Genomic DNA, 457,510 nt, shown 5'->3' with positions numbered 1-457,510 from the left:
AAGGTCGTGCAGAACGCCACCGGCGCCAACTCCGAGAACCTGGACTGGGCCACCTTCAACACCACCGCCTACAAGGGCAAGCAGGTCCGGCTCCAGATCGTCGATGCCAACACCAGCGGCTGGGGACACATCCTCGCCGACCAGTTCACCGCCGCCGACAAGCCCGCCCTGTCCGCCACCCAGCGCGCCCACTGGCTCGACTACGGCCAGGACTTCTACGCCGCCAACACCTTCACCGACGCCCCCGGCGGCCGACGCGTCATGATCGCCTGGATGAACAGCTGGAACTACGGCGGGAGCATCCCCACCAGTCCCTGGCGCAGCGCCGACACCTTCCCCCGCCAGCTCTCCCTGACAACCGCGAACGGCAAGACCCAGCTGGTCCAGAATCCGGTCAGCGAACTGAGATCCCTCCGCCGCGCCGGCACCACCGTCCCGGCCAGGACCGTCACCAACGGCATCACCCCGCTCGGCGTTCACGGCAGCACCCTGGAGCTCAAGGCCGACCTCACCCCGGGCACCGCCACCCGCTTCGGCCTCGACGTCCGCACCGGCACTGCCGGACAGCGCACCCGAATCGGCTACGACACCAGCACCGGCGAGGTCTACCTCGACCGCACCGGCTCAGGCGCGACCGACTTCGACCCCACCTTCTCCAGCACCGACCGCGCCCCGCTCGCTCTCCACGGCAAGCACCTGCACCTGCACGTCCTCGTCGACACCTCGTCCGTCGAGGTCTACGCCGAGAACGCGCGAGGCGAACAAGTCGTCCTCACCGACCAGATCTTCCCCGACCCCTCCAGCACCGGCGTCGACGCCTTCGCCGACAACGGAACCGCCGAACTCACCCGCCTGCAGGCATGGCGACTGGCATCCATCTGGAAGTGACCCATCCCGGGTGTGTTGTCAGAGCACGCCAGTGCCGGGCAACACACCCGGCGCTCCACTGCTGGATCGAGCGGGCGAGTGATCAGGATCGCGGGGCAGACCACGGGCCTTCCTCACCCGGCTCGGCACCTCACGTCCTGGTTCAGAGAAGTGACCAGGCCAAACGAGACAGCACCGCTCTGGGCCGGACCTACTCAGCGACGGAGAGGCCGCTCGCGTCTCATCCCATCGGCCAGCTGCTGGCGGGCCACATACAGCGCCGTGTCCAACTGACGGGTGCCTGTGATCACACACAGCGTGTACGTCACATCCTCGAGCTGGCGCCTGACCTCCGCGCCGCCACCGGACGCCAAACGCCGCCTGAGCCTCTCGCTGCGCTCGACGAGCTCCCGCAGGAGCGAAGGATGCGCCCTCAGCATGACCGCCACCTCCGGCCTCGCCCGTTCGGACCTACACCTCACTCATACGGTCGCAGTCGTCGGCGCCGACCGCACCCGGAAGGCGTGCGGCCCCGCCTGGTCATGCCTCCAGGACGCGTCCGGAAGCCGGACAGCGCCTTTGCGAAATATCGTTGGGCCGGGCGCACTCGGCGCACGGGCACTGTGTGGCTGCACCGCTGGGAGAACGGTCCAGCCGGGCGGGCAGTCCCGCAGGCACCGTCGCGGATTCGGGCCGGGCCCGCCCGTCCGCGGGATCATCCTGCGGCCCCTCCTGTTGCCGGCTGGCCGCGACGCGCCAGCACCGGACCACCGGTTCGCCGAACAGCGCATAGACGCTCACCTGGGGAGACCCGGCACCACCACGGACACCGCCGCGAGGATCACAGTAGTCACCGCGATGCCGACAATCACGGCCCGTCCGTTCCACGACGCCAGCCGCTTCGTCCTGTGTTCGCAAACAGCGGCCCCGTTGTGATCGTCGGCCTCGGACCGGAGCCGGTAAGCCTTCAGGGAGGCTGCACAGGGCTCATCCTCGTAAGCATCCATGAACTACCCAACGAACGACCAAAGGATCCGAAACAGCACCAAAGCCGGCGGACCGGCCCCGGACGTCGGGCGACACCGGCGAGCGCGCCACGCTCCCCCGCGCCGGCCCTCACACTGATGGGGGCTTTTGAATGTGGCTCTGGCCGCAGTTCGTCATGGATATCGTCGCCTGTCGCCCGACGCGACGCTGCGCCGTCGCCGAGCGCCTCGACGTCGCATGCAAAGCCGAAGCTGTCGTTGGTGCGTTGGGAGGGAGACGAATGAGCCCGGTGGGTGACGATCAATCCACGATTGTGGTGGCTCGACGGTCGTAGTGCTGAGGGTCACCCTGGGCGAGACGGAGTCGCCCATGTCCGCGTGTGGATCTCCGGTGCTTCCCACGGGACCGGAACCACCGGCAGGACGATGCGGGAGGGCCGGGCGGGGTCGTGGAAGACGCGCTGGCGGGCCACTCGGGCCGTCATCGGCCTGGCTTTCGAGCGGGCGACCGAGGGGATGGAGGGCAGCGATCAGGCCCTGGGCGCCATGACGGGCGCGTACGCGCGGCTGATATCGGCGCGCCCCGAAACGCTTTTTGTTTCGCTCTGCGGTTCGAGGCGGGGTTGGCCTGAAGAATTTCGGCTGCGCCGCTGACCGGTCGGGCGCGGTCATTTGGAAAGCAGGGCGGAGGATCCACGTCACCGGACCGGCCCTCCGAAAGGCAGGATGGGGGCCTCAAGGGCTTCGTCGCGGTCGCACACGAGGGTGTCTCCGTGCACCCGCAGGCGGGCGACCTGGATCGAGCTTCTGCGGTCGTTGTGGGTGCTGTGGTGCACAGCACCTTCGTCGAAGCGCCCGGGATGCGTGAAGTAGAAGACGAAGGCACCGAGTTCACTGGTGACGACATCGGCGTGGAATCCGTATGACGCGTCGTCCGTTCCCTGCCCCGGCCGATCGAGAACGAGCCCTCGCGGTTCCCAGGTCTCCAGATCCAGCGAGTGAAGCACCCGCAGGCCGTGCCATTCGTCGACGAGCATCCAGTAGCTGCCGCCGAACTCGAAGACGTTCGGGCCTTCGTGCTCCGAGCACTCGACGGCAGGTCCTCGGACGGTCCACCGCATCAGGTCGTCGCTGTCCGCCGCGTGGGTGTGCGCGTGATCGGCCTCGTCCTTATACCACATGCGGTAGCCGCCCGCGGGGAGCCGCAGGACGCAGGCATCGATCACTGTCTCGGACGAGAGCGACAGGGTGGCACGGTAGGTCCACGAGAAGAGGTCGTGGCTCGTGTAGTGACGGATCACGCGTCCATGGCCAGCCCACTGGGTCGGAACACCGCGGATCACACTGACGAACATGTGGTATTCGGTTCCGTCGTCGACGATCTCGGGGGCCCAGTAGGTGTGCCGCCCGGGCTCGATGTCCAGTCCTTGGGCAGTTCCCCGGTACAGCCAGGTGGCTCCGCCGTCCGAGGAGGACGCGATCCCGATGTCGGTCCCGTGCACCCAGCTCACGTCGTTCATCGGTGGGGCGTCGGCGCGGCGGCTCGTGTAGAACATCCACCACTCGCCGGCGTGCCGGTTCCAGATGACGGTGGGGTCGGCCGCGCCGTCGTGCATGGGGTCTCGGAACAGAGGTCGGGCAACGGTTGTCATCGGTTCTTCCCAGGCGTGAGTGCGGTGGTGTCCCGTTTCACCGGCCGGGGCGCGGGTGATCCTGATGGCCCGGTCCGCGGCCGGCAGGTCATGCGCCGGTGTCGGCGGCGGTGGCATGGACCGGCGGGCGGTCGGTACGTCGACGTCGTCAGTTCTGCCGGCGTGTCAGGCGGATCATGTTCCAGGAGAGCGGTTCGAGTTCGGCGTGCAGGACGCCGTCCGTGAGGGTCGTGCCGGTGGCGGCGTGCGGGGTGACACGGTCGGGCCGGTCCGCGGTGTTGGTGGCCTCCGGGTCGCTGTCGGCCAGGACCAGGTGCTCGGCCACGGTGCGGGCGTCGACCCCGCGCAGGTCGATCTCCAGCGGCAGCGTGTCCGTCTGGCTGCGGTTGACCGCGAAGACGGTGATGTCGCCGGTCTCGTCGTCGGTCACCGCGGTGGCGTGCAGCAGCGGCACGTCACCGAAGCGGGCGGTGGGGTACGTCGGGCTGTCCACCTCGACGCGCAGCACCCTGCCGCGTCCGTACGCCGACGCCTGGGCGAAGGGGAAGAACGTGGTCTGCCGCCAGGCCGGGCCGCCCGGCTCGGTCATGACCGGCGCGATGACGTTGACGAGTTGGGCGAGCGAGGCGGAGGTGACCCGGTCGGCGTGCCGCAGCAGGGCGATGAGCATCGAGCCGAGGACCACGGCGTCGGTGACCGAGTAGTTGTCCTCCAGCAGGCGGGGAGCCTTGTCCCAGTCCGGCGGGGTGGCGGCCTCACTACGGCTCATGTACCAGACGTTCCACTCGTCGAAGGAGAGGTTGATCCGCTTCGTCGCCTTCAGTCGTGCGCGGACGTGGTCGCAGGTGGCGACGACCGACTCGATGAAGTGCTCCATGTCGACGGCCGAGGCCAGGAAGGAGTCGCGGTCGCCGTCGGTCTCCTCGTAGTAGGCGTGCAGCGAGACGTAGTCGACCTCGTCGTACGCGGCTTCCAGAACGGTCGCCTCCCAGGAGGCGAAGGTGGCTATGCCCGAGCCCGAACTGCCGCAGGCGACCAGCTCCAGGCCGGGATCGATCATCCTCATGGCACGGGCGGTCTCGACGGCGAGCCGCCCGTACTCCTCCGCCGTCTTGTGCCCGATCTGCCAGGGACCGTCCATCTCGTTGCCCAGGCACCACATCTTGATGCCGTACGGCTCCTTGGCCCCGTGGGCGATACGGCGGTCGGACAGCTCGGTGCCGCCGGGGTGGTTGCAGTACTCCAGCAGCTGCGCGGCCTCCGCCACGCCGCGGGTGCCGAGGTTGACGGCCATCATGGGCTCCATGCCGGTCTTGGCACAGAAGTCCATGAACTCGCCGAGGCCGAACTCGTTGCTCTCGGTGGACCGCCAGGCCAGGTCCAGCCGGGCCGGCCGCTCCTCGCGCGGGCCCACGCTGTCCTCCCAGCGGTAGCCGGAGACGAAGTTGCCGCCGGGGTAACGGACGGTGGTCACACCGAGCTCACGGACCAGCTCCAGGACGTCCTGGCGCAGTCCGTCCGCGTCGGCGGCGGGGTGGCCGGGCTCGTAGATGCCTGTGTAGACGCAGCGCCCCATGTGCTCGACGAACGATCCGTACAGACGCGGGTTGACGCTGCCGACGGCGAAGGCCGAGTCGAGCGTGAAGCGGGCGGCCGGGGTGGTGGTGGGCTCGGACATGACTGCCTTTCGGACGTCACTTCGGACGTCGACGTGGATGGAGAAGGGAGGGAGACGGGAGACGAGGGCGGTCAGAGCGCCAGGGCGCAGACCACCGAAGGAGCGGAGATCGGCGGGTGGGGCTGGGCGAGGGTCCCGTCCTGCTGGACCCGCAGGGCGGCGAGCGTGCCGCTGTGCTGATTGGCGACGAGCAGATGACCGCCCACCAGAGCGAGGCCGCGGGGCCATGTGCCGCCGGCCAGGACCTCGCCGAGAGGTTCCAGGACGGTGCCGGCGAGGCGGAACGCGGCGATGGTGTCCGCGCCGCGGTTGGTCACCCACACGAAGCGCCCGCAGGGCGACGCGACGATTCCGCCGGGCTGGTTCACGACGTCCTTCACTGTCGTGGCGGGAGCGGAGGAGAGAGCCGTCAGGGTGCCGTCGGTGGCGTCGTAGCCGTGGCAGGTGACGGTCGAGGACAGCTCATCGGCGCTGAACACCAGGTCGCCGCCGGGTGCGAAGGCGAGGTGGCGGGGTCCGGATCCCGAGGGCATCGGGTTCACCGCGGCCCGCTCCAGGGTTCCGGTGAGGGTGTCGAGCCGGTAGGTGAGAACGGCGTCCGCCCCCAGGTCGGTGGCCAGCACGAAACGGCCCGCGGGGTCGACGAGGACCTGGTGGGCATGGCTGCCCTCCTGCCGCCCTGTGACCGGGCCCGACCCCTGGTGGACGACGAGGTCGGTCGGCTCCCGAAGGCGGCCGTCCGCGCCGAGCCGGTGCACCGCGACGGTACCGGGCGCGATGTCGCTGCCGTAGTTCGCGGTCAGCAGCCACTCCCCACTCGGGTGGACGGTGAGGTGGCACGGGTTCGCCCCGCCGCTGCTCGCCGGGTCGCCCAGCGGGGACAGGGTGCCGTCGGCGGCGCGGGCGACGGCGCTGACGGTTCCCGTCTCGGTCTCGTTCGTGCTGTAGACGACGTCGAGTGACGGGTGCGCTGCCAGGAAGGAGGCCCCGCTGACGGGCAGCGGCTTCACCTCGTCGTCGTAGGCCATGCGGCCGGTCGCAGGATCGAGCAGGAGAGCGGCGATGCCGGGGCCGTCGCCGCCGGAGTCCGTGGTGTAGGAGCCGGTGAGGACGGGGATCGCGCCGGTGGCTGGGCTTGAGGGCATGGGGGTCCTGGAGTTGGTTGAGCGGGGCGGCAGGAGAAGAGGTTTCAGCGGACCATGTCGTCGTGATGGTCCAGCAGTCCCAGTTCGGAGCGCCGGGGAAGGCCCTCCCAGTCGCCGGCGGTGCTCACCGCGAAGGCGCCGAGCAGGGCGGCGGTCCGCAACCGCCGCTCCGGGGGCTCCCCCGCGAGCAGTTCGGCGAGGTACCCGGCGGCGAACGCGTCTCCCGCACCCACTGAGTCGTGGACGCGGACCGGTACGGCGGGCTGCCGGTGGGGCTGTCCGTCGAGGAGGGCGTACGCGCCTTCCTCGCCCAGCTTGATCACCGCTCCGGCGGGTCCGAGGTCGCAGATCCCCTTGGCGAGTTCCTCCGGTCCGTCGGCGCCGGGCACCACGAGGGCGGCCTCGTGCGGTCCGGCGAAGACCACGTCGCTCCTGCGGAGCAGGGGCCGCAGGATCGAGCGGGCCGCGGCCTCGCTCCACAGCAGTGATCGGAAGTTGACGTCCAGGGAGATGGTGACTCCGGCAGCGACGGCGATGTCCACGGCCCGGGTCACGGCCGCAGCGGGCCCCTCACCGAGTGCCGGGGTGATGCCCGTGATGTGCAGGACCGCGGCTCCCGCGACGAGGTGCTCGGGGATGTCGTCGGCGGTCAGCCGGGCTCCGGCCGTGTGGGTGCGGTAGTAGCGCGTACGGCTGTGCGTGGAAGTGCGGCGTTCCTTCAGCAGCAGGGACGTGGGTGCGGGGTCGCGCGCGGCGACGGTGGTGACCCCTTCGGCCCGTAGTTCCCGCAGGACGAGGTCGCCGAGTTCGTCGTCGCCCACCCGGCCGATCCAGGTGGCGGATCCGCCGAGACGGCTGACGCCGACGGCGACATTGGACTCGGCGCCGGCGACCCCCAGGCGCAGTGTCGTGCCGAGCGCGAACGGGCCGGGGTTCCGGGCAGCCAGGACGGCGAGGACGTCACCCAGGGTGACGAGATAGGGCTCGCGGGGCGGGGGCGAAAGGTTGCTCACGTGCTCGTCTCCCCGGCCCGTACGGTGGCCCCTACCGCGTCCAGCAGGTGGCGCGCCCTCGTGGTGAGGGCGTCCAGTGCCTGCGGAGTCGGGTCCCGGTCCGCCCCGCGCAGCAGCGGGGAGCCGATGCCGACCGCGCAGGCGCCCGCGTCCAGGTAGTCCCGTGCCTCGTCGAGGCCGATACCGCCGACGGCGACGAGCGGGATGTCGGGCAGGGGTGCTCGTAGCCGGCGCAGGTGGGCGGGGCCGCCCGTGCTCGCGGGGAACAGCTTGACGGCGGCGGCGCCCGCCTGCCACGCCTGGCACGCCTCGGTCGGTGTCCAGGCGCCCGGATAGCACGGGATGCCACGGTCCGCCGAGTGCCGGATGACGGCGGTGTCCACTACGGGGGCGACCAGGAACTCCGCTCCCGCCGCCAGGGCGTCCCTGGCCTGGTCACCGGTGATCACGGTGCCGGCGCCGACCGCGACGTCGGGGCCGAGTTCCGCCCGGATGCGGGTCAGCGCGTCGAGCGCTCCGGCGGTGGTGAGGGTGACCTCCAGGCAGGTGACGCCGCCGGCCGTGAGCGCTCGGGCCACCGCGGGCAGCCCTGAGGCGTCGGCCGACCTGAGGATGGCCATGACCCGGGTCCCGGCGAGTTGCGGGGTGAGGGCGGGACGCGTTGTCATGCCCCCACCGCCGCAGGGGACGTGGCGGATGCCTGGGAGTCGGTCATGCGAAGTTCCTTTGCAGCGAGGTGCGTTGGTGAACGTGATTCAGACGTGGGTCACTTGAGGCCGGAGGTGGCGACGCCGGCGACGAAGCCCCGCTGCACGATCAGGAACAGTGCCAGCACCGGGACGACGTACATCACCGCGCCCGCGGCGACCAGGTTCCCCAGCGGCGAGCCGTGCTCGTTGACGTAGCCGTAGGCGAGTTTGACCGCGAGCGTGGTGTGGGCGTCGTCCAGCAGCAGGGCGGGCGCGATGTAGTCGCCCCAGGTCCAGCTGAAGGAAAGGATCAGGCTGGTGGCGATGACAGGCCAGGACTGCGGCAGGAAGATGCGCCAGAAGATACGGAACTGCCCGCAGCCGTCGATGATCGCGGCCTCCTCCAGCTCCTTGGGCATGTTCGAGAAGAACTGCCGGAACAGGAAGATCAGGTACGGGGCGCCGCACAGACCCCACAGCACCCACGGCACGTAGGTGTTGGTGAGGTGCAGCTTGGCGAACAGCAGATAGGTCGGGATGAGGGTGAGGATCTGCGGCAGCATCATCGTCGACAGCAGAACGTTGAAGATGAATCGCTTGCCGGGCGCGTTGAGGCGGGCGAAGCCGTAGCCCGCCCACGCCGAGGCCATGGTGACCAGCACGGCGTACAGGGTGGCGATTGTCAGGGAGTTGCGGGCGTAGCCGAAGTAGTCGATCTGGGTCAGCGCGTCCCGGAAGTTGCTCAGGCTGGGGTGGTGCGGCCACCAGTGGATGGGCAGCGCGCGCAGCTCGCCGGGGGCCTTCAGGGCGGTGTCCAGCAGCCAGGCGAACGGGCCCAGGAACAGGACGAGGGCGCCGACGAGCAGCATGTACACGGCACTTCTGCGGCGGAACACCATCACTTGCCTCCGAGCGTGCGCGGCCGGGACGGCTTGTCCGGCTCCGGGTCGACGGCGTAGAAGACCGCGCCCCTGCTGAGTTTGAAGACCAGGAAGGTGATCAGGACGATGATCAGGAACAGCACCCAGAGCATCGCGGAGGCGTACCCGTAGCGGCCGTTGGCGAAGTACTGGGCGAACACGTGGATCATGAACAGGTAGTTGCCCTCGGGGACGGCCGAGACGCCTCTGGGGGTGGGGTCGAGGGAGATCAGCAGCGGCAGGAAGCTCTGCACCGCGGCGATGATGCCGGTGACGACCTGGAAGAACAGCACCGGGGAGAGCAGCGGCAGGGTGATGCGGGTGAAGGTCTGCCAGGTGTTCGCCCCATCGATGCGCGCGGCCTCGTACAGCTCTTTGGGGACGTCCTGCAACCCCGCCAGCGAGACGATCATGGCGTTGCCGGCGCCCCAGAGGGTCAGGGTGATCAGGACCCAGCGGGCGTAGGGGTCCATCAGCCAGCTCACACCGTCGATGTGCAGGGCGTCCAGGAAACCGTTGGCGGCGCCCGAGTCCCGGTCGAAGATCAGCTTGAAGGTGAGGGCGGCGCCGACCGGCGGGACGACCGCGGGCAGGTACAGCAGGGTGCGGAACAGTCCTCGAGCCCGGATCGGCTGGTTGACCAGCACCGCCAGCAGCAGCCCCGCGGCGAGTGTCAGCGGCACGGAGATCGCGGTGAACACGCCGGTGCGGGCCAGCGAGGACAGCGTCTCCGGATCGGTGAAGACCTCCCGGTAGTTGGCCAGGCCCACGAAGTGGGAGTTGTTCGACAGCCCGTCGGAGTTGGTCAGGCTCAGCCACAGCGCGTAGCCGAGCGGGAAGGCCGTCAGGGCGAGGAAGCCCAGCACCCAGGGTCCGGCGAACGCGTAGAAGGAGAAGGCGCGGCGGGTGGTCAGCGAGCTGCGCCTGCGGTCGGCGCGCACGCCGGTGCCGGGCCCGGGCCGGGCGGCCGTCTCCCCGGAGGGGGACGGCGCGCCCGGCGCGGTGATCTGTTCGGTGCTCACCCCACGAGCTCCTTGCCCTGGGCGAGCTGCTCGTTCATCCGGGAGTTGAGCGTGTCGGCGACCACGCCCGCCGAGGTTCCGGACTTCAGCGCAGCCGGCAGGACCTTGCTCAGCACGCCCTCCAGGGCGGCCTGCTGGGCGTACGGGGTGAAGCTGAGCACCGAGAAGTGCGGCAGCTCCTTCTCCTGTACCTGGAAGGCCTGCTTCTGGAAGGCGCTGGTCTGCGGCATCTTCGAGCGCAGCGAGGTCAGGGAGGGAATGCCCCAGCCACTCGCCGCACGCTCCTGGGCGGGCTTGCCGCCGAAGTACCACTCGAAGAACTTCCAGGACGCTTCCTTGTTCTTGGCGTCCCTCGGGATCCAGAAGCCGGTGGCGCCGAAGCAGGAGCTGACGCGGTGGCTGCCGAGCTGCGGGGCGGGCGCGAAGCGGGAGACTGCCGCGAGCTTGGGGTCACCGCCGATGAGCCCGCCGAACCAGTAGCCGTTGCAGCTCATCGCCATGCGGTTGGCCTGGTAGGTGGGGCCGTCCCAGCCGTCCGGGTTGGGGTTGGAGACGCTCGGGCCGATGTCGGCCTTCGCGTAGTCCAGGTACCACCGCAGCGCCTTGAGCGCCTCGGGGGAAGAGAAGTCCACCGTGGCCAGGTCCTCGGCGAACAGACTGCCGCCGGCCGACGCGGTCATCCCCATGAGCTGCGGGAAGACTCCCATGCCGGTGGCGTTCAGGCCGTACACCTTCACCTTGCCCAGTCGGCGCTTGACCAGCTTCTTGCCCAGATCCAGCCACTCGTCGCAGGAGATCGGCTCGGTCGCGCTCGGCGCGTCGAGCTTGGCGGCCTCGAACAGGTCGGTGCGGTACCAGAACATGGAGTCCTGGGAGTAGTCCTTGGCCATGCCGTAGCGGGGTCCGGCGCCCTGCTTCTTGCCGTCGTAGCGCCACACGTCGTTGACCGGGTCGAGGTCTGAGACCTTCAGCGCCGAGCTCTTGGCGAAGTACGGGTCCAGATCCGTCATCAGGCCACGGGCGGCGAAGTACGGGGTCTCGGTCGCGCCGAAGCCGCGGACCACGTCCGGCGGGTTCTTGGCAGCCAGCATGGCGTTGAGCTTGGTGGGGTCCCAGATGATGACGTTGAGGTTCATCCCCAGCGCGTCTTCGGCGGCCTTGAGGGCCTTTTTGTCCCACTCGTTCTGCACCGTCATCACGGTGAGCGTCGTCCTGCCGCTCCCTGATCCGCCTGTGCTGTTACCGGCGGTGCCGGCGCAGGCAGACAGACCGGTCGCGGCGAGCGCGGTTCCGGTGGAGACGGCGAGGAAGCGTCGCCTGTCAAGGGATGTCGACGTTGACATGAGCATGCCGATGGCCTTTCGTGCGGGACGTACGCGAGTGCGAGGCGTACGGCGGCTGCGGGGACGTGCGACGGGGGGCATGGCGGCAGGAGGGGCTGCCGTGGGGAAGCGAAAGGGAGAGCGCGGCGGCGGTGGAACACCGGCTCGCTCGACGGTGGTGCAAGGCACCCGGGACCAAGCGCATCCGTCTGCGTGGACGGGTACACACACCGGTGGCTGGAGACCGCGGATGCGACGGTGGTCGCGTGTGCGGCGAGCCCGGGGGCGGCTCCCGGCCCAATTGACTTGCGGTCAACTGTGGCCGATATCTTGCTGTTTCGGTATGACCTGTTTCTAGGGCTCTGCTCGGACTTGTCGCTTATTCCCGTCCGAGGAAACCGGTTGACTGAAACTTTCGCGAACGTTAGGTTGCGTCGCCAGAAGGTGTCAAGAGGCAAAAACGCGTCGTCTCTGTCCGCAGCAGCGCGGACCGGGCAACGCCCACTGGAGAGGGGGAGCACGTGCCGGAACAGCCCGTCCGGGCCAGGCTCGTGGATGTGGCCCACGCGGCCGGGGTCTCCAAGGCCACCGTGTCCAAGGTGCTCAACGGCCGACAGGACCTGTCCGTACGGCCGGAGACGCGTCGGCGCGTCCATGAGGCCGCCGAGGCACTCGGCTACCGGCCGCACTCCGGAGCCCGGGCTCTGGCCGGTGCAAGCACCCACGCGCTGGCCCTGCTGATCCCCGCCCTCGCCAACCCCACGTACGTCACCATCGCCCGCGGCGCCTACCAGCGGGCCCGCGAACTGGGCTATCTCTCCCTGCTGGCCGAGGACTTCGACGGGCAGGAAGCAGACGAGTCCTTCCACGACCTGGTACAGGAGGGCAGGGTCGACGGGCTGCTCATCGCCTCGGCCCGCCCAGGCCATCTCCTGCTGGACGCGCTGAGCCGCAGCGCGATCCCGCACGTCTTCCTCAACCGATCGGTCAAGGGCTCCGGCCGCAACATCACCATGGACGTCGCCCGCTCCAGCGTGACCGCGCTCGACCACCTGCACGGCCTCGGCCACCGAGTGGTCGGACACATCGCGGGCCCTTCCGGGATCACGCCCAGCGAGGTCCGCAAGGAGGCGTTCCTGCGGCACGCCGACACGCTGGGGCTGGACGCGGCTCCGGTCGCGTCCGGGGAGTTCACCGAGGACGGCGGCGGGTCCGCGGCGCGGGCACTGCTGTGCCCCGCTGACGGCGACGGGCGGCCACCGGTCACCGCCCTCTACACCAGCTCGCTCGCCCAGGCGATAGGCGCCATGGCGGCGATCAGGGACCTCGGCCTCAGGATCCCGGAGGACGTCTCCGTGGTCGGCAACGACGACCTGCCCGTGGCCGCGCACCTCCATCCCCCGCTGACCACCGTCGCGATGCCCCTGCACGAGCTGGGAACCGCCGCGGTGGACGCACTGGTGGCCACCATCGAGGGCAAGCCGGCGGGAGACGTCGTCGTACCGACCGAGCCGCGGCTGGTGCTGCGCGGCTCCACGGCCAGACCAGCACGACCAGAAGGAACGCCATGACCGTCGCCGCCGCACCGGCACGTTTCACCGGCCGTACGGCCCTGCTCACCGCGGCCGCCTCCGGGATCGGGGCGGCCACCGCCCGCCGACTGGCGGCGGAGGGAGCGTCCGTTCTCGTCACCGACGTGGACGTCAAGGGCGCCCATCGCGTCGCCGAGGAGATCCGCGCCGAGGGCGGCCGGGCACGCGACCTGCCTTTGGACGTCACCTCGCCGACGGAGTGGGCGCAGGCCGTCGCCGAGGCCGAGTCCTGGACCGGACGGCTCGACGTACTCCACCTCAACGCCGGTCGCAACCTGCCGGGAGCGGCACACGAACTCGACGACGCCGCCTGGCACGACCAGCTGCGGCTCTCCCTCGACTCGGTGTTCTACGGCGTCCGGGCCGCGGTGCCACTGCTCAGGACGGCCAGGGGCGCGGTGGTGATCACCTCGTCCGTCCACGCGGCCGTCGGCTTCAAGGGCTTCCCGGCGTACGCGGCGGCCAAGGGCGGAATCGACGCGCTCGTGCGCCAGCTGGCCGTCGAGTACGGCGGACAGATCAGGTTCAACGCCGTCCTGCCCGGAGCCGTGGTCACCGCCCTGTGGGCCCAGGCGCCCCCGGAGTACAAGGTGCAGACCATCGGGCGCACACCTGTCGGCAGGCTGGGCGCCCCCGAGGACATCGCCGCAGCGGTGGCCTTCCTCGCCTCCGAGGACGCCTCCTTCATCACAGGACAAAACCTCCTCGTGGACGGTGGCCGCAGCATCAGCTCCCAGGAGTAGGCCGCCGGGCCTCGCCCATACCGGGCGGCCAACCGCCGTGCCCGTCCGACACCGCCGCACCCCGGCGGACGGCCCCCGCCGCATGGACGCCCGCACCCCTTCCCCGGACCCGCCCCTCCCCCTCCGCGCGGGGAGCCGCCGGCTCTGGGCCGTACACAGCACAGAACACAGAACCCGGAGACGCACCCCATGAAGATCACTGGATACGAGCTCTTCCTCGTCGAACCGCGCTGGCTCTTCCTCCGCATCGACACCGACGAGGGCGTCTCCGGCTGGGGCGAGCCCATAGTCGAGGGCAAGGCCCACACCGTCGCCCGCTGTGTCGAGGAGATGTTCGACTACCTGGTCGGCCAGGACCCGGCCCGGATCGAGGAGCACTGGCAGGTCCTCGCCAAGAGCGGCTTCTATCGCGGCGGCGTCGTCCTGAACAGCGCCCTGGCCGGAATCGACCAGGCCCTGTGGGACATCGCGGGCAAGACCCACGGCGTCCCGGTCCACCAGCTCCTCGGCGGCCACGTACGCGACCGGGTGCGCGTCTACGGCTGGGTCGGTGGCGAAACCCCCGAGGAACTGGCCGAGTCGGCGGCCGAACAGGTCGCCAAGGGCATGACGGCGGTCAAGCTGAACCCCTGCGGCCAGCTGGAACCGCTCGCCACACCTGCCGCCATCAACGCCATCGTCGACGGGGTGGCCGCGGTCCGCGAGGCCATCGGGCCGGAGCGCGACCTGGCCCTGGACTTCCACGGCCGGTTCAGCGGGGCGATGTCCCGCCGCGTACTGCCCCTCCTGGAGCCGCTCCTGCCGCTCTTCGTCGAAGAGCCCGTGCTGCCCGAGTTCTCCCGGGACCTCGGCGCCGTGGTGCGCTCCACCTCCATCCCCATCGCCACCGGCGAACGGCTCTACTCCCGCTGGGACTTCCGCTCCGTGCTCTCCGACGGCATCGCCGTGGCCCAGCCCGATATCAGCCACGCCGGCGGAATCTCCGAGACCCGCCGGATCGCCGCGATGGCCGAGGCGTACGACGTCATGGTGGCCCCGCACTGCCCGCTCGGCCCGATCGCCCTCGCGGCCAGCCTGCAACTCGACTTCGCGATCCCCAACTTCCTCATCCAGGAACAGGCACTGGGCATCGGCTACGGCGACAGCAGCGGGCTGCTGGACTACCTCGCCGACACCACGCCCTTCACGTTCCGCGACGGCTACATCGACCGCCCGACCGCGCCCGGTCTGGGCATCACCATCGACGAGGACGCGGTCCGCGCCGCCGCCGAACGCGGCCACCGCTGGCGCAACCCGGTCTGGCGCAACACAGACGGCTCACTGGCCGCCTGGTAGCCCAGGGGCAGGCCCCGGCCGGACGGCCGCATCACGCGGCCTCCGGCCCCGCGCCACCCACCCGCCAAGCCCCCGGTCCCGGAGTCGTCTTGTGGCCTACACCGAACAGCCACAGGTGCCATGCACATCAACAAGGTGTGCGAACAAGTGAGCCGCGCCTACGAACCCGGGCGCGACCGAGTCCCCGACGGCGGCGGCCCGCGGCGGGGGCCGCAATGTCCGCCGCCACGGGGTCGGCAAGCAGCACCGCGGTGAGGGACTGCGCCAGGTAGCCGTGGGCCACCGTGGTGCCGCAGGGGCCCTTCGCCGCCTTCTCGGGGTCGACGGGGATCCACTGCCGGTCGCCGGTGACGTCGGCGAACCGGTCATGGTCGTCTGAGTGATGGTGTCCCACTGGCTGCGGCCCGGCACGGTGCCGACCGCCCTCCCCAGTCCGTCGCGGCCGTGGCACTTCTTCATGTCGTCGCACGGCGTCGGCGGGAGATGTCCGGCCATCAAGGTGGCGCCGGCCAACACCAGGCTGGAGGATGTCCGCTCGGGCGCCATGACTCGGCGAACACACCTTGCCCTACGCCTGAAGATGCTCCCGGAACCAGCCGAGCGCTCCCGTGCCGGCACGTTCGAACTGGCTACGGTAAGGGTCCCAGTGGCCACCGGGAACAAGGATCAGCTTCTTGGGCTCGAGGGCCTCCTCGTAGGCCTCGAGAGCGACGTCGCATCGCCAGCCGCCGCACGTCCGGTGACGGGGCCGAGCACTCCCTGTCCGGGCATCGTGAAGGTCCAGGTGGTGTCTTCGGTCAGGACCGCTTCCAGCTCGGGCATGTTCAGCTCGTCCAGGGCGTGGGCGTAGTTCGCCACCGCCTGCTGGAGTTCGGCGATCACGAGACCACCGTCAGCACGATCTTGCCTTGGATGTGCCCCTGCGCGGCTCGCGTGTGTGCGCTGCCCGCCTCGGGGAGCGGGTAGGTGCTGTCCACGCCGACCTGGAGCTTGCCCTCGTCGAGCAGGCGCCCGATCTCGGCGAGCTGGGGGCCGTTCGAACGCACCTGAATGTTCGAGACCGTGATGCCCCGACTCGCTGTCTCTTCCGGGTCGTACTGGGCGAAGAACACCGGAAGCATGGTGCCGCCGCGCTTGAGCACGGTCAGGAAGCGTGAGCTGTCCGGGCCACCGACGGTGTCGATCACCAGGTCGACACCGCTGACCACGTCCGCGGCCTGCGTCCTGGTGTAGTCGATGAACTCATCGGCGCCGAGCTTGCGCAGAAACTGCTCGTGCCGGCCCGAGGCCACCGCGATGACGTGTGCCCCCTTCCATTTCGCCAACTGCACCGCGAAGTGGCCCACTCCACCGGCGGCCCCGTTGACCAGCACGGTCATCCCTGGCGTGATCGGCACCGGCTGGTGCACCCGGCCGGTGAAAGGAGACGGCACGTCGTGGCCGAGATCAACCAGGTACTGCCAGGCCGTCAGCACGGCCATCGGTGCCCCGGCCGCCTGCACGTGGTCGATACCGGCAGGCTTGTGAGCCAGGTCCGAAGCCGGCGCGGCCACGTACTCGGCATACGTCCGGCCGTCGAATCCGGGGAACCGCAGCATGCCGAAGACCTCGTCTCCGACGGCGAACCCCAGCACATCCGGAGCGACCGCCTGGACCACGCCCGACATGTCGGTTCCGGGGATCAGGGGGAACTCCAGCGCCGGCCTCATCTCGGCCGGCATGACCTTCATCCCCTCACGCAGGTACCAGTCCGGCGGGTTGATGCCCGCCGCGTGCACGCGGACGAGCACCTCGCCGGGGCCGATCTCGGGAACCGGCACCTCGTCATACTGCAAAACTTCCGGTCCGCCCGCTTCGTGGAACTGGATCGCCTTCATCGCGTCTGTCGCTTTCTTGGGGAAACGTTGCTCCTTCAGTCAAGGCCCAGGACGGCGCGGCCGTCCAAGACCGGTTCGGCAACCTCGTCATTCCGAAACGGCATGACACGTACGCTGGAAGGGTGAACGATCTCGGACAGGACCTGGAACTGCGGCTGGTGCGCTACTTCACCGTGGTGGCGGCGCACCAGCACTTCGGACGGGCCGCTGCCGACCTGCACGTGGCCCAGCCGGCGCTGAGCCGCCAGATCCAACGGCTCGAGAAGTATCTCGGCGCACGACTGCTGGACCGCGTACCTCAGGGCACCCGGCTCACTCCGGCCGGCCAGAGGTTCCTCCCTCAGGCCCAAGCCCTGCTGCAGGCCGCCCGCCAGGCCGAGCTGGTCGTGCGTGAACAAGCCGAGACCGAACGCATCGCCATCGGCTACGTCGAAGACCTGGTGATCACCGCCGCCGTACGGGAACTGCGCCGCCGTCACCCGGACGCCGAGATCGCCACCCGGTACCTGAGCTGCCGCGACGTCGGAGCGCTGTCCGACAAGCGCGTCGACGCCCTGATCGCGCGGGCCCCGCTGCCGCTCGCCGCCGGCGACGTGTTCACCACCCCGCTGTACGAGGAGCCCCGGATGCTCGCGGTCCCGCGCGGCCATCCCTTGGCCGACCGCGCGTCGGTGACCGCGGAAGAACTGGCCGGCGAGGAGGCGGCGCCGTGCGCGTTCGAGACCGCGGACTGGACTTCCTACCGGATCCTCGGGGCCGACGTGCCGCCGATCGAGAGCTACGAGGACAAGCTCGAACTCGTGGCGAGCGGCAGGGCGATCGCCGTGCTACCGGTCGGCGATCGGCGTAGCTCCCTGCGTCCCGACCTCGTCACCGTCCCGATCGAGGGCGCTCCCCCCAGCCAGGTTGTCCTGGTCAGCCGCAAGGGCGACCCGAATCCGATGATCAGGAATCTCCGGCTGGCGGCCAAGGTCGCCCTGACCGCTCCGGCAGCCTGACCGGGACCAGCCAACCCGCTCGGCACTGAACCGCACCAAGCCGTGCTCACGCGCGGGCCGTGTTCGTCGCGCATCTGCCGGTCTCGCTCGGGGTCAGGCGAGACCGCCGGTGACCCGTTCGCCCGGACCCTGAAGCTCGGAGGGTGGTTGCCGAACTCCGGTAGGGGGTGAGGTCCAGCGCGGTGGCGACGGTCGCCGTGCTTAGTCGTCGCCCCCGGCGGAGAACCCGGACAGCCGGTCAGTGAACCGGTGATGGGCGGTCAGGAAGATGACCGGAGAGAGGTATCCGTTGGCCCGCATCGCCTGGCACACGTCCCGGCCGTCCGCGTCGGGCAGCCCGACGTCCAGGACGGCCGCGGCGATGTCACCCGTGGCCAGCCGCAGGGCGGTGGCGCCGTCCGGGGCAGGCACGGGGCGAAGTCCTCGTCGCGCAGGCCGCGCAGCAGACGTCACGCAGGGCGTGATCGTCCTCGACGACCAGGATCTTGTGGCGCATGGTCCTCCGTCGGCACTGGGTCTGTGTCCGTGGTACCTGTGATGAACCCTTCGGGCAGCCACCAGGCAGCGGCGCACAGGCACAGCCCGAGCCAGCCGAGGGCGAACAGCCAGCCGCCGACGACATCGGTGAACCAGTGCACCCCGAGGTAGACGCGGGTCAGTCCGACGAGCGCGCCCCAGCAGCCGACCGCGAGGGCGAGCAGGGTCCTGCCGGGCGGGGAGCGTGTGTACACGGCGATGACGAGCAGTCCGGCGGCGATCGCGGCCGTGGCCGTGTGGCCGGAGGGAAACGCCCACCCCGAGGCGTGTGTGGCCCAGTCCACTCGGGTGGGGCGGGGCCGGGCGACGAGCGCCATCACGCCGTACCGCGCCACCTGCCCCACTCCGAGGCAGGCGAGGCAGAGCGCGGCGGCGACGGCCCGCCGGCGCAGAGTACGTCCGGCGATGGTCGCTGCCAGTACGGCGAGGACGTACGGGATGAAGCCGGTGCCGGTGGCGGTCAGGCCATGGGCCAGCGCCACCGCCACGTCCGGGCGGTGCGCGACGGACCAGGACACCAGGTCCTCGTCGCCGTACAACGGCTGCCCGTCCCCGATCACGGCCATCGTCAGGACACCGAAGGCCGTCCACGCCCCCAGGGCGACACTGCCGGCCAGCTCGCCGAGGTCGCCGCGCTTCATGACGCCAGTACCAGCAGGCGCAGACGCGTGCCGGTGATCCACCGGACCAGCGGATCGGGTCGGCGGCGCAGCATGACCATCGCGAGCGCCGCGACGAGGGCTCCGACGATCATTCCTGCTGCCACGTCGTGCGGATAGTGCGCGCCGACCCAGACCCGGGAAGCCGCCATGGCGCAGGCGGCCACGGCCGTGACGGCGCCGAGCCGACGGGAGACGAAGAGCAGGGCCATGGCGGCCGCGGCGGCGATGGCCGTGTGATTGCTGGGGAAGGACCAGTCACCCGGCGCCGGACACGCCTCCAGCGTGATCACCCGTAGGCTCTGACAGGGCCGGTCCTCGCGTGCCAGCAGCTTCAGCACGTCGTTCACCCCATATGCGGCGACGACGATCACCGGAACGGCCAGCGCGGTCACCGCGGCAGCCGGGCCCACCCGCCGCGCCCGCCACCAGGCCACGGCCATCAGCGCGGCGAACACCGCCAGACCGTACGTCGACCAGGCCGCCACGACGTCGTCCAGCCAGCCGGGCGACCGGTGCGCGAGGTCCACGACGTCGGTGTAGGCGGAGCCGTCGATCGAGGAGCCGTCGAAGGCGAGGATCATCCGCGTGCCTCCTTCGCCTTGGCGGCGCGGTGCGAGCGGTACAGCTCGGCGGCGAGCGGAATCAACGACACGGCCACGACCACGGCGACCATGGGCAGCAGATAGCGGTCCACATCGGGGATGGAGGAGCCCAGCGCGTATCCGCCCAGCGTCAGTCCCAAGCTCCACACGAGCCCGCCGGCCACCTGCCACACGGTGAACGTCCGCACCGGAACACCCAGTGCGCCCGCCATCGGATTGAGCACCGTACGTACCACCGGCACGAACCGCGCCAGCACAATCGCTTTCGCATGCCCGTACCGCTCCAGCAGCTCCTCGGCCCGCTGCGCCCCTTCACGCAGGCGAGCCGAGCGGCTGCGCGCCAGCAGGGCCCCGCCGGCCTTCCCTCCGAGCAGATAGCCGCACTGCGCACCGGCAAGAGCACCCATGGCCGCGGCCACCAGCAAGGGGGCGAGCGACAGCTTCACCCCGTGCTGACCGCTTCCCGTACACAGCAGCCCCGCCGTGAACAGCAGGGAGTCACCGGGCAGGAAGAAGCCGATCAGCAGCCCGGTTTCCGCGAACATCGCCACACCGACCCCCAGCACACCGAAGGCGGCCAGGAGGGACTGCGGACTGAGAACATTCACCGCAAGCTGTGAGGCTGCGAGGAAGGGTGCGATCACGGACGCGGGCCCTCTCATACTGGATGTGCTGGGGCGCGCGAAGGCGCCACCCGAGTGACTACAATTCTGTAGACGGTCTACTGAACTGTAGACGACGATGGGGTGAGGATCGTTCCCATGACCGACGCGAAGGACGAACGCCGACCGGCCGGGGAGCTGGAAGCCGCCGTCATGGCCGCCCTGTGGGCCGCCGAGGCGGCCCTCACTCCAGGTGAGGTACAGGCCGAACTCGCCTCCGATCTGGCCCGCACCACGGTGACGACGATCCTGTCCCGCCTGCACGACAAGGGCGTCGTCGACCGCCGCCCGCAAGGGCGCGGCTACGCCTACTACCCCGTGCAGGACGCCCAGGGCCTCACCGCCCGGCGCATGCATACCGAGCTCGACCGCGACAGTGACCGGGAGACCGTCCTGGCCCGCTTCGTCGCCCAGCTCAATCCGGACGATGAACAGCTTCTGCGCCAGCTGCTGGAGGCCGACGATTGATGACCGCCCTGCTGCTGATTCCGCTCCTGCTGCCCTTCGTGATGCCGCCGCTCGCCCGGCGAACCCTCGACCGGCTGGCTCCCGGCACCGCTCTGTGGGCGCTCACCGCAGCTGCCCTGGTGCTGGCGGGCGCCTGCGTGGCCGTCCTGGGCACCCTCGTCCTGACCGGACTGCTCAAGCTGCCGGCGTTCGCGGAGCTCGGTGAACTCGTCCACCCCCTGCGCACGCCGACGGGCTACCTGGTCCTGCCCGCGGCCGCGATCGCCACCGGCCTGCTCACCATCGGCGCCTGGACCCTCGCACGTTCGGCCCTGCGCCAGACGCGCGCCTTCCGCACCGCCCGCACCGAGGCCGACCGACGGCCCGCCGCGGGCGATCTGTGCGTGGTCGACTCGCCCGAGCCGGACGCGTACGCCCTGCCCGGCCGTCCGCACCGCATCGTCGTCACCACCGCCATGCTGCGCAGCCTCGGCCCGGACGAGCGCGAGGCCCTCTTCGCCCACGAGCGCGCCCACAACCAGGGCGGCCACCATTACTTCCTGGCCGCCGCCGAACTCGCCGCCCACTGCCACCCCGCACTGCGCCCCGCCCGCGCCACCATCCGGCTGGCCGTGGAACGCGCCGCCGACGAAGCAGCGGCCGCCGCCATGGGTGACCGCCGCATCCTGGCCCGCGCCATCGCCCGCGCCGCCCTCGCCGGCCAGGCCGCGCGCTCCACCCGCCCGGACTTCGCTCCCGCAGCGACCGCCGGCCCGGTACCCCAGCGCGTAGCGGCCCTTCTCACCGCTCCAGCGGGCCACTCTCGGCGATCGGTGGGCTGGGTCGCCCTCCTCCTCGCCGCCTGCACCGCCCTGTCCGCGACCGCCGCGACGACCGGCGCCATCGCCTTCCACCACGACGTCGAGGTCGCCCAGGGCGAAGAGCCCCGCTGACCGCTTCCGGCACGCTCAGGCGAGGCGGGACCGGCCCAGGCCTATGCGGGGAAACGATGGCAGCTGTCCGGTACTGCCCTCGAACGGCGCGTCGTGCTCGACGACGAGACTCCGCAGGCGTTCGCGCTGCCCGGCACCCCAGGACGAATCGTGGTCTCCCGCGGAATGCTGCGCTGCCTCGGAGACGGAGAACGCGAGGCCCTCCTGGCGCACGAGCGGGCCCCTCTCCGTTGCCGCCATCACCTCCTGCGGGCTGTCTTGCGACTCACGGCTGCCGTCAATCCGCTGATGCGACCGCCGGCAGAGGCAGGCGGGTTCGTACTGGATCGACGGGCCGACGAGGAGGCCGCGGCCCACGTCGACAGCCGTACGGTCGTCGCCCGCGCCGTCGGGCGGGCGGCTCACCTCCGCCGGCGCATCCCGCCCCGCTGCCCTGGCCGCAACCGGCGGGGCGGTGCCCCAACGGGCACGGGCCCTGCCGGCCCGCCTCCCCGCGCCGCACCCTGTCGTTCGTGGCGGGCACCCTTCTGCTCACCCTGTGCTGCGCCGGCCCGGCCAACGCCGCCTCGGACCGCGAGAGCCTGGTCGAGAGCGCGGAGCGGGCACAGTGCGCCGCCGACGCAGGGCGCAGCGCGGGCGCGTCACTCCCCGCGGCGGCCGGACGCCTGCTGCGACCACCGCGGAGCCGACAACCACAAAAGACACCGCAGGTAGACGTGTAGTACCGCGGTACTACACGCCGCTCGGGTTTCAGCCTCTCGGTACCACCGGATCGGGTGATCCGGCGCTTAGCGTTGCCGGTGAGGCGTCGCAGGCGCGGACGCCACAGGCCGAGAGAAAGAGCGCGAATGATCGACGCACGGCAGCTGACCAAGCGGTACGGCGACAAGACGGCCGTCGACGGGCTGGACTTCGTGGTGAAGCCGGGCACGGTGACCGGTTTCCTGGGGCCCAACGGCGCGGGCAAGTCCACGACCATGCGCATGATCGTCGGCCTCGACGCCCCGACGAGCGGTTCCGTCACCGTGAACGGCAGCCACTACGCCCGCCACCAGGCACCGCTCCAGGAGGTCGGCGCGCTCCTGGAGGCGAAGTCGATCCACCCGGGCCGCTCGGCGTACAACCACCTCAGGGCCCTCGCGCTGACCCACGGAATTCCGGGCCGCCGGGTCGACGAGGTCATCGACCTCGCCGGACTGGGCAGCGTGGCGAAGAAGCGGGCCGGTGCCTTCTCCCTCGGGATGGGCCAGCGGCTGGGCATCGCCGCGGCGCTGCTGGGCGATCCGCAGACGGTGATGCTGGACGAGCCGGTCAACGGGCTGGACCCGGAGGGCGTGCTCTGGATCCGCAACCTGCTCAAGGGACTCGCCGACGAAGGGCGGACGGTGTTCGTGTCCTCCCACCTGATGGGCGAGATGGCCCTGGTGGCGGACCACCTGATCGTCGTGGGGCGCGGCCGGCTGCTGGCCGACACCACCGTCGCGGACCTGATCCGCGAGGCGGGCGGGGACACCGTGAAGGTGGTGACGCAGGACCCGGCGCGGCTGCGGGACGTGCTGGCCGGGCCGGGCGTCGACGTCACCGGCCGGATCGGCTCCGAGGAGCTCCAGGTGACCGGGCTGACCGCCCGCGAGATCGGGTTGAAAGCGGCCGAGCACGGAATCGCCTTGTTCGAGCTGAGCGCGCGGACCGTGTCGCTGGAGGAGGCGTTCATGGATCTGACCAGGGATGCCGTGGAGTACCACGGCTCCACGACCGGCATCGAGACCCTCGAGGCCGCCGGGAGGCCCGCATGAGCACCCCCACCGCAACCGCCGAGGAACCCCGGACCACACCCACCCGCCCCGTCTACCGGGTGACCGGACGACGGGTGCTCTCCTCGGAGTGGGCCAAGCTGTGGTCCCTGCGCTCGACCTGGATCACCCTGGGCCTCGGCCTGCTCTTCCTGGTCGCCTTCGGCCTGATTTCCGCGAGCCACTACAAGTCGGGGATCAACTCCGGCCACACCGACCGGGATTTCGCCGATGCGACGGCCGTCAGCCTGTCCCTCTTCGGTACGAACTTCGCCCAGCTGGCCCTGGGCGTACTCGGCGTGCTGGTCACCGCGGGCGAGTACTCGACGGGCATGATCCGCTCGACGCTCACGGCGGTACCGCGCCGGCTGCCCGTGCTGTGGTCCAAGGCAGCCGTGTTCGGGCTGGTCGCACTGGTGGTCGGCACCCTCGGTGCGTTCGTCGCCTTCGGCTTCGGCAGCGGCATTGTCTCCGGCACGCCCGCCGCGATGGGCCTGACGCACGCCGGAGTCGTACGCAGCCTGCTGGGCGCGGGGCTCTACCTCGGCCTGGTCGGGGTGATCGGTGCCGCCCTGGGCGCGCTGCTGCGGTCAGTGGCCGGCGGGATCTCGGTGCTGGTGGCCGGCCTGATGCTGATCCCGGGACTGATCTCTCTGCTGCCGAGCTCCTGGCAGGACGACATCAGCCCCTACCTGCCGTCCAACGCGGGGCAGGCGATGTTCGCCCTGACCCATGACTCCACGACCCTGTCGCCGGGCGCCGGGCTGCTGGTCTTCCTGTGCTGGACGGCGCTGGCGCTGGGCGGTGCGGCGTACCGGCTCGCGCGCAGCGACGTCTGACGCCCGCACCATGGACAGGTGACGTCCGTGACCACCGATGACCTCAGCGGGATGGCACCGCTGGTCGCCCGACTGTCCCGGGGCGGCCAGCGGCTGCGGCATGCCGACCGGACACATCCCTGGGTGCTGGACACCGCGGTCGTCGTCCTGGTCTTCCTGATGTTCTGCCTGCCCGACCTGCTCCACGACGGCGTCGGTGACGGCGACGGCGACGGTCCGCGCCGGTTCCGGCTCGCCTTCACCCAGTTGCCCGTGGCGGGGACGCTCGCCTTGCAGGCCGGCCTGGTGCTGCCGCTGTTGTGGCGGCGGCGAAAGCCCGTGGTTGCCTTCGGCGCCATAGCCGCGGTGTTCGTCCTCCAGTGGTCCCTCAACACCCCGCTGCGCGCGGACGTCGCCCTCTTCGTCGCCCTCTACAGCCTGGCCCTGCACGGGCGGCTGCGCCAACTGCCCTGGGCCTGTGCGGCCATGGCGGGCGCCATGGCACTGGTCGCCGTCCGCGTGTCGGCAGCGGTGTCCGTCTGGGACGCGCTGTTCTTCCTGCTGAGCACGGCGACCGCGGCCCTGGCGCTCGGCATGATGGTCCGGATCCGCCGGGCCCAGCTCGCCGGACTGCGGGAGCGAGCCGCCCGGCTGGAGATTGAACGCGACCAGCGCAGCAGGCTGGCCACGGCCACCGAACGCACCCGTGTCGCCCGCGAGATGCACGACATCGTCGGCCACAACCTGTCCGTCATCATCACGCTCGCCGACGCCGGCGCCTACGCCACGGACATCGCACCCGAACGCGGCAAGGAGGCCCTGCGTCTCATCGGCGACACCGGCCGTCAGGCCCTCGGCGAGCTGCGACGCGTACTCGGCGTGCTGCGCGAGACCGCGGACGGTCCCCCGGACAGGCCCGAACTCAGCCCGCAGCCCGGCATCGCGGACATCGAAGCGCTGTGCGCCACGGTGCGCGCCGCCGGACTGGAGGTCGTCTACCGGACCTCCGGCGACGTGGACGCCCTGGACGGCGGGGTGCAGCTGACGGTGTACCGCATCGTCCAGGAAGCACTCACCAACACCCTGAAGCACTCCGACACCGGCACCCGCGTGTATCTGGCGATCCTCGTCGAGGACAGTCGGCTGACCATCCGGGTCAAGGACACCGGCCCGGCCACACCCCCCGGACCACCGAACGAGGAAGGACACGGCCTGGTGGGCATGCGGGAACGAGCGGCTCTCTACGACGGCACCGTCAGCGCGGGACCGACGGCCGCCGGAGGATGGAACGTCGAGGCCGTCCTCGACCTCACACCCCAAAGCGGTGCTGACCGATGACCACCGTGCTCATCGTGGACGACCAGCCGCTGCAACGCTACGGCTTCCACCTGCTTCTCGACTCCGTCCCCGAGACCGACGTCGTCGGTGAGGCCGCCCACGGCGCCGAGGCCGTCCGCAAGGCCGCCGAACTGCGCCCCGACGTCATCCTGATGGACGTCCGCATGCCTGGCATGGACGGCATCGAGGCCACCCGCCGCATCGTCGCCGCCGGCGGCCGCTCGCGCGTCCTGGTGCTCACCACCTTCGACCTCGACGAGTACGTCCACGCCGCCATCCGGGCCGGCGCCAGCGGCTTCCTCCTCAAGGACGCACGCCCCGAAGAACTTCTCGCGGGCATCCGCGCGGTCGCCGTCGGCGACGCCGTCATCGCGCCCGCCCTCACCCGCCGCCTCCTGGACGAGTACGCCCGGTACGTCCCCGCCCACCGGGGTGGCTCCGCCGAGGATCCGAGGCTCGGCTCCCTCACCGACCGCGAACGGGAGATCCTCGTCGCCGTCGGCAAGGGCTGGACCAACGGCGAGATCGCCGCCCGGTTCGTGCTGTCCGAGTCCACCGTCAAGACCCACGTCGGCCGCGTTCTGGCCAAGATCGGAGCCCGTGACCGCATCCAGGCCGTGATCTTCGCCTACGACCACGGCCTCGCCCGGCCCACCGCGGACTGAACCGAGGAGCGGACGGCCAGGCAGGCTCGCTTCCCGCCCGTGAGGACTGCCAGAGGATCCCCGTTACCACCGTTCGCACGCCGCTGACCAGTCCGTCGGCCTCGGCGTTCAGGCTGTGTTCAGGTCCGGGCGAATCTTGGCCAACTCGAGTGCCAGAAGCGCCAAAACTCTGGCAAAGGGGGCTGGGGCAACGGCCGGGCGCCATGCCATCGTGCCTGCCATGACGACAGATCACCTCACTCACAACCGGCCCGCGGGCCACATACGTCACGCGGCGAGCAAGGTGCCGGAGGTGACCGTCTACTTCTGGATCATCAAAGTGCTGACCACCGGGATGGGCGAAACGGCATCGGACTGGCTCGCCCACCTCCTCGGCCCGATCCCGGCGGTCGGCCTCGGCGGTGTGGCCCTGGCGGCCGCACTGGCGGTGCAGTTCACGGTCCGCCGATACGTGGCCTGGATCTACTGGACGGCGATCGTCATGGTCAGCGTGTTCGGCACCATGGCCGCCGACGTCCTGCACGTCGGCCTCGGCGTGCCGTACATCCTCTCGACCCCGCTCTTCCTGGCCGCGCTGGCCGCCGTCTTCGCCCTCTGGTACCGCGGCGAACGCACCTTGTCCATCCACAGCATCCACACCCGCCGCCGCGAGACCTTCTACTGGGCCGCCGTGCTGGCCACGTTCGCGCTGGGCACCGCCGCGGGCGACCTCACCGCCTCGGTCGGACTCGGCTACCTGGGCTCCGCCGTCCTGTACGCCGCCGCGATCGCTGTCCCGGCCCTCGCCCACCACCGGGGCAGCCTGAACGCGGTGACGGCCTTCTGGTCCGCCTACGTCATCACCCGCCCCCTCGGCGCCTCGATCGCCGACTGGATGGCCGTCAGCCACAGCCGGGGCGGACTCAACCTGGGCCTCGGACCCGTCACCCTGTCCTGGACCGTCGCCATCCTCGGCTTCGTCGCCTACCTCGCCGCCTCCCGGAAGGACGTCCAGAGGACTCCCCTGCCCTGATGCCGCAGTGATGCCGAGTCGCCGCCTCGGTCAGGCGGCGACTCAGTCCGGGCATGGTGGCGTCGAGGGACGTGGTGTCTGTTCGTGCCGGTGGGTCAGGAAAAGACCGCGCGCCGAGCCAACGACTGAACGGCCGTCAGCCCGGGCGGGCGGCATTGCCCGGGGAAGCCGCACTGATCGTCATGGACTGCCGGTGACGGCGGTGAGGTACAAAGGCCGGCCAGACCCACCCACTTCTTTATGCGGTGTCCGTCCGGCGACCAGCCCGGTCCCGGCTGGAAGGTGCGCGGGATCACCGGGCCGAGCTCGTCGGCGCAGACCACCGTCGCGCCGCAGGGCGGGCTGGTGCAGAGCTCGATGATCCGCGTCCCTTTCCGTCGAAACCGGGGTCCTCGACCGGGTCCAGGCGCGGGTGCGGCGCCAGCGGACCCCTGTGCCAGAAAGATCCTGCGCACTTGGGAACGGCCCACCTCGATGCCCAGTTTCTGAGCGTCGGCGGCCAGTGCGTCCAGGGTCCACTCCGCCGGTCCGGCCTCGTCGGGCGCCCACATGTCATTCGACGGCTGGATCGAGCCGGCCGGGCTGGTCCTGCCTGACCGGTCCGATGATCCGGGAGAGTTCGGCCTCGGCGATCCTTCGTTTGCGGCCTGCCCGCCCAGATCCCACCTCAGCTCGTCGGCGATCTGCGGGACCAGCCATCCGTCCCAGCCCAGTTCCACCATCGGCAACGCTCCACCAGCACCTTCGGCGCTTTTCTCGCCGACGCCAGACGGCGGACCACCGCTTGCTCGCCCTCGTCACAGCCCGGCCGTCCCCGCAGCACCATGCCCCAGCACTTGACCCCGAGTACCCGCACCTGCCCCGCCAACTGCAGCTATACCCACCGAAAGCGGAATTCGGCACGAGTGCCTGTCGCGGTAATAGGGCCTGCTGCGGCATCAGGGCTGTTGCGGCCCTACACCCAGCCGCGTTGGGAAGCCCGCATTCCCAGCTGGAACCTGCTCGCCGCACCCAGCCGCTCCTGCAGCTCACTCACTCGCCGCCGCAGGGTCCGCAGACTCACCCCCAGATGGCGAGCCACCGCCTCGTCCTTCATTCCGGCCGCCAGCAGCCGGGTCAACGTCCTCTCGCTCTCGGAGAGGTCACCCTCTTCGGCCGCCTGCCCCAGAGGCGTCGCCTGCTGCCAGGCCAGCTCAAAGAGCTTCTGCAGGGCCTCGGTCACCGCCGAGTGCCACACCACGACGGCACAGTAGCCGCCGGCCGCGGAGGCGGTCAGCGGCAACAGTGCCCGGCATCCGTCGACCACCAGCAGCTTAAGCGGCACGGACGGCAACACCCGGGCCTGTTCGCCCAGTTCCACCATCCTGAAGGCGCGGGACAGCACCTTCGGATCCTCCAAGCCGGTCGCCGCGTAGATCCCGCGTGAGACGATCCCGCGGCTGAGCAGATCGGCTTGGAGATTCACCTGCGGAGCGGCTGGGGCAAGATACGGCGGTGTGTCGAAGAGGCACACCTCGTGTTCTGCGCGCGCGTACATCTCCTCCAGGCGCGCCGCGATGGCGCCCTCACCGGAGGCCACCTCGACCAGCCGGGACGGCTCCTCGCGCAGCAGTCCCGCCTCGTACGCGGTCGCCAACTCCTCGGCGGTGGCGGCCAGCAGCTCGGACTCCGTCTCGCGCCGCCGTATCAGCCCGCGGATCGCCACCCGGGGGTCGACCGCCCGCAACCCGCCCATGGAGTCCGGTGGTTGCAGCAACCCCAGCGTGAGCAGCCGGTCGCAGGCCTCGCGGACCCGGGCCGGGGAGGCACCGGTCAGCAACGCCCAGCCGACCGTGCCGGCGTCGGGTTGGTTGAGCACCGCCTGGTACAGCAGCTCGTCGAACGCGGAGACCCCCACCGCGGCCCAGGGGCTCGCGGCGGGGGTCTGGTCTGCCGTGTCGTATCCCCTGTCCACCATGGCTCGACACGGTAGGCGATCTTTGTTAATGCCGTTGACAGGCCTGGGACACCGTTGGCTTCAGGCCGATCACTTCAGGTCACCTGTTTCGAGCCGCCTATTTCAGCCCGAACGCCCGCAGTACGGTCTGGTCGACCGCGTTGCCGTTCCGGTCAGCGGCCCGGACGCGCAGCGACACGAACGTGGCGCTCTTCGGGTGTGTGAGTTCCAGCTCGCCGCGTTTCACCTTCACCTCCTTCCAGGACGTACCGTCGTCGTAGGAGACCCAAGCCTTCAGTTCGGCGGCCGTGGCGTTGCCGGACTGAGTGCGCACGGCGAGTCCAAGTTCCGCCTTGTGCTTGCGGTCGACGCGGTTGAGGAGGTCGAGCCCGTCCACGCCGTAGTCGACCGAGAGCAGTGGCAGCGCCGTCCGCTGGTCCGTGTGCGCCGAGGCGAAGGACCATTCGGTGTGGGTGGCGGTGGAGTACGCCGCCCAGCCGGCCGTGCGCCGGGCGTCGAGCACGAGACGGTAGGAGGCCTGCGCCACGGGGACATCGAAGGTACCGAGTCCGCCGAGTGCGGTGTCGCCGACCAGCTGTCCGTCCTTGTACAACGTGCCCTTCGCGAGGTCCTGGACGTTGTCCACCGACCCGTAGTGCTCCAGCGCCGAGTCGCTCGTCTCCGGGATCGCGAAGGTGAGTTTGTCACCGGTGCGCTGGGAGAGGCCGTACTGCTGACTGGTCGCGGGGCGCACGACCTGACGCAGCCAGTCCTCGGCGGGCAGCTTGCCCGCCTTGTCGAAGGTCCGCAGGGCGTTCCACTGAGCCTTGATGGCGTTCGTGTCCGGATAGACGGCGTGCCAGATCCGGCTGTCGGAGACGTTGTAGTACTCGGTGCGCTCCGTGCCGAGTTGCACGTTGTTGGTGGTCGCGATGTCGGCGGCCTGCCAGGGACGGAACCGGTACACGGCGTCCTTACCTACCTGGCCGGCCCGGCCCGCGTGGTAGCGAACCGTCTGCTTCACGGTGTTGGAGCTGTTCAGGTGGTACGTCTGGTTGGCCGACACGGCGTCCGTCTGCGGGAACATCACGCTGTACACGTACGGGCTGACCGCGGTGCCCTTCAGCTTCAGGTTGACCTTCTTCCCGCTCTTGAGCAGGGCCCCGAGCTTCGCACCGTCCTCGCCGGTGGCGGTCATCAGCGGGATGGTCGCGCTCTTCACCCAGGAGATCCAGTACCCGGGCGTCTCGTGGTAGGCGAGGACGTAACCGGCCCCGGCCGTGGTCGCGTTGGCCAGTGCCTCGTCCGCCGTCGCCCCGGCGCCCACCCGGACGACAGCCACCTTGCCCTTGACGTCGAGGCCCGCGAAGTCGGCCGCCGTGCCGCTGCCCGCGTCCACCGCCCGGACCGAGCGGTCACCGTTGATCTTCACCGGGAAGCCGCTGGACGTCTGTGCGTAGTCGAGGGGCAGCGCGTACTTCTCGGGGCTGGTGACGCTCGCCGTCAGCTCCTTGGCGTACAGACGGAACTTCGAGGAGAACTCGAACATGCCTTCGGTGACCTTCTCGGTGGGCGCCACGTAGACGTGGTCGGTCCACCAGCCCTGGGTGTAGGTCATGCCCCAGGTGCTGCCCGGGCCCTCCCGGTGCCAGTTGGTGCTGAAGCCCTGGAACTCGGAGTCCTCCTTGGTCTTCGGCTTGATCTCGACGGCCGTGCGGGCGTCGAGGACGACCTCTGTGTTCTTGTCGACCTTGACCTCCGGGTCGCCGACGACCGAGGTGGTGACCTCCAGTCCGGCGGCGTCCCGCTTCGAAATCCAGGACGCCACGTTGTACGTACCGGCGGGCACCTTGAAGGTGTAGCCGCTGCCGAGGAACCCGTACGTGTCCGGGTACGCGCCGTTGAGTTCCTGCAGCATGAAGATCGACGCCCCGGTGGACGGCTTGCCGTCCCGGCCCACCAGCGACAGCTTCAGGTCGTAGGTCTTCGCCAGCTTCTCGAAGCCGACGGCGGTGGTGACCTGGACGCCGTCGGCGCTCGCGGTGATGTGGCCCGTGTACCGGCCCGTCGCCTCTTCGGCGGGGTCGACGGTGACCGAGACGGTGGCGGTGCCCTTCGCCGGGACGGTCACGGTGTCCGCGTTCGGGGCGGCGTCGGGGAGCGACGAAGAGACCTTCAACTCCACCGCCTTGTCGGTGGTGTTGGTGTAGGTGATGTCCTTGCTGTCGGCCTCGGTGTCGTCCTGCTCGTACGTGCCGAAGCTCAGGGTCGGCGTCGCGAAGACGCCCTGGTGGACAGCCCCCACGGCGTCGACCCGGCCGTCGCCCTGCTCGAACACGGAGTTGACGGTGTTCGTCTTCGCGGTGGTCGCCAGCGCCTGCTTGATCTGCTGGCCCGTCCAGTCCGGATGGGCCTGCGCGACCAGCGCCGCGGCGCCCGCGACATGCGGGGTGGCCATCGACGTACCGCTCGACGTCGTGTAGTAGTCGTCGACCGGCGTGCCCATGGTGGTACCGGCCGCGCGGGCCGCGGTGATGGCCGCGCCCGGTGCGGTGATCTCGGGCTTGACCGCGAAGTCGCCGATGCGTGGCCCCCGGCTCGAGAACGACGCCAGCTTGTCGGACTTGTCCACCGCACCCACCGTCAGCGCCGAGTCGGCGATGCCCGGGGTGCCGACGGTCTGCTCGGACGGGCCGGAGTTGCCCGCGGCGATCACGAAGAGGGTGCCGGTGGACGCGGACAACTCATCGACCGTCTCACTCAGCACGTCCGAGGGACCCGAAGCTGTGCCGCCCAGCGACATCGACACGATCTTCGCGCCGGAACGCGCCGCCCACTCCATGCCCGCGATGATCCAGGAGTCCTGGCCCTGGCCCGCGTTGTTCAGCACCTTGCCGATCAGCAGGTCCGCGCCCGGCGCCACACCCTTGCGCCTGCCTTCCGACGCAGCACCCGAGCCGACGATCGTGGACGCCACATGGGTGCCGTGGCCGTGGCCGTCCTGCACCGCCTGGTCCGGCACGAAGCTCTTCGTCTCACCGATCTTCCCGGCGAGATCCGGGTGACCGGCGTCCACGCCCGTGTCCAGGACGGCGACCTTGACGCCCTTGCCGTCGTAGCCCGACTTCCACACCTGGGGCGCGCCGATCTGCGGCACGCTCACATCGAGCGATGCCTCCACCTTGCCGTCGAGCCAGATCTTGTCGATGCCCTCGCCGAGCCGCTTCGCGGCCTTCGCCGTGGGGTCGGTGCCCAGTGCGGGGGCGATGTCGGCCCAGAAGGCGGGCGACTTCTTCGCGCTCAGCGCGGCACCGTCGATCGTGGGCAGCGCGAGCGTCCGGCGCGCGCCGTCCGGGGTCTCGCTGCCCTTCGTGTACGTCGCGATCACCGGGGTGGTGCCGGTCCTCGCGTCCGCGTATCCCTGCTTCACCAGCTGGGTGACGTTGAACAGGGCCGGGTCGAGGCGGCCCGCCTTCAGCAGCGGGATCGCGTCCGCCGGCAGCACACTGACCTCGCCGTCCTTCTCGCTCGACACGAAGGTGGCAGCCTCCCGGCCCTTGCCGCGCTGGACGTCGACGGCGTACTTGCCGCCCGGGCCGACGCTGAGCGACACGGTGTCGCCGGTGATGAGGGTGACGGTCTGCGTCTTCGCGGCTGCGGTCTCGGCGCTGCTCCGCACGGGCGGGGCGTCCGGTGCGGTGACCCGCGGTCCGGAACCGGCCGCTGCGGGCGTGATCGCGCCCGTGAGTAGTCCTGCCGCTCCTGCCACTACCCCGAGGGCGTGGAGTCTTCGCATGGGTGGCGTCCTCCCCTGAACGCTGACAACGCTTCCGGCCTGGTGGGCGGAAGCCAGTGATCAGAGTGAGCGCTGAGCGGAAATCGGCTCAAGGAAATCCTGTGGCCGAGGAGTGCCAATGCCCCCTTCGGCCACGGGAATTGGCGGCTTCCGTAGGTCCTGTCGTCGAACCTCCGTGTTCGCCCGGAGGGCGGGCCGGGCCGTTCCCCGCACGGTCGGCCGCGATGCTTCGGATCTACGGCAGGACCTCCCCCAAGCCTGCCTGTCCGCCGGAGCGGGCGCCGGACACCGCAACAGAACGAGGCCGGGGCGGCGCTGCGCGCACGCCGACGCCGTCTCCGCCGCTTCCGGCGGGGTCGAGCCCCGGTTGGCGGCCATCGACGCCGAGATCGACCGCCTGAGCCGGCTGCGCGTCCAGCCGGCGCAGCGGACGGGACGGGCGTAGGCCCTTCCCATGCAAGACCGGCCTCGACAGCCACGTCTCCGACCGGGCATCGGTTCGACCGGTCTCCTTGCACCCGTCGGGAATGAGGCGCGCCGGCCCTGTCCCCCGGCCGCTGCCCGGCAGCCTGCATCCGGCGGTACGCGGCGATACGTCGGGGCGCAACACTTCAGGCGGGTGGACCGCCCTCCTGGCGTTGCTCGCGATCCTGCTCGTCGGCATCTCGGGCCCCTGGCCGCAGTTGACATGGCGTCAGCGCCCCGGAACTCCGAGTTGCCTCGCAGCGGCGTCGACCGTCTGTGTCGGCAGGACGACCGTGGTGACCTGAAGGGCATCCAGGCCGCCGGGCCGAGAGACGACGACCGCTCGCATCGTCGCAGAGGCGGCGGCGCCTGCGGACGCTGCACGCCTGTCCATGCCAGTTCCTCGGCGAATCGCTCAGGCAGTTGCGGACATCTGGTTGTCAATGGGGGACACCGGGTGAAGCCCCCGCGATCGCAGGGCTTCGAGCCCCCTCATGCCGGCTGGGGAAGCGCTGAGCGCGCGCCCCGTCACCCGTTCGGTTCGGCCGGAACGGTTGTGGAGTGGTTCGGCCAGGAGGGATCGGCCCGAGGCGTCCTGGTCAGGCCGCCGGGCGGCGGGGGAGGGGACGCGGGCCTGTCACCGGTGCTGTGCGGTGCGCAGCTCGTCGGTGTACCGGGCGAGGGCGTCTTCGGCTTTGGGGACGGGGCCGAACAGCTGCTCCTGGCGGCGGGGGTCGGCGACGTAGCGGCCGGTCTCGAACCAGCGGAACATCGCGGCCAGGTCCTTGATCAGGGGCATGAAGCGGCCGGCGACGGCTCCTGCGGCGCGGGCGACGGCGGACGGGATGGCCACCACCTTGATCTTCTTCCCGGCCCGGCGGCCCATCAGGTCGGCCATCTCGCGCATGCTGACCGGACGGTCCCAGCCGATGTCGATCCGCTCACCGGCCTCGGCGTCGGCGTCGACGGCGGCTGCCAGGTAGGCCGCGAGGTCGGAGGTGTGGACGAAGGTCAGCGGGACGGTGGCCTTGCCGATCCACACCATGCGGCCCTTGTCGACAGGGTCGCCCGCCATGCTCGCGACCTGGTCGAGGAACGCCCCAGGTCGCAGTGCGACGAAGGGGACGCCGAGCTGTTCGAGCTTGTCCTCGGCGAGCTTCTTGTGCCAGAAGTGCGGGACCTGGGGCGTCTGGTCGCTGGTGAGGATGCTGGTCAGGACGAACCGCCGGATGCCGGTGCGGTGGGCGGCCTCGGCGAGGTTGGCGTTGCCGATGGTGTCGATGTCGTGGGCGTTCTTGCCGCCGCGGGTGTAGCCGGCGGCGGTGGTGATGACGGCGTCGGCACCGTTCATCGCGGCGACGAGCGAGTCGAGGTCGAGCATGTCGCCGCGGGCGATCTCGACACCCCGGCTTTCCAGCTTGCTGGCGTCGGTGGTCGGCCGGACCAGGGCGCGGACGTTCTTGCCGCGCCCCAGCAGTTCGTCGACGACCTTGCCGCCGAGGGAGCCGGTCGCACCGACGACGAGGACGGGCAGGGTGGTGGTCATGGGGGTCTCACTTTCCATCAGGTCAGGAGTGGGGAGATCAGGTGGCGCAGACGGGGGCGCCGTCGGCCCGGGTCGCTCAAGGGGCGGGCCTGTGATGGGCGGATCTGCGGCACGGGCCACCGCCGGTCGGCAGGAGCTTGCAGGGGGCGACGGTGAACAGGACGCGGGTGATGCGGCCGGCCTCAGCCTGGCCGGCGAAGGGGAGGGGCTCGACATCCCCTTGGGAGGAGTGTTGCCCTTTCCCTGCCCCTTCCCCCGGACGAGTTCCGCCTGCCCGCACCGGGACAGCTCGCACTTGCCCCTGACGCCGAGGACCCGCCCAGCCCGTTCTCCCTGACGTACCGGGGTGAGCGGGGCACCGCGCCCCATCCGCCGGCTCGGCTCACCGGACTTGTTCCGACAATCGCGAAGCCAGGCTCCGTTCAGCACGGGCCTTCGTGCAGCTGAGTGCGCTACAGGACTGTCCACTTCGCGAGAACGCCGGTACCGATTGGCACTTCAGGCCGGAACCGGGGTGCAATCCGAGGGGAGTTACTCAGATTCTTCCCGTGGCAGCGCGCGGCTGTTGATCGCGTCGGCGATGGCGTAGGCCGTGCGGACGAAGGACTCCGCCTGCTGCGCCGAGAGGTCTCGTGCGGAGGTCTCCTCCAGGGCCCGCCACATGGCTGCCAGGGGCTCGCGCATCGCACGGCCCTTGTCGGTGAGGTGGACGACCATGACGCGCCGGTCATGTGCGGCCGGCTCACGGAGGAGCAGGCCGGCGTCCTGCATGCGGCGAAGGGACTTGGAGACGGTGGAGTGGTCCAGGCCGACGCTGTCGAGCAGCTCGGACTGGGTCTGGCCGTCCCGGTCCAGGAGTTGCATCAGCAGCAGTTCCTGTCCGAGATGCAGGTCCATCTCGCGGAGCATGGCGGCGGCGTAGGCGCGGTGGGCGCGGGCGAGTTGGAAGATCGCGTAGCTCATCGGTCCTGCGCCGGCCGTCGTGGGCATGCGGGGTTCGGGGATGGGCATGGTTCGGTTCCTCAGACGGTGTGGGTGGGGTAGTCGGTGTAGCCGGCCACTCCGCCGCCGTAGAAGGTCGCCGGGTCGGGGGTGTTCAGCGGCGCCTCAGAGCGTAGCCGCTCGACCAGGTCCGGGTTGGCGAGCGCGAGGGTGCCGACGGAGACGAGGTCGGCCGTGCCGTGGTCGACGTCCTTGGCGCGGGTGGGCAGGTCGGTGCCGGCCCGGTTGAGGATCAGGGTGGTCGGCCACAGTGCGCGCAGGGTGCCCAGCAGCTCCTCGTCGCCCGCGTGCATCACGTGGAGGTAGGCCAGGCCGAGGGGGCGCAGGGCGTCCAGGAGCGCCGGATACAGCTCGGCGGTGTCGGACTCGGCGATGTCGTTGTAGGGGTTGCCGGGGGAGATACGGATACCGGTGCGCTCGGCGCCGATCTCGTCGGCCACGGCTGCGGCGACCTCGACGGCGAAGCGGATGCGGCCCTCGATCGAGCCGCCGTAGCCATCGGTGCGCTGATTGGTGTTGTCGGACAGGAACTGGTGCACCAGGTAGCCGTTGGCGCCGTGGATCTCCACGCCGTCGGCGCCGGCCGCGACAGCGGCCGCTGCGGCGCGGCGGAAGTCGTCGACGGTCGCCGCGACCTCCTGTGTCGACAGAGCACGGGGGGTCGGCATCTCCTGGGGCCCGGACGCGGTGAACATCGCGCCCTGTGGGCGGACCGCCGAAGGGGCGACCGGCCGGCGGCCGTGGGGGGTGTTGTCGGGGTGGGCGATGCGTCCGGTGTGCATCAGCTGGATGACGATCCGGCCGTCGGCCGCGTGCACGGCATCGGTGACCTTGCGCCACCCGGCGATCTGCTCGTCATTGTGGATGCCTGGGGTCAGGAGGTAGCCCTGCCCATCGGCGGAGGGCTGGGTTCCCTCGGTGATGACGAGCGCGTGCGAGGCCCGCTGGGCGTAGTACTCGGCGTTCAGCTCGGTCGGTACGCCTTCTGGCGTGGAGCGGTCACGGGTCATGGGGGCCATGACCAGGCGGTGCGGGAGGGAGATGTCGCCGACGGTGGTCGGTGTCCACAGGGAGTGCAGCATGAGGGGATCCTTCGATAGGGCGGTGACCGGCCGGTCACCGAAGAGGCAGCGGGTGGTCGTGGGGAGGCGGTGGGCGGGCGTGCTCAGCCGACGGTCAGGACGAGCTTGCCCCGCACGTGCCCGGCGTCGCTGACCTGCTGGGCCGTGGCCGCCTGGTCGAGCGGGTAGGCGGTGACGGTGGTGACGAGCTTGCCGGCCGCGGCGTCCTGGGCCAGGGCGGCGAGGCGGGCGGTTGAGCGTTCCGGGGACCCCTGGGAGAAGGTGATGCCCAGCTGCCGTGCGCCGAAGTCGGCGATGGTGACGATGCGGTCGGTGCCGCCCCGCAGCGTGATGGAGTCCTCCAGGGCTCCCTTCCCGGCCAGGTCGAACACCGCGTCCACGCCGTCGGGGGCCAGCGCTCGCACCCGCTCGACCAGGCCCTCGCCGTACACGGTCGCGGTGGCGCCGAGCGAGGCGAGGTACTCCTGGTTGGAGGGGCCCGCGGTGGCGATCACGCGTGCTCCGCGGGCCGTGGCGAGCTGGACAGCCAGGGTTCCCACCGCTCCGGAAGCGCCGTGCATCAGCACGGTCTCCCCGGCGGCGACCTCCAGCAGGTTCAGGACCCGCTCGGCCGTCTCGCTGGCCACCGGCAGCGCGACCGCGTGCTGCCAGTCGAGGCCCGTGGGCTTGGCGGCCACGGTGGTGGCCAGCGCGTACTGGGCGTACGAGCCGGTGTCCGACCAGCCCAGCACCTCATCGCCCACCTGTATGTCCTGCACGCCCTCACCCAGGGCGTCCACCACGCCGGCGAGCTCGCCACCGGGGACGGCGGGGAGGGTCGTCGGGCGGACGGCCTCCATCATCCCGGAGCGGATCTTGCCGTCCAGCGCGTTCAGCCCGGCGGCCTTCACGCGGACCCGGACCTGGCCCGGGCCGGGCTGCGGCACCTCGATGTCCGCCTCGTGCAGCACGTCCGGGCCGCCGAACTGGTCGAAAACGATTGCTTTCATGATGACTCCATTCCCTTCGGCCACCCAAAAGAGTGGCTGGCCACATAATTAAGGTAACAGCAATCATGTGGCTAGCCAAGTATTTGCGAAGGGAGCCACCTCGGCTCGCTTCGGGGTGCGCCTACCACTTGCTTCATGGCTGACCACGTCAACGACCGCGGCGACCGCGAGGGCGCGAGGGCGCGAGCAAAGCTCAGCACCCTCCGGTGCCACCGTCCACCGTGTCCTCACCGAGGTGGAACCGGAGAGCCGAGCAGCCAGAACTCCCGAACGTCAGCTCGACTGGAAGGAGTGGCCCCGTCGGCGCCATTCCTCCGCGAGCAGTTCGTACGAACGGACCCGGTCCGCGTGGTCGTGGGTGATCGTCGTGATGAGCAACTCCTCCGCGCCCGTTGCCTCCTGGAGTTGTTCCAACTGGTCGGCCACCCGGCCCGGTGAGCCGACGAACTGGGTGTCGAGGCGGTCCTGGACGAGGGCCCGGTCCTCGTCGGTCCACGTGTGGGCGCGTGCTTCCTCCGGCGTCGGGAACTCGATGGCACCCTCGGCGGTACGGATGCTGCGGACCCACGGGCCGTAGCCGGTGGCGAGTTCGTGGGCTTTCGTCTCGTCCTCGGCGACGACAACGTCCGCCGAGACGCTGACGTACGGCTTGTCGAGGAACTCGGAAGGCTGGAAGAACGACCGGTAACCCTCCACCGCCTCCAGGACCGTGGCCGGGCTGACGTGGTAGTTCGCCGCGAACCGCAGCCCCCTGGCGCCCGCCGCCTCGGCGCTCGGACCACCGCTGCTGCCCAGGATCCACACCTCCACGTCGGCGCCCTCCCCCGGCACGACGTGCGCCTCGATGCCCTCCGGAGAGCGGTAGGTGCCGTCGAGCAGGGCGAGGGTGTCGTCGATCTGGTCGGCGTAGTCCTGTGACTCCGCGCCCGGCAGTAGAAGCAGCCTCCGCTGCAGCGCGATGCGGGGTGACCCGAGCAGATACTCGAAGGAGAAGCGGGGTGGGATCAGCAGGCCGTTCGGGGTACGGCCGTCGACGACCGGGGTCGCCGTCGGCAACGGTGCGGCCGGCCGGCCCGGCGGGCGGCCGCCCGAGCGGCCCAGGCCCAGATCGAGGCGGCCCGGGTGCAGCGCGTCGATCAGACCGAACTCCTCCACCGTGGACAGCGCCGTGCGGTGCCCGAGCTGCACGGCCCCGGAACCGAGCCGGATGGTGGAGGTGGCGGATGCGGTCAGCGCCAGGACGACTGCGGGTGATGTGCCGGCCACGCCCGGATTGAGGTGGTGCTCGGCGAACCAGTAGCGGGCATATCCGAAACGCTCGGCCTGCCGTGCGAGGTCGATGGAGTTGCGCAGCGCATCGGCTGCCGTCGAGCCGGACGGGATCGGGACCAGATCGAGGACACCGAGGGAGATGTCAGACATGGGCGGACTCCTGGGTGAGCGGCGGCGCCGGAAGCACCGGCCCCCATGCGAACGGCGGGTCCGGGATCTCGCGGCGCAGCACGGGGGCGACCTTGGACTGGAACAGCTCGAGGGAGGCACGGTGCTGGGACTCCGTCAGCCCGCCCGCGTCGGCATGCAGGTGGAGCACGGTGTGCCCGAACTGTTCGTGGTAGCGGTGCACCTTGTCGATGACCTGTTGCGGGCTGCCGATCAGCGCCGAGCTGCGCTCGACGAAGTCCTCCAGGCTCTCGAAGGACGACCGGCAGGCCGGCCTTCTTGAAGAAGGCCAGGTTGGATTCGAAGATCGGGCGGTACGCGGCCAGGGCCTCCTGGGTGGTGGGGGCAACGTAGGTACCCGCAGTGCCGGCCCCGACAGCGATGTCGGCCGGGTCGTGGCCGTGGAACTCCCAGCGTTCGCGGTAGAAGCGGATCAACTCGGCATACGGCTCGATGGGGTTGGTGACGTTCGCCGAGAAGAGCGGGTCGCCGTAGCGCGCGGCCAGGTCGACCGACTCCTTGCTGGTCGCGCTGCCGTGCCAGACCCGCACCGGCCGCTGGTACGGCCGCGGCCACACCTCGGCGTCGGTCAGCGGCGGGCGGAAACGGGTGTCGGCGGTGACCTTGTCCTGGCGCCAGATCTTCCGGAAGAGCTCGTAGCTCTCGGCGTTGCGGTCCCACTGGTCCTCGGGCGTGACGTGGAACAGGTCGCGCTGGGCGGCGCCGTTGCCCTTGCCGATGATCAGGTCGAGACGCCCGCCCGACAGGTGGTCGAGGGTGGCGTAGTCCTCGTATGCCCGGACCGGGTCCAGCAGGCTGAGCGTCGTGACGGCCGTGAACAGGCGGATCCGCTTCGTCAGGGCGGCCACATGGCTGAGTACGACGGTCGGTGAGGAGGAGATGAACGGCCGCTCGTGGCGCTCCCCCACGCCGAAGCCGTCGAAGCCCAACTCCTCGGCGAGCAGCGCGTTGTCGAGGACCTCACGGAAGCGGTCGTGGGTCGGCTTCTGTACCCCGGTGAGGGGATCCGGGCGGTGCACGATGAGTGTGATGGCGAGGAATTTCACGAGGCCTCCTCGATGAGCGGGACGACCTTGTCGGCGAAGGCGTTGACGGTGCGGGCCATCGTCTCCGACGAGCCGATGACGTTCTGCCGGTTGCCCGTGTCGATGACCGGGCCGCGGATGGCGGCCTCGCGCAGCTCGGGGACGTCGTCCACGTACCGGATGCCGGTGCCGACGGATGCAGTCGCTCCGCGCGCGCTCGTGTATCCCTTGTCGGCAAAGGCGACGTCGGCCGCCGCCTGAACGGCCTTGAGCGCGGCCCAGGTGCCCGCAGGGCCGCCGATCACCAACACATCTGTGGGCAGGGCCTGTTCGGATCCGGTGCTCGTCATGGCGTTGTGTTCCTTCCCGTGCGGTTCAGGGCTTGAGGTGGCCGGTGGCGAACATCGCGTCCGACCAGGCCGTCAGCGCCGCCGCCAGAGCCCAGACCACGGCGAGGGCCCAGCCTGCGCTGACGTCGCCCTGGCCGAGGAACCCGATCCGTTCGACCTGGACCAGCCAGAAGACGGGGTCGAGGCGGCTCACGTAGTCCCAGAACGGCGGCAGTTGGTGAACCGAGTAGAAGACACCGCCGAGAAAGCCCAGCGGCATCAGGATGATCGACTCCATGGAGTAGACATGGTCGAGGGACTTGGCGTGACCGCCCGCGATCACGCCGACCTGCGCGGCGACCAGGAGCAGCCCGAGTGTGCCGAACAGCAGGACGAAGGGGCGGGCCGGGGCGCCGCCGTGAGTGAGCGGCAGGGCCACCGCCAGGACGCCCGCGCCCACGACGACGCCTCGGGCGACGCCGCCGCCCACCAGTGCCGCGTTGATCTCCCACCACCTGAGCGGGCTCGCGAACACGTCGTTGATGTACCGGTCCCGGCGGGCCTCGAACAGGCTGGTCGTCCCGTTGAAGAACCCGACGTTGACGATCGCCTGGGCGAAGAGGCCGGGCACGATGAAGCTGCCGTAGCCGACGCCGTCGATCGTGTCGACGTGCGAGCCGAGGGCCGATCCGAAGACCACGACGAACAGCACGGTCGACAGCACCGGTCCGACGACGCTGTAGCGCCAGATCGTGAGGAAGCGCAGGACCTCGCGCTCGAGAAGCCACAGAACCGGTGAGCGCTCCGGCCGGAACGGCTCGTCGTACGCCGGGAGGGCCGGCGTCTCGGTACCGCTCACGGGGTCACCTCCTCCGCCTTGATCACCCGGTCGTAGACCTCCGAGATGTTCCGGGCCGCGTACCGCTCCCGCAGCGAGGCGGCGGACCCGCGGTCGACGATCCGGCCCGCGCGCAGCAGCGCGATCTCGTCGCACAAGGTCTCCGCCTCCTCCAGGTAGTGCGTCGTCAGCAGGACCGTGGTGCCGGCCGCGTTGAGGCCCTTCACGACCCGCCAGATCTCCGAGCGCAGCTCGACGTCGACGCCGGCCGTGGGCTCGTCGAGGCGGAACAGGGCGAGCAGTTCGTCTGCGCGCCGGGTTGCCGCCTTCCGGCCGATGCCGTGATATCCCGCGTGGTAGACGAGGATCTGGCGGATGGACAGGAACCGGTCGACGTTGATGTCCTGTGCGGCCAGACCCAGCAGTCTGCGGGCCTGACGGCTGCGGTGGTCGTGCCCGAAGACGGAGAGGGTACCGGCGCTGGGGCGCACGATGTTGCACACCGAGCCGATCAGTGTGGTCTTCCCGGCGCCGTTCGGGCCGAGCAGCCCGAAGAACGCGCCGTCGGGTATCTCCAGGTCGAGCCCGGCCACCGCGGTGAAGCCGTCCTCGTACCTCTTGCGCAGACCCTCGACCCGCAACGCGGGCGGACTCCCGCCGCTCCGGGAAGGGGAAGCGGCGGGAGTCGCGAGCGGGTCGGCCGTTGGAGGCGGGCCGGCCATGGGAAGCAGGTCGGCCATGGGAAGCGGATCAGGCCCGGAATGCGGGTCAGCCATGGAACTGGTTCGCGGGGACCGGAAGCCCGTAGTGCTCGCGCAGCGTCGTGCCCTCGTACTCCTCGCGGAACAGGCCCTTGCCGCGCAGGATCGGCAGCACGTGCTCGACGAAGGCCGCCAGGCCCGACGGCAGCGCGGGCGCCATGATGTTGAAGCCGTCCGCCGCCCCGCCCTCGAACCAGGCGATGATCGTGTCCGCCACCTGCTCGGGCGTGCCGACGAACTCGAAGTGGCCGCGTCCGCCCCCGAGCCGGGAGATGACCTGCCGGACCGTCAGCTGCTCGCGTACCGCGAGATCGATGATCAGGTCGGAACGGCTCTGCGAACCCTCCAGCTTCGGCCTAGCCAGGATGAACTCGGGCAGCGGGGCGTCGAGTTCGAAGACCGACGGCTCGGTCTCGAACACGGCGGCCAGCTGACGCAGCCCGTACTCCGGGACGCGCAGCTCGTCGAACTGCCGCGCGAGCGCCCGGGCCTCCTCCTCGGTCGAGCCGATGTAGGGGACGATGCCCGGCAGGACGATGACGCCGTCCGGGTCGCGCCCCGCGGCTCTGGTCCGTGCCTTGATGTCGGCGTAGAAGCCCTCCGCACGCTCGTATGTCGTGTGCGCGGTGAAGATCGCCTCGGCGTGGCGGGCCGCGAAGTCCTTGCCGTCCTCCGAGGAACCGGCCTGCACGAGCAGCGGGTAACCCTGCGGCGGACGCTCGACGTTGAGCGAGCCGGCCACCTTGAAGTACCTGCCCTGGTGGCCGAGCCGGTGCAGGCGGGCGGGGTCGGCGTAGCGTCCGGTGTTCTTGTCCGCCACGACGGCCTCGGACTCCCAGCTGTCCCACAGTGCCTTGGCGACCTTCAGGAACTCGTCGGCGCGGGCGTAGCGCTCCGCGTGGCCGGGGCGGGTGTCGAGGCCGAAGTTGGCGGCCTCATCGGCCCCTGCCGAGGTGACGATGTTCCAGCCGGCCCGGCCGCCGCTGACGTGGTCGACCGACGCGAGCCGGCGGGCGAGGTTGTACGGCTCGTTGTACGTCGACGACACGGTCGCGATGAGGCCGATCCTGCTGGTCGCCTGGGACAGGGCGGTCAGCAGTGTCAGCGGCTCGAGCTGGCCCGGGGGCCGGAACTCGCCGGTGCCGATGAGGGCCGGGCCGTCCGCGAGGAACAGCGAGTCGAACTTGGCGCTCTCGGCCAGCTGTGCCAGTTCGATCCAGTGCCGTAGGTCGAAGTCGGCCCGGGGATTGCTGTGCGGGAGCCGCCAGGCCGCCTCGTGGTGGCCCGCCTCCATGAGGAAGGCGTTGAGGTGGAGCCGCCGCCGTCCCGCGCTCATGACGTGACCTTCAGCTTCGAGCTGTCGTAACCGGCCGGGAGGAGGTTGTCCGTGATCGACTTGACGTCGACCGTCTTGGTGATCTGACCTGCCTCCAGAAAGGCGTCGGCGAGCTTCTGCTCCAGTTCGATGTCCGACTGCTCCACCGGAGTCACCCGGTTCGAGTAGGCGGCCAGGGACGCCTTGGCGTCGGCCAGCGGGATGCCCTGTTCCTTCGAGAGCGCCTGCGCGTATTCATCGGGGTTCTTGACGGCCCAGGCGAACTCTCGCGACAGCCTCTTCAGAACGTCCGTGAGAGCCGCGCGCTTGGTCTTGTCCTTCAGTGACGTGTCACTGGCGACGTAGTAGCTGCTCGTCTGGTCGATCGGGGGTAGCCCCTTCACCAGGATCCGCGCGCCGTTCTTGACGGCGATCGCCGACTGCGGGTTCCAGATCGACCAGGCGTCCACCTTCCCGGTGTTGAACGCCGTGGCGCCGGCCGCCGGGTCGAGGAAGACCAGCTTCGCGTCCTTGGGCGTGAGACCGGCGCTTTTCAGCGCGTTCAGGGCCAGACCGTGGGCCGAACTGCCCTGCGGGACAGCGATCCTCTTGCCCTTGAGGTCGGCGGCCGTCTTCAGCTTCGAGCCCTTCGGCACGATGATGTTCTCCACCGCCTGGTCGGGCGTGAGCGAGCGGTTGACGGCGACGACCTTGAAGCCGTACTCCTTCGCTGCGCCGGTGATCGGCGGTACGTCGCCGACGCTGCCGAGGTCGATGTCGCCCGAGGCCGCGGCCTGCACGAGCGGCGGGCCGTAGGTGAACCGGGCGAACTTCACCTTGTAGGGGGCGTTGTCGAACACGCCGGTGATCTTCGCCAGTTCCTGGCTGCCGTCACCGCCGTTGTCGCCGATGGTGAAGGTGTACTTGCTCCACTCGGGGTGCTTGGCGTCGCTTGCGTCGGCGGCGTTGCTCAGCGGCGCGGCGGTGTCCGACGATGATCCGCAGGCTGCGAGGGCGCCTGCCAGGGCGAGCGAGCCGACTGCGCCGATGAGTCTGGTGGTTCTCTTTCGCATGGGTTGTCGTGCTTTCTGTGCTGGGTGAGGGTGTTCGAGCAGGTCAGTGCTGGCCGGCGAGACCGAGGTCCGCCAGGAGCGTGGCGCGGAGTTCCTCGCGTGCGACGCTCGCTTCGCGTTCCGCGGCGGAGAGGTGAACCTCGTGCGAGGTGCCGATGCGGCCGTTGCTCATGACGACAATGCGGTCCGCCAGGGCGATCGCCTCGTCCACGTCATGGGTGACGAGCAGCATGGCGGCGTGGTGCTTGGTCCGCAGCGCGCGTACGAGGTCGTGCATGCGCAGCCGGGTGATGGCGTCGAGGGCCGCGAACGGCTCGTCGAGCAGCACGAGTTCGGGCTCCGAGACCAGGGCCCGCGCGAGCGAGACCCGCTGGAGCTCGCCGCCGGAGAGCTCCTTGGGCCATGCCTTCTCGCGGCCCGCGAGGCCGACCTCGGCGAGCACGTCACGGGCCCGCTGGTCCGCGTCGGGACCGTGCAGGCCGAGCGTGACGTTGCGCAGCACCCGCTGCCACGGCAGCAGCCGGTCGGCCTGGAAGACGATCGCCCGCCGCGCCGGGACCTCCACGCGCCCGCCGTCGGGCCGGTCGAGGCCGGCGAGCAGCCGCAGAAGGGTGCTCTTGCCGCAGCCCGAAGGGCCGAGCAGGATCACCAACTCCTCGTCGGCGATGGTGAGATCGAGGTGGTCGAGCACCACTCGGTCACCGAACCGACGGACCACCTGCTCGACGACGGCCCCGGTCTGTCGGCGGGGCTCCGTCGCCATCGTGCTGCTCATGACGCCTCATAACTGGGTCGCCACCGCAGCAGCACCCGCTCGAGAGCTCGGACGAACTGGTCGGCGAGCAGACCGAGGAGCGAGTAGATCACCAGCCCCACGAAGACCTGGTTGGTCTGGAGATACGTCTGACCCTGAGTGATGAGGAAGCCAAGTCCCTTGTCGGCGTTGACCGTTTCGGCGGCGACCAGGCCCAGGACGCTGTACGCGAGGGAGAACCGCAGGCCGACCAGGAACCCCGGCAGGGCTCCGGGCACCAGCACGCGCGTCACCAGGCGCCAGGTGCCCGCGCCCGTCGTGCGCGCCATCTCGATCAGCCGCTGGTCGACACCCCGGATCACGGCGAACAGGTTGAGATACATCGGGACACCGGCACCGAAGGAGATCAGCAGCACCTTCGTGAGCTCGTCGATGCCGAACCACACGATCATCAGGGGCAGCACCGCAAGAAGGGGGATGGTGTTGAGCACCTGCACGACGCCGTTGAACAGGTACTCGCCGCTGCGCAGCAGCCCACCGAGTACCCCCGTGACGATGCCCACTGTCAGACCGATCGCGAGACCGATACCGGCCCGCTGCAGCGAGATGGCCAAGTCCGGCCCGAGGACCCCCTGTTGCCACAGTTCGACGGCGGACTTCACGATCGACGTCGGCGCGGGGGCGTAGGTCTTCGACACCGCTCCGGCCCGGGCGAGGATCTCCCAGGCGAGGAGGATCGCGACCGGGGTCGTGTAGATGCCCAGCGGCCAGCGCAGGCGCCCGCGGAGTGCGCTGAGTGGCGCCCGGCGGCGGGCGTCGCGCGGCAGGAACACCTCGCGTTCCCGCGCTCCCGTCGTCGCGGCGGCCGGGCCCTCGGTGACGGCAGGCGCCTTCAGACTGAGCTCGGTCATGCCGCCACCGCCAGCACGCTGCTGTAGTGCGAGGCGTCGCCGACCAGTTGCTCGCTGCGGCGGCCGTCGACACCGGTCGGCACTTCTCCCGCGACAGTCACCCGGTTGAGGCGGCGCGGGTGGTCGTCGTAGTTGTCCACCGCGTAGTGCTGGGTGATCCGGTTGTCGAAGATCAGCAGCTGGTTCGGGGACCAGGTCCAGCTCAGGATGTTCTCCGGACGGGTCACGTACGACTGGAGGATGCGCAGCAGATCGGCCGAGTCGCTGCCCGACAAGCCGACGATCCGCTTGGCGAACCCGCCGATGAACAGCCCGCGTTCACCGGTGAGCGGATGGACTCGCACGACCGGGTGCTCGGCCTCGTAGGGCGTGGAGACGAAGACGCGGTCGTACTCCTGCCGTTCGGCGGTGGTGGCCGCGGAGCGGGCGTAGTCGTACTGGTTGGTGTGCACGACGCGCAGCGAGTCGGCGAGGGCGCGCAGCGGTTCGGGCAGGTCGCGGTAGGCAGCGGCGGCGTTGGCGATGAGCGTCTGGCCGCCGTACGGCGTGGTCACGATGGACCGGAGCGTGGTGAGCTGCGGCGGGTTGACCACGAAGGTGACGTCCGTGTGCCATTCGTTGGCCTTGGACGTCTCACTGTCGACGGCGAGGACATTGGTCGTGCCGTCGGCGGCCGGCACGTTGGGGTGGGCGGTGGTGAGTTCACCGAACCACCCGGCCACACGCTCCTGACCGGCGTTGTCGAGGTCGACGTCGGCGAAGACGATCGCCTTGTGCTCGTTGAGGGCGTCACGCAGCACCGTGACCGTCGAGTAATCGGGTGGTGCCGCGAGGTCGACGCCCTCGACGACCGCGCCGATGCGGCCGGTGAGCTTACGGATGGACACGGGCATGAGGGGATCCCTCCCGGACAGACGGGCACACCAAGGGGTGCCGGGGAACGGGCAGTCGAGTGAAGGGGTTGGTACTGCGCAGGGCTGATCGACCACGCGGAACACCGGACTCGGCCGGCCGGCCGGAGAGAAGACGCGTGGGCGCAGGGCCGCTACAGCCGCGTTCTCAGCGACCGCACAGGCATACGCGAACAGGCTCCAGGCTCACACGAGAAGGAGATGTGAGGAGAGGGGAGCGCTCAGGAGGTGGATACGAAGATCCCTTGCCGCGTCAGCGACAACAAAACGCGCTGGAGACGTGCGCCAGATCGATGTGGCGCCGCCGAGTGAGGTCCACGCGCGGGTTCATAGGACGGGAGTTCAGCAGAGGTCCACCACGTCGGTCAATGGCTTTCCGAACAGGTCTCGCATGGCGGACACAAAGAACTTCTCCGCCTGTTCGTGGAGGTCACACAGGCGCCGTGCTTGCCCCTGACGTGCGCGTCAAGGGCTAGCGTCTGCGCCCCGACACCGGCCGGTCGTCCGCGCTCGGCCCGTTTCCCTCGATCAGGAGCCTTCCATGGCCGCTTTCCTGCCCTCCGCCACCCGTGAGGTCCGGCTCGTCACCGTCCCTGAGGGGCTGCCCGGCCCTGAGCATTTCGCCGTCGTCGCACAGCCGCTGCCCGCGCCCGGTCCGGGACAAGTCCTCGTCCGGAACCGGTACTTCCTTGTCTTCCCCGGGTTGCGCACCCTGATCGGCGGGAAGCCCGGTGCGGTACCGCTACCGCCGATCCACGCCGGTGACGTGCTCTTCGGCCCCGCCGTCGGCGAGGTCGTCGCCGCGGGCACGGGCAGCCCACTGCAACCGGGAGATGCCGTCACGCACCTGCTCGGGTGGCGCGAGCACGCGCTGGTGGCCGCAGCCGACTGCACCCCGGTCGGCGATGTCCTGCCGGACCCGGTCGCCCACCTGTCGTCCGGGGTGGCCGCCTACGGTGCGCTCACCCGGCTTGCCGACATCCGTCCCGGCGACACGGTCCTCGTCACCGGGGCGGCCGGCGCTGTGGGGACCCTTGCCGGTCCTGTCGCCCGGCTGCTGGGAGCCGGGAGGGTCATCGGCAGTACCCGTTCCCCGGCCAAGGCCGACCGGCTGCGCACCGAGCTGGGCTATGACGCGGTGGTCGTGCCCGGCGACCGACTCCCCCCGCTCATCCAGCAGTTGGGCGCGGCGGCACCCGATGGCATCGACCTCGTGGTGGACACCGTGGGCGGCGAGCAACTGACCGCTGCGCTCAGGGTGGCTCGCCGCGGGGCCCGCTTCGCTCTCGTCGGCGCACTGGCCGGCCAGTTGTCACCGCACCGGGACGGTGACAGCGCTCCGGTGGAGATCGACACCTACCGCGTCATCACCCAGGGGATCACGCTGCGCGGCTACAGCGGCACGGACCATCCCGGGGTGGCGGAGGAATGGGCCGAACGGTTCGGCGAATGGCTGCGTTCCGGTGCGATCTCCTTTCCGTATGTGCGTATCCCGGGCATCGAACGGGCCCCTCGAGCGTTGCAGGAATTGTTCGAGGGGCGGCACTTCGGCACCGTCGTCGTGGAGCTGCCGCCACACTGAAGCACCGCCGCCGCGCGTCAGGGGCGAGCGTGCGGGCACGGAGCGAGGCGAGGTCGGGATGCGGATCGGAGATGCGGCGGCGGCAGCCGGAACCACCCCGCGGGCCCTGCGGTTCTACGAGGAGCGCGGTCTGCTGACCCCGCCGCCGCGCACGGCCACGGGCCAGCGCCGGTACGGGCCGGACGACGTGGCCCGCGTCCGCGTCATTCGGGAACTGCTCGCCCTCGGTCTGACCGTCGAGGACCTGCGCGGCATTGCCGACCGCATCCAGCTCCTGGTCGAGGATCCGCAACGGCGCTGTGCCGGCAACGACCCCGCCGGCGGCGGCTCCGGCGTGGTCGCACGCCGGTTGGCGGCCATCGACGCCGAGATCGACCGCCTCACCGGCCTGCGCACCCGCCTTGCACGGCAGACGGGACGGGCCTGAGCCTCCGTACGAGGCGTTTTCGCGGCTCGATCCCCTGGGGGCCGGACTGACCAGCAGCCGTGGCCCGGGCCCGGCGCGCGCGGCGGCATTCGAATGGGCCCCGCCCGCCGAGGCCCCGCACGGTGGCGGGGCCTCGGTACGGTTATGGCCTGCGGTGCGTCGGCACTACGGAACGGGCGCCGCGCTGCCGGTGAGCGCTCGCAGGGTCAGCGTGGAGCGAAGAGCCGTCCCGCGTTCTGCAGGACGTATCGGGCCACGTTCGTGCCGAGCGTGATCCCCGACTCGTCGGCCGACCGGGTGTGGATGCCGGAGAAGACCCGGGCGTCCACGTTCTCGTCCGAGAGCTGCTTCCAGGTGGTATAGGTCCGGGTCACCCCGGGCGCGGTGGGGCTGGTCAGGTCGAACGGGGCGGTACGGGGCCCGACCAGCACCGACAGCACGGTCTGTGCGGCGCCCGCGTAGGTGTTGTGGCCGCTCGGGTAGTCCGGATGCGCGGGCGTGGTGTGCAGCGGCGTCCAGTCCGGGTCGGGGTCGATGGTGCCGGTGCGGATCGCGGTGACGGGACGCCAGCGTTCGTAGGCGTATTTGCTGTCGGAGGTGGCGATCTGTGTGTCCACCAGCGCCACGTGGAAGAGCGCGACCAGCCGCGCCTGCCCGGCGATCCCCTGGTCCGTGCGCGAGAGCGCCACCCGCAGCGGCTCGGTGTAGAGGGTGAGGGAGGGGCCCAGCCAGAAGGTGGCCGTCTCGGTCTGGTGGGCGCTGCGCACCGTGCTGTCCGCGGCGCCGTACGCCCGCACCTCCGCGAGGTCAGTGGCGTAGCGCTCGGAGTCCACTGCGGGCGGCGGGCCGAGCCGGAACTGACTCTGAGTTCTGAGCAGGAACGGCTTGGCCAGACGATTGCCGTACTGGGCCGCCGGTGCGTACGCGGGCGGTGTCGGCTGCCAGACACCCGGCGCCGCGGGCTTCACGGGACAGGGCGCGTTGACCGAGGCAGGATCCAGGCCGTCGCCCTCTCTCGATTTCAGGACAAGATCGGCTTGCCGCTCCCCCGCCGCGACGCCCCGCTCCTCAGCCGGGCCGTCGGGGATGGCACCGAGGGTGTCCTTGTACGTCGCGTCGAGTTGCTCCGCACGGCTCGGGACCAGCGTCACCAGCGCACGGTGTACGGCCCCGGCGAGCGCCGCCTCCTGATACGCGCCGCGCTCGACGCCCGTCGGTACGCTCCGGGTGGCCCTGGCGGCCGCGAGCCAACTGATGGCCCACGTACGGCTGTTGGTGATCTGGGTGGTTGCCCCGGCCGTCGCGATGGTCTCGGCGGTGGCGTCGTACCAGGCGAGCGACGTGGACGTACGGCCGGCCGCCGAGGCCTGTGGAACGGCGACGGACGCGGTCAACAGCGCCGACGCACCCAGGGCTACGAGGGCGGGCCGCATTCTGGTCGAACTCACGTGATCTCCTTCGGTTTCGGTAGGGCTGAAAGAGCCGCTGAGGCAGAACAGGGCGAGGTGTGGCACCGGCGCCACGTGGGATCAGGTCGATTCCGTCGATTCCTTGGAGCGGGGAACCGCGCCGGCGCGGTGCGCCGACGGGCGAGACGACGGGGCGGTGCCGCGTCGCAAGGACAGCATCAGGGCCACGGCGAGCAGGCCCGCGCAGACACAGGAGGCCAGCGCGTACCCGGTCCGGGGTTGACCGTCTCCCGGGTGTCCGGAGGCGGCGTGCAGATAGACCGCCGGGACGGCGCTGAGGCAGATGGCCGCGGCGATGCGCTGGGCCATCTGCAGGACGCCGCCGCCCACTCCCGCGGCCTCGGCCGGCGCATGCTGCAGCACCTGGGTCTGGTTGGGCGAGACGGTGAGCCCTCCGGCGGTGCCGGACATCAACTGCGTCCCGGCCAGTGCCATCGGCAGCACCTCCGTCGGCACGCAGAGCGCGACCGCCGCTCCCGTCAGGGCGGCACTGATGCCCAGGAGCAGGCCGACGGTCACCGTACGCGGTCCGATCCGTCGCACGAGCCGCCAGGCGAGGGCCGAGGAGATGCCCATCCCGACCGCCCCGGGGAGGGCGACCGCCGCGGTGAGCAGAGCGGACAGACCGAGGCCGCTCTGCAGGAAGACGGTGAGCACGAGGAACGCTGCCAGTGAGGAGCCGAACTGGGCCATGGCGACGGCTGTGCCCAGCACGTACGGCTTCGAAGAGGTCAGCGCGGGGTGCACCAGCGGCTGACGGCCTCGCCGCATCCGCAGGCGCTGGTGCACAGCGAAGACGGCTGCCAGTGCGCCTGCCGCGGTGCCCCACAAAAGTGCCTCTCCCCCGCCGTCCGGGGTGCGGATGAAGGGCACCATCAGCGTCAGCGTGCAGCCGCAGAGCAGACCGAGGCCGAGGACGTCCAGCCGGGAGTTGAGGGCGGTGCGCCTGGGCGGAGGCAACCGACGGGCCGCGAGCGTCAGGGTGAGTACGGCGCACGGAGTGCTCAGCAACAGGCAGCACCGCCAACCCGCCTCGGGGCCGAGTCCGGCGACGAGCGCACCACCGAGTGGCGGGCCGAGGGCCGTGGCCACGCCGCCGGTGACCGCGTAGAGGCCAAGCGCACGCCCGCGCGCCGGCCCGTGGAAGACATCCTGAATGGTGCCGATCACCTGCGAGTTGACGAGCCCGGCCGCAGCACCCTGGACCAGCCGGGCACCGATCAGGGTCCCCGGCTCACCTCCGGTCGCAGCCGTCACCCCGGCCAGCAGGAAGGCCGCCATCCCGGCCATGAAGAGACGCTTGCGCCCGTGCAGGTCACCGAGGCTGCCACCGGGGACGAGGGCCAGGCCGAAGGCCAGCGAGTACCCGGCCACGATCCACTGGACGTCCGCCCCGCCGGCCCCGAGCGATTGCCGCATGCTCGGGATCGCGATGTTGAGGACAGCCTGGTCCAGCAGGGTCGTCGCGCCCGCCGCCATGCACACCAGCAGCACTCGCCGTGCGGCGCGGTCCTCTCCCGGGAGCACTACGCCCGCCGGGACGGCCGCGGCAGGCCCAGGTGATCGCGCAGTGCGCGGCCCGTGCAGTGGGTGCGGAACAGGCTGCGGCGGCGCACCTCGGCGAAGGCGTCCGGGCTGCCCGGCAGGTACGGAAAGTTGGCGATGAAGCCGCCGGCGGCGCGGCCGTGGAACCACTCCTCGAGGGGGTCGGCGATCTGCCGGGGCGTGCCGGTGACGGTGCGGTCGTCGTTCGCGAAGCGCCGGAACAGGTCGTAGGTGGCGTTCTTCGCGAGGCGGAGGATATCGGGGCTGGTCGGCTCCAGCACGAGACGTACGTCGACAGTGGCGCCGGTGTCGATGGCGGTGAACTCGGCGTTCTGGCCGCTCGGCCCCGCGTTCGCCGGGTCGTCGGTCGCGCCGGTACCGCAGGCATGGAAGAAGTCCACCTCGTGGGCGGTGGAGCGGAGTTCGGCGAGAAAGGCGTCACAGTCCGCGTCCGGGGCACGGGAGCGGGAGATGTCGATGACAGGCAGGGCTGTGGACTGGGCCATGGGAGATTCCTTCACGGCAGGGCGGACTCGGGCCCCACAACTACGCCAGGACGGCGGTTGGTTGACGGCGAGAGAAGGCTGCAGGCAGAAAGAGAAGAGCGAGATCGATCGCGAGCCGTCGAACGGCGATCAGCAACAGACCTGGTCGAACTGGTCGGCGCGGCGGCTCACCCAGAACGGGTCGAGCAGCACCGTGCGTGCCGGGCCAGTGGTCTCCATGGCCGGATCAAAGCACGACCGGTAAGTTGCGTCCACCATGCGTCCCAGCGCGTGAGACGCCCTTCCGCCATGTGCGACCTTGACACTCGCCGGGGCGAACGACGTACGTTGAACGGGAAAGTTCCTGACAGCTGGAGGCTTCGATGCACGTACTGGGCGCGGCACCGCGCGGTGCGTGCACTGGTACGCGGCTCATCACCCGGCGGCACGTCGACTACTGCCGCACCTCCTCCGCCGTCTGTCCTTCCGTGCACGCCTGACCTCTGCCGGCCGTCCCGTCGGCTGTCTCGTCGTGGCCAGTGGCCGCGCGTTCTCGTGCTTTCGTGTTCCCGGAAGGAACCCCATGTCCGGCCCCGCCCTGCACCTCGCCGTCGAGATCGACGGCGACGGCGCCCACCCCGCGGCCTGGCGCCGCGCCGCCCACTCCCCCGATCAGCTGCTCACCCCGCGCCGCGTGGCCCAGGTCGCCGCCATCGCCGAGAACGCCGGGTTCACCCTGATCACCCTGGACGACGGCGTGCTGCCGCCCGGCGCCTCACCGGATCCGGTGGGCCGTATCGGCGCGGTCGAGCGGGCGGCCTTCGTCGCCGCGTCCACGAGCACCATCGGGATCGCCCCCGTCGTCCCGGTGACGTATGCCGAACCCTTCCATGTCTCCAGCCAGTTGGCGTCCCTGGACCACATCTCCGCCGGTCGCGCCGGGTGGGTGGTCGCGGAGGAGGAGCGTCCCGAGGCGGCCCGCGCCTGGGGGCGCCCCCTGGTCGCCGACGCCGACGCGCGGGCCCGGGAGTCCCGGGACGGAGTGGAGGTGGCCCGCGCCCTGTGGGACTCGTGGGAAGACGACGCGGTCATCCGGTCCGTCGCCACCAGCCGCTACCTCGACCGGGAACGGCTCCACTACATCGACTTCACCGGTGACACGTATGCCGTCAAGGGCCCGGCGATCGTGCCGCGTCCGCCGCAGGGGCAGCTCGTCGTCCTGGGCCGGCCCGACCGAGTTCCGGCCGCACAACTCGACGTCGCTCTCGTCGAGGGCCGCGACCTCGCGTCGGTCGCCACAGCCGCCGCCCGCACCGCTGCCCCGCACGTCTTCGCCGAGGTCGAGGTGGCGCTGGACACCCCGGAGGCCACGGCCGCCGAACGCCTCGCCGACCTGGAACAGCACGCGCCGTGGACTGACCGGGGAAGGCTCCGGCACATCGGTTCCGCAGACCAACTGGTCGCCCTCCTGGGCGATTTGCGTCGTCACGTCGACGGAGTGCGGCTGCGTCCGCTGGTGTTGGACGAGGACCTCGCCGTCCTGTCCCGCCTCGTCCTTCCGGCCCTGTCCGAGCGGCGTCTCGTCGCCCGCCCGCTGCCCGGTACGTCCCTGCGCTCGACCCTGGGTCTGGAGCGCCCCGCCAACCGCTTCGCCGCCGCTGCCCTGGCCACCCAGGAGGACGCCCGATGACCCGCACCGATCCCCTCGACGTCCCCCGGCCGCACGCCCGGCTCCACTTCGGAGTGTTCTTCCAGGGCGTCAACCACTGGACCATCTGGTCCGCCCCCGACAGCGGCTCCCAGATCGACCCCGCCTCCTTCCGCCAGGTCGCCCAGACCGCCGAGCGCGGCCTGTTCGACGCGTTCTTCCTCGGCGAGGGACTGCGGCTGCGCGAGGTCGACGGCAGGATCCACGATCTCGACGTGGCCGGACGGCCGGACGCCATCACGCAGCTCGCCGCGCTGGCCGCGGTCACCCGCCGCATCGGCCTGGTCTCCACCTCCAACTCCACCTTCAACGAACCCGCCGATCTGGCCCGCCGCCTGTCCGGACTCGACCTACTGTCCGAGGGCCGTGCCGGCTGGAACGTGGTCACCACGGACAACGCCTGGACCGGCGCGAACTTCCGGCGCGGCGGCTACCTCGACCATGCCGACCGCTACCGGCGTGCCGAGGAGTTCCTCACCGTGGCCCGCGCCCTCTGGGACGGCTGGGAAGACGGAGCCGTCGCGGACTCCGCCGGCGCGCCCGCCTGGTCGGCACCCGGCGCCGTACACCAAGTGCGCCACCAGGGCCCGCAGTTCGACGTCGACCTCGCTCCGACCCTGCCGCGCAGCGCCCAAGGCCACCCCGTGATCTTCCAGGCCGGGGACTCCGGCGAGGGACGCGACTTCGCCGCCCGCAACGCCGACGTCATCTTCTCCGCGCACGGCAACGACTTCGACGACGCGCTGGCCTTCGCCGACGACATCCGGCGCCGACTGCGGGCGGTCGGGCGCCCGGACGACGACCTGCGGATCCTGCCCGGTACCGAGATCATCCTCGGCGCCACCGAGGAGGAGGCCCAGGAGAAGAAGCACTGGATCCGGCTCCAACAGGTCACCCCGGCAACGGCCTTGGGGATCGCCGGACTGCTGTGGGGCATCGACCTGTCCGACCGCGACGCCGACGGGCCCCTGCCCGAGGAGGACCCGGTCGTCACGGAGAACGACGGCTCCTTCGGTGCCCGGCGCATCGCCGACCCACGCGCCGTCGTGGCCGAATGGCGGGCGAAGGCTCAGGCGTACGGCTGGTCGCTGCGCGAGACCGTCATCGCACTCGGCCCGCAGCGCGGGCACGTCGGCACTCCGTCCGGCCTGGCCGACAAGTTCGCCCACTTCGTACGGCACGGCGCGATCGACGGCTTCAACGTCACGCCGTACCTCATCCCCGACGGTCTCGACGACATCGTCGACCTGCTCGTCCCGGAACTGCAGGAGCGCGGCATCTACCGCACCGAGTACACCGGCCCCACCCTGCGCGAGAACCTCGGCCTGCGCGCACCCCTCACCCACCGCTCCGCACCGGACCGACGACAGGCGGGCTGAGCCCCGGGCCGGCTCTTGTACACATGACTGACAAGAAGCTGTCACACACGGACCGGAATGCGGGTTCCACCCAGGCCCGTTCTGACTGACATGACTGTTGGAGTAGCGCTCAACGCGTCCGAGGCACCGAACCAGGTCGACGCGACCGTACAACTGGCCCAGGAAGCCGCGGAGTTCGGTCTCACGTCGGCCTGGTTCGGCCAGACCTTCGGCGCTGACTCGCCCCAGCTCGCGGCCATCGTCGGACGCGAGGTACCCGGACTGCAGGTCGGCACCTCCGCGATCCCCGTCTTCGGCCGCCACCCGCTGTTGGTCTCCAGCCAGGCCCAGACCGCCCAGGCCGCGACTCACGGCCGCTATCACCTCGGTCTGGCTCTGGGCACGAAACTGCTGACGGAGACGGGCTTCGGTCTGCCTTTCGAACGACCCATCGCCCGGCTGCGCGAATTCCTCACCGCGCTGCGGCAGTTGACCGAGACCGGCACGGCCGACTTCCACGGCGAACTGCTCACCGCCACCACTCCGATCCCGGCGCGGGTACGAGGCGCAGAGAACGGTGTCCCCCTCCTCGTCGCCGCGATGGGGCCGCAGGCGCTGCGGGTCAGCGGCGAACTGGCCGACGGGATCCTGCCCTACCTGGCCGGACCGCGCGCTCTGGCGGACCACATCGTGCCCGCCCTGACCACCGCCGCCGAGGCAGCCGGCCGCCCCGCGCCCAGGATCGTGGCCCTGGTGCCCGGCGTGGTCACGGACGACGTCGACGTGGTGCGGGCAAAGGCCACCGAGAACCTCGCGTTCTACGAACAGATCCCGTCCTACGCGCGGGTCATCGAACTCTCCGGCGGCCGGCGGGCCGCCGATCTGGCCGTGATCGGCGACGAGAAGACGGTCGAGGCCGAGGTACGCCGATACCGCGAAGCCGGCGTCACCGAGGTCGTGTTCTCGGGCACCGAGATCGCGGGAGAAGCCGACCGCCGACGCACCTGGCGACTCCTCGGCGAACTGGCCCGCTGAGTACACCATCGGCCCGACAGCCCCTGCCCCTGCCCCTGCCCCTGCCCCGCACGAAGGCCCCACGGTACGAAGGAGATTCCCCATGACCACCGAGGCCACCACAACTGACCTTCACGCCTTCACCGAGACCTGGCTGGAGTGGTACCGCGCCCAGGAGGCCCGGCTCGCCGCCCCGCACGGGTTCCTGGCGATCACCGGCCTGCACTGGCTCGACGACCGGCCGCAGCGCTTTCCGGACGCGCCCGGCGCGTGGCGCACCGGCAGCGAGGGGGTGGTCGTAGACCTCGACGACGGCGAGGAACTGGTCGTCGACGGCAAGCCTGTGCGCGGTGAACACCGCTTCGGAGTGCTTCCCGAGCGCGGCGGCGTCGACGCCGTCTGGGGAGACGCCGTCATCGAGGTCGCCCGGCGCGGTGGCCACGACATCGTGCGTCCCCGGCACCCGGACGCGCCGCTGCGCACGGCCTTCACCGGAACGCCCGCCTACGCCCCCGACCCGCGCTGGGCCGTGACGGGGCGCTACATCCCCTTCGACACGCCACGGCCGACCACCGTGGGCGCCGCGGTCGAGGGCCTTGAGCATGTGTACGACGCTCCGGGCAGGGTCGAGTTCGAGCTGGACGGGCGCCCGCTGTCGCTGACCGCGTTCCCCGGCCATGGTGCGGGCCGGCTGATGGTGCTGTTCACCGACGCGACCTCCGGAGTCACCACCTACGCCGCCAACCGGGCCCTGTCCCTCGAACCGCCCGCCGCCGACGGCACGGTCGTCCTGGACTTCAACCGCGCCGCGAACCTGCCGTGCGCCTACACGGACCTGGCCACCTGCCCGCTGCCCCCGGCCGAGAACCGGCTGCCGGTGGCGATCGAGGCGGGCCAGAAGATCCCCCGCGAGCGCGGCGGGTCCTGAGCCGGACGCGGTCGCGCTACGACTCTCGATCTGGGTGAGTGAAGTCAGTGGGCGGGCTCACGTCGCGGACACGTTTGTCATTGGGCCCCCGGTCCGGCCGGGACGGCCTGGCACTGGCTACGGGCGCCGAGGCGTTCACCCATGTTCAGCTCCAGGTCATAGATGACGTCAGGGCCGGCCATCGTCTCGCGCGAGCAGCACACCGCACCCGGAACTTCTCGCTCATGGCGGCGGCGACGGTGCCCGCCCTGCGCGCCGACCTCGACCAGGGTTGGGGCGGCTCACTCCCACATCGACGGGCTGTCCCTGAGCTTCGAGACGCGCACAGGCCGCCACTGTTGCGCGAGGGGCAAAAACCCACACGGACATGTCACACAGGAAGAAGATGGGCACCAACAGGAAGAAGTGGCTCCGGTGGCCGACACCACCGTTTTTGGGCGTCAAGTACGCCGCGGACCTCGGGCTGGACACCGAACGCTTCGACCAGGACCTCCGGTCGCACCGGGGCTCGGGCCGGATCGCCGAGGACGTGGAGTCGGCGGACCGCAGCGGCGTGGCGGACACGCCCACGTTCTTCGTCAACGGGCGCCTGCACCACGGTGCCTACGACATCACCGGCCTGTCGGCGGCGGTGCGCGCGGCCCGGGAACGGGCTGCGGCCGACGCGCGCCGAGACAGGTGACGAGCGGGAATGCAGCACCGCCCGGTGGCGTTGGAACGATCGTCTGACATGACCGAGTCAATGTATTCGGGTGTCGGCGGAAGGAGCCCCTCATGGCACGCAGCACCACGCGGCCCGTCGTCAAGCTGACGTCGACGGCCGGCACCGGAGTCACCTACGTGACCCGCAAGAACCGTCTGAACGATCCTGACCGGCTGGTCCTGCGCAAGTACGACCCGGCGGTCGGCGGACACGTCCTGTTCCGCGAGGAACGCTGACATCCGCCTTCGTCGCCCGGCGACGAAGGCCCTGCAAGGAGGCACCACCCCGATGAAGGTACGCAAGTCACTGCGCTCGCTCAAGGCCAAGCCCGGCGCCCAGGTGGTACGCCGACGGGGCGTCACCTTCGTGCTCAACAAGAAGGACCCCCGCTTCAAGGCCCGCCAGGGCTGACCCGCCTCACGCCATCCGGCCCGGTACCGCGCACGCGGTGCCGGGCCGTTGCCGTACCGGTCGAAAGGCCGTCAGTCGATTGACCGATGCCTGGAATCGGCCGCCACGGCAGGTTCGCTCTCGAGGAGAACGGTGACCACCGAGTGCGACCTGATCGAGCGGCCCACGCACGATCCCAGCGGGCTGCCGGCGGGACCGGTCGTCCCGTCGGACCCCGAGACGTCCCTCGAGATCCGCAGGTCAGAGTGGTCGCGGTGGCCGAGTGTTCTTCTCACGCCGGCCTGGACGCCGCGATCGGCGGCTTTCAAGGATTCCGAACGCATCGTCTCCGACGCCCTGGGCGCCCATGTCGGGACGGGCACGCTGTTACTGGCTGACCGGGGACTGTGGGTCTGGGCCGCTGGCACCGGCTCCGGGACCAGGACACGCACCTGCTGTGGCGAATCGGGCGACGCAAGGCGCGCCGGGCCCAGGACGTCCTGCCCGACGGCAGCTACCTCGCCCGGATGGAGGCGAACAAACACAGCAAGGCGGCCGGAACCGTCAAGACGCCGTCGGCGCCGGTCCGGGTGATCGAGTACCGCGCCGTCGGGCAGGCCGACATCGTCCGGTTCATTATCAGGCTGACCGGCCACGAGAAATACCCCGCCGAAGAACTCGCCGTCCTCTACGGTGCTCAGCGGGCGATGTCCTACACGGTGCGCCACGGGTCGATGCCGAGAGCCTGCCGCATCAGGGCGCCGATGTGCCCGGCGCCGAGGAATGCTGGTGCTCCGACAGATCGACGGCTATGGGGGCGTAAACGCGCCGACTGCATATCCGGCAGCGGCCCGGCACCGCGAGTGCGGTGCCGGGCCGATGAGGTGCTGCGCAGTGGCGTCAGCCTTGGCGGGCCTTGAAGCGGGCGTCCTTCTTGTTGATCACAAAGGTCACGCCTCGTCTGCGCACCACCTGAGCGCCGGGTTTGGCCTTCAGCAAGCGCAGGGACTTGCGTACCTTCATAGCGGCCTCCCTTTGCAGGGCCTTGCAGGGGTCAGACGGCGCGGGCCGTCAGGGACGGACGGGAGCGCTACGGCCGTAGCGTCGCTCGAAGCGCTCCACCCGGCCCGCGGTGTCCACGACCCGCGAGGTGCCGGTGTAGAACGGGTGACTCGCGGACGAGATGTCCACGTCGACGACCGGGTACGTTGTGCCGTCCTCCCACTCCACCGTGCGCTGTGTGTCGAGGGTGGAGCGGGTGAGCAGTTGGAAGCCTGCCGCGCGGTCCCGGAAGACAACGGGGCGGGAGACGGGGTGAATGCCGGACCTCATGGGTGGTGCCTCCTTGAGAAACCTCGGTCGACGACCGAGGCGGGTGTCATCGCTCTTCGCGGAACAGAACGTGCTTGTCGGCCACCGGGTCGTACTTGCGCACGACCAGCCGGTCAGGATCGTTCAGACGGTTCTTGCGGGTCACGTAGGTGACTCCGGTGCCGGCCGTCGACCTGAGCTTGACGACGGGCCGCGTGGTGCTGCGTGCCATGAGGTACTCCTTCCACCACCACCGAGTGCTTTGACTCGGTCATGTCATGCAGTCGTTGCCACAAAGCCGTCCAGCGCGTCATTCCCGACGGCCGGTTGCCGCAGCGAGCAGCCCAGCGAAGCAGATCCGTCGCACTCACTCATCGCTCCAGGCGATCGACCACCGCCCCATGGTGTCTGTCCCAGCGTGGCCACCAGCCAGCCGAAGCCGCCGCTGCCCGCCGACTCGGGGGCGAGATCGGCATGCAGGGCGTTGCCGGCCAGCAGCAGCCGGTACGCCGCATGGCCGCGGAACTCCTCCTCGCCCATGCGGCGTACCGGCAGGACCAGGGTGCGTGCCAAGCGCAGTCCGCCCGCGGCCCGCAGCCGCCGGGCCAGCCGTGCCGTCGCGCGCACGGGCGGGAAAGGGGTGAACAGGGCGTCCAGGCCCGGTGACCGGGCTTCCGCTGGCGCTCCAGCCCGGTAAAAGCGGGGGGCAGAGACTCCCAGACGTCGTGCAGTCACCGCCAGGCGGCCCCGTCGCCCGGTGCGAAGGCGTCGAGGGACTGGCGGTGGTGTCGATGTCACGGTCGGTCCAGGAGGGCGCAGCTGCCGTCGGTGAGCGGGTGGGCGAGCACGCTGGGCGCGTGGCTCCAGCGCAGCCCGTACCGGTCCAGGCGCAGCGCGGCCAGGACCGGAGAGGCGGCCGCGAGCGGGTGGAAGGCGCTGAAGACGTCGCTGACGTAGGCGGGATCGACGTCGTGGTCGTGGCGGACGGCGCCGCCCGGCTCCGGCTGCTCCTCCAGCACCTCGACGCTCCACCCGGCGTCCGCGAGCAGATTGGCGGCGCCCAGGCCGTAGGGGCCCGCCCCGATCACCACGGCGTGAGGCATGCCCGGCTCCCGCCACACCCTGCACCGACGCCTGTCGCGAAGCCTCGCACGCCTCTCGCACCTCGTTCTCGCACAGCCGGGCGAGGCGGGCCGGCATCGTGCGGTGGCGCATCTGGATCAGCGCTTCGAAGCCGACGTTGTGCAGTCCGCCGCCCGCGCCCTGGAGGGGATGCTCGTCCACGATCACCAGGCAGTGCCCGCCCCACGGCCACAGTTCGATCGCGATGCGTGCGATTCCCAGCGGCCCGGCGTGGGCCTCCGGCTCCAGGCTCACGCCTTCCTCGCAGCGGCGTACGACCGTCTCGTTGACCAGCTTGAGCGGGCCGAGCGGGACCTGGAAGCGGATCGCCGCGTCCTTGTGCGGCCACTGCCCGCGAATCGGCTCGGAATGGGAGGTTCCCACCACCCACTGCGCGTACCGGTGGCCGTCGGCGAGGACGGGCCACACAGCGCTCGGGCTGACTTGATCAGACGATGGCGAACGGCCACGGAGACCTCCGAAGGACTACCTGGACCGGGTTGCCCGTCGGCCGTGCCCCGAGTGCCCGAGCCTGAGGGGCCCGACCGACGCCCCCGGGACCGGGGTCTTGTCCCGCCGGCGGCCAGGATGGGGGCCAACGTGCGGCATCAGCCATTCGGCCGCATCCTGAAGTCCGGTCACTTAAAGCCCAAGGCCCTCAGCCAAGGGAGGTCCTGTGATCGTGCTCGCGCTCGCACTGCCCCTCCTGATGATGGCCGCCCTCCTCGCCCTGGACGCCTTCGAGAACTGGCTCTTTCCCCCCTCCGAGCCTGCCGGGAACGCACCCCCCGCACCCCCTGCGGACGCCACGCAAGACCCCGCACCCTGACGACTGATTCAGGGCAGCACACCAGCCCGTGGCTGTGCCGCATCAGGCGACGCCGTCGCAGACGCCTCAGCGTTCTCTTCGTCCCGCAGCCGGTTCGCAGGACTGTCCTTCGATGGCGCGGCCCCGCGCCACGCGCACCGTCTCCGCGGGGATCCCCCGCGGTCCCTTCGGCTGCATCGACATCCGCACACACCCCACACGACAACGTCGGCCTTCAAGACCACAACCCGTCTCGAAGGCCGACGTCACGTTAGACCCCGGAATCAACCCATCAGCGTCCGGGCGAATCATCCGGGGCCACATCCCGTGCACCTGCGGCATCACCTCGTGCCGCAGGTGCGGGAAGGCGCGTCAGTGGTGGCGGCCACCGCCGTGGTGGCGACCACCGTGGTGGCGTCCCCAGGACTCGTCGTCGATGAAGCGGTCGTGGTCGTTGCGCAGGGTGGCGGTGTCGGAGCAGTCGTCCCACACGTGGTCGTGGCGGTCCATGTAGAGGTCGCTGTCGGTGTCGTGGCCCCTGCCGGTGTGGATGCGGACCGTGGCGCGGCCCTCGAGGCGGTAGTGGTCGAAGGCTCCTACGGGCCTTGGCCGCCCGCCGCGATCACCAAGACGCGCCACCCCAGCAGCTGCCCGACCATCACCCGAAAGTGCGTAACAGCCCTCGGACTCCATGCCGGTGCTTACGAGCCGCCGGTCATGCGCGGCCGGCTTGCCGCTGTGCTGGTCGAAAAAGACGATGAGCCGCCGATGACTCCGTCGGCGTGACATCGCCGGGCAACCGCAACCGCAGACGGCCGTGTACGACTCTCCCCTTGCACATCCACCCACTGCTGAAGGAGACCCACGTGACCATCGCCCTTGACCACCACACGCCGCAGACCTTCGTCGACCCCTACGCCGCCGACCCGGCGGACAGCGCCTGGCCTGCTGCCGCAACCGGACAGGACACGGACCACCCGCTGCCGCCGCCCAACCCCTCCGAGCGCCTCAGCATCCTCATCCACCCCCGCGACCAGCACCGCCTGGCCCTGCACGCCACACTGACCGCCGCCGGCATCCCGCCCCGCCCCGAAGACCGCGACGCCATCGACCAGCTCAGCACCCTGCCCTCCAGCATCAACACCACCCTGCAACGCTGGCTGCACCACACGGCATCACAGTGACCGAACGCACCACCGTGCGTCCTGGCCCCTCCCCCAGGGCTGATCGATGGCCTCCAGGACACGGCTCTCCACATCGGACCATTCAGGATTCGTGTGGGCCGCTGAGGGTCAAAGAGCCGTTGGCATGCTGCATGGCCTCGCGTGGTCACGGCAGTGGCGTCGGGCCCTCACACCTGTGATCCCCGCCTGTACATGCCCGCAGCGCCGCGATCACCTGCTCGTAGGTGTCGGCCCATGTGTCGATCGTCAGCTGCTCACCAGGTCCGGCCTCAGCCGTGGCGTCAGCGCCGCCTTCCCGCTGTCACACGGACGCAAGACCGACACGGCTGCGGCGGAATTCGGCGGCGGCAGCCCGTATCTCCCGGGCGCCTCCCACTCCGTCCAGGACTCCCGCCAGACAGCTGCCGGTGACGCACCAGTTCCTCGACGACGTCGGCCATCGGTGCAGCCCGAGCAGGGCGTAGTACCACCCCTGGCGTTCCTCCCAGAGCAGCCGGATCCCGCCGTGCCCGGCGGTGCGGCTGACGTCCCAGGCGAGGATCATGTAGGTGGTCGGGCCGTGTTCGAGGCTGTGGTGGCTGGCCCGTACGGTGCCCGGCGGGATGCCCCGCGTGGTGAGGGCGCCGTCGACGGCCTTCACGTAAGGCCGATGGGGCAGCCCCTGGGGCGCGCCGCGACCTCCTGGCGGGTCGAGCAGCACGAGCCTTACCCCCGGCGGGTCGGGGACTGGGTCATGAGGCGCGGCGGAAGACCGCGGCCGGGCCGATGACGCCCGGCCCGAACCTGTCGCGCACGCGGTCGACGGCGGTTTCGGCGGCGAGGCGGGCTTCGCGGGCGTCATCGAGGGACAGCTGCCAGGCGACCTGGTCGGCGTCGGTGAGGTCTTCGCCCTTCAGGGCGATTCCGGTCAGGCGGCCGCGCTGCAGGCCGGCGGCATCCATCAGCTGGTAGGCGAGCCGGCGCAGGTCGTCCTCATGAGCCGAGGGCGCCGTCAGGCGGCGGGTCTTCTCCCAGTTGCTGCCGCCGGCGAACTTCAGGGTCAAGGTCAGCGCGCGGGCCACCTGGCCACGACCGCGCAGCCGGGTGCCGAGCCGGACGACCAGGTCGAGCAGGGCGGCGCGGACGACGGCGCCGTCCAGGGCGTGCTCATCGAAGCGGTGGTGCACGCTCGCCGTGGCGGGCAGGGCGCGGGGGACGACGGGGCGGGGGTCGATGCCGCGGGCCCGGTCGGCGGCCAGGCGGCCGGCCTTCCCGCCCAGCAGGCGCTGCACGGTCGCGGGCGGCACCGTGGCGAGCAGGCCCGCGCAGTGGATGCCGTAGTCGCGCAGCACGGCCGCCTGCCGCGGACCGATGCCGTGCAGGGCCTCGACCGACAGCGGTCCCAGCCAGCCGGTCACGTCCTCGGGGGCGATCGCCAGGATCCCGCCCGGCAGGGGGACTTGGCCGGAGGCTGTGGCGGCGATCGTGAAACTGGAGTACCGACGGGTTCGACCGCATCCAGCTACCGGGCGTTCGACCTGTTCATGCTGGCTGGCGAATCGGCAGTGACGTCCACTCGAAAGGGTGAAGTTCTGCCAGTAACTCGCAGATTCCGGGAGTTTCTTGCGTAATTTGCATGTCTGTGGCGGATTCCGAAACTCGCCGCTTCTCGCTGATCAGCGGGCGCGGCTCGCCAGGCCGGCCTCCCGGGCAGGAGGAAGGCCTGGCCGACGTCCTGACCCTCAGCGCCGCGGTGTTCACCCGTCGTCTCGGGAGGCGGAGCAGGCCCTCTATCAGGACACGCTCGCGGAGTACTGCTGGGCGCGGGATGTGGCGGGGCTGGCGCCGACGACGCTGAACCGCCTGGTGCAGCCGATGATCGAGGTGTGCACCTTCTACGACGTCCTGCCCTGGGAGCTGTCGCCGCGGCAGCTGGACCAGTACTTCGCCGGGGCGGGCAAGCGCGGTCACACCACGGTCCGCAAGAAGATCACCGGCATCGACCTGTACTTCGCGTTCCTCGAACAGCGGTACGCCGGGGAGATCCGGCGGCGGTTCGGGGCGGTGGTGGAGTCACCAGTCGACGCCTTCAACCGGCCCCGGCACCGGGGGACTTCGGGCTGCGGATCCCGCCCTCGCGCGCGGAGATGACGGCGTTCTTCGCCGCGTGGCGCCAGGAACTGGGCTCGGCGCGCAAGCATCCGGTCGCGGTCCGTAACTACGTGATGGCCAAGGCCGCCTACATCTCCGGGGTGCGGGCAACCGAGTTGTGCCTGGTGAGGCTGACTGGCCCTTGTTCTTGCCCACGGTGATGACACGATCCTGGGTGATCTGCGGTACCGGCACCCTGGCGGTCACCCCGCACGTTTACGTGGTCGGCCACGCAAATGGTCGGCGCACCTCGAAGCGTCCCGAGGTGGCCACCGCCGTCCTCGCGTCCGCAAATACTTGGCTAGCCACACGATTGCTGCTACGTTATTCATGTGGCCAGCCACACTTTCTCTTGAACTTCCCCCGCAGAACTGTGGAGACCCGCATGGGTGTGCCATCAGAGGGGGCCATATTGCCTTGGAGGAGCGACCCCATGTCCCACAAGAACTCCCAAGTGAAGCCTCCGATCAATCAACGCGTGCTGACCCTCGGCATCACCTCTGATGCGCTTTCGCCGGACGATTTTCCGCCGGGGGTTGCGACGCTCGAGGAGCTGGTGGCGATGAGGGAGCGCAGCTGGGCTGCGCTCCAAGCCACAGGCATCGACGGTGAGGCGGGCTATGTCAGCCTGGACCCCGACGAGGCTGAGGCCGAACTGCGCCGACTGTTCGACGGACACTCGTTCGGGGTGGTGCTCATCGGCGGCGGCATCAAGAATGTCCCGGAGTACACCGTCCTGTTCGAACGGATCGTCAACGTGCTCATCGACCTCCAGCCTGACATCCGCTTGAGCTTCAGCTCGCATCCCACGAACGTGCCCGAGGCGCTGCAACGCTGGCTCAAGAGGTCCTGACAAAGTCAGCTCACCGAACTAGGCGTGGACGTGGCGGTGGGTGATTACGGGGCCGACGGCGCCGGCCACGGCCGGGGCCTTGTCCGGCAGCGGCAGCAACTGCGTGACGTCGCCCGCGGCTTCCGCCGGTCAGCGACACCGCGAGCGGGCGCTCCACCTCTTTCCACTGCCCGTCCAGCAGTAGGCCCCGTAGGTGCACCCCCGCTCCGCCGACGCTGATCCGCCCGTGCGAGCGGCTCGAACACATCGCCGCGATGTCCTCCAGTCGCACCGGACTTCAGGTGTCACACACCGGTCAATGACACAGCCTCTCGACCGGACACGCCACCGACATACGAACCTGACCAAAACCCTGCCTCCAGTGCGCCAAGCCCTGACCAGGCGGGAGGGGTGTTGGCGCATCAACGGTTGGATCTCGGTGGCACCCCTCCCGCATGTGCCGCCCCGCACAGCGGGAGCTCCCACCGCAGAAATGATCAACCCGAGTAGGAGTTACACATGCTTGAAGGATTCGAAGACCGTTATGCCGACGTGAACGGCACCCGGCTCCACTACGTCATCGGCGGCGAAGGCGAGCCGCTGGTTCTCATGGACGGGTTTCCGCGCACCTGGCACGGCCTCCACAAGATCATGACCCCCTTGGCCGAGCATTTCCGCGTCATCGCCGTGGACTACCGCGGTCAGGGAGAGTCGGACAAGCCCGAGGGCGGCTACGACAAGAAGAACATGGCGAAGGACGTCTACGAACTGGTCCGCGGCCTCGGCTACGAGCAGGTGAACATTGCCGGTGGTGACATCGGTGCGATGGTCGCCTACAGCTTCGCCGCCAACTATCCGCAGGCCACCAAGAAGCTCGCCCTGTGGGAAGGCGCACCCTTCTCGCAGGTCTTCCAGGACTTCGCCAAGCCGTTCCCCAGGCCCGGTGATCTGAACCTGTGGATATACCCGTTGAGCCAGGTCGAGGGACTGCCCGCCAAGCTTCTCGCGGGGCGGTTCCGGCACGTGATCGACTGGTCGGCCGAACACCTCGCGCTCCACCCGGAACGGATCAGTGAGGAGAGCCGGGCCATCTACGCCCAGGCCTACGACACACCCGAGGCGCTGACCGCGGGCTTCGGCGTATTCCGTACCTTCCACCAGGATGTCGCCGACAACGACTCGTACGCCTCGCTGGAGATGCCCGTCTTGGCTATCGCCAATCAGGGCGCCGACTTCATGCGGCCAATGATGGAGGGCAAGGCCAAGGACATCAGTTACAGCGGCATCGAGGACAGCGGCCACTTCGTCGCGGAGGAGCAGCCGGAGGCCCTGGTAGCTGAACTGGAAAAGTTCTTCGGCTGACTCCCCACCCAGTGAGCGGCTTGAGTCGCAAGCTCCCAGAGCCGGCAAGCTCGTCACCGGCGTCACTGCCTGTCCGCTCGACCAGGCGGCCACGGTCCAGCAGGTCAGCGACGCTGGGCAGGTGCGGGCAATCCCGTCCTGACCGCCAACCCGGACCTGGTCGAGCGGCTCCGCGCCGGTGCGCCGCTGAACACCCCCGACCCGGCGACCTTCTACGGCGGCGGAGTGGCCGGCTACACCGACTACCCCACCCACACCGTCTGAGGAACCGAACCATGCCCATCCCCGAACCCCGCATGCCCACGACGGCCGGCGCAGGACCGATGAGCTACGCGATCTTCCAACTCGCCCGCGCCCACCGCGCCTACGCCGCCGCCATGCTCCGCGAGATAGACCTGCATCTGGGACAGGAACTGCTGCTGATGCAACTCCTGGACCGGGACGGCCAGACCCAGTCCGAGCTGCTCGACAGCGTCGGCCTGGACCACTCCACCGTCTCCAAGTCCCTTCGCCGCATGCAGGACGCCGGCCTGCTCATCCGTGAGCCGGCCGCACATGACCGGCGCGTCATGGTCGTCCACCTCACCGACAAGGGCCGGGCGATGCGCGAGCCCCTGGCAGCCATGTGGCGGGCCCTGGAGGAGACCTCCGCACGGGACCTCTCGGCGCAGCAGGCGGAGTCCTTCGTCCGCACGGCCTACGCCATCGCCGACGCGATCAACAGCCGCGCGCTGCCACGGGAAGAGTCTGAGTAACTCCCCTCGGATTGCACCCCGGTTTCGGAACAAGTCCGGTGAGCCGAGCCGGCGGATGCGGCGCGGTGCCCCGCTCACCCCGGTACGTCAGGGAGAACGGGCTGAGCGGGTCCTCAGCGTCAGGGGCAAGCGCGAGCTGTCCCGGTGCGGGCAGGCGGAACTCGTCCGGGGGAAGGGGCAGGGAAAGGGCAACACTCCTCCCAAGGGGATGTCGAGCCCCTCCCCTTCGCCAGCCAGGCTGAGGACGGCGGCATCCCCCGCGTCCCGTTCACCGTCAACCCCTGCAAGCTCCTGCCGACCGGCGGTGGCCCCGTGCCGCAGATCCGCCCATCACAGGCCCGCCCCTTGAGCGACCCGGGCCGACGGCGCCCCCGTCTGCGCCACCTGATCCCCCACTCCTGACCTGATGGAAAGTGAGACCCCCATGACCACCACCCTGCCCGTCCTCGTCGTCGGCGCGACCGGCTCCCTCGGCGGCAAGGTCGTCGACGAACTGCTGGGGCGCGGCAAGAACGTCCGCGCCCTGGTCCGGCCGACCACCGACGCCAGCAAGCTGGAAAGCCGGGGTGTCGAGATCGCCCGCGGCGACATGCTCGACCTCGACTCGCTCGTCGCCGCCATGAACGGCGCCGACGCCGTCATCACCACCGCCGCCGGCTACACCCGCGGCGGCAAGAACGCCCACGACATCGACACCATCGGCAACGCCAACCTCGCCGAGGCCGCCCACCGCACCGGCATCCGGCGGTTCGTCCTGACCAGCATCCTCACCAGCGACCAGACGCCCCAGGTCCCGCACTTCTGGCACAAGAAGCTCGCCGAGGACAAGCTCGAACAGCTCGGCGTCCCCTTCGTCGCACTGCGACCTGGGGCGTTCCTCGACCAGGTCGCGAGCATGGCGGGCGACCCTGTCGACAAGGGCCGCATGGTGTGGATCGGCAAGGCCACCGTCCCGCTGACCTTCGTCCACACCTCCGACCTCGCGGCCTACCTGGCAGCCGCCGTCGACGCCGACGCCGAGGCCGGTGAGCGGATCGACATCGGCTGGGACCGTCCGGTCAGCATGCGCGAGATGGCCGACCTGATGGGCCGCCGGGCCGGGAAGAAGATCAAGGTGGTGGCCATCCCGTCCGCCGTCGCCCGCGCCGCAGGAGCCGTCGCCGGCCGCTTCATGCCCCTGATCAAGGACCTGGCCGCGATGTTCCGCTGGTTCGAAACCGGCCGCTACGTCGCCGACCCCCGCCGCCAGGAGCAGCTGTTCGGCCCCGTCCCCCAAGCCGAAGACGCCCTCGCCCGGTACACCGACGAGCTGCGCACCGCACAGCACCGGTGACAGGCCCGCGTCCCCTCCCCCGCCGCCCGGCGGCCTGACCAGGACGCCTCGGGCCGATCCCTCCTGGCCGAACCACTCCACAACCGTTCCGGCCGAACCGAACGGGTGACGGGGCGCGCGCTCAGCGCTTCCCCAGCCGGCATGAGGGGGCTCGAAGCCCTGCGATCGCGGGGGCTTCACCCGGTGTCCCCCATTGACAACCAGATGTCCGCAACTGCCTGAGCGATTCGCCGGATGTCGACAGAGGATCGAGAGGTGCTGCGGCGAACACCTCGCCCCGGGCCGCAGCGGGCGGGGCCACCGACCTGCCCGCGCAGGTGTTCCAGCAGCAACTGCAGGCCATCGCCGCCGGGCGGCTCAAGGCCCCGGTCGCGAAGGTCTACCACGGCCTGGAGCAGGTTCGCGATGCCCAGGCCGACGTCGAGTCCGGCACCACGCCGGCAAGCACGTGGTGCTGCTCGACGACTGAGAAACACACCCATCCGCGCCGACCGGAGCCGGCTGCGGCGGCAAGAACGAAAAGAGACTGTCATGGGCGTCAACAAGGAAGAAATCAGCAAGACCATCCTGGAACTGGAGAAGTCCTTCAACGAGCGGTGGAGCGTCGGCGACAACGGCGGCTACCTCGACGCGTTCGCCGACGAGGTCAGCTATTTCGACCCGATCCTCGAGAACATCGTGGTCGGCCGGGACAAGGTCATCGCATGGATCGACTCCATCTACTCCAACCCGCACATCGTGCGCAGCGAGTACCTCAACCCGCAGGTTCACGTCAGCGACAGCGGTGACTTCGCTGTCCTGGCGTACAACCTGAACACCTACGTTCTCGACGAGAACGGCAAGGACAAGCAGCTGCGCGCCTGGAACGCCACCCACGGTTACCGCCTCATCGACAACCAGTGGCGCATCGCGCACTCCAACTGGGCGTTCTCCCAGACCGTGACGGAAAAGATCGCTTCCTGACCGGGAGAACCCGAAGCAACGCCGCCGGGTACCAGCATGCTCAGCGAAAGGACCGATCAAGGAGCAAGGCCGTCAAGAAGGCGGCCGACCCCGGCCCGGCCCCCGCCCCGGACGCGATCAAGGCCGTGGGGATGCGGGCTTGTGCCGCGCCCACGCGCCCGCCTCACATGCCGGTCCTGGCTTCGCGGGCCGCGAAGGCGGCCGGGGTGAGACCGGTGTGGCCACGGAAGAAGCGGCCGAAGTTCGCGGGATCGGTGAACCCGAGATGGACGGCCACAGCCCGGGCATCCCACCAGGCGCCTCCCAGCAGGCGCCGGGCTTCGAGGAGGCGCCGCTCGTCGATGACCTCACGTACCCCCTTGCCGGTGGCGTCCCGGGCCGCGCGGCTGAGGGTACGAACCGAACAGCCGAGCAGCCCGGCATAGTCCGCAGCCCGGTGCAGTTCCCGGAAGTGCAGCTCCAGGGAGTCCACGAACCGTGCGTACGTGACCCTGCGGCCCTTGCCGCCCGCCAACGCGCCGTTGGAGCGCCGCCTACCTGGGCAACGGCCGCCGACGGTGCCAACGACTGGGCGAGCGGAGTAAACCGCTCGATCACCTCCATGAGCTCCCGAGCCCTTCGCCCTGGCGAAGCCTCACGCGGCCTCCTTCACACCCTCCCGAGCACAGGCCGTACGAGTCCCTGCTGCCTCAACCGGCTGGACGATCGCCGTCTCGAGCTCAAGTGGCCAGCCAGTTCGCTGTCTTGGGCCCTCAGGAATCCGCGAACCTGTCGGCTTCTGGAGGGGCCGATGCCGATGCGGACGTCGACGCAGAGGCGGGAGATCGTCCTGATCCGCAGGACCTCCCCCAGCCTGCGGGCATCGACGCCGTGGTAGCGCAGCGCTCCGCGCAGATCCACCAGCGCCGCGGTCGGGGGCAGCGCCTGCACCACCGGCGACAGCCCGGACAGCTCCCTCCAGCACCTGCCTGTATGTCTCCTCCGGCAGCCGGTCCGCACAGCGCACGTGCATCACCACGCCCTGTCCGTCCGCCGTCGCCCGCGTCCTCATCGTGCTCACCTCCCCCACCACGTTATCGAACGTTAAATCGAACACGCGAGGGCGCAACGTCTCGATCTTGAGTCTAGAATCAAAAATGTGTTCGATGACCTGCCGCCCGACCTGGAGCGACTGCACACCCTGCGGGTGTGGCATGCCCTGTGGCTGAACCGCATCGACCGCAAGATCGCCCTGCTGGAACGCCGCACGGCAGAAGCCGCACACGGCCACAAGAGCCGGCCGCGGCCGCCGGAGTGGGTCGTCGAAGTCGGCATCGGCACCGGCAAGCCGCCCGTCCAGGTCCACGCCGGCACCTGCCACATGATCGGCTCCCGCCGCCGCCCCGTCAGCCGCGACGAAGCCCGCCGCCTCCTGGCCGACGGACTGCGCGCCTGCACCCACTGCCAGCCCGACACCCAGCTCCACATCATCGACTTAGCCGCCTGCTCGCCCACGTGCGCGCCATCGACCACATCGCCGACTCCACCCCCGACGACTCCTGACCCCGGCTACCACACCATCGGAGGCCCGGCGGCCCCGCCCGGCGCGCAACACCGGCGAGCGCACCCCGAGCAGACGCGAACGCTGAGCCGACCTGGAAAACTCCGGGACGCCGGAAGCTTCGCGCAACATTTACCGCAACACTCAGGGCGGCATCCGCCGAAACACGTGGGCGCAACCCCAGGCCACGGTCGCGACCACATCCTCCCGCCCTCGTCCCGCCCCCACGCGACCCTGCCGGCACTGGACGGCCGACCGGGCTCGGCATGTGGCAGCCGGTGTGCCTGGTGGGCCCCAACAGGGACCATCCGGATCGGAAGGTGTGTCCGAGTTTCCTGGGCGAGTGCCGCCCGCCCGCCGCGGTCCGCCGGTCACCGGGCCGTGTGGCACGGGCGCTCCGTGACGCGTGACCGTAATGCCCGTATCCTCATCAATGCCAGACTCTCTTCCGAGCAGCGAATTGTCGCGGGCGCAAGTGAGGCGAAGCGTGGTTCGGTCCGGCGAGGAACGCAAGCCTGCGGGACGTGCGACGGACGGCACGGGGCCCGCCAGTCCGCGTGAGCTGTTCCTGCAGGGCGAGCCGGTCGCGGAGGGCGTACGGACGTCCATCCTGAACTCGTGGCAGCGCTGCCGCTCCCTCGGCCTGTCGCCCGACACGCTCGACCTGCCCTACCGGGGGGATTTCGACCCGGGCGGTCGTATCGTCGCGGCGGCTGTGCCGGTGCTCGACCGACTGCAGGCCACGTTCGCCGGAAGCCAGGTCAACATCTCCGTCGCCGACGCGAACGGGACAGTGCTGCTGCGCCGATTCGGGGACCCGTCAATGGCCAGGAGCCTGCCGGCCATCCAGGTCGAGCCCGGGTTCGTGTTCGCCGAGCAGGTCGCCGGCACCAACGGCATCGGGCTGGCCCTTGCGGAGCGGCGGCTCATCCGCGTCTACGGCGCCGAGCACTTCGCGGAGCGCTCCCAGCAAAGCGCCTGCGTCGCGCTGCCCGTCCGGGACCCGCTCAGCGGACGCATCGAAGGCGTCCTGTGCCTCGGCTATCCGCGCGGTTTCGAGCAGCCCGTCCTGGGCGTCGCCATCCGCAGAGCGGCGGAGGGCATTGAACGGCGGCTGCTGGCGCAGAGTTCCGCGCACGAGGGCGCCCTGTTGCGGACGTACCTGGCCGCCGGGGCCGGAACCGACGGTCCGCATCGCGGCGTGGCGATGGACGCGCTGGCGAACGAGTTCCGTTCCCGTGACGAGGCGATCCTGAGGGAGAAGGCCGCCGAGCTGATCTCCGGAGCGCAGCGGAGTGCCGTGGAGGTGACCCTTCCCGACGGCCGACGGGTCACCCTGATGAGCCGCCCGGTGACGAGCAGCTCCGGGGTGCGGGGCATCGCCGTCGAGGCCGTGCTGCCGGGCGCCCTGGTGGGACAGCGGCTTGCCGTACCCCACCAGACGGACGAGCTGCCCGCCCTCACCGCTCCGCTCTCGGCCGCGCGCCCGTCGATCATCCTGCCGCCCGGCCACCTCGCCGCGGTCCCCGGCCCGGTCATCACCGCCGACGGAGATGCAGGCCCGGCCGGACCGCACGCGCCCGCCGAGCCCGGTGCAACCCCATCGGCGGCAGGCGACGGGCGCGCCGTCGGCCCGGTCGCGGGGGACAGTGGCCGGGGTTCCGCCGAGCCGGACGCGGCCGGTGGTCACCACCGGGCCGCCGGGCCCGGCATGGCCGGCAAAAGTCAGGGCGCCACCGAGCCCAACACGGCCGACAGAAGTCAAGGCGCCACCGAGCCCAACACGACCGACAGAAGTCAAGGCGCCACCGAGCCCCACACGACCGACAGAAGTCAAGGCGCCACCGAGCCCCACACGACCGACAGAAGTCAAGGCGCCACCGAGCCCGCCACGCCCCTCACGGCCCGCGGGGGCCAGAGCGCTTCCGAGCCCGCCACGCCCCTCACGGCCCGCGGAAGCCGCGGCCCGGCGGATGAGCAGTCCGAGGCGGCGTTCCCGGCCCGGGCGCTGGTGATGCTGGGGGAGCCGCACGTCGGGGCCTACGCTCTGGCCGCCCGTCGGCGTCTGGAGCTGCTGTCCGAGGCCAGTAGCCGCATCGGCACCACCCTGGATGTGCGCCGCACCGCCGAGGAACTGGCCGAGACCGCGGTCCCCGGACTGGCCGACTTCGTCACCATCGACCTCCCCGACGCCGTACTGCGCGGCGAGGAGTCCGCCGATCCCCTCGCCGACCTGCGCCGTACGGTCCTCCACGGCATCCGCGAGGGCCTGCCCTTCACCCCGCCCGGCGAGCGCATCGACTTCGGCCCGACCGCGCCCCAGTTGCGCTGTCTCACCAGCGGCGAGGCCGTGCTGGAACCAGACCTCAAGGCCGCCGCCGGCTGGCTCGCCCAGGACCCCGAGCACACCGCGCGCCTGCTGACCCACGTCCACTCCCTCATCGCGGTCCCGCTGCTCGCCCGCGGTGTCGTCCTCGGCATCGCCAGCTTCTACCGATCCGGCGCCTCCTTCGGGGACGACGACCGCTCCCTGGCCCAGGAACTCGCCTCCCGCGCCGCCCTGTCCATCGACAACGCCCGGCGCTACACCCACGAACGCGGCATGGTCCTGGCCCTCCAGCGCCGGCTCCTCCCACACGGCCTGCCCGACCAGGACGCCGTCGAGGTCGCCCATCGCTACCTGCCCGCCGAGTCCGACGTGGGCGGCGACTGGTATGACGTCATCCCCCTGTCCGGCTCCCGCGTCGGGCTCCTCGTCGGCGACGTCGTCGGCCACGGCATGCTCTCCGCCGCCACCATGGGCCGCCTCCGCACCGCCGCCCGCAGCTTCGCCGAGCTCGACTTCCCGCCGGACGAGGTCCTCACCCACCTGGACAACCTCGTGGGCCGCCTGGACCGGGAGGACCCGGACGGCAAGGGCCCCGGCGTCATCGGCGCGACCTGCCTCTACGCCATCTACGACCCGACCTCGCAGCGATGCCTGATGGCCCGCGCCGGGCACCCGCCGCCCGCGCTCGTCCACCCCGACGGCACCGTGACCTACCCCGAGCTCCCCGCCGGGCCTCCGCTCGGCCTCGGAGGCCTGCCCTTCGACGCCGCCGAGGTCGACCTCCCCGCGGGCAGCCAGCTGGTCATGTACACCGACGGGCTCATCGAGGACCGGCACCGTGACGTCGACGTAGTCCTGGAGCAGCTGCGCGAGGCCCTGGCCCGCCCCGAGCGCGCCCCCGAGGAGACCTGCCAGGCGGTCCTGGACACCGTCGCACCCGCACACCCGCACGACGACATCGCCCTGCTCGTCGCCCGTGTCCACGCCCTGGACCCCGAGCGGATCGCCGACTGGGAGATGTCCGCCGACCCGGCCCTCGTCGGCGAGGTCCGGGCGTCCGCCATGCGGTGGCTGTCCGACCGGGGACTCGACGAGGCCGCGTTCGCCGCGGAGCTGATACTCAGCGAGCTGATCACCAACGCCATCCGGCACGGCGCCGAGCCCATCCGGGTACGGCTGCTCTACGGCCGGACCCTGATCTGTGAGGTCTCCGACGCCAGCAACACCGCCCCGCACCTGCGCCGAGCGGCCAGTACCGACGAGGGCGGCCGCGGGCTCTTCCTCGTCGCGCAGCTCTCGCAGAGCTGGGGCACGCGCTACCTGCCGGAGGGCAAGGTCATCTGGGCCGAATGCGGGCTCGACGCCGCGTGACGAGGCGACCGGCCCCATGCCGACCCCTTTCCCGTCCAGAAGGTCGCCCCATCGGCGTCGCGCCGATCCGAAATATGCCTGAAATGCTGTAGTTTGATCAGGTGTGCGACGCTTCCGACATGCCGACGAAGGCGGCTTCGCCCTTCGGGCCCGAACCCCTGGTCCGTATCCGCGGGCTCAGCAAACGGTTCGGCGGCACGGTCGCGCTGGGCGGGGTCGATCTGGACGTCCACCCCGGCAGTGTCCTGGCCCTGCTCGGGCCGAACGGCGCCGGGAAATCAACCCTCATCAAGATCCTCGCCGGAGTCCACGACGCCGACGCGGGACAGATCACCGTCGCCGGAGAGCCGCTCGGCAGCCCGACCGCCACCCGGAGCATGTCCTTCATCCACCAGGACCTCGGGCTCGTGGAGTGGATGACGGTCGCCGAGAACCTCGCCCTGACCGCGGGGTACGCGCGCCGGTCCGGGCTGATCTCCTGGCGGCGCACCCGCGAGCGCTGCGCCGACGCCCTGCAGATTGTCTCCGCCCGCCTCGACCCCGGCGCCCCGGTCTCCGGACTCGCGCCGGCCGACCGCTCGCTGGTCGCCATCGCCCGGGCGCTGGCGGCACGCGCACGTGTCGTCGTCCTCGACGAGCCGACCGCCCGCCTGCCCGCCGCGGACAGCGCCCGGCTCTTCCGTGTCCTGCACGACCTGCGCGATCGAGGGCACGCCATCCTCTACGTCAGCCACCGCCTGGACGAGGTCTACCGGGTCGCCGACGTCTTCGCCGTCCTGCGCGACGGCCGTCTCGTCAGCCACGGCCCGCTGGCCGGCCGCAGCCCGGCCCGGCTGGTCCACGACATCGTCGGCGAGGTGGACGAACCAGCCCCCCACCGCACCGCCAGAACCCCGGCTGACGCGCCACCCGCCCTGACCCTCGACGGCGTGCGCACCGCGAGAACCGGGCCCGTCAGCCTCGAACTGGGGACCGGAGAGGTCCTCGGACTGGTCGGCCTCTCCGGAGCCGGGCACATGGACCTGGGCCGCGCCCTCGCCGGCGCCCGGCCCCTCCTGGACGGGCGGGCCGTGCTGCACGGCCGGCCGTACCGCCCCCGCACCGTCGCGGAGGCCGTCGCCCTCGGGGTCGGCCTCGTACCGAGCGACCGGCTGCGTGAGGGCTGCCTCGCCGAGCTGACCGTACGGGAGAACCTCCTGGCCAATCCCGGCGCCGGAGGCCCGCCCGCACCGCGCTGGATCGGCCCCCGCAGCGAACGGGCCCGGGCCGCGGCCCTGATCGAACGGTTCGCGGTGCGCCCCCAGGACACCGAGACAGCCATCGCCACCCTGTCCGGCGGCAACCAGCAGAAGGTCATGATCGGCCGCTGGCTGCGGTCGGACCTGCGGCTGCTGATCCTGGAGGAGCCGACCGCGAGCGTCGACATCGGCGCCAAGGCCGCGATCCACCGTCTGCTCCAGGAGGCACTGGAAGCGGGCCTCGCGGTCCTGCTGCTGTCCACCGACTTCGAGGAGGTGGCGAGCCTCTGCCGACGCACCCTGGTCTTCGTGCGCGGGGCCGTGACGGCGGAGCTGAGCGGCCCCGCCCTGACCGTCACCGAACTCACCCGGGCGGCCTCGGCCCTGCCCCCGTCCACGGCCCGGCACGCATGACGCCGCCGCCCCGGCCCCGACACCGCCCCGGCGGCCACCTCGTCGGCGCCTACGGCCTGCTCGTCCTCACCGCCCTGCTCTACCTGGTCTTCTCCCTCGCTCTGCCCGACACCTTCCCGACGCTGGACACTGTCGACTCGATCCTGTCCAACCAGTCGATCCCGGCGGTCCTCGCGCTCGCCGCCATGGTGCCCATCGTCACCGGAGCATTCGACCTCTCCATCGGCTACGGCCTCGGCCTGGCCCATGTGATGGTGCTGTGGCTCGTCGTCGAGGAGGGCTGGCCCTGGCCGCTCGCCTGTCTCACCGTACTGGCCGGAGGACTGGCCGTGGGCGTCCTCAACGGCGTCGTTGTCGAGTTCGGCCGGATCGACTCCTTCATCGCCACCCTCGGCACCGGCAGCATGATGTACGCCGTGACCGGCTGGATCACCGACGGCGGCCGGATCGTCCCCGGTCCGCAGGGCCTGCCGCCCGCGTTCACCGACCTCTACGACTCCTCGTTCCTCGGCCTCCCGGTCCCCGCCTTCTACGTGCTCGCCCTCGCGGCCGTCCTCTGGCTGGTGCTGGAGCGGCTGCCCCTCGGCCGGTACCTGTACGTCGTCGGGTCGAACCCGCGCGCGGCCGACCTCGTGGGCATTCCGACCCGCCGGTACACCGTCTACGCATTCGCCGCCTCGGGCCTGATCGTCGGTTTCGCCGGCGTGCTGCTCGCCGCCCAGCAGCAGATCGGCAACCCGAGCGTGGGCCTGGACTACCTGCTGCCCGCCTTCGTCGGCGCCCTCCTCGGCTCCACAGCGATCAAGCCCGGCCGGCCCAACGCCCTCGGCACCGTCGTCGCCGTCGCCGTTCTCGCCGTCGGCCTCACCGGCATGGCCCAGCTGGGCGCCGAGTTCTGGACGGTCCCGCTGTTCAACGGCGGCACCCTGCTCCTCGCCGTGGGCCTGGCCGGCTACGCGGCCCGCCGACGGCTACGCGGCGGCGCGGCCCGCGACACACCCGCCGCGCCGCCCCCGCTCTCCCCGGCGCCGGAGAGCGGGACGTCACCGCCCTGACCCCGCGGCACGCCCGCCGCGTCGATCCCCTCACTGGAGCTCCCGTGCACCGCACCCGCAAGGCCGCCCCCGCAGCCCGCACCGCGCGGCTCGCCTCCTGCGCCCTGCTGGCCACGGCCGCCGCCCTCGTCGGCTGCGAACGCGGCTCCTCCTCCGACAGCGCGGAGGAGAGCGCGACGGGCCCGAACGGCTGCCCCACCGTCCACACCCGGGCCCGGGAAGCCGTCACGCGGGCGCAGCGCAACGACATCCCCTGGGCAGGGCCCACCAGCGGCCCCGAGGCGGTGTCCGGCAGGACGATCGTCTACGTCGCCCAGACCATGACCAACCCCGGCGTCGCGGGCGCCGCCCACGGGGTGCGGGACGCCGCGCGGGTCATCGGCTGGAACGTCCGGGTGATCGACGGCGGCGGCACTCCGGCCGGCATCCAGGCGGCCATGAGCGAAGCCGTGACCCTGCGGCCCTCGGGCATTGTCATCGGCGGGTTCGACCCCGGCTCAACGGCCCAGCAGGCCGCCCGGGCCACCGCACAGGGCATCCCGCTCGTCGGCTGGCACGCGGTCCCCGAGCCCGGCCCCAGCCGGCAGCCCGACCTCTTCACCAACGTGACCACCCGCGTCCAGGACGTGGCCCGGATCAGTGCGCAGTGGATCATCTCCGAATCCGACGGCCGCGCCGGGGTCGTGCTCATCACCGACGCCTCGATCCCCTTCGCGCGGAACAAGTCCGACCTGATCCGCAAGGAGCTGGCGAGCTGTCAGGGGGTGCGGCTGCTCTCGGTGGAGAACATCCCGATCCCCGACGCCAGCAGCCGCACCCCCCAGGAGATCTCCTCCCTGCTGTCCCGCTTCCAGGACCGCTGGACCCACTCCGTGGCCATCAACGACCTGTACTTCGCCGACGCCGCCCCCGCCTTCCGCGCCGCCGGCGAGAAGGGCTCCGGGCCGCCCTTCAACATCGGGGCCGGCGACGGCGACCCGTCCGCCTTCCAGCGCGTGAACAGCAGGCAGTACCAGGCCGCCACCGTGCCCGAGCCGCTGTCCCTCCAGGGCTGGCAGATCGTCGACGAGTTCAACCGCGCCTTCTCCGGCCGTCCCCACAGCGGATACGTGGCGCCGGTGCACATCGCCACGGCCGGCAACAGCGCAGGCGCCACCACCTGGGACCCGTCGGGCTACCGGGAGGCGTACCGGAAGATCTGGGGGAAGTGACTCGTCACGACCCGAACGCGGGGCCGGCGGCGCCACATACCCTTCATCCGGGTCCGGGGACGTTCCCAGCGCCGCTTCTCCATCGCCGCACTTGCCTGGTACCGGTCCAGGCCGCACGTTGATCATCAAAATCGTGCAGATCACGGCTGCCCATGGGCGCGGGGTCAGGCCACGCGGCCGTGCTCTTGTCTGCGGCGTGGGTGTCCTGGGTCGCGAAGACCTCGGCGAGGTGGGGGACGCGGTCACGGGCCGACATGTCCGAAAGACCACGGAAGACTTCGTCCGCGACGCGGCACTCAAGGCTGCCAATGAGGCGACGCCGGCTCGAAGGGCGGCACCGGCGCCTTAACCAGTGGTGTTGTCAGTGGTGGCGTGCAGGATGACGGCATGACCACACCAGTTGCGCAGATCGTGGACGCCGCTGCCTATGCACAGGCCGTCGAGGACGTCGTGGCGGCCGCGGCCGCCTACTACACGGACGGCACCTCTCCACTCGACGACGACGCCTACGACCAGTTGGTGCGCGGCATCGCCGTGTGGGAGGACGCGCACCCCGACCAGGTGTTGCCGCACTCCCCCACGGGCAAGGTCGCCGGTGGCGCGGTTGAGGGCGATGTGCCGCACACGGTGGCGATGCTGAGCCTGGACAACGTGTTCTCGCCCGAGCAGTTCACCGCGTGGACGGCTTCGCTGGCCCGCCGGATCGGGCACGAGGCGGAACGCTTCAGCGTGGAGGCCAAGCTCGACGGTCTCGCCGTCGCGGCCCGCTACACCCAGGGGCGCCTGACCCGGCTGATCACCCGCGGCGACGGGATCGCCGGGGAGGACGTCTCGCACGCGATCGGCACCCTCGAAGGGCTGCCGGAGAAGCTGGACCAGCCGGTCACCGTGGAGGTGCGCGGCGAAGTCCTCATGACGACGGCCCAGTTCGAGCACGCCAACGAGGTGCGCACCGCGCACGGCGGGCAGCCGTTCGCCAACCCGCGCGGCGCGTCCGCGGGCACGCTGCGGGCCAAGGACCGGGCGTACACGGTGCCGATGACGTTCTTCGGCTACGGCCTGCTGCCCCTGCCGGACACCGACGCCGAGCTCGCCGTACGGCTGGACGGGCTCGCCCACAGCGAACTGATGGCCCTGGCCGCCCGGCTGGGAGTGCACACCACCAACGCCACCGCGGTGCCCACCGTCACGGCCACGACCGTGGACGAGGTCCTGGAGCGCGTACGGGAGATCGCCGCGCTCCGCGCCGAGCTTCCCTTCGGGATCGACGGCATCGTCATCAAGGCCGACCTGGCTGCCGATCAGCGAGCCGCCGGTTCCGGGTCGCGCGCGCCCCGCTGGGCGATCGCCTACAAGCTCCCCGCCGTGGAGAAGATCACCCGCCTGGTGGCGGTGGAGTGGAACGTGGGCCGCACCGGGATCATCGCCCCGCGCGGTGTCCTGGAGCCGGTGGAGATCGAGGGCGCCACCATCACCTACGCGACGCTGCACAACCCGGCCGACATCACCCGCCGTGACCTGCGGCTGGGCGACCACGTCATGGTCCACCGCGCCGGCGATGTCATCCCGCGCATCGAGGCGCCGGTCGCCCACCTGCGCACCGGCGACGAGCAACCGATCATGTTCCCCGAGATGTGCCCGCGGTGCGGCTCCGCCATCGACACCAGCCAGGAGCGCTGGCGGTGCGAGCAGGGCCGTAACTGCCATCTGGTGGCCTCCCTCTCCTACGCCGCCGGCCGCGACCAGCTCGACATCGAGGGCCTGGGCGCCACCCGTGTGGTCCAGCTCGTCGAGGCCGGACTGGTCGCGGATCTGGCCGACCTGTTCGCCCTGACCCGTGAGCAGCTTCTGGCGCTGGAGAGGATGGGCGAGACGAGCACCGACAATCTGCTGACCGCCCTCGCCACGGCCCGGACCCGGCCACTGTCACGGGTGTTGTGCGCTCTCGGCGTACGCGGCACAGGCCGCTCCATGTCCCGCCGCATCGCCCGGCACTTCGCCACCATGGACAACATCCGTGCCGCCGACGCCAAGGCCCTGCAGCAGGTCGAGGGCATCGGCCCGGAGAAGGCCCCCTCCATCGTCGCCGAACTCGCCGAACTCACGGAGCTCATCGACAGACTCACCGCGGCCGGAGTGAACATGACCGAACCGGGCGCCACTCCCCCGCTCGCTGCAGACGAGAGTCCCGCAGCACCTGCCGGCACCTCGGACGCAGAGACGGAAGCGGGCCCGCTCGCGGGCATGACGGTCGTCGTCACCGGCGCGATGACCGGGCCCCTGGAAAACCTCAGCCGCAACCAGATGAACGAGCTCATCGAGCGGGCCGGCGGCAAGTCCTCTTCCAGCGTCTCGAAGAAGACCTCCCTCGTGGTCGCCGGCGAAGGCGCCGGCTCCAAGCGGGCCAAGGCGGAAACCCTCGGCATCCGCCTCGCCGCACCCGACGAATTCGCGCTGCTCGTCGCCGACTACGTGCTCTGATACCGGCACCCGACCGCCTGAGGGCCCCGACCATGGCCCGACCACCGCTGGTCAGCGGAACGCGGTCGGGGCCCGCATCGCTACGAGCCGGGCTCCTGGCGTAGATCCCGGCAGCAGCGCAGCCGCACACGGGGCTCGGTGGGCTCCCGGGTGAGGCTGGTGACGCGGCCCGGTGTTCGGCGGGGTGCCCCGTGTGGGTACGGCCTTCAGGCTGGGAGGGCTCAGGTGTACTGCGGAGCTTGTGCCATGCCCCGCACCATCTCGAGCGGCGCCATCTCCTGATCTGCGGCTCTCAGAAGCCGAATTGGTGACGGCGGAGGAATCACAGAGAGTGCTCGGGAGAGCGAGAGCCGCCCCGCCTGCCGACTCAGTACTGTGACTTCGCATGACCGACACCGAGATCGAGATCACCGCAGACCTGGTCCGCGACCTGCTGCAGGAGCAACACCCAGACCTTGCAGGGCTGGCCATCCGCGAGGTGGCGGGCGGTTGGGGCAACCAAATGTGGCGCCTCGGGGACGAGTTGGCCGTGCGTATGCAGCGCATGGACCCCACCGGGGAGCTCCAGCTCAAGGAGCGGCGGTGGCTACCCGTGCTGGCCCCACGCCTGCCGCTCCCGGTACCGACCCCGGTGCGGTTCGGTGAACCGTCCCAGCGCTTCCCCAAGCACTGGACCGTGATGACGTGGGTCGACGGCGAGCCGCTGGACCACGGCTCGATCAGCCGCGGCGCCCACGCGGCCGACACGCTGGCGGGCTTCCTTACGGCGCTCCATGTGGAGGCACCCGCCGAGGCGCCGATGGCTACCGACCGCGGCGCCCATCCCAGGAACTGCACCGACGGCTTCGAGAACTTCCTCCAGGCCGTTGCCCTCGACGACATCGCTGCCGACGTCCGGGCCGTGTGGGACGACGCGGTTGCGGCCCCCGCGTGGGAGGGCCCGCCGGTGTGGGTGCACGGCGACCTCCATCCCGCGAACGTCGTCGTCTCGTGCGGAACGCTCTCCGGCATCGTCGACTTCGGTGACATGTTCGCCGGCGATCCGGCGTGGGACCTCGCCGCCGCATGGGTGCTGCTACCCGCTGGCACCGCCTCACGGTTCTTCGACACGTACGCGCGCGCAGACGAGGCGGCGATCCGGCGCGCCCGCGGGCTGGCCGCCATGAAGAGCCTTTTCCTGATGCTCATGGGACAGAACGGAGACCGGGGCCTTCCCGGCGGCAAGCCGAACTGGGGACCTGTAGGCCGAGCGGCACTTGATCGTGTTCTGAAGGGCGTCTAGCTGGTGCTGTGAAGCATTGGTGCGCCGGGTGGGGTCCGGCAGGATCTCGTGCATGGCCATGCCATTCCCGCCAGGCTTCCGCGGCCTGGACATCGATGACCAGGACATGGTGATGCTTGCTGAGGGGCCTGCTCAAGGTTCTCAGAATGGGGTGGTCATCGATGACCGTGGAGTCGATACCGGTAAAGGCCGCGCCGAAAGCGCTCGCATGGCAAGGCGACGAACTGGTCTCCGGATGCGGTCGGCGCTGGGGCCGCGACGGGGTGGAGCGGAAAGCGGTCTTCACGTGGAGCCTTCCGTTCGACGCCGGGATCACTTCGGCCTCGGGGCGGTACTCCGCGGTGTACCAGGAACGCGGCACCCAGGGGGTGTTGCTCGAAGGAGAACGGGTCGTGCGTGCGCTGAACCGCAGCGACTACCAGGCGCCGAACTACGACTACCCGCTCGCATTGGGCACATTGGGTGACGGGCGCGAGGTCGTCGTGCACTGCCCCGACGAGTACAACGTGCTCCAGGTCGAGGACGTGGCGAGCGGCGAGCGGCTGACCGCCGGCAGGCGTGAACCGCAGGACGTCTTCCACTCCAGGCTCAGCCTGAGCCCGGACGGCCGGTACCTGCTCGCGGTCGGATGGTTCTGGCATCCCTTCGGGATCGCCATGGTCTACGACACGGCGCTCGCGCTCACCGACCCCGCCACTCTGGACGGGGAGGGTCTGCTGCCGGCAGCGGCGGTCTTGACCGGCGAAGTGACAGCGGGCTGCTGGCTCGACGTCGATCGGCTCGTACTGGCGACGGGGACCGAAGGGGGAAGCGGCGGAGAGGAGTCCACGCTTCCGGCTCGCCACCTCGGTGTGTGGTCGGTGTCCGAGGGACGGTGGCTCCACCGCAACCCGATCGCCAACGCCGAGCCGGGTGTCCTGCTCCTGCCCCGTGGCGATCACGTGATCTCTCTCTTCGGCCACCCGCGACTGCTCGACACGGCTACCGGGCGCCTCGTTGCGGAGTGGCCCGAAGTAGACGTACCCATGAAGGCCACATGCTTCGGCGTCAGCCACGTGCCCTCTCCCGTGGCCGCGCTCCATCCCGACGGCACCCAACTGGCCATCGCACAGGCACAAGGCCTCGCCCTCATCACGCTCCCGTGATCCAGCCGGTTGCACCAAGCGTGATTGTGCGCACCGAATCCCGGACACACCTATCCGCTGCGCAAGCTCAGCGGAGCTGCTCTCGCAACCGCCGCGACTGGCGAATGCACAGGTTCGCGAGATCCATTGCGCCCCTTCGGACTCCGCACAACAGTGGTGGGCTCGACCTGCCCAGAGGTCGGTGTCGTGCACGAGGCCCCCGGGCATAAACCCGGTGACGTCGACGATCACCCCCGGGATACTGGCGCCCATGGATGAGGTCGAAGTCGTCGTCGCCCATTCCGAGCGCGCGACGCTGCGCGTCGGCGACGTGTTCTTGAAGGTGGACACCGATCAGACGCGCATCGACGTCGAAGTCGAGGCTATGGCCCTCGCACCGGTACCGACCCCGCGGGTCCTGTGGCGCAAGCCGCCCGTGCTCGCGATCGCCGCGGTCCCGGGGACGGCGCTCGGCCGCCTGGGCGAGCCGTCGACCGCGTCGTCGGCGGCGTGGGCCGCGGCGGGCGCCGCCATCCGAAGGCTGCACGAGGCACCGTTGCCGCCCTGGCGCGGTCGGCGCCGCCGGGATCCCGACGAGTTGGCGGCGGAACTCGACGGCGAGTGCGAGTTACTCGTGAAGAACGGTGTCCTGCCCGCCGACCTGGTCACCCGCAACCGCCAGGTCGCCGAGGCCGCGCTCCGACCGTGGACTCCGGCGTTCACGCACGGCGACCTCCAGATCGATCACGTCTTCGTCGACGGCGGCGAGGTCACCGGCATCATCGACTGGTCCGAGGCGGGCCGCGGTGATGCCCTGTTCGACCTCGCCACCTTCACGCTCGGACACGAGGAACACCTCGACGACGTCCTCACCGGCTACGGCACCGACATCGACCTCGACGAGATCCGCGCGTGGTGGTCCTTGCGAAGCCTGCTGGGGGTTCGCTGGCTGATCGAGCACGGATTCGACCCCTTCGCGCCGGGCTGTGAGGTCGACGTGCTGAGATCTCGGATGTGAGGCTGCGGATCCGACTGCTGCTCATGCGTTCTGACGCATCGAGCAGGCCATCCCCTTGGACGCCGTTATTCTGGTGCGGAGCATCCATGCGGACCCCGGCGAGCGCACCGAGCAGACCGGGGCACTCGACTGCCGGCCGCACGCCTGCATGCACTGCCGACCCGGCACCCGGCTACGCACCACCGACGTACTTGAGATGACTGTGTCGCCCATCGCATTGTTGCTGCCCGGGCCGGCGCCGAAATCGGGTGAGGTCGAACGCCGAGTGGCGGATCGGCAGGCCCCGCACGGTCGGCCGGTGCCGTCACCGGCACGTACGGCCAGGTCATCCGAATCAGCGGCCTGCGAAGTTTCGGGTGAGGCGGGACCGGTTTCGTACCCTGGCAGGCATGCGGACGCGCCCAACACTTCACTGGACCCCTCCCCCGGACCTGCCGCCGGGCACCTCCGACCTCCAGCCGGTGGTCGATGCCCTGAGCGCCGGCAGGGTGCTGGTGCTCAGTGGGGCGGGCATTTCCACGGAGTCGGGCATCCCCGCCTACCGGGGCGAAGGCGGAAGTCTGAGTCGGCACACGCCGATGACGTACCAGGACTTCACCGCCACCGCGCAGGCACGGCGAAGATACTGGGCTCGCAGCCATCTCGGGTGGCGTACCTTCGGCCGCGCCCGTCCCAATGCCGGGCACCAGGCCGTCGCCGCGTTCGCTCAGCACGGTCTGCTCTCGGGAGTGATCACCCAGAACGTCGACGGTCTGCATCAGGCCGCCGGCGCCGAGGGGGTCGTAGAACTGCACGGGAGCCTGGCAAGAGTCCGGTGCCTGGCCTGCGACGCCATCACCTCGCGCCAGGACCTCTCCGTACGGCTGGAAGAGGCCAACGCGGCCTTCGAGCCGGTGGCCGCGGGAATCAATCCCGACGGTGACGCCGACCTGTCCGACGAACAGGTCTCCGGCTTTCGCGTCCTGCCCTGCGCGGACTGTGGCGGCATCCTCAAGCCCGATGTGGTGTTTTTCGGCGAGACCGTGCCCGCGCAACGCATCGAGTACTGCCGCCGGTTGGTCCTTGAGGCGAGCACGCTGCTGGTTCTGGGCTCCTCGCTCACGGTGATGTCCGGACTCAGGTTCGTCCGCCAAGCCGCTCAGGCGGGCAAGCGTGTCCTCATCATCAACCGGGATCCCACCCGCGGTGACCAACTCGCCCATACCCGCGTCAGCCTCCCGCTGGGAACCGCCCTGCACTCTGTCGCAGATGTTCTGAACCTTCCTCTCGACCGGGCATAGCCAGGCCTCGGGGCAGTTTTACCGGTCACCGGGTTCCAGCGGCACCTGCCTGCGGACGGGGCCCGGTGGGCGCACGGCATCACGGACGAGACGGTCTGCGACGTCGCGGGCCGCAGGGTCGCCCGGCGGCTGGCTCGACTGAGCGTCGATGAGACCGTCCACCGGCTCGAGCGCTACCGGAGACGCACCTGCCCCTCCGGGACAGGGCCATCGTGGGCTCCTCCGGTTGAACTGCCCGTTCGCCAGGGAGACTTGCGCGATGGGCTGCCCTGGTTCAGGGAGCAAGCGACGACAGCGGGCGCACGCCCCGGGCAGACACTCGCGGGTTCACGAACCCTGACCGGCTGCACAACTCGGCGGGGCACCATCTAGCGTCCTGGGATGAGCAGCTTCGACACGCACCGGAGACGGGTCTACGACGAGGGCCTGCCAACGCGCGTCCGCCATACGAATTTGCGGTCGTGCCTCGTCCACTTCGCGCCCTACGGCTTCCGGGCCACGTATCACCATCTCTGCCGCAGCGCGGGGATCCCCACGGATCTGGAGAAGGATCCGGGCTCACTCATACGAGCCGTCGAGGAGTTGCGCCAAGCCCGACAGCTCTGGCTCGCTGACGAGCGCGCCTACGCCAACAGTCGCCGGGCGGACAAAGCGCGTGGCTATCGGCAGGTGAAGCGAGACGAGTCCTGGCGAGGCTGGCAGCGTGGGTGGGGGAACATCGCCTACTGTCCCGAGCCGACGCTTCATCCCCACGAGCCGCTGCCGACGGTGGTCGACCGGGTGCTCCGTTCCTCAGTCCCGCCGGATGAAGCTCCTGCGCTGACGTGCCGTGTCTGCGGAAACCGGGACAACACCAGAGCCTGGTACGACGGCGCCCTCCGGATCCATCAGCTGTGCATGGAATGCGGGGTCAGTCTCGCGGTGCAGCGGGCCGACGGGCCCGACCCGCTGTTGGCGGCCGACCATGCCCGGCAGTGGAAGGAGATCTGGAGGCTCCGCAACGAATCTCCTCGCAGCTACCCGAGCTGAGTTTTCGGCCGGGGCAGGCATGCGGACGGGGTGTGAGCCGGCGGTGACGGCGTCGATGTCCTGGCGGAGAACGTCGGCGAAGGAACGGATCGCCCTCAGGTCGCAACGTGCGGCCTGCCGGATACGAGGGCGTCGGTGATGAACCCGTTCCGGAGAACCGGCGGGTGGATGGTGCCAGCCGACGGCAGACCAGCGCGCTTGGCCAGGCGGCGCAGCATCTTCCACACCTCCGGTGCACGCAACCGGGCCCCGTGCGGGTGAGGAACAGCGGCCCCTCCGTCCGCCCCGTCAGACAACTGTCCAGGGCGTCGACCGTGATGGGCGGCAGCGGCGAATTCGCTGCGGCCCCAGCCCTTTTGGGGTAGCGCAGCAGCACCAGGGCGGGTGCGCGCAGCGACAGCTCTCGTGCGGCAGCAATGGGCCCCGCCGCCCGGGTCCCGAGGGGCCCGGGCGGCGGGGTGCCGGTGGCGCCGGGTCAGGGTGTCAGTTGCCAGCGGGCGATGTATCCGACGTCGATGGACGCCCGGTCCTGTACGCGCAGCTTCCATGTGCCGTTGAGCGGTTGCGTGGAGGCGTCGACCGTGAAGGTCTGGTCGACGTTGTCGGCGGAGCCTCCGCTGCGGTTGAGCAGGGAGTAGACGGTGCCGTCGGGGCCGACGAGGTCGACGGTCAGGTCACCGCGGTAGGTGTGGACGATGTTGACGTAGACCTTGGTGGTCGCGGAGGCTTTGCCGTCGCGGCCTGTGATGGTCACAGGGGACTCCACGGCGGCCCCGTTGTCGGGGATGTCCACGCGGGAGCCGTTGGCGTAGACATAGGCGATCTGCCAGCTGAAGGTGACCGAGGCGGTCGCGCCCGTGCTGTCGGTCACCTTGATCGTGACGTCGCCGGTGCCGAGCGTGGTCGGGGTGCCGCTGATCAGACCGCTCGGGCTGATGGTCAGACCGTCCGGCAGGCCGGTGGCCTCGTAGGTCAGCGAGGCTCCGGCGTTGGTGGTGTAGGCGTCCAACCGCAGGCTGACGTCCTGGTTGAGGCCGCTGATCTGGTCTGCCACCGGCGCGACGTTCACGCCGAGGGCGATGCGGTTGCCGACGTTGATCGCGGCCCAGGCGTCGGCGACGGCGAGGTAGGTCGGGCTGTAGGTGCCGAACAGGTCGGCGGCGGCCGCCAGGGTGGCGGTGCGGGCACCCGCGTAGTTCGTTGTCGAGGTCATGTACGTCGTCAGCGCCCGGTACCAGATCGCGGCCGCGTTCTCGATGCCGATGCCGCTGACGGCCTGACCGTCATAGGTCGGGCTGTCGTACGAGACACCGTTGACGGTCTTGGCGCCGCTGCCCTCGGAGAGCAGGTAGAAGAAGTGGTTCGCCGGCCCCGAGGAGTAGTGGACGTCGACACTGCCCAGGCTGGAGCTCCAACTGTCGTGGGAGGAGCCGTCCTTGGAGGGCTTGTCCATGTAACGCAGGGGGGTGCCGTCGCCGTTGATGTCGATCTTCTCGCCGACGAGGTAGTCACCGGGGTCGGCTGCGAGGTTCGAGTGGAACTCGACGGCCGCCGCGAAGATGTCGGAGGTCGCCTCGTTCAGGCCGCCGGACTCGCCCGAGTAGACCAGGCCCGCGGTGGCGGCGGTGACGCCGTGGCTCATCTCGTGGGCGGCAACGTCGAGCGCCGTCAGCGGGTGGGTGTTGCCCGAGCCGTCACCGTACGTCATGCAGAAGCAGGAGTCCTGCCAGAAGGCGTTGACGTAGTTGCTGCCGTAGTGAGCGCGGCTGTAGGCGGCGACCCCGTCGTTGCGGATGCCGTTGCGGCCGTAGGCCTCTTTGTAGAAGTCCCAGGTGGCCGCGGCGCCGAAGGCCACGTCGACCCCTGCGGTCTGGCGGTTGGACGGCAGACCGTCGCCCCAGACATCGTTGTCGTCCGTGAACAGGGTGCCGGTGCCCGAGGTGCCCTGGCCCAGGTCGTACGTGCGGTGCCCGGCGCGGTCGGGGTCTGCGAGCTGGTATGCCGAGCCGGACAGGGTGGTGCCGAGCGGGACCGTGCCCACGTACTGGCCGGTGCCGGAGCCGGTGTGCACCTTCTCGGCAGCCAGGAGTTCCTTGCCGGTGGCGGCGTCGGTGACGACCTGGAGCTCGCTTGGTGTGCCGTCCTTCTGGACACCTTCCACGACGGTTTCCCAGGCCAGCACGGGCTTGCCAGTTCCGGCCCAGACGACCAGACGGGAGGCGTCGGCCACCTTGGCGTCCCTGACCCGATCCTGCTTCGAGGCGGTAAGGGCCTTGGCGGTGGCGCCTGCGGTCGTGACCTTCGGGCTGAGCGAGGGCACCGACAGCTTCGCCGCGTTGGCCTTGGTGACGGTCGTACGGCCGTTGTCGTCGTGCACGACCAAGTCGCCGCCCAGGACGGGCAACCCGGCGTAGGTGCGCTCGTAGCGAGTGTGTGTGGTGCCGTCGGCGTCCCTGATGACGTCCTTGACGACGAGCCTCTCCTTGGCGCCGAGGCCGATGCGCTGTGCGGTACCGGCCGCCTCGGACCGGGCGCTCCTGATCAGGGCGGTGCGGCGGGCGGGAGACAGCGGGGTCTGGGCGGCGCCGGCCCGAGGCGTGGCGGTGATCTTCGCGCGTGCCGGGTGCGCCGGTGCCGCGGTGGCGGAGTCCGGGACGGCCAGGGCGAGAAGGGAACCCACGGCCGCCAGAGCGAGGGCGGTGAGGCGTCTGGGGCGCACGAGGGCGTTCTGTCGCAGGGGCAAGGGGGGTCTCCTTCGGTACGACGGCCGACCCGTGGTGGGGGCCGTGGACGAGACGGATCGGCGGGGTAGGCCGGTCCGGAGCGCTGCACGGCATGCGGGTGGAAGGAGGTGGGGAGTGGAGGAAACGCGGCTGAGCCGCGTGATGAACCTGTAAGGGAGCTGTGAATTCCCGGAGCAGAGTGACACCGCGGACGTGTTCTTGTCATGCAAGCCTCAAGCCAACGGCTTGAATTGATCACGCAGGCCAGGCAAATCGGTACACACGGCGCCGGTTTTCGGCCTTCCGTGATCGCTGTGCTGCCACCCCCGCGCCCTTTACTGACTGATCCACACGGCCACGCATGCCAGGCCGAAGCCGCCCGGTTGACTTTCCTTGATCCTCAGGCGGAGTTCCGGCTCAGCTGGGACCAGACTTCTCGACCGCTCGGTCAACGCTGCCGTTGCAGTCGCCGGTCGGCGTCTCAGATCTTCCAGGAGCGGATCCGCTCGGCGACTTCGGGGACCCGCAGGCGTGTGTCGCGGATCTTCTGTACGAGGTCGGAAAGGGCGCCGTAGGGCGGGTCGATGCCCTCGCCTGACTGATCCATGTACTGGGCCGCGACGAACGCGGCGTAGAGGCTGTTGCGGTGTGGGAGCGGCTCCTGGAGCACGATGGTGTGCATGAGCGCGGCCGCGCGCCAGGCGGCATCCGGGTCGGCTGCCTGAAAGACGGGGGACACGCTTGAGCGGCGCTGGATCATGGCGTGAGAATGGGGAAGATGGCGGATTGGTTTCCGGGACCAGCCGCACCGGTTCCGGCGCCCCTACTCCGCGCCTGGAGCCAGCAGCCGCCGGATGCGCTCGTACTCGGCCGCCATCTCCGGCGTGGCGAGGAAGTCGTCGAGATCCGCGGACACCTCGTGGTCGATGTCCTCGATGGAACGCACGGCGAGTTCGTAGAGCTCGCCGCGCCGGCCCTGCTCCAGGTAGCTCTGCCAGTGCGCCAACGCGCTGATGGCGGTGAGGACTCCGGGGTCCAGATCGTCATCGACCAGGATGCCGTCATAGATCGTCGCAAGCTCGTCGTGCAGCTCGGCGGCGCTGATCGTCAGGACGTTCACGCACGCGGTGGTCAGTGCCGCCCGGGCCTCTTCCGTGAGTTCGTCCTCGGCCGCACCGCGCAGCAGCTCCGGCCGCACCAGACGGGTGACCGTCTCCTCTCCGAAGGCACGAACACTGCCCTCGGTGGCTCCGACGATCAGCTGGAGAATGTCCGCCTCAAGTTCGCTGTACTTCACGCCCGCAGCTTAAGCGGGGGGGACCGAGATCCGCGCCAAGGGAGTAACGGGATGAGCCCGAGGCCCTGATGCGCTCGGATTCACCTGCGCCGCCGACCGGCAGGGTCGCGTTCGGCGACGTGCCGGGCGACAGGGCGACGCCGGGTCGCGCAGACCGTTCCAGAGAGCGGGCAGAGGTGTGGCGGGAGCAGGCCGGCAGTATCGGCGGGGCCGTGCCGTCCTCGGCGTCGTGTGTCAGGGCACTGTGGTGTAGCGGGTGTTCTCCTCGGAGACCGGCTCCACCGTTTCCAGCTGCCACCTCGTTGCGGAGTGCGGGATCGGTTGGCCGTTGGTGGCTACGAGGGGCAGAGGGCGGCGGTCATCAGGGCGAGGGTCGCAGGGCTGGCGTCGGTGCCCCAGTCGGTCCAGTCCACGGTGACTTGGCGGATGCCGTCGAGTGCGTGGAAGGAGATGGTGCGGTAACCGGGAGTGCCGCCGCCGTGGCCCACGATGGTGCCGCAGGGGAGCGTGGCCATCTCCAGGCCGAGGGCCCAGCCGTCGCCGCTGGTGTCGGTGGTCATCTCGCGCAAATCGGCCGGCGCAGGAGGCCGCCGCCGAGCAGGGCGCGGAAGAAATGGTCGAGGTCGGCGGTGGTTGGAGATGATCTCGCCGGCAGCGCCGGCGATGGACATGTTGACGGTGGTGCAGTCGACCGGGACAAGTGTCCCGTCCCCTTTCTCCACCGGTTCGTAGCCATGGGAGTGAGGCCCGGTGATGAAGGGAGAGGAGCCCGGCAGCCGGGTGTCCCGGAGTCCGAGGGGCCGGATGATGCGCCGGTCGATCTCGGTGCGGCAGGAAGGGCCGGCGACCTTTTCGACGATCATGCCGAGCCGATGTAGCCCGTATTGGAGTAGTGGTGATCGGTGCCCGGCGGGAACAGCAGAGGGCGGTCCCGGTCGCCGTCCTTGACGGTCCGTCGGACCAGCTCGGCCGGTGTCCAGGTGCGGAAGCGGTCACGGAGGGCGTCGCCGTCGAGCAGTCCGTCCGTGTACTCGGGCAGGCCGCTGGCGTGCTGGAGCAGGTCCCGGACCGTGATCCGTTCGCCTCCAGGGGAGGGAACGAGGCCGGGGAGCCACCGCTCGGCGGTGTCGGACAGGCGCAGCCACCCCTCACCCACCAGCTGGAGCACCACGGTGGCGGTGAACGTCTCGGTGACGCTTCCGGCGCGGAAGCGGCCGTCGACGGGGGCGGGCTGCCGGCCGTTGAGGCTGGATGTGCCGCTGCTGCCGCGCCATACGGCGTCACCCTGGCGGACCTCGGCGACCACGCCGACCGCTCCGGTTGCCGTCACCCGCTCCAGCGCCGCCTGCAACGCGGTTCCGTCCGGTACCACGGCAGGCGGTGCAGCGACCGCACTGCCCGTCGCGGGAACCAGCGCGCACACCGTCAGAAGTCTGCGCAGGCGGGGCGGCTGGGACTCGAACCCACGGCCGACGGATTATGAGTCCTTTGAGGATCTTGGCGGGCCTTGCCGATCAGCGCCGATCCATGGCGTTTTCGCAGTTCGAAATGGCGAGTCATCTCGGCGTTCCTCAGCCCTTGTCAGTCTGTTCCTATCCTTGCGTCCCCAACGCGTCCCCAACGCGTCCTGGAGGGACTGGCTTCGACAGCGTGACCCAGCCCTGCTTGTCAGCTTGGGTTCCAGACGTGGTCGCAACACCAGCCCCTGAGGGGGTTTGCGCCGGGGAGTTGCCGCTCACGCGTGTATGTGATTCCGGTCATCGGCGGGCCGGGGCCTGCGCGTCCAGCGGCTCGGATGGACGCCGTAGACGCCGCCGGGCCCGGGCCTCCGGATGTGTGGCGTCAGCGGGAATGGCCGAGTTGGGTGAGGGCCAGGTCGAGCATGTCGGCGAAGAAGTCGGCTGCGGTGGTGTCGATGCACAGCGGTGGCTTGATCTTGAGGATGTTGAGGTGGTCCCCGGTGGGCTGGACGATCACACCGAGGTCGAGCATGCGGTCGCAGAGTTCGGCGGTCTCTTCTGTGGCGGGCTCCAGGCCGACGCGGTCCCGGACGAGTTCGAGGCCGAGGTAGAGGCCCGAGCCGTGGACGGCGCCGATGATGCCGTAGCGGTCGGCCAGTGCCTCCAGCCGGCCTTTCAGATGGCCGCCGACGCGCGCCGCGTTGCCCTGGAGGTCTTCGTCGCGCAGGGTGTCCAGGACGGTGAGACCCACGATGCTGGAGACGGGGCTGCCGCCGGTGGAGGAGAAGAAGTAGCCCTGGTCGCGGTACCGGTCCGCGACCGCCTTGGATGTGATGACGGCGCCGAGGGGGTGTCCGTTGCCCATGGCCTTGGCGACACAGACGATGTCGGGGACGACCCGCTGCTGCTCGAAGCCCCAGAACCAGTGTCCCAGGCGGCCGTATCCGACCTGGACCTCGTCGGCGACGGCCAGGCCGCCGTGACGCCGTACCGCCGCGTACACCTGGGCGAGATAGCCGTCGGGGAGGGCGACTCCTCCGGCGTTGCCGTAGAAGGTCTCGCCGATGAATGCTCCCGCCGGGCGGTCGGCAGCGGCCAGTTCGTCGATCACCGCGACGGCCTCGGGTGCGTAGCGCACGGCGTCCGACCCGCGGTGGCGGCCGCGGTAGGAGTTGGGCGAGTCCACGGTGTGCACCCAGCTCGGGCGGGTGGCCAGGGCGTTCGGGTTGTCCTGGAGCGAGGTGGAGACCGCGTCGGAGGCGTACGTCCAGCCGTGGTACGCCTCGCGCAGCGCGACGACGTCGTGCCGGCCGGAGGCCCCGATGGCCAGGCGAAGGCCCAGATCCACCGCTTCCGAACCGGAGTTGGCGAGGAACACCGTGTCCAGAGGGTCGGGCAGGAGGCCGGCGAGGCGCTCGGAGAACTCCACCACGGAGGCGTAGTGGAAGCGCGAGTTGGTGTTGAGCCGCCGCAACTGGCGGGAGACTGCCTGCTCGACGCGGGGGTGGGCGTGGCCCAATGGGGTGACGTTGTTGACGATGTCGAGGTACGACCGGCCGTCGGTGGACAGCAGATGGTGGCGCCAACCACGTTCGACACGCGGAGGGTTGTCGTAGTAGTGCCCCTGCACGGTGGCGAACGCGGCGTCACGCCGGTCGATCAGGTCCCTCTCGCGCGTACGGTCGGAGTCGGCCGGGAGGCCGAGGAGCGGGGCGGGGTCGGCGGTGAGCGCGAGCCAGCCGGCGGCGTACTCGGGACGGACCAGGTGCGGGGCAGCGGGGCCGTCGGCGTCGCGCAGCGCAACGTGGACCGAGGCGCCGGAGCCGAGGTGGGTGATGTCCTCGCCCGCCTGCACCGTCGCACCGGTGGTGACCACGGGCTGGACCGCGTGGGGGAAGGACAGCGACAGCACCTGCGTGCCGTAGGTGAGTTCCACGTGGCCCGGCGCCGCGGCGAGGACCTTCCCCGCGGCGGGCACCTGCACCACGGCATCCCGGCCGAGCCGGAGGTCGATTCCGGTGGGCACCGTGGCGGCGGACAGCGCCGACAGCGCCGGTGTCCGAGTGAGGCGCGCACGGGCGTACCGGGTGGCGACGGCGACCGCTCCGTCCGCGAGGGCGGAGGTCACCAGCCGGGCCTCGGTGCCTTCGTCCATCCAGGCTCCATGGTCCATGGAATCAGCTTCGGTGGACAGGTCGAGGAGGGTGATGTCGTCGGCGGCGAGGTCCCTCAGGAGAGGACGCACCGGTGCGTCGGCGCGCACCGTCCGGGCCGGCATGTCGGCCATGCCGCTCGCGTCCCTGACGAGGCGGATCATCACCGGCAGGGGCAGCCTGGTGGCCTGTTCGAATATCCGCCATTCGTGGTCGAGCGCGGCCTTGGCGTAGACGTTGTCCTCGTCGACGGCGGCCTGGTGCCGCCCGCTGGCCACCAGGACGGCGGCGCGCAGGACCACGAGCGGCCACACCGCCTCGGCTTCCTCGGCGGAGAGCGGCCGAACGGCGTGGAAGGCGCGGACGGCCGGCAGCACGTGGTGAGGCTCGATACCGTCGTGGTGGAGCATCGAGGACAGTGACACGGCGAGTTCGCCGACCGCCCAGCTCGTGGTCACGTCACCGAAGTCGATGACCCCGTCCGGCATGGGCGGACGGCTGTCGGGACAGCGGATCAGATTGTCGTCGGTGAGGTCCAGGTGCACGGCCTGCGACGGCAGCGCGGCGGCGAGCTGCTGGACATGTGCCCAGGCCTCCGCGGTCGCGGTCTGGACGGCGGTGCGCCGGTCGGGTTCGGCGATGTGCCCGGCGAGCTTGGCGACGACGCGATCGGCGTGCTGCGGGTCCCACTGGAGCACGCGGTCGAGGCCCGGGTGCCGGAAGTCGCGCAGGGCGGTGCTGACCTTCGCGACGATCGTGCCCATGCCCGCCACGGTGCCGGGGGACAGGTGCCGTGGTCCCGAGAGCGTGCCGCCGGGCAGGTAGCGCAGCAGGCGCGCGACGGCCGGACCGTTGCCGGTGTCCACCGTCGTGCGCCGCGGGGAGCCGTCAGGGCGGCGCAGGACCGTGGCGATGCGCAGTTCCGGGCGGGCCGAAGCGATCAGGTCGGCTGCCGCGTCCTGGGCTTCGATCTCCACCGTGCCGAAGGCGGGGTTGGCGATCTTCAGAATCGCCGCGGGCGTCCCCTCGTCGTCGTGGAACAGGAAGTTGGCGTCCTGCTGGCTGCCCAGCGCCTGCGCGCGAGCAGTGATGCCGAGGTGTTCGGCAGCGATGAGCTCGGCCTCGGCCGGGGCCATGCGGGGTGCGGGAAGGGCGTCCTCGGTGAAGAAGTCGATCGTGCGGTGCTCGTCGGGCAGCATGCAGGGTTCCTCGGCTGGTGCGGGCAAAGGGGCTCGGACTCTCGGATGCCTCAGTCGACGTGCCACAAGAAGCGGTGAGTGTGAATCGCGAAGTAGGGGAAGTTCTCCACGGATGCGACACCCTCGACGGGCCGCACGACGTCGTTGATGAAGTCCAGAAGATCCCGAGGCTGAGGGCACACCACCTCCGCGAACAGGTCGAAGCCGCCGGCCGTCAGGACCGTGTACACGACTTCGTCGTGCCGGGACAGTTCATCGGCGACCGCCCGGGGATCGCCGTCGATGCGCAAGCCCAGCAGTGCCATCGCCTGCTGGCCCATGGTCATCGGGTCGGTCACTCCGACGACCTGGACCGCCTTGGCGTCGATCAGCCGCTGCAGCCGGAGCCTCGCGGCCGAGGGTGACAAACCCACCTTCGGACCCAGATCGGCGTAAGGGATCCGGCCGTCGACCTGCAGCTCCCGCAGGATGGCCCGGTCGATGTCGTCCATGCAGCACCTCTCTCCTGCGTGAACGGCAGGCATTGCGCTTGTTTCAAGCACCATGCCGGATTCCTGTGCTCGATTCAAGTGCGATGACGATGGAATCGAGCGAGTCGTGTGTGCGGGTTCCCGTGAGCGCTGCAGAGTCCTGACGTTGATGACGATCTCTGAAGATCGGCCGGCGTGGCTGTTTGGCGGACGGCCCGTTGTTCATCGTGTTCCTGATTGCGCTGCCTCTCGGCGTCGCGTCGGCAGTTGGGCGAGCAACAGACCTGCCGCAGGATGGGGTTGGCGGCGAAGACGCGCGGCGGCCGCGCGTTCCGGTGGGCGCGAGCAGCAGCGCCGCCCCTGAGGAGACACTGGACGCTCCTCCCCCGGCTCCGCCGGCTCCCCCAGCGCGGCGCCGAGGGCTCCTACGAGGCAAACGCACGCGCTACAGGGGCAATCCGCAGTATTGCGCACAACCTGGACGTGGACTCAGGAGTTCCGCGAGGAGTTGTCGTCCAGGAACTCCCGTACGTGGCACATGACTTGCGCCCGGTCGTGGGCCTCCAGGACGTTCGGGGCGGGCACCTCGACGACCTCCAGGCGGCGGCCGCTGTTCTGAATCCCTACGCCCGCTGAGACGTTTCCGCAGGTCAGAAGACTGCATGGTGGGGCGGGTGAGAATCGAACCCACGGCCGACGGATTATGAGTCCATTAGGGATTCTTGGCGGCCCTTGCCGATCAGTGCCGATTCACGCCGTTCTTGCAGGTCAGACGTGCTGATCAGGGTCAGCCCTGCGCAGTGCCTGTCGGTCTGTTCCTGTCCTTGCGGCCCCTCAAGCCCCTGGAGGTCGACGAGTCGGACGCTTACCACAGCAGCAGCCGCGTCCGCCCAGTTCAGCCAAGAGGAGAGAACTCTCGCACAGCGGGCCCCCTTACCAACGCGCTGCTGCTCCACCCCTGATCACGCGGTGGAGCATCATCCCTGACGTCACGAGGCGAGCTTGTCCACCGGACTGCGCATGAGCCTGGGCCGCTGTTTGCCGATCTGGTCAGTCGAGGACGTAGGACTCATCACCGAAGTCAGCGACGATCTTCAGCTTGCCGCCGAGCGCCTTGACGTAGGCAGCGAGGGTGTCGACCTCGCTGCGCTCCAGTTGGCCCTTCTCAATGCGCGAGACGCGGGCCTGGGTGACACCCATGGCCTCGGCGACCTGGACCTGTGTGGTGTGCTGCCGCTTCCGCAACCCGGCGAGGCGGGATACACGGGAAGCCAGGACCATCGCCAGCGCCCCCTTCCGGATCTGGTCCTTTTCGGTATCGGTGAAGGCGAAATCCTCGACCAGGTCTCCCAGGAGACCGACTGCGGGTCCTTGAGGTGATCAGTCATCGTGCCCCGTCCTCTCCATCGATTCGCTTCAGATGCTCCGCGTACGCCTGCTCCGCCTGGGACACCGCGACGCGGTACCAGCCGGTTCGACAACGCCGAGCCCTTGATCGTGTCCACCAGAGGCCGGCCCAGCGCGGGACCTTCCTCCTGAAGGGCAGCGACAGCCTGGCGGACCTGAATCAGCGTGTCACGGTCAGTGCGGCGCAGGCCGTGGAGCCACGAAAGAGCCGGCTCGACCACGACGATCTTCCAAGTCACACACGCGTTCCCCCATCTGCCATTTACTTCACTGGCGGCATACACCCATTACGTCATAACGGGAGGGTCGGCGGTTCTCACCGTCCCCTCCATGTTCGACGACCCGCCTTCGGGGAGGACGGCAGCCGGGGCTGCCACGCGGGAGGTGGCAGGGCTGGTGCCGTTCATGAGGGTGTCTCCTGAGTGTGCGGCTTGACCGGCGGTCACAGCTCCTTCGCGTAAGTGTCCTGGTACGCCGCCCTCCCGCCGAACACATTCAGGGCGATGTGGCCATCGGCGTACGTCGTGTCCGTCACGTCGATGATCCGTGTGCCGTTGAGGAACACCTGGATGCGGTGGCCCTCGGTGAGGATGCGGACGGAGTAGGTCGTGCCGCGGCGGACCAGGGCCGGGACGCGGGCGAGGGCGGCGCCGTCGTCGAAGTAGCCGTTGGTTTTGGCGACCAGGCGGATCACGCGCAGGTCGGGGTCGATGTTGAGGCAGTAGGCATCGGTGGCGTCGGAGGAGGCGCGCCAGAGGAGGGAGAGCGCGCCGCCGGTGTCCGGGTCGGGGCCGCCGAGCCGGACCAGGGTGGTGAGGTCCAAGTCCGTCGCCGTGCGGGCCGAGATCGCGTGGGAGTCCTTGTCGAAGCTTGCGGCGCGGCCCGCGCTGTCCGTCGACCAGCGGCCGGCGGGGGTGATCGTCAACTCGCCGAGGTCCGAGCGGAATTCACCGCCGGTCGGGGCGGCCACCAGCGGCTTCACCCGGTCCACCAGGCGGAAGGTGCTGTCCAGCCTGTGTACCTTGAGCGACTCGACGTGTGCGGTGCCGCCCTTGGCGTAGAAGGCCATGCCGTCGGCGTTCGGGCTGGGGAAGATCAGGCTGGTCACGGCGGCCTGTCCGTCCGCGCCGAATGCCTCGACCGATGACGAGTCGACGTACACGCGCAGGGTCACGCGGCCGTCGGTCGTCTTCATCGGCGCGGTGGTGCGGCCCGTGAAGTACTGCGTGAAGTCGCTCAGGCCCGATGCCGAGCGGTCCACGAACAACTCCTGCGCCTCGGCGTCGTATCCGACTGTCGTGTGCTGGTCGTCGTCGGTCCGGAGCCGGAAGCCGATCTCCTTGGCGGTGCCGAGGGTGATCTCGGCCTCGATCTCATAGGCGATGTCCCGGACTCCCGCAAGAGGGTTCGCGGAGTCGGGGCCGACGGCGAGGTCCTTGCGGGTCGTGGTGGACGTGCGCAGTGTGACCAGCTCCGGGACCGGGCGCTGCGTCAGGCGTACGCCGTCGGCGGTGTCCGTGAGGGTCAGTTCTCGGGGAGTGCTCAGCTGTCCGTTCCAGGCGCCGGTCGGGGCGCTGAAGGGGTAGTCCCAGTTGCTCATCCAGCCGAGCCAGACGCGGCGGTCGTCGGGCAGGCCGTAGAAGGACATGGCGGCGTAGTAGTCGCGGCCGGAGTCGGCGCGCAGGACCGTGCCTGCCTTCTGGTCGGGAGTGAAACCGGTGCCGTTCCACTCACCCGTGAAGTACTGGGCGGCCGAGCCGTTGGTGGCGCGTACGGCTCCGGTGCTCAGGGTGAGGACCCACTTCACCTTGTCCTTGTCGCCGTCGACCGGCAGTGGGAAGAAGTCGGGGCACTCCCAGACGCCGGGCGTGGCCCAGTCGCCGTAGCCGAAGGAGCTGACCTGGGTCCAGGTGAGGAGGTCGGTGGAGGTGAAGAAGCGGATGTGGTCGCCGCCGGAGACGACCATCAGCCACTGGTCGTGGGCCTCGTCGCGGATGACCTTGGGGTCGCGGAAGGTCCAGCCGGCGTCGGGGCCTCCCGGGTTCTGCACGGCCGGGGCCGAGCCGCCGTGCAGCTGCCACGAGCGGCCCTTGTCCCTGCTGTAGGCGATGCGCACGCCGGCGTTCCCGCCCGGCTTGTCCGGGTGGTAGCTCGTGTAGTACGCGATCAGACCCGATCCGCCGTCGAAGAGGCCGGAGGTGTCGTCCGCGTCGACAACCGCCGAGCCCGACCAGCAGTTGCCGTAGGCGTTCCAGGGCAGGGCGATCGGCAGGGCCTGCCAGCGGACGAGGTCGGTGCTGACCGCGTGCGCCCAGCGGCCCTCGTCCTGGTGGAAGAGGTGGTATTCGCCGTCGTAGTGGACCAGGCCGTTGGGGTCGCTGGTGGAGCCGGTGAGCTGGGAGTAGTGGTACGTGGGGCGGTACGGCTCGGTGAAGTAGTCGGCGGTACTGCGGACCTCGACGTTCTGGAAATACGACGCCCCGTGCGCGGCCGCGGTGCCGAAGGCGGCTCCCTTGGTGCGGGACACGCGGGTCCTGAGCGCCCGTACGCCGTCCACGTACACCTCGACCGTCCTGCCCGTCGCGCGGGCCTCGACGCGGTAGGTGCCGCCGGACGCGATGCGCCGGACCGGGCCGGCAGCGGAGGCGAGGCGGGCGCCAGAGGAGCGGTCCAGCAGGACGACGGCGTTGCGGCCGGCTTCCAGGCGGGCTTCGTAGCCGCCGGATCCGTCCGCGGACGCGCGCAGGACGAGGCCGGCAGAGGAGGAGGGGCCGCCGGGTGTGATGTCTGCTCTCGCCACCAGGTCGCCGTCGGCGAAGGGGGTCGTGCGCAGGTCGTTCTCGCCGCGGATGCCGCGCAGATCGGGGGTCCAGGTGCCGGAGCGGGCCGTCCAGCCCTGGAGGCCGGTGGCGAGGTCGGCGGCGGCGATGTTCTCGAAGGACACCTCGCCGGCCCATGCCGTGACGGCGAGTCGGCCCTTGGTGTGGGTGGAGTCCTGGGCGGTGATGACGGGGCTGTAGCCGTCGGGTGAGAGGAAGTTGGTCTGCCAGTGCACGCGCAGTTCGTCGTGTTCGGCTTCGACACGCAGGCGGTAGACCGTACCGGCCTTGATGGTGGTCGCGTAGGTGCCGAGGGTGACGTTGCCGTCGATGCGGTAGAGCCTCAGCCTGCCCTGGTCCGCGTCGACTTGGACGCCGTAGCCGTGGGTGGCCGTGGCGTCGGTGCGCACCAGCAGTGAGGCGATGGCGGAAGCGTCATGCAGGAGCAGGTCGGCCTGGAGCGCGGTGTCGTACGCCTTGGTCGTGGTGATGGCGCGGGCGGTGGCTCCCTGGGCCGGGGCCGCGCGCCAGCCCAGCGGACTCGGCGTCCAGGTGCCGCCGCTCGTGGTCCAGCCGGTGAGGTTGGTGGTGACCGAGGAGAGGGAGGGCGGGCCGAAGGTGACCGTGCCGTCCTGGGCGAGCAGGCCCACCGAGCCGGTGTCGTGGCGGTGGTCCTCGGTGTGGAGGAGCCGCTTGCCGTCGACATGCACCGTCAGCTCGGGTCCGTCGACTGCCACTTCGAGGTCATAGGGTCTTGCGGTCCGCGTGCCTGGAAGTGGAGCGGTGGCGAGTGTGTCGCCGCCGGCCAGGTCGTAGAGCCGTATGCGGGCGCGGCCGGGGTCGAGGGCGACCGCGTATCCGGTCGAGCCGTCCAGGGCTGCCCGGAACACCAACGCGCCTATGGAGGAGGCAGATTGGGGCGTGACGCGGGCCGCGTACGTGCCCTTGGCCGCGAGTTGCTGCTCGGACAGGGCGAGCGCGGGCCCGCGACGGCCGGCGGTCGCCTTCTGGCCGCCGTCGGAGGTGCGGGTCCAGGTGCCGGTGACGGGGATGGGGTCGGGAATCGGAGTGGCGGCGGGGGTCGCTCCGGCGGCGCTCGGGGTGGCGGCCTGTGCTGCGGGGAGGATGCCTCCGAGAGGCAGCAGGGTGGCGGCGGCTCCTCCGGCGAACAGGAGGGTACGGCGGGACACGCTCATGGCAGCTCCTGAGGAGAGCAGGGGAGGGTGGGCCACGGCCCGGGGGGACGTCCACCCCGCGGGCCGTGGTCGTGGGTAAGACCGTCACGGCCACAGCGGCCGGGGTACGTCGGTGAAGGCCGACGTCATCTGCCAGGCGTCGAACCGTTCCAGGGCCACGTCGCCGTCGGCACCGATACCGACGCCCACGGCCTCGTCCGGGCGGGTGGGGTAGATGCGGGCGGTCAGGGCACGCCCGTTGGCGAAGATCTCCAGTGCGGAGTGGTCGACGAGGACCCGCAGGTCGACCCGGCCGTCGGGGTCCAACGGCAGTGCGCCGTGCCGGGGTTCGGTGTCGACCGTCGGGTCGAGGCTGCTGGTCTCGCGGCGCAGGCGGAGGGTGCCGCCCGTTCCGTCCTGCGCCCTGCTCACCTCCACGACCGTGCGTTCCGCGCCGTCCGGTGTCTCGCGGACCACGAGCCGGGCGGTCGCTCCGGGAGCGAGACGCAGGGTGGTCTCGATGTCCAGCTGGTCCCCGCGCACGGCGGGCAGCGGGGTGTACGGGTCGGTCAGCCGGCCCGGAGACACCTCTACGCGCTCCCGCCGCAGCTCGGTCAGCTCCGGAGCCGGGGCCTGATGCAGGCCGCCGTCCGTGGCGAGCGTGACGACCCTGGGCAGGGACATCACACCGCACCAGCCGGCCTGCGCGTTCGCCTCGTCCGTCCGGCCCTCCTGGAGCCAGCCGAACATGATGCGGCGGCCGTGCTCGTCGCGGGTGGACTGGGGGGCGTAGAAGTAGCGGCCGCCGTAGTCGAGGCGGTGGAGGGCGGTCGGGGTGAAGGTGTCGCCCTGGTAGCGGCCGGTCCAGTACAGGGGGTGGTGGGTGGTGCCCTCGTCCCAGGCGGAAAAGACCAGCGCGTCGGTGCTGTCGGCCTCCTCGTCCTCGCCGAGCCGGAAGAGGTCGACGCACTCCCACATCGTGCCGGTCCAGTCGAGGTCGCCCTGGTTCTGCGAGGCGTCGCCGGTCAGCAGGGGGCCGACGTAGCGCCAGCTGCGCAGGTCGTCGGATTCGTACAGGAAGGCCGTTCCGCCGACGCCCCGGATTCCGGAGCCCACCAACTGGCGCCACACCTCGCCCTCGCGCCAGACGCAGTGGTCGCGGAAGGCCGTGATGTCGATGCCCTCCGGCGGGGCGGTGATGACCGGGTTGGCCGGGTCCTTCGTCCAGTACCTCAGATCCGCGGATCCCCTGGCCACGCAGGGGAGTTCATGCTCGCCGTGCCTGCCCGAGTAGACGAGCGTGGGCACTCCGCCGTCGTCGACGAGGACGCCGGACCAGCAGCCGTCGCGGTCGGGGCCGGTGGTGCCGGGGACGAGGGCGACCGGTTCGTCGGTCCAGTGGACGAGGTCGGGGCTGGTGGCGTGGCCCCAGTGGATGCGGTGGTGGGCGGCGGCGAGCGGGTTGTACTGGTAGAAGAGGTGGTAGACGCCGTTCCAGTGGCTCAGCCCGTTGGGGTCGTTGAGCCAGCCGCCGGGCGAGGTGAAGTGGAAGCGGGGGCGGTGGGGGTCGCGCAGGGCGCGTTCGGCCAGCCCCTCGGCGATGGGGGTGCCGGAGGGGAGGGTGAGGTCGTGGGTCATGCGGCGGTGGTCTCCGCTTCCTCGGGGTCGTCGGTGGCCTCGCCGTCCGGCCGGTCGGTGGCCTTCAGGACGCGGCGGGCGATGTCGGAGGCGGGTGCGCGCAGGTGGCAGCGCACCCAGTGGGGCTGTCCGTCGTCTTCGCCGACGATGTGGCGGACGGGCTCGGTGCGGCTGCACGTGCCGTCGTCGCCGTAGGGGCAGGACGTGGGGTTGAGGATCGCCTCGCGGAGCCTGGCGCGCTCGACGGGGTCGTAGCTGCCGGCCCGTTCGGGGTCGGGTACGGCGGACAGCAGCAGGCGGGTGTAGGGGTGGGCGGGGGCGTCCATGACGGCCAACGCGTCGCCGCCCTCGACCAGTTCGCCGGCGAACATGACCATCGTGGTGTCCGCGAGGTAGCGGGCGGAGCCCAGGTCGTGCGTGATGTAGAGCATGGCGATGTTCCGCTCGTCGCGCAGGCGCCGCATCAGGTTGAGCACGCCGACGCGCACGGAGACATCCAGCATCGACGTCGGTTCGTCGGCCAGGATGAGGCGCGGCTCCACCGCCAACGCGCGAGCGATGGAGACGCGCTGACGCTGGCCGCCGGAGAGTTCGTGCGGGTAGGACTGGAGCATGTCCTCGGTCAGGCCGACCGTTTCCACCAGCTCGCGCAGCGCCTCCGGTGTGGCGGAGTGGCCGTGCAGGACGAGGGCCCGGGTGAGGAAGTGCTCGATGCGGTGGACGGGGTTGAGTGAGCCGAAGGGATCCTGGAAGACCATCTGGACCTTGCGGCGGTACGCCCGTGACGCCCGGCGCCGTTCGGTGCGCAGGATGTCCTCGCCGTCGAGCAGTACCTGTCCGGCGGAGGGCTGTTCGAGGCGGGCGAGGCAGCGGGCGATGGTGGACTTGCCGCTGCCGGACTCGCCGACCAGGGCGGTGATCCGGCCGGCCGGCAGGTCGAAGGACACGTCGTTGACGGCACGGACGCGGCGCCGGGAGAAGACGGTGCCGACCTGGAAGTCCTTGGTCAGGCCGCGTACGGACAGCAGGGGCTGGGTCATCGCGGGGCTCCCTGGGCACTCTGGGCCACCCACCGGCCGGGGGCGATCTCGCGCAGGTCGGGGATGTTCATGGAGCAGTCCGAGCGGTCCTCGGGACAGCGGACGTGGAAGCCGCAGCTGTCGGCGGTGCGCGGGGCGTCGAAGAGGCCGGTGAGCTCTTGGCGCGGGCCCGTCAGCGGCGGGAAGGCGTTCATCAGCGCCTCGGTGTAGGGGTGGAGCGGTCCCGCGAACAGGTCCTTGGCGTCGGCGAGTTCGACGATCCGTCCGCCGTACATCACGCCCATGCGGTCCGACAGCTCGATCATCAGGGACATGTCGTGGGTGATGAAGAGGATGGAGAAGCCCAGCTCCCGCTGGAGGTCGCGGATCTGCGCCATGATCTCCTGCTGCACGACCACGTCGAGCGCGGTGGTCGGCTCGTCCATGATCAGCAGCCTTGGCTTCAGGGCCACGGCCATGGCGATGACCACGCGCTGGCGCATACCGCCGGAGAGCTGGTGCGGGTACGCCTTCAGCCTTCCGGGGTCGATGCCGACCAGCTCCAGCAGCTCGCCGGCCCGCTCCCGCGCGGCCCGCTTCTTCATCCGCTCGTGGGTGGTGAAGATGTCGACGATCTGCTCGCCGATGGTCAGGACGGGGTTGAGGGAGTTCATCGCCGACTGGAAGACCATGGCGATCTCCCGCCACCGGAAGGCGCGCAGCTCCCGTGCGTCCAGGGCGAGGACGTCGCGGCCCTGGAAGCGGATGCTGCCCGCGGAGATTTCCGCCGGGGGCTTGAGCAGTCGCATCACCGCGTTGGCGATGGTCGATTTGCCGCAGCCGGATTCTCCGGCGAGGCCGAAGATCTCTCCGGCGCCGATGGAGAAGGACACGTCGTCGGCGCCCACGACGGTGCGTCCGTCGCTGCGGTATTCGACGCGCAGGCCGTTCACCTCAAGTACGGGTTCCACGGCTCAGCCCCTCCTCTCACGGCGGGCACGGCGGTTGCGCAGCCTGGGGTTGGTGATCTCGTCGACCGCGTAGTTGACCAGTGCGATGGCGAAGGCGACGAGGGCGATGCACAGTCCGGAGGGGACGAAGGCCCACCACGCTCCGGTCATCAGCGCGCCGTCGTTGCTGGCCCAGTACAGGTTGGTGCCCCAGCTGACGACGCTGCTGTCGCCGAGTCCGAGGAACTCCAGGCCGGCCTGGGCGCCGATGCCGAAGATCACGCAGCCGAGCAGCGTGGTCATCACCACGGACGCCATGTTGGGCAGGATCTCGCGGAACATGATCCGCAGGGGGCGTTCTCCGGTGACGACGGCGGCGGCCACGAAGTCCTTGCCGCGGATCGACTTGGCCTGCGCGCGCAGGACCCGGGCCGAGCCCGCCCAGCCGGTGACGACGAGGACCAGGATCACGGTGGAGGTACCGGGCGGCAGGAACGCGGCCAGGATGATGAGCAGCGGGAGGCCGGGCAGCAGCAGGAAGATGTTGGTGACCAGGGTCAGCGCGTCGTCGACGACGCGGCCGAAGTACGCGGCCGCGAGACCGACGACGATGGCGACCGCGGTCGCCACGAGCCCCACGGTGAACCCGACGAAGAGGGAGCTGCGCGCACCCCAGAGGGTGAGGGCGAGCACGTCCTGTCCTTTGGCGGTCGTACCGAGCCAGTGCGCGGCCGAGGGAGCCTGGCTGCCCGTGGAGTTGATGAGCGACGGGTCGCCCGGTACCAGGAGAGGCGCGAGCAGGGCCAGCAGCGCGAAGAGAGCGAGCAGGATCAGCCCGGCAAGCGCCTTCTTGCTGTCGATGAGCTGGCGCAGCAGTCCGCGCCGGCGGGACGTGGGCGCGGTGGCGGTCGGCGTGGTGGCCGTCGCGATCTCGATGGCGGTCATGTCGGCAACCCCCTCAGCGGACGCGGACGCGCGGGTCGAGACGGACGTAGACGAGGTCGACGAGGAAGTTCGCGAGCAGCACCGCCGCCGTGATCGTCAGGAAGATGCCCTGCATCAGCGGGTAGTCCAGGCCCTGGACGGCCATCAGCAGCTGGTAGCCGATACCGGGGTAGGCGAACACGACCTCGGTGAGCAGGGCACCGCCGACGACGAAGCCGAGTGCCATGCCGAAGTTGGTGACGGAGGGCAGCAGCGCGTTGCGGGCGGCGTAGCGGAACATGATCCGCGAGGGGCTGAGCCCCTTCGCCTCGGCCATCGTGATGTAGTCCTCGGCCGCCGTTGCGATCATGGTGTTGCGCATGCCGAGCATCCAGCCGCCGATGGAGACCAGCACGATGGTCAGCGCGGGCAGCACCAGGTGGGTGGCGACGTTCGAGAGGAACTCGCCGTTGAAGCCGGGGGTCAGTCCGACGTCGTAGGCGTGCCGCATGGGGAACCAGCCGAGGCTCACCCCGAACAGGTACAGCGCGCCCATGGCCAGCCAGAAGTACGGGAACGAGCCGACGAAGATCAGCAGGGGCGGGAAGGCGGAGTCGAGGACGCCGCCGCGCCGCCAGGCGGCGACGATGCCGAGCAGGTTGCCGAGGACGGCGGCGATGACGAGCGCGACGCCACCGAGGAGCAGGGTCCAGCCGATCTGCGAGCTGATCACGTCGGTGACCGGGGTCGGGAAGCGGGTGATGGAGATGCCGAGGTCGCCGGTGAAGACGCTCTTGACGTAGGAGACGTACTGCTCCCAGAGGGGGCGGTTGTCCAGACCGAAGAGTTTTCGCAGCTGGGCTATCTGGTCGGGCTGCATCGTGCCCTGGGTCTGCGCGAACATGCGCGAGACCGGGTCGCCCGGCATGAAGCGCGGGAGCACGAAGTTCAGGGTGAGGGAGGCCCAGAAGGCGAGCAGATAGAACCCCAGGTTGCGCAGGATGAGACGCACGGGTCGTGCTCCTGTCGTAGGGGGTGCGGGGTGCGGGGGGGCGGTGGGGAGCGGCCGTCCGGGGAGGAGGACGGCCGCCGATCCGTGCGTCAGCTCTTGACGGGCTTGAGCGAGGTGAGTATGAGGATCGCGCTGCCGTTGCGGTTGCCGAGGGTGGCGTACGGGTTCTTCTCGGTGGGCCAGCCGGTGAAGCGGGCGTCCGTGTACGCGCCCCACTCGGGGCCGGTGAACAGCGGGACGACGGGCGCGTCCTTGTTGTACAGCTCCTGCAGGCCGTTCATCTGCTCGGCTTGCGTCTTCTCGTCCGTGGCGGCGGCGAAGGCGTCGATGAGCTTGTCGGCCTTCTTGTCTCCGAAGCGGTGGTAGTTCTCCGTGGCCTGCTTGCCGACCGGCTGCAGCATCTTGGTCGACATCACGCCGCGGTAGTACTCGTACGGGGTGGCGCCGTTGTTGCTCCACACGATGCCGGTGTCGAAGGTGCCGGTGTTGTACGACGACTGGACGGCCGACCAGTCGGGCGTCTTCACGGTGGCGGTGATGCCGACCTTCGCCAAGTCCTGCTTGATGATGTTGGCGACCGAGATCCAGTCGGAGGAGGCGGAGCCGACGGAGATGTCGAGGGTGAAGTTCTTGCCGTTCTTCAGCTTCCGCTTGCCGCCGCTCTCCTTGTAGCCGGCCGCGTCGAGGGCCTTGGCCGCCGCGTCGGTGTCGTACTTCGTCCAGGTGCAGGAGGCGGCCAGCGACGTGTCGCGCCACTTTTCGTAGGTGCGGGCCAGGCCCGTGCAGTCGGCGGGTTCGGCGTAGCCGTTCATGGCGACCTTGGTGATCTGGTCGCGGTCTACGGCCATGCTGAGCGCCTTGCGGACGGCCGGGTCGTTGAAGGGGGCCTTGGTGGTGTTCAGCTGCCAGTTGATCATGGCGCCGGTGGCCGGGAACCAGTAGTGGTTGTGCTTCTTGTCCTTGGCGACGAAGGACTTCTCGATGTCCGGGATGAAGGACTGCGTCCAGTCCACCTCGCCGCTGGTGAAGGCGATGTTGGCACTGTCGTTGCCGGAGAAGGCGAGCATCTGGATGCCGGCGATCCGCTGCTTGGCCGGCTGCCAGTAGTCGGCGTTTTTGCCCAGCTGGTACGACTGGCTCTGGAACTTCTCGATCTTGGTGTACGGGCCGGTGCCGACCGGGTTCGGGTTGGTGAACTTCGCCGGGTCCTTCACCTTGGACCAGATGTGCTTCGGCAGGATGTAGTGGGCGCCGATCTCGAAGAAGGCCGGTGAGAAGGGCTTGTTGAAGGTGAACTTCACCGTGTGGGCGTCGACCGCGGTGACCTTGTCGAGGTAGTCGAAGCCGCCGAGCACCTTCTTCTGGAGCTCGAAGGTGTAGACGACGTCGTCGGCGGTGAACGGCTGGCCGTCCGACCACTTGACGCCCTCGCGCAGCGTGAAGGTGAGGGACTTGCCGTCCTTGGCCTGCTCCCACTTGGTGGCCAGCCACGGGGTGTCCTTGGCGTCCGACATGCTGTGGACGACCAGCGGCTCGTAGATCTCCTCCTTGGTCATGGGGGCGGGCTGCGGGGACAGCGGGTTGAAGTTGCGCGTGAACGTCGCCAGATCCTCACGCGGGATGGTGAGCAGCTGGTTGCCGGAGGTGTCACCGGCGCCGGCGGCGCCCGAGCCACCCGTACAGGCAGACAGGACCAGGGCTGCGGCGGCGGTCGCGGTGACTGCTCTCAGGGCGGGCCGAAGCCGCCGTGAAGGTATGCGGGAGGGTGCCATAATGGGGACTCTTTTCCTCTCTTCAACACACAGGACGAAGACGGGATGGGATTACTCGGCGAACTGATTCGCAGTCAGACCGACGAGCGTTCGAGCAGCGGGCAGTCGATCGTCACCTGATGGGTGTCGAGCGGCTGCCCCGCTGCGAGAGCGGCGAGCATGTCGATGCCCTTGGTGCCCATGGCCTCGAAGGGCAGGGCGAGCGTCGTCAGTTTCGGCCGCAGATAGGCGGCGATGAGTTCCTGGTTGTCGAACCCCACCACGGCCACGTCGTGCGGGATGCGCAGCCCACGTTCCTTGATCGCGTCGTACGCGCCCATGGCCATCCGGTCGTTGCCGCAGAACAGCGCGGTCGGCCGGTCGCCGGCCGGGCGGTCCAGCAGTTCGCAGGCGGCGGTGTAGGCGCTGTCGGCGGTCGCCCAGCCGGGGACGACGAGGGAGGGGGCGGGTGTGATCCCGGCCTCGCGCAGGGCACGTTCGTACCCTTCGCGCCTGCCGATGGCGGCCGGGATCGTCGGGTCGAGGTTGATGAGCCCGATGCGGGTGTGACCGGCGTCCAGGAGTCGGCGGGTCGCCTTGTATCCGCCCGACACCTCGTCGGGCAGGATGCACGGCAGCTCCCCTTCCACGTCGTAGCAGTTGACGAGCACCGTCGGCACCTCCCGGGCGGCCTTGGGGAGCGTGACGGCGCGGTGCCAGGTCGTGGCGTACAGCAGCCCTTCCACGCGGTGCTCCAGCATCTGGTCGAGCGCGGCGGCCTCCTGGGCGGGGTCGCCGTCGCTCGCGGCGATCAGCAGGAACCTCCGGTCACCCCAGGCGCGGCTCTGCGCGCCCGTGATCACCTCGCCCGCGAACGGGCCGGTCACGATCTCGGTGATCAGCCCGAACCACCCGCTGCGGTTCGCGGCCAGCGCCCGCGCCCCGGCGTTGGGCCGGTAGCCGAGCTCGTCGATCGCCTCCAGGATCCGCCGACGGGTCTCCTCGGGGATGGCGGCGCCGGGCTTGTCGTTGAGGACGAAGGAGACCGTGGTCCGCGAGACACCCGCATGGCGGGCCACATCGCTCATGGTCACGCGATGCGACTTGTTCGTGGCCACTTCCAGTCCCTTTCGGCCAGCCGAGGGCGAGACAACGCCTCCGGTTTCGCGCTTTAATAACGCGCGTTACTTCCTTGTGGCAGGGAAGTTACGTCCGTCTTGAGCGGCATGTCAATACCTGTGCAAGGACTGCATCAGGCCACCGATCCCGGGACCCTCGCGCCCGCACTCTTCCTGAGAGAGGCAGACAGTCACCATCGCCCGACCCCAGGCCCCCGTCAGTGTCACCGTTCTCGGCGAGTGCGTCGCCAACGCCTTCACCGACGCCGTCCGGTCCGGCTCCGAGGAGCTCGTGCGGCGGGCCCTGCCCGGTGGCGGCCCCGCCAACACCGCCCTCGCTCTCGCCCGGCTCGGCACCCCCACCCGCTTCCTCGGGCGCTTCTCCACGGATGTTTTCGGCATCCTCTTCCGTGCCCGCCTCAGCGCCTCCGGCGTCGACCTGACCGGCAGCGTGACCGCCCCCGAGCCCAGCATCCTCGCCGTCGCCGACCTCGACTGGACCGGCGAGGCCACGTACACCTTCTACGCCGACAGCGCGGCCGACTGGCCGTGGACCGACGAAGAACTCGCCGCCACCGGGTCGGACAGCGCGGCCTGCCTGCACACCGGCTCCCTGGCCCTGATGAGCCAACCCGGCGGCACTCGCATCGAGGACCACCTTGCCGAGGCCCGCGAGCACGTCACCGTGTCCATCGACCCCAACGTCCGCCCCCCTGCTCGTACCGCCCACCGCCTACCGCGAACGGCTCCCCCACTGGTGCGCCCTCGCCGACATCCTTCGCCTCAGCGAGGACGACCTCGCGTTGCTCCTGCCCGGCGTCAGCCCCGAGGAGGCGTGCGACACCTGGCACGCCGCCGGTGCGCGCCTCGTCGTTATCACCTTCGGCGGGCGGGACGCCCTCGCCTCCCTCGACGGCCGCCGCGTCACCGTCCCGACCCCGGCCGTGGACGTAGTGGACATCGTGGGGGCCGGGGACTCCTTCACCGCGGGCCTGCTGCACCGCCTTGCCGCCCTCGGACACCTCGGCGGCAGGCTCGACGCGCTGAGCCCCGAGGACGTCACCGACGCCTGTACCTTCGCTGCCCACGTTGCTGCCCTGACCTGCTCCGTCCCGGGTGCGGACCCGCCCTGGGCAGAAACCTCGCGATCTCCGTTCCCGCGCTATCCGAACGCCTTCCGCTCGGCCGACAGTAGTCCGGTGGTCTCGTAGAAGCGCAGCGTTGCGGCCGGATGCCGGTGGCGCTCGGCCAGCTGCGATATGCGGTAGGTCGTCGCACCACCGACGGTAAAGCCTCGACACAACTCGAAGGTCAAGCCCCCATCGCCAAACCACCCGAACCCGCGCCTGGACGGACAGCCAGGACCCCTCCGTACGCGGGTTCGCCTGCCGGAACCTCCAGGATTGCGGGAACCCGCGCCCTTCCCCCTTGGACGTCCTCGCCGGCCCGTCGATCGTGCCGGCGCGGTCTACCACCCACGCTGAAGGAGGCCATGCTCTGGTCCGAGGCGCTCGAAGGCGCGGGCGCTGCTGCCCAGCCGGCGCGCATCTGTTCGCAACAATCCACAGCTGGACAAGGTCTGCTGGTTTGATCGTCCACCAGTCGAATCACAGGGCTCTGCTCAACAGGGGCGAGTAACCCATCAGAGCGGTTTCCTCTTGGGGCAGTTTTCCCGACCCCTGGAGGTCATCACCGATCCAGCAACGCGAGGGCGACAGTGTCTCCACAGCGCGATGGCAGCCCATGCCGCGCAACCGGCAAATGGGACACCGAACCGCCCCGTAGACACTCGCCTGGACCTGACCGCGCCGTCCCGACCCCTGTACGGCCCTGGGTCTTGGCATCGCCCCTCAAAGCAGTTGCCCGGACCACGAGCGGCAACCGCGAACACCTAGTCCACCGCTGGTCAGAGGGGTTGGAGGCGCCCCGAGTGCCACCGGACTCCACACCCACGAGCAGCGGATTCAGCCCGTTCAGGCAAAGTTGACGCTCCGACACCCCAAAAATGAACGTTTCCGCAGGTCAAAGACCTGCACAGGTGAGGCGGGCAGGACTCGAACCCACGACCGACGGATGATGAGTCCCCTGCCGCCGCATTACGTTCTTTACCGGAGATCGCCGATCTTTGTCGGCCAGTGCCGGACTATGCAGGTCACAGCCCTTCCCGGCAGCCTACTCCCGCTGAACGGTTATCGGATTTTGCCGGGCTCCACCGACGCCTTACAGGACTTCCGGCCGAGCAATGGCCGAGCAGAAAGGCCCCGCCACCTGCGGTGACGCCGCCCCTAGCCTAGCCAGTCGTAGATCGCGACCTGACACGGCGGCATCTACGTTTGATCGGCTGACGAGAATGATGACGGCCGGGTGCATCGGCATGTTCCGGATCTAGTATTTGTTCAGCGGATGCCCCAGTTGGGTCGACTTCACGGCTGGGTGCGTCGCTCGGCGGCATCGAACGCGGGCGCGAGCGGGGCCAGTGCCGCGCGGAGCTGGTCGGGCAGTGAGCCGGAGGGCACGACCAGTCCTCCGGTGCCGAAGCTCCCGGCGGCCTCTGCGTTCCCGGCCGGCCGAAGCCAGCCTTCCAACGCGATGCGAACCGCCGCGGCCACGCTTGCCGCGAGAACGCGGGCTGTGCGTGCTCCGGCGTCACCTAGGCGTTCGGCGATCACTGGCGTGAGAGGGGGCTCGATGTCGGCGGTGGTATCGAGGAACGCGTCGCGCAGCGCGGTCCAGGTGGTGATCAGCAGCAGCGCCTCGCGTTCGCGCTCACCGGTGTTCGTGTACTGCTCGACCACTGCTTCGGTGACGGCGTCAGCCAGGCGCACTCCTGCGGGCCGGGCCGCGACCGCCGCCGCGATCCGCGCCTCCCGGTCCGCGGTAACAGCGGAGACGATCGCCTGCTCGCGACTGGCGAAGTAGTTGTTGTAGGTGCGCGGCGAGACTCCGGCCGCCTCGGCGATGTCCTCGACCCGCACCTGGTCCGGCCCGCGCTCCACGGCCAGGCGCAGGGCCGCCTCGCGTAGCGCCTCGCGCGTGGCCTGCTTCTTCCGCTCCCGCAGCCTTGATGGTGGTGTCGTCACGGGTGTCAGCGTTCCACACAGACTGCGTGCACGCAAACTTGCGTGCACGCACTTTTACTGTCAGCCTCGACCCGACCGGGACCGACAGAGAGGCCGTCACCATGCGAGCAAGAGGAATGACCTACGACACCGGGTTCGTCGTGCACGGCCAGATTTCCCGCGAGCACTTCGACCCCGCGGTGGTTCGGCGCGAGCTCGCCATCATCCGCGACGACCTGCACTGCAACGCGATCCAGATCATCGGCGGCGACCCTGGCCGACTGGAGCTGGCCGCCGGTGCCGCCGCCGAGCTCGGCCTGGAGGTCTGGTTCTCGCCCTATCCGCTGGAGCTGGATCCGGAGCAGATCCTCACGCTCTTCCGCGACTGCGCCGAGCGAGCGGAACGGCTCCGGCAGCAGGGGGCCACAGTCGTGTTCGTCGCAGGGGTCGAGCTGAGCGTGATGAACCGCGGGTTCCTGCCCGGAGAGAGCCCCGAGGAGCGGGTCGAGCAGCTGATGAGCCAACCCGAGCGGAGCGCCGAAGCGATGCGCGAGCTCGGCGTGCGCATCAACGCATTCCTTCGCGACGCCGCGGCCACGGTCCGCGAGCGCTTCCAGGGCAAGCTCACCTATGCATCCATCCAGTTCGAGCAGGTCGACTGGACTCCCTTCGACGTTGCGACGTTCGAGCTGATCCGCTCCGCCGAGGTCGCCGACCGGTTCCGGGATGCGGTGCGCACCCTGGCCCAAGGCCCGAAGCCGCTCGCCATCACCGGGTTCGGCACCGCGGCCTACCGCGGCGCGGGAGACCGCGGTGGGCGGGTGCTGGAAGTGGTCGAGTACGACCCGGAGACCAAGGCCCCTGTACGGCTGAACGGCATGTACGAGCGTGACGAGGCCGGCCAGGCCGCATATCTGAGCGAACTGCTGGAGATCTTCGAGACCCAGGGCGTGGACAGCGCGTTCGTGTTCCTGTTCGCCTTGCCTGGCTACCCGCACCGCCCGGACGGCGACCCCAGGGACGATCTGGACCGGGCCGGGCTGGGCATCGTCAAACTCCTCGAAGGGCGCCGGGGGCAGACCTACCCCGACATGGAGTGGGAACCCAAGGCCGCCTTCGCTGCAGTGGCGCAGCGGTATCGGGGTGATAGGCGCCGTGCGCGGTGACCACGGCGCTGGCCCCGCACTGCGCCGCATTGCAGATCCCGAGCAGATGGAAGCGGTATTCGCCGAGCTCGCCGCAGACCTCGCGCCGGTCTACCGACGCCGCGACCTGCGGGCCAACGGCGTGTTATACCTGCGCGGGTTACTGATGCCGGGCGTTGCGGGCAACTGCTGGTCGATCGCGGAGCAGTCGGCCTGGACCGGCCGTATCGCCCGCACCACTCGCCTCCCATGGGCCTCACTGGCCACCTATGGAGCAGTTGGACAATTCCAACGGGCGCCGTTAAAGAGAACGGCACCCCCGTGGGCGTCGAACAGCGCAGTTTCGATGCCGTTGCATCCTGGGCCTTCCTGGGGCGGTGCAGCGCTGGCCGGTCTCGAACCGACGGCTGCACCGCCGCGCGTGAACAGTGCCGGGCGATGACGGCAATGATCTCCCTCTTCAATGAAGATCCAATCTCCCCCGCACTCCTGCTATCCAACGTCGAGCGAGTTGCCGCCGGTTCGGATCCGGTCTGAAGCGCGCGGACCCTTGCGGGGTCTGGCGTCTAGCCCATCCCCTCCCCGTGGGCGGTGTCTTTGCCTCCGTAGCTCAATTGGCTAGTGCTGTGACCGGATTGGTTCACCGGGTTGGCGGTACTGTCCGCGCATGAATCAGCTCCCCTGCACTTTGGAAGCCCTCGTTGTGCGCACCGACTTCTCGGCAGACGGTGCGTGGGACGCTCTGCGGGCGTCGTTGTTCTTGCCCAGCAAGGACGGTTTCCTGGCCAACGTCGCAGTCGTGGATGACCGGAGGTACGAGGGCTTGACATCCGACCAGGCCCTCGACCTGATCCCCGCGGAGTACCAGCATCCGCTTCTTGTCTTAGCGGACTCTGTAGCCCTCGCCTCGACTGAACGGCCGCTCCTCGTGCTGGACCTGCAGGGTGAGCGTGGGCGTGGTGCCCGCGTTGTGGCAGCCCAGCTGTGGAGCATTGAGAACAACCTCTCGGGTGCGAACATGGATTTCGAGGAGTTCGCCGGCGCCGTCGAGGAGGACGGCGTCTTCCGAGGCCTCTGAGTCACTGGCCTTTGGGCGGTGTCAGGCTGCGGACGCGGGCGCGTTCCTTGCGTTCTGCGGCCAGGACGTCGCGGTGGCGGGCGTTGGCGTTTCGCCACCGCAGGTAGGCGTGCAATGCCCGTGTCTGCACGGTGTGGTTGGGGTGGTGCGAGTTGGCGATGGTGAACTGCCGCAGTGGTCCGAAGTGGGCTTCGATCGGGTTGGCCCAGGAGGCGTAGGTCGGGGTGAAGCACAACTCAACCTTGTTCTTCTTCGCCCAGTGGCGGATGTCGGCGCCCTTGTGGGCGGACAGATTGTCCAGGATCACGTAGATCGGGGCGCCGTCGGGCCGGGCGGCGCGGATCGACTTCAGCGCGGCCAGCGTGTTCACGGCGCCCTTCCTGCGGTGGTTGACGCCCCACAGGGTGTCGTCGCCGACCGAGTAGCAGCCGTGGAAGTACCGCACTCCGTGGGTGCGGTGGTAGGTGGCCGGCACCCGGTCGGGCCTGGTCTACGCGGCCCAGCATCTGCCGCCGGTGGGTCGGATCCCGAGGGGGCCGAACTCGTCGAAGGCGAAGACCCGGTCCGGGAAGCGGTCCAGGACCTCCTCGATCCGGTCCAGTTTCGCCTCGCGCTCGGGGTCCGGGGATTCCTTCCATGTCTTGGTGCGCTGAAAGGTGACACCGCGGCGGGCGAGCAGGCCGCGTAACGCCTCGCGGCCAATGCGGATCGCCCGGCCGTGGATTTTGCGCAGGTAGGCGACGAGTTTGCGCAGTGACCAGCGGGTGAAGGGCTGGCCGAGTTCGGTCGGGCGGGTGGTTGCCGTCTGGATGACGAAGTCCTCGTCGTCAAGGCTGAGTTGGCGGGGACGGCCTCCCGCCCATCGAGGGTCCAGGCAGGCCAGGCCGATCTGGTTGAAGGGGTGGATCACATCGCGGACGGTGTTCTCGTCGGCCTGGACCAGCTGGCCAATCACCGGCACGCGGTTCCCACTGGCCGAGGCCAGCAGCATCATCGCGCGCCGAAAGCGCACCGTACTGGTGCTGCCCCGGCGCACGATCTGCTGCAGCTTCTGCCCCTCCTGGTCGGTCAGTCTGCGCACACGGACAGGCTCGGCCACCGCGCCTCCAGCGGTCGGATCGGACGTCACCTCACATCCAACCGCCACGACCACCGACCCGGGCGATCACGGGTCATCTCCCCGCCGAGTGGCTACACCACTCGGCGGGACGCCATCCGGCGCGTCGGGCAGTCTGTTGACCTACCCGTTAACTAACGACTTGGTCCACGATTGAGGTTTGGGCGTGCTGGCCTGGCGGGTCGGCTGCTGGTTGATCAGTGAGCTGTTTCACAGTGGCCACTGATCGGGTGATGCCGGCGGTGTGCGCAACGTACGAGGCTCCCGTGCCGGAAGCAGGTTGATCGTCACGCAGTCGCGGATCTACCCCTCGACGAAGGCGACCGTCTCGTCAAGCGGCGCACGGCCTGTACGGGCGTCAGCCGCGTTGACGTCCTCGAACCCGATCGACATGCCGCAGAACAGGACGAGCTCGTCCGGGGGTGACAGAACCTTCGCGACGGTCCTGTGAAACTTCGCCCAGGCCATCTGCGGACAACTGTGCAGACCTTCGGCGCGCAGCAGCAGCATGACGGTCTGTAAATACATGCCGACGTCAGCCCACTGGGCTGGGCCCATGTCACGGTCGATGTAGCAGAACAGGGCAGCGGGCGCGCCGAAACAATCCCAATTTGCGGCAGCGGCTCTCTGACGCGCCTCCAGGTCCTCACGCGGTATGCCGAGAGCGCCGTAGCGCTGCTCACCGAAGGCGGATCGCCGCTCGCGGTAGGGCGCCTTCAGCGTGGCCGGGTACATCTCATACTCCGGCTCGTCCCAGGGGTCACCCGAGGCCAGGCGCTCGCCGGCACGCTTCTTGATCTCGGCCAGTGGCGCGCCGGTCACCACAAAGGGACGCCACGGCTGGATGTTCGATCCGGACGGCGCCCAGGCCGCGGTGGACAGAACGCGCTCCAGTGTCTCCCTCGGAACAGGGCGCTCTGTGAATGCGCGCACCGCCCGTCGGCTCGTGACCGCCTCATAGGTGTCCATGCCCGCCCGCTCCATTCCACTCCACAGGGCCTTCGTCACAGCCACGACGGTAGCAGTCGAGATCGTATCGTGTGAAACAATCAAGACGGAATCCACAGCCCCTGGCCCCCGGTCTCGGGCACTGCATCTTGGAGAAAATCCATGGCCACGCTGCTGCACATCGACTCGTCCGTGTTCTCTGGCGAGGCGTCCTCGTCCCGTTCGGTCACGGCCGCCTTCCGCAGGGCATGGGAGGAGCAGCACCCGGAAGGCACGGTGATCTACCGCGACCTCGCTGCCGACCCCGTCCCGCACATCACCGCCGACGCCTGGTCCGCCGGTTACACCTCGCCGTCCGAGCACAATCCGGAGCAGTCCGCCGCGTTCGCCGCACGCGTGAAGCTCATCGAGGAGCTGGAGCAGGCGGACGCCGTCCTGATCGGCGCCCCCATGTACAACTTCTCGATTCCGTCGACCCTCAAGGCGTGGCTGGACAGCGTGCTCCTGCTCGGCCGCACCGCCGGGGAGGCCCCCTCCGCCCAGGGCACCCCGGTCCTCGTCGTCGCCAGCCGCGGCGGCTCCTATGCGCCGGGCACCCCGCGCGAGGGCTACGACTTCGTACAGAACTACCTGGAGGCCGTCCTCAAGGGCACCCTCGGCCTGGACCTCGAGTTCATCGTTCCGGAACTCACCATGGCTCCTCGCAACCCGGCCATGTCCGAGCTGATCCCTCGCTACGAGGCGTCCCGCCGGCACGCCTTCGAAGAGGCGACCTCCAAGGCCAAGGGACTCGCGGAGCGTCTCGCCGCGTAACTGTGCGGGCCGCCGGACGCCGTGCGACGCCTCACCCCAGGACGTCGCACGGCGTACTCGGGGCCCACGCTCGTGCCACTGGCGCCCTGCCCCCCGGGGGGCAGCGCTGCAATGTGGACGGCCGAGTGGTCGGCCGTCCGGTGGCGCTCGCATGGGTGCAGATCATCATCCCGGCCAGGTGCACGGCGCGCGGCATCCGCAGCCCTCAAGGCAGGATTGCGCTACGGAAGCCACATGTGCCCAAGAGGGCCGACGCGGACGCGCCTACGCCTCGTCGTCTGCGGGATGGGCAAGCCGGGTCAGGAGATCCGTCAGCTGCTCGGGCTCGCCGCGCCCCAGTTCGGCAACCAGACGCTCAGCCAGCGGCTCTGCCGCCACGTGCGCGGAATCGAACAGCTCCAGTCCCCCAGGTGTAATCTCCACCGCCCGGACCCGCCGGTCCCCGGGAACCGCCTTGCGTACGGCCAGACCCTTGCGCTCCAGGTCGTCCACGATCCGCATGATCCCGGCTTTGTCCGTGCCTGTCGCCGCCGCCAGATCCCGCTGCACGGTGGGCCCGTGGTTGACCAGCTCGATCAGCACAGCGAAATGCCGCAGCTCGATGCCGAGCGGCCGAAGCGCCTCCCCCATCACCGCGCCTACACGCCAGTGCGCCCGGCGCAGCAGCAGCCCGAGAGCGAAAGGAGAGGGATCCCCGGGACGGTCGGTCGCACGCGCGGCGGTGGAGTGGTGGAGAACGTCGTCGGCCATGACATCAGTCTACTTCACTCGATACGGTCTCATTTGAAACTAAATAATGAGGCGCTTGCTTCCATCAGACTCGGAGACCCAGAACCAGCGAGTCCTTTTGCCAAGGTGGATCACCGCGGTGGTGTAGGCGTGGGCGGTGCCCACCGAGATACCGAAGGCCGCCGCGATCTGCGCGAGGGTGTCGTGCCTTCGCAGGTACACCAGGGCGACCAGCGCACGCCGGTACGGCGGGAGTTTGCACCGGCGGTCACCCTCGCGGGTGACGATGAGCATGGTTACCCCTTGGCCGCGACCGGCGGCGACATGAGCCACTTCGGCACTCCTGACCGCCTCGCCGGCTTCGGCGGCGTTGCTCCCGTTCCCCGCGACTCCGGCAAGACCAGCGGCAACCTCCGCCGCCCACGACGCTACAACCGCCGACTCCAACGAGTCTTCTACATCTCCGCGTTGTTCAGCATCCGTCACTGCGAGGACTCCCGCCGCTTCTACGACCGCAAACGCTCCGAGGGCAAGCGCCACATCCAGGCCGTCCTGGCCTTGGCCCGCCGCCGGGTCAACGTCCTCTGGGCACTCCTACGCGACGGACGGACCTACGAGGCCGTGCCTCCACCACTCACGCGGCTCGACAGACAGCATGAGGAATCAGTAGGCGGCCTGCCGGACGGGCGCGACCCCGGTGCGCGGCTTGCGGCGGGTCGGTCGGCGAGCCGAACGGTCCGAAACCAATGAAGCGATCGCCTGGTGGGTCGCGGCGTAGTCCTCGCGAGAGCCGGTGTAGCGCTGGAGCGGACGCGATCATGCCCAAGACATTGGCCATCGCCGCCGTCGACCGGCTCCTGCACCATGCCCACATCGTCCTAACCGAAGGGTCCTCGCTGCGGCTGACCCAGGTCACCAGCGGTCAGGGCGTCGTCCCCCTCGCCCCGGCCCGGTGACCTCTGTCTCCTCAGACGGGCTCCGGAAGCGGACCCAGGTGCTTGATCACCCGCTCACGCAGCAGGAGGTACTCCTCCCAGCGGCGAGGCAACGGGCCCGGCGGCCGCGCGACGACACGAGCAGCCGTGACCGTCTGCCCACGCTGGAACTGCTCGCGGGTCAGGTCGAGTTCCACACCGCTCGGCAGCCGGTTCCACCAGTGGAAACCGTGCTGGGTCCCGTCAAGATGCACCTCGCCGACCACGAGATCACCGCCGAAGACGTCGTCGCCGATCAAAGCCGTGATGTCGCAGTGCCCCCAGGCCGGGTTGCCCTGCTGCCAGTCGGCCTGGTCGTCGGGCGAGCAGGTGTCGGCAGACCAGCCGGCACGCAAAGCCTTGTCGAGATCAAGCAGGTTCCAAGAGGTCATGCCGCCCAGCATCGCAGCCACCACTGACATCACAGATTGCCCCGGGCGCCAAGGCCCGGCTGTCCCGAATCATGCACGGATACAGCCGAACAGAGGACGAATAGTCATACCGGACAGGGGGATCAACTGTCCGTCAGCAAGGACTTGAAATGTCGGCTCACCCGGATGTCCATTGTCCGTGGACAGTCCGAGCTGGGAACGTCCCCGCAGAAGAGCAAACGCGGCCGGCCAAGCACCGGCCTGAGCATCAGGGCCTCAGCAGTCCGCCCACCCACCAGTCGTGCGGCTTGCCGTCGTTGGCGATGCCGCGATTGCGCAGTGTCCCTTCGACGGTGAAGCCGAGTTTCTCGGCGACGGCACGCGAGCCGGTGTTCCCGGCCATGGCCCACCACTCGATGCGGTGGACGTCGAGGGTGTCCCAGCCCCAGTCACACAGGGCCCGAGCGGCCTCCACCGAGTACCCGCATCCGCGCTGTTCCTTGACCGCCCAGTAACCGAGCTCCCAGACGCCGCGGCTGACGAGAGTCAGGCAGTACGAGCCGACCAGGGCGCCGGTGTCCTTGCGGAACGCGCCGAGGGTGTAGTCCCTGTCCTCGGCCCACTGAGCGGGCAGCTTCTCGCAGACGAGCTTCTCCGCGTCCTCACGCCGGTACGGCACCGGCACCGGGGTGTAGAACTGGATGTCCTCGTCCTGGCAGGCTTCGTACACCGCATCCACCTCGGCAGGTGTGAAGGCCCGCAGCACCAGACGGTCGGTCTCAAGCGTCACTAAATCCATCGCGGCAGTATGACCACCATTAACAAGCGGCGACCATCGAATATCCCGACCGAGCACCGCCCATCACAACACCCCCGGGCTGGTCAACGGTCATCGCACACCCCAAATCAGCTGCCCCCGAGAGGGAGCTCCCCCACCACGGCCCCGTCCGGCCGGTACGGCAGGACGACGGCCGTCGCGAGGGACCGTTGAACGGACCCAGGTCAGCCACATACCACCGCAGCCCGCCGAGCGGACCGCTACCGGCAAGGGCACCAAGGGAGGCTCCGCCGAGCTCGCCTTCCCTCGCGGGACCGTTGGAGGAGGCGACCCGTACGACCCCGGCCAGTACCGACGCGCCCGCGCCGAGTTGGCCGAGCTGTCAGCTCGCTTTGCCAGATCTATTGACTTGCTCTCCCGTCCGTCATTACCGTCTCGCAGAATTTCGAACGACGTTCGACATCTCGAACGGCGAATATCTCGCATGAGTGCCCAATGGAGGACACCTCTATGCGTCATCGACCCAGACCCAGCACCCGCCTGGTGGCCGCCCTGTGCGGCTCGACGCTGTCCATGGCCCTGTTGACCGGGGGACCCGGGGCGACCCCCGCCCAGGCGGCCGACGACCCCAACGCGGTCGCGCTCGACAAGGACGCGATCCTCGCCGCCAACCAGCTCGACGAGCCGCAGTGGTACAAGGACAACATCCCTTTCCTCGACACCCCCGACAACGACATCGACGATGTCTACTACTACCGGTGGAGCACCTACAAGCGTGCGCTCCGCTACACCGTGCCGGGTACGGGTTATGTGTCGACCGAGTACGACGTGCCGATCGGCTACGCCGGGAACCCGTACACCGCGCTCCCGGACGCGGCCGGTTACCACCTGCTGGACGGGCGCTGGTTGCGCAACCGGGACTACGCCGGTGACTACCTGGACTTCTGGCTGCGCGGGGCGGGCAACTCGGGCGCCCGCAACTTCAGTGAATGGATCACGAGCGCCGCGTACCAGCGTTATCTCGTCACCGGTGACGCCGCTCAGATCAAGTCCGCGCTCCCCCACCTCATCGCGCTGTACAAGCGGTGGGACTCGAACCTCACCAGCGACATCACGGTGAACGGCACGCAGTCCACCAGCGACCTGTACCACCAGACCCCGCTGTCCGACGCCACGGAGTACACCGAGACGTCGATGCACAGCAGCGACTGGTTCGGCGGCGGCCGCGGCTACCGGCCCACGATCAACGCGTACATGTTCAGCGCCGCCCAGGCCATCAGCAAGATCGCCACACTGAACGGCGACACGGCGACCGCGAACGATTACGACGCCAAGGCCGCGCAGCTCAAGTCGGCCGTGCAGAACTCGCTGTGGGACCCGCAGCGCAACTTCTTCATGCAGGTCTACAACACGGACACCACCAACGGCGCCCTGAAGCAGACCAGGACGACCTGGCGGGAGCTGATGGGCTACGCCCCGTGGGCGTTCAACCTGCCCGACGCGCAGTACTCGTCGGCGTGGAAGTACGTGACCGACTCCAAGCGGTTCAAGGCGCCGTTCGGACCCACGACGCTGGAGCGGGTGCACGACTTCGAGGCGGAGCAGGCCACCCGCAACCACGCCAACTTGTTCAGCTCGTCGACCGCCTCCAACGGGCAGTACGTCGGGCAGATCGACTTCGACGACAGCTACGTCACCTTCACCGTGGACGCGCCCGGCGCCGGGACGTACCCGGTGACCGTGCACTACGCCAACGGCACCAGCGGCACGTCGACGCACAAGCTCATCGTGAACGACGACACCGCCAACCCGATCACGGTCAGCTACGCGCCCACCGGGGCCTGGCAGAAGTTCTCGGAGTCGCAGGCCGTCACCGTGCAGGTCCCCCTGAAGGCCGGCGCCAACACGCTGAAGTTCGCCAAGGGCACCAGCTTCGCCGAACTCGACCGGATCACGGCGAACCCGTACTTCGACTACCAGGCGATCCCCGCCACGCAGCAGCGTGACGACGCCAACTGCTGCCACTGGAACGGCCCGAGCTGGCCGTACCAGACGAGCCAGGTCCTGACCGGCATGGCGAACCTGCTCCAGGACTACCCGGCGCAGAGCTACGTCACCAAGGCGGACTACCAGACGATGCTGGCGCAGTTCGCCGACCTCCAGCACAAGGACGGCAAGCCCTACATCGCCGAAGCCGCCGACGGCGACACCGGCCAGTGGATCTACGACGGCCTCAACTTCAGCGAGAACTACAACCACTCCAGCTTCAACGACCTGGTGCTCACCGGTCTGCTGGGCATCAAGCCGCAGGCGGACAACACGCTGGTGCTCAAGCCGCTGGTCCCGTCCACCTGGGACTGGTTCGCGGTGGAGTCCCTGCCCTACCACGGGCACACCTACTCAATCCGCTGGGACCGTGACGGCACGCACTACGGCAAGGGCAGCGGCCTGCAGATCTTCCAGGACGGCCAGCGCATACAGCAGTCGTCGACGCTCGCCAACACCACCGTGAACGTGGCCGCCCCCGTCACCCCGGCACCGGCCACCCGGCTGATGAACGTGGCCGCCAACCCGCTGACCGCCGAGCAGGACTGGCTCGGCCGGACCATCACCCAGCCCTACCCGAAGGCCTTCGCCTCCTACACCAACACCGTCTCCAACGGTCCGCACTGCCACAGCGGGCAGACCTGCAAGCCCACCACCTTCGACGCCCCGCTGCGGGCCACCGACGGCTGGATCCGCTACGACAAGATCCCCGACGACCGGTGGACCAACTCCGGCTCGCCGAACGCCACCGACCACCTCGGCGTCGACTTCGGCGCCCCCCGGAAGATCAACGAGGTGAAGTTCTACACCTACGACGACGGCGCGAACATCCGCGTCCCGGCGAGCTACACCGTCCAGTACCTCAGCAACGGCTCGTGGGTGAACGTCCCGAACCAGGCCAAGAGCCCTGCCACCCCGGTCGCCGACAACGCCAACGAGGTGACCTTCCCGACGATCACGACCTCCCAGTTCCGGGTCGTCTTCACCCCCCAGGCCGGCAAGTTCGTCGGCGTCACCGAGCTGGAGTCCTGGTACCCGGAGACACCGGCCGTGAAGATCGTCAACAAGAACAGCAACCTGGAGCTCGGCATCTCCGGCTCCTCGATCGCCGCAGGAGGCGCCGCCCAGCAGCAGACGGCCGACGCCACAGCCAACCACCAGTGGAAGATCGTTCCCGCCGAGAACGGCTACTACAAGATATTCAACGCCAACAGCGGGCAGGTGCTCGGCATCAAGGACGCCTCCAAGACGGCCGGCGCCACCGCACTGCAGTGGGGTGACACGCTCACCGCCGACCACCTCTGGTCCGTGGTGGACGCGGGCGGTGGCTACTGCAAGATCATCAACAAGAACAGCGACATGGCTCTGGGCATTCAGAACATGTCCACCGCAACCGGGGCACAGGCCGTGCAGTGGGACGACAACGGCACCGCCGACCACCTGTGGCGCATCGCCGCAGCCGACGGATCCACACCGTTCAACTCCTGACCGCCCGTCCGCCGCGGCACGGCCGTCGGCCGGGGTCCGGAATTCCGGGTCCCGGCCGGCGCTGTCGCCATGGGGGCACCTCCCGTTACTTCGGGTCGGGTGCCGAGTCGGCTCTCATCCTCGCGTCCCGAGCGCGCAGGCAGCAGACGCCCTCAGGGAGGCACGGAGTCGATCCCGCCGACTCGGGCCACTGGGTGCCGGGACAGAGGCCGAAGCACCTTGATCACCTGCCCCGCCACAGGTCAGAGTCGCCGACATGCCCCCGCACGGCGCGGGACCCACGAGAAACCGAACGCGCGAGCAGCGGAGCCGCAGTAGCCCTCAGGCCTGCGGCCCGCCAACCATCCGGGAACGGCAGCAGATCCCGCACCAAGGCCCACTCCGCATCGCTCATGTCCGAGTCGTATCGAGGCCGGCGCTCCGGCCGGCCGGCCGCGTCCCGAACCGATGGGCGAGACAGTCACAGCCAGGAGTGGACGAACTGGACTCGGCGAGCAGGACCGCGCGACACTTCGACACCAGGGCCTCTTGCTTCTCGCTGGATTCGACAACCGCGAGCTACCAAGAGGCCCTTCTTCCACGCACCCGCACCGGCCGACTCACCCGAACCAGGCCCTTGTTCGAACCGTTCCTGTGGACTGAGCATGAGTGAGTCCGCTCAGCCGCACGCCCCGAACGGTCTTGGGCGCACTGGTCCCCGGCGTACTCAACCCCGAGGCAGCGACACGGATCCTGTCCATGGTCCGATCCCGGGAGGCCGGTTCCCTGCGCGACCCGGCCAGATGGGCACGGCCAGAGGCGACGGGGAGGCCCCGAACCATCACTCCGGTGGAGCGGGGGCCCCGCACGCTGGCGCCGTACCCGGTGTCCCAGGCCGCACGATCACCATAGGCCGAACGGCCCAGGACGCCGCAAGCCAGGAAGCCGACCATCACACGATCGAGTTAAACAGCCCTTGTACACGCTCCCCGTCAAGCAGTTGGCAACCCCTCCGACCACACAGACGGATAGAGAACGGCTAGTCAGGACGGCTCAGATCTCCTGGGGCTTGTAGGAGCTGGGGTCGCGCAGGATGACGCGGCGCAGCAGGTCGACGGTTTTGGTGACGCCCTCGACGGGGGCCACAAGAACGTCCTCGTGCTCGATGCTCAGGACGTCGTCGTAGCCAGCTCGGCGCAGGGCGAGGCAGAAAGCACGCCAGAACGAGTCGTCGTGGCCGTAGCCGAGGGTGACGTAGTTCCAGGAGCGTTCCTTGGCGGCCATGACCGGCAGCGTCTCCAGCCTGCTGGTCAGGGCCTGGCGGGAGGGTTCCAGCCGGGTGTCCTTGGCGTGCACGTGGTAGATCGCCTCGCCCAGGGTCTCGATGGCGGCCAGCGGGTCGGCGCCCATCCACATCAGGTGACTGGGGTCGAAGTTGGCACCGACCACGGGCCCGACCTCCTCGCGCAGGCGCAGGAGGGTGGGGACGTTGTAGACCGCCTGGTGGGCGTGCATCTCCAGAGCGAGTTTGGGTACGCCCCGGTCACGGGAGTGGGCGACGAGGTCTCGCCAGTACGGGAGTACGGCTTCGGACCATTGCCACTCGAGGATCTGTGTGGTCTCCGGCGGCCAGGAGACCGTGATCCAGTTGGGGTTGGCGTCGCCCGGCCCGCCCGGCAGCCCGGACATCATCACCACGCGGTCGACGCCGAGGAGCGGGGCGAGAGCGATCGTCCTGCGCGCGACCTGGTCGTGCTCGCGACCGCTGGGCCCGGGGTGCAGGGGGTTGCCTGAGCAGGTGAGGGCGCTGATCGTGAGCCCTCGGTCGGCGACCTTGGCCAGCAGTTCGCGGCGCGCGCCGTCGCTGTCGAGAAGCCGGTCGACGTCGATGTGCGGGGCGGTGGACCAGGCGCCGGTGGCGAACTCCACGTGGTCCAGACCGAGTTCGGCGGCCAGGTCCAGGGTCTCGTCGAGCGTGAGGTGCCCGACGCTGTCGGTGTTCAGACCGATCTTCATGATGCGTCCCGTCTGCGGTGTGGTCGGGCGGGGAGCGGCCGTTCCCCGCTGGTTCGGTGTGCCGGCGGTGGAGGTCAGATGTAGAGGGCTGGGCGGTCGGCGAGTTCCACCTCGACGCGGCGGCCCTCGGTCTGGGCGCGGATGCCCGCCTCGCAGACCGCGGCCACGGCGTAGCCGTCCCAGGCGCTGGGGCCGGTGACCTCGCCGCGCCGGGTGGCGTCGATCCATGCCTGGACCTCGCGGTCGTACGCTTCCTCGAACCGCTCGACGAAGCCGGGAGTGACCGTGCCGCCCCAGCGTCCGCCGGTGCTGACGAGCATGTCGTGCCGGTCGCCGATGCGGGCGGTGCCGTGCTCGCACACCGCCTCGGCCTGGACCTGGTAGCCGTAGCGGGCGTTGACGTAGATCTCGACGTCGACCAGGGCGCCGCCGTCGGTTTCGAAGACGACGAACTGCGGATCGGCCAGCCCTTCGGGCGCGTTGCCGGAGGGCCGCGGCCGCATGACGGTGACGGACGTGATCTCCTGGCCGAGCAGCCAGCGGGTGATGTCCATCTCGTGGGTCACCGAGTCGTTGATGAGCATGGCGCTGGTGAAGTCCGGCGGGCAGGACGGGTTGCGATGCCGGTTGTGCAGCATCAGCGGCCGGCCCAGTTCCCCGCCGTCCAGCAGCGCTTTGAGCTTGATGTACTCGTGGTCGTAACGGCGCATGAAGCCCACCTGCACCCGGCGGTGCCCGAGGCGTTGCTCGGCCTCCAGCACGCGCAGGGCGGAGGCGGCGTCGGGGGTGAGGGGCTTCTCGCACAGGACGGGCAGGTCGTACTCGAACGCGGTGAGCAGTGCCGCCTCGTGGGCGACGCCCGGGGAGGCGAGCAGCACCGCGTCGACGTCGGGTGAGGCCATCGCTTCGGCGACGTCGCCGTAGGCCGCGCATCCGTCGACGTCGGCGGCGACCGTCTTGGCGCGATCGATGTCGACGTCGACGACGGCGGCCACATGGGCGCCGCTGGTCACCTCGCTGATCCGGCGTACATGGTCGGCGCCCATGCGGCCGGCGCCGATCACGGCGACTCCAAGGGAGGTGTGGTGGGTCATGTGATTCCTTGCCTGGGGGTGGGGGGCGGCGGTGACGGTCAGCAGTGGGCCGGCCGGACCCACACGGGTCCGGCCGTGACCCGGGTCGTAAGCGTCAGCGTGTTCCCTTGGCGGCGAACGCGGCGACGGCGGCGACGTTGGACTTGTCGACGAAGGCCGGGCCGGTCAGCACGGGCGCGACGCCGCCGCCGCTGTAGTTGCCGTTGTTCTTGTAGAGCCAGAGGGAGTCGACCGCCAGGTAGCCCTGCAGGTAGGGCTGCTGGTCGACGGCGAACTGGATGCTGCCGTCCTGGATCGCCTTCACGAGTTGCTTGTTGAGGTCGAAGGTGGCGACCTTGGCCTTGCTGCCGCCGTCGGCCACCGCCTGCGTGGCGGTCAGCGCGACCGGGGCGGCGAGGGTGACGACGTAGTCGATGGAGGGGTCCTGCTTGAGCTTGGCGGTGATGGTCGACTGCACGGACGGCATGTCGGCGCCGTTGACGAACAGGTTTTCCGTCGTGCCCGAGAAGCCCTTCTTGACGCCCGCACAGCGTGCCTCGAGGGCGACCTGGCCCTGTTCCTGAATGACACAGGCGACCTTCTTGGCACCGAGGGAACTCAGCTTCTTGCCGACCGCCTCGCCCGCGACGGTCTCGTCCTGGCCGAAGTACTCGAGCAGTCCCTGCTTGTTCCAGTCGTCCACACCGGAGTTGAAGCCGACCACGGGTATACCGGCCTGCACCGCCTTGGCCACGGTGCCCTTCATGGCATCGGGCTTGGCGAGGGTGACGGCGATGCCGTCGACCTTCTGGTCGATCGCGTTCTGCACCAGGTTGGCCTGGTTGCCCCCGTTCGGGTCGGAGGAGTAGACCAGCTTGACGTTGTCCTTGGCAGCGGCAGCCTGGGCGCCCTTGCGGATGGTGTCCCAGAACGTGTCACCGGGGACGGCGTGCGTGATCATCGCGATGGTCATGCGGGGCGTGGTGGCCTTGCCGGCAGAGACGCCGCCGGCGCTCTCCTCCGACTTCTTGCCTCCCGAGCTGCTGGAGCAGCCGGCGACCGTGAGGACGGTACTGGCGGTCAGGGCCACCAGGACGGTGAATCTGCGGGAGCGGGAGGGAAGCGAGCGGTTCATTTCGGCACCTCACTGTGCTGACTTGCGGGAAGGGGTGATCCACCGGCGGGACGCAACACATCCCGTTGCGGGTCGGGCGGGGAGCTATTGGGTGGCCTGCTGTGCGGCTCGGGGTGGGTTCAGAGGGTGAACGCGGCGCGGAACCGCTCCATGGCGGTGTGACTGTCGCCCGAGGGCCATGCCTCCAGGGCGACCGTGCCGTCGTAGCCGAGGTCGGTCAGGGCGCGGGCGACGGCCGGATAGTTGATCTCTCCGGTGCCGGGTTCGCAGCGGCCGGGCACGTCGGCGACCTGGATCTCTCCGATCAGCCCCGCGCCATGCGCGCGGCGGACAAGCTCGATGAGGTTTCCCTCGCCGATCTGGGCGTGGTACAGGTCCAGATTCATCCGCAGACCGGGCCGATCAACTGCCGCGACCAGCGAGAAGACGTCGGCGGCCGTGGCGAACGGGACACCGGGGTGGTCGACGGCGGTGTTGAGGTTCTCCAAGGTGAAGGTGACGCCCGCGCTTTCGCCCAGTTCGGCCAGGCGGGTGAGCGTGCGGTGAGCGGTGATCCACATCTCGCCGGTGGCCTCGCCGGTCACCGGCACCACGGGCAGGCCCTCGCCGTCCAGGCCGGTGCCGTGCAGGTTGAGCCGGGGGCAGCCGAGATGCTCGGCGGCCTTGATCGACTCCTCGGCTGTGCGCAGGAGTTCGGCTGTGCCGTCCGGGTCGGTCAGGGTGCCGCGGATGTAGCCGGTCATCGAGGAGAACTCGGCGGGGGTCTGGGCCAGTGCGTTCAGGTCGTGCCGGGTCCAGTCCCAGATCTCCACTTGGAAGCCGGCCTCGTGGATGCGCCGGGCCCGCTCCTCGATCGGCAGGTCGCGGTAGACCATCTCGGCACAGACCGCCAACGTGTACATCGCAGCTCCCGACTTATAACGTTCTAAGAGAACAGGAGCAGTACGCCAGGCACCGGGCGGCCTGTCAAGGGTTTGTGCGGACATTTGATTTATAACGTTGTAACAACGTTGACCAGTGCGTGCCCTGCTGGGCTCGGTCTACGATCACCTCGGAGAAGACCCTCGAGCAGGAAGGCCGACGGTGCCATCGCGCTCTGCCGTCCCGGACGGAAAGCGGCCGACGCTCAGCGACCTCGCGGCGCGGGCAGGTGTCTCCGTGCCGCTTGCCTCCATGGTCATGCGCGGTGCCAAGGGGCCCAGCGCGGCAAGTCGCGAGCGGGTGCTGCGGGCCGCGCAGGAGATCGGCTACCGGCCGGACAGCAGGGCCCGCCTCCTGCGCAGCAGCCGCTCGCACCTGGTGGGAGTGCAGTTCGACCTGCGACAGCCCTTCCACGCCGACATGGTTGAGGCGCTCTACGCCGCGGCGGGTGCGGCCGGCTATCAGATCGCGCTCAGCGCCGTCGCCGCGAGCCGCAGCGAACAGGAGGCGGTGGAGACGCTGCTCGCCGACCGCTGCGAGGCACTGATCCTGCTCAGCCCCCATGCCCCGGCGGCCCGGCTGGCAGAATTCGCGGCGCAGCTACCCGTCGTCTCCGTGGCCCGCCGGCTGCGTCCGCTCGCCGAGGGCGTCGACGTCGTCCGCGCGGCCGACGACGAGGGCGCCCGCCAGGCGGTCGACCACCTCGTGGCACTGGGCCACCGCGACATCGTCCACATCGACGGGGGCAGGGCGCCGGGCGCTGCCGACCGGCGCCGCGGCTACAAGTCGGCCATGAAGCACCACGGCCTCACCGACCGCGTCCGCCTCGTGCCGGGAGGGCTGACCGAGGACCACGGCGCGGCAGCCGCACGAACACTCCTCGCCGAGGCTGCCCGCCCCACCGCCGTCCTCGCCTTCAACGACCACTGCGCGATCGGCGTCCTCGACACCTTCCTGCGCGCCCGTATCCCTGTGCCCGACGAGATCTCGGTCGTCGGCTTCGACGACAGCCACCTCGCCCGCCTCGCCCACGTCCAACTCACCACGGTCGGGCAAGAAGCCCGCCAGTTGGCGCGCCGGGCCGTGAGCCGGGCTATCGCCCGGCTGGAGGGTGGGGCGGCGGACGACGAACGAGAAGTCGTCGTCACACCACACCTCGTCATACGCAGCACCACCAGGGCACCTTGCCGCTCCTGACCCGCGCTGCTCCAGTCCCGGCCCGATCTGGTCGAAGTTCCACCGCGGCCCCAAAGGACCACCCGCGGCTGTCCGCCGAGGAACCCGCCTCCATCCAGGCGGACGCGCGAGCTGCACGTCGTCGTACTCGGTGAATGGCTGACGCCCAGCCCCACCCCACCCCGTCCACGGCTCCTGGCCCGCGTCTCTTTGGGGGGCGCGGGCCCGCAGCAACAGTGGTGGCGGGGACTGCGTAGAGATCGCCCCCTGTCCTCACTCCCCCACCACCGCGATACACATCCGCGACTCCAAAAACCCCGGCGGCCCAGGCCTCACCGTCGCCGGTGAGGCCTGGGCCGCGGTCCTCTTCTACAGGTAGTACCAGTCCACGGCCACGTCCTGGCCGCCGTAGCCGGTCGCGATGATGGAGACGTTGATGACGGGGTTGCCCTTGGCCTTGCCGCCCACATACCAGCACTTGATGAACTGGAAACCGCGCGTGGGCGGGCAGCTCTGGTCGGAGCGGTAACCGACCTTACGGCCGTTCATGGTCAGGGTGTCGGCAGCGAGGAGATGCACGCCGTCCCAGTACGAGTCGGATCCCGCCCCGTCGCAGGCGGTGAGCTTGCTGCCGGTCGAGGCGTCGCCCGTCGAGCCCGCGGCCTGCTGAGTGCCGTTGTACCAATGGGTGGAGGCGCAGTTGGCCAGCCGCTTCACCTGCGTCGCGCGCCAGCTGAAGTCGCCGCTGTACGTCAGCGTGTCCGCCAGGGCTGTTCCGGCGGTGATGCCGAGCGCGAGCGCCACGGCGGTCAGCACCATGCCGATGCGGGCCGCGATCCTTGCTCGACGTGAGTGCTTGTGGGGGGTAGGCGTCATTGTCCTGTCTTTCGCTCTGGGGGAAGAACTGGTGACTGGACGTGAGAGTGGCTGGCCCGTAGATCGTCGGCGTGACGTGATCATTCCTCGGCCGTAACGAACGCTCCTTTCTCCCGGCGATCTTGATGTGAGCGTCCTTTGCCCGTGTCTTTACGGACCCGCTGACCGCCGCGGCAACCCCTTTGCCCGCCCCGCTGTCCGGCCACTTAGCGGCGACCCGGACCAGTTCGTCCTTGTCGAACGGGTTGTGCTCTCCGGCGAAGCAGCCGCGCTGAAGCGTCGAGAACAGCGGTGTGGCCACGCCATGAGCGCGGGCGAGATGCAGTACCCGGGGGACGTCGAAGGTGTTCGCGGCAGGGCGGTCCCCGCTGTACGGCAGGCCCTCGGCCCGGGCCGGTTCGGCCATCTGCGCTTCCATCCGGCGGGCTTGCTCGGTCGTACCTCCGTGCTTGGCGACGAACACTTCCGGATCGGCACCGCTGTTGCGGACATGTCAGGATCCAGCTCGAAGGGCCGCGGAGGGTGAGCTACACCTGGCCGGCCGGAGCCGCGGTGGCGATTGCCCGTTCGAGCGGGTGCTTGCCGATACAGCACCAGGGGCAGCCCAGATCGGTCCGCAGCTCGGTGATCAGAGGGTGGTCGGTGTCCGGCATCGATGGCTCGGACGACGTGGAAGGGGACGTAGAGCCTCATTTCTGTGCGGGGGTCTTTCCCGAAAGGTGTGGGCACGGAGCCGAAGGAACACGAGCAGTGGTCCGGCCAGGAAGCCTGGGTCGAATCGGACCGCGTTTTCACGCGGGAGAACGGAGAGCCCTACCACCCCGACTGGATCAGCCGACGCTTCAAACGGCTGGTCGAGTTGTCCGACGCCCGGGTCGCGACGGATCCCGAACATGGCCGAAACCGGGGTCCTGTGCTGGTGTGCTCTCGAGTAACACTGGCCGCAGAGGTTGCTTGAGAGTTTGACGACCCCTCGACGATCGGAAGAGGCATGCTCCTGACGTCCCCCCATGGCCGCACTCGCCGCACGGCCCGTTCCGCTTCCCTGGCCGCCCTGCTCGCCCTCACCGGCGCCAGCGCCGTTGCCGCAGCTCCCACAGCGTCCGCAGCCCCCACGGCCTCACTCACCGCCGACGTTCCGCTGGCCGCCAGAGGGGCCGGCAACTCCGTCGTGTATTTCGGCAGTCTCCGGATCGACGACGGCACCTCCGTCACCTGCCTGAGCGCGTGGGGCGGCGACACCTCCGGCGGCAACGGCCGGATCATATTCGCCACCAACTACAAGATCACCGCAGGCACCACCTACGGCATCTCCGCCTGGGAGACCGGCAACTGCGACTCGCCCGGGTGGACGCAGTCCCTCGGCGGCGTGACCGTCAAGCCCACGGCCGCCGACGTCTCCAGCGGGGTCTACACGGTCAGGATCCCGTAGGGCGCGTGTCCGATACCGGACCGCTGAGCTCCAGCAGAACGCACCCGTCACGATCGCGTCAGCCCTCGTCCTGAGGGGTCTCGGGTTTGAATCCCCGAAGGTGACTCGATGGTCCACCCCAGGTCAGGCCTCTGACCTGGGGTTTTCGCCTTATTTGGCCTTGGGATCGTGCGAATCGGACACCCCAGGCATGGCGCTGGGCCGCCGATACCTGTGCTCCGGCACTGTCCAGCGGCATTGGCCGCGTTTGGTGCCACCCTGACCGTGACCGCGTACGGCAAGTCCCTGCTGCTCGCAGGCAAGGACGCGTTGAGGAGCATGGCGGAAGACGGGCCGTCGTCCGCAGCTCTGGGTAGCTGCCCTCGACAGCGGGCCGGTATCCCTGAAGAGCGGGTCGTTCCCCGATATGTCGGCGTCGTCCCTCCTGACAGCCGGGCCGCACAGCGGCACCACGTTCGACATCATCGCCGTTCAGTACGGGGCGCCAGGCCTCCTGCTGGAACAGCCGGACACCGAGCCGTTGGTTCGACTGGAGGAGAAGGACGCGGAGTTGGAGGGTGTCCGGCGGCCAACCGCGAACCGACCCGGGCCCTGGGCCAGAAAGAAGCGGCGCACCGCCAGCCAGGGCCGGCCCGCCTTCCAGTCGAGGTAGCCCTTGGGCTGTCCCCTCCGTCGTCGCCCGCGCCGCAGGAGCCGTCGCCGCCGATACGTCGCCGAGCCCGCCGCCAGGAGCAGCTGTTCGGCTCCGCCCCCATCGTCGAGGACGTCCTCGGCCGGTACACCGACGAGCTGGGCACCGCGCAGCACCGGTGACCAGCCCGCATGCCGGTCCGGCCGCCCGGGCGGGGCCCATCCGGTGAGTGGGAGGAACCCCTCTGACAGATCGCCGTACATCCCTGCCGCACCCGGAACAGGACCTGCCGGGCCGACTCCAGCCGGGCTTCACCTGAACTGGCAGAACCACGGCACCTGCTGCGATGGCAGCGGTTCCTGACAGCCAGGAGTTCTCCAGGCGAGCGACTGCGGCGCGGGGCCAACCGAGAGGGTCGGGTGACCCATCGGGACCGTTTCCCCTTCGGGCCGTTTCCCTGCCCCTCGGTCATCGCCGGAACACTTCCTCAGCAGCGACAGGTTCTCCACGGCACAGACGGCAGCCGACATCGCCCTACCGCGTCCGCGCACCCGCCGCGCCGCGCCGCGCCGGTATGAGCACTGCCTCCGCCGCCGACCCGGTACTCAACCGCCCGCCCTGTGGATGGCTGCTCCAGCCACGCAACCATCAAATGGGACAACGAATCGACCCCGCCCCGGCCCCTGTACGGCCCCTGGGTCCTGGCATCGACCCTCAAGACAGTCGCCCAGGCCGCGAGCGACACCCTCGATCATCTACTCACCCGCAGGTCAGGGGGTGGAGCTCCCCCCGACCACCATCCGACCCCAAACCCACGAGCAGTGGATCCGGTCCGTTCAGGCGAAGTTGACGCTCCGACACCCAAAAGAGAACGTTTACGCAGGTCAGAGGCCTACAAAAGTGGGGCGGGTGGGACTCGAACCCACGGCCGACGGATGATGAGTCCTTTGAGGATCTTGGCGGCCCTTGCCGATCACTGTTCACCTTGGCCGTTTTCCCAGGTCAGACGAGGTTTGGCACCTCAGTCCTTCTCGGGCCTTGTCAGTCTTTTCCGATCCTTGTGTCCAACCTGCGTCCAGAACGCGTCCCGGATGGGCACGCGCACCCGGTTCACGGATCCTCTCCCCAGCTGAGGAAAGGGTCTCGAAACCATGCGCAGCGGATTCCCTTTCCAACGCGCAGCGACTCAAGGGCGGGTGGATCGCCTCCCAAGTACGCGGGGCCGACATTTCCTCCGTCGCCTCAACGGTGACACCGTACGGACTATCCCCGCGTGGGCAGGGCCGACTTGACCGTCTCGGAGCCCTCGACGCCAGCCGGGGATAGCCCCACCACCACGTCGTCTGCAAGGACGGCCGTGTGGTGGCGGCCCTCCCCGGCGAGCACCTGACGGATGCGGTGGGCAGCATCGAGGAGCTGACCGGGCTACGACCGGACGCCTCGGGGTCGTCGCTGGTCTACGGCTGCGCCCGGTCCGGCACCTGAGCCCTGTCCGTTTCCGTGACCGGCCGGACCGGGTCTCACACGCTGAGTGCGGCCCGTACGGTCTGCTCGGCTCCCGTTCCGCCCTCGCCGGAGGACGTCACGCGGCCCGCCTCGAGCACGTAGTAGTGCTGGGCCGCACGCATGGCGAAGCCGACGTGCTGTTCAACAAGAAGGACGGAGAGGCCGCCGCGTCTGGTCAGGGCGAGGATCGTCTCCTCGATCTCGGCGACGACTGAGGGCTGGATACCCTCCGTGGGCTCGTCGAGGAGGAGGAGCCTCGGGCGGGTGATCAGGGCGCGGGCGATGGCGAGTTGCTGGCGCTGACCGCCGGAGAGCAGTCCGGCGCGGCGGCCGGACAGCTCGCGCAGAACGGGGAAGAGGTCCAGGGCCTCGGCTATCGCGTCCTTGCCGTCCGCACGGCCGTCGGCGACGAGTTGGAGGTTCTCGGTGGTGGTCAGGTGAGGGAAGGACTGCTGACCCTGGGGGACGTAGGCCATGCCACGGGCGACGCGTTGGTGCGGGGCGAGGCGGGTGATGTCCTCCCCGTCGAGCAGGATGCTGCCGCCCTCGGGCTTGATCAGGCCCATGGCGGCGCGCAACAGGGTGCTCTTGCCTGCGCCGTTGTGGCCCAGGACGGTGGCGACGCCGTCCTTCGGGACCGAGACGCTGACGCCGTGCAGCACCGTGGTGCGGTCGTATCCGGCCTGCACGTTGCTGAGTTCCAGCATGGGTCTCACGCCTCCTCGGCGACGGCCACGGGAGTGGCGGGGGCGGATTCGGGCACGGAGGCGCGCCCGAGGTAGACCTCCTGGACGCGAGGGTCGGCCTGGACCTCGGCGACGGTGCCCTCGCTGAGGACCTTGCCGGCGTGCAGGACGCTGACGCTGCGGGCGAAGGAGCGCATGAAGTCCATGTCGTGCTCGATGACGACGACCGTGCGATCCTCACTCACCCGCCGCAACAGGTCACCGGTGGCCTCGCGTTCGTCGTGGCTCATGCCGGCGACGGGCTCGTCGAGCAGCAGCAGCTTCACGTCCTGGACCAGCAGCATGCCGATCTCCAGCCACTGCTTCTGCCCGTGGGCGAGGACGCCTGCCGGACGATCGCGCAGCTCGGCCAGTCCAGTGATCTCGAGAGCCTTCGCGACCTGCTCGGGAATGTGCTTGCGGCGCCGCAGCATCGTCCACACTCCCCGCCCGGCGCCGACGGCGATGTCGAGGTTCTGCAGGACGGTCAGTTCCTCGAAGACGGTAGCCGTCTGGAAGGTCCGGCCGATGCCCATGCGGGCGATCCTCTGCACGGGTTGGCCCAACAGGTCCTCGTCGCCGAAGCGGACCGATCCGGTGGCCTTCACCAGGCCCGTGACCGCGTCGACCAGGGTGGTCTTTCCGGCACCGTTCGGGCCGATGAGGAAGCGCAGGTCGCCGGGGCGGATGTCCAGGTCGACGCCGTCGACGGCGGTGAATCCGTCGAACGTCACCCGCAGGTCGCGGACGGTCAGTCCCTCGCCGCTCATGCTGTCTCTCCAGTCGTACGAGTACCGGTACGGGGACGGCGCCTGCGAAGGACGACGCTCAGGGAGGCGAGGCCGCCGGGCAGGAAGCCGACCGCCACGACGAACAGCAGGCCCTGGAGATAGGTCCACGCGGCGGGGAACTCGTCCGAGAGCGTGCTCTGCGCCCAGGCCACGGCGATCGCTCCGAGCACCGCGCCCACCAGCGAGGCACGACCGCCCACCGCGGCACCGATGACGAACCCGATGGACGGTACGACCCCGATCAGCGCCGGGGAGATGATGCCGACCGCCGGGACGAAGAGGGCACCCGCCAGTCCCGCCATTCCGGCCGCGACGACGTACGCGATGAGCTTGATGTTGGCCGGGTTGTACCCGAGGAAGCGCACCCGCTCCTCCGAGTCCCGAACGGCGACGAGGAGTTCGCCGTAGCGGCTGACGAACAGCTGGCGGGCCAGAGCCATCAGCAGGAGCAGGACGGCCGCGATGACGAAGTACACCATGCGCTGGTTGACGGGGTCGTCCAGCGAGTAGCCGAAAAAGCCCTGTATGCCGGTGAGGCCGTTGGTGCCGCCGGTGGTGGCCTGCTGCCCGATGAGCCAGATGGACAGGGCGGCGGCCAGCGCCTGGCTCAGGATCGCGAAGTACGCGCCCTTCACCCGGCGTTGGAAGACGAAGAAGCCGAGGACGGCGGCGACCGCCATGGGCAGCAGCACGGTCATGGCGAGCGCGAAGGCCGGGTTGGCGAAGGGTTTCCACCACCAGGGCAGAGCGTCGCCGGTGCCGTAGAGCTGCATGAAGTCCGGGAGGGTCTCGCCCGTCGCGGCGGCGTCGGTGAGCTTGAGGTGCATGGCCATGGCGTAGCCGCCCAGGCCGAAGAAGACGCCTTGGCCCAGCACCATGAGCCCGCCCCGCCCCCAGGCCAGGCTGACACCGACGGCCACGATCGCGTAGCACAGGTACTTCGCGAGGAGGGAGAGCCGGAAGTCGGAGAGGACCAGCGGTGCGACACCGAGAAGGAGGACGGCACCCAGAACGAAGCCGCCGGGTACGCGGAGGCGTTCCAGCAGCGGGACGGGGTGCGTCGTGACGGGGGCTGTCGTTGTCGTCGTCATGCCAGGCTCCGGGTGCGCAGTGTGTACAGGCCCTGGGGTCGCCACTGGAGGAAGGCGACGATCGCCACGAGCACGATGACCTTGGCCACGCTGACCGTCGTCGAGTACTCGAGGACCGACTGGAGCACGCCGAGTGCGAAGGCGGTGATCACACTGCCCTTGAGCTGGCCGATGCCGCCCACCACGACGACGAGGAAGGCGTCGACGATGTAGTTGGTGCCCATCGTCGGGCCGATCGGGCCGACCAGGGTGAGCGCGACGCCGGCCACTCCGGCGAGGCCCGAGCCGATGAAGAAGGTCACGCGGTCGACCCGGCCGGTGGCGATACCCGATACCTCGGCGAGGTCGCGGTTCTGGACGACGGCCCGGATACGGCGGCCGAGCGGGGTGAGCTTCAGGATCAGCGTGAGGGCGAGGACGCTCAGCAGGGCGAGGCCGAGGATGAACAACCGGCTGCTGGCGAAGGTGACGCCGCCGCCCAGGGAGATGTTGCCGGTGAGCACGTCGGGGGCCGCGGTCTGCACGTTGGGGGCACCGAAGACGTCACGCGCGAGCTGCTGGAGCATCAGCGAGACGCCCCAGGTGACCAGCAGGGTGTCCAGGGGCCGGGTGTAGAGGCGCCGGATGAGCAGCCACTCCAGAAGCGCGCCCATGGCGCCGGCCACGAGGAAGGCGACGGGCAGGGCGACGAGCAGTGAGACGCCGGCGCTGCTGATGGATTTCTGCAGGACGTACGTCGTGTAGGCGCCGGCCATGATGAACTCGCCGTGCGCCATGTTGATCACGCCCATCTGACCGAAGGTCAGGGTGAGGCCGAGCGCGATGAGCAGGAGGACGGCACCGATGCTGATGCCGGTGAAGGACTGGTTGAGGATGACCGTCATGAGGTCGGCTCCGGGTCGGGGACGGGAGTGCGGGCTTGCCATGGCCGTGACCCGGCCCCGTGAAGGGGCCGGGTTCACCGGTGGGGGTGTGGCTCAGGAGAGGCCGGAGGCCCAGGAGTAGCCCTTGAGGTACGGGTCCGGCTTGATCGGCTTGCCGGAGTTCCACACCTCGGTGATCAGGCCGTCGGAGCCGACCTTGCCGATCCGGGCGGTCTTGTAGACGTGCTGGGTGACACCGTCGACGGTGACCTTGCCCTCGGGGGCGTCGAGTTCGATGCCGTCCGAGGCGGCCTTCACCTTCGCCACGTCGAAGGAGCCGGCCTTCTCGACCATCTCCTTCCACAGGTAGACGGAGATGTAGGCGGCCTCCATCGGGTCGGAGGTCGGCTTGTCCTTGCCGTACGCGGCCTGGTAGGCGGCCACGAACTTGGTGTTGGCCGCGCCCGGGGTGGTCTCGTAGTAGTTCCAGGCGGTCAGCTGGTCTTCCAGGTACTGGGTGCCGATGCTCTTGACCTCCTCCTCGGCGATGGAGACCGAGAGCACCGGCATGCTCTTCGCGGTCAGCCCCGAGGACTTGTACTCCTTGAAGAAGGCCACGTTGCTGTCACCGTTGAGGGTGTTGAAGACGGCGTCCGCGCCGGAGTCCTTGACCTTGTTGACGATGGTGCCGAACTCCGTGGAGCCGAGCGGCGCGTAGTCCTCGCCCACAACCTCCATGCCGTTGGCCTTCGCGTACGCCTTGATGATCTTGTTGGCGGTGCGCGGGAAGACGTAGTCGCTGCCGACCAGGTACAGCTTGGTCAGTCCCTGCTTCTTGAGGTAGTCGAGGGCGGGGACGATCTGCTGGTTGGTGGTCGCGCCGATGTAGAAGATGTACGGCGACTGCTCCAGGCCCTCGTACTGGACGGGGTAGAAGAGCAGCGACTTGTACCGCTCGAAGACCGGCTTGACGGCCTTGCGGCTGGCGGAGGTCCAGCAGCCGAAGGTGGCGACGACCTTGTCGTCGGTGATCAGAGCCTCGGCCTTCTCGGCGAAGGTGGGCCAGTCGGAGGCGCCGTCCTGGCTGATCGGCTTGAGCTTCTTGCCCAGGACACCGCCGGCGGCGTTGATCTCCTTGATCGCGAGCAGCAGGGAGTTGTGGACTGTGACCTCGCTGATGGCCATCGTGCCCGACAGGGAGTTCAGCAGGCCGACCTTGACGGTGTCGCCGGACGTGTCCGCCGTGGCGGCGGAGCCTGACGACGTGTCACTGCCGGTCTTGGCGCCGCAGGCGCTGAGGGTGGCGGACGCGCCGATGGCCGATATGCCGGCCAGAAGACCGCGTCTGCTGATGCTGAGCCCGGACATGCACAACCTCCTTGCCCCGAAGGGCGATGTGAAAGAGAGCGGAATGGCTCGGGAAGAGCCTCGGGAGGGAATGGATGGGACACGCTTCAGAAGCGGCGGCGTTGACGCACGGGTTCCCCAGCCGTTCCGGGGTGGCGTCCGGGCTGGTCGCTGAAGTGCGACCACAGCCTGCGAGGAAACTGTTTCCGGTGCGTTTCCCCGCAATTGAAGAATGGTTTCCAGCGGAAGTGAAATTTCGAGGTAAAACACAGAAGCCGCCACTGGAGATGCCTGCTTGACGGCATCGCGGTGGCGGCAATTAATGCTTCCTGCAGAAAGGATCAGTTTTCCCGGTTCCCCTTGTCAAGGGCTGGGCGATCACAGGTAGGCTCTGGGCACCGGCCGACGGTACGAGCGGAGGAGCACGATGGCGAGGCAGCCCCAGGAACTGCTCTACCTGCTGACACGGGCCGAACGTCTCGCCGTACGCCAAGTGCAGTCCGTATTGGACGAGTTCGACTGCTCCGTGGAGGCGTGGCGAGTGCTCGACCTGCTGTCCGACGGACAGGGCCACAACATGACGGCCCTGGCGGACCGCGCGTTCCTGCCGGCGCCGAGCCTCACCAAGCTGGTGGACCAACTCGTCGACCAGAACCTGGTCTTCCGCCGGGTCGACCCCGCCGACCGGCGCCGCATCCTGGCCCACCTCACCCCGCGGGGCAAGCAACGCTGGCAGCTCCTGGTTCGTGAAGTGCGTTCGGACTGGGGGGACCTGCAGCAACTACTGGCGGACGAAGAGCTGGCCGGCCCGCTCGCACGACTGGCCGAGGCCCTGGAGAGCCGGGACACCGGTCTGACCAGGGTCACAACACATCGTACGGAGAGCGCAGTTGGACGAGGACGTTGAAGTCGAGCCCGTCGGCCTCCGCCAGGTAGATGCGCTGGCGGACATGCCGGTCATGGAGGCGGAGCAGGCCGCGCGGCCCTTCGTAGGAGACGGTCTCGGCGGCGGCCGAAATCGCTGAGACGTCCAGCGTGCGGGCCCGCTCGATGAGCGAGGCAAGCAGCAGCACTCCCTCGTAACAGGACTCGCCGAGGCTGCCGGGAGCGGGGGCCTCGAATCCGAAGCGGCCGGCATACTGGCCGTGGAAGTCCAAGGTGTCCTGGTTGGCCAGCGAGGCGAAGAAGCCCGCCGTGCTGAACAGGTCACCGGTCGCCTCCGGGCCGCTGGCCATCAGCATGTTCTCGTCCATCAGCGTGCTCAGCCTGAGACACCGCTGATCGAGGCCGGAGGCGGCGAAGGCCCGGTTGAAGCGCACCGCGTCACTGCCGACCAGCAGCATCAGCACGCCGTCCGCATCCGTGTGCTCGATGCGCCGCAGCACCTCATGGAAGTCCTCCGCGCCCAGCGGGAGGTACGCCTCGCCACAGACCTGCCCGCCCCCGCAGGCGCGGGCGTAACGGCGGGCGGCCCGGGCGGTGTGCCGGGGCCAGACGTAGTTGTTGCCGACGACGAACCACCGCCGCACCCGCCGCGTCTCGGCCAAGAGGCGCATGGCGGGCAGCAGCTGCCAGTCGGGGGTCTCGCTGGTCATGAAGACGCCGTCGGTGTGCTCCCCGCCTTCGTACAGGGCGGTGTAGACGTACGGCACGCGGTGGGCGATGCGCGGTGCCAGCGCCTGCCGGACCGAGGAGATGTGCCAGCCGGTCACACCGTGCACCACACCCGTCGCCACCAGGGCATCGACCTCATCGGCGACCTTGTGCGGGTCGGCCCCGCCGTCCACCTCCAGCAGCCGCAGTTCCTTGCCCAGCACCCCGCCCGCCTTGTTGACCTCCTCGGCGGCCAGCCGCGCGCATGCCTCGCAGGCCGGGCCGAAGATTCCGGCAGGCCCCTGCATCGGGTAGACGAGCGCAACGTTCAGGGTCGAGTCGTCGGCCGTGAACCACTCGGGGAGGTGGAGGCTGAGCGGCCGGTGCATGGGCACATGATCGCCCCAGCACCATCAGCACCCAAGCACTGACCCGGATTGAGACCGATTCGTAGGGATGCAGGGGAAAGTCCTCTTCCGTAGCGGGGCGCGGAGCAACCTCGACATGGGCCTGGTGTGCCGCTGCTGCCAGCAGGACGTGCGGCGGCAGTGCGAGGCCACCCGCACCCGCTTGATCGACGAACCTCGTCGGCTCTCTCTCCCACAGGCGGCGGCTACTCCTTCGTCCTGGCCGGCGTCCGCGACAGCAAGAACTGGTTCGGCTGCGGACCGCTCGCGACCTGATTACGCGTAGCCGACAGGTCCACGGCCGCCTCGTTACGGGCGGTGCTCCTGAAGTTCCCGGTGATCGTGTTCCCCGAAGCAGAAGTCGGGCCCGTGCCGGTGTTCTCCGGCCGACGGTGTGCTCGCCGTGGCGGCGTACGCCGCGCACTGCGCGCTGTCCACCATCTGATCGCTGTCGGATGCGGCGTTGGCGAGGCTGGCGCAGCACACGGCGAGCAGGAGGCCGCCCGCGACCAGGGGCAGGCTCCGGCGCGGGGGCGGCGGGGCCAGTAGGGCGCGCACCCGCTGCGGCACCGCCCCGCCGGTCGCGGCCAGTGCGGCCGGGAATGAGGCACCGGCGGATGCCAGCGCGGCGCGCCCGACGGCGTGCGCGACGATCTTACGGTCGCCGACGCGCTGCGCGGCCTCCTCGTCGGCCCAGCGTTCCAGGACGAAGCCGCCCGCGACGGCCAGCGGCCGCAGCAGTGGGTTCAAGGCCGCCGTGAGCCGCCACAGAACCTGGAAGAGGTGATGACGGCAGCGCAGATGAGCACGCTCGTGTGCGAGGAGGGCCTCGCGCTCGCGGTCGGTGAGACAGCGCAGCATTCCCCGGGAGACCACGATCCGGCCCGGCGACCCGGGCAACGCGAAGGCCATCGGGACGTCGTCGTCGACCACGACCAGCTCCGTCTCCTCTGGCAGCCGGGCGCGCTCCCGCCGCGCCCGGACGAAGAGGCGGGCCTGCCCCACGGCGGCCACGCCCAGTGAGGCGACGCCCACGGCCAGCATCAGGGCGCTGCCTCCCGCGACGACGAGGTAGACGGGATCCTCGGCTTGCAGGGCGGCCACCGACCAGCGGCCTTTCTCCGCAACTTCCGGAATCTGTGCCACGCCCGTGAAGGCGAGCAAGGCAAGTGCCCCTGCCCAGCCGATCGCCGTCACGAGCGCGGCGCAGGCCAGAGCCCAGGCAGCGCGGCGCGGGGGCAGCACATGGGCCAGTCGGGGCGCGAGCACGGCGAGCACAGCCGTGACTGCGAAGGGGACGTAGACGCTGAACAGCACGGCTTTACGCCCTCTCTGCTGAGCGATCATCTCCGGTACGAGCGTCGTGCCCGGACAGGAGCTGATGCAACACATGCTCGTCCTGCTCGGACAGTTCCGAGACGAAGCGGGCCAGGACCGCCTCGCGGTCGGAACCACCCTCAAGCAGCGACCGCATGCGCTGGGCGGTGTGCGACGCCTCGTCCCGCACCGGCTCGTACGCGTAGCCGCGGCCCTCGCGGTGCCGGACGAGCATCTCCTTGTCGTACAGCCGGGACAGGATGGTCAGGACGGTCGTGTAGGCCAGGTCGCCCGGCAGCGCCTCCCGGACCTGGCCGGCGGTCAGGGGGCCGTCGGCGGCCCAGAGCGCGGCGAGGACATCGCTCTCCAGTTCGCCGCGGCCCCGCCTGCCGGACGCCCCGCGGGCGCCGCCGTCCTCTCGCTCCTCCACCGCATGCCTCCGTTCGCCGACCGTCCGCACAGACCACCCGGCCACCTACTACTAGTTGTAGGAGGTATGCTCCGGGCTTCGAACCGCGAACTACTACAACTCGCGGCTGGGGGCGGTGGCGGCAGTGGCGGCCCTGGCGATGGCAGTCTCACGGGTGTGGGTCGGCGCGGACTATCCGCACGACGTCATGGCCGGCGTGCTGGTCGGTGGCCTCGTCGCACTGATGTCGATGCTCGTGCTGCGACGGTGGTCGCGATCGGTGGACCGGTGGATCGGCTCCAGCCGCCTGCGCCGGCTGCTGAGCGCCTCATGAATCGGCGCGACGCCGCCGACCTGGCTGGGACGGTCGGTCTCGGCGCTTGGGTGGCGTTCGGCGTCCTCACGATGGTGGTGCTCGGCCAGGACGGCGCTCAGCTGTGGTCGGACGACGGTCTCCTGGCCTGGTCGCTCGCCCATCGGCCGGACGTCGCCGGGGCGCTGGCCCGAGGGGTGACCGATGCCGGCAGCGGTGCCGTCCCTTACGTCCTCGCCGCGTTGGCCGGCATGGTCGGGGGACGAACCGTGCGGCGACGGATGGGGGCCGCCGCACTGGCCCTTGGCTGTCTGGAAACCGGTCAGGCGCTGCGCTACGGGGTGATGGAAGTCGTCCAGCGGCCGCGTCCCGCCCGTGCCGGCTGGGCGGCGTCCGCGGGCGGTTGGGCTTTCCCCTCGGGACACACCACCACAGCGGCCCTCACTGCCGGTCTGCTGATCGTCGCGGTCTCACTGCGCGCCCCGCGCGGCGCCACCCCACTCCGGGTCGTCATCGGGTGCTGGGGCGTGCTGGTGGGCCTGTCCCGGGTCTATCTCGGCGTGCACTGGTTCACCGACGTCATCGGCGGCTGGCTGTTTCGCCACCGGATGGCTCGGAGTGTGCCTGTACGCGATGATCCGGTGGCTGCCCGCATCGTTCGTCTCCGGCACGCCCCGTGCGCCGGACCATCCAACGGAGGGCCATGCGCCACAAGATCCTGGTTGTCGAGGACGATCACGCCCTGCGTGACGTGCTGCGTCGCGGCCTGCTCGACGAGGACTTCGACCCCGTGCCCGCCGCCGACGGCGCCACCGCCCTGCGGCTGGCCACCGACGACATCGCGGCCGTCGTCCTGGACGTCGGGCTGCCCGACGCGGACGGCCGGGACGTCTGCCAGGCGCTGCGCGCGGGCGGGTTCGCCGCCCCGATCATCTTCCTGACAGCCCGCCATCACCTCACCGACCGTCTGTCCGGGTTCTCCGCCGGAGCCGACGACTATCTGCCCAAGCCGTTCCATCTCGCCGAACTCGTCGCCCGGCTGAGGGCCGCACTCAAACGGGCCGCACCCGCGGCGGTGGCCACCGCCGGAGACCTGGTCCTGGACGCGACCCGGCACAGCGCGCAGGTCGGCGACGTCCATGTCGACCTGTCTCCCACGGAGTTCCGTCTGCTGGCCACGCTCATGGCCGCGGGCGGGACCCTCGTGTCCCGCCGTGACCTGGTCAGGGCCGCCTGGCCGGACGGCGCCCAGGTCAGCGACAACACCCTCGACCAGTATCTGAGCCGACTGCGCCGAAAGCTGCGCGAAGCGGGCAGCGGCCTCGGCCTTACCACGACCCGCGGGATCGGGCACCGGCTGTCATGAACCGGCTCGCGCGCCGTCTGGCGCCCCGCACGCTGCGCGGTCGGCTCTCGCTCGTGGCGCTGACCACCGCCGCGCTCCTGATGACCGTGCTGACCGTCGTGTTCAACAGCGCGATGGACCGGCACCTGCAGCACCAGGCTGACGACGAACTACGCAACCGCGCCGCCGCCGTCGCCACCACCGTCGACACCAGCGGGCCCCGAGTGCGGGTCCTGGAGACCGTCAACGACAGCCTGCTCGACGCGAACGTGTGGATCTACGCCGGAACACGCCTGCTGGAGAAACCGCCGTCCGCCACGGCCGACAGTGCGCTCACCCAGGCCGCCGACCGGCTCGCCGCGCGGGGCAGCCCGGTCTGCGCGACCCTGCAAACCGACAACCCCCGTTTCGTCCGCCTGTGTTCCCAACCCGTGTCCCGCCTCCGCAGCACCGCCACCGTCATCACGGCCACGGATCTCGCCCCTTACCGCAGCTCCGCCGACACCCTGCTGTCGGGCTCGCTGATCCTGGACGCTGTCATGCTCGCGTGCACCTACGCGCTGACGCGGCTGGCCGTCGGACGGGCGCTGCGCCCCGTGCGCACCATGACCGACCAGGCCACCCAGTGGAGCGCCGTCGGTTCCGATCAGCGTTTCGGCGCGGCAGACCAGCCGGACGAACTGGCCCGCCTGGGCACCTCGTTGGACGCACTGCTGGACCGCATCCGCACCGTGCTGCGCCACGAGCAGCAGCTGACCGGCGAGCTGTCCCACGAACTGCGCACCCCGCTCACCCGAATCGTCGTCGAGCTCGACTGGTGGCGGGCCCGCCCTCGCTCGGCCGTCGAGACCGACGCCACCCACGAGGTGATCGCGGAGGCCGCCCAGTCCATGCGCACCATCTGCGACACGCTGTTGAACGACGCCCGCGAAAGCGCGCAGAACACCGCCACGGCCGTCGGTGCCACCGCTGTCGCTCCCGTGCTGCGTCGGCTGGTCGAGGACCTCGACGCACGGAAGCAGCTGAAGACCGTCGTCGACGTGCCGGACCAGCAGATGGAAGCGGGCGTCGCTTCCGCTCTTCTCGAACGCATCGTCAGCCCGCTGCTGGCCAATGCCGTTCGCTACGCCGGCTCCACGGTGACCGTGTCCGCGAGGCAGTTGCCCGGCGGCGTCCGCATCGACGTCACGGACGACGGTCCTGGCGTACCGGAGGTGTTCCTCGACGATCTCTTCCAGCCCGGCCGGCGTGCGGACTCCGGTGACGGGCACGACGGGGCGGGCCTGGGGCTGCCGCTCGCGCGACGCCTGGCCCGCGCCGTCGGCGGCGAGGTCTCCCACGACCCCGAGCACACACCCGGAGCACGTTTCCTGGTCGACCTGCCCGCCGGATGACGTGACTCAGCCGGCCCGCCGAGCGACCAGCTCCCGCTCCGTCATCTGCGGTGTTCTGCGCTCCTGCACCTGCGCGTACGCCATCAGCCCGACCAGAACGGCCAGCAGCACGGCGGAAGACCCCGCAGTACCGAGGTCCAGGCCGCCCTTGGCGACCGGCTTGGTCAGGAGGTCACCGGCGGTGGCTCCCAGGGGCCTGGTGAGGACGAAGGCGACCCAGAACAGCAGCACGTTCGGCACGACCGGCACCTCCATCAGCAGGACGAGGACGGCCAGTGCGCCCGTCACGAGCAGCGCGCCGCCGGCGTAACCGAGGCCGGAGCTGTCGGAGAGGAAGTCGCCCATGGAGGTGCCGAGGGTGTTGGAGACGAGGATCGCCGACCAGAACAGGGCCTCGCCGCGGAAGGTGACGATGTCGCGGATCTGGAAGGTCATCCCGGTCGCCTTCCAGACGGCGAAGATGACCAGCAGGATCGAGACGAGGATCGCCGCCCCGGTGGGGTGGCCCAGGCCGACCCTGCGGGCCCCAGCCGAGCGAAGTGGCTCCGCCGGAGAGGAACTTGGTGCTGGCGTCGCGGTTCATGAAGTCGGACATCGGTGCCGGCCATGCTGGTCGACAGGATCACGGTCCAGTAGAAGAACGGGTTGTAGTGACTGGCGGCCCTGAGCTGGACGACCAGTGTCACCACGAAAAGCATGGACAGGGCGATCGTGGTGAGGAAGTAGCCGAGTTTCAGGGTCTGTGCGAAGAGGTCGCCGGCCGTCTCGCCGAGGGTGGTCGCGGCGATCTTCATGATCCAGAACGCCAGGGTGACCTCGGGGAGTTTCTTCATGACCGACTTCGTCGTGGTCGCCACGTCGAGGTCGGTGAGCCTTTCCGGTTTCTGCAAGGTGGGGGGCTCCCATGCGGTCGAACAGCAGGGCGCCCGCCCGCGACGCGAACAAGCACCCTGTGCGATCAGGCGACTCCGAAGAGCGATCGCTGGAACCGACCCTGGCAGCGTCACCCTGAACGCATCCTGAACGACTGCCGCGCGCCTGCTCAGGCCGCGTGTCGGGCGGTGTGCTGCGGCTGCGCCACGTCCTTTCGGGTCACCGAGAGGTAGATGACCAGGCCGAGGATGACCGTGAGGAACAGCGCGCTGGTGATGACGGTGCCCAGGCCCAGGCCGCCGTCACCGGTGGGCTGGGAGAGGTAGTCGCCGATGGACGCGCCGAGCGGGCGGGTGAGGATGTAGGCGATCCAGAAGCTCCACACCGCGTCCAGGCCGAGCTTGAAGTGGGCGAGGGCGACCGCGGCGATGGCCAGGCCGAACAGGACCGCGGCCAGCCAGTAGCCCAGGTTCATGCGCTCGGAGACCAGGTCACCGGCCGCGGTGCCGAGGGCGAAGGTGAACAGGACGGCGAGCCAGTAGTAGGCCTCGCGGCTCGCGGTGTCGATGTGGTGGATGGACAGCGTCCGCTCACGCCGGTACCAGACCACGAAGACGATCGCGAGGATGATCGCGAAGACGGTGGTGCTGGTCTCCAGCGGTACACCCATATTGTCGGTGAGATTGTCGCTGATCAGCGTCCCCACGACGCTGATCAGGGCGACGGCCGTCCAGTACACGCCCGCGCGGTAGGCGGTGGTGCGGAACTGCACGACCAGGACGACCGCCAGCAAGGCGCTCATCAGCACCGACACACCGGTCAGGCCGAGACCGGCCTTCTCGTTGAGCAGGTCGGCCGCGGTCTCGCCGACCGTCGTGCACAGCACCTTGATGACCCAGAAGTAGACAGTGACTTCGGGCACCTTGTTCCAGCCCAGTCGGCGACCGGAGGGCGACACCTGGGGGTCGGCCTCCGAGGGCGGGGGCGTCTGTGAGGTCTCGTATGTCATGAGGCCCGACCGTGCCACGGGAAACCTGAACGCATCCTGACTGCCGTGCGTCATCGGATTCGTCGGCTACCTGGCCGTGTCACAACGCGACAAGGGCGCGCACGCCACGGCATGAGGCAAGGGCGCGCTGGGCCGTTTCCTGTACGGGCCGTTATCCCGGTGCTCGCCTCGGCCACAGCCCTCTCGCGCGGCCCGCCGCACCCACACGCCACCCGGGCAGAAGGCCGACTCGAAGATCACCAGACGGCACTTGCGATTCCTCGCGTCCAGCCAGCGTCCAGAATCGCGCGTCCAGGCCCTCGAAAACGTCGGCCACGGAGACGTGCGGCAACGCTCAAGCCATCACGTCAGAGCAGGTCAGAGCGATTCAAACTCACGCCTGCGACCCCAGAGTTGAAGTCACGAGCAGCGGATTTGGTCTCGTTGCACCAAAGTCCTGAATCCGCACCCCTGATGAGACGTTTCCGCAGGTCAGAAGCCTGCGCAGGTGGGGCGGGTGGGACTCGAACCCACGGCCGACGGATTATGAGTCCATTGAGGATCTTGGCGGTCTTTGCCGATCCCTGCCCATTCACGCCGTACTTGCAGGTCAGGCGCGTGCATCTCTGTCGTCCTTGCGCGGTCCTTGTCGGTTGTTTCCGGTCCTTGCGGTCCCTCCGTGGTCCCTGACGCTCCCCGAGAGACCTTGCCCGATACCAACTCGGCCCGCCTTGCGGACCGTCTCCACCAGCAGCACGGCCCCGGCCTGCGAGACCACTCCACGACCGCTGCCCTCAACGCGGACACGCGGGTACGACCCGATACGCTTCTTCACCCGGGGAGTGCTTTCTCTTGTAACGAACAGGACCTTCGATGGCCCTATCATCCCCGGGCACTGGCCAAGTGGGGGTTAGCCCAACCTCGGACATTCCCGAAGAGGGCCCCGCAGGGCTGCCGGGCACCGACCCAGTCTGATCCACCCCTCACACAGGAACCGCGAACCTCAAACATGCTCAGCTACTGGCTCGCGGCCGTGCGGCGCAGCGCCGTGTCCACCGTCCTGGTCGCCGTCGTCGTCAGCGGTGCCATGGCCGGTGTACTCATTTCGGAGGACACGAGCACCTGGGCGGGCTCGCTGCTCCAAGGAACGCTCTTCGGCCTTGCGGCGGGAGCCATCCTCGCCGTCGCAATCGCCACGTCGAACACGTGGAACGCCCGACGCGCGGCCGCGCGGCACGGGCTGCTGCTGATGGCCGAGGCCGCGTCCCTGCCGTGCACCGCCGAGATCCGTGTCCCGGTGCCCGCCGGCACGACTCCCTATCAGCTCACCGACAGCGTGCTGTGCGCCCTCAAGAAGGTTCCGGCTCCCCGGATCGACGAGGTCGAGGAGTTCACGCACGGCAAGCTCACCGTTGTCTGTGGGAGTTCGTCCGCCAACCCGGTGCGGCTACACATCTCAATCGTGACGGACCGGAACATCGCGACGGTGACGATGGACGCCCGCCCCGTGACCACCTGGAAGCGACTGGACGGCGGCGCAAGCTGGAGCGTTCTCACGGCTTTCGAACCGCATGTCAGCAAGGCCGTCCAGTACGACACGGACGGCACGGACATCACCTGAGCGTGCCCCGGAGGACCTGCCTGCGGACCGTCTCCATCAGCCGGACCGCCCAGCATGCGAGACCACCGCACAGCCGGCGCTTTTCTCTTGTGGCAAACATAACCTTCAACAAGCCCTATCGTCCCAGCTCAGAGACGCCCTCGCGTATTTGGTCAGCCCTCTGGCGGCCTTCTTCGTGAAAGCCCGAGGCTAAGGCTGCAAGATCGACAAGTGTGGTGATGTGGTCGGTGCGTGACTGGTAGTGGTCGGTTGCGGCGACGGTGTTCGTCCAGCCGATGGCCTGGACACCCAAGATCGTCCTCGGTAGTCGCGACCACTGACCTCCGTGGACGGAGCACCCAGGGGGCGACTGCGCCTGAGTACGCGTGCTTAGGGGGAGTGGGCCGCTTGGCACTGGCGCGGCCGGTCTGCGTTCCCCACGCTGGGGTCCCACCCTGCGTCGAAAGAGGTACTCATGGGCCGCGACCTGCAGCTGCGCGTTGCCACTCCGGAGGATCTTGCATGGATCCACGAATTACGTCACCGGGTGTACGCGCAGGAGTTGGGCCAGCACGCGCCGGATCCGACCGGGCGGCTTCGCGACGGGCTGGACGGCGACAACGTCTACCTGGTCGCGGCGCGAGGCACGACCCGAATCGGCTTTGTCAGCCTGACTCCGCCCTGGTTGGGGCTGTTCGCACTGGACAAGTACCTGACCCGCGACGAGCTGCCGTTGCTGACCGAGGACGATCTGTTCGAGGTGCGTATCCTCACCGTCGAGCCGCGCTGGCGGGCCTCCGCGGCGGCACCGCTGCTGATGTACGCGGCACTGCGCTGGATCGCCGCCCGGGGCGGTCGCCGGGTGGTGGCGATGGGGCGCACCGAACTGCTCAACATGTACCTGGCCGCCGGCCTGCGCCCGGTCGGCCGTACCGTCCACAGCGGTGCGTTGACGTTCGAGGTGCTGACCGGCAGCGTGACCGAGCTGACGAAGGCCACGATGGACCGTTACGGCACCACGTTGGAGCGTCTGCGGTCCGAGGTGGACTGGCGGCTGGACGTGCCGTTCGCACCCCGGCCGGACGGCTGCGAACACGGCGGCGCCTCGTTCACCGCCATTGGCACGGACTTCCGCAGCCTGCACCGGCGCCATCAGATAGTCGCGGCCGACGTGCTGGACGCCTGGTTCCCACCAGCCCCCGGGGTGCGGGCGGCGCTCGCGGAAGATCCAGCCTGGGCCGCTCGGACCTCGCCGCCGACCAGCGCCGAGGGCCTGCTGGCGGAAATCGCCACGGCCCGGGCGCTGCCGGCAGAGACGCTCGCGGTCGGCGCCGGTTCGTCCGACCTGATCTACAGGGCGTTCGGCCAGTGGCTGACCCCTGAGAGCAGGGTGCTTCTGACAGACCCCGGCTACGGCGAGTACGCCCACGTCACGGAGAGGGTGATCGGGTGCCGGGTGGACCGGTTCCGGTTGCGCCGCGAAGACGGCTGGCGGATCGATCCGGACCGGCTGTCTGCTGTCGTCAGGTCCGGCCGCTACGACCTCGTGGTGGTGATCAACCCGAACAACCCGACCGGACGCCACGCACCGGCGGCGGAGCTGCGCTCGCTGATCGCCGCCGCGCCGGCCCGAACCCGCTGGTGGATCGATGAGGCCTACCTGGGCTACGTCGATCTGGCCGAATCGCTCGCGGGCCTCGCCGCGATGCACCCGCGGGTAGTGGTCTGCACCTCATTGTCGAAGATGTATGCGCTATCCGGTATGCGGGCCGCGTATCTGGTGGCCGAGCCGATCACGGCGGCACAGCTACGCCGATGGACGCCGCCCTGGCCGGTCAGCCTCCCGGCGCAGCTGGCCGCAGTGGCAGCCCTGCGGGACCCGGCGTACTACAGCGACTGCTGGCTTCGCACCCACTCGCTGCGCCGGCAGCTGGCCGCCGACCTGGCCGGGCTGGACGAGGACCTGATGGTCGAAGAGGCCGTGGCCAACTTCCTCACCGTGACCCTGCCGTCCGGCGGGCCGAGTGCCGCACAAGTGGTGAACGAGTGCCGCCGCCACGACGTGTACCTGCGCGACCTGTCGCCGTTGTCGTCGGCGTACCAGGGGCGCACGGTGCGCATCGCGGTCAAGGACACCGCCGAGAACGCGCGCATTGTGGCCGCCTTCCAGGCCGCCCTGGGCGTACTGCGGCCGAGTTCGGCCTCGCTCCTTTCCATGTCTGAGGGCGTTCCCGCCGCCGGATCCGCACGGTGATCACCGTGGCTTCCCTGGCGCCCTACCTCGGTGGGGCGCTGGCACTGGGCGGCATCGCGGTGGCGGCGTCCCGGCGCCGCGAGCTGCTGATCCGGTGGTGCGCCTGGGCGGTCGGAGTGCCAGTGGTCACCGGTGCGTTCTGGTTGGGCCGCCCGGGCGCCGCGGGCATCGCCATCGCGGTCGGGGTGATTGCCGTCATGGAGTTCGGCGGGCTGATGCGGCTGGGCTGGGTGGACCGGATTGTGCTGGCCGCGGCGGTGGCAGGCGTGGTACTGGCCGCCTGGTTGGCCCCCGGACAGGTGCTCCGTGTGGTCGCGATCGGGGCGCTCGCGGTGGCCGCAGTGCCGCTCCTGACCGGCGACGCCGACCAGGGCCTGCACCGGCTCCGCGCCGGCCTGCTCGGGCTGGCCTGGCTGAGTGTGCTGGCCGCGCTGGTGCCGCTCGGGGCGAGCGCGCTTGCGCTGTTCGTGGCGGTCTCGGTCGCCGACATCATCGCGTACTTCGCCGGTAGAGGGCTCGGCGGGCCGCGGCTGTCCCCACTGTCACCGGCCAAGCGGTGGAGCGGCACCCTGGCCGGGGCTGCGGCCGGCCTCGGTGTGCTCGCCGTGCTGTCCGCGCTGAGCTGGCCGATGGCGGTGGCGGTGGCGGTCGGCGGCCCGGCCGGCGACCTTCTCGAATCCATGATCAAAAGAGGTGCACAGACGAAGGACGCCGGCCGCTGGCTACCCGGCTCCGGCGGTTTGCTGGACCGGATCGATTCGCTGCTCATCGCGCTGGCCGTCCTGCTGGTCCTGCGCTGATCCCCGTATGGTCCTGGCCGGGCAGCAGACACGGTGACGACGGACTGCCGCCGATGCGCGAACCCTCACTGAGGAATGCGTTCCCTGGCCGACGCCGAGGATCGAGCGGCGCGTGGGCGGCAGTCCGTCCACAGCTCAGGCAGCAGCCGGCGTCGTCCAATCCACTGCCGACGCGCCAGACGCGCCGGCATCTGCGCCGCCTCCGCTGCCTGCCCGGTACTCGACCGGCCGCGCCACGGACAACAGCCCCATGCCTCCGTAGCAGGCGAACGAAAACGGGGCGGTCAGCTCCCGGGACCCCGTCGGCGCGGGCACGTCAGCGCCGTCCTGGTCCCCGCCTGGTCCCTCAGCCTTCGTTCCGAGCTCGAAGGCAGCACGCCCCGGAAGCCGGTGCCTATCTCGACCGCCCACTCCGCCGCAGGTCAGAAGGGGTTGGGGGCCATCCGAGCGGCGCGGCGTACGCGCGGTTCCAACGACGCGCGCAGCGGATTCAGTCCGTTGAGCCGCAGTTGATGCCCCAACACCTCACGAGGAACGCTTCCGCAGGTCAGGCGACGTTTCAAGTGGGGCGGGTGGGACTCGAACCCACGGCCGGCGGATTATGAGTCCTTTGAGGATCTTGGCGGGCCTTGCGTTTCTTCACCCATTCTTGGCGTTTCTGCAGGTCAGGGCCGCAAACCTCTGCTGATGCCTCGCAACCCTTGTCAGTCTGTTCCTGTCCTTGCGGCCTCAACGCGGCCTCAATGAGGCCCTTGGCGCCCGGAACGAAGGCAAGGGTGGACTGTCGCTCCAGTTCGCGAGCAGGTCTCGAACCTGCCCACAGCGGATCTCCCTTCCAACGCGCAGAGGCTCCGCCCCCCGGTGTCGGGGCGGAGCCCCGGCGAGGACGGCGTCCCAGTCCTGGCGCAGGAATCCGGCGAAGCCCTGGATTGGACCTGATCCGTTGGTCTCGGCCTCCCGGACCCAGGCAGCCAGGAGATGGCCGCGGCGGCACGTCCGGGCCCAGCGCCCAGCGGCCCAAGTCCTCGCCCTGGACCAGGACTTCACCGGATGCCGACGGCACCGCTTCATCGCCTTGGGCATGTGCCTGGGCGAGGCGGAAGCAGTGCTGTCACCCCGCATCCCACACGGGGCGCCGAGGCCGGCGAGCTCGGCCACCAGTCCGGCTTCACCGGCTGACGCACTCCACAGCGGTCCCTCGCCTGTACCCGGGGAGGGACCACCGTCTGCGTCGTACATTCACTTCAGCTCGCGGATGGTCGCCTCGAACGCCCGATCCATGTCCCACAGGGGTTCGAAGGTGACGTGGACGACGTGGCCGTAGGTCTGGTTGTGGAACATCTGGTAGCGCCCGAAGGCCTCGGGGTCCTCCACTTCGATCAGCGCGTACCCGCCCCATCCGGTGCCGTACGTCTGGTGGTGCACGATGCCGCTGTCGACGTCGCCCCAGTTGCCCGACCGGGCGAACGCCTTGAAGGCTTCGCCCCACGCCTCATCGAGTGCAGGCTTGGTGACGCCCTCGGCATAGACGAAACGCTGAAGATACTTTTGCCCCATCGACCCACTCCTTGCTCCCTGCCCGGGGCAGCCCTTACGCTTCGCCCTTGGTGGTTGCAAGATAGCCATCACCCATCCACGTGCCGCCGCATCTCACCCGGTCGATGGCGTGTTTGAAGCCCTTGTCGTACGAGTAGGGCGCCAGCTGATGGCGATCTTTGAAATCGGTTCCGGTCGGATTTTCATGACGGTCACGATCGTCGGCCTGGCGCCTTACGTTTGACGGCGGGAATGCCCTGGTCATGGAGGTTCTGTCTGGGGTGAAGGACGCCTCGCGTCGGGCGCACAGCCGTTACGGGCGGCGGCTCGCCGAGCATCCCGCCGGCGGGCGCCGCCTGGTGGTGAAGCTGGAGGTCCGGCGGTTCTTCTGCGACGCACCCGATTGCAGGCGACGCACCTTCGTCGAGCAGATCGAGGGTCTGACCACGCGTTATTCCCGCGCCGGCCCCGGAGTGAAGGAGTTGTGGCGGTCCGTCGCACTCGTGGCGGGCGGTCGTCCGGGCATGTGGCTGTGCAACTCGCTGGCCGTGCCCACCGGCAAGGCCCGGCTGCTCGGCCAGCTGCACACGCCCGAGGTGCCCGCCCGCAGTCCGCGGGTGCTTGGTGTCGACGACTTCGCCTTCCGCCGCTCGCGCACCTACGGGACCATCCTGGTCGACGTCGAGAAGTCCGCCCCGGTCGACCTGCTGGCCGACCGCACCAGCGAGACTCTCGCCGTCTGGCTCACCGCGCACCCCGGCGTCGAGATCGTCTGCCGGGACCGCGACAGCGGCTACAGTCGCGCGATCAAGGAGGCGGCACGGACGCGACCGAGGTGGCCGATCGCTGGCATTTGCTTCAGAATCTGTCGGCCGCGGTCGAGAAGACCTGCCATCAGCACCGTGCCTGCCTGCACAAATACGCCCTGGACGACGTGGACGGACCCACGTCGGCGACCGCACCACCCATCCGGCCTCAGGATGGCCTCAATGCACGCCCCTGCCGCAGCAGAGCCGAGCAGAACACATCTCACTGGCAACGCGTCCACTCACGTCCATGCAGGTCAGAAGGGCCTCAGCGGACTCAGACGAACCTGGCACCAAAACCCGCGAGCAGCGGGGATTCAGTCCGTTCAGGCAAAGTTGACGCTCCGACACCCGAAAATGAACGTTTCCGCAGGTCAGAAGCCTGCACAGGTGGGGCGGGTGGGACTCGAACCCACGGCCGACGGATTATGAGTCCTTTGAGGATCTTGGCGACCCTTGCCGATCAACGCTCATCTTTGACGTTTTCCCAGGTCAGACGTGTTGATCGCTGTCAGTCCTGTGTGCTGCTTGTCGAGCTGTTCCTGTCCTTGTGGCCCCTCAATGGCCCCTGCCGCTCCTGGAAAGTCTGCCCGATACGGAATCCGGGACGTCGCTCCAGCTCAGCCGACGCGGGCGAACCTCGGCGCAGCGGATACCCATTCCAGCGAACGGGCCCGGTGGCGCGGGGGCCGGCTGAGGTCTTCCAGTTGCACCGGCGTCGAGATGAACGGTCCGGCCAGGCTTCAGTAGCCACGCGGCTCGAGGTCACCCGGGCGAGCGACCGGACCTGGACACTCATCTCGTCACTTTCAGCCGACGACCAAGGTCAGCCCTTGACGGCGGAGCTGGCGACGCCCTGGACGAACCAGCGTTGGAAGAAGGCGAAGACGATCAGTACAGGCAGGACCAGGAGGACACCGAAGGCGAGGATCTGCCCCCAGTCCGGGGGCAGTTGGCCCTGGAAGACACTCATCTCCAGCGGCAGCGGGCGTACCGACGGGTCGGAGACCATCAGGACCGGCCACAGGAAGGAACCCCACTGAGTGAGGAACGTCAGGATCGCGACCGAGGCAAAAGCCGGTTTCGACATCGGCACGATGATCGCGAAGAAGGTGCGCCAGGGGCCCGCGCCGTCGAGGCGGGCAGCTTCCTCGATGCTCGGCGGAATCGAGCGGAAGAACGTGTGGAACTGGTAAATGGAGAAGGCGTTGGCGATGAACGGGATCGCCTGGATGAAGAGCGTGTTGCGCTGGCCGTTGAACATATAGAAGAGCGGCACGGCGACGGACTCGAAGGGGACCAACATCAGGAGTAGTACGAGAGTGAAGACGGCTTCACGGCCGCGCCACTTCAGCCGCGACAGCCCGTACGCCGCCATGGAATTGACGAACAGGCCACCGGTGACGACCACGAACGCCAGCAGCAGCGAGATGCCCATGAAGCGCCAGATGTAGCCCGTGCTGTCGGAGTTGAGGCTGTCAAGGACGGCGGTGTAATTGTCGAAGGACAGGTGGGTGGGGAGGAAACCGGAGAGTCCATTGAGGACCTCGTCGGACGGCTTGAGGCTGCCCATGAACAGGTAGAGGACGGGCAACGCGAAGATGAACGCCAGGACGCTGAGGACGGCGTAGTCGAGGAATCGGCGCAGGGGCCTGCGGATCACGCCCGGGCTCGTGCTCGTATTCATGTCAGTCCTCGTTTCCGGGGCGCACGACGCGGCGCTGGAGGAGGGTCAGGGCGACGACGATCAGGAAGAAGACGACGGTGATCGCGGACGCCTGGCCGATGTTGTTCTGGTCGAAGGCGGTGGTGACGGCCTGGTACATCACGGTGCGGGCAGCGTCCTCGTCGAGACCGCCGCCCTTGACGAGGACGTAGACCTGGTCGAAGACCCGGAAGGACAGCACCGAGGTGAGCATCGCGACGAAGACGAGGGTGCCGCGGATGCCGGGCAGGGTGACGTGGCGGAACTGCTGCCAGCGGCTCGCGCGGTCGAGTTCGGCGGCCTCGTAGAGCTCACCCGGGATCTGCTGGAGACCGGCGAGCAGGATGACCATCTGGAAGCCGACGCCCTGCCAGACGGACAGCACGATGATCGAGGCCATCGCGGTGGCGGAGTCGCCGAGCCAGTCGAAGGCGCCCCAGTTGCCGAAACTCACCGCGTGCAGCGCCGAGTTGAGCATGCCCTGACCGCTGCGGGCGAGGATGAGTCGCCAGATCACGGCGACCAGCGCCATGGGGAAGACGACCGGCATGAAAAACAGGGAGCGGAACAGGCCGATGGCCTTGAGCTTGCGGTTGAGCAGGATCGCCAGTGCGAGCGCGAGGCCGGTCTGCAGCGGTACGACGACCACGGCGAAGGTCAGGTTGTTCAGCAGCGCCCGCAGGAACGGGCCGGACAGGTCGGGGTCGGTGAACAGCCGCCGGTACTGCTCCAGGCCGAAGAAGGACGGTGCCAGCGGGGAGCCGAGGCGCACGTTGTAGAACGAGAGCACCACGGCGTAGCCGAACGGCACGCCGACAAAGGCGATGAGTCCGCTGACGGCCGGGGCGGACATGAGCAGTCCGTGCAGCCAGTCGCGGTTCTTGCGGCCCGGCCGTGCCGATCGCGTCAGCGGCGCGGTTGTCACGGTTGTCGCGGACGGGGCCTGCTCCGGGCCGGGCGGCGCAGCGTGCGCGGGTTCCACGGATGTCACGGGAGGGTCCTGTTCCCGGCGGGGCGGGCGCGGTAGCCGCGCCCGCCCCGGCCGATGGGTCCTACGGGATCTTGTAGCCGGCGTTGTCGGAGAAGTCCTGGTCGATTGCTCGGGCAGCCTTGGCCAGGGCGCTCTTGGGGTCGGCACCGCCGTAGATCGAGTTCAGGGCGTCGCTGAACTTGGCGGTGACGGTGGGATATCCGGCGGTGACCGGGCGGGTGACCGAGACGCAGGACTTGGTGATGTCGCTGTCGCCGCAGGGCTTGGCGAGTTGGTCGGCGAAGAGCTGCAGCGGGCCGCCCTGCTTGTACAGCTCACTCTTGGCGAGCGCGGTCTTGGTGGCGGGCGGGGCGCCGTTGGCCGTCGTCATGGCGGCGATGTTGGTGTCGTTGAGGAGGTAGTCCATGAACGCGCCCGCTGCCTTGGCGTTCTTCGTGTCGGCGCCGATGCCCCAGGCCCAGGAGCCCTGGCCGGTCTTGGGGCCGTTGCCGAAGTCGGGCAGCGGCAGCACGACGAGGTCGCTGCCGAGGGCCTTGCTGTAGGTGGGGTACATCCAGTGGCCGACCCAGCTCAGGGCGACCCGGCCCTTGGCGAACGCGTTGCCGTCGGTGTTGGGGTCGACGTAGGGCTTCCAGGACTGGAACGTCTTCATGGCGGAGACCACGGCCGGGGTGTCGAGGGCCCCTTCCGCCTTACCGTCCTTCAGCAGCGAACCGCCGGCCGACCAGACGATCGGGGCGAAGCCGTAGGTACCCCACTCGTTGGCGTAGCCGCCGGTCTCCTGGAGGTCGAGGGTTTTGCCGTCGGAGTCCTTGACCTTGAGGGCCTTGAGGGCGGCGGTGAACTGGTCCGCCGTCCAGTCGTCGGACAGGTTGGTCGGGTACTTCACCCCTGCCGCGTCCAGGAGCTTCTTGTTGCCGTATATGCCGAGCCCGGAGTCGTACATGCCCAGGCCGTAGTGCTTGCCGTTGATCTCGCCCTGCGCCTTGCTCGCGTCGGTGGCGTTGGCCAGGGTCCTGGCGGAGACGTAGGTGTCGATCGGGGCGAGCTTCTTGTTGTAGACGAAGTTCGCCATGGTCGGGCCGTCGAACTCCATCACGTCCGGCAGCTTGGACGCGTCGGTGGCGGTGATGGTCTTGGTGTAGTCGTTGCCGGGGATCAGCTTCAGGTCGACCTTGATGTTGCTCTGTGAGGAGTTGAAGGACTTCACCGCTTTCTGCAGTGCGGTGTCCTCGCTCTTCTGGCCCTGGTGGGCCCAGACGCTGATGGCGCCCTTGCCGCTGCCCGCCGCGGCGGAGGTGTCACCACCGCTTCCGCCGCCACAGGCGGCCAGGGCGGCGAGGGGAAGGGCGAGGGCCAGGCCCGTACAGGCTGTGCGGCGGTACTTTCTGCTGGTCGAACTCATGGGCTGTGCCTCCGTGCTGTGGCGAGGGTTCGAAGTGCGGGCGTGCTTCGGGGGCGTGGGGGTGTGGGGCTCAAGAGGTGAGGGGTATTACTGCGGTCCGCGTTGGCGGGGCGGAGCGGTGGTCTCCCGCAGGACGAGGCGGATGGGCATCTGCACCTGCTCGGCAGGTGGTTGGGCGTCGGGCTCGTCCAGTTGCCGCAGCAGAAGGCGGGCGGCCTCTGCGCCCTGCTCGGCGACCGGCTGGGCGACGGTGGTCAGGCCGACGACGTCGGCGAGTTCGTGGTCGTCGAAGCCGACGACGGACACGTCCTCCGGAACCTTGAGGCGGTGTCGGCGCAGGGCGCGCAGGGCGCCCATCGCCATCTCGTCGGACTGCGCGAACACCGCCGTCGGCGGCCGGGAGGCGGCCAGCAGCTCGGTCATGGCCCGCTCGCCGCCCTCGACGGTGTAGTCACCGTCCGCCTCCAACGCCGGATCGTGCTCGATCCCCGCGTCGGCCAGGACGTCCAGGTAGGCGTTGCGACGCTCGATAGGGGTGGTCCAGTGCAGCGGCCCGCTGGCCCCGCTGATCATGCCGATGCGGCGGTGGCCGAGGTTGACCAGATGCCGTACGGCGCTCTCCGTGCCGACCCGGTCGTCGATGCCGACGACCGTGAAGCCGGGCCGGGTGCCGCCGACCGTGGTGGCAAGCGGCACCCCGAGTGAGCGCAGTGCGGCCGACTCCTCCTCTTCAGGAATGAGAAGTGACAGCACCGCGTCCACTCGCTTGCGGACCGGCAGTCTGGTGAAGAAACGCTTGCGTGTCTCCGGCGATCCCAGGTTGTACAGCAGCACGTCGTAGCCGGCGGCGCTGAACACCTTCTCGGCAGAGTCCAGCACGGTGCCGAAGAACCAGCGGCCCACATAGGGGACCAGGACGCCGATGGTGTAGGTGCGGCCGCTGGCCAGGCTGGAGGCGGAGCGGGAGGCGGTGTAGCCGAGCCGGTCGGCAACGGCCTTGATCTGGTCCCGTACCTCGTCGGAGACGCCCGGCCGGCCGCGCAGAGCGCGGGACACGGTGGACGCAGAGACGCCGGCGGCGCGGGCGACGTCGTTGATGCTGGCCGTCACGGCGCAGTTCCTCCCGTTGGTTTCACGTCGGTGTGATCTGTGGGTGACGTGACCGTAAACCCACCCACCTTGTTGCGCAAGCGTTTGCGTTCATATCTACTTGGCCTGATTCCAAAGAGAGTTAATTTTTATCGATGGTCAGCGCACGCGTTTGGGCGCTGTGAGCCGACAGGAAGTGCGCATGCGATACGCCCCACCCGGCCTCTGCCTGAACGACTTCGCCCTGCTCCGGGACGAGGACGGCACCTACGCGGTGCTGCACCTGCAGGGGCCCTGGACAGCCGAGTTCGACCACCTGCGGATGGAGACCTCCTACGGCCGGGCCACCTCCACCGACCTGGTCCACTGGCAGCCCCAGGGCGCCGCCTTCGGCAACGGGCTGCCCGGCCGGTTCGACCAGCAGGCCGTGTGGACCATGCACCCCATACGGCACAGCGATGGAATGGCGATGTTCTACACCGGCGTGAGCGGACTGACGCCGGCCGGCTGGCCGCTCCAGACCGTCGGCCTCGCCTACTCCGAGCGCACCGACGGCACCGGCTGGCGCCGCCACGGCACCGCACCGGTCGTCGAAGCCGACCCGCGCTGGTACCGCACCGGCGAACGCATGGGCTGGCGCGACCCCTTCGTCGTACCCGACGACGAGACGGACGGCTGGGTCATGGTCATCTGCGCCAGCGACGCCTCCCTCCCGGTCGAGGTCAGCGGCTGCGTCGCCTGGGCCACCTCAGACGACCTGGAGCACTGGACCGTCCACCCACCGCTCATCTCACCCGGCGACGTCGACGAACTGGAGTGCCCCGTCCTGGAACGCCTCGACGACGGGTCCTGGCTGCTGCTCGGCTCCATCGGCCAGACGCGCGGATTCGAGGCATGGAGCGCCCCGAGCCTGCGGGGCCCCTGGACCCGCCGCGGCCCCCTCGGCCCGACCGGCTCCTACGCCCCCCGCGTCATCCCCGCCCCCGACGGCACCCGCGTCGTCCTGCACACCACGCCCCGCCAGGTCGGCCTCACCGACACCGGCGACCGCTGTCGCGGCATGCTCGCCCAGCCCAAATACCTTGCCGTGCACGGCGATTGCGAGCTCCGCCTGGAATGGTGGCCCGGCCTGGACACCTGGCTCGGCGAAGAGACCGACCGCCCCGCCCTGCACGCAGTCGGCGACATCGGCATATCAGGACCCGTCGAGATCACCCTGCGCACCGACACCCCGGACAGCGCCCGCTCCGCCCTCGCCGTGGGCTGCGACGGCAAGAACCTCTGGGTCACCGGCCCCGACGGGAACCGGCTCGGTGAGACCGTCCTGACGGACCCCGCCGCCACCCTGCGCATCCTCACCATCGGCGAGTACGTCGAGGTCTACGCCGACGGCGTGTTCGCCCTGACCACTTTGTGCTACTCCGGGCACCCCGCACCGTGGACGGCCGTCACCGAAGGACGCGAACGCACCATCCCCGTCCGCCCGATCCGGCTGCCCGACCCCCACCGCGACGACGCCTCGGCCATCTGGCCCGGCCCCTCAACTCCCTGACGGGCGAGAGCCCGCGTCCGCTGACCGACACACCGCACGACCCTGGAAAGGTCCAGCCATGAACGTCACCGCCGACGGTCTCCGCTTCCCCGACGGCTTCCTGTGGGGCGCCTCCACCGCCGCCCACCAGATCGAGGGCAACAACGTCAACAGCGACTGGTGGCAGATGGAACACGGCGGCGGCTCCATCACCGAACCCAGCGGAGACGCCGCCGACAGCTACCACCGGTGGCGCGACGACATGGATCTGCTCGCCCAGCTCGGCTTCACCGACTACGGCTTCAGCATCGAATGGGCCCGGATCGAACCCGCCCCCGGCCACTTCTCCAAGGCCGAGATCGCCCACTACCGGCGCATGGTCGACGGCGCCATCGAACGCGGCCTGCGCCCCATGGTGACCCTGCACCACTTCACCGTCCCGCGCTGGTTCGCCGAACGCGGAGGCTGGACCGCGGAGGGCGCCGCCGAGCTGTTCGAGCGGTACGTGCAGGCCACCGCACCGGTCATCGGCGCCGACGTACGGCACGTGTGCACCATCAACGAGCCCAACATGATCGCGGTCGCCGGCGCCATCCGCGAACTGGGCACCGAAGCACCTCCCACAGCGGGACTCGTGCTGCCCGACAAGGCCACCACCGACGCCCTGGTCCAGACCCACCGCCGCGCCACGGCTGCCGTCAAGGCGATCTCTGCCGACATCCAGGTCGGCTGGTCCATCGCCAACCAGGTCTACCAGGCCCTGCCCGGCGCCGAAGCCGCCGCTGCCGCCTACAGCCACCCCCGCGAAGACGTCTTCATCGAAGCCGCCCGCGATGACGACTGGATCGGCGTCCAGTCCTACACCCGCACCAGGATCACCACCGACGGCCCGATCCCCGCCCCCGCCGACGCCGACCGCACCCTCACCGGCTGGGAGTACTACCCTCAAGCGATCGGGTACGCGCTGCGCCACACCGCCGAGATCGTCGGCGACGTTCCCTTGATCGTCACCGAGAACGGCATCGCCACCGACGACGACACACGTCGCATCGCCTACACCACCGGAGCACTCCAGGAAGTCTCCGCCGCCCTGGAGGACGGCCTCGACGTACGCGGCTACCTCCACTGGAGCGCACTCGACAACTACGAATGGGGCTCCTACAAGCCTACGTTCGGCCTCATCTCCGTTGACCCCGACACCTTCGAACGCACCCCCAAGCCATCCGCCGCCTGGCTCGGCAACCTCGCCCGCACGGGCACACTGCCCCGAGCCACCTACTGAATCCCGCGGCAGAGAACACCTCCGGCTCGACTTGCTTTGCACGCGAGAGCGGACAGCGTTTCGACAGCGGTTCGGGAGGCAAGCAAGGGGCAACGTCGGTGCGAATGTTCACGAATTACGGCAGCACCGGGACTGCCGATCATTTGCAGCAGTCGCACCCGGGACGGCAGCCGCAGGCGTCGGCTCCAGCTGCTGGTATCGGCACAGCTGCGGCCGGTGTCGCGCAACAGCCCTTGCGCTTCCAGGCGTCGCGGCCTCACCTGAGGAGGCCGCGGGCCAGAGACCGGGCTGCCACGTCGTTGAAGGTCATGCTGTCCTGACCTTTGGCGACCGCCCCGTCGGCCTGACCAGCCGCCACCCTGCCGACCGACCAGAGGAGGCCCTGCCTGCCGCAGGGGCGAGGCCAGGGCTATGCCTGCTGCCCAGGAGCCGATGGTGACGCCCACGTTGGACGCTACGACGAATTCGCTCCCCACTTCCCAGCCCCGCCATGGGGGGCTGGTAGCAGCCAGACTCAGCACCTTCCTGGCCACATCGCCCGGAACCCTGAGCTGAGTCGCCATCCGACAACAGCCCTGTTTGCGCTCGCCGGAGCAGGCGTCCATGAGTGTCATCGGGAGACGAACGGCCTGTCGATGACCGTCTCTCTGCGTCCTTCAATCCGCAATCTCCTCGCGATTCCTGCCCCCAATTCCTCGCGCTTACTGTTGCGTGAGGGAGGTTTGCGTAAGGATCACGCCGCTGCGCGGTATCGGAGTCACCTGGCTCCAGTGCCCCGTCTGCCGCCTGAAGTGCCGCCCCGCCGCCGTCGGTCCGGACGGTGCCTGCCCGCGCTGCGGCACTGCTCGCCCGCTGACGTTGTCCCTCGGCGGCCGTCCCGACATGCCCACCCCGGGGACCGACCGCCGCTGACCCACGCACGCCACACCGACCTGAGAGGGGTGCAATGGACGGCTGGGACGTCCAGTCCGGGAGCGGAGTGCGCTTCCATTGGGGACCCACGGGTGCGAGCCGGCTCGCGAACGAGGCGGCCTGTCTTGTCGCCGTCGACGTGCTGTCGTTCACCACAGCGGTGAGCGTCGCCGTCGACAGGGGCATCCGCGTCCTTCCCTTCCCGTGGCCGGGCGGCCCCGCGTCCGAGGCGGAACGGAGCGGCGCCGCGCAGGTCACCGCGGCATACGCGCGTCAGTCGGGTGCCCGGCTGGCCTCCCACCGTCACACCGTCACACCGGAAACGCCCTGGTAGCTGTCGCCCGCCCACCTGCGCGCCGCCCCCTTCGTGGCCCGGCCGGTGCTGCCGTCACCGAACGGCGCCGCGATCGCGGCCGCCGCGCCGCCCGGGGTGCGGGTGGTCGCCGCCTGCCTGCGCAACATCACCGCGGTCGGCACCTGGCTCACCTGTCACGGCTACGGCACCCCCGAACATCCCGTCGTCGTGATCGCCGCCGGCGAGTTGTGGCCGGACGGCAGCCTGCGCCCCGCGCTGGAGGACCTGCTCGGTGCCGGAGCCCACAGCGGAAGCCGGTCGCACTCTGCAGGCGGATACGCACGACCGTGTCGTGCGGACCGTGCTCCCAGCCGGGCAGGGTGCGCTGGTAGTGGACGGCCTCGTCCGGGTCGGTGATCACGTCGGCGGGGCCGGTCGCGGTAACCGTCCAGCCGGTGTCGGTCGCGGCGCCCACGTCGTCCACCGGGTACGCCGCTGACAAGGGCAGCGCCGCAGGCGGGGTCGGGGTGCGGACGATCAGGCGGCCGAACTCCCCCACGTGCCGCGCGGGACGTGCAGCGGCCTGCTCCCGCTGCACGTACACCAGTCGCCCCAGAGGGCTGCCTTCCAGCAGCCACACAGCCTCCGCGCCGGAGTCCTCGGTCATGGGCAGTACGGCGGGACGGGTACTCATCGGGTTGCTTCCTCGCTGGCGGCGGAGGTCGGCTGGGCCGGGACGCCCGACAGGACACCGGACACCTCCAGGTGATCACCCGCATCCCGGATCGCCTCGGGTGTGGAGGCGTACTCCCGCCCCTCGTGCCGCAGCAGATCCAGAGCGCCGACGGAGTCCAGGACCTGAACCTGGCTGGGGCGTATCCCGGAGGCGAGGACGAGGATGCGCGGCGGTTCTGGACGCCTGCGACCACCGGTTCGACACCGGCCCCCGCCCCAACCTTCTGCGGCGTCTGTGCTCAGCCTTCCGCGTGGGCCAGCCACAGGTCGGGGCCGAAGACCTCGTAACGGATGCGGCGGGCGGGGATGCCGGCCTGCAGCAGCTGGGCCCGCACGGTGCGCATGAACGGCAGGGAGCCGCACAGGTAGACGTCGGCGTCGGCGGGCAGGTCCAGTCCGTCGAGGTCCATCAGACCGGTGCGGGCGCCGGGTTCGGCGGCGGCGTCCTGTTCGTACCAGAACTCGGCCCGGGCGCCGGGCAGTCGGCCGACGAGGCGGCGGGTGTCCGCGCGCAGGGCGTGGTCGGCCGGGGAGCGGTCGGCGTGCAGCACCGTGACCGGGCGGGCGGCTCCGGTCGCCGCGAGGTGTTCGAGCATGCCGACCATCGGGGTGCAGCCAATGCCGGCCGAAACCAGCAGCAGCGGGCTGTCTGCGTCGTCGAGGACCACGTCGCCGAACGGGGCGGACAGGGTGAGTTCGTCGCCGGCCCGGACGGTGCGGTGCAGCTGGTTGGACACCTCGCCCTCGGGGGCGTCGGCCACGCTCGCGACCCGTTTGACGGTGATACGGCGCAGCTGGTCGCCGGGGGCGCCGGAGAGGCTGTACTGGCGCAACTGGTGTATGCCGTCAGGCATCTTCACACGGACGCTGACGTACTGGCCGGCCCTGCCGGAGAGGATCGGGCCGTCGTCGGCCGGGCGCAGCAGGAAGGACACCGCGTCAGGGGTCTCCTCCCGCCGCTCGACGACCGTCCACTGCCGCCACGGATTACGGGGATCGACCTGCGCCTCGTGGTACAGGCGGGCTTCCCGGGCGATGAGCGCGCCGGCCATCAGCCAGTACACCTCGTCCCAGGCGGCGGCGACCTCTGGCGTGACCGCCTCGCCGAGCACGTCGGCAATGGCTCCGAACAGGTACTTATGAACGATCGTGTACTGGTTCTCGGTGACACCAAGTGCGGCGTGCTTGTGGGCGATCCGCGACAGCAGCGCGTCCGGGCGGGCGTCGGGGTCGGCGAGCAGTGCCTGCGCGAAGCCTGCGATGGACCCGGCCAGAGCACGGCGCTGTTGTCCGCTGGCCTGGTTGCCGCGGTTGAACAGACCGTCCAGCAACTCGGGTTGCTCGGCGAACATCGTGCCGTAGAACCGCGCCGCGATCTCGTCCAGGGCTCCGCCGACGGCGGGCAGGGTGGCACGGACGACGGCGGCCGACTCGGGCGAAAGCATGGGTCTCCTCAGCAGATGGGGTGGACAAGCGGATTGGCGCTCACCATCGTGGCTTGAACCATGTACGGGGGCCGAGGGCCGAATGGCCTTCTCTTTGAGGCCGATTGGCTCATGTGGACGCGGCCGCCCCCACCAACGGACCGTCGGCGGCAACAGTGCCCCTGGCCACCTCTCGGTCCGAACCGGCCACGGAGTCGCGCCTGGTTTCCGTGCGGGTCGCCAGCGACCGGATGCGCCAAACACCTCAAGGACAACCGACTGCAACGTGGAGCCGATTCGCCCCTCATTTCGTCCTCGCGCCCTGTGCCGGAAGTGCGCGAAAGACCCCTGTCGCAAACGCCATCGTCCACCCGCAAAGATGAAACGGTCCCACGTCTGCACCGTGCCGCTGAGCGAACACTCACGGACGCGAGCGATCGCAGGGCCCAGTCAGACGGAAGCGGTCTTGCGGCTACACGATGTCGAGAACATCAGTGACCGCGCGGCGGCGGGTGGCCGGACCCCGCGGGCCGTAGCCGAGACGCAGCACCATCTGCACCTGCCCCGTGCCCGATCCCGGGTCGCGGACCAGCAGGCGCAGCTCAGGGGTCTCAGCGCGTGGGAGGTCAAGGATGTGGCCAGGTCGGCCAGGGTTGCCTCCAGGAGCACCCGTTCCAAGGCCTGACCGGCGCGCAGCCAGTCGGCGGGTCCGTCGCCGGGAGCGCTCAGCAGGGCCAGGTGCGGGGCGTACTCGAACGTGGTGGTGCCACGGTCGGCCACCGGTCGGCGCCCGGCGAAGTCCCGTACCGGAGCCTTGCCGTCCCGCTTGCGCGGCCCGAAGGCGTACTCGGGGACACTGTCGACGGCTGTGTCCGCCTCCGGGCCGAGCCGGGTCCAGCGGACGAGGTCCTCGCGGGCGCCGGAGTCCATGACATCGCGGCTCTCGGCGTCGCGGACCAGGTCGAGCACCGTCTCGGCATGCAAGGGGCCGGGGAAGAGCAGGGCGGCCGACTCGCGTGCCGCGCATCTTGCAGTGTGGTCCGGATGTCCTCGGGGATGTCCTTCTCCGCGAAGGGGTGGCGGCTGGTGTGTCGCTGCCGGATCACCGCATGCAGCCGGGCCGACTCGTCGTCCGGCGCGCGCCCGGCCTGCCCGGTCAGCTGGACGGCGGCGAGCAGCAGCGGGTCCTGCGGCTCGGGCAGCAGCCGGACATCCGGGGTGAGGTCCGCGTGCGCGGCGGAGACGCGTTTCAGGCTCTGGCCCCGGAACCGACGCCCACGGGCCCCGCGCGAACGCGGCCTCGATCTTGCCGGTGCCCACCACACCGGCCGTCCGGCCGTGCAGGTCACGGCCCATCAGCCCGTCGAGCCGGAAGTCGAACTCCCGGGTGCGGTGCGCGGCACGAACGATCCGCCGGTCGACGGCGAGCGCCAGCGCCCAAGCGAACTCGGCGACCGACGAGGGCGAGTAGGACGACACCCGGGCCACCGTCAGGTCGAGTTCCTCGGCCTCCGTCAGGTCGATGTTGTTGTAGCCGGTGGCGCGTTGGGCGATCATCTTCGTGCCGTCCGTGGCCAGGGCGCGCAGGACCTCGGCGTCGAGGGTGTCGTTGACCCTGTGAGCACGATCTTGTGCCCGGCCGCGGTGGGGGCGGTGTCCCGGTTGGGGAAAAGTCCCAGACAGCGCAGTTCATGCGGCCCGCGAACTCACGTTTGAAATGCGCCGTGCTTCTCTGCACTAAGTCAAATGGGTGTGGCTCCTTTGGAGGGGCGAGCGTACCCAGGTGCGTTCCGCTCTGCCCTGGGCCCGGCGGTCAGCGGTAGTAGGGCTCGACCGCGGCCCGTACCTCGTCGAGCAGCGCGGGGCCGTCCTGCGGCACGGGCGTTCGGCTGCTGCCCGGCCTGATGTCCAGGAGCTGTTCGTTGGACAGGGCGAACACCACTCGTCGCAGTCCTGCCCATTGGATGACGGCATTGCACATCCCGCACGGCTGGCAGCTGGTGTACATGGTGGTGCCTGCCGCCGTCTGCGCGTCGAGTTCTCTTGCGGCCCACCTCGCCAATTTGAGTTCCGGGTGTGCGGTGACGTCGTTGTCGGTGAGGGTGGTGTTGTGCTCCTCGGCCAGGATCGTCCCGTCCGGTCCTGCCAACAGAGATCCAAAGGGCGGGTTGCCGCTCGTGCGTGCCTTGGCCGCGAGAGAGATGGCCTGTCGGAGGAGGGTGTGGTCGTCGGGTGTGGTCATGACTGCTCCCTCGTGGTGCGGGGTGGGGTGTTGGGCTGGAGAAGGTGCGCGGCCACGGTGGCGAGGGCTTGCCAGGCCGCCTGCGGGTGACATGTCGCGTGGGGGTCGCCCTGGTAGGTGTCGAGGACGACGGACTTGGCGCCCAGCAGCCGCAGTTGGTCGAGGTCGTCCATGATCTGGTCGATGGTGCCCTCACCGGCGAGCCGTCCCGCTCCGTCGACCGGTTCCTTGGTGAGTCGCAGGGCGATGCGGGGAGCCAGGGCGGGCACGGGCAAGTGTTGCTCGTCCGCGTACGTCTGCAGCCTGCCTGCGGCTTCGCGCAGCCACGGCATGGTGGGGTGCAGCGGATGCCATGCGTCTCCGAGTCGTACGGCCCGGCGCAGCCCCGCGTCGCTGTTGCCGCCGACCCACACCGGGATCCGGCGGTCTCCGTATGAGGCGGTGTCCTTCCAGGCGGCCCGGATGTCCCGCAGGTGGCTGTCGGTCAGCTGTCCGCGCTGTGAGAACGGGATGTCGAGGGCGGTGAACTCCTGCCGCGCCCAGCCCACTCCCACGCCGAGGATCAGCCGGCCGCCGCTCAGCTCATTCAGATTGGCCGCCATTCGGGCGGTGAGCAGCGGATGCCGGTAGGGAGCGATGAGGACTGTCGTGCCGAGCTGGATACGGGTGGTGAGGCCGGCCAGCCAGGACAAGGTGGTGAAGGGCTCGTAGAAGGGGGCCGGGTAGCGCTCGGCGACATCCGGCGTAATGGCTATGTGGTCCGAGATCATCAGTAGGTCGAAGCCCAGGCCCTCCACGGTCTGGGCCCAGCTTCGCAACACTCCGGGGTCGGTGCCCGGGCCGAAATTGGGGACGTTCACTCCGATCTTCATAGGGCCCAACCCTAGGCAGGGCGTACGGGTCGCCAGAAGGGATTCCCGCCTGTTCAGAGGCGGTTCGGCCGTGGATCCGCCGGTAGAATGGGCGTATGACCGAGAGTCTCGACGTGACGGACTGGGCGATCCTGGCAGAAGTCCAACAGGACGGCCGGATCCCGTTCACCGAGCTGGCGCGGCGGGTGAACCTGAGCGCGTCGGCGACCAAGGAGCGGGTGCGTCGGCTCGAGGAGGCCGGGGTGATCACTGGGTACCGGGCGGAGGTGAACCCGGAGCGGACCGGTTACCCGGTGATGGCGGTGGTCCGGCTCAAGTACCCGGGGCCGGGAACCCGGCACCAGCCGCTGCGCCGGCTGCTGGAGGAGCGCTCGGAGATCCTGGAGTGCCTTCGCACCACCGGAGACGACTGCTACGTCATGAAGGTGGTGGCCCCGTCGATGGCCCACCTGGAGGAGATCGTTGACGAGCTGGCCGAGTTCGGGAGCACCACCACCAACCTCGTCCTCAGCCGGACGCTCCCGTTGCGTGGTCCGGGGGTGCTTCGGGTGAACACCGTCAGGTAGGCGCTGACGTTGCGCGGACGCCACTCCATCGCCGGGGCCCGGCCTGGCGTCCAGCAGCGGCGACCATCAACTGCCCGTCATCCGCTGTCACATGGAGATGGGGCCGAGGTCGGCGGCGGTCTGGGCCAGTGTGTGGAGGGTGGGGCTGTCGTCGGTGGATCGCCACGTGAGGGCGTAGTGGATGGTGGGGGCGTCGTGAACGGGGAGGAAGACGATGCCGGGGGGACTGTTGTAGCGGGCGGCGATCTCGCCCAGCGGGGTGGACGCACTGTCCGGAGGCGACCAGGGAGAGAACCTCGTGGAAAGTACGCGCGGCGGGCCCGCGCGGGATACGGCGGCCGAGCGGCGTACGCGTGGGGACCATGGCCGCGATCCAGTACTCGGGGGCGGCGGGGCCGAAGTCGACGACATGGTTGTCGCCGAGGTCTTCCAGGGACGCGGTGCCGCGCTCGGCCAGCGGATGGTCTGCCGCCACGGCGAGCACGCGGCCTCCGGCCAGCGCGGTCGGGCCGACCGTGAGGTCCGGTTCGGCCACCGGAAGCCAGAGCACGTGCGCGTCGTGCTCTCCGGTGCGCAGCGCGGTGAACGGGTCGCTGCCGTTGATCTCGCCGAACTGGACATCGCTGCCGGGGTGGCGGGAGCGGAAGGCCTCGATGAGGGGCGCAGTTCGTGGCCGGCATGGCCGAACACACCCAGGCGCAGAGTCTGCCTCGTCCCCGAGCCGGCCGCTTCGGCGCGGGCGAGCCCTTCCCGGAGAAGGTCGACGGCTTGCTGGAGGTCCTCGCGCAGACGCCGGCCGACCGGGGTCAGGGCGACGCGCCGGCTGGTGCGGTCGAACAGGACGACGCCGAGGCGCCGTTCCTGCTTGGCGATGCCTGACTGACGCGGGCCTGGGACACATGAAGCCGCTCCGCGGTGCGTCCGAAGTGCAGCTCCTCGGCCAAGGTCAGGAAGATCTCGATGTCACGCAGCTCCATGCATAACCCCCACCCATGCATAACCGCCACATTATGAATAGCCCAAGGAACCTTACATTGTTCCGCTGTTCGCCCGCGCCGATGCTGGATCCATCACCAGCGGACAGGCGGCACCCGCCTGACGCACACATGGATGGGGAGGGAAACCGATGGGCGACATGCGGGCCATCGCCGATCGCGTCGAGATAGAGGCGCTGCGAGCCGAGCTCACGGACGCGGTGATGATGCGTGACTTCGAACGCGCCGTCTCGCTGTTCACGCCCGAGGGCGCCATGCGCTGGCCGCACATCGACAAGGAGTTCGTCGGCCGCGAGGAGATCCGCGCGGGGATCGAGTGGGGCCAGTCGCTCTGGGAGTTCTTCGTGCAGAACGTCCACCCGGGCGTCATCCGGCTGGACGGCGACACTGCGACGCATCTACGAGGTCCGGTACCTGGACTCCACCCCGGTCCGCGGCTCGGCGCCGCAGCGCCTCGGCCTCAGCTGATCCGTCCCGCACGCCGTCACGGTGTGCGAAGTCGGCATCTTGCGCGCCAAGTCGACATCTTGCGTGCGCGGATTCCTGAAACGCGAATTCCTATACAGCGGAGGAAACAAACCATGGCTGAGAACACTGAAGTCGTCGTGATCGGCGGCGGATACGCCGGGGTCATGGCGGCCAACCGGCTGACACAGCGCGACGACGTGACCGTGACGCTGATCAACGCCCGCCCGGACTTCGTCGAGCGGATCCGACTGCACCAGCCGGCGGGCGGAACGCACAAGGCCGTCAACGACTACCGGAAGGTCCTGGGGGAGCGCGTCCGACTGGTGGTCGACACCGTGACCCGGATCGACGCGACGAGGCGCCGGGTGGAGCTGGCGAGCGGCGACACGGCAGCTAACGACTACCTGATCTACGCGGTGGGCAGCGGCAGCGCCGATCCGGGCGTACCCGGAGCCGCCGAGTTCGCCCACCCGATCGCCACGTTCGAGGAGGCGCGGCGCCTGCGGTCGGTCCTCGACGCCGCTCCCGCCACGGCCCCTGTGACGGTGGTCGGAGCCGGTCCGACCGGCATCGAGACCGCCGCCGAACTGGCGGAGGCGGGCCGCACCGTGACCCTGGTCTGCGGCGGGCTGCTCGGCCCCTACCTGCACCCGAACGGCCGCCGCTCGCTCGCCAAGCGGCTGGCCGGCCTCGGGGTGACGGTGTCCTGTCGAGCGAGGTCACCATCCGGACCGCCGGGTTCGGCGTGCCGGACCTGGCCGCCCGCAGTGGGCTCAGCACCGACGCTCTGGGCCGCCTGCTCACCGACGAGACCCTGACGAGCATCGACGACGAGCGGATCGTCGCCGCCGGTGACTCGGCGGCACCGTCGGACATGCCGTTCCGGATGAGCTGCCAGGCCGCCGGCCCGCTGGGCGCACACGCCGCCGACACGGTGCTCAGCCGCATCACGGGCAAGCGGCCCGCACCGATCGACCTGGGGTTCGCCGGCCAGTGCATCAGCCTGGGGCGCCGTGCGGGCATGTTCCAGTTCGCCCACAAGGACGACACCGCCAGGCGGCTCCACCTCGGCGGCCGGACAGGCGCGAAGGTGAAGGAGTTCGTGTGCAAGCACACCATCAAGCAGCTGGTGGACGAGGCACGCAAGCCCGGCTCCCACACCTGGGCCAAGGGCGAACAGGGCCGCCGACTGCTGCGGGCCCAGCGTCGCGAGACGGCGGCCACCGCCGAGCAGTCCGCCTGAACCGCGCACCGGCAGCCGACGTGGGTCCCGGCACTCGACGGTGTTCTTTGTGCGGCGCGACGCAAGTTCAATAGCGACGAAGCTGTTGTAGTAGGCGGGTGTTCCTTGCTGAAGAGAGTGACGTCGTAGCCAACTCCGTTGGCTGGTAGGTGTATCGGCTACGACCTGGAGTGTGCCCGGCACTTCGGCGCTCGACTGATATGCGCCGGTGGTCAGCCGGTGAAGGACTCGGGGCCGAAACGGCCCCATGCGATGAAGGCGGCAAGGGCGAGGTAGATCAGGTCGCGGGCGATCGTGGCCTTCTCGCCACGGCGCAGACGCATGGTGACCGCGCAGGCGAACAGCAGAACGAGTCCGGTGGCGGCCAGCGGCACCAGCACCGGCGCGATGTCGAGCACCGCGGGCAGAATCAGGCCGACCGCAGCCAGCAGCTCGACGGAGCCGATGGCCTTGAGAGTCCCGGGCCTGAACTCCAGGACCCACTGCGCAGAGGAGCCCATCGCGGCCAGCTTCTCCTGCGGCACGAACATCTTGGAGCTGCCCACCAGGCAGACGGCGGCGAGCACCCCAGCGATGATCCACAGCGTGACGTTCATCATCAACTCCCTGATCGAGGACTTCCGTACCCGCGACGAGGCAGCGACTCGGCCTGTCACATCCCGAGTCCGGTCAGCGGAGAGACGTGGGTCACACCGCGTCGTGTCACAGGCGTGAGGGCCCGCCTCGTCTCAGGGGTGAAGGCATCGACGAACGTGGAGGAGCACACGATGGACGCGCGATTGAACTACTTCGCCAGCCCGACCGCCCGCAAGGCGCTCAAGTACTTCATGTCGGTCGGCCGGGAGCTGAAGGAATCGCCGCTGCCGGCTACGACGCAGGAGTTGGTAGCGCTGCGCGTGAGCCAGATCAACGGCTGCGCGGCCTGCATCGACATGCACACCAAGGAAGCCGCCGCGGCCGGCGAGAGCCCGGTGCGGCTGAACTTGATCGCGGCTTGGCGGGAAGCAACGGTCTTCACCGAGGCTGAACGCGCCGCGCTCGCATTGGCGGAGCAGGGGACCCGGGTCGCGGACGCGGCCACCGGGGTCAGCGACGAGGTGTGGGCGCATGCCGCCCAGCACTATGACGAGGAGCAGCTCACGGCCCTCGTGCTGCTGGTCTCGTTCATGAACACGGTGAACCGGCTGAACATCATCACCCAGCAGCCGGCCGGTGATTACCAGGTCGGCCAGTTCCACTGAACCGCCACCGCACCCCTGGCCCGGGTCAGGCCTGCCGGGGCCGGAACGCCATGCTCAAGGCCATCAGGTCGTCCGCGGGCGCGGGCGTTGTCCGCTCCGCTCACACATCGGATGACCTTCGAAAGATGCCTCGCCGGCACGGGTCCGGCCGGGCACACAGACCGCAAAGGGGGGAGTCGGCGTGGGCAAGGTCGAGGAGTTCGAGGAGCTGCGGCCGCTGCTGTTCTCGATCGCGTACCGGATCCTGGGCAGCGTGGGCGAAGCGGAGGACGCGGTGCAGGAGACCTGGCTCCGCTACGACGCCTCGAGAACCCGGCCCGTGTCGGCCAAGGCGTTCTTGTCAGCCACGGTGACCCGGATCGCGATCGACGTGCTGCGCTCCGCCCGGGTGCGGCGGGAGAAGTACGTCGGACCGTGGTTGCCCGAGCCGCTGCTGGATGATCCGTACGAGGACCCGGCCCGCGCGGCGGAGCTGGCCGACTCGGTGTCGATGGCGGCGCTGCTGCTCCTGGAGCGGCTCAGTCCGCTGGAGCGGTCGGTGTTCGTGCTGCGGGAGGTCTTCGCCTTCGGCTTCGCCGAGATCGCCGCCGCGGTGGGGCGCTCGGAGGCCGCGTGCCGACAGCTGCTCGTACGGGCACGCCGCCACATGCACGAGGGACGGCCCCGGTTCGAAGCGGACCGCCAGGAGCGGCAGGAGCTGGCGAGGCGGTTCTTCGAGGCACTGACGCAGGGAGACGTGGACGGACTGCAGAATCTGCTGTCCGCCGACGTCCAGCTCATCGGGGACGGCGGTGGCAAGGCACCGCAGCTGGCCAGGGCCGTCACCGGCGCCGAGAACGTGGCCAGGCTGCTCGCGACCGTCTACCCGCTCATGGCCCGGATCGACATCACGTTCGAACCGCACGAGGTCAACGGCCAGCCTGGCGCGCTCTTCCGCGACCGCGACGGCAAAATCCTCCACATCCTCGCCCTCGACACACTCGACGGGCAGATCCAGACGATCCGCGCGGTCATCAACCCCGACAAGCTCAGCCACCTCGGCCCGGTCGCTGACGCCTGGGCCGTCGACCAGGAAGTGAAGCAGACCCGTAAAACCCAGTGATCTCCCGACCAGCCTGACAGGGCAGGACCGGAGGTTTCAGTGCCGCATGCCGATGATCCTGGCGCACGGCTCGTCCGTGACGTCTTCCCGCGATATGAACCGCGCTCATCCAGCGCGCAAGATCGATTATCGACACACCCATTGGGGGTTCAGTCATGATCCTGATTACCGGGGCCACTGGCGTCGTCGGCCGGGAAACCGTCCGCCTCCTGGTCGAGGGGGGACCGAAAGTCGCCGCTGTCACCCGCGACCCGCACGCCGAATTCCCCGCGGGGACACAGCTCGTCCACCCCGCGAAGGTTCCCACCCTCGACGGCGTGGAGGCCATCCTGCTCAGCCCGCGTGCCGCCGGTCCCACCGCTGTCGACCTGTTGGCCCGCGCCCGCGAGACGGGCGCGGCAAGAGTGGTCGTACTGTCCGCCGTGACCGTGCAGTACCCGGCCGGGCACGCACGCTTCCGGAAGCAGTTCCACGCGGTCGAGGACATCGCCCGGGAGAGCGGCCTGGACTGGACGATCCTGCGCTGCGCCGATTTCGCCGCCAACACGCTGGCCTGGGCCGGGCAGATCCGGGCGACCGGGACCGTGCGGGGGGCATACCCGCACGCGAGGACCTCGACCGTCGACGAGCGTGACATCGCCGCGGTGGCCGCCCTCGCCCTGACCCACCCGCAGCACCGCGGTCAGACGTACCTGCTCACCGGAGAGCAGTCGCTGAGCCAGCCGGAGAAGGTCGCGGCGCTCGGCACGGCGCTCGACCGGACACTGTCGTTCGTCGAGGCCGCACCGGACGAGATCCGCCGCGGCATGCTCGCCGCCGGCCTGCCCGACGAGATACCCGACCGGCTGCTCGGCTCGCTGGCCGACTACGCCCGCGAAGCCGGGCCCACCACCGACACCGTGCGGCGGCTGCTGGGCCGCCCGGCACGTACGTACGCCACCTGGGCGCAAGACCACCGTGCCGCCTTCACCGCAGGAGGACCCCGATGAAACTCACAATCGTGGCCGCCACCGGCGGTATCGGACGGCACCTGGTCGAGCAGGCGGTGGCCGGCGGGCATGACGTCACCGCCGTGGCCCGCCGCCCACGTGAGCTGCCGAGCGTTGTCCGGACGGTCGCCGTCGACCTCACCCGACCCGACATGCGGACGCTCGCCGCGGCGGTACGCGACGCCGACGCCGTGCTGTCCGCGCTCGGCCCGCGAAACCCGCGGGCGGACGCGGGCATCACCTCCCGTGGTTCCCGCGCGATCGTCGCGGCGATGCAGGCCGAGCACGTCCGGCGGATCATCATCGTCAGCGCTGCACCCGTCGGACCGGTGCCGCTGCCGGGTCGGCCGACGCCACCCAGGCACGATCCCGGCGACGGCTTCTTCATGCGCCACCTGGGAGTCCCGTTGACCCGGGCCATGTTCGGCCGGCACTACGCCGACCTCGCCGTCACCGAGCAGATCCTGCGCGACAGCGGACTGCAATGGACGGTGTCGCGCCCGCCCAAACTCACCGACAAGCCCCTGACCGGCATGTACCGGACCGCGTGGAACCGCAACATCCGGGGCGGGTTCTCCGTGCCACGCGCCGACGTCGCCCACCACATGCTCGCCATGGTGAACCAGCCGGACACCATCGAGCAGGTCGTAGGAATCGCGAACTGACCCATAACCAGCCACGCACACGACCCGGGCTGCGACAGAGGAAACAAGCGACGACCCGCGACGGCCACCAACAAAGTCAAGAAGACGCCTCGGCCGTCCCGCCCGCCCCTTCGCCGCCCGGGTCACCCATCACGAAAGAGCGTGATCATGACGAAGTGCGCCCGTTTCGTCAGCCTCGTATGCGCGGGACTGTTCGCCGGATTCCTCACGTCAGTCCTCGTCCTGGAACTCTCGCTGCGCGGCTTCGACAGCACCGTCTACACCCAGGTCCGGCTGGTCGAACTCGACTCCCTCGACAAACTCGCCGTCGCCACACTCCTGCCGGCGCTGATCACCACAGCGGTACTGGCTTACCAGACCTACCGAACAGACACCCGATGGCCGACCGTGGCCGCACTCGCCCTCCTGGTCCTCGTTCTCGGCCTCACGCTCACCGTCAACCTGCCCATCAACTCCGATCAACTCCACTGGAACGCCCAGTCCCCGCCCTCCGACTGGACCAACGTACGGGACCGCTGGCAGATCGCCCACGCCGTCCGGACGGTAGCCGCGGTCCTCGCCTTCGCGGCCCTCGCCCTTGCAACGTCGCTGCCTCGTACACGTCGTTCAAGCCCGCCGAACACCTCGGCGCGGACAATCCGCCGAGCACCGCGCCGGTGACGGAGCCTGCGGCCATGATCGTGGTGAAGCGGATGTTGGCGCCGAGGACGGAGAAGCTGCCGTCGCGGCTGTAGCGGGCGAGTGCGACCAGCATGGTCGGCAGGGAGACCAGCAGGGAGAGGCTTCCGGCGGTCTTGATGTCTTCTCCGAACAGCAGCACGATCGTCGGGATCAGCAGCTCGCCTCCGACGACGCCCATGATCGCGGCGACCACCCCGATGCCGAATACGGCCGCGACGCCGCATGGGACCTGGGCCCATCGCGGGAGCGCGAGCGTGTCCAGGGTAGTGGTGTGGGTGACGACCAGGGCGGCGGCCATGAGCACCATCAGAGCGGCCAGGACCTTGTATGAGGGTGGAGGACCGCATGCGGACCGCCCAGCTTGCTCCGGCCCAGGCTCCGAGCAGGCTGCCGGCCAGCAGGTTGACCGCGACTGGCCAGCGTGCGGCGACCTCGGCGGCCGGGACCGCCGCGAGTCGGGCGGGCAGGGCGACCAGGACCACGACCAGGCTCATCGCTTTGATCAGGATGACGGCCGAGAGTGCCGGGGAAGAACTGCTCCGGCCCCATCCCTTCGCGCCAGACCCCAGGGCCGTCGGTGCCCGAAGCGTCCGGCGGCTCTCAGCCGACGGTCAGGTCAGAGCGCACGAGGGTCCCCGACCACCCGTGGACGATCTCGTACGCGGCGTCGAGGGCGCCGATGGCAGCCAGACCGCCTGTGCGTTCGACGAACCGGGCGGCGGCCTCCGTCTTGGGGCCCATCGAGTCCTCGGGGAAGCCGCCCCGCCGCAGATCGTCGGGGGTGACGTCGAGGACGGACTGCTGGTGCTGGGTGCCGTAGTCGGCGTAGACGTTCGGCACGTCGGTGAGGATGAGCAGGAAGTCGGCCTTGAGTTCCTCGGCGAGCAGGGCGGCCGTGAGGTCCTTGTCGACGACCGCCTCGGCGCCGGTCAGTGCGCCGGTGTCGTGGTCGGCGGTGACGGGTACTCCCCCGCCGCCGGCACAGATGACCAGCACGCCGCAGGTGAGCAGGTCATGGATGGTCTCGGTCTCCACGATCCCCTCCGGCGCAGGTGAGGCGACGACCTGGCGCCACCCGGTGGCGTCCTTGGCGATGTGCCAGCCGCGCCTTCGCGCGAGGGAGCGGGCGACGTCCCCGGGATACACGGGGCCGACGCGCTTGGTGGGCCGCGCGAACGCCGGATCGTCGCCCCGTACCAGGGTGTGGGTGACGAGTGCGGCGATCTTGCGGCCGGGAAGCGTGTCGTGCAGGGCACGGACCAGCAGCGAGCCGATCAGACCCTCGGTCTGGGCGCCGAGCAGGTCGAGCGGGAAGGAGGCGGTCAGGACCGGGTCGGCCGCGCTCTCCATGGCGAGCAGGCCGATCTGCGGCTCGTTGCCATGCGTGATGACGATCTCGTGTTCCAGGGCGAGGGCGGCGACGGCGGTGGCCACCCGGTCGACGTTCGTCTGCTGCACGGCTGCGTCGGGGCGATCACCCCGGCGCAGCAGGGCATTGCCGCCGAGGGCGATGACGATGCGCACGGTTCAGTCCTCCAGTGTGACGACCAGCACGGTCTTCATGGTGTGCAACCCGTTCTCCGCATGATCGGAGAGCCGTTCCCGGTCCGGGCGGGTGCGGTGGTCGGGCGGCGCCGATCGGAGCACCGTGGGAACCGGTTCAGGCGTGCGGTACGACGGCGACGGGGCAGCCGACATGGTGCAGCGCCGCGTGCGTCACGGGCCCGATGTGTGTGCCGAGGTGACCGTCCCGGATGCGGCGCCCCACCACGACGAGGGAAGCACCGGACGACGCGCGCACCAGTGCGGTGGCCGCCCTGCCTTCGGAGACGGTCTCGGTCACGGAGATCTCGGGGAACTTCTCGCACCACGGACGCAGCGTCGCGACGACGGCGCGTTCCTGTGCCGCCAGCAGCGCCGGCCCGGCCCCCGTGACCGCGTGCAGGTCGGCGCCGTCGGCCGACGGAACGCTGAAGGCGTGGATCACGTGCAGTGCGGCGCCGTAGCGCCCGGCGACCTCGAAGGCGAACTCGATCAGCTCGTCGCAGGGGCGCCGGGTGTCCAGCCCCAGGACGACATCGCGGTAGGGGGTCCCGGGAATCTCGTCCGGCGAGACACCGTCGCACACCGGAAGGTGTTCGTCGGCGGCGGCCTCGCCCGCCCGGACGAGCACCACGGGGCGCACCGACCTGGCCACGACCCGCTGGGACACGGATCCGACCAGGAACCCCGCGACACCGTCGAGTCCGCGGGAGCCCAGCACCAGCAATTCCACCTCCTCGGGCGCAGTGAGCAGGGCGTCGACCGCGGAGCCGGACACCAACTGCTCGACGATCCGCAGTCCTGGGTGTGCGGCCCGGACGCTGCCGGCCGCTCCGTCCAGGGTCTGCTGGGCCCACTCGCGCTCGCTCGTGCCCATGGGTACGGAGGCGGCCGGGCGGGGATGCCAGGCCCATGCGTGCACCAGCCTCAACGCGGCTCCGCGACGCAGGGCTTCCCGGGCCGCCCAGTGTGCGGCCGCGAGACTCTCGGTGGAACCGTCGACTCCTGCGGTGACGTGCTGAAGCATGCTGCCTGCCTCCTCCGTTTGAGCCTGTGTGCTCCTCTGGATCGAGCGTTGTCCAGGAACGGCCTTGTGCGCAGGGGCCGTACAGGCCCTTCACGGACCCTTTCGGCCCCACTCCGGCCCGGCAAAGGACTCGCCCCCGGGCCGGCATCCACTTTCCCGAGGGGGCCCGGACGTCCAGCACTGCGCCCCCACGGTTTCCGGCGCGAGAGCTGCGCTCCGCACCTCTGCGACTCAGTGCCGAACCAGGCTCCGGACGGGTCGGCGGGACGCCTCGGTCATCCGTGTGGCCGTCCGCCGGCGCCGGATGTGGCACCGCTGTGCCCTGAGCGCCAGCGCGTCGAGCGCGGCGCTGAGCACGAAGGTGACCGCCATGGAGATCACCAGGAGGACGGCGAACAGCCTCCAGAACTCCGGGGTCAGTGACGTACCCACAATGAGCACCCCCTTCCAACAGCTTGTCTCTCGTCTTCATCGAACCACCCGGCCCGTTCCCCCGCCCAGAGGCCCAAGGACTCTCAACGGGGTACCGGACGGCGCGGCGATGGGGCCGGGCGGCCCATGGCCCAGGAGCAGGCACAGGCACACGCTGGACATGGCAGGTTCGTACGCCCTGACTGGAGGCACGTCATGAACGCTCCCGCCATGGCCGGCATGTTGCAGGCACTGCCGGCCGAGCACCGTCATCGGTTGATGCGCTTCGCCCGGGAGGTGTCGTTCCCGCAGGGCACCCGCCTGTTCGAGGAAGGCGGCACGGCGGATCGGTTCTGGATCATCCGTACCGGCACCGTCGCCCTGGACATGCACGTCCCCGGCCGCCGCGCGGCCGTCATCGAGACCCTCGACCACAACCAACTCCTCGGCTGGTCCTGGCTGTTCGCCCCGCACAGCTGGCATCTGGGCGCCGAGGCGACCAGCCCGGTGCGCGCCTACGAGTTCGACGCCACCGCAGTCCGCTCGATGTGCCGGGACGACCCCGCGCTCGGCGCGAGCGTCGCCCAGTGGGTGGGGGACGTCCTCGCCCACCGCCTGCGCTCGTCCCGCACCCGGCTGCTGGATCTGTACGCCCCCTACGGCAGCGGCAGCCTCCTGTGACCTCACCGAGTCGAAGTGACAGCGCCGAGGGAGGCGTCATGCACGGCACCCCGCACATCGTCAGCGACGTGATGACCCAGACCGTCGCCGCCATCGGCCGGGGCGCCTCCTTCAAGGAGATCGTGCGAATGATGCACGACTGGAAGGTCAGCGCCCTGCCCGTCCTGGAGGGCGAGGGCCGCGTCGTCGGGGTGGTGTCCGAGGCCGACCTGCTGCCCAAGGAGGAGTTCCGCGACAGCGACCCCGACCGGTACACCCAGCTGCGCCGCCTGTCCGACCTCGCGAAGGCCGGCGCGGTGACCGCAGGAGAGCTGATGACCTCGCCGGCCCTCACTGTCCACGCGAACGCGACGCTCGCCCAGGCCGCACGGACCATGGCGCACGCGAAGGTCAAGAGGCTGCCCGTCGTCGACGACCTGGGCATGCTGCAGGGCATCGTCAGCCGCGCCGACCTGCTGAAGGTCTTCCTCCGCGAGGACGAGGACATCGCGGAGGAGGTCCGTCGCGAGGTGGTGTCCTACCTCTTCCCCACTCCGGCGTCAGCCGCACGCGTCTCGGTACGGGACGGTGTCGTGACGCTCAGCGGTATCCGGGACGCGTCCCTGGTGCCCGTGGCAGCACGGTTGATCCGGGCGGTCGAGGGGGTCGTGGACGTGGAGTTCGACGTCTCCGCGCACGGCCGCTCCTAACGTTCCCTCGCGGGGCGGTTCACGACGGTGAGGCGTCCTCGCTGTGACTCGACGGGACAGGGGCCGACTCAGACTGTGTGCCACCGGGCTGTCCTGGCGGCGCGCGGGGTCGACCACGGCTCGGTGCACAACGCCCTGCGGCAACCGCCGGAGCTCCCCTTCGAGTTCAGCTGACTCTCCTACGCCGGAGTTAGGGCTCCAGGCCGTTCCGCCCGTACGCGCCCGCAGGCATGCGCGTTCCCCAGCCTTCAGAGGGTGCGTTCAGTCGTGCGCGACGACAGCGACGGGAGCGGTGGCCCGGTGCGGTACCGCGTGCGTGACGGATCCGATGTGGACGCCGATCGGGCCGCGGCGGATCCCGTGCGCTTGCGTCTCGGCCCGCAGGAGCGGGGCCTGCGCCACGGGCTAGGGACGGGTTCCCAGACATGCGCCAGCCGCAGTGGCAGTCCGCGCAGTTCCGCCTCGCGGGCCGCCCGCTCGGCGTCACCGTGGCCCTCGGGCGAGCCGTCGAGGCCCACGGTGACGCTGGCGGACATGTTGTGCACCTCCAGGTCGGGGTTGTGACTCCAGGGTGGCGACGAGGAGAGACCGGGTGCAGAGACCGCAGGTCCCCGGTCGGAGGCCGACAGGCCCCGTCGGGCGATGGTGTCCGCGCCATCGCAGGGCCCGGAGAACACCTACGGGAGCAGGAATCCGGTCTGCAGAAGCAGCGGCACCCGCGGACCGTGCGGCATCTCGCGGCCACCCCGGGTCCCGGAGGATCATGAGATCCTTCTGCCCGAGGAGGATCATGTTCCAGAGCTCGGTCGGCAGTGCTCGCATGTGGCGCCGTCTCACGCCCGGGCTCGGTGCGTTGCTCGGCTATCGGCGCTCGTGGCTGAAGGGCGACGTCCTGGCCGGAGTGACGGTGGCCGCGTATCTCGTGCCCCAGGTGATGGCATACGCGGGCGTAGCCGGCCTGCCGCCGGTCGCGGGACTGTGGGCGATCCTCCCCGCGCTCGCCCTGTACGCCCTGCTGGGCTCCTCCCGCCTTCTGTCAGTCGGCCCCGAGTCGACGACCGCGCTGATGACGGCGACAGTGGTGGGTCCGTTCGCCGCAGGAGATCCGGCGCGCTACGCGACGCTGGCGGCCACGCTCGCGATCGCGGTCGGCCTGCTGTGCGTGGTGGCATGGGCGGCGCGGCTCGGCTTCGTCGCTGATCTGCTGTCCCGACCGGTGCTGATCGGCTATCTGGCCGGCGTCGCGCTGATCATGATCGTGGACCAGCTCCCCAAACTCACCGGTGTCCGGACGACAGGCTCAGCCTTCTTCCCTCAACTGTGGTCCTTTGCAGGGAACTTGCCGCGGCTCCACCTGGCCACTGCCTTGTTCGCCGTCGCGGCACTCGGGGTCCTCTTCACGGTGGCCCACTTCTTCCGCGCCTTCCCCGGTCCCCTGCTCGCCGTGGTGTTCGGCACCGCGGCCGTGTCCGCGTTCGACCTCGACGGCCAATACGGCATCAAGGTGATCGGCGACGTCCCCTCGGGGCTGCCCACCGTGGCGGTGCCGGACATGACCGAGTTGCCGCACCTGGTGCTCCCCGCCTTGGGCGTCCTCTTGGTCGGCTACACGGATTTCATCCTCACCGCCCGGGCCTTCACCCAGCGCGACGACGGGGGCTCCGGGCTTGACCCCAACCAGGAGTTCCTCGCACTGGGCGCCGCCAACCTCGGCGCGGGCACGCTGCACGGCTTCCCGGTCAGCGGCAGCGCCAGCCGTACCGCGCTGGCCTTCTCAGCCGGCGGTCGCAGCCAGGCGTACTCGCTGGTGGCCGGCGCGGCCGTCCTGTCGGTCCTGCTCTTCCTGAGCCCCTTGCTCTCCCGCACACCAACGGCAGTCCTCGGCGCGCTCGTCGTCTACGCGGCGGTCCGCATGATCGACCTGGCGGGCTTCCGACGGCTGGCGTCCTTCCGCCGCCGGGAACTCCTCCTGGCGCTCGGCTGCCTGGCAGGGGTTCTCGCCCTCGACATCCTGTACGGCGTGCTGGTCGCCGTCGGTCTGTCCGTGGCCGAACTGCTCACCCGGGTGGCCCGCCCGCACGACGCCGTCGAGGGCCTGGTGCCCGGCGTGGCCGGCATGCACGACATCGACGACTACCCGCAGGCCCGCACCATCCCCGGCCTGCTCGTCTACCGCTACGACTCCCCTCTCTTCTTCGCCAACGCCGAGAACTTCCGCCACCGGGCCCTGGCCGCCGTCGACGAACAGAAGGAACCGGTCCGCTGGTTCGTCCTCAACACCGAGGCCAATGTGGAGGTCGACATCACCGCCCTGGACGCCGTCGACGAACTCCGCCGCGAGCTCGCGCACCGCGGCATCGTCTTCGCCCTCGCCCGCGTCAAGCAGGACCTGCTGGACGACCTGACGGCGTACGGCCTGACAGACAGCGTCGGCAGCGAGCGGATCTTCCCCACGCTGCCGACGGCCGTGACCGCATACAGGACGTGGAGCGGCGGAGCTCCTCCAGTTGCGCGGAAGCCGCCTCCGCCCGCGCAGTAATGTCGGTCCAGGTGAGCCCGTGATTCTGCCTGGCAATGGTCACCGGGGCATCATCGCTGGCGGCACTGACGTTGATGCTGATACGCAGGTTCACCCCGGTCAGTGTTCCCAGACGTCGGGTCCGCCGCCGCGCCATTCGATGAGCCCAGATCGGGCGACGTCCATCTCGTCCCAGTCCTGCAAGCCGGCCTCTTGGAGGAAGGCGGCGATGTCGAGGAGCCCGTAGGCGATGCCGACGAAGTGGTCGCCTACGCGGACACGCCGACCTCCGTCTTCGGTGGGCGGGTAAACGACGACGGGCTGATCAGACGCCATAGGGCCAGCGTGCCGTCGGCGCGGGTGGGGTGCGCTGTATGGCGGGCCAGTCGGGTGACGCTCCCGGGGGGGGGGAAGGTTCGGCTGTGCAGGCGGTTGTCGACAGAGCACCCTGTCAGGACCCGTACCCGATCCCCCTCAGGCGGCCGCCGCACTGCGAGTCATCCTGCGCCCGGCGGTCACGGCCGCTCCGGCCAGCGCGGCGGCTACAGCGGTCCTGCGCATCGCTGTGCGCCGCCGCCCGTGCCAGCCGCCGTGAACCGCGCCTTCTCCGGAAGCCGGTACGTGCAGCGCTCCGTGAGTGGCCGGGGCCGCTTCGTCGTGATCGAGATGACTCTTGTCCGTCTGGCGTGCCATCGTGCGCTCCGCGAGGCCGGGCATGATCCGGGACTGACGTACCAGGGCGCGGCCCGCCGGACCGACCACGACCTCGCGGCGAGGACGGTGAACGAGGTCGACGACCGCGTCGGCGACACGTTCCGGGGTGTAGACCGGCGGCATGGCGACAACCTTGCGCCCGGTGTAGTTCGCCGCCTGCTGGAAGTGTGGGGTGTCGATGGTCGCGGGCATCACCGTACACACGTGCACGCCCTTCATCCCCTCGACCCGCAACTGCTGCCGCAGGCTCGAACCGAGCCCCTGGACGGCGTGCTTGGACATGCTGTAGGGGTGGCTGTACGGCTGGGACACGGCACCCGCGATGGACGAGATGTTGATCAGCGTGCCCGTTCCTTGTTCCCGCATCACCCGCAACGCGGCGCGGGCTCCGTGCACGTAGCCCATCACGTTGACGTCCAGGACCTTGCGGAAGTCCTCCAGTGGCACGTCCTCGAAGCGGCCGAAGGCGTTGACTGCCGCGTTGTTCACCCAGACGTCGATCCGGCCGAACTCCGCCACCGCCCTCCGGGCGAGGTTCTCGACCGCTGCGGCGTCCGTCGTGTCCGTCGGAACGACCAGCGTCCGTGCCCCGCGATGCTTCTCGCACTCCTTGGCCGCCGCTTCCAGTGCCTCCTCGCGGCGCGCGGCCAGCACCACGGCGCAGCCCTTGCGGGCGAAGGCCTCGGCCGTGGCCCGTCCGATGCCGCTGGATGCTCCGGTCACCACCACGACGTGATCGCGCAGTCCCATGGGTACCTCCTCAGGTCTGCCGAGCCGGGCGCCCTGTAGCCCGCCTCCGTGGCACAACGGGTACCCGGCTGGCACCGAACCGACCTACGAGGCGGATGACACGCAAGCGCTTCAGCACGTGACCACCTGCCCGAGTGGACGGGAGCAGGCCGTGCGCGGTGGCGGCTGAAACCGACGGATCGGCCGCCGGCAGCACCTCGTCGCGGCCGTAGAACGCCCGAAGCGACGTTGACCATCTGGCCGTCGGCGTGCCTCGGACAGACCGGCGACGGCACGGCCGACTCGCCACAGTGGGCCTGGTCGATCCGTCCGTTCCGCATCCGCTGCTTGATCAGATGGTGTTCGGCCTCGCTGATCGTGCCCTTGCGACCGAACAGCATGCGGTCGTGGTGCTCGGCCGGGTCGTAGACGCCGTCCGGGTCGGCGAGCAGGGCTCCGGCCGGCGCACACAGTGCCGGCAACTGGTGCCGTTCCCGCCCGCTTCGGACCAGCCGGGATGTCGTGGATACCGGCTACACCACCGCCGTCCTGTTCCTGGCCGCGACCGAGCAGGGTATGGAACTGCTCGGTCCGCCCCCGCACGACAGCAGCCCGCGGTCCCGGCAGAATCAGGGCTGCCCGCGCCGACTTCACCCTCGACCGGGACACCGAGAGCGCCGTCTGCCCCGCGGGAACCGCAGTTTCGAGTGGTGGGAGCAGAAACACCACCGCAACGGCACTCCAGTGCTCGAGGTGTTCCTCTCCGCCGGGCATTGCCGCCCCTGCCCGAAACAGACACAGTGCACCAAGCCTCCGGCCGGCCGGCGGGGCAGAGGCATCACCTTCCTCCCACGCGAGCGCCACGACGCCCTCGAAGCCGCCCGCCAGGCCCAGTGGAGGGTCCGCTGCGCAATCCGGGCCGGCGTCGAAGGCAGCGTCTCCCGCGCCGTACGCGTGACAGGTATGCGCCGCACCCGCTACCGCAACGTGCCCACAACCCGCTTGGGCCACGTGTTCGCCGCCGCCGCGCTCAACACCATCCGCATCGACCGATGGCTCACCGGCACTCCGCTCGGCGCCAGCCGAACTCCCACTTCGAAGCCCTCATGCTCGCGGCCCGACAGCCGGATTCGCGGAATCCTCAGCAGAGTCCTGAAGGGCGGAGTACTGGACAAGTCAGAGGTAGACCGTTCGCGCGCCGTCCTCGTATGACCGTCAACGCGAGAAAAAAAGCCGCGGTCCGAGGGTCATACGCACGTGCCTCCCGCAGCGTCAACGACACGTAAGAACACGCCAGTTCGACCTCGCCCCGGGAGCATGCCGATGAAGCGCACCGACGCCCCACGCCGGACGGTGGTACCGCGTGGACGCACCACGCGACGCGCGATCACCACGGTGGGCGCGATCGCCGCGCTGGTTTCGCTCGCCCTGACCGGTTGCACGGCGGACACCGACGCGGCCCACCACACCTCGCCGGCCGCGAGGGCCGCCGCCACCGCGGCCGGCGAGAAGCTCACCTACGCCCAGGACCTGCGGATCGCCGACGCAGAGCAGCACCTGATCACGCTCTGCATGAGGAAACAGGGTTTCCGCTACTGGGAGGAAAAGCCGCTGAGCCTGGAGGAGAGCCGGCCGGTCGGCTACGTCCAGGACGACGTCGACTGGGCGCGCAGCCACGGCTACGGCAGCCGGATCATGGCGAAGGAGGACCGCGCCCGCCTGCGCAACCCCAACATCGCCTACCGCGAGTCCCTTTCCCGCTCGCGGCAGAATGCCTACGACATCGCGATGGACGGCGGCCGGGACGCCGTACTGCTGACGTCGCGGATGCCGTCCGGCGGCACGATCACCAAGCAGTCCGGCGGCTGCGTCGGCCAGGCCGAGAAGATGCTGTACGGCGATCCGGCGGCATGGTTCCGCGCCGACGTGACCGTCAGCAACCTGCGCCCCCTGTACGTCGGCAAGCTGCTGCGCGACAAGGAGTTCAAGGGCGCGATGGACGCCTGGTCGCGCTGTATGAGCAAGGCGGGCCATCCCTTCCCCGACCCCGACGCGGCCCGCCGATCCACGCGCGAGCACAGGGCGGACCAGACCCGGGCCGAGGAGGCAAGGAGCTTCGCGAACGAGACCCGGATCGCGGTCGCCGACGCCACCTGCGCCCGCTCCGTCTCCCTCCGCCTGACCGGCGAGCGGCGCGAGGCCCACTACGTCGGCGAACTGACCGCCAAGTACGGCCACGCCCTCGACGCCCACCTGCGGATGCGGCGGCAGGCCCTCGCCCGCGCCGAGCGCACAGTCCCCGCCCGCACCTGATCCGGGCCGCGCCGGCCCCCGACTTCCGTGACCCCGCGTCACGGACAGACCCCGCGACGACGCTCGCGGGCCGTCACCCCACCCACGCCTCCCATGAGGCGGAAGCAGAACAGGAATCCGTCATGCGCAAACTGACCGTCTCCCTTGCCACCCTGGGCCTCGCGGCTCTGGGCATCGCCATCCCGGCCGCCGCCCACGCGGGCCCCGGCTGCAACGCCAACTGGAACTCGCACGGCCGTGACGGCAACGTCCGCGCCTGGGACGGTACCGACTGCGGCGGGGAACTCCTCGGCGTCACCCCCGGCAACGACCCCGAGTGGGGTGACGGCTTCGGCCCCTTCCAGGGCAATGACGTGAACCGCGCCTCGTCCGTCATGAACAGCGGATTCGTCGGCGGCAAGGACGTCGTGGCCTTCTACTGGCGCGCGGATTACGACGACACGTCGTACGGCTGCCTCAAGCCGGGCGAGAAGTACGTGGACGACCTCAGCCGGAACCACTACACCAACAACGCGAACATGAACAACTCCATCGAGTCGCACGCCTGGGTGACCGCGAGCGCCTGCGCCCCGGGCTCCTTCATCAGCTGAAGCCCTTGTACCAGCCGTAGTTTCGTATCAGGTCACGGCCCGTCGGTATCCCTCCGGCGGGCCGTGCCGTCATGACCCGCTCGAGGCCGGTGTCCCCGGCGACGTGACGCCCGCTGATCGAAGTCATGCTGTAGTCGTCACATTCGAGGGAGTCGACCAAGGCGCAGATCACACCGTCCGCGCGAGAATGCCTTTGACGACTTCAACGAGATCATGATGTGCATCATCCTGGAAGCGGCCGCGCGACGATGTCAGGCCGCCGACGTCCAGCGGGCGCAGCCCGAGGCTCTCGATGAATGCCGCCACGCCCGCCTTGGCCTGCGCATTGTCGCCTACCCGGGAGGAGACGAGCATGGGCCGACTTGGACCCTGGACACCGATGACGGTCGAAGAGCGGCTCGACCGCATGGAATCGCCGGTCAAGATCCGCCAACTCCCCTACCGGTACGTGCCGGCACTCGACTCACGGGACATGGACGCCGTCGCAGACCTGTTCGTGGCCGACGTGCGGGTGGGACGCGACGCATCCGGCCGCGCGGCACTGCACCGCTGGTACACCGAGGCCATGCGAGCCTCGAGAACCACGATCCACCAGCTGACCAACCACATCGTGGACTTCGACGACGCCGACCACGCCAGCGGCGTCGTCTACTGCCGGGATCACCTCGAACGGCCCTCCACCGGCCATTGGGAGGTCGGGGAACTGCAGTACTGGGACAGCAACCTGCGCGTGAACGGCGAGTGGTGCTTCCGGCGGCGGAAGTTCCACCGCTGGTACCTGGCCGGCGCACTGTCCAGGCCCGCGCACGGCACCGGCGTGAACGACGGCAGCGACCCGCTGGGCGCCCGCCAGTTGCCCGAGTCCTTTCCGACCTGGGCGCCGTACCGGGACTCCGCCGACAGCCACCCTCCCCACGCCTGACCGCCCATGCCCTCCGACGCGCGGATGACACCGTGCGGACCGCACCCGCCGGGCCGGGAACGAGTTCCCCGGTCAGATCCCGCACCTCAACCGAGCGTGCGTTCGTCGCGTCGGCTCCCCTCTCATCGCGCGGCCGCTCCCCCGGTCCGGCCCCCGTCACGCGACGGGCGGGTTGAACCGGGAGTAGTTCAGGAGTTCCCATCGCAGCGGGCTGGCATTGTGGATCTCCACCACCGTGTCGATGGCGAACTCCACAACGCGCAGGGCCCCGGGGTACGCCGCGGCGCTGCGAGGATCCCGGTCGATCCGTCCCGTGCCGGTGAGTTGAAGGGTGTGGCCGCGCTCCCGTAACTCACCGCAGAAGCGAGGGTGTCGACGGGATCCGTCCGCTTTCGAGGTCGTTCGCGCGGATTTTCACACTCGGCTGCGCTCCTGTCCGAGCGCGACAAGAGGTGCGCCGGGGAACGAGCTATGCACCGTCGTCGCCCTCGCGCAGGGAATGGATCATGCTCTGCAGGATCCGGAACGCGGCTGACTGCTCGGTCTCGGTCATGCCGGACAGCATTCTGACCTCGACGGACCGGACCGCTACGGTCGCCTTCTCCAGGCTCCGTCGGCCGCGAGGCGTGAGCCGCGTGGGGAGAACCTTTCCGACGGGTGCCTCCGCGGGCCTGGTCACGTAGCCCTCTCGTTCCAGGGCCTGGAGCAGCACGTTCATCGACTGCCGTGTCACGAACGCGCCCCGCGCGAGCTCGGAGTTCGACAAGCCCGGCCGTTGGGCCAGCAGTTCGAGGCAGGAGTAGCGCGTCACGTTCATCCCGAGCGGCCGCAGCACCTCCTCCATGGCTGCGCGGAGGGCGCTCGACGCTTCTTTCAACAGGTACCCCAGTGACCTCTCAAGGTCGACACTGTCTTGATTCATGTCAGCATTCTGACATAGGGTGACCTGTGTCAGAAAGCTGACACGAAAAGAAGGAGCATCGTCATGCCCGCCACCGGCCCCGACTTCATCTCACTCCAAGCGCGCGACCTCGACGCTTCGCAGGCCTTCTACGAGCAGTACCTCGGCCTCGTCCGCTCGCAGGCCGGACCTCCGCACGCCGTCGTCTTCGAGACGAAGCCGATCGCATTCGCACTCCGCGACGTCGTTCCCGGCACCGACCTCGCATCCGTCGCTCAGCCCGGCATCGGTGCCGCGATCTGGCTCCACGCCACCGACGTCCAGGCCATCCACGACGCGCTCGTCGCCGACGGCCACACCATCGTCTCCGCACCGATCGACGGCCCCTTCGGTCGGACCTTCACCTTCGCCGACCCCGACGGCTACCAGGTCACACTCCACGACCGCGCCTGACAGGCCAAACGCCCGGGCGGCCACCGGCCCCCAGGCCCGCGGTTGCGCCCGAGGCTCGAGCATGGAGTGGACGGAGTTGTCGGCGTACACCCAACTGCTCAGCCGCGTACACGTGAACGTGCCCGGCCGAGTGCCGCGCCATCGCGGAGCAGACGGCCCGGCAGCGTCGTCACACTGTGCGCCACGACGGTAGATCGGCGGAGCCGGAAACGTGTGTGACAAAGCCACGAGCCTTTGGCACGATCGCTCAGTTGTCCTGCCCTACACGATTCTGGGGGAACGCCACGGCCGTCAATGACGAGCTCGCTCCGGCCTGGTTGCCGTGGTCTGCCGTCGATCCCGACCTCATCGCCTTCGACTGGAACGATGAGGAGAGCTCTCAGCTCGCCACAGTGATCGCCTCGATGGTTCCTCCTGCCGGTGCCGGGTGGGAGGAGAGACACCGCTTCACCACCGAGGTGACGGCGCTTCTGGCAGCCCGATACGGCCGATGGGCCTGCGGATGGCATTGGGCGGTCGGCGAGGGCGGTGGCGGTGGCGTCGTCACCAGCTGGTGCTGCACTTCCCATTCCGTGGGCGAGTCCGCAGCGACGGCCGCCAAGGTGGTCGCGTCGCTGCTGGAATGGCGCGACTGGCTGGAGGAGCTGGCCGAGCGGTTCGCACAGTTGGCGCCGCCCGCCGGGGCGGATGCCGAGGAACACAGCTGGCACCTGGAACGGGCGACTACCCGGCTGGTGACGGTGGTCGTGGACCGCACAGGTGCCGAATCCGGCTGGTACGGGCTCTGCCGCACGGTGCTGACGTGGTTCCTCTCGTCCACGGGCATGTGTCTGGAGATCGCAAAGAATGCGGTCGACGCCGCGATCGGTGGACGGTTCAAGAGCTGGACGGCGCCGTCGCGGACCTTGGTCGACGGCGTGGGAGAGGATCTCGCCGTGGGCCTGACCGGTGAGAAGCCTTATCGTGACCGCTGACGCCTTGGCTGCCTGGTGCCGTGTCAGAAACCAGATCGACTGGGCTTTCGCGGTCGGTGAGACGCCGGCCCCGGTCGAGGCGGCCGTGGACGGCTTCGGCATCTGGTGCGGTGCGGGGGACCATTCCTCGAATCCGGCTCGTGGCGACCGATTGCTCGCGGCGCTGGCTCGGTCGCGCGCAGACGCTTCCCGCAAGCGCCCCCTCACCTGCGCGCTTCTGGCTGAATGGCAGCGGCTTGTCCTTGGCAATCCTGAGGTCGCGTTCCGACAAGGCGATGCTTTCGCCAAGGGCGGCCGGGAACGCTACGCACTTACGCCGCACACCCAGCGGGACTTTGAACACTGTCTGCGCGAGAGCTCTGACCCGCGAGTCCCCCTGGCCTCCCGTGCGGCCAGGGCCTACCTGGACGTGGCCTTCTTTCATCCCTTCCCGGATGGCAACGCCCGCCTTGCCATGCTCACCCTCGCCTATGTCCTGGAGCTGGAGGGAGTTCGGCTGGATCAGGCCGGCCCCTTGCAGACCACGCGTTACGCGGACGACGCCGCCGGCGCGGCAGACCTGGCCGCCCTGGTCTCCGTCCTCATCCGCTCGACCCATCGACGGGCGCCCAGAGCCGGTCACTGAGAGCGCAACCTCTCCTCAGGTTCTCTTGACCAGTCTGGCCAGGAGCTTTACGCCGACAAGAGCGTGACGTCGAGGCTGGCTGGTCGTGGTTCAGCGCGGAGGGACAGAGGTCGAGATCGAGGAGCTTCAGGGCACGGGCGTCGAGATCGTGCGGCCGCTGGTGAAGGCGCCGTGGGGGCTGATCAAGATGTGGATCGCGGATCCGGACGGGACGCGGATCGTGCTGGTCGAGGTGCCGGCCGACCATCCGATCGGGTATCGGCCGGGCATCCGACCTCAGCCCGGCCGGTGCTCCCAGCGGCGGTCGGTGCGGGTCAGTTCACGGAAGCCGGCCGAGGTCAGGTGGTCGAGCGCCGTCTTGTCGGTCGAGGGTGCGTAGGCGAGGAGACGGTCCGCCCCGCACAGGCGCAGCCAGTCGGCGGCCTGGGCGAGCAGCCAGTGCTCCAGGCCCTTGCCGTACGCCCCCGGGTCGATGTGCAGGTTGCCGATGTCGGCGAGGCCGGCGGTGCGGGCGTGCCGTTCCGGGCGGGCCAGGGAGGTGTCGACCTCGATGAAGCCTAGGGCGCGCCCGTCGGCGTACGCGGTGAGACGGGTGCCGCACTCCCCCAGCGTGCGCTGGACCGTGGTGCCGGGGCGGGCCTCGACGGACGGCAGGTCGGGCACCCGCGCGATCAGGATCACCTCCGTGTCGCCGACGTGCCTGAAGCCCGCGCGTTCGAACGCGGCACGGATGTGCGGCCAGGTGCGGGGCAGGCCGTACACCGCGGGGGCGGGCACCTCTCCGCCGGCGTACCGGGCGCGTACGTTCCACCGGGCGAGCTGGGCCAGGCAGGCGCCCATCAGCAGGTCGGCGGCCTCGTCGGCGTCCGGCCGGAAGGAGGCCGCCGGATGGCACAGGAACCAGTCGATCTCACCGATGTCCCGGTAGGACTCGCCGACCTCCGGACCGGACCGGTAGCGCAGCAGATGCGCGGCGGCGATCACGTGGGCGCGCTGCTCGGCGACGAGGGTGACGCGTTCACTCACCCACGGGTCGGTGATGAACTCGTCGGGCTGCCGCTCCAGGGCGCTGAGCACCGTGTTGGTCGAGACGGAGACGCCGGGGACGACGGCGGAGACATGCGCGTTGACCAGGTCGGTGAGCTGGTCGCGGTCGTTGCGGCGGAAGGGGCGCACCGTGAGCGCGGGCATGCGGGGACCTCCGGGTCCTGAGTGGTGTGCGCTGGAGGCCGCCATGCGGTGCGGTACGGGGCGAGGGTACGGCGGTCCGCGCGCCGCGCGCCACCCTGTTGCCGCCGGATGCCGGGACCAGGGCCCGGGCTTAGCGTGGTGGAGGGGCCGCAGAGCAGCTCGCTCCGGGAGGAACACCATGAAGCTCGACAAGCCGGTGACCGGCGGCCCCTGCTGGACCGAGCTGGGGACCGACGACATGGAGGCTGCCAAGGGGTTCTACGCGGAGCTGTTCGGCTGGCGCTCCGAGACGGATCCGCGCGCGGAGGCCGGGGGCTACACCGTCGCGCACCTCGGCGACGCGGCGGTCGCGGCACTGACCCCGCTGTATCAGGAGTCGCAGCCGGTGGCCTGGAACGTGTCGTTCGCGGTGACGGACGCCGACGCCGCCGCGCGAAAGGTGACCGAGGCCGGGGGCACGGTCCTGGTCGAACCGATGGACGTGTTCGACGTGGGCCGCTTCACCGTGGCCCTCGATCCGGCCGGCGCCGCCTTCCAGCTCTGGCAGGCCCGGTCCTTCCCGGGCGCGGGACTGTTCAACGCGCCCGGTTCGCTGGGCTGGGTGGAACTGCTGACACGGGCCCCCGAGCGGGCCGAGGCCTTCTACACGTCGGTGTTCGGCTGGAGCGTCAACGCCTCGGAGCACTACACGCAGTGGGGTCTGGACGGCGCCGACTTCGGCGGCATGGTGACCATGGACGACAAGTTCCCGCCCGAGGTGCCGCCGCACTGGCTGCCGTACTTCGCCGTCGAGGACGTGGACGCCACCACGGCCGGCGCGACCTCGGCGGGTGGCACCGTCCTCATGGAACCCACCTCTGTCCCCGACGGCCCCCGGATCGCCGTTCTGCGGGACCCGCAGGGAGCGGTGTTCGGCGTGTACCTCGCGGAGGACGACGGCTGAGAGAAGGGAACACGAGGCACCGAGGCGATGAGGCAACGGAATAACGGGATGCGGACGGTCGCCGGGGCCGTATAGCGTCCCGGGCGTGCGTTGATCCTCGGTGCGGCGGCACATGACCGCCGCGGACGGAGCGACCACCCTCCCGTCGGCACGACGGCAGGGGCGGTCCGCGTTTCCCCGCCCTCCTCGCACCCGGGAGATCCCCATGACGCACGTGACTCCCCAACCCCCGCTGTCCTACGACGAGTTCCTCGCCCGCGCCACCACTGACCCGGGCGTCGCCGGCCTCCTGCTGAAGGGCTCGCGCGCCCACGACGGCATGACCACCGAGCACTCCGACCACGACGTGTACGTCATCCTCGCCGGTGGGTCCTCGAGCGGACTCGCGGCACTGGACGGCCATCGCTCCGCGGACCTCGACCTCGTCGTCACCACGGTCGACGGTCTGCGCCGACTCGGCGGCTGGGAGCGGTACGCCCTCGCCCGTGCCCGGGTCCTGCTCGACCGGCTCGACGGGGAGATCGCGGACATCGTCGCCGCCAAGGCGCTGCTGAGCGAGGACGAGGCGTTCCACGCGGCGGCCGGCCCGCTTGACGCCTACGCCAACTCGCTTTACCGGTCCGTCAAGAACGCCCGCGACGGCCGACCGCTCGCCGCCCGGCTGGACGCCGCCGACAGCATGGGGCAGTTGCTGGAGCTGCTGTTCGCACTCGACCGGCGTCCACGGCCCTACAACAAGTACCTGGTGTGGGAACTGGAGCGGTTCCCCCTGCCCGGGTGGGAGACGGACGCCCTGCTGGATGCCATCGGACACATCGCGGCCACGGGTGCGGTGGGGCTCCAGCAGCAGCTGTTCGCGCGGGTCGAGGAGGTAGCACGGCGGGCCGGTCACGGCCCCACACTCGACGCGTGGGGCGACGACCTACGGCTCATGCGACCCCGGGAACCCGGGTCCGGAACGGTGTCACGCGGCTTCAGCATCACCTTCTGATTCGTGGGCCGTTCGACGCGTATCGTCCGGACATGGACACCACTGCTTCACCCCGCGTTCTCGTCATCGGACTTGATCCGTATCGGGTGCCCGGGCCGTGGGATCCCGAGCCGGTGGCCAAGGCGATCGAGGCGGGACTGACCAAGTTCGCCGAACACGGCGTGGGCGTGGAGACCTGTCTCATCGGCCTTGACGGAAGTGACGACGTGGAAGTGGTCGTCGGGAACGCGCTGCGGGCACACCCGTGGGAGTGCGTCACCGTCGGCGGTGGCCTGCGGCACTCGGACGACCAGGTCGGACTCCTCGAGCAGGTCATCAACCTGATTCGGCGGTACGCGCCCGATGCGGCCATCGCGTTCAACAGCACCCCGGACACCATCTTGAGTCTCTTCTTGTCAAGATTTGGTCGGGCAGATGTAGGGGGTTTCAGAGGCATTTTGGGGGTCCCGGGGGCCGCCCAGATGCGTCCCGAACGGCGATCAGGCCATGCCCTCCCGCATGGGTGACCATGGCTGCGACCGTGGTGGGCCCCAGCACTGTGGCCGCATCCGCGAACTGTGTGAGCTGCGGCATTGCGGGCGGGAGCGGCCGGCCCACACGATGTGGCGGACTGCAGGCATCAAGGAAAGCAGCTCATCATGGGTGATCATGTGCATGTGAGACTCAGTCAGGGACTGAGCGTGTCCGAACAAGGGGAACTGGTCGAGTACTCGCGCTGCCGGTGCGGTGCCACGTTCACCAAGGTGTTCGACGCCGACAGCGGGGAGCCGGAGTAACCCGAGCCCTTTCTGACGCGCACCCGCGCCAACGGCCTTGTACTTCTCCGCTTCCTTCGCATGCCATCGGCTGCACCGTCGTGCGGCGAAGGTTGGGCTCCGGCACCGTCGCTTGCGTCTGGCGGGCTTCCCTCGGCGGGTGATCTCGGCGCGGGTCTCGCAAGATGATCCCGGCCACCCGGCCACCGGGCCACGGGGAAACGGCTTCCACCCTGCCTCAGGGCAGGACATGGGTACCGGCGAGCTGCACTCGCCTACTTCGGCGATCATTGCGACGGCATGTGACATGGCGGCGGCAGCAGGTGCATGGCTACCCGATCATGGCGAGCACATCGACGCCGGCGTGCTGAAGCGTGCGCTGGACGATGCGCCGTGCGCCGCGAACCCGGACCTTTAGTGGTCGCCGGAAGGCAGGTGGCCGCTCGCCGCAGAGCATAGGCGCAGGCCATGTCCACGCTGGTGAGGTCTTTCATGCCCAGCAGCAGTCCCCCATCTTCGAGGGGTGTCCCGCATCGAGCAGCCGGCCTGAGACCACCGCACCCGCGCCGCGCGGCGCGACCGCTCACCCAAGGCGTCGGGAGGCCCGCTGGAGCAATGCCCTCAGCAGGGCCGTCTCCTCCGCACCGAGAGCGGACACGATGCCCTCCTGCTCCTCTTCGACCGCCGCCGTCCACCGGGTCAGCGCCTCGTTGCCCCGCTCGGACGCGAAGACCAGCACGCGCCGCCGGTCCTGGTCGTCGACCCGGCGCAGGACGAGGTTCAGGGAGACCATGCGGTCGACGACCTTGGTCAGGGTGGGCGCGGACAGCAGCGCGAACTCGGCGATCTCGGTCATGGCACGGCCTTCGCCGTCGCCCAGGAACGACAGCACCCGCCACTCCTCGAGCGTGCCGCCCTCGGCCTTCAGCGCCTCACCGAGCCGCAGGACGACGCTGCGCTCGACGAGAGTGAGCGCACGCGCGAGGTCGAGATCGGCTACGGCCGCCGGGGTGGTCGTGGTCATCGCCCTGCCAGAGTCGTCGTGATCTACGGGTGGAGTGATTCCACGATACAGTCCTTTCCTTATCGCTGTGAAATATTCCCGTAGCAAGCAATGGCTAGGGTGAGCGCCTATGATCGAGAAGGCGTCTGTCCGGCTCGGCGCCCCGGCGAACCGGGCCCGTGACGCACTGGATGTCGCCCTGGTGATACCGCTCCAGGGCCCGGCCGGCATCTTCGGCCCCTCCTGCGAGTGCTGCGCCCAGCTCGCGGCCGAGGAGGTCAACGCCGCATCGGGCGTACTGGGCAGGGAAGTGCGCCTGGTGCTCGTCGACGGCGGCGCGCCGCCCGAGCAGGTGGCCACGGAGGTCGACGCACTGATCTCCGGAGGCGTCGTCGACGCGGTGGCCGGCTGGCACATCTCCGCCGTCCGCGAGGTCGTCGCCCCGCGCATCGACGGCCGTGTGCCCTACGTCTACACGGCGCTGTACGAGGGCGGCGAGCGCTCCCCGGGTGTCTTCCTCACCGGTGAGACCCCGAACCGTCAACTGCGGCCCGCGCTGCGGTGGTTCGCGAGCGAACTGGACATCCGCCGCTGGACGATCGTCGGCGACGACTACGTCTGGCCCCGCTCGTCGGCCCGCGCCGCCCACCGCTATCTGCGCGAACTGGGCGGCGAGGTCTGTGACGAGATGTATGTGCCGCTGGGTACCCAGGACTTCGGGCCCGTCCTCGCGCGAGTCGCGGCAAGCGGCTGCGAGGCCGTGCTGATGCTGCTGATCGGGCAGGACGCCGTCCTCTTCAACCGCGCCTTCACCGCGGCCGGGCTGGACCGCGACCTCATCCGGTTCAGTTCCCTGATCGAGGAGAACGTCCTGCTGGCCACCGGACCGGAGAACACCCGGGGCCTGATGACCTCGGCCGGCTACTTCGAGGACCTGCCGACCGCGTCCGGGCTCGACTTCGCCGCCGCCTACTTCCGCCGGTTCGGCCCCGGCGCACCGGTGCTCAACAGCCTCGGCGAGTCGTGCTACGAGGGCGTGCGCATGCTCACCGAACTGCTGCGCCGGGCGGGCGACACGGATGTGCGGCGCATCCAGGCGACCGCCGAGGGGCTGGAGTACGAGAGCCCCCGCGGCACGGTCCAGATCCGTGACCGCCACCTTGAGCAGCGGGTTTTCCTCGCGGCCGCCGACGGGCTGCGCTGGGACGTGCTGCAGCAACTTCCCTGACCCGCGGGGAGTTCTTTTTTACCTGTGCGCAACACGCGACCCTCTTGCCCATTTGCTTCGGATGGAAATACTTTTTTCTCGAAGCTTTTGGAGGTTGACAGCCCATGGCCACGTATCAGTACCGCTGTGCGGCCTGCGGCCCCTTCGACGTGGTCCGGCCGATCGGCCGGGCTCTCGCCGAGGAGCCGTGCGAGAGCTGCGCAGGCCCGGCCCGCCGGGTCTTCACCGCCCCGCTGCTCGCCCGCACCTCCGCTCCGCTGGCCCGTGCCCTGCATGCCCAGGAGGCCAGTGCCCATGAGCCGCGGGTCGTCACCGACGTGCCCCCGGCCCGCCGCCGGCCGATCCCGGCGGCCGATCCCCGTCAGGCCGGGCTCCCCAAGCCCTGATCCCCGCACGCACCACGCAGTACCGGATTACGGAGGCATTCCATGCCCGAAGTCGTCTTCAGTGTCGACCAGGCCCTGTCCATGCGTGACCAGAAAGTGCCCGGCCACAACCGCTGGCACCCCGACATCCCGCCCGCCGTCACGGTGCGGCCCGGCTCGGAGTTCCGTATCGAGTGCCGGGACTGGACCGACAACCAGATCGGGAACAACGACTCCGCCAACGACGTCCGCGACGTCGACCTCACCCACGCGCACATGCTCAGCGGCCCCATCGCCGTGGAGGGCGCCGAACCCGGTGACCTGCTCGTCGTGGACATCCTCGACCTGGGCCCCGTGCCGCAGGCGGAGGGCGAAGGCTCGGGGCAGGGCTGGGGCTACACCGGCGTCTTCGCCCGCGACAACGGCGGCGGATTCCTCACCGACCACTTCCCCGACTCCTACAAGGCCGTCTGGGACTTCCACGGCCAGCAGGCCACCTCCCGGCACATTCCCGGCGTCCGCTACACCGGGATCACCCATCCCGGCCTCTTCGGCACCGCGCCCTCAGCCGAACTGCTGGCCCGCTGGAACGCCCGTGAGCAGGCCCTCATCGACACCGACCCGCACCGGGTGCCGGCTCTCGCGCTGCCACCCCTCGCCGACAACGCCCTGGCCGGAACGGCGAGCGACGACGTCGGCAGGCGGATCGCCACCGAGGGCGCCCGTACCGTCCCGGCCCGGGAGAACGGCGGCAACCACGACATCAAGAACTTCACCCGCGGCTCCCGGGTCTTCTACCCCGTCCTCGTCCCCGGCGCTCTGCTCTCCGGCGGCGACCTGCACTTCAGCCAGGGCGACGGCGAGATCACCTTCTGCGGCGCCATCGAGATGGGCGGCTTCATCGACCTGCACGTCGACCTCATCAAGGGCGGCATGGAGAAGTACGGCGTCACGACCAACCCGATCTTCATGCCCGGCAACGTCGCCCCGCAGTACACCGAGTTCATCTCGTTCGTCGGCATCTCCGTCGACCATGAGACCGACACGAACCACTACCTCGACGCGACGATGGCGTACCGCAACGCCTGCCTCAACGCCGTCGAGTATCTGAAAACCTTCGGCTACAGCGGCGAACAGGCCTACCTGCTGCTCGGTTCCGCCCCGATCGAGGGCCGCCTCAGCGGCGTCGTGGACATCCCGAACGCATGCAGCACCCTCTACCTCCCCACGGCGATCTTCGACTTCGACATCCGGCCGACGGCCGAAGGGCCGCGGAAGGCCGACCGCGGCCAGTGCGCCGTCACCTCCTGACGAGCAGTTCTCCTGAAAGGCAGTCAGCCCATGAGCGACCATCTCACCTTCCAGCTGGGCGACTTCACCACCCAGCACGGCGCCACCCTGCGCGGCGCGCGCCTCGCCTACACCACGTACGGCGAGCTCAACGCCGACAAGTCCAACGTGATCGTGTACCCCACCTGGTACTCCGGCCGGCACTGGGACAACGAGTGGCTCATCGGCCCCGGCATGGCCCTCGATCCGGCCGAGTACTTCATCATCGTCCCGAACATGCTCGGCAACGGCCTGTCCACCTCGCCGAGCAACACACCGCCGCCGTACGACCGCGCCCGCTTCCCGCACATCACCGTGTACGACCAGATCGAGGCCCAGCACAAGCTGGTCACCGAGGAATTCGGCATCGAAAAGATCCAGTTGGTGACCGGCTGGTCGATGGGCGCCGGGCAGACCTTCCAGTGGGCCGTCAGCCACCCGGAGATGGTCGAGCGGATCGCCCCGTTCTGCGGCTCCCCGCGCACCAGTGCCCACAACAAGGTCTTCCTGGAGGGCGTCAAGGCCGCACTGACCGCGGACGCGGTCTTCAACGGCGGCTGGTACGACGAGAACAAGTGGCCGACCACCGGACTGCGCGCGCTCGCCCGGGTGTACGCGGGGTGGGGCTTCTCGCAGGCGTTCTACTGGGAGAAGGAGTACGAGAAGCTCGGCTACACCTCGCTCGAGGACTTCCTGGTCGGCTTCTGGGAGGGCTTCTTCCTCGACGGCCGCGACCCCAACAACCTTCTCACCATGCTGTGGACCTGGCAGAACGGCGACGTCGGACTCACCCCCGGCTTCGGCGGGGACACGGAGGCGGCGCTGGGCTCCATCAGGGCGACCACACTCGACATGCCCGCCGAGAAGGACCTCTACTTCCCGCCGGAGGACGAGGCCTGGGCCGTCAGCCACATACCGGGCGCCGAACTCCGCGTCATCCCCGGCATCTGGGGCCACTTCGCCGGCGGCGGCAGCAGCCCCGAGGACACCGCGTTCATCGACACGGGCATCAGGGAACTGCTCGCCAAGCCGGGCGGGTTGGCGTAGCCATGAAGGGCAGACTGCCGCACGAGGTCAGCGCCTCGATCGTCGCCTTCGCCACGGTCCTCCTGCTTCTGAGCCCGCTCCACATGCCGACTTGGGCGATCTTCATCACCTGGGCGGGAACGTTCCTCCAGGGCGGTCCGAGCATCGCCAACGCCATCTCCATGATCACCGCCACCACGACGGGCGCGGGGTTCGCGGTGGCGGCCGTGCTCCTCAACCGGGAGACGGGCACGATGTTCGGCACCGGGGAGTTCGCCCGGACCCTGGCACTGGGCGTGGTGATCTTCTTCGTCAACGGCACCCTGCTGGCAACCGGCCGGCTGAAGCCGTTCGCTCTCATCCCGGGAATGTTCTTCGGCTTCGCGTCGACCTTCGCCACGTACTTCGGCGGGTTCGGCTACGACGCGGGGAATCTGGGCGCCGCGTTCATCAGCGCCGCCGCGATGTGCGCCCTCGGCCCGCTCTGCGCCGTCCTGGGACTGCGCCTGATGTTCGCGCCGACTCCCGACCCGGAACCGGAGCAGCACCTGACCGAGGAGGTGGCGCCATCGACCACTTAAGCACCGGTACGGCATCTCCGACGGCGGCTCGGCTGAGCCCACGGAGCCCCTCACCGACAGGCGACCGCCCTTCCCGCTCCGCCTCAGACCGCCCCGGACGGCTCTCCCCCGAGCCGTCCGGGGCTCTTGCGCACATCCGGCGCGAGGCGGTCGCTCAGTGTCCGGGCCCCTCAACTCAACCAACGCAGGAGAGCGCGGGTGGACCGCATCGAATGGCACGAGCCACCGGCAGCGACCCGGGCCGCCGTCGAGCAGCACACAGGCCCGGTCGAAACCGCCGAGACCACGCCGCACGGCGTCATGTCCCGGCTCGCCTGCACCGTCCGCACACCAGCGGGGTGCTTCACGACAGGTCCGATGTATCGGCGGAGACGCGGGCGAAGGTGCAGCGCCTGCTGGGGCAGCACGGCTATCTGGCGAAACACCGCCCGGCGGCCACCGCGGCCCCACCCGGCGGACTGATCGACTTCGTCATCAACGAACTCGACAGCCCCTGGGCCGTCGAGTTGATCCGGGGCGCGGAGGACGCCCTGCACGACGCGGGCATGGGGCTGGTCGTCTCCTCCACCCACGGCCGGACCAAACGCGCCCGTCAGTGGCTGGACTCGCTGGCCACCCGCTCCACGCGTGGAGCGATTCTCGTGGTGCCCGAACTGACGCCCGAGCAGCACGAGGAGCTGAGCCGGCTCGGCATCCCCTTCGCGCTGGTGATGCCGATCGACGAGCCCGCGCCGGGCACGCCGTGGGTGGGCGCGACCAACTGGCCCGGCGGACTGGCCGCGACCCGCCACCTCATCGAGCTGGGCCACCGGCGCATCGCGATCATCAGCGGCCCGGAGCGCCGGCTCACCTCCCGGGCACGGGTGGACGGCTACCGCTCGGCGCTGGCCGAGGCCGGTCTTCCCTTCGACGCCGAGCTGGTGCGCTACGGCGACTTCACCCACAACCTCGCGCACCAACACGCCCTGGAGCTCCTGGCGTTGCCCGACCGTCCGACGGCGATCTTCGCCGGCAGCGACCACCAGGCGCTGGGCACCTACCGGGCCGCCGCCGAACTGGGCCTGCGCATCCCGGCCGACGTCAGCGTGGTCGGCTTCGACGATCTGCCGTTCGCGGACTGGGTGACCCCACGCCTGACGACGGTCCGCACTCCCCTGGCCGACATGACGGCGCTCGCGGCCCGGATGGTGCTGCGACTGCTGTCCGGAGAGCAGCCGGAGACGACGCGGGTGGAGGTGGCGACGGAACTGGTGGTGCGGGAGAGCAGCGGACGCCGTCCACCGCACTGAGTCCACTGTGCGGGCGCCGGTCCACTCGGCGAGGTGGCGCTCGAGCCGGTCGGCGGCGGCTCGGCGGCAACAGGTCGCAGGCCGGGACCCGGTCGACGGCAGTCTCTCGCCACCGGCTACCGGCTACGGGACGCCGGCGCTCAGGTAGCGTCGGTGGGCCCCGCACCGGCCCCGTTCCCGGGCGCGGACGGCCGTGCCACCGGGTCATGAGCGCGATGGCCGCCCAGGTGATGGGTTGGTTCGGCCCCCTGGTACTCGACCTCTGCCCACTGACTCAGACCGAGGCCCGGCGGTGGGCCGACGGACGGACAGCCCGCTTCCGCGGCAGGATCGCCGGTATGCGCGCTGGGAGCGTCCCCGCCATCAGAAGTGGGTGGTGAGGAAGAGCCCGGTCTGCCCGAAAAGGATCTGGCGCCTGTTCGGTAGGCAAGACCCAGGTGTCACTGGCCGTTTCAGTGGACGGGCTTCGCCACCTGTGGCGTGCGGGTGACGGCGCGCGGGTCACAGGCGGAGGACGATCAGGGCGATGTCGTCGCGGGCGCCGCTGCTGACACCGAGGTGCGCGAGCAGAGCGTCGGCGAGACGTTCGGGGCTGTGGCGGGCATGGCGGGCGAGCGCGTCGGTGAGGCGTTCCAGGCCGGCGTCGATGTCCTCGCCGCGGCGTTCGATGAGACCGTCGGTGTAGAGCACGAAGGTGTCGCCAGGGGTGTAGGGCAGCTCGGCCTGGACGCGGGGGACGGGTTCGGGGCGGGCCCCCAGCGGAGGGTCGGTGGCCTGGTCCAGAAGATCGCAGGTGCCGTCAGGGTGGAGCAGGACGGGAGGCGGGTGGCCGGCGCTGCTGTACACAATGCGGCGAGCGCGGGTGTCGATGACGGCTTGGACGACGGTGGTGGCCAGCGCACCCTCCACATAGCGTGCATACCGGCCCAGGACGTCCAGGGCTCTCGCGGGCCCGTCGACGGCCCGGACGACGGCGGACAACGCGCTGCGCAGCATGCCCATGACGGCGGCGGCCTCCAGGCCGTGGCCGACGACGTCGCCGACCGCGACGGCGAATCTGTTCTCGGGCAGGTCGACCACCTCGTACCAGTCCCCGCACACGTTCAGTGATCCGGCGGCGGGCAAGTAGCGCACCGCGGTGTCGCGGTGCCGGGCCAGGTGGGGCGAGTGGAGCATGGCCTCCTGCAAGGTGACGGCGACCTGGCGTTCCCGGGCGTGGGCCTGGCGCAGTTCCTCGTTCAGTCGATGGAGCTCGCGCGCCCGCGCGTACAGCTCGACCTCCATCGCCTCCACGTCACTGAGCGCGCCGCCTCCTCGCCGACGAGGGTGGGAGAGGATGAACGAGGTCACGTCCTCCCCCCGGTGGAGGATCCACTCCACCTGCCCGTCCGGCCCGAGCACCGGTGTGTTGATCGCGGACCACCACCGCTCCTCGAACACGCCGGGCCGGTCGGCCACGGGAATGTCGTACTTCATCGGCGCCATCGTGTCCGGCTCCTTCGAGCGCAGGACCCCGTGCAGCGAAGCGTGCAGATTCCGCACCCCGTCAGCATCCGGGTCCGCCGGATTGTCAGGGAAGGCATCAAAGAGGTACCGCCCGAGCAGGTCCTCCCGAGTACGGCCCGTCACCCGGCAGGCCGCCTCATTGACGTCGAGGAGCACCAGATCCGGGCCCAGCACCATGCAGGGACTGGGGGTGACCGTGAACAGCGCCTGGTAGTCGATCGCCGGCCTCGCCACACGATGTGGCCGGTCATCCTCAGCAGGGCTGGTCTCGTCCCTCACTCTTACGTTCTACCGTTCGTCGGCGCCCTCGGCACCTGGGCGTATCACCTGCGCTCTCCTCGTAAGCATCTGTCACCTGCCCTCATGACGATGGCCTCCAGAGACGCAAAGGCGCCGGCGCAATCGCGCCGGACGGCTGCCCGCCGAACTCTGCCGACCAGCTCGCCAACTCCAGCGTCACAGACGGTCGTGTGATCACACTGGCCGGTTCAAACGGACGCCACACGCCGCCGCCCGACGGCCTCGTCGATTGGGTGCCAGGCGTACGGCTGACGTAAGGGTCGGCGACGTGCCGGGTACCCGTGCGGCCAGGCCATGGATCGGGCAGATCCCAGTCGGTGAACGACTTCGTCTCGTGGACGACCGGTTCACCGCTGTCGGTCTCCACCCACCGGTCCCGGCCGCCGTCCCCGCCGCTGCCGTCGACCGCCCGCGCCATCTCACACAGACGCGACATCGGCAGGGTCACCAGCACCCGAACGCTTTCGGACCCTCGGCCCGCCTGGATTGAGGCACCCCGACGGCAGGCGCCGCAGCAGCGGGTCTCTGAGCTGCGGCTGGCACCACTCGTCAGCGAGGCCGCCGGAGGGCTGTCAGGGGTGTCCGCCGCAGCCGCAGCCCGTCATGGCCGCGCCCTCCTGGGGCGGCGGGGTCTGTGCGGCGGCCTCTTCCACCGCCGCGAGCAGCCGGCGGCGTTCCTCCGGCGGGATCCACCTGCCGTCGACGACCACGCCGTGGATGCGGCGGGTGTTGCGGATGTCGCGCAGCGGGTCGTCGTCGAGGACGAGCAGATCGGCGGCCTGTCCGCGGGCCACGGTGCCGACGGCCGGCAGGCCGAGCGTGCGGGCCGCGTCCCGCGTGGCCGAGCGCAGGGCCTCAGCCGGGGAGAGGCCGGCCGCCACGAGCAGCGCCAGCTCGTCGTGGAGGGCGAAGCCCGGGACGAGGTATCCCGTGCCGGTGTCGGTGCCCGCCGCCAGCCGCACACCCGCGCCAGGCAGCTCGTTCACCAGCCGGAGCCGGTGCTCGAAGATGCGGCGGATCTGCCGGGCCTGCTCGGGGCGCGCCCGCCGGTCAGGGCCGCCAGCTGGTCCGGCCAGCTCTCCGTCTGCCAGGCCGCCAGGTACTTCCACTCCTCGGCCCGGGACGGAACGTCGTCGGGCAGCTCCAGCGTGCGGTGCACGCTGAGCGTGGGGACGATGGCGGTCCCGTCGGCCGCCAGGCCCCGGAAGAGGGCGTCCGCCCGGTCCCGGTCGTAGCCCTCCACCGCCCGCCATTCGAGGGGATGCACCTGCTGGAACCAGCTGTGGTAGCGGGACAGGCTGCTGGGGTCGCGCGGGTCGATCCGTACGGCGGCCAGACGACCCTGCCCTGGAGCTCGGGCGCGGTTCGAGGGGCACGTCAACCGGATCGGAGATGCTCAAGCGCCAGATGTTCGGGCGTGCTGGCTTCGCCCTTTGCCGGAAGCGCGTACTGCTCGCGCAGTGATCGAAATGTCAGCGGTTGATGCGAGGATCCGGTGCAACTGCACGAGGAGATCAACATGGGCACCTGGGACACTGGCCCCTTCGACAACGACGCCGCCGCGGACTTCGCCGACGATCTCGATGACGCCGGACCCGAGGAACGCGAGGCACTGATCCGTGGCGTCCTCACGCGCACCGTCGACGCCACCGGCTGGCTCACCGAAGGAGATGAAGCGGTGGCTGCAGCCGCACTGATTGCGGCGCAATGCCCTGGCGGCGAGCCCATCGATACACCTTACGGCCCTGAAGAACCCATGCCCGCCTTCTCTGACGATCTCCGGACGCTCGCAGGCAAAGCTCTCGCCCGCATCCTCAGCGACGAGGCCGGGTCGGCCTCGAACTGGGTCGACCCGGAAGACTGGAAGCAATGGCGAGCCAACCTCAACCGCCTTCGCACAGTCCTTGCCCCGCCATCACCGTCCATCCCGCTGTTCGATGTCGAGCCGTGACAGAGGCGTCACCTGCCACAAACCCTGAGCCAGAGCCGGAAGTTGCACACACAGCCACATGACCCACCACCTGGCCCGAGGCATCAAAAGTCCCAGTCCAGTTCATCCTCGTCGACCGCGACAGGCAGGTAACCGTCCACCGCCTCGCCGCTCTCCAGAGCCGTGGCTGTCGCATCCAGAAGAGCCGGCAGCGACGCCCACATGGGGTGATGCGAAAAGGAGCATCCTATTTCATGATCAGCCTTGCCGATCCTTCCGCGGCGGCGGTAGGAGCGCTGGTCGATGATGAGGTAATCCCCTGCACCGTCAAAGGCGAACGGGATCCACTGCCGATGCCACCACGGCCCGTACTCCCCGTCCGGGTCGCCTTCCTCTGCTCCCGCCGGCTCATCCCCGTAGATCTTCATGCGTGTCTGCCAGGCAATGATGATGCTCTGCACGTCGAGCAACGACCAGAACGGCGGCAGCAGGTCGAAGTGGCCCATGCCGTTGTGCCGCAGCAAGGACTCCGCCAAGGGCTCGGGAAACGGCTGCCCGATGGCCTGTTCGGCCACGGCAATTGCCGAGCGCTCCGCCGGGGGGCCAAGAGCAGCAAAGGTGCGAGGTGTGCGCCGGGCGAGCCAAACCTCTATACGGGTCCACGACTCGGATATCGACGAAGTCATCCCCAGATCGTGCCACTTCGACGCACCGCTGAACGGGAGGAAAGTGTTCCTGCGTCCTCTGGGCCCACCGACCGGCCCCCGTCGATTGATGCGCTTCAATCAGTTCGTCGGTGGGAGGCTGCCGACCGGTCAAGACCGAGCGCAGCGATTTCCCACATCAGCGGGCAGCCGTAGCGGTGCCCGCACACACCCGCACACACTCCTCTACCCCGGGTCGGCAGGTGCTCGGTGCGGCGCGGGGGGAGGTTCGTTGACCGGGCTGTGTCATGTGACCAGCTGATATTGGACCGCTCTCGCGTTGCCGGGGGGTGCACGGGGACGCACGTATTGGAGCGCTTCAACGCGCGTCATGTATTCTGCGGCTTGTCCGCGACGGCCTTGTCACTGCGAGCGCCTGGCGGTCGCGAGATGAACGAGACCGGAGGTCGAGAAAGCACTGTGGCAACCGTCCGTCCGCGAGCAGTACAGGGGCATGCCAGTCCGAGCATGCAGGACGTCGCCGACGCCGCAGGCGTCTCGGTCGGCACCGTCTCCAACGTCCTGAACCATCCGGCGAAGGTGAGCCCCGCGACGGCCGAGCGGGTCCGGGAAGCCATCAGCCGTCTGGGTTTCGTCCGCAACGACGCGGCCCGGTCGCTGGTGTCGGGCTCGACCAACAGCATCGGCATGGTGCTCGCCGACATCGAGAACTCTCTGTTCATCGACATGGCGCACGGCGCCCAGGACGCCGCCCGCGCGGTCGGCCAGAACCTGCTGCTCGCGAATACGGCGTGCGACATGGCGCTTCAGGACAACTATCTGGACCTGTTCGACGAGTCCCGGGTGACCGGGGTGCTCCTGGCTCCGATGGAGGACTCCTCCGCCGGTATCGCGCGCATCCGCTCGCACGGGCGCCAGGTCGTGCTCCTCAACTACTCCCCCAAGCCGGGCACATGTTGTTCGGTGCTGGTCAACAACGAGCACGTCGGATATCTGGCAGCCCGCCACCTCATCGACACGGGCCGCACACGACTGGCCTATGTGGCCGCACACGACGACTACCAGCCGGTTCGCGACAGACGCAGGGGCGTACGCGCGGCGGTCGAGGAGGCGGGCCCCGGCGTCACCCTGGAGGAGATCGACAGTGGCGGCTTGACCACGCCCCATGGCCATGTGGTCGGGCAGGATCTCGCACGGAGAGCACCCGGTGATCTGCCGGACGGCCTCATGGTCGTCACCGATGAACTGGCCAATGCCATCATCCACGAACTGCACACCCTGGCAGGAATCCGGGTACCCGACCAGGTCGCCGTCGTGGGGTGCGAGAACAACCGCGCGGCGGGCGCCGCGGCGGTTCCGCTGACCGCGGTGGACATGCCGGGGCGGATGATGGGCCGGGAAGCCATCCGGCTGTTGATGGACGAGGTGGCCTCGGGGAAGCAGCACCGTCACGCCACCGTCGTGCTGGAGCCCGAGCTGATCGTCCGCGCCAGCGCGCCGGGCTGAGGGGCCGGCGTCGGCACGTCGAGTGATCGTTCGCGTGACGCGCCGAGCTGATCGTCCGGGCCGACGCGCGGCTCGCACCGTCCGTCCCGACACCCGGGTCGTCAGCCCGCGCCGAGGTCCGCGCCGACCGTCCGGCTCCCCTCCCCTCTCCTCCCGTCCACGCCGTGCCGCGCCGGACCGGACACGCTGACCTGCTGTTCGTTCACTTCACGCTGGGGCAGCCCCTCCAGACGACCGCCCGGGCGGCCCTCAGTGCGGTTCGGAAACATCCACGACAGCTCCTTGACACACGCCGAAACGGGTCATAGGTTCCCGACGTCCCTCTATTGAAGCGTTTCAACAAGCCGTGCGCCGAGGAGCACCAGTGCACAAGACCCTCAGAACCTCCGTGTCGCCTCCTGGCGACTGCCACCACCACGAGTCTGCTGTTGAGCGCCTGCGAGGGCGGAAGCGCGTCGGGCAGCCACGCCAACGCGTTCACCCTCACCATCAACGATGACCATCACGACAATCACGTCGTGCAGCAGGAGCTCACCGTCCCGGGCAAGCGCTCGCGCGCGTCGCAGAACAAGGCCCTGCCCTCGAAGACCCAGACGCCGCCGATCGGCAACGTCGACCAGAAGGCGCAGCTCCGCGCCGGCCAGGACGCCCTGCCCGTGCAGTTCGCGGCGGGCGGCGCACCGCAGCTCACCAAGACCCTGGACAAGGCTGGGCAGGTCCTCGACCTGAAGAAGACGCTCAAGGACCTCGGAGTCCGGAACGTCGTCCAGCCAGCGGCAGTCAAGACCGTCGAGAAACGTTTGGGACCCTTCCTGCACCTGCCGGCCCGCCGGCTGCCCACCCTGCTGAACAGGGTCCTGTTCGAAGACGGCGGCGCCAACGCCGCTGCCGAACTCGAGGCGGCCCGGCCGAGCGGGACAGCGGACTGATCTCTGCAACTCACATCACTTCGCGGCGTCGCAGCCGAGACCACGCACCCCTCCAAAACGGATCAGCAGGAGATGCCATGCTCCGTAAACGCCCACTACTGCTCGTACTCCTGAGAGGCCTTGTCATGTGTGCCGTGGTCGCAGGCGCGGTGATCCTGCCGGCGCCCGTGTCCCCCGCGGTGTCGGTTTCCGACGCTCCGTTCTCCGTGAAGGCTCTGACTGCCAACGGCCGGGTCAACCCGCTGGGCATCGGTGGTGAAGACCCGGTCCTCGGCTGGCAGTTGGCGTCGGCTCGGCGAGCGACATCGCAGACGGCGTACGAGATCCAGGTCGGACGCAAGCCGGGTTCGACCGACGTGTGGTCGTCCGGCAAGGTGGCGTCCGGCCGCCAGGTCGGCGTGCGGTACGGCGGACCTGCCCTGGAGGCGGGCACCCGTTACCATTGGCGCGTTCGGGCCTGGGACGACAAGGGAGTCGCGAGTCCGTGGAGCGCGACCTCGTACTTCGAGACCGGCCTGCTGGACTCCGACGACTGGAACGGCGCCCAGTGGATCACTCGCCCCGCGGCTCCGAGCGAACTGGACAAGTGGACCGACTACACCGCCACGGTCGAGTTCAAGCTCGACAGCAACGCTTTCGGCATGTTCCTGCGTGCCCCGGACGTGAGCAACGGATACATGTTGCAGTTCAACGTCACGGGCCCGACCCCGATGTTGAGACTGCACAAGCAGGTCAAGGGCAACTACACCGTGGTTCAGGAGGTGGATCTCGCGCCCTACGGCTTCACCGACGCGAGTCTCCTCGCCGACCGGCACACCGTCCGCTATGACGTGGCGGGGACCACCATCAAGACGACCCTCGACGGCAAGCTGGTCAACACCTTCACCGACTCCACGTTCACGAAGGGCTACACAGGTTTCCGCACCCACGCGTGCTGCGGCGAACGCGGAACCGTCTACGCCGTGGTCGTGACCGGCGCCGACGGTGGCACGCTGCTGGACACCGACTTCGCGTCCGGCCGCAACCCGTTCACCGGCGGTGAGATCGTCGACTCCGCCCTCGTCGTGTCCGGCACCACGGACGCCCTCTACGCACCCGCGGCCCGGCCGCTGCCACTGCTGCGCAAGGGCTTCGCGACCAAGGCCGGCAAGAAGATCGCCTCCGCACGTGTCTACGCGTCCGCACTCGGCCTGTACGAGCTGGAGCTCAACGGCAAGCCGGTCGGCGACCAGGTCCTCGCCCCGGGCTGGACGAACTACGACAAGCGCATTCAGTCCCAGACCTACGACGTCACGAAACTGCTCGACAGCGGCGACAACGTCATCGGCTCATCCCTGGCGGACGGTTGGTGGGCCGGCAAGGTCGGGCTCGGCTGGACCCACCAGTACGGGGACACCCCCGCTCTCGTGGCAAAGTTGCGCGTCACCTACACCGACGGCTCCATCCAGTGGATCGCCACGGACGGTTCGTGGAAGGCGTCGGACGGGCCCTTCGTGAAGGCCGACCTGCAGGACGGCGAGACGTATGACGCTCGTCTGGAGCCGTCGGGCTGGAGCCGGCCAGGATTCGACGACGCGAAGTGGGAGCCCGCTGCGAGCCTGGACTCACGGACCGCGCTCCTGGTCCCGCAGAGCGACGAGCCGGTGCGCCAGACTCAGGTGCTCCAGGCCCGGAAGATGACCGAGCCCACCCCCGGGACCTACGTCTACGACCTCGGTCAGAACATGGTCGGCGTGTCACTGCTGAAGCTGACCGGCTCCGCCGGTCAGACAGTCAAGATCCGCTACGCGGAGGTGCTCAACAAGAACGGCACCCTCTACACCGACAACTTCCGCAGCGCCAAGGTCACCGACCGCTACACCTTCGCCGAGACCGGAACGGTCTCCTACGAACCCACCTTCACCCAGCACGGATTCCGCTACATCGAGATCACCGGGGTGGACGAACCTCCCGCTCTCTCAGACGTCAAGGGCGTCGTATGGGGATCCGACCTCCCCACCACCGGAACGCTGAAGACCTCGGACACCATGCTCGACCAACTGGTGAGCAACATCTCCTGGAGCCAGCGCGGCAACTTCCTCTCCATCCCCACCGACACCCCGGCCCGCGACGAACGTCTGGGATGGACGGGAGACATCAGCCTGTTCGCGCCGACGGCCAACTACCTGGTCGACACCCGCGCGTTCCTGTCCCACTGGATGGCGGACGTACGCAACTCCCAGTACGCCAACGGCGACCTGCCGGCGGTCGTACCCACCCCTCAGGGCCAGTTCGGCGACAGCGGTGTCGGGTGGTCCGACGTGATGATCACGGTGCCGTACCACGTATGGCGCTCCTACGACGACACCCGCATCCTGCGGGAGAACTACCCCGCCATGCAGAAATTCTTCCAATTCGTGCGCACCAGCGCCGGACCGGACCTGCTCGAGCCCGGCCGCACCACCTTCTTCACCAACGACTGGCTGAACCTCGACGACCCGACCGAGCAGGGCATCCTGGGCACGGCCTACTACGCCGAGAACGCCCGCATGATGGCGGAGACGGCCAAGGCCCTGGGCGATGACGCGGCGGCGTCCGACTACGGCAAGCTCTCCGCGGACATCCGCGACGCCTTCACCAAGGCCTATGTCGCAGCCGACGGCACCGTCAAGGGCAACTCTCAGACCGGGTACGCGATGGCTCTCGCCATGAACCTGGTCCCGGATCCGGCACTGGTCGACAAGGTCGGTGAGAAGTTCGTGGCCAAACTGGCCCTCACGGACTACCACCTGCGGACCGGCTTCATCGGCACGCCGCTGCTGCTGCCCGCGCTGAGCAGGATCGGCCGGGACGACCTGGCCTACAAGATGCTGCTGCACAAGGACTACCCGTCCTGGGGATACGAGGTCGCCAACGGTGCCACCACCATGTGGGAGCGCTGGAACTCGATCATGCCCAACGGCGACTTCGGCCCGGTCGACATGAACTCCTTCAACCACTATGCCTACGGCGCCGTGGGTGACTGGATGTTCCAGAACATCGGCGGCATCTCCGCGCTGGAGCCCGGCTACAAGCGCTCCCGGATCGCGCCGAAACCCGGCGGGAACCTGACGGAAGGCACCGGCAGCCTCACCACCGTCTACGGCCTCCTGTCGTCGAAGTGGAGCGCCCATAACGGCGGATTCGACCTGAAAGTGACGGTCCCGGTCAACACGGTCGCGGAGGTCCATGTACCGGCGAAGGCCCACTGGGCGGTCACCGAGGGCGGCCGACCAGCCGACACTGCCAAGGGAGTCCGGTTCCTGCGCATGGAGAAGGGGGCCGCCGTGTTCGAGGTCGGCTCGGGGTCCTACGACTTCGGCGTCGACACCGTCCGCGGGGAGGCCGAGTAGGCCCGGAGAGCCGCGTGACCCGATGGCGGGCCCGGCCTCTCCGGGCCCGCCGACGACACGCGAGCAGGCCCGGCAGGCTCAGACCTCCATCGAGGCCGCCTGCTGGGCGGCGGTGCGCGGAACACCGACGTGCAGATGGACCGGGCCCTGGCACATGTGAGCGGCATCGACAGCCCACCAGCCCGTCAGGTCCGCAACGCGAGAGCCTCTACATGCCGATCACCGACGCGCGGCATCAACCCGCTGCGCGCGATCGCCAGGGAGCTCGACCGGAGGGGCGGACGGCCCAAGGTCACAAGGCGATCAGACCTGCCGTCGTCTCTCTGAAGCCGCAGGCATCGAAGTAGAAGGATCGCAAGTGCTCTTCGAAGTCGACGTGCAGCCACTCACACCCCGCAGCACGGCATCCCTCAGCAGCTGCCTTGATCAGCGCGGCTCCCACCCCGTTCGAACGATTGCGCAGCGCGACGACCGTGTCCAGGACAAACGCATGGACGCCGCCGTCCCAGGCGACGTTGACGAAACCGACCAAACGATGTTCTTCCCAGGCGCAGACCCAGCCGAGGCTGTGACGATGAAGCCTTGCACGCCAATCCGTGTGCCCGACCGGGTGATCGAATCCTTCGCTGTGCAGCGTGTTGAGAGCTGAGTTGTCGACGTCGCCCCGCCACTCATATGTGATCGTCATGATCCGAACCTAGTGACCGCCAGAGCCGGACTACAGGGCGGGCGGCTCACTCACCCTCGGCTGCCGTCACGGGTGAGACCGCGTACGCTCCGCCGTCCGGCAGGCGGAGTCGCGCTCCCTCAGGTCTGTGACGACATCCCTTCCGGTCGGCTCTGGCCGGCGACAGTTCTGGGGGGCGGCGCCGGCGCAAGCCCGGCGTGCTGTATGCCGACCTCGGTGAAGACCACGACCTGTACCGCCGTCTGCTGCGCGAGCGTGGCATCGTCCCGAAAATCACTCCGCGTGAACAACCGCATGGCCGGGCCTGGACAGAGTCCGATCGGTTGCCGAGTCTGCAATCGCCTTGCTCCACGGCCCTCGCCGCTCACAGACCCGCTGGGGAGGATGACCACCACCACGGGCTTCCGCACCTTCAGTGAGCCCAACCTCTGGCACGGTCCCAGACACCGTCCTTGCCCAGCGCGAAGCTCATCATCGCCGACACGTCCTGCGCACCGAGCTCCACTCCATATGATTTTGTGGCCGACCGTATTGGCGAGGGGGGTACCAGTCGTGGTGAGGGCCCGGCCGTGCTCAAGTCGAACACGGCGGAGAGAACGAGCCACCGACTGCTCCCTGAGGCCAAGCACGGTTCGGTGCTCCCGCTCACCCAGGTGGAGCACGACCGGCTGCTGAGTGCCTACGGCGGTCAAGAGAGCGACCGTTGACCCACCTCACCCGCAGGGCCGAAGTGTTCTAACGAAGGAAGCAGTCATGCAGTCACTCCCCCGCAGCGCGGTACGCCTTCTCCCCGGCCCGTTCCTGGACGCGCAGGCCACTGCCCTGGACTACCTGCTGTCCCTCGACACCGACCGGCTCCTCGCGCCCTTGCGGCGCGAGGCCGGCCTGCCGCCGGTCGCCGAGTCCTACGGCAACTGGGAGAACTCGGGTCTCGACGGCCACACCGTCGGGCACGCGCTGTCGGGTGCCGCCCTCATGAGCGCGGTGACGGACGATCCCCGGCCGAAGGCCATGGTCGAACGTCTGGTTCAGGGCGTCGTCGAGTGCCAGAACGCCCTGGGCACCGGCTACGTCGGGGGCATCCCCGACGGCGTGCGGCTGTGGCAGCGGGTGGCCGCAGGACAGGTGGAGCGGGACTCGTTCGAGCTCGGGGGCGCCTGGGTGCCGTGGTACAACCTCCACAAGCTGTTCGCCGGCCTGCTGGACGCCCACCGGCACGCCGGCTGCGAGCCGGCGCTGACCTCCGTACGACGGCTGGCCGACTGGTGGGACCAGGTGGCGGCGGGGATGGACAATGACACCCACGAAGCCATGCTCCGCACGGAGTTCGGCGGCATGTGCGAGGTGCTGGCGGACCTGGCCGACGTCACCGGCACCGACCGGTACGCCGCCCTGGCACGGCGCTTCCTCGACCGGTCCCTGCTCGGCCCGTTGCGCGAGCACCGCGACGTCCTCGACGGGATGCACGCCAACACCCAGATCGCCAAGGTCGTCGGATACCAGCGGCTCGGCGAGGTCGACGGCGACACCGGCCTACGGGACGCGGCCCGGTTCTTCTGGCAGACCATGACCCGGCACCGCACGTTCTCCTTCGGCGGCAACTCCGTACGCGAGCACCTGCACCCCCGTGACGACTTCAGCTCCGCGCTCCAGTCGCCGGAGGGCCCCGAGACCTGCAACACCTACAACATGCTCAAGCTGAGCCGCGCGCTCTTCCTCGAAGAGCCCGACGCCGAGGTCCTCGACCACTACGAGCGCGCGACGGTCAACCACATCCTGTCGTCCCTGCATCCCAGCGGTGGGCTGGTGTACTTCACGCCCGTGCGACCGGACCACTACCGCGTGGTGTCGACACCCCAGAACTGCTTCTGGTGCTGCGTCGGCACCGGGCTGGAAAACCACGCGAAGTACGGCGAGTTGGTGTACACCGCCGAAGGCGACGACCTGTTCGTCAACCTCTTCGTCGCCTCCCGGCTGAGCCTGCCCGAACGCAACCTGGTGCTCGAGCAGACCAGGACAGCCCCCTACGACGACCAGGCCGAACTCGTGCTGCGCGGTGCTCCCGCCACCCCTGTGGCGATCCACATACGCGTCCCCGGCTGGCACGAAGGGATGCCGCACGTCCGTATCAACGGTGTACCGCCCGAGGATGGACCCGCCCCGCTCACGACCCGCCAAGGAACAGGCGGACAACCCCTGACATACGTGCGCCTCGAGCGGCAGTGGAGCGAAGGGGACACGATCACCCTGCGCCTTCACCCGCGCATCAGCGCCGAGCTGCTGCCCGACGGCTCGCCGTGGGTTTCGTTCCGCTACGGGCCCACCGTCCTCGCGGCCGAGGGCGACCGGGCCGGCCTGGTCGGGCTTTTCGCCGACGACTCCCGGATGGGGCATGTCGCCGACGGCCCGCTGCGGCCACTGGAGCACCTGCCCGTCGTACTCGCCCGCAGCACCTGCGACCTGACGGCCGGCGTGCGCCGAGTCGCCCCGGACAGGCCGGCGTTCGCCCTGGAAGACGTGGACGCGCGACCGGGCGAGTCCGTCACCCTCGTCCCGTTCACCGGCATCCACGACTCCCGCTACACCCTCTACTTCCCCCTGGCGGAACCGGACCGCCTCCAGGAGCGGCGGGCGGAGCTGCGCGCCGCCGACGAGAAGGCACTGAGCCTGCGTGACCGCACCGCCGACGCGGTTGCCGCGGGCGAGCAACAGCCGGAGAGCGACCACCGGTTCGAGGGGCAGGACACCTGGTCGGGCCTCACAGACGGGCTCAGGTGGCGGGCCGCCACGGGATGGTGGTCCTACCGCCTGACCGACGCGGACGGCACCGCCACCGGCCTGCAGGTGACCCACCTCTCGGACGGGAGCGCCGGAGCGACGCGTGTGCTGGTCGACGGCCAGGTGCTGGCCACGCTCAGGCCCTCTTCGTACCCCGAGGGCACGGAAATCTCCCAGGTGCTCCCGCTGGACGCACACTGCGGGGCCGGGACCGCCGAGATCCGGTTCGAAGCGGTGGGCTCCGCGACCACCATCCGGCTGCGCGAGGTACGCCTGGTGCGCTGAGCGACCCTCGGTGAGACCGTTTTTCTTCACACCAGACTCGGCTGCCGCCAGTCTCTTCATCGCCGCTCGCGAGGTTGAGGCACACGCGCACAGCGGCGTTGAGCAGGGCCTCGCGGCCGGTCCCGTAGGCCACGCGCTTGCGGGGCCTGGCGGGGGGCTTCCGGGAGCAATGGGGAGGGGTGAGCGCGCCCTACCCGTCCCTCGGGACCGCCGGACCGCCGCACGGCGTCATCGCGTCGACGGACGGATGCCGCGGAACTCCCCGTCGCCGCCGAGCGCGGTGGCCAGCACCTCCTCCGATTCCGTGGGCTGGGCGCCGACGTCGGTGGGTATCGGGGTGGGGCAGGTGACGATGTGGTGGGCGAGCCGGCCGAGGCCCTCGACGGGCCAGGGAGGACGGCAGCGCCGCACAGCCGCTTGCAGCCTCGTACTCGGGGTCGGTCGCCGCACACAGGGGGCCTGGTCGGCCTCGGGATGGCGCCGGTCGTGGGGGTGCTCGCCGGCGCCGTCGATCCGCAGCAGGTAGCCCAGGCCGTGGACCGGCTGCGGCCCGCGCCCGGTGCGTGAACGGCTGCCCGCGATCAGCTCAAGCACCGACGTCGATCGCCGGAGAAAGCCGCGGCCCAGCTAGTAGCTGTCGTAGCTGGGTTCACCGTTCGTCCGGTAGACGCCGAGGATGGTGCCACCCTTCGTCGTCGAGACGCTGACCGGCTCCAGCGCAGTGGGGATCGCTCCGTCGGCGAACAGCCGCTTGCCGGTACCGATGATCACCGGATGGATGGTCAGCCGGTATTCGTCGACCAGGCCGTGCCGCATGAGGGTCTGGGCGAGATCGCCGCTCCCGACCACGTTGATGTTGCCGCCGTCGGACGCCTTCAGCGTGCGTACGGCATCGACGGTGTCGCCCTCCAACAGCGTGGAGTTCTGCCACTCGACCGACGTCAGAGTCCGAGAGGCCACGTACTTGTGCATGTTGTTCATCCGCTCCGTGAACGGGTTGCCGGGATCGGCGGTCGGCCAGTACGACGCGAAGATCTCATACGTCTTGCGGCCGAGCAGCATCGCGTCGGAGTGCTCGTACCAACCGGCGATGGCCGTGCCGACCTCGTCGTCGGCCACCGGCTTCTGCCAACCGCCGTGCTCGAAGCCGCTCTCAGCGTCCTCGTCCGGGCCGCCCGGCGCCTGCATGACGCCGTCCAGTGTCAGGAATGTGCAAACGATGATCTCGCGCATGGTGCGCTCCCTTCGTCGAGGGGTAGACGGCACGATCGCCGGAAACTCATCGGCGGAGTTCCCGCGGCACAGCGGGGTGCCGCGGTTGCGGCACAGGGGCCGCGGGATGCCAGGCAACGGTCGACTCCGGCGGCGATGCAGCCCTTGTCTGCTCCACTCGTCAAGCCCCCTTGGACTCCATCACCTAGGGAACTGGGAGGCGCTCTACCGGCGGACCGCCGAGATCAGTCCGCCCGGCCGCTCCTCGGGCTGCGGCGGGGTGCTGAGCGGGCGGCCGTAAGCGGCGGCGCGCTCGCGCAGAGTGTGGCTGCCGGCCTCCCAGCCATGCCCGGCCAGCCAGCCCACCGGGTCGTCGGGCATCTCCGACACCCACATGGACGCCGCCGATCCCGGCGCGGCGTCCGCTCCGAAGCGCTCGATCACCCCGCGCGAGCCCAATGTCAGCCCCATCCGACTGCCTGGCGCCGACTGAGCGCTGATCCGGGCGAGCAGCAGCTCCACCGCATCCTCCGGCAGATAGATCAGTAGTCCTTCGGCGATCCACGCGGTCGGCACGGCCGGGTCGTGTCCTGCGGCGGCCAGCGCGCCTGGCCAGTCCTCACGCAGATCCACCGCGACGGTGATCCGCTCGCAGCGTGCGACGGCCCGCTCCTGGCGCAGCACCGAAGCCTTGAAGTCCAGTGGGGCGGCGGTGTCGACCTCGAACAGCCGGGTGCCCTCGGGCCAGTCCATCCGGAAGGCCCGGCCGTCCATGCCGGCGCCGAGCAGCACGACCTGCCGGACCCCGGACGCGGAGGCCTGCTGCAACAGGTCGTCGAGGAACCTCGTCCTGATGACGATGGAGAACGACACGGCCAGCCGGCGGCGTCGCGCGGCCTCGTCATCAGGCAGCGGCGGCGAGGAGGGCCACAGGCCGCCGGCGGCGGCGAAGGCCTGTGCCAGTGGGTCGCGGAACAGCGCGTTCTCCCGCTCGCTCTCCAGCGCCCGCACCCGGGCCACCCCCACCGCCGTGGCCCACACTCCCGACGGCTGCACCCGCTCCTGCTCATCAGTCACCGCGCCACCCTAGGTGATCGATCCAAGAGGACTGCTGAGGGGAGCCAGATCAACAGTCACCCTGTTGCACGCGACCGTACGAGGTGGACCAGCGCCTGAGTTCTGCTACCGGCCGAAGCTGTCGCGTCGGCGGAAGGCCGTGAACACAGCTGCCACAATCCCTCCCGGACGTCCGCAATGGTGCAGGCCGTCCTCGCCAGTGATGAGTTTTCGCACCCGTACCCGTCACACCTACGACGGGACACGACAAGGCGGAGGGCGACGCGATGAGTGCGGACGCGCGACTGGAGGAGCTGGGCGTGAGCGGGCTGGGTGAGGTCGACGCGTCGGCGTTCTCCGGGCTGGTCGAGCGGCACCGGCGGGAGCTGCACGTGCACTGCTACCGGATGCTCGGGTCGTTCGAGGACGCCGAGGACACCGTCCAGGAAACGTTCCTCCGTGCCTGGCGACGGCGGGAGACCTTTGAGGGGCGGTCGACGTTCCGTGCCTGGCTGTACCGGATCGCCACCAACGCCTGCCTGGACCTGCTCGCCAAGTGCCGCCCGGAGCCTGCGACCGGCGGCGAGGTGCTGTGGCTGCAGCCCTACCCGGACCGGCTGCTCGACGAGCTGCCCACGGGTGGCGCGGACGAACCGGAGACCGTCGCCATCGCTCGGGAGACGATCGAGCTGGCGTACCTGGTCGCGGTGCAGCACCTCGCGCCGCGGCCACGGGCCGTGCTGATCCTGCGGGACCTGCTCGGCTGGTCGGCCAAGGACGTCGGGGAGTTCCTCGGGGACTCCGTCAACTCCGTGAACAGCGCGCTGCAGCGGGCCCGCGCCGGCATGCGGGAGCACCTGCCCACCGAGCGACAGGACTGGACCAGCGGCGAGGAGGACCCGGGGACGCGCGAGCTGGTGCGCCGCTTCACCGACGCGAGCATCGCCAAGGACGTCGACGCTCTCACTGCCATGCTGCGGGACGACGTCCGCTGCTCGATGCCGCCCACCCCGGGCCTGTACGTCGGTCGCGACACGGTGGTGAACAACTGGGTCGAGGACGGATTCGTGGACCTGGGACGCCTGCGCTGCGTCCTCACATCGGTGAACCGGCAGCCCGCCCTCGCCTTCTACCTCTGGCGGGAGCGGGAGGGCGCGTACCTGCCGCTGACGATCGATGTCCTGCGCATCGCCGACGGGGCGATCACCGAGATCGTCATCTTCCACGACGACCAGTTCCTGCGGCTCGGGCTGCCGGAGCGCCTGCCGGCGGACGGCACGGAGTAGTCCCGGTGTGGCCGCTCACGCTGCGCGGTGGCGCGCCTGTCGCAGTGGTCGCGGCGGAGTGGTGCGACGCGTTCGGCGTCGTCACCCGCGGGCGGGTGCAGCTGTAGCTGCGCGATGGCGACTGCGGGACGGTCCTCGGAAGCGACGCAGGCTGCTGGCTCCGCGACACCGGTGCCCGCGCCCTGCGCAACCCCGTCCGTCGCACGGCAAGGCGTGATGGTCCCCACCCTGGCGCGGAGCCTCCGCACTCGGACCGATTGATGATCCCTCAACGGGGCAGCGCGCGGCGCAAGGACGTGTTCGATGCGCCGAAGTGACTCCTGGTGCGAGGGGTTCCGTTCGTGGCCGACGCGCGGTGCCGTCTCGGTGTGTCCCTCGTCGGGGGAACGCACCTGCGCTGTTTGAATCGCTGCATGACCAAGCGCGATGATGCACTTCTTTTCGGTAACCGATTCCTGACCGCGCCCGCTCCCTCGCAGACCTTCCCCGAGGAAGGCATGTCTGCGACGGACGCCATGAGGCTCGTTGATGTAGATCTCGCCATAGAGGGCGATCCACAGCACAACCTCGCCACATTCGTCACCACTTGGATGGAGCCGGAGGCCCAACGGCTGATCGCCGAGAACCTCCACCGCAATTTCATCGACCATGCGGAGTACCCCATTTCCGCCGAGATCGAGCAGCGCTGCGTGCGCATGCTCGCCGACCTCTTCCACGCGCCGGGCAGGACGACCGGCTGCCGGACCCAGGGCTCGTCCGAAGCGATCATGCTGGGCGCACTCTCGCTGAAGTGGAAGTGGCGCGAGCGCCGCCAGGCGGCAAACCTGTCGGTCGACCGCCCCAACCTGGTCTTTGGCGGAGACGTCCACGTCGTGTGGGAGAAGTTCTGCCGCTACTTCGACGTCGAGCCGCGAATCGTGCCGCTTGCGGAGGGCAAGTACACGATCGGCCCCGAGGACGTGGAGCCCCACCTCGACGAGAACACGATCGGCGTCGTCGCCGTCCTCGGTACCACCTTCACCGGCCACAAGGACGATGTCGTCGGGATCGACAAGCTTTTGCGGGACGTCCGCGAAAAGCGGGACCTCGACATCCCGATCCACGTCGACGGCGCCAGCGGCGCATTCGTGTGGCCCTTCCTCTACCCGGACTCAAAATGGGACTTCCGGCTCGAGCAGGTCCGTTCGATCAACGTCTCGGGACACAAGTACGGCCTCGTCTACCCCGGCATCGGATGGCTGGTCTTCCGCGAGGAGTCCGACCTGGCCAAGGACCTCGTGTTCTACGAGAACTACCTGGGCAAGACCGACGCGACGTTCACGCTGAACTTCTCCACCGGTGCGTCGATGGTGCTCGCGCAGTACTACAACTTCGTGCGGCTCGGTCGTCAGGGCTACACCTACATCATGAAGATCATGCAGCAGAACGCCCGCGCATTGGCCGACAACCTGCGCAGCGGCGGCCGCTTCGAAGTGATCGGGAGCGACCTCGAGCAACTGCCGCTGGTCGCTTTCCGTCTCGTCGGCGAACACGCCTACGACGAGTCCGACATCGCCTGGCAGCTCTCGGCCGAGCGAGGCTGGATGGTGCCGGCATACACGCTCCCGCCCAACGCGGAGCGGGTGAAGATCCTGCGCGCCCTCGTCAAGGAGACCCTGAGCCGCGAGCAGGTCGAGCGGCTGAGCCAGGACATCGCCGACGCGTGTCGCACGTTGGACGACAAGGGTGCGGCCCACGGGATCGAGCGGGCCCAGGTCAAGCGCGGCACCGGCTACTGACGCACGGCGCCGGAGCAGGAATTTCGGGGGACGGCCATCGGAGATGCGACCCCAGCCGACTCCGGCGCCGAAGACTTGACGTCCGCTCCGCAGGCCAAGGCCCGGGGATTCCGACCACGGTCGGCGGACCGTCTCGGTGGGTTGCTGCTTCACCGCGCCAGGCCGGTACGAACACGGGTCTTACCTGCAGCCACGAGCTGACCCCGCCAGTCCGGAGGCCCTGGCGACGTTGACCGCCGCGTTGATAGCCCGGTCCAGGACGACCCCGCACGTCCCTCGCTCCCACACACGCAGGTGCCGGGGCTTGGGGCCGTCCTTGACGCCGCACTGCGAGTAGAGGTGGGAGGTCTGCTCGAACCGTTTGATGCGCACCCCACCTCGTCGCTCCCGTCCGTGCCGGAGCATGCTTCGAGCGCGGCCACCCCGTCGAACGCCCCGGGAGCCACCCAGCTTCAACGACCTCGTTTCCTCCACAGATGTTGACTGCAACTCCGCGCGCCGACCCCTGGGCATCAGGGCCGGCGCGTGAAGCCGATGACTTTGCCGGTTGCCTGAGGTCTCCCTTGTGACATGCCCGTCCCGTCGGCAGACCAGGAAGCGGTGGCTCCTGGTGCCATGGAGGAGAGATGGAGACCAGGATGCACAATCCGATTCGGCTGTACATGTCGATGTCGCTCGACGGCTATATCGCCGGCCCCGACGATCGGCCAGGGCAGGAGCTCGGACGCGACGGCGGACGGCTTTTCAACTGGCTCGACGACCGGGAATCCGGCGGTCCCAGCGGACAGGTCTACCGCGAAGCGCTGGCTACCGGCGCGCTGATCTCCGGCCGACGGACCTTCGAACTCGCCGGGCGCTGGCAGGGTGACCACCACGACGGCGTACCGATCCTCGTCCTCACCCACCATGTGGACGACGGGGACGTGCCACCCGGCCACGCGCGATTCGTCACCGACGTCGAGGACTGCGCCCGTCAGGCTCGCGCCGCCGCAGGGGACCGGCCGGTCATGGTCCATGGGGCGGGCGCGGCCCAAGCTCTCCTCCGAGCCGGGCAGATGGACGAGATGGAGATCCACCTGGTTCAGGTCCTCCTCGGGGACGGCCGACGACTCTTCGACCACCTCGGTAGTGATCACATCGAACTCGACCTCGTCCGACGGCTCGAGGATCGTGACGTCACGCACCTCCGTTACCGGGTGCGCCGACCCGGGGAGGCCGCATGAAGACGCTCTTCGTCGCCTACCGCGTCACCGATCTGGATCGCTCGCTGGCTTTCTACACCGCCTTGGGCTACGTCGAGCTGGGCAGGGTCGAGGTCGGCGACGGGAGTCGCCTCGTGATCCTCAAGTTCCCCGGCGAACCGACAGCCTCGCTAGAACTGGTCCACCGTCCCGCCGACGGACGCGTCGACGTGGGTAGCGGAGTCGACCACCTCGCGATCCAGGTGGAGACGCTGACGGTCACCCTGAAGACGCTGACTGAAGCCGGACTGGAGCCGGAGCCTGTCCAGTATCCGGGCGGCCCTCACGGCCCGAAGACGTCGTGGCTCACCGACCCCGACGGTTACCGGATCGAGCTGGTGGAGTGGCCGTTCGGACATCCCGACGGCATCACCGCAGCAGACTTCTCCTGAGGAGCTGGTCAAGCAGGCCACGCCGCATGGCGGCACTGGCTGCCCGACGGACTCCCTGGCGCGCATGGCCTGGAAAGCCGGGGCCGTGGGCCGTCCGCCGCTGGAACGCCAGGCCAAGCACTTCCTTGCCTTCGTCGGCGTCGCCGCAGCCCTCATCGGCCACCGCGGCTCACCGCGTGACAGAGCCTGTCACGCGCTCGGGCCGGTGCGTACAAAGAAGCAGAACGGGTGTCCCGCCGGGTCGAACAGGACGCGTACATCATCCTGAGGCTGGAAGTCTGCCACCGTCGCCCCCAGGGCGAGAGCATGCTCGACGGCTGATGACAGATCGTTCACCTCGATGTCCAGATGCATCATCATCTGCTGCTCGGACCGTGTGGAAGGCCACCGCGGGCGGGCGAAGAGTGGCTCTGTCTGGAACGACAGCCCGGGACTGCCATCGGGCGGAGCGATCTCTGCCCAGCCGGGTTCCACCTTCCGCATCGGCCATCCGAGGAGGCCCTGATAGAACTGCGCCAACTCGTGGGCGTCTGGTGCATCAAGAGTGGTCGCGGCCAGCGTGAAACGCGGTTGCGGGTTCATGCAGTGCTGCTGCCCCGTTTCGCTGCTGCAAGGCCGGCCACCACTCCTCTCGGCCGTTACCGATGCCTCGCGTTGCCCGGACTACTGCGCCTCCGTTCAGCCGCAAGAGCTGGGACACGGTGAGGGCCATGAGCATCGCGGCACAGCCCGGTACGACGTCCTCGACCCCGTGGGATGGCCCATATCCCGGGCGGAACATTTTTGATGGGGGCGGTCGACTTCTCTCCCGAGGAGCGGCCCGTGCACCCGGTGACCGTGGACGGGTTCTGAATGGATGTCCTGAACGGATGTCCATCCGGTCGCCGTCGCCGCGTTCCGGAAGTTCGGAACGCCACCGGCTACGTCACCGTGACCGAGCGTCAGTTGAGAGCATATGGCTGACGCCCGCGACCGGTTCGACGTCATCATCGACACCATCGCCTCCCCGCACGATCTCGGCCCGTACCTGCGCCTGGTCGCCATGGTCGGGACGCTCAATCACCTCGGATACCTGGGACCCGTCACCGTGGAGACCACCGACCTGCTCGTGGGACGCAAGAAACTCAGCTCCGCAGGCAGCGGCGGCAGTCCCGCGACCGCCGCCATGCTGGACTTCTGCGGCGAGCACGGCATCACCTCCGACATCGAACTGCTCCCCTCGTCGCTACCGCTTCGTACTCGACATGTCCGACCTGGGCTGGACGGCGAGGGCCAGGAACCGCAGTACGTCTGGGGTTCCATCTACCTGGCCGCACGCCGCATCGCGGCCATCCGCACGCGCAACAAGGTGGCCAAGGTCCAGAACCCAGCCGCTGAACGGGGGCGGAACGACTTTGTAAAGGCGCCGGTCACGGATCAGGGCCCACAGAACGTGTGTGGTAGTGGCGGCGGCGGTGCAGGTTGCCGCTCCGCTTCCCGGAAATCGTTCGGTGCCGGATCCAAACCAGCGGGCCAGGTTTCGGAAGGTCGCCGCACGCGGGGCAGTTGCGAAGATATGCCTGTTGATGGAGCCATGACCCCGCGGCCGCGTTCAGGTCATCGGAGTCCAGCCCGATCAGCCACCCACCGCAGCGTTCGCGCGCTCGGCGCCCCCACCGTATGGGAGATCTTGGAGGGGGCAGGGATCCCCCCACCCACCGCCCGGCCGCCTTGTCCACGACCTGGTGCGGCTTCCGGCGCTCCCAGGGAGAGGCACTCTTGGCCTGCGACTCCTTCGAGTTGCCCTATCCCCCCTGCCCTGCGAGTGTGTCCAGGATTTCTGCGACCGGGACGGGATCCAGAGGGCCGACGTGTGACGCCACGGGAAAATCGTGCACGCGGAAGCTGTTGCCGGGCGTGAACGCGTCGGCTTCCGCGATCATCCTGTCCTGGAGTGCGGTGGCGATCGTCCGGTCCCTGCCGAAACGCAGGTAGGTGCGGGGAATGCGTCCCCAGCTGCCGGCCCGGCCGACCGCTCGGCCCGCATATGCGGCGACGGGCTCGTCGGTCTGCATGCCGGCCAATAGCCGGCGGAATTCGGCGTCGGGGTAGTCCGCGCAGATCATCTCCTTCAGGAGGGCCAGCTCACGGCTGTCACCTGTCCGGAAGTTCAGTCGCAGTACACCGAGCCGGTCCGGATCACCCACCGTCAACTCGACCGGGCTGACGGCGTTCGCGTTCTCGGGTGCCGCCGTGCAAGCGTCCGCTGTGGGCAGGACGCGGCTGGGACAGAAGGCCGCCATGTAGCAAATGTGGTGCAGCAGATGCGGTACGGCATCGCCGACACGGCTGACCGATACGCCACCCAGGCTGTGCCCGACCAGCACCACCGGTCCGTTCCGTGCCGCCCGCCGCACGATGCCCGTGACGCGCGCCTCGTAGTCCTCCAGCCCGAGGCCCTTCAGCGGGGAAGGCTCGGCCGCCATCGCTTTGAGGTCCTGCCGCTGATACGACTCCGGCACGAAAGCCTCCGCGCCATGCCGCGGCTGGTCCACCATGACGACGCGGTGACCGCGCAGCGTCAGCTCCCGCGCGATCGGCATCCAGAACGCGCCGGCGCTGTGGGTACCGTGCACCAGGACGTAGGTGGTGAGCCCGCGACGCGGGTCGGCTGCGGCCGGCGAGGTTCCGAGCCCGGTGGACAGTGCCATGCCCCCCACCGCGAGTCCCAGCCCACGTAATGCCGTCCGCCTGGTGGTACCCGTTCGTTCTTCGTTCGTGTCATCCATCATGAGCACGAGGCTATGAACGGCCCGCTTGGCCCGCCAGCGGTCCAGCACCACCACAGGGGTGGGCCCAGCACCACCTTCCCATGCAGCCGTTCCGCGTGGTTTGGAAGCGTGGAACTCCCGTACTCACGGACAGAAGGTCATCTTCGGTCCGGCATCGCGCCAGGTTGAGGACCGGGGTCACGGACGGGACGGCCAACGTCGGACGGCCAACCGGGACGGAAGCGTTCAACGTAATCTGCGAAGTCGCCACGCAGATACCGAGAATCGGCCGGCTTCAGCCGGATCTGCTGGCGGCTGTCAGCACACCAGATCTCGAACTCACCGACGGTGCCTTCCGCTGGCCAGTCCTCACTCCGATCCGGAAGCAACGCAGCATCGACGAAGCCTCCGACGGTCAGGCCGATGTCCACGAAGATCCCGATCACGCCGGGTCGAGGAACCTTCACGACAGTGCCCTCGAAGATCTGCCCGAAGCGCAGGCCCCTGCGAATCCGAACCCACTCGGCATCTGGCACCACGAACACATCATCGCATCTTCGTCTGGATCGCGAGCGACTGGACGACACAGCACTGCCGTCTCAATTTCTGCAGTGACGGCGCGAGGTCAGGTCCGTCGGTTCGTTGGGCGAGGAGTCGGGCGGCCCGCAGTCGACGCAGCCGCCGGTGCTCACGGTTCAGCGTCCCGCAGTTCCGCGAGGTGTTCGAGCCATGTCAGTTGGTAATAGTGACGCAGGGAAGGCCCACACTGCTGTCGCCGATGAAGCCTTCCGCGCAGAGTCGGGTGCCCGCGGGGAAGTGACGCTGAGGGTAGGCCTGATCCCGGTAGGTCCGGAACGCGGCGACGTCTTCGACCTTGGTGTTGGCGCTCCAGCCGTTGGTGGTCCACACGCGGGCGCTGATGCGGTGGGGTTGGCTGGTGTTGACCACCGAGATTTCCACCCGGCCCAGATAGGTGCCCTCGTCGTAGGTCTGGATACAGACCGAGTGGTTGCACCACTTGCCGTCTGCCGCAGCGGGCGGATCATCATCGACCAGCTCAGCGCCCTGCCCTCCAGCATCAACACCACCCTGCAACGCTGGCTGCACCACACGGCATCACAGTGACCGAACGCATCGACGGCGAGACACGACCGTGCGGTGTGCGCAGTTCCCACCGACCCACGCAGAGCAGCCACCATGCGTCCTGGCCCCTCCCCCAGGGCTGACCGATGGCCTCCAGGACACGGCGGTGTCGGCCTGTGAGTCGATCGTCAGCTGCACACCCTCCCTTGTACCGGAGCCCGCACCGCACTCGGGTCGGCCGGCGGCCGGCAGACCGAGACGGGCCCGGCGATCGGCTGGCGCAGCACGGGCAGCACGGGCAGCACGGGCAGCACGGGCAGCACGCTGTAGAAGATGACGTCCTGGGGGTTCAGCCCGAGCAGGCGTAGGACCAGCCCTGGCGTTCCCCTCAGTTCAGCCGGATCCCGCCGTGGCCGACGAAGCGACCGACGTCCCAGGCGAGGACCATGTAGGTGGCCAGGCCGTCTTGGAGGCTGTTGTGGCCGGCCCCTACGATGCCCGGCGGAATGCAGAAAGCACTCACAGGACCGACGGGGCGGAGTGCATGGACTTCGCGACTCCGTAGGCAACGCCAGCAGATCTGCGGCCAGCCATGGGATCGGGCGCAGCACAATCGTCAGGCTCGCAGGGTGGCGGTCAGTCGACCTCCGCCCCTACGACCAGCGCATCGAGCGTCGTACGCAGCGCGGACAGTTCGGCCGGGGTGGGGTCGGCGGGTTCGTGCGGTATCAGCGCAGCGGGGTTGACCACGGGGACGGTGCCCTCCGGACTGCGCACAGCCGCGGCGTGGGCAAGGAGCGGGCCGTTGTCGGGGGGCGGGGTGTCGAGGCCGTCGCTGAGTCGCCGTAGTGCGGCCGTGAGTGGGGGCCGCGGGAGAGGAAAGTCCGTGGGGAGCAGCCTGGCCTGCTGGGTGTGGTCGTCGCCGCGGAAGTCCAGGGACCAGTTCTCCCAGCGCGGCAACGGCCAGTTGTGGATGCCGGTCACGGTCTGCACCGCCCAGAGGGAGACGGTGCGGGCCTGCGGGTCGAAATGGACGCCGCCGTACGGCATGTCGGTGAGCGCAGGGGTGGACGGCGCCGCGACGAGCAGGTCGATCAGGCCGGGGCCGCCGGCAAGGTGCTCGATGGGCTCCCAGTCGCTGCCCCACGCGCGAACGCTTCCGCCGGGCAAGCGCAGGGAGACGACGGAGGAGGGCTCGGTGTACTCCGTGGCCGCGAACCCGGAAGGCTCGAAGGTCTCGAACCAGCCCGGCGCACGGGTCAGGTACCGGCCGAGGCCCAGGTGGTGGGTCAGATCGCCCATGCCGTCGTGCGCGAAGCGGACGTCCCAGCCGGGCCATGTCCGGGCCAGTACGGCGCGGGCGGCGATGTGGTCGGCCCAGCTGTCCGCGAAGGCGAACCAGAGCAGGGTCCGGCGGTCGTGGTCGACGAGTGCGGCGCCCTCGCACCACACGTCGTCGAGCCATTCGTCGATCTCCTGGTTGGCGCGGAAGCCGCGTGTCGCCGCAACCGGGCCGGGCAGCAGATCGTCGACCACCCGGTTGGCGGCCCAGTGCGAGTAGTACCGCTGCCAGGCGCCGTTCTCGACGACGACGTATTGCGCTCGTGCTCCCATGATCAGCGAGGTTAGCGCCGCTGGACGACGGGCGACGAACACTTTTCAGGCGCCCAGCGCGGGCTGGTCACCTGCGACTCGGTCAGCGCCATGCTGGTGGCCTCCTGACCGGTCGGGACTCCTGCTGTGCGAGCGCAGCACGCGCCCGTCAAGGGTGGTCGGCGTGAACGACTTCCAGGACCCGCTGCTCGGCGCCTCCGGCGAGGTCGATACCTTGCCCTCCACCGCCGGCCTGTCCGAGGGAGGGCTGCTCCCCGACCCGCAGACCATCGCGTGACGTATGGGCCCTGTACCACCTTGGGGTAGAGACCGGAACCACGAAAGTGGGGTCGACGCACAACCGGCTCATCACGTCTCCCCGATCCCGATCTCCCGGACAGCCACGTTGCTGCCTGCCTTGACCGCGCTCTGGCCGTCCTCTGCGGCGAATCCGAGGCCAACAGCACAACAGCCCGCACGCCGTCGTCCGGTGGTCTTCATCCACCGTCAGCGAGGCGGGAGGCCGTCGGGGGCGGCGCGGTCGGCCTCGGCCGCGTCGGCGAGAGCCGCGGCGGCGGCTTCCGCGGCCTGAGCCGCGTCGTCAGCGGCCCGCTCAGCGCTGTCGTCCGAGGGTTTCTCGCGGGTGGCCGGAGACTGGGGCAGCACCTCGGTGAAGGCGCGGGACACGCCCTGGAGTGCGGAGGTGATCTCGCTGGGGATCACCCAGAAGTTGTTCCCCGAACCTTGCGCCAGTTGGGGCAGTGTCTGCAGGTACTGGTAAGCCAGGAGTTTGGGGTCGGGGTCGTTGCGATGCACGGCCTGGAAGACCTCGTCGATCGCCCGGGACTGGCCCTCGGCCTGGAGGATCGCAGCAGTACGGTTACCCTCGGCGCGCAGGACAGCGGCCTGCTTGTCGCCTTCGGCGGTGAGGATCTGCGATTGGCGTTGTCCCTCAGCCCCGAGAATCGCGGCCCGCTTGTCCCTCTCGGCCCGCATCTGTTTCTGCATCGCGTCCTTGATGGACTGCGGCGGATCGATGGCCTTGATCTCCACCCGATTGACCCTCAGCCCCCACTTGCCGGTGGCCTCGTCCAGTACGCCGCGGAGCTGGCTGTTGATGGTGTCCCGTGAGGTGAGCGTCTTTTCCAGGTCCATGGATCCCACGACATTGCGCAGGGTGGTCACAGTGAGCTGTTCGACCGCCTGCAGGAAATTCGCGATCTCATAGAACGCTGCTCGTGGGTCGGTGACCTGGAAGTACAGGACGGTGTCGATCTCGACGACCAGATTGTCCTCGGTGATGACCGGTTGCGGCTTGAAGGAGACGACCTGTTCCCGCAGGTCGATCACCGGATGAACCCGGTCGATGTACGGGATGACAAGGCTGAGACCCGGACTCAGGGTCCGGTGGTAGCGCCCGAGCCGCTCGACATTACGAGCACGCGCCTGCGGCACGATACGGACCGCTCGCACCACGGTAAAGACCGCGATCAGCGCGAAGATCAGGCCGGCAATGAGGAACGCCGAGGTTTCCATGGTTTCAGTCCCGGGGGTAGACGAGCGCGGTGGCGCCGCTGATCTCCATGACGTCGACGGTCTTTCCAGGCGGAATCACCAGCGTCTCGTCGTAGGCGCGGGCCGTCCATTCCTCACCGTCGATACGGACCCTGCCGCCTCGGCCCGTCACCTCCGAGAGGACATAAGCAGGCCTGCCCACCAGAGCGTCGATGCCGAATCGCTGCACTTGCGGCCGGAGCACGTGGCGCAGCGCGATAGGACGCACGAACACCACGGTGCCCGTGGCGACGAGGGCGAACACCAGGAACTGGAAGGGCAGAGGCAGCCCGACCGCAGCGGATCCCGCCGTGACCAAGGCGGACACACTCAGCATTCCGAGAGCGGCGGTAAGGGTGACGATCTCCGCCACCGCCAACACGGCTGCGACGACCAACCAGATCAGCCATGGATCCATAGCGTGCCTCTTCTCACCGGTGCGGGTGCAGGTGCGGAAGAGCCTGACTCTCACCATTGGACCCGACATCGGACAGTGGCGATACCCCTGGGAAGGCAAACCCGGCCGATCCGGCAGCCCCGAGGCACCGGGGATCAAGTGAGTCAGCTGCTGATCCTGATGCGGCGGGGCCCGAATGCTCGTCGTGCCCTTCGCGAGGCACTGCTCACCGCGGTGCCGCCGACGGCTGGGCGCAGCTCGGTCAGGCCGCACACCGCGAAAGAGCACCCGAAGCCCAGGCGGCTTGTCCGCCCCGAACGGCACCCGGCGGCGCTCATCGCCTCGCCGGTCCGCTCCTGGCGCAGCACTGACGGGCGGCGGACCCTTCCGCTCTCAGCGCTGCCCGCCGTCCGAGACCGGGCGTGCCTCATGCCGGCCGACGGTGGCGGTCGTGAGGTGCCGGGGATCCGTGGTGTGGCGGATCGCCGGCCTGAGGGCCACGTTGGCGAGGGGCAGGCGGCCTTGGGGCGCTGCGGTCGCATCGGGGCTGCTTGTCGCGGCGTCAGCCAGGCGGCACTTGCCCTTCGAGAGCTCTGGGACGCAGCTGGGGCGAACCGGCCGAGGGTCGCGGAGCGCGATGGCTCCGCGGCCCTCGGCCGGTTCGTGTGCCGATCAGCGGTGGCCGGTGAGTTCGCCGCTGAGCGTGTCGTGGATGCGGGCGCTGGGCTCGTTCAGTCCGGTGATGCTGACGGTCTTGCCGCGCTGGGCGTACTTGGTCTCGATGGCGTCGAGGGCCGCAACGGAGGAGGCGTCCCAGATGTGCGCGGCGGACAGATCGATGACGACCTTGTCGGGGTCGCCGGCGTAGTCGAACCGGCCGACGAGGTCGTTGGAGGAGGCGAAGAACAGCTCGCCGGTCATCCGGTAGATCACAGACGTGCCGTCGGGGTCGGTCACAGCGGTGACCTCGGCCAGGTGGGCGACCCGCTTGGCGAAGACGACCATCGCGGTGATCGAGCCGACGACGACACCGATGGCGAGGTTGTGGGTGGCGACCACACACGCGACGGTGACCAGCATGACCGTGATCTCCCCGGCCGGCATCCGTTTCAGGGTCTTCGGCGCGATGGAGTGCCAGTCGAAGGTGCCCACCGACACCATGACCATCACCGCGACCAGCACGGCCATCGGGATGTCCGAGACGACCGGCCCGAAGACGACGCACAGCACCATCAGGAACGCACCGGCCAGGAACGTCGACAGCCGGGTACGGGCGCCCGACACGCGTACGTTGATCATCGTCTGCCCGATCATGGCGCAGCCGCCCATGCCGCCGAAGAAGCCGGTGACGATGTTGGCGATTCCCTGTCCGACGGACTCGCGGGTCTTGGAGGAGTGGGTGTCGGTGATGTCGTCCACGAGCTTGGCGGTCATCAGCGACTCCATCAGACCGACCAGCGCCATGGCGAGCGCGTAGGGCGCGATGGTGGTGAGGGTGTCCAGGGTGAAGGGCACGTCCGGTAGCCCGGGCATGGGGAGCGAGGAGGGCAGCTCGCCCTTGTCCCCTACCGTCGGCACCGCGATCCCGGCGGCCACCGTGATGACCGTGAGGATCACGATCGACACCAGAGGGGCCGGGATCACCTTGGTGACCTTCGGGAAGAACACCATCAGCGCCAGACCGGCCGCGATCAGCGGATAGACCGGCCATGGTACGTCGGTCATCTCCGGCACCTGCGCCATGAAGATGAGGATCGCGAGGGAGTTGACGAAGCCGACCATCACGCTGCGCGGCACGAACCGCATCAGCTTCGCCACGCCCAGGGCGCCGAGGACGATCTGGAAGACGCCGGCCAGGATGACGGCGGCGACGAGGTAGCCGAAGCCGTGCTCGCGGTTGAGCGGGGCGATGACCAGGGCGACCGCGCCGGTGGCGGCGGAGATCATGGCCGGTCGGCCGCCGACGATCGCGATGGTCACGGCCATGGTGAACGAGGCGAACAGGCCGATGGCCGGGTCGACCCCGGCGATGACCGAGAACGAGATGGCCTCGGGGATCAAAGCGAGCGCGACCACGAGCCCGGCCAGTACCTCGGTGCGCAGCACCTTCGGATCGGAAAGCCAGGCAGGGCGCCGGGAGCCGTGCAGCCAGGCGGCCGGGGACAGTGCGGAGGAGGACAAGACGAGAAGAACCTGTCGTGCTCGGGCACACCCGGCATCACGGCGGGCGTACGGGAAGGTGTGGGAGGCCGGGGCGGCCGACCACCGAGTCCGCGAGCAGCGGACCGAAGTCAGGGGGCGGCGGCGCAGCGATCCGCCACCGGATCGTGCGCTGTTGCGGGAGGAAGGGTCACGGCGGGCAGGCAGCGGCGCCGGGCATCATGGGCACACGCACGCTCTCTCCTGCAGGTATCGGTCTTCGCCGGCGGCATCATCGGCCCCGACACCGGTGACGGCCACTTGACGGCATCCCCGCACCACGCAAACGGCACGAAAGGCAGCTGGTCCGACACCGAGGCAACTCTACCCTAACGTTAGGGTAGAGATCAGTGGCCGTGCGCGGCCATGGCGAGAGACGAGGAAGGCGCCCCGCGTGAGCAGCGAGCACATGCAGATCGGCGAGGTCGCCACACGGACCGAGCTGTCGCTGCGCACGATCCGGCACTACGAGGACACCGGCCTTGTCACCCCCTCCGCCCGCTCCCAGGGCGGCTTCCGCCTCTACACCGAGTCCGACGTCGCCCGCCTGATGGTCATCCGCCGTATGAAGCCTCTCGGGTTCACCCTCGACGAGATGCGCGCCCTGCTGGAGGCCACCGACCGCCTCGACACGGGCGAGGAACTGCCGCCCGAGGAGCACGAGGAACTGCTGGACCGGATTCGCGGCTTCGAGCAGGCCGCCCAGCGGCGGGTCGAGGATCTGCGCACCCAGCTGGCGCGAGCGGAGGAGTTCGCCGCCACGCTGGCCGAGCGCCTCACGAGAACTCCTGCACGGTGACTTCTCCGTGGGTGCCGGGCGCCGTTGCCGTGAGCGGGGCGGAGCACTCGGGTACGACACCACCCCTACGAGCCAGGTTGAACGCAGAGCGTCGCTTTCCCCTGTCCTCTGCCTGCGGGCCTGCCGACCCACGGTCAGGAAGCGCTGACGACGCGGTGTCCTGCGGCCCTCACTGAGCGGTGACACCGCAGGCCTGTGGGACGCGAGCGTCACGACAGGACGGAAGAGAGTCCATGCTGTTGGGCCGCCTGCCCAGCTAGCCATGCTCCTGATCGCTGCTGGTGAGATACGGCCTCTGGTCATGCGGCCGCTGTGCCCACCTCGTCGGGTGGAGCGGTCAGGGCGCTCTTGTTCCTGGAGGAGGCGCCCCGATCTCCTTCGCCACGTCCCACACGCGTAGCCCGTCGTCGTACCCCGCGGTGATGATCAGCGGCGGGCCCTGGGCCTGCCGGACCTGGCAGGCGGCGCGGACCCAGCCGTGGCCGCTGAGAAAGCCGGCGAGGTCCATTCCCAGGTCGCCGGCGCGCTCGCCGGTGAACGGGTCCCAGACCGCGGTGCCCGGTCCGTCGCCGCCCGCGACCAGGAGTGTGCGGTCACCGGCTTCCGCCTGGCACAGGGCGTACACGGGCCCGACACCGGCGGTGAACACGTGGGTCTCCCGCGGTTCCTCCAGGTCCCACAGCCGGACGTTCCCGTCCCAGCCGGCGGTGGCGAGCAGAGTGCGGTCGCCGTCGGACACCTCGCACAGCGTCCATACGATGCGGTTGTGCGCGACCAGCTCCAGTACCGGTTGCCCGGATTCGGCGTGCCAGAGGTTCACTGTGCCGTTGCCGTGTCCGGACGCGAGCAGCGTTCTCCCGCCCGTGCGCACCTGGCACAGGGCCTGGGTCCACGGCCTCCGGGGGCCGGCGACCATCGTGCGCACCAGCCGGCCGTCGCGCGGGTCCCAGAGGCGTATCGCGCCGTCCCGGCCGGCCGAGGCCAGCAGGTCGCGCCCTGAGACACGCAGGGTGCACAGCGCGAACACCCAGCCGCGGTGACCGGTGAGGGAGGCCACCAGTTCGCCGCGGTTCTCCAGATCCCAGAGCCGGACGACACCGTCGCGGCCGCCGGACGCCAGCAGGGGCCTGCCGTCGACGTGGATCTCGCACAGCGCGCGGATCCAGGTGCGCGAGTCCGTGAGGACCGCCGTGTCCTCGCGCGCGACCGGGTCCGCGAGCCGGATCACCTTGCGGTGCCCGGAGTACGCCACGAGTGTGCGGCCGCCGACCGTGACCTCGCAGGCCGCCTCGAACGACGGCCGGAACCGGTAGCGGCCGTCCGACCGCCGGATCACCCATACGACGATCAGGACAGCCAGCAGGGCCATGCCTGCCACGATGCCGACGATCAACATCCGTCCTCCCCCGAATCCGCGGAACCTTCCTGGTGCGGCAATAGCCGCGGCTCCCACGGACTTGATCTTTCCGCGAGTGTCGGGCCGGGGCGATCGTGCTGTTACGTAGTCCGGTTACGTAGTTTCCGCATCCGCTCGTCCCCGCCGGACGAGACCTCGCCGTGCCGCTGCTCGACGCTCATGGTCCGGCGCCCGGCGTCGACGCGGTGTGAGATCGCGGACACGAACCCGCAGGTTGTCACTGGCGTACGACAGGATGTGCGGGGGCACAACTGCCGTGGGGGGCTTGAGGCATGACGACGCAACGGACACCGCTGGTCGGCAGAGAGGCTGAACTCGCGCGGGTGGAGCGGCTGCTGGCCGATGTGGTGGGGGACGTGCCCGGCCGCCCGGCGGTGCTGGACATCAGCGGTGAGGCGGGCATCGGCAAGAGCCGGCTGGTCCATGAGCTGTGCCTGGGCGCGACGCGGCGCGGGGCGGCGGTACTGCGCGGCCGGGCGACGGAGTACGAACGCCACATCCCCTTCCAGCCGTTCACCGACGCCTTCTGCGACCTCGATCCGCAGGCCGTGGAGTCCTTCCCGGGGGCCGCCGAGGTCGCCCCGGTGCTCAGCGGTGCTCCTCGCCGCACCGACCGCTTCCACCTGCACCGGGCCACCGCCGCCCTGTTGACGCATGCCGCGGGGTCTGCGCTGGTCGTGGTCCTGGACGACATGCACTGGGCGGACGCCGCGTCGCTGGAACTCCTCGACCATCTCGTACGCCACCCCGTGCGCGCCCGTGTCCTGCTGGTCCTGGCCCGCCGCGACCGGCAGAGCCCCGCATCGCTCACCGCGACCCTCACCCGCGGCATCGACGCCGGCACAGTACGGCGGACGGTCCTGGGCCCGCTCGACGAGCGGGAAGGCGTCGAGCTGCTCACCCCCCACCTGGCCCGCGACGAGGCCGTCCGGCTCTTCACGGCGAGCGAGGGCAACCCGCTGTACCTGCTGACCCTGCTCCAGGCGCACCGCGAGGGCGCGTCGGTGAGCCGACTGTCCACGACCGGCCTCGGGGCGCTGCTGCTGGACGAGCTGACCCCGCTCACGCCGTCGCAGGGCCGACTCGTCCAAGTGGTGGCCGCGCTGGGCGATCACGCCACACCCGCGCTGCTCGGCCCGGTGACCGGCCACGAGCCGGGACAACTGGCCGCGGACCTCGCCGTACTGACCAGGCGCGACCTGCTGCGCACCGGACCGCACGGGCGGCTCGCACTGCGCCACCCCGTGCTGCGCAGCCTCGTCCGCGACGGCACCGATCCTTGGCTGCGCACGCAGACCCACCGGCTCGTCGGCGCCGAACTCGCCCGGACCGGCGCCCCGCTGGCCGAGCGGGCGCACCACGCCGAGCAGTCGCTGTCCGGCTGGGATCCACGGGCGGCTGCCGTGCTGGACGAGGCCGCCGAGCAGGCCGCGCACACGGCGCCCGCGAGCAGCGCGCACTGGCTGGAGGTGGTGCTGCGGCACCTTCCACACACGCCGGAACACGCGAGCAGACGGCGCGAGTTGATGCTGCGGCGGGCCCGGGCGCTGGGCGTCGGCGGCCGGCTCCGGGAGAGCCGAGACCTGTTGCACCAGGTGATCGCCCTGCCCGACCCGGACGACGGGACGGGGTCGCGGGCGTCCGCTGTTGTGCTGTGCGCCGTCATGGAGCGCCATTTGGGCCGTTACGCGGAGGCGGCCGCCCTGCTGCGCCGCGAACTGCACCGCACTGATCCCGCGCCGTCGCTCGCCGATCAGGTGGCCCTGGGCCTGGAGTTGGGCTCCTCGGCCCCGCACGACACCTCCTACCCGGCGGTGCGCTCCGAGGTGGCACACACCCTGGAGGTGGCCCGCCGTCTCGGGGACGAGACGGGGGTGGCGGGTGCGCTGAGCGTCGCGGCGCTGGGAGAGGCGTACGAGGGGGAGACGGCCGCGGCGGAGGACTTCACCCGCCGGGCGGCGGCCCTCGTGGACTCGCTGCCGGACGGCGATCTGACCGACCTGTGCGAGCCGCTGGTCCGGCTGGCCTGGGCGGAGGCGTTCCTGGAGCGCTTCACCGACGCCGAGCGGCACGCCGACCGCGGCCTGGCCATAGCCCGCCGCACCGGCCAGCTCTACCTCCTGCCCCACCTGCTGCTGTGCAAGACCCATGTGCGCATCCAGACCTGCCGGCTCGCGTCGGCGGTGGAGCTGTCCGAAGAGGCCGAGGACATCGCCCGCGGCATCGGCAGCGACGAACTGCTCGCCTTCGTCCTGGCGACCAGAGCCCACGCCCTGGCGGACGCCTGCCCACCCGGCGATCCGCGGCCACTGGCCACCGCGGAGGAAGCCGTGGCCGCGGCGGGTGGGGGCGTCAACTGGTGGGCGACCATCGCCTGGTGCGTGCTCGGCTACGCGGCGCTCACCGCCGGCGACCCGGCCCGCGCCCGGGAGGCGGTACTGCGTGCCGGCGGCCCCGGCCTGCGGCGGATGCAGCCCTCCATGCGCCCGTTGTTCCTGGAGGTCCTGGTGACCGCCGCCGTCACCATGGGTGACCTGGACGCGGCGAAGGACTGGGCCGAGCGAGCCCGCACAGAGGCCGAGAGGCTCGATCTGCCCGTACAGCGTGCCTCGGCCATGCGCAGCGCCGCGCACCTACGACTCGGTCTCGGTGACGACGGCGCGGCGGCGGACCTTTTCCAGGCGGCGGCCGAGGAGAGCGCACGCAGCGGAGCGGTGTTCTGGGAGGCGTTCTCCCTGCTCTTCGGCGCCCCTCTGCTGGCGGCGGACCCGCGCGGTGCGCGGCGCGGGCAGGCGGCCTGGCACCGCGGGCGGCGGCTCGCCGCGGCCAGTGGCTGCGGAATGCTGGCCGGGCTTGCCGAGGCGGTCGGCCCGGCGGTGGTCGCCGCCGACGACGGGCCCACGCGCCGGCTCGCCCAACTGACCGTCCGCGAAAGGGAGATCGCCGACCTCGTCGCCGACGGCCTGACCAGCCCGGCGATCGCCGAACAACTCTGCCTGAGCCGCCGCACGGTCGAGACCCACATCTCCCGGGTCTACCGCAAGACGGGAGTCTCCTCGCGCGCGGCTCTGGCAGGCCTGATGGCGGGGCTCACGCCGAGGCCTTCCTTCGGCGGGTGAGGCCCGTGCGGTTCGAGCCGCGGGTGCCGGGGCTCCGACGGTACCCAGGGCCCCGCCGCCCTGGACACCGTCGCTGTTCGCCTCCTGCCGGACCGGACGGGACCGGGCTCAGGCGGTCAGCTTGGTGTCGATGATGAAGCTGGTCTCGACGACCTGGCCGGGGAAGGTCAGTTCACAGACGCCGAGGACTGTGCTGACCGGGCGGTGGTCGCCGAAGTACCTCAGGTTGCCTTCCGAGACCGCCCGGGCGTTCTGCTGCAGGTTCACCACGTACAGGGTCTGCGAGACGATCTGGTTCCGGGTGGCGCCGTAGTGGTTCAGGATCCTGTCGAAGTTGGCGTAGGTCTGCTTGAGCTGGGCGGCGAAGTCGTCCGCATGGAGGAAATTGCCCGCTTCGTCGAGCGAGAGCTGTCCGGAGACGTGGATCAGGTCATCGGACCTGATCGCCTGCGAGTATCCGAAGTCGCTCTCGGCCGGCACGTGGTGATTGAAGACGTCGACGGTGGTCATGCTGCCTGCCTCCTTGCCATGAGAGCCCGCGGGTTCGCTCCTGCGGAACCGAGAGGCACGCGCTCTCTTGTGGTTACTCGGGAACTGTAGGAGAGTGTCCATTGACCTGGAAGAACGCACTTTTCAGTGACTGGGGAACCTGATGGTGACCAAGCAGTTCACGGGCTCGCCCGAAGACGCGGACCTGAGGCGCGCGGACTCTCTGGCGCGAGAGATCTTCTCGGACGTCGCCAACAAGTGGGCGTTCCTGATCATCGAGGCTCTCGGAGAGCGCACCCTGCGCTTCAGCGAGTTGCGCAACGAGGTCGAGGGCATCAGCCACAAGATGCTCACCCAGAACCTACGCATGCTGGAGCGCTACGGCCTGGTCGAGCGGAAGGTGCACCCCACCGTGCCGCCGCGGGTCGAGTACACCCTGACCGAGCCGGGACAAGCCCTGCGAGCCACGGTCGACGGCATGTGCGGCTGGACCCACCAGTACCTCGGTCACATCGAGGCCGCCCGCCGCCGCTTCGACGTCTGACGGGTGCACGGGCAGGACCGGGACGCTCGTGGTCCGGCGGGGTATGGGCGTCGCCATCGCGAGGGCGCTGCAGGCGACGATGCGCCAGCCGTGGAAACGCCCGCCGGGTGCGGGGGCCCGCAGTGATGGAGCCCACTACGACGGCGAGGGCCAGATTGTCGGTGGCGACAACGGCAATCACGGTTATGACGAGGGTCGCCCAGCGGCATCCGCCTCAGCGCCTTGGGCCAGGCAGTGGATCACCCCGGGAGACCCTCCGGTAACGTGAGGGTATGAGCCATCCGCACCCAGAACTCAAAGCCGCCCCGCCACTGCCCGACGGCGGACTGAGGGTGACCGCCCTGGGCGGTCTGGGCGAAATCGGCCGGAACATGACCGTCTTCGAGCATGCCGGCAAGCTGCTGATCGTCGACTGCGGGGTGCTGTTCCCGGAGGAGAACCAGCCGGGCGTGGATGTGATCCTGCCCGATTTCACCTCGATCCGGGATCGCCTCGACGACATCGTGGCCGTCGTGCTCACCCACGGCCACGAGGACCACATCGGGGGCGTGCCGTATCTGCTGCGCGAACGGAGGGACATCCCGGTCGTCGGCTCGAAGCTCACCCTTGCCTTCCTGGAGGCCAAGCTCAAGGAGCACGGCATCCGCCCCCGCGCGGTGCGCGTGCGGGAGGGCGACCGGCGCGGCTTCGGTCCCTTCGACTGCGAGTTCGTGGCCGTCAACCACTCCATCCCGGACGGCCTCGCCGTGGCCCTGCGGACCCGGGCCGGCCTGGTGCTGCACACCGGTGACTTCAAGATGGACCAGTTCCCCCTGGACGACCGCATCACCGACCTGCGCGCCTTCGCCCGCCTCGGCGAGGAGGGCGTGGACCTGTTCCTCACGGACTCCACCAACGCGGAGGTCCCCGGCTTCACCACCTCCGAACGTGAACTGAACCCCGCGATCGAGCAGGTCCTGAGGACCGCCCCGCGGCGGGTCATCGTCTCCAGCTTCGCCAGCCATGTGCACCGCATCCAGCAGGTCCTGGACGCCGCCCACCAGCACGGTCGCAAGGTGGCCTTCGTGGGCCGTTCGATGGTCCGGAACATGGGCATCGCCCGCGATCTCGGCTATCTCAAGGTCCCGTCCGGTCTGGTCGTGAACGCCAAGGAACTGGAGAAGCTGCCGGACCATCGGATCACCCTGGTGTGCACGGGGTCCCAGGGTGAGCCGATGGCCGCCCTGTCGCGGATGGCCAACCGCGACCACGCGATCCGTATCGGCAAGGGCGACACCGTCCTGCTCGCCAGCTCCCTCATCCCCGGCAACGAGAACGCCATCTACCGGGTGATCAACGGCCTGACCCGGTGGGGCGCCAACGTCGTGCACAAGGGCAACGCCAAGGTGCATGTCTCCGGCCACGCCAGCGCCGGGGAACTCGTCTACTGCTACAACATCGTCCGGCCCCGCAACGTCATGCCCGTTCATGGCGAGTTCCGTCACCTGCGGGCCAACGCCGACCTCGCAATCCGTACCGGCGTCGATCCCGAGCGAGTGGTGATCGCCGAGGACGGTGTCGTCGTCGACCTCGTCGACGGGCGCGCCTCCATCGTCGGCAAGGTGCCCGCGGGCAACGTCTACGTGGACGGCATGGAAGTCGGCGGCGCCACCGAAGCGTCCCTCAAGGACCGGGTCACGCTTGCTCAGGAGGGCGTCATCACGGTCGTGGCTCTCGTCGACGCCGACACCGGCGCGCTGGCCGAGGCCCCCGACTTCCTGGCCCGCGGTTTCGTCCACGACGAGAGCACCTTCGAGCCGGTGATCCCCGTCATCGAGAAGACCCTGGCCACCGCCGCTCAGGAAGGCGTCGGCGACGCCCACCAGCTCGAACAGCTCATCGCCCGCGCCGTGGGCAACTGGGCGTTCCGCGCCCACCGTCGCAGGCCGCTGATCATCCCGGTCGTCATCGACGCCTGAGACAGCCGCCGCCCGACTCCCCGCTCCCACGCCTGCTTCGCCACTCATGCATCCACGAACGAACGTCAGAAGGGTGAGCGGATGAGTCTGCGCTTCGAGGAGATCGACTGGCAACCGACACCGATCGGCGAGATCAGTCTGCGCCGGCGCCGTCACCCGGTCTCGGGAGACGACGTGTACGAGGTGAAACTCGGCGACGAGTTCCTGATGTCCAGCCTCTTCACCACCGGCGAGATCGCGCTCACGGAACTCGCACTGGCGCAGCTGCCGGACACCGAACTGGACGTCGCCGTCGGCGGACTCGGGCTCGGCTACACCGCCCAGGCGGCGCTGGACGACCCCCGGGTGCGCTCGCTGACCGTGATCGACGCGCTCGCAGAAGTCATCGACTGGCACCAGCGGCACCTGGTGCCCCTCGGGGCCCGACTGACGTCGGACGCCCGCTGCCGCCTGGTGCACGGCGACTTCTTCGCGCTGGCCGCCGACTCCGGCGGTCTGGATCCCAAGGAGCCGGGCCGCCGCTTCCACGCCATCCTGCTGGACGTCGACCACTCACCGCGCCATGTGCTCCATCCCCGGCACGCCGCGCTCTATCAGCCTGTCGGGCTGCGCGCCCTCGCCGAACACCTCCACCCCGGCGGGGTGTTCGCCCTGTGGTCGAACGACCCGCCCGACGAGGAGTTCACCTCCGCGCTCAGGGAGGTCTTCGCACAGTCGGCAGCCCATGTCGTCGACTTCGACAACCCCCTTCAGGGCGGCACCTCGGCCAACACCGTCTACCTGGCCGGCACAGCACCGGGCACGCCGTAGGACGACGGCTCGACCGGACCCGGCGGCGGTACGGCGCGCTCGCTCACGTACGGCAGAACAGCCCGTCCAGGTAGTGGCCCAGCGGCTTCCGGGCGGACTCCGGCCTGCGCCGACCGACCAGGACGCTCGTACCGAGGCCGTGCCGACCGGCCCGGTCGACTGGAGGCGCCGCCGCCCTGTCTGGGCAGGCCGGGTCCTTGACGTCCGCCCGAGGACCACAACGGACGCTGCTTGTCGGCGTGCGGCCATTCCAGATCCGTCCAGGCCGTTGGGCGGCGTTGATCCGTCGGCGGAGCCGAACGCGGCCGACCCGGCCGGGGTCGGCCGGGTCGTGCCGCATCACCTTCTGGAAGAGGGTGCAGGCGGCGGGCGCCAGGCTCATCGCCGTACCGGGATGGCCGTGCCGACCTTCTGTACGGCGTCGGCGGCCAGGACGCGTGCGGTGTCCACCGCCCGCTGGTCCAACTCGGTCCAACAGGTGCACGGGCGAACTCCAGGATGGAGACGAGCGGACGAGGGCGGGAGGTGGTGAGGCGCTGCCCCTCCCGCCGGGGAAAGCAGGAGGGACAGCCTGGGGTGTGGCTCAGGGTGACTGTGGCCCAGGTCGCTCGGGTCACTTCCCCCAGAGCTTCCGGTAGGCCTCGCGGTACCCGCTGGGGTCCCAGGCGGATTTGCCGCCGCTGTTGTCGGCTGTCGCGATGTGCACCGGAGCGACGTAGCCGCTGGCGGGCTTGCCGGCGAAGGCGCGGTTGAACTCGTCGATCTTCTGCCATCCCTGCTCGGACAGCGGCTCGGGAACCGTCGCCGACTGGAGCAGCCCGTTGAGGGGCGGGCGGTTCCGTTGTCGACCCCATTGACTCAGTCACTTCGGGAGCGCTCCCAAGCGTGGGCGGCAGGACGGCCTTCTGTATCCACACCCCTGGTGAAGTCAAGTGCGCGATCTCCTCCGGCCGGTAAGATCGGTGATCTCTTGGGGGAGGTGGCATGGGCAGGCGACGCCCGGGGGCACCGACGCTGGAGGAGGTGGCCGCCCACGCACGGGTGGGACGAGGCACGGTCTCCCGCGTCATCAACAACGCCGCGGGCGTGAAGGAGTCGACACGTCGGGCCGTGCAGCGAGCCATCGACGAACTCGGGTATGTGCCCAATCTCGCGGCCCGCTCCCTGGCCGGGCGGGGGGCCGACGCCGTCGCCCTGGTCATGACGGAGCCGGACTGGCGGCAGTTCGCGGAGCCCTTCTTCTCCGAGATCGTCACCTCGCTCGGGGACGCCCTGACCGACACCGGAATGCAACTGCTGCTGACTCTGGTCCGCTCGGACGCCGAACGGCAGCGCTTCCTCGAGTACGCGCGCGGCGGCCGGGTCGACGGCGTCCTGCTGATGTCCGTGCATGCCGGTGATCCGCTGCCGGACATGCTCGCCGAGGCCCGGCTGCCGACGGTGCTGCTGGGGCGCCGCTCCGGCGACGAGTACGTCAGTTACGTCGACATGGACAACGTCGGCGGTGCGCGCAGCGCCGTCTCCCACCTTGTGCAGCGGGGCCGCAGGGTCATCGCCACCATCACCGGGCCGCTCGACCTGCACGCCGCCCAGTGCCGGCTGCGCGGCTACGAAGAGGCCCTGGCGCTGGCGGGCCTGAAGGCCGACCGGACCCGCGTCGCCGAGAGCGACTTCACGGCGGAGAGCGGGCGCCTCGCCATGGCCGAGCTCCTCGAACGGCATCCGGACATCGACGGTGTCCTCGCCGCGTCGGACACCACGGCCGCGGGAGCCCTGGAGGCCCTGCGCGCGGCCGGACGCCGGGTGCCCGAGGATGTCTCCGTGATCGGGTTCGACGACTTTCCGCTGGCCCAGCGGACCGAACCACCCCTGACCACGGTGCGTCAGCCGATCGAAGAGGTCGGGCGGGTCATGATCCGGCTGCTTCTCGAGGAAATGGAAGAGGGCGCCGTGGCCTGGCGTCATGTCATCCTCCGTACGGAGTTGGTGGTCCGCGAGTCGACCTGACGCGCCCGCACCACCGCCGAGGAGAGCCCGAGAGCCGCATTCCGCGTCTCCCCCTGTCTGACCTGAGGCTCCCAAATCGGTTCAACGTGTTCCTGTCGACAGCCTTGTCATGGACCTGAACACTCCCTACAGTCCTGGCGAGCCCAGAATTGGGAGCGCTCCCATTCGCTAGGAGTGGGAGCACGTCCCGGTTACCTCTCCCCCACCCTGAAGAGGATCCGCATGCGTCCTTCACGGCTCCATGCCCGCCGCGCGCGTGGCCTGCTCGGCGCGCTGCTCACCTCGCTCGTCTCACTCGCCGCGCTGCTGACCACCGCCCCCGTCGCGCAGGCCGACACCACGATCTGCCAACCCTTCGGTACGACGACCATCCAGGGTCGCTACGTGGTCCAGAACAACCGCTGGGGCACCAGCGCCACCCAGTGCGTCACCGCGACCGACTCGGGATTCAGGATCACCCAGGCCGACGGATCCGTTCCGACGAACGGCGCCCCGAAGTCCTACCCGTCCCTCTACAACGGCTGCCACTACACCAATTGCTCTCCCGGCACCAGCCTCCCCGCCCAGCTCAACACCATCTCCACCGCGCCCTCGAGCATCTCCTTCAACTACGTCAACGACGCGGTGTACGACGCCGCGTACGACATCTGGCTCGACCCCACCCCCCGCACCGACGGCGTGAACCGGACCGAGATCATGATCTGGTTCAACAGGGTCGGATCAGTCCAGCCCATCGGTTCCCCGGTCGGCAACGCCAACGTGGGAGGGCGCAACTGGCAGGTGTGGTCCGGCAACAACGGCTCGAACGACGTACTGTCCTTCGTCGCACCGTCGGCGATCACCAGCTGGAACTTCGACGTCATGGACTTCGCCCGACAGGCCGTCTCCCGGGGACTCGCGCAGAACAGCTGGTACCTGACGAGTGTTCAGGCGGGCTTCGAACCCTGGCAGAACGGCACCGGCCTCGCCGTGACCTCGTTCTCCTCCACCGTCAACAAGGGCTCCTCCGGCGACCCAGGCACACCGGGAGGCTCCACGGCCTGCAAGGTGGCGTACGGGGCGAACGCCTGGCAGGGCGGCTTCACCACCGACGTCACCATCACCAACACCGGTGCCTCCCCCGTCAGCGGCTGGAAGCTCGCGTTCACCCTCCCCTCCGGGCAGCAGATCACCAGCGCCTGGAACGCGAACCTCTCCGGGTCGTCAGGAGCGGTCACGGCGAGCAACGTGAGCCACAACAGCGAGCTGGCGGCCGGCGGTCAGGCGACCTTCGGGTTTCAGGGCACCTCCAGCGGTACCTTCGCCAAGCCCTCCGCCTTCAGCCTGAACGGCACTTCCTGCGCCACCGTGTGACACACACCCGTCCTGGTTGGTGACGGCGAGGCCGACGCGCGCCGACTCGACGGGGAAGCAGTTCTTTCCTGACCGGGCGGCTGTGGTGCGCCCGCACGGTTCGGCCTCAAGCACCGGCCGCGGGCGGACCGCGGCCGGTGCGTCGGCTCGGATCAGGCCCGCGTCCGCCGCTGGTTCGTATCGCCCTGGGCGGGGCTCAGTGCCGGGCGAACTGGACCCCCGTCGACTGCACGACGTCCGGCCGCAAGGCGATGCCGTTGACGGTCAGTTGCTCTCCGTAGATGTCGGTGAGTCTGATCGCCTTGCCACACCCGCTGCCATCGGGCGAGAGGAAGTAGTTGTAGTCGGTGCGGGCCAGTGGGCGCCAGCCGCCGCCGGTGCGGACCTCCAGGCGGGCGAGCGGGTTGCGGTGGCCGATGGCCTGCACGCCGCACCAGTAGGGGTTGGATCCGATCTTGTAGCGGATCGAGATCGTGCCCACCGAGCCGGGGCTCACCAGGCTCCAGGTGACGGCGAGTCGGCCGGTCGAGACGGGGGCCAGTTCGGCGAAGGCCTGTTCGCTGAGGTCTAGTTGCCCCGGCGCGCAGGGCAGGGGGCATTCGTTGGTGATCCGGACCGTGACGGAGGCGCCGTTCGCCGCGCGGACGAACACGTATGCGCCGCAGGCCTTGGAGGTCTCGTAGTCGGTGGTGTTCATCGCCGCGATCATCATGTCGCTGCTCGGGCCGTACGAGCAGGCACCGTCCCCGACCCCGGCCTTGTAGACGGTGGCGACTCCGGGGTAGGTGACCTTGCCCCGGATCCGTCCGGCCAGGGACGAAGCGGCGGGCGCCTTCCGCGGGGAGGCCGATGACCGCTTCCTCGCCGACGGGGACGCGGAGGCCTTCGGCTTCTTGGCCTTGGCCGAGGGGGACGCGGAGACCGCGGAAGGGGACGGCGTGGGGGCCTTCGTATCGGCCGGCGACAACGGCGTTCGCGTCTCCTGGGAGTCCGCGACGGCCGTGGCCGCGGCCCGCCCGGCATCGTCCTCGCTGCTCGGTCGCATCGTCAGGGCCAGGCAGACGAGAAGACCCGTGACGACCAGCCCCGCGGTGCTGCCCACCATCAGCCGGCGTCTGCGCCTGCGCTGCCGCGCGGCCTGGCGTGTCTCTTGCATGTTCATCCGTTCGGAAGAGCGTGTCGGTGTTGCACCACTCAGTGGCCGCGGGAGGCGAAAAGGTTGCCGCCGAGCTTTCGGTTTCTGTGACGACCAACGTGCTCCCACCCAAGGACTTTCGGGTGGGAGCACGGAGGTCTGCGCAAGTCACTGCTTCCGCCGCGTGACGGGCCCGGGGCGCGCCACTTCGGAGCGGCTCAGCCGACCTTGGTCATGTTCCACCGCTGCGGGGCGCCGCCGTTGGGGGTCCACTGGATGACCTGGCTGTCCGCGTCGGTGTTGCCGTTGTCCAGTGCCTTTCCGCTGTGGCGGTTGATGAGCCGGTACCCGCCGCCGCCCAGGGAGGTGATGGCCCACTGCTGCTGGTAGCTGCCGTTGTCGGTCCTCTGCACCATTCCCGCGCCGTCGCCGGTGCTGTTGTTGTCGTCGAGGGCCTTACCGCTGCGGACACAGAGCAGCTTGTAGTAGCCGTGGCCCAGGTCGGTGATCGTCCACTGCTGGGGGGTGCCGCCGTTGGGGGCCCACTGGATGACCTGGTTGCCTTCGGCGGTGGTGTTGTAGTTGTCGAGAGCCTTGCCGCTACGGGCGCAGAGGAGCCGGTAGACGCCGCCCGCGAGGACGGCCGGCATGCCGTTTACCTCGACGCAGACGACGGAGTCGTTCGCGTCGGGCGCATTGGCCGGCACCTGGATGTTGATCTGCCCGCCGCTGACCCAGTGGTTGAGGTTGGCGCCGGGGTTGTTCATCAGGTAGACGCGGTTGATCGTGTTGTACACCTCCGGGATCTGCAGGATGCCGCCCGTGGGCCAGTTGAAGACGTGGGCGAAGAGCTTGCCGTTCTTCTTGGTGATCCTGCCCCAGGACGGCTCGGTGGCGAAGGGGCTGCCGCTGGTGCCCTGGATGCTGTCGCCGTAGGTGGCCGTCCACGAGGCCATGCCGTTCAGAACGGTCACCGAACCGGCGGTCACGGTGCCATCGCCCTTGGGGCCGATGTTGAGGAGGTAGTTGCCGTCCCTCGAGACGACGGTGACCATCTCCTGGACGATGGTCTGGACCGAACGGTACTGGCTCTCCTTCCACTGGTTGTAGCCCCAGGCGTCGTTCATGGTGGCGCAGGCCTCCCACGGCCGGTCCAGCGGCGCGGCGGGGATGCCGAACTCCGCGACCGCGTAGTCGCCCAGGTTGTGGTCCCGCTTGACGCGCTCGTTGACGACGAGGTTGGGCTTGCGAGCCATCAGCCAGTTGTACAGGTCCACGCCGTCGGCCTGGGTCCACCAGTCCGGGAGTGTGGGCGTGGCGGGGTTGCCGCACCAGTCGCCGTCGAACCACAGAAGGGCCGGGTCGTAGCGGTTCAGCAGTTCCTGCAGCTGCGCCTTCATGTCGTTGATGTAGGCCGCACGGGCGGTCAGCGACGACATGGTGGAGAAGCTGTGCTGCCTGTCGACGGTCTGGGAGGGGTGGTTCCAGTCGAGGATCGAGTAGTAGAGCCCGAACTTGATGCCCCGGCTCTCGCACGCGGTCTTCAGCTCGCTCAGCAGGTCGCGTTGGAAGCCGCTGTAGTCCCGCAGGTTGTACAGCTTGGTGCCGGTGGTGTCGGTGAAGCCGGGGACGTCGGAGTCCCACATCGCGTAGCCCTCATGGTGCTTGGAGGTGATCACGAGGTACTTCATGCCTGCGTTCTTGGCCAGGTCGGCGATGGTGTTGGCGTTGAAGCCGGACGGGTTGAACCCCCTGCTCACCTGCTCCTGGTAGGTGTCCTTGGTCCAGTTGGGCGAGTCGGTGGCGAAGGCCCACTCGCCGTGGGCGAGGCGCGAGTAGGACCCGAAGTGGATGAACATCCCGAACCGGGCCTGGTACCACCAGTCCATCTTCGACGAGACCGAGTAGGCCTCGGCGGTGGCGGGCCACAGGGCCTGCGGCAGACCGAACGCCACGGTACCGCCGGCGAGGGCGGCCGCCTTGATGAGGGAGCGCCTGCTGAGGGGAACGGAGGACATCGTGCGGCTCCTGGAGGGGGAAGGTACACAGGGGACGTGCCTCAGGGACATCGGATGTATTAACAGGCACGTCCACACTCCGTGTCTAGAGCGATGACACACAATTCGAAAAGCCCCAGCTCAAGAAGCCTCTCCTCAAAGCGGCGAGTGACACACATGGGATGTATATCGGCTGGCTACACGCAGGGCGACCTTCATGAGGGCTCCTTCGGCGGCGGCTCCCCCTGCCGGTGTGGCGGCGGGGACGGGGACGCCCGGGTCCAGCAGGCCTTCGGCGCGCAGTTCGTCCCACAGGGCGTCCGGGATCGGGCGCCGCAGCTGTTCGACCGTGTCGCGGACCTCGAGCGGGGACCGCGCTCCGGTCAGGACGCTCGCGACCGCGGGATGGCCGAACGGGAAGCGCAGCGCGGCGGCCCGCAGCGGCACGCCGTGGCGTTCGCAGACCGCGAGGAGGCGCATCGCGCGGTCGAGGACCGGCTGGGGCGCGGGGGCGTAGTCGTACCTGGCGCCAGGCCCGGGGGCCGTCAGCAGCCCGGAGTTGAACACCCCGCCGATGACCACGCTCCGGCCGCGGGCGGCCGCCTCCGGGAGCATTTCGGAGAGCCCGTCCTGTTCCAGGAGGGTGTAGCGGCCGGCCAGCATCACCACGTCGATGTCGGTCTCGCGCACGAACCGGGCGGGCAGCGCGGACTGGTTCATCCCGACGCCGATCGCTGCGATCACACCTTCGGCGCGCAGCCGCTCCAGCGCCGGGTACGCCTCGCGCAAGGCCTGCTCGGCGTGGTCGTCCGGGTCGTGCAACAGGACCACGTCGACGCGGTCGACGCCGAGACGTTCCAGGCTTGCCTCCAGGGAACGCAGTACCCCGTCGGCGCTGAAGTCCCAGACCCGGCGGTGGGTGGCCGGGACGGCGAAGCCGTGCGCGAGGTCGTCGCCCGCCCCGCCCCCCGGGTGCGGCACAAGGAGCCGGCCCACCTTGGTGGAGAGGGTGTAGGTGTCGCGGGGGCGGTCCCGCAGTGCGGCGCCGAGCCGCCGTTCCGACAGGCCGAGACCGTAGTGGGGTGCGGTGTCGAAGGTGCGGATTCCGGCGTTCCAGGCCGCGTCCACCGTGGCGTGGGCGGCCTCGTCGGTGACCGGGTGGAAGAGGTTGCCGAGGGCGGCACAGCCCAGCGCCAGTTCCGAGACCGGTACGGCGGTGCCGCCCAGCGCGGTGGTCCTCACGGTCGGTCCACCGGGCGCAGCCGCAGTCCCTGCATGCCGCCGTCCACTGCGAGCGCGGTGCCGGTGACGGACGCCGCGCCCGGACTCGCCAGGTAGACGATGGTGGCCGCCACTTCCTCGGCGGTCACCAGACGGCCCATCGGCTGGCGGGCGTTGAGGGCGGCGCGCTCGGCCTCCGGGTCCTCGGCGGCGTCCAGCAGCCGGGACACCCAGGGGGTGTCGGCGGTGCCGGGATTCACGCAGTTGACCCGGATGCCCTCACGGACGTGGTCGGCAGCCATCGCCAGGGTGAGCGACAGTACGGCGCCCTTGCTGGCGGAGTACAGGGCACGCTGCGGCAGTCCCGCGGTGGCCGCGATGGAGCAGGTGTTGACGACGGACGCGTGCGCGGAGCGGCGCAGGTGGGGCAGGGCGGCGCGGGTGGTGCGGACGATGCCGAGGACGTTGACGTCCAGGACCCGGTGCCACTGTTCGTCGGTGTTGTCCTCGACAGTGCCCGCTGCCCCGATGCCCGCGTTGTTGACGAGGATGTCGACGCCGCCGAGCCGGGTCGCCGCCGCGTCCACGGCCGCACGCACGGAGGCGTCGTCGCTGACGTCGGCCTTGAAACCGAGCAGCGGTGCGCCGGCACCGTCCGGATCGAGGTCGAGCACGGCCACCGCCGCGCCCTGCGCCGCCAGTGCGCGGGCCGTGGCGAGCCCGATGCCGGACGCGCCTCCGGTGACGACGGCCCTGAGCCCTGACAGAGCGGTCATGCCGCCTCCTCCTCAGCGGCGCGGTCGGCCACCCAGAACGCGCCGTCCGGATAGCGGAACTCGGCGATGGACTCCTCGTGCATGGTGGCCGAGAAGCCCGGCGCGAGCGGCGCGGTGTAGTGGCCGTCGCGGATGACCACGGGCACGGTGAAGTGCTGGTGGAGATGGTCGACGTACTCGATCACGCGGTTCTCGGTGGTGCCGGACAACGCCAGGTAGTCGAACATCGACAGGTGCTGCACCAGCTCGCACAGGCCCACTCCGCCGGCGTGTGGGCACACCGGCACCCCGAACTTCGCGGCGAGCAGCAGGATGGCGAGGTTCTCGTTGACGCCGCCGACGCGGGCCGCGTCGATCTGGACGACGTCGAGGGCGCCGGCCTGGAGGAGCTGCTTGAAGACGATGCGGTTCTGCACGTGCTCGCCGGTCGCGACCTTCACGGGGGCGACGGCCTTGCGAATCGTCGCGTGACCGAGGATGTCGTCGGGGCTGGTGGGCTCCTCGATCCAGTACGGGTCGAATTCGGCGAGCGCCCTGGTCCACTCGATCGCCTCGTCCACGTTCCACCGCTGATTGGCGTCGATGGCGATGCGGATGTCGTCGCCGACGGCGGCACGGGCGGTGCGCAGGCGCCGGATGTCGTCGTCGACGTCGGCGCCGACCTTGAGCTTGATCTGGGTGAAGCCGTCCGCGACAGCCTGCTTGGCCAGCCGGGTGAGCTTGTCGTCGGAGTAGCCGAGCCAGCCCGGTGAGGTGGTGTAGCCCGGGTAACCGCGCTCCCGCAGGACCGCCTCACGCTCGGCGAGCCCGGTGCGGCCCTCGCGCAGGAGGGTGAGCGCGTCCTCGGGGGTGAGGGCGTCGGCGATGTAGCGGAAGTCGACCTGGGAGACCAGCCACTCCGGGGGGGCGTCGGCGAGCAGCTTCCACAGCGGCTTGCCCTCCCGCTTGGCGGCCAGGTCCCACACGGCGTTGACGACCGCGCCGATCGCCATGTGCATCACGCCCTTCTCGGGGCCGAGCCAGCGCAGTTGGCTGTCGCCGATCAGGTCGCGGCTGAGTGAGCCCGGGTCGGCGCACAGCTCCTGGACGTCACGGCCCATGAGATGGGGCCGCAGCGCCTCGATCGCGGCGACCTGGACGTCGTTGCCGCGTCCGATGGTGAAGGTGAAGCCATGGCCTTCGTGTCCGTCGCCGGCGTCGGTGCGCAGCACCACGTAGGCGGCGGAGTAGTCGGGATCCGGGTTCATCGCGTCGGAGCCGTCCAGTTCCCGGGAGGTGGGGAAGCGGACGTCGTAGGTGTCGACGGCGGTGAGCCGTACAGGTGTCGCAGTCACGGGGGTGCTGCCTTTCACGCTTGGGCGAAGGTCTGGCGCTGGCTGCCGAGGCCGTCGACGGAGAGCTCGACGGTGTCGCCGGGGCGCAGGAAGGGGGTGCCGGGGAGACCGAGGGCCACGCCCGCGGGCGTACCGGTGTTGATCACGTCGCCGGGCTCCAGGACCATGTACTGGCTCAGGTACGACACGATGTGGTCGACAGCGAAGATCATGTCGCTGGTGTGGCCGTTCTGCCGCTTCACGCCGTTGACGCTCAGGTGCAGGCCGAGGTTCTGCGGGTCGCCGGCCTCGTCGGCGGTCACCAGCCACGGGCCGAGCGGGTTGAAGGTCTCGCAGGACTTGCCCAGGTCCCACTGCGGCGAGTACTCCAGCTGGAACTCCCGCTCCGAGACGTCATGGCTGATCGCATAGCCCGCGATCACGGCCCGCGCGTCCTCAGGGCCGTCGAGGTAGCGGGCCCGCCGGCCGATGACGACCGCCAGCTCGACCTCCCAGTCGGTCTTGACCGAGCCGCGGGGGATCAGGACCTCGTCGTACGGGCCGACGACCGTGCCCGGGTCCTTCATGAAGACCACCGGGCGCGCCGGGATCGCCGCACCGGTCTCGGCGGCGTGGTCGCGGTAGTTCAGCCCGACGCAGATGACCTTGCCGGGGCGCGTGACGGGCGCGCCCACCCGCAGGCCGTCCTGTTCGAGCTCGGGCAGTTCTCCGGCCGCAACGGCCGCACGGGCCCGGTCGACTCCCCCGGAGGCGAGGAAAACGCCGTCGATGTCCGGAGTCACGGAGGACAGATCCAGCAGCCGGCCGTCGTCGGTGCGGACGGCGGGCCGCTCCTCACCGGGGGCGCCGACTCGTAGCAGTTTCACTGGGGAAGCTCCCTTGCCCTGCGGGATTCGTCTGAGGGGTTCGGCCGTAGAGCCGGAGCCGCCTGCGTGCGATGGACCGGACCGTTCCGGCTCTCACGAATCCACATCGACAGTCATCGGATGTATGGCGGCACAGTGACCATAGATGCAGAGATCCGCACCTGACAAGAATTCCTCGGATGTATTTCCTCGGCTTGGCTGGTCAAGCGCTCACGCGGGCAGATCTCCCATGCTCACGCATGGCCACGAGGTCGACACACAACACGCCATCCGATGAATCCACAGAGGAGCCAGAGGGGCTCCGCCCCTGGTGGACCATGGTGAGCGGGCATGTCACCGGCCCCTACGGGTGACACGGCCTCCCATGAGACGCCCCCGCCTGCCTCGTCCCACCGGCCCAGGCTGCCTCGTTGCCGAATTGTGAGTTACGGCAGCGCATCGCCCCGTCCCGCGCAGAGGCCACGTACGCGCAGGTCACCCAGGCGTCAGCGCAACCTCCCGACGCCGGGAGGCCACCTTCTCGAACCAGGACGCCACGTCCCGCAAATCTCTGGCGGCGAACTCTTGTCAACCTCGGCAACGTCGTCGTAACGTCCTCGACGTCCCGAGATACATCGGAGGAATAGTCGCATCGCCCCATGCGACCGTTCGGCTCGCACCCGTGCGCCGCTTCACCTCCGCATCCTCGGTCCCCCGACTCACCCTCACCTCCGACCCTGCCGGGCATGATCCGCGCGCTTCCGCTCCGGATCGGCACCTCCCATCCGGCGCGACCTCGCCCTCCCCCGCAGGCAGGTTCGTCCCCTCCCACCTCGTCCTGCGGCCCTGTGCCCTGGCTAAGGAGAGAACACGGCCATGAAGCTCACTCGCACCCGCTCCACCGCTGCAGCCGCCACCACCGTCCTCGCGGTACTGGCCCTCGCCACCGCGTGCAACCGCGAGAGCACCGGTTCGGTCGCCTCGGCCGGAGACAAGCCCGCCATCGGCATCGACCTGCCGCGCTCGGACTCCGACTTCTGGAACTCCTACGCGCAGTACATCGACAAGGACATCAAGACCGACGGCATCAAGGCCCTGCCGATCAGCAACTCGCAGAACGACGTCACCAAGCTGGTCGCCAACGTGCAGGTGTTCCAGAACACCGGCGCCAAGGCCGTCGTCATGGCCCCGCAGGACACCGGCGCCATCGCCTCCACCCTCGACACCCTCGCGTCGAAGAAGATCCCGGTGGTCAGCGTCGACACCAGACCCGACAAGGGCGACGTGTACATGGTGGTCCGGGCCGACAACCGGGCCTACGGCACCAAGGCCTGCGAGTTCCTCGGCAAGCAGCTGGGCGGCACGGGCAAGGTCGCCGAGTTCCAGGGCGCGCTGGACTCGATCAACGGACGCGACCGCTCCGAGGCCTTCGCGGAGTGCATGAAGACGAAGTTCCCGAAGATCCAGGTGTTCGAGCTGCCCACCGACTGGAAGGGCGACGTGGCCTCCGCCAAGCTGCAGAGCCTGCTCGCCCAGCACCCGGACCTGAACGGCATCTACATGCAGGCCGGCGGCGTCTTCCTGCAGCCGACCCTGGCCCTGCTGGAGCAGAAGGGCCTGCTCAAGCCCGCCGGGCAGAAGGGTCACATCAGCATCGTCTCCAACGACGGCATCCCGCAGGAGTTCGACGCCATCCGCAAGGGCCAGATCGACGCCACCATCTCCCAGCCCGCCGACCTCTACGCCAAGTACGCGCTGTACTACGCCAAGGCCGCAGCCGAGGGCAAGACCTTCAGGCCGGGCAAGACCGACCACGACTCCACCATCATCAAGCTGCCCAACGGCCTGGAGGACCAGCTGCCCGCGCCCCTGGTCACCAAGGACACCGTCGACGACAAGTCGCTGTGGGGCAACAACGTCGGCTGACGACCGACAGCGACCGCCCACCGCGTCGGGAACGGAGACCCCCGTCCCCGACGCGCGGCCCGCCGCACCCCGCCCCGGGTGCACACCCACGCCCCTCGGCCCCAGCCTCCGTACACGAAGGACGGTATCCACCATGGCGGACACCGCGACCACCCCGCCGACCGGCCTCGGCACCCCGGCCCCGGTGGCCGAGGCGACCGGCGTCAGCAAACGATTCGGCGCGACCGTCGCACTGCGCAACGCTCGTATCACCGTCGCCCCGGGCGAGTCGCACGCCCTCGTCGGACGCAACGGCGCCGGCAAGTCGACGCTCGTGTCCCTCCTCACCGGCCTCCAGCAGCCCGACACCGGAACCCTGCGCTTCTCCGGCGAGCCGGCGCCCGCCTTCGGTGACATCGACGCCTGGCGCTCCCGGGTCGCCTGTGTGTATCAGCGCTCCACCGTCATCGGTGACCTCACCGTCGCCGAGAACCTCTTCCTGAACCGGCAGAGCGCCGGGGCGGTGCAGCCCATCCGCTGGAGGCAACTGCGCCGACGAGCCGAGGAGTTGCTCGCGGAGTACGGCGTGGCCGTCAACCCCGCCGCGCGGGCCAAGGACCTCACCGTCGAACAGCGGCAGTTCGTGGAGATCGCACGGGCCCTGTCCTTCGGTGCGCGCTTCATCATCCTCGACGAGCCGACCGCCAAGCTCGACGCCCGCGGTATCGACCGGCTCTTCGAAAAGCTCCGCGACCTCCAGCGCCAGGGTGTCGCCTTCCTGTTCATCTCCCACCACCTGCAAGAGGTCTACGACCTCTGCACCACGGTCACGGTCTACCGCGATGCGGGCCACATCCTCACCGCCCCCGTCGCCGAACTCGCTCACCAGGCGCTGGTGGAGGCCATGACCGGCGAGTCGGCCTCCAAGATCACCGCCACCGCCGGCGAGCGTCCCGCCCCGCCGTCCGACTCCGCGCAACTCCTGGCGATCGACGGCCTGACACTGCCCGGTGTCTGCGAGGACATCTCCCTCTCGGTCGGCTCCGGCGAGGTCGTCGGGCTGGCCGGCGCCACGGCGAGCGGCAATGTGCAGGTGGGTGAGGCCATCGCCGGTCTGCACCGCGCCAAGGACGGACGCATCACGGTCGGCGCCAGGACTGTACGCACCGGCAGCGTGCCCTCCGCGCTCGCTGCCGGAGTCGGCCTGGTCCCCGAGGACCGCCACCTCCAGGGGCTGGTGAACAACCGCAGCGTGGCGGAGAACGCGACACTGACCGTCACCGCCCAGCTCGGCCCGTTCGGCACCGTGCTGCCCGCCCGTACCAAGGCCTTCGCCGGACGCATGATCCGGGACCTCGACATCAAGACGCCGGGAGCCGCCACCCCGGTCTCCGCCCTCTCCGGCGGCAACCAGCAGAAGGTCGTCGTCGCCCGCGCCCTGGCCACCGACCCTCACGTGCTGGTGGCCATCCGCCCCACCAACGGCGTGGACGTCAAGTCCAAGGAGTTCCTCCTGGGCCGCATCCGGCAGGTCGCGGACGACGGCAAGGCCGCGCTGATCGTCTCCGACGAACTGGACGACCTGAAGGTCTGCGACCGGGTCGTCGTCATGTTCCACGGACGCGTGGTCGCCGAGTTCGACCACGGCTGGAAGGACGAGGACCTCGTCGCCGCCGTCGAAGGGGTCTCCGGCGAGGCGACCTCCGCCACCACGTTCCCCGAATCCGCCGTACCCGCCTCATCCGGCGCAGACGAGCACGGAAGGTAGTCATGTCCGCCACCACAGATCTCACCGAGCCCGCAGTGAGCCCGGCCGAGCCGGCCACCGCGGACGCCACGCGCCGCCGGGTCGACCTCGGGCGCTTCCGTGAGCTGTCCCTGGTCCCGGCGATCCTCGTCCTGGGCCTGATCGGGTTCATCGTCTCGCCGGCCTTCCTCACCTCCGACAACCTCATCGGTGTGCTCCAGCAGTCCACCGAGCTCAGTCTGCTGGTCCTCGCCACGACCTTCATCCTGATCAGCGGACGGATGGACCTGTCCCTGGAGTCCACCATCGGCGTGGCCCCTGTCATCGCCGTGTGGCTCGTCCTGCCGACCAGCGGCGGACGGTTCAACGGACTCGGTCTCCTCCCGGAGTGGACGGCGGTCCCGCTCTGTCTGCTGGTCGGCGCCCTCATCGGCGCCGTCAACGGCTTCCTCATCCTCAAGCTGCGCCTCAACGGCTTCATCGTCACCCTCGGCGCCCTGACCATGCTCCGCGGGCTGCAGGTCGCCCTCTCCGAAGGCCAGTCCATCGTCGAGCTGCCTTCCTCCTTCACCTACCTGGGCAAGGCGTCCTGGCTGGGCATGCCCGCCGCCATCTGGGTGTGCGGGCTGCTCTTCGCCATCGGCGGCAGCGCCCTGGCCTGGCTGCGGCACGGCCGGGCGCTGTACGCCATCGGCGGGAACTCGGAGGCCGCTCGCACCGCGGGTATCCGGGTCGACCGCATCGTGTGGATCGTCCTCATCGCCGGCAGCGTCCTCGCCGCGTTCGCCGGCATCCTCTACAGCGGCCACTACGGCTCCATCTCCGCCACCCAGGGCAGCGGCTGGATCTTCCAGGTCTTCGCCGCGACCGTCATCGGCGGCGTCAGCCTCAACGGCGGCAAGGGCTCCGTGTTCGGCGCGCTCACTGGTGTGCTGACCCTCCAACTGGTCGTGAACGTCATGACGTTGGCGGGCGTACCGCCGCTGTGGAACCAGTTCCTCAACGGCGCCATCATCATCGTCGCCCTGATCATCTCCCGGTTCGCATCCGGCGAGAAGCAGGAATAGCCACGCGCGGGTCGGCGGCTCCGCCCGCCCCGGGGCACACCCGGCGGGGCCGCCGGCCGGCACTCCCCCCACTCAGAGAGGCACCCTCGTGGCACTCACGGACGAGGCGATCGACAAGATCAAGGCGATGATCGTCGCGGGCGAACTCGCACCCGGCTCCCGACTGCCCAAGGAGGAGGACCTGGCAGGACAGCTCGGACTGTCCCGGAACTCCCTGCGCGAAGCCGTCCGGGCGCTGACCGCCATGCGGATCCTGATCACCCGGCAGGGCGACGGCACCTACGTCTCCAGCCTGGAGCCCCACCTCCTGCTGGAAAGCCTCTCCTTCGCCGCCGACGTCTCCCAGGGCCACACGGCTCTGCAACTGCTCCAGGTACGCCGCCTGCTCGAACCGCAGGCGACAGGGCTGGCCGCCGCGCTGCTGAAGCAGAAGGACCTCCAGGAACTGCGCAACATCCTCGACCGGTGCCGGACCGTCACCACCGTCGAGGAATTCGTCGCCCACGACATCGCCTTCCACCTCAGGATCGTCGAAGCCGTCGGCAACCCCGTGCTGTCGATGCTGCTGCAGGTGCTCTCCACCCGCACCCAGCGGGTCCGCATCGTCCGCGGCAGCCAGGCCGATCACGCCCTCAACAACGCCCACGACGACCACGAGCAGATCCTCAGCGCGCTCCAGTCGCGCGACGCCCTGCTCGCCACTGCCGCGGCGACCGTCCACATCACGGCCGTGGAGCAGTGGCTGGCCAGCAGCCTGACCGACGACCCGACACGAGCGATCGCCGACTGACCTGGGCACACCAGGTCGACACCAACCAGGTGTGGCCGGCAGCCGCCACCGGGGCCGGCTCCTACGCGGGCGCCCTCACTTGATGCGGCGCCGACGGCGGTCGCGGCGGGTCTCGGTGAGAGCGAGATCGACGTGCTCGCGGCCGCATGACCGCCATCGGACGGATCGTCGAACAGGCGGCATCCGCAGCGACCCGAGGTGAACCGGGCCTGCGGGCACCAACGGCCGCCGGCCGTCAAGTCGGCGACCGGCCACTGTGCCGACTCGCCGGGGGCTGGGTCGGCTGGGCCCCCACCAACGCGCACACCACCGGCGCCCGCCACTCGTCCGCTCACTCAGGAACCGTGCGACTCACACGACGATGCAGGTCATAGCCGCCCACAGCAGGGGCGAGTGCTCGATCCGGCCGTCGGACCGCCAGTGGTCCAGTTGCTCACGCTGCCAACGGCCGAGCCGGGCCACGGGGTCCTGGTCCTCATGGGCGGTGTCGACGGCGACGACCGCCGCGGACAGCGGGCGAACGGACTCGGGCAGGCCGGCCAGGCGGTGGAACGCGAAGCTCGTCGGCAGCACCCAGCGGGTGGCCGTCACCAACTCTGCGCCGTTGTGGAGCATCGCCGTGGCCAGGCCGAACGACTCGGCGAACCGGAGATCGCCGCCGCTCTCGCAGCCGATGAGAGCGACCCGCGGCGGTGCGGGCCAGATCCGCGCACCCGGCTCCCCGTCGGCACGCAGAGGAAGGGTGCCCAGCAGGAGGTCCTTGGCGGACAGGGGGCGATGGGTGCGGACCGCCTCGGCCAGGCCGGCGGTACCCGGACCGCAGCACAGATGGAGCGTGCCGTCCTCGCTCTGGCCGCCCTCGACCGGCGCGCCGCTCACGTGCCCGACGTACATGAGTCGGCGTGCCCCCTTCCGGAGCGCACCGCTCAGCCAGTCCCGGTCCAGATCGGTACGGCGGAAGGCCTCGGCCGGGGCGGCGACGGACGGCACGACGGCGCCCGCGTCGAGGCGGCTTTGGACGAACGCGAGCAACTCCGGGTCCGAGCCGGGCGGTCCAAGGACCGAGCCGAGCGGGGAGTCGGCCCGGAATCCGGGGATCCGCGGGTCGAGGACGAGAACGACCGTGTCGATATCGGTGTCGGGGGCTGCGACGGGGCGGGGGCGTGCACCGCCACCGGCATCCGGAGCCGCCTCTGCGTCCGGGGCCGGACGCCCCGCCGGATCCGGCCGACGCAGGGACGTCGGCGCGGTGGTCACGACGTCCGCCAGATCGATCAGCCGTACGTCGCTCTCCGCCTCGACGGCGAGCAGCTCCCAAGGGACCTGGGCGACCCGGGGAGACGGCTGGATCCGCACCAGTGGACGGCCCGCGCGCGCCGACACCTGCCGTATCTGCGCGGTCAGTCCCTCCGGCCACATCGCCTCGGTCAACTCCCGCGCGAGTACGTGCTCGTCGTGGGGATCGGTCATCGCACCCGACGCGAACGCGTGCCGCATCCCCTCCGCTGCCGCGCCCGGCCCCGGCAGCGCGGCGGCCAGCGCACGCACCGCCCGGTCGACCTCGTCGGCCGGTCCGCGGCCGGTTCCGAACCCCCGGGCCCCGCCGGCCCACGTCCAGGTCATGAAGAGGTCGCCGGCGTCGGCCAGCCGGACCTGGACGACCGGGCGGCTCGTCAGGTCGTCGGTGATCCAGAACGGCACCTCCTCCTCGTCCACGATCCGTCGGTGATAGCGGAACTCGGCCGCCGCGATGTACTCCTGGAGCGCGACCCGGCCGGACTCCTGCGACATCCGCACCTTCGGCGGCGGCGCGACGCGCAGGCCGGCGGAGGCGGCGGCGTCCGCCGCGACTCCCCCGAGCGTCGGCGGGCCGTCGACCTGCCCGTACACCTTCATCGCCGCACTCGGGAAGACCGAGACGCTCTCTCCGGTCCCTCCGGCCTCTCCCGCGGCCCCGGCAGGCGAGGTCGGCGGCGTCGACGGCGTGCGGTCCAGTGCCAGGGAGGCGCCCGCGCAACGGTGTTCCACCAGTTCGAAGAGCAGCCCCTGATCCTGTCGGCGTACGGCGAGACGGAAGACCAACCGCATGGCGTCGTCGGCGAGTTCCAGCCACTGACTGCGGGCATGGGCGGTGGCGAAGCCGTAGCGCGCCGCCTCCAGGGCCAGCGCGGCGGGCAGGGCGAGGGAAAGCGCGCTGTCGACGGACTTGCGTTCGTGATCGCCGTGGTCCGTCCGGTTCAGGTTGTCCTCGAGCGTTCGCGCGAGCATGAGGTCGACCTGTGCGCACCGCTCGTGGATCTCCCGCGCCTGGTACACGTCCCGGGCTTCCTGGGCCAGCCGCTTCATCTCCGGGATGTCGCCGCGGTCGTAGGCGTGTTGGGCGCCCAGCAGCATGGTGTCGGCGGCGGCGACCGAGGCGCCGAGTTGTTCGAACCGGGCCAGACTCGCCGCCGTCAGGTCGTCCGCGCCTGTGCTGTCACCACGCTGACCGGCGAGAAAGGCCCGCGACTGTTCACAGACGGCCAGATCCCCGTACCGGCGGTGCCGCTCGAAGAACGCGGAGGCCTCGGCGAACAGCCGCTCCGCAAGGTCGAAGTCGCCCCGGTGCATCGCCGTGTACGCCCGGTGCGCGAGAAGCGACTGCAGCTCACCGGTGTCCCCCATCGCCCGCAGAGCGTCCTCCGCGCGGGCGAAGTAATCCTCGGCCGAGTCGAACCGCCCGGTCGAGGCGCAGATCAGGCCGAGGGCGATCAGCAGGCGCGGGATGGTCTCCACCGCGGTCGCCGGCGTGGTGGACAGCAGGGCCGAGGCCTGCTCCTCGGCCGCTCCCCACTCGCTCCGCTCGATCAGCAGGTGTACCCGGTTCAGACCGAGTTCGGCTGTGCGCAGTCCCTCGGGGTCGTCGAACCCGGGCAGTCTGAGCGCCGCCTCGTCGAGGCAGGCCAGCGCCTCGTCCAGGCGCCCGGTCCTGCGCAATAGGTCGGCCTCGGCGAGCAGCGTCCTCAGCATCATCTCCAGCCACAGTTGACGGCCACGCGGTCCCATCGGCGCCGAGGCGATGCCGTCGAGCAGGGCACGGGACCGTTCGACGGCGTCCCGCGCCGCGACCAGGTCCGTGGCGGTGAGCCGGACACTCGCGATGTTCGCCAGCAGATGCGCCCGCAGGAATTGCACGTCGGGTGAGTCCTCGAGGGACTCGGCGAGGGTCAACAGTTGCTCGTAGACGGCGCACGCGGCCGTGAGATCGGCCGTCAGCCGGTGCTGCTCGGCCAGGGCCAGACCGCTGTCGAACGGCTCCCCGTACAGCTGCGTCACCGCCGCGTTCTGTTCGTGTTCGCCGTCTTCCCGGCTTGTTTCCGGCATCCGTCAGTAGTCCTCACCGCTAGGGCCGGCGGCGACGGTCTCGGCGAGGAACGGTCCCCAGGAGACGGCGTACGGCGACGTGTCGTACGTCAGGTGCTCCGCCGCGGCGTCCAGTCGCCGCCGGGCCAGGGCACGGATCGCGTCCCGGGCGACGCGGCCCCGGTCTTCGCCGGAGGCCGGGTCCCAGCCGGGTTCGAAGGGGCCCGGATCGAAGCCGGGCAGCAGGACACCGACCTCGATGTGCGGCGGCGCGGTCCCGCCGAGGAGGCCCGGCTCCAGGTCCGCCCGGCCGGTCCACCTGTCGTCCGTCCTGGTGAGCGGCACCCGGTTGGGGCCGCCACCGTTCACGTGGACCTCCGCGACGAGCGATCCACCGGCTGAGGGTGCGGCGGTGTGGGCGACGACCTCGACCTCGATCCGGCGTCGCGCGCCGAGCGCGCGGGCGGTCCAGGAGACCGCGTCCTCGGCCGCGTCGACGAAGCCGGGCGGGTAGCGGCGCCAGTCGTTGGTGCCCGGGCCCCGCGCGATCACCCGGCCGCCCGCGACGAGCGTTTCGCCCGCCGCGAGGGCGTAGCCGCCCCCGTGCCGTGCGAACAAGGAGCCGGGGTCGACCGGTACACCTGCCGGACGGCGCTGGTCCAGGGACGATCGGAGGTGGCGCAGGGCCGGTCCGTCCAGCCCGATGGTGTCCGCCGCGTGGTCGACGAGGCGCAGGACGCTCTCCAGGTGGCGTGCCGTGTCCGCCGACTGGGGAGCCGCGCGCCACCACTGGATGAGCGGGTCGAGGGCGTCCCGGTGCTCCTCGATCAGTTCGGCAGTGCAGTCGTCGGGCTGGTCGCCGTCGTCGTCGAAGAGCTGCTGACACCGGTGGGTGAGCGCGGCCAACTCCAGTCCGAGGACGTCCTGTTCGAGGGCCGGGATCCCGTCCGCGTACGACGCCGGCCACCACCTGGCCGCCCAGTGCCCGAGGGCGAGCCGGGCCGCGCTGCCGGCGAGATCGGTCGGATCCGCCGCCACCCGCACGCCGTGCGGCTCCGCCGCCGTACGGTCGTGGACGGCGGTGGCGACGCGCTCGCCGTAGAGAGCCCACAGCCACTGCTGGGCCCGTCCCCTGTCGTTGACCTCCGCGTACGGCGGGCCGGGGGCGCCGAGAACGGGCCAGGTCAGCACGGCACCCGCGACCTCGAGGACGGCCCGGGTGAAGTCGGGGCCCCCGGCGGCCTCGTCGTGAACGGCGGATCCGGCGGGCTCGTCGTCCTGGGCCGCGGAACCGGCGCCCGGGTCGGCGTCGATCCGAATCGTGCCGTCCTCGCGCCGCGCGACATCGACGTGGGCCCGCGCCATCACGCGCTCCTCGGCTCGGCCGCCCGCGTGGGGGCCTTTGACAGGGCGCGCAGCGCCGACCTGACCTTGGCGCGGTGGTCCATCATCACCGAGCGGGCGACGCCGTCGAGCACCGCCCAGGCCGCCGCGAGGTCCTCCAGGGGCGCGTCGCGGACGTCCCGCCCGTGCAGCCGCACCCACAGCCGCCGCATGTAGGCGGTCCACGGGGTACGAAGGTCCTGGGCGAGGGCGTCCAGGACGCCGCCGTCCGGATCGGGGCGGGGGGAGACGGTCATTCTGCGGGCACGCAGGACCGAGGCCTCCCGGCGCCAGCGGCTGTTGACGGCTCGGTGTGCCGCGGTCCGGCCCAGCACGGGTTCCCCGGTGCCCAGCGGATCGAGGCCCACGGCGAGTCGGCCGCCGAGGACCACGGCGACGCGCAGGCTCTCGTCGTGCAGACCGAGCGGGGCGCAGCTGCGGCCGGCCTCCCGGCCGACCAGTTCCGGCACCGTCGGCAGTTCCTCCCGCCGGGCCGACGACTGCAGGACGACGAAGAGCCGTTCGAAGAGTGTGCGGTCCAGCGGGGCGGGAAGCGTGGCCGTGGAGGCGCCGCGGCCGACCTGCGGACGCGGTGGCACCTGGTGCGCGGTCAGTCCCAGTGGTGCCGGCAGGTCGCCCCGGCCCCAGACTCCGCCCGTGTGCGCCCACAGAGCCCGGCCGAACAGCTCTCCGTGTCCGGCCTCGATCAGGGCCGCGTACTCCGGTGCCTCTCCCGCCCGGCTCAGCGTGCCGCAGGCGTCCAGGGCCGCGGCCGCCAGGTCGACCGCCGCGCTCGCGTCGGTGCTCGGGGCCGGGCCCGACAGGCGGCTCTCCCAGGCGGTGGCGAGCTCTCCGTCGAGCCGGGTGCGCCGAGCGGCGTCGGACAGATAGCCCTTCAGCGCTTCCACCGTGCGACCGTCGGTCGTGTCCGCCACGTCCTCGACGACGGCCCTGGCCCTGTCCGTCGCATCCACGTCGGTCGAGGGCGCTCCGTGCTCGGTGGCGAGTTCGAAGCAGCGCTGAAAGTACAGGTCCTGGGGGTTGCCCGCCACGATGCCCAGTGCCCGGCGGGTCTTTTTGAGCAGCGTGAACCACTGTGCCGTCGCCACGAGACGCGCACCGGACCCACGGATCAGCCCGTCCAGGCAGGCGGCCTCGGCCGGTCCGAGGAAGTCCACGGCGAGTTCGGGGCGCAGCGCGGGCCGGACGACCAGCGGCAGCACGATCAGTTTGACCGTCCGGGTCAACGGTGCCCCGCCGGGGCCGCTCAGCGATTCGAGCCCCGGACCGAGGCCACGCCAGGCGTGGTCGATGACCTGGGCGCGCGGTCGGCGCACGCCGGTCGGCTGGCTCGGGGGCGGCATGTGAGGAGCGTACGCCGACCTCAAACAGACGAACGAACCTGGGATCGGTAGGAGTTGCCGGCCGCCTAGCGTCCGTCTCGTCAGGCAGGAGCGACGGCGAACAGCCAACCGTGACCGGAACGACCCACCGCGTGACCCGGCCACGAGAAGGGGAGACCACCATGGGAATCTTCGGAAAGCGCAAGAGCCGCGAGGAGCGGGCCTCCGAGATCGCCGCCCAGGTGGCGGGCGGCAAGGGCTTCTACGGCCGCGCCACGCGCGCGTTCCTCGGCGCGGACGACTTCGCCCGGGTCCAGCAGTCGATGGGCGCGTACACCTCGGGCCTCGGCGTACAGCAGTTGCTGGCCGCGGGGGCGCCGACCACCCAGGCCGTGGTCGTGTCGATCGGCGACACCGGCAAGCTGGTCAACTTCGACCCGGTCGTCGACCTGGTCCTCCAGCCGTCCGGGGCGGCCGACCAGGTCGCCCTCCAGACCATCGTCTCGAAGCTGCGGATTCCCCGGGTCGGCGACCAGGTACTGCTGATCGCCGACCCCGACCGGCCCGGTGGCTACCTGTACGCCGGGGACGGCGTGGCTCCGTGACCCCGACGCCGTACGAACCGTACGAGGCACCGACCTCCGACTCCGTGCTGCTGTCTTTCGACGGCCGGGTGTTGGAGGTGTTCGGCTACGTCGACGCCGCCCGCTACCACCTCCGGGAGGAGCCGCGGCTGGAGTTCAGGTCCGGGCGGTTCCGCAGGCTGACGATCACCGTGAGATCCGGCAGGCATCACGCCATGCCGTACGACGCGGACCGGTTTCCCGGCCTGCACGCCATGGCGGACCTGCTGGCGCGGAGCGTGGCCGAGAGGCGGTGTCTTTGAACGGCGCCTTTGAGATGGCGGACGACGCGAGCGGCCGTGAGCCGACGCAGGCGTCGAGGATCGGTCCGTGTGGAGCGCTGTTCCTGTACTCCCTGGCCGCGGGGCTGTGCATGTCCGGACCGGTCCTGCTGATCGTCGCAGGCTTTACCGGCTCCGCCGCCGGTCTCCTGCTCGCGGGCGTCCTGTGCACCGTGCTCTGTGCTCCCCTCGGCGTCGTCCTGTGGGCCAGCACCGACAACGAGAGGGAGTACAACCGGCGGCTCGACACCGTCGGGGTGGCGGCGACGGCGGAAGTCACCGAACTGACCTACTGGGACGACGGAGAACAGGCCGGTGTCACCGTCGGCCTGCGGATCAGCGGGCCGGGGTGCCCGACGTTCGAGGCGACCTGCAAGCGATCCAAGCCCCCCGCCCTCCGTGTGGGCCTGCGGCTGCCGGCCGTGGTCGACCCGTCCGACCACCTGTTCCGCATCGATTTCTGAGCGCCCGAGCGAAACGGGCCAATTTCCATGGAGGGGGCGCGACTTGGATGAGCGTGGACGACGTACTGAGACTGTGGTGGGTGCTGCCCACAGGCCTGGCACTGCTCGGCTACGGGCTTGCCCTGGTCGGGCTGACCCCGGCCCAGCGAGCGGTCTGGGTGAAGGGGCGGATCGTGGAGGTGGGGCAGCCGGAGCACGGCGCCTCCAAACGGCCCGGGATACCGGTGACGGTCGCGTTCCGAGATCCGGACACCGGGCAGGAGTTCGCCCTGTCCAACGTCGGCAAGCACGGCGACTCGGTCGAGGAGGCCTGGGTGGGCCGTGAGGTGGAGGTGCGCCACCCGCGCGGGCAGCCGCACCGGTTCCGCGTCGTGCTGCACGGTCCGGAGGACAAGAACGGCCGGTACGGCCCGTTCTGCATGGTGGTCCTGCTCCTCATCGGGCTGGTGATCCACGCGACCGTGCTGTGGGGCTACCCGTGGGCACTGCTCGGCTTCGGCACCCTGGTCACGGCCCTCGCGGCACGCAGCCCCGACATCCGTACGGCCCGCGCCCGCGACGCCCTGCTGGCCGATGCCATCGCCGTCCCGGCGCGTGTCGTGGCCGTCACCAGGGACGTCCACACCGACGGGGAGGGCGACGAGATCATCAACCACGCCCCCGTCGTCACCTTCACCACCGCCGAGGGCACCGAGGTCACCGTCCTGTCCCGGGACGGCATCCCCGACCCGCGCCACTCCCTCGGCCGCCGGCTCACCATCCACTACGCCCCCTCCGACCCAGCCGTCTACACCCCCGACCTCGCGGCCGACCGCCGTGCCAATGAGAGGGCCGTGGGCACGATCATCATCCTGCTGATCGCCGGAACAGCGGCCGTCGTGACCGGCGCGATCCTGCTGTGACAGCCCGCGGAACGGACCCTGGCCGACAGGGGCAGCAGCGGGGGAACGATCGGGTGACCAGCCGTGGGTTCTTCCTGTCGTCGCCTGCGTCGAGCCCGTCACTGCGGCCGCCCCGCTCCTGCGACGGCGACTACTCGACGAGAGCGGAGCGTGTCGCGCGGCCAGGAGGCACCGGAACCGGCGGCCCTGCACGCGGGGCGGCCGGCCCCGCGACGAGGTCGCCGTCGCCCGGACGGAAGCGGTGACCCACTGGGTCGGCGACCTCCGCGCGCCCTACAGAGGTGCGCGGGTAGGGCGCCGGCTGAAGGGGCCTCCCTCGACGCGGACGGCCGTACGGGGGCAGTTGGATGTCGGCGCTGTCGAACCAGGTGCCGTGTCAGGTCGGCCGGGTGGAGGAGACCGTCGCCGCAATGGAAGCCAGGACCGAGGTCTCGGGGAGGTGGGGGTAGGCGGCCGCCCGGTGCTGGAAGGAGAGGATCTTCGGGTTCTGGACGACGCCGTCACGCATCTCGATGGCCTTGGTGATCGTGACGTCGCTGTCCCATGCCGTGGGGCCGCTCATGACCTTGCGCAGGTAGGGCAGGAGCGCCTCGCTGATCTCCCAGGTGGCGGAGTTCCACAGGTGGGACGGGCTGTGATCCACCGCGTAGTAGTGGCAGCCCGGACCCACTTCGTGCATGGGCTCGCCGAAGGTGGTCGGACGGGCGAAGGTGAAGCCCATGCCCTCGTCGCAGGCGACGTCGACGAAGAAGGTGCCCGGCCGGAACAGGGCGAGTTCCTCGTCGGTGACGAAGGTGAGCGGTGCGTCGGTGTCCTGCAGGACGCAGTTGACGATGATGTCGAACCCCGCCAGATACTCCGCCAGCGGCTTGGAACCGGCCGCGGTGACCGCCCGCAGGCGCGACGGATCGTCCTCCTGCTCCTCGAAGTGGGCCATCACGACCGAGGGCATCGGCGAGGCCACCGCCGCGGCGGCGCGCTGGGTGAGCACCGTGACGTCGGTGACCCCCATGGCGCCCAGTCCCGTGACCGCTCCGCGCGCCGTGGCGCCGAAGCTGATGACCACCGCACGCAGACGGCGGCCGTAGTGTCCGGTCAGCCCGCCGAGCTGGAGGGCGTGCAGCACCGAGCAGTAGCCGGCGAGCTCGTTGTTCTTGTGGAACACATGGACGCTGAAGGCGCCCGTGGAGGTCCAGTGGTTCATGGCCTCCCAGGCGATCAGGGTCAGCCGTCGGTCGATGCCGAGCTGGGTCATCTTCTCGTCCTGCACGCAGTGCGGCCATCCCCACAGCACCTGACCCTCGCGCAGCGCGGAGATGTCGTCATGCGTCGGCTTGGGCAGCAGCACGATGTCGCTCTCGGCGACGAGTCGCTCGCGGGAGCGCAGGCCGGCCACGAGCGGTCGCAACGCATCGTCGGGGACGCCGAACCGCTCGCCGTAGCCCTGTTCGAGGAAGATTCTCTCGCGTATGTCCGGGGCGATCCGGTCGAGGTGGGCAGGGTGCAAGGGCAGGCGGAACTCGTTCTCCTTGCGGGAGGAGGCGAGTACTCCGAGGCTCATCAGACTCATACGGGTGCGGCTCTCTTCCGGCCGGATGCGATGTACTCCGGCCTATGCCGTTCCCCGAGGGCGACGCCGCAACGGATGACGGCGTACGAAGTGCACTCGGTACCGCAACCGTACTCCCCTGCGGGTCCCCGAGCCGACGTGTCGGGGCGTCGCCAACCCCCTCCCCCGCCCGACCGGGAACTTGCCGGGCGCCAGGGACGTTGTAGCGGGTGGTTGTAGTTGAAGAAGGAACCGTGAAGTGGTTCACCGGCGGCCAGGGCCCGAAGGGCATGCAGGCCGATCGGTTTCGCGCGTTCTGAGGGCCCCGATTCCGAGGCAGCCCGTGCCGCGGGCCTGCCTCGCGCTGCTGCCGTACAGGCTTCTCCCGCCCCGGCGCCCTGCCCCCGCGCCGACGGCGACGGCCCCCACGCGTTCGAAAGGAAAACCGTGACCACTGACACCGTCAACCGGGGCACCGAGCCGGCGGACCGCGCAGGGACGACGGAACACTCGCCCAGCGGCCGGGGCAGCGATTACGCCGCGCTGTCCCGCGAGGTGAAGCAGAGCGGGCTGCTGAGGCGGCGGCCGGGCTACTACTCCGTCAAGGTCGGCGCGAACCTGCTTCTGCTGGCCGCCGGATGGACGGCGTTCGCCCTGATCGGGCAGTCGTGGTGGCAGCTCGTGACCGCCGCCTTCCTCGCGGTGATGTTCACCCAGACCGGGTTCATCGGGCACGACGCCGGACACCACCAGATCGCCGCCTCCAAGCGCGTCAACAACCTGCTGGGCCGCGTGCACGCCGACCTGCTGATCGGGCTCAGCTACGGCTGGTGGATCTCCAAGCACAACCGGCACCACGCCCACCCCAACCACGTCGACCGCGACCCCGACATCGCCGACGGCCCGATCGCCTTCACCGAGGACCACGCCCGCGTCCGCAGCGGGGCGTACGCCTGGCTGGCCCGCCACCAGGCCTGGCTGTTCTTCCCGATGCTGCTCCTGGAAGGACTCGCCCTGCACGTCGCCGGCGTACAGGCACTCCTCGACCGCACCGGCAACGCGCACTCACGGAAGGCCAAACTGACCGAGGCGGGACTGCTGACGGCGCACGTCGCCGGCTACCTCGCCGCCCTGTTCCTGGTCCTGTCCCCCGTCCAGGCCGTGGTCTTCCTCCTCGTTCACCAGGGACTGTTCGGGCTGTACATGGGCTGCTCCTTCGCTCCCAACCACAAGGGCATGGCCATCTTCGGCAAGGACGACAGGATCGACTTCCTGCGTCGGCAGGTACTCACCTCACGCAACATCCGCGGCCACCGGCTCACCGACTTCGCGCTCGGCGGACTGAACTACCAGATCGAGCACCACCTGTTCCCGTCCATGCCGCGGCCCGGACTGCGCCATGCCCAGAAACTCGTACGCTCCTTCTGCGCCCGGCAGGGCATCGCCTACCACGAGACCGGGCTCTTCAATTCCTACGCCCAGGTGCTCCGCCACCTCCACGCGGTCGGCGGCCCTCTCCGACCCGAACTGGAGTACTGATCTCTCGCTCCTGGTGGGTGAACTGGCGACTGCACGCTGCCTGCCATCACCGCTGCAGATTTCACAGTGGCAGGAGCAGCCCGCGCGCGTAAGGCAGGAGCGGGTGCGGCACAGTCGTGGTTGCCTTCAGCCAGGTTGGAAGAACGCGAGCATTTTCTGGGCGGCATCGGGCGACGTCAGCAATTCCTGGATGTCCGCGGACATCCTGGCGGCGGCGCTGGTGCGTTCGAACATCTCGCGTTCGTATGCTTCGACGGCGGTGTGAAAGTCGTCCGGGTGCGCGGCCAGCGCGAGACCGAGCAGGGCGCCGTCGAGCAGCGCCATGTTGGCGCCCTCTCCCACCGGTGGCATCAGGTGCGCGGCATCTCCGACAAGCGTGACGTCTGGCGTCGACGGCCACGTCAGGCCCACCGGGAGAGCGCTGATCGACCGCGGCACGACCGTGTCGTCGCAGGCCGCGATCAGCGCGGTGACCCGTGAGTCCCAGCCAGGCAGCAGATCGATCAGCCGCGCCCTGGCGGCGGCCGGGTCGTCAAAGGGGATGCCGCTGGTGGTGAACCAGTCCTCGGCGGTGTTGTAGAAGCTGAGGCCGATACGAACACGGCCGTCGCCGTTGCGCTGCGCCCCCAGGGATATTCCGTTGCCGAGCACCCAGTAGTTGCCGCGCCCGACCATCGCCGCGAGGTCGGGATGCGTGCGGTCGATGTCGGGAATGCCGATCTCGACGACGTTCTGGCCGATGTGCGCCGGGCGAGCGTCGGTGAGCAGCGCGCGGACCCGGGACTGCGCACCGTCCGCGCCGACCAGCAGGTCATACGTCGCACTGCTGCCGTCAGCGAAGCGCAACAGGCCCTTGTCGGTGGATGCGAACGCGTGCCCCCAGCGCACCACGCCTTCGGGGAGGGAATCCAGCAGCAGGTCGCGCAGATCGGCGCGGTCGACCTCGGGTCGATCCAGCGGGGCGTCGTCGGGTGTGTCCTCCTGGAGCAACAGGGTGCCATCCGGCTCGAGAAGACGCATGTCCTGACCTTCACCACGGGCAATCGCGTAGAACCGGTCGATCAGACCGGCCTCGCGCAGCGCCCGCTGACCGGAGTGGATGTCGAGCATGCCGCCCTGACCGCGCGCCCCGCGCGACGGTTCACGTTCGTACACGACGGAGCCGATGCCGTTCACGTGCAGGACCCGGGCGAGAGCCAGGCCGCCGAGGCCGGCTCCGACGATGGCGATGGTCATGGTTACCTCCTCGATACGCTGTACGGATCGATACACTGTATCGCCCGAGGCAATGTATCGTCAGCGGTATGTTGGTGTGGGAGAGGCCAGAGCCACCGAATCGACCCGCCCCGGCCCCACTGAGCCGGGAGCGGATCGTGCGAGCGGCGATCCAGTTGGCCGACGCGGACGGCCTCGAGGCGGTGTCACTACGCAAGGTCGCCACCGCTCTGGGCGTCGGGCCGATGCGGCTGTACAGCTATATCGCCGGCAAGGAGGAGCTGCTCGACCTGATGGTCGATGCGGCCTATGCCGAGATCCAGCCGCTGGGAGACGACTGGCGGGAGGTGCTGCGGTCTCTTGCCGAAACCACCCGACAGGCCGCTCACCAGCACGAATGGCTCGCGGACCTGCTCGGTGGACGACCGCAGCTCGGACCGCACGCGCTGGCCAGGGGCGAGACCGTCGTGGCCGCACTGGACGGCTTCGGCCTTGACGACATCATGCCGGTGGTTGGCGCGGTCGACGCGTACGTGATCGGCGCGGTGCGGCGGGAGATCGCCGGACGGCGTGCCGAGCGGGCCACCGGAATGGACGAGAAGCGCTGGCAGGCCTCGCTCGGGCCCTATCTGGAACGGACCTTCGCCACCGGCCGGTTCCCCGCGCTGGCCACGGTCGTGCGCGACGCCGCCCACCTGGACGCCGACCACACCTTCCGGATCGGCCTGGACTTCCTGCTCGACGGCATCGAAGCCCGCATCTCAAGGTGACGCGCGGCCGAACGGCCGGACTGGTACCGCCCACGCCGCCCGAACGCGGTGGCGAATGTTCCCGTCCGCTCCCGCAGAGGGCGGGACGGGCGTCAGCGGGGATCAAAATCCTTACACGCAAGCCCACGCCCACAGGAGCGCTCACTCTCAGCGCGCAATTCGGCGTGGGTCGCGCCGGTTCAGTGCTGCCGCTTGCCGTGGTAGCGCTCGGCCAGGCGGGCGAGTGCGACGGCGGCGAGCAGAAGGCCGAAGTCGCGCAGGGCGATGTCGTAGTGGTCGGGGATGGTCAGGAGGTTGACGATGATGCCGACCAGCCAGCCGGCCACCAGCCAGGCACCGAAGCGAGGCGCAAGGCCCACGGCGATACCGGCGACGACTTCGATCACGCCCACGGCGTACATGGCTGCCTGGGCGCTGCCGGGAACGAGGTCGTTGATCCAGGGCGCGAGGTAGGCGGGCCAGTCCACGAGCAGGTTGGCGAACTTGTCCAGCCCGAACAGGATCGGCGCCACCGTGAAAGCGGTGCGCAGGATCACGAACGCCTGATAGCCGGGATCGGCCAGCAGCGCACGCCGCGAGGCGGCGGGGGACGTGGCTCTTGCGGTTGCGGAGGTCATGACGACTCCTTCTATCGACAACTCTCATTACCTATAGAAGCGCCGTCCCCTTCTTTAGTCAATGACTGTTGGTTTTACACTGGTGTTCGTGGACGACCCGAAGGAAGTACGCGACGCCGATGTCTCCGCCATCGCCGCTCTGGACGAGCCGACGCGCAGGAGGCTGTACGACCATGTGGTGCGCCAGCCCGGCCCGGTCGGCCGGGACGAAGCGGCCGCCGCACTCGGTCTGGCGCGGCAGACCGCAGCGTTCCACCTTGACCGTCTGGCCGATGAGTCCCTGCTCGACGTGGTCTACGAGCGGCGCAGCGGGCGGGCCGGTCCGGGGGCGGGCCGGCCCGCCAAGCTCTACCGGCGTTCGGCGAAACAGATCGCGGTCAGCCTGCCGGACCGGCGCTACGAACTCGCCGGGCGGCTGCTGGCACAGTCCGTGGAGGAATCCGCGGCGACGGGTGCGCCGGTGCAGGATGTGCTGCACCGCAGGGCCGAAGAGCTCGGCACCTTGTTGGGCGGGCCGGACAGCGGAAGTCTTTTCGACCTGCTGGAGCGGTACGGGTTCGAGCCGCAGCACGAAGAAGGCGCCATCGTGCTCGGCAACTGTCCCTTCCACTCCCTGGCCCGTGAATACACGCAGACGGTCTGCGGCATGAACCTCCATCTGCTGCGCGGTGTCCTTCACGGACTGGGCGAGAGCGGGTACGCGGCCCGTCTGTCGCCCAGCCCCGGCCGGTGCTGTGTCCGGTTGGAGCCCGCCGCCTGACCGACCCACGCGACAGAAGCGGCAGCTCGCTCAGTGCGGCGCTTGTGACGTCGACGGCCAGCGGTGTGACGGTGAACATCGAGGAGTAGGCGCCACTGCGAGGCCGATGAGGAGGGCGAGGGCGAAGTCGGTCAGGGCGTCGCCGCCGAGGACGGCCAGTGCGGCGAGGATGAATGCGGTACCCATGCCGGTGCAGACGGCGCGGGGCAGGGTTTGCCGGAGCGCCTGGTTGGCGATGCGGGCGAAGGGCATCTTGCGGTCGCGGCGCGTCCATCCAAGGGCGAGGTTCAGCGGCCTCACCAAGACTGCCGGGTGGCGACGGCGGCCTCGCTCACGCGGTGACGGAATAGCTCAGATCCTGTGCGGTGAGGGAGTCAGGAACCAGCCGCAACCACGTCGTGCCCCTCTCCGCGGGGTCGTCGTACAGGTAGTGAACGAAGCGTGTGTCCCAGCGGGACTCGTCCTCGCCGAGGTAACGGATGAGCTTGCGCCGGCCTCGCGCTGCGTCGAAGGGCACGAGCTCGGCATCACCACGAGCAATCACCTGCTGGACAAGGCCTGTTTCGATGTCACAGACGTCGACCACGAGGGCGACCCCGGGGTTTGACCTGACCTGATCGAAGAGCCTGGCCCACGGCCCCGTAAGGACCCAAAATGCTCCGTCCTCCCACAGAAACCACACGGGTCGCACCGCCGGGCCAGAGGTCGCGATGCGCGCGGTGAGCGGCTGGCTGAGAAAGGTGTCCACATCGAACGCAGGAGAGGTCACCCGTTCATTCTCTTCTCGCCGGAGTCCATTGGAATCCGACCTTGGACCTAAGCCCCCTGGCCCAGCGTTCACCGCCGTCGCCTCCCGCCGCGCCACGGCGTCTGTCCCTGTCCGTCGGATTGTCGGGCACCAAGGTCCATGACAGTCAGGTCCTGATCCCACTCCGGCATGCCGGCTTCTGCCGCAGACTCCACCGCCGCTACGAGCGCACGGCGTGTCCCGGTCAGCGATCCCCTGGCGGAACACCCTGACGAACCCATCCAGCTCGCCGACAGAAAAGGGTTGGAGTACGGCGGCGCCCCGCTGTTACGGTCCTGATGGACCGTGAAGTCGTCGTATGGAGGTGAGACCCGTGAACACAGTTACCCATGGGTGCTCCCTCAACCCGTCACGGTCCGGCGGCTGACGTTCGGTGTCGCCAGGAGCGCCTAGATCGAGGCACTCCTGGAGGGAGACTCCGATGAACACACAACCTTTCACATCTGGCCTGAGCGAGAACGCGCTGATGATCACGCGCGTCGCGGACAGGCAATGGCATGCGCTGGATGACGACCTCGTGGTCGGTCGCGGGCATGCGCAACACCGGCCCGACGGACGCTTGTTCGTCAGCATCGACGCCTGGCACGACGTGATCTTCGACCGGCTCGCCGAGGTGATGCTGGCTGAACTGCCGGCACCGCTGTACACGGTGGTCGACGAAGCCGATGTCGAGCTGACGGCCGGCTGGCGGCGGGCCGGTTTCACGATCCGGCGCCGAGAGTGGGAGTACGTCGTGCCGACCGACCCGCGGGTCACAGGGCTTGAAGCAGCCATGCCGCCTGCGGGCGTGACGATCGTGCCCGCCGGTCAGGCGGACGAGCGTCTGCTGCGGGCGGTGGACCGCGCGATCCGTGACGAAGTCGAGGCGACCGTCGGGTGGCAGTCCATGCCTGCGGAGGTGATCCCCCGGCTCGAAGGCGACACCATCGTGGACCCGTCGAAGTACGCGGTGGCCGCGGTGGCCGACCGCTACCTGGGTCTGATCCGGGTGGTGACGGTCAAGCGACCACGCATCGGGCTGGTCGCGGTCCGGTCCGACGAGCAGCGCCGTGGCATCGCGCGGGCGCTGCTGGCCCACGCACTGGGGACGATGCACCGCTCCGGTGTCGCCGCGGCCTGGACCGAGGTCCAGGAGTCCAACCACGCGGCCTCGGCGCTGTTCGGGGGCATCGGCGCCCGGCCGATGAGCAGCAACCTGGAGCTGGCGCGATGACGAAGAACAAGAACGTCATCGAGGTCGAGGGCAAGGTCGTCGAGTGCCTGCGCAGCGCCATGTTCACCGTGGAACTCGAGAACGGCCACCAGGTGCTCGCGCACATCAGCGGGAAGATCCGCAAGAACTACATCAAGATCATGCTGGAAGACCGGGTGCTGGTGGAGCTCCCGCCGTACGACCTGACGCGCGGACGGATCGTGTTCCGGTACCGGAACTAGCGGCGATCGGCATCCTCCGCGACAGCTGATCCTTGCCCCGGTCACAGCGTTTCCGTGACCGGGGCAAGGTCATTGTGACGTCTCCCTGAAGCAGGGAACGGATCACAGGAGGGCTTGTCCCTGCGCGAGCGGTGCTGCTGCCGGCGAATCAGCGCCGGGTCCGGGGCGTCAGGTGGCGGTGGGCCAGGTCCGCAGCAAAGCGGCGATCTTCCCGGCAGTGCAGGCAGGGTCGAGGAGCAGGTCCTTCAGGGCGACGGCATCCTCGCGGGCGGGCTTGACGGGCATTCCAGCGGCTTCCAGGTACATGACACCCGACGCGGCGGCGACGGCCATTGGAACGCTCCAGCCGGCGGCACCGGCCCAGCGCGTGCACCAGGGCTGCGGCTTCGGCGTAGGGACCTTCGTAGACGGGTTGCCCGAGCAGCTCGGCGCGGTGGCGGGCGACCGCCGAGAGGGGAACGCCGTAGTCATCGGGGCTGGATCTCCTGCCCCGGCCGCCTCGGCGACCTGAAGGATCCAGGGAACGTCGATGACAGCAGCGGCCGCGACGCTCTCGCTGCCCCCACTCCCATGACCGGCCTGGGCTCATTCGTCGAGCAGGGTGCCGACCAGGCCGAGGAGTCCTTGCAGCGCCGGTGCGGCGCCTGCCGGCCGGTGGGCCAGGGCGAGTTCCACGGTGGGCATGGGTGCGGTCACGTGCTTGAGCCGCACTCCGGGTATGCGCAGCGCGCGGGCGCGCCCCTCGGGCACCGGCGCGATGCCGACGCCCGCGGCCACGCTGAGGAGAAGCTGCTCGTCGTCGGGCTCTTCCCGCACGATGCGCGGCCCGCCGTCGGGCCACAGCTGCCGGGAGATCACGTCGTGCATTCCAGGGGCGTTCTCGCGCGGCCAGAGGATCACGGGTTCTGCGGCGATCTGCCCGCGGGTGATCCTTCGTTCGCGGGCGAGGGGATGCTCCGCGGGGACGGCCACAAGGAGTTCCTCGCGGGCGATGTGCCGGCACTCCAGACCCTCGCCGTCCAGCGGCGGCCGTACGAAGGCGGCGTCCAGCCTCCCGGCCAGCAGCTCGGTGATGTTGTGCGAGGTCCACCCGGTGCGTACGACGAGATCCACGTCCGGATGGCGGGCCCGGAACTCCGTGAGGAGTGCGTCGACCGGGCCACCGCGAGCGGAGCGGGTCAGGGCCAGGCGCAGTTGCCGCCGCTGTCCGCCGACGGCCGCACGGATCCGTTCCTGCGACGCGGCCACGTGGGCCAGCAGTTCGCCGGTTTCGCGGGCCACAACCTCACCGACGGCGGTCAGCCGACAGCCCCGGCTGTTGCGTTCGAGCAGCGGTGCGCCAATGTCCCGTTCCAATGCTTTGATCTGCTGGCTCAGAGCGGGCTGGGCGATGTGCAGTCGGTGCGCGGCCCTCGTGAAGTTCAACTCCTCGGCCAGCACGAGGAAATACCGCAGCCGCCGCAGGTCCATCCTCAACTATAAGCAGGTCTTATGGCGTTGGACATGACTGGTCTTGGACAGGTCTGCAACTGCCCGCCGACAGTGGGACGCACACGGTTCGGCGATCAAGGGAGAGCCATGGGCTACAAGTTCGACGCGGTCGTTGTCGGAGCCGGGGTCATCGGGCTCACCACCGCGCTGCGACTGCAGCAGAACGGTGCCCGCGTGGCCCTGGTCGCGGCCGAGCCATCGGCCACGACGACGTCCTCGGTCGCCGCGGCCGTCTGGTACCCGACCCGTACACGGTTCGAGACGCGCGTGCTGGACTGGGCCACCCGCACCTATGACGAGTTCGCTCGCCAGGCCGCGAACGGGGTGCCCGGCGTGGTCATGCGCCCCACCCGCATGCTGCTGCGCGGCGAGCGCCAGGACGTTCCCTGGTGGGCCTCGGCCCTCCCCGACCTGCACACCCTGCGCGAGGACGAGGTGCGGGCTCCGTTCACCGGCGGCTGGGAGTTCACCGTTCCGACCGTGGAGATGTCCCACTACCTGCCCTGGCTCCAGCAGACCTTCGACGCAACGGGCGGCACACTGATCCGTCGTCGTATCGACGCCCTCGAACAGGCGGGCGTATGGGCTCCCGTGGTGGTGAACGCTTCCGGCCTGGCAGCCCGCGCCCTGTCCGGCGACACCGAAGTACGGCCGGCGCGAGGGCAGTTGGTCCTCGTCGCCAACCCGGGGCTGCACACCTCCGTGCGCGACGAGGACAACGCCGACGGCCACACCTACGTCCACCCCCGCAGCAGGGACGTCGTCCTCGGCGGCACCTTCGAGCTGAACGAGTGGGACACCACGCCGTCCCCGGCCACCGCCGCGGCGATTCTGCGCCGCTGCACCGAGCTGCTGCCGGAGCTGGAGGGCGCCCCCGTCCTCGGCCACCGGGTCGGCCTACGCCCCTGGCGGGACAGCGGCGTCCGCCTGGAGACCGACCCCCGCCCGCCCGGCCGGATACGACGGCTGGTGCACAACTACGGCCACGGAGGCGCCGGAGTCACGCTGGCCTGGGGCTGCGCCGACGCCGCTGCCGCATTTGTCCACCACTCCGGTTAGTACTGCTCCCTTCCTCGAAGACTGCTCCAAGACCGGAGGTACGCCGATGGGCTCCGTCGAGACCGCTGAGGTCGACACTCCCGCCACGGCTCGGCCGTCGGAACACGACCGCAACCCGGTCGGCCGCCGGTGAAGCCCCCCGCCGCGGTGCGGCGCCGCACGCTGCTGCTCGCCGCGCTCGCTGCCACCGGCGCGGCCGTAACCGGTCGCGGTGATCGAATCGAGAGCCAACAGCGCCACCGAGCGCCGCAAGACCGTGTTCCCTCTCCCCCCACGGCCACGCCGGCAGCCTGGCATTCAGCCCGGACGGAAACACGCCGGCCGCCGGGCTGTCCGTGGTCCAGGGCACCCACAGCACGCTACGGCTGTGGGACGTTGCCGAGGGCACCGCGACCACCCCCTGGCCCGACCAGGTCGAAGACCTGACGAAGGCGGCCTTCGGCCCGGTCGGCAGGACGCCGGCCATGACCGGCACGTTCGCCACGTCCCTGGGGAACATCGCCGATCGCACCAGCATCGCCCTGCCTCACCCCCGGCCAACCCTGGACCTCGCGTTCGCCCCGGACGGCAGGACCCTGGCCACCGGAGGCCGCGACGGCACGGCACGGCAACGCGGTGGCCTTCAGCCCGGACGGCAGGACCCTGGCCACGGGCGGTCTCGACGCCACGGTGCGGCTGTGGCCGACCCGATGACCCGACCTCGGCCACGCACAACTCCCCCGGAAACCAACCGGGTGGCCATGGACGGCACCCAGTCATGACTCAGCGATGTGGAGCCCGCGGCGAGGACCCGTCGGCGCTGACACCGTTCGTGACCCGCAGGAAGTCCAGCTTCTCCGCGTCGGCGGAACCCGCGGCCACCGTGTAGACGACGAGGCGGACGTCGCAGCCCGGGACGGTGAGCACGTCGCAGTCGCACGTCACCTCGCCGACCTGGGGGTGCACGATGGTCTTGCGGGCCGAGACGTGCGGGCCGACCGCACCCTCGTCCCACAGCCGGGTGAACTCCGCACTGGTGGAGCGCAGTTCCTCAACCAGGTCGGCCAGTCCACGGTCGCGGGGGTAGTTGACGAGAGCCGTGCGCAGATCGGCGACGAGGGCGGAGTTCAGGGTGTCGCCGCCCTGGAGCACGGGCCAGGACGCGAGCCCTCTGGATCCCACGGCGAAGACCGCCCGCACCAGGTTCCGCTCGGCGCGTGTCCGTGCGCTGGGGTCGCCCAGCAGCACCGCCCATGCTGGAGTGCAGGACAGCAAGGTCCAGTCGGCACTGAACACGCCCACCGGAAACTCCCCCAGGCGAGCCAGCATCCGTTGGACGCCCGCCGGCACATGCGTGGAGATCGTTCCCTCCTGGGGAGGCAGGAGGCCGGCCAGCCGGTAGGCGTGGTCGCGTTCCATCGGCTGTAGCTGCAGTGCCCTGGCCAGGCTCGCGACGACCTGCGCCGAAGGGCTGGTGGCGCGTCCCTGCTCCAGCCGGACCACATAGTCGACCGACAGTCCTGCGAGGTCGGCCAGTTCTTCGCGCCGCAGGCCCGCCGCACGTCGTCCTGGCCGGGACGTCCGCCCGACGTCGACGGGCGAAAGCCGGTCGCGCCAGCGGCGCAACGCCGTGCCAAGGGTCTCGTCCACCCGGCCATTGTGTCCTGCGGACAGCAGTTGTGCCTGGTACTGGCAGTCCTACCGTCGCAGAGGGCACTGGTTGTCCTCTCGGCACGGGCCGAGAGTGCCTGCATGACAACAACGTTCATCACAGGAGCCAACAAGTCCCTCGGGTACGAGACCGCCCGCCGATTGATCGACACCGGCCACACCGTCATCATCGGTGCTCGCGATCCAGGGCGCGGCCAGGCGGCAGCCGACGCGCTCGGTGCCCGCTTCGTCCAGATCGACGTGACCGACGACGCGTCGGTGGCCGCGGCCGCCGCCGACGTCGCGGCTCGCGAGGGGGGCATCGACGTCCTCATCAACAACGCAGGAGTTCACGAACCACACATCCCCGCCGACCGGCTCACGGCCGCTCACGCCGACGCGGTGTTCGAGGTCAATGTGGTGGGGATCGTCCGGGTGACGCACGCGTTTCTGCCCCTGCTGCGCAAGTCCGCGAACCCGGTCATCGTCAATGTGTCCAGCGGCATGGGGTCGTTCGCGGCAACCCACGACCCCGCGCGCGTCGAGTCAAGGCCCGTAGCGCCGCTCTACACGGCCTCGAAGGCTGCGGTGACCATGCTGACCACGCAGTACGCGAAGGCCTGGGCGGACGTGAAGGTGAACGCGGCCGACCCGGGCTACACAGCGACCGACTTCAACGGGCACAGCGGCCCGCAGACGGTGACCGAAGGGACCGATGCGATCGTCGAACTCGCCACCATCGGGGCGGACGGACCGACGGGAACCTTCCGTGACCGTCATGGAGCGGTGGCCTGGTGAGACAGCACACCCTGGGTAGAGGGACCCGGCGGCGGTCGGGCGACCGCGGTGCCGGAGTCGGCGAGCGGAGAGCCCATGAGGGAGATCGGCGCGCCGATGACGGCCCGGTGGCACGGTCAACGTCTGGAACGGGCTCGTCGCCAATGTCGAGCAGCAGGCCCACAGAGCGTCGTCGAGCCAGGCCTACTCGAACGGGACGGCAGAAGTCCCCGGAATCATGCCCATGGCCTTCGCCACGTCGGTGATGGGGTGGGTGCTTCCCGCCGGGAGTCCGGGTTCAGCGGATCACGAACGTCATCATGCTTCGAGCGGGGAGCGTGACGGTGAAGGAGCCGTTCGATACGGCGGTCGTCCCCTGGGACGCGACATTCCTGCTCGCGTCGGTCAACCAGGACGAGACACTGGGCCCGGCGCTGTTCGCCAGGGTGAACTGCTGACTCACCGCGGCAGCCCCCTTGTTGACGGCGACAACGACCGTGGAGCCGCCGCCCCGGTACGCCGAGACGTAGACATCCGTTGCCGGCTTCGCCGTCGCCTCGACCCGCACATACCCGGGTCGGACGAACCTGGCGAAGTGCGCCATGGTGGCGCCACGCTTGCTGATCTTGCCGTCCTCGCGCATGGGGCCGTAGCTGCGCCGGATGTACCACCAGATGTAGGCCTGGAACTCGGCGTCCACCATGGCACGGTGGATGTGCTCCCCCACGTCGAGTGCCTGGGGCCAGAGGTCCGCCGAATCCGTGCTGTTGGGGTAGTAGACCTCCGTCATCCAGAGTTCTTTACCCGCGCCCTTCTGCTTGAAGAGCGGGTAAGGGAAGTTCGCGAACGGCGTGCCGTAAAGGTGCGCCCCGATGATGTCCACGTTGGCGAGTGCCGCCGAGTCGTTGAGAATCGGGTCCGACATGTTCTTCAGGTACTGGAAGGACTCGGGCGCGATGACCCTGGTCCCGATGGAGCCGGCGTTCTCCCGAAGGAAGCGAACCATTTCGGTGGGCGTCCACCACGTCCAGTCCTGCGCGTAATCGGGCTCGTTCTGCACAGATATGCCGTACAGATTCACTCCGTTGTTCCGCAGGTACGTGGTGAAGTCGTTCAGGTGCTGGGCGTAGGCGCCGTACATGTCGTACCTGAGGCGTCGCGCGTTGGTCTGGCTGCCGTGGACGAAGGTCTCGACCATGGAAGCGGGCGGATTCCATGGCGAGGCGATGACGATGGCGCCGAGCTCGACCGCGCGCTTCGCCGTCGCCAGATCGCGGTTCCAGGCCCCCCGGTCCTCGGGGACCGGGATCCTCAGCACGGAGAACCCGAGCCTCCCGTCTCCGGTCCCGAACGCCGTGTCCCGCTGGGCCGCTGTGAGTTCGCCGATCCAGGCTGCGTGGCTCATGCCGCCGAAGCCGCGGATCGTCTGCCGCGTTGCCGACGGGTCGATGACCGCCGTAGCGGCAGCCGTCACGGCCCCCGCATCAGAGGCTCTCGTCACCGACGTCGCGGCGGTGAGAACAGGCAGGGCCCCTAATGTCGCCAGGACGGTCCTGCGGCTCGTCGAACTTTTCTCCCCGCTCAAAGGCTTATTGCGGCTCTGCGTCACGTTTCCTCCTCAAGGATGATGGGAGCGCTCCCACCATCAGGAATGGCTACACACTTGCCGTTTTCGACGGGAGGCGCTGTTGATTTCGCCCAGCCACCACTCAAAGGTTCGACAGGACACCAACGTCGTTCGATATCGTGAACACTGTCCAAGTGGCGGACCTGTCGAAAGTTAACGATGCCACTCACCGCGGTCAACCCCCTCGACGCGTACGGCCACCTCGGATCGCTCAGCCAGCGACGCACGCGACGGACATTCCGCACCAGCGGACAGGTAGCGCTGAATCACCTTCCGCTGCTCGTCGGTAAGTTGCCTGCGGGTCACACTCGACCGTCGGCGCGCAGAGAACTCGGCGGACGGCTCTGCGGAGCCAGTGCGCGGCCGGTACGAGGCAGACCATATCGCTGCGGGCTGCGAGGGTCATCGCGGCCAGATGGCTGGGAAGGACCACGCTGACCCGCCGCTGGAGGTTCTGCTCGCCAAGGGCGGTGTCGAGGGGGCCGGTGAACCGGCCGCGCCGGCTGACCGCGACGTGTGGGGTGCGGCGAGCCGGACCGGGGGCAGCGGCCCTTCGGTGAGCGGATGACCGGGCCGTACGGCCGCCACCATGCGGAGGCTGACCAGTTCTTCGACCTGGGTTTCCGGGTCCACGTGGTCGATGGATCCGACCTCCAGGTCGATTCGGCCGTCGCGCAGTGCGGGACCGGCCTCCAGTTCTTCGGCCCGGACCCGGAAGGAGACCCCCCGCACCTCCTGCTGGGCCAGTTGCAGCAGTCCAGGGGCCGGCGCCGCGCCGACCAGGTCGGCGGCTTGGAGGGTGAAGGTGCTGCGGAGGCCGGCCGGGTCGACGCTCGCGCCAGCGCTGAGCAGAGCTCCAAGGCTGCGCACCACGGCGGCGGCTTCCTCACGCAGGGCCTGAGCGCGTGGGGTGGGGACCATGGCCCGTCCGGCCCGGACCAGGAGGGGGTCCTGGAGGATGCGGCGCAGCCGGGCCAGGGTGCGGCTCATGGCGGCGGGCGAGGTGTGCAGACGTGCGGCAGCCCGGGTCACGCTGTTCTCGGCCGGCAGAGCATCCAGCGCGATGGCGAGATTGGCGTCGATGGCCGGATCCGGGCTGCTCAGCAGGATGAGGGGCGTTCCGAACCAGCCCGACCTCTGAGGTTCGCTCGTGATCAATACACCTGGCGGGTGAGAACAAAGACAGTCACGACCAACCGATGCCGTGGGAAACCAGCAAGGTCCCAGCCATCCCGGCCGCGGCCGACGGACAGAACTGACCGCGTCACGGATGGTAGATGTCCCAGCCGGTCGACGCGGTGGGTGACGGTCTCGGCGTCGACCGGCCCGCGTGGCACTGCGCGGGACCCTGTGCCGGGAGCAGCCGGTGCACACCGATCCGTGCCGTCCCGAACCGCACGTCCACGTCCCCGGCCGTGGCCAAGTCCGCTGTCAGCTCAGGCAGTTCTCCGCCGGCCAGAGGTGTGCCCGCGTAGGCCGCGACAAGGACCCGGACGCAGGTGCCGTCCTGTCCGGTGGGAAGACCGGCCGGGAAAGCGACGGTTCGGGTTCTGCCGCCGTCCGCGGACAGTCCGTAGCGCATGACGAACGACATCTCCGGCCTCGTCGTCGTGGCCGTGAAGGTCCAGAACTCGACCTGGACGGCGAGCGGTCGGCACAGCACCCGGACATCGCCCGTACGCGGTCCGCGGACGACGACCGATGCCTGTGCGTACGACGGGTCTGCCCCGTCGGTCGTCCCGTGGAAGGCGACCGCGGTCCGCAGCCAGGCCGCCTGTTCCCGTCCCGACCAGTCGCCCACGTCGCGGCAGCCGCCGGTCCGCGCGCCCGTGGACGCGTACCAGCAGCCGGTCGCGAGCAGCGCGAGGGCCGTCGCGCCCGCCGTCAGGACTGCGTGGCGGAAGCGGGTGTGGGTGCTGTGCATGGTCTCCCTCGATCGGAAGGGGGCGGGCCGCGGACGTCGCGTGGTTCGGACGGCGAGCAGCCTGCTGGTCTCCTGACCGCGGCGGGGGCCTCGATGGCCCGCTGTGTCCGTCCCGTGATCAAGGAGGGGCTCGGGGGTACGGCGAAGGGCGTGCCGTCCGTCTCGTGGCAAAGGTCCGGCAGGGCCGGCCGGAAGACGGTTTGCCGATCAGCACCCTGGTTTCCGGCGATTCGTAGCCGAATTTCCCAAACAGTTGAGCGCTTGTCGTCCGCTCTTCACGCTGTGCCCTGTCAAGTGCCCGACGGCCAGGCCTCGGGTCCCAGCGCTGCAGAAGCGAGACCAGCATGGTGCGTGTCCGTGCGTCCCTGTCCCAGCTGCCCGCCTACGTCCCGGGCCGCAAACTGCCCGGCGCCGTCGTGCTGGCCAGCAACGAATCCCCGTACGGGTTGCTGCCGGGGGTGGCCGAAGCCCTCGCCGAGGCCGCCGGCGGCGTTTCGCGGTACCCCGATCTGCACGCCGCCTCGCTGATCGAGGCTCTGGCGGCGCACCACGGGGTCGAGCCGGACCGGATCGCGGTGGGTGCCGGTTCCTCCGAGGTGTGCGGGCAGTTGCTGCACACCGTCGTGGGGCCCGGTGACGAGGTCGTCTTCGGCTGGCGCTCGTTCGAGGCGTACCCGATCCTCACCTCCGTGGCAGGCGGTACGGCGGTGCGGGTGCCGCTGCGTGAGCACACCCTCGACCTCGACGCCATGGCCGCGGCGATCACCGCCCGGACCCGGCTGGTCTTCGTGTGCAACCCCAACAACCCGACCTCCACGGCGGTCGGGGCGCGGGCCCTGACCGACTTCGCGGACCGGGTGCCGCGGGATGTGCTGATCGTCGTCGACGAGGCGTACCGGGAATACGCCGATCCCGCCCTGGTCCCCGACGGGCTCGCCCTCCTGGGTGACCGGCCCAACGTGGCGGTGTTGCGGACCTTCTCGAAGGCGTACGGCCTGGCTGGGCTGCGGGTCGGCTACTGCGTCGCGCCGCCCGGGATCGCGGCGCATGTGCGCCGCACGCAGGTGCCGTTCAGTGTCAGCGCGCTCGCCCAGCGGGCCGCCGTGGCCGCCCTCGGTGAGGGCGCGGAGGTCACCCGGCGGGCCGCCCTCACGGTCGCCGAACGCGACCGTGTCACCGGGCGGTTGCGGGCACTGGGCCACGACGTGCCCGACTCCCGCTCCAACTTCGTCTGGCTGCCGCTCGGCGAGGACAGCACTCCCTTCGCCGGGCACTGCGCGGACGGGAAGGTCGTGGTGCGCCCGTTCCCCGGCGAGGGCGTCCGGGTGACGATCGGGCTGCCGGAGGAGAACGACGCCTTCCTCGCGCTCGCGGCGAGCCGGCAGGGCTGACGGCGATGCGCCCCGGTCCCTACGAGCGCCATCGCGAGCTGCTGCAGAGCGTCGTTCGCGCGATCGCCGCCGGTGAGTGCCGTCGCCCCTTCACCGAGGCGACCGGCCAGGACGCGGCCGACGCGGGTATGAGGTCGACCCGCACCGCGGGGAAGGTGTTCCGCTCACTGCTGGGGCGGCCGTTCGAACTGGGGCAGCCCGGCGAGCTCGGCCGTGTGCGCACGGAGTCGTCCCCGTACGGCCTCGCCCCGCCCATCGACTACCTGCGCTGTGATCCCGCGGAGCTGGTCGCGGCGGCCGGGCGCGCGGCGGCCGGCTGGCGGGCCGCCGAACCGTACCAGCGCGCCGGACTCGCCGTGGAGATCCTGCGCCGGCTCAACACCCGCAGCCACGAACTGGCCCTCGCGGTGCATCACACCACCGGCCAGCCCCTCCAGGGAGCCTTGCGCGCCGCCGGGCCACGCGCTCAGGACCGTGCCCTGGAGGCGGTGGCCCAGGCCTTCGCCGAATCGGAACGCGTCCCGGCCGACCTGCACTGGCAGAGCACCGAACGGGGCGGGCAACCGTTGCAGGGCACCTGCACTCTGGTGCCCCGCGGGGTGTCGCTGCTCGTGGGCTGTCCCGACTTCCCGCTCTGGAACGGATATCCGGGTCTGTTCGCCAGCCTGGTGACCGGCAACCCGGTCGTCGTGGCTCCGCACCCGCGCTCCGTACTGCCGCTGGCGATCACGGTGCGGGTCGCCCGGCAGGTGCTGGCGGAGGCCGGTCACTCCCCCGACCTCGTGAGCCTGGCGGTGGCGGAACCCGAACGGCAGGTGCACCGGCGTCTGGCCACGGACCCGGCGGTGCGCATCGTCGACTACACGGGCCCCGCGCGTTTCGCCGACTGGCTGGAGCAACACGCCCGCCAGGCGACCGTGTTCGCCAACCGGACCGGACTGAACACCGTGGTCGTGGACTCGACCGACGACTACCGGGGCCTGGTCCGCGGCCTCGCCCTCGCCTCGTGCCGGTGCAACGGGACGGTGCGCACCACGCCGCAGAACATCCTGGTTCCGGAGCGGGGTTTCACCACCGACGAGGGGCACAAGACGCTGCGGGACCTCGGGGCCGACCTCGGCGACGCCGTCGACCGGCTGCTCGGCCATCCGTCCCGCGCGGCAAGGGTGTTGGGCGCGATCACCGCCGACGAGGTACGCGGCGCCCTGACGGATGCCGCACGGTACGGCCCGGTCCTGCACGCCTCCGGCTCCGTGGCCCATCCCGACCACCCGTACGCCGACCTGCGCAGCCCGCTGCTGGTGCGGCTGCGTGCGTCCGACGAACGCGTCTACACACGCGAGTGGCCCGGGCTCGTCTCTTTTTTGGTGGGCACCGACTCGACCTCGCACAGCCTCGCGCTCCTGCGCCGTACCGTGGCGCGGCACGGAGCGCTGTACGCCTCGGTGCACTCCACCGACCCGCTGGTGCTGGCGGCGGCCGGGACTGCCGCACTGGACGCCGGGGTGCATCTGGTGGAGAACCTGGACGACCTGCCCGCCGATCCGTCCTCGGCCCTCGCCGAACTGCCGGGTTCCGGCGTCAACTTCGTCACCGGCCGGTTCCGCGTGGTGCGCTCCCGGCGGCACGCCCCGCCGTCGGCTCCCGTCCCGGCACCGACCCGGCTCGAGGTCGACGCCGCGCTGGCCGACGTATGACCGCGCAGGTCCTCAGTGCGTCCAGGTGGCGCCGCGCCCCCGCACCTCGTCGAAGACGAGCCAGGTGCGGGTGGAGCGCACTCCGGGGATCCCCTGGATCTTCTCCAGCACCACCTGGCGCAGCACGAGATTGTCCGGGGCACGGACAAGCACCAGGACGTCGAAGTCGCCGGTGACGAGGGCGACATGCTCCACGTAGGGGATCTCGCGCAGTTCCCGCGAGATGTCCCGCCAGGCGTTCTGCTCGATTCCCAGCATGACGTAGGCGCTCGTGCCCAGGCCCGCCCGCTGGGCATTGAGCTGCGCGGTGAAGCCCGTGATGACGTCCTCGGCCACGAGCCGGCCGATGCGGGTGTAGGCGTTGGCCCGGGAGATGTGCACCTGCTCTGCGAGGGCGCGGACCGAGATCCGGCCGTCCTCGAGGAGCCGGCTCAGGATCTGCCGGTCGATGTCGTCGAGCGGGACGGCAGTTCGTCCGGCCACTGCCCCCGGCAGTGAGTTTTCCTCGGACACTTTGTCCTCCCAGACCATCGTGTTCGGCAGTTCATCGCCGATCCTGCCGAGCTATTGAACACATATTCACCAGTGGCCACCATTCTCCTGTCAAGTGTCCAGAGAAAGCGAGCGCCCTCCATGTCCGTGAAGAGCCTCCGCCAGACGGTCCAGGGCCTCCTGCCGTCCCTGACGCCGGTGCGGTTCGTGGCCGAGGACGGCACACCGGTCGCCAGGCCACCGGCCGACTACACCGAGCCTCCCGTCGAGGCCCTGCTCGAGGCGTGGCGGCGGATGGTCCTGGGCCGCCGGTTCGACACCCAGGCGACCGCCCTCACCAAGCAGGGCCGCCTCGCGGTCTACCCGTCCAGCCGTGGCCAGGAGGCGTGCCAGATCGGCGCCGTACTCGCCCTGCGCCCCGACGACTGGCTGTTCCCGACCTACCGCGACTCCGTCGCCCTGGTGACCCGCGGCATCGACCCCGCGGAGGTGCTCACGCTGCTGCGCGGCGACTGGCACTGCGGCTACGACCCCGCGGCCACCCGTACCGCCCCCCAGTGCACCCCGCTGGCCACCCAGGTGCTGCACGCGACCGGCATGGCCGAGTCCCTGCGCCGCAAGGGCGAGGACGGCGTGGCGATGGCGCTCGTGGGGGACGGGGCGACCAGCGAGGGTGACTTCCACGAGGCGCTGAACTTCGCCGCCGTCTTCCGCGCCCCGGTCGTCTTCTTCGTGCAGAACAACAAGTACGCGATCTCGGTGCCGCTGGCCCGGCAGACCGCGGCGCCCGCCCTGGCGTACAAGGGCATCGGCTACGGGGTGCGCTCCGAGCAGGTCGACGGCAACGACCTGGTCGCGGTGCTGGCGGTGCTGACCGCGTCCGTGGAGCATGCCCGGGCAGGCCACGGCCCCGTCCTGGTCGAGGCGCACACGTACCGCATGGACGCGCACACCAACGCCGACGACGCCACCCGCTACCGGGAGGACGACGAGGTCGAGCAGTGGCGGGCCGCCGACCCCGTCGACCGGCTGGAGACGTACCTGCGCTCGCGCGGCGCGCTCACCGACGAGGACGTGGCGGAGCTGCGGGAGGAGGCCGAGGAGCTTGCCGCGCGAGTGCGCGCCGGCATGAACGCGGACTCCGTGCTCGACCCGCTGGAGCTGTTCGACCACGTCTACGCCGAGCCGACCCCCCAACTGCGCGAACAGCGCGCCCAGATGGCGGCAGAACTCGCCGACACCACCCAGGCACAGGAGGACTGACGACCATGGCCAAGGTCACGATGGCGCAGGCGCTCAACACCGCCCTGCGTGACGCGCTGCGCGAGGACGAACGGGTCCTCGTCTTCGGCGAGGACGTCGGTCCGCTCGGCGGGGTGTTCCGCATCACCGACGGGCTGACCCGCGACTTCGGCGAGCAGCGCTGCTTCGACACCCCGCTCGCGGAGGCCGGCATCGTCGGGCTGGCGGTCGGCATGGCGATGGGCGGCTTCCGGCCCGTGGTGGAGATGCAGTTCGACGCGTTCGCGTACCCGGCGTTCGAGCAGATCGCCTCGCACGTCGCCAAGACGCGCAACCGCACCCGCGGACGGATGGGCCTGCCGTTGGTGATCCGTATCCCCTACGCGGGCGGGATCGGCGGAGTCGAGCACCACTGCGACTCCAGCGAGGCCTACTACGCGCACACCCCCGGCCTCAAGGTCGTGACCCCTGCCACGGCAGAGGACGCGTACTGGCTGCTGCGGGACGCGGTGGCGGACCCCGACCCGGTGGTGTTCCTGGAGCCGAAGAAGCTGTACTGGTCGCGCGAGGACACCGACCTTGAGACTCGCGGCGCGCTGCCGTTCGGGCGGGCGGCGATCCGGCGGGCGGGGCGTGACGCCACCGTCGTCGCCTACGGCCCCTCGGTCCCGGTCGCCCTGGCCGCCGCGGAGGCCGCCGCAGCGGACGGGATCGAGCTGGAGGTGGTGGACCTGCGGACCCTGGTGCCCTTCGACGACGAGACGGTCACGGAGTCGGTCCGCAGGACCGGGCGCTGCGTAGTCGTGCAGGAGGCCCAGGGCTTCGCGGGGGTGGGCGCCGAGATCGCCGCGCGCGTGCAGGAGCGCTGCTTCCATTCGCTCGCGGCTCCCGTACTGCGGGTGGCCGGATTCGACATCCCCTATCCGCCGCCGAAGCTGGAGCACGCGCACCTGCCCGGCGTCGACCGCGTCCTCGACGCCGTTGACCGCCTGCAGTTCGCCGACGAGCCCGACACCCGGCACCTGGTGAAGGGAGCGGTCGCATGACCACCGCGACACTGGACGAGCAGGTGTTCCGGCTGCCCGACCTCGGCGAAGGACTGACCGACGCCGAGATCGTCGAGTGGAAGGTCGCCGTCGGTGACACCGTGACGATCGACCAGATCGTGGTCGAGGTGGAGACCGCCAAGGCCGCGGTCGAGGTGCCGGTGCCGTACGCGGGCACGGTGCTGCGACTGCACGTGGAGGCGGGAACGCCGCTGGGGGTGGGCGAACCGCTGATCACGGTGGGAGCGGCGGCACCCGCAGCGCCGGAACCGGCCGTCCCGGACACCGCCGCCGAACGGTACCGCGAGGAGGAACAGGCCGGTTCCGGCAACGTCCTGATCGGCTACGGCACCGGGCACGAACCGGCACCGCGCCGTCGTCGCCGACGTACGGCCGCCGCACCGGAGACGCCCGCACCCGTGCCGGTCATGGAGACGCATGCGCCCCGCGTCATCTCGCCCCTCGTCCGGCGGCTGGCCCGGAACCACGGCATCGACCTCGCCGTGCTGGCGCCTTCCGGTCCGGCCGGGGTCGTCCTGCGGCGGGACGTGGAACAGGCCGTCGCCCGACAGGCACCCGCCTCGACCGAACCCGCCCCGGAGCCGACCTCCGACGGCCCGGTCCGCATCCCCCTGCGCGGCATCCGCAAAGCCGTCGCGGACAAGCTCACGCGCAGCCGGACCGAGATCCCCGACGCCACCACCTGGGTCGATGTGGACGCCACCGGCCTGCTCCAGGCCAAAAAGGCGATGGAAGCCGCCGAACCGGGCCGCCGGGTCGGGCTGCTGGCGCTGCTCGCCCGTATCTGTGTGGCCGGTCTGCGCCGCTACCCCGAGCTCAACTCGACCGTCGACACCGAGCGCCGGGAGATCGTGCGCTTCGACGAGGTGCACCTGGGCTTCGCCGCCCAGACCGACCGCGGCCTCGTCGTGCCCGTCGTCCGCGACGCCCACCGGCTCACGACAGTCCAACTGGCGGCAGAACTCACCCGGTTGACGGAGCTGGCCCGGACCGGCAGCCTCCCGCCCGACCGGCTGACGGGGGGCACCTTCACCCTCAACAACTACGGCGTGTTCGGCGTCGACGGCTCCACACCCATCATCAACCACCCGGAGGCGGCTCTCCTCGGTGTGGGCCGCATCGTCGACAAACCCTGGGTGGTGGACGGTGAGTTGACCGTCCGCAAGGTGACACAGCTGTCGTTCAGCTTCGACCACCGGGTCTGTGACGGCGGCACCGCCGGCGGTTTCCTGCGCTTCGTGGCCGACTGCGTGGAACGCCCGGCAGTCCTGCTCGCCGACATCTGACCGACCCTCTTCTTCACTGCCCTTACGTCGGGCGCACTCCACCCACCTACCGACCGAACGTTCGGCCTGGAGCTTTCATGTCATCACCCTTCTACGCCCGCCACGCGGACCTGCTCGAACAGGCCGTGGCCCGCACCACCGACCGCGGCTACTGGACGCCCTATCCGGAAATACCCAGCGCCTCGGTGTACGGGGCCGGAGCGCCGGAGTCGGGCGAGGCGGCCTTCCGTGCCCTCCTCGACCGTCCGTTCCCGCTCGACGGGCACCCCACCACCGGCACCGTCCCCGCCACGGAGGTGTCGCCGTACGGCTTCCCCCTCGGCATCAGCTACCCGCATCTGGCACCCGAGGCCGCCGTGGCGACGGCCAAGTCCGCGGCCCCGGCGTGGCGTTCGGCGAGCCCCGACGCCCGGGCCGGCGTGGCGGCTGAGATCCTGGCCCGCCTCAACGCGGCGAGCTTCGAGATCGCGCACGCCGTCCAGCACACCACCGGCCAGCCCTTCGTGATGGCCTTCCAGGCGGGTGGCCCGCATGCCCAGGACCGCGGCCTCGAAGCGGTGGCGTACGCCTGGGAGGCGCAGCGGCGTCATCCGGCCACGGCGCGCTGGAGCAAGCCCCGGCGGCGCGGCGGTCCGATCGTCATGGACAAGACCTACACCCCGGTCGGCCGGGGCGTGGCCGTGCTCGTCGCCTGCAACACCTTTCCCACCTGGAACGGCTACCCGGGCTTCTTCGCGAGCCTGGTCACCGGCAACCCGGTGATCGTCAAGCCGCACAGGCGGGCCGTGCTGCCGCTGGCGATCACCGTGCGGATCGCTCGTGAGGTGCTGGCGGAGGCCGGCTTCGACCCGGACGTGGTGCTGCTGGCCGCCTCGCGGCCCGAGGAGCGCACCGCTCCCGCCCTGGCCACCCACCCCGACGTGCGGATCGTGGACTTCACCGGTTCCAGCGAGTTCGGCGACTGGCTGGAGACCAACGCCCGCCAGGCCGTCGTGCACACGGAGAAGGCGGGACTCAACACCGTCGTCGTGGACTCCACGGACGACTACGCCGGGCTGCTGCGCAATCTCGCGTTCGCGTTGTCGCTCTACAGCGGGCAGATGTGCACCACCCCGCAGAACATCCTGGTGCCGCGCGACGGGTTCCCCACCGACCAAGGGCCGCGTACGGCCGACGAGTTCGCCGCCGATCTGGGCTCCGCGCTGGACGACCTCCTCCGCGATCCGGTCCGCGCCGTCGCCACCCTCGGCGCGATCGTGAACGGCGGAGTCCTCTCGCGTCTGGAGGAGGCGGAAGCCCTGGGCCGTACCGCCCATCACTCGCGGGCCGTGACGCACCCCGACCACCCGGACGCCGTGGTCCGCACCCCGCTGGTGGCCCGGCTCGACGCCGAGGCCGACGAGAAGACGTATACGAGCGAATGGTTCGGGCCGGTCTCCTTCGTCATCGCCACCGACGACACCGGGCACGCCCTGCGCGTCCTGCACGACACCGTACGGCGCCACGGTGCGCTCACCGCCTGCGCCTACGCGACCGGCGAGGACGTCCTGGCGGCGGCGCGCGCGACGGCTCTGGAAGCGGGGGTGCACCTGTCGGAGAACCTGACCGGCGAAGTCTTCCCCAACCAGTCCGCCGCCTTCAGCGACTTCCACGGCACGTCGGCCAACCCCGCGGCGAACGCGACCCTGACCGACCCGGCGTTCGTCACCGGCCGCTTCACCGTCCTCCAGTCCCGCCGTCACGCACCCGACCAGGAGCACGAGGAGCCCACCGATGTCCGATGAGGTCTACCTGATCGACGGGGCCCGTACCCCGCAGGGCCGTTACGGCGGGGCCCTGGCCTCCGTACGCCCCGACGACCTGGCCGCGCTCGTCCTCGGCGAGGCCGTGCGACGTGCCGGGGCCCCGGCCGGCTCCGTGGACGAGGTGATCCTCGGCGCCGCGAACCAGGCCGGCGAGGACAACCGTGACGTCGCGCGGATGGCCGTACTGCTGGCCGGACTTCCGCACACCGTCCCCGGATACACGGTCAACCGGCTGTGCGCCTCGGGGCTTACCGCCGTCGCGTCCGCCGCACAGTCGATACGGGCGGGCGAGGCCCACGTGGTCGTGGCCGGCGGGGTCGAGTCGATGACCCGCGCGCCGTGGGTGATGGCCAAGCCGGGCACACCCTGGGCCCGGCCCGGCGACGTCCACGACTCCTCGCTCGGCTGGCGCTTCACCAACCCGCGCTTCCCCGCGACGACGACCTTGTCGATGGGCGAGACCGCGGAGGAGGTCGCCGCCCTGGACGGCATCAGCCGCCTGGAGGCGGACGCCTTCGCGCTGCGCAGTCACCGTCGGGCGGTGGCCGCGCGCACGGCGGGCCGCTTCGCGGCGGAGATCGTCCCGGTGCCGGTGGCGGACGGTGAGGTGACCGAGGACGAAGGGCCGCGCCCGACCACCACATTGGAGAAGCTGAGCAGCCTGCGCACCGTCTTCCGCCCGGGCGGCATCGTCACCGCGGGCAACTCCTCGCCGCTGTCCGACGGGGCTGCGGCCCTGGTGGTGGCGAGCGCGGCGGCGGTGGAGCGCCACGGGCTGACTCCCCGGGCCCGGGTCGTCACGGCTGCCTCGGCGGGGGTCGAGCCCCACCTGATGGGGCTCGGCCCGGTGCCGGCCACCGCCAGGGCCCTGAAGAGGGCGGGCTGGACGGCAGAGGACCTCGACGCGATCGAACTCAACGAGGCCTTCGCCGCCCAGGCCCTCGCGGTCATGCACCGGCTGAAGCTCGACCCGGACCGCGTCAACGCCGACGGCGGGGCCATCGCCCTCGGCCACCCCCTGGGCTGCTCCGGCGCCCGCATCCTGCTCACCCTGCTGGGCCGACTGGAACGGGAGGGCGGCCGACGAGGCCTGGCGACCCTCTGCGTCGGCGTCGGACAGGGCGTGGCCATGCTGGTGGAGCGCGTATGAACACGCGCGAGACTCTGTCGGTCGAGGAGCACACGGACCGGGTGGTCGTCACCCTACGCCGGCCCGCCGCCCGCAATGCCATCAACAGCCGCATGATCGCCGAACTGCACCGCGTGTGCGAGGAGTTGGAGCGCACCCCGAGACTCCTCCTGCTCACCGGGCACGACGGGGTCTTCGCCGGCGGAGCCGACATCGGCGAACTGCGGCGGCGCGGCCGGGACGAAGCGCTGGAGGGGATCAACAGCCGTCTGTTCGAGCGGGTACGCAGGCTGCCCCTGCCCACCGTGGCCGCCGTGCCCGGCTGGGCGCTGGGCGGCGGTGCCGAGTTGGCGTACGCCTGCGATCTCAGGATCGCCGGGACGGACGCGGTCTTCGGCAACCCCGAACCGGGCCTCGGCATCCTCGCCGCCGCCGGTGCGTGCTGGCGGCTGCGCGAACTGGTGGGCGAGTCGGTGGCCAAGCAGGTGCTGCTCGCCGGACGCACCCTCGACGCCGCCGCGGCTCTCGCGTGCGGGCTGGTCATGGACGTCGTACCGACCGGCCGACTGGTCGCCGAGGCGCACGCGCTGCTCGACCGGATGGCCCGCTCCTCGGCGCTCGCCCTGCGGCTCACGAAGCTCGTCACCGACGCCTCGGGGGCTCATCCCGTGGCCGACGACCTCGCCCAGGCGGTGCTCTTCGAGAGCCCGGACAAACAGCAGCGCATGACGCGCTTCCTGGAGAAGAAGGGAGGCCGGGCATGACCTCGGCACCAGCACCACCCCCCGTGGTGGGGGTCGTCGGCGGTGGTCGCATGGGCGCCGGTATCGCCCAGTCCTTCGCGGCCGCCGGGTCGCGCGTGGTCGTGGTGGAGCGCGACAAGTCCGCGGCGGCCGCGGCAATGGAGAGGGTCACCAAGGGGCTTCGGCAGGCGGCCGAGCGCGGGACGCTCGCCGGCCCGCAGACCCTCGGAGTGCCGGACCGTGTCACCGTCGTCTCCTCGGTCGTCGAACTGCCGCACGACGCCGACCTGGTTGTCGAGGCCGTCCCGGAAGACGCGGCTCTGAAGGCCGAGTTGCTCGCCGCCGCCGAGGATGTCGTGCACGACGATTGCGTGCTGGCCAGCAACACCAGCGCCCTGTCCGTCACCGAACTCGCGGCGGTTCTGCGGAGCCCCGGGCGGTTCCTGGGGATGCATTTCTTCAACCCCGTGCCCGTGTCCGCCCTCGTCGAACTGGTCCTGGCCCCCGATACGACCGAAGCAACCCGGGCGGCTGCGGTCCACTGGACCCACGCCCTGGGCAAACAGGACGTCGTCGTCAAGGACTCGCCCGGGTTCGCCAGCAGTCGCCTGGGCCTCGCCCTCGGTCTCGAGGCGATCCGCATGGTAGAGGAAGGCGTCGCCGACCCCGAGGCCGTGGATACGGCCATGCGCCTCGGCTACCGGCACCCGATGGGCCCGCTGCGGCTGACGGACGTGGTGGGACTCGACGTACGCCTCGCCATCGCGGAGCACCTGCACACGATGCTCGGCGAACGGTTCGCACCACCGCGGCTGCTGCGGGAGAAGGTCGCCCGCGGTGAGCTGGGCCGCAAGACCGGTCAGGGGTTCTACCGATGGCAGTGAGCGAAAGACCGCCCACAGTGAGCGAGGGCCCCGCGTCGCACGGTGTGTCGTACGAGGTCACCGACTCCGTGGCCGTGATCGAACTGCGCGGACGCGCAAGTGGCAACGCGCTCGACGCACACCTGCGCGGCGCCCTCCTCATGGCCGCCCGGCGGCTGACCACGGACGCCCGGCGCGAGGTGCGGGCGGCCCTGATCACCGCTCGCGGCCGGCACTTCTGCGTCGGCCAGGACCTCAAGGAGCACGCCCACCTGCTGAAGACCTCTCCCGCCACCGCCTTCGCCAACATCCCCGACCACTACAACCCGCTGGTCAAGGAGCTGCACGCACTGGCGATCCCGCTCGTCGTCGCGGTCGAGGGCTCCTGTGTCGGCGCCGGACTGGGCCTCGCGCTCTGCGCCGACGTACGTGTGGCGGCCGAGGGCGCCCGCTTCGCCACCGCGTTCGGCGGTGTCGCGCTCGCCTCGGACTCGGGCGTGGCCCGAGCCCTGGCCCGGCAGCTGGGCCCCTCCCGCACCGCCGGCCTCATGCTGCTCGGCGACGCCTTCTCCGCGTGGGACGCCGAGCAGTGGGGGCTGGTGCACCGCGTCGTGGCGGACGGCTCGGCCGCCGCCGAGGGCGCGGCCCTGGCCCGCGCGCTGGCCGCCGGGCCCACCGCCGCGCACCGGGAGACGAAGGCGCTGCTGCGGTCGGCGGCCACCACGGCCCTGCCGGCGGCGCTGGAGCGCGAGTCCGTCGTCCAGCGGCGGCTCGGCACCACCCATGACCACCGCGAGGCCGTCACCGCCTTCCTCGAACGGCGAGGCCCGGTCTTCCGTGGCCGCTGACTGCCCGTCCCCCTTGAAAGGAGCACCCGTGCAAGAGACGGAGACACCGATGCGAGCGACACCCGTCCATGAAACACCTGCCTCCATGAACATGTCCGCGTTCGAGGACACGGTCGCCCGTGACCAGCGCATCGAGCCCCGCGACTGGATGCCCGACGCCTACCGGGCCACGCTGGTCAGGCAGATCGCCCAGCACGCCCACTCCGAGGTCATCGGCATGCAGCCGGAGGGCGAGTGGATCACCCGGGCGCCTTCGCTGCGCCGCAAGGCGATCCTCTTCGCCAAGGTGCAGGACGAGGCGGGGCACGGGCTCTACCTCTACTCGGCGGCGGAGACCCTCGGCGCCGACCGCACCGACCTGACGGAGCGGTTGATCGACGGCAGCCAGAAGTACTCCTCGATCTTCAACTACCCCACCCGCACCTTCGCCGACGTCGGAGTCATCGGCTGGTTCGTGGACGGGGCCGCCATCTGCAACCAGGTCCCGCTGTGCCGCACCTCGTACGGACCGTACGGACGCGCCATGGTCCGCGTGTGCAAGGAAGAGTCCTTCCACCAACGGCAGGGCTACGAACTGCTGTTGACCATGATGAGCGGCACCGACGAGCAGCGCGCCATGGTGCAGGACGCCGTCGACCGCTGGTGGTGGCCGTCCCTGATGATGTTCGGACCGCCCGACGACGACTCCCCCAACTCGGCGCGTTCCATGGCCTGGAGGATCAAGCGGCACTCCAACGACGTCCTGCGGCAGCGCTTCGTCGACATGACCGTCCCGCAGGCGGCGAAGCTGGGCGTCACCCTGCCCGACCCGGGCCTGCGGTGGAACGAGGAGCGCGGCCACCACGACTTCTCCACCCCCGACTGGGACGAGCTGAAGCGGGTCGTCTCCGGTGCCGGACCGTGCAACACCGAGCGGATCGCCCGCCGCCGGGCCGCGCACGAGGAGGGCGCCTGGGTCCGGCGGGCCGCCACCGCGCACGCCGCCAAGCGCACCGCCCGGTCACGGCAAGGAGCGACGGCATGAGCCCGACGAGCAAGGCCGACTGGCCGCTGTACGAGGTGTTCGTGCGCGGCAAGCGCGGGCTCAACCACGTCCACGTCGGCTCCCTGCGCGCCGCCGACGACGACATGGCCCTGCTGCACGCCCGCGATCTCTACACCCGGCGCAACGAGGGAGTGAGCATCTGGGCCGTGCGCTCGGACACCATCGCCGCCTCCGCGCCCGACGAGAAGGATCCCTTCTTCGCGCCCAGCGGCGACAAGGTCTACCGGCACCCCACCTTCTACGACATCCCCGACGACGTCCCCCACATCTAGGGACCCCCCGGAACTTTGAGGAGCAGCGCATGACCGACGAGGACCTGTACGTCGACGGCGACGGCGCGCGGTGGGCATTCGGCACCGGGTTCACCGACCCCCTGCACGGGATCGACCAGACGGTGCCGGACGGAGTCGACGCGGAAGACCTGGCCGCCTGCTGTCTGGCGCTCGGCGACGACGCCCTGGTGTCCGCACAACGGCTGGCCGAATGGTGCACCCGCGCCCCGGAGTTGGAGGAGGAGCTGGCGCTGGCCAACATCGGACTCGACCTCCTCGGCCAGGCGCGTCTGCTGTACGCCAGGGCGGGTCGGGCCGACGGCACGGGCCGTGGCGAGGACGCGTACGCCTACTTCCGCGCCCCTGTGGACTTCCGCAACATACGCCTCACCGAACTGCCGGGCGGCGACTTCGCGTTCACCGTCGCCCGCCTGCTGGTGCTGTCCGTCTGGCGACTGGCCGTGTGCGAGGCGCTCGCCACCGCACCCGACCCGGTGCTGGCCGCGATCGCCGCGAAGAGCGTCAAGGAGCTGGCCTATCACCACCGTTGGGCCGCGGAGTGGACGGTCCGGCTCGGCGATGGCACCGACGAGTCCGCCGCACGTATGCAGGCTGCGCTGGAGGCCCTCGCCCCCTGGCTGGACGAGTTGCTGTCGGACCGTACGGCCGCCCGCCTCGGCGCCGATCCGGCCGCCGTCGCCGCGCGGACCCGGCTCGAGCTCTTCCATGTGCTGGCCGATGCCGGGCTGAACCGGTCCGCCGACGTGTCCGCGCTCGACACACCCGCGTCCCCGGTCCCCGGCTCCGGCAGGAACGGACAGCACACCCCGCATCTGGCACCCCTGCTCGCCGAACTGCAGAGCGTCGCCCGTGCCCACCCGGACGCGTCGTGGTGACGGCGTCACCGGAGCGGGCGGTGCGGATCGCCGCCAAGGTCCCCGATCCCGAACTGCCGATGCTGACGCTCGCCGACCTCGGAGTGCTGCACGGCGTCGAGGTGACGCCGGAGGGCACCGTCGTCGTACGGCTCACCCCGACGTACGCGGGCTGTCCCGCCATGGCCGAGATGCGCGCGGACGTGTCGGCCCGGCTGCTGGCCGCCGGATTCGCCGACGTGCGGGTGATCACGGTGCTCGACCCGCCATGGACGACCGACCGGATCACCGACGAGGGCCGCCGCAAGCTGGCGGAGCACGGCATCGCGCCGCCCGGCCCACGCAACGCGCCGGGTCCGGCACGGGTTCGGACCTGGCTGAGCCTCACCACCGCGCCGCCCGAAGTCCCCTGCCCGCGCTGCGCCTCGGCCGACACCGAGGAGATCTCGCACTTCGCCGCCACCGCCTGCACGGCACTCCGTCGCTGCCGCACGTGTCTGGAGCCGTTCCCCCACGTCAAGGACCTGCCATGACTTCGTTCCCCGTTCGGTCCCGTCGCCGCCCGGCCTTCCACGCCCTGCGGGTGTCCGCCGTGGAACCGCTGTGCGCGGATGCGGCCGCCCTCACCTTCGACGTCCCCGACCGCCTGGCCGCCGAGTTCGCGTTCCGGCCCGGTCAGTGCCTCACCGTACGCCGCGAGATCGACGGTCGCGACGAGCGGCGCTCGTACTCGATCTGCTCACCGGCCGGTACGGCGCCGCGCATCGGCGTCCGCGTGGTACCGGGCGGCCTGTTCTCCTCCTGGCTCGTGCACGGCGTACGCCCCGGGGACACCGTGGAGGTCATGACCCCGGGCGGTGCGTTCACTCCGGATCCAGCCGGCACCGGCGGCTTCGGCCACCAGGTACTCGTCGCCGCCGGGTCCGGCGTCACGCCGATGCTGTCCATCGCCGCGTCCGTCCTCGCCACGGACGAGGACGCGCGCGTCACGCTCCTGTACGGCAACCGGCGCACCGGCACCGTGATGTTCGCGGACGATCTCGCCGACCTGAAGGACCGGTACCCGGCCCGTTTCCAGCTCGTCCACGTCCTGTCCCGCGAGCCGCGCGAGGCCGAGTTGCTCTCCGGCCGCCTCGACACTGCGCGGCTCACCGCACTGCTCGACGCTCTCCTCGACGTCCGGGAGGTCGCCCACTGGTGGCTGTGCGGCCCGCACGGCCTGGTGCGCGGCACCCGCGCGCTCCTGGACGGACTCGGCGTCCCGGCGGACCGTGTCCACCAGGAACTGTTCCACGCCGACGAGGAACCACTCGAGGCAACCACCACCGACCGCGAGGACACCACCGACCGAGGCCCCGCGAGCGAGGTCACCGTGGTCCTCGACGGCCGGGCGACCACGTTCACCGCGCCCCGCGACCGCAGCATCCTCGACGGTGCCCAACAGGCCCGTTCCGACCTGCCGTTCGCGTGCAAGGGCGGCGTCTGCGGAACCTGCCGGGCCCTCGTCACCGGCGGCGACGCCGACATGCGCCGCAATTACGCCCTGGAACCGCCTGAGGTCTCCGCGGGCTATGTCCTCACCTGCCAGACCTATGCAGCCTCCGAGACCCTCACCGTCGACTTCGACAGCTGAGCCTCGAGGCCAAGCCCGTCGAGGAGGAAACCCGTACGCCACACGCCACTGCGTGACGGGGCGTGGGGCCGGTCAGTAGTAGTGGACCAGGCAGAATTCGTGCTCTTCGGGATCGGCCATCACGACGACCACACCTTCGTCGTAGTCGTGCCGTTCGCCGGTGAACCGGCCGCCGAGGGCGACGACCTGGGCGATGCCCTGGTCGATGTCGTCGACAGCGACGTCGAGGTGCAGGCGTACCTTGGCGTGCTTCGGCTCGGTCACGGGCTGGAAGGTGAGGCGGGGCTGTGGGTCGCCGGGATGGCCGAGGTAGACCCAGCCGGGCCGGGACGGCGTTCTCGGGCGGTCCAGCAGGGCGCTCCAGAAGCCCGCGATCCGTTCCACGTCCAGGCAGTCGATGGTCACTCCGACCCAGCGGTTCGTCACGTCGTCAGCTCTCCTGTGTTGTCGGGCGGAGTGTCGGCGGATCGGGCTTCCTCGGCCCGGCAGCCTATGAGACCGGCGGCCGCTGTGCACCGTGATCCGGGTGCGAGGCTCCCTGGCGAACGCGTTGCCCGGCGAGTTCCCTGGCCGCGGCGGCGGGTGTGGTCCCGTGGGTCCGGGCCGTGTGGAAGACCTGTCGGAGCGTCGCGGCTATGCCGGCCAGACGCTCGGCCAGCTGTTCCTCGGATTCCCTGCGCAGTTCGACCCCGGTGGCGTGGATGACTCCTCCCGCGCTGACGACCACGTCCGGTGCCCAGAGGATGCCGCGTGCGGCGAGGAGGCGGGCGGTGGCCGGTTCGTCGAGTTGGTTGTTGGCCGGGCCGGCGACGGCGGCGCACCGCAGCAGTGGCACCGTGCGCGCGGTCAGGAGGCCGCCGAGAGCGGCCGGCACGAGGATGTCGACCTCCATGGTGAGTGCGTTGTCCGGATCCACCCAGCGCGCGCCCACCTCCTCGGCCAGGCTGCGAGTGGCCGGATCGATGTCCGTCACGACGACCCGCGCGCCGGCCCGGGACAGCAGCCGGGCCACGTGGGCGCCGACCGCACCGAGGCCGATCACCCCGATGGACCGGCCGGCGAGCTCCGGTGAGCCGAAGGCCTCGTCGGCCACCGCGCCCAGCGCCGCGAGGGTCCCGCGCGCGGTGTGGAAGGAGGAATCGCCGCTGCCGCCGTCCTCGACGGGCCGGCAGCACACATGCGTGGTGCGTTCGCCGATCACGGACATGTCGGCCGGGCTGCTTCCCACGTCCGGGCCTGCGATGCATCGGCCGCCGAGCGACTCGATCGCGTCGCCGAGGTCGTGGAGCAGCGCCGTACGCTCCCTGCCTGTCGGCCGTGTTGTGGTGGGGAGGGCGACGACCGACTTCGCGCCGCCGTGGTCCAATCCGGCCAGCGCGTTCTTCTCGGTCATCGCCTCCGCCAACCGCAGCGCGTCCGCGACCGCGGCGGCGGGGTCGGGGTAGTGAGCGATCCGGCACCCGCCGGCGGCCGGGCCGAGCGCGGTCGAGTGGACCGCGATGGTGATCGCGAGGCCACTGCGGCGGCCGCGCACGACCTGTACCAGCTCGTGCGAAGGATCCGGTACCTGGAGGGCCAGAGCTTCTTTAAGTGCGGCTGTCATGCCGTGAAGCTAGCCGTTCCGGCAGAAGGTGCGGCCATGGGCCGAATAGAATTCGGTACGGCGGCCATAATCGCCGCATGGACGAACTTGATTCGGCGATCGTCCGGCATCTGCAGCGCGATGCGCGGCAGACCAACCGCGACCTCGCCCGCACGCTCGGCATCGCCCCGTCGACCTGCCTCGAACGCATCCGCGCACTGCGCGCCCGCGGAGTCATCACCGGCTATCACGCCGCCGTCGATCCCGCCGCCCTGAACCGCCATGTGCAGGCGCTCATCCACTTCCAGATCCGCCCCCTCAGCCGGGCGGTCATCGAGGCGTTCAAGACCTATGCGGCCGGCCTGCCCGAGGTCAGCACGGTCTACGTCGTCACCGGCGGCGACGACATGATCGTGCACGTCTCCGTGCCCAGCGTGGACCACCTCCACGGCTTCCTCATGGACAAGTTCACCGCGCGCCGCGAAGTCGTCGGATTCCGCACGTCTGTGATCTACCAGCACACCCACAATCAGGTGCTCGAACCGTTCCTGGACAGTGAGCGGGAGTGAGTCCACACACTGGCACGCCCGAACGGTCCTGGGCGCTCCCCCAGAGGGGGCACCCCCAGGTCGTCCGCTTTCGCCTCCGGGTGGCGACACGGAATCCTGTCTCCGATCCCGGAAGGGCGGAGCCCCCCGTACGCCGGCACCGCACCCGGCGTCCCAGATCGCGCTGCTCACGCCACCCGGGCCCGCACCACACCTCGCAAGCCCGAGAGCCGACCATCACACGATCGAGCTAGATCCCCTCGCACGCGTTCACCATCGGAAAGTTGTCACCCCTCACACCTTGAAGCGTCTCAACGAGTCCCCTTGCGAAGGCCTCAGTGTTCAGTGGCTGCTGAGCATGCCTTCGCGCAGGCGGGTCAAAAGACGGGTGATCAGGCGGGAGACGTGCATCTGGGAGACGCCGAGGTGTTCTGCGATCTGGGCCTGGGTGAGTTCCTCGACGAACCGCCAGTGGATGATCTTGCGGTCGCGCTCGTCGAGTTCGGCGATCATCGGTGCGAGGGCGTGGAAGTCCTCGACCAGGCCGAGCGCCGGGTCCTGGTTGCCGATGAAGTCCGCGAGGACACTCTCGCCCTCCTCGCTGCCGCCGATCGCCGCATCCAGAGAAGCCGACTTGTAGCCGTTCGAGGCCAGTCGGGCCTCAACGATCTCCTCCTCGGGCAGACACATCAGCTCGGACAGTTCCCCGGTGGTCGGCGTCCGGCCCAGTCGGCTGCTCAACTCCTCGCTCGCACGGGCCAGTTGCACGCGTGCCTCCTGCAACCGGCGAGGCACGTGCACGGCCCAGGAGGTGTCGCGGAAGAACCGCTTGATCTCACCGACTATGTAGGGGACGGCGAAGGAGGTGAACTCCACCTCGCGGGACAGCTCGAACCGGTCGATCGCCTTGATCAGGCCGATCATGCCGACCTGGACGATGTCCTCCATCTCCTCCTGGCCACGACTGCGGAACCGGCCGGCCGCGTAACGGACCAGAGAGATGTTCATCTCGATCAGGGTGTTGCGCGCGTACTGGTACTCGGGCGTGCCTTCCTCCAGCACGGCGAGCTGCTCGAAGAAAACCTTCGACAACTCCCGCGCGTCCTTGGGAGCCACCTGGGAGGGGTCGGTGATCTCCGGCATGGTCACCGTCTGTCCGGCGGTCCGCACGGTCGTCGCCATGATGTGCCCCTCCACTGTTTCGGCCTCGTGTCAGCCTGCCCGCTGACCGATGATCATCCGTCTACCCCCGCCTTGAACACGCATGCACGCGAATCTGCAACTGATGTGGTCGGGTTCCGGCGATCGAGCCGGAACCCGACCAGGTTCCTCCGATCCTGCCCGGATCTGCTGGACCTAGCGGACCAGCTTCCATTCCTGTGAGCCGTCGTCGGCGGCGCTCTGGAGGGTCAGCGGGGCTCCCGCGGACGCTCCGGTCAGGTAGAGGGCGGTGTTCTTGACCGCCTGGAGCCGGTAGTAGCCGTCGGGGGTCTTGACGAGGTTCCAGCTGCCCGACGAGCTGTTGTCGACCCACTGGCCGATCCGCTGGCCGGCCGTGGCGTTGCCGGTCCAGATGGCGGCCGCGCGGCCGCCCGACTTGTTCAGCAGGGTCGTGCCGCCGTTCGGTTCGGTCACGACGTGCCAGTACTGCGTGTCCTGGTCCGCCGCGGCACCGGCGTCCTCCAGGGCCACGTCGGGCACGTCCCCGTTCCCGAGGTTCGCGTCATTGGTCTTGTTGCCGGTGCCGATCACCTGGCCGGTCCTGCGGTTGACGAGCCGGTAGTAGGTGCCGGCCGAGTCCCCGAGGTCGACCTCGGCGTAGGCGATCGTGGAGGTGCCCTGGTTGTTGAGGATGGCGATGCGGCCGGTGCCGTCGACGTACTGGAGGTTGCGGCTGTAGCCGGCCGGTGAGGTGGTCTGGTACTCCGTCCACACGCCGTCGCTGCGGCCGCTCTCGTTGACCCACACGTCACCGCTGTTCGACGCGTTGTAGACCAGGCGTCCGTCGGGCAGCCGGATCAGGACCGGGCTGCCGCCGCCCGCGAGCGGACGGGAACCGGCGACGACCGGGAGCGAGCCGACGGACATGCCGGTCTGGGTGCCCCGGAAGAACGTGAGCGGATCGTCGGCGATGGCGTAGCGGGTGTTGGCACCGCCGCCCCAGTACTCGAAGGTGAGCATCCACTTGCCGTCCGTCGTGCGGACGATGTTGGTCATGCCCGGCCTGCCGCCGCCGATCTCGGTCTTGCCGCCCCCCATGTCCTGGACGGATCCGGAGATGTCGACGACAGGGTCGCTCCATGCGGCGTTCCTGCCGTCCCAGGTGCGGTGCACGAGGATCTGGCCGTGCGAGTCGGTCGCCGTGTCGTTGGCGGGATCCTTCTTCGGGACGCCGGTGACCGGGTCGAAGCCGGTGTAGTCGTTCTCGTCGGAGTAGTAGCAGACCAGCTTGCCCTGGTGGACCATCAGGTACGGCTCCCAGAGCGGGTCCACCTGCTGGTATTTGTTGGCGGCCGCGATGTTCTGCCCGACCGCGCCCGCGCTGCCGCCCTGCCAGCCGGCGGTCGAGACGACGTTGACGACCTTCCAGCTGCTGCCCTGGTCGGTACTGGAGTACAGGGCGATGGCCATGTCGCTGCGGTCGCCGTCGTTGTTCGGCGTCCAGCCGGGGTCGGCCGCCTTGTGCTCCCTGTAGTAGGAGTCGTCACCGGAGACGACACTCGCCAGGAGCAGCGTGCCGGCCTTCAGCGCGCCGACGCTCTGCGGGAGCACGTAGAGGTACGGGTTGGTCCAGTTGCTCGTGTACTTGGCGTACTTGGGGTCCTTGGAGAGGTACGCCGGTGCCTTGACCTCGGACAGCGGCTGCCAACTGGTGCCGTCGTCGTCGCTCTTGTAGACGGGCAGGGTCTGCCCGTCGGCGCTTCCCGACGCCGGCACGACGGTGGACTTCTCGAACGACGCGACCAGCCGCCCGCCGGGCAGTTGGGCCGACTTCGGGTAGACGGCGCAGTTGCCCCGGCCCTTCAGGCACGGATCGCTGCCGAGCTGGTAGAGGATTCCGCCCGTCGGGTTGTACGCCTGCGCTCCGGACGCGGGGATGGCCAGCATCGCGGACGCCGCGACGAAGGTGCCCAGCGCCTTGCCTACGCTTCTTCTTTGCATAGTTCCTCCTTCTGGGGATGACCACGGTGGGTACGGCCTGTTCAGGCAGGGATGTGCACTCCGGGGTCAGCGGCGGTGTCGGCGGAGACGAGGACACGTACGTCCCAAGGGCCCAGGTCCAACGCGGCACCGGCCGGTACGAGGTCGCCGTTCAGGACGTCGGCCAGGTTCACCGGGGTCCGGGCCCGTGCGGGCTGCCAGCTCCAGTTGTGCACGATGTGGACGCGACGTCCGTCGGGGGCCGTGCCCGTCGTCGCTGTCACGGATTCGGGGAGTTCTTGCCACCCGCCGTGTGTGTCCGGAGCCATCCAGGCGGCCAGCGCTTGGGCGAGGTCGCGGTTCGGCACGGTGCCCACGCAGGTGACACGGCCGGCGCCGTGATGGTGCGTGGTGACGGCCGGCCAGCGCCCGAAGTGCGGGTGCTCGTAGGAGGCCAGCGCTTCGGCGCCGACGACGGTGAGGCCCTCGGCCCAGTGCGTCGCCGTCGCCTGAGCGGACACCTGGAGCGGGCCACCCGGGACGGCGCGAACCGGGACCGTCCCCGCCAGGTTGCTGAATTCGTCGTACTGGACGCCCGCGGCCTCGGCGAGGCGGCCCGGCGCCGGTTCGTGACGGGCCCGGGCCTCGTGGTCGGCGTAGCCGGTGCGCGGGCCGAGGACCAGATGGCCGCCCGCGTGCGCGTAGGCGGCGAGCCAGTCGAGGGTGGCGTCGGCGGCGATGTACAGCGCCGGTACCACCAGCACGGGGTGGCGGCGGGCGGCCTCCTGCGGTGCCATCCGCTCGTACAGCTGCCGGGCGTGCACGATCCGCACCTGGCGGCCGGCGTCGAAGGCGCCCCGGTAGAAGGGGTCGAAGATGCGATGGTAGGCGGCAGGGTCCGGCGAGCCGTCCGGCTTGGACAACGGCGGGTACTTCTGCATCAGCCACTTGCTCGGCATCGAGTAGACCATCGTGATGTCGGCGTCCGGCTCGAGTCCGGCGACGAGCGGTCCGGCCTTGGCGAACTCCTCACCCAGCCGGGCGACTTCCGTATAGGTGCGACCGGGCCGGCCGCTGTGCGGGAGGACTCCGCCCCAGTAGGTCTCGGCGCCGAAGCGCAGGGTCTGCCACTGCCAGTACTCGATCATCCGGGCGCCGCGTGCCACGTGCGCCCATGCGGCCTGGCGCCACTGGCCGTCGTAGCCGGGCCGGTTGTCCCAGGCGAAGCCGATGGAGTTGGCGTTGGTCTCGGTGACGAGGAAGGGCTCCTGGCGGGAGGAGAACATCCAGTCGGCGGTCTGGTACATCGACCACACGCCGGTGGTCTTCCAGACCTGCTCGTGCTCGTCCGGCGTGGGGTCGGGCAGCAGCAGGCCGTCCTGCATGTCGTAGTACGGGTTGCCGGAGGCGATGTCGAGGCGGTCGCTCATCTCGTCGTCCGCCACCCCCTGGCGGGTGTACGAGATGCACGTCGTGACGAAGTGCTCGGGCCTGGCGTACTCACGGACGATGTCCGCCTGCCACCCGATGAACTCGGTGACCTGGCGGGCCTGGAACTCCCGCCAGGCGACGTCGTACTGGGGCTGTTCGTTGCCGTCCGGGGTCCACAGATCGGCCCACGTCGACAGGCGGTGCGACCAGTACACCAGTCCCCACTCGCGGTTGAGGGTCTCGACGTCGCCGTACTTCTCGCGCAGGTGGTCGACGAACCGCTGGAAGACGCCGTGGTTGTGGAAGAGGTGCAGACCCGGTTCGTTGTCGACCTGCCAGCCGATGACCGCCGGATGGTCGGCGTACCGGGCGACGATCTTGCGGATGATCCGCTCGGCGTGGAAGCGGAAGGCGGGGTGGGTGAAGTCCGCCTCCTGCCGGGCGCCCCAGCCGATGCGCTCGCCGGTACGCCGTTCGCCGGTGATCTCCGGGTACTGGCGGGCCAGCCACGGCGGAACGGCGTAGGTCGGGGTGCCGAGGATGACGGCGATGCCCCGCTCGTGGGCGCCGTCGAGGACCGGCTGGAGCCAGTCGAGATCGAAGCGGCCGTTCTCGGGCTCCCAGGTCGACCAGACCGACTCGCCCAGGCGGATCACGGTGAAGTTCGCCTCCGCCATGAGGTCGAGGTCGGTCTTCAGCCGTTCGTCGGGCCGCAGTTCAGGGTCGTAGGCGGGCGTGTACTCGTGGTAGTACGCGGCACCGAACAGGACGCGGGCGGGCAGAACCGCCATGGGGAACCTCCGAAGAGTCAATGGGGGGATGGGCCGGTGCGTCGGCGCTGACGTCGACCGGGCGTCACTGCTTGACGCCGCCGGTGGCCAGACCGCTCTGCCAGTACCGCTGCAGGAGCAGAAAGGCGACGACGAGCGGGATGACGGAGATGAGGGAACCGGTCACCACGAGCGCGAGCATGTTGCTGTTCGCGCCGCTCCCGCCGCCGAAGGCCTGGGACGCCCAGGAGGACAGCCCGACCGTGACGGGGTACAGCTTCGGGTCGTTGAGCATGATCAACGGCAGGAAGTAGTTGTTCCAGGTCGCCACGAGGGTGAAGAGCACGACGGTCACCAGGCCGGGAGCCAGCAGCCGCAGCGCGATCGTGACGAAGATGCGCAGTTCACCGGCCCCGTCGATGCGCGCGGCCTCCAGGAGACTGTCCGGGACGGCGTCCGCGGCGTAGATGCGCATGAGGTAGAGGCCGAACGGGCTGACCAGGGAGGGCAGCACGATCGCCCAAGGCGTGTTGACCAGGTCCACCTTCGCGAAGAGCAGATAGGTGGGAATGGCCAGCGCGGTGGTCGGGATCATGATGGCGCCGAGGACCAGGGCGAAGGCCGCGTTGTTGCCCCGGAACCGGTACTTGGCGAATCCATAGCCGGCTGCGGCGGCCAGGAGGGCGGCACCGAGTGCGCTGCCGACGGAGTACAGGACCGTGTTGAGCAGCCAGTGCAGGAAGACCCCGTCGTCGTGGGTGAGCGTCTCCCGGACGTTGTCGAGCAGCTGCGGGGCGTGCGAGAACCACAGACCGAAGGTGGTGAAGAGGTCCTGGGTGCTCTTGGTCGAGGAGACGGCGAGCCAGAACAGCGGCAGCAGGAAGTAGGCCAGGACGGCCAGCATGACGATGGTCAGCGGTGTGCTGCGGCGGCCGACCGACCGCCGGCGCTGTCCACGGGCGGTCCGTCGTGCGCCGGCCGTGGTGGCGCGCGGGGCCGGCCGGGACGTGGAAGGGGAAGTCGTGCTCGTCACGAGGTCCTCCTGCGGTTCGCGATGAACAGGACGGCGTAGGAGAAGATCACGATGACCAGGCCCAGGAAGAAGGACACCGCGGCCGAGTAGTTGACCTGCTGACCGGTGAACGCGAGGGAGTAGGCGTAGAGGTTCGCGGTGTAGGCGTTGTCGATGACGTCGGGCGCGACGGGCTGCAGCAGTTTCGGCTCGTTGAACAGCTGGAAGCTGCCGATCACGGAGAACAGCAGAGTGAGGAGCAGCGCGGGGCGCAGGGCGGGGAGCTTGATGGACCAGGCGGTCCGCCAGGCGCCGGCGCCGTCCATCGCCGCCGCCTCGTACAGCTCCTGGGGGACGGTCCGCAGAGCCGCGTACAGGATGATCATGTTGTAGCCGACGAACTCCCAGGTCACGATGTTCGCCAGGCTTACCGGCATCCATCCGTCGCCGAGGAAGTGCGGGGCCGGCAGGCCGAGTTTCTCGCTCAGCTGGGCGAACGGCCCGAAGTCCGGACCGTAGAGGTAGCCCCACATCAGGGTGGCGACGACACTCGGGACGGCGTAGGGCACGAAGATGCCCAGGCGGATCACCCGTGCGAGCCGCAACAGGCCGCTGTCGAGCGCGAGAGCGAAGGCCAGAGCCAGCAGGAGCATCAGCGGGACCTGGATCACGAGGAACGTCGCGACCCGCGTGACTCCTTGGCGCAGGAGCGGATCCTTCAGGGCTGTCACGTAGTTGTCCAGCCCGACGAACGCGTTGCCGCCGATGAGCTTTTCCCGGAACAGGCTGAGGTAGGCGGCGTAGCCGAGCGGGGCGAGGAACATCAGCAGGAACAGCACCATGAACGGTGCGACGAACAGGGGACCTGCCGCACCTTGACGCAGGCCACCGCGGGGGCGTCGCCTCGGCCCCGCTCGGCGCGGCTCCTCGGTGGAGGCCACGGTCGTGGCAGTCATCATCGGGCCTTTCTGGTGGAAGGGGCCGGCCTCCCTGGAAGGACCGGCCGGGCGCGGGTCCCGCGTCGCTGCCGGAGGGCGTCGGCACGGGACCCGCCGGACATCACGGGGCTTTGACGGTGAAGCCCTGGGCCTTGGCGTAGGTGGTGAGCCGTGACTGCCACGCGTCGAGCGCGGCGACGGCGTCCTTCTTCCTGGTGAGGGCCGTGCCCACGGTCTCGGTCCAGTCGGTGACGGCCTGGTCGAGGAACGGCGGCCACTGGAAGTCGGGGCTCACCGTCTCACCGATGTCGGCGAACGCCTGGTTGACCTTCTGTCCGCCGTAGAAGGGGGCCGCGGCACCGGTGAAGGACGGGTCCTCGAGCAGTGGTTTCGTCGCCGGGAAGAACGACTGCTTGGTGTTGAACAGTTTCGCGCTGGCCGGGTCGCTGTTGAGGAACTGCGCGAACACGGCGGCCGCGATCGGGTTCTTGCTCTGCTTGATGACCGCGCTGGTCGAACCGCCCCAGTTGCCCGAACTCGGCTTCGACGTGTCCCACTGCGGCAGCGGGGCGGCCCGCCACTTGCCCGCGGTGGACTTGGCCGAGCCGGCGAGGAAGACCGGCCCCCAGGCAGCGGTGATCCAGGTGGCGTACTTGCCCTTGTTGAGCGCGGAGAACCAGGCGTCGGTGAAGTCCGGCTCGACGCCGATGACACCCTCCTGGGCCAGGCCGCCCCAGTAGGTGGCGAGCTTCTTGGAGATCGTGTCGTCGACGTCGATGGAGACGTTGCCCTTGCCTGAGGTCGCGTAGGGCTTGGCGCCCGCCTGCCAGAGCAGTCCGTGCCAGGCGGCCGCCTCGTTCCCGGCCAGGTTGGTCAGGTAGACCTCCGGGTCGGCCTTGTGCAGCTTGCGTGCCGCGGCGGCGAAGTCGTCCCAGGTCTTCGGCGGCTCGATGCCGTGCTTCTCGAAGATGTCCGCCCGGTACAGCATGCCCATCGGACCGGTGTCCTGCGGGATCGCCCAGATCTCGCCCTTGGGGCCGCTGACCTGTCCCCAGGTCCAGTCGACGAAGGTGTCCTTCAGCTTGGCCGCGCCGTACGGGTTCAGGTCCAGGAGGCTGTCCGTGATCGTGAACGTGGGAATGGCCTGGTACTCCATCTGCGCCACGTCCGGAGCGCCGCTGCCGGCCTTGATCGCCGTGCGCAGCTTCGTGTAGTGCTGCACGCCCTGGCCCGCGTTGACGACCTTGACCTTGATCGCCGGGTACTTCTTCTCGAAGAGCGCGACCTCCTGATCGATGTCCGGAACCCACGTCCAGAACGTCAGCTCGGTCGGCTTCTTCATCGCCGTGTCGATGTCGGCCTGGCTGACCGGCTTCGAGGACGAGGAGGCGGAACCACCGCCGTCACCGCCGCCGCAGGCGGACAGAGCGGCACCCAACGAGACCGCTCCCGCGGCGGTGAGCAGGAGCCGACGGCTCATCTGGGACTGACTGGGGGTGGAGTTGGATCTGCGCATGACGAACTCCCGCCGATGGCTGAGGAATGGCACGCCGAGCACGGGCGTGCGAAAGGAGGGTGATGAGGAATGGAGGGTGATGAGGAAGACAGGAAGCTCGGACGCGACGGCCAGGACACGGAGGTCGACATGGCACGGGTGCGCGTCTTCGCGGACGCCGCCCGGGGTGTTCCACGTGCTGCGGAGAGAGACCCGTGGACGGGAGGGTTACGGGTGGAGCGGAGAGCTGCGGCGGCGAGGTTGCTCAGTGGCTGCCGCTCGGAGGGAGGACGAGTGGCGTCGTCGGTGTGACGAGCTGTCCGGGGGTGCGAGGCGGGTGAACGAGGCCGGCGGGAACAGGACCGATACGGCGGCTCGCCTCACGGTTACGTGTCCGGCCGGGAACGCTGTTCCTCGGGCCGGTCGGTCTTGATCAGTGGTACGTGGATGCACCTCCGTCCCGGGGTGGGCCGGTGCGGCTTCCACTCGGAGAAGAGGCCAGGGCCCGATCTCGGCCCGGGATCGTCCGGGTCGGCGGCGGGGGCCCGGTCGAGGCGCGGACCACGAGGTCGACGGGTGGTTCACCGGCCGACAGGGGTGGCGCGTCCGGGTTCTCGATGGAGTGCACGAGGCGTTTGAGCCCCTCCTGTGCCACGGTGTCGAAGGGCTGGCGCATCGTGGTGAGAGGGGGAGTCACATAGGCGGCGACGGGGATGTCGTCGAAACCCACGACGCTGACGTCCTCCGGCACCCGTCTGCCGGCTTCTGTCAGTGCGCGGATGAGACCGATCGCCATGTCGTCGTTGGCGGCGAACACCGCGGTCATGTCGGGGTCGCGGGCCAGCTCGCGGCCCGCCGTGTAGCCGCTGGAGGCAGACCAGTCGCCCTCGACGACGCGGGGTATCGCCCTGTCGTGCGCGGCGAGCGTGGACCGCCAGCCCTCCAGGCGGTCCCGGGCGGCGTACCACCGCCACGGACCGGCGAGATGGTGGACGGTGTCGTGTCCGAGTTCCAGCAGGTGCTCGGTCGCCGTACGCGCCATCAGATCGGCGCCGACGCCCGCGGCCAGCGTCCTCGGCATGGACAGGGGTGGCGCCCCGAGGACGAGGACCGGTACGTCGACGCGGGCGGAGAGGTCGTCACCGTGTCCGTCGTCGATCGGCTCGGAGATGACGATGCCGTCGACGCCCTGCTCCAGGAGTGAGTCGACGGCACCGGCGACGCCCGTCGGGTCGCCTTCCAGGGTGTTGACCACGCGAAGGGCGTATCCCGTGTCCCGTACGGCACGTTCGACCCCCATGATCAGTGAGGCGGGTCCGTACAGGGCGGTGCCGAGCGTCACCACGCCGATGGACCGCGTACGCCCGGAGGCCAGTGCCCGGGCGGCGTTGTTCAGCCGGTAGCCGAGTTCCTCACCGGCTTCCAGGACGCGTCGGCGCACTTCGGCGGAGACGTACGGCTCGTCGTTGTAGACCCGGGACACGGTCTTCTGGGAGACACCCGCCAGCTGGGCCACATCCACACTGCGCGGTGCACCGGAACTGCCGCCCCGCCCTGTGCCTCGCCTCATGGTGGCTCCAGATGATCGTGACCGGTGGTGGTGCCGGTGTTCGTCTGACTGCGCTGCCATGTCTACGCAGTCATACGGCGGCCGTCAAGCTCCCGAAACAGATTCGTAACCCTTGCGCAGGCGTCGCCGAGCCCTTGGCCGAGCGAGAGACCCGAGTCCGTCGAAAGCCTTGACGCGTCGGTTCTGACTGCGTAGACAGAGTGCGGCGCGCTCTCCTCGCCCTGAGCACGAGGAGCGCGTGGCATCAGGAGGTGTCCAGCTGTGCCGCAGTCGGCACTCCTCTGCTGAACTGCGCTGTTCTGGTCGATCGGCGGTCACCTCGTCCAGCTGCAGTGGCTGCAAGTAACCGGTACGGCGATCTCGTTCGGCAACCGGTCCGCCGGCCCGGCCCTCGGACATGCCTCTCCCGACCCGGTGTCCTCGCGGGCTGCTCCCGCCTCGACACGGATGACGTCGGACAGGCCGGCATCGCGGTGTAGCGGAATCGCGGGCATGGCACAGAGGCCGTTCACCGTCGGGCGGTGGGAGTGGAGGGCCCGCATTCCGGCCGACGCGGCGCCGGCGACCTCGCGCACGAGGCCCTCGTCCCCGCTCGCGCCCCCCCCTCACAGCCAACGGCCCTCGGCCCTCGCGGCCCTTGGGAAGACGGTCGCCTGACTGAGCCGGGACAACCCGCCCGCGCCTCCGTGCCGTACGGAAAGCGGCGGCGCCGAGGCGCTCGACGGTCGGCGCGCATGGGGTGCGGAAGCTTGATCCGCTCGTCGAAGGTGAGCCGCCCGAGCAGATCGTCGGCCCGCTTGCCCATCGGCAGCGCGAGGGGAGAGAACCCACGAGGAGTCCCCTGAGCAGCCCGGTTCGAGATTATTGAAGCGCTTCGACGAGACCATCGGCCCCGTGAGAGGCGTCAACGGCCAGGCAATATGAAAGTTTCTTGGCGTTGCTCCTCTTGTTTGGCGAGAAACATGTCATTAACGTTCCCCGCCAGGTGAAGCGCTTCGACGCGCTTCGGTCCGCCGATGGGAAGCGCCGCGTCATGACCAACGAGTTGAACCGGAGAGGCTTCGTCGGCACAACGGCCGCCGTCGCCGACGCCGCTGCGATGGCCCGGCGCCTGTCGGCCCGCGGAACCGGCGAGCAACAGCAGACCAGGACCCACGCCGCGTCAGGCCTGCGGAAGGCGCTGCCCGTCCACGTACCCAGGGCCTCCGTCACGCCGGACATGCCCTCGGTGTCGAACGGCCCTGATCTGGCCACCGCCCCCGGCTTCCTCCGCCACCCGTCCGACCGCCCCACCACCGTCTCCGGCGCCCCAGGGAAAGGGCCGCAGGTACACCGCGGCCCCCCTGCGGGGCACCGTGCCACCGCCGGGGAACTCCTTCTCGTGCCCGAGGACGCCTCGGTCGTCGTCCCCTGCCTGGCGCAATCGGCCGAGCAGCAACACTCCTGCCCTCACCACCGCGCCGCAGGGAGCGTAGCCGGATGACGAACAAGCCCTGCTCACACCCCAGGTGACGGTACGTCAGTGCACTGACTCCTCCAAGTGCCCTGTTCCGAAGGAGCAGCCATGACCTCGCGCAGCATCACCGACCGCCTGGGCGGACTCGCCTTCGGCGGTGACTACAACCCCGAGCAGTGGGACGAAGCGGTCTGGAAGGAGGACGACGAGCTGATGTGCCGGGCCAGGGTCAACCTGGCCACCGTCGGCGTCTTCTCCTGGGCCCTGCTGGAACCGGAGGAGGGGCGCTACGACTTCGCCTGGCTGGACGCCCACCTCGACCGGCTCCACGCGAACGGGGTCGCCGTGGACCTGGCCACCCCCACCGCCTCCCCACCGCCCTGGTTCACCCTGGCCCACCCGGACGCACTGATGGTCCAGCCCGACGGCACCCGTCTCGTCCACGGCAGCCGGGACACGTACTGTCTCACCGCACCCGCCTACCGGAACGCGGCCCGCCGGATCGCCGCGGTGCTCGCCGAACGCTACGGCGACCACCCGGCCCTCGTGCTGTGGCACGTGCACAACGAGTACGCCACTCTGTGCTACTGCGACCACACCGCGGCCTCCTTCCGGGTGTGGCTGCGCGCCCGCCACGGCTCGCTGGACGCCCTCAACGAGGCCTGGGGAACGGCCTTCTGGAGCCAGCACTACACCTCCTGGGAACAGGTGCTGCCGCCGCGTGCCACGAACTGGCACAAGAACCCCGGCCAGGAGCTGGACTTCCGTCGCTTCTGGGCCGACGAGGTCACCGCCGCGTACTGCGAGCAGCGGGACGCGATCCGCGCACACAGCGACCGGCCGGTGACGACCAACCTGATGCTGCCCGCGTACCAGAACGTCGACCTGTGGGCCCTCGCCCGTGAACTCGACGTGGTCACCTGCGACCAGTACCCCAGCGCACCCGGCCTGGCCGCCGCCGCCGACGTCGCCTTCCACGCGGACCGCGCCCGCTCCCTGGGCGGCGGCCGTCCATGGCTGCTGATGGAGCAGGGCACCAGCACCGTCTACGACGGCGACCGGGTCCTCGCCAAGGAGCCGGGGGACATCCTGCGCCACACCCTCGGTCACATCGCGCGCGGTTCGGAGGGCGCCCTCTTCTTCCAGTGGCGGCAGTCCCGGGCCGGCGCCGAGACCTGGCACTCGGCGATGGTGCCGCACGCAGGACCCGGCAGCCGGATCTTCCGCGAGGTCGCACAGACCGGAGAGGCGGTCGCCCGTCTCGGCGAGCTGGCGGGATCGACGGTCTCCGCGCCGGTCGCCGTCCTGCACGACCCGGACGCCTGGTGGGCACTCGGTGTGGACGGCCTGCCCTCCACAGAGCTCGACTACCACGCGGCACTCGCCCGGGCCCACCGCACGCTGTGGGACTCAGGAGTCACGGTCGACTTCGCTCACCCCGAACACGAGTTGAGCCGCTACCCGCTCGTCATCGCCCCGGCCCTTTTCCTGCTCTCCGACGGATCCGCAGAGAACCTGCGCCGCTACGTCGCGGGAGGCGGAACACTCCTCGTCCAGCACGCGAGCGGCTCCGTGGACGACCGCCTTCACGCCCGCCTCGGCGGCTATCCCGCCGCTCCCCTGCGCGAGGCGCTGGGCATCCGGGTCGAGGAGTACCGGCCGCTGCGGCGCGACGAGCGGATCACCTTGTCGGACGGCACGCAGGGCACCGCCTGGAGCGAGTCCCTGCACGCCGAGAGCGCCGAGACGCTCGCCACCTACACCCACGGGATGCTCGCGGGCAGCCCGGCGGTGACCCGGAACGCCTTCGGCACCGGGCACGGCTGGTATCTCTCGACCCGCCTCGACGACGCCGGCTACGGCGCACTGGTCGCCCGGCTGCTCGACGAGACCGGAATGGGCCGCGAGACGCCGGGGCTGCCCCCGCAGGTCGAGGCCGTCACCCGGCACACCGCGGACGGCCGCCGCTGGCGCTTCCTGATCAACCACGGCGCCGAGCCAGTGCCCCTGCCCGAGCCCGCCCACGACCTGCTCACGGGCGGCACGGTCACCGAACTGGCCGCCGGCGGCAGCGCCGTACTCCGTATCGCCTGAGCACGGTCCTCCCCCTCCCTCTCTTCGGAAGGGCAGCAATGACCAGCGCACCCCGCGTGGCGTCGGAGACCCCGTGATCGCGCCGACTCACCCAATATCGAAGGAACTTGACCGAGTGTCAGAGAAACTGCGGGCGGCTGCCACCGTGGCCAACCCCGTCATCCCCGGCTTCCACCCCGACCCCAGCGTCTGCCGCGTCGGCGACGACTACTACCTCGTCTGCTCCAGCTTCGAGTACTTCCCCGCCATCCCGGTCTTCCACAGCCGCGACCTGGTCCACTGGACACAGCTCGGCAACGCCCTGGACCGGCCGAGCCAGCTCGCCCTCACCGCCGCCACCCCGTCGTCCGGCGGCATTTACGCTCCCACCCTGCGCCACCACGACGGCCGCTTCTGGCTGATCGTCACCCATGTGACCGAGGGCGGCGGCACCATGCTGTTCACCGCCACCGACCCCGCCGGCCCCTGGTCCGATCCCGTCCGCCTGCCCGGGGTTCCGGGTATCGACCCGGACCTGGCCTGGGATGAGAACGGCTCCTGCTGGTGCACCTCCGCCGGCGGCGCACAGGTCCGCATCGATCCGTACACCGGGGAGACCTTCGGGCCGCCGCACAAGGTCTGGGCCGGCACCCCCGGTGCCATGGCCCCCGAAGCCCCGCACCTGTATCGCATCGGGGCCTACTGGTATCTCCTCATCGCGGAGGGCGGCACCGAGCGCGGTCACGGTGTCTCGATCGCACGCGGCCGCACGCCCGACGGCCCCTTCGAACCGTGCCCGGACAACCCGGTCCTCACCCACCGCGGCACCCACCACCCCGTCCAGAACACCGGGCACGCGGATCTGGTCCAAGGTCCTGACGGCTCCTGGTGGATGGTGCTGCTCGGTGTCCGGCCACGCGGCGGCACCCCCGGCTGGCATGTGCTGGGCCGCGAGACCTTCCTCGCGCCGGTGAGGTGGGTGGACGACTGGCCCGTCGTCGACGAGGTGCCGTCCGTCCTGCCCGTGCCCGCCTGGCCGCTCGTCCCCGGCCCCGCCGAGGAGGTCCGGGACGACTTCGACCTCAGCGAGCTGCGGCCGCAGTGGATCTCGGTACGCGACCGTCCCGCCGGCTACTGCACCACCAAGGAGCGGTCCGGCCACCTGACCCTGCGTGCCCGCGGCGACTCCCTGGACGAGCCGGACGTCGTGTTCGTCGGCCGTCGCCAGGAGCACCTGTCCTGCCGGGTGCGGGTCCTGATCGACCCGGCCGAGGGGCGCGGTGGCCTCGCCGTCCGCCTGGACGAGGAGCACCACTACGAGATCGAGGCGGGCGAGGGCGAGGTGCGGGTCCTGAGCCGTGTCGGAACGCTGCGCACGGTCGTGGGATCACGGTCCGTGCCCGCTGGTCCCGTGGTCCTCCGCCTCCAGATCTCCGACGCCCCTCCCAAGGGCCCCCGCACCGGTCCCGACCTCCTCACGCTCGGCATCGAGGAGCCGGACGGCACCTTCACCTCTCTCGGCGAGCTCGACGGCCGCTACCTGTCGACCGAGGTGGCCGGCGGCTTCACCGGACGGGTCATCGGCCTGTACGCGGCCGTCGGCACGGTCCACTTCGACTGGTTCGACTACGAACCGCTCGTCCCCTGAACCAGTTCGGGCCGCCATCCCAGGACGGCCCGTCCTGCGTTTGACCTCCTTTCCCCCCACGGGCAGAACGTCCGCTCGCCGACAGAGAAGGATCGAAGATGAAGGGAACACACTCCCCCACCGGCCGCCGCAGAAGCGGCCCCGGCCGCCTGCTCGGCCTCGTGGTGGCGCTGATCACCGCGATCGGGCTGACCAGCACCGCCGCCTTCGCGGCACCGGCCCACCAGGACGCGTCCGCGGCACTCAGCTCCAAGGCACTCAGCCCCATGAGCGCCGTGGCCGCGATGCAGCCCAGCTGGAACCTGGGCAACACCCTGGACGCCATCCCCGACGAGACGTCCTGGGGCAACCCGGCGGTCACCAAACCCCTGCTGGACACCATCAAGGCCCAGGGCTTCCGCAGCGTCCGCATTCCCGTCACCTGGTCGGGACACCAGTCCGCAACGGCTCCGTACACGATCGACGCGACCTGGATGAACCGCGTCAAGCAGGTGGTCGACTGGGCGCAGGCGGATGGTCTCTACGTCGTGCTCAACGTCCATCACGACTCGTGGCAGTGGATCTCCTCCATGCCCACCGACCACGACAACGTCCTGGCCCGTTTCAAGGCCACCTGGACCCAGATCGCCGCCAAGTTCAAGGACTCCTCCCAGACCCTGCTCTTCGAGAGCAACAACGAGCCGCAGTTCAACAACACCACCGACGCCCAGGGCATCCAGTACAACGACGAACTGAACACCGCGTTCCACACCGTCGTGCGCCAGTCCGGCGGCAACAACGCGACCCGTCTGCTCGTGCTGCCCACCCTGCACACCAATTCCGGCCAGACCTTCCTGGACGCCCTGTCCAGCGAGATGAAGTCGCTCAACGACCCCAACCTCGTGGTCACCGTGCACTACTACGGCTACTACCCGTTCAGCGTGAACGTCGCGGGCGGCACGCGCTTCGACGCCACCTCGCAGCAGGACATGACCGACAACTTCGACCGGCTCCGCGCCACCTTCACCTCCAAGGGAATCCCCGTCTACCTCGGTGAGTACGGGCTGCTGGCGTACCCCGACAGCAACCACCCCTCCCGCGTCGAACGGGGCGAGGCCTTCAAGTACTTCGAGCAGTTCGGCTACGAGGCCCGCGCCGCCGGAGTGACCACGGCCCTGTGGGACCCCGGAACCTTCGCCTACCTCAGCCGCACCTCGCTGCAGTGGACCGACCCGGAGTTGATCAACCGGATCAGGTCGAGCTGGACCACCCGCTCGGGAACCGCCTCCACGGACCAGGTCTTCCTGGCCAAGTCCAGTGCGATCACCGCCCAGACGCTCACCCTCAACCCCAACGGCCTCACGTTCCGTGGCCTCTGGCAGGGCAACACGCAACTCGCCCAGGGCCGGGACTACACCGTCTCCGGCAACCAGCTCACCCTCACGGCCTCCGCGCTGACCCGACTGGCCGGCAACCGCACCTACGGGACCAACGCGACGATCGAGGCCAGGTTCTCCGCCGGTCTCGCCTGGCCGATCCGAGTGATCACCTACGACCGGCCGGTGCTCTCCAATGCCACCGGCAGCACCGGCGGTCTCACCATCCCCACCCAGTACCGCGGTGACCAGCTCGCGACCATGGAGTCCACCTACGCCGACGGCACCAACGCCGGCAACACCAACTGGACCCCCTACCAGGAGTTCAACGGCGCCTTCTCCCCCGACTACTCCAACAACGCCCTCACCCTCACCCCTGACTACCTCAACGCACTGCGCGACGGTGCGCCGGTGACACTCACCGTCCACTTCTGGAGCGGAGCCACCGTGACGTACCACGTGACGAAGTCCGGCAGTTCGGTGACCGGCAGCGCCGGCTGACGGCCCCTGGCCCCGGGTGCCGAACCCGGCACCCGGGGTCCCGCTCAGCTCTTGGGCCGGGGCCGGGCTCTCGCGGATGGTGGCGGAGAAAACGATCTCCAAGGGCTCGAACGTCCTTGCCTCCGTGCACAGGTGACTCCGGCCGAGCGGGTGCAGCACAAGTTCCTGTACATCTCCTCCGGCGGGTGACGGCCAGGGCCTTCAGGCGGGCGCGCTCAACGAGCCGGCGCACATCGGCTGGAAGCGTGGTGACCGTGACGAGGCTGCGCAACCTTTCGAATCCTGGCGCCTCTCCGGATACAACGGCGCGCTGGTCAACCTCGGAAGGGTGGCCGCCGAGGACGGCGACTTCAAGCAGGCAGGGGAGGACTACCGCACAGCGGCAGGCCACGACCACACGAACGGGCTGTACAACCTTGGGAAATTCTCCCTCGACGCCTTGTGGCCAGGGTTTGCGGTTGACCGTTGACCACAACCTCATCTGGGCGCTGACAGCCTGGAGGGGATGGGGGCCAGGTGCGTAACGCCTGTCGCGGCTTCGAGTTTCTTCTCTCAGCTTCTGGTTCTCCAGGGTGATCCGCGGGATGTGACAGGCGGCAAGTCCGAGAGTCTTGACGTTGACGACCTCGCTGCCGACCTCCTCGACGATGCCGACGTACCCGTGCCCCATCGGGGGCGGGTCACCGATGGGTTCCGCGCTCTGGTAGAGCCACAGGTCCGAGCCGCGCACACAGGTGGCTACCGTGCGGATCACCGCGTCGGTCGGCCGGAGGATCTTCGGGTCGTCGAGGGTCTCGAAGCGCACGTCGCCGGGGCGTAGATGACTCGCGAGGGCAGGCGCGAAAAGCGAGAAATCGATCCCGGTAGGGGAACATCCTGGGAGCAAACTCTCCCCCTTTCCTCAGGTGCGACCGGTGTCATGCTGGGAAGCATGACCGCCAACGTCACCCCCAATGAGCTGGGAGAATTCCCCAAGAAGCGCCGCTCCGAGCTGAGCCCGCGCACGGTCGGACTGCCCGAGACCGGCAGGCTCCGCCGGGTGGCCGGGCTGCGCCGCGAGGAGGTCGCCCAGCTCGCCAGCATCAGCACCGACCACTCCACCCGTCTCGAACAGGGTCGTATGCAGGCATCGGCGCCCGTGCTGGCCACCCTCACCGCCAAAACCCACCCCGACCAGCACCTGACCGTCTGGACGACCGCACCCGGCTCCCCCACCCACGAACGGCTGCGCATCCTCGCCTCCTGGGCCGCTGGCCGACACCTGCCCGCGTCGCCACCACTCACCTGACCCCGTCGGCCGCTTTTACGACTCCGGCTGCAGACGTTCGAGGGCGTTCACCGTGCCCCTCAACTGCTCCGGCTCTCGCGCCATGAACGGCCTCCCCGCGCCTGAGCCAGGTTTTCGTTCACCCTCACCCGCCACCCCACAAGGAGCACCACGATGCACACCCGCACACTCGGCCAGGGCCTCGAGGTCTCTGCGCTCGGCCTGGGCTGCATGGGCATGTCCCAGAGCTACGGCCCAAACCCCGGAGACCGGCAGGACATGATCGGCGTGCTCCGCGCCGCCGTCGACCGCGGCATCACCTTCTTCGACACCGCCGAGGTATACGGCCCCTACGTCAACGAAGAACTCGTGGGGGAGGCGCTCGCCCCGGTGCGCGACCAGGTCGTCATCGCCACCAAGTTCGGCTGGCGCATCGAGGACGGCACGCCGGTCGGGCTCGACAGCCGGCCCGAACAGATCAAGAAGGTCGCCGACGCCTCGCTGCGCCGGCTGCGCACGGACACGATCGACCTCTTCTATCAGCACCGGGTCGACCCCGACGTCCCCGTCGACGACGTCGCGGGCGCGGTCGCGGAACTCGTACAGGCGGGCAAGGTACGCCACTTCGGCCTGTCCGAAGCCGCCGCGGCGACGATCCGCAGGGCCCACGCCGTCCACCCTGTGACCGCCGTGCAGAGCGAGTACTCCCTGTGGACCCGCGACCCCGAATCCGAGGTACTGCCCACGCTCGCCGAACTCGGCATCGGGTTCGTGCCGTTCAGCCCGCTCGGCAAGGGCTTCCTCACCGGCACCGTCGACACCACGACCGCGTTCACCGACGGCGACATCCGCACCACCATCCCCCGCTTCAACGAGGACAACCTCGCCTCCAACCAGGCCCTGGTCGACCACGTCACCACGCTCGCCCGCGCCAGGAACGCCACCCCCGGACAGATCGCCCTGGCCTGGCTCCTCGCCCAGCAGCCCTGGATCGCCCCGATCCCCGGCACCCGCCACATCGAACGACTGGAAGAGAACGCCGGCTCCACCCAGGTGGCTCTGTCCGCCGACGACATCGCGGACCTCGACGCCACGGCGGCCCGCATCGGCGTGCACGGCGACCGCTACAACGACCAGCACATGCGGCTCGTCGGCAAGTGAGACGATCGCCTGCTCTTCTCCGACAGCGGGAAGGCTGATGGCGGCTCGGCAAGGCGCCGCAACACGCAGCTCACGCGTGGAACGCACGAGACCAGCGCGTTCGAGCACCGCCATATAGGCCGAGACCGTGGACTGCGTGAGTCCGGTCTTGGCCTGGATGTGACTGACACAGACGCCGACCGCGCGCGGATCAGTGACAGCCGGATCGACCGGAAAATGCTCTTCCGGATCACGCAGCCGCTGAAGCACCTGGAACCGCACGGGGTTGGCGAGCGCCTTGAGGGGTCCGATCAGGGTCGCGAGGTCGCCTGTCACGGCCATGTCGTCATGCGCCTTCCGGTGCTGAAGCGGAGCCGACTGTGGTCGCATCGGCGATAATCGATGCGTTGCGGCTGTGCGAGCCGCCACTCGCCGTGACGAATCGGGGTCGAAAGGCTCTCTGTCCCATGCGGCCACTGCCGCGCGCCCCGCGCTCGTCGAAGGCGTCCTCAGCACGAAGGACCGTATCCGCGAGGCCGGGTTCTTCCCGGCCTCGGCAGTCAGGCCTTCCACCGGGAGCTCGGCCGGCTGCTCCTCGACCCCGGCGTCCCCGAAGTCACCCTGTTCAAGTCGTTCGCGTTGCCCTTCTCCGGGCGAACCCATCCCGTCACCACGAGTGGTGACAGGCAGTACATCACGGGCCTGCCCACCGGCCGGTCCGCCCCGGCGTCGAGCACCCGGGGCTCCCTCCCCGGCGGAGGGACGGCACCCGGGTGGCTCGTACCGCCTGTCGGTCACTGCGCGGTCGGCCGGTCGCTGCGCAGGAACACGGCACTGGCGAGGAGGCCGATGAGGACAAGGGCGGCGTTCACCGCGATCGCGACCTTCAGACCGCCGAGGATGGCCGAGGCTCCGGCGCCGGCCATGGCGGCGGTGACGACGGCGCTCATGATCGGCGTGCCCATCGTGATGCCGACCTGCTGGGTCATGGTGGCGAGGCCGGTGGCCAGACCCTGCTCGTGGTTGGCGAGCCCCGAGGTGGCGGTCACCATGAAGCCCACGATGGCGAGCATGTTGCCGACACCGCCGAGGAAACTGGCGACCAGCATCAGCCACATCCACGAGCGGTCGTCGCCGAGGCCGACAAGGGCCGCAGTGAACACGGTCTGCAGGACGCCACCCACGATCAGCGTCCGCTTGGTACCGATCTTCCCGATGACCTTCGAGGCCGTGACGCCTCCGGTCACCGTTCCCAGGCCGAGGAAGCCGAAGGACAGGCCGGCGACGAGCGCGGAGTAGCCGAGCACTTCCTGCAGGTAGAGGGTCAGCGGGAAGACCAGGGAGGTGAAGGTGGCGAACGCGATCAGACCGGCGACGTTGCCCCAGGCCACCGACCGCTTGCCGAGCACGCTGAGCGGCACCAGCGGCGCGGACACCTGGCGCTCGACGACGTAGAAGATCACCAGCAGCACCACGCCCGCCGCAAGCGACAACAGAGCGCCTGCCGAGCCCCAGCCCTTCTCGCCCGCCTGGGTGAGCCCGAAGATGATGGCCAGCAGACCGAGCGTGACGCTGACGGCGCCGGGCAGGTCCAGCTTGGGGCGCTCGTCGAGGCGGGACTCCTTGATGATCCTCGGGGCGATGATCAGCACGGCGAGGGCGACGGGCACGTTGATGAAGAACGCCCACCGCCACGACAGCAGGTCGGTGAGCACGCCGCCGAGGAGGGCGCCGGTGGTGAACCCACTGGACATCAGTGCCCCGTTGAGGCCGAGCGCCTTCTGGCGCAACGGGCCCTCCGGGAACGAGGTCGTCATCAGCGACAGCGCCGCAGGGGTCACGGCGGCGGTGGCCAGCCCCTGGAAGACGCGGGCCGTGATCAGCATCTCCGGGTTCTGCGCGAGCCCGCCCATGAGGGAGGCCGCACCCAGGACCACGAGGCCGCCGAGGAACACCCGGCGGCGGCCGAACAGGTCCGCGACCCGGCCGAAGAGCAGGGTGAAGCCGGCCGCGCACAGCGCGAACGAGGTGCCGATCCACTGCAGGTGCGCCAGCGAGAAGCCCAGGCCGTTGCCGATCACCGGCAGCGCCACGTTCAGGATGGCGAAGTCCACGGCCAGCATGAACTGCGTGGCGAGCAGCAGGACCAGCACCAGCCGGAGCCGGGGGGTGAGCACGGCTGCGGCTGGTGCCGTGCCGACGGCAGGACCGGACGCGGTACCGGCCGCCTCCGTATCAGTGACAGACATGACGTCGAGTCCTCTTCCTCATGGTTTCTGGCACGCGGCACGCTCGGTCACGTCACGCGCTGTTACGGAAGAGGATCGGCTGTGCCCGGATGCCCAGCCAGAACCCTGCCTTGCACAGCCCTCACGAGGGTGGTCATCACACGACTACCCTTGTGACTACCGGCCCTTGGGACCGACGGGCATCATGGGAGGTCAGTGGCCACGGCCCGACGCACTCCCCGACCGATACGAGGGTGGTCATGACAGGACCATCCTTACCGCTACCGGCACTTCGGGCCCGGCGGGCAGCACGGGAAGCCAGTGGCCACGGCCTGACGCGCTCCGCCGACCTGGAGGCATGAATGGACGCCTCGTCCGAGCTGGGAGACTTCCTCAAGTCGCGCCGCGCCGCGCTGCGCCCCGAGGAAGTCGGCATCACCCCGCACCCGTCCCGCCGCCGTGTCACCGGGCTGCGCCGCGAGGAACTGGCGATGCTGGCCAACGTCAGCATCACCCACTACACCCGCCTCGAACAGGGCCGCGCCACCAACGCCTCCGACGGTCTGCTGGAGGCGATCGCGCGCACCCTGCGCCTCACCGACGACGAGACGGCCCATCTGAAGGACCTCGCCCGTCCCGCCGCCGCGTCGTCCCGCCCCGCACCGCCCCGGGTGGCGCACGCCGGCGCCTCGGCCCGGCAGTTGCTGAAGGCCATGACCGACGTACCGGCCGTCATCATGGACCGGCGCAACGACGTCCTCGCCTGGAACCACCTGGGTCACGCCCTGCTCGCCGGACACCTGGCGCCCGGGAGCCCCGAGACGCCCGGCGACCGCCCCAATCTGACCCGGATGCTCTTCCTGGACGAGCGGTACCGGGAGTTGTACGCGAACTGGGCCGAGCAGGCCCAGCTCGCCGTGGCCGCCCTGCGTCTGGTCGCCGGCCGCCACCCCGACGACCGCTCGCTGGCCGAGTTCATCGGCCAACTCACCATGAACAGCGATGAGTTCGCCTCTCTGTGGGCCCAGCACCCGGTGCGCACCTGCACCTCCGGAGTGAAGCACCTGCGTCACCCGCTGGTCGGTGCGATGGAACTCAGCTTCGAGAATCTCGTCATCCCGGGCACCTCGGGCCAGCGCCTGATCGCCTACACGGCCGAACCCGGCTCACCGTCGGAGGCGGCACTGCGGCTCCTGGGCAGCGCGACGGCTCCGGTACGGCGCGGCGTCACCACCTCGGCGGTACGGTGACGCCGGCCCCGCTCGGACGCCGAGCGAGGCCGGTATCGGCGGTGGACCTGGTCAGGTGGCCCGGCCCGTAGGTGAACACGGGTTCGAGAACCCAGGAAGTCGTCCACCGCACCGAATGCGCCATCGGGTCGGAACGCCTCACCGGAGCCGCCGGTCGTGACCAGCAGCATCGCCCGCTTGCCGGCGAGCGGGGCGTCGCCGAAGAACCCGTGGTCTCCGCCGAAGAGGGCGCCCATGACGAACACCCGGTCGATCCAGCTCTTGAGGATGGCCGGCAGCGAGAACCACCACAGCGGGTACGACAGCACGAGAAGATCGGCGGCGAGCAGCCGCTCCAGATGGACCTTGACGGCCTCGTCGAGCGTGCCGTCCTGGACCGCGCGCATCTGCTCGGCCTGCGGCTTGAACGGACCGTCCACGGGGGCGAACTCCTCACGGGCGAGGACCGGCGCCCAGGCGTCGTTGTAGAGACCCAGGACGTCGACTTGGGAGTCGGCGCCACGGAGAGCCTGAGCGGCGGTGGCCATCTGGGCGGTGCTGAACGAGTCGAATATGAGCTCAGCCGCTCACCGGGCAGACGTCGCGGTATCAGGCGTCCGGGACGTATGTGCGCCACTGGGCCTGTCAGGTCGCCGGGAAGGGGCAGCTCCACCACACCCTTGCCCGCGCAGGCGTTGATCGCCTTCTGCAGGGCGGCGACGCCCTTCGCGCCGTAGGCGGCGGGCTTGCAGACGGGCGCCGTCGTGGTGGCGGCGGCTGCCGTAGTGGGGTTCCAGCCGTCCGAGCCACCGGCGGCGGCTGCGCGGTGTTCGAGGCGGTGGTGCCGACCGTGGTCAGCGACCACCGCCTGTTGCTGTTGGTGGCGCAGGCCTCCTCCGAAGCGATAATCCATCTCACGGTGATCGCCGTCTCACCACCCGCCGCCTCCCGGTAAAGCCCCCTGAACTGACGCGGAACCCGACCCGGGACCGAACACAAATCACCGGACCAAACGTCCAGCAAGGACCAGCCCTTGAGTCAGGCGCCGTTCGATGACCTAGGCGGTCACCAGTAGTGGCGTCGGCCGGCGACGGCGTGCCCCATGGACCCCATCAGCCAGAACACGGCGCCCACCACGGCCAGGATGATGCCGAGGGTCCACAAGATCGATATGCCGGTGAGGAAACCGACAACAAGCAGAATGATGCCGAGCGCGATCATGACGTACCTCCTGGCGTGAGCTGATGTGTTACCTCCCGAGTGCCCCGAACCGGCAACCTCACCCCACCCCGCCAAGCAAGAAGCAACTACCGACGGGACTTTGGGCAGGGATCACCTCGCCGGCCCGCTCGCCAACCTCCTGATGCGCAGCACTTCCGCACCCGTATGCCTGGGTGCGGGTCGCACGAACGCTCGTGGCGGCAGCGGATATCCCGCCCCCGGCGTGAAACCGCCTCCCCTGTTCCCACCCAGACCTTGCCCGATCTATCGAATTTCGATAGGTTTCCATCGCGATTCGATGGAAGGATGGGGCATGGGAAAGCTGACCGTGGGTGCGCTGCGTGTCGTGCTCGTGGTGGTGCTCGTCGGCACCGCGTTGGTACAGGCGTTGATGGTGTGGACATTGATCAGCGGGAAGGACCCGGAGGACGGATCCCTCCCGCTGACCGCGCTGCGCGTGATCACGATCCTGGGCATGGTGTCGGTCCAGGTCGCCGCGGTCTGCGTGGGGCGGCTGGTGACGATGGTGCGACGCGGAACCGTGTTCTCCCACGCCGCCTTCCGTTACGTGGACGGCGTGATCGGCGCGATCGTGGCGGCCGCCCTCGTCTGGTTCGCGGTCACCGTCGTCAACGCGCCGGGGCAACGGGACGACCCGGGCGTCACCGTCATCATGGGCGGAATCGGCGTGGCCATCCTGGGGGTCGCGCTCATCGTGCTCGTGCTGCGGATGCTGCTCGCCCAGGCCGTCGCCCGCGACGTCGAAGCGGCGCAGATGCAGGCCGAGTTGGACGAGGTCATCTGATGCCGATCGCCGTCGACATCGACGTGATGCTGGCCAGGCGGAAGATGTCCGTGGGCGAGCTCGCGGACCGCGTGGGGATCACGCCCGCCAACCTGGCGGTACTCAAGAACGGCCGCGCCAAGGCGGTACGCTTCGCGACGCTCGCCGCGCTCTGCGAGGTACTCGAGTGCCAGCCGGGCGACCTGCTGCGCTGGGAGCCCGACGACGCCGCGGGCGGATGACGTGCCCCAGGGAGGGCGGGAGAACACCTGGCGCCACCGGCCCGTGACACGTCACCTGGTCCGCCTGACCGCCCTCGCCCTGCGCGCGGCCCCGAGCTCGGCAACCGTCGCCCTCATCACGACCGCCGGCATCCTCACCCTGCCGTGCACCGCGCCGACCTGTCGACAGGCCAACTCTCCCTGGCCGCCCTGGTGACGGGCGCGGGCGTCCTGACGCTGTCCCTCATCAACGGCGCCGGGTACTGGATGTCCAAGCCGGCCGGTCTCGACATGGCGGCCGGCCTGCGCTCCTGGACGGTCCTGACGACCGTGATGGGCGCGCCGGTTTCGTCCTGACCGCGGCGCTGTGGCCGCTGGTCTGACTCCTGGCCCCACACACGGATCTGCCCGCCCGAGCCCCGACCGGCCCGGGCGGGCGGTTTTCCGTCGTCGAGGCCCGTCGCGGTGCATCGGGACGGGCCGCCCGCGGGGCTGTAGTCAATGAGCAGAAACTACAGCCGCACGTAACGGCCGCAGGTAACGGCCCCTCAGGATCCCGCAGATCCCGCAGATCCCGCAGGCCGAGCCTGCCGATACGGCTTCACCACCCGGCGGGCGATGGCGAACCGGTGAGTCTCGGACGGGCCGTCGTAGATCCGGAACGGCCGCACCTCCCGGATCAGCCGTGCCAATGGGGCGTCCGAGGCCGAGATGCCGAGCGCCCCGCAGATCTGCACCGCCCGGTCGACCACCCGGCCCACCGCCTCCGCCACGAAGACCTTGGACACCGAGGAGAACTGCGCGGCGGCCCTGGAGCCGGTGTCCAACTCCCATGCGGTACGCCAGATCAGCGCGCGGCTCGCCTCGATGTCGATCTCGGAGTCGGCGAGCATCTGCTGCACCATGCCGAGGTCCCCCAGCAGTGAGCCGAAGGCCTCGCGGCTCCCCGCGTGCTCCAGCGCGACGTCCTGGGCGCGGCGCGCGGACCCGAGCCAGCGCATGCAGTGCGTCAGCCGGGCGGGGCCGAGGCGGACCTGGGCGTTCTCGAAGCCCCGGTCCACCTGCCCGAGCACCTGTTCCTCGGCCACCACGCAGTCCTCGAACACGATCTCGCCGTGACCGGCGAAGAAGCTCTCGTCCAGGGTGTCGATGTTCCTGACGATGCGCATGCCGGGGGTACCGGCGTCGACGAGGAACATGGTCGCGCCACCCGGGCTGCCGGGGCCGCCCTCGGTGCGGGCCATCACGATGGTGAAGTCGGCACCGCCGGCCCCGGTGATGAACCACTTGCGCCCGTCGATGCGCCAGCCGCCGGGAACCCGTACCGCCGTGGTCCGCAGCGCGCGGGGGTCGGCGCCGGCGCCGGGCGCCGGTTCGGTCATCGCGAAGCAGGAACGGTACTCACCGGCAGCCAGCGGGCGCAGATAGCGCTCCTGCTGCTCCTCGGTGGCCACCTTCTCCAGCAGGTGCATGTTGCCCTCGTCCGGAGCCGCGCAGTTCAGCGCCAGGGGGCCGAGCACCGAGTATCCGGCGGCTTCGAACACCACTGCCTGCCCCCGCAGGTCCAGGCCGTGTCCGCCCCACCGTTCGGGAAGGTGCGGCGCATAGACGCCCGCCTCACGGGCGCCCTTCTGAAGGGTCTCCCGCAGCGCGTGCGGAGCGTCGTGGACGGACCCGCCGCACTCGCGCTCGGCCGGGATCACCACGTCGCGGACGAACTCGGCGGTGGCCTCGGCGAGCCGGGCGACGGACGGATCGACATCGAACTGGATCGGCATGGTTCCTCCGGCCGACGGGCGTACGGGCGCCGGTGCCCGTCGCGTCGTAGAAACTGTACAACGGGTCAAGTATCTTTCCCGAGGGGTGACAGCGACCCTCTTCTACAGAGCCTTCATTTGTGAGCGGAAGAGGACCCACGGTCACCGAAACTTTAGGGCGGGCCCAGTATGTGAGCCCGATCCCGACGAGCTGTGCCAACGATGGGAGAAGACCTCCGATGAGCACCCAACCGGTCCGGGTCGTCCGCCACTCCGACGGGGTCGTCGAACTGCTGCTGGACGATCCCGGCCGCGGAAACGCCCTGGACCTTCCGACCGCCGAGGCGTTGTGGGACGCGGCCTGCGACATCGCCCGGGAGCCCGGCGGCGCGGTCCTGCTGCGGGCGGCGGGCGGGAACTTCTGCGTCGGCGGTGACCTGCGCGCCTTCGCGGGCCGGGGCACGGAAACCGGCTCCTACGTGCACGCGGTCGCGACCGCCGCCCACGCGGCCGTGCGGACCGTGCACGAGCTGCCCGTGCCGGTGGTGACCGCCGTGCGCGGCGCCGCGGCGGGCGGTGGAGTAGGGCTCGCGCTGACGGGCGACATCGTGGTGGCGGCCCGGTCGGCACGCTTCCGGCTGGCCTACACGGCGATCGGGCTCACCCCGGACTGCGGTGCGTCCTGGGTGCTGCAACGCCTGCTGGGCCCACGACGGGCCGCGGATCTGATCCTCACCAACCGGGTGCTGACCGGCGACGACGCCGAGAGATGGGGCCTGGTGTCCCGGGTCGTGGAGGACGCCGAACTGGACGACACGGCCTACCGGACGGCCGCCGCCCTGGCCGCGGGATCAGGAGTCGCCCTGCGGGCCGCGAAGGCGCTGCTGCGGGCGGGAGCCGAAACGCCGCTGGAGGAGCAACTCGCCGAGGAGGCGCGCTCCATAGCCGTCCTGGCCGGCGGCACCGAGGCCCAGGACGCGATGGAGTCCTTCCTCGCCGCCCGGCCCCGCGCCAGGGCGTCGGCCGAGCGGTCGGCAGATCAGGAGCCGCAAAGTGTTTCTTGAGTTCCTCTTCACTAACAGGGTCGCTGGAGCGTAACCTCCGGGCAACACAGATCGCAGTTCCCTGCGACCCGGCATCCGTCGCCGCGCGGCCTGAGTCCGCGCCCCCACAGGAACAAAGGTGTGGAGATGCATTCTGCTGCCGTGGAGCGGACAGACACCATCGACCCGTCCCTCGCCGACGCCGTCATCGACCTCGTCCTGCGCGGCATGTGGCGCGGTACGCAGGAGTCCGTGCACCGCCCGCTGGTCGACGCCGGGCTCGCCATGGTGAAGGGCCCGATGGTGCTGCCCACCGAGTCCGCCAAGCAGGCCGCCGCACAGATGCTGCGGATCCCGGCCGGCTCGGGGCAGGAAGCGCAGATCACCGCGGTCTACGAGGCGTTCCTGCCGGTGAACAGGAAGATCCGCGAGGTCTGCACGGCCTGGCAGTGCCGCCCCGACGGCAGCGTCAACGACCACGGCGACAGCGTCTACGACGCCGAGGTGCGCGAGCTGCTGGAGGACGTGCACGAGGCCATCCAACCGGTCCTGCGCAGGCTGGAACGGCTGCTCGCGGACAGCGGCCGGTATCTGACCGGCCTGGAGGAGGCTCTCGACCGGTTCGACGACGGCGACCGGCAGTGGCTGGCCTCCCCCCTGTGCGACTCGTACCACACCGTGTGGATGCGGCTGCACCAGGAACTGCTGCTGGTCCTGGGCATCAGCCGTGCCGAGGACGAGGCCCGCGAGGAGCAGCTCGTCCGAGGGAGCCAGGGGTGAACCTCACCGACCGCCGCCCCGGCGTCGACGCTCCGCAGCAGACGCCCGGCCTCGCCCTGGTGCCGTACGGCCAGGGACGGACCCGCGGACTGGACGCGGACGCGCTGGGCACGCACGGCGTCGCGATGGACCGGCTGGTGGCCCTCGGGCTGACGGTGGTGCCGGGGCTGACCGTGCCCGCGGGCGCCGCGGCCTCGCTGGGCGAGCCAGGCACCGCCCGTGCGGCCGTCGAACTCGTCGAGCAGTTGGCCGGGCGCCGCGTCGGCGATTCCGCCAGGCCGCTGCTGCTGCGGCTGTCGGCGAGCGCGCCGACGGACATCGCGGGGCTCCCGCCCGATCTCACCTGCCTCGGAGTCACCCCCGACAGCGCCGGGGACCTGTGCACCGTCATCGGCCGCGCGGACGCCCTGGACGAGGTCTGGGCGGCCACGGTACGGATGATCGCCGAGTACGGCCTCGACGTCCCGGCCGCGCTGCTGGACGACGCCCTCCTCGACAGCCCCGCGCCCCGCACCCGTGTCGAGGCACTGCTCGCCCTGGTCGCTCGACATGCCGCGCGGCCCTTCCCCCACGACCCGGCCGAGCAGCTCGCGCTGGCCGCCCGCGCGGTCCTCGCCCGCTGGGACTCGCCGCGGGCGCGAAGGGCGCGCAAGGCCCAGAGGCTTCCCGCCGACCTGGACATCGCGCTGCACGTCCAGGCGCTGCGCATCGGCCCCGCGGACCGCTCCGGCTATGGCACGGCGGTCAGCCGCCACCCCGAGACCGGCCGCTTCTCGCCGCAGGGCTCGTTCTTCCGGGGCGTACGCCGCAGCGCTCCGCCCCCGCACACCGGCGAACCGCTGGAGAAGCTCGCGGGCGGCACGGTGCTCCTCGAGCATGCCCTGCTCACTCTCGAACGCCATCTGCACGCACCCGTGTCCGTCGACTTCGAGGTGCGCGACGGCGAGGTCTCGCTGCTCGCCGCCTCGGCGCAGAGCCGCCCGCCGCTGCGCGCCTCGGTGTGCCTGGCGGTCGGCCTGGTCCGTGACGGCGCCCTCGACAAGGACGCGGCGGTACGCCGGATCGGCCCCGCCCAGGTGCAGGAACTCCTGCATCCCCAGCTGAAGTTGACCGGCGGCGAGGAACTTCTGGCACGGGGTCTGCCCGCGTCCCCGGGCGCAGCGACGGGCACGGTCGCACTGTCCAGTGAACGCGCCCTCGAGCTGGCCGCCGAAGGCGCGCACGCCGTCCTGGTGATGCACGAGACCACACCGGCCGACGTGCCCGGGATGCTGGCCGCCACCGCGGTGCTGACCGGCAGCGGCGGCATCGCCTCGCACGCGGCCGTGGTGGCGCGGGGCGCCGGCAAGCCGGCCGTCTGCGGCGTCGAGGGGCTGCGGGTCGACAAGGCGGCCGGCACGGTACGGATCGGGGAACGAGTGCTGCGCGAGGGCGCCGCGGTGTCGCTCGACGGCCGTACCGGCGCCGTGTACGCCGGAACGCTCAGTGTCAGCGTCGCCGGACCGCCGCCGGAGCTGTCCACCCTGCTCGAGTGGGCGGACGACTCGCGGCGGCTCGGAGTACGGGTCAACGCCGACACCGCGGCGGAGGTGAGCACGGCCGTCGCGCTGGGCGCGGAAGGCGTGGGCCTGTGCCGTACCGAGCACCAGTTCCTCGGCGACCGGCTGCCCCTGATCCGCAGCGTCATCCTGGCCGCCGACCCGGCGGCTCGCGACGAGGCGCTGCTGGCCCTGGAGCACGCACAGCACGAGGACTTCAAGGCGCTGCTGGCCGCGGTCGGGGGCCGCCCGGTGACCGTGCGTCTGCTGGACGCCCCCCTGCACGAGTTCCTGCCCGCTCCCGGCGAGGCCGGAGACGCGGCGGCGGAGCAGCGTGCCGCGTCGCTGCGCGAGGCCAACCCCATGCTCGGGCTGCGCGGGGTACGCCTGGCGCTGCTCCACGAGCGGCTGTACCCGGCGCAGGCGGAGGCCCTCTTCTCCGCCTGGGTGGAGGTCGCCGCCACCGGCGTCCGCCCCCAGCTGGAGGTGATGATCCCGCTGGTCAGCCTGCCGGAGGAACTTCAGGCCGCCGCCGCCTTCGTGCGCGACGCCGCCGAGACGGTGGCCGCCCGCACCGGCGTCCGGGTGCCGTACCGGCTCGGCACGATGATCGAGACACCGCGCGCAGCCCTGCTGGCCGCCGAAATGGCCGAGCACGCCGATTTCTTCTCCTTCGGCACCAACGACCTCACCCAGCTCACTTACGGGTTCTCCCGGGACGACGTGGAGCGCCAGGTGCTCGCCTCCTACCAGGAACGCGGATTCCTCACCGCCAGCCCGTTCGCCCGGCTCGATCCGCACGGCGTCGGCGCGCTGATCGCCCTGGCCGTGGAAAGGGCCAGGAGCGTACGGCCGGACATCAAGCTCGGCGTGTGCGGTGAGCACGGCGGAGACCCCGAGTCGATCGCGTTCTGCGACGACCTCGGGCTGGACTACGTCTCCTGCTCCGCGCACCGCGTGCCGGTCGCCCGGATGGCGGCGGCACACAGCGCACTGCGCGAAAGCGCGAGCCGAAGCCGAAGCGGAAGCGGAAGCGGAAGCGGAAGCGGAAGCATCGAGAACGGGACACCGGCATGACGACCACCGTGACCGGCCCCGCCGCCGGAACGACCGAGGCCTCGGAGGCCGAACTCGAGGATCTGCGCGCGACCGTGCGGTCCGTGTGCGCGGACGCGGGCGGCACCGCCGCGGTGCGCCGGCTCGACGAGCACGCCCCCGGCATCGACGCCGATCTCTGGGACATCCTCGGCCGGCAGGTGGGTCTCGCGGCCCTCGGACTGCCGGACACGGTGGGAGGCATCGGCGGCCTCGCGGAGATCGCCGTCGTCTGCGAGGAACTGGGCAGAACGCCGGCCGCCGTGCCGCTGCTGTCCTCCACCGTGCTCGCCGGGCAGGTGCTGGCCGGCTGCGGTACGGCCGAAGCACCGCTGGCGGAGGTGGCCGAAGGCACGGTGCACGCACTGGCCGTGGCCGCGCCCGACGGCGTGTGGCGGCCGGACGCCGTGCCGGTGGGCGTCACCTGGCAGGGCAGTACCCCGACGCTGGACGGCATCGCACCCTTCGTGCTCGACGGCGCCGACGCCGAGGCCCTGGTGGTCGCGGCCGCCGGCCCCGGCGGCGTGGACCTCTTCCTCGCCGACCCGCGCGGGCCGGGCGTGACGGTCCGCCGGGTGCCCACGCTGGACCTGAGCCGGGGCCAGGCCGTGGTCACCTTCACCGGTGCCCCGGCGCGTGCGCTGACCGCCGGGGGCGAAGGGACGGAGGTCGTCACCCGCGCCCTCGACGTGGCCTTCGTGGCGCTGGCCGCCGAGCAGCTCGGCGGGGCGCAGGCGGCCCTGGACATGACGGTGGCGCATGTGCGGGACCGTACGCAGTTCGGCCGGGCGATCGGCAGCTTCCAGGCGATCAAGCACACCTGTGCGGACATGCTGCTCCAGGTCGAGTCCGCGCGGTCCGCGGTGGTCCGGGCGGTGCGGGCGGCCGGGTCGCCCGAGACGCTCGCGGAGGCCGCGGCGGTGGCGCAGTCCTGGTGCGGCGAGGCGTTCACGTTCGTCGCCGCCGAGTGCGTTCAGTTGCACGGCGGTATGGGCTTCACCTGGGAGCACGACGCGCACCTGTACTTCCGGCGCGCGCAGTCCGACGCCGTGCTGCTGGGCGGAGCGGCCTACCACCGGGAACGACTCGCCGGGCTGCTGAGCTGGTGACGGCGGGACGGAAGCGACCGGTGACGTCGGAAGGGGCCGACCGGTGACGGCAGGAAGAAGGAGGGCGGCATGACCACCAGACTCGTCGACGAGAGCCTCTTCGACGGCGCGGATCCGCCGCGCCTCCTGGGCGCGCGCTGCACCGGGTGCCGCACCGTCGTCTTTCCCCGGCAGGACTCCTGCCCCAGGTGCTCGGACGGGGCGATGGCCGCGCACGTACTGCCGGACAGTGGCGAGATCTGGTCGTGGACGGTGCAGTCGTTCCGGCCCAAAGAGCCGTACCGCCCACCGGCCGAGGGCCACCAGCCGTACGCCCTCGGCTATGTCGACCTCGGGGAGGTCCTGGTCGAGGCACGCCTCGACATACCCCGCCGGCTGATCCGGATCGGGCTGCCGGTCCGGCTGACCACGGTCGAGGCGTACCGCGACGAGGACGGGACCCAGATCCTGACCTTCGCCTTCGGCTCGGCTGCCGAGGACGAGCGATGAGCCGCACCGACGAGGTCTACGTGGTCGGATGCGGCATGCATCCCTTCGGCCGGGACGAGAGCGTCAGCGGTATGGACATGGCCGAACGGGCGATACGGGAGGCACTGGCCGACGCCGGTGTCGCCTGGGCGGACATCGGGTACGCGGCCGGCGGCTCCGACGTGTCCGGCAAGCCCGACACCCTGGTGGGCCGTCTGGGGCTGACCGGAGTGCCGTTCGTCAATGTGCAGAACGGCTGCGCGACCGGCGCCTCGACGGTGCTCGCCGTCGCCAACGCGCTGCGGGCGGGCGAGGCGTCGCTCGGACTCGCCGTCGGCTTCGACAAGCACGAACGGGGCGCGTTCCATGTCTCCGCGGCCCGTTACGGGCTCGGCGACTGGTACGCGGAGACGGGAATGATGTTGACGACCCAGTTCTTCGCGCTGAAGACGCAGCGGTATCTGCACGAGTACGCCATTCCTGAGCGGGCATTGGCGGCGGTGGCGGCACGCGCCTTCCGCAACGGCTCCCGCCACCCTCTGGCGTGGCGGCGCAAGGAGCTGACGGAGGAGGAGATCCTGGGTTCCGCCGAGGTCAGCCCGCCGCTCACCCAGTACATGTTCTGCTCGCCGGGCCAGGGCGCGGCGGCGCTGGTCCTCGCCCGCGGGGACCGCGCCTTCGATCTGTGCGAACGCCCGGTGAAGCTGGCCTCGTTGGCCTTCCGGACCAGACGGTTCGGCTCGTTCGAGGTGTTCGCTCCTTGGCTGCCGCCGGGACCGCACCGCAGCCCCAGCGTGGACGCGGCCGAGGCCGTCTTCCGCGGCGCCGGTCTGAGGCCCTCGGACGTCCAGGTCGCGCAGTTGCAGGACACCGACAGCGGTTCCGACCTGATCCACCTGGCGGAGACCGGGCTGTGCGGGCACGGCGAGCAGCCGGAGCTGCTGGCCTCGGGTGCCACCGACCCCACCGGCCGGATCCCGGTCAACACCGACGGCGGCTGCCTGGCCGGTGGCGAGCCGGTGGGCGCCTCCGGGCTGCGCCAGTTCCACGAGGTCGTACGGCAGTTGCAGGGCCGCGCGCCGGGGGTGCAGGTGCCCGGCGGCCCACGGGTGGGTTTCACCCACGTGTACGGGGCGCCCGGGATCAGTGCCTGCGCGGTACTGACGGTCTGACCGCAGTCGAAGGGAATCGCCATGAGCGAGATCAGAACCGCCCTGGTCACCGGCGGCGCTCGCGGGATCGGCGTGGAGATCTGCCGGCAACTCGTGGAGCGGGGGCTGCGGGTACTGGTCGCGGCACGGCAGCCGGAGGCCGCCGAGGAGGCGTGCCGCACCATCGGCCGGGGAGCGCTGCCGCTGGCCCTGGACGTGAGTTCCGCGAAGAGCGTCACCGAAGCGGTGCGGGAGGCCGCGGAGCTGACCGGCGGCGGGGTGGACGTGCTGGTGAACAACGCGGGAGTGTCCCTGGACGGCGAGTTGCGGCCCCCGTACGTCGATGAGGAGGTCCTGCGCGCCACCCTGGACGTCAATCTCGTAGGCGCCTGGCGGGTGGCCGAGGCCGTCGTCCCGGGCATGGTGCGGGCCGGCTACGGACGGGTGGTCAACCTCACCAGCTCGTACGGCTCCCTGGCGCTGATGGACTCCGGCCGGCACCCGGCCTACCGCGTCTCCAAGACCGCGCTCAACGCCTTCACGCGGATGCTCGCCGGCGAGCTGTCCGGCACGGGTGTCCTGGTCAACGCGGCCGACCCCGGGTGGACCCGCAGCGGCATGGGCGGTCCGTCCGCCCCGCGCGGGCCGGAGGAGGGCGCGGACACGCCCGTCTGGCTGGCGACCCTCCCCGACGGCGACGAGACGACGGGCGGGCTGTTCGCCGGCCGCCGGCCACTGTCCTGGTGAGCCAGGTCCGCCATCCGCCGCCCTGGTGACCGGCTCCGCTGAGACGTGCCCGAGGGCGGTCTCACGCCGGTGCGGCCGCGCTCCCCCGGTCGGCGGCGACGATGCGCAGCGCCAACGCCCTGACGGCTTCCTGTACGGACCGGGACGGCAGCCCGGACAGCGGCCCGCCCTCCGCCCGCAGCGCGGTGACGAGGATGGTCGTACTGATCAGCGTGCGCACGGCGAGCGCCTGCGACGCATGCCGCGACTTGGCCGCCCGCGGGTTACGGGTGGTGCCGTCCGGCAGATAGTCGTACGCCCGCTGGATGTGCCGCTGCTCGAACTCGTCGCGCAGCGCCTTGACGTTGCCGTTGGCGGAGGCGACCTGGACCTGGTAGAGGCGGGCCTCGTCCGGGTTCTTCTCCACCCAGTCCCACACGGCGTCGATGACCCGCACCAGGCTCTCGGCGTCACCCGGCTCGGACTCCGGCCGGGCCGCCTCCACGACCGCGTTCAGCTGGTCGAAGACCCGCCGCATGGACAGTTCGAGCAGCTCCTCCTTGCCGGCGAAGTGGTAGTAGACGGCCGTGGGCACCACCTGTGCCTCGTCCGCGATGTCCTGCACGCTGGTCTCGGCGAACCCGTTGCGTCCGAACACCCTGACCGCGGCCGCGATGATGTGCTGCCGCCGCGAGGGACGGTGGGCCGGTTGCTTGCCGTTCTGCTTCGTGGCCATGCTGCTCCCTGTACGCCCGACGGTACTCACCATGCTATCCAGTAACTCTGCCTGGCCGGGACCGTAATTCCTGGTGTCCGCGCGGTACGGGTACAGAAAGATCACGGCATACTTGACACCATGACTACATCCGGAACCCGCGCCGCTCACCGCCCCTCGCGCAGGCAGTGGGTGATCGAGGCGGCCACGGAGCTGTTCGCCACCCAGCCTCCGGACGAGGTGACGGTGGCCGACATCGCCGCGCGGGCGGAGATGACGTCGGCCGCGGTGTACTACCACTTCTCCTCCAAGGACCAGGTGCTCGTGGAGGGCATGCAGGTGTTCGCCGCGGCGCTGCGCGAGCAGGTGGAGACGCTCGCGGAGAACCACACCCCGGGCACGGACATCGGTCCTGCCGTCACGGCTCTGGTGGCCTGGCTGGGCGAACACCGTTCCGCCGCCACCGTCTTCTTCGTGTCCTCGGCCGGTATGAGCCAGGAGGCGGAGGGGCTGCGGCACGAGGTCCGCACGCGGTTGCTGGAGGACCTGGTGCGGCTGGTCCGCAAGGCCAGTGGGCCGGTCACGGACGCGGAGGCGGCGGTGATCGGCCTGGGTGTGCTGGCGCTGCTGGAGACCGCGGCGATCTCACAGGCGCGGGGGGACGAGGCGTACCGCTCCCTGGGGCACCGCTCCTTCCTCCGCGAGGTGGGCCGCCTCGCGGAGCGGATCGCCGATCCGGTGGCGGAGGGCTGAGCGGTCCGCCGGAAGAACGGGCTGCGGGCCCCCGGAGACGACGTCAGAGCAGCAACCGCAACGGCTTGCGCAGCAGTTCACCGAGCGTGCGCAGGTACTCGGCCGCCGGAGCCCCGTCGACGGCACGGTGGTCGAAGGTGAGACTCAGGGTGAGCACGCGCGTCCGCCGCGGCTGGTCGTCGACCCACTCGACGCCGTCCCGGAGCCTGCCCACGCCGAGGATGGCCACGTTGCCGGGATTGACCACGGGAGTGAAGAAGTCGACGCCGTACCCACCCAGTGAGGTGACGGTGAAGGTGGCGCCCTCCAACTGTGCCGGAGAGATCCGGCCGGCGCGGGCGTTCTCGGCCAACTCCCGGGAGCAGCGGGCCATTTCGGGCAGCGACAGGTCCGCCGCGTCCTGGATCACGGGAACGAGCAGGCCGTTCGGCACCGCGACCGCGAACCCGAGGTGGATGTCCTCGAACAGGTGGATGCCGTCCTCGAGCACTCCGGCGTTGAGCAGCGGATGGTCCCTCAGGGCCAGTGCGGCGGCCTTCATCAGGAAGTCGCCCAGGCTGGGCACGGCCAGGGCGCTGTCCGCCCACTCCTGCTTGAGTTGCTCCCGCAGGGCCACGACGGCGTCCATGCGCACTTCGTAGCCGTGTGTCAGCTGCGCCATCTCCTGGAGGCTGGCGTGCATCCGGCCGGCAATGACGCCGCGCATCCCGGTCAGCGGGACGACCTCCCCGGCCTGTGGCGACGCGGTGGCCTGGCGGGCCGACGCCGGTGCGGACGCCGGGGTGACGGCGTCGAGGTCGGCGCGTCTGATCCGCCCGCCCGCACCGGTGGGGTGTACGTCCGCGAGGTCGATGCCCCGTTCCTTCGCCAGCCGGCGGACCAGGGGGGAGGTGGGGGTGACCGGGTCCGCCGAGAGGACGACGGGCTGCTGCGCCGCCGAGGCGAGCAGGTACTCCTCCACGTCCTCGGAGACGATCCGGCCACCGGGCCCCGTACCGCGTACGGCGGTCAGGTCGACACCGGTCTCGGCGGCCACCCGCCGGGCGTTCGGTGAAGCCAGGAGCCGGTCCCCCGAGCCGTTGAGCCCACCGTTCCCACTGAGGGACGCCGCCACAGGGGGAACTCCTGCCGACACCGCGTCCGCCGGGCCGGCGTCCACAGGCCCGGTGGGCACAGACCCCCCGGATACCGGCAGCTCCTCCCCTTCGGCCAGCAGCCAGCCGATCAGCGCCCCTGCCGGAAGGGTCGCCCCGGCCTGGACCAGGGGGTGGAACAGGCCCCCGGCCTCCGCCTCGACGTCCACGTCGACCTTGTCGGTGGCCAGCCGCAGCAGGGCGTCACCTTCCGAGACCGCGCCACCGGTCGGCACGAGCCACTCGTCGATCGTGCCTTCCTGCATGGTCAGGCCGATCTTCGGCAGCAGAACCTCGACCGCCATCCGGTCACGACCTTTCGAGGAGACGACGGCAGCCCTGCACGATGCGGGCCTGGTCGGGCACGTAGGCCTTCTCCAGCACCGGGGAGAAGGGCACCGGGGAGAAGGGTGCGCCGATGCGCAGGACCGGAGCGTCCAGGTAGTCGAAGGCCGCGTCCTGGATCTGGGCGGCGATCTCCCCGCCGAGCCCGCCGAAGGTCACGGCCTCGTGCACCACGAGGACCCGGTTGGTGCGCCGCACGGAGGCGATCATGGTCTCGGTGTCCAGCGGCTGCACGGTGCGCGGGTCGATGACCTCGACCTCGATGCCTTCGGCTGCCAGTTCCTCGGCCGCCGCGAGGGCCTCGCCCACCATGCGGCCGAGGGCGATGACGGTGACGTCGGAGCCGTGCCGCGCGGTGTGGGCCTGGCCGAGCGGGATGCCGTAGATCTGCTCGGGGACCTCGCTCTTGCTGCCCAGCAGGACCTTGTTGAGCATGACGACGACCGGGTTGTTGTCGCGGATCGCGGAGACGGTCAGGCCCTTGGCGGTGTAGGCGTCGCACGGCATCACGACCTTGAGGCCGGGCACGTGCGCGAGCCAGGCCTCCAGGCTCTGGCTGTGCTGGGCGGCGGCGCCGAGGCCCGCGCCGGAGGCGGTGGTGATGGTGAGCGGCACGGAGACCGAGCCGCCGAACATGTACTTCATCTTGGCGGCCTGGTTGACGATCTGGTCCAGGCAGACGCCGATGAAGTCCATGAACATCAGGTCGACGACGGGGCGCAGTCCCCGGGCGGCGGCGCCCACGCCCAGGCCGACGAGCGCGGCCTCGGAGATCGGGGTGTCGATCATGCGGCGGGGGCCGAACTCGTCGAGCAGGTTGTCGAACATCCGGAAGACACCGCCGTACCCGGCGACGTCCTCCCCGGCGACGAAGACGTTCTCGTCCTCGCGCATGACCTGCGCCAGGCCCTCGTTGAAGGCCTTGACATAGGTGAGCTTGCGGGACGTGACGTCCGGGGCGACGGCGGGCGCTTCGGAGACGGTGGTCATGGCGGTCATCCCGAGTAGACGTTGAGGAGCAGGTCGGCGGTGTCGGGCAGCGGGCTGGCCTCGGCGTAGGCGATGGCCTCGGCGATCTCGTCGCGGGTGCGCCGCCAGGTGTCGTCGAGCTCGGCGCGGGTGGCGGTGCCGTCGGCGAGGGCACTGGCCTCGAGCAGGTCGATCGCGTCGCGGGCCTTCCACTCCTCGACCTCCGCGTCCGAGCGGTAGGGGTGCCGCAGTCCCTTGACGCCCTGGTGGTCGTAGTAGCGGTAGGTCTTGGCCTCGATGAACATGGGACCCTCGCCGGCCCGGGCGCGTACGACGGCCTCGACCGTGGCCTGGTGGACGGCGACCGCGTCCATGCCGTCGACGATCACACTGGGCATGCCGTAGGACGCGGCCCGGTCGGCGACGTCGGTGATCAGCATGTGCTTCGACTGCGGGGTGAACTCGGCGTAGCCGTTGTTCTCGCAGATGAACAGCACCGGCAGGTGCAGGATGGCGGCCATGTTGGCGGCCTCGTGGAAGGCGCCGATGTTGGTGGCGCCGTCTCCGAAGAAGGTGACGGCGATGTTGTCCTCGCCCCGGTACTGGGCGGCGAAGGCGGCTCCGACGGCGATCGGGATGCCGGCGCCGACGATGCCGTTGGCGCCGAGCATGCCGAGGGAGACGTCGTTGATGTGCATGCTTCCGCCGCGGCCGAGGCAGGCGCCGGTGACGCGGCCGTACAGCTCGGAGTACATGTGCTTGAAGCTGACGCCCTTGGCCACGGCATGCCCGTGACCGCGGTGTGTGGAGGTGATCTGGTCGTCGTCGCGCAGGGCCGCCATCACGCCCGCGGCGACCGCCTCCTGGCCGACGTAGAGGTGCAGGAAGCCCGGCAGTTTGCCGGCTTCCATGAGTTTTCCCGCCTCGGTCTCGAACAGGCGGATGCGCACCATGCGCTCGTGCAGATCCCTGACGACCTGCGCCGATGCCTGGTTCGCGGCCGGATCGGCCGACTTCTTCGATGCCCTTTGAGCCATCGTCCGCCCCTTCGCCCCGAGCGAGGTGTTTCCAGCAATCGGACTTTGTTGTGCCGGTCTACAGTAACCAGCAGCGGGCACGTTACTGGAGAGGTTCTCTAATTACTATGCCTCGGTGCGATCCGGCTCTTCTGCCGCGACGCGCTCGACTGCCGCGACGTCCACCGCTCCCGCGCCCCGGCCTCCATCGGCATCCCGGCCGGACTGGGCGGCGAACTGCTCGCCGTCTGGCTGCACGTGCCCTCCGGCGGGGCCACGCATGAACACCCACCCCGCCCTTCACCTCCCCACCGGCCCGGAACTCCTGCCCTCCGCCCCCTCCTGCGGGGGCGCCCCCGAGCCGGGCGCCCGGCAGACCTTCGAGTTCCTGCTCGGCCGGCACCTCGACGCCAACCCGCGCCAGCACACGCTCACCCCCGCCGACCTGGCTGCCCTCATGGCCGACCTCGCCGACCTCGCCCGCACCGTCCTGGACCCGGCCTGCGGCACCGGCGCCCTACTGCGGGCCGCCGCCACTCCGGCCCCAACCGGCCCCGGCGCCCGCTCGGTTGGCCGTGCCGCTGACCGCCCGCCGGGGCCTGACATGTCTCACCTTCCCCGAGAAAGACATGGACCCCTTCGTGGCCGACATGGCGGCCGCAGGTGCCCGCCCACTGTCGGACCCGCAGTCGTCCGCTCCAGGTCACCGACGACGACGCCGACCACGAATGCCCCGGTCATGCGAGAGTGACTGGAGCCGTTCCCTAGAAAGATCGAACCGGTTTTGAAACCCTTTGCCCCGGGTGAAGGTGATGTGACCTGCGGTATACCGAGCGGCAAGTTCCGTACTTTCTATTGACAGACAACACTAACCCCTGTTGTCGTGTCGCTCACAGCCCGGCCGCCGCACCCGAAGCCCCTCGCCGGTTCGCGGCTGAGAGGATTGTGAGGACATCGTGGTCCAGACCAGTTCACCGGAGATCCGGGAGACAGGTGCCGATCGCCGGCCGCCCCCGGCTCCCGAGTACTCCTCGTGGATCAGCCAGGACCGGTCCACCGATGCCGCCGCCGTGGCGATGCGGCAGGAAGCCGCCGAGCTCGTCGAGCGCGTGCTGGAGCACTACCGCAACAACACGACGCACGAGGCGGACGGTCAGTGGACCGAACCCGTCGCCCACTACCTCGACGCCGACCGCTGGCAACGGGAGATGGACGCCGTCCACCGGACCGTCCCGCTGCCGCTCGCCATGTCCGCCGAACTTCCCGGACCGAACACCTACAAGGCACTCGACGTGCTCGGTGTGCCGGTACTGATCACCCGGGACCGGCAGGGCACCGTACACGCGATGATCAACGCCTGCCGGCACCGCGGGGCCAAGCTGATCGAGCCGGGTTGCGGGGTCTCCAAGCGGCTGACCTGCCCCTACCACTCCTGGTCCTACGATCTGGCCGGTGAGCTGCGAGGCGTGTACGCCGAGAAGACCTTCGGCGACGTACCCCGCACCGGGCGCGGTCTCGTACGGCTCCCCGCCGGAGAGCGCGCCGGCATCGTCTTCGTCTCGCTGGACCCGGCGGCCGAGCCGGACCTGGACGCCTGGCTCGGTGATCTGCAGCCGCTCCTCGAGGGGCTGCGTCTCGCGGACTGCCACCACTACGCGACCAAGGAGCTGACCAGCCCCAACTGGAAGGTCACGCTCGACGGCTATCTGGAGACATACCACTTCGCCTCGCTGCACCCGAAGACGGTGTTCGAGACCAACCTCTCGAACATGATGGCGCACGACACCTGGGGCGCCCACCAGCGCATCGCACCGGCCCTGCGTCCCATCGCGCAGGCGGCCGAGCTGCCCGCGGACATGCGCGATCCCGGAGACTGCGTCGGAGCCATCTACTGGCTCTACCCCGGTCTGGCGATCGCGGGCGGCTGGCGTCACAAGATCGCCGTGTCCCTGGTGCTCCCCCGGACGGCCACCGAGTCGGTGACCCAGCAGATCATCCTGCTGCGCGACCCCGCGGTGACCGAGGAGGAGCGCGCGGCCGCCGACCGGTTCGGCGAGTGGTTCCACGAGGTGGTCCGCGACGAGGACTACGCGACCACCTATGGAGTACAGCAGGGGCTTGCGGCCCTGAACGGGACCGACTTCGTCTTCGGACGCAACGAGCCCGGACTCCAGCACTTCCACCGCACCGTTCACGGACACCTGGACAGCAGAGCCGCCAGGTGACGTACCGACAACCCTCGCAGGAGAACAACATGGTGGCTACGGGCAGCCTCGACGGACGTGTCGCGGTGATCACGGGCAGCACACGCAGTATCGGCCGGGCCATCGCCGAGGCCTTCCTGGCCCACGGCGCCACGGTCGTCATCAGCGGCCGCAGCGAGCTCAAGGGCAAGCAGGCCCTGGAGGAGCTGGACGCCGGGGACAAGGCGGTCTTCCACCCCTGCGACGCCAACAGCCAGGCGGACATCGAGGCCCTGGCCGACTTCGCCGCCGAGCGCTTCGGCAGGCTCGACATCTGGGTCAACAACGTCGGTGGCACCTCGGGCTTCGCCCCTGTCCACGAGCTCAGCGACGAGGCCTGGCACAACGCCCTCGACCTGAACCTCAACGCCTACTTCTACGGCACCCGCCGCGCACTGCCGACCATGCTGGCGGGCGGCTGGGGACGCGTCATCAACATCTCCTCCGTCGAGGGCAAGCAGGCCAACAAGCCCGCGATCAGCCACTACATCACCAACAAGCACGCCATCCACGGCCTGACCAAGGCGACCGCCTTCGAGTACGGCACCCAGGGCATCACCTGCAACGCCATCTGCCCCGGCGCCGTCGACACCGACCTGATGCGGGCCGCCGGTCCGGCCGCGGCCGAGGCCGAGGGCATCTCGTACGAGGAATGGCTGGGCCGCTTCGCCGAGCACGCCGCCACCAAGCAGATCACCACCGTGGAGCAGGTGGCCGCGGTCGCCTCGCTCCTCGCGAGCGACGCCGGCGCGGGCATCACGGGCACGCTGATCAGCGTGGACGGCGGAACGGCGCAGTGGTAGAGACCGGCACGGACACGGACAGCAGGAGATCCTCGGCATGAAGAGCTGGATCACGGACGGGCGCCGCAGTGAGCGGCTGCCCCACTACACCCGCGCCAACGCGGGCGAGACCCTGCCGGAGCCCGCCAGCCCACTGGGCTGGACCCTGGTGTGGGGACGCGGGCTGCAGGGCTGGCGCCGCGGCTTCGTCGGGTTCGGCATCTACCACGAGGAGGAAGTGGCCGGCCCCTGGCCGCCGTTCGCCGGGATGTTCGGCGGGTACTTCTACCTCAACCTGTCGCACATGCGGCTGTTCGGCATCCGTATGGGGCAGACGGCGGACCAGATCGACACGGCCTTCGTCGGCCAGCGCTCCGACACCCCTGTGTACGTGGCGCATCCGGAGGACGAGGACGCGGAACTGACGGCCAAGGCCGGGGCGACGGTGCAGCGGATGCTGGGACAGGCCGGCTTCCCCGAGGCCGACGCCGACCAGGAACGGCTGCGCCGGATCCGACGCGAGCGGCCCGACCTGACGCAGTTGTCCGCCGCGGAACTCGTGGCACACGCCCGCTCGCTCCTCGACGAGGTGGAGACCACCTTCCAGCGGCACGTCGAGTCGTCACTGCCGGCGTCCGTCGGGCCGGCCATCCTCGGTCCGCTGTGCGCGGGTCTGGACCGGTCCGGCGCCATGCTGGACCTCATCGGCGGTCTCGGCGACGTCGACTCGGCCTCCCCCTCCACCGGGCTGTGGGCGCTGTCCCGCCAGGTGATGGCCTCGGCCGAGCTGACCGCGCTGTTCGACCGCGGTACAGCCGCGGTGGAGCGGGCGCTCGACGGGGCGAGCGGGGACGTGAAGACGTTCCGGGACGCCTTCGAGGAGTTCCTGGCCGCGTCCGGTGACCGGGGCCCCAACGAGTGGGACATCCACGCGCTGTCCTGGGAGGCGGCGCCGGTCCAGGCCCTGGCTCTCGTCGACCGCATCCGGCACAGTCCGGACGACGACTCCCCGGCCGAGCGCCACCGGCGGCTGACCGAGCGCCGCGAACGGCTCGCGAAGGAGATCCGGGAGGCCCTCCCCGAGGACGTCCAGCCGGTGTTCGACGCCGGAATGCACGCCTCCCAGGTGTGGATCCCGGCCCGCGAGCGGACCAAGGCGAACTGCGTGACCGTCATCAACGAGATCCGGATGGCGGTACGGGAACTGGGCCGCCGCGGGGTCGGGGCAGGGCTCTTCGCCGAGCCCGAGGACGTGATGATGCTGCTGGAGAGCGAGCTCGACGACTACGTCGCCGACCCGGGCCGCTTCGGCCCCGTCATCGCGCAGCGGCTCCGGGAGTACGCCGGGCTGCGGGAGCTGGAACCGCCCTTCTTCGTCGCCCAGGACGCCCAGACGGCGATCGACACCTGGCCGCGGCGCAGCGAGGACGGGATCACGTCCGCCGGTGAAGGCGATGTGCTGACGGGCGTCGGCGGCAGCCAGGGCACCTACACCGGCCGGGTGCGGGTGGTCACCGACCCCGCGTCGTGCGAGGCGCTGGAGCCGGGCGAGGTGCTGGTGGCGCCGATCACGGACGCGGCCTGGACGCCGCTGTTCCTGGTCGCCGGGGCGGCCGTGGTGGACGTGGGCGCGCTCAACAGCCACGCCGTCGTGGTCTGCCGGGAGCTGGGCATCCCGGCCGTCATCTCCGTCGAGGGCGGTACCCGGCGGCTGCGGGACGGCATGGTGATCACGGTCGACGGCACCAAGGGAACTGTCACCGTGGACGGCGTCCCGGCGGCACTCGCCATCTGAACGGCCCGCGGGCCCGTCGTTCCTTCCTGACCGAGGGCGGCGGGCCCACGGGCGTGAGTACGGAAAGGACCACCGTGGCAGGGGAAATCATCGTCGCCGGCTGGATGGACTACGAGCCCGCGGACCGCGACACGATGCTGGGCCACCTCGTCGAGGTCGGAAAGCGCACCCGGGAACAGGAGCCCGGCTGCCTGGACTACGCCATGACGGCGGACCCGTCCGACGAACGCCGGATCCGGGTGTACGAACGGTGGACGTCCCAGCAGGCCCTGGACGAGCACTTCACCACGGGGCACATCAAGGACTTCCGCGCGGCCACGACGGGGCTGACGCGGGTGGGTGTCTCCATGGAGGTCTTCAGCATCGGGACGAGCCGCTCCATGCGATAGGCGTACGGGCATGAGGGGGGCGTCGGCCGCGAGGCCGACGCCCCCCTGAACTATGCGCGGGTGTACGGGTCTTCGGCCAACCGGACCAGCATCTTGCCGACGTTGCCACCGTCCAGCAGCGCCAGCAGGGCGCCGGCCGCGCTGTCGAGGCCGTCCGTCACCGTCTCGCGGGCGGTGATGCGGCCCGAGCGGAGCCAGTCGGCGACGCGGCTCTCGAACTCCGGACGCAGGTCGTCATGGTCGCGCACGATGAAGCCCCGCAGGGTGAGCCGCTTGAGGACCGCCTGGATCAACTGGTTGATGTCGGCTGACCGCGACGCGCCGCCGAACTGCGACATCATGCCGCACAGTGCGATCCGGCCGCCCGTCCGCAACGCGTGCAGGGCGGCGGCGAGCTGCTCCCCGCCGACGTTGTCGAAGTAGACGTCGATGCCGTCGGGTGCCCATCGGGCCAGCGCGTCACGCACCGGCTCGGCGCGATAGTCCGCGGCGGCGTCGTAACCGAACTCCTTGACCAGCAGGGCGCACTTGTCCGGCCCTCCGGCGGTCCCGACGACACGCTCGGCGCCCAGCAGCCTGGCGAACTGGCCGGCCGCGCTGCCGACCGCCCCGGCCGCCGCCGACACGAAGACGGTGTCGCCGGGGCGCACTTCGGCAATCCGCGTGAGCCCGACGTAGGCGGTGAAGCCGGTCTGTCCGAGCAGCCCCAACCACGTGGACAGCGGGGCGAGTTGCGGGTCGATACGACCTGCAGCATCGGTGTCCGCGGGGTCGAGGACGGCCCACTCCCGCCAGCCGAGCTGATGGCGTACGAAGGTGCCCGGCGGCACGGACGGGCAGCGGCTGTCCTCCACGACACCGAGGGCCCGGCCGTCCAGCGGCGAGCCGGGCGTGAAGTTGTGCGTGTAGTGCTTCTCGGTGCTCTCCAGCCGCCCGCGCATCGACGGGTCGACGCTCATGTAGAGGTTCCGGACGAGCAACTGCCCCTCGCTCAGGGGCGGAAGCGGGCGCTCCTCGACGGCGAAGTCCCCCAGGGTCGGCTCCCCGTCGGGCCGGCGCACCAGGCAGACCACGCGGGTGGTAGGGGGCGCCACAGGCTCACACCTCCGGCGGCGTGGCGCCGCGCCGCCGGGCGAGACGGCCCACCCAGCCGGCCATCTGGAGGTCGGCGTGGCGCAGTTCGCCCGACTGCCAGCGGGCCTGGAAGTCGAAGATGCCGCGGGCTCCGGTCCGTGGGTCGGTCACCTCGACCAGCCCGTCCTCGGTGAGCCGGTACACCTGCCCGGTCAGCGGATGGGTCACTTGCTTGGGGCTCACGGCTCACTCCTGCGGTCGGCGGCGTACGCCGCGTTTGGTCACGGTCACCGGGCCCTCGACCCGGAGCCGGCAGGCGAGCCGGGTCAGGCCGTCCACCGGTCTGCGCAGGGCCTCGATGCCCTCGCGCTCCAGCGGGCCCACGGGAGAACAGTTCTCGGCGCCCTCCTCGACCTGGACGAAGCAGGTGCGGCAGGTGCCCTTGCCGCCGCAGACGGTGGGCCAGCGGTAGCCGAGCCGCTGGGCGGCGCTGAACAGGTCCTCGCCGTCGCGGACTTCGATCTCGACGTCCGAGGGCCTGACCGCCACCGTGTGGGTCACTTGTTCATCCACTGGTCGAGCGTCTGGTTGAAGTGGCGGATGCGGCTCTCCTGGTAGTTGGACAGCGTGATGCCCGGCTTGCGCATCGCCTTCAGGCCCTGCTGGACATAGGGCAGGTTCTCGCAGTCCTGGTCGAAGACCGGCCCGAGCACGCCGAGTTCGGGGATGTCCGCGAAGAGCATGTCGTCCGGCACCCAGCGGATCTTGACCGGGGGCGGCATCTCGCCGGGCGTCTTGGGGGCCGACATGAAGATGATCTCCGCGGTGCAGGAGTCGGGGTCGAGGCCGTGGGGCCGGAACCGGTAGATGATGTTGGACTTGGCGCCGCCCCAGGGGTTGAAGTTGGGGAACAGCAGGTAGTTGATGGCGTCCAGCAGTTCGGTGTCCGCGGTCTGTGAGAAGTCCTGGTGCGAGGTGGCCGCCAGCTGATCGCGCATCCGCTGGGCGAGAACCTGGCGGGCGGTGCCGCCGGGCGGGATCGAGGGCAGTTCGTCGCCTTCCTGGATCACCAGATCCCGGCCCTGGGCCGCCGCGTAGAACGCACGGGAGTCGTAGAAGGTCTCCAGGACGTCCTCCTCGGTGACGGAGTCGGCCACGTGTGGGCTCGGGGCGCCCTGGATGTTGATCATCCGGTTCCAGTTCGGCTGGTCCGCCATCACGTCGTACTGGGAGTTGGCGTCGGCCAGCCACGGCAGCATCTGGGGGTGCGTGGCGATCACATGGAAGGACTCGATGAACGCGTCCTGGGCGACCTTCCAGTTGCAGGGCAGCACCTTGGCGATGTGCAGCGACTTGTAGCGGTTCTCCAGCGGCCAGATGTAGTAGTCGTCGAAGGTGCCGCGGTAGCTCTCGAAGGACTCGGCGTACGGGTCCATGTTGATGAAGACGAAGCCGCGCCAGGTGGCCACCTGGGCCTCGGGCAGCGAGAACTTCTCGGGGGCGACATGCGGGAAGTCCCAGGCGCAGGGCGGACTCTGCATGCTGCCGTCGAGGTTCCAGGCGAAGCCGTGGAACGGGCAGCGGAACTCGCCGACGTTGCCGCCGCTGGTGCGCAGCTTGCGGCCGCGGTGCAGGCAGACGTTGACGAACGCGCGGATCTCCTCGGGTGCCGTGCGCACGACGATCAGCGAGTCGTCACCGATCTCGTAGATCTCGTGGTCGCCGACCTCGGGGATCTCGCTCTCCAGGCAGGCGAACTGCCAGACGCGCCGCCAGACCTGTTCCATCTCGCGTTCGGCCCAGGCGCGGGAGGTGAAGCGGGCGGCATCGACGTCTTCGCTGCCGATGTGGTCGTTGTGGTCGAACCTCAACGCCTTGGGGACCGGCCGGCTGTCCCGGTCGAGATAGTCCTGGACGCTGGGTCCGGGGCACCGCGCGGTGCCCGTCTCCGACGTATCGTCCATCTTCGCTCCTCCGACAGAAACTTTAGAGTGAGTGTAGTTATCGATTGCGGTCAGGAGCAACACTCCCGGCACCCCCGTGGCCACCAGCGCCGCCGAAAGCCCGACATAGAGCCTGGCTCACCTTGAAATAGTGGTGACCGACCCCTCCCCAAGCCGGTCGGGTCGTGTCACACTCCGTCGCATCCGAGGCTGTAGAGCCTCAAAAGTTTCTTCACGGCCAGAGGTGGCGTTCCGCCCCGTCTCTGCCACAGCGCCGCCCGGTCACCCCGGCGGCCCGCGCCGTACCCCACGACGGCGATCCACGCAGCTTTCGATCACCCATGCGTGCCGCCTCGTCCGGGCGGCAACGGATCCCGCCTGACAGAGCCGGCCGCCGCGGACGCGGAAGCGACGCGGGCCGCGGCAGCGCAGGCCCACACCACGGGAGTACTCAACGATGAGTCCCAGACCTGGACGCGCGCTCCGCCGCGCGCTCACCGCGATCGTCCCCGTCACCGCTCTGTTCACCCTGGCGGCGTGCGGCACCGACACCACTCCGGCCGCCGACTCCGCCAAGGCCGCGGGCGCCGACCCCGCCGGGCTGACCGCGGCCCGTGCGGCAGCGACGAAGTACTCGGCGCGCCCGGAAAAGATCCCCGTCACCGAACCGGTGGGCAAGAAGATCCCCGGGGGCAAGAAGATCGACTTCATCCTGTGCGGCGTGCAGTCCTGCAAGGACCTGGCCGACTTCTTCACCACCGGGGCCAAGGAACTCGGCTGGGACGTCAAGCAGATCGCGACGCAGGGCACACCGGAGTCCGTCCAGGCCGGCTACGAGCAGGCACTGCGCGACAAGCCGGACGCCGTCGTCGCCTCCGGGTTCCCGCGCGCGGTGTACGCCAAGCAGCTGGCGCAGCTGAAGCAGGCCGGGATCCCGGTCATCCAGTCCAACGCCGACGACGTGGCGGGCGACGGCATCTCCCTGCTGAAGAACGGGCCGAAGGACGTCGCCGTCCAGGGCGAGATGCTCGCCTCGTGGGTGGTGTCGGACAGCGGCGCCAACGCCGACACCGTCTACTTCGACCTGCCCGCCTACACCATCCTCAAGCCGGTCAAGGACACGTTCGCGGCCAAGTACAAGCAGTGGTGCGCGGGCTGCGGGCTGGACACCGTCGACGTTCCGATCACCGCGATCGGCAAGGACATGCCCGACCGCGTGGTCTCGTACGTCCGCTCGCACCCGAAGGTGACCCACATCGTCTTCTCGCTGGGCCTGCTCAACGTGGGCGTGCCGGCCGCGCTGAAGACCGCCGGCATCACCGGCAAGCACATCGCGGTGAACGTCGGTGACGCGCAGAACTACCAGTACATCGAGAGCGGCCTCAGCGACGCCGCCATGGCCCTCAACTCCCACGAGGCCGCCTGGCTCCAGGTCGACGCGCTGGCCCGCCACTTCACCGGCCAGTCCATGGCGGTGGATCAGAAGGCGGTGCTGCCCAACATGCTGATCACCGGCAAGGACAACCTCCCGTCCGCCGACGGTGACTTCCCGCTCGTCGAGGACTACCAGGCGCAGTTCAAGGCGCTGTGGGGTCTGAGCTGAGCGCCGGAAGGAGCCATGGTGCACGCTGAAATGCCGCTCGGGTCGGCCGGGACGCAGGAGACCGACCGGCCCGTGCTGCGGGTGTCGGGACTGTCGAAGCGATTCGGCGCGACCCAGGCACTCCAGGACGTCGACCTCGACATCGCCCACGGCGAGATCCATGCGCTGATCGGGCCCAACGGCTCCGGCAAGTCCACCCTCATCAAGATCCTCGCCGGGTACCACCACGCAGCCCCTGGAGCGGCCGCCGAACTCGACGGTGAGCCCTTCGACCTGGGCCAGGTCACCGGCTCCCGGCACGACCGGCTCCGCTTCGTCCACCAGGAGCTGGGCCTGGTGGGCGAGTTGAGCGCCACGGACAACCTCGCACTCAGCCGCGGCTTCGCCCGCACGGCCCTGGGCAACATCCGGTGGCCGGAGATGGAACGCCGTACGACCGCCCTGGTCGAACGCTTCGGCCTCGGCATCGACGTACGCCGCCCGCTGTCGACCGCCACCCCCGTACAGCGCGCGGTGGTGGCCATCGCCGCCGCCCTGCAGGGCTGGGAGGGCCGCCGTGGCGTCCTGGTGCTCGACGAGCCGACCGCGGTGCTGCCGCCCGGGGAGGTGGCCCGGCTTTTCGACATCGTGCGGGAGATCCGCGACTCCGGTGCCAGCGTCCTGTACGTCTCGCACCGGATGGACGAGATCTTCGCGCTCGCCGACCGGGTCACCGTGATCCGCGGCGGCCGCCGGATCGCCACCCGCCGGGTCGGCGAGCTCACTCCCCGGTCGCTGGCGGAGCTGATGGCGGGCGAGGAGACGGAGACCGAGCACCGGCCCCGGCCCGTCTCCGATCCCGCCGAGGCCGTGCTGGAAGTGCGCGGGTTGTCGGCCGGTTCGCTGCGCGGCGTCGACTTCACCCTGGCCCGGGGCGAGCGGCTGGGCATCACCGGCCTGGTCGGCTCGGGCCACGAGGTGGTGCCGTACGCGGTGTGCGGAGCGTACGGCGGACCCGTGCGCGGCCAGGTGCGGGTACCGGAACGCTCCCCGCGCTGGGTCGACGCGAAGGACGCGGGGCGGCTCGGTGTCCCGCTCGTCCCCGCGGACCGGGCCGGGGAGGGCGTGATCGGTGACTTCTCGGTCGGCGAGAACCTCACCCTCCCGCTGCTCGACCGGCTCCGCGCCCGGGCCGGGCGGCTGCACCGGCGCCGCGAATCCTCGCTCGCCGAGGAATGGATCCGGCGGGTCGGGGTGCGCACGGCGGGCCGCGGCGCCCGGATCACCACGTTGAGCGGCGGCAACCAGCAGAAGGTCGTCGTGGCCCGCTGCCTGGCCCAGCAGCCGCCGGTACTGGTGCTGTGCGAACCCACGGCGGGCGTCGACATCGCGACCCGTCTTCAGCTGTACGACCTGATAGAACGTCAGGCCGACGACGGCATGGGCGTGATCGTGTCCTCGTCCGACACCGAAGACCTGCTCGCCCTGTGCACCCGGGTCCTGGTGGTACGGGACGGCCGGATCGTACGGGAGATCAGCGGCCGGGCCATCACCGAGCCCGCGCTGGTCCACGCCATGGAAGGAACCGAGTGGACCGAGGAAGGAACCGAGTGACATGACATCCACCCCGACCCGGACCACCGAATTCCGGCCGAGCGGAACGGAGGTGCCCACGGTGTCCGGCGCACGGACCCTGGGCACGGTGAGCCGGCGGGCGGCGGCAGCCCTGTCGTTCCGCACCGTCGGCGCCGTCTACGTATGGCTGCTGATCATCGTCCTCTTCTCCGTATGGGCGCCGGACACCTTCCCGACCGTCACCACGGTCAAGCAGGTCCTGAACGGCAACGCGGTGGCCGGACTGGTGGCGCTCAGCGTCGTACTCCCGCTCGCCGCACGCGTCTTCGATCTGTCGGTCGCCTACACCATGTCCCTCACGAGTGTGCTGACCGCCCACTTCCTGGTCTCCACGGGCCTGGGCCCCGGCGCCGCGATCGCCCTGGCCATGGCCGCCGCGCTGGTGGTCGGGGTGGTCAACGGAGTCGTGGTGGTGGTGCTGCGGGTCGACTCGTTCATCGCCACCCTGGCCACCGGCGCGCTGATCCAGTCCCTGATCACGATGGTCACCGACGACAGCTCCATCACCGGGGTCCGGCTGCTGGCCAAGCCGTTCGCCGACATCGCGCAACTGGACGCGGGCGGCATCACCCTGCCGGTGCTGTATCTGCTGCTCGCCGCGACGGCCATCTGGTTCCTGCTGGAACACACCGCGACCGGGCGCCGGTTGTACGCGACCGGCTTCAACGCCGACGCGGCACGCCTGCAGGGGGTGCGCACCAACCGGCTACGCTTTCTCACCCTGGTGACGTCCGCGCTGCTCTCGGGATTCGCGGGAGTCGTCTTCGCGTCCTCGGTGGGGTCCGGATCGCCGAGCGCGGGCACCCCGTATCTGCTGTCGGCCTACGCAGCGGCCTTCGTCGGGGCGACCCAATTGCGTGCGGGCCGCTTCAACGCCTGGGGGACGGTGATCGCGGTGCTGCTGCTCGGCACCGGCATCACCGGGCTCGGACTCGCCACCAGCGCGCAGTGGGCCGCGAGCCTGTTCACCGGTTCCGTCCTCATCGTCGCGCTCGTTCTCACGGGAGGGCGGATCACCCTGCCGGCGGTCCTGCGCCGCCACAGGGCGCCCACGGTCGCCGGGGCCGATGACGTATCCGCCCCGGACAAGGAGTTCTCATGATGAAGGCGGTTCAGTACCGGACGGTGGGCAGCGCGCCCGAGGTCGTCGAGGTTCCCGTGCCCGAGCCGGGTCCGGGCCAGGTGCTGCTGAAGGTGACGGCCGCGGGGCTGTGCCACTCGGACCTGGCGGTCATGAGCTGGCCGCAGGAGCAGTTCCCCTATCCCCTGCCGATGACGCTCGGTCACGAGGGCGTCGGCACCGTCGCGGGCCTGGGCAGCGGGGTCACGGGAGTGACCGAGGGCGACGAGGTGGCGGTGTACGGGCCGTGGGGCTGTGGTCTGTGCCGAGCGTGCGCGGAGGGCAGGGAGAACTGCTGCCCGCGCGCCGCCGGGCTCGGCATCATGCCGCCGGGGCTCGGCTCGCCGGGCGCGCTCGCGGAGTACATGGTGGTGGACTCGCCGCGCCATCTGGTGGCGCTGAACGGGCTGGACCCGGCGCAGGCCGCACCCCTGACCGACGCCGGCCTGACGCCGTACCACGCGATCCGCGCGTCCCTGCCCAAGCTCGTGCCCGGCAGCACGGCGGTGGTGGTCGGCGTCGGCGGCCTGGGCCATATCGCCGTACAACTGCTGCGGGCGCTGACCCCGGCCCGGGTGGTCGCCCTCGATGTCAGCAAGGAGAAGCTGGAACTGGCCCGCGCGGTCGGAGCCCACGAGACGCTGCTCTCCGACGGGGAGGCGGCGGCCCGGGTGCGGGAGCTGACCGACGGCGTCGGGGCCGAGGTGGTGCTGGACTTCGTGGGAGCGGAGGCGACCCTGGCGGTGGCCGCCGCTTCGGTGGCGGTGGCGGGCGATGTCACCGTCGTCGGCATCGGGGGTGGCACTCTCGCGGTCGGCTTCGGCGGCGGTCTGCCGTTCGAGGTGTCCGTCTGCGCCCCCTACTGGGGCAGCCGCCGGGAACTCATCGAGGTCCTCGAACTGGCGAGGCAGGGGCTCGTCTCCTCGCACATCGAGACCTACTCGATCGAGGACGCCCCCCTGGCGTACGAGCGCCTGCACTCCGGCGAGGTGGGCGGGCGCGCGGTCGTGCTGCCGCACGGCTGAGCCACGCGTGCCTGGGCCCGGGTCCCCGCGGGGACCCGGGCCCAGGCACGTCCGGCCGAGGGGAGGTCGCGCTCAGCGCGCCACCGGTTCGGTGACCGGACGTTCCGCGCCCACCACCCGCTCCAGACACCGTCCGAGCACCGTCAGGAACTCCGGTGTCTCCCAGGGCCCCCGGTCCACGCGCCGGGTGTCGTCCACGCCGAGGTCCTGCATGTCGTACCGGCCCCGGCAGTGGCCGAGGGTGAAGTAGCAGACCTCGCCGAGACCGTGCCGTTTCAGATAGAGGACGGGACGGGGCGCGCCGTCCAACGCCGCCGTGTCGCCCTCCTCGAAGCCGCGGCACCGCCCGGTGTACTCGGCGTGCAGCAGCACTTCCAGCTCTCCGTGCAGCTCGCACACGTACAGCTCGTCGGTGACGGTGAACGGTTCGATCCCGGCGACCAGTGGATGGTCAGGGCGGGTCACGCGCACCTCGTACGGCTCGATGGGCGGGTGCGCCAGGAACTGACTGCCGAGCACCCCGGCCAGCTGCCCGAGCAGCCGGGGGGTGGAGAACATCCGGGGTCCGCCGGGGGCGGGCGCCTCGATCACCGCGTTGGTGCCGTGCAGGGCGAGCCAGCGCCCACCGCGCTCGGTGAAGCGTGCCAGTGCGTCCCGCTGCGCCGGGCGGGGCCGCACATCGCAGGTGTAGCTGACCAGCAGATCCGCCTGCTCCAGCGCGGGGAGGCAGTCGTAGTCCTGATAGACCCTGGCGCGGACCCGGGGATGGTCGCCCAGCATCTCCAGCAGCCTGAGCCGCGCGTGGTCGAAGTCGTGCCATCTGCCGCCGCAGACCAGTACGGCGTCCAGGCGGCCTGCCGGGCCCGTCACGGCTCAGTACTGGACGCGGGTCAGCAGCCCGCCGTCCACCACGAGGTTGACTCCGACGCAGAAGGAGCCGGTCCGGCCGAGCAGGAACGCCACCGCCGCGGCCACGTCCTCGGCGGTGCCGTAGCGGCCGATCGGCAGCTTGGCGAGCACCTCCTCGTAGACCTCCGGGCGGCTGGTGCGGATGGTCTCCCACGCGCCGCCGGGGAAGTCGATCGGGCCGGGCGAGACGGTGTTGACGCGGATGCCCTTGGGGGCGAGGGCATGGGCGAGGGCCGAGGCGTGCTGGACGACGGCGGCCTTCAGCGCGGAGTAGGAGTTGGCGCCCGCCGGTCGGGCGGTGTCGGAGGCGTTGGTGGTGCCGATGGCCACGACGGCGGCCCGGTCGGAGGCCTCCAGATGGGGAAGAGCCGCCTCGACGAGGCCGGCGAACGGGATGAGGTCGCCGCGCAGGCTGGCCTCCCACGACTCGGGTCCTTTGACGTTGCCCGCCGAGACGTTGGACACCAGCAGGTCGAGTCCGCCGAGTTCACCGGCCGCGCGCTCCACGAAGCCCGCGAGGGCGGCCGGGTCGGTGACGTCGACCGGTTCCGCGAACACCGTGGCTCCTTCGGCCCGCAGTTCGGCGGCCGCCTTGGCCAGCCCTTCCTCGCCCCGGGCGCACAGGGCCAGGGCACAGCCCTCGGCCGCCAAAGTCTCGGCGATCGCCCGGCCGATACCCCGGCTCGCGCCGGTCACCAGCGCCTTCGTGCCTGTCAGTCCCAGTTCCATCGATGTCACTCCTTTGTGAGAAGGCCTCTTGGAGGCCTCTTAGTCGCCGGGAAGCTGTGAGAACGGCGCCCGGTCCACCCGGGGTTCCGGCGGCAGCCTGAGCACCCGCTCGCCGATCAGGTTGCGCTGGATCTGGTCGGTGCCTCCGGCCAGCCGGTAGCCGGGGGCGCCGAGCAGATGCTGGGTCCAGGCGAAGGTGCCGGGTTCCCCGGTGTCGGCGCTGATCCGCGCTCCCATCAGCTCGGCGGCGACCTGGCCGGTGCGGGTGAGCAGCTCGGAGGCCATGAGTTTGGTCAACGAGGCCTCCGGACCCGGCCGGCCGCCGGCGGCGCTCGTCCTGGCGACGCGGTCGACGGTGGCCGCGCGCAGGGCGGCACGCACGTACAGGTCGGCCAGGCGCTGGCGGACCAGTGGGTCCGCGGTCCGGCCGAGGGAGCGGGCGAGCGCGAGGACGTCCGGGAAGGTGCCGCCCTTGCGGCGGTTGCCGCTGCCTGAGGCGGTCCGCTCGAAGGCGAGGGTGGCGTTGGCGACCTCCCAGCCCTGGCCCGGCCGCCCGATCCGGAGCCGGTCCGGGACACGTACGCCGCTGAGGAACACCTCGTTGAAGGAGGTGCCGCCGCTCATCTGCCGGATGGGGCGCACCTCCACTCCGGGGGTGTCCATCGGCACCAGGAAGGCGGTGATGCCGGCCTGTTTGACGACGTCCGGGTCGGTACGGGCGAGCAGCAGACCGTAGTCGGCGAACTGTGCGCCCGAGGTCCACACCTTCTGGCCGTCGATCACCCACTCGTCGCCGTCCTGCCGGGCCCGGGTGCGCAGAGCCGCGAGGTCGGAGCCGGCGCCGGGTTCGCTGAAGAGCTGGCAGGCCAGCAGATCGGTACGCAGGAACGCGCGAGCGTGGTCACCGCGTTGCTCGTCCGTCCCGAACAGGGAGACGGCCATTGCGACCAGGCGCACCGTGACACTGATCAGCTCGGTGGACGGCGGCACCTCGAACGCGGACTCCTCCTGGGCGAAGACCGCCGCATGCGCGGCGCTCAGGCCCGCACCGCCCTTGTCCTCGGGAAGTGTCAGCGCCTGGTAGCCGGCGTCGAAGCGGGCCCGCTGATAGGCGCGGCAGCGATCCAGCAGGAGGCGTTCCTCGTCCTCCGGAAGGTTGTGGAACACGGCGAGGTCGGCGGCCTGTGCGGTGGACTCCGGCGCCGGCGCGGGTTCGAGCACCGTGGCCAGCCACTGCCGGACCTGCCGGCGCCATGCGTCCGGATCGGGCTGGGACATGGCTCCTCCTCGGGTACTTACCAGACGATGGTTGGAGTAACAGTGAGTGGGCTGTAGACCTCCCTCACCGCTGGAACATGCGGGAATGGCTTCGCCTGGGGTCAGAGTGTTCCGTACTTTCTTGATAAACGCTACAGTCTCCGCATTCCCTCTCTCCCGTCGACATCGGGAGAGGACCGAGGAGCCGCCGGAGGAGCCATGTCGCTGCTGCCACTCGACCGCCGCGCCCAGGAGACACCCGAGGAGCCCGCCCTGGCGGACGACCTCGGAGTGCTGTCCTGGTCCGGCCTCGCCGACCAGGTGGCCCGGGCGGCGGCCCGCCTGCTGGAGTTCGCGCCCGGTCCCGGCGACCGGATCGCCGTGCTCGGCGACAACGCGATTCCGACGCTGGTGGCCCATCTTGCGGGCCTGCGAGCCGGAGTGGGGACCGTGGCCACATCCCGGAACCTCACCTCGGGCGAGCTCGTCGACCAGATCATCGACGCGGGGGTGACCGGCGTCGTCGCGGGACCGGCCGGCGCGGGTGCCGCTCTCGACGCGGCCCGGGAACTGGGCCTGCCGATCGTGACGCACGGGACCACGGCAGCCGGGCACGCGTTCGACTGGGACAAGTGGCTGGCCGCCGCGCCCCCCGGACGCACCCTCCCGACGGACCGGCCCGCCCGGCCTCCGCTCGTGTACACCTCGGGAACCACCGGACGAGCACGCGGCACCGAGGTGCGCTGGGTGAGCGGCCCGGTCGCCGACAGCTCCGCCTATCTCGCCGCGATGTCCGCCCGGCCCGGCTTCCCACCGGGCCCCCACCTGGTGTGCGGCCCCCTGCAGCACAACGCGGCACTGACCTCGCTGCGGCACCTGGCGGCCGGTCAGCCGGTGATCGTCCTCGGCAGGTACGACGCGGAGTCGTTCCTCAGCCGGGTGCAGAAGTGGCGGGTCTCCTCGACGGTGATGGTGCCCACCCACTTCCAACGGCTGCTCGCCCTCCCGGAAGACGTCCGCGCCCGGTACGACGTCTCCAGCCTGCGGCAGGTCTCCCACACCGGCTCCGCGTGCCCGCCGGACGTGAAGCGCGCCATGATCGACTGGTTCGGTCCGGTGCTGACCGAGTCGTACGGCGCCAGCGAAGCAGGAACCGTGGCCCGCATCAGCAGCACCGAGTGGCTGGCCCACCCGGGCTCGGTCGGCCGTGCCCGGCCTCCGTTCGAGGTCCTGGTCACCGGCGACGAGGGCCGGCGGCTGCCGCCCGGGGAGCACGGGCTGCTGGCTTTCCGGGCGCCCGAGGGCCAGGGCGTCCGCTACCACGCGGACCCGGACAAGACCAGATCCGCCTACCTCTCCCCCGGCGTCTTCACGCTCGGCGACATCGGCTACGTCGACGCCGACGGCTACATCTTCATCACCGACCGGGCCGCGGACGTCGTGGTCTCCGGCGGCGTGAACCTGTACCCGGCCGAGAGCGAGGCGGTCCTGCGCCGGCACCCGGCGGTCGTCGAAGTCGCGGTGATCGGCGTGCCCGACCCGGACTTCGGCGAGTCGCTGCGGGCGCTGGTCGTGGTGGCCGGGGACGAACCGCCCACCGGCGAGCTGGACGCCTTCTGCCGCGAGCACCTCGCCGCCTACAAGTGCCCGAAGTCGTACGAGATCGTCCCCGAGCTGCTGCGCAACGCCATGGGCAAGCTCGACAAACGCGCGATGCGCCGCCCCTACTGGGGCTCGGAACGGACCATCGCCGGCTGAGCCGCTCCCTCACATACTCAAGGATCATTCATGACCGAACTTCTCCTCGTCCGGCACGGCCTCCCCCTGGCGGGCGTGTTCGACCCGGGGCTGTCACCCGAGGGCACCGCCCAGGCCGAACGCCTCGCCGACTGGCTGGAGCACGAAGACCTCGACGCCCTGTACGTCAGCCCGTTCCAGCGCGCCCGTGAGACCGTGGCTCCCCTGGAACGGCTCACCGGTATGACGGCCACCGTCCTCGATGACCTGCGCGAGTGGGACACGGACGTGTCCCAGCCCTACACCCCTCCGGAGCAGATCGGGACGGGTGACCCCCGGGCGGCGGCGCTCGCCGAGGGACGCTTCGAGGACTTCGTGCCCGACCTGGACTGGGACGCCTTTCGCGGGCGGGCCGTGCGCGCCATGGACACCATCCTCGACGCCCATCCCGGCGGACGGGTCGCCGCCGTGTGTCACGGCGGCATCACCAACACCTATCTCGCGACGGTGCTCGGTCTGCCGACGATGTTCTGGTTCCACCCCGGCTACACCTCCGTCAGCCGGGTGCGGCGCATGCCCGGCGGGCGGGTCGTTCTGCACTCGGTGAACGAGACCGCCCACATGATCGCCGAACGTGCCGTCGACCCGGTCGCCTGACCCCGTCCCACACCCCTGGAGGTCCCGGCCATGCCCGGATCCGTCATCGTCGCCGGAGCAAGGACGCCCATCGGCAAACTGCTGGGCGCCCTGAGCACCCTGTCCGCGGTCGATCTCGGCGCCCACGCCATCCGCGCGGCTCTGGCCGCCGTCCCTCTGGACCCGCGGGCCGTGCAAGCCGTCGTCATGGGCCATGTGGTGCAGGCCGGCGCAGGCCCCAACCCGGCCCGGCAGGCCGCGGTCCTCGGCGGCATTCCCTTCTCCGTGCCGGCGAGCACCGTCAACAAGCTCTGTCCGTCCGGCCTGCACGCCATCGCCCTGGCCGATCTCATGATCGCCTCCGGCCGTCACGAGGTGGTCGTCGCGGGCGGCATGGAATCCATGTCCGGCGCCCCGCACCTGCTGCGCGGATCACGCGCCGGCTGGAAGTACGGCCCGGCCGCGGTGGAGGACGCCCTGGACCGGGACGCCCTCGTCTGCGCGTTCGACGGCGTCTCCATGGGCGCGGCCACCGAGCGCTACCAGCAGCCGTTCGCCCTGACCCGGCAGGAACAGGACGAGTACAGCGCGCTGTCCCATCAACGGGCCGCCCGCGCCCAGCGGTCGGGCGCCTTGTCCGAGGAGATCGCCCCCGTCACGGTGGCCGGACACCGAGGCGAGACGGTGGTGGACGCCGACGAGGGCGTACGACCGGGAAGCACCGCCGAGACCCTGGGCCGCCTGCGGCCGGCCTTCTCCGGCGCGGGCACCATCACCGCCGGCAACTCCTCCCAGCTCTCCGACGGCGCCGCGGCCGTCGTCGTGATGAGCGCGGAGCGAGCCCGGCGGGAGGGCCTGACACCGCTCGCCGAGATCGGCGCCTACGGCACGGTCGCGGGCCCCGACCCCTCACTGCTCGTCCAGCCGGCAGGCGCCGTCCGCGACGCCCTGGACCGGGACGGCCGGCTGAAGGCTGCCGACCTGGACCTGTTCGAGATCAACGAGGCGTTCGCCGGAGTGGCCCTGGCTTCCGTACGCGAACTGGACGTCCCGCTGGACAGGGTGAACGTCAACGGCGGAGCGATCGCGCTCGGACACCCGGTCGGCATGACCGGAGCCCGGCTGGTGCTGACCCTGGCGACGGAACTGCGCCGGCGCGGAGGCGGCAGCGGAGCGGCGGCCCTGTGCGGGGGCGGCGGTCAGGGTGACGCGCTGCTGCTGCATGTACCGACGCAGGCCTGAGACCGGGAGCCGAACCAGCATGAACGACCAACTGCCCTCGGTCCCGACCACCCTCGTGGTGGCCGACCGCACCCTCGCCGCCGACGGCGTCGTCTCCCTCACCCTGCGCCGCCCCGACGGCGGCATGCTCCCCGCCTGGGCGCCCGGCGCCCACATCGACGTACTCCTGGACGGCGACGCCGACGGCCTGGTCCGTCAGTACTCCCTGTGCGGACACCCGGCCGAACGCGAGACATGGCAGATCGCCGTGCTGCGCGAGCCGGAGGGCCGCGGCGGTTCCGCGTACGTCCACGACCACCTGCGCGAAGGCTCCACCGTGCGGGTCCGCGGACCGCGGAACAACTTCCCGCTACGGCCGGCCAACCGCCATCTGTTCGTCGCCGGCGGCGTCGGCATCACGCCCATCCTTCCCATGGTCGAGGCCGCCGAGGCCACGGGGGCCGACTGGAGTCTGCTGTACGGCGGCCGCACGCGGACCTCCATGGCGTTCCTGGACCGCCTCGCCCCGCACGGGGACCGGGTGCTCGTCCGTCCGCAGGACGAGTACGGCCTCCTGGACCTCGCCGCCCACCTCGGCGTGCCCAGGGAGGGCACCCTGGTGCACGCCTGCGGTCCCGAGCTCCTGCTGCGGGCGGTGCAGGAGCAGTGCGCGGGCTGGCCGCCCGGCACGCTGGGCGTCGAACGGTTCGCCCCGGTGCCGACGACCGGGACCGGCGCGGCCGCGGCCTTCGAGCTGGAGCTCGCCCGTTCCGGGCTCACCCTCACCGTGCCGCCGGACCGTTCGGTGCTCGAAACCGTGGAGGAGGCCGGCGTCACCGTCGACTTCTCCTGCCGGGAAGGCACGTGTGGCACCTGCGAGACCGACGTACTGGACGGCACACCCGACCACCGCGACTCGCTGTTGACCGAGGACGAACGAGCCGCCGGCGACACCATGCTCATCTGCGTCTCCCGCTCGTGCGGGCCCCGGCTCGTCCTCGATCTCTGACGCCGATCACTTCCCGCTCACGACCCGCCCACCTGACCCGCTCACCAGAAAGGACGGGCCCCGATGGATTCCGTCACCCGTCTCGGCGTCGTCGGATGCGGCCTCATGGGCTCCGGCATCGCCGAAGTCGCCGCCCGCAGCGGCATAGACGTCCGTGTCGCCGAGGCCACGCATGACGCGGTCGAGGCAGGCCGCCGCCGGCTCACCGCCTCCCTCGACCGAGGCCTGCGGCGTGGCAAGCTCAGCGAGGAACAACGAGACCAGACCCTCGCCCGGCTCTCCTTCACCCGTGACCTCGGCGACATGGCCGACCGCCAGTTCGTCATCGAGGCCGTCGCCGAGAACCGTGACATCAAGACCGGTGTCCTGCGCGACCTGGACAAGGCGATCGAAGACCCTACGGCGGTCCTGGCCACCAACACCTCCTCGATTCCCGTCGTCGATCTCGCCGTCGTCACCGAGCGGCCCGAACGGGTCATCGGCCTGCACTTCTTCAACCCCGTCCCCGTGCAGCAGTTGGTCGAGCTCATTCCCTCCCTCGTCACCGGCGCGGACACGGTGCGGCGAACCCGCGGCTTCGCCGAGCAGCTGGGCAAGCAGGCCATCCAGGCGCCCGACCGTTCCGGCTTCGTCGTCAACGCCCTCCTCGTGCCCTACCTGCTCAGCGCGGTACGGATGGTGGAGTCGGGCTCCGCGCGGCCGGACGACATCGACCGCGGCATGGAACTCGGGTGCGCGCACCCCATGGGGCCGTTGCGCCTGCTCGACCTCATCGGCCTCGACACCGCCCAGGCCGTGGCCGAGTCGATGTACGAGGAGTACAAGGAGCCGCTGTACGCACCGCCCGCCCTCCTGCGCCGGATGGTCGCCGCGGGTCACCTCGGCCGCAAGAGCGGCCGCGGGTTTCACACCTACGACGGCTGAAGCGAACCCGGCCGTCGTGCGCGCCCGGCAGTGTCAGGACAGGGGCCAGTTGCGCAGGGCGGCGTCAGCCAGCTCCTGGAGTTCGTCGCGGCCGACACCGCTCGCGGCCTGTACGGCGATGCCGTAGGCGATGGTGGTGACATAGCGGGCCAGCAGCCCCGGATCGGTCTGCGCAGGCAGATCGCCGTCGCCGACGGCTCGCTGGAACCGCTCCCGGATGCAGGAAAAGCCGTCGGCGCGCCAGGCGACGAGAAGGTCACGGACGTCCTGTCCGGAGTCGCTGGTGGACAGGGCGCCCTGGACGCCCAGGCAGCCGTGGGGGTGGGCCGGGCGGGTGGTGGTGCGAACCACTCCCGCCAGGATCGCGGTGGCGGCGCCGAGGGCGGTCGGCTCCTCGAGCGCGCGGGCCAGGTAAGCGCTCGGGCCCTCGGTGCAGCGCTTCAGGACCTTGCGGAAGAGCTCCTCCTTGTTGCCGAAGGCCGCGTACATACTGGTGGAGATGCCCATCGCCTTCGTCAGGCCGGCCCTGCTGGCTCCCTCGTAGCCGTGCTCCCGGAAGACCAGCATGGCGCGCTCGAGAGCCACGTCGGTGTCGAATCCTCGCGGTCGGCCGATGGGGGGCCTTTCACGGGGGATTACTTGAAGGCAAGACCGCTCTCGTCACCGGGGGTCAGCACCGGCATCGGCCTGGCCAGTGCCGTCCGGCCGGCGGCCGAAGGGGCGCACGTGTTCGTCACCGGTCGGCGCAAGACCGAACTCGACGCGGCCGTCGAAGTGATCGGTCCAGCGGCCACCGCGGTGACCGGCGACATCTCGAACCTGGCCGACCTGGACCGGCTCTACGAGACGATCGGGAACCGCGGACAGGGCTTGGACGTCCTGTTCGCGAACGCCTCCGTCGCCACGCTGGTGCCCCTGGAGCAGGTCACCGAGGACGACTTCGACACCCTCTTCGGCATCAACAGCTTCTGGTCGTGCTCCGGGGCACGTTCAGGCAGTGCGATAGTCGGCAGGCATATGCCAGCAGTACCACCCCCTCGATGAACGCCACACCACTGCGGCATTCGACGTACCGCCCATCACCCCACCGACCGGTTTGCTCCCGTCAGAGCGGTCGATGCCGACAGGGACTGACGTACGACGTACGGACGGTCGAATATGAAGGGCAGGGACCACAGGAGACCCTTGTAGCACTTCCGCCACACCCCCACCACGGGCATCGACCGCGGCCTGCTTGCCTTCGGGGCTGCCGCCGGAAAGTTCAACGGAACACACATCCACCGCCCGGACACCCGCATACCGTGCGGTGACCCGAACCGCCTCCGCCTCCCCCACAGTCTTGCGGTCCGTGACTTCCGGGCCCACCGCGCTAGGAGTTTTGGGATGTCCTACGACCGCTCGGAATTATCCCTGTCGCATCGGCACGACGGACGGGTCCCCTCGCCCACCGCACACCGGCCGCCGTCCCTCGCGTCGGCCGGAGAGCGGCCGGGAAGCGGGGCCCGTCAGCGTTCGTGGTCCAGCTACCACCGCGCCCTGCGCGTCCTGCGCCGCGCCTGCCGGTGGCAACGACGCGTGGCCACCCTGGCCGCCCTCGGTTACTTCGCCGTCTTCCTCACCCTCACCGTCAAGGCCCCCGCCTTCATGGCTCGCCCGGCCCTCGGCGGGCTCCCCACCGGCCTGCTCCTCGCCGTGGTACAGATCCCCGTCACCTGGCTTGCCGTCCTGCTGTTCGAGTACTCGGCACGGCGATTCGTCGATCCCCTGGCCCGCAGAGTCAGCCGGTACGCACCCCCGGCCGACGGCGACGGACGGGCACAGGCATGACCGACCTCGGCGGCTCCGCGCAGTCCTGGTCCCTGGTCGCGTTCTGCAGCGTCGTCACCCTCACGCTCCTGCTGTGCGTCCTGACCGGCCCCGACCGCGACGACCTGGAGGAGTTCTACACCGGCTACCGATCGCTGTCCCCGCTGCGCAACGGCCTGGCGGTCGCCGGCGACTACATCTCCGCCGCGACCGTGCTCACCATCGGCGGGGTCATCGCCCTGTGCGGCTACGACGGAGTCGTCCTGGCCCTGAGCACGCTGCTGTCCCTGCTCCTGCTGATGTTCCTGCTCGCCGAACCGCTGCACAACACCGGCCGGTTCACCATGGGTGACGCACTGAGCCGACGTGTCCCCGGGCGGGCCGTGCGCATCACCGCGTGTGGGGTGACCCTGCTGTCGCTGATCCCGATGATGATCGTGCAACTGGCGGGCGTGGGACAACTGCTGGCGTTCATCCTGGGCTTCTCCGACCGTGGCATGCAGACCGGCTGCATCGCCGGCGCCGGCATCCTGATGATCAGTTACGCCGCCCTGGGCGGGATGAGGGGGACCGCGCTGATCCAGATCATCAAGACGGTGATGCTCCTCGGATCCGGCCTCGTGGTCGCCGTACTCGTCCTCGCCGGCTTCGGCTGGCACCCGGGCACGCTGGTCGACACCGCCGCGCAGCGCAGCGGAACCGGCCAGGCGTTCCTTCGGTACGGCCTGCAGTTCGCGGACGGGCCGTACCCCGGACTGGACATGGTCAGCACACAGGTCGCCATCGTGCTCGGCGGCGCTTGCCTGCCGCACGTCACGATGCGGATGTACACCGCGGGCAACGCCCGCCAGGTACGGCGCACGATGTCCTGGGCGGTGTCCTCGGTCGCCCTGTTCATGCTGGTGATCACCGTCATCGGCCTCGGCGCCACGGCACTGGTCGGCCGCGAGCGGATCACGGCCGCCGACCCGCACGGCAGCACCGCCTACCTGCTGGGGGCGCGCGCCGTGTTCGGCCCGGACGTCTCCCGCACCGAGAGCCTGGTGTTCAGCACCGTCACCACGGCGATCTTCCTCACCCTCCTGGCGTCCGTCGCCGGGATGACGCTCGCCTGCGCCAACTCCCTGGCACACGACGTCGCCGCCTCCCGGCACAGTGGGATGCCCGCCCTGCGGGAGATGACCCTGGCGAGGGTGAGCGCGCTGATCGTCGGCGTACCGGTGGTGCTGCTGGCGGCCCTGGCCCAGCACCGCAGCCTTCAGCCGCTGGCCACCCTGTCCTTCTGCATGGGCGCCTCCGCCATCGCGCCCGCGCTGGTCTACTCGCTGTTCTGGCGACGCTTCGGCAAGGCCGGGCTGCTCGGCACGCTGATCGGCGGTTCGGCCGCCGTCCTGGTCCTGATGTCGGGCACCCGGCTCGTCTCCGGCTCCCCGGCGTCAGCGTTCCCGGAAGCCGACCTGAACTGGTTCCCCTTCACCACGACCGCCCTGGTCTCCGTACCGGTGGGCTTCGCCTGCGGCTGGCTGGGCACCTTCCTGAGCGGACGCCGCAGCGCCCGTCGTGCACGCGAACGGTACGCCGGCATCGAGCAACTGCTCCTCGCCGGACCTCCGCAGCGCCACCCGAGCTGGAGCGACAACGACTAGAACTCAGTGTGCCTCCGGGTGTCGAGAATGTGGCGCTGACTCCGTCCCAGGTGTGACCGACCCCAGCGATCGGTCGGCCGGACCGAGAAGGACAACGGAGGAACAACCGTGGAAACGCACGAGATCACCGAGGTTCTGAACCGACCGATCAGCCAGGAACTGTTGGCACGCGACGTCACCCGCTTGGCATACGTCGCCAAGGACGGCACACCCCGCAACGTCCCGATCGCGTTCGTCTGGAACGGCTCGGAGATCGTCATGTGCACCACGAAGAACGCCCCGAAGCTCCCGGCCCTGCGTGAGAACCCGGCGGTCGCCCTGACGATCGACACCGAGGTGCACCCGCCCAAGATCCTCCTCATCCGGGGCCGAGCCGAGCTGGACTTCGTCGACGGCATCCCTGAGTGGGAGGCGGAGGTGCGTTCGCTCTACCACGACGGCATGGTCCGGATCGTCGTGACACCGACCTGGGCGAAGCTGATCGACTTCGAGACGACCCTGCCGAGCGCGGTCGAGGAACTGGTACGGCAGCGGGAGGAGCGTCAGCGCGCCTGAGCACCATCACAGTGACGCGCCTCTGCTGCCCGTGCCTCGCGAGGCACGGGCAGCAGAATCCGGGACCCACTTCCTCTGTACGGCCGTCAGCCACACGTCAGTGTCGGTACCGCCCAGTCGCCGTGGTCGTTGCCGTTGCCATCGCCTCCGTCGCCGACCTTGAGATCGACCACCTGGGCGCCGCTGACGTCGACGTCGATGGGCACGGCGGTCTGTCGGCCGCGGATCGTCGGCGTGGTCAGCAGGGTCCTGCCGTCGGCGATCACGGAGAACGTCACCGTTCCCGCACCACCCGTCTCGTCGTCGACGCCCACTTCCGCCGTCAGCCGCGAGCAGTTTCCGGCGAGGTAGAGCTGGATGTCGCTGAGCGCGTTGGTGCCGAGGCCCTTGGCGTAACCCACTCCGCCGATACTGATCGCACGGCCGTCCCCGGCCGCCTGCTCGCCGACGCTGCTGTCACGCTCGACGGGACCCCATCCGTTGGTGGAAGACAGGAACGGCAGGTCGCTCACAGCGCTCCTCCCGGCCGGCGGCGCCGGTGGTATCCCGCCGATGATGCGCTCGTCGACACCAGTGGCCTGCCGTCCGTTCTGCAGGTGGTGCACCGTGGTGGTCAGTGCCGAGGCGGACGGCAGATCCCCGGTCGGTGGCTGGACCTTCCACGTGAAGGCTGCCGATCCGCCCGGCTGCAGGCGCTTGAGGGACACGGGACTCGTGGCGCTCACGCTCCAGCCGTCGGGTGCGGAGAGCGAGGCAGTCAGCCGGGACGCGGGCGCTGCGTCCTTGGGCACCCGCACGGTCGTCCGGGCCGTGAAGGCCTCTCCCGGCTGAGCGGTGTCGGGCACGTCCAAGGTGACCTCCGCTCCGGGACGCTTCGGCATCGCGTACTTCCGGGGGTCGTAGCGCGGACTGTCGTTCTGCGCGACGCGCAGGGACGAGGCGTAGCTGCCGTAGTCGGTGAGCGAGACCTTGCCGAGGCCGCCGGTGCTGCCGTCCAGGTTCCACACGGCGATGGCGATGCTGTTGCGGCCGTTCGGGTTCAGGATTCCGTTGGGGACGGGGAACGTGTGCTGCGGACCGAGGTAGTTGACGTAGTTGCCGACCTGCCAGCCGTTCACGAAGATCGTGGCACGGTACTTGCGGGACGGGTCGTCGGTGAACGTCAGGCCGAGTGAGGTGTCCTGGCCGTGGGGCAGGTCCAGAGTGGCATCGGTGCGGTACCAGGACACCCCGGGGCGGGTGTCGGTCGTCGGCAGGCTGACCCGGTTCCACTTGCCGTCCGGGTAACCCGGGAGGGACCATCCCGCCCGCTCGCCGTACAGGCCGCCCGTCGAGAGCGGTCCGCGCACCGTGTCCTGGAGGTCCTCGCCACCGCGTACACCCTGAAGGCGCCAGGTGACGGAGGTCAGCGGGGCTCCGACCAGGGAGGCGCTGGTCAGGCCGCGCGCGGTTTTGTTGCCGTTGGTGGAGTTGTAGTCCTCCTCGTGCCCCATGTTCACGGTGAGCACGGAGATGACGTTGTCACCCGTGGACTTGACCGAACCGGCCGGGAAGGTGAAGTCGGCGCTGCCGGTGGTGGAGCTGCCCAGGAAGGTGCCGTTGAGCCAGGCGGAGAACGCCTGCGCCCCTCCGCCGGAGTCCGAGACCAGGTGGATGCCGGTCTCCTTGCCGGTGGCGTGGAAGCGGCCGCGGTACCACGTGTTGCCGGTGTGGAAACCGTAGTCGTCCGCGTAGAGCACCGGCAGCTTGTTGATGCCGGAGACGCTGTTGGTGGTCGTCCGGTCGGCCACCTGCCAGCCGGTGTCGTCGAAGCCGGGGGCCGCTTCGGGGGACTCCTCGGCATGCTTCCAGTTCGTCAGGTCCGGCAGGTGTACGGCGGCGGCCGTCGGGATCGTGCCGGCGAGGCTCCGGGTGTCGGTGGCCCTCGTGGCCACGGACCGGCCGTTCCAGGTGACGCGGGCCGCGGAGGTGAACACCTCGATGTTCTTGTCGTCGGCGTTGTCGCCGGTGAGAGCCACCGTGCGGCCGCCGTTCAGGCTGGTCGCCGTCCGCAGCAGGTGCGTGCCGCGCACCAGGACCGGGCCGGTCGCGGTGTCCTGACGCCAGAACGTCTTCGCGGTGGCCTTGTCGCCCACGAGCAGCAACAGCGGGGGCTGTCCGCCGCCGCTGACGTTGACCCGGATCAGGCCCTTGTGGGTGTAGTTCAGCCGCAGGTCACCGGTGGCCGGGTCCCAGGTGGTGGTGACAGCACCGCCGCTGGTGCTCACGGTGGGCTTGGAGGAGTACCGCAGGACGGTTTCGCCGTCGCTGTCCGAGTCGCCGTAGAGCACGGCGACGTCCCGGCCACCGATGGTCGCGTTGGTCATGATCTCCGAGGTCGAGTACTGCAACTGCGCTTCCCCGAGCCGGTAGTTCGCCACAATGACGTGGGAGTCGCGTCCGTCGAGTGTGATCGCGGTGCCCGGCTGCTGGGGGACGACCGGGTAGGTCGGCTGCGCGGCGGCGTCACCTGTGGGCACGTCGATGGCGTCGATGGACACGTAGTTGTCGGTGGACCCCGAGCTGTGGTTCCCGGAGACGACGATCTTCAGCGTGTGCGCCCCGGGCGCCAGGCCGGTCCTCTGGAAGATCACCGCCTGGTTCTCGCCGCCGGAGTCGTCGACCGTCGCCACCTTGGTGCCGTCGAGGTAGACGTCGGCGTTGCCGTGGTTGTTGGTCTTCGAGCCGATCCAGCGGATCGCGGTGCCGTCGAAGGGGACGGTGACCGAGTCACCGGCCTTGTTCGAGAACGACTCGGTCTTCTTGTAGTCGCCGCCGGTGTAGCTCTGGTCGGCCACGTGCGACCACGAACCGGCGTACTGGAGCGCTGAGTCGGGGTCGTCCCAGGTGTAGCTGGTGTCCCCGGCCGGCTGGGCGTTGAAGTCCAGCGAGATGTGCGTCCTGTCGACCGCCGTGGACGTGGAGTTGCCGTGCCGCAGCACATGGAACTGCGTCTTGGTGTCCGGGTTCATCCGGGCGGTGTCGACGACTGCGGAGTCGTCCGGTGGCGTGGTCCTGATCGCGTCGGTCTTGGTCAGCGGGGCTACCGACTGGGTGAAGTACCCGATCAGCTTGTCCTCGTCGTACTTCGGATCGAGCTGTCGGGTCTCGCGGATCGCGGCTCCGTAGTCGTACGACGTGTAGTTCTGCGGCATGCTGAGCCAGCCCCAGTTGGTGCCGCCGTAGGTCATGTAGAAGCTCTGCGCCGTCGCGCCGACCGCGATGTTCTGCTTGTAGAACACGTTGGCGAACTGGTCGTTGATCAGCTCGGCGCACTTGTCGTAGCCCGGGCCGCCCCACGGGTCGAAGGCGCCGCCCTGGAACTCCGGGGAGTACAGCGGCTTGCCGGCGGGGTGGTCGTAGCTGATGTCGGGGACGCCGTTCCACTTCGTGGGGTTCGAGCAGTCGAAGCCCTGCGGGTAGGAGTCCGGGCCGTCCACGTCCAGGGCGCCGGCACCGGAGTTGAAGGTGCCGTTGTTGTTGCCGGTCAGCGGCACGGTGATGCCGTCGGCGCGGGCCTTGTCCTCCAGGTGCTGCATGTAGGAGCGGGCGGAGGCGGAGCCGTTGTAGTACTCGTTCTCGACCTGGTAGGCGATGACTGACCCGGTGCCGTTGGTGAGTTGATGCCGGGCAATGATTTTGTCGATCTGTGTCAGCCACTCGTCGGCGTACTTGAGGAACCGCGGGTCGTCGCTGCGGTTGTTCTCGGCCTTGGTGGTCAGCCAGCCGGGCAGGCCGCCGCTGTCGACCTCCGCGTTGATGTACGGCGCGGGGCGCGCGATCACGTAGAGCCCGGCTTCCTCGGCCATGTCGAGGAGCTTGTCGACGTCACGTACCCCGGTGAAGTCGTACACGCCCGGCTTGGGCGAGTGGTACCCCCAGTCGAAGTACAGGGAGGTGGAGTTGAAGCCGGCGGCCTTCATCTTCTGGAAGATGTCCCGCCACAGGTCCGGGCTGGGAAGCCGGAAGTAGTGGAACTCGCCGGACCAGAGGTAGGTCCGCTTGCCGTCGACGAGGAACGAGTAGCCGTCGAGAGTCACCGTGTGCATCTGCGCGTCGGCGGCAGGAGCGGCGGCGGATGTCGGCCCGTCCGCCTCCCGCGCCGTGGCGGGCGTGGCCATACCCACGGCCAGGGCGATGGTCGCGGCCGTCGCGATGACGGCCCTCCACCACCCACGGCGACCGGGTCTTGCAGTCTCTGGATCGATCGGATTACCCCGCACTGCGGCCTCCCTATCGCCTGAACGATCAGCATCAAACAGACTCAGGCAAAGTCGAACAGTAGGGGGGCCGTTGGCTCAACACAATGGGGCGGTAGAACACGGATGGGGCGGTGGGGGCGGCTGACGGTCGGACGCCATGGGGCAGCCGGAAACGGGGCGGGTCGAAGGGGGGACGCGCCCACTCTGCCCGCGACGGCGACCGGAGGAGGCCGGAGCCGTCGGGCCGACCGCTTGTATCGCCGAGCAGATCGCAACGGGTCCGCCACGTAACGGACTTGGGCAGAGGCGAATGCGGCCGGAGGGCCGGCCGCCGACCCCATGACTGGCGCGTCACATCGGGCAGGAGCCGAATCGAGAAGACGCCGGCCTGCCCAACGGGTTCCGCCAGGCCGGAAGCCGACGAAGGCTGCGGCGATCACAAACGCGGCGTCGAGGTGTACGGCGCGAGCGTGTCGAGCCCTGGCCTGCGCTCGGTCCGCTCGCCGACCGCCTTCGAGCTTCACTCCGGCCGGGATCGCGGCCCCGAGCTCATGGCCCAGCGGAGGGTGTGCGTCAGCAGCAGGCCTGCGGGCTGTACCGCGAGACCCTCCACGACAGGGAGCCTTGGCAGTCGGAGTACGCCCCGCTCCCGCTGCGGAAGCAGCGCGACCGCGTTCGCCGCCAGGACGCCGTAGAACGGCCGCACGGCAAGCGGTAGCGGTGGGTTCAGCAGCAGGAACCGGGCGGCGGCCCGGGCCTCCGGGGTGGCGCGCAGTTCCGGCTCGTACATGGCCAGGCGTCTGGCAAGGGCCTGGCGATCGCGGGGTGGATCGATCACGCCCAGTGCCTCGGCCACCCGCGCGGTATCGGCCACGTAGTCGTCATACCCCGCCGTGTCGAGCGGCCGGCCCCCATAGCGTTCGTGCGCGCGCAGGAAGCTCTCGGTCTCGGCCACGTGCACCCAGCCCAGCAGATGCGGGTCCGCGGCACGGTAAGGAAGTCCCTCGGACGTCGTCCCGCGCACCCTGAGGTGGATGGCACGCACCCGCGCGACGGCGTCCTCGGCGTCGGAAGCGGTGCCGTACGTCGTGACAGCCAGGAAGGTGCTGGTGCGCTGCAATCGCCCCCAGGGGTCACCGCGAAATCCGGAGTGCGCGGACACGGCGGCCATGGCGAGCGGATGCAGGGACTGGAGAAGGAGAGCGCTCAGCCCGCCGATGAACATCGACGCGTCACCGTGGACGGTGCGGATGGGACGTTCCGGACCGAACCACCGGGGTCCGGGGGTGTCGTGGATGCGGGCACGGTTGGCAGGGCCGTCAGGACCGGCCACTCGCCGGAAGACGGCCTTGCCCAGACGATCACGAAGGTCGGTCATCACCACCGCACCTCCATCCGGCCGCATGGTGAGCACACCCGGTCATCCTTCTTCCCCGGTGGCCGTACGTCCGGATGCGGGGGGCGCGGGCTTGTGCGCCCCGGATACCACGCTACTCGCCCGACCATGGGAGACGCCCGCACTGGGTGGAGCGATCACCAAGCCTCATCAGGTGCGGGCGAACGGCAGCCCTGGGGGTCTTCGGGAATCAGTTGGCCCGCGCAGCCCTCACGCGGGCCGCTCGGGGACCTGAAGGCGTCATTCAGCGGCGCCGGCCCCGGAGCCTGCCGAGCAGTTGCCGAGCCTGGGCCCGGCGACGCGGATCGGCTGAGGCACGGCGCACCTGCTCGGCGGCTCGTCGCCCCTGCGGGCTCCTGCTGAACTGCTTGATCTTCTCCAACATGCCAGGCACGACTGTCCTCCCGGGAAGGTCGACGACAACTCCTGTGCGACAAGGCCTTCGTACAGACGCGGTTACCCCGGCCCCGCCGTCCCACCCCTGCCGTCGGTCCATGCGAACGGCTTCGGCCGCGCGGTTTCGGGTGCGCGGTGGTTTCCAACCCGCCAGCCTTGCCCTGCCAGTTGGGCTGACGGCGGCGGAACCGGGCGGCACTGCCGCATGAAGTCCCGCCCGCATTCCACAGTGGTGATGGCATGTCAGAGGCGGCCAGTAGCCTCACGCACCATGGGAATTCAGATTGAGGTAGTGGCGGGTTACCCGGTCAACGATGAGACGGAGAGGGTGCTCGGGCTGGCCGAGGCGGTCGGCGAGCCCGTCACGGTCACGTTCCTGTGGGAGGGGCGTGACAAGGCAGAACGTGTCGTGCTGGTGCCCGCTGGCGCTCTGGGAGCACTGGGCTCCCACCGCCTACCCGGCGAGTGACGCCGGGGACGGGGACCGGGCGGACACGGAGAGGCCGGAACTGGCCCACCCTGAGGAATTCGGCCCGTTCACGCTCTTTCGTCGACGCGCGGGCGGGCGCACGGCGGTGGCTCGCGAAGGCGTGGTGGTCGCCGAGCTCCTGGACCCCGACGAGGCGCACTGGCTCCAGGAGCGGGCCCGTAATGTCCGGCAGGGCTTCATGGATCCGAAGCAGAAGGCGGCGTTCGAGGAGTTCCTCGCCCGGCAGGAACCCCTCGATGAGCAGTGACGCACCGACCCACGCGGGACGACCCGCGTGTCCCCGTCATCAGGGGCAGGGTCTGCGCGGCCACCGTGCGCTCACGGGCGTCTGTCGCCGTTGGGCAGCCGCCCTCGACCACTCAGGGCCCTACTCAGCCGTATCCCCCGTCACCGATTTCTATGGTCGCGCCGGAATGGTCATGAAGTGCCCAAACTATTACAAGGTGGGATAATTCACTGGACTCGGGGGCACGTCCGACGCTCCCACTGACCGTGAGAAGGCGGATCCGACCATGTCGAAGAAACCACGTTCGTCCGAGCCACCGCACGGAAAGGGGCCCACCCGTCACCAGGGCACCGGACAGCACGGCTGGTCGCCCGATGTGGACGAGACACGCCAGCAGGACAACCCGAGCGCCGAACGCTCCTTCCGTGCCGAGCATGCCGGCAAGCGCGGTCCGGGCCGGACGAAGTCCGCCGAGGAGACGAAGTCCGTCCCCGGTGACACGGTCGAAAGCCCGAACGCAAGCGGCGAGGAGTACGGCGACGCGGACGAGAGGGGCAGGCGCGACACCGGACGCAAGGGCCGCTCCCAGCGCCCCAGCGGCACGAAGGACGCTGCCGCCAAGACCGGCGTGGACCCACAGGATCCGCCGTCCGAGCGCTGACCGGATCAGCCCTCCGATCCGGCCCGGACGGCAGGTCCTCGGCAAACGACGCCCCTGTCAGCAGATCCGCGGCAGCTGCTCCCCGATCGGTAGGTCGACCACCCGCGTCCCTCCCAGGCCGGTCCGCGCCACGACCATGCCCGGATGCGCCTCCACGGCCTCACCGATGATCACGGAGTCCGCGCCCAGAGGATGGGCGCGCATCGCCCCGAGGACGGCGTCGGCGTGCTCACGCGGAACGAAGGCGACCAGCTTGCCCTCGTTGGCGATGTACATGGGGTCCAGTCCGAGAATGGCGCAGGCGTTGGCCACGGCCGGCGGGACCGGCACGTCGCGTTCCTGGATGACCACCCCGGTGCCGGAGGCCTGCGCGATCTCGTTGAGCGAGGCGGCCAGGCCGCCTCGGGTGGGGTCGCGCAGGACGTGCAGATCCGGGGTGACGGCGAGCATGGCGTCGACCAGGCCGCCGAGCGCCGCGCAGTCACTCTTGATCTCCACTCCGAATTCCAGTCCCTCGCGGACGCTCATGACCGCCACCCCGTGGACACCGATGGCGCCGCTGACGATCACGACGTCGCCGGGGACGACCCGCTCAGGGCGCAGATCGACGCCCGCCGGGACGAGACCGATGCCCGCGGTGTTGATGTAGATCCCGTCGCCGTGGCCGGCCTCCACCACCTTGGTGTCGCCGGTGGCCACCTCCACACAGGCGGTGCGCGCGGCCGCCCCCAGCGCCACGGAAACCCTGGTGACCACATCGAGCTCGACGCCCTCCTCCAGGATGAATCCGCAGGAGAGGTAGGCGGCGCGGGCGCCGCTCATGGCGAGGTCGTTGACGGTGCCGTTGACCGCCAGGTCGCCGATGCTTCCGCCGGGGAAGAACAGCGGCCGCACCACGTAGGAGTCGGTGGAGAACGCCAGCCGGGCACCGCCCAGGGAGAGGACGGCGGCGTCACCCATCTGGGCGAGCACCTCGCCCCCGAAAGCGGGAGCGAAGATCTGCTGGACCAGTTCGGCGGAGAGCACTCCACCGCCGCCGTGGCCCATGACGACCCGCGGCCGGTCCCGCAGGGGCGCCGGACACGTCCACGCCTCGACGTCCAGGGCGGGGACGGGGAGATCGGTGGTGTCAGACAACGGGGGTCGCCTCCTGGGCCTTGGTGGCGGGCATGTCCAGCCGCCGGTAGAGGTAGTACGCGGCGCAGGCTCCCTCGCTGGAGACCATGGTGGCCCCCAGCGGCGTACGCGGCGTGCACAGAGTGCCGAAGGCCTCGCACTCGTGCGGCTTGAGCAGCCCCTGCAGGACCTCTCCGCTGCGGCACTCGGCCGGCTCCTGGGTGCGGATGCCGTCGACGGAGAAGCGGTGCTCGGCGTCGTAGGCGCGGTACTTCGGCGCCAGCCGCCAGCCGCTCTGCGGGATCACCCCGATGCCGCGCCAGGCGCGGTCGGTGACCTCGAAAACGTCCTCCAGCATGGCCCGGGCGGCCGGGTTGCCCTCCGCGCGAACGGCACGGGCGTAGGCGTTGTCGACGGTGTGCTCACCGCGTTCCAGCTGCCGGACGGTACGGCGCACGCCTTCGAGGATGTCCAGTGGCTCGAAGCCCGTCACGACGATCGGCACCCGGAAGCGCTCCGCCAGTTCCGGGTACTCCCCCATGCCCATCACGCTGCAGACATGGCCGGCCGCGAGGAAGCCCTGCACCCGGCAGCTCGGCGACGACATGATGGCCTCGATGGCGGGCGGTACGCGGACATGGGACACCAGCATGCTGAAGTTCGGGATGCCAAGTTTCCGGGCCTGATGGACCGTCATGGCGTTGGGGGGTGCGGTCGTCTCGAAGCCGATGCCGAAGAACACCACCTCGCGGTCCGGGTTCTGCTGGGCGATCCGCAGCGCGTCGAGCGGTGAGTAGACGACGCGCACGTCACCGCCCTCTCCGCGGACCTGGAACAGGTCCCGTCCGGTGCCCGGCACACGCAGCATGTCACCGAAGGAGCAGAAGATCACCTCCGGTCGGGAGGCGATCTCCAGGGCCTTGTCGATGACCTCCAGCGGGGTCACGCACACCGGGCAGCCCGGCCCATGGATCAACTCGACCTGCTCCGGCAGGAGTTGGTCGATGCCGTGCCGGATGATGCTGTGTGTCTGCCCTCCGCACACCTCCATCAGCGCCCACGGCCTCGTGACCGTGGCGTGGATGTCGTCGAGGAGCCGTCGAGCCAGCTCCGGGTCCTGGAACTCGTCGATGTACTTCACTGGTTGCGCACCTCTTCCACCGGTTCCGAGCCCGCTGCCTCCGCCGCCGCCACTTCCCAGGGGTCGCCGAACTCCTCCTGCAACAGGCCGAGTTCGGCGAAGAGTTCGAGCGTCTGTCGCGCCGACTCCTCGTCCAGCCGTTGCAGGGCGAACCCCACGTGGACGATGGCGTACTCGCCGACCTGGAGGTCGGGCAGATACTCCAGGCACACCTCCTTGACCACGCCGCCGAAGTCGACGGTGGCCATCCGGGTGCCGTCCCGTTCCTCGATGTCCAGCACTCTGCCGGGTACCGCCAGGCACATGAGCCTCTCCTCGCTGTGGGTCGCGCGCTTGCTCATTCGGTGGGAGTGGGGGTGGCACGGGCGGCCACCATCAGTTGGCCCAGCGCCAGGCCACCGTCGTTGGGCGGCACCAGGTGGTGCCGCAGGACCGTGAAGCCGTCCTCGCGCAGGGAGGCGGCACAGGCCGAGGAGAGCAGTGTGTTGGCGAACACGCCCCCCGTCAGGGCCACCGTGTCCAGCCCGCGCCGCTCTCGCGCCCGCGTGCACATCCGGTGCACCAGGCCGGTCACGCCCCGGTGGAAGCGCGCGGCGACCAGGGCAGGCTCGACACCCACACGCAGGTCACCGACGATCGCCGCGAGGACGGGTGCCGGATCGGCCCGTACGGCGCCGTCCCGGTTCTCCTCCGACGCGTGCAGGGCGAAGGCGTACGCGGTGGTGTCGTCGGCCGGTGCGTGCAGAGCCGCCCCCTCCAGTTCGACAGCGGCCTGTGCCTCGTATCCGGCTCGGTGGCACACCCCGGCGAGAGAGGACACCGCGTCGAAGAGCCGGCCCATGCTGGATGTGGGGACACAGTTCAGGCCGCGCTCCAACTGCCGTTCCAGGACGTGGAGTTCGTCGGGCGGACAGGCGGTCGTACAGGCGAGGTCGTCGGACCAGTCGATCCCGGCCGCCCTCAGGTGGGCCAGCGCCATGCGGTACGGCCGGCGCACCGCGGCGTCACCACCGGGCAGTGGAACATACGCGAGATGTCCGAACCGGGTGAAGCGGTCGTAGTCCGCCAACAGGAACTCCCCGCCCCACACGGCGCCGTCGTCGCCGTGACCGGTGCCGTCGAAGGCGACGCCGATCACCGGCCGGGTGCCGTCCAGTCCGTGCTCGGCCATGGCGGCGGCAATGTGCGCGTGATGGTGCTGGACGCGTACGACGGGCCGGTGCGCCGCGTTCCGGTCGGCCCATCCGGCGGAGCGGTAGCCAGGATGCCGGTCGGAGACCAGGGCCTCGGGCCGCACTCCCGTGATGGACTCCAACTGCGCCTCCGCGCGCTCGAAGGCCCGTTGGGTGCCGACGTCGTCCATGTCGCCGATGTGCGCCGACAGCCAGGCCTGCCGGCCCGCCCCGAGACAGAAGGCGTTCTTCAGGTCTCCGCCGACGGCGAGGGCCGGCCGCACGGGCAGCGGGAGGGAGACCGGCAACGGGGCGTAGCCACGTGAGCGGCGGATCAGCAGTGGCTTGCCGTCGCAGACGCGGACGACGGAGTCGTCGCACGGGACGTGGATCGGCCGGTCGTGCGTGAGCCAGGCGTCGGCCAGGTGCGCGAGTCGCTCCAGTGCCTCGTTGTCGTCGGTGACGATCGGCTCACCGGACAGGTTGCCGCTGGTCATGACGAGCAGCCGGGGGCCGTCCGGGTCGCCGGGCAGACCGAGCAGCAGATGGTGCACGGGCGTGTAGGGCAGCATGACTCCGAGGTCGGGGCTGCCGGGTGCCACGGCCTCGGCGGGCCGGGGATCCCCGTCGGTCTGCGGACGCCGCCTCAGCAGGACGACCGGCCTGGCCCGGCCTTCGAGCAGGCTCCGCTCCTCGGGGCTCAGCCGGACGAGGTGACGGACGTCGTCCGCGGTCCTGGCCATGACGGCGAACGGCTTGTTCCCGCGCGCCTTTCGCCGGCGCAGGAGGGCGACCGCCTCCTGGTTCGAGGCATCGCAGGCCAGGTGGTAGCCGCCCAGGCCCTTCACGGCGAGGATCGCGCCCCGCTTCAGCAGCGCGCGGGCCTCGGAGACCGGGTCCGCCCCCTCGACATCGCTGAGCCGTGCTTTCTGGGCGAGGACCAGCCGCAGACGGGGCCCGCAGGCCGGGCAGGCGACCGGCTGCGCGTGGAACCGGCGGTCGGCCGGATCCGCGTACTCCCGGGCGCAGTCGGGGCACATCGCGAAGCCGGCCATGGTGGTGTTCGCCCGGTCGTACGGCACGCCGGTGACGATCGTGAAGCGCGGGCCGCAGTGAGTGCAGTTGACGAACGGGTGCCGGTAGCGCCGGTCCGCCGGGGCGGCCAACTCGGCGAGGCAGTCGGCGCAGGTGGCGGAGTCGGGGGAGACCAGAGTGCGGGCCGGTCCGCCGGTGCGCGAGGTGAGGATGGTGAACGCGGTGCCGCCGACGGGAGGCATCTCCCGGTGGTGGACGGACTCCACGCGGGCCAGCGGCGGTGCCTGGGCGGCGATCAGGTCGCAGAACCGGGCCACGGCCGAGGCACTGCCTTCGACCTCCGCGACGACACCCTCCGGAGTGTTGGTCACGTGTCCGGCCAGGGCGAGTTCCGTGGCAAGGCCGTAGAGGTAGGGCCTGAAGCCCACTCCCTGTACCACTCCCCGGACGGTGACCCGGCGGCGTCGTGGGGTGTTCTCGGCGACGGCGGTCGGAACCTGCGGACCGCTCACGAGTGGATGTGGGCCATGATGCCGGTGGCCTCCGGCTGCGTGTGCGTGTGACCGTGACCGTGGTGATCGGGCTGCCGGGCCATGACCGGTGAGTGGACAGGTGTGCCGTCCACAGCGGCCAGCGCCCGGTCGAGCAGCGCGCCGACTCCCTGCCCCCGGCGTGCCGACGTCAGGATCACCTCGACTCCGGGGTTGACCTGCTCCACATGCGCGCGGAACGCCGCCTCGTCGAACTCGACGGCCTCCGCGATGTCGGTCTTGGTCACCACCACAAGGTGGGCGAGGCCGAAGGCGGTGGGGTACTTGAGCGGCTTGTCCTCGCCCTCCGTCACGGAGGCGAGGGTGACCCTCAGTGTTTCCCCCAGGTCGTAGGAGGCCGGGCAGACCAGGTTGCCGACGTTCTCCACGAACAGCAGCCGGGTGTCGTCGGGCAGCCACCCGTCCAGGTGCCCGGCGAGCATCCCCGCCTCCAGATGGCACAGTCCGTCGGTGAGCACCTGCTTGACGGGGACCCCCGAACGCGCCAGCCGGGCCGCATCGTTCTCGGTGGCCAGATCGGCGCTCAGCGCCGCGACGGGAACGGACCGCTCCCGTGCCCGCAGCAGTTCGCGCTCCAGCAGCGCGGTCTTGCCACTGCCCGGACTGGACAGCAGATTGACGATCGCGATGCCTCGCGCCGCGAGGTGCGCGCGCAGTTCGTGGGCGCTCGCGTCGTTCTTCGCGAGTACGGCCTGCCGCAGGTCGACGACACGGCACATGGTTCAGCGCTCCTCGGAGATCGGTTCGCGGGTGAGCGGGTGCGTGGGGCCGCCGTCTTCCCAATGCACGTCGAGGATCTGCAGTTCCCGGCCCGTGAGCAGGTCGGTCTGCGTACCGCCGCACGCGGGGCAGGTCAGCCGGGGCGGCATGCCGACGGCCCATTCGTGTGCGCAGGGGGTGCAGCGGGCCCGCCCCGGCACCGTTTCTGTGATCAGTTCGGCGCCTTCCAGCAGGGTTCCGGCGCAGGCCAGTTCGAAGGAGAAGGCGAGCGCATCGGGTACGACGCCGGCCAGTTCGCCCACCTGGAGCCGTACCGATCGCACCGCCGTGACGTCCTCGGCCCGTGCGGCGGCCTCTTCGACCTGGTCGACGACGGCCAGCGCGACGGACATCTCGTGCATGGGTCTCCGTCCTTCCGCAGCCGGCCTCCTGCCGGGCTTCATTAGAGGCGGGCGCTCCCTGGTCGCACGGCCCGGCACGCCGTCACCAGCCGGCAGATACACCGTTCGACGCAACCTCACGGAGCACCCATGACTCCCGTTTCACATCCGTCGGATCCGCAGGTAGCGCCGGAGGTCGGGAAGCACCTCGGCGACGACAGCGACCAGGGCGGCGACGGCCGCTCCGCCGATGACGATCTTCTTCATCCCGTCTCTCCTCATGTCGAGATCCCACCGGCCGTGGCCCGCGGCGCGGACTCTCCCGGCTCCCCTTGCCTCAGCAGCCTTTCAATCAGTCGGACGGCCTCCGGTACGGCGTCGGACACCGGCGGGCTGAGACCGATGCCCTCGTCCACCGAGGCCGGTTCGCATCCCACGACCAGGACGCGGCGTGGTGACTCACCGCCGGTCCCGGCGCACAGGGTGCCCAGCAGTGCCAGGACCGTGTCGGGAGTCATCCGGTGGCCGTCCAGCGCGGGGGCGGGAGGTGAAGGGCTCCCTCCGCCGACGTCGTGCTCGATCACGTACAGCGTGCCGGGGGCTTCGCCGCGTGCCGTGGCGTCCACGAGGACGAGGGTGTCGTAGCCGTCCAGCAGCTGGTAGGCGAGGTGCACCCCGCGCACCCCGATGTCCACGACCTCGATGTGTCCGGGCAGGTCGCGCTCGGCGAGCCGGCGGGCGGTCTCCACGCCGAAGCCGTCGTCCCCGAGGAAGATGTTGCCGATGCCGGCGACGAGGGTCCTGGGGCCTGACTGCGAGGAGGGGTTCATACGTCGTCCTCCAGCGGTGTGACCTCGTCGGGCTGGAAGTACAGGAACCGTCCCTGCTCGCGGCGGACGTCGGCGCCCGGGTCGCCCTCCACGGTGACCGCCAGGTGCACCCCGCCGTCCACGTCGTGCAGCACCGCCTCGACCTTCGCGGTGCGGCCCCGCAGGAAGATGTCCTGTGCGTCGGTGCGCCGCAGGCCCGGGTGCAGCTCGACGCGGCTGCCCTTGCCCACCGAACGGCCGTCCACGACCACCCGGTCCTGCTCCGGGTCGAAGCCCTCCTCGCTCGCGGGGTCCCACCAGGGGGTGTCCGGCCGCATCACCCCGTATTCGTCGGGGAAGCCGCCGTCCGGGGCGGCGGGGCCGGGACCGGTCACCTCACGCAGGCTGCGCACCGCCCCGTGCAGACGCTCCAGAACCTCGGGCGGCATCGAGTCCGCCAGCTCGATCACGGCGGCCGCCCGCTCGTCCGTGCCCCGGGCCTCGCGCTTCTCCTCGTCGGTGAGGGCCGCGGTGCGCAGCGCGAGGATCTCGTCGATCTCGGTGGCGTCGTAGAGCGCGCCGGGACTCTCCGGCGCGATGGCCGGATGGTCCTGCAGGATGATCGGCGAGGACAGCACGAGGTCGGCACGGCCGGGTTCGCCCGCGAGTACGGGCCAGGTGTGCAGGTTGCGGCAGGCGGCGACCGCGCCCTTCGCCCACTCGGGCGGATCGGTCATCGACAGGAATGATCCGGCGCTGAGGGCCATGAGGAGGTGGGTGGCCACCAGGGAGTGCGGCAGCGCCGCCTCCCGGTCCGCGCCGCGGCCCTCGGGCGGTGACCAGTCGCTGGTGTTCTCGACGACGGCGGTCAGCCGCATGGTCCGGTAGGGGCCGTCGAGTTCGCGGACGCAGAGCCGTACCGCCCCGCTGATCTCCTCACAGCGCCGGACCAGTCGGCCGACGGCACGGCCGGCCTCGTCCACGACCGGCTCGGTGTCCTCGCGGGCGGGGAGCCGGAAGGGATACATGACGCCGTCGCCGAGGAGCTCGTCCACCGACGCGACCACCTCGACGCGCTCCTCGCTTCCCTCGTCCCAGGGCACCAACACCCGGTCGTCGAGGCGGAGTTCGGGCACCGTGTCGAAGCCGCCGTCCGGACGGGCCCGCTGTACCGTGCGCCGTCGGGCGTGCAGGAAGCGCACCTCGACCGAGAGGGTCGCCCCGGCCTTCGGTTCCATCAGGCATTCGGTGTGCTGGAAGTCGTGCTCCTCGCGCTCGGCGCCCCAGGCGGGCGGCACGAGCACGCCGAACTGCCAGCGCAGCCGGTTCTTGGCCGCCGAGGCGCGGTACGGGTAGAGCACATAGCCCTCGAAGAGGACGGCGTCGGCCACCTGCCGGGCGAGAGCGAAGCGCTCCTCGGTCTCGGGGGCGAACGCGGTCACGGTCACGGATCGGTCCTTCCGGTGGTGGCGGTGAGGGCGCGCAGCGGGTCGTGCGCGGGCGGGTCGGCACCCTCCAGCAGCGCCGCGACGGTCGCCTCCCAGGAGGGCAGGGCGTGCCGGGAGCGGTAGGCGAGGAGGGCGTCCATGGTGTCGCGGGGCAGCCGGATCCAGCCGCAGCCGGGGAAGTGCTGCTCGACCATCTCCCGCCAGGCGGTGACGGGCATCCGGAAGGCCGTCTCGCGGTCCCAGGGGACGGGCTCCACCTGGAAACCGCCATCTCCGGTGAACGCCGTACCGGAGAAGAGCATCAGCAGGGGCACCTCGCCGTCGGTGAGGGCGGTGAGGTAGCGGGTCGCGGCGATGTCCATGTCGTAGGTGCAGGGCACGACGAGGTCGGTCTCGATCTCGCCGGTGAAGCTCGGGACCATGACCGAGACCTGGGCGAACTGCACCGGCTGGAGCGTGCTGCCCCAGCGTGAGCGCTCGCCGAAGAGGTCCGCGAGGCCGTCGGCCTCGGCGGGCTCGTAACCGCGGCGGGCGGGTTCGATGCGGATCTGGCAGCGCAACGCGAGGGCGTGCACGCGCGCGTTGTCGCCGGCGGTGACGCGCAGCCGGAAGACGAGGGTCGGTCCGGCGGCGTACCTGTCGGCGCGGACGCCGGTGCAGGCGAAGGAGAACTCGGTCACGGGTGACCCACCTCGCCCAGTGGCCGGACCCGTCGCGCGACGTCCGCGAAGAACGCGTCCAGCGCGGCGCGGGCCTCGGCTCCGCCGTCGAAGCCCTGCCACAACAGGCGCATACGGCCGACCAGTTCGTAGCAGATGTCGATGGGTACGAGGTGGCACTCGAAGCGGCCGGCGGTGCGGCGCAGCAGCAGCGCCTCCACGTCGGGTTCGAGCAGTTCGGCGAGGCGGCTGCCACCGAGGACGTCCGTCCACGTGGCCGGTTCGAGTTCGCTCTCGGTGGCTCCGGCCGGGCTCGGGTAGAGGGCGACGAGCCGGTCGAGCGCCGCGTTGCGGAACAGGAAGGCGACGCCGACCGGGATCTGCAACGCCTCCCACGCGCTCTCGTCGAGGCGGTGTCCGGGGTCGGTGAGGTAGCGGGCCGGGACCGTACGGAAGCGGCCCGCGGCGGCGCCCGGCTGCTCCATCAGCAGCGCGCACGGGGCGCAGGCGCAGACGAGGGCGCGTTTCTCGGTGTCGACGAGATGACGGTGGCCCGCCTCCACCGCCACGGCGCACAGCTCACACCGTTCGGGCTGCGGGAGCCTCTCGGTGAGGAACCTCCGCAGGCCGGGCGTACGCGTCGCCGGGGACGCCGTCATCGGGCCCCCGCCGGTGCCGTGCCGATCTGGAGGAGCGTCGGCCCCGCGGGGGCGGTCTGTACGTCGACCGCCCTGACCTCCGGTGCGAAGGAGGCGAGCGCTGCCTCCGCGGCCTCCCGGACACCCGTGCCGGAGCCGCAACCGCAGCCGCCGGCCTCCCGGGCCCGCACCGTCAGGGTGCCGCTCTCGTCGTCGAAGCCCACCACCTCCAGGGTGTGTTCCCGGACCCCGTCGAGGGCGCGGGCGATGCGGGTGTCGCGGTCCTCGGGGTGCAGGTCGTGCAGGACCAGCAGGCTCGCGACCAGGTCGTCGCCCAGGAGGCGTGCCGCTGCTTCGCCGGGCGCGCCGGACAGCAGGTGGAGGATGCGGGCGAGGCCGGCACCGTAGAAGTCCATGAGAGAGCGGACGAGTTCCTCCGCCGCCGCGGCGGCGGCCGGGTCGCCGCTCTCGGCCAGCCTGTCGAGGATTTCCTCGACCCGGCGCCCGGTCTGCTCCGCGGAGCTGACCGCGCTCATCCGCCCAGTCCGCTCAGGCCGGTGGGCACGTGCATCGACTTCACCGTCTTGCCGCCCCCGACGTACATGTGGACGCCACAGGGCAGACAGGGGTCGAAGCTGCGGACAGTGCGCATGATGTCGATGCCCTTGAAGTTCTCCGGGGTGTTCTCCTCGAAGATGGGCGTGTTCTGCACGGCGTCCTCGTACGGGCCGGGCGTGCCGTAGGTGTCCCGGACGCTGGCGTTCCAGGGGGTCGGCGGGTACGGGTGGTAGTTGGCGATCTTGCCGTCCCGGATCACCATGTGGTGGGAGAGGACACCGCGGACCGCCTCGGTGAAGCCGACCCCGATGCTCTCGTCCGGAACCTCGAACTTCTCCCAGGTCTGGGTGCGTCCGGCGCGGACCTCCGCCAGTCCCTTCTCCGCGAAGTGCAGGGCGACGGCGGCGGCGTACGCCTGGAAGTACGTGCGGGCACGGTTGCGCTCCAGCGCGTTGGACCACTTCGGGATCTTCCACTCGAAGGTGGTCTCCGGCTTGGTCATAGTGCGGGGCAGGTTGATGACCACGCTCTGGCCGGTGGCCTTGACGTAACCGATGTCGACGAGACCGGACAGGGCGGTCGACCACAGGCGGGCGATGGGGCCCCCACCGGTGTCCAGGGCGAGGTGGTCCTTGCCGTCGAACCAGCGCGGGGACATGACCCAGCTGTACTTGTCGTCGAAGTTCCGCTTCTGCGGGGTGGGGATGGTGTGCTGGTTCCACGGGTGGCGCGGGTCCACCGGGTTGCCGAGCGGGTCATGGGTGACGAACTGCTCCTGGCCCTCCCAGTCCTCGTAGTACGAGCTGCCCAGCAGGATGCGGATGCCGAGGTTGATCTCGGTGAGGTCGTTGGTGACGAGCTTGCCGTCGACGATGATGCCGGGGGTGACGAACATGCGCCGGCCCCAGTCCGTCATGTTGGCGTAGGTGAAGTCGCAGTACTCGGGGTCGTTGAGCGCGCCCCAGCAGCCGAGCAGGACACGTCGGCGGCCCACTTCCTCGTACCCGGGCAGCGCCTCGTAGAAGAAGTCGAACAGGTCGTCGTGGAGGGGCACGACGCGCTTCATGAACTCCACGTAGCGCATCAGACGGCTGAGGTAGTCCGTGAAGAGCTGCACGGAGGCGATGGTTCCGACGCCGCCCGGGTAGAGCGTGGAGGGGTGCACATGGCGGCCCTCCATCAGGCAGAACATCTCGCGCGTGTACCGGCTGACCTGGAGGGCCTCGCGGTAGAACTCGCCCTCCAGGGGGTTGAGCGAGCGCATGATGTCGGCGATCGTGCGGTAGCCGTGCTCGGCTGCGTGCGGGGCCTCGGTGCGCTCGGCGAGTTCGAGGACGCCGGGGTTGGTCTCCTTGACCATCTTCTCGCAGTAGTCGACCCCGACCAGGTTCTCCTGGAAGATGTTGTGGTCGAACATGTACTCCGCGGACTCGCCGAGGTTGATGATCCACTCGCCCAGATGCGGGGGCTTCACGCCGTACGCCATGTTCTGCGCGTACACCGAGCAGGTGGCGTGGTTGTCGCCGCAGATGCCGCAGATGCGGCTGGTGATGAAGTGGGCGTCGCGGGGGTCCTTGCCGCGCATGAAGACGCTGTAGCCGCGGAAGACCGACGAGGTGCTGTAGCACTCGGCGACTCGCTTCTGCTTGAAGTCGATCTTCGTGTGGATGCCCAGGCTGCCCACGATCCTGGTGATCGGGTCCCAGGCCATCTCCACCAGGCCGCTGCCGTCGCCGGCCGCCTTCGTCGTCGGTGCCATCTGTGTGCCGTGCCCTTCGTTGCGCGGGAGGTTCGTGTGGGGGGTGCATGCACGAGAACGGGGAGCGGATCATCTGCCGCGAATGCTCACCACGGGGGTCGGTATCCGGTGGTGATCCTGTCTCCGGTACGGCGCCACTTGGGCTCCTTGTCCACCGTCCTGGCCGTGATCGACCGCAGCTTGCGGACCACGGCGCCGTACGCTCCGCTGGCGTTGCTCGACACCTTGGCGCCGGGGGGCTCGTCCATGAACGGCATGAACTTGTCGGGGAAGCCGGGCATGGTGCAGGCGATGCAGATGCCGCCGACGTTGGGGCAGCCGCCGATCCCGTTCATCCAGCCGCGCTTGGGCACGTTGCACTTGACGACCGGGCCCCAGCAGCCGAGCTTGACCAGGCACGTCGGCGAGTCGTACGACAGGGCGAACTGGCCCTGTTCGTAGTAGCCCGCGCGGTCGCAGCCCTCGTGCACGGTGGCCCCGAACAGCCAGGTCGGGCGCAGCTTGTCGTCCAGCGGGATCATCGGGGCCGCGCCGGTCGCCTGGTAGAGCAGGTAGGTGAGCGTCTCGGAGAAGTTGTCGGGCTGGATCGGACAGCCGGGGACGCACACGATGGGGATGCCCGCGTGGGACTTCCAGTCCCAGCCGAGGTAGTCCGGCACGCCCATCGCGCCGGTCGGGTTGCCCGCCATGGCGTGGATGCCGCCGTAGGTGGCGCAGGTGCCGATGGCGACGACCGCCAGAGCCTTCGGGGCGAGCCGGTCGATCCACTCGCTGGTGGTGATCGGCTGGCCGGTCTCCGGGTTGTCGCCGAAGCCGCACCAATAGCCCTCGGGCTTGATCGCCTCGTTGGGGATGGAGCCCTCGACGACCAGGACGAACGGGTCGATCTCGCCCCGCTCCCCCTTGAAGAACCACTCGATGAACGTGTCCGAGCCGCCGACCGGACCGCACTCGAAGTCGATGAGCGGCCAGTGGACGGCGATCTTCGGAAGGCCCGGCAGCACACCGAGCACGATCTCCTCGATGCTGGGCTGCATGGCCGCGGTCAACGCGACCGAGTCACCGTCGCAACTCAGGCCGGCGTTGATCCAGAGAATGTGGATCGTGGGTGTCTCGTCGGCGGGCGCGCCGCTTGCGTCCGCAGCGCCGACCGTGTCCGGCGTCGCCTCAGTCATGGGACCGCCTCCTGGGGAGGTAAGGGATGAAGGCCCAGATTTCGGCCATCGCTTCTTCTTCGTATCAGCCGTTCGGCCGTGATGAGACGCCATGGACGGCTGTTCCGGTGACATCCGCCGCGGAGGGAGTCGGACCGGTTTGCGCAACCTGGGCGGGACCGAGGTGCGGCGGGGTGCACGACGGCCGCTCCTTGTGGACGAAGGAACGACGCAGCGAGTGGTAAGGGGCGTCCGGGTCGTCGAAGGTCCGGCGCATCCGGGCCAGCTCCTGCTCACGGAAGCCGGCCAGCGGGGTCACGCTCTCCAGCCGGTCCAGCTCCGTCTTCTTCGCGGTGATCCGTGACGCCGTCGCCGGCAGTGACGCCAGTCGGGCAGCCAGGCCGCCGACCTCCCGCGCGAACTCGTCAGGACCGCAGTCGACCACCCGGTCGACGAGGCCGAGGCGCAGGGCGCCGGCCGAGCTCACCGGGAGAGCCTCACGCATGAGCCGTTCCGCCATCGCGGGACCCACCCTGCGCGGCAGGGTGTGCGTCCAGTACTCCGAGCCGTACAGGCCCATCAGGCGGTAGTGAGGGTTCAGTACGGCGCCCGAGCGGCACCACACCTCGTCGGCCGCCAGGGCGAGCATCACCCCGCCCGCCGCGGCGTTGCCCGCGACCGCCGCGACCACCAGCCGGTCCGTCGTCGTCAGGACCGCCTCGACCAGATCGTCGATGGCGTTGATGTTCGCCCAGGACTCGGCAGCGGGGTCGTCCGCGGCCTCGATGACGCCCAGGTGGATCCCGTTGGAGAAGAAGTCCCGTTCGCCGCCCAGCACCAGTACGGACGTGGGCCGCTCGCACGCCTCCCGGTAGGCGTCCAGCAGGCGTCGGCACTGCTCCGTGCTCATGGCGCCGCCGGGGAAGGAGAACGAGAGGAACCCGACGTTCCCGTCCTCCCGGTAGCGGATGTCCGTCCAGGTAGGGTGCCGCACCTCGGGCAGCCGGGGCAGGGCCTGTTCGGGCAGGGGCGGCAGCCGGTCGCCCAGTGCCCGCACGGCAGGCAGTTTGTATGTGGGCGGCTGACCGGGCACGCGCCGTGGCCGCAGCTCGGGGATCCACACGGCGCCGTCCTTGGTGGCCCGGCACACCGCGCCGGCCCTGGTGGCCAGCAGCTCGCCCGGGCGGCCGCGCAACACGCTCTCGGGATGACCGCCGTGCAGGTACCACTCACGGCCGAGCAGGACGTCCAGCACACCGGGCTGCGAGTCCGCCGCTCTCAGCTTGCGCAGGACGTCGTGTGTGGAGTCCTCGGCCCAGTCGATTCGCCGGACGCTCTGGTCGAGGTAGGGGCGGGGGCGCAGACGGGCGTCGGCAGTGGGTGCCTCGTCCTGCTTGCGTGGCACGTGAGTTCCCTCGGCGAAGCGCTCCACCGCGAGCATGACGGCCTCGAGGGCGGCGTCGGCGATCTCGCCCCGGTACAGCTCGCTCTTGGGAACCGGAGGGACCCGGCACGGTACACAGGCCCACACGTCACCGGCGTCCATCTCCCCGTCGGCCTGCAGGACGGTGACGCCCCACTGGTCGACGCCCTCGTGAATCGCCCAGTCCAGGGAGGAGGGTCCGCGGTCGCCCACGGGCCCGGGATGGACGACGAGGCAGGTGTGCGCTGCCCATACCTCTTCGGGAATCGCCGTTTTCAGCATCGGCGCCACGACGAGGTGCGGTGCGTGCCGCCGCACGGCTTCGGGCAACGGGCTGCCGGGCAGAGCTAGTTCCACCGCCACGGTGTGGCCACGGTCGCGCAGCTCGGCGTGGACACGCTGGGTGAGGCTGTTGAACGCACTTGCTAGGAGCAGGATGTGCACGGCTGCCTCCGGAACGGACGAACGGCAGGCAGGGATGGCCGCCGAACGCGATCCTCGGGCAAGGCGACCTGCCGTCCCCGACGACAGGCGGTGAGATCATCCGAAAGCGGGCGCCGATCCGCCGTCCGGCCTCACTGGCCACGGCCGACGGCGCCACCGGTGATCACGTTCGTCGCAGGCCGCTGGTTATGCGCTCCCACCGGGAGCGGGTTGCACCGAAGTGGGTCTCGTGTGCCCAGATGTGGGTGCACGACCGGCATTGCAGGTGGAGCAGGCTGCCGACGTGGGACAACAGGTAGCGCCAGTGCTCGGAACAGGTGCGCCCCTGCTCGCAGGTGGCGCACCCGCGACGGTCGTCGCAGTTCGGGCAGGCCACCCAGGCGCGACGCCCGATGTCCGCCTGCGGGTCAAGCGGCAGCATCGTTGCCGCCTCTCCGCGGCAGCACACCGGCCGAGACCAGCTCGTCGTACACGCGCTGTTGCTCCGCGCTTAGGCCGGAATACAGCAGCTCGTACGCCGCTTCCTCGCCGCGCAGCGCGGCGACGGGGTCCCAGTCGGGGCCGAGAGCGTCCAGGACATGAGCGCGCCGGAGCAGTTCATGTGAGCTCAGGTCGACGTCCAGGTCGACCGTCGCGGCGGGTTCGTGTGGTTCGCCTGGAAGGGGGCGGCCATGGGAGGACATGGGACCGAACGTAGGCAAGCGCTTCTCGTCGCGGCAAGAGCAGGTGGGAGAAGTCACAGCAGGGCTTCTTCTCAGAGACAGGCCCTCGGCGGTGGTGGTCATGACGCCAGGGCCTCCCCGCATCGCGGCCGAGAGGCCCTGGCTTCATGCACGTACCTTGGGACGGTTTCTCAGGTCTCCAGGCGCCAGTGCTGGTTCGCACCGCCCGAGCAACTCCACAGCTGGATTTTCGTCCCGTTGCCGGTCCCCTGGCCGCTGGCATCCAGGCAGAGCCCCGACTGCGCCGCTGTGATCGTGCCGTCGGGATTGATGTTCCACTGCTGGTCTGCCTGCCCGTTGCAGTCCCAGATCGCCGCAGGGGTTCCGTTGCCCGCTGCCTGGCCGACGCCCAGGCACTTGTTGCCGTAGACAACCAGCTGCTTTCCGGTGGTGGGGGTCCACCGCTGGTTGGAGCCGCCGTTGCAGTCCCACAGTTGGGCCTGTGTGCCGTTGGCCGTGGTGGAGTTGTTGATGTCGACGCAGCGCCCGGACTGCTGGCCGACGATCTCCTGGTTGCCGGAGGGTTGTTGCGGTGGCTGGTTCGAGCCGAACTGGGTGAAGAACTGCCACACCGCTGCCGACGTCCAGGTGCGCCAGCCGTCACCGGTGGAACCGTCGATGGGACCGGGGTCGTGACCCGCTCCGTCGAACGCGGCCCAGGTGACGGGGTATCCGGACCTGCATCCGGAGTAGGTCGTGATGATGTGCGTCAGGCTTCCGTAGGCCGGCTCGGGCGGGTTCTGCGGGGTGCAGCCGTTCGTCCGGACGAAGGTGTCGCGCAGGTCTCGTCCCGACTGGATGGGCAGCACGTTGTCCCTGAGGCCGTGCAATCCCATGTAGGCGATGGGCTGGTTGCCGCCGTTGCACCCACTGAGGTTCGCGCCGGAGTAGACCGCGACCGCCCGGAAGACCGTTGCCCGGGAGCAGGCGAGGGCGTACGACATCGCGCCGCCGTAGCTGAAGCCGGCGGAGAACAGTTGGGCGGTGTCGACACACAGGCCTGATTCGATCTGGTTGACCATGGCGTCGACGAAGGCCACGTCCTGGCCGCCGGGGTTGGCCCAGCCGTTGCCGTTGCCCTGGGGGGCGACGAAGATCGTGCTGTTGTTCGCGTTGTCCGCCAGGCGCCTGAGGCCGTAGTAAGACCAGTTGTATCCGTCCGTTCCGCCCGAGTCGACGTCACCCGCCGTGCCGCCCCGCCAGTGGAAACCGAAGATCAGCCGGTAGGGGCGGTTGCTGTCGTAGCCGGCGGGGACCCGCAGAATGTAACTGCGGTTCTGGCCGCCGCTCTGAATCGTGTGGTTGCCGCTGGTCAGCGTCGGGGCCTTGCCGCATCCGGCGCTCGCCGCGGCGGCGGACTTCGTGGCCGGCGCGGGTGCGCCGAGGGCGCTGCTGAACGAGGTGCCCGCGGTGGTCAGGATGAGAAGCAGTGCGGCCGCGATGGACATTAAGAGCGGTTTACGTTCCATGCTCTCCTTCTTCCGTCGTCGAGTTCTTCTGTTCTGCGGGGAGCGCCGGTTCACACGGCGGTGATGGTCCACGCGTTGTTGGTGCTGGAGTTCGGGGTCCACAGCACCGTGGTGGAGCCGGCCGTGGTGCTGCCGCTGCCGTCGAGGGCGGTGCCGGTGCCCCGGTTGACGATCTGGTAGCGGTTGTCGCCGAGGTTGTTGAGTGACCACTGCTGGTTGTTGCCGCCGTTCCATGCCTGCTGGCGGGCGGGAGCGCCGTTGGCGGCGTTGCCGTAACTGTCGGCGGCCATGCCGTTGGTGCGGTTCATGATGCGGTAGTAGCCGTTGCCGAGGTCGATCAACTGCCACTGCAGGTTGGCGCTTCCGTCGTAGTTCCACTGCTTGAGGTTCGCGCCGGAGGTGACGTTGCCCCCGCTGTCGAGCACCAGTCCGCTGGTCACGTTGGCGATCCTGACCCAGGTCGTGGAGCCGCCCGGCGCGCCCAGGACGGGGATCTCGCCGGAGAAGGTGAGCTTGACCGTGTACGCCAGGGCGCTGAACGGCGGGTTGGACGAGGGCATCGTGAGGTGCAGGCCGGACGCGTCCTGGGTCGGGGCGGGCAGGTTGATGTAGGTGCCGGCCGTGTTGTTCAGCAGTTGCGCGCCTGTCAGGCTGCTGAGGTTGATCTGGTTCGAGTTCAGCGTCGTGATGTGCATGGTGCCGCCCTGCCAGCCCAGCGCGGTGGCGTAGAGGACCTTGTTGTCCAGGCTGCGGGTGAACCGGATGTCCTGCGGTTTGCCGGCCACCGGTCCGCTGAACGAGCCTCCGCCCATCTTGGTGGGGCCCTCGCCGTAACTGGACCAGGAGCGGGTGGAGTAGACCGCCTCCCCGAAGCGGCCGAGCCAGTCGCCCATCGCGAGCAGGATGGACTGCTGGCCGGAGGGGATGGTGCCGTCGGCCATCGGGGCGATGTTGAGCAGCATGCTGCCGCCCTTGCTGACCCGGTCGATCAGCGAGTGGAGCATTGCCTGCGTCGAGTAGTAGCCGATGCCCACCGTGTAGCACCAGCTGGAGGAGGAGATGCTGTCGTCGGTCAGCCAGTAGGGGGTGAGCAGCCCGGCCGGGCCGCCGCGCTCGAAGTCGAAGACCTCGCCCTTGTTGTTGAGGCCGTCCTTGTAGGTCGCGACCACGTCCTTGTTCCACGCGACGGCCTGGTTGTAGTAGTGCGCGAGGAACTGGAGCCGGTAGGACTCCTGCACCAGGTGCAGGTTGAAGTCCTGCCAGACCAGGTCCGGTTGGTAGCCGTCGATGACCTCGATCAGCTTGTCGTACCAGAGCTTGTTCTCCGCGGCCATGCCCTGCTGGCCGTAGAGGATGCGCAGCCTCGGGTCCGACTGGGACGGCACGTTGTCGTAGAAGCCGGTGAAGTGGTAGGCGTGGTGCAGCGAGGCCATGAACTTCAGCCCCTGCCCGCGGATGGCCTGCGCCTGCAGCCCCACCAGGTCGAGCCTGGGACCGTGCTGGACCGAGTTCCACGGGTTGGCGCGGCTGTTCCACATGGAAAAGCCGTCGTGGTGCTCGGCGACCGGACCGGCGAACCTGGCGCCCGCGGCCTTGAACAGCCGCGCCCAGGCGTCCGGATCCCAACTGCCGCCCTGGGAGACGAGCTTGGGGGCGAACTGCACGTAGTTGCCGGCCTTGTCGCGGGCACCGTCGATGAAGTTGTGGTACGGCCATACCGAGGGGTCGCCGTAGGTGGCCTTGTGGTGGTTGTTCTCGGCCGAGCCGCCGATGTACATGTTGCGCGGATACCACTCGTTCCCGAACGCGGGAACGCTGAAGACGCCCCAGTGGTAGTAGATGCCGAACTTGGCGTCCTGGAACCAGGCCGGGGCCGGGGGGTGCTGGTCCACGGAGGACCAGCTCGGGGTGTAGCTCGTGGGACCGTCGGTCGCGGCGGCCTCCGGGGCGAACCGCAGCAGACCGAGGGCCGTCGCCGCGCCGGCCGCCGCCAGCAGTCGGCGCCGGCTGAGCGGCAGGGGGGAGGAAGTCATGTGGGGCCTTTCAGAGGGATCGGGGCTCAGGAAGTTCGCCCGCCGGTCACGGGATCAGTCGCGCGTCCACTTCTGGTTGCTGCCTCCGGTGCAGGTCCACAGCTGCAGCAGGGTGCCATTGGCCGTTCCCACGCCGGTGGCGTCCAGGCACAGGCCGGACTGGTCACCGGTGATGGTGCCGTCGGCATGGAGCGTCCACTTCTGGTTGCTGCCTCCGGTGCAGTCCCAGATGTCCACCTTGGTACCTGGGCTGGTGCCCTGGCCCGCGGTGTCCAGGCAGTAGCTGCCGTAGACGCGCAGCTCACCGGCAGAGGTGTTCGTCCACTGCTGGTTGCTGCCGCCGTTGCAGTCCCACAGCTCCACCTGGGTGCCGGCCGTGTGCGACTGGTTCGGCACGTCCACGCACCGGCCGGAACCGACTCCGACGATCGCGCCGGTCGTGCCGCCGTCGTTCCCGCCGCTGCCGGGGGTGATGGACAGGTTGTCGAACTGCGCCGTCTCGCCCTGGCTGGTCCCGTAGCCGATCTGCCCGGCGGCCCAGGTGCGGTCGTTCACGGTACCCACCGTGGCGCCGTCGATGACGGCGGTGATCGTGGTGCCGGAGAAGGTGAGGGCCAGGGCGTGCCACCGGTTGGTGCCGAGCGCCGCGGTCGTGCCGCGGGCCAGGGTGGTGACGCTGCCGTTGGTGTTCGAGTTCAGGATCGACCAGGCACCGGTGTCGCTCACCCGCAGACGGTAGGCGTTCTGCCCTCCGGTGCGGTCGTAGTCGTGCCCGCCCGCACGGCCGAGCAACTCGGCGTATCCGGGCTGTTCGAGCATCACGTCGGACGAGACGGTGTAGTTGCCCCAGCTCACGTCACCGAGCAGGGCGTGCGGATCGGTCAGTGAGTCCCAGGTGATCGGCTTCTGCGGGCTCATCTGGCGCACGCACTTTCCGCTGCGGCCGCCGCCGCAGCCCACCGCCTCGAAGGCGCCTTGCCAGTCCATGAGGTACTTCGCCTCGGTGCCGGTGGCGTAGCCGTCGAAGGAGTCGCTGTACGGCAGCTTCAGCGCGCTTCGGGCGGGACCGGCGGCGGTGCCCTTGCCCTGTCCGGTCGTGGTGGTCAGGGTGTACAGGTGGCCGGGCTGGACGGTCAGGCTGAAACCGCCGCCGGACGGGGTGATGTCCGCGGCGTGCACGAAGTGGTCGGCCGGGTCGGCGGACCCGACGTCCGTGGACCAGACGTGGACGGCTCCGGCGGACAGCCCCCCGGTGACGTTGAAGTTCAGCGTCTGCGCGCTGCCCGCGTCCATGGTCTCGATGACCGTGGAGTAGTCGGAGTTGTTCGAGGACTTGAGCGAGACGTAGCTTCCGTTGGCGCGGTTGCCGCCGATGTAGCCGCTGGAGGCGTCGAGGTAGTGCCATCCCGGGTTGGTGAACTGGCTGGTGTGCGCCATCACCCAGGTGTTCTTGCCGATCGAGTAGGAGCCGGACCACGGCTGCGAGGCCAGGGCCATACCCATGGTGGGGTACGGCAGGTTGGGGGTGAGCGCGGCGACCACCGGCCAGTTGAGGTACGCGGTCATCCGTCCGTCGATGTATCCGCGGTTGATGCCGCGGGCCATGGCCTGCGCTCCCCCGTTGTAGTCGTCCGAGCCGTTCTCGCTCGCCCACAGCGGCTTCCCGGACGACAGGGCGGCCGCCGGCACCGAGCAGGTGGACTGGGACGACCGGTAGCCGCAGGGATAGTGCGTGCCGATGGCGCTCACCGCGGAGGCGAACGCCGGGTTGGAGTTGACGTCGTTCGCCACGGACCAGTCCGAGTCGGCCGCGACGATCTTGACGCTGCCGTAGCCGTTGCTGTTGAGCGCGCCCCGCAGCTGCTGGTACCAGGAGACGTTGTAGCCTCGCTCGTTCCACCCGCCGAGGTAATCGATGCTCAGGCCGTGCTGTTTGGCGCAACCCAGCCACGAGACCAGATAGTTGACCATGTCGGTGGACCAGAAGTTCCCGTTGCCGATCCAGCCCGGGGCGCCCCAGGCGAGCCCGTACAGCTTGATGTTCGGGTTGCGGGCTTTGGCCTGCTCCATCAGCCACCATTCGTAGCCCCGGTCACAGTTCAGGTCGGAGCGGGTGTGCTGGTGGCTGGGCTCGGCTCCCGAGGTGGAGTTGGTGTCCCCGCCGATCTCGGCCTTGAGCATCTGCAGGGAGGCGCCGTAGCCGGGTCGGAAGAGGTAGTCGAGGACCTGGCCGCGTTGGGGCTCGGGATAGTCGATCAGGAGTCTGCTGTTGCCGCCTCCCCCGCTGATCGCGCCGACGCCGTCGAAGGTCCGTCCGCCGGACGCGCCGTTGAGGGTGATGGAGGCGGCGGCCCGGGCCGGGGCGGCGGCTGTGCCCACGACGCCGCCGGCGGCCAGGACGAGGCCCGCGAGCACGGCCGTCGGGACACGCAGGCGCCGTAACAGCCGTCCGAGTGCTGACACGGTGGGTTCCTTTCGCAGGTGGGAGATGTCCACGGCCGGTGCGGGCGGCGGACGGTTCAGCGGACGACGAAGTCCTGGTTGGTGCCCGGCGCGTTCTTGCACTGCCACTGGTCGAGTTGCTGACCCGCGGTGCTGCCGGCGCCGGGGACGTCCAGGCACAGACCGCTGTTCTTGTTCTGGAACGCGTAGGAGCCGTCGGACTGGCGCACGGGCTGCCAGAGCCCGTTGGCCGCTGTGCCGGGGGGCTGTTGGACGATGTCCGGGGTGCCGGCCGTCGTGGAACCGCCGGCGACCGCCACGTCCTGGCCGGAGCTCTGGGCGCGCAGTTCGCCGTAGCCGCCCGAAGCGGGCACGAACTGGAACTGCTGGTTGCTCTGCCCGTTGCAGGTCCACTGGTCGATCGCGGCGCCCGCGCTGGTGGAGTTGCCGTACACGTCCAGGCACAAGTTGTTGTTGGCGACGACGAGTTGGTGGTTGCCGACCGGGAAGGCCTCGCCGCCGGAGGTGGCCGGGGTGAGATAGACGGCGAACGCGTCGTGCGCGCCCCGGAACGTCAACGGCACGGTGATCGAGCCGCTCGAGGCGCTCAGGATCTGGTCGTAGACGGTCAGTGGCGCACCGAGCGGTGCCTGGTCCGGGATGCGGTGGACGGTGACGTGCACGCTGCCTGCGTTGGTGAGCCAGGGTACGGACGACAGGCCGTTGAAGGTCACGGACGCGGTACCGGAGTTGCCGTTGGAGTCGCCGATGATCGCCACCGCGCGCCTTTCGGCAGGGTCCTCGGAGGCCGAGATCGCGGTCGAGCCGACCTGGCCGGAGGTCTCGACGAGGGTGCCGGTCATGTCGGCATAGTCGCGAAGCGCCCACCAGTTGCCCGTCGGCTGCCAGGTGCCTCCGCTCTGGGTGAGGACTCCCGTCAGGTTGGGGGTGACGCAGCAGACCCAGTTGCCGCGCATCGCGTTGGTGTACCCGGACTGCGCGAACCGCGCCAGGTACCAGGCCGTCACCCCGGCGGTCTGCCGGTCGGCGGGCTGGTACTCGTTCGCGGACAGGGGCAGCGGCCCGATGCCCGCCATGGTCAGGGCGCTGTTGAGGGACTGGGAGACGGTGACCGGGTCGTCGACGTCGCCCTCGTCGTGGTTGGTGATCATGTCCGGGACCGTCCCGGCCGCCTTCACGTGCGCGAGCCAGGTCCGCCACTCACCCGGGTTGCTCTGCCGGGTGAAGGCGAGCGACGGTCCCACGATCTGTGCCGAGGGGGCGAGGCGCCGGATCTCCCGGTAGGCGGTGTCCCACATCTGGAAGTACTGGGCGCTGTTCACACCCCGGGTCCAGAAGGCGGAGATGTCCGGCTCGTTCCAGATGTCGTAGGCGAACTTCAGCCCCGATGCCTGCAGTGCTCCCACTGTGGAGTCGATGAAGCCGATCCAGTTGGAGCAGTCGCCGTTGTCGCACGGGTACCTCGTGTTGGACGGTTGGCCGCCGTTGGCGCCGTAGATGTCGCTGACCAGTACCTGGTACTGCGCGTGGTACGGCGGCCGGGTGAGGCGTTTCGCCTGCGCGACGATCGAGTCGATGTCGGCCCGAGTGGCCGATCCGTACTGGTAGTTGTCCCTGATCCAGCCGCCGGAGAACCAGCCGCCGCCGCGGAACGCGTTGATCCCCAGCGGCTTGATGTACTGGTCCGCCGGCTGGCTGCCGTCCTGGGTGAAACCGTAGAGGAACCCCTCACCCACACCGGTCGACGGGCCTCGCGTCGACGCCAGGTTCACGCTCAGCGCCTCGCCGGAGACGGCCCGGCTCTCGGCCGTCGCCGACAGTTGCAGCACGAACGCCAAGACGATGCCGACGGCCAGTACCAGACGGCCGGGTCTCGCTCTCGTCCTCATTCGGTCCTCCTGCGTTCCCGGGGTCAACTCAGTGACCACTGCTGGTTGGATCCGCCGTTGCAGGTCCACAGTTCAACGGGGGTGCCGTTGGCGGTGGCGGCGCCGGTCACGTCCAGACACAGGCCCGACTGGACGCCGGTGATCGTGCCGTTGGTGTTCAGCGTCCACTGCTGATTGCTCTGGCCGTTGCACGACCAGATCTCCACGTTCGTCCCCGGAGTGGTCTGGTTGTTGTAGGCGTCCAGGCACATCTGGTCGCTGCCGGAGTAGACGGTGAACTGGTGGGACGCGGAGTGCGTCCATGTCTGGTTGGCGCCGCCGTTGCAGCTCCAGATCGCCACCTGTGTGCCGGCGGTCCTGGTCGAGTTGGGTACGTCCAGGCACTTGCCCGCACCCACCGCGTGCACCGCGCCGGTCACGCTGGTGCCGCCGCCGCTGGTGCCGCCCGCGACCCGGTACATCACCGTGCCGTGCGCCGGCACCGAGGCGCTGATCGTGCCCGTGGTGGTGGAGGACGCCCCCGACCACAGGTCGGTCAGGGTGTAGGAGGACGCTCCGGTCTTACCGATCGCGGCCGCGGTGGTGGAGATGGTCGCCGTCGAGCCCGTCTCGTTGAACAGTGCCACCGACACGTCACCGTTGGTCAAAGGCTTGGCCAGCACGTCCCGGCCGCCGGAGGAGGAGACCATGGTGCCCTGTTTGCCCAGGGGATCCTGGTCGACCGCGATCACCCGGGAGTTGGTCAGCGTGGACAGGGTCTCCGCGCCGGCCGAGGGGATGTTCGTGCCCGCGATCAGCGGTGCGGCCATCTCCGCCCACAGGCTGAACTCGCTGCGGCTCTCGGTGGCCGTCATCGAGCCGTTGCCGACCTCCAGCATGTCCGGGTCGTTCCAGTGGCCGGGGCCCGCGTAGGAGGCCAGTCCCACGTTGCTGTGGAAGATCGACAGCATGCTGGCGAAGTTGGCGCTGATGTCCCCGGTGGTGCGCCAGCTGTTGCCCACGCCCGCGCCCCAGGTCCACACGTTGTCCTGGCCCCAGTTGCACAGGCTGTACAGGATCGGCCGGCCCGTGGCCGCCAGGGCGTCCCGCATCGCGGTGTACCGGCTCTGCGCGGACACCCCGTTGTTGTTGCAGTTGTCGTACTTCAGGTAGTCCACGCCCCACGACGCGAACGACTGGGCGTCCGTGCTCTCGTGCCCCAGGCTGCCCGGATACCCGGCGCACGTGGCGGTGCCCGCGTCCTCGTAGATCCCCAGCTTCAGCCCCAGGGAGTGCACGTAGTCGGCGGTGCCCCTGATGCCGTCGGGGAACTTGGCCGGGTCCGGCACCAGGCGGCCGCCGGAATCGCGGTTGTGGGTCATCCAACAGTCGTCGATGTTGACGTAGGAGTAGCCCGCTGCCTGCATGCCGTTGGTGTGCATCGCCTGCGCGGTGGACTTGATCAACGACTCGGAGACACTGCAGCCGTACGCGTTCCAGTCGTTGAAGCCCATCTGCGGGGTCAGTGCCAGCCCGTTGCCCAGCGCGGCGGCGGGCTGCGCCGTACCGAGGCAGACGAGGGGAACGCCCACGCAGAACAGCGCGATGGAGAAGGCGAACGCCAACGTCCTGCGCAGGGACGGTCGCGGGAATGACGGCAGGAGGTGTCCGACCCTCCTGTTGATCATGTGCATGTCATCAACTCCTGGGCCGGGTCGCGGCAGAACACGCCGTGGGACAGGATTCAGCGGTATCCGGCCGCGGTGATGTTGGCCTGCACCGCGTTGTCGGTCGCGTCGGAGGGGTAGCCGGCGACGATGGCCCCCTCGTAGAAGGTGCCGGCGCTCAGGTTGGCGCCGCCACCGGGCTTGCAGCAGTCACCGCCGCTGCCGAGGACAATGGCGCCCTGCTTCTTCATCGGGCTGTATCCGCCGGGCAGCCCGCCGTCCCACAGGGTGGTCAGGCTGCCGGACTGCGCGTTGCCACCCTTGAGGGCGAACCTCGATGTCCCGTTGTTCTTCAGCATCGCGGTGACGAACTTGACGGGGAAGGCCCGCTGGTTGGTGTTCCAGGACTGGCTGCCCCCGGAGTACAGGCCCCATTCGAGATCGGCCTGGACCCAGGGACCGCTTCCCGAGCAGCCGCCGAACCAGCACTGGGTGCCGAAGTTGATCGCGTCCATCGCCCCGGCCGCGTCGGCCTTCCGCGTCGTCTCGCTGTTGCCGTAGTCGAAGCAGCAGCCGCTGTTGACATGGGTGCCGCTGGTCACCATGTACGCCCCTTCGGGCGCGCTACCGGTCGGCACGCCCGTCAGATGACCGTCCCGCCAGTAGCTGTTGCCGGGATTGATGTACAGCGAGTACGCCTTGGTGCCCCCGGCGGTCAGCGACTCCGAGGTCGCCTTCGCGGGACTGCTCTGACTCGACCCCGGGACCTGGGCCGATCCCTGGTACCACAGGTCGTTGCCGCGTCCGGACTGGTCGTAGACGACCGTGATCACACAGGTGGTGCCCCCGCAGAACGTGTCCTGCGCCGCCGCGTCGGCGAAGCCGCCGGACTCCTGTACGCCGATGTTCCTGGTCGCGTTGTCCGAGGCGCGCCTGACCTGGTACAGGCTGCCGCTGTACGACCCGTAGAGCGCCCGCACGGTGCTGTGCGCGGCGACGCACGGAGTGCCGCCCGCGGAGTAGATGTCGCACGGGCCCGACCCGCCGGGCACAGGCGGAGGTGTCGACGTGGTCCACTTCTGGTTGCTCTGACCGTTGCAGGTCCACAGGATGACCGCGGTGCCGTTGGCCGTGCCCGCCCCGTTGACGTCCAGGCACAGGCCGGACTGAACACCGGTGACGGACCCGTCGGAGTTCTGTCGCCACGCCTGGTTCGACTGCCCGTTGCACGACCAGATGATCACCGGTGTTCCCGGCGCGGTCCGGTTTTCGTAGGCGTCCACGCATCGGGTGCCGCCCATCGTCCTCAGCTCGCCCGCCGAGGTGAACTCGAACGCCTGGTTCGGCTGGTTGTCACAGTCCCGGATGTCCAGCGCCGTTCCCGGAGTGTCGACATTGCCCTTGACGTCCAGACACCGCCCCGACGCCGAACTCACCAAGGGCGCCGGCGTCGATGCCGGATCAGGTGCCGGCGCCGACCACGTCTGCGCGGTCGTCAGCATCATGGCCAGCAGCGCCATCACACCTACGGCGGCGGACGCCGGTAGGCGTGGTCTGCGAGCCGCGGGGCTTCGGCGAAAAACGGATGTAGGCCGCATTCTGTTCCTTGGGTCTGTGGGGGAAGGTGACAGAGAGTGCTGTGCCTTGCCGAACGGGATGTTCGTGGACCGCCGCGAGCCACCGGCATGGCCGCGGGATCCGAACGCCTCATGGTGGCGAGGGCGCCCGAGAGCACTCACAGAAACCACTCAGACATCCCATGTTGCTAGTGATTCCACAGGCTTCCCACCGAGTCAATACGCTCCACGCCTTCAATTGGATTCTGATCCATCCCATGTATTGCAACTGGTAGGCCCGTTGTGAGGGCATGCCGGAACCCGCGTCCGGGGACGGCCGCCGTGCCGGACGCGGGTGTTCGTTCCGGTATCACCTCACCTGAGGTTCCAGTGCTGGTTGGCGCCGCCGTTGGAGTCCCAGATCTGGACCGGGGCCCCGTTGCCGGTCTGCCCGCTGGGGATCTCCAGCGCCCGGCCGGAAGCGACGTTGGTCAGGGTGTAGGAACCGTCGCCGTTCCGGTCGGCCCGCCAGTGCTGGTTCGCACCGCCGTTGGAGTCCCAGATCCCCATCCGGGTGCCGTTGCCCGTCTGCCCGCCGGGCTCGTCCAGCACCCGCCCGCTGGCGATGTTCGTCAGCGTGTAGGAGCCGTCGCTGTTCTGACTCGCCCGCCACTGCTGGTTCGCAGCACTGCCATTGGCGTCCCAGACCTGCACGGGCGTGCCGTTCGCCGTCTGCCCGCCCGGCACGTCCAGCACCCGGCCCGCGGCCACGTCGGTCAGCGAGTACACCGTGCCCGAGACGATGCCTCCGCCCGGGTTCCCCGTACCTCCGCCGAGCGCGGAAAGGGCCGCGTCGTAGGCAGGCTTCTTGTTGCCGTTGTTGTCGAACAGCAGCGGGTTCTCCCCCGTCCGCCACGAGTCGCTGTCCCTGATCCCCCACACCGTGATGCCGGTGCAGCGGGCGACGCTCATGCACGCCCGGACCGTGTTCCCGTACGCGGTCGCCGAGGCCTGGGCGATGTCGAGTTCGGTGATCTGGACGTCGACGCCGAGGGCGGCGAAGTTGGACAGGGTGGTCTGGAAGCTCGACGGCGGGCCGCCGGAGCCGAAGTGGCTCTGGAGGCCGACGCAGTCGATGGGCACACCGCGCGCCTTGAAGTCCCTGACCATGTTGTAGACGCCCTGCGTCTTGGCGTCGTTCCAGTTCTCGATGTTGTAGTCGTTGTAGCAGAGCTTGGCCGAGGAGTCGGCGGCCCGGGCGGTGCGGAAGGCCTCCTCGATGAAGCCGTTGCCCAGCACGTTCTGGAAGACCGAACTGCGGTGCTGACCGCTGCCGCCGTCGGCGAACGCCTCGTTGACCACGTCCCAGGCGTAGATCTTGCCCTTGAAGTGGTTCATCTCGGTGGTGATGTGATGGTTCATCACGCTGCGCAGGGTGTTGGCGTCACCGATGGAGCTGACCCAGCCGGGCAACTGTGAGTGCCACACCAGGGTGTGGCCGCGCATCCGCTGCCCGTGCGCGGTGGCATGGCTGACTATCTGGTCGGCCGGGCCGAAGGTGAAGTTGCCGCGGGACGGTTCGGTGGTGTCCCACTTCATCTCGTTCTCCGGGGTGATCATGTTGAATTCCCGGTCGAGGATCGTGGAATACGTCGAGTTGCCGAGTTTTCCGGCAGCCACGGCCGTACCGAAATAGCGGCCGCTGTCGGCGGCGGCCGCGCCCAGCGTGCCGGAAGCCGCGTGCGCGGTGAGGCTCGCCGGTCCGCTCAGGGCCAGTGCCGTGCCGGCCAACAGGCCGGTGGCCGAGACCAGGGCTCTGCGGAGCAGAGGCTCGTCGTTGAGCCAGGGCATGAAGGATCAACCTCCTTGCGCGGGGGCGCGAGAGGGGCGGAACACCGGCCACGGGACGGTGTCCGCGGTGGAGTGGGGTCACGTGCTCAGGAGACCGGCAGAGCGGTCCACTGCTGGTTGGTTCCGCCGTTGCAGTCCCACAGGACCAGTTGCGTACCGTCGGTGGTGGACGCGTTGGGGTCGTCGAGGCAACGGCCGGAGACCGGGTTGCGGTAGCCGCCGTTGTACGTCTGCCATTGCTGGTTGGTTCCGCCGTTGCAGTCCCAGATCTCGATCTTGGTGCCGTTGGCCGTACCGCGGCCGATGGCGTCGAGGCACTTCCCGAGCGCCCGCAGGGTGCCGTCGGAGCGCGCGGACCACGTTTGCGCGGCGGAGCCGTCGCAGGACCGGATCTCCGCGGCGGTCCCGTTGGCGCTGTTGCCGCCGTTGACCCCCAGGCACTTCCCCGCCATCCCGGAGCGCACCTGCCCGACCGCGGAATCCGGCGGCTTGATCCAGCCTGCCGCGTCCGCGGCCTGGATCCCCGTGTGGAAGGCGTCCGCCATCTTGCCGAAGCCGCTGTCGTTGGGGTGCAGGGCGTCGGACAGGTCCGCGGCGGTCAGGGCGCTCATGTCGACCAGACGTACATGCTTGCCGGCAGCCTGCTCGGCCTGGACGATCCCGGGCAACTTGGCGTTGAACGCGGGCCTGTTGGCCTCCTCGGTGCCGCTGGTGGAGATGATCACGGTGCCGACGAGCACGGTCGCATCGGGTGCGGCCCTGGTGATCTGGTCGATGAGCGCGTGGAGCCGGTCGGCCGCGGTCGGGATCTGGTAGTTGCCGTTCAGGTCGTTCGTGCCGATCTCCAGGGTGACCACGTTGGGGCGGTAACGGGCCAGCACGGAGTCCGCGATGCCGGCGATCTGGTCGATCCGCCAGCCGGAGTGGCCTTCGTTGTCCGGGTCGGACATGGTGCCGTTGCGCCCCGAGCCGACGAAGTCCAGGGTGTGCCCCTCGGCCGTCAGCTTGTTTCCCAAGAAGTTCCGGTAGCTGTTCCCGGACGGGCTGCCGACGCCCCAGGTGATCGAGTCGCCCAACGGCATCAGCCGCAGCGGCGTGGGCGCGGCGGCCCGCGTGGCGGAGAGCGGTGCCTCGGCGGCGGTGGCCGCGGCAGGCCAGGCGACGCCCATGGCGAGGGTGGCCGCCAGCGCCGTGGCCAAAGGTGCCCAGTACTTCTTCATCAGCGTTCCTCACTGGGTGCGGGACGGTGGGTGGGGGGTGAACGAACCGCCGGTCCGTGCAGGCGGTTTGGAGGCGCGAGCAGGTCAGCGGGGGGTGAAGTTCTGGTTGGTGCCGGGTGCGTTCTTGCACTGCCACTGGTCCAGTTGCTGGCCCAGGTTGCTGCCGCCGCCGTAGACGTGCAAGCACAGACCGCTGTTCTGGTTCTTGAAGGAATACGAGCCGTCGGACTGCTGTACCGGCAGCCACAGAGTGCTGGACGCTCCGCCCGCGGCCTGCTGCACGATGTTCGGCGTACCGGCACTCGTGGAGCCGCCCGCCACCGCCACGACCTGTCCTGAGTGCTGCGCGCGCAGTTGCCCGTAGCCGCCCGAGACCGGCACGAACTCGAACTGCTGGTTGCTCTGCCCGTTGCAGGTCCACTGGTCGATCGCGGCGCCCGCGCTGGTGGAGTTGCCGTACACGTCCAGGCACAGGCTGTTGGTGCCGATCACCAACTGGTGGTAGCCCGTGGGGAAGCCGCCGCCGCCCGAGGACTGGACGCCCGCCTGCTGGATGACCTCTCTGGCGCCCTGAGGCCAGTTGGTGCCGCTGACCAGGACGTTGCCGGTGAGGACGTTGTTGTGCGGAGGGCCGGTGGCCACATACGTGTTGCCGCCGTTGTACCAGTTGCCGGAGAACGTGCTGTCGTCGGTGTGGTTGTTCGCGTTGGCGTTGGTGAGCGCCCAGTTGCCCGCGTCCTGCACCACGTTGTCGGACACCCTCAGGTACCGCGAGCCTTCGTCGAGGTACAACGCGGTGGTGCGGTTGTTGTCGTACATGTAGTTGTCGGAGATCACCGAGCCGGGGGCCGCGGACAGGCTGTAGATGCTGCCGCCGTCGAACATCGCGTTCTTGGTGTCGAAGACCAGGTTGTGGGAGACGGTGTTGTTCTTCAGCGTCGTGGGAGTGCTGTAAATGGGCTGGTAGTTGTACGTTCCTCGGTTGACGTAGTCCTGGCTGCCGCCGGGGTCGTTCATCCCCCAGCCCCAGCCGATGTCGATCCCGTCGTAGGGCAGGTGGTCGCACTGGTTGTGGGTGATCGTCGCGTTCGTGACGTAGGTGGACAGGATGCCCGCGGTCTCCTTGTAGTCCGTTCCCACGGCGCTGACCTTGTTGTTGCTGATGGTGATGTTCTGGTTCGTCATCTGCGGGTTACTGGGGTGGTGGGCCTCCGGCTGGATGCCGCCGACCTGGATGCCACTGCCTGCGAGGTCGGTGAACGTGTTGCCGGTGATGGTGACGCCGCTCGCTCCGAGTCCGGTGCCGGAGGCCGTGGCGACACCGTCGTTGCCCACGCCCAGTCCTGCCTGCCCGAGTTCGGAGAACGTGTCACCCGAGAACGTGATGCCGGTGGCGGCGGAGACCTGCACGGCCGCGGGCATCTGCGCCCAGTGGTTTCGGGTGGCCTCGAACTGCGTGCAGCCCGACTTGCAGGTGCTCAGCCAGTTGGCGGGCATCGCGTAGGAACCGGTGATGTGCGCGCCGCTCTGCTGGTCCGCGTATCCGTCGGGTCCGCTCGGACCGAGCCAGGAGGTCCCCGTGAACCGGATGCCGGTGAACGCGAGGCCGGTCGCCGGTGAGCCGTAGCTGCCGCTGATGCCGAGCAGGCTCTGCAGCCGGGGCAGTTGCACGTCGAGGCTGTTCGGGTTCTGCCCCGGCTGGGCCCGGTAGTAGAGCTCGCCGGTGGACGCGTCGAGGTACCACTGACCGGCCTGTTTCAGGAACGCGTAGTTGTTCTCCAGATACATCGTCCCGCCGGCGAACGGCGCGTTGATGGTGTCGTAGCCCCAGGAGTTGTTGTTCCACGCGGGCTGCTGCATGGTGATGGTCCTGCCGCTGATCGACTGGACCGGCGCGTAACGGTCGGTGAAGGAATTGACGCTCTCGACTTCCATGTGGCTCTGGTCCGAGAGGCCGGCCAGGTAGTCGAGGGAGGAGTCGGTGACGGTCAAGCCGGTCTGCGTGAAGGTGAAGCTCGAGCGGGGCACCTGGATCGACGCCCGCGGTGCCTGCTTGCCGTTCACATACAGCTGGCGCGTGTTCACACCGGCACCGACATGGACCGACCAGATGTTGCTGCTTTGATCATGCACCTGCCAACCCGAAACCCGCTGGGCGCCGCTGATGACCGGCTGCTGCCCGCCTGGTAGGTGATGGTGTGGCCGTTCTGCCCGCCGTCGCCGGGGCCGAAGGTCAGCGGCTTGGTCAGCCGGTACGTGCCACCGGCCAGGTGGACCACGACGTCCGCATCGGCCGAGAGCCGGTGCGCGGGCTGCTGCGCCTCGTCGATCGTCGCGAACGGCTGCTCCGCGCTGCCGTTCCCGCCGGGAGCCGCATCCGGCGACACGTACAGGGCGGCGGTCGCTGCCTGGCGCTCGGTGGGTACGGCGGACGCGGCCCCGGCTGTGCTCAGGCTCTGGGCCAGTAGGGCGAGCAGGGCCACGGGGGCGGCCCAGAGGCCGCGGAGCGCTCTGGCTCTGGACATCGTCATCCTTCGGTAGGGGTGCGCGGGGCCGGAGAGTCCGGCCGTGCCTCGGACTCGGCGTCGGGCGCGCTCAGGCCCGTATCCGGTGGCGGTGGCCGGTGGCCGGTGGCCGGTGGCCGGTGGCGAGCCGACCACGGTCCGGTGCCGTTCGGATCAGGAGAGGCTCCATCGCTGGTTGGACTGACCGTTGCACGACCAGAGTTCGGCCAGGGCGCCGTTGGCCGCGGAGGCGCCGGTGACATCGAGGCAGAGTCCCGACTGGGTGCCGGTGACGGTGCCGTCGGAGTTCAGCTGCCACTGCTGATTGGCCCCGCCGTTGCACGGCCAGGTCACCACCTTGGTGCCGGCGGACGTCTGGTGGTTGTACGCGTCCAGGCACATCTGGCCGCTGCCGCTGTAGACGGTCAACTGGCCGGAGGACGTGCGGGTCCACCTCTGGTTGTCGCCGCCGCTGCAGTCCCAGATCTGCAGTTGCGTACCGGCCGTGGTGGACGAGTTCGGCACGTCCAGGCACTTGCCCGCGCCCACCGCGTGCAGTGCTCCGGTGCTCGTCCCGCCGGAGGCGTTGCTGTATCCGGCCGCGGTGATGTTGGCCTGAACCGCGTTCTCGGTGGCGTCGGACGGGTAGCCCGAGGTCATCACGCCCTCGTAGAAGGTGCCTTGGGCGCCCTTGCTGTTGTCGCCGCCGATGCCGAGGATGATGGCACCCTGCTTGCGCATCGGGTTGTAGCCCGGGACGTTGGGACGCGGTCCGTCGTAGAAGGTGGACAGACCGCCCGACTGCGCGTTGCCGCCGCGGATCGCCCAGTGGTTCGGGCCGCCCTTGACGACGGCGGTCGTATAGCGGTGGTTGATGGTCGGATCATTGGCGTTGTAGTGCTGGTTCACTCCGGAGAACAGGCCGTTCTCCAGATGGGCCATGATCCAGGGGCCGTTGCCGCTGCCATAGCCCCAGACCTTGATGTTGCCGAAGTAGATGGCCTCCATGGTGCCGTTGCCGTCGTCGTTGCTGTCCGTCTCGGCGTTGCCGTAGTCGAAGCAGCAGCCGCCGTTGTAGTGCGTCCCGTCGAAGATCGCGTACATGCCTTCGGGGTTGTCCCCGATGGCGATGCCGTTGGTGTGGTTGTTGCGGTACCCCGTGCCGGGCGCCACGAAGACGCCGTAGGCCTTGTGGCCTCCCACCGTGGTGGGTGCGGCGGTCGCGTTCGCGAGGTTGTCGGGGCCGCCCGCGGCTCCGCCCCCGGGCGCCTGCATGAGGTTGTTGCCGCGACCGGACTGGTCGTAGACGATCGTGATGAGGCAGGTGGTCCCCGAGCAGAACGAGTCCTGGCCGGCGGCGTCGGCGTACCCGCCCGCGCTCAGGACGCCGATGTTCCGGGTGGTGTTGTCCGAGGCACGCCGCACCTGGTAGAGCGGCCCGTTGTACGAGCCGTACAACGCTCGTGTGGTGCTGTGGGCCGCCACGCAGGGTGTACCGCCCGCCGCGTAGATGTCGCACGGCCCGGATGTGTCGGCATGGGCCGCACCCGCCGTGACGGCGGCGCCGGCCAGCGTGCCGGCGACGAGCACGACCGCGGCTCCTGCGCGGGCGAACGCCTTCGGCGGGAAGCCGACCGAGCCCGCCGGCGACGGCGCGTTCGCCCGATCGGGCACGTTGTCCGGCCTGCCACGGCGCCGTACCGCCGCGAGCAACCGTTGCACACCACCGGGGTGGCGTCTTGTCCGTATGGTTCCCATCCGATCTCCCTACCGTGCCGGCGCGACCCGTTCGGGTCGTGTGGGGGCGCTGACAATCCGGAAGCGCTTCGAGGTGCCGTATGTGCAGCGGATTGCAGAGAGGTTTCGGGGGGAGACGGTGCTCCCGTAACTGACGGGCTGTCAAGGGTGTGGAGGATCCTGTTGCGAACCTTGTCGCGGAATCGGTTCGACGGCTGATTCCTGCGGGTCGCCCCCGACCGTCACATCGAAATGTTGCGACGCCGAGGGACGCGGAAGCCGAGGTGTCCTCCCGGCGGGCGGGGGTGCGCGGCGGGCCGGGACCGGCCCGCCTGACGGCCTGCCCATCATGCCGGTGAGCAGGGGCGCAGCGGTCAGGCCCGGTGCGGGAGGGCCGGTCCGGGAGGCGCGGGGCGACGAGGCGACGAGGCGGCCCGTGCGGCGGCGCCGTCTCACCGTGCGGCACGCCGTTGACCCAGGCCCCCGCCAGTCCTTCGATCCCGTCGAAGCGCTTGCGTGCGAATCGGTTCGCTCCAGGGTCGCGTGGGATTCGCGGCACGCCTGGGTTCCCGGCAGTTCGCGCCCGCGCGAGTAGCGCGCGGGGAAGGGTCGTTCGCCATGAACGCTCAGGGCCCGTCCGTCACGGCGGCGGTGAAACGCGTGGCGAGCGCTTCCACCGCCGCGCGCAGTTCCTGCCCGCCCTCGACACGGAAGTCGAGCGGCAGCTGCGCCAGCCACTCCTGCGCGTACATCGTCGGATTCCTCGTGCTGCCGATGAGCACGCACCCGTCTCCCGACGGTTCGAGCCGTCCCATGGGCGGGCGGATCGCCGGCAGCACCTCGGCCATCGGAGCGTCGAACACGACCCGCGTGGGAAACGCCCACCCCTGGCCCAGGTTCTCCTCCAGCGCCGCCACCGGGTCGAGGCCGTCGGGCGTCTCGAAGCCGTGCGCGGTCTCCCGGACCGCGCGGACCCGGTCGATCCGGTAGGTGCGGATCGCGTCCGCGTGGTGGGAATGGCACAGGAGGTACCAGCGGCCGTAGCGGACGACGACCGCCCAGGGATCCACCTCGGCCTCCCACTCGTTGCCGGACTCGCTGCGGTACGTGACCAGCACGCGGCGTCGCACCGCGCTCGCCGCGACCAGCGTGCTCGTGAGGGCGGGATCCGGACGGGACGCGTGACGGTCGGGCGCCGCCGACGCGTGCTCGCGCAGGGCGGCCGCCTGCCGGCCGACGCTCTCGGGCAGCGCCCGGATGACCTTGCCCAGGGCGGTACCGACGAGGTCGTCGGCATCGGGGTCGGCGGCCGCCGGCTGACCGTCGAGGACCGCCATGACCAGGCCCAGCGCCTCGGGCTCCGTGAAGACGACCGGCGGTAGCCGCGCCCCGCGCCCCAGTCGGTACCCGCCGTAGGGGCCCCGGGCCGAGTGCACGGGGACGCCCGCCTCGCGGAGGATCCCGACGTAGCGGCGCGCGGCCCGCTCCGTGACACCCAGGGACGCGGCGAGCTCGTCGGCGGTCACTCCCGCGGTGCGGGACTGGAGGATCTCGAGGGTGCGCAGGGCTCGCGCGGTGGGGCTGAGCTCGGTCGGCACCCGAGCAGATTAGGTGGTCACGAGATATACCGGAAGTGGATTGTCCGGAACCAGTCGTAGCGTGATGGCACCGACCGACCTACCGACCTCACGGACTTCACGGGCTTCACGGGAAAGAGAACTGATCCATGGACATCCTGCTCATCGCCGGCCTGTGGCTCGACGGATCCGCCTGGGACGACGTCGTGCCCGCGCTCGAGGAACTCGGCCACCGCCCCGTGGCGCTCACCCTGCCCGGTCAGGGTGACGGAGCCGAGTCCGCCACGTTGGAGGACCAGGTGGCGGCGGTGCTCGCCGCCGTGGACGCGGCACCGGAGAAGCCCATGGTGGTCGGGCACTCCGCCGCCTGCACCCTGGCCTGGCTCGCCGCCGACGCGCGGCCGGAGCGGGTCGCCAACGTGGCCCTCATCGGAGGCTTCCCGTCCGCCGACGGGCAGCCGTACGCCGACTTCTTCGAGACAAAGGACGGCGTGATGCCCTTCCCCGGCTGGGGCCCGTTCGAAGGGCCGGACTCCGCCGACCTCGACGAGGAGACGCGCAGCCGCGTTGCCTCGGCGGCGATCCCCGTGCCCGAGAGGGTGGCCAAGGGGACGGTGCGGCTGAAGGACGAGCGGAGGTTCGACGTCCCGATGCTGCTCGTGTGCCCCGAGTTCACCCCCGCACAGGCCCAGGACTGGGTCGACGCCGGTGACGTGCCCGAGGTCACCCGCGCCAGGCACCTGGACTTCGTCGACATCGACTCGGGCCACTGGCCGATGTTCACCAAGCCGACCGAACTCGCCCGGGTCCTGGCCGCGGCGGCCGCCGATGCCTGAGCCCCTGCCGTACCAGGTCCGCCCCCTGGACGCCTCCACCTGGGACGCCTTCGCCGAGCTCGTCGAGCGCAACAACGGGATCTTCGGCGGGTGTTGGTGCATCGGGTACCACCCGGAGTGCGGCCGGCCCGGGATCAGCCACCGCGAGGCCAAGGAGGACCGGGTGCGTACCGGCCGCGCCCACGCCGCGCTCGTCCTCGACGAGGACGGCACAGCGCAGGGGTGGTGCCAGTACGGCAGCCCCGAGGAACTCTCCAACATCAAGCACAGACGGGCGTACGACAAGGACGTACCGCCGCGGCCGGACTGGCGGATCACCTGTGTCTACGTCGACAGGAAGCACCGGGGCCGGGGCATCGCGCGGGCGGCTCTGGAAGGCGCCCTCGACCAGATCGCCCAAGCCGGAGGTGGCGTCGTCGAAGCCATCTCGGAGGTGACCGACGGACGCGAGGCGCAGGGCCGCTTCCTGTTCAGTGCGACCGTCGAACTCCTCCAGGACTTCGGATTCACGCGCGGCCGGCAGGTCGGCAAGCATGCGTGGATCGTGAGCAGGGTGGTCGACCCGGCGTGAGGTAGACACGCCCGCCGACGGGCAACCGGCTTGCATCAGGCAGGAGTTGGCGGCGGTGCGAGTCCGGTCACGACTTGGACGGCGATGTCGACCGCGCGGGCGGCAAGCGGTGAGGGGATACGTCCGGCCTGCCGGTGCGGGCAGATCTCCCGTGGCGGCAGGGTGGGCCGTAGCTCGTGGATGCGGAGCCTGTCGTCCGAGGGCACCTCGGCTCCGAGGATGGCGAGCCAGGGCAGGAGCGCCGATCCCAGACCGGCTCGCACCATCGGCAGCAGGGTGTCGTTGACCGCGGCGCGGAACACGATCTGCGTCCGGGCGCCGCCGCGCGCGACCGCCTGCTCCGTCAAGGGCTCGTCACAGGTCTGCGGCCGGGCCACCATCGGTGTCCCGGCGAACCACTCCAGCAGCACCGGATCTTCACTGGCGGAGTGTCGGTATTCGAGAGCCGCCGGCGAGTGGACCCGCACCCGGCCCGGTCACGTCAGAGGGGCCGGTCGCCGCGGAGCTCGCGCGAGGCGTCACGCATCGGCACGCATCGCGGGCCTTGGGACCCTCGCCGGGTTCCCGTCGTCGGGCCCTCGGTCCGCCAGCTCAGGCGAGGGAGCCCGCGCAGGTCGATCGCCGGAGGCCGACCTCCCCTCCGACGGCTTCGGTAATTGACAGGGTACGAACGTACCTCTTAACGTACCCAAATCCGGGGCGACGCCGTCAGCTCAACGAGGAGCACCGATGCAGCACCTATACGAGATAGATGTCCAGGTTCCGATGCGTGACGGTGTAGCCCTCGCCGCCAACGTGTGGCATCCAGTCGAGGGGAAGGCTCCGTCGCTGCTCGTGCGAATGCCCTACGGCAAAGACGCGTTCGGCATCACCCTGGGCGGGGTCATGCCCGACCTCATGGCTTTGCTGGAGTCGGGCTACGCGGTGGTGGTGCAGGACTGCCGGGGCACCCACCGCTCAGAAGGCGAGTTCGTTCCTCACATGGCCGACCGGGCCGACGGCGAGGACACCGTCGCCTGGATCACTGACCAGCCGTGGTCGGACGGCACGGTGGGCATGTACGGGGCGTCCTACCTCGGCATGGTCCAGTGGGAGACCGCCGTGACCGGCGCCCCCGGCCTCAAGGCGATCGCGCCGGCCTTCACCTCGATCGACAACTACGAGGCGCCCTGGTACGGGGCGGGCGGTGCGCTCTCGCTGAGCCTGGTCACGCTGTGGAACACCATGATGTACACGGCCGACGCGCAGCGATCCCTGGCGGCCGGCGAGGGCTCCGCGTCCCAGCTGCAGCAGCTCGGTCAGGCTCTCCTGTTCCCGGAGCCGCTGAACGACGTGTTGCCGACGGCCGAGGTTCCGGTCCTGGCGGAGTACGGGAAGTGGTGGGACGACTGGATGGCTCACCCCTCCCACGACGCCTACTGGGACGCTATGGAGCTCACGCCCGAGCTCAAGAACGCCACGGTCCCGGCGCTCAACATCGGCGGCTGGTACGACCTCTACATCGGGCAGACCGTCCGTACCTACACCACCGCCCGCCAGAAGGCGGGCAGTGCGCAGGCCCGCGAGGGCCAGCGGCTGATCATCGGTCCGTGGGATCACATGTCCACCAGTGGCGTCTATCCCGACCGCTCCTTCGGACCGCTGGCCAGTGCCCAGATGATGGGTCTGACCGGCCTTCATGTGAAGTTCTTCGACCGCTGGCTCCGCGGCGACACCACCGCTCTCGACGACGTGGCGCCCGTGAAGATCTTCGTCATGGGTATCGACCAGTGGCGCGACGAGCAGGAGTGGCCGCTGCCCGACACGAGGTGGACCGACTTCCACCTGACGAGCGCCGGTCACGCCAACACGGCGGGCGGGGACGGCGTGTTGACCACCGAGGCGCCGACCGGCGGCGGACACGACACCTACCTCTACGACCCGCGCCGCCCGGTTCCCTCGGCTGGCGGGGCGTCGATGCCGACGACACAGGGGTTCTGCGGTCCGGTCGACCAGCGGACGGTCGCCGCCCGCGAGGACGTCCTGTGCTTCGCAACACCCGTACTCGACGAGGCCGTCGAGGTCACCGGCCCGGTCAGCCTGACCCTGTTCGTCTCCTCGTCGGCGGTGGACACCGACTTCACCGCCAAACTCGTCGACGTCTTCCCCGACGGCAAGGCGATCAACCTGTGCGACGGGATCCTGCGCACCCGCTACCGGAGCGGCCTGGCCACGGAGGAAATGATGGAGCCCGGCACGGTCTACGAGATCACCATCGACATGACCGCCACCTCCAATGTCTTCCTTCCCGGTCACCGCATCCGCGTGGACGTCTCCAGCAGCAACTTCCCCCGCTACGACCGCAACACCAACACCGGCGGCGTCATCGCCCGTGAGAGCGAGGAGCAGATGATTCCCGCGGTCAACCACATCCATCACGGGCCGAACCACCCCAGCCGTCTCGTGCTGCCGATCATCGACCGGAAGGACCAGCGATGAGCGCCGCGGACCGGGTCGCCGAGCTGACCGCGCGATTCACGGCGTCTTCCCTCGATGTGGCCTGGTTGCTGTGCGACCAGCACCCCGCCGACCGCGTCGCGTTCACCCTGGCCGACGGCACCGGTGGAGCTTCCACGCTCACCTACGGCGAGCTCGCCGCCGACTCGCACCGCTGTGCCCGGGCGCTGCAAGGGCTTGGGGTCGCCCCGGGCGACCGGGTGGCGACCCTGATGGGCAAGAGCACCGACCTGGTCACCGTCATCCTCGCGATCTGGCGGCTCGGCGCGGTCTACGTCCCGCTGTTCACCGCGTTCGCGCCCCAGGCCATCGCCCTGCGTCTGGAAGGCTCCGGTGCGAACGTGGTGGTCGTCGACCCCGACCAGCGCCACAAACTGGACCCGGGCCCCGACATGCCGGACGACCCTCGGCGCCGCGTCGTCGTCACCGGAACCGGCACGCAGCACGGTGACATGGTGCTGGCCGACCTCGTCGCGGCCGCGTCGCCCGAGCCGGTGCCCGCCGTCACCACGAGCGGGGACGGACCGCTGGTGCACATGTTCACCTCCGGCACCACCGGCAAGCCCAAGGGGGTCATCCACCCCGCCTCCTACATCGCCGGATGGCAGATCTACCTGGAGTACGGCCTCGGTGTCACCCGGGACAGCAGCTACTGGTGCGCCGCCGACCCCGGCTGGGCCTACGGGCTGTACTCCGCCGTCGTCGCTCCGATGGCCGCCGGTATCCCCAGCCTGCTGCTGTCCGGCGGGTTCTCCCCGGAGACGACCTGGCGCACCCTCGTCGACCACCGGGTCACCGACTTCACCGCCGCCCCGACCGTGTACCGGGGACTGCGCTCCTCGTCGGTGCCGGTGCCGCGGGCGCTGCGCCTGGAGCGGGCGTCCAGCGCGGGCGAGCCCCTGACTCCCGAGGTCAACGAGTGGGCCGGCGCCGCGCTCGGCCTGGCCGTGCACGATCACTTCGGCCAGACTGAGGTCGGCATGCCCCTGGCCAACCACCACCACCCCGAACTCGCCCGCCCCCTCAAGACGGGATCCATGGGACGGCCTGTGCCCGGCTGGAGCCTCACCGTCTTGGCCGACGAGAAGGACGAGCCCGCCGGACCAGGCGTGCTCGGCCGGGTCGCGATCGACGTCGCGGCGAGCCCGCTGATGACCTTCCGCGACTACCAGATCCCCGGGCAGAGCGAGGCCAAGTTCACCCCCGACGGCCGCTGGTACCTCACGGGCGACGCCGGGCGCATCGACGCCGACGGCGACTTCTTCTTCTCCTCCCGCGACGACGACGTGATCATCATGGCCGGCTACCGGATCGGGCCGTTCGAGATCGAGAGCGTCCTCGCCCAGCACCCCGCCGTCGCCGAGTGCAGCGTCATCGGCGCACCCGACGAGGTCCGTGGCGAGGTCATCGAGGCGTACGTCGTCCTCCGCGACGGCACCGACGACTCACCCGAACTGGCCGCCGAACTCCAGCAGTTGGTCAAGACCCGCTACGCCGCCCACGCCTACCCGCGCACGATCCACTTCATAGACGCCCTGCCCAAGACGCCCAGCGGCAAGACCCAGCGCTACCTGCTGCGCAAACGCCGACGCACCGAACCTTCCAGCCGAGAGACACAGTGACCGACACGGATCCCCTCATCGTCGAGCAACGCGGCCCCGTCCGGTGGCTGCTGCTCAACCGCCCCGAGCGGCGCAACGCCCTCGACGTCACCCTCATCGAAGCCCTCGACAAGCAGATCACCAGCGCCGAGGCCGACCCCGGCACAGCGGTCATCGCCGTGGCCGGCAGAGGACCGAGCTTCTGCGCCGGCGGCGACTTCCACCAGTTCCTGGAACTGCACGACCGCGGCGAGAACCCGGTCGACTTCCTGACCGACGTGTCGGCCTGCTTCAGCCGTATCGCGGCCAGCCCGAAACCGTGGGTCGCCGTGCTGCACGGTCACGCCGTCGCCGGGGGACTCGAACTCGCGCTGGCCTGCGATGTCGTCGTCGCAGCCGACACCACGCTCATCGGGGACGGCCACCTCAAGCGGCGGCTGGTGCCGGCAGGCGGGTCCAGCGTCCGGCTTCCCGGCGCGGTCGGACGCGGACTGTCGCGCTGGCTCCTGCTCACCGGCGAACTGCTGCCCGCGACCGCCTTCGCTCACACGGGCTGGATCCAGGCGATCGTGCCCGCAGCCGACCTCGACGCCACCGCCATGCGTATCTGCCGGCAGTTGGCCGACCGCCACAGCCCCGCCCAGCAACGGCTCAAGACACTCCTGCACCGGATCGACGGCATCGTCCCCGAGGACGCCCTGCGCGAGGAACTGGCCACCTTCGCCGACAACTGGCCGGCGAGCTCGGTGGCCGACGCCCTGCGGGCCTTCCTCACTCCCCCCACCACGAAAGCAGACACCAAGTGAACCGCTACCACGGACGCGTCGTCGCCATCACCGGCGCCGCCCAAGGCCTCGGCCTCGCCATGGCGACCCGGTTCGCCGCAGAGGGCGCCACCGTCGCGCTGGCCGACGTCAACGAACAGGCCCTCACCGACGCCGCCGGGACGATCGCCGACGCCCACGACGCGAACCTCCGCACGGACGTGGTGGACGTGACGGACTCCGCTCAGGTCGATGCCTGGATCGCCGATGTCACCGCCGGTCTCGACCGCCTCGACGTGCTGGTCAACAACGCCGGCATCATCCGCGACAACCGCGTCGAGGACATCACCGACGACGACTGGCACGCGGTCATCGACGTCAGCCTCACCGGCGGCTTCCACTGCGCCCGGGCCGCGTTCGGCCCCATGAAACGCCAGGGCTACGGCCGCATCGTCAGCTTCTCCTCCATGTCCTGGCGCGGGAACTTCGGCCAGACCAACTACGTGGCCGCCAAGGCCGGCATCGTCGGCATGACCCGCACCCTCGCCATCGAGGGCGCCCGACACGGCATCACCGCCAACGCCATCGCCCCCGGCCTCATCGAGACCCCCATGCTCGCCTCCATGAACGGCCCCGCACGCGACAGACTCACCCACAAGATCCCCATGCGCCACACCGGCAGGCCCGAGGACATCGCCGAAGCCGCGGCCTTCCTCGCCAGCGAGGCCGCCGGTTACATCACCGGCATCGTCCTCGACGTGGACGGCGGCATCTCCATCGGATCCTCGATCCGGTAACCGCGAGTCCGGCGGAGGAGCAGGTGACCAGCCGTTGCATGCTGCCGCGGACGTCGCCTGCGAGTCAGTCAGCCACCCTTTGTCCGAACGTCCCGGACGGGGGCACTCCACGCGGGTACGTTAGACGGTACGCTAGTACCCATTTGGTCGGCCCTCCAGCCCGGACGGCCACCCGCCGCTTTCGGCGGCGACGCTCATGGGAGACTGCTGCGGTGACGGCCCAACCTGACTCGCGCGACCGACGCCCGCGCCGAACGACGCGCAGGCGGGTCGTCGACACCCGTCGGCGGGACGAACTGCTGCGCCAGGCCGAGGCGATCATCCTGACCGAAGGCTTCACCGCGGTGACCATGGATGAGCTCGCCCAACGACTGGGGTGCTCCAAGGCGACGCTGTACAGCCTCGCCTCCACGAAGGAACAGCTGGTCCTGGCGGTCACCCGCGCTTTCTTCCGGGATGCGACAGCCGAGATCGAACAGGCCGTCCAGACCGAGCCGGACCCCAGGCAGCGCATCCGGGTCTACCTCACCGGCGTCGGCACGGCCATGCGCCGGCATTCCCACGCCTTCTACGACGACATGGTCGGTTACGAACCGACCGCACAGATCTACCGCACGAACTCCGCCGCCGCGGCGCGCCGGGTCCACGAACTGATCGAGGAGGGCGTGCAGACCGGTGTTTTCCGCGCGCTCAACGGCCATTTCGCCGCCCATGTCGTAGCGGTCGCCATCGACGCGGTCCAGTCGGGGATTCTTCTGGAGCGGACCGGCCTGAGCGCCGGCGACGCCTTCTCCGAGCTCGGTGACCTCCTGCTGGACGGGCTCAGTGCGGGACAAGGCGCGTTCGAGCCTCCTTCCACAGCTGTGCGCTCGCCCGGGGAACAGGTCTCAGCGTCGAGGTAAAAGCCCGAGGAAGGGGCGCACCTCGCGGATCCTCTGCCAGCGCGAGGGCGTCCAGGGCTGGCCTCGGATACCGCGACGCCGAAGCGACACCGGATCCGCTGGTGGACCTCTCCACCAGGCCGAGACCGCCGATCCATGGACAGACCTTCCTCTCCCGCCCCTGCGCGGGCGCCCCTACGGTCGAGGCTGCGGGCGCTCACCGGTCGGCCGTACCGAAGGAGCGAGACCCTCATGAAGATGACCGGCAACACGTTCCTGATCACCGGCGGAACTGCGGACATCGGCCTCGGCCTGGCCCTGCGCCTGCACGAGGCCGGCCACAAGGTGGTCGTCGCCGGCCGGCGCAAGGAACTCCTCGACGTCGCGGACCCCGGCTCGATCGCCCGGGCCCGTGCCACCCTGGGCCTGGACGCCGACCGGTTCTCCTTCACCGGAACCCTGCGCTCCGCCCGGCGCGGCGTAACCCTTGCACCGGGGAACTTTTCCCCTGACCTGCTGGTCAGAACCCTCGCCCTGCTCCAGCAAACTCAAGATGCCGAACTCCCAGATCAAAAGGGCCGTCCACCACACCTGGCCCCAGCCCATACGGCATCAGCTGCGTGAGGAGACGGTCACATTGTTCGACTACGACCCGGAGCTCGCTCGCTATCACGAGCGACTGCTGGAAGCCCTCGACATCCGTCCCGGTGATCGTGTCCTCGACATCGGCTGCGGCACCGGCCGGACCACCCGGGACGCGGCCCGAGCGGCGTCGTCCGGCAGCGTGCTCGGCATCGACGTGTCGGGCCCCATGCTGGCGCGGGCCCGCCGACAGGCCGAGACGGAAGGCCTCCGCAATGTCGATTTCGTGCAGGGTGACGTCCAGGCCCATGCCTTCCCGCCGGAGTACTTCACTCTGGGCGTCAGTCGGTTCGGCACGATGTTCTTCTCCGACCCGGTGGTCGCGTTCGCCAACATCGGGCGAGCCCTGCGCCCGGGCGCGCGCTTCGTGCAGCTGGTCTGGCAGGCCGCCGACCGTCAGGAGTGGCATACCGCGATCCGGGCGGCGCTCGCCGGCGGGCACGCGTCGCCGGCGTCGGCCTCGACGGCCGACGACCCCTTCACGCTGGCCGATCCGGAGGTCGTCGCCGAGGTCCTGACCGCGGCAGGCTTCACCGCGGTGGACGTCGTCGACGTACGCGAGCCCGTCTGGTACGGCACGGATGCCGACGGCGCTCGTGCTGCCGTACTCCAGCTGCGCATGGCGAAGGAATGGCTCGCCGTTCTGGATGCCGCGTCCGCCGAGCGCGCCCTCGACCGGTTGTGCGCGACTCTCGACGCGCACGACACCGGCGACGGCGTGTGGTTCGACTCCCGCGCCTGGCTGGTCAGCGCGCGCCGACGTTGAGCGTCTGCGAGCGGCCGCCGGAACGAGTTCTCCAAGCGGGAGCGGTCAGGCCCGGGCGGCGCGGTTGGTGCGGACCCGCTGGGCGACGTCGCGGAGCTTGATGTTGTGTTGCTGCGAGATGCGGCGCAGCACGTTGAAGGCTTCGTCCTCGCTCAGCTTGTGGCGTTCCATCAGGATGCCCATGGCCTCACCGATGGCGTGCCGGGTCTTCATGGCGTCCTCGAGCTGGTCGATGGTGCGGGCGTCCGCCAGGGCGACGGCGGCGTGCGAGGCCAGCATCCAGCCGGCGGTCTCGATGTCCTTGCCGAAGGCGCCCGGGCGGCGGGCGTACAGGTTCAGCGCACCGAAGTCCTCGTCGTGAGTGTAGAGCAGCACCCCGGTCATGCTGCCGATACCCAGGTCGCGAGCCGCCGCTGCGAACCGCGGCCAGGCCGGCTGCGGCTCGGTGATGTCCCCGATCCGGAACACGCGCTCTCCGTTCCCGCCGGTCGCGCGGGCGGCGAGATCGAAGCACGGGCCCTCTGCCAGCTCGCCCTGCAGCCGGTCGGATGCCTCCACCAGGTCGCCGCACGAGGACAACGTGACCGCCCGGCCCTTGCGGACCGCGAGTATTCCGGCCGCGTCACAGCCGTCCACCAGTCGCACCGCCGACGCCGCGATCTCGTCCAGCGTCCCCTGCACCGACTCCTGCGCCAGCAACGTCCGCGCAAGCTGGGCCATCGCCTCGGCGAATTCCCGCCACTCCACCGCCACCACCCACCTCGCCCATCGGTGCGGCCACCCTACCGCCGACCCACTCCCCACCATCGGTCGGCCCGGCCTCACCACCACGCCCAACCGTCGGAGGTGAGAGGCTCAGGAGGGGCGGGAGTATGACGGGCTCACCTGAGCGCGGCCTCTCCGGCTCGTTGGCAGAACCGGAGAAGCCTGGCCGGAGCGGCCCCCATGGGGTACGCCGCCACACCCGGCCTGCCCTTCAAGTCCCCATCTCTGACCACGCTACTCCCCCGTGGGTCGACGGCCACCGGCCGTGATCAACATGTCAACGGTCCTCATGTCGGACGCGGACGACGAGCTTGCCGGTGGCGCGGTCGTGTTCCATGTCGTCGTGGGCCTGCGCCACCTGCTCCAGGCCGTCGTAGACGCGGTCCACGGGGAACGCCAGCCGACCGGTGGCGACGGCGTCGAGGATCTCCTGGAAGGCCTCCCGAGGCAGGTCGGCGGCGTCCCCGAAGTAGCCCGCGAGGCGTACGCCCCTCGGCAGGTACTCGTTCGGGGAGAAGTCCCGCACCGTCCACTGGTTGGAGAGGCTGCCACCGAAGCAGGCGGTGCCGTGTACGCGTACCGCGCGCAGAGTGTCGGGCAGGGTCGGTGTGCCGACAAGGTCGAGGGCGGCGTCAACGCCGCGCGGGTACAGCTCGCGTACGGCGGGCGCGATCTCGCCGGTGTCGAGCAGGGGGTGGTCGACGCCGTGCTCCGACAGCAGCGTGAGGCGGTCGGCCCGCCGGGTGGTGGACAGCACTGTGGCACCGCGCCAGGTGGCCAGCGCGGCGGCTGCCAGGCCGACCGAGGAGGTGCCGCCGCGGATCAGCACGGACTGGCCGGGCTGCAGGTCCAGGCCGATGGTGAGCGAACCGTAGGCGGTCTGCACCATCTCCGGCAGGGCGCCCAGCACCTCCCAGGGCAGGTCGGTGTCGACGGGGATGACCTGGGACAACGGCACCGAGGTGTACTCGGCGTACCCGCCGTCGTAGGTGCGCCCCATGTCCCCCATCATCGCTACGACCTTCTGCCCTGGAGCCAGCCGACTGCCGGCCGGGGCCGCGTCGACGGTGCCGGCGACCTCGATGCCCGGCACCCGGGGAAAACTGACGCCCACGCTCAGACCCAGCCGGAGCTTCAGCTCCGAGCGGTTGAGACCGAACGCCTCGACGCGGATCCGTACCCAGCCGTCCTTCTCGGGCGGGAGCGGGAGCGTGGTCAGCCGCAGGTTGTCCACGGGGCCGGGAGCGGAGAGCCGGACGGCGCGCATCATGCTGGGCGAGGACGTCATGAGCCTGCTTTCTACCCGGGGGCGGGAGACCTGGTCGGCGGTGGTCAACGTGCGGCCGCCGCGGGTTCATTCCCGACTCGTCCCGGATCTCCGCCTGTTGGGATGCACTCCTGGCAGTGAGGTCGCCGTACCCAGGTGTTCGTCGCGTCCGGTCCCCCACGAGGTGAGGATGCGCAAGGCGTCGTAGGAGGGCGTGCCGGGTTCTGCGGTCAGGATCATCAGGCGTTGTCCGGAGCCGTCGGGGGCGGCCCAGGTGTCGCAGTCGAGGGTGAGGTCGCCCACCATGGGGTGGCGGTAGTGCTTGGTGCCGTAACTGGCGCTGTTGACGCGGTGTTCGGCCCACCACGTGCGGAAGTCGGGGTCCTGGAGGGACAGTTCGCCGACGAGCTGAGCGAGGTCGGGATCGTCGGGTGCGGCCGCGGCCTCCATGCGCAGCGCGGCGACGGCTTCCCGGGCGTCGTGGGCCCAGTCCTGGTGCAGTTGCCGGACCACCGGGTGCGTGAACACCAGCCGCAGGTAGTTGCGCCGATGGGCCGGGAGGGCGGCGAAGTCGGTGTAGAGGGCCGCGGCGGCGGGGTTCCAGGCCAGGATGTCCAAGCGGTTGCCAAGGACGAGCGCGGGGGTCTCGGTGAGCTGGTCGAGGAGGCGTCGCATGGCCGGACGCAGGCGTTGGGCGGGCCGGCGGCGGCGTGGGCGGGCGTCGCTTCGGCCGGCGAGTTCGTAGAGGTACTGCTGCTGGTCGTCGTCGAGGCGCAGGGCCCGGGCCAGAGTGGTCAGCACGGGTACGGATGCCCGGACGCGGCCCTGTTCCAGTCGTGTGTAGTAGTCCACGCTGATGGCCGCGAGCTGGGCGACCTCCTCACGGCGCAGTCCGGCGACCTTGCGGGCGGAGTCCCTCTCGGGAAGGCCGCACTCCCCCGGTGTCAGCTGGGCCCGGCGGGCCTTGAGGAAGGCGCCCAGCGCCCGGGAGTCGGAGTCTGAAGTCATGCTCACCAGTGTCAATGCCCCGCGACGGCCGCGGCACATGGGTGAGGGGGCATGTTCTTTCCCAGGCAGAAACCTGGCTCTCTCGCCTGTGCGGAGGCTGACTGACCTCCGGTACGTACGCGGGCGGCTGATGGCCGAGCACGGTTTCGTCACCCGCCCAGCGGGTGGTGGACTGCAAGGCCGCCGTCTCCTGCCTCACCACCCGCGACGACGTCGACCACAGCTACTGGCCGGCCGCCACCGGCGGCGACCGGTGCGTCAAGGGCCTGGCCCCAATATCCACCGCCGAGCCCGTCCGCCGTTCCTCCTCGGGCAGACGGCGCCCAGGACCCGGCCGTCTTCCAGGACCTGCTGGACGCCGGGGCCCGCGGCGAGGGCCCCGGCACGACGACCATGTTCCCGGAGACGGCGGAGAGGCCCGCGCGGCCGGCACGAGCGCTCCGCGAAGACCCTCGTCCGGGAGAGCATCGACAGGGAGGCCTCACCCTGTGGGCTGATCCGTGTCCCGGGCGAGGAAGCCATGCCTCAGCGCTTTCAAGAGACGCGCGGAGGATTGCGGGCTGGGTTACGCTCAACACCCGCTGGGGGGAACTGGCGTGCATCGAACGTGACTTCGGGAGATCTCTTGTCGGGACAGCGGCCGGCGTCGGGGGACGACGCGGCTGCCGCACTGCGGCAGACCGGTGCCTTACCACTGCGCCTCGGCGACCCGAGGCGCGTCGGAACCTATGCGCCGGTCGCGCTGCTCGGCAGTGGTGGCATGGGACGGGTGTATCTGGCGCGTCCCGCGGACGACAGCCCCGGGCTGGTCGCGGTGAAGGTGATCAGGCCGGAGTACGCGGAGGATCCGAGGTTCCGGCGTCGGTTCGAGCGCGAGGCAGCCGTGCACGCCCGCCTTCGTACCCCGCACGCACCCCGACTGTGCGGCACGGGCTTCGAGGACGAGTTGCTGTGGATGGCCACGGAGTACCTCCCCGGCTTCGATCTGGCGGAAGCCGTGAAGGCGTACGGCGCCCTGGAGACGGCCGCGGTCTGGCGGCTGGTGGCGGAGCTGGGGCAGGCGCTCGCGGGTCTCGCCGTCGAGGAGATCGTGCACCGGGACCTGAAGCCGTCCAACGTGCTGCTGTCCGTCCGGGGCGCGCATGTGATCGACTTCGGGATTTCCAAGGCCGCTGACGCGAGCGCGATCACCGGCACGGGCAACCGGGTGGGGACCCCGGCCTATATGTCCCCCGAGCATCTGAGAGAGGGCCGGTCCGACACGGCGTCGGACGTGTTCTCGCTGGCCGGGACTCTGGTCTACGCGGCAACGGGGCGTGCGCCGTTCGGCGACGGCACAGGGGTCGACGTGATGCACCGGGTGGCGTACGAGGACCCCAACCCCGAGGTGGTCGGTGAGATCGCGGAGGCGGACGCGGAGCTCGGTTCGCTGCTGACCGCCTGCCTGGACAAGGAGCCCGCGCGGCGACCCACTCCGCAGGAGCTGATCGACGCCGCGGAGTCACGCCCCGTGCTGTCGACCTGGCCGGAGCCACTGGGCGGCAAGGTGCTCGCCCGGCAGCAGGCGTACGAGGCGCTGCACCAGCTGCCTGTCGAGGGCATCAGCCGTCTCCGGTCGCCGGGCGACCTGCCGCTCCCCCCGTCCGTCCGGGTGCCTGGAGCCGCTCCGCCCGATTCTCGGTCACCGGAGAAGGACGAGAGCTCCCTAGCCGCGCCCCCGCCCGGACAGCCGGGCCCAGTGGAAGTCCCCGCCCGGAGCCGTAGGAAAGCGTTACGGGTCGCCGTCGCGGGCATCGCGATCTGTGGGGTGGCCGCCCTGGCCTTACTGCTCATCCGTCAAGATCCTCCCGCGGCCGCATCCCCGAAAGCCGGTGCCACCAGGGCAGACGGCACCGGCCCCCGCGACGCCTCCAGCGGTTCGGTGTCCCCGAGTACGAGTGGACTGACCCGCCCGGACGTCGACAGCGCCGTCGAGGAGGACCGCGACGCCACGGCGGGGACCGCCTCGACGGAGCCCGAGGCCTCGGGCTCCGTCGGCGACCAGGACGACAACGCGGTGCCTCCCGGTGAGACTCCGTCCACCGCGCTCTCCCCCACGCCGTCCACCGACGGCCCGTCAGCCGGGACCGACACCGCGCCCTGGCTCTCGGAGTGCACGTACTACGCCGGCAACGGACGCACCAGCCTCGGCGACAGCGGTAAACGCGTACAGCAGGTGCAGTGCATCCTGACGGAGCGCGGGTACGGCGTGGGAAGCACCGGTGTGGACGGTGAGTTCGGGTCGGCCACGGAGACCGCGGTCCAGGCCTTCCAGAGCGAGCGGGGGCTGCACGCCGACGGCATCGTCGGGCACGACACCTGGGTCGCCCTGCGCAGCGCCGGGTGACGACCTCGGACCCACGGCCCACGCGCCGCGCTCACTCGTCGATCACCGAGCCGAAGTGGGCACCGTGGGCGCCACCGCCGAGCGCGGCGGCACCGTAGGAGCGGGAACCGTCGGCGAGCAGCCCGTTGCCGCTCGCGGGCAGCAGCCACACCGCGCCGGCACCGGCGTTCTCGCCGGGCGCGGCGGCCACCAGTTCGGCCCGGCCGTCGCCGTCGGTGTCCACCAGCCGCACCTGGGCGCCCCAGCCGTCACCGGCCTCGGCGGCTCCGGGGATGCCCGGGGTGTTCTGGTCGAAGGACCGGGCGCCGGTGCCGGTCAGGCCCTCCTGCGCGCCGCGCAGCAGCCACACCGCGCCGGCACCGGCTTCGCCGTCCACGTCCTCGCCGGGCGCGCCGACCGCCACGTCGGCGAAACCGTCACCGTCGACGTCCGCGACGGAGAGGTCGTTGCCCCAGGAGTCGTCCCTCTCCCCCGCACCGGGAACGCCCGGGGAGTTCTGCGACCACCACTGCGGGGCAGTGCCGGGACCCTCCGTGCCGGCGGGCCCGTCCTCGCCGCCGTAGTAGACGCCGACCAGGCCGCCTGGCGCTTCCGCGTCACCGGCCGCCTCGTCCACGGCGCTGAGCTGGCCGACGACGAGGTCGTCGTAGCCGTCGCCGTTGATGTCGCCGGAGGCGGTGCCCAGGCCGCCGTGCAGGTCGCGCCGGTAGCTCAGGCCCTCGGCGCCACCCGCGTAGGAGGCGGACCAGCCCTTGGTGTAATCGTCATCGGGGCTGTAGCCGGAGACCACGAGGTCGGCGAAGCCGTCGCCGTCGTAGTCGCCGGTGGTCAGGTAGGCGGCCTGGAGGGTGTGGCCGGTGGAGTGCGGCGTGCCGACCTGGCGCAGGACGCCGGCGTGGTACGTGAAGACGTGCAGGCCCACCTTCTGGTCCAGGACGACGAGCTGGTCGCCGTCGATGTCCCCGGTGAACCGGGCGGCGGCCACCGCATGGCCGAACCGTGCGCCCTCGGCGGGCGTGGCGGCGGCCGCGGTCGCGGTGCGCCCGGTGTCGAGGCCGCTCGCGGATCCGTAGACGACGGTCACCCGGCCCGCGTCCTCGACGGTGCCCTCGTCCTCGCCCGGCGTGCCGATGACCGCGTCGTCGTAGCCGTCGCCGTCCAGGTCGCCGGTCGCGACCGCCTGCCCGAAGTGGTCCCCGGTCTCGGAGGTTCCGGGCACGCCCTTGGTCGACTGGCTGACGAGCTGGACCCGGCCTTTGGGCACGGTGTTGTTGGTGCCGATGCCGTTGGGAGCGCCGTACTGCACGGTGACGTATCCGGCGCCCTCCTTGCCGTCGACCGTGCCCTCCGGGACGCCGGTGAGGAGGTCGCTGTAGCCGTCGCCGTTGAAGTCGCTGTTGCGGTCGGCGGCGGAGGTGCCGCCCGGGACGCCCGCGAACGCGGTTGGTGCGGCCAGGATGCCCGCTCCCGCCAGCAGCAGGAAGGAGGCCGCCGCGACGGCGGCCGAGCCTGCGGTACGCCGCTTGGTGCGCGTGGTGATGCTCATGTCTGTTCCCCCCGTGGGATGTTGATGCTCTGGCAGTCGGCTGGTCCGGCCGACTGGTCTTGGTGCAACGCAGGGTTCGACACGACGAGCCCGGAACAAGTTGTGGGGCCCAGGCGTGCTGTGACACGGCAGTGACATCCGTTGCCGCACCACGACAGGGGGCGAACCCGCAAGATCAGTGCACCGGCTCGCCGATGCCCAGCAGGTTGCCCTCGCTGTCACGGAACCAGGCCGCGCGCTCCCCTCGGGCGTTCTTGCTCGGGTAGTTGCCCTCGATGTCGGCGATGCCGTTCTTCGTGCGGAAGCCGGGGAGGTCGACCTCCTCGAAGACCACGCCACGCTGCCGCAGCTGGGAGACGACGGTGTCGATGTCGTCCACCTCCCATCCCATCTGGGTGAAGGTGCCGGGCGAGGCCCCTGCCGACTGGAAGAGAGCGAAGTCCGTGCCCCCGCAGCGGTACAGCAGTCCGCCGGGGCGTTCGTCGACGGGCTCGAGCCCCAGCTGCTCGGCGTAGAAGCGCCGGGCCCGGTCCAGGTCCTGGGCGGGAAGCCTGGTCGCCACGCGACCCCGGGTCAGAATGTTCCTGCCGTCTGCGGTCATACCTCCACTGTGCACCGGTTCGCCGCCGTGTGCCGGGCGCCTTCTCCGGGTTGGAGTAACCGAACCCATCATGACAGGTCAGCGGTCGTTTTCGTAGGACGGATGGCACAGCTCGAAAGCCTTGTTCGGCCGTTGCTCCGGATCTCAGAATTCCCGTCATGGATCACTCAGAAAAGGTCGATCAGGACGCGGTGTTGCGGGCGCGCACGATGCTGCTCGGATCCGGCCGGCTGGAGCTCGGGCGGCAGGTCGAGGCGTATCGGGTGCTTTCCGCTGTGAGTCCTTTGACCTATCTCCCGAAGCTGGCGGAGGCGTTGCTGTCCTACGGATACGCGCAGGGGACCGGGAATCTGCCGGAGGTCCGACTGGCCCGTCGGGCAGAAGCCGTGGCCGCGGCGCGCGCCATCGACGACAAAGATCCGAAGAAGACCGATCTGCTCGTCCGTACCCTGGACGCCTGTCGGCACCAGCTGTATCTCCTCGGCCGCCGGGCCGAGGGATTCGCCATGTGCGAGGAGATGGCCGAGGCCGGGAAATCAGGATTCGAACTCGGTCAGGTGAAAAGCCCTCTGTACGGGCACGGGCCGCTGGTGGTCGTTCTGGCCGAGGAGGGCCGGTACCGGGAAGCCGCGGAATGGTGCGAGCAGATGGTCCGATCCGAGCACGGACGGGAATCGGCGGAACTGTCGTTCTGGGACATGGTCGAGTGGGTGGCCGCGCTGGACGCCTCCGGCCGTCACGAGGCCGCTGTGGAGGTCCTCACGGAGCTCGTGGACGACACCCGCGCTAGATGTGCCGAGGACCGCACCGCCCTGGCCATCCTCACGTGGGAGCTGGTCCACCTGGCCGGGTTGCTGGACGGCGTGGGGCGCCGCGCCGAGGCCGTGGCGGCCCGGCAGGAGGCCCTCGCCCTGCTCACCGAGTTGGACCTGACCGGGGAGCGCAAGAGCTGGAGCAACATGCACCTGTGCTGGACCACGCTGTTCGCCATGTCCGGCCGTTCGGCGGAGCCGGTGCCGTCCGCGAGTGCGCCGGGCCCGTCTTTCGGATCGGCTTTCCACCAATGGTCGCCCGACATCAAGCAGGCCTATGTCGGCAGCATGTCGTCCCTCGAAGAGCGGGTCGAGGAACTGCGGGAGGCGGCGAGGACCGATCCGGGCAGGTACCTGCCTGAACTGGTCGCCGTGCACCGAAGACTCACGATCCGGTGTGCCGTTGACCGGGAAAACCGGAGCCATCTCATTCTGAAGCCGCTCCGGCCCGTATTCAATGAACACGTGGATCTCGCCCGCCGTCTCGCCGACAAGGAAGTGCTGGCCCGTGCTTTGACGGACCGTTCCATGTTCCTTCTCGCCGCCCACCAGTACGGCGAGGCCTACGACGATTTCGTGGAGGTCTGCGAGCTGTTGAACTGACGGTCAGTGCTGGGCGAACTGGACCCGGGTCGGCTGCACGACGTCCGGCTTCACTCCGATACCGTCTATTTCCAGTCGCTCACCGTAGATGTCGGTGATCCTGATCGCACCACCGCATCCGCTGCCCTGCTCGGAAAGGAAGTAGTTGTAATCCGTGCGGGGCAACTCCTTCCAGCCGGAGGCGGTTTCGACTTCCAGTCGGGCCAGCGGGTTGCGGTGGCCGATCGCCTGGACACCGCACCAGTAGCGGCTCGATCCGGTCTTGTACCGGATCGAGACCGTGTCGGAGGTGCTGGGGCTCAGCAGGCTCCAGGTGATCGGGATCCGGCCCTGCACGGGGGCGGCGAGTTTCGCGAACGCCTGGGGGCTGAGGTCGAGTTGGCCGGGTGCGCAGGGCAGGGGGCACTCGTTGGTGATGCGGACCGTGACCGAGGCGCCGCTCCCGGCCCGGACGCGGATGTACGCCCCGCACGCCTTGGACGTCTCGTAGTCGGTGTGGTTCATCGCCGCGGTCATGACGTCGTCGGTGGGGCCGTACAGGCAGGCGCCGTCGCCGTTGCCCACGTCGTAGAAGGTGGCCACCCCCTCGTAGGAGACGCCCGGTTTGATCCGCCCGGTCAGCGATGCCGAAGCGGACACCTTCCGCGCCGGATGCGAGACCGGTGCCGTCGACGGCCGGGGCGAGGCGGTGCTCGCCGTGGCCTTCGGGCTGCTTGTGCGGGCCGACGCCGAAGGTGATGCCGTGGCGGGCTTCGGCTCCTGTGCCGTCGGTGTGGGCGTGTCAGGGGTGCCGGCGACAGCAGTGGCCGCGGCTGAGCCGGCGGTGTCGGTCTCGTGGTCGGGACCGAAGGCGACGATCAGTGCTGCCACGACCGCGACGACGACGGCGGCGGCCACCGAGACGAGGGCCGTGCGCCGCCTGCCCGGCGACGGGGAACGATGCGTACGAGATGCCACTGGTGTGTCCTTGGGTGATCCGTGCAAGCCTCAGGCGGAGGGTGCTTCCGACTCGTCAGTCGCCGCCGAGCGCGGAAAGGTTGCCGGGGATTTCCTGCGCCACCGCGTCCCCGGTCGGGTCCAGTCCCGTCATGAGTTCCGCGAACGCGCCGGCGGCGGCCGGGGAGTTGAAGAGGCGGTCGAGGCGGGCGCGGGCGAGGTTGCGCAAGAAGGGCTCGGCGTCGCCCGCGTCGTGAAGGGTCCGCGTGAGCCAGTGGGAGAATTCCTGGTCGTTCCAGACGCGGCGCAGACAGCGCGCCGAGTAGGTGTGCAGGGCGGTGTCGTCGCCTTGGACGGAGTCGCGCACGGCCCGGGCGAGGAGATCGGCGTCGTACAGGGCGAGGTTCATGCCCTTGCCGCCCATGGGTGACACGATGTGCGCCGCGTCGCCGACCAGGAAGAGACGGCCGTACCGCATGGGGTCGTGGACAAGGCTGCGGAGCCGGAAGACCTCGCGGTCGGTGATCGGACCGGACACGAGGTCGGGGTCGCCGAGCCTGGTACGCAGGGCGTCCCAGACGCGGGCCTCGGGCCAGGCGTCGGGGTCGTCGTCGGGCGGGCACTGGAGGTAGTAGCGGCTGGAACGCGGCCCGCGGGGGAAGTGAGCGGCGAAGCCCTCCCGGCTGACGGCCAGAAGGGGGTGGGCCGGGGGCGGGGCGTCGGCCAGGACGGTGAGCCAGCCGATGCCGTGGTCGAAGGCGTACGCGGTGAGGGCGCCGTCGGGGACGGTCGTACGGCTGACGCCCCGGTCGCCGTCGCAGCCGGCGACGAAGTCACACGTGATCGTGCGGGGGGTGCCGTCGGCGGTGCGGTAGCGGACGGTCGGGCGGTCGCCGGTCAGGTCGTGCAGGGAGACGTCGGCGGCCTCGAAGCGCAGGTCGCCGCCGTCCTCGAGATAGGTGGCGGTGAGCTTCTGCACGAGGACCTGCTGAGGGCACAGGCGGGCCGGAGGGCCGTCGGAGCCGTCGCTGTCGGACACCAGACGGCTGCGGCCGTCCACCCGGAACTCCAGGATGCCGTCGTACGGGACACCGCCGAGGACCCGGTCCGTCAGCCCCCACGAGTCGAACATGCGGACCGCTCGCGTCTCGACGATGCCGGCCCGCTGGCGCTGCGCCACATGGTCGCGGGAGCGGCGTTCCAGGACGACGCAGTCGATGCCGCTGTGCCGCAGCAGCGTGGCGACGGCCATCCCGGCCGGCCCCGCGCCGATCACGACGACGGTCGTGGATTCGGCAGAATCCTGCAACTGTCCTGCTTCTTCGGCCACTTGGGCACCTCCGAAGCCAGCCTAGCGAGGACGGTGGCCGAAACGAGCCGGATCCGATCCGCACAGGCACGGCTGATCGGATCCGGCTCCCGGAACTACGGTGCGTCAGCGGTAGCAGGTGGTGAGGCCGGGCCGCCACGGGCAGGCGAGCGCGGCGAAGCCGCCGTTGGCCACGACGTCGACGCTCAATGTGTCGCCCCCGCGCAGGACCTGCCGGTCCTGGACCAGGCCGTCGGCACCGTCCCGGATCGTCTCCACCAGCCACCGGCCCGGACCGAGGGACAGCGGCACCGCGGCCGTGCGGGCGGCACCGGCGTAGAGGCCGCCCAGGAACCAGCGCTCGCCGCTGCGGCGGGCCAGCACGGCTTCCTGACCGGGTTCGCCGGCAAGGAGGCGGGTGTCGTCCCAGGCCGCAGGGACCTGGTCGAAGTAGGCCCGGGCGAGCGGCCGGGCCTCGTACGACTCGGGGGTGCCCGCGAACATCTGCAGCCCCGACTCGTAGGCGACGGTGAGACCTACCTCGGCCGCGTCGGAGTTGGGCCGCAGACCGACGCGCTGGAAGGCGCCGGGTGTGAAGTCCATGGAGCCGATGACGTTGCGGGTGAACGGCAGGGTGGTGAGATGGGCGGCGGTGTTGGTGCGCTTCTCCTCGCCCGCCACGCCCTCCAGGGTCATGACCTGCGGCCAGGTGCGCTGGATGCCCTTGGGGATCGTGGAGCCGTGGAAGTCGATCATGAGGTGGTGGGCGGCGGTCTCCTTGAGGATGGCGTCGTACCACTGGAGCATGGGCTGCGCCTCGGAGTTCATGAAGTCGATCTTGACGCCCTTCACACCCCACTTCTCCAGGGTCGGCAGCCACTGGGCGCGTTCCTCGGGGGTGTCGAGATCGCGCTGGTGGATCCAGACGATGATGCCGACGCCCTTGGCGCGGGCGTAGTCGACGAGCTCCGGCATCCAGCTGTTGGTCTGCCAGTTCGGGTCGGTGGTGTCCCATTCGTCGGTCTTGAAGTACCAGCCCGCGTCGACGGCCTCGTAGGGCCAGTTCCGCTGCGCGGCGTAGTCGACGAAGGCCTTCTGCGCCGTCAGGCTCTGGCCGGCTTCGCGGCCGCCGGCGAGCCAGGTCCACAGCACGGTGCCGGGCCGGATCCAGGAGGGGTCGGCGACTTTGGAGGCGGGGGCGAGGTCGTCGGTGAAGGTGGACCGGGTGACGGTGGCGAGGTCACCGGTGACCATGGCCCGCCAGGGGGTGACGAGGGGGCCGTCGCTTTTCACCCGGTCGTCGGCGAGCTTGATGCGGTAGGTGCCGGTGCCCTGGGTGTGGGCGAGACGGGCACCGGAGTAGGCGCCGGTGAGGTCGGACTCGGCGAGCAGGGTGTAGCCGCCGTCGGTCGAGAACAGGGCCTGGTCGGAGTACTCACCCGTGGGCGCGGTCGCCGCCGTGTACTGGACGAACTGACCTTCGTTGTCCACCCGGTAGGTGCCGAGCCAGGTCTTCGCGTCAGTCGGGAGAGTGAAGGCGGACGCCTCGCCGAGGACGTCACCGGATCCCGCGGGCAGGGCATAGCGGTAGGCGATTCCGTCCGCGGAGGCGCGGACGACGAGGTCGACGCGGGCACCCGCGGCCGTGGCGAAGGAGAGACGGGTCTCGTTCATGCGGACGAGGCGGTCCAGGCGTTTGCCGGACTTCGCGCGGTAACGCTCCTGGACCGTACGGCTCTTGCGGTGCAGGAAGCGCAAGTCCTTGGACAGGTCGGCCTGTTCGGTGACGATGCCGACGGGTGACGGTTCGATGACCGTACGGCCGTCCCGGGACACGGCGAGGCTCAGCGTGCCCGTGGCGTCGTCGAGGGTGACCTGCGCGCGCGGCGCGTGTGCTCCCGCGGAGAGGGACCAGGCCCGGTCGTGCTGTTCGGCCTGCGCGGGTGCTGTGGTGAGGAGGGCGGCCGCCAGCGAGGCGCAGAGTGCGGCGACCGCGGTTCTGATCGGAACTGCCATCGGAAACCTCCGGGTTGTGTGGCCTTTACGGCAGGCCCCAGGCCGGTCCCGGCTCGCTGACGGCGACGGGCGCGATGCTCAGGTCGGGGCGGGAGCCGGTGTGGACGAGCACCTCGCGGCCGCGGGGCAGGTCGATGGCGAGGGTGCCGTCGCCGAGGTCGTGGGTGCGGGCCGGGGTGCCGTCGTCCAGCACCGCGGTGAGGTGCCCGCTGAGGCCGTGCCGGAGCTTGAGGGGCTCGCCCGCCAGGCTCTTGACCCTGATGAAACGCGTGGTCCCCGACTTGCGGACGGCGCTGACCAGGAAGGCACCCTCGGTACGGAAGTTGTGCAGGGAGAGGTCCGCCCAGGCGCTCGGGACGGCCGGGAAGACGCGGATCACTCCGCCCCAGCTCTGGCAGAACATGTCGTGCAGGGACTGCGAGGCGGACAGCGGGGTCTCGATGACCGGACCGGCCTCCGTGTAGTGCGTGTTGGCCCGGCACGGGTAACGGGTGGTGGGGTCGAAGAACTTGCGGAGGTAGGTGATCGCGGTGTCGCCGTCGCCGCTCATCGCGTACATGGAGGCCGCGCCGGTGTAGCTGTAGCCGCGGTGGGCGCCGGTCAGCGCGTGCCAGTGGACCAGCGACCTGGTGATGAGGTCGCGGTTCTCGGGCTGGTCCCAGTTGACGAGGTAGAGCGGGTAGACCATCAGCAGGTGCGAGTAGTGGCGGTGGGACTGGGCGTAGGGGGTGTCGGCACCGATCATGAAGCCGTTGGCGTCGACCGGGTAGGGCGTGAGTCTGGCCAGCACCTCCTGCCAGCGTGGTGCCAACTCGTCGTCGATGCCGAGGAGTTCGGCGGAGTTGAGGAGGGTCTGGCAGCCCCAGCGGATCAGGGCCAGGTCGTAGTTGGTGTCCTGCGGCGGTACGACGGGGTATTCGGGCGAGAGGGTGCTGGGCAGGTGGAGCTTGCCGTCGCTGCCCGGGGTGAGGAAGTGCAGGTAGTAGTTGATGGCCCGGCGCAGCACCGGGTAGATCGTGTCGCGCAGCAGGGACTTGTCCATGGAGTGCCGGTAGGACAGCCACACGTTGTGCAGGGCCCAGGTGAGGTCGCCGGTCTCGGCGCCGGTGCCGGGTTGGCCGACGCTGCGGTTGGCGAACATGTCGGAGCTGCGGCCGACGCCGGAGCTGTCGGCGCGGTAGGCGGCCGGCACGTTGGCGATGAGCTGTTCCTGGTTCTGGCGCAGCGTGGTGGCGAGGGAGTCGAGCTCCGGGTGGTTGAAGCCGTGGATGAGCCAGTACTCCAGTTGGACGTTGAGGTTCCACCAGACCGCGGGCCAGGGCGTGGGCTCCAGCCAGGGTCCGGAGGTGGCCATGACGGGGCCGCCGGCGCGGCTCGCGGAGGCGACCTTGTAGAGCTGGATCCAGTGGAAGCTCTGGAGCCGCTGGTCGGGGAACGAGACGAAGCTCTTGCGGTAGAACTCGTGCCACCAGTCGGTGTGACGGCGCCTGAGCGTGCTGTACGACTTCGCGCGGCGGAGGTTGCGCAGCGAGTCGGCTTCCGCGGCGGTGCCGGAGGGGTGGCTGTGGCCGACGCTGAGGAGCAGGTCGTCGCCGGTGCGGCGGTGGGCGGTGGCGGTCTGGCCGCCGCCGGTGAGGGGCTGGAGGACCTGTTCGGTGCCGTCGGTGGTGGTACGGGTGATCCAGGCCGGGTTGGCGGTGTATCCGGTGGGCGGGGCCTCGCTGACCTTGCGGGGGCTGATGGCCTCCTCTGGATGGAAGATCCAGGTGGCCCGCTCACCGCCGGCGGCCTTCACCCGGACGGCCAGGACCTCGTCGTGGATGAGGGCGGCGAGGGTGAGGGTGCCGACAGTGGTGGTGACCGTGCCGGTGAGTTCGGCGTTCCACAGGCTCAGTCGCCAGTCGACGGCGGTGATGGTGCCGGCCGGCTCGAGGGTGAGGTGGCCGACGGGGAGACGGCAGGTTCCCCAGCCGCTGCCGAACTCGGGGCGGTGGTCCTGGACCCGGCCGTGCTGGACGGTGAAACGGATCTGGTTGGCGCCGGGCTCCTGATAGATCATGCTGCCGAGTTGGCCGTCGCCGAGGAAGGGGCCCTCGTACCAGAGGGTGGGCAGCCTGCTCCACAGCAGGTCCTGGTCATGCAGGAACCGGGCCCACGCGCCGTCGGTGGTCATGGTGTCCCGGAGTTTCCAGGGACGTCCGGCGGCACCTGGCGAGGACATCGGCTCTTCGGCGCGGGCCGTACCGGGTAACGCGGCCGCCGCGGCTCCGCCCAGCGCGGTGCCGAGTACGGCTCTGCGGGCCGGCTGCGAGTGTCTCTCCGGCTGTGAGGTCATCGTCGTCCTCTCTACCTGACGGTTCCCCGATACATCGGGTGTATCGGGGAACCTAAGAGGCACTCGTGAACCTGTCAATAACTTCAGCACCACGCGAATCGCGTGACAGTAAGGCCGTCATGGGTTCCTTCGACCCGGAGACCCATGTCAGCAGGCCTAGGCCATCCCTGTGACCCATCCGATGTATCTGGGTCCGTTCATGACGTGGGCGGCGCAATCACCGACATGACGGTGGCGAGACGGTGGGGCAGGTCGTCGGCGGGGACGTCGAGGAGCTGGTAGCCGAGCGCGCGGTAGGTCTCCTCGTGGACCTTCTCGAAGACCAGCGACTCCTGATAGCTGATCCGGCGGGCCGAGGTGGGCTCGCAGAACCCCAGATTGCGGATGAAGAGCACCTGTCGCTCGTAGATCTCCTCGGAGGTGATCCGTTCGAGCTCCGCCCCGAGCGTCCGGGACACCGGGCGTCCCAAGTAGGTGGCGAGTGCGAGGGTGCAGACCGGTGAGCGGTCGAAGACCTGGAGGGCGGCGGTCCCGCTCGCCTCCTGCTGTCGCTGTCGTTGCAGGGTGACGATCTCGTCGATGAAGGACACCCGCGTCCACGGTTCGTCCTCGCCCTGGGCCTGAGCCCGGGCGATGACGTCCGTCGCCGCCTCCTCCACCACGGCGTGACCGAGTTCGCCCAGGCGGTGCAGGATGGCGGTCTTGCCCGCGCCGGGTGTGCCGGTGAGAACGTAGCGACCCATGGTGGGGAGCCTTTCGATCTGGGGTGGCCGGGTCCGGGCCCCCTCGGGCTGGGCCGTGTCAACAGCACGGCCTGAAGGGGGCGTTGACACCCGACAGGTTCGGCGTCACGGTGAGGTTTCCCTGCGCAACGGGCCCTGGAGGTCTTGCCTTGGCTGATTCATCCGCACCGAACTCGGACGCCGAACTCGTCGAACGCGTACGGAAACTTCAGCCTCTCATCCGCTCACACGCCCTGCGCACCGAACGGGAACGCCGCGTGACCGGCGAGGTCGTCATGGCTCTCACCGACGCCGGGGTCCCTCGCATGAACGTGCCCCGCCGGTACGGCGGTTACCAGACCTCGGTGCGCAGACAGGTCGATGTACTGAGCGAGGTCTCCGCCGCGTGCGGGTCGACGGGGTTCATGGCGCTGATCCAGGCCGGGTGCGCCTTCATCGCGGCACTCTTCCCTGACGAGGCGCAGGACGAGATCTTCACCGGCCCCGACGTACGGGTCAGCGGCACCCTCGTACCCAAGGCGAAAGCGCGTCCGGTGAGCGGCGGTTACGTGGTCGACGGAACCTCTCCGTTCGCCACCGGCTGCCAGGACTCCGACTGGCACCTGCTGACCGCTGTGGCGGACGCCGGGGACGGCCGCCCACCGGATCTGCTGTGGACGGCCATTCCGATGACCGACCTGGACGTGCTCGACGACTGGCACGTCTCCGGTCTGGCCGGGAGCGGCAGCAACAGTGTCGTCGCCCGTGACGTCCATGTGCCGGCCCACCGTGTGCTGCCACTGGGGCCGTTGCTGGGCGGGTCCTACCCTCGCGGCGCAACAGCGAAGACCCCTTCTACGGCATGCCCGTCCTCCTGCTGTTCTGTGCCTGGACAGCGGCCGGCGCCCTCGGTCCGGCCCGGGCGGCGCTGGCGGAGTTCGGTGAGCGCATCCATCAACGGGGCATCACCTACACGATCTACGAGCAGCAGCACACCGCTCCGGTGACGCATCTGCAGTTCGCCGAGGCCGCGATGAAGATCTCCTGTGCGGAACTGCTCACCGCGGACTTCGTCTCGCTGATCGACGCCCGGGTCACGGACGGCAGTCCGTACACGCCGGAGGAACGCGCTCGGATCCGGGCCCAGGCGGGCTATGTGGCGCGGCTGTGCAAGGAGGCCGTGGACCTGATCGGTTCCGCATCCGGCGCGTCGTCGCTGCGTCTGGAGGTGCCGGTGCAGCGTGCCGTGCGGGATCTCAACGCCCTGAGTCTGCACTCCTTCGTCAACCCCGCCGCCAATCTGGAGCTCTACGGGAGGGTGTTGTCAGGGTTGGACGCCGGTACGCCGTTCCTCTGACGACTTCCGCGAAGCGGCGTGGCCTTCCTCGTCCGCTCGTCAGGTGCGCGCTGTCGTCCCGAAGGGGAGGGCTTCGCCTGAGCGCAGGTGCTCCCTCAGCCACTGTTCGGTGTTGCTCACGTGCAGCAGGGCGGCGGCCTGGCTGAGGGCGGCGTCACGGGTGGACAGGGCATTGAAGATCGCCTCGTGCTCGGCGAGCGTGCGGCCCGCGGCCTTGGCGTCGACCAGACCGCGCCAGATACGGGCGCGCAGGGTGCGGCCGGAGATCCCTTCCAGGAGGGTGAGAAGGGTTTCGTTGCCCGTGGCCGAGACGACGGCACGGTGGAAGGCGGCGTCGTGGGCGTTGAGCTGTGCGACGTCGTCGCGAGCCTCCCGCATGGCGTCCAGGTGCCGCTTCACCTCGGCCAGCTGGGCGTCGGAGATCCGGGTGGCGGCCAGGGCCGTGGCCATCGGTTCCAGGAGTCGCCGTACCTCCATGAGGTCCTGCAGCGCGACGGAATCGCCCTGCAGCAGTTCCACGGCGCCGCCGAGCCCCTCCAGGAGCAGGCTCGGCTGCAGGCTGGTCACATAGGTGCCGTCGCCCCGCCGGACCTCCAGAACCCGGGCGACGGCCAGCGCCTTGACCGCTTCGCGGGCGAGGTTGCGGGAGAGCCCCAGTTGGGCGGCCAGGTCCGGCTCCGGTGGGAGCTTCGAGCCGGGAGGCAGGGCACCGGTCCGGATCAGCTCACGGATGTCCTCGATGGCCTTGTCCGTCAGCGACACGACTCATCCCTCCCCCCGCCCTGCTCCACGGGCACGTCCGTCCTGGTCAGTCCCTGAGTGCGGAGATCGCCCCAGAGGCCGACCGGCATGTGTTGATCATGGAGTTGCACGTTCCGTTCCGACCCGTCCGCGAGTCCGCATGCCCAGGCGACGTTGATGATACTGGGATCTATGGGCGGGGAGGCCGATCGCGTCGGCGGAGCGACCTCGTCAGACACGGGCGGACCAGACAGGGCCGTCCGGGTACGTGTACTCCTTCAGGGCCTCCGGGTGCGTCTGCGCGCTGAGCCCGGCCACGGTCAAGCATCGACTCCGGCACCTGGAAGAACGTCTGACCGCCGGAGATGCCGGTGAGGACGCCGCGCAGGACGATCAGCTCGCCGAGAGTGACGATGAAGCCGTTGAGGCCGCAGCGGATGATCAGCAGGGCGTTCAGGACGCCGACCAGCACGCCCACGGCGAGCGTGACCGGGATCGACCAGGCACCGGGCAGCAGCACGAAGACGACCACCCGAACATGGCGAGACATTCCATGTTTGCCTGACTGAAATACCCATCAAAACTGTTCAAACCAGTCTATTCATCGGAGGCGATCGTCACTTTCATCCCTGCACGTTGGTTGACACGCCAGGGCGACATGGTCGACCTTCATGCGTGGCCCTGCATTCCCCCTGCCCCTTCCGCCCCAGGGATGTGTCAATGTCGAGCTCGATCAACAGACGCCAGCTCCTGGCCTCCGCAACCTGCGTGGCCACGGCGGCCGTTGCCGGAGGTGCGTTCGGTGCCGGTGTCGCCCAGGCGGCGCCCAGCCCGTATACGCCCGACTGGAAATCGGTCGACCAGCACCCGCCGGCTCCGGAGTGGTTCCAGGATGCGAAGTTCGGGATCTACTTCCACTGGGGCGTCTTCAGCGTCCCCGCCTTCGGCAACGAGTGGTATCCGCGCAACATGTACGAGAGCGGGAACAGCGCCAACCAGCACCACATCGCCACCTACGGTCAGCCCTCGGCGTGGCCGTACCACAACTTCATCAACGGGGCGCGGGACCTGGCGGGCAACACCGTGAAGTTCGCGCCGAAGCTGAAGTCGGCCGGCGGGAAGTTCGACCCCGACGAGTGGGTGCAGCTGTTCGCCGACGCAGGCGCCAGGTTCGCGGGTCCGGTGGCCGAGCACCATGACGGATTCTCCATGTGGGACAGCCAGGTCAACGAGTGGAACTCGGTGAACAAGGGCCCGGGACTCGACCTGCTGCGGCTGTTCTCCACGGCCATCCGCGCCAAGGGCCTCAAGCTGCTGGTGGCCATGCACCACGCGTACAACTTCACCGGCTTCTACGAGTTCGCCCCCGCCCAGACGGACTCCGGCCTCAAGAAGCTCTACGGGCAGCTGGGTTCGGCCGCGGAGAACCAGCTCTGGTTCGACAAACTGAAAGAGGTCATCGACCGCGCCCAGCCCGACATCCTGTGGCAGGACTTCAATCTGGACGCCGTCGACGAGACACAGCGCCTGAACTTCCTGGCGTACTACTACAACCAGGCAGACAGCTGGGGCCGTGAGGTCGTCGCCACGTACAAGGACGGCATGAACGGCAAGGGCGAGGTCTTCGACTACGAACGCGGCGGCCCGGCCGACCTCACCACCCCGTACTGGCTTACCGACGACAGCATCTCGAGCTCCAGCTGGTGCTACACCCAGGGCATCGGCTACTACACCATCCAGCAGATGCTGCACTCGTTCCTCGACCGGGTCAGCAAGAACGGCAACATGCTGCTGAACATCGCACCGATGGCCGACGGCACCATCCCTCAGGCGCAGAAGGACATCCTGCTCGGTATCGGTGACCACCTGAAGCGCTTCGGAGAGTCGGTGTACTCCACCCGCGCCTGGACCACGTACGGCGAAGGCCCGACGAAGATGGGCGGCGGCTCGTTCACCACCCCGCACGCCGGCACCGCGCAGGACATCCGCTTCACCCGCAACAAGGCGAACGACGTCCTGTACGCCACCGTCCTGGGCTGGCCCGGCAGCTCGCTGACGATCAAGACCCTCGGCTCGGACCGGATCAACCTCTCCTCGCTGACCTCGGTGAAGCTCCTCGGCTCGACCGCCGACACCTACATCGATCTGCCCGCGCCGGCCCAGAACACCTCCGGCCTCACCGTCACCCTGCCGTCCTCGGCGCCGTACAGCGCGGGCGCCTACGTCCTGAAGCTCACCTTCTCCGGCACGATTCCCGGCCTGCGGCCGCTCGCCGGCGCCATCGCCTTCACCGACGTCGACTACACCGGCAAGGCCGCCGTCCTGGCCGTAGGCGACTACACCGCTGACGACCTGACCGCGGGCGGCCCGGGCCCCCGCACCCTCTCCTCCCTCCGGCCGGCCCCCGGCTACCAGGTGATCGGCTACTCCGGAGACAACTTCACCGGCACCTCATGGACCTTCACCGCTGACAACCCCGACCTGCGCGCCACCGGCAACAACGACCAGATCACCTCGCTGAGGGTCCAGTTCAATCCGGCCACGTACTTCCGGATCACCAACGCCACCAACGGCCTCGCGCTGGACAGCGGCGGCAACGTCGCCTCGGGATCCAGCCTCAAGCAGTGGACCTGGGACGGCAGTTCGAACCTTCAGTGGCATGCGGAAGCCGTCGGAGGCGGCTTTTACAGGCTGGTCAACCGCACGAACGGAATGGTCGCCGACGGCTGGGGCGCCACCGACGACGGCTCCCCGGTCCGACAGGGCGCCTGGAACGGTGGCACCAACCAGCAGTGGACCATCACCCACCGGGGCGGCGACCGCTACTCGATAGCCAACCGCACCACAGGCCTGGTCCTTGACGGCGGCGGCAACGTGGCCTCGGGCTCCCTCACCAAACAGTGGACCTACGGCAGCAGCACCAACCTGCTGTGGACCTTCGCCGCGCTGTAACCGGCGGGACCCGCTGACAAGGACACGAATGCAGAGAAATGGCATGCATATGACATTCACTTCGTGGTAGGGACGTCGGCGGCGTGCGGGGGTGCTGACCGCGGTGACGGCCTTGACGGCAACGCTCCTGACCGGACTGGGCACCGCCGGGACGGCGCAGGCCGCCGCCGTGGACACGAACGCGTCGTACGTGCTGGTCAACCGTGGCAGCGGCAAGGCGCTCGACGTGGCCGGCGCCGCGGCCCCGCCGCCCGCTGCGTGCACGCACGATCCGGGCTGCGCGTTCGGCCTTGGCCGTGCCGCATCCCCACCACGGCAGCCCATGGACGGGCTGCGGTCGTCGTCGAGCGGGGTCGCGCAGGCGCGCCCCCGCTCGGCCCTGCACCCGGTGATCAGGCACGTACCGGCCGGAGAGCCGTGGAACAGAAGCGGACCTACGCTGGAAGCTGCGGTCGGGAACCAGCCCTGACGGGCAGAGCTGTCCGGACGGAGGCGTAGCCGTGGACATGGCCGACAAGCAGCATGCCCCCGCTGCCGCGCTTGTGGTGGGTCCGGACGGCGTAGTGAGCGCCTGGAGCGAAAGCGGGCGGCTGCTGCTGGGCTGGACGGCGGCGGACACCGTCGGCCGCCCCGTGACCGACCTGCTGGCCGCTCCCCCACCACCCGGTTTCCCCGAGAGTCACGTCGGCGGCCCCGATGACACAGGGCTCGTCTCCCTGCGGCACCGGGACGGTTCCACGGTGGACGTCTTGGTGTCGGCTCACCCGCTGGTCGGCGCCGACGGCCGGGCACTGGGCCACGCGGTGACCGTCCAACGCTGGGAGCGCCGCCCGGTGATCGCCGACCTGGCCTTCGAGCAGAGCCCCTTCGCTCTCGGCGTCTACGACCCTGAACTGCGGTTTCTGTGGATCAACGCGTCCTCGGGCCGGGTGATCGCGCACTCCGAGGAGCAACTGCTCGGTAAGAAGTACCGCGAGGTGTTTCCCGAATTCGACCGCGACCTGTTCCCCGAAAGGGACGACAAGCCCTACACCGACCAGCTCTCCGAAGTGGCGAGGACGGGCAAGCCCGCACGTCTCATCACCGTCTTCCAGCCGCTCGGCAGTAACTACGCCAACGCCTGGGCCACCAGCATCTGGCCCGTCCGGGATGCCGAGGGCAGGGTGCGCGCGGTCGCCAACTGGGGATTCGACATGAGCGCGGAGTACTGGGCCAGGCAGCGCCTGCTCATGCTCAACGAGGCCAGCCGCGGCATCGGCCGGACACTCGACGTGCTCGGCACCGCCCAGGAACTGGCCAGGACCTCCGTGCCGAGATTCGTCGACCTCGTCACCGTGGATCTCTTCGACGAGGTGCTGCGCGGAGAGGAACCGCCCCTCTCCCCCGCCTCCGACTCCGGCGGAGCCGTCGCGCTCAGCCGCGCCGCCCAGCACAGCACGAAGTGTGACACCGGCCGGGCTCCCGGGTCCCCGATGCCGGTCAGTCACGCGCCCGGTTCCGTCGCCGTCCGCTGCATGACCACCGGCAGGTCCACGGTTCAGCTCGCCGCCGAGCCGGGCGAGGGCGGCGAATGGGCCTTCGGGCCCGGGCTCGCCGCCGACCCGGCCCACTGGCCGCCGGGCAACCCGTTGATCGACGAGTCGATCGCCGCGGAGGGACTGACCGGCCGGATCACCGTGCCGCTCCGGGCCCGCGGCGCGTTGCTCGGCGTGGTCGCGTTCTCGCGCAGCGACCGGCCCGAGGCCTTCACCGCCGACGACCTGATCCTCGCCGAAGAGCTGACCGCCAAGGCAGCCGTCGCCATCGACAACGCCCGCCGGTACTCGCGCGAGCGCACGACCGCGCTGACCCTGCAACGCAGTCTGCTGCTGCAGCGGCTGCCGAACCAGGAGGCACTGGAGGTGGCATCCCGCTATCTGCCCGCCGGGACCGGGGCGGAAGTGGGGGGTGACTGGTTCGACGTCATTCCGCTCTCCGGTGCCCGGGTCGCCCTCGTCGTCGGCGATGTGGTCGGTCACGGCCTGCACGCCTCGGCGAGCATGGGCCGGTTGCGTACGGCGGTGCGCACGCTCGCCGACGTGGACCTGCCGCCGGACGAGTTGCTGACCCACCTGGACGACCTGGTCATCCACCTCGCCAGCGACCTCCAGCCCGCCGGCCGCTTCCAGCCGACCGGCGAGTTCGGGGCCACCTGCCTGTACACCGTCTACGACCCGGTCTCCCGCCGCTTCACACTGGCGAGCGCAGGTCATCCGCTGCCGCTCGTCATCTCCCCGGACGGCACCAGGACCCCGGCACCCGCACAGCCGGGACCACCGCTCGGCATCGGAGGGCTGCCCTTCGAGGCCACCGAGCTCGAGTTGCCCGAGGGCAGCCTGCTCGCCCTCTACACCGACGGACTGGTGGAGAGCCGCGAGCGCGACGTCGACGAGGGGATCGCCGAACTCCTGCGGGTCCTGAACCAGTCGGCGACCTCACTGGAGGACCTCTGCGACACGGTGCTGGACGCCATGCTTCCCGAACGCCGCACCGACGACGCCGCGCTGCTGCTCGCTCGCACCCACGCGCTGGATCCCCAGCATGTCGCCGACTGGGCCGTCCTACCCGACCCCGCGCAGGTGCCGCGCGCCAGGAAGTTCGCCCTCGACCAGCTGGAGGCCTGGGGTCTGGAGGAGGCGTCGTTCGTCACCGAGCTGGTCGTCAGCGAGCTGGTCACCAACGCCATCAGATACGGCGGGCCCCCGATCAGGCTGCGGCTGATTCGCGACTCCTCCCTGATCTGCGAGGTCTCCGACGCCAGCGACACCGCACCGCACATGCGCCGGGCGCGCGCCTTCGACGAGGGCGGCCGGGGCCTGCTGCTCGTCGCCCAGCTCACCCAGGGGTGGGGTACCCGGCACACCACCGAAGGCAAGACGATCTGGTGCGCGCAGACTCTCCCCGAGCCCTGGCCGCGACGAAATCCGGGCGCTGACATCCGAGTCCGACAGCCCCGATGAGCCGGCCCTGCGCCGGCGGACGCCTTCCAGCGCGGCATCCAGCCGCGGACAGCGCCGGCACGCCGACGGGACCGCCGTCCAACCATGTTTGGCAGTCCTGGAACGGCGGCTCCGACCAGAAGGGGACCACTCTGACCGCCGGATGACCCCCGCCCGCGGGATCTTGCCCTGGCACGTCGGTCAACTCCCCGTGACAGCACAGGCGGTGCCGTTGAGGGTGTAGGAGCCCGGCGCGGCTGTGTCGCCGGTGTGGACGGCCTGGAAGCCGATGCCCACGGACGCGCCCGGGGCGATGGTGGCGTTGTGGGAGAGGTTCCTGGCCGTCACCTGGCCGGAGGCGGCCGAGTAGTCCGCGTTCCAGCCGGAGGTGATGGCCTGGCCGCCGGGCAGGGTGAAGACCAGGGACCAGCCGTCGATCGCCGTGGTGCCGGTGTTGGTGAGGGTGATGTTCGAGGTCAGGCCGCTGTTCCAGGCGCTGATGGTGTCGGTGACCCGGCAGGTGGCAGGGTCCGGTGACGGGTTGGAGGCCTGGAACTGCGTGAAGAACTTCCACACCTCTCCCGGCAGCCAGGTCCTGCCGCTGTCACCCGGGGCCCCGTCCTGTGGAGCGGCGATGTGTCCTTCGTCGAACGCGGCCCAGGCGACCGGATGCCCGGCCGAGCAGCCCGAGTAGGTGGTGACCCGGTGCGTCAGGCTGCCCTGCGCGGGCTCGGGCGGGTTCTGGGGGGTGCAGCCGTTGTTCCTGACGAACCTGTCCCGCATCGCCCGTCCGCCGGAGATGCCGAGGACATTGTCCCTGAGGCCGTGCACGCCGAGGTAGGCGATGGGCTGGGTCCCGCCGCTGCATCCGCTCAGCTGCCCCCCGCTCTGCACCGCGACAGCGCGGAAGACCGTCGCGCGGGCACACGCGAGGGCGTACGACATGGCAGCGCCGTAGCTGAATCCCAGAGCGAAGCGCTGGGTCGTGTCGACGCACAGGTCCGCCTCGACCCGTCGGATCATGTCGTCGACGAAGGTGACGTCCTCCCCACCGGAGTTGGCCCAGCCGTTGTTGAGGCCTTGTGGTGCGACGAAGATGGCGCTGTTGTTCGCCAGTCGCTGGAGCCCGTAGTAGGCCCAGGTGCCCGTTTCCACCGTGCGGCCCGTGGCGACGTCGCCGGAGGTGCCGCCCAGCCAGTGGAACCCGAAGATCAGCCGGTGGGCATGGTTGCGGTCGTAGCCGTCCGGGATCCGCAGGATGAAGCTCCGGTTCTTGCCGCCGCTCTGGATCGTGTACGTACCGCTCGTCAGGGTGGGTGCCTTGCCGCAGCCGGAGCTCGCGACAGCGGTGCGCGAGGGCGCGGCCGTGCCGGAGGCCGTCAGCTGGGTGTCCTCGCCCTGTCCGCGGCCCAGTGCCGTACCGCCCATGCTCAGGACGACCAGCACCGCGACCACGGCGGGCCATAAGAGGGATCTTGTCCTTGTGATCACGCAACTCCCTTCTGTGGGCCGCGAGATGTGTCTCGCCGCCGGGCTATCGCGGTGCGGTCACCGTGGTGCCGGGGGTGAACTGCCACCAGTTCATGTTGAGCAGGTAGCCGCTGCCGCCGGTGAACCGCAGGTAGAGATCCTGGGTTGCCGTCGCGCCGCTGACCGGGCAGGTCACCGTCCTCCAGGTCTGCCAGCCGCCGGTGTTGGGTACACCGCAACGGCCCACGACCGTTCCGCTCGGGGAGCCCAGGCGCAGTTCGACGGTGCCGCCGCCGCTGCCCGAGGCCACGCGCGCGGTGAAGGAGGACGCGCCCGGCCCGAAGGCCACGCCCTTGACCTTGATGTAGTCGCCGTTGTCGATCCAGCCGACGTTCATTCCGCCTTCGGTGGACGGCTCGGTCTCGATCCCGGAACCCCAGGCGATGGTCTCGGCCTCCTGGCGTACATACGGATCGAGCGTGCCGGCCTGCGGGGCGCCCGTGTTCGTCATGGTGATCGTCGGGATCGTGCCGTCGGCGTTGTAGGAGAACCTCTCCACCGCGACCGAGCGGGTGAAGCCGCCGCCGCCCGGCAACGCGCCGTTGTGGTAGAAGAAGTACGAGTTGCCCTTGAAGTCCACGATCCCTGGGTGGTTGGTGAAGCTGCTGCCCTGTGTGGGCATGACTGTCCCGCGGTACGTCCACGGCCCCGTCGGGCCGGGCGCCGTCGAGTAGGCGATGAACTCCGAGCAGCACTTGGCCGCGAAGACCAAGTAGTACAGGCCGTTCCGCTTGTAGACCCACGGTCCCTCTTCGTACAGGGTGGGGCGGTTGGGGTCGCCGGTGCGGGTGCCGAACCCGGCGGTGGTGAGGGGGATCCTGGTGGGGCTGCCCGAGTAGGAGGTCATGTCGGTGTTCAGCCTGACGTACGTCAGGTTCGGGTTGCCCCAGTACAGATAGGCCTGGCCGTCGTCGTCGATGAAGACGGTCGGATCGATCTCACCGTTCTCCACCAGGGGGTGGCCGAGGGCGTCCCGGAACGGTCCGGTGGGGCTGTCGGACACCGCCACGCCGATGGCCATCCGGCCGGTCGCCCGGTTCGTCACCGGCACGTACCAGTAGAACCGGCCGTTGCGCTGCACGGCCTGTCCCGCCCACGCGTCGGAGGATGCCCAGCTGAAGGTGGTCAGGCTGAGCGGGGAGGCGTGGTCGGTCCAGTTGACCATGTCGGCGGAGGACCACACCCTCCAGTCCTTCATGGTGAAGTAGGTGGAGCCGTCCTCGTCGTGCCCGGTGTAGAGGTAGACCCGCCCGTTGTACACCAGCGGGGCCGGATCGGCGGTGTAGATGTGCTGCACGATCGGGTTGTCGGCCCTGGCCGCGGTGGGCTGCACCGCGGCGGGAACGACGGCGAACGCCAGCAGGAGACTCACCACCCAGGCGGCGGCCCGGGTGATCCTCGTGCCGGTGTCGGGTAACGGTCGAACCGTGCTCATGATGGCCTCCGGTGGACGGCGACTGACGGCTGAGCTGTTGGGCGGCGCGCGACGCCTCTCAGGCGCGGTTCCACTTCTGGCCCGCCTGCCCGTTGCAGCTCCACAGGACCAGCGGGGTGCCGTTGGCGGTGCCGGACCCGTTGGCGTCGAGACACAACCCGGCGTGGACGTTGCGGATCGTCCCGTCGGAGCCGACGGTCCACTTCTGGTTGTCCTGGCCGTTGCAGGACCAGGTGATGACCCGGGTGCCGTTGGCGGTGCCCTGGTTGTAGGCGTCCAGGCACTTGTCGCCGAATACGCGGATCTCACCGCCTGCCCATGTGGTCCACAGCTGGTTGGCGGCCGTGTGGCAGTCCCAGATGAGTGCCGTGGCCCCGGCCGCGGTGGAGGCGTTGTCCACGTCCACGCAGCGGCCGGAGGCGCTGCCGCGCAGACGCGAGGTGGTGGCGGCGAGCGGGCTGCCACCGCTCACCCGGAACACGGCCACGCCATGCGCGGGGAGGCTCGCCGAGATCTGCCCGGACGTGCTGGACGTGCCGCTGGTCCACAGGTCGGTGAGGGTGAACTGCCCGCCGGACAGGCCGACTTGCGCGGCCGTGGTCGTGACCGTCGCCGTGCCGCCTGACCGGTTGAACAGGCCCACCGCGACCGAGCCGTCGGACAGGGGCTTGGCGAACACCTCGGTGTCTCCGTCGTCGCGCACCCTGCGCCCTCCCGCGCCCAGCGAATCCTGGTTCACCGCCAGCAGACGGGGGTTGCGCAGGATCGCGCTCACGTCGGCGGACATGGTGCGGATGTCGTTGCCGGCCATGAGCGGTGCGCTCAGCAGCGCCCACAGGGCGAAGTGGGAGCGGGACTCGGTCAGTGACAGGCCGGGACGGCCGACGACCAGCATGTCGGGGTCGTTCCAGTGCCCTGGACCCGACTGCGCCGCCAGCGGCGCGGTGACGTCCAGGACGTTGCCGACGCCCATCGGATAGCTGTTGGTGTTGCCGTTCTGCCAGATGTCGAGCAGGTCCTCGGTCGTCCGCCACAGGTCGGCGACCTCGCCCCAGTTGTACGTGGCGCCGGTGATGGCGTGGAAGCTGTTGGGGTTGATGCTGTAGACGATCGGCCGCCCGGTGGCGCGCAGGGCGTCGCGCATGAGCGTGAAACGCGCGACCTGCTCGTCACGGGTACCGCTCGATGAACACCAGTCGTACTTGAGGTAGTCGACGCCCCAGGAGGCGAACGTGGCGGCGTCCTGGTTCTCGTGTCCCCTGCTCCCCGTCGACCCGGGATAGGCGCCGCTGGTCTGCGCGCAGGTGCGTTCGCCCGGCACCTGGTAAATGCCGAACTTCAGGCCCTTGCTGTGGATGTAGTCCCCGAGGGCCTTCATCCCGCTCGGGAACTTGGTCGGATTGGCCCGCAGGTTGCCCGTCGCGTCACGCTGGGGGTCGAACCAGCAGTCGTCCACCACCACGTACCGGTAGCCGGCCTCGCGCATGCCCGAGGACACCATCGCGTCGGCGGCCTGCCGGACCTGCGCCTCGGTGACCCCGCATCCGAAGCTGTTCCAGCTGTTCCAGCCCAGCGGTGGCGTGAGTGCCGGGCTGCCGGGCGCGGCGGTGGCGGTGCTGTGAACCGCGGCCGTGACGGTCGCGGTGACCGTGAGCACGGCGGCCGCGAAGATGCGAAGCAGTCGTCTGCCCGATCGTCTGGGCACGGTGGGCTCCTTTCGGGTGGGCTCCCTCGACTGGACGGCAGGCAACGTAGACAGTGGATGACTGCGACACATCCAGCGATCTATGGCGGGTACATGACACTCAAGGTCGTTCGAAATTTCGATGCCTTTTCGGATCGCCGCCGCCACGGATATTAGGCAGGCTGTTCAGCTTGTCAACCCCGTCGACCGTTCGAATGTCCTGGGTTCAGCCCAAGGCAATCACCGCAGAGCAGCGAAACATTTCGGTGAATCGAACGAATCATGCGAGACATATTGACGGGAGCTCTCCACCCCCTACGATCCAGGATGCTCCCCAGTCGACTACCGTTCGCGATCTCGAACACCACGGGATCCCCCACCGAGCCAACCATCACCCACAGAGGGAACGGCATTGGATATGTCATGCTCTCGTCAACAACCCTTGGGCCGCCGCCGAGCTTTGACCCTCGGCGCCGGCCTGGTCACCGGTGCCTGCCTGCCGCCGGCCGGAGCCTTGGGGGCCGCCGCAGCCGCTCCCTCCCAGGAGTCGCCCTTCGCGGCTGCCCCGGCATACACGAACCCGGTCATCTGGCAGGACTTCGCGGACATCGACGTCATCCGCGTCGGCGCCACCTACTACGCCTCCGCCTCGACGATGCACTACTCGCCCGGGGCACCCGTCCTGCGCTCGTACGACCTGGTGAACTGGGAGTTCGCCGGTCACTCCGTGCCTGTTCTCGACTTCGGCGCCAAGTACGACCTGAACGGTGCGCGTGGCTACGTCCGGGGCGTCTGGGCGTCGTCGCTGGCCTACCGGCCGAGCAACAGGACCTTCTACTGGCTCGGTCAGATCGACTTCGCCAGGACGTACATCTACACCGCCACCGCCGTCGAGGGACCGTGGAGCCGACTGACGACGATCAGCACCCCGTACTACGACGCGGGACTGCTCGTCGACACCGACGACACCCTGTACGTGGCGTACGGGAACACCACCATCAGCGTGGCCCAGCTCTCGCCCGACGGGCGCAACCAGGTCCGCACGCAGCAGGTCTTCACCACGCCGTCGAGCGTCGGCACCCTTGAGGGCTCCCGCTTCTACAGGATCAACGGGCAGTACTACATCTTCCTGACCCGCCCGGCCAACGGCCAGTACATCCTGAAATCGTCGGGCGGCCCCTTCGGTCCCTACACGATGCGGCAGGTCCTCCTCGACCTGCGCGGGCCGATCCCCGGCGGCGGCGTCCCGCACCAGGGCGGGCTGGTCCAGACGCAGAGCGGCGCCTGGTACTACCTGGCCTTCGTGGACGCGTACCCCGGCGGCCGGATGCCTGCCCTGGCGCCGGTCACCTGGACCCCGGACGGCTGGCCCGTCGTCCAACTCGTGAACGGCGCATGGGGCACGTCGTATCCCAGCCCGACCGTGCCCCCTCCGCCCCGCCAGGTCACCCCGATGACCGGCGTCGACACCTTCGACGGTACGAGCCTCAAGCCGAGGTGGGAATGGAACCACAACCCGGACAACACCAAGTGGTCCGTCGACAACGGACTGACCCTGCGGACCGCGACCGTCACCAATGACCTGTACTGGGCCCGCAACACCCTCACGCACCGCATCCAGGGTCCCGCCTCCACCGCCACGGCCCAGCTCGACTTCTCGTCGATGCGGGACGGCGACCGGGCCGGACTCGCGCTGCTGCGTGACTCCTCCGCATGGATCGGTGTCAAGCGCGACGGCGGCGTGACACGGGTTGCGATGGTCAACGGGCTGACCATGGACGGCAACTGGAACACCACCGGCACCGGCACCGAGGTCGCGAGCGCCGCCGTCTCCGGCGGCCGCGTCTGGCTGCGCGCGAGCGCGGACATCCGCCCCGGCTCGGCACGCCCCGGCACCTTCTCCTACAGCACCGACGGCGCGAACTTCATCCGCCTCGGCCCCGACTTCTCCCTGGGCAACGACTGGCGGTTCTTCATGGGCTACCGATTCGCCCTCTTCAACCACGCCACCCAGGCACTCGGCGGATCGGTCCGCGTCCTGCGGTTCGAGCTGTCGACGCCCTGATCCGGTCCCCTCGACCGCACCACCCAACCCCCCGCCCATCGCAGAGGAGAACCATGAACCCGCTCACGCGGCTCGGCCGTCGCCGAGCCTCGGTGTTCACCCTGCTGGCCGTCGGCGCCCTGATGACGCCGGCGGCCGCGACCGCCGCACCCGACGCCGTCCGCGCCTCCACCCTGGGGGCCCAAGCGGCCCAGTCGGGACGGTACTTCGGGACCGCGGTGGCCGCCGGACGGCTCGACGACGGCACGTACACCGGGATCCTGGACCGCGAGTTCAACTCGGTCACGCCCGAGAACGAGATGAAGTGGGACACCACCGAGCGCTCCCGTGGCTCGTTCGACTTCGGCCCCGGCGACCGGATCGCCAACCGGGCCACGGCACGCGGGCAGCGCCTGCGCGGACACACCCTGGTCTGGCACCAGCAACTGCCCGGCTGGGTCAGCTCCATCAGGGACGCCAACACCCTGCGCGGCGTGATGACCCATCACATCACCCAGGTGATGAACCACTACAAGGGCAAGGTGTACGCCTGGGACGTGGTGAACGAGGCCTTCGCCGACGGAGGCAGCGGCCAGATGCGCAGCTCGGTCTTCCGGGACGTGCTGGGCACCGGCTTCATCGAGCAGGCATTCCGCACCGCACGGTCTGCCGACCCGGCGGCCAAGCTCTGCTACAACGACTACAACATCGAGAACTGGAGCGACGCCAAGACCCAGGGCGTCTACCGCATGGTGCGCGACTTCAAGGCGCGCGACGTGCCCATCGACTGCGTCGGCCTCCAGTCCCACTTCGGCGCCGGCGGACCGCCGTCGAGTTTCCAGACGACGCTGTCGAACTTCGCCGCTCTCGGCGTGGACGTCCAGATCACCGAGCTGGACATCGCGCAGGCACCCACAGCCGCGTACGCGAACACGGTGAGGGCCTGCATGAACGTGGCGCGCTGCACCGGCATCACCGTCTGGGGCATCCGCGACAGCGACTCCTGGCGCAGCGGTGAGAACCCGCTGCTGTTCGACCGGGGCGGCAACAAGAAGCCCGCCTATCAGTCGGCGCTCACGGCGCTGGGCGGCAGTGGCACGGCACAGCGGACAGGCGCCCCTTCGCCCCGGTCCGCCGCGGCACTCCCCTCCTCCTTCCGCTGGAGCTCGAGCGGTCCGCTGATCGCGCCCAAGCCGGACGCGACCCACAGGATCGCCGGGATCAAGGACCCGTCGGTCGTCTACTACAACGGCAAGTACCACGTGTTCGCGAGCACCGCCAGCTCCTCCGGGTACAACCTGGTGTACCTGAGCTTCAGTGACTGGTCGCAGGCCGGGTCGGCCACCCACCACTACCTCGACCGCACGGCCGTCGGCGCCGGGTACCGGGCTGCGCCCCAGGTCTTCTACAACACACAGCAGCGCCTGTGGTACCTCGTCTACCAGACCGGCAACGCCTCGTACTCCACCAACCCCGACATCAGCAACCCCAACGGGTGGAGCGCACCACGCAACTTCTACTCGTCGATGCCGGACATCATCCGGCAGAACATCGGCAACGGCTTCTGGGTCGACATGTGGGTGATCTGCGACAGCGCCAACTGCTACCTGTTCTCCTCCGACGACAACGGGCATCTGTACCGCTCCCAGACGACCGTCGGGCAGTTCCCGAACGGCTTCACCAACACCGTCATCGCGGCCCAGGACTCCAAGTTCGCCATGTTCGAAGCGAGCAACGTGTACAAGGTGCAGGGCAGCAACCAGTACCTGCTCCTCATCGAGGCCATCGGCTCGGACGGCCGACGCTACTTCCGCTCCTGGACCGCGAGCAGCCTCGCCGGCTCGTGGTCACCTCTGGCCGCATCCGAGGGCAACCCGTTCGCCAAGTCGAGCAACGTGACGTTCCCCGCCGGAACCTGGACCCGGGACATCAGTCACGGCGAGATGATCCGCGCGGGCTACGACCAGACGCTCACGATCCCGGCCTGCAAGCTGCAGTACTTGTATCAGGGCAAGGACCCCAACGCCGGCGGTGACTACGACAACCTGCCGTGGCGACTGGGCCTGCTCACCCAGACCAACTCGACCTGCTGACCGTATGGGCCCCGCCCCGCGTGCGGGGCCCGTACCCGCTCTCCCTCTACCGTCTCGTCATGGCACGGACCAGTTCACCCAGTCCGTCGAATCGCCCATCGAAGGTGTCACGGCTCGTAGGCGGGTCCCCGACGGGCCGGTGGACGTAGGCGGTCCGCAGCCCCTTCGCCTGCGCTCCGCGCAGGTCCCAGGCGTGGGCGGCCACCATGAGCACGCGGTCCGGTGCGCATCCGGCGGTGTCGAGGGCGAGTTGGTACACCTCCGGGGCCGGCTTGTAGGCCTGGACGGCTTCGGCGGACAGGGCCTGGTGCCAGCGGAGTCCGGCATGGGTGTTGAGCCGAAGCAGAGCGGTGTGTGCGGCGTTGGAGAGCCCGAGCACGGGGTAGCGCCGGGACAGCTGCTCGAGACCGACCAGGGAATCGCCCCAGGGAGGCAGCCGCTGCCCCGCCGTGGCCAGCCGACACACGGTCGGCGGATCGGTGATCTCGGCGCGGGCGGCGACCAGTTGAGCCGCCTCTGCGTCGATGACCGCGGTGTTGGCGTATACGCGGTCTCCTTGGCCGATGCGTTGCTGCTGTCGCTCGCCGTACCGCTGCCACAGAGCAA

General features: G+C 70.0%; 398 protein-coding genes, 1 tRNA gene and 46 pseudogenes (2 of these 445 cut by a window edge). 207 read left to right on the top strand and 238 right to left on the bottom strand.

The genetic code is table 11. The features are described from left to right. On the top strand, positions 1–888 hold the 3' portion of the coding sequence (locus QF027_RS47835) for a glycoside hydrolase family 32 protein (protein ID WP_307081918.1). The gene continues 1,665 nt to the left of window position 1, outside the view; only the last 888 of its 2,553 coding nucleotides appear in the window; its start codon lies beyond the left edge, outside the window; its stop codon occupies positions 886–888. A 194-nt stretch (positions 889–1,082) separates the two neighbouring features. Here the strand turns inward: QF027_RS47835 and QF027_RS47830 are convergent, their stop codons facing one another. The 9 genes from QF027_RS47830 to QF027_RS47790 all read right to left on the bottom strand — a co-directional run bounded on the left by QF027_RS47830 (position 1,083) and on the right by QF027_RS47790 (position 11,168). Next, positions 1,083–1,307: a DUF5133 domain-containing protein gene (locus QF027_RS47830; RefSeq protein ID WP_306972558.1), complete on the bottom strand. Its 225-nt coding sequence runs from the start codon at positions 1,305–1,307 to the stop codon at positions 1,083–1,085. Between the two features lie 1,244 nt (positions 1,308–2,551). After that, a complete protein-coding gene (locus QF027_RS47825; protein ID WP_307081916.1) occupies positions 2,552–3,469 on the bottom strand; it encodes a glycosyl hydrolase in 918 nt (305 codons plus the stop codon). Positions 3,470–3,653: 184 nt separating this feature from the next. Then, complete coding sequence (gene arfA / locus QF027_RS47820; RefSeq protein WP_307081913.1) at positions 3,654–5,183, bottom strand: arabinosylfuranosidase ArfA; 1,530 nt, start codon at positions 5,181–5,183, stop codon at positions 3,654–3,656. Between the two features lie 71 nt (positions 5,184–5,254). After that, on the bottom strand, positions 5,255–6,328 hold the full coding sequence (locus QF027_RS47815; protein WP_306972564.1) for a lactonase family protein: 1,074 nt from the start codon (positions 6,326–6,328) through the stop codon (positions 5,255–5,257). A gap of 44 nt (positions 6,329–6,372) precedes the next feature. Further along, positions 6,373–7,341: a sugar kinase gene (locus tag QF027_RS47810; RefSeq protein WP_307081911.1), complete on the bottom strand. Its 969-nt coding sequence runs from the start codon at positions 7,339–7,341 to the stop codon at positions 6,373–6,375. Continuing rightward, positions 7,338–8,009: a bifunctional 4-hydroxy-2-oxoglutarate aldolase/2-dehydro-3-deoxy-phosphogluconate aldolase gene (locus QF027_RS47805; RefSeq protein ID WP_306972567.1), complete on the bottom strand. Its 672-nt coding sequence runs from the start codon at positions 8,007–8,009 to the stop codon at positions 7,338–7,340. Before QF027_RS47805 ends, QF027_RS47810 begins: the two co-directional genes overlap by 4 nt. A 98-nt stretch (positions 8,010–8,107) precedes the next feature. Beyond that, positions 8,108–8,929, bottom strand: coding sequence for a carbohydrate ABC transporter permease (locus QF027_RS47800; protein ID WP_306972568.1), 822 nt, complete (start codon positions 8,927–8,929; stop codon positions 8,108–8,110). Then, a complete protein-coding gene (locus QF027_RS47795; protein WP_307081909.1) occupies positions 8,929–9,972 on the bottom strand; it encodes a carbohydrate ABC transporter permease in 1,044 nt (347 codons plus the stop codon). The genes QF027_RS47800 and QF027_RS47795 overlap by 1 nt, the downstream gene beginning before the upstream one ends. Then, the gene (locus QF027_RS47790; RefSeq protein ID WP_306972572.1) at positions 9,969–11,168 is read right to left on the bottom strand and encodes an extracellular solute-binding protein; all 1,200 of its coding nucleotides are present in this window, start codon (positions 11,166–11,168) and stop codon (positions 9,969–9,971) included. Before QF027_RS47790 ends, QF027_RS47795 begins: the two co-directional genes overlap by 4 nt. 647 nt (positions 11,169–11,815) lie before the next feature. Between QF027_RS47790 and QF027_RS47785 the strand changes: the two genes are divergently transcribed. From QF027_RS47785 to dgoD, 3 genes are all read left to right on the top strand, one after another. Continuing rightward, positions 11,816–12,865 carry a LacI family DNA-binding transcriptional regulator gene (locus QF027_RS47785; RefSeq protein ID WP_307081907.1) on the top strand — a complete coding sequence of 350 codons (1,050 nt, stop codon included), beginning with the start codon at positions 11,816–11,818 and terminating at the stop codon, positions 12,863–12,865. Beyond that, positions 12,862–13,629, top strand: a complete 768-nt coding sequence (locus QF027_RS47780) for an SDR family NAD(P)-dependent oxidoreductase (RefSeq protein WP_306972576.1) — start codon at positions 12,862–12,864, stop codon at positions 13,627–13,629. The genes QF027_RS47785 and QF027_RS47780 overlap by 4 nt, the downstream gene beginning before the upstream one ends. 189 nt (positions 13,630–13,818) lie before the next feature. Further along, positions 13,819–14,964, top strand: a complete 1,146-nt coding sequence (gene dgoD / locus QF027_RS47775; RefSeq protein WP_306972578.1) for a galactonate dehydratase — start codon at positions 13,819–13,821, stop codon at positions 14,962–14,964. 127 nt (positions 14,965–15,091) lie between these two features. Here the strand turns inward: dgoD and QF027_RS49915 are convergent, their stop codons facing one another. From QF027_RS49915 to QF027_RS47760, 3 genes are all read right to left on the bottom strand, one after another. Next, positions 15,092–15,358 carry a MaoC/PaaZ C-terminal domain-containing protein gene (locus QF027_RS49915; protein ID WP_373431987.1) on the bottom strand — a complete coding sequence of 89 codons (267 nt, stop codon included), beginning with the start codon at positions 15,356–15,358 and terminating at the stop codon, positions 15,092–15,094. Between the two features lie 272 nt (positions 15,359–15,630). After that, positions 15,631–15,846: a nuclear transport factor 2 family protein gene (locus QF027_RS47765; protein WP_307081905.1), complete on the bottom strand. Its 216-nt coding sequence runs from the start codon at positions 15,844–15,846 to the stop codon at positions 15,631–15,633. After that, entirely contained in the window at positions 15,843–16,841 is a 999-nt protein-coding gene (locus QF027_RS47760) for an NADP-dependent oxidoreductase (RefSeq protein WP_307081903.1), read from the bottom strand. Before QF027_RS47760 ends, QF027_RS47765 begins: the two co-directional genes overlap by 4 nt. A gap of 122 nt (positions 16,842–16,963) precedes the next feature. Between QF027_RS47760 and QF027_RS47755 the strand changes: the two genes are divergently transcribed. Then, complete coding sequence (locus QF027_RS47755) at positions 16,964–17,839, top strand: LysR family transcriptional regulator (RefSeq protein WP_306972583.1); 876 nt, start codon at positions 16,964–16,966, stop codon at positions 17,837–17,839. A 204-nt stretch (positions 17,840–18,043) separates the two neighbouring features. Here the strand turns inward: QF027_RS47755 and QF027_RS47750 are convergent. The 4 genes and pseudogenes from QF027_RS47750 to QF027_RS47735 all read right to left on the bottom strand — a co-directional run. After that, positions 18,044–18,335, bottom strand: a pseudogene (locus QF027_RS47750) (response regulator transcription factor); the annotation flags it as partial. Then, a complete protein-coding gene (locus tag QF027_RS47745) occupies positions 18,289–19,017 on the bottom strand; it encodes a phosphatase PAP2 family protein (RefSeq protein WP_307081901.1) in 729 nt (242 codons plus the stop codon). The gene QF027_RS47745 and the pseudogene QF027_RS47750, both read right to left, overlap by 47 nt. Further along, positions 19,014–19,619 (bottom strand): phosphatase PAP2 family protein, encoded by a 606-nt coding sequence (locus QF027_RS47740; protein WP_307081899.1) that lies wholly within the window; start codon positions 19,617–19,619, stop codon positions 19,014–19,016. Before QF027_RS47740 ends, QF027_RS47745 begins: the two co-directional genes overlap by 4 nt. Beyond that, on the bottom strand, positions 19,616–20,302 hold the full coding sequence (locus QF027_RS47735) for a DedA family protein (RefSeq protein WP_307081897.1): 687 nt from the start codon (positions 20,300–20,302) through the stop codon (positions 19,616–19,618). The genes QF027_RS47740 and QF027_RS47735 overlap by 4 nt, the downstream gene beginning before the upstream one ends. Positions 20,303–20,401: 99 nt before the next feature. On the opposite strand from QF027_RS47735, the gene QF027_RS47730 reads away from it, so the two are divergent. From QF027_RS47730 to QF027_RS47690, 9 genes and pseudogenes are all read left to right on the top strand, one after another. Then, a complete protein-coding gene (locus QF027_RS47730; RefSeq protein ID WP_306972588.1) occupies positions 20,402–20,770 on the top strand; it encodes a BlaI/MecI/CopY family transcriptional regulator in 369 nt (122 codons plus the stop codon). Then, entirely contained in the window at positions 20,770–21,702 is a 933-nt protein-coding gene (locus tag QF027_RS47725) for a M48 family metalloprotease (protein ID WP_307081895.1), read from the top strand. The genes QF027_RS47730 and QF027_RS47725 overlap by 1 nt, the downstream gene beginning before the upstream one ends. Positions 21,703–21,795: 93 nt before the next feature. Further along, positions 21,796–21,903: pseudogene (locus QF027_RS47720) on the top strand (M56 family metallopeptidase); the annotation flags it as partial. Between the two features lie 311 nt (positions 21,904–22,214). Further along, complete coding sequence (locus QF027_RS47715; RefSeq protein WP_306986851.1) at positions 22,215–22,424, top strand: hypothetical protein; 210 nt, start codon at positions 22,215–22,217, stop codon at positions 22,422–22,424. A 126-nt stretch (positions 22,425–22,550) separates the two neighbouring features. After that, on the top strand, positions 22,551–23,498 hold the full coding sequence (locus QF027_RS47710; RefSeq protein WP_306972590.1) for an ABC transporter ATP-binding protein: 948 nt from the start codon (positions 22,551–22,553) through the stop codon (positions 23,496–23,498). Continuing rightward, on the top strand, positions 23,495–24,334 hold the full coding sequence (locus QF027_RS47705) for an ABC transporter permease (protein ID WP_306972591.1): 840 nt from the start codon (positions 23,495–23,497) through the stop codon (positions 24,332–24,334). Before QF027_RS47710 ends, QF027_RS47705 begins: the two co-directional genes overlap by 4 nt. Before the next feature lie 27 nt (positions 24,335–24,361). After that, entirely contained in the window at positions 24,362–25,651 is a 1,290-nt protein-coding gene (locus tag QF027_RS47700) for a sensor histidine kinase (RefSeq protein ID WP_307081893.1), read from the top strand. Further along, the gene (locus QF027_RS47695; protein ID WP_307081891.1) at positions 25,648–26,316 is read left to right on the top strand and encodes a response regulator; all 669 of its coding nucleotides are present in this window, start codon (positions 25,648–25,650) and stop codon (positions 26,314–26,316) included. The genes QF027_RS47700 and QF027_RS47695 overlap by 4 nt, the downstream gene beginning before the upstream one ends. 220 nt (positions 26,317–26,536) lie before the next feature. Next, positions 26,537–27,328, top strand: coding sequence for a COG4705 family protein (locus tag QF027_RS47690; protein WP_307081889.1), 792 nt, complete (start codon positions 26,537–26,539; stop codon positions 27,326–27,328). Positions 27,329–27,423: 95 nt separating this feature from the next. Here QF027_RS47690 and QF027_RS47685 read toward each other — a convergent pair whose 3' ends face one another. From QF027_RS47685 to QF027_RS47675, 3 genes are all read right to left on the bottom strand, one after another. Next, positions 27,424–28,050 (bottom strand): hypothetical protein, encoded by a 627-nt coding sequence (locus tag QF027_RS47685; RefSeq protein WP_307081887.1) that lies wholly within the window; start codon positions 28,048–28,050, stop codon positions 27,424–27,426. A 233-nt stretch (positions 28,051–28,283) separates the two neighbouring features. Beyond that, positions 28,284–29,285 (bottom strand): helix-turn-helix transcriptional regulator, encoded by a 1,002-nt coding sequence (locus QF027_RS47680; RefSeq protein ID WP_306972599.1) that lies wholly within the window; start codon positions 29,283–29,285, stop codon positions 28,284–28,286. Between the two features lie 97 nt (positions 29,286–29,382). After that, entirely contained in the window at positions 29,383–33,060 is a 3,678-nt protein-coding gene (locus tag QF027_RS47675) for a S8 family serine peptidase (RefSeq protein ID WP_307081885.1), read from the bottom strand. Between the two features lie 175 nt (positions 33,061–33,235). On the opposite strand from QF027_RS47675, the gene QF027_RS47670 reads away from it, so the two are divergent. Beyond that, positions 33,236–33,505: a hypothetical protein gene (locus QF027_RS47670; RefSeq protein ID WP_306972602.1), complete on the top strand. Its 270-nt coding sequence runs from the start codon at positions 33,236–33,238 to the stop codon at positions 33,503–33,505. Between the two features lie 249 nt (positions 33,506–33,754). On the opposite strand, the gene QF027_RS47665 is transcribed toward QF027_RS47670, so the two are convergent. From QF027_RS47665 to QF027_RS47595, 15 genes and pseudogenes are all read right to left on the bottom strand, one after another. Continuing rightward, on the bottom strand, positions 33,755–33,919 hold the full coding sequence (locus QF027_RS47665) for a hypothetical protein (protein ID WP_306972603.1): 165 nt from the start codon (positions 33,917–33,919) through the stop codon (positions 33,755–33,757). Positions 33,920–34,162: 243 nt separating this feature from the next. Next, positions 34,163–35,071, bottom strand: coding sequence for an SDR family oxidoreductase (locus tag QF027_RS47660; protein WP_307081883.1), 909 nt, complete (start codon positions 35,069–35,071; stop codon positions 34,163–34,165). A gap of 531 nt (positions 35,072–35,602) precedes the next feature. After that, positions 35,603–36,082, bottom strand: coding sequence for a MarR family winged helix-turn-helix transcriptional regulator (locus tag QF027_RS47655; RefSeq protein ID WP_307081881.1), 480 nt, complete (start codon positions 36,080–36,082; stop codon positions 35,603–35,605). 11 nt (positions 36,083–36,093) lie between these two features. Then, complete coding sequence (locus QF027_RS47650; RefSeq protein ID WP_307081879.1) at positions 36,094–37,155, bottom strand: alkene reductase; 1,062 nt, start codon at positions 37,153–37,155, stop codon at positions 36,094–36,096. A gap of 83 nt (positions 37,156–37,238) precedes the next feature. After that, on the bottom strand, positions 37,239–38,144 hold the full coding sequence (locus QF027_RS47645; protein ID WP_307081876.1) for an NADP-dependent oxidoreductase: 906 nt from the start codon (positions 38,142–38,144) through the stop codon (positions 37,239–37,241). A 273-nt stretch (positions 38,145–38,417) separates the two neighbouring features. Continuing rightward, positions 38,418–39,566 (bottom strand): LLM class flavin-dependent oxidoreductase, encoded by a 1,149-nt coding sequence (locus QF027_RS47640; protein ID WP_307081874.1) that lies wholly within the window; start codon positions 39,564–39,566, stop codon positions 38,418–38,420. After that, positions 39,559–40,651 (bottom strand): annotated as a pseudogene (locus QF027_RS47635) (LLM class flavin-dependent oxidoreductase). Before QF027_RS47635 ends, QF027_RS47640 begins: the two are co-directional and overlap by 8 nt. Then, positions 40,648–40,980, bottom strand: a complete 333-nt coding sequence (locus QF027_RS47630; RefSeq protein WP_307081872.1) for a hypothetical protein — start codon at positions 40,978–40,980, stop codon at positions 40,648–40,650. Before QF027_RS47630 ends, QF027_RS47635 begins: the two are co-directional and overlap by 4 nt. A 25-nt stretch (positions 40,981–41,005) precedes the next feature. Then, positions 41,006–41,818 (bottom strand): ABC transporter permease, encoded by an 813-nt coding sequence (locus QF027_RS47625; protein WP_307081870.1) that lies wholly within the window; start codon positions 41,816–41,818, stop codon positions 41,006–41,008. After that, positions 41,815–42,537: an ABC transporter ATP-binding protein gene (locus QF027_RS47620; protein ID WP_307081868.1), complete on the bottom strand. Its 723-nt coding sequence runs from the start codon at positions 42,535–42,537 to the stop codon at positions 41,815–41,817. The genes QF027_RS47625 and QF027_RS47620 overlap by 4 nt, the downstream gene beginning before the upstream one ends. Before the next feature lie 28 nt (positions 42,538–42,565). After that, complete coding sequence (locus tag QF027_RS47615) at positions 42,566–43,894, bottom strand: LLM class flavin-dependent oxidoreductase (RefSeq protein WP_306972617.1); 1,329 nt, start codon at positions 43,892–43,894, stop codon at positions 42,566–42,568. Beyond that, positions 43,891–44,946: an aliphatic sulfonate ABC transporter substrate-binding protein gene (locus QF027_RS47610; protein WP_306972618.1), complete on the bottom strand. Its 1,056-nt coding sequence runs from the start codon at positions 44,944–44,946 to the stop codon at positions 43,891–43,893. The genes QF027_RS47615 and QF027_RS47610 overlap by 4 nt, the downstream gene beginning before the upstream one ends. A 43-nt stretch (positions 44,947–44,989) precedes the next feature. Then, on the bottom strand, positions 44,990–45,721 hold the full coding sequence (locus QF027_RS47605) for an ABC transporter ATP-binding protein (RefSeq protein ID WP_306972619.1): 732 nt from the start codon (positions 45,719–45,721) through the stop codon (positions 44,990–44,992). Beyond that, a complete protein-coding gene (locus QF027_RS47600; RefSeq protein WP_307081866.1) occupies positions 45,718–46,611 on the bottom strand; it encodes an ABC transporter permease in 894 nt (297 codons plus the stop codon). Before QF027_RS47600 ends, QF027_RS47605 begins: the two co-directional genes overlap by 4 nt. Then, positions 46,608–47,504 (bottom strand): TauD/TfdA dioxygenase family protein, encoded by an 897-nt coding sequence (locus tag QF027_RS47595; protein WP_306972622.1) that lies wholly within the window; start codon positions 47,502–47,504, stop codon positions 46,608–46,610. Before QF027_RS47595 ends, QF027_RS47600 begins: the two co-directional genes overlap by 4 nt. A 559-nt stretch (positions 47,505–48,063) precedes the next feature. On the opposite strand from QF027_RS47595, the gene QF027_RS47590 reads away from it, so the two are divergent. Together QF027_RS47590 and QF027_RS47585 are read left to right on the top strand one after the other, a co-directional pair. After that, positions 48,064–49,104 (top strand): MDR family NADP-dependent oxidoreductase, encoded by a 1,041-nt coding sequence (locus QF027_RS47590; protein WP_307081864.1) that lies wholly within the window; start codon positions 48,064–48,066, stop codon positions 49,102–49,104. Between the two features lie 58 nt (positions 49,105–49,162). Further along, positions 49,163–49,531 (top strand): MerR family transcriptional regulator, encoded by a 369-nt coding sequence (locus QF027_RS47585; RefSeq protein WP_306972625.1) that lies wholly within the window; start codon positions 49,163–49,165, stop codon positions 49,529–49,531. Between the two features lie 206 nt (positions 49,532–49,737). Here the strand turns inward: QF027_RS47585 and QF027_RS47580 are convergent, their stop codons facing one another. From QF027_RS47580 to QF027_RS47570, 3 genes are all read right to left on the bottom strand, one after another. After that, entirely contained in the window at positions 49,738–50,979 is a 1,242-nt protein-coding gene (locus QF027_RS47580) for a vanadium-dependent haloperoxidase (RefSeq protein WP_307081861.1), read from the bottom strand. An 81-nt stretch (positions 50,980–51,060) separates the two neighbouring features. Beyond that, complete coding sequence (locus QF027_RS47575; protein ID WP_307081859.1) at positions 51,061–52,527, bottom strand: MFS transporter; 1,467 nt, start codon at positions 52,525–52,527, stop codon at positions 51,061–51,063. Continuing rightward, entirely contained in the window at positions 52,527–53,051 is a 525-nt protein-coding gene (locus QF027_RS47570) for a hypothetical protein (RefSeq protein ID WP_307081857.1), read from the bottom strand. The genes QF027_RS47575 and QF027_RS47570 overlap by 1 nt, the downstream gene beginning before the upstream one ends. 562 nt (positions 53,052–53,613) lie before the next feature. Between QF027_RS47570 and QF027_RS47565 the strand changes: the two genes are divergently transcribed. The 8 genes and pseudogenes from QF027_RS47565 to QF027_RS47530 all read left to right on the top strand — a co-directional run bounded on the left by QF027_RS47565 (position 53,614) and on the right by QF027_RS47530 (position 60,051). Next, positions 53,614–54,720 (top strand): LLM class flavin-dependent oxidoreductase, encoded by a 1,107-nt coding sequence (locus QF027_RS47565; RefSeq protein ID WP_307081855.1) that lies wholly within the window; start codon positions 53,614–53,616, stop codon positions 54,718–54,720. Further along, positions 54,717–56,117, top strand: coding sequence for an NtaA/DmoA family FMN-dependent monooxygenase (locus QF027_RS47560; protein ID WP_307081853.1), 1,401 nt, complete (start codon positions 54,717–54,719; stop codon positions 56,115–56,117). The genes QF027_RS47565 and QF027_RS47560 overlap by 4 nt, the downstream gene beginning before the upstream one ends. 90 nt (positions 56,118–56,207) lie before the next feature. Continuing rightward, positions 56,208–57,131 carry an LLM class F420-dependent oxidoreductase gene (locus QF027_RS47555; protein ID WP_307081851.1) on the top strand — a complete coding sequence of 308 codons (924 nt, stop codon included), beginning with the start codon at positions 56,208–56,210 and terminating at the stop codon, positions 57,129–57,131. Positions 57,132–57,213: 82 nt separating this feature from the next. Beyond that, entirely contained in the window at positions 57,214–58,038 is an 825-nt protein-coding gene (locus QF027_RS47550) for a DUF1684 domain-containing protein (RefSeq protein ID WP_307081848.1), read from the top strand. Positions 58,039–58,348: 310 nt separating this feature from the next. Then, positions 58,349–58,720: pseudogene (locus tag QF027_RS47545) on the top strand (DsbA family protein); the annotation flags it as partial. 92 nt (positions 58,721–58,812) lie between these two features. Continuing rightward, complete coding sequence (gene rpmG / locus QF027_RS47540; protein ID WP_306972639.1) at positions 58,813–58,977, top strand: 50S ribosomal protein L33; 165 nt, start codon at positions 58,813–58,815, stop codon at positions 58,975–58,977. Between the two features lie 52 nt (positions 58,978–59,029). After that, on the top strand, positions 59,030–59,152 hold the full coding sequence (gene ykgO, locus QF027_RS47535; RefSeq protein WP_046258531.1) for a type B 50S ribosomal protein L36: 123 nt from the start codon (positions 59,030–59,032) through the stop codon (positions 59,150–59,152). Between the two features lie 386 nt (positions 59,153–59,538). Beyond that, positions 59,539–60,051, top strand: coding sequence for a hypothetical protein (locus QF027_RS47530; protein ID WP_307081846.1), 513 nt, complete (start codon positions 59,539–59,541; stop codon positions 60,049–60,051). Here the strand turns inward: QF027_RS47530 and QF027_RS47525 are convergent. The 5 genes and pseudogenes from QF027_RS47525 to QF027_RS47505 form a co-directional block, all read right to left on the bottom strand. Further along, positions 60,032–60,154 (bottom strand): ribosomal protein bL36, encoded by a 123-nt coding sequence (locus QF027_RS47525; protein WP_307081844.1) that lies wholly within the window; start codon positions 60,152–60,154, stop codon positions 60,032–60,034. The two genes, QF027_RS47530 and QF027_RS47525, sit on opposite strands and share 20 nt — an antisense overlap. A 48-nt stretch (positions 60,155–60,202) precedes the next feature. Continuing rightward, on the bottom strand, positions 60,203–60,463 hold the full coding sequence (locus tag QF027_RS47520; protein ID WP_307081842.1) for a type B 50S ribosomal protein L31: 261 nt from the start codon (positions 60,461–60,463) through the stop codon (positions 60,203–60,205). Positions 60,464–60,509: 46 nt separating this feature from the next. Then, on the bottom strand, positions 60,510–60,674 hold the full coding sequence (rpmG, locus tag QF027_RS47515; protein ID WP_306972648.1) for a 50S ribosomal protein L33: 165 nt from the start codon (positions 60,672–60,674) through the stop codon (positions 60,510–60,512). A 173-nt stretch (positions 60,675–60,847) separates the two neighbouring features. Next, positions 60,848–61,545: pseudogene (locus QF027_RS47510) on the bottom strand (phytoene desaturase family protein); the annotation flags it as partial. Next, positions 61,541–62,034 (bottom strand): annotated as a pseudogene (locus QF027_RS47505) (SRPBCC family protein); the annotation flags it as partial. The pseudogenes QF027_RS47510 and QF027_RS47505, both read right to left, overlap by 5 nt. 206 nt (positions 62,035–62,240) lie before the next feature. Between QF027_RS47505 and QF027_RS47500 the strand changes: the two are divergent. Next, positions 62,241–62,393: a hypothetical protein gene (locus tag QF027_RS47500; RefSeq protein ID WP_306972649.1), complete on the top strand. Its 153-nt coding sequence runs from the start codon at positions 62,241–62,243 to the stop codon at positions 62,391–62,393. Between the two features lie 351 nt (positions 62,394–62,744). On the opposite strand, the pseudogene QF027_RS47495 reads toward QF027_RS47500, so the two are convergent. Then, positions 62,745–62,963, bottom strand: a pseudogene (locus QF027_RS47495) (lamin tail domain-containing protein); the annotation flags it as partial. 275 nt (positions 62,964–63,238) lie between these two features. Between QF027_RS47495 and QF027_RS47490 the strand changes: the two are divergent. Then, positions 63,239–63,556, top strand: a complete 318-nt coding sequence (locus QF027_RS47490; RefSeq protein WP_307081840.1) for a hypothetical protein — start codon at positions 63,239–63,241, stop codon at positions 63,554–63,556. Between the two features lie 301 nt (positions 63,557–63,857). Here QF027_RS47490 and QF027_RS47485 read toward each other — a convergent pair whose 3' ends face one another. Together QF027_RS47485 and QF027_RS47480 are read right to left on the bottom strand one after the other, a co-directional pair. Then, on the bottom strand, positions 63,858–64,196 hold the full coding sequence (locus tag QF027_RS47485) for a DUF6292 family protein (protein WP_307081838.1): 339 nt from the start codon (positions 64,194–64,196) through the stop codon (positions 63,858–63,860). Positions 64,197–64,287: 91 nt separating this feature from the next. After that, positions 64,288–64,953 (bottom strand): DNA polymerase Y family protein, encoded by a 666-nt coding sequence (locus tag QF027_RS47480; RefSeq protein ID WP_307081836.1) that lies wholly within the window; start codon positions 64,951–64,953, stop codon positions 64,288–64,290. Positions 64,954–65,365: 412 nt separating this feature from the next. Here QF027_RS47480 and QF027_RS47475 point away from each other — a divergent pair, with 412 nt between their 5' ends. From QF027_RS47475 to QF027_RS47440, 7 genes and pseudogenes are all read left to right on the top strand, one after another. After that, on the top strand, positions 65,366–65,686 hold the full coding sequence (locus QF027_RS47475; RefSeq protein WP_307081834.1) for a hypothetical protein: 321 nt from the start codon (positions 65,366–65,368) through the stop codon (positions 65,684–65,686). 433 nt (positions 65,687–66,119) lie between these two features. Next, on the top strand, positions 66,120–66,539 hold the full coding sequence (locus QF027_RS47470; protein WP_307081833.1) for a hypothetical protein: 420 nt from the start codon (positions 66,120–66,122) through the stop codon (positions 66,537–66,539). 498 nt (positions 66,540–67,037) lie between these two features. Continuing rightward, a complete protein-coding gene (locus QF027_RS47465) occupies positions 67,038–67,880 on the top strand; it encodes an alpha/beta fold hydrolase (protein ID WP_306972656.1) in 843 nt (280 codons plus the stop codon). Positions 67,881–68,024: 144 nt separating this feature from the next. Continuing rightward, positions 68,025–68,144: pseudogene (locus QF027_RS47460) on the top strand (alkene reductase); the annotation flags it as partial. A gap of 11 nt (positions 68,145–68,155) precedes the next feature. Then, positions 68,156–68,635: a MarR family winged helix-turn-helix transcriptional regulator gene (locus tag QF027_RS47455; RefSeq protein WP_307081831.1), complete on the top strand. Its 480-nt coding sequence runs from the start codon at positions 68,156–68,158 to the stop codon at positions 68,633–68,635. A gap of 424 nt (positions 68,636–69,059) precedes the next feature. Continuing rightward, on the top strand, positions 69,060–69,968 hold the full coding sequence (locus tag QF027_RS47450; protein ID WP_307081828.1) for an SDR family oxidoreductase: 909 nt from the start codon (positions 69,060–69,062) through the stop codon (positions 69,966–69,968). A 531-nt stretch (positions 69,969–70,499) separates the two neighbouring features. Further along, entirely contained in the window at positions 70,500–70,931 is a 432-nt protein-coding gene (locus tag QF027_RS47440) for a YybH family protein (RefSeq protein WP_307081826.1), read from the top strand. Positions 70,932–71,094: 163 nt separating this feature from the next. Here QF027_RS47440 and QF027_RS47435 read toward each other — a convergent pair. Both QF027_RS47435 and QF027_RS47430 read right to left on the bottom strand, forming a co-directional pair. After that, a pseudogene (locus QF027_RS47435) lies at positions 71,095–71,436 on the bottom strand (helix-turn-helix domain-containing protein); the annotation flags it as partial. A 275-nt stretch (positions 71,437–71,711) separates the two neighbouring features. Further along, positions 71,712–71,982, bottom strand: a pseudogene (locus QF027_RS47430) (hypothetical protein); the annotation flags it as partial. A gap of 87 nt (positions 71,983–72,069) precedes the next feature. Between QF027_RS47430 and QF027_RS47425 the strand changes: the two are divergent. From QF027_RS47425 to ligA, 8 genes and pseudogenes are all read left to right on the top strand, one after another. Further along, positions 72,070–72,336, top strand: a pseudogene (locus tag QF027_RS47425) (DUF6233 domain-containing protein); the annotation flags it as partial. A 309-nt stretch (positions 72,337–72,645) separates the two neighbouring features. Continuing rightward, positions 72,646–72,812: pseudogene (locus tag QF027_RS47420) on the top strand (YjbQ family protein); the annotation flags it as partial. Positions 72,813–72,958: 146 nt separating this feature from the next. Further along, complete coding sequence (locus QF027_RS47415) at positions 72,959–76,171, top strand: SpoIIE family protein phosphatase (protein ID WP_307081824.1); 3,213 nt, start codon at positions 72,959–72,961, stop codon at positions 76,169–76,171. A gap of 119 nt (positions 76,172–76,290) precedes the next feature. Further along, positions 76,291–77,823 carry a sugar ABC transporter ATP-binding protein gene (locus QF027_RS47410; RefSeq protein ID WP_307081823.1) on the top strand — a complete coding sequence of 511 codons (1,533 nt, stop codon included), beginning with the start codon at positions 76,291–76,293 and terminating at the stop codon, positions 77,821–77,823. Continuing rightward, on the top strand, positions 77,820–78,878 hold the full coding sequence (locus QF027_RS47405; protein ID WP_307081822.1) for an ABC transporter permease: 1,059 nt from the start codon (positions 77,820–77,822) through the stop codon (positions 78,876–78,878). Before QF027_RS47410 ends, QF027_RS47405 begins: the two co-directional genes overlap by 4 nt. Positions 78,879–78,922: 44 nt before the next feature. Then, positions 78,923–80,089 carry a substrate-binding domain-containing protein gene (locus QF027_RS47400; RefSeq protein WP_307081821.1) on the top strand — a complete coding sequence of 389 codons (1,167 nt, stop codon included), beginning with the start codon at positions 78,923–78,925 and terminating at the stop codon, positions 80,087–80,089. A 6-nt stretch (positions 80,090–80,095) separates the two neighbouring features. Further along, positions 80,096–80,191, top strand: a pseudogene (locus tag QF027_RS50075) (transposase); the annotation flags it as partial. Positions 80,192–80,476: 285 nt separating this feature from the next. After that, positions 80,477–82,570, top strand: coding sequence for an NAD-dependent DNA ligase LigA (gene ligA, locus QF027_RS47395; RefSeq protein WP_307081818.1), 2,094 nt, complete (start codon positions 80,477–80,479; stop codon positions 82,568–82,570). A gap of 80 nt (positions 82,571–82,650) precedes the next feature. On the opposite strand, the pseudogene QF027_RS49910 reads toward ligA, so the two are convergent. Then, positions 82,651–82,725, bottom strand: a pseudogene (locus tag QF027_RS49910) (DUF6207 family protein); the annotation flags it as partial. A 230-nt stretch (positions 82,726–82,955) separates the two neighbouring features. Between QF027_RS49910 and QF027_RS47390 the strand changes: the two are divergent. The 5 genes from QF027_RS47390 (at position 82,956) to QF027_RS47370 (ending at position 88,303) form a co-directional block, all read left to right on the top strand. Continuing rightward, positions 82,956–83,852 carry an aminoglycoside phosphotransferase family protein gene (locus tag QF027_RS47390; protein ID WP_306972665.1) on the top strand — a complete coding sequence of 299 codons (897 nt, stop codon included), beginning with the start codon at positions 82,956–82,958 and terminating at the stop codon, positions 83,850–83,852. 161 nt (positions 83,853–84,013) lie between these two features. Further along, positions 84,014–84,997 (top strand): hypothetical protein, encoded by a 984-nt coding sequence (locus tag QF027_RS47385; protein WP_307081817.1) that lies wholly within the window; start codon positions 84,014–84,016, stop codon positions 84,995–84,997. Positions 84,998–85,247: 250 nt separating this feature from the next. Next, the gene (locus tag QF027_RS47380; RefSeq protein WP_307081815.1) at positions 85,248–85,994 is read left to right on the top strand and encodes a phosphotransferase family protein; all 747 of its coding nucleotides are present in this window, start codon (positions 85,248–85,250) and stop codon (positions 85,992–85,994) included. 389 nt (positions 85,995–86,383) lie between these two features. Beyond that, entirely contained in the window at positions 86,384–87,274 is an 891-nt protein-coding gene (locus tag QF027_RS47375; RefSeq protein WP_306972668.1) for an NAD-dependent protein deacetylase, read from the top strand. Between the two features lie 381 nt (positions 87,275–87,655). Beyond that, a complete protein-coding gene (locus tag QF027_RS47370) occupies positions 87,656–88,303 on the top strand; it encodes a hypothetical protein (protein ID WP_307081813.1) in 648 nt (215 codons plus the stop codon). Between the two features lie 475 nt (positions 88,304–88,778). Here the strand turns inward: QF027_RS47370 and QF027_RS47365 are convergent, their stop codons facing one another. The 16 genes and pseudogenes from QF027_RS47365 to QF027_RS47290 all read right to left on the bottom strand — a co-directional run bounded on the left by QF027_RS47365 (position 88,779) and on the right by QF027_RS47290 (position 111,388). Continuing rightward, positions 88,779–91,046, bottom strand: coding sequence for a M4 family metallopeptidase (locus QF027_RS47365; protein WP_307081811.1), 2,268 nt, complete (start codon positions 91,044–91,046; stop codon positions 88,779–88,781). 461 nt (positions 91,047–91,507) lie between these two features. Then, positions 91,508–91,750: pseudogene (locus QF027_RS47360) on the bottom strand (toxin Doc); the annotation flags it as partial. Between the two features lie 99 nt (positions 91,751–91,849). Continuing rightward, complete coding sequence (locus QF027_RS47355) at positions 91,850–92,323, bottom strand: hypothetical protein (RefSeq protein WP_307081808.1); 474 nt, start codon at positions 92,321–92,323, stop codon at positions 91,850–91,852. A 335-nt stretch (positions 92,324–92,658) separates the two neighbouring features. After that, positions 92,659–93,186, bottom strand: a complete 528-nt coding sequence (locus QF027_RS47350; protein WP_307081806.1) for a serine hydrolase — start codon at positions 93,184–93,186, stop codon at positions 92,659–92,661. Beyond that, on the bottom strand, positions 93,183–93,695 hold the full coding sequence (locus QF027_RS47345) for a serine hydrolase domain-containing protein (RefSeq protein ID WP_307081805.1): 513 nt from the start codon (positions 93,693–93,695) through the stop codon (positions 93,183–93,185). The genes QF027_RS47350 and QF027_RS47345 overlap by 4 nt, the downstream gene beginning before the upstream one ends. A 470-nt stretch (positions 93,696–94,165) precedes the next feature. Then, positions 94,166–97,135 (bottom strand): aminotransferase, encoded by a 2,970-nt coding sequence (locus QF027_RS47340; protein WP_307081803.1) that lies wholly within the window; start codon positions 97,133–97,135, stop codon positions 94,166–94,168. A 50-nt stretch (positions 97,136–97,185) separates the two neighbouring features. Beyond that, a complete protein-coding gene (locus QF027_RS47335) occupies positions 97,186–97,626 on the bottom strand; it encodes an Lrp/AsnC family transcriptional regulator (RefSeq protein WP_306972675.1) in 441 nt (146 codons plus the stop codon). A gap of 1,029 nt (positions 97,627–98,655) precedes the next feature. Further along, the gene (locus tag QF027_RS47330; RefSeq protein ID WP_307081801.1) at positions 98,656–98,886 is read right to left on the bottom strand and encodes an XRE family transcriptional regulator; all 231 of its coding nucleotides are present in this window, start codon (positions 98,884–98,886) and stop codon (positions 98,656–98,658) included. Positions 98,887–99,454: 568 nt separating this feature from the next. Then, positions 99,455–103,027: a GH32 C-terminal domain-containing protein gene (locus QF027_RS47325; RefSeq protein ID WP_307081799.1), complete on the bottom strand. Its 3,573-nt coding sequence runs from the start codon at positions 103,025–103,027 to the stop codon at positions 99,455–99,457. Positions 103,028–103,111: 84 nt separating this feature from the next. Beyond that, complete coding sequence (locus QF027_RS47320; protein ID WP_307081798.1) at positions 103,112–104,644, bottom strand: glycoside hydrolase family 32 protein; 1,533 nt, start codon at positions 104,642–104,644, stop codon at positions 103,112–103,114. After that, on the bottom strand, positions 104,641–105,684 hold the full coding sequence (locus tag QF027_RS47315) for an ABC transporter ATP-binding protein (protein ID WP_307081796.1): 1,044 nt from the start codon (positions 105,682–105,684) through the stop codon (positions 104,641–104,643). Before QF027_RS47315 ends, QF027_RS47320 begins: the two co-directional genes overlap by 4 nt. Continuing rightward, positions 105,681–106,634, bottom strand: coding sequence for an ABC transporter ATP-binding protein (locus tag QF027_RS47310; protein ID WP_307081795.1), 954 nt, complete (start codon positions 106,632–106,634; stop codon positions 105,681–105,683). The genes QF027_RS47315 and QF027_RS47310 overlap by 4 nt, the downstream gene beginning before the upstream one ends. Before the next feature lie 3 nt (positions 106,635–106,637). After that, the gene (locus tag QF027_RS47305) at positions 106,638–107,558 is read right to left on the bottom strand and encodes an ABC transporter permease (protein WP_307081793.1); all 921 of its coding nucleotides are present in this window, start codon (positions 107,556–107,558) and stop codon (positions 106,638–106,640) included. Between the two features lie 13 nt (positions 107,559–107,571). Then, entirely contained in the window at positions 107,572–108,549 is a 978-nt protein-coding gene (locus QF027_RS47300; protein WP_307081792.1) for an ABC transporter permease, read from the bottom strand. A gap of 89 nt (positions 108,550–108,638) precedes the next feature. Beyond that, positions 108,639–110,321 (bottom strand): ABC transporter substrate-binding protein, encoded by a 1,683-nt coding sequence (locus QF027_RS47295; RefSeq protein WP_306972683.1) that lies wholly within the window; start codon positions 110,319–110,321, stop codon positions 108,639–108,641. Positions 110,322–110,395: 74 nt separating this feature from the next. Continuing rightward, entirely contained in the window at positions 110,396–111,388 is a 993-nt protein-coding gene (locus QF027_RS47290; protein ID WP_307081790.1) for a LacI family DNA-binding transcriptional regulator, read from the bottom strand. Between the two features lie 226 nt (positions 111,389–111,614). Between QF027_RS47290 and QF027_RS47285 the strand changes: the two are divergent. Continuing rightward, positions 111,615–112,629: pseudogene (locus QF027_RS47285) on the top strand (carbohydrate kinase family protein). Here the strand turns inward: QF027_RS47285 and QF027_RS47280 are convergent. After that, on the bottom strand, positions 112,581–112,721 hold the full coding sequence (locus QF027_RS47280) for a MerR family DNA-binding transcriptional regulator (protein ID WP_307082746.1): 141 nt from the start codon (positions 112,719–112,721) through the stop codon (positions 112,581–112,583). The pseudogene QF027_RS47285 and the gene QF027_RS47280 overlap by 49 nt on opposite strands. 1,120 nt (positions 112,722–113,841) lie before the next feature. Continuing rightward, a complete protein-coding gene (locus tag QF027_RS47275) occupies positions 113,842–114,498 on the bottom strand; it encodes a TetR/AcrR family transcriptional regulator (RefSeq protein ID WP_306972686.1) in 657 nt (218 codons plus the stop codon). Between the two features lie 116 nt (positions 114,499–114,614). Here QF027_RS47275 and QF027_RS47270 point away from each other — a divergent pair, with 116 nt between their 5' ends. Further along, the gene (locus QF027_RS47270; RefSeq protein ID WP_307082744.1) at positions 114,615–115,643 is read left to right on the top strand and encodes a hypothetical protein; all 1,029 of its coding nucleotides are present in this window, start codon (positions 114,615–114,617) and stop codon (positions 115,641–115,643) included. A gap of 646 nt (positions 115,644–116,289) precedes the next feature. Next, complete coding sequence (locus QF027_RS47265; RefSeq protein WP_307081788.1) at positions 116,290–116,700, top strand: DUF6924 domain-containing protein; 411 nt, start codon at positions 116,290–116,292, stop codon at positions 116,698–116,700. A 1-nt stretch (position 116,701) separates the two neighbouring features. Here QF027_RS47265 and QF027_RS47260 read toward each other — a convergent pair. Continuing rightward, positions 116,702–117,799, bottom strand: a pseudogene (locus QF027_RS47260) (IS630 family transposase). Between the two features lie 321 nt (positions 117,800–118,120). After that, positions 118,121–118,786 carry a nitroreductase gene (locus QF027_RS47255; protein ID WP_307081786.1) on the bottom strand — a complete coding sequence of 222 codons (666 nt, stop codon included), beginning with the start codon at positions 118,784–118,786 and terminating at the stop codon, positions 118,121–118,123. 141 nt (positions 118,787–118,927) lie between these two features. On the opposite strand from QF027_RS47255, the gene QF027_RS47250 reads away from it, so the two are divergent. Further along, positions 118,928–119,578, top strand: coding sequence for an FMN-dependent NADH-azoreductase (locus QF027_RS47250; RefSeq protein ID WP_306972691.1), 651 nt, complete (start codon positions 118,928–118,930; stop codon positions 119,576–119,578). A 264-nt stretch (positions 119,579–119,842) separates the two neighbouring features. Here QF027_RS47250 and QF027_RS47245 read toward each other — a convergent pair whose 3' ends face one another. Together QF027_RS47245 and QF027_RS47240 are read right to left on the bottom strand one after the other, a co-directional pair. Next, on the bottom strand, positions 119,843–120,328 hold the full coding sequence (locus QF027_RS47245) for a MarR family winged helix-turn-helix transcriptional regulator (RefSeq protein ID WP_306972692.1): 486 nt from the start codon (positions 120,326–120,328) through the stop codon (positions 119,843–119,845). A gap of 102 nt (positions 120,329–120,430) precedes the next feature. Beyond that, positions 120,431–120,601, bottom strand: a pseudogene (locus QF027_RS47240) (helix-turn-helix domain-containing protein); the annotation flags it as partial. Between the two features lie 9 nt (positions 120,602–120,610). On the opposite strand from QF027_RS47240, the pseudogene QF027_RS47235 reads away from it, so the two are divergent. Continuing rightward, a pseudogene (locus QF027_RS47235) lies at positions 120,611–120,937 on the top strand (transposase); the annotation flags it as partial. Positions 120,938–121,107: 170 nt separating this feature from the next. After that, positions 121,108–121,263: pseudogene (locus tag QF027_RS47230) on the top strand (ATP-binding protein); the annotation flags it as partial. Between the two features lie 11 nt (positions 121,264–121,274). On the opposite strand, the gene QF027_RS47225 reads toward QF027_RS47230, so the two are convergent. After that, a complete protein-coding gene (locus QF027_RS47225) occupies positions 121,275–121,673 on the bottom strand; it encodes a YunG family protein (protein WP_307081784.1) in 399 nt (132 codons plus the stop codon). Between the two features lie 247 nt (positions 121,674–121,920). Then, positions 121,921–122,451: a GNAT family N-acetyltransferase gene (locus tag QF027_RS47220; protein WP_307081782.1), complete on the bottom strand. Its 531-nt coding sequence runs from the start codon at positions 122,449–122,451 to the stop codon at positions 121,921–121,923. A gap of 489 nt (positions 122,452–122,940) precedes the next feature. On the opposite strand from QF027_RS47220, the gene QF027_RS47215 reads away from it, so the two are divergent. Next, positions 122,941–125,964: an MGH1-like glycoside hydrolase domain-containing protein gene (locus tag QF027_RS47215; protein WP_307081780.1), complete on the top strand. Its 3,024-nt coding sequence runs from the start codon at positions 122,941–122,943 to the stop codon at positions 125,962–125,964. Between the two features lie 1,032 nt (positions 125,965–126,996). Here QF027_RS47215 and QF027_RS47210 read toward each other — a convergent pair. The 4 genes from QF027_RS47210 to QF027_RS47195 all read right to left on the bottom strand — a co-directional run bounded on the left by QF027_RS47210 (position 126,997) and on the right by QF027_RS47195 (position 131,069). Continuing rightward, complete coding sequence (locus QF027_RS47210; RefSeq protein WP_307081778.1) at positions 126,997–127,959, bottom strand: sugar phosphate isomerase/epimerase family protein; 963 nt, start codon at positions 127,957–127,959, stop codon at positions 126,997–126,999. Between the two features lie 74 nt (positions 127,960–128,033). Next, the gene (locus QF027_RS47205; RefSeq protein ID WP_307081776.1) at positions 128,034–129,053 is read right to left on the bottom strand and encodes a Gfo/Idh/MocA family protein; all 1,020 of its coding nucleotides are present in this window, start codon (positions 129,051–129,053) and stop codon (positions 128,034–128,036) included. 94 nt (positions 129,054–129,147) lie between these two features. Then, positions 129,148–130,167, bottom strand: a complete 1,020-nt coding sequence (locus QF027_RS47200) for a sugar ABC transporter substrate-binding protein (RefSeq protein WP_307081774.1) — start codon at positions 130,165–130,167, stop codon at positions 129,148–129,150. A gap of 119 nt (positions 130,168–130,286) precedes the next feature. Beyond that, the gene (locus QF027_RS47195) at positions 130,287–131,069 is read right to left on the bottom strand and encodes a TIM barrel protein (RefSeq protein ID WP_307081772.1); all 783 of its coding nucleotides are present in this window, start codon (positions 131,067–131,069) and stop codon (positions 130,287–130,289) included. A 181-nt stretch (positions 131,070–131,250) separates the two neighbouring features. On the opposite strand from QF027_RS47195, the gene QF027_RS47190 reads away from it, so the two are divergent. Both QF027_RS47190 and QF027_RS47185 read left to right on the top strand, forming a co-directional pair. Continuing rightward, entirely contained in the window at positions 131,251–132,285 is a 1,035-nt protein-coding gene (locus QF027_RS47190) for a LacI family DNA-binding transcriptional regulator (protein WP_306972700.1), read from the top strand. 217 nt (positions 132,286–132,502) lie between these two features. Then, positions 132,503–132,643 (top strand): annotated as a pseudogene (locus tag QF027_RS47185) (DUF397 domain-containing protein); the annotation flags it as partial. Here QF027_RS47185 and QF027_RS47180 read toward each other — a convergent pair. Then, positions 132,634–133,140, bottom strand: a complete 507-nt coding sequence (locus tag QF027_RS47180; protein WP_307081770.1) for a hypothetical protein — start codon at positions 133,138–133,140, stop codon at positions 132,634–132,636. The pseudogene QF027_RS47185 and the gene QF027_RS47180 sit on opposite strands and share 10 nt — an antisense overlap. A 991-nt stretch (positions 133,141–134,131) precedes the next feature. Here QF027_RS47180 and QF027_RS47175 point away from each other — a divergent pair. After that, on the top strand, positions 134,132–134,572 hold the full coding sequence (locus QF027_RS47175) for a hypothetical protein (protein WP_306972703.1): 441 nt from the start codon (positions 134,132–134,134) through the stop codon (positions 134,570–134,572). A gap of 471 nt (positions 134,573–135,043) precedes the next feature. On the opposite strand, the gene QF027_RS47170 is transcribed toward QF027_RS47175, so the two are convergent. Then, positions 135,044–135,466 carry a hypothetical protein gene (locus QF027_RS47170; protein WP_307081766.1) on the bottom strand — a complete coding sequence of 141 codons (423 nt, stop codon included), beginning with the start codon at positions 135,464–135,466 and terminating at the stop codon, positions 135,044–135,046. A 1,096-nt stretch (positions 135,467–136,562) separates the two neighbouring features. On the opposite strand from QF027_RS47170, the gene QF027_RS47165 reads away from it, so the two are divergent. Continuing rightward, positions 136,563–136,688, top strand: coding sequence for a hypothetical protein (locus QF027_RS47165; RefSeq protein ID WP_306972704.1), 126 nt, complete (start codon positions 136,563–136,565; stop codon positions 136,686–136,688). 35 nt (positions 136,689–136,723) lie between these two features. Here the strand turns inward: QF027_RS47165 and urtE are convergent, their stop codons facing one another. The 5 genes from urtE to urtA all read right to left on the bottom strand — a co-directional run bounded on the left by urtE (position 136,724) and on the right by urtA (position 141,547). Next, positions 136,724–137,416 carry an urea ABC transporter ATP-binding subunit UrtE gene (gene urtE, locus QF027_RS47160; protein WP_307081765.1) on the bottom strand — a complete coding sequence of 231 codons (693 nt, stop codon included), beginning with the start codon at positions 137,414–137,416 and terminating at the stop codon, positions 136,724–136,726. Between the two features lie 5 nt (positions 137,417–137,421). Beyond that, entirely contained in the window at positions 137,422–138,204 is a 783-nt protein-coding gene (gene urtD / locus QF027_RS47155; RefSeq protein WP_307081763.1) for an urea ABC transporter ATP-binding protein UrtD, read from the bottom strand. Then, a complete protein-coding gene (gene urtC / locus QF027_RS47150; protein WP_306972707.1) occupies positions 138,201–139,316 on the bottom strand; it encodes an urea ABC transporter permease subunit UrtC in 1,116 nt (371 codons plus the stop codon). The genes urtD and urtC overlap by 4 nt, the downstream gene beginning before the upstream one ends. Next, positions 139,313–140,200 carry an urea ABC transporter permease subunit UrtB gene (gene urtB / locus QF027_RS47145; RefSeq protein ID WP_306972708.1) on the bottom strand — a complete coding sequence of 296 codons (888 nt, stop codon included), beginning with the start codon at positions 140,198–140,200 and terminating at the stop codon, positions 139,313–139,315. Before urtB ends, urtC begins: the two co-directional genes overlap by 4 nt. Before the next feature lie 93 nt (positions 140,201–140,293). Continuing rightward, positions 140,294–141,547 carry an urea ABC transporter substrate-binding protein gene (gene urtA / locus QF027_RS47140; protein ID WP_306972709.1) on the bottom strand — a complete coding sequence of 418 codons (1,254 nt, stop codon included), beginning with the start codon at positions 141,545–141,547 and terminating at the stop codon, positions 140,294–140,296. A gap of 406 nt (positions 141,548–141,953) precedes the next feature. Between urtA and QF027_RS47135 the strand changes: the two genes are divergently transcribed. Beyond that, positions 141,954–142,433: a MarR family winged helix-turn-helix transcriptional regulator gene (locus QF027_RS47135; RefSeq protein WP_307081761.1), complete on the top strand. Its 480-nt coding sequence runs from the start codon at positions 141,954–141,956 to the stop codon at positions 142,431–142,433. Here the strand turns inward: QF027_RS47135 and QF027_RS47130 are convergent. The 3 genes from QF027_RS47130 to QF027_RS47120 all read right to left on the bottom strand — a co-directional run bounded on the left by QF027_RS47130 (position 142,390) and on the right by QF027_RS47120 (position 145,273). After that, positions 142,390–143,508, bottom strand: a complete 1,119-nt coding sequence (locus QF027_RS47130; protein ID WP_307081759.1) for a substrate-binding domain-containing protein — start codon at positions 143,506–143,508, stop codon at positions 142,390–142,392. The genes QF027_RS47135 and QF027_RS47130 overlap by 44 nt on opposite strands. A gap of 327 nt (positions 143,509–143,835) precedes the next feature. Continuing rightward, positions 143,836–144,873, bottom strand: coding sequence for a M56 family metallopeptidase (locus QF027_RS47125; RefSeq protein ID WP_307081756.1), 1,038 nt, complete (start codon positions 144,871–144,873; stop codon positions 143,836–143,838). Then, complete coding sequence (locus QF027_RS47120; protein ID WP_307081753.1) at positions 144,848–145,273, bottom strand: BlaI/MecI/CopY family transcriptional regulator; 426 nt, start codon at positions 145,271–145,273, stop codon at positions 144,848–144,850. The genes QF027_RS47125 and QF027_RS47120 overlap by 26 nt, the downstream gene beginning before the upstream one ends. Before the next feature lie 106 nt (positions 145,274–145,379). On the opposite strand from QF027_RS47120, the gene QF027_RS47115 reads away from it, so the two are divergent. From QF027_RS47115 to QF027_RS47100, 4 genes and pseudogenes are all read left to right on the top strand, one after another. After that, a complete protein-coding gene (locus QF027_RS47115) occupies positions 145,380–145,586 on the top strand; it encodes a phosphatase PAP2 family protein (protein ID WP_307082742.1) in 207 nt (68 codons plus the stop codon). Further along, a pseudogene (locus QF027_RS47110) lies at positions 145,583–146,315 on the top strand (phosphatase PAP2 family protein). Before QF027_RS47115 ends, QF027_RS47110 begins: the two are co-directional and overlap by 4 nt. Further along, entirely contained in the window at positions 146,269–146,931 is a 663-nt protein-coding gene (locus QF027_RS47105) for a response regulator transcription factor (protein ID WP_307081751.1), read from the top strand. The pseudogene QF027_RS47110 and the gene QF027_RS47105 overlap by 47 nt, the downstream one beginning before the upstream one ends. Next, positions 146,928–148,304, top strand: coding sequence for a sensor histidine kinase (locus QF027_RS47100; RefSeq protein ID WP_307081749.1), 1,377 nt, complete (start codon positions 146,928–146,930; stop codon positions 148,302–148,304). Before QF027_RS47105 ends, QF027_RS47100 begins: the two co-directional genes overlap by 4 nt. Positions 148,305–148,310: 6 nt before the next feature. On the opposite strand, the gene QF027_RS47095 is transcribed toward QF027_RS47100, so the two are convergent. The 4 genes from QF027_RS47095 to QF027_RS47080 all read right to left on the bottom strand — a co-directional run bounded on the left by QF027_RS47095 (position 148,311) and on the right by QF027_RS47080 (position 150,755). Then, positions 148,311–148,739: a hypothetical protein gene (locus QF027_RS47095; RefSeq protein ID WP_307081747.1), complete on the bottom strand. Its 429-nt coding sequence runs from the start codon at positions 148,737–148,739 to the stop codon at positions 148,311–148,313. Further along, positions 148,736–149,194 carry a hypothetical protein gene (locus QF027_RS47090; protein ID WP_307081745.1) on the bottom strand — a complete coding sequence of 153 codons (459 nt, stop codon included), beginning with the start codon at positions 149,192–149,194 and terminating at the stop codon, positions 148,736–148,738. The genes QF027_RS47095 and QF027_RS47090 overlap by 4 nt, the downstream gene beginning before the upstream one ends. Positions 149,195–149,346: 152 nt before the next feature. Beyond that, the gene (locus tag QF027_RS47085; protein ID WP_306972720.1) at positions 149,347–150,186 is read right to left on the bottom strand and encodes a COG4705 family protein; all 840 of its coding nucleotides are present in this window, start codon (positions 150,184–150,186) and stop codon (positions 149,347–149,349) included. A 488-nt stretch (positions 150,187–150,674) separates the two neighbouring features. Then, positions 150,675–150,755: transfer RNA gene (locus tag QF027_RS47080), tRNA-Ile, on the bottom strand. Positions 150,756–151,174: 419 nt separating this feature from the next. Here QF027_RS47080 and QF027_RS47075 point away from each other — a divergent pair. From QF027_RS47075 to QF027_RS47065, 3 genes are all read left to right on the top strand, one after another. Further along, positions 151,175–151,786, top strand: coding sequence for a hypothetical protein (locus QF027_RS47075; protein WP_307081744.1), 612 nt, complete (start codon positions 151,175–151,177; stop codon positions 151,784–151,786). Between the two features lie 454 nt (positions 151,787–152,240). Further along, a complete protein-coding gene (locus QF027_RS47070) occupies positions 152,241–154,019 on the top strand; it encodes a pyridoxal phosphate-dependent aminotransferase (protein ID WP_307081741.1) in 1,779 nt (592 codons plus the stop codon). Further along, positions 154,016–154,819: a phosphatidate cytidylyltransferase gene (locus QF027_RS47065; protein ID WP_306972723.1), complete on the top strand. Its 804-nt coding sequence runs from the start codon at positions 154,016–154,018 to the stop codon at positions 154,817–154,819. The genes QF027_RS47070 and QF027_RS47065 overlap by 4 nt, the downstream gene beginning before the upstream one ends. A 1,239-nt stretch (positions 154,820–156,058) precedes the next feature. Here QF027_RS47065 and QF027_RS47060 read toward each other — a convergent pair. Continuing rightward, complete coding sequence (locus QF027_RS47060; protein WP_123968380.1) at positions 156,059–156,376, bottom strand: hypothetical protein; 318 nt, start codon at positions 156,374–156,376, stop codon at positions 156,059–156,061. A gap of 34 nt (positions 156,377–156,410) precedes the next feature. Beyond that, positions 156,411–156,620, bottom strand: coding sequence for a hypothetical protein (locus QF027_RS47055; protein ID WP_307081739.1), 210 nt, complete (start codon positions 156,618–156,620; stop codon positions 156,411–156,413). On the opposite strand from QF027_RS47055, the gene QF027_RS47050 reads away from it, so the two are divergent. Continuing rightward, the gene (locus QF027_RS47050) at positions 156,619–157,593 is read left to right on the top strand and encodes a transposase (protein WP_307081737.1); all 975 of its coding nucleotides are present in this window, start codon (positions 156,619–156,621) and stop codon (positions 157,591–157,593) included. The genes QF027_RS47055 and QF027_RS47050 overlap by 2 nt on opposite strands. Before the next feature lie 394 nt (positions 157,594–157,987). Here the strand turns inward: QF027_RS47050 and QF027_RS47045 are convergent, their stop codons facing one another. From QF027_RS47045 to QF027_RS47030, 4 genes are all read right to left on the bottom strand, one after another. Beyond that, positions 157,988–158,848: a carbohydrate ABC transporter permease gene (locus tag QF027_RS47045; RefSeq protein WP_306972724.1), complete on the bottom strand. Its 861-nt coding sequence runs from the start codon at positions 158,846–158,848 to the stop codon at positions 157,988–157,990. 1 nt (position 158,849) lies between these two features. Next, on the bottom strand, positions 158,850–159,857 hold the full coding sequence (locus QF027_RS47040; RefSeq protein ID WP_306972725.1) for a carbohydrate ABC transporter permease: 1,008 nt from the start codon (positions 159,855–159,857) through the stop codon (positions 158,850–158,852). A gap of 61 nt (positions 159,858–159,918) precedes the next feature. Further along, entirely contained in the window at positions 159,919–161,262 is a 1,344-nt protein-coding gene (locus QF027_RS47035; protein WP_307081735.1) for an ABC transporter substrate-binding protein, read from the bottom strand. An 87-nt stretch (positions 161,263–161,349) separates the two neighbouring features. After that, on the bottom strand, positions 161,350–162,372 hold the full coding sequence (locus QF027_RS47030) for a LacI family DNA-binding transcriptional regulator (RefSeq protein WP_306972727.1): 1,023 nt from the start codon (positions 162,370–162,372) through the stop codon (positions 161,350–161,352). Between the two features lie 181 nt (positions 162,373–162,553). Between QF027_RS47030 and QF027_RS47025 the strand changes: the two genes are divergently transcribed. Both QF027_RS47025 and QF027_RS47020 read left to right on the top strand, forming a co-directional pair. Beyond that, positions 162,554–163,903, top strand: coding sequence for a mucin-1 (locus QF027_RS47025; protein WP_306972728.1), 1,350 nt, complete (start codon positions 162,554–162,556; stop codon positions 163,901–163,903). Between the two features lie 58 nt (positions 163,904–163,961). Further along, positions 163,962–165,164, top strand: coding sequence for a glycoside hydrolase family 1 protein (locus QF027_RS47020; RefSeq protein ID WP_307081732.1), 1,203 nt, complete (start codon positions 163,962–163,964; stop codon positions 165,162–165,164). A 139-nt stretch (positions 165,165–165,303) separates the two neighbouring features. On the opposite strand, the pseudogene QF027_RS49905 reads toward QF027_RS47020, so the two are convergent. After that, positions 165,304–165,420 (bottom strand): annotated as a pseudogene (locus tag QF027_RS49905) (cation transporter); the annotation flags it as partial. A 690-nt stretch (positions 165,421–166,110) separates the two neighbouring features. On the opposite strand from QF027_RS49905, the gene QF027_RS47015 reads away from it, so the two are divergent. Beyond that, a complete protein-coding gene (locus QF027_RS47015) occupies positions 166,111–166,410 on the top strand; it encodes a hypothetical protein (RefSeq protein ID WP_307081729.1) in 300 nt (99 codons plus the stop codon). Here QF027_RS47015 and QF027_RS47010 read toward each other — a convergent pair. The 7 genes and pseudogenes from QF027_RS47010 to QF027_RS46975 all read right to left on the bottom strand — a co-directional run bounded on the left by QF027_RS47010 (position 166,380) and on the right by QF027_RS46975 (position 171,644). Beyond that, complete coding sequence (locus QF027_RS47010) at positions 166,380–166,562, bottom strand: hypothetical protein (protein WP_307081726.1); 183 nt, start codon at positions 166,560–166,562, stop codon at positions 166,380–166,382. The genes QF027_RS47015 and QF027_RS47010 overlap by 31 nt on opposite strands. Further along, positions 166,559–167,065, bottom strand: a complete 507-nt coding sequence (locus QF027_RS47005) for a pyridoxamine 5'-phosphate oxidase family protein (protein WP_307081724.1) — start codon at positions 167,063–167,065, stop codon at positions 166,559–166,561. The genes QF027_RS47010 and QF027_RS47005 overlap by 4 nt, the downstream gene beginning before the upstream one ends. Continuing rightward, positions 167,062–167,271: pseudogene (locus QF027_RS47000) on the bottom strand (sodium-independent anion transporter); the annotation flags it as partial. The gene QF027_RS47005 and the pseudogene QF027_RS47000, both read right to left, overlap by 4 nt. A gap of 74 nt (positions 167,272–167,345) precedes the next feature. Next, complete coding sequence (locus tag QF027_RS46995; RefSeq protein ID WP_307081722.1) at positions 167,346–168,551, bottom strand: globin domain-containing protein; 1,206 nt, start codon at positions 168,549–168,551, stop codon at positions 167,346–167,348. 429 nt (positions 168,552–168,980) lie between these two features. Further along, positions 168,981–170,230: pseudogene (locus QF027_RS50070) on the bottom strand (hypothetical protein); the annotation flags it as partial. A 113-nt stretch (positions 170,231–170,343) separates the two neighbouring features. Further along, a complete protein-coding gene (locus tag QF027_RS46980) occupies positions 170,344–170,772 on the bottom strand; it encodes a nucleoside deaminase (RefSeq protein ID WP_306972732.1) in 429 nt (142 codons plus the stop codon). Beyond that, a complete protein-coding gene (locus tag QF027_RS46975) occupies positions 170,769–171,644 on the bottom strand; it encodes a TIGR03619 family F420-dependent LLM class oxidoreductase (protein WP_307081720.1) in 876 nt (291 codons plus the stop codon). The genes QF027_RS46980 and QF027_RS46975 overlap by 4 nt, the downstream gene beginning before the upstream one ends. Positions 171,645–171,739: 95 nt before the next feature. Between QF027_RS46975 and QF027_RS46970 the strand changes: the two genes are divergently transcribed. Further along, a complete protein-coding gene (locus QF027_RS46970) occupies positions 171,740–172,210 on the top strand; it encodes an Lrp/AsnC family transcriptional regulator (protein ID WP_306972734.1) in 471 nt (156 codons plus the stop codon). Here the strand turns inward: QF027_RS46970 and QF027_RS49900 are convergent. Beyond that, positions 172,203–172,865 carry a LysR substrate-binding domain-containing protein gene (locus tag QF027_RS49900; RefSeq protein ID WP_373431998.1) on the bottom strand — a complete coding sequence of 221 codons (663 nt, stop codon included), beginning with the start codon at positions 172,863–172,865 and terminating at the stop codon, positions 172,203–172,205. The genes QF027_RS46970 and QF027_RS49900 overlap by 8 nt on opposite strands. Before the next feature lie 14 nt (positions 172,866–172,879). Here QF027_RS49900 and QF027_RS46960 point away from each other — a divergent pair, with 14 nt between their 5' ends. Continuing rightward, positions 172,880–173,089 (top strand): hypothetical protein, encoded by a 210-nt coding sequence (locus tag QF027_RS46960; protein ID WP_307082802.1) that lies wholly within the window; start codon positions 172,880–172,882, stop codon positions 173,087–173,089. Here the strand turns inward: QF027_RS46960 and QF027_RS46955 are convergent. Further along, positions 173,017–173,187, bottom strand: coding sequence for a LysR family transcriptional regulator (locus tag QF027_RS46955; protein WP_307081717.1), 171 nt, complete (start codon positions 173,185–173,187; stop codon positions 173,017–173,019). The genes QF027_RS46960 and QF027_RS46955 overlap by 73 nt on opposite strands. Positions 173,188–173,336: 149 nt before the next feature. Here QF027_RS46955 and QF027_RS49895 point away from each other — a divergent pair. Next, positions 173,337–173,540, top strand: a pseudogene (locus QF027_RS49895) (nuclear transport factor 2 family protein); the annotation flags it as partial. Positions 173,541–173,786: 246 nt separating this feature from the next. After that, a pseudogene (locus QF027_RS46950) lies at positions 173,787–174,916 on the top strand (NAD(P)/FAD-dependent oxidoreductase). Between the two features lie 212 nt (positions 174,917–175,128). Here the strand turns inward: QF027_RS46950 and QF027_RS46945 are convergent. Next, positions 175,129–175,512, bottom strand: a complete 384-nt coding sequence (locus tag QF027_RS46945) for a DoxX family protein (protein ID WP_307081716.1) — start codon at positions 175,510–175,512, stop codon at positions 175,129–175,131. A 171-nt stretch (positions 175,513–175,683) separates the two neighbouring features. Between QF027_RS46945 and QF027_RS46940 the strand changes: the two genes are divergently transcribed. The 5 genes from QF027_RS46940 (at position 175,684) to QF027_RS46920 (ending at position 179,573) form a co-directional block, all read left to right on the top strand. Next, on the top strand, positions 175,684–176,157 hold the full coding sequence (locus QF027_RS46940; protein WP_307081714.1) for a carboxymuconolactone decarboxylase family protein: 474 nt from the start codon (positions 175,684–175,686) through the stop codon (positions 176,155–176,157). Between the two features lie 181 nt (positions 176,158–176,338). Next, positions 176,339–177,259 carry an RNA polymerase sigma-70 factor gene (locus tag QF027_RS46935; RefSeq protein ID WP_306972739.1) on the top strand — a complete coding sequence of 307 codons (921 nt, stop codon included), beginning with the start codon at positions 176,339–176,341 and terminating at the stop codon, positions 177,257–177,259. A 155-nt stretch (positions 177,260–177,414) separates the two neighbouring features. Then, positions 177,415–178,248: an NAD(P)H-binding protein gene (locus QF027_RS46930; RefSeq protein ID WP_307081712.1), complete on the top strand. Its 834-nt coding sequence runs from the start codon at positions 177,415–177,417 to the stop codon at positions 178,246–178,248. Next, positions 178,245–178,913, top strand: coding sequence for an NAD(P)-dependent oxidoreductase (locus QF027_RS46925; protein ID WP_306972741.1), 669 nt, complete (start codon positions 178,245–178,247; stop codon positions 178,911–178,913). The genes QF027_RS46930 and QF027_RS46925 overlap by 4 nt, the downstream gene beginning before the upstream one ends. Positions 178,914–179,060: 147 nt before the next feature. Then, a complete protein-coding gene (locus tag QF027_RS46920) occupies positions 179,061–179,573 on the top strand; it encodes an anthrone oxygenase family protein (protein WP_306972742.1) in 513 nt (170 codons plus the stop codon). Positions 179,574–179,589: 16 nt separating this feature from the next. Here QF027_RS46920 and QF027_RS46915 read toward each other — a convergent pair. The 4 genes and pseudogenes from QF027_RS46915 to QF027_RS46900 all read right to left on the bottom strand — a co-directional run. Then, positions 179,590–179,892: pseudogene (locus QF027_RS46915) on the bottom strand (TSUP family transporter); the annotation flags it as partial. A 302-nt stretch (positions 179,893–180,194) separates the two neighbouring features. Beyond that, positions 180,195–181,118 (bottom strand): carbamate kinase, encoded by a 924-nt coding sequence (locus tag QF027_RS46910; RefSeq protein WP_306972743.1) that lies wholly within the window; start codon positions 181,116–181,118, stop codon positions 180,195–180,197. A 136-nt stretch (positions 181,119–181,254) separates the two neighbouring features. Continuing rightward, complete coding sequence (locus QF027_RS46905; RefSeq protein WP_307081710.1) at positions 181,255–182,163, bottom strand: universal stress protein; 909 nt, start codon at positions 182,161–182,163, stop codon at positions 181,255–181,257. 231 nt (positions 182,164–182,394) lie between these two features. Further along, on the bottom strand, positions 182,395–182,595 hold the full coding sequence (locus tag QF027_RS46900; RefSeq protein ID WP_306972745.1) for a hypothetical protein: 201 nt from the start codon (positions 182,593–182,595) through the stop codon (positions 182,395–182,397). 195 nt (positions 182,596–182,790) lie between these two features. Between QF027_RS46900 and QF027_RS46895 the strand changes: the two genes are divergently transcribed. Together QF027_RS46895 and QF027_RS46890 are read left to right on the top strand one after the other, a co-directional pair. After that, the gene (locus QF027_RS46895) at positions 182,791–183,255 is read left to right on the top strand and encodes a Crp/Fnr family transcriptional regulator (protein WP_306972746.1); all 465 of its coding nucleotides are present in this window, start codon (positions 182,791–182,793) and stop codon (positions 183,253–183,255) included. A gap of 38 nt (positions 183,256–183,293) precedes the next feature. Continuing rightward, on the top strand, positions 183,294–183,944 hold the full coding sequence (locus QF027_RS46890; protein WP_307081708.1) for a CBS domain-containing protein: 651 nt from the start codon (positions 183,294–183,296) through the stop codon (positions 183,942–183,944). A 342-nt stretch (positions 183,945–184,286) separates the two neighbouring features. Here QF027_RS46890 and QF027_RS46885 read toward each other — a convergent pair. Continuing rightward, positions 184,287–184,480 (bottom strand): annotated as a pseudogene (locus QF027_RS46885) (universal stress protein); the annotation flags it as partial. A gap of 254 nt (positions 184,481–184,734) precedes the next feature. On the opposite strand from QF027_RS46885, the gene QF027_RS46880 reads away from it, so the two are divergent. Continuing rightward, a complete protein-coding gene (locus QF027_RS46880) occupies positions 184,735–186,483 on the top strand; it encodes a SulP family inorganic anion transporter (RefSeq protein WP_306972748.1) in 1,749 nt (582 codons plus the stop codon). Between the two features lie 99 nt (positions 186,484–186,582). Here QF027_RS46880 and QF027_RS46875 read toward each other — a convergent pair whose 3' ends face one another. From QF027_RS46875 to QF027_RS46865, 3 genes are all read right to left on the bottom strand, one after another. Next, positions 186,583–186,798, bottom strand: a complete 216-nt coding sequence (locus tag QF027_RS46875) for a hypothetical protein (RefSeq protein WP_306972749.1) — start codon at positions 186,796–186,798, stop codon at positions 186,583–186,585. 138 nt (positions 186,799–186,936) lie between these two features. Continuing rightward, entirely contained in the window at positions 186,937–187,926 is a 990-nt protein-coding gene (locus QF027_RS46870; protein ID WP_307081706.1) for an SDR family oxidoreductase, read from the bottom strand. Next, positions 187,896–188,387 (bottom strand): hypothetical protein, encoded by a 492-nt coding sequence (locus QF027_RS46865; RefSeq protein ID WP_307081704.1) that lies wholly within the window; start codon positions 188,385–188,387, stop codon positions 187,896–187,898. The genes QF027_RS46870 and QF027_RS46865 overlap by 31 nt, the downstream gene beginning before the upstream one ends. 40 nt (positions 188,388–188,427) lie before the next feature. On the opposite strand from QF027_RS46865, the gene QF027_RS46860 reads away from it, so the two are divergent. The 3 genes from QF027_RS46860 (at position 188,428) to QF027_RS46850 (ending at position 190,808) form a co-directional block, all read left to right on the top strand. Then, positions 188,428–189,117 (top strand): transposase, encoded by a 690-nt coding sequence (locus tag QF027_RS46860; protein WP_307081701.1) that lies wholly within the window; start codon positions 188,428–188,430, stop codon positions 189,115–189,117. A 111-nt stretch (positions 189,118–189,228) separates the two neighbouring features. After that, positions 189,229–190,218 (top strand): hypothetical protein, encoded by a 990-nt coding sequence (locus QF027_RS46855; RefSeq protein ID WP_307081699.1) that lies wholly within the window; start codon positions 189,229–189,231, stop codon positions 190,216–190,218. A gap of 122 nt (positions 190,219–190,340) precedes the next feature. After that, positions 190,341–190,808, top strand: coding sequence for a hypothetical protein (locus QF027_RS46850; RefSeq protein ID WP_306972754.1), 468 nt, complete (start codon positions 190,341–190,343; stop codon positions 190,806–190,808). On the opposite strand, the gene QF027_RS46845 is transcribed toward QF027_RS46850, so the two are convergent. Both QF027_RS46845 and QF027_RS46840 read right to left on the bottom strand, forming a co-directional pair. Next, a complete protein-coding gene (locus QF027_RS46845; protein WP_306972755.1) occupies positions 190,801–190,935 on the bottom strand; it encodes a hypothetical protein in 135 nt (44 codons plus the stop codon). The two genes, QF027_RS46850 and QF027_RS46845, sit on opposite strands and share 8 nt — an antisense overlap. A 125-nt stretch (positions 190,936–191,060) precedes the next feature. Next, positions 191,061–191,141 (bottom strand): annotated as a pseudogene (locus QF027_RS46840) (NADP oxidoreductase); the annotation flags it as partial. 19 nt (positions 191,142–191,160) lie between these two features. Here QF027_RS46840 and QF027_RS46835 point away from each other — a divergent pair. Further along, on the top strand, positions 191,161–191,730 hold the full coding sequence (locus tag QF027_RS46835; RefSeq protein WP_307081697.1) for a nuclear transport factor 2 family protein: 570 nt from the start codon (positions 191,161–191,163) through the stop codon (positions 191,728–191,730). Between the two features lie 469 nt (positions 191,731–192,199). On the opposite strand, the gene QF027_RS46830 is transcribed toward QF027_RS46835, so the two are convergent. Beyond that, on the bottom strand, positions 192,200–192,652 hold the full coding sequence (locus tag QF027_RS46830) for a MarR family winged helix-turn-helix transcriptional regulator (RefSeq protein ID WP_307081695.1): 453 nt from the start codon (positions 192,650–192,652) through the stop codon (positions 192,200–192,202). Between the two features lie 63 nt (positions 192,653–192,715). Between QF027_RS46830 and QF027_RS46825 the strand changes: the two genes are divergently transcribed. The 4 genes and pseudogenes from QF027_RS46825 to QF027_RS46810 form a co-directional block, all read left to right on the top strand. Beyond that, positions 192,716–193,084: a VOC family protein gene (locus tag QF027_RS46825; protein ID WP_020549970.1), complete on the top strand. Its 369-nt coding sequence runs from the start codon at positions 192,716–192,718 to the stop codon at positions 193,082–193,084. Between the two features lie 215 nt (positions 193,085–193,299). Then, positions 193,300–194,058 (top strand): hypothetical protein, encoded by a 759-nt coding sequence (locus tag QF027_RS46820; protein WP_307081687.1) that lies wholly within the window; start codon positions 193,300–193,302, stop codon positions 194,056–194,058. Next, positions 194,048–194,683, top strand: a complete 636-nt coding sequence (locus tag QF027_RS46815; protein ID WP_306972760.1) for a Fic family protein — start codon at positions 194,048–194,050, stop codon at positions 194,681–194,683. Before QF027_RS46820 ends, QF027_RS46815 begins: the two co-directional genes overlap by 11 nt. 118 nt (positions 194,684–194,801) lie before the next feature. Then, a pseudogene (locus tag QF027_RS46810) lies at positions 194,802–194,954 on the top strand (VOC family protein); the annotation flags it as partial. Between the two features lie 5 nt (positions 194,955–194,959). Here QF027_RS46810 and QF027_RS46805 read toward each other — a convergent pair. After that, complete coding sequence (locus QF027_RS46805; RefSeq protein WP_307081685.1) at positions 194,960–195,874, bottom strand: N-acetyltransferase; 915 nt, start codon at positions 195,872–195,874, stop codon at positions 194,960–194,962. 178 nt (positions 195,875–196,052) lie between these two features. On the opposite strand from QF027_RS46805, the gene QF027_RS46800 reads away from it, so the two are divergent. From QF027_RS46800 to QF027_RS46790, 3 genes are all read left to right on the top strand, one after another. Continuing rightward, the gene (locus tag QF027_RS46800; RefSeq protein WP_306972762.1) at positions 196,053–196,817 is read left to right on the top strand and encodes a VOC family protein; all 765 of its coding nucleotides are present in this window, start codon (positions 196,053–196,055) and stop codon (positions 196,815–196,817) included. A gap of 205 nt (positions 196,818–197,022) precedes the next feature. Next, positions 197,023–197,808, top strand: coding sequence for a hypothetical protein (locus QF027_RS46795; protein WP_307081683.1), 786 nt, complete (start codon positions 197,023–197,025; stop codon positions 197,806–197,808). Between the two features lie 32 nt (positions 197,809–197,840). After that, the gene (locus tag QF027_RS46790; protein WP_307081681.1) at positions 197,841–198,314 is read left to right on the top strand and encodes a hypothetical protein; all 474 of its coding nucleotides are present in this window, start codon (positions 197,841–197,843) and stop codon (positions 198,312–198,314) included. Between the two features lie 832 nt (positions 198,315–199,146). Here the strand turns inward: QF027_RS46790 and QF027_RS46785 are convergent. Next, positions 199,147–199,587, bottom strand: a complete 441-nt coding sequence (locus QF027_RS46785; RefSeq protein WP_306972765.1) for a MarR family winged helix-turn-helix transcriptional regulator — start codon at positions 199,585–199,587, stop codon at positions 199,147–199,149. Positions 199,588–199,696: 109 nt separating this feature from the next. On the opposite strand from QF027_RS46785, the gene QF027_RS46780 reads away from it, so the two are divergent. From QF027_RS46780 to QF027_RS46755, 6 genes are all read left to right on the top strand, one after another. Then, positions 199,697–200,794, top strand: coding sequence for a substrate-binding domain-containing protein (locus tag QF027_RS46780; protein WP_059203778.1), 1,098 nt, complete (start codon positions 199,697–199,699; stop codon positions 200,792–200,794). Positions 200,795–200,898: 104 nt separating this feature from the next. Beyond that, positions 200,899–201,180 (top strand): FmdB family zinc ribbon protein, encoded by a 282-nt coding sequence (locus QF027_RS46775; protein ID WP_307081680.1) that lies wholly within the window; start codon positions 200,899–200,901, stop codon positions 201,178–201,180. A 42-nt stretch (positions 201,181–201,222) separates the two neighbouring features. Beyond that, entirely contained in the window at positions 201,223–202,470 is a 1,248-nt protein-coding gene (gene fmdA, locus QF027_RS46770; protein ID WP_307081678.1) for a formamidase, read from the top strand. 30 nt (positions 202,471–202,500) lie between these two features. Then, entirely contained in the window at positions 202,501–203,535 is a 1,035-nt protein-coding gene (locus tag QF027_RS46765; protein WP_307081677.1) for an alpha/beta fold hydrolase, read from the top strand. A 2-nt stretch (positions 203,536–203,537) separates the two neighbouring features. Continuing rightward, positions 203,538–204,095, top strand: a complete 558-nt coding sequence (locus QF027_RS46760) for a DUF1097 domain-containing protein (RefSeq protein WP_306972769.1) — start codon at positions 203,538–203,540, stop codon at positions 204,093–204,095. A gap of 338 nt (positions 204,096–204,433) precedes the next feature. Further along, a complete protein-coding gene (locus QF027_RS46755; RefSeq protein ID WP_306972770.1) occupies positions 204,434–205,384 on the top strand; it encodes a substrate-binding domain-containing protein in 951 nt (316 codons plus the stop codon). A 501-nt stretch (positions 205,385–205,885) separates the two neighbouring features. Here the strand turns inward: QF027_RS46755 and QF027_RS46750 are convergent. The 4 genes from QF027_RS46750 to QF027_RS46735 form a co-directional block, all read right to left on the bottom strand. After that, positions 205,886–207,124: a PP2C family protein-serine/threonine phosphatase gene (locus tag QF027_RS46750; RefSeq protein ID WP_306972771.1), complete on the bottom strand. Its 1,239-nt coding sequence runs from the start codon at positions 207,122–207,124 to the stop codon at positions 205,886–205,888. Between the two features lie 127 nt (positions 207,125–207,251). Beyond that, positions 207,252–207,644, bottom strand: coding sequence for a hypothetical protein (locus QF027_RS46745; protein ID WP_307081676.1), 393 nt, complete (start codon positions 207,642–207,644; stop codon positions 207,252–207,254). 118 nt (positions 207,645–207,762) lie between these two features. Next, complete coding sequence (locus QF027_RS46740) at positions 207,763–208,176, bottom strand: amidohydrolase family protein (RefSeq protein WP_307081674.1); 414 nt, start codon at positions 208,174–208,176, stop codon at positions 207,763–207,765. Next, positions 208,173–208,571, bottom strand: coding sequence for a hypothetical protein (locus tag QF027_RS46735; protein WP_307081672.1), 399 nt, complete (start codon positions 208,569–208,571; stop codon positions 208,173–208,175). The genes QF027_RS46740 and QF027_RS46735 overlap by 4 nt, the downstream gene beginning before the upstream one ends. Positions 208,572–208,709: 138 nt before the next feature. Between QF027_RS46735 and QF027_RS46730 the strand changes: the two genes are divergently transcribed. Beyond that, a complete protein-coding gene (locus tag QF027_RS46730; protein WP_307082740.1) occupies positions 208,710–209,141 on the top strand; it encodes a DUF4259 domain-containing protein in 432 nt (143 codons plus the stop codon). Positions 209,142–209,224: 83 nt separating this feature from the next. On the opposite strand, the gene QF027_RS46725 is transcribed toward QF027_RS46730, so the two are convergent. After that, the gene (locus QF027_RS46725) at positions 209,225–209,806 is read right to left on the bottom strand and encodes an SMI1/KNR4 family protein (RefSeq protein WP_307081670.1); all 582 of its coding nucleotides are present in this window, start codon (positions 209,804–209,806) and stop codon (positions 209,225–209,227) included. 486 nt (positions 209,807–210,292) lie between these two features. On the opposite strand from QF027_RS46725, the gene QF027_RS46720 reads away from it, so the two are divergent. The 3 genes from QF027_RS46720 (at position 210,293) to QF027_RS46710 (ending at position 215,591) form a co-directional block, all read left to right on the top strand. Next, positions 210,293–211,291, top strand: coding sequence for a LacI family DNA-binding transcriptional regulator (locus QF027_RS46720; RefSeq protein ID WP_306972776.1), 999 nt, complete (start codon positions 210,293–210,295; stop codon positions 211,289–211,291). Between the two features lie 428 nt (positions 211,292–211,719). Beyond that, positions 211,720–212,220, top strand: a complete 501-nt coding sequence (locus QF027_RS46715) for a hypothetical protein (RefSeq protein WP_307081668.1) — start codon at positions 211,720–211,722, stop codon at positions 212,218–212,220. A gap of 206 nt (positions 212,221–212,426) precedes the next feature. Next, positions 212,427–215,591, top strand: coding sequence for a family 78 glycoside hydrolase catalytic domain (locus QF027_RS46710; protein ID WP_307081666.1), 3,165 nt, complete (start codon positions 212,427–212,429; stop codon positions 215,589–215,591). A gap of 292 nt (positions 215,592–215,883) precedes the next feature. On the opposite strand, the gene QF027_RS46705 is transcribed toward QF027_RS46710, so the two are convergent. Beyond that, a complete protein-coding gene (locus QF027_RS46705) occupies positions 215,884–216,279 on the bottom strand; it encodes a GNAT family N-acetyltransferase (RefSeq protein ID WP_307081664.1) in 396 nt (131 codons plus the stop codon). Positions 216,280–216,452: 173 nt separating this feature from the next. On the opposite strand from QF027_RS46705, the pseudogene QF027_RS46700 reads away from it, so the two are divergent. From QF027_RS46700 to QF027_RS46690, 3 genes and pseudogenes are all read left to right on the top strand, one after another. Then, a pseudogene (locus QF027_RS46700) lies at positions 216,453–216,658 on the top strand (IS5/IS1182 family transposase); the annotation flags it as partial. A gap of 190 nt (positions 216,659–216,848) precedes the next feature. After that, positions 216,849–216,986, top strand: a complete 138-nt coding sequence (locus tag QF027_RS46695) for a hypothetical protein (RefSeq protein WP_307081662.1) — start codon at positions 216,849–216,851, stop codon at positions 216,984–216,986. 46 nt (positions 216,987–217,032) lie between these two features. After that, complete coding sequence (locus QF027_RS46690) at positions 217,033–219,342, top strand: beta-L-arabinofuranosidase domain-containing protein (protein ID WP_307081659.1); 2,310 nt, start codon at positions 217,033–217,035, stop codon at positions 219,340–219,342. Between the two features lie 228 nt (positions 219,343–219,570). Here the strand turns inward: QF027_RS46690 and QF027_RS46685 are convergent. From QF027_RS46685 to QF027_RS46675, 3 genes and pseudogenes are all read right to left on the bottom strand, one after another. Further along, positions 219,571–219,726 (bottom strand): annotated as a pseudogene (locus QF027_RS46685) (fumarylacetoacetate hydrolase family protein); the annotation flags it as partial. A 243-nt stretch (positions 219,727–219,969) separates the two neighbouring features. Further along, complete coding sequence (locus QF027_RS46680) at positions 219,970–220,575, bottom strand: dihydrofolate reductase family protein (protein ID WP_306972782.1); 606 nt, start codon at positions 220,573–220,575, stop codon at positions 219,970–219,972. Between the two features lie 204 nt (positions 220,576–220,779). Continuing rightward, on the bottom strand, positions 220,780–221,631 hold the full coding sequence (locus tag QF027_RS46675; protein ID WP_307081657.1) for a class I SAM-dependent methyltransferase: 852 nt from the start codon (positions 221,629–221,631) through the stop codon (positions 220,780–220,782). Positions 221,632–221,897: 266 nt separating this feature from the next. Here QF027_RS46675 and QF027_RS46670 point away from each other — a divergent pair, with 266 nt between their 5' ends. After that, a complete protein-coding gene (locus QF027_RS46670; protein WP_307081655.1) occupies positions 221,898–222,896 on the top strand; it encodes an RNA polymerase subunit sigma-70 in 999 nt (332 codons plus the stop codon). A gap of 341 nt (positions 222,897–223,237) precedes the next feature. Then, a complete protein-coding gene (locus tag QF027_RS46665; RefSeq protein WP_306972785.1) occupies positions 223,238–224,674 on the top strand; it encodes a glutamate decarboxylase in 1,437 nt (478 codons plus the stop codon). 180 nt (positions 224,675–224,854) lie between these two features. On the opposite strand, the gene QF027_RS46660 is transcribed toward QF027_RS46665, so the two are convergent. Then, positions 224,855–225,040, bottom strand: coding sequence for a zinc ribbon domain-containing protein (locus tag QF027_RS46660; protein WP_444876110.1), 186 nt, complete (start codon positions 225,038–225,040; stop codon positions 224,855–224,857). 272 nt (positions 225,041–225,312) lie between these two features. On the opposite strand from QF027_RS46660, the gene QF027_RS46655 reads away from it, so the two are divergent. Continuing rightward, a complete protein-coding gene (locus QF027_RS46655) occupies positions 225,313–225,897 on the top strand; it encodes a dihydrofolate reductase family protein (protein ID WP_306972787.1) in 585 nt (194 codons plus the stop codon). Then, positions 225,894–226,307 (top strand): VOC family protein, encoded by a 414-nt coding sequence (locus QF027_RS46650; RefSeq protein ID WP_307081651.1) that lies wholly within the window; start codon positions 225,894–225,896, stop codon positions 226,305–226,307. Before QF027_RS46655 ends, QF027_RS46650 begins: the two co-directional genes overlap by 4 nt. Positions 226,308–226,496: 189 nt before the next feature. On the opposite strand, the gene QF027_RS46645 is transcribed toward QF027_RS46650, so the two are convergent. Continuing rightward, complete coding sequence (locus tag QF027_RS46645) at positions 226,497–226,889, bottom strand: VOC family protein (protein ID WP_307081650.1); 393 nt, start codon at positions 226,887–226,889, stop codon at positions 226,497–226,499. 373 nt (positions 226,890–227,262) lie between these two features. On the opposite strand from QF027_RS46645, the pseudogene QF027_RS46640 reads away from it, so the two are divergent. Then, positions 227,263–227,566 (top strand): annotated as a pseudogene (locus QF027_RS46640) (NAD(P)-dependent alcohol dehydrogenase); the annotation flags it as partial. Positions 227,567–228,091: 525 nt separating this feature from the next. Here the strand turns inward: QF027_RS46640 and QF027_RS46635 are convergent. The 8 genes from QF027_RS46635 to QF027_RS46600 all read right to left on the bottom strand — a co-directional run bounded on the left by QF027_RS46635 (position 228,092) and on the right by QF027_RS46600 (position 235,865). Continuing rightward, the gene (locus tag QF027_RS46635; RefSeq protein WP_307082738.1) at positions 228,092–228,997 is read right to left on the bottom strand and encodes an alpha/beta hydrolase; all 906 of its coding nucleotides are present in this window, start codon (positions 228,995–228,997) and stop codon (positions 228,092–228,094) included. 218 nt (positions 228,998–229,215) lie between these two features. Continuing rightward, on the bottom strand, positions 229,216–229,596 hold the full coding sequence (locus QF027_RS46630) for a hypothetical protein (RefSeq protein WP_307081648.1): 381 nt from the start codon (positions 229,594–229,596) through the stop codon (positions 229,216–229,218). 193 nt (positions 229,597–229,789) lie between these two features. Further along, positions 229,790–230,167 carry a hypothetical protein gene (locus tag QF027_RS46625; RefSeq protein ID WP_306972792.1) on the bottom strand — a complete coding sequence of 126 codons (378 nt, stop codon included), beginning with the start codon at positions 230,165–230,167 and terminating at the stop codon, positions 229,790–229,792. Positions 230,168–230,528: 361 nt separating this feature from the next. Beyond that, on the bottom strand, positions 230,529–230,663 hold the full coding sequence (locus QF027_RS46620; protein WP_307081646.1) for a hypothetical protein: 135 nt from the start codon (positions 230,661–230,663) through the stop codon (positions 230,529–230,531). 113 nt (positions 230,664–230,776) lie between these two features. Further along, entirely contained in the window at positions 230,777–231,754 is a 978-nt protein-coding gene (locus QF027_RS46615) for a hypothetical protein (RefSeq protein ID WP_307081644.1), read from the bottom strand. A 486-nt stretch (positions 231,755–232,240) separates the two neighbouring features. Then, complete coding sequence (locus QF027_RS46610) at positions 232,241–233,269, bottom strand: SPFH domain-containing protein (RefSeq protein ID WP_306972795.1); 1,029 nt, start codon at positions 233,267–233,269, stop codon at positions 232,241–232,243. Positions 233,270–233,273: 4 nt separating this feature from the next. Beyond that, complete coding sequence (locus QF027_RS46605) at positions 233,274–233,705, bottom strand: NfeD family protein (protein WP_307081642.1); 432 nt, start codon at positions 233,703–233,705, stop codon at positions 233,274–233,276. 651 nt (positions 233,706–234,356) lie between these two features. Beyond that, positions 234,357–235,865: a SulP family inorganic anion transporter gene (locus QF027_RS46600; RefSeq protein WP_306972797.1), complete on the bottom strand. Its 1,509-nt coding sequence runs from the start codon at positions 235,863–235,865 to the stop codon at positions 234,357–234,359. Positions 235,866–236,277: 412 nt separating this feature from the next. Here QF027_RS46600 and QF027_RS46595 point away from each other — a divergent pair, with 412 nt between their 5' ends. Continuing rightward, positions 236,278–236,682 (top strand): MerR family transcriptional regulator, encoded by a 405-nt coding sequence (locus QF027_RS46595; RefSeq protein WP_306972798.1) that lies wholly within the window; start codon positions 236,278–236,280, stop codon positions 236,680–236,682. A 337-nt stretch (positions 236,683–237,019) separates the two neighbouring features. Here the strand turns inward: QF027_RS46595 and QF027_RS46590 are convergent, their stop codons facing one another. Beyond that, the gene (locus tag QF027_RS46590; RefSeq protein WP_306972799.1) at positions 237,020–238,078 is read right to left on the bottom strand and encodes a WD40 repeat domain-containing protein; all 1,059 of its coding nucleotides are present in this window, start codon (positions 238,076–238,078) and stop codon (positions 237,020–237,022) included. A gap of 293 nt (positions 238,079–238,371) precedes the next feature. On the opposite strand from QF027_RS46590, the gene QF027_RS46585 reads away from it, so the two are divergent. Further along, positions 238,372–241,218, top strand: a complete 2,847-nt coding sequence (locus QF027_RS46585) for an ATP-binding protein (RefSeq protein WP_307081640.1) — start codon at positions 238,372–238,374, stop codon at positions 241,216–241,218. Between the two features lie 108 nt (positions 241,219–241,326). Here QF027_RS46585 and QF027_RS46580 read toward each other — a convergent pair whose 3' ends face one another. Beyond that, the gene (locus QF027_RS46580) at positions 241,327–241,728 is read right to left on the bottom strand and encodes a RidA family protein (RefSeq protein ID WP_306972801.1); all 402 of its coding nucleotides are present in this window, start codon (positions 241,726–241,728) and stop codon (positions 241,327–241,329) included. Between the two features lie 142 nt (positions 241,729–241,870). On the opposite strand from QF027_RS46580, the gene QF027_RS46575 reads away from it, so the two are divergent. The 3 genes from QF027_RS46575 to QF027_RS46565 all read left to right on the top strand — a co-directional run bounded on the left by QF027_RS46575 (position 241,871) and on the right by QF027_RS46565 (position 245,019). Further along, the gene (locus QF027_RS46575; RefSeq protein ID WP_306972802.1) at positions 241,871–242,251 is read left to right on the top strand and encodes a winged helix-turn-helix transcriptional regulator; all 381 of its coding nucleotides are present in this window, start codon (positions 241,871–241,873) and stop codon (positions 242,249–242,251) included. Positions 242,252–242,523: 272 nt separating this feature from the next. Further along, positions 242,524–244,209 (top strand): ribonuclease J, encoded by a 1,686-nt coding sequence (locus QF027_RS46570; RefSeq protein WP_306972803.1) that lies wholly within the window; start codon positions 242,524–242,526, stop codon positions 244,207–244,209. 81 nt (positions 244,210–244,290) lie between these two features. Continuing rightward, the gene (locus tag QF027_RS46565) at positions 244,291–245,019 is read left to right on the top strand and encodes a spermidine synthase (RefSeq protein ID WP_307081638.1); all 729 of its coding nucleotides are present in this window, start codon (positions 244,291–244,293) and stop codon (positions 245,017–245,019) included. Positions 245,020–245,314: 295 nt separating this feature from the next. On the opposite strand, the pseudogene QF027_RS46560 reads toward QF027_RS46565, so the two are convergent. Together QF027_RS46560 and QF027_RS46555 are read right to left on the bottom strand one after the other, a co-directional pair. Continuing rightward, positions 245,315–245,484 (bottom strand): annotated as a pseudogene (locus QF027_RS46560) (hypothetical protein); the annotation flags it as partial. A 148-nt stretch (positions 245,485–245,632) separates the two neighbouring features. Next, positions 245,633–245,830 (bottom strand): annotated as a pseudogene (locus QF027_RS46555) (substrate-binding domain-containing protein); the annotation flags it as partial. Between the two features lie 173 nt (positions 245,831–246,003). On the opposite strand from QF027_RS46555, the gene QF027_RS46550 reads away from it, so the two are divergent. After that, the gene (locus QF027_RS46550; protein ID WP_307081636.1) at positions 246,004–247,026 is read left to right on the top strand and encodes a LacI family DNA-binding transcriptional regulator; all 1,023 of its coding nucleotides are present in this window, start codon (positions 246,004–246,006) and stop codon (positions 247,024–247,026) included. A 222-nt stretch (positions 247,027–247,248) separates the two neighbouring features. After that, on the top strand, positions 247,249–248,379 hold the full coding sequence (locus QF027_RS46545; protein ID WP_307081634.1) for a GH12 family glycosyl hydrolase domain-containing protein: 1,131 nt from the start codon (positions 247,249–247,251) through the stop codon (positions 248,377–248,379). A 196-nt stretch (positions 248,380–248,575) separates the two neighbouring features. Here QF027_RS46545 and QF027_RS46540 read toward each other — a convergent pair whose 3' ends face one another. The 6 genes from QF027_RS46540 to QF027_RS46515 all read right to left on the bottom strand — a co-directional run bounded on the left by QF027_RS46540 (position 248,576) and on the right by QF027_RS46515 (position 255,708). Next, positions 248,576–249,535 carry an expansin EXLX1 family cellulose-binding protein gene (locus QF027_RS46540; RefSeq protein WP_307081632.1) on the bottom strand — a complete coding sequence of 320 codons (960 nt, stop codon included), beginning with the start codon at positions 249,533–249,535 and terminating at the stop codon, positions 248,576–248,578. A 197-nt stretch (positions 249,536–249,732) separates the two neighbouring features. Beyond that, positions 249,733–251,532 (bottom strand): alpha-L-fucosidase, encoded by a 1,800-nt coding sequence (locus QF027_RS46535; protein WP_307081630.1) that lies wholly within the window; start codon positions 251,530–251,532, stop codon positions 249,733–249,735. A gap of 135 nt (positions 251,533–251,667) precedes the next feature. Further along, complete coding sequence (locus QF027_RS46530) at positions 251,668–252,753, bottom strand: aldo/keto reductase (protein WP_307081629.1); 1,086 nt, start codon at positions 252,751–252,753, stop codon at positions 251,668–251,670. Further along, the gene (locus tag QF027_RS46525; protein WP_307081627.1) at positions 252,750–253,508 is read right to left on the bottom strand and encodes an SDR family NAD(P)-dependent oxidoreductase; all 759 of its coding nucleotides are present in this window, start codon (positions 253,506–253,508) and stop codon (positions 252,750–252,752) included. The genes QF027_RS46530 and QF027_RS46525 overlap by 4 nt, the downstream gene beginning before the upstream one ends. Beyond that, positions 253,505–254,842: an L-fuconate dehydratase gene (locus QF027_RS46520; RefSeq protein ID WP_306972811.1), complete on the bottom strand. Its 1,338-nt coding sequence runs from the start codon at positions 254,840–254,842 to the stop codon at positions 253,505–253,507. Before QF027_RS46520 ends, QF027_RS46525 begins: the two co-directional genes overlap by 4 nt. A 14-nt stretch (positions 254,843–254,856) precedes the next feature. Next, complete coding sequence (locus tag QF027_RS46515; protein ID WP_307081625.1) at positions 254,857–255,708, bottom strand: fumarylacetoacetate hydrolase family protein; 852 nt, start codon at positions 255,706–255,708, stop codon at positions 254,857–254,859. A gap of 855 nt (positions 255,709–256,563) precedes the next feature. Between QF027_RS46515 and QF027_RS46510 the strand changes: the two genes are divergently transcribed. The 4 genes from QF027_RS46510 (at position 256,564) to QF027_RS46495 (ending at position 261,196) form a co-directional block, all read left to right on the top strand. Continuing rightward, positions 256,564–257,613: a sugar ABC transporter substrate-binding protein gene (locus QF027_RS46510; RefSeq protein WP_307081622.1), complete on the top strand. Its 1,050-nt coding sequence runs from the start codon at positions 256,564–256,566 to the stop codon at positions 257,611–257,613. Positions 257,614–257,746: 133 nt separating this feature from the next. Further along, complete coding sequence (locus QF027_RS46505) at positions 257,747–259,360, top strand: sugar ABC transporter ATP-binding protein (protein WP_306972814.1); 1,614 nt, start codon at positions 257,747–257,749, stop codon at positions 259,358–259,360. 2 nt (positions 259,361–259,362) lie between these two features. Next, complete coding sequence (locus QF027_RS46500) at positions 259,363–260,406, top strand: ABC transporter permease (protein WP_306972815.1); 1,044 nt, start codon at positions 259,363–259,365, stop codon at positions 260,404–260,406. Positions 260,407–260,494: 88 nt separating this feature from the next. After that, positions 260,495–261,196, top strand: coding sequence for a FadR/GntR family transcriptional regulator (locus QF027_RS46495; protein ID WP_306972816.1), 702 nt, complete (start codon positions 260,495–260,497; stop codon positions 261,194–261,196). Between the two features lie 351 nt (positions 261,197–261,547). Here the strand turns inward: QF027_RS46495 and QF027_RS46490 are convergent, their stop codons facing one another. Genes QF027_RS46490 through QF027_RS46480 form a run of 3 tightly spaced genes read right to left on the bottom strand, consistent with a single transcriptional unit; the run spans position 261,548 to position 267,285 of the window. Beyond that, positions 261,548–264,559, bottom strand: a complete 3,012-nt coding sequence (locus QF027_RS46490) for a hypothetical protein (RefSeq protein ID WP_307081620.1) — start codon at positions 264,557–264,559, stop codon at positions 261,548–261,550. 3 nt (positions 264,560–264,562) lie between these two features. Further along, a complete protein-coding gene (locus QF027_RS46485; protein ID WP_307081618.1) occupies positions 264,563–265,903 on the bottom strand; it encodes a hypothetical protein in 1,341 nt (446 codons plus the stop codon). Continuing rightward, complete coding sequence (locus tag QF027_RS46480; protein WP_307081616.1) at positions 265,903–267,285, bottom strand: hypothetical protein; 1,383 nt, start codon at positions 267,283–267,285, stop codon at positions 265,903–265,905. The genes QF027_RS46485 and QF027_RS46480 overlap by 1 nt, the downstream gene beginning before the upstream one ends. A gap of 161 nt (positions 267,286–267,446) precedes the next feature. Between QF027_RS46480 and QF027_RS46475 the strand changes: the two genes are divergently transcribed. Genes QF027_RS46475 through QF027_RS46460 form a run of 4 tightly spaced genes read left to right on the top strand, consistent with a single transcriptional unit; the run spans position 267,447 to position 269,534 of the window. Then, entirely contained in the window at positions 267,447–267,869 is a 423-nt protein-coding gene (locus QF027_RS46475) for a hypothetical protein (protein WP_307081614.1), read from the top strand. Beyond that, a complete protein-coding gene (locus QF027_RS46470; protein WP_307081612.1) occupies positions 267,866–268,150 on the top strand; it encodes a hypothetical protein in 285 nt (94 codons plus the stop codon). Before QF027_RS46475 ends, QF027_RS46470 begins: the two co-directional genes overlap by 4 nt. Then, positions 268,147–268,632: a hypothetical protein gene (locus QF027_RS46465; protein ID WP_307081611.1), complete on the top strand. Its 486-nt coding sequence runs from the start codon at positions 268,147–268,149 to the stop codon at positions 268,630–268,632. The genes QF027_RS46470 and QF027_RS46465 overlap by 4 nt, the downstream gene beginning before the upstream one ends. 47 nt (positions 268,633–268,679) lie before the next feature. Next, positions 268,680–269,534 carry a DUF3592 domain-containing protein gene (locus QF027_RS46460; RefSeq protein WP_307081609.1) on the top strand — a complete coding sequence of 285 codons (855 nt, stop codon included), beginning with the start codon at positions 268,680–268,682 and terminating at the stop codon, positions 269,532–269,534. 376 nt (positions 269,535–269,910) lie between these two features. Here the strand turns inward: QF027_RS46460 and QF027_RS46455 are convergent, their stop codons facing one another. Continuing rightward, a complete protein-coding gene (locus QF027_RS46455) occupies positions 269,911–271,104 on the bottom strand; it encodes a N(5)-(carboxyethyl)ornithine synthase (protein WP_306972824.1) in 1,194 nt (397 codons plus the stop codon). Between the two features lie 426 nt (positions 271,105–271,530). Between QF027_RS46455 and QF027_RS46450 the strand changes: the two genes are divergently transcribed. Then, positions 271,531–272,622, top strand: coding sequence for a fatty acid desaturase family protein (locus tag QF027_RS46450; RefSeq protein ID WP_307081607.1), 1,092 nt, complete (start codon positions 271,531–271,533; stop codon positions 272,620–272,622). Between the two features lie 126 nt (positions 272,623–272,748). Here the strand turns inward: QF027_RS46450 and QF027_RS46445 are convergent, their stop codons facing one another. Next, on the bottom strand, positions 272,749–273,858 hold the full coding sequence (locus QF027_RS46445) for an FAD-dependent oxidoreductase (RefSeq protein WP_307081605.1): 1,110 nt from the start codon (positions 273,856–273,858) through the stop codon (positions 272,749–272,751). Between the two features lie 68 nt (positions 273,859–273,926). Here QF027_RS46445 and QF027_RS46440 point away from each other — a divergent pair, with 68 nt between their 5' ends. Then, positions 273,927–274,607 carry a TetR/AcrR family transcriptional regulator gene (locus QF027_RS46440; protein ID WP_307081603.1) on the top strand — a complete coding sequence of 227 codons (681 nt, stop codon included), beginning with the start codon at positions 273,927–273,929 and terminating at the stop codon, positions 274,605–274,607. Between the two features lie 179 nt (positions 274,608–274,786). On the opposite strand, the gene QF027_RS46435 is transcribed toward QF027_RS46440, so the two are convergent. Further along, on the bottom strand, positions 274,787–275,224 hold the full coding sequence (locus QF027_RS46435) for a DoxX family membrane protein (protein WP_307081601.1): 438 nt from the start codon (positions 275,222–275,224) through the stop codon (positions 274,787–274,789). 82 nt (positions 275,225–275,306) lie between these two features. Here QF027_RS46435 and QF027_RS46430 point away from each other — a divergent pair, with 82 nt between their 5' ends. Continuing rightward, positions 275,307–275,984 carry a helix-turn-helix transcriptional regulator gene (locus tag QF027_RS46430; protein WP_307082736.1) on the top strand — a complete coding sequence of 226 codons (678 nt, stop codon included), beginning with the start codon at positions 275,307–275,309 and terminating at the stop codon, positions 275,982–275,984. 30 nt (positions 275,985–276,014) lie between these two features. Here the strand turns inward: QF027_RS46430 and QF027_RS46425 are convergent, their stop codons facing one another. Together QF027_RS46425 and QF027_RS46420 are read right to left on the bottom strand one after the other, a co-directional pair. Continuing rightward, positions 276,015–276,284, bottom strand: coding sequence for a hypothetical protein (locus QF027_RS46425; RefSeq protein WP_307082734.1), 270 nt, complete (start codon positions 276,282–276,284; stop codon positions 276,015–276,017). Positions 276,285–276,315: 31 nt separating this feature from the next. After that, entirely contained in the window at positions 276,316–276,753 is a 438-nt protein-coding gene (locus QF027_RS46420) for a pyridoxamine 5'-phosphate oxidase family protein (protein ID WP_306972829.1), read from the bottom strand. 460 nt (positions 276,754–277,213) lie between these two features. Between QF027_RS46420 and QF027_RS46415 the strand changes: the two genes are divergently transcribed. Beyond that, on the top strand, positions 277,214–278,005 hold the full coding sequence (locus QF027_RS46415; protein WP_306972830.1) for a GNAT family N-acetyltransferase: 792 nt from the start codon (positions 277,214–277,216) through the stop codon (positions 278,003–278,005). Next, on the top strand, positions 278,002–278,226 hold the full coding sequence (gene infA / locus QF027_RS46410; protein WP_010981942.1) for a translation initiation factor IF-1: 225 nt from the start codon (positions 278,002–278,004) through the stop codon (positions 278,224–278,226). The genes QF027_RS46415 and infA overlap by 4 nt, the downstream gene beginning before the upstream one ends. Positions 278,227–278,394: 168 nt before the next feature. On the opposite strand, the pseudogene QF027_RS46405 reads toward infA, so the two are convergent. Beyond that, positions 278,395–278,757: pseudogene (locus tag QF027_RS46405) on the bottom strand (fic family toxin-antitoxin system, toxin component). 54 nt (positions 278,758–278,811) lie between these two features. Further along, positions 278,812–279,696 carry a LysR family transcriptional regulator gene (locus QF027_RS46400; protein ID WP_307081599.1) on the bottom strand — a complete coding sequence of 295 codons (885 nt, stop codon included), beginning with the start codon at positions 279,694–279,696 and terminating at the stop codon, positions 278,812–278,814. Positions 279,697–279,804: 108 nt separating this feature from the next. Between QF027_RS46400 and QF027_RS46395 the strand changes: the two genes are divergently transcribed. Further along, positions 279,805–280,776: an FAD-dependent oxidoreductase gene (locus tag QF027_RS46395; protein ID WP_307081597.1), complete on the top strand. Its 972-nt coding sequence runs from the start codon at positions 279,805–279,807 to the stop codon at positions 280,774–280,776. A 545-nt stretch (positions 280,777–281,321) separates the two neighbouring features. Continuing rightward, positions 281,322–281,457: pseudogene (locus tag QF027_RS50065) on the top strand (hypothetical protein); the annotation flags it as partial. Between the two features lie 81 nt (positions 281,458–281,538). Here the strand turns inward: QF027_RS50065 and QF027_RS46385 are convergent. Continuing rightward, a complete protein-coding gene (locus QF027_RS46385; RefSeq protein WP_307081593.1) occupies positions 281,539–282,405 on the bottom strand; it encodes a helix-turn-helix transcriptional regulator in 867 nt (288 codons plus the stop codon). Positions 282,406–282,507: 102 nt separating this feature from the next. Here QF027_RS46385 and QF027_RS46380 point away from each other — a divergent pair, with 102 nt between their 5' ends. Further along, entirely contained in the window at positions 282,508–283,203 is a 696-nt protein-coding gene (locus tag QF027_RS46380; RefSeq protein ID WP_307081591.1) for an SDR family NAD(P)-dependent oxidoreductase, read from the top strand. A 277-nt stretch (positions 283,204–283,480) separates the two neighbouring features. On the opposite strand, the gene QF027_RS46375 is transcribed toward QF027_RS46380, so the two are convergent. The 3 genes and pseudogenes from QF027_RS46375 to QF027_RS46365 all read right to left on the bottom strand — a co-directional run bounded on the left by QF027_RS46375 (position 283,481) and on the right by QF027_RS46365 (position 286,733). Beyond that, positions 283,481–284,656, bottom strand: coding sequence for a glycoside hydrolase family 30 beta sandwich domain-containing protein (locus QF027_RS46375; protein ID WP_373430915.1), 1,176 nt, complete (start codon positions 284,654–284,656; stop codon positions 283,481–283,483). Positions 284,657–285,167: 511 nt separating this feature from the next. Beyond that, positions 285,168–285,913, bottom strand: a pseudogene (locus QF027_RS46370) (LysR family transcriptional regulator); the annotation flags it as partial. A gap of 160 nt (positions 285,914–286,073) precedes the next feature. Beyond that, positions 286,074–286,733, bottom strand: coding sequence for a hypothetical protein (locus tag QF027_RS46365; RefSeq protein ID WP_307081589.1), 660 nt, complete (start codon positions 286,731–286,733; stop codon positions 286,074–286,076). Positions 286,734–287,077: 344 nt separating this feature from the next. Here QF027_RS46365 and hisC point away from each other — a divergent pair, with 344 nt between their 5' ends. Continuing rightward, entirely contained in the window at positions 287,078–288,124 is a 1,047-nt protein-coding gene (gene hisC, locus QF027_RS46360; RefSeq protein WP_306972837.1) for a histidinol-phosphate transaminase, read from the top strand. 5 nt (positions 288,125–288,129) lie between these two features. Next, positions 288,130–289,821, top strand: a complete 1,692-nt coding sequence (locus QF027_RS46355) for an aldehyde dehydrogenase family protein (RefSeq protein ID WP_306972838.1) — start codon at positions 288,130–288,132, stop codon at positions 289,819–289,821. Positions 289,822–289,833: 12 nt separating this feature from the next. On the opposite strand, the gene QF027_RS46350 is transcribed toward QF027_RS46355, so the two are convergent. Further along, entirely contained in the window at positions 289,834–290,352 is a 519-nt protein-coding gene (locus tag QF027_RS46350; protein ID WP_373430916.1) for an Lrp/AsnC family transcriptional regulator, read from the bottom strand. Positions 290,353–290,454: 102 nt separating this feature from the next. Between QF027_RS46350 and pdhA the strand changes: the two genes are divergently transcribed. From pdhA to paaE, 13 genes are all read left to right on the top strand, one after another. Beyond that, positions 290,455–291,576, top strand: coding sequence for a pyruvate dehydrogenase (acetyl-transferring) E1 component subunit alpha (gene pdhA, locus QF027_RS46345; protein WP_307081586.1), 1,122 nt, complete (start codon positions 290,455–290,457; stop codon positions 291,574–291,576). Between the two features lie 5 nt (positions 291,577–291,581). Beyond that, positions 291,582–292,601 (top strand): alpha-ketoacid dehydrogenase subunit beta, encoded by a 1,020-nt coding sequence (locus tag QF027_RS46340; protein WP_306972841.1) that lies wholly within the window; start codon positions 291,582–291,584, stop codon positions 292,599–292,601. Then, on the top strand, positions 292,598–293,908 hold the full coding sequence (locus tag QF027_RS46335; RefSeq protein WP_307081585.1) for a dihydrolipoamide acetyltransferase family protein: 1,311 nt from the start codon (positions 292,598–292,600) through the stop codon (positions 293,906–293,908). Before QF027_RS46340 ends, QF027_RS46335 begins: the two co-directional genes overlap by 4 nt. A gap of 77 nt (positions 293,909–293,985) precedes the next feature. Continuing rightward, a complete protein-coding gene (paaN, locus tag QF027_RS46330) occupies positions 293,986–295,692 on the top strand; it encodes a phenylacetic acid degradation protein PaaN (RefSeq protein WP_307081583.1) in 1,707 nt (568 codons plus the stop codon). Then, positions 295,682–296,863 carry a thiolase family protein gene (locus QF027_RS46325; protein WP_307081581.1) on the top strand — a complete coding sequence of 394 codons (1,182 nt, stop codon included), beginning with the start codon at positions 295,682–295,684 and terminating at the stop codon, positions 296,861–296,863. Before paaN ends, QF027_RS46325 begins: the two co-directional genes overlap by 11 nt. Continuing rightward, complete coding sequence (locus tag QF027_RS46320) at positions 296,860–297,606, top strand: enoyl-CoA hydratase/isomerase family protein (RefSeq protein ID WP_307081579.1); 747 nt, start codon at positions 296,860–296,862, stop codon at positions 297,604–297,606. Before QF027_RS46325 ends, QF027_RS46320 begins: the two co-directional genes overlap by 4 nt. After that, positions 297,603–298,469 carry a 3-hydroxyacyl-CoA dehydrogenase family protein gene (locus QF027_RS46315; RefSeq protein WP_307081577.1) on the top strand — a complete coding sequence of 289 codons (867 nt, stop codon included), beginning with the start codon at positions 297,603–297,605 and terminating at the stop codon, positions 298,467–298,469. Before QF027_RS46320 ends, QF027_RS46315 begins: the two co-directional genes overlap by 4 nt. Beyond that, the gene (locus QF027_RS46310) at positions 298,460–299,296 is read left to right on the top strand and encodes an enoyl-CoA hydratase/isomerase family protein (RefSeq protein ID WP_307081575.1); all 837 of its coding nucleotides are present in this window, start codon (positions 298,460–298,462) and stop codon (positions 299,294–299,296) included. The genes QF027_RS46315 and QF027_RS46310 overlap by 10 nt, the downstream gene beginning before the upstream one ends. A gap of 49 nt (positions 299,297–299,345) precedes the next feature. Then, entirely contained in the window at positions 299,346–300,320 is a 975-nt protein-coding gene (paaA, locus tag QF027_RS46305; protein WP_307081573.1) for a 1,2-phenylacetyl-CoA epoxidase subunit PaaA, read from the top strand. Continuing rightward, positions 300,317–300,613: a 1,2-phenylacetyl-CoA epoxidase subunit PaaB gene (gene paaB / locus QF027_RS46300; protein ID WP_057613396.1), complete on the top strand. Its 297-nt coding sequence runs from the start codon at positions 300,317–300,319 to the stop codon at positions 300,611–300,613. Before paaA ends, paaB begins: the two co-directional genes overlap by 4 nt. Before the next feature lie 29 nt (positions 300,614–300,642). Further along, positions 300,643–301,509: a 1,2-phenylacetyl-CoA epoxidase subunit PaaC gene (paaC, locus tag QF027_RS46295; RefSeq protein WP_306972848.1), complete on the top strand. Its 867-nt coding sequence runs from the start codon at positions 300,643–300,645 to the stop codon at positions 301,507–301,509. Then, positions 301,506–302,021, top strand: coding sequence for a 1,2-phenylacetyl-CoA epoxidase subunit PaaD (gene paaD / locus QF027_RS46290; protein WP_306972849.1), 516 nt, complete (start codon positions 301,506–301,508; stop codon positions 302,019–302,021). The genes paaC and paaD overlap by 4 nt, the downstream gene beginning before the upstream one ends. After that, on the top strand, positions 302,018–303,121 hold the full coding sequence (gene paaE, locus QF027_RS46285; protein ID WP_307081572.1) for a 1,2-phenylacetyl-CoA epoxidase subunit PaaE: 1,104 nt from the start codon (positions 302,018–302,020) through the stop codon (positions 303,119–303,121). Before paaD ends, paaE begins: the two co-directional genes overlap by 4 nt. A gap of 72 nt (positions 303,122–303,193) precedes the next feature. On the opposite strand, the gene QF027_RS46280 is transcribed toward paaE, so the two are convergent. Together QF027_RS46280 and QF027_RS46275 are read right to left on the bottom strand one after the other, a co-directional pair. Beyond that, positions 303,194–303,547 (bottom strand): VOC family protein, encoded by a 354-nt coding sequence (locus tag QF027_RS46280; RefSeq protein WP_307081570.1) that lies wholly within the window; start codon positions 303,545–303,547, stop codon positions 303,194–303,196. Between the two features lie 64 nt (positions 303,548–303,611). Next, positions 303,612–304,724 carry a Glu/Leu/Phe/Val dehydrogenase family protein gene (locus tag QF027_RS46275; protein WP_307081567.1) on the bottom strand — a complete coding sequence of 371 codons (1,113 nt, stop codon included), beginning with the start codon at positions 304,722–304,724 and terminating at the stop codon, positions 303,612–303,614. A 77-nt stretch (positions 304,725–304,801) separates the two neighbouring features. Between QF027_RS46275 and QF027_RS46270 the strand changes: the two genes are divergently transcribed. Next, positions 304,802–305,272, top strand: a complete 471-nt coding sequence (locus QF027_RS46270; protein WP_306972853.1) for an Lrp/AsnC family transcriptional regulator — start codon at positions 304,802–304,804, stop codon at positions 305,270–305,272. Positions 305,273–305,593: 321 nt separating this feature from the next. On the opposite strand, the gene QF027_RS46265 is transcribed toward QF027_RS46270, so the two are convergent. The 7 genes from QF027_RS46265 to QF027_RS46235 all read right to left on the bottom strand — a co-directional run bounded on the left by QF027_RS46265 (position 305,594) and on the right by QF027_RS46235 (position 315,608). Then, entirely contained in the window at positions 305,594–306,433 is an 840-nt protein-coding gene (locus QF027_RS46265; protein ID WP_306972854.1) for an RNA polymerase sigma factor SigF, read from the bottom strand. Between the two features lie 174 nt (positions 306,434–306,607). Beyond that, positions 306,608–308,413, bottom strand: coding sequence for an RICIN domain-containing protein (locus QF027_RS46260; RefSeq protein WP_307081565.1), 1,806 nt, complete (start codon positions 308,411–308,413; stop codon positions 306,608–306,610). Positions 308,414–308,454: 41 nt separating this feature from the next. Then, complete coding sequence (locus QF027_RS46255) at positions 308,455–310,614, bottom strand: beta-galactosidase (RefSeq protein ID WP_307081563.1); 2,160 nt, start codon at positions 310,612–310,614, stop codon at positions 308,455–308,457. A 64-nt stretch (positions 310,615–310,678) separates the two neighbouring features. Continuing rightward, the gene (locus QF027_RS46250; RefSeq protein WP_373432128.1) at positions 310,679–311,626 is read right to left on the bottom strand and encodes a carbohydrate ABC transporter permease; all 948 of its coding nucleotides are present in this window, start codon (positions 311,624–311,626) and stop codon (positions 310,679–310,681) included. After that, on the bottom strand, positions 311,623–312,561 hold the full coding sequence (locus QF027_RS46245; RefSeq protein WP_307082730.1) for a carbohydrate ABC transporter permease: 939 nt from the start codon (positions 312,559–312,561) through the stop codon (positions 311,623–311,625). Before QF027_RS46245 ends, QF027_RS46250 begins: the two co-directional genes overlap by 4 nt. Before the next feature lie 103 nt (positions 312,562–312,664). Next, positions 312,665–314,059, bottom strand: coding sequence for an ABC transporter substrate-binding protein (locus QF027_RS46240; protein ID WP_307081561.1), 1,395 nt, complete (start codon positions 314,057–314,059; stop codon positions 312,665–312,667). A 412-nt stretch (positions 314,060–314,471) separates the two neighbouring features. Then, a complete protein-coding gene (locus tag QF027_RS46235) occupies positions 314,472–315,608 on the bottom strand; it encodes a LacI family DNA-binding transcriptional regulator (RefSeq protein WP_307081559.1) in 1,137 nt (378 codons plus the stop codon). Between the two features lie 931 nt (positions 315,609–316,539). On the opposite strand from QF027_RS46235, the gene QF027_RS46230 reads away from it, so the two are divergent. From QF027_RS46230 to QF027_RS46210, 5 genes are all read left to right on the top strand, one after another. Continuing rightward, positions 316,540–317,091 carry a hypothetical protein gene (locus QF027_RS46230; RefSeq protein WP_307081558.1) on the top strand — a complete coding sequence of 184 codons (552 nt, stop codon included), beginning with the start codon at positions 316,540–316,542 and terminating at the stop codon, positions 317,089–317,091. 81 nt (positions 317,092–317,172) lie between these two features. Continuing rightward, positions 317,173–319,158 carry a beta-galactosidase gene (locus QF027_RS46225; RefSeq protein WP_307081556.1) on the top strand — a complete coding sequence of 662 codons (1,986 nt, stop codon included), beginning with the start codon at positions 317,173–317,175 and terminating at the stop codon, positions 319,156–319,158. 115 nt (positions 319,159–319,273) lie between these two features. Beyond that, positions 319,274–320,785: a glycoside hydrolase family 43 protein gene (locus tag QF027_RS46220; RefSeq protein ID WP_307081554.1), complete on the top strand. Its 1,512-nt coding sequence runs from the start codon at positions 319,274–319,276 to the stop codon at positions 320,783–320,785. Positions 320,786–320,883: 98 nt separating this feature from the next. Further along, positions 320,884–322,641 (top strand): cellulase family glycosylhydrolase, encoded by a 1,758-nt coding sequence (locus QF027_RS46215; protein WP_307081552.1) that lies wholly within the window; start codon positions 320,884–320,886, stop codon positions 322,639–322,641. Positions 322,642–322,969: 328 nt separating this feature from the next. Continuing rightward, positions 322,970–323,110, top strand: a complete 141-nt coding sequence (locus tag QF027_RS46210; protein ID WP_306986852.1) for a hypothetical protein — start codon at positions 322,970–322,972, stop codon at positions 323,108–323,110. A gap of 141 nt (positions 323,111–323,251) precedes the next feature. On the opposite strand, the pseudogene QF027_RS46205 reads toward QF027_RS46210, so the two are convergent. Beyond that, positions 323,252–323,500, bottom strand: a pseudogene (locus QF027_RS46205) (alcohol dehydrogenase catalytic domain-containing protein); the annotation flags it as partial. 60 nt (positions 323,501–323,560) lie between these two features. On the opposite strand from QF027_RS46205, the pseudogene QF027_RS46200 reads away from it, so the two are divergent. Next, positions 323,561–323,815, top strand: a pseudogene (locus QF027_RS46200) (transcriptional regulator); the annotation flags it as partial. A 267-nt stretch (positions 323,816–324,082) separates the two neighbouring features. Continuing rightward, a complete protein-coding gene (locus QF027_RS46195) occupies positions 324,083–325,069 on the top strand; it encodes an aldo/keto reductase (RefSeq protein ID WP_307081550.1) in 987 nt (328 codons plus the stop codon). A gap of 773 nt (positions 325,070–325,842) precedes the next feature. Here the strand turns inward: QF027_RS46195 and QF027_RS46185 are convergent. After that, a complete protein-coding gene (locus tag QF027_RS46185; protein ID WP_307081549.1) occupies positions 325,843–327,297 on the bottom strand; it encodes an MFS transporter in 1,455 nt (484 codons plus the stop codon). Between the two features lie 341 nt (positions 327,298–327,638). On the opposite strand from QF027_RS46185, the gene QF027_RS46180 reads away from it, so the two are divergent. Next, positions 327,639–328,526, top strand: a complete 888-nt coding sequence (locus QF027_RS46180) for a helix-turn-helix transcriptional regulator (RefSeq protein WP_306986423.1) — start codon at positions 327,639–327,641, stop codon at positions 328,524–328,526. Here the strand turns inward: QF027_RS46180 and QF027_RS46175 are convergent. Next, positions 328,424–329,053 carry an NAD(P)H-dependent oxidoreductase gene (locus tag QF027_RS46175; protein ID WP_307081547.1) on the bottom strand — a complete coding sequence of 210 codons (630 nt, stop codon included), beginning with the start codon at positions 329,051–329,053 and terminating at the stop codon, positions 328,424–328,426. The genes QF027_RS46180 and QF027_RS46175 overlap by 103 nt on opposite strands. A 517-nt stretch (positions 329,054–329,570) precedes the next feature. Then, complete coding sequence (locus tag QF027_RS46170; RefSeq protein ID WP_088245310.1) at positions 329,571–329,726, bottom strand: DUF6131 family protein; 156 nt, start codon at positions 329,724–329,726, stop codon at positions 329,571–329,573. Between the two features lie 313 nt (positions 329,727–330,039). Here QF027_RS46170 and QF027_RS46165 point away from each other — a divergent pair, with 313 nt between their 5' ends. From QF027_RS46165 to QF027_RS46155, 3 genes are all read left to right on the top strand, one after another. After that, positions 330,040–330,531 (top strand): DUF2975 domain-containing protein, encoded by a 492-nt coding sequence (locus QF027_RS46165; protein ID WP_306972868.1) that lies wholly within the window; start codon positions 330,040–330,042, stop codon positions 330,529–330,531. Further along, positions 330,531–330,752, top strand: coding sequence for a helix-turn-helix domain-containing protein (locus tag QF027_RS46160; protein WP_307081546.1), 222 nt, complete (start codon positions 330,531–330,533; stop codon positions 330,750–330,752). The genes QF027_RS46165 and QF027_RS46160 overlap by 1 nt, the downstream gene beginning before the upstream one ends. A 144-nt stretch (positions 330,753–330,896) precedes the next feature. Then, a complete protein-coding gene (locus QF027_RS46155) occupies positions 330,897–331,088 on the top strand; it encodes a GntT/GntP/DsdX family permease (protein WP_307081543.1) in 192 nt (63 codons plus the stop codon). 191 nt (positions 331,089–331,279) lie between these two features. Here QF027_RS46155 and QF027_RS46150 read toward each other — a convergent pair whose 3' ends face one another. Further along, on the bottom strand, positions 331,280–332,509 hold the full coding sequence (locus QF027_RS46150) for an acyl-CoA dehydrogenase family protein (RefSeq protein ID WP_307081541.1): 1,230 nt from the start codon (positions 332,507–332,509) through the stop codon (positions 331,280–331,282). A gap of 218 nt (positions 332,510–332,727) precedes the next feature. On the opposite strand from QF027_RS46150, the gene QF027_RS46145 reads away from it, so the two are divergent. The 7 genes from QF027_RS46145 (at position 332,728) to QF027_RS46115 (ending at position 340,419) form a co-directional block, all read left to right on the top strand. Continuing rightward, positions 332,728–333,552, top strand: coding sequence for an enoyl-CoA hydratase/isomerase family protein (locus QF027_RS46145; protein ID WP_307081539.1), 825 nt, complete (start codon positions 332,728–332,730; stop codon positions 333,550–333,552). Between the two features lie 126 nt (positions 333,553–333,678). Further along, positions 333,679–334,311 (top strand): hypothetical protein, encoded by a 633-nt coding sequence (locus QF027_RS46140; protein ID WP_306972873.1) that lies wholly within the window; start codon positions 333,679–333,681, stop codon positions 334,309–334,311. Further along, entirely contained in the window at positions 334,308–336,926 is a 2,619-nt protein-coding gene (locus QF027_RS46135; protein WP_307081537.1) for a putative PEP-binding protein, read from the top strand. The genes QF027_RS46140 and QF027_RS46135 overlap by 4 nt, the downstream gene beginning before the upstream one ends. Next, a complete protein-coding gene (locus QF027_RS46130) occupies positions 336,923–338,053 on the top strand; it encodes an acyl-CoA dehydrogenase family protein (RefSeq protein ID WP_307081535.1) in 1,131 nt (376 codons plus the stop codon). Before QF027_RS46135 ends, QF027_RS46130 begins: the two co-directional genes overlap by 4 nt. Before the next feature lie 69 nt (positions 338,054–338,122). Continuing rightward, positions 338,123–338,542, top strand: a complete 420-nt coding sequence (locus QF027_RS46125) for a Zn-ribbon domain-containing OB-fold protein (RefSeq protein WP_307081533.1) — start codon at positions 338,123–338,125, stop codon at positions 338,540–338,542. Continuing rightward, a complete protein-coding gene (locus QF027_RS46120) occupies positions 338,539–339,693 on the top strand; it encodes a thiolase family protein (protein ID WP_307081531.1) in 1,155 nt (384 codons plus the stop codon). The genes QF027_RS46125 and QF027_RS46120 overlap by 4 nt, the downstream gene beginning before the upstream one ends. Positions 339,694–339,714: 21 nt before the next feature. Continuing rightward, positions 339,715–340,419, top strand: a complete 705-nt coding sequence (locus tag QF027_RS46115; RefSeq protein ID WP_306972878.1) for an SDR family NAD(P)-dependent oxidoreductase — start codon at positions 339,715–339,717, stop codon at positions 340,417–340,419. Between the two features lie 61 nt (positions 340,420–340,480). Here the strand turns inward: QF027_RS46115 and QF027_RS46110 are convergent, their stop codons facing one another. After that, a complete protein-coding gene (locus QF027_RS46110) occupies positions 340,481–341,134 on the bottom strand; it encodes a TetR/AcrR family transcriptional regulator (RefSeq protein ID WP_306972879.1) in 654 nt (217 codons plus the stop codon). Between the two features lie 120 nt (positions 341,135–341,254). On the opposite strand from QF027_RS46110, the gene QF027_RS46105 reads away from it, so the two are divergent. Beyond that, positions 341,255–341,866, top strand: coding sequence for a TetR/AcrR family transcriptional regulator (locus QF027_RS46105; RefSeq protein WP_306972880.1), 612 nt, complete (start codon positions 341,255–341,257; stop codon positions 341,864–341,866). A gap of 43 nt (positions 341,867–341,909) precedes the next feature. Here QF027_RS46105 and QF027_RS46100 read toward each other — a convergent pair whose 3' ends face one another. The 3 genes from QF027_RS46100 to QF027_RS46090 are packed head-to-tail and all read right to left on the bottom strand — an operon-like array spanning position 341,910 to position 345,350. Next, a complete protein-coding gene (locus QF027_RS46100; protein ID WP_307081528.1) occupies positions 341,910–343,304 on the bottom strand; it encodes a 2-oxo acid dehydrogenase subunit E2 in 1,395 nt (464 codons plus the stop codon). 4 nt (positions 343,305–343,308) lie between these two features. Next, positions 343,309–344,334 carry an alpha-ketoacid dehydrogenase subunit beta gene (locus QF027_RS46095; RefSeq protein WP_306972882.1) on the bottom strand — a complete coding sequence of 342 codons (1,026 nt, stop codon included), beginning with the start codon at positions 344,332–344,334 and terminating at the stop codon, positions 343,309–343,311. A 5-nt stretch (positions 344,335–344,339) separates the two neighbouring features. Then, entirely contained in the window at positions 344,340–345,350 is a 1,011-nt protein-coding gene (locus QF027_RS46090) for a thiamine pyrophosphate-dependent dehydrogenase E1 component subunit alpha (protein ID WP_306972883.1), read from the bottom strand. A 112-nt stretch (positions 345,351–345,462) separates the two neighbouring features. Between QF027_RS46090 and QF027_RS49880 the strand changes: the two are divergent. The 5 genes and pseudogenes from QF027_RS49880 to QF027_RS46065 form a co-directional block, all read left to right on the top strand. Then, positions 345,463–345,867: pseudogene (locus QF027_RS49880) on the top strand (SAM-dependent methyltransferase); the annotation flags it as partial. Between the two features lie 418 nt (positions 345,868–346,285). Then, positions 346,286–347,554: an aromatic ring-hydroxylating oxygenase subunit alpha gene (locus tag QF027_RS46080; RefSeq protein ID WP_307081526.1), complete on the top strand. Its 1,269-nt coding sequence runs from the start codon at positions 346,286–346,288 to the stop codon at positions 347,552–347,554. 29 nt (positions 347,555–347,583) lie between these two features. Next, on the top strand, positions 347,584–348,375 hold the full coding sequence (locus tag QF027_RS46075) for an SDR family NAD(P)-dependent oxidoreductase (RefSeq protein WP_057613205.1): 792 nt from the start codon (positions 347,584–347,586) through the stop codon (positions 348,373–348,375). Positions 348,376–348,412: 37 nt separating this feature from the next. Further along, positions 348,413–350,149, top strand: coding sequence for a PEP-utilizing enzyme (locus QF027_RS46070; RefSeq protein WP_307081524.1), 1,737 nt, complete (start codon positions 348,413–348,415; stop codon positions 350,147–350,149). Positions 350,150–350,223: 74 nt separating this feature from the next. Then, positions 350,224–350,538 (top strand): putative quinol monooxygenase, encoded by a 315-nt coding sequence (locus tag QF027_RS46065; protein ID WP_307081522.1) that lies wholly within the window; start codon positions 350,224–350,226, stop codon positions 350,536–350,538. A gap of 50 nt (positions 350,539–350,588) precedes the next feature. On the opposite strand, the gene QF027_RS46060 is transcribed toward QF027_RS46065, so the two are convergent. From QF027_RS46060 to QF027_RS46045, 4 genes are read right to left on the bottom strand one after another with little or no spacing between them, the layout of a single operon-like run. After that, a complete protein-coding gene (locus QF027_RS46060) occupies positions 350,589–351,632 on the bottom strand; it encodes an NADP-dependent oxidoreductase (RefSeq protein ID WP_307081520.1) in 1,044 nt (347 codons plus the stop codon). Positions 351,633–351,636: 4 nt separating this feature from the next. Further along, positions 351,637–351,855: a transposase gene (locus QF027_RS46055; protein ID WP_306972888.1), complete on the bottom strand. Its 219-nt coding sequence runs from the start codon at positions 351,853–351,855 to the stop codon at positions 351,637–351,639. Positions 351,856–351,858: 3 nt separating this feature from the next. Then, positions 351,859–352,185, bottom strand: coding sequence for a 2Fe-2S iron-sulfur cluster binding domain-containing protein (locus tag QF027_RS46050; protein ID WP_266512634.1), 327 nt, complete (start codon positions 352,183–352,185; stop codon positions 351,859–351,861). Further along, positions 352,170–353,576 carry an aromatic ring-hydroxylating oxygenase subunit alpha gene (locus QF027_RS46045; protein WP_307081518.1) on the bottom strand — a complete coding sequence of 469 codons (1,407 nt, stop codon included), beginning with the start codon at positions 353,574–353,576 and terminating at the stop codon, positions 352,170–352,172. The genes QF027_RS46050 and QF027_RS46045 overlap by 16 nt, the downstream gene beginning before the upstream one ends. A 436-nt stretch (positions 353,577–354,012) precedes the next feature. Between QF027_RS46045 and QF027_RS46040 the strand changes: the two genes are divergently transcribed. From QF027_RS46040 to QF027_RS46025, 4 genes are read left to right on the top strand one after another with little or no spacing between them, the layout of a single operon-like run. Next, complete coding sequence (locus tag QF027_RS46040; protein ID WP_306972890.1) at positions 354,013–355,158, top strand: substrate-binding domain-containing protein; 1,146 nt, start codon at positions 354,013–354,015, stop codon at positions 355,156–355,158. Positions 355,159–355,173: 15 nt separating this feature from the next. Next, positions 355,174–356,751 carry a sugar ABC transporter ATP-binding protein gene (locus QF027_RS46035; RefSeq protein WP_307081516.1) on the top strand — a complete coding sequence of 526 codons (1,578 nt, stop codon included), beginning with the start codon at positions 355,174–355,176 and terminating at the stop codon, positions 356,749–356,751. Position 356,752: 1 nt separating this feature from the next. Beyond that, complete coding sequence (locus QF027_RS46030; RefSeq protein ID WP_307081514.1) at positions 356,753–357,874, top strand: ABC transporter permease; 1,122 nt, start codon at positions 356,753–356,755, stop codon at positions 357,872–357,874. Next, entirely contained in the window at positions 357,874–358,917 is a 1,044-nt protein-coding gene (locus QF027_RS46025; RefSeq protein WP_307082728.1) for an NAD(P)-dependent alcohol dehydrogenase, read from the top strand. Before QF027_RS46030 ends, QF027_RS46025 begins: the two co-directional genes overlap by 1 nt. 72 nt (positions 358,918–358,989) lie before the next feature. Here the strand turns inward: QF027_RS46025 and QF027_RS46020 are convergent, their stop codons facing one another. From QF027_RS46020 to QF027_RS46010, 3 genes are read right to left on the bottom strand one after another with little or no spacing between them, the layout of a single operon-like run. Beyond that, on the bottom strand, positions 358,990–359,787 hold the full coding sequence (locus QF027_RS46020) for a ThuA domain-containing protein (RefSeq protein WP_307081512.1): 798 nt from the start codon (positions 359,785–359,787) through the stop codon (positions 358,990–358,992). A gap of 3 nt (positions 359,788–359,790) precedes the next feature. Further along, positions 359,791–360,555, bottom strand: a complete 765-nt coding sequence (locus QF027_RS46015; RefSeq protein WP_307081511.1) for an SDR family NAD(P)-dependent oxidoreductase — start codon at positions 360,553–360,555, stop codon at positions 359,791–359,793. 39 nt (positions 360,556–360,594) lie between these two features. Beyond that, positions 360,595–361,833 carry an acyl-CoA dehydrogenase family protein gene (locus QF027_RS46010; RefSeq protein ID WP_307081509.1) on the bottom strand — a complete coding sequence of 413 codons (1,239 nt, stop codon included), beginning with the start codon at positions 361,831–361,833 and terminating at the stop codon, positions 360,595–360,597. A 198-nt stretch (positions 361,834–362,031) separates the two neighbouring features. Here QF027_RS46010 and QF027_RS46005 point away from each other — a divergent pair, with 198 nt between their 5' ends. The 5 genes from QF027_RS46005 (at position 362,032) to QF027_RS45985 (ending at position 367,339) form a co-directional block, all read left to right on the top strand. Continuing rightward, positions 362,032–363,570, top strand: a complete 1,539-nt coding sequence (locus QF027_RS46005; RefSeq protein WP_307081507.1) for an AMP-binding protein — start codon at positions 362,032–362,034, stop codon at positions 363,568–363,570. Between the two features lie 30 nt (positions 363,571–363,600). Continuing rightward, positions 363,601–364,206 carry a histidine phosphatase family protein gene (locus QF027_RS46000; protein ID WP_307081505.1) on the top strand — a complete coding sequence of 202 codons (606 nt, stop codon included), beginning with the start codon at positions 363,601–363,603 and terminating at the stop codon, positions 364,204–364,206. A 30-nt stretch (positions 364,207–364,236) separates the two neighbouring features. After that, a complete protein-coding gene (locus QF027_RS45995) occupies positions 364,237–365,427 on the top strand; it encodes an acetyl-CoA C-acyltransferase (protein ID WP_307081503.1) in 1,191 nt (396 codons plus the stop codon). 19 nt (positions 365,428–365,446) lie between these two features. After that, complete coding sequence (locus QF027_RS45990) at positions 365,447–366,415, top strand: PDR/VanB family oxidoreductase (RefSeq protein ID WP_307081501.1); 969 nt, start codon at positions 365,447–365,449, stop codon at positions 366,413–366,415. Positions 366,416–366,478: 63 nt separating this feature from the next. Next, positions 366,479–367,339 (top strand): 3-hydroxybutyryl-CoA dehydrogenase, encoded by an 861-nt coding sequence (locus QF027_RS45985; protein WP_307081500.1) that lies wholly within the window; start codon positions 366,479–366,481, stop codon positions 367,337–367,339. 33 nt (positions 367,340–367,372) lie between these two features. Here the strand turns inward: QF027_RS45985 and QF027_RS45980 are convergent, their stop codons facing one another. Beyond that, on the bottom strand, positions 367,373–367,906 hold the full coding sequence (locus tag QF027_RS45980) for a TetR/AcrR family transcriptional regulator (RefSeq protein ID WP_373432525.1): 534 nt from the start codon (positions 367,904–367,906) through the stop codon (positions 367,373–367,375). A 29-nt stretch (positions 367,907–367,935) separates the two neighbouring features. On the opposite strand from QF027_RS45980, the pseudogene QF027_RS45975 reads away from it, so the two are divergent. From QF027_RS45975 to QF027_RS45960, 4 genes and pseudogenes are all read left to right on the top strand, one after another. Further along, positions 367,936–368,302: pseudogene (locus QF027_RS45975) on the top strand (SDR family NAD(P)-dependent oxidoreductase); the annotation flags it as partial. Between the two features lie 420 nt (positions 368,303–368,722). Then, positions 368,723–369,166 carry a DUF485 domain-containing protein gene (locus QF027_RS45970; RefSeq protein WP_307081496.1) on the top strand — a complete coding sequence of 148 codons (444 nt, stop codon included), beginning with the start codon at positions 368,723–368,725 and terminating at the stop codon, positions 369,164–369,166. Then, positions 369,163–370,791 (top strand): sodium/solute symporter, encoded by a 1,629-nt coding sequence (locus tag QF027_RS45965; RefSeq protein WP_307081494.1) that lies wholly within the window; start codon positions 369,163–369,165, stop codon positions 370,789–370,791. Before QF027_RS45970 ends, QF027_RS45965 begins: the two co-directional genes overlap by 4 nt. Positions 370,792–370,899: 108 nt before the next feature. Beyond that, a complete protein-coding gene (locus QF027_RS45960; protein ID WP_306972902.1) occupies positions 370,900–371,346 on the top strand; it encodes a pyridoxamine 5'-phosphate oxidase family protein in 447 nt (148 codons plus the stop codon). An 86-nt stretch (positions 371,347–371,432) separates the two neighbouring features. Here QF027_RS45960 and QF027_RS45955 read toward each other — a convergent pair whose 3' ends face one another. After that, a complete protein-coding gene (locus QF027_RS45955; protein WP_373432524.1) occupies positions 371,433–375,506 on the bottom strand; it encodes a beta-galactosidase in 4,074 nt (1,357 codons plus the stop codon). A gap of 601 nt (positions 375,507–376,107) precedes the next feature. Further along, positions 376,108–376,965 carry an oxygenase MpaB family protein gene (locus QF027_RS45950; protein ID WP_307081490.1) on the bottom strand — a complete coding sequence of 286 codons (858 nt, stop codon included), beginning with the start codon at positions 376,963–376,965 and terminating at the stop codon, positions 376,108–376,110. Between the two features lie 685 nt (positions 376,966–377,650). Here QF027_RS45950 and QF027_RS45945 point away from each other — a divergent pair. Beyond that, positions 377,651–378,116 (top strand): annotated as a pseudogene (locus tag QF027_RS45945) (hypothetical protein). Positions 378,117–378,381: 265 nt separating this feature from the next. Further along, positions 378,382–378,756: a hypothetical protein gene (locus tag QF027_RS45940; RefSeq protein ID WP_307081488.1), complete on the top strand. Its 375-nt coding sequence runs from the start codon at positions 378,382–378,384 to the stop codon at positions 378,754–378,756. 57 nt (positions 378,757–378,813) lie between these two features. On the opposite strand, the gene hypE is transcribed toward QF027_RS45940, so the two are convergent. The 29 genes and pseudogenes from hypE to QF027_RS45800 all read right to left on the bottom strand — a co-directional run bounded on the left by hypE (position 378,814) and on the right by QF027_RS45800 (position 414,451). Next, positions 378,814–379,893 carry a hydrogenase expression/formation protein HypE gene (gene hypE / locus QF027_RS45935; protein WP_307081487.1) on the bottom strand — a complete coding sequence of 360 codons (1,080 nt, stop codon included), beginning with the start codon at positions 379,891–379,893 and terminating at the stop codon, positions 378,814–378,816. Further along, positions 379,886–381,013 (bottom strand): hydrogenase formation protein HypD, encoded by a 1,128-nt coding sequence (gene hypD, locus QF027_RS45930; RefSeq protein ID WP_306972908.1) that lies wholly within the window; start codon positions 381,011–381,013, stop codon positions 379,886–379,888. Before hypD ends, hypE begins: the two co-directional genes overlap by 8 nt. Next, on the bottom strand, positions 381,010–381,318 hold the full coding sequence (locus QF027_RS45925; protein WP_306986425.1) for a HypC/HybG/HupF family hydrogenase formation chaperone: 309 nt from the start codon (positions 381,316–381,318) through the stop codon (positions 381,010–381,012). The genes hypD and QF027_RS45925 overlap by 4 nt, the downstream gene beginning before the upstream one ends. A 32-nt stretch (positions 381,319–381,350) precedes the next feature. After that, complete coding sequence (gene hypF / locus QF027_RS45920) at positions 381,351–383,732, bottom strand: carbamoyltransferase HypF (RefSeq protein ID WP_307081486.1); 2,382 nt, start codon at positions 383,730–383,732, stop codon at positions 381,351–381,353. Then, on the bottom strand, positions 383,729–384,490 hold the full coding sequence (gene hypB, locus QF027_RS45915; protein WP_306972910.1) for a hydrogenase nickel incorporation protein HypB: 762 nt from the start codon (positions 384,488–384,490) through the stop codon (positions 383,729–383,731). Before hypB ends, hypF begins: the two co-directional genes overlap by 4 nt. Positions 384,491–384,493: 3 nt before the next feature. Beyond that, positions 384,494–384,892 carry a hydrogenase maturation nickel metallochaperone HypA/HybF gene (locus tag QF027_RS45910; RefSeq protein ID WP_307081485.1) on the bottom strand — a complete coding sequence of 133 codons (399 nt, stop codon included), beginning with the start codon at positions 384,890–384,892 and terminating at the stop codon, positions 384,494–384,496. Between the two features lie 141 nt (positions 384,893–385,033). Further along, entirely contained in the window at positions 385,034–385,138 is a 105-nt protein-coding gene (locus QF027_RS49875) for a DUF6893 family small protein (RefSeq protein ID WP_373430917.1), read from the bottom strand. 11 nt (positions 385,139–385,149) lie between these two features. Next, positions 385,150–385,701 (bottom strand): hydrogenase maturation protease, encoded by a 552-nt coding sequence (locus tag QF027_RS45905; RefSeq protein ID WP_307081483.1) that lies wholly within the window; start codon positions 385,699–385,701, stop codon positions 385,150–385,152. Then, a complete protein-coding gene (locus tag QF027_RS45900; protein ID WP_307081481.1) occupies positions 385,698–387,128 on the bottom strand; it encodes a hypothetical protein in 1,431 nt (476 codons plus the stop codon). The genes QF027_RS45905 and QF027_RS45900 overlap by 4 nt, the downstream gene beginning before the upstream one ends. Further along, entirely contained in the window at positions 387,125–387,808 is a 684-nt protein-coding gene (locus QF027_RS45895) for a DUF6084 family protein (RefSeq protein WP_306972914.1), read from the bottom strand. Before QF027_RS45895 ends, QF027_RS45900 begins: the two co-directional genes overlap by 4 nt. Continuing rightward, positions 387,805–388,446: a DUF5947 family protein gene (locus tag QF027_RS45890; RefSeq protein WP_307081479.1), complete on the bottom strand. Its 642-nt coding sequence runs from the start codon at positions 388,444–388,446 to the stop codon at positions 387,805–387,807. The genes QF027_RS45895 and QF027_RS45890 overlap by 4 nt, the downstream gene beginning before the upstream one ends. Beyond that, a complete protein-coding gene (locus QF027_RS45885; protein ID WP_307081478.1) occupies positions 388,443–388,961 on the bottom strand; it encodes a hypothetical protein in 519 nt (172 codons plus the stop codon). Before QF027_RS45885 ends, QF027_RS45890 begins: the two co-directional genes overlap by 4 nt. Beyond that, the gene (locus QF027_RS45880; RefSeq protein ID WP_306972917.1) at positions 388,958–390,742 is read right to left on the bottom strand and encodes a nickel-dependent hydrogenase large subunit; all 1,785 of its coding nucleotides are present in this window, start codon (positions 390,740–390,742) and stop codon (positions 388,958–388,960) included. Before QF027_RS45880 ends, QF027_RS45885 begins: the two co-directional genes overlap by 4 nt. Before the next feature lie 86 nt (positions 390,743–390,828). After that, entirely contained in the window at positions 390,829–391,917 is a 1,089-nt protein-coding gene (locus tag QF027_RS45875) for a hydrogenase expression protein HypE (protein ID WP_306972918.1), read from the bottom strand. Positions 391,918–391,981: 64 nt separating this feature from the next. Then, positions 391,982–393,763, bottom strand: coding sequence for an enoyl-CoA hydratase-related protein (locus tag QF027_RS45870; RefSeq protein ID WP_307081476.1), 1,782 nt, complete (start codon positions 393,761–393,763; stop codon positions 391,982–391,984). 163 nt (positions 393,764–393,926) lie between these two features. Further along, the gene (locus QF027_RS45865) at positions 393,927–394,184 is read right to left on the bottom strand and encodes a hypothetical protein (RefSeq protein WP_306972920.1); all 258 of its coding nucleotides are present in this window, start codon (positions 394,182–394,184) and stop codon (positions 393,927–393,929) included. After that, complete coding sequence (locus tag QF027_RS45860; protein WP_306972921.1) at positions 394,171–394,446, bottom strand: DUF6400 family protein; 276 nt, start codon at positions 394,444–394,446, stop codon at positions 394,171–394,173. The genes QF027_RS45865 and QF027_RS45860 overlap by 14 nt, the downstream gene beginning before the upstream one ends. A 170-nt stretch (positions 394,447–394,616) precedes the next feature. Further along, a complete protein-coding gene (locus QF027_RS45855; protein ID WP_307081474.1) occupies positions 394,617–395,933 on the bottom strand; it encodes a ricin-type beta-trefoil lectin domain protein in 1,317 nt (438 codons plus the stop codon). Positions 395,934–396,004: 71 nt separating this feature from the next. After that, entirely contained in the window at positions 396,005–397,987 is a 1,983-nt protein-coding gene (locus QF027_RS45850; protein WP_307081472.1) for an alpha-L-fucosidase, read from the bottom strand. 54 nt (positions 397,988–398,041) lie between these two features. Beyond that, positions 398,042–400,450, bottom strand: coding sequence for a ricin-type beta-trefoil lectin domain protein (locus tag QF027_RS45845; protein WP_307081470.1), 2,409 nt, complete (start codon positions 400,448–400,450; stop codon positions 398,042–398,044). 56 nt (positions 400,451–400,506) lie between these two features. Next, complete coding sequence (locus QF027_RS45840) at positions 400,507–402,339, bottom strand: RICIN domain-containing protein (RefSeq protein WP_307081468.1); 1,833 nt, start codon at positions 402,337–402,339, stop codon at positions 400,507–400,509. Positions 402,340–402,362: 23 nt separating this feature from the next. Then, positions 402,363–404,006, bottom strand: coding sequence for a glycoside hydrolase family 27 protein (locus tag QF027_RS45835; protein ID WP_307082726.1), 1,644 nt, complete (start codon positions 404,004–404,006; stop codon positions 402,363–402,365). A 56-nt stretch (positions 404,007–404,062) separates the two neighbouring features. Next, positions 404,063–405,505, bottom strand: a complete 1,443-nt coding sequence (locus QF027_RS45830) for an arabinofuranosidase catalytic domain-containing protein (protein WP_307081466.1) — start codon at positions 405,503–405,505, stop codon at positions 404,063–404,065. 414 nt (positions 405,506–405,919) lie between these two features. Beyond that, positions 405,920–407,392, bottom strand: a pseudogene (locus QF027_RS45825) (endo-1,4-beta-xylanase); the annotation flags it as partial. Between the two features lie 86 nt (positions 407,393–407,478). Further along, positions 407,479–408,612, bottom strand: a complete 1,134-nt coding sequence (locus QF027_RS45820; protein ID WP_307081464.1) for an SGNH/GDSL hydrolase family protein — start codon at positions 408,610–408,612, stop codon at positions 407,479–407,481. Positions 408,613–408,696: 84 nt separating this feature from the next. Continuing rightward, the gene (locus QF027_RS45815; protein ID WP_307081462.1) at positions 408,697–410,697 is read right to left on the bottom strand and encodes an RICIN domain-containing protein; all 2,001 of its coding nucleotides are present in this window, start codon (positions 410,695–410,697) and stop codon (positions 408,697–408,699) included. Next, positions 410,694–411,137: a hypothetical protein gene (locus QF027_RS45810; protein ID WP_307081461.1), complete on the bottom strand. Its 444-nt coding sequence runs from the start codon at positions 411,135–411,137 to the stop codon at positions 410,694–410,696. The genes QF027_RS45815 and QF027_RS45810 overlap by 4 nt, the downstream gene beginning before the upstream one ends. Before the next feature lie 153 nt (positions 411,138–411,290). Beyond that, the gene (locus QF027_RS45805; protein WP_307081459.1) at positions 411,291–412,874 is read right to left on the bottom strand and encodes an arabinofuranosidase catalytic domain-containing protein; all 1,584 of its coding nucleotides are present in this window, start codon (positions 412,872–412,874) and stop codon (positions 411,291–411,293) included. A 605-nt stretch (positions 412,875–413,479) separates the two neighbouring features. After that, positions 413,480–414,451: a helix-turn-helix transcriptional regulator gene (locus QF027_RS45800; RefSeq protein ID WP_306972930.1), complete on the bottom strand. Its 972-nt coding sequence runs from the start codon at positions 414,449–414,451 to the stop codon at positions 413,480–413,482. A 128-nt stretch (positions 414,452–414,579) separates the two neighbouring features. On the opposite strand from QF027_RS45800, the gene QF027_RS45795 reads away from it, so the two are divergent. Both QF027_RS45795 and QF027_RS45790 read left to right on the top strand, forming a co-directional pair. Next, the gene (locus QF027_RS45795; protein WP_307081457.1) at positions 414,580–415,266 is read left to right on the top strand and encodes an alpha/beta fold hydrolase; all 687 of its coding nucleotides are present in this window, start codon (positions 414,580–414,582) and stop codon (positions 415,264–415,266) included. Beyond that, a complete protein-coding gene (locus tag QF027_RS45790; RefSeq protein ID WP_307081455.1) occupies positions 415,259–415,837 on the top strand; it encodes a GNAT family N-acetyltransferase in 579 nt (192 codons plus the stop codon). Before QF027_RS45795 ends, QF027_RS45790 begins: the two co-directional genes overlap by 8 nt. A 35-nt stretch (positions 415,838–415,872) precedes the next feature. Here QF027_RS45790 and QF027_RS45785 read toward each other — a convergent pair whose 3' ends face one another. Further along, a complete protein-coding gene (locus QF027_RS45785) occupies positions 415,873–416,304 on the bottom strand; it encodes a LysR substrate-binding domain-containing protein (RefSeq protein ID WP_307081453.1) in 432 nt (143 codons plus the stop codon). 262 nt (positions 416,305–416,566) lie between these two features. On the opposite strand from QF027_RS45785, the gene QF027_RS45780 reads away from it, so the two are divergent. The 7 genes from QF027_RS45780 to QF027_RS45750 all read left to right on the top strand — a co-directional run bounded on the left by QF027_RS45780 (position 416,567) and on the right by QF027_RS45750 (position 423,784). Further along, positions 416,567–418,315, top strand: a complete 1,749-nt coding sequence (locus QF027_RS45780) for a CocE/NonD family hydrolase (RefSeq protein WP_307081451.1) — start codon at positions 416,567–416,569, stop codon at positions 418,313–418,315. After that, positions 418,312–419,955: an AMP-binding protein gene (locus QF027_RS45775; protein ID WP_307081449.1), complete on the top strand. Its 1,644-nt coding sequence runs from the start codon at positions 418,312–418,314 to the stop codon at positions 419,953–419,955. Before QF027_RS45780 ends, QF027_RS45775 begins: the two co-directional genes overlap by 4 nt. Then, positions 419,952–420,740, top strand: coding sequence for an enoyl-CoA hydratase/isomerase family protein (locus tag QF027_RS45770; protein ID WP_307081447.1), 789 nt, complete (start codon positions 419,952–419,954; stop codon positions 420,738–420,740). The genes QF027_RS45775 and QF027_RS45770 overlap by 4 nt, the downstream gene beginning before the upstream one ends. Further along, positions 420,737–421,495: an SDR family oxidoreductase gene (locus tag QF027_RS45765; protein WP_307081445.1), complete on the top strand. Its 759-nt coding sequence runs from the start codon at positions 420,737–420,739 to the stop codon at positions 421,493–421,495. The genes QF027_RS45770 and QF027_RS45765 overlap by 4 nt, the downstream gene beginning before the upstream one ends. A 212-nt stretch (positions 421,496–421,707) precedes the next feature. Beyond that, positions 421,708–422,397 carry a TetR/AcrR family transcriptional regulator gene (locus QF027_RS45760; RefSeq protein WP_306972938.1) on the top strand — a complete coding sequence of 230 codons (690 nt, stop codon included), beginning with the start codon at positions 421,708–421,710 and terminating at the stop codon, positions 422,395–422,397. 231 nt (positions 422,398–422,628) lie between these two features. After that, positions 422,629–423,000, top strand: a complete 372-nt coding sequence (locus tag QF027_RS45755) for an SDR family NAD(P)-dependent oxidoreductase (protein ID WP_306972939.1) — start codon at positions 422,629–422,631, stop codon at positions 422,998–423,000. After that, a complete protein-coding gene (locus QF027_RS45750) occupies positions 422,930–423,784 on the top strand; it encodes a class I SAM-dependent methyltransferase (RefSeq protein ID WP_307081443.1) in 855 nt (284 codons plus the stop codon). Before QF027_RS45755 ends, QF027_RS45750 begins: the two co-directional genes overlap by 71 nt. A 45-nt stretch (positions 423,785–423,829) precedes the next feature. Here QF027_RS45750 and QF027_RS45745 read toward each other — a convergent pair whose 3' ends face one another. From QF027_RS45745 to QF027_RS45735, 3 genes are all read right to left on the bottom strand, one after another. Beyond that, positions 423,830–424,531, bottom strand: a complete 702-nt coding sequence (locus tag QF027_RS45745) for a GAF and ANTAR domain-containing protein (protein WP_307081441.1) — start codon at positions 424,529–424,531, stop codon at positions 423,830–423,832. 295 nt (positions 424,532–424,826) lie between these two features. Further along, entirely contained in the window at positions 424,827–425,837 is a 1,011-nt protein-coding gene (locus QF027_RS45740; RefSeq protein WP_306972942.1) for a zinc-binding dehydrogenase, read from the bottom strand. Between the two features lie 66 nt (positions 425,838–425,903). Beyond that, positions 425,904–426,824 (bottom strand): helix-turn-helix domain-containing protein, encoded by a 921-nt coding sequence (locus QF027_RS45735; protein ID WP_307081439.1) that lies wholly within the window; start codon positions 426,822–426,824, stop codon positions 425,904–425,906. Between the two features lie 625 nt (positions 426,825–427,449). Between QF027_RS45735 and QF027_RS45730 the strand changes: the two genes are divergently transcribed. Then, a complete protein-coding gene (locus QF027_RS45730; RefSeq protein WP_306972944.1) occupies positions 427,450–429,210 on the top strand; it encodes a serine/threonine-protein kinase in 1,761 nt (586 codons plus the stop codon). A 31-nt stretch (positions 429,211–429,241) separates the two neighbouring features. On the opposite strand, the gene QF027_RS45725 is transcribed toward QF027_RS45730, so the two are convergent. Further along, complete coding sequence (locus QF027_RS45725; RefSeq protein ID WP_306972945.1) at positions 429,242–430,756, bottom strand: FG-GAP and VCBS repeat-containing protein; 1,515 nt, start codon at positions 430,754–430,756, stop codon at positions 429,242–429,244. Positions 430,757–430,931: 175 nt separating this feature from the next. Further along, positions 430,932–431,357 carry a VOC family protein gene (locus QF027_RS45720; RefSeq protein WP_306972946.1) on the bottom strand — a complete coding sequence of 142 codons (426 nt, stop codon included), beginning with the start codon at positions 431,355–431,357 and terminating at the stop codon, positions 430,932–430,934. 158 nt (positions 431,358–431,515) lie between these two features. Between QF027_RS45720 and QF027_RS45715 the strand changes: the two genes are divergently transcribed. After that, positions 431,516–432,772: a hypothetical protein gene (locus tag QF027_RS45715; protein WP_306972947.1), complete on the top strand. Its 1,257-nt coding sequence runs from the start codon at positions 431,516–431,518 to the stop codon at positions 432,770–432,772. A 3-nt stretch (positions 432,773–432,775) separates the two neighbouring features. On the opposite strand, the gene QF027_RS45710 is transcribed toward QF027_RS45715, so the two are convergent. From QF027_RS45710 to QF027_RS45690, 5 genes are all read right to left on the bottom strand, one after another. Next, positions 432,776–433,729 (bottom strand): expansin EXLX1 family cellulose-binding protein, encoded by a 954-nt coding sequence (locus tag QF027_RS45710; protein WP_307081437.1) that lies wholly within the window; start codon positions 433,727–433,729, stop codon positions 432,776–432,778. 55 nt (positions 433,730–433,784) lie between these two features. After that, entirely contained in the window at positions 433,785–435,038 is a 1,254-nt protein-coding gene (locus tag QF027_RS45705; protein WP_307081434.1) for a 4-hydroxybenzoate 3-monooxygenase, read from the bottom strand. A 105-nt stretch (positions 435,039–435,143) separates the two neighbouring features. Further along, positions 435,144–437,033, bottom strand: a complete 1,890-nt coding sequence (locus QF027_RS45700; RefSeq protein WP_307081432.1) for a glycoside hydrolase family 97 protein — start codon at positions 437,031–437,033, stop codon at positions 435,144–435,146. Between the two features lie 25 nt (positions 437,034–437,058). Continuing rightward, positions 437,059–439,368, bottom strand: a complete 2,310-nt coding sequence (locus QF027_RS45695) for a glycosyl hydrolase family 95 catalytic domain-containing protein (RefSeq protein ID WP_307081430.1) — start codon at positions 439,366–439,368, stop codon at positions 437,059–437,061. A gap of 197 nt (positions 439,369–439,565) precedes the next feature. Beyond that, entirely contained in the window at positions 439,566–440,111 is a 546-nt protein-coding gene (locus QF027_RS45690; protein WP_307081429.1) for an ATP/GTP-binding protein, read from the bottom strand. Positions 440,112–440,260: 149 nt separating this feature from the next. On the opposite strand from QF027_RS45690, the gene QF027_RS45685 reads away from it, so the two are divergent. Both QF027_RS45685 and QF027_RS45680 read left to right on the top strand, forming a co-directional pair. Next, entirely contained in the window at positions 440,261–441,097 is an 837-nt protein-coding gene (locus QF027_RS45685; RefSeq protein WP_307081427.1) for an acyl-CoA dehydrogenase family protein, read from the top strand. Continuing rightward, entirely contained in the window at positions 441,019–441,447 is a 429-nt protein-coding gene (locus QF027_RS45680) for a hypothetical protein (RefSeq protein WP_307082724.1), read from the top strand. The genes QF027_RS45685 and QF027_RS45680 overlap by 79 nt, the downstream gene beginning before the upstream one ends. 39 nt (positions 441,448–441,486) lie before the next feature. On the opposite strand, the gene QF027_RS45675 is transcribed toward QF027_RS45680, so the two are convergent. Both QF027_RS45675 and QF027_RS45670 read right to left on the bottom strand, forming a co-directional pair. Further along, positions 441,487–442,209, bottom strand: a complete 723-nt coding sequence (locus QF027_RS45675) for a FadR/GntR family transcriptional regulator (RefSeq protein WP_306972954.1) — start codon at positions 442,207–442,209, stop codon at positions 441,487–441,489. 283 nt (positions 442,210–442,492) lie between these two features. Continuing rightward, positions 442,493–442,705 (bottom strand): annotated as a pseudogene (locus QF027_RS45670) (ABC transporter permease subunit); the annotation flags it as partial. Positions 442,706–442,908: 203 nt separating this feature from the next. On the opposite strand from QF027_RS45670, the gene QF027_RS45665 reads away from it, so the two are divergent. From QF027_RS45665 to QF027_RS45655, 3 genes are all read left to right on the top strand, one after another. Beyond that, on the top strand, positions 442,909–445,140 hold the full coding sequence (locus tag QF027_RS45665) for an alpha-L-fucosidase (RefSeq protein WP_307081425.1): 2,232 nt from the start codon (positions 442,909–442,911) through the stop codon (positions 445,138–445,140). A 112-nt stretch (positions 445,141–445,252) separates the two neighbouring features. Then, complete coding sequence (locus QF027_RS45660) at positions 445,253–445,609, top strand: hypothetical protein (RefSeq protein ID WP_306986853.1); 357 nt, start codon at positions 445,253–445,255, stop codon at positions 445,607–445,609. Positions 445,610–445,646: 37 nt separating this feature from the next. Continuing rightward, positions 445,647–448,139: a SpoIIE family protein phosphatase gene (locus tag QF027_RS45655; protein WP_306972956.1), complete on the top strand. Its 2,493-nt coding sequence runs from the start codon at positions 445,647–445,649 to the stop codon at positions 448,137–448,139. A 180-nt stretch (positions 448,140–448,319) separates the two neighbouring features. Here the strand turns inward: QF027_RS45655 and QF027_RS45650 are convergent, their stop codons facing one another. From QF027_RS45650 to QF027_RS45640, 3 genes are all read right to left on the bottom strand, one after another. Next, positions 448,320–449,564 (bottom strand): cellulose binding domain-containing protein, encoded by a 1,245-nt coding sequence (locus QF027_RS45650; protein ID WP_307081423.1) that lies wholly within the window; start codon positions 449,562–449,564, stop codon positions 448,320–448,322. A gap of 88 nt (positions 449,565–449,652) precedes the next feature. Beyond that, positions 449,653–451,083, bottom strand: coding sequence for a glycoside hydrolase family 43 protein (locus tag QF027_RS45645; RefSeq protein WP_307081421.1), 1,431 nt, complete (start codon positions 451,081–451,083; stop codon positions 449,653–449,655). A 58-nt stretch (positions 451,084–451,141) separates the two neighbouring features. Beyond that, positions 451,142–452,788 (bottom strand): glycoside hydrolase family 27 protein, encoded by a 1,647-nt coding sequence (locus QF027_RS45640; protein ID WP_307081419.1) that lies wholly within the window; start codon positions 452,786–452,788, stop codon positions 451,142–451,144. A gap of 397 nt (positions 452,789–453,185) precedes the next feature. Between QF027_RS45640 and QF027_RS45635 the strand changes: the two genes are divergently transcribed. Beyond that, positions 453,186–454,832 (top strand): glycoside hydrolase family 43 protein, encoded by a 1,647-nt coding sequence (locus QF027_RS45635; RefSeq protein ID WP_307081417.1) that lies wholly within the window; start codon positions 453,186–453,188, stop codon positions 454,830–454,832. A 53-nt stretch (positions 454,833–454,885) separates the two neighbouring features. Next, positions 454,886–456,904: a non-reducing end alpha-L-arabinofuranosidase family hydrolase gene (locus QF027_RS45630; protein ID WP_307081415.1), complete on the top strand. Its 2,019-nt coding sequence runs from the start codon at positions 454,886–454,888 to the stop codon at positions 456,902–456,904. A 46-nt stretch (positions 456,905–456,950) separates the two neighbouring features. Here the strand turns inward: QF027_RS45630 and QF027_RS45625 are convergent, their stop codons facing one another. Further along, a protein-coding gene (locus QF027_RS45625; RefSeq protein ID WP_307081414.1) for a haloacid dehalogenase type II crosses the window boundary here: on the bottom strand, positions 456,951–457,510 show its 3' portion. The gene runs 133 nt beyond the window's last position; the window shows 560 of its 693 coding nt (coding positions 134–693); its start codon lies beyond the right edge, outside the window; its stop codon occupies positions 456,951–456,953.

Origin of the sequence: Streptomyces canus, from assembly GCF_030816965.1 — a bacterium.
GTDB classification, from domain to species: Bacteria; Actinomycetota; Actinomycetes; order Streptomycetales; family Streptomycetaceae; genus Streptomyces; species Streptomyces canus_E.
The sequence above is the reverse complement of the archived record's forward strand: the minus strand, read 5'-3'. Positions and strand labels throughout refer to the sequence as shown.

What these genes read in the sequence shown, in the direction of transcription:
- QF027_RS47195 (WP_307081772.1), bottom strand. Translation starts at nt 131,069, where the DNA reads ATGTACACGTTGGCGGTCTGTGCCGAGATGGTCTACCGCGACCTGCCG.
- QF027_RS45970 (WP_307081496.1), top strand. Translation starts at nt 368,723, where the DNA reads ATGTCCTACGACCGCTCGGAATTATCCCTGTCGCATCGGCACGACGGA.
- QF027_RS46485 (WP_307081618.1), bottom strand. Translation starts at nt 265,903, where the DNA reads ATGGCGCGGGCCCACGTCGATGTCGCGCGGCGCGAGGACGGCACGATT.
- QF027_RS46070 (WP_307081524.1), top strand. Translation starts at nt 348,413, where the DNA reads ATGAAGAGCTGGATCACGGACGGGCGCCGCAGTGAGCGGCTGCCCCAC.
- QF027_RS47745 (WP_307081901.1), bottom strand. Translation starts at nt 19,017, where the DNA reads ATGAAGCGCGGCGACCTCGGCGAGCTGGCCGGCAGTGTCGCCCTGGGG.
- QF027_RS46140 (WP_306972873.1), top strand. Translation starts at nt 333,679, where the DNA reads ATGCATTCTGCTGCCGTGGAGCGGACAGACACCATCGACCCGTCCCTC.
- QF027_RS46905 (WP_307081710.1), bottom strand. Translation starts at nt 182,163, where the DNA reads ATGCTTCAGCACGTCACCGCAGGAGTCGACGGTTCCACCGAGAGTCTC.
- QF027_RS46445 (WP_307081605.1), bottom strand. Translation starts at nt 273,858, where the DNA reads ATGACCATCGCCATCGTCGGAGCCGGCCTCGGCGGCCTGGCTCTCGCC.
- QF027_RS46015 (WP_307081511.1), bottom strand. Translation starts at nt 360,555, where the DNA reads ATGGAACTGGGACTGACAGGCACGAAGGCGCTGGTGACCGGCGCGAGC.
- QF027_RS47740 (WP_307081899.1), bottom strand. Translation starts at nt 19,619, where the DNA reads ATGATCCTCGCCTTCGACGGCTCCTCGATCGACGGCTCCGCCTACACC.
- QF027_RS47045 (WP_306972724.1), bottom strand. Translation starts at nt 158,848, where the DNA reads ATGAATACGAGCACGAGCCCGGGCGTGATCCGCAGGCCCCTGCGCCGA.
- QF027_RS46380 (WP_307081591.1), top strand. Translation starts at nt 282,508, where the DNA reads ATGACAACAACGTTCATCACAGGAGCCAACAAGTCCCTCGGGTACGAG.
- QF027_RS45790 (WP_307081455.1), top strand. Translation starts at nt 415,259, where the DNA reads ATGCCTGAGCCCCTGCCGTACCAGGTCCGCCCCCTGGACGCCTCCACC.
- QF027_RS46355 (WP_306972838.1), top strand. Translation starts at nt 288,130, where the DNA reads ATGCGCCCCGGTCCCTACGAGCGCCATCGCGAGCTGCTGCAGAGCGTC.
- QF027_RS46235 (WP_307081559.1), bottom strand. Translation starts at nt 315,608, where the DNA reads ATGAGGCGAGGCACAGGGCGGGGCGGCAGTTCCGGTGCACCGCGCAGT.
- QF027_RS46110 (WP_306972879.1), bottom strand. Translation starts at nt 341,134, where the DNA reads ATGGCCACGAAGCAGAACGGCAAGCAACCGGCCCACCGTCCCTCGCGG.
- QF027_RS46725 (WP_307081670.1), bottom strand. Translation starts at nt 209,806, where the DNA reads ATGACTTCGTCGATATCCGAGTCGTGGACCCGTATAGAGGTTTGGCTC.
- QF027_RS46670 (WP_307081655.1), top strand. Translation starts at nt 221,898, where the DNA reads ATGAGTGCGGACGCGCGACTGGAGGAGCTGGGCGTGAGCGGGCTGGGT.
- QF027_RS46975 (WP_307081720.1), bottom strand. Translation starts at nt 171,644, where the DNA reads ATGAAGATCGGAGTGAACGTCCCCAATTTCGGCCCGGGCACCGACCCC.
- paaB (WP_057613396.1), top strand. Translation starts at nt 300,317, where the DNA reads ATGAGCCCGACGAGCAAGGCCGACTGGCCGCTGTACGAGGTGTTCGTG.
- QF027_RS47665 (WP_306972603.1), bottom strand. Translation starts at nt 33,919, where the DNA reads ATGGACAGGCGTGCAGCGTCCGCAGGCGCCGCCGCCTCTGCGACGATG.
- QF027_RS46565 (WP_307081638.1), top strand. Translation starts at nt 244,291, where the DNA reads ATGAGTCTGCGCTTCGAGGAGATCGACTGGCAACCGACACCGATCGGC.
- QF027_RS45910 (WP_307081485.1), bottom strand. Translation starts at nt 384,892, where the DNA reads ATGCACGAGATGTCCGTCGCGCTGGCCGTCGTCGACCAGGTCGAAGAG.
- QF027_RS47245 (WP_306972692.1), bottom strand. Translation starts at nt 120,328, where the DNA reads ATGGCCGACGACGTTCTCCACCACTCCACCGCCGCGCGTGCGACCGAC.
- QF027_RS46870 (WP_307081706.1), bottom strand. Translation starts at nt 187,926, where the DNA reads ATGGGACTGCGCGATCACGTCGTGGTGGTGACCGGAGCATCCAGCGGC.
- urtC (WP_306972707.1), bottom strand. Translation starts at nt 139,316, where the DNA reads ATGACGACGACAACGACAGCCCCCGTCACGACGCACCCCGTCCCGCTG.
- QF027_RS45725 (WP_306972945.1), bottom strand. Translation starts at nt 430,756, where the DNA reads ATGAGCATCACCACGCGCACCAAGCGGCGTACCGCAGGCTCGGCCGCC.
- QF027_RS45890 (WP_307081479.1), bottom strand. Translation starts at nt 388,446, where the DNA reads ATGACGGCGTCCCCGGCGACGCGTACGCCCGGCCTGCGGAGGTTCCTC.
- QF027_RS46845 (WP_306972755.1), bottom strand. Translation starts at nt 190,935, where the DNA reads ATGACTTCGATCAGCGGGCGTCACGTCGCCGGGGACACCGGCCTCGAG.
- QF027_RS46575 (WP_306972802.1), top strand. Translation starts at nt 241,871, where the DNA reads ATGGTGACCAAGCAGTTCACGGGCTCGCCCGAAGACGCGGACCTGAGG.
- QF027_RS46850 (WP_306972754.1), top strand. Translation starts at nt 190,341, where the DNA reads ATGCGCAAACTGACCGTCTCCCTTGCCACCCTGGGCCTCGCGGCTCTG.
- QF027_RS46480 (WP_307081616.1), bottom strand. Translation starts at nt 267,285, where the DNA reads ATGCCGCCCCCGAGCCAGCCGACCGGCGTGCGCCGACCGCGCGCCCAG.
- QF027_RS47560 (WP_307081853.1), top strand. Translation starts at nt 54,717, where the DNA reads ATGACCCGCACCGATCCCCTCGACGTCCCCCGGCCGCACGCCCGGCTC.
- QF027_RS47650 (WP_307081879.1), bottom strand. Translation starts at nt 37,155, where the DNA reads ATGCTGCACTCCCTGTGGACACCGACCACCGTCGGCGACATCTCCCTC.
- QF027_RS47270 (WP_307082744.1), top strand. Translation starts at nt 114,615, where the DNA reads ATGACCTACGACACCGGGTTCGTCGTGCACGGCCAGATTTCCCGCGAG.
- QF027_RS47615 (WP_306972617.1), bottom strand. Translation starts at nt 43,894, where the DNA reads ATGAGCGCGGGACGGCGGCGGCTCCACCTCAACGCCTTCCTCATGGAG.
- QF027_RS46025 (WP_307082728.1), top strand. Translation starts at nt 357,874, where the DNA reads ATGAAGGCGGTTCAGTACCGGACGGTGGGCAGCGCGCCCGAGGTCGTC.
- QF027_RS45795 (WP_307081457.1), top strand. Translation starts at nt 414,580, where the DNA reads ATGGACATCCTGCTCATCGCCGGCCTGTGGCTCGACGGATCCGCCTGG.
- QF027_RS46765 (WP_307081677.1), top strand. Translation starts at nt 202,501, where the DNA reads ATGAGCGACCATCTCACCTTCCAGCTGGGCGACTTCACCACCCAGCAC.
- QF027_RS45940 (WP_307081488.1), top strand. Translation starts at nt 378,382, where the DNA reads ATGTCGAAGAAACCACGTTCGTCCGAGCCACCGCACGGAAAGGGGCCC.
- QF027_RS47685 (WP_307081887.1), bottom strand. Translation starts at nt 28,050, where the DNA reads ATGGTGGAACTGGGCTGGGACGGATGGCTGGTCCCGCAGATCGCCGAC.
- QF027_RS47405 (WP_307081822.1), top strand. Translation starts at nt 77,820, where the DNA reads ATGACGCCGCCGCCCCGGCCCCGACACCGCCCCGGCGGCCACCTCGTC.
- QF027_RS46240 (WP_307081561.1), bottom strand. Translation starts at nt 314,059, where the DNA reads ATGCGCAGATCCAACTCCACCCCCAGTCAGTCCCAGATGAGCCGTCGG.
- QF027_RS46005 (WP_307081507.1), top strand. Translation starts at nt 362,032, where the DNA reads ATGTCGCTGCTGCCACTCGACCGCCGCGCCCAGGAGACACCCGAGGAG.
- QF027_RS45700 (WP_307081432.1), bottom strand. Translation starts at nt 437,033, where the DNA reads ATGGCAGTTCCGATCAGAACCGCGGTCGCCGCACTCTGCGCCTCGCTG.
- QF027_RS46550 (WP_307081636.1), top strand. Translation starts at nt 246,004, where the DNA reads ATGGGCAGGCGACGCCCGGGGGCACCGACGCTGGAGGAGGTGGCCGCC.
- QF027_RS45715 (WP_306972947.1), top strand. Translation starts at nt 431,516, where the DNA reads ATGGATCACTCAGAAAAGGTCGATCAGGACGCGGTGTTGCGGGCGCGC.
- QF027_RS47370 (WP_307081813.1), top strand. Translation starts at nt 87,656, where the DNA reads ATGAGCAGCTTCGACACGCACCGGAGACGGGTCTACGACGAGGGCCTG.
- QF027_RS47800 (WP_306972568.1), bottom strand. Translation starts at nt 8,929, where the DNA reads ATGGTGTTCCGCCGCAGAAGTGCCGTGTACATGCTGCTCGTCGGCGCC.
- QF027_RS47815 (WP_306972564.1), bottom strand. Translation starts at nt 6,328, where the DNA reads ATGCCCTCAAGCCCAGCCACCGGCGCGATCCCCGTCCTCACCGGCTCC.
- QF027_RS46505 (WP_306972814.1), top strand. Translation starts at nt 257,747, where the DNA reads ATGGCGGACACCGCGACCACCCCGCCGACCGGCCTCGGCACCCCGGCC.
- QF027_RS47055 (WP_307081739.1), bottom strand. Translation starts at nt 156,620, where the DNA reads ATGACCAGGGCATTCCCGCCGTCAAACGTAAGGCGCCAGGCCGACGAT.
- QF027_RS45980 (WP_373432525.1), bottom strand. Translation starts at nt 367,906, where the DNA reads ATGCTGGTCTTCCGGGAGCACGGCTACGAGGGAGCCAGCAGGGCCGGC.
- QF027_RS47035 (WP_307081735.1), bottom strand. Translation starts at nt 161,262, where the DNA reads ATGAGTTCGACCAGCAGAAAGTACCGCCGCACAGCCTGTACGGGCCTG.
- QF027_RS46040 (WP_306972890.1), top strand. Translation starts at nt 354,013, where the DNA reads ATGAGTCCCAGACCTGGACGCGCGCTCCGCCGCGCGCTCACCGCGATC.
- QF027_RS46645 (WP_307081650.1), bottom strand. Translation starts at nt 226,889, where the DNA reads ATGAACCCGCAACCGCGTTTCACGCTGGCCGCGACCACTCTTGATGCA.
- QF027_RS45690 (WP_307081429.1), bottom strand. Translation starts at nt 440,111, where the DNA reads ATGGGTCGCTACGTTCTCACCGGCACACCCGGCGCGGGCAAGACCGCC.
- QF027_RS49875 (WP_373430917.1), bottom strand. Translation starts at nt 385,138, where the DNA reads ATGAAGAAGATCGTCATCGGCGGAGCGGCCGTCGCCGCCCTGGTCGCT.
- QF027_RS46185 (WP_307081549.1), bottom strand. Translation starts at nt 327,297, where the DNA reads ATGTCTGTCACTGATACGGAGGCGGCCGGTACCGCGTCCGGTCCTGCC.
- QF027_RS46030 (WP_307081514.1), top strand. Translation starts at nt 356,753, where the DNA reads ATGACATCCACCCCGACCCGGACCACCGAATTCCGGCCGAGCGGAACG.
- rpmG (WP_306972648.1), bottom strand. Translation starts at nt 60,674, where the DNA reads ATGGCACGCAGCACCACGCGGCCCGTCGTCAAGCTCAGGTCGACGGCC.
- QF027_RS47265 (WP_307081788.1), top strand. Translation starts at nt 116,290, where the DNA reads ATGAATCAGCTCCCCTGCACTTTGGAAGCCCTCGTTGTGCGCACCGAC.
- QF027_RS45860 (WP_306972921.1), bottom strand. Translation starts at nt 394,446, where the DNA reads ATGTCCTCCCATGGCCGCCCCCTTCCAGGCGAACCACACGAACCCGCC.
- QF027_RS46075 (WP_057613205.1), top strand. Translation starts at nt 347,584, where the DNA reads ATGGTGGCTACGGGCAGCCTCGACGGACGTGTCGCGGTGATCACGGGC.
- QF027_RS46045 (WP_307081518.1), bottom strand. Translation starts at nt 353,576, where the DNA reads ATGGACGATACGTCGGAGACGGGCACCGCGCGGTGCCCCGGACCCAGC.
- hypB (WP_306972910.1), bottom strand. Translation starts at nt 384,490, where the DNA reads ATGTGCCGTGTCGTCGACCTGCGGCAGGCCGTACTCGCGAAGAACGAC.
- QF027_RS46365 (WP_307081589.1), bottom strand. Translation starts at nt 286,733, where the DNA reads ATGCACAGCACCCACACCCGCTTCCGCCACGCAGTCCTGACGGCGGGC.
- QF027_RS47205 (WP_307081776.1), bottom strand. Translation starts at nt 129,053, where the DNA reads ATGACCCACCACACCTCCCTTGGAGTCGCCGTGATCGGCGCCGGCCGC.
- QF027_RS46785 (WP_306972765.1), bottom strand. Translation starts at nt 199,587, where the DNA reads ATGACCACGACCACCCCGGCGGCCGTAGCCGATCTCGACCTCGCGCGT.
- QF027_RS46795 (WP_307081683.1), top strand. Translation starts at nt 197,023, where the DNA reads ATGACGCACGTGACTCCCCAACCCCCGCTGTCCTACGACGAGTTCCTC.
- QF027_RS45995 (WP_307081503.1), top strand. Translation starts at nt 364,237, where the DNA reads ATGCCCGGATCCGTCATCGTCGCCGGAGCAAGGACGCCCATCGGCAAA.
- QF027_RS46315 (WP_307081577.1), top strand. Translation starts at nt 297,603, where the DNA reads ATGACCTCGGCACCAGCACCACCCCCCGTGGTGGGGGTCGTCGGCGGT.
- QF027_RS46275 (WP_307081567.1), bottom strand. Translation starts at nt 304,724, where the DNA reads ATGACAGCCGCACTTAAAGAAGCTCTGGCCCTCCAGGTACCGGATCCT.
- QF027_RS45925 (WP_306986425.1), bottom strand. Translation starts at nt 381,318, where the DNA reads ATGTGCCTGGCGGTACCCGGCAGAGTGCTGGACATCGAGGAACGGGAC.
- pdhA (WP_307081586.1), top strand. Translation starts at nt 290,455, where the DNA reads ATGTCCGTGAAGAGCCTCCGCCAGACGGTCCAGGGCCTCCTGCCGTCC.
- QF027_RS47725 (WP_307081895.1), top strand. Translation starts at nt 20,770, where the DNA reads ATGACCGCCCTGCTGCTGATTCCGCTCCTGCTGCCCTTCGTGATGCCG.
- QF027_RS45830 (WP_307081466.1), bottom strand. Translation starts at nt 405,505, where the DNA reads ATGGCGCTGCTGGCCATGATGCTGACGACCGCGCAGACGTGGTCGGCG.
- QF027_RS45635 (WP_307081417.1), top strand. Translation starts at nt 453,186, where the DNA reads ATGTCATGCTCTCGTCAACAACCCTTGGGCCGCCGCCGAGCTTTGACC.
- QF027_RS46780 (WP_059203778.1), top strand. Translation starts at nt 199,697, where the DNA reads ATGATCGAGAAGGCGTCTGTCCGGCTCGGCGCCCCGGCGAACCGGGCC.
- QF027_RS47020 (WP_307081732.1), top strand. Translation starts at nt 163,962, where the DNA reads ATGAACGTCACCGCCGACGGTCTCCGCTTCCCCGACGGCTTCCTGTGG.
- QF027_RS46895 (WP_306972746.1), top strand. Translation starts at nt 182,791, where the DNA reads ATGAACGCTCCCGCCATGGCCGGCATGTTGCAGGCACTGCCGGCCGAG.
- QF027_RS46705 (WP_307081664.1), bottom strand. Translation starts at nt 216,279, where the DNA reads ATGACGATCACATATGAGTGGCGGGGCGACGTCGACAACTCAGCTCTC.
- QF027_RS47570 (WP_307081857.1), bottom strand. Translation starts at nt 53,051, where the DNA reads ATGGCCCAGTCCACAGCCCTGCCTGTCATCGACATCTCCCGCTCCCGT.
- QF027_RS47470 (WP_307081833.1), top strand. Translation starts at nt 66,120, where the DNA reads ATGTCCCACAAGAACTCCCAAGTGAAGCCTCCGATCAATCAACGCGTG.
- urtE (WP_307081765.1), bottom strand. Translation starts at nt 137,416, where the DNA reads ATGCTGGAACTCAGCAACGTGCAGGCCGGATACGACCGCACCACGGTG.
- ykgO (WP_046258531.1), top strand. Translation starts at nt 59,030, where the DNA reads ATGAAGGTACGCAAGTCACTGCGCTCGCTCAAGGCCAAGCCCGGCGCC.
- QF027_RS46790 (WP_307081681.1), top strand. Translation starts at nt 197,841, where the DNA reads ATGGACACCACTGCTTCACCCCGCGTTCTCGTCATCGGACTTGATCCG.
- QF027_RS47225 (WP_307081784.1), bottom strand. Translation starts at nt 121,673, where the DNA reads ATGACCTCTTGGAACCTGCTTGATCTCGACAAGGCTTTGCGTGCCGGC.
- QF027_RS46610 (WP_306972795.1), bottom strand. Translation starts at nt 233,269, where the DNA reads ATGGAAACCTCGGCGTTCCTCATTGCCGGCCTGATCTTCGCGCTGATC.
- QF027_RS46760 (WP_306972769.1), top strand. Translation starts at nt 203,538, where the DNA reads ATGAAGGGCAGACTGCCGCACGAGGTCAGCGCCTCGATCGTCGCCTTC.
- QF027_RS46145 (WP_307081539.1), top strand. Translation starts at nt 332,728, where the DNA reads ATGAGCACCCAACCGGTCCGGGTCGTCCGCCACTCCGACGGGGTCGTC.
- QF027_RS46170 (WP_088245310.1), bottom strand. Translation starts at nt 329,726, where the DNA reads ATGATCGCGCTCGGCATCATTCTGCTTGTTGTCGGTTTCCTCACCGGC.
- QF027_RS47710 (WP_306972590.1), top strand. Translation starts at nt 22,551, where the DNA reads ATGATCGACGCACGGCAGCTGACCAAGCGGTACGGCGACAAGACGGCC.
- QF027_RS46340 (WP_306972841.1), top strand. Translation starts at nt 291,582, where the DNA reads ATGGCCAAGGTCACGATGGCGCAGGCGCTCAACACCGCCCTGCGTGAC.
- QF027_RS45950 (WP_307081490.1), bottom strand. Translation starts at nt 376,965, where the DNA reads ATGACCGACCTTCGTGATCGTCTGGGCAAGGCCGTCTTCCGGCGAGTG.
- QF027_RS45740 (WP_306972942.1), bottom strand. Translation starts at nt 425,837, where the DNA reads ATGACGTCCTCGCCCAGCATGATGCGCGCCGTCCGGCTCTCCGCTCCC.
- QF027_RS46650 (WP_307081651.1), top strand. Translation starts at nt 225,894, where the DNA reads ATGAAGACGCTCTTCGTCGCCTACCGCGTCACCGATCTGGATCGCTCG.
- QF027_RS47340 (WP_307081803.1), bottom strand. Translation starts at nt 97,135, where the DNA reads ATGCTGCCCGACGAGCACCGCACGATCGACTTCTTCACCGAGGACGCC.
- QF027_RS45735 (WP_307081439.1), bottom strand. Translation starts at nt 426,824, where the DNA reads ATGACTTCAGACTCCGACTCCCGGGCGCTGGGCGCCTTCCTCAAGGCC.
- QF027_RS46350 (WP_373430916.1), bottom strand. Translation starts at nt 290,352, where the DNA reads ATGGTCTGGGAGGACAAAGTGTCCGAGGAAAACTCACTGCCGGGGGCA.
- hisC (WP_306972837.1), top strand. Translation starts at nt 287,078, where the DNA reads ATGGTGCGTGTCCGTGCGTCCCTGTCCCAGCTGCCCGCCTACGTCCCG.
- QF027_RS47825 (WP_307081916.1), bottom strand. Translation starts at nt 3,469, where the DNA reads ATGCACGACGGCGCGGCCGACCCCACCGTCATCTGGAACCGGCACGCC.
- QF027_RS46585 (WP_307081640.1), top strand. Translation starts at nt 238,372, where the DNA reads ATGACGACGCAACGGACACCGCTGGTCGGCAGAGAGGCTGAACTCGCG.
- QF027_RS46125 (WP_307081533.1), top strand. Translation starts at nt 338,123, where the DNA reads ATGACCACCAGACTCGTCGACGAGAGCCTCTTCGACGGCGCGGATCCG.
- QF027_RS45990 (WP_307081501.1), top strand. Translation starts at nt 365,447, where the DNA reads ATGAACGACCAACTGCCCTCGGTCCCGACCACCCTCGTGGTGGCCGAC.
- QF027_RS46415 (WP_306972830.1), top strand. Translation starts at nt 277,214, where the DNA reads ATGAACACACAACCTTTCACATCTGGCCTGAGCGAGAACGCGCTGATG.
- QF027_RS46545 (WP_307081634.1), top strand. Translation starts at nt 247,249, where the DNA reads ATGCGTCCTTCACGGCTCCATGCCCGCCGCGCGCGTGGCCTGCTCGGC.
- QF027_RS47330 (WP_307081801.1), bottom strand. Translation starts at nt 98,886, where the DNA reads ATGGTCCTGGCTTCCCGTGTATCCCGCCTCGCCGGGTTGCGGAAGCGG.
- QF027_RS46970 (WP_306972734.1), top strand. Translation starts at nt 171,740, where the DNA reads ATGACCGAGAGTCTCGACGTGACGGACTGGGCGATCCTGGCAGAAGTC.
- QF027_RS47025 (WP_306972728.1), top strand. Translation starts at nt 162,554, where the DNA reads ATGCGATACGCCCCACCCGGCCTCTGCCTGAACGACTTCGCCCTGCTC.
- QF027_RS46805 (WP_307081685.1), bottom strand. Translation starts at nt 195,874, where the DNA reads ATGCCCGCGCTCACGGTGCGCCCCTTCCGCCGCAACGACCGCGACCAG.
- QF027_RS46105 (WP_306972880.1), top strand. Translation starts at nt 341,255, where the DNA reads ATGACTACATCCGGAACCCGCGCCGCTCACCGCCCCTCGCGCAGGCAG.
- QF027_RS46475 (WP_307081614.1), top strand. Translation starts at nt 267,447, where the DNA reads ATGGGAATCTTCGGAAAGCGCAAGAGCCGCGAGGAGCGGGCCTCCGAG.
- QF027_RS46800 (WP_306972762.1), top strand. Translation starts at nt 196,053, where the DNA reads ATGAAGCTCGACAAGCCGGTGACCGGCGGCCCCTGCTGGACCGAGCTG.
- QF027_RS47050 (WP_307081737.1), top strand. Translation starts at nt 156,619, where the DNA reads ATGGAGGTTCTGTCTGGGGTGAAGGACGCCTCGCGTCGGGCGCACAGC.
- QF027_RS47095 (WP_307081747.1), bottom strand. Translation starts at nt 148,739, where the DNA reads ATGACCTTCCAGATCCGCGACATCGTCACCTTCCGCGGCGAGGCCCTG.
- QF027_RS46590 (WP_306972799.1), bottom strand. Translation starts at nt 238,078, where the DNA reads ATGTTGATCGTCGGCATCGTGGCAGGCATGGCCCTGCTGGCTGTCCTG.
- QF027_RS46130 (WP_307081535.1), top strand. Translation starts at nt 336,923, where the DNA reads ATGACGACCACCGTGACCGGCCCCGCCGCCGGAACGACCGAGGCCTCG.
- QF027_RS47640 (WP_307081874.1), bottom strand. Translation starts at nt 39,566, where the DNA reads ATGTCTGACATCTCCCTCGGTGTCCTCGATCTGGTCCCGATCCCGTCC.
- QF027_RS45630 (WP_307081415.1), top strand. Translation starts at nt 454,886, where the DNA reads ATGAACCCGCTCACGCGGCTCGGCCGTCGCCGAGCCTCGGTGTTCACC.
- QF027_RS47695 (WP_307081891.1), top strand. Translation starts at nt 25,648, where the DNA reads ATGACCACCGTGCTCATCGTGGACGACCAGCCGCTGCAACGCTACGGC.
- QF027_RS47605 (WP_306972619.1), bottom strand. Translation starts at nt 45,721, where the DNA reads ATGAGCAGCACGATGGCGACGGAGCCCCGCCGACAGACCGGGGCCGTC.
- QF027_RS46500 (WP_306972815.1), top strand. Translation starts at nt 259,363, where the DNA reads ATGTCCGCCACCACAGATCTCACCGAGCCCGCAGTGAGCCCGGCCGAG.
- QF027_RS45965 (WP_307081494.1), top strand. Translation starts at nt 369,163, where the DNA reads ATGACCGACCTCGGCGGCTCCGCGCAGTCCTGGTCCCTGGTCGCGTTC.
- QF027_RS46720 (WP_306972776.1), top strand. Translation starts at nt 210,293, where the DNA reads ATGCAGGACGTCGCCGACGCCGCAGGCGTCTCGGTCGGCACCGTCTCC.
- infA (WP_010981942.1), top strand. Translation starts at nt 278,002, where the DNA reads ATGACGAAGAACAAGAACGTCATCGAGGTCGAGGGCAAGGTCGTCGAG.
- QF027_RS47780 (WP_306972576.1), top strand. Translation starts at nt 12,862, where the DNA reads ATGACCGTCGCCGCCGCACCGGCACGTTTCACCGGCCGTACGGCCCTG.
- QF027_RS47295 (WP_306972683.1), bottom strand. Translation starts at nt 110,321, where the DNA reads ATGGCACCCTCCCGCATACCTTCACGGCGGCTTCGGCCCGCCCTGAGA.
- QF027_RS47440 (WP_307081826.1), top strand. Translation starts at nt 70,500, where the DNA reads ATGGGCGTCAACAAGGAAGAAATCAGCAAGACCATCCTGGAACTGGAG.
- QF027_RS45880 (WP_306972917.1), bottom strand. Translation starts at nt 390,742, where the DNA reads ATGGCACCGACGACGAAGGCGGCCGGCGACGGCAGCGGCCTGGTGGAG.
- QF027_RS46160 (WP_307081546.1), top strand. Translation starts at nt 330,531, where the DNA reads ATGCCGATCGCCGTCGACATCGACGTGATGCTGGCCAGGCGGAAGATG.
- QF027_RS45850 (WP_307081472.1), bottom strand. Translation starts at nt 397,987, where the DNA reads ATGACTTCCTCCCCCCTGCCGCTCAGCCGGCGCCGACTGCTGGCGGCG.
- QF027_RS46270 (WP_306972853.1), top strand. Translation starts at nt 304,802, where the DNA reads ATGGACGAACTTGATTCGGCGATCGTCCGGCATCTGCAGCGCGATGCG.
- QF027_RS46335 (WP_307081585.1), top strand. Translation starts at nt 292,598, where the DNA reads ATGACCACCGCGACACTGGACGAGCAGGTGTTCCGGCTGCCCGACCTC.
- QF027_RS47325 (WP_307081799.1), bottom strand. Translation starts at nt 103,027, where the DNA reads ATGAGCGTGTCCCGCCGTACCCTCCTGTTCGCCGGAGGAGCCGCCGCC.
- QF027_RS45840 (WP_307081468.1), bottom strand. Translation starts at nt 402,339, where the DNA reads ATGAGGACGAGAGCGAGACCCGGCCGTCTGGTACTGGCCGTCGGCATC.
- QF027_RS46195 (WP_307081550.1), top strand. Translation starts at nt 324,083, where the DNA reads ATGCACACCCGCACACTCGGCCAGGGCCTCGAGGTCTCTGCGCTCGGC.
- QF027_RS46320 (WP_307081579.1), top strand. Translation starts at nt 296,860, where the DNA reads ATGAACACGCGCGAGACTCTGTCGGTCGAGGAGCACACGGACCGGGTG.
- QF027_RS47620 (WP_307081868.1), bottom strand. Translation starts at nt 42,537, where the DNA reads ATGGCCGACCTGCTTCCCATGGCCGGCCCGCCTCCAACGGCCGACCCG.
- QF027_RS46615 (WP_307081644.1), bottom strand. Translation starts at nt 231,754, where the DNA reads ATGGGAGCACGAGCGCAATACGTCGTCGTCGAGAACGGCGCCTGGCAG.
- QF027_RS47790 (WP_306972572.1), bottom strand. Translation starts at nt 11,168, where the DNA reads ATGACGGTGCAGAACGAGTGGGACAAAAAGGCCCTCAAGGCCGCCGAA.
- QF027_RS46000 (WP_307081505.1), top strand. Translation starts at nt 363,601, where the DNA reads ATGACCGAACTTCTCCTCGTCCGGCACGGCCTCCCCCTGGCGGGCGTG.
- QF027_RS47705 (WP_306972591.1), top strand. Translation starts at nt 23,495, where the DNA reads ATGAGCACCCCCACCGCAACCGCCGAGGAACCCCGGACCACACCCACC.
- QF027_RS46930 (WP_307081712.1), top strand. Translation starts at nt 177,415, where the DNA reads ATGATCCTGATTACCGGGGCCACTGGCGTCGTCGGCCGGGAAACCGTC.
- QF027_RS45695 (WP_307081430.1), bottom strand. Translation starts at nt 439,368, where the DNA reads ATGACCTCACAGCCGGAGAGACACTCGCAGCCGGCCCGCAGAGCCGTA.
- QF027_RS46255 (WP_307081563.1), bottom strand. Translation starts at nt 310,614, where the DNA reads ATGGCGGTTCTGCCCGCCCGCGTCCTGTTCGGTGCCGCGTACTACCAC.
- QF027_RS46730 (WP_307082740.1), top strand. Translation starts at nt 208,710, where the DNA reads ATGGGCACCTGGGACACTGGCCCCTTCGACAACGACGCCGCCGCGGAC.
- QF027_RS46310 (WP_307081575.1), top strand. Translation starts at nt 298,460, where the DNA reads ATGGCAGTGAGCGAAAGACCGCCCACAGTGAGCGAGGGCCCCGCGTCG.
- QF027_RS46440 (WP_307081603.1), top strand. Translation starts at nt 273,927, where the DNA reads ATGTTGGTGTGGGAGAGGCCAGAGCCACCGAATCGACCCGCCCCGGCC.
- QF027_RS47830 (WP_306972558.1), bottom strand. Translation starts at nt 1,307, where the DNA reads ATGCTGAGGGCGCATCCTTCGCTCCTGCGGGAGCTCGTCGAGCGCAGC.
- QF027_RS45875 (WP_306972918.1), bottom strand. Translation starts at nt 391,917, where the DNA reads ATGACTGAGGCGACGCCGGACACGGTCGGCGCTGCGGACGCAAGCGGC.
- QF027_RS47015 (WP_307081729.1), top strand. Translation starts at nt 166,111, where the DNA reads ATGGACGGCTGGGACGTCCAGTCCGGGAGCGGAGTGCGCTTCCATTGG.
- QF027_RS47610 (WP_306972618.1), bottom strand. Translation starts at nt 44,946, where the DNA reads ATGCGAAAGAGAACCACCAGACTCATCGGCGCAGTCGGCTCGCTCGCC.
- QF027_RS47465 (WP_306972656.1), top strand. Translation starts at nt 67,038, where the DNA reads ATGCTTGAAGGATTCGAAGACCGTTATGCCGACGTGAACGGCACCCGG.
- QF027_RS47690 (WP_307081889.1), top strand. Translation starts at nt 26,537, where the DNA reads ATGACGACAGATCACCTCACTCACAACCGGCCCGCGGGCCACATACGT.
- QF027_RS45885 (WP_307081478.1), bottom strand. Translation starts at nt 388,961, where the DNA reads ATGAGCGCGGTCAGCTCCGCGGAGCAGACCGGGCGCCGGGTCGAGGAA.
- QF027_RS47585 (WP_306972625.1), top strand. Translation starts at nt 49,163, where the DNA reads ATGCGGATCGGAGATGCGGCGGCGGCAGCCGGAACCACCCCGCGGGCC.
- QF027_RS46510 (WP_307081622.1), top strand. Translation starts at nt 256,564, where the DNA reads ATGAAGCTCACTCGCACCCGCTCCACCGCTGCAGCCGCCACCACCGTC.
- QF027_RS47100 (WP_307081749.1), top strand. Translation starts at nt 146,928, where the DNA reads ATGAACCGGCTCGCGCGCCGTCTGGCGCCCCGCACGCTGCGCGGTCGG.
- QF027_RS46095 (WP_306972882.1), bottom strand. Translation starts at nt 344,334, where the DNA reads ATGACCACCGTCTCCGAAGCGCCCGCCGTCGCCCCGGACGTCACGTCC.
- QF027_RS47125 (WP_307081756.1), bottom strand. Translation starts at nt 144,873, where the DNA reads ATGATCGCTCAGCAGAGAGGGCGTAAAGCCGTGCTGTTCAGCGTCTAC.
- QF027_RS46455 (WP_306972824.1), bottom strand. Translation starts at nt 271,104, where the DNA reads ATGAGTCTGATGAGCCTCGGAGTACTCGCCTCCTCCCGCAAGGAGAAC.
- QF027_RS46940 (WP_307081714.1), top strand. Translation starts at nt 175,684, where the DNA reads ATGGACGCGCGATTGAACTACTTCGCCAGCCCGACCGCCCGCAAGGCG.
- fmdA (WP_307081678.1), top strand. Translation starts at nt 201,223, where the DNA reads ATGCCCGAAGTCGTCTTCAGTGTCGACCAGGCCCTGTCCATGCGTGAC.
- urtD (WP_307081763.1), bottom strand. Translation starts at nt 138,204, where the DNA reads ATGAGCGGCGAGGGACTGACCGTCCGCGACCTGCGGGTGACGTTCGAC.
- QF027_RS45720 (WP_306972946.1), bottom strand. Translation starts at nt 431,357, where the DNA reads ATGACCGCAGACGGCAGGAACATTCTGACCCGGGGTCGCGTGGCGACC.
- QF027_RS45755 (WP_306972939.1), top strand. Translation starts at nt 422,629, where the DNA reads ATGAAGATGACCGGCAACACGTTCCTGATCACCGGCGGAACTGCGGAC.
- QF027_RS46175 (WP_307081547.1), bottom strand. Translation starts at nt 329,053, where the DNA reads ATGGCCACCGCCGCTCAGGCTCTCCGTGGCGCCGACTCCCAAGTCGAC.
- QF027_RS46325 (WP_307081581.1), top strand. Translation starts at nt 295,682, where the DNA reads ATGTCCGATGAGGTCTACCTGATCGACGGGGCCCGTACCCCGCAGGGC.
- QF027_RS47520 (WP_307081842.1), bottom strand. Translation starts at nt 60,463, where the DNA reads ATGAGGTCCGGCATTCACCCCGTCTCCCGCCCCGTTGTCTTCCGGGAC.
- QF027_RS46825 (WP_020549970.1), top strand. Translation starts at nt 192,716, where the DNA reads ATGCCCGCCACCGGCCCCGACTTCATCTCACTCCAAGCGCGCGACCTC.
- QF027_RS47210 (WP_307081778.1), bottom strand. Translation starts at nt 127,959, where the DNA reads ATGAAGATCGGTCTGAACACCGACAGCGTCGGGCACCTCACGCTCGAC.
- QF027_RS47410 (WP_307081823.1), top strand. Translation starts at nt 76,291, where the DNA reads ATGCCGACGAAGGCGGCTTCGCCCTTCGGGCCCGAACCCCTGGTCCGT.
- QF027_RS45775 (WP_307081449.1), top strand. Translation starts at nt 418,312, where the DNA reads ATGAGCGCCGCGGACCGGGTCGCCGAGCTGACCGCGCGATTCACGGCG.
- QF027_RS47735 (WP_307081897.1), bottom strand. Translation starts at nt 20,302, where the DNA reads ATGAGAGGGCCCGCGTCCGTGATCGCACCCTTCCTCGCAGCCTCACAG.
- QF027_RS45665 (WP_307081425.1), top strand. Translation starts at nt 442,909, where the DNA reads ATGTCGAGCTCGATCAACAGACGCCAGCTCCTGGCCTCCGCAACCTGC.
- QF027_RS46680 (WP_306972782.1), bottom strand. Translation starts at nt 220,575, where the DNA reads ATGCGCGAGATCATCGTTTGCACATTCCTGACACTGGACGGCGTCATG.
- QF027_RS47595 (WP_306972622.1), bottom strand. Translation starts at nt 47,504, where the DNA reads ATGCCCGTGTCCATCCGTAAGCTCACCGGCCGCATCGGCGCGGTCGTC.
- QF027_RS46835 (WP_307081697.1), top strand. Translation starts at nt 191,161, where the DNA reads ATGGGCCGACTTGGACCCTGGACACCGATGACGGTCGAAGAGCGGCTC.
- QF027_RS45955 (WP_373432524.1), bottom strand. Translation starts at nt 375,506, where the DNA reads ATGGCCACGCCCGCCACGGCGCGGGAGGCGGACGGGCCGACATCCGCC.
- QF027_RS46570 (WP_306972803.1), top strand. Translation starts at nt 242,524, where the DNA reads ATGAGCCATCCGCACCCAGAACTCAAAGCCGCCCCGCCACTGCCCGAC.
- QF027_RS47320 (WP_307081798.1), bottom strand. Translation starts at nt 104,644, where the DNA reads ATGACCCACGACCTCACCCTCCCCTCCGGCACCCCCATCGCCGAGGGG.
- QF027_RS47525 (WP_307081844.1), bottom strand. Translation starts at nt 60,154, where the DNA reads ATGAAGGTACGCAAGTCCCTGCGCTTGCTGAAGGCCAAACCCGGCGCT.
- QF027_RS45810 (WP_307081461.1), bottom strand. Translation starts at nt 411,137, where the DNA reads ATGTCCAGAGCCAGAGCGCTCCGCGGCCTCTGGGCCGCCCCCGTGGCC.
- QF027_RS45865 (WP_306972920.1), bottom strand. Translation starts at nt 394,184, where the DNA reads ATGCTGCCGCTTGACCCGCAGGCGGACATCGGGCGTCGCGCCTGGGTG.
- QF027_RS47590 (WP_307081864.1), top strand. Translation starts at nt 48,064, where the DNA reads ATGGCCGCTTTCCTGCCCTCCGCCACCCGTGAGGTCCGGCTCGTCACC.
- QF027_RS47200 (WP_307081774.1), bottom strand. Translation starts at nt 130,167, where the DNA reads ATGAACCGCTCGCTTCCCTCCCGCTCCCGCAGATTCACCGTCCTGGTG.
- QF027_RS47655 (WP_307081881.1), bottom strand. Translation starts at nt 36,082, where the DNA reads ATGCCCATCCCCGAACCCCGCATGCCCACGACGGCCGGCGCAGGACCG.
- QF027_RS47680 (WP_306972599.1), bottom strand. Translation starts at nt 29,285, where the DNA reads ATGGTGGACAGGGGATACGACACGGCAGACCAGACCCCCGCCGCGAGC.
- QF027_RS46635 (WP_307082738.1), bottom strand. Translation starts at nt 228,997, where the DNA reads ATGGCACTGTCCACCGGGCTCGGAACCTCGCCGGCCGCAGCCGACCCG.
- QF027_RS46880 (WP_306972748.1), top strand. Translation starts at nt 184,735, where the DNA reads ATGTTCCAGAGCTCGGTCGGCAGTGCTCGCATGTGGCGCCGTCTCACG.
- QF027_RS46605 (WP_307081642.1), bottom strand. Translation starts at nt 233,705, where the DNA reads ATGGATCCATGGCTGATCTGGTTGGTCGTCGCAGCCGTGTTGGCGGTG.
- QF027_RS47375 (WP_306972668.1), top strand. Translation starts at nt 86,384, where the DNA reads ATGCGGACGCGCCCAACACTTCACTGGACCCCTCCCCCGGACCTGCCG.
- QF027_RS46490 (WP_307081620.1), bottom strand. Translation starts at nt 264,559, where the DNA reads ATGCCGGAAACAAGCCGGGAAGACGGCGAACACGAACAGAACGCGGCG.
- QF027_RS46265 (WP_306972854.1), bottom strand. Translation starts at nt 306,433, where the DNA reads ATGGCGACGACCGTGCGGACCGCCGGACAGACGGTGACCATGCCGGAG.
- QF027_RS46525 (WP_307081627.1), bottom strand. Translation starts at nt 253,508, where the DNA reads ATGACCGCTCTGTCAGGGCTCAGGGCCGTCGTCACCGGAGGCGCGTCC.
- QF027_RS47075 (WP_307081744.1), top strand. Translation starts at nt 151,175, where the DNA reads ATGCTCAGCTACTGGCTCGCGGCCGTGCGGCGCAGCGCCGTGTCCACC.
- QF027_RS45780 (WP_307081451.1), top strand. Translation starts at nt 416,567, where the DNA reads ATGCAGCACCTATACGAGATAGATGTCCAGGTTCCGATGCGTGACGGT.
- QF027_RS47070 (WP_307081741.1), top strand. Translation starts at nt 152,241, where the DNA reads ATGGGCCGCGACCTGCAGCTGCGCGTTGCCACTCCGGAGGATCTTGCA.
- QF027_RS46100 (WP_307081528.1), bottom strand. Translation starts at nt 343,304, where the DNA reads ATGGCGGTCGAGGTTCTGCTGCCGAAGATCGGCCTGACCATGCAGGAA.
- QF027_RS47350 (WP_307081806.1), bottom strand. Translation starts at nt 93,186, where the DNA reads ATGATCGTCGAAAAGGTCGCCGGCCCTTCCTGCCGCACCGAGATCGAC.
- QF027_RS47130 (WP_307081759.1), bottom strand. Translation starts at nt 143,508, where the DNA reads ATGCACCGGCCGCTCAGCCTCCACCTCCCCGAGTGGTTCACGGCCGAC.
- QF027_RS47180 (WP_307081770.1), bottom strand. Translation starts at nt 133,140, where the DNA reads ATGACGCCTACCCCCCACAAGCACTCACGTCGAGCAAGGATCGCGGCC.
- QF027_RS46995 (WP_307081722.1), bottom strand. Translation starts at nt 168,551, where the DNA reads ATGCTTTCGCCCGAGTCGGCCGCCGTCGTCCGTGCCACCCTGCCCGCC.
- ligA (WP_307081818.1), top strand. Translation starts at nt 80,477, where the DNA reads ATGACCACACCAGTTGCGCAGATCGTGGACGCCGCTGCCTATGCACAG.
- QF027_RS47220 (WP_307081782.1), bottom strand. Translation starts at nt 122,451, where the DNA reads ATGGATTTAGTGACGCTTGAGACCGACCGTCTGGTGCTGCGGGCCTTC.
- QF027_RS46890 (WP_307081708.1), top strand. Translation starts at nt 183,294, where the DNA reads ATGCACGGCACCCCGCACATCGTCAGCGACGTGATGACCCAGACCGTC.
- dgoD (WP_306972578.1), top strand. Translation starts at nt 13,819, where the DNA reads ATGAAGATCACTGGATACGAGCTCTTCCTCGTCGAACCGCGCTGGCTC.
- QF027_RS47170 (WP_307081766.1), bottom strand. Translation starts at nt 135,466, where the DNA reads ATGTACGGCGATCTGTCAGAGGGGTTCCTCCCACTCACCGGATGGGCC.
- QF027_RS47175 (WP_306972703.1), top strand. Translation starts at nt 134,132, where the DNA reads ATGCTCCTGACGTCCCCCCATGGCCGCACTCGCCGCACGGCCCGTTCC.
- QF027_RS47385 (WP_307081817.1), top strand. Translation starts at nt 84,014, where the DNA reads ATGACCGTGGAGTCGATACCGGTAAAGGCCGCGCCGAAAGCGCTCGCA.
- QF027_RS46920 (WP_306972742.1), top strand. Translation starts at nt 179,061, where the DNA reads ATGACGAAGTGCGCCCGTTTCGTCAGCCTCGTATGCGCGGGACTGTTC.
- paaA (WP_307081573.1), top strand. Translation starts at nt 299,346, where the DNA reads ATGCGAGCGACACCCGTCCATGAAACACCTGCCTCCATGAACATGTCC.
- QF027_RS47600 (WP_307081866.1), bottom strand. Translation starts at nt 46,611, where the DNA reads ATGACCGAGCTCAGTCTGAAGGCGCCTGCCGTCACCGAGGGCCCGGCC.
- paaC (WP_306972848.1), top strand. Translation starts at nt 300,643, where the DNA reads ATGACCGACGAGGACCTGTACGTCGACGGCGACGGCGCGCGGTGGGCA.
- QF027_RS47645 (WP_307081876.1), bottom strand. Translation starts at nt 38,144, where the DNA reads ATGAAAGCAATCGTTTTCGACCAGTTCGGCGGCCCGGACGTGCTGCAC.
- QF027_RS47085 (WP_306972720.1), bottom strand. Translation starts at nt 150,186, where the DNA reads ATGACATACGAGACCTCACAGACGCCCCCGCCCTCGGAGGCCGACCCC.
- QF027_RS46955 (WP_307081717.1), bottom strand. Translation starts at nt 173,187, where the DNA reads ATGGAGCTGCGTGACATCGAGATCTTCCTGACCTTGGCCGAGGAGCTG.
- QF027_RS46010 (WP_307081509.1), bottom strand. Translation starts at nt 361,833, where the DNA reads ATGTCCCAGCCCGATCCGGACGCATGGCGCCGGCAGGTCCGGCAGTGG.
- QF027_RS47380 (WP_307081815.1), top strand. Translation starts at nt 85,248, where the DNA reads ATGGATGAGGTCGAAGTCGTCGTCGCCCATTCCGAGCGCGCGACGCTG.
- QF027_RS47550 (WP_307081848.1), top strand. Translation starts at nt 57,214, where the DNA reads ATGACCACCGAGGCCACCACAACTGACCTTCACGCCTTCACCGAGACC.
- QF027_RS46035 (WP_307081516.1), top strand. Translation starts at nt 355,174, where the DNA reads ATGGTGCACGCTGAAATGCCGCTCGGGTCGGCCGGGACGCAGGAGACC.
- QF027_RS46115 (WP_306972878.1), top strand. Translation starts at nt 339,715, where the DNA reads ATGAGCGAGATCAGAACCGCCCTGGTCACCGGCGGCGCTCGCGGGATC.
- QF027_RS46215 (WP_307081552.1), top strand. Translation starts at nt 320,884, where the DNA reads ATGAAGGGAACACACTCCCCCACCGGCCGCCGCAGAAGCGGCCCCGGC.
- QF027_RS47565 (WP_307081855.1), top strand. Translation starts at nt 53,614, where the DNA reads ATGTCCGGCCCCGCCCTGCACCTCGCCGTCGAGATCGACGGCGACGGC.
- QF027_RS45655 (WP_306972956.1), top strand. Translation starts at nt 445,647, where the DNA reads ATGGCCGACAAGCAGCATGCCCCCGCTGCCGCGCTTGTGGTGGGTCCG.
- QF027_RS47660 (WP_307081883.1), bottom strand. Translation starts at nt 35,071, where the DNA reads ATGACCACCACCCTGCCCGTCCTCGTCGTCGGTGCGACCGGCTCCCTC.
- QF027_RS47305 (WP_307081793.1), bottom strand. Translation starts at nt 107,558, where the DNA reads ATGACCGCCATCGAGATCGCGACGGCCACCACGCCGACCGCCACCGCG.
- QF027_RS47135 (WP_307081761.1), top strand. Translation starts at nt 141,954, where the DNA reads ATGGCGAGGCAGCCCCAGGAACTGCTCTACCTGCTGACACGGGCCGAA.
- QF027_RS45905 (WP_307081483.1), bottom strand. Translation starts at nt 385,701, where the DNA reads ATGAACCCCTCCTCGCAGTCAGGCCCCAGGACCCTCGTCGCCGGCATC.
- QF027_RS47215 (WP_307081780.1), top strand. Translation starts at nt 122,941, where the DNA reads ATGCGTCATCGACCCAGACCCAGCACCCGCCTGGTGGCCGCCCTGTGC.
- QF027_RS46180 (WP_306986423.1), top strand. Translation starts at nt 327,639, where the DNA reads ATGGACGCCTCGTCCGAGCTGGGAGACTTCCTCAAGTCGCGCCGCGCC.
- QF027_RS47390 (WP_306972665.1), top strand. Translation starts at nt 82,956, where the DNA reads ATGACCGACACCGAGATCGAGATCACCGCAGACCTGGTCCGCGACCTG.
- urtB (WP_306972708.1), bottom strand. Translation starts at nt 140,200, where the DNA reads ATGACGGTCATCCTCAACCAGTCCTTCACCGGCATCAGCATCGGTGCC.
- QF027_RS46150 (WP_307081541.1), bottom strand. Translation starts at nt 332,509, where the DNA reads ATGCCGATCCAGTTCGATGTCGATCCGTCCGTCGCCCGGCTCGCCGAG.
- QF027_RS47555 (WP_307081851.1), top strand. Translation starts at nt 56,208, where the DNA reads ATGACTGTTGGAGTAGCGCTCAACGCGTCCGAGGCACCGAACCAGGTC.
- QF027_RS47760 (WP_307081903.1), bottom strand. Translation starts at nt 16,841, where the DNA reads ATGAAGGCGATCCAGTTCCACGAAGCGGGCGGACCGGAAGTTTTGCAG.
- QF027_RS46980 (WP_306972732.1), bottom strand. Translation starts at nt 170,772, where the DNA reads ATGACCACACCCGACGACCACACCCTCCTCCGACAGGCCATCTCTCTC.
- QF027_RS47805 (WP_306972567.1), bottom strand. Translation starts at nt 8,009, where the DNA reads ATGACAACGCGTCCCGCCCTCACCCCGCAACTCGCCGGGACCCGGGTC.
- QF027_RS46925 (WP_306972741.1), top strand. Translation starts at nt 178,245, where the DNA reads ATGAAACTCACAATCGTGGCCGCCACCGGCGGTATCGGACGGCACCTG.
- QF027_RS45805 (WP_307081459.1), bottom strand. Translation starts at nt 412,874, where the DNA reads ATGGGAACCATACGGACAAGACGCCACCCCGGTGGTGTGCAACGGTTG.
- QF027_RS46690 (WP_307081659.1), top strand. Translation starts at nt 217,033, where the DNA reads ATGCAGTCACTCCCCCGCAGCGCGGTACGCCTTCTCCCCGGCCCGTTC.
- QF027_RS46245 (WP_307082730.1), bottom strand. Translation starts at nt 312,561, where the DNA reads ATGACTGCCACGACCGTGGCCTCCACCGAGGAGCCGCGCCGAGCGGGG.
- QF027_RS46120 (WP_307081531.1), top strand. Translation starts at nt 338,539, where the DNA reads ATGAGCCGCACCGACGAGGTCTACGTGGTCGGATGCGGCATGCATCCC.
- QF027_RS46655 (WP_306972787.1), top strand. Translation starts at nt 225,313, where the DNA reads ATGCACAATCCGATTCGGCTGTACATGTCGATGTCGCTCGACGGCTAT.
- QF027_RS47290 (WP_307081790.1), bottom strand. Translation starts at nt 111,388, where the DNA reads ATGAGCGATGTGGCCCGCCATGCGGGTGTCTCGCGGACCACGGTCTCC.
- rpmG (WP_306972639.1), top strand. Translation starts at nt 58,813, where the DNA reads ATGGCACGCAGCACCACGCGGCCCGTCGTCAAGCTGACGTCGACGGCC.
- QF027_RS47455 (WP_307081831.1), top strand. Translation starts at nt 68,156, where the DNA reads ATGCCCATCCCCGAACCCCGCATGCCCACGACGGCCGGCGCAGGACCG.
- QF027_RS46460 (WP_307081609.1), top strand. Translation starts at nt 268,680, where the DNA reads ATGAGCGTGGACGACGTACTGAGACTGTGGTGGGTGCTGCCCACAGGC.
- QF027_RS45835 (WP_307082726.1), bottom strand. Translation starts at nt 404,006, where the DNA reads ATGATCAACAGGAGGGTCGGACACCTCCTGCCGTCATTCCCGCGACCG.
- QF027_RS46090 (WP_306972883.1), bottom strand. Translation starts at nt 345,350, where the DNA reads ATGGCTCAAAGGGCATCGAAGAAGTCGGCCGATCCGGCCGCGAACCAG.
- QF027_RS47675 (WP_307081885.1), bottom strand. Translation starts at nt 33,060, where the DNA reads ATGCGAAGACTCCACGCCCTCGGGGTAGTGGCAGGAGCGGCAGGACTA.
- QF027_RS47630 (WP_307081872.1), bottom strand. Translation starts at nt 40,980, where the DNA reads ATGACGAGCACCGGATCCGAACAGGCCCTGCCCACAGATGTGTTGGTG.
- QF027_RS46580 (WP_306972801.1), bottom strand. Translation starts at nt 241,728, where the DNA reads ATGACCACCGTCGACGTCTTCAATCACCACGTGCCGGCCGAGAGCGAC.
- urtA (WP_306972709.1), bottom strand. Translation starts at nt 141,547, where the DNA reads ATGTCCGGGCTCAGCATCAGCAGACGCGGTCTTCTGGCCGGCATATCG.
- QF027_RS46225 (WP_307081556.1), top strand. Translation starts at nt 317,173, where the DNA reads ATGACCTCGCGCAGCATCACCGACCGCCTGGGCGGACTCGCCTTCGGC.
- QF027_RS46400 (WP_307081599.1), bottom strand. Translation starts at nt 279,696, where the DNA reads ATGGACCTGCGGCGGCTGCGGTATTTCCTCGTGCTGGCCGAGGAGTTG.
- QF027_RS45750 (WP_307081443.1), top strand. Translation starts at nt 422,930, where the DNA reads ATGCCGAACTCCCAGATCAAAAGGGCCGTCCACCACACCTGGCCCCAG.
- QF027_RS46830 (WP_307081695.1), bottom strand. Translation starts at nt 192,652, where the DNA reads ATGAATCAAGACAGTGTCGACCTTGAGAGGTCACTGGGGTACCTGTTG.
- QF027_RS47335 (WP_306972675.1), bottom strand. Translation starts at nt 97,626, where the DNA reads ATGGACGACATCGACCGGGCCATCCTGCGGGAGCTGCAGGTCGACGGC.
- QF027_RS45855 (WP_307081474.1), bottom strand. Translation starts at nt 395,933, where the DNA reads ATGTCCATCGCGGCCGCACTGCTTCTCATCCTGACCACCGCGGGCACC.
- QF027_RS47450 (WP_307081828.1), top strand. Translation starts at nt 69,060, where the DNA reads ATGACCACCACCCTGCCCGTCCTCGTCGTCGGCGCGACCGGCTCCCTC.
- QF027_RS47005 (WP_307081724.1), bottom strand. Translation starts at nt 167,065, where the DNA reads ATGAGTACCCGTCCCGCCGTACTGCCCATGACCGAGGACTCCGGCGCG.
- QF027_RS46540 (WP_307081632.1), bottom strand. Translation starts at nt 249,535, where the DNA reads ATGCAAGAGACACGCCAGGCCGCGCGGCAGCGCAGGCGCAGACGCCGG.
- QF027_RS47255 (WP_307081786.1), bottom strand. Translation starts at nt 118,786, where the DNA reads ATGGACACCTATGAGGCGGTCACGAGCCGACGGGCGGTGCGCGCATTC.
- QF027_RS46165 (WP_306972868.1), top strand. Translation starts at nt 330,040, where the DNA reads ATGGGAAAGCTGACCGTGGGTGCGCTGCGTGTCGTGCTCGTGGTGGTG.
- QF027_RS47315 (WP_307081796.1), bottom strand. Translation starts at nt 105,684, where the DNA reads ATGACCCAGCCCCTGCTGTCCGTACGCGGCCTGACCAAGGACTTCCAG.
- QF027_RS47730 (WP_306972588.1), top strand. Translation starts at nt 20,402, where the DNA reads ATGACCGACGCGAAGGACGAACGCCGACCGGCCGGGGAGCTGGAAGCC.
- paaN (WP_307081583.1), top strand. Translation starts at nt 293,986, where the DNA reads ATGTCATCACCCTTCTACGCCCGCCACGCGGACCTGCTCGAACAGGCC.
- QF027_RS46435 (WP_307081601.1), bottom strand. Translation starts at nt 275,224, where the DNA reads ATGACCTCCGCAACCGCAAGAGCCACGTCCCCCGCCGCCTCGCGGCGT.
- paaE (WP_307081572.1), top strand. Translation starts at nt 302,018, where the DNA reads ATGACTTCGTTCCCCGTTCGGTCCCGTCGCCGCCCGGCCTTCCACGCC.
- QF027_RS46855 (WP_307081699.1), top strand. Translation starts at nt 189,229, where the DNA reads ATGAAGCGCACCGACGCCCCACGCCGGACGGTGGTACCGCGTGGACGC.
- QF027_RS46260 (WP_307081565.1), bottom strand. Translation starts at nt 308,413, where the DNA reads ATGCAAAGAAGAAGCGTAGGCAAGGCGCTGGGCACCTTCGTCGCGGCG.
- QF027_RS47060 (WP_123968380.1), bottom strand. Translation starts at nt 156,376, where the DNA reads ATGGGGCAAAAGTATCTTCAGCGTTTCGTCTATGCCGAGGGCGTCACC.
- QF027_RS45645 (WP_307081421.1), bottom strand. Translation starts at nt 451,083, where the DNA reads ATGAGCACGGTTCGACCGTTACCCGACACCGGCACGAGGATCACCCGG.
- QF027_RS46775 (WP_307081680.1), top strand. Translation starts at nt 200,899, where the DNA reads ATGGCCACGTATCAGTACCGCTGTGCGGCCTGCGGCCCCTTCGACGTG.
- QF027_RS46945 (WP_307081716.1), bottom strand. Translation starts at nt 175,512, where the DNA reads ATGAACGTCACGCTGTGGATCATCGCTGGGGTGCTCGCCGCCGTCTGC.
- QF027_RS45820 (WP_307081464.1), bottom strand. Translation starts at nt 408,612, where the DNA reads ATGAAGAAGTACTGGGCACCTTTGGCCACGGCGCTGGCGGCCACCCTC.
- QF027_RS46535 (WP_307081630.1), bottom strand. Translation starts at nt 251,532, where the DNA reads ATGTCCTCCGTTCCCCTCAGCAGGCGCTCCCTCATCAAGGCGGCCGCC.
- QF027_RS46875 (WP_306972749.1), bottom strand. Translation starts at nt 186,798, where the DNA reads ATGGCGTCTGATCAGCCCGTCGTCGTTTACCCGCCCACCGAAGACGGA.
- arfA (WP_307081913.1), bottom strand. Translation starts at nt 5,183, where the DNA reads ATGTCCGAGCCCACCACCACCCCGGCCGCCCGCTTCACGCTCGACTCG.
- QF027_RS46395 (WP_307081597.1), top strand. Translation starts at nt 279,805, where the DNA reads ATGGGCTACAAGTTCGACGCGGTCGTTGTCGGAGCCGGGGTCATCGGG.
- QF027_RS47105 (WP_307081751.1), top strand. Translation starts at nt 146,269, where the DNA reads ATGCGCCACAAGATCCTGGTTGTCGAGGACGATCACGCCCTGCGTGAC.
- QF027_RS47250 (WP_306972691.1), top strand. Translation starts at nt 118,928, where the DNA reads ATGGCCACGCTGCTGCACATCGACTCGTCCGTGTTCTCTGGCGAGGCG.
- QF027_RS45985 (WP_307081500.1), top strand. Translation starts at nt 366,479, where the DNA reads ATGGATTCCGTCACCCGTCTCGGCGTCGTCGGATGCGGCCTCATGGGC.